We start from the raw sequence: 448386 nt of genomic DNA, 5'->3' as shown, positions 1-448386 counted from the left end.
GCGGCAGAGCCTGATCGTCCGGCTCAGCCGTTGCGGCGCCGACTCGCCGCCGTGGCCGCGGCGCCGACGAGCATCAGACCGCCGATGGCGTAGAGCGGCGTGACCTCCATGTCGTCGGCCGCTGCACGCGACGTGTCGCGACCGGCGCCGTCATCTCGCGCGGGCGCCACATCCGACGTCGATGCCTCGTCATCCGAGGGCGCTTCGCCACCCGTGGGTGCCGGGGCCTGCACCGGCTGCACGGCCGCGGTCGCCGGAAGCGCAACGACCGCGCCCGCGGACAGGCCGAGGGCGGTCCCCGACAGGACGGCGACGAGCAGCGCGAGCGGGGATCGTCGCGCAGGGGGCTGCGACAGCATGGACGGCTTTCGGTCTGGGGAGCGCGCTGCGAGCAGCGCCGAACCGCACGTTATGCCCGCCGGCGCCCGGTCCGCCCGGGTTTCATCCACGGGTTCACCCGTTACTCACCGGGACACCGCTGGCCTCCCAGCGAATCTGCAGGTAGATTCGAGCCACCCTCCCCCGGGGCCTGTTCACGTTCGCCGACGGCGCCTTCATCGCCCGAGGCGGAACCGAGCCGTGGGGACGGGTGGTCATGCGGGGGATGCAGGACGAGGCGGAACGCGCATCGGCGCGGATCCTCGCCGCTCTCGCGCGCGGCGACTGGCATGCCGCGCTCGAGCCGGCGTACGCGGGGTGGGGCCCGCTGATCAGCTACCGTCCCGAGCTGCTCGAGCAGGCGGCCCTCGCGGTACCGCCCGCGGGACTGGACGCGGTGCCGGAGTGGCGGGTGATCCGCGGCTATCTCCGCCGGATGAGGATGCGCCCCGACCTGCGGCCGGCCGTCTACAGCGATGACGCGTCTGCACCGGGACCGGACGCGCCGGCCTCGACCCGCGCGGTGCTGTTCACCAGCCGGGCGAGCGGTGCCCGCACGGCGGGGAGGTACGACGAGGCCAAGACGTGGGCCGAGCGCGCGGAGTCTGCGGCCCGCGAGGACGCGAGGTCGTCCGGAACGCTTCGGGGGCTCGTTGCTTCGCTACTCGTGGAGTGCGCACTCGCGCACGAGTTCGCAGGGCAGCCGACGCGCGCCATGGCACTGCTGCGCGAGGCGTTCGTCTGCGCCGAGGAGACGCGCAATGCGCGCGACATGGCGGACGCCGCGGGTGAGCTCGCCTGGCTGCTGGCTCTCGCGGGCTACCGTGAGGCGGACGACTGGCTCGCGCGTCACGACACCCTGCTCACCGGGGGCCCTCGGATCGAGGCCCTGACGATCTCGTCTCAGCTCGCGCGCGCCCTCCGCCTGTGGGACGCGCTCGACTTCGACGCGGCCGAGCGCGAGCTCGCCCGAATCGACCCGCACGACGTCGGCGAGCACCTGCTGTTCGTCGCGGCGGCGCGGCTGATGATCGGATCGCGCGTGTCGCGTGACCAGGGCACCGCGCTGCTCAGCCACTTCGACACCCGGATCTCCGCGATGCCCGTGGCGCACGTCGCCAGCGGGCTCAACGGCGAGTTGAACCGGATCGTGCGTGCCGATCTGCTGTTCATCCGGGGTGAGGCGGCAGCCGTCCTGCGCCTGCTGGCGGACCTCGAGTCGCCGACGGCGCCGTTCGTCACCGCGCGACGCGCGATCGCCCACCTGCTCGCGGACGAGGACGACATCGCGGATCGGCTCGCGACGGAGGCGCTCGACGATCCGCGCACATGGGTCCGGCTGCGGATCGAGATGAATGTCGTCCACGCGATCGCCGCGCGGCGGCGCGGAGACGTCGCCACGGCAGCCGAGCGGTTCCGCGCCGCGGTCGACGAGACCGCCGAGCACGGCTGCTTCATGGCCTTCACGCTGGCGCCGCGCACGGAGCTCGAAGAGCTGATCGGACTGCTCGAAGCCGATGCGACACCACCGTGGCTCCGCCGCCTCACGTCGGGGACGATCGCCCTGCCACCCGCGCGGCAGAGGATCGTCCGCGTCACGCGTCGCGAGGAGCGCCTGATCGCGGCGCTGTCCGAGGACGCCGACGAGCAGAGCCTCGCCGCCGCACTGTCGGTGTCGCGCAACACCGTGCGCAGTCAGTTGCACACGCTCTACCGGAAGTTCGACGTCAACAGTCGGGGGGCCCTGCGGGCGGCGGCCAGACGACAGGGGCTGCTGTGACGGCGGTCGCCGACAACGAGCGCCTCCTGCGCCTGACGACCCTGACCCAGGCGACCGCCGAGGCCCGCTCGGCGGGCGAGCACGACCGCGCTCATGCGCTCGCGAGCCAGGGCGCCGACCTCGTCGACCGCCTCGAGCCGCACGAGCGCGCCCGGATCGCCCGTGCACTGCCGCGCATGATGCTCGAGTGGGCGTGGGCCATGCGCGGCACCTACGACTTCACGCGCGAGCGCGCGCTGCTCGACCACGCCTACGCCTGGGCTATCGCCTCGGACGATTTCGCGATGGCGGCACGCGTGGCAGGCCAGCTCGCGTGGGACAACGCCTTCACGGGTCGCCGCGCGATCGCCGAGGAGTGGTCCGACCGCGCCGAAGCACTGTGGAAGGAGGCGGGGCGCGCGGGACTGCCGGTCATCGCGCACGCTTCCCTCGCCCTGCTGCGCGCGGCATCCCTCGATTTCACGGGAGCGCTCGCGACGCTGGACGAGGCCCGCGCGTCCGCCGAGGCGAACCCGGATGGCGCTCCCGTGCGCGAGACGGGGTTCGCCATCGCCGCGCTGCGGATGCAGTGGGAAGCGCAGGCGGACCCCAGCCGACTGGGACGCCTGTGCGCCGAACTCGCGACGCTGCGCGCGGCGGCGAGAGCGGCCCCGCCCCTCACACGGCTCACCATGTCGGTGACCCTCGCGCGCCTGCATCTGTTCGCCGCGCAGCCCGAGCACGCGCTCGCACTGCTCGCCGACAAGGAGGGCCTGCGCACGTGCCGTCCGCTGCTGCAGGTGCATCGCGCCATGGCGCACCTCATGCTGCACGACTACATCGCCGCCGACGCCGACGCGTCCGAGGCACCCGAGGGCATCTCGTCGTGGCCGAGGTGCCAGGCGGAGATGCGCATCCTTCGCGCGGCCGCGCGCCTCGCTCTCGGCGACCCGGACGCCGCGGCCCTGTCGTTCCGCGAGGGGGTCGCGATCGCGGGGGCGCATGAGCTCCCCGTCGCCCTCACGGTCGTGCCGTCGGCCGACCTGGGACGGCTCGCGACGCTGGCGTTCGGCGACGCGCCCCCCGTGATCGTCCGCGGGGCGATCGCGGCCGCCGCGCTCGCACCCGCGCGCGATCCGGGCACTGCGCGGCTCACGGATCGCGAGGAACGCCTGATGCGGACGCTGGTCGAACATCCCGGGCTGAGCGTGAAGGAGATCGCCGACGTGCTCGGCGTGTCCCGCAACACCGTCAAGTCGCAGCTGTCCGCGCTGTTCCGCAAGACGGGCGTGACCAACCGCGTCCAGCTCGTGCGGCTCGCTCGCGCCCGGCTGAGCGGCTGACTCCCCGGGCAGCTCCCCGCGGAAGAGGCCACAAGGAATCAGAGCGGGACATCCGCGCCTCCTGTTCCGGCGTCGGGGTCCGTCCGATCCCGACCGCCGGCCCGCGAGCCGGCGTCGGTCCTCATCCGGAGGCGCAGCCGCCCGTGCTCACGACGCTCGAACCGCTCACCACGCCCTCGCGCCTGTCCGACATCGTCTTCGACCGGATCAAGGACGCGATCATCGCCGGCTCCCTCGCGCCCGGCACCGCCATCAAGGACACCGAGCTCGCGCAGCAGCTCGGCGTCTCCCGCATGCCGATCCGCGAGGCGCTGCAGCGACTGGCGCGCGTCGGCCTCATCGAGGTCGCCGCGAGTCGCTTCACCCGGGTCACGCGCGTGACGCCCGCCCTCGTCCGCGAGACGCTCGCCTTCGCGCGATGCCACGCCGTCGCCGTCGTGGGGCTCGCCGTGCCGCAGCTCACCCCACGCGACAGGCGGGAGCTGGCCCGGGTCATCCGGCAGGCCGAGGCGGACATCGAAGCCGGCCGTCCCGCACTGCTCGCGACACGGCGCGTCTACCGCCGCCTGGCGGAGACCGCCGGCAACCGCTTCCTCGCGGGCATGCTCGCGGATGTCGAGATCGCGATCGAGCGGAACCTCGCGCACGCAAGTGCGGATGAGGCCGCAGCGGCGCATGTGCGCGGGACGCTGCAGGACCTCCGCACGGCGATCGAGCGCGGCGACGCGGCCGCGGCGAGCGATGCGGCCTCGCGCCAGTACAGCATCCTTCCGCGCGATCCCGCCTGCGGGTGAATGCGCGGATGAACACCGCTTCTCCCTCCTCCGCGGGCTCTTAGCCTGAGACCACGCAGCGGCGCCGACGCCCGTTCGGGGGAATGGATCGCCGTCGTCGCGGCACTGTTCTCCTCGCGGGGCGGATCGTCCGCCCCGCGAGGAGAAACATCCGCCTTCCGCCGACTGACAGGGTCGAGAACCGGACTCGGCATTTCGCCGCGCCGTGTTCGAATCAAGCCCTCGCCGCCGCGAAGGATCAGGCCCGCGAACGGTGTCGGATGCCGCACACGACGCGATTCATCTCCGGCTCATGCGGGCGCCGGCCCGCGCTCTCCGGCGACGAGGGGCCACAACGTGGCAACGACTTGCTCGGCGTAGTCGGGTGGCACTTCGCGGCCGTAGCGATTGAAGTCGGCGAAGTAGCTGCCGAACGACAAGCTCACGATCATGTCGATGTCCACATCCTCCCGTACCGCTCCCCTCCGTTGGAGTTCGACGAGCACGTCGGAGAGTTCCTGGCATCGCGGCCGGTTGCCGTGCTCCCGCATCTGTGCGAGCAGGCCGGGCTCGCGCTCTGCTTCCGCCATGAAGTTGCCGTGGAGAGTCATCGCTCGAGGGTTGTGCAGGCGTGGGTCGAGACGACGTACCGCCTCGACCATCGCTTCTCGCGGGGTGAGTCCATCGAGGTCCAGGGGCGGATACGCCTCGCGTTGCTTGCGCAATCCGTATTGCAGGGCTTCGACGACCAGCTCGTACTTGTTCGGCCAGCGCCGGTACAGCGTCGGACGTGTCACGCCGGCCTCCGCGACGATGTCGCCGATCGTCATCGATGAATAGCCCTTCGTCGCGAGCAGCATCCGCGTCGATTCGATGATCGCCTCTTCGACCAGCGGATCACGTGGGCGGCCGCCGGAGCTCGTCCGTGCCTCTGCGTTCGGGCGCTTGTCAGACATCCGGTCCCTCCCGTGATCTCGGTCATTTCGTTACACGTATTGACTGTAACGCAGAAGGGACGCTAGCGTTCAGTCCGGGCAGATTGCGTTACAGATATTCGCTGTAACGCAATCCCGCCCAGTTCCGCACCGACGAAAGGAATCCCGCATGTCAGCGACCCCCAATGGTTACGTGACCGTCCTCTGGGAGGCGAAAGCCAGGCCCGGCCGGGAAAGCGAGCTCAAGGCGTTCATCGCAGCCGCGGTCACGCCGTCCCGCAACGACCCCGGGAACATCGATTACGAGGCCCACGAGGTCGCCGGCGAGAACGGCGCGTTCGTGATCTACGAGCGCTGGGAGACGCGTGCTCTTCTGGATGCCCACCTCACGGCTCCGCGAATGGCAGCGCTCGTGCCGGAGATGCTCGAGCTGATCGACGGGTCCATCGAGGACGGGATCCGTCTGCTGCGTCCCTTTCGGCCCGCGGCCTGAACCGTATTCGCGAAGGCAGGAAGACGAATGACGACAACTCTCATCACCGGCGGAAACCGCGGACTCGGCTACGAGGTCGCCCGTCGTCTTATCGGCGCAGGCCAGGCCGTCTGGATCGGCGCCCGTGACGCGGCCGCCGGACAGAAAGCGGCCGACCGCCTCGGCGCACACTTCGTACCGCTGGACGTCACGGATGATGCATCCGTCCAGGCCGCCGTTGCCAGAATGCGAGCGCAGGTGGGGCACTTGGATGTCCTCATCAACAACGCGGGCATTCTCGGTGATGTCGCAGCCCCCGAGGACATGACGGCGGATCAGCTGCGCGAGGTGTACGAGACCAATGTGTTCGGGCTCGTTCGGGTCACGCGCGCATTCCTCCCCCTGCTGCGGAAGGGCACGGACCCCTCGGTGATCAACGTCACCAGCGGGATGGGGTCGTTCGCGCTGACGCACGATCCCACGCGGGTGGAATCGCACTACACGCTCGCGGCCTACGGCTCTTCCAAGAGCGCAGTCACGATGCTCACCACCCAGTACGCGAAGACGATCCCAGGCGTCCGATTCAATGCGGTCGATCCCGGCCAGACCGCGACCGACTTCACAGGCCACGTCGGACAGAGCGTCGCAGAGGGAGCGGAGGCGGCGGTGCGCGTCGCCACTCTCGGCCCAGCGACACCGACCGGAACCGTGACTGACCGGGTCGGCGTTCTGCCGTGGTGAACGGACGGCTCCGGCGTCGCGGCGACGATGCCGGGGCCCAGCGCGCCGCGACGCTGGAGCTGTTCTACGACCTCGTGTTCGTCTTCGCGGTCACTCAGGTCTCGCATCTCCTCCTAGGTCACCTCACGTGGGCCGGAGCGGGCCAGGCAGCGATCGTCCTGCTCGCCGTGTGGTGGTCGTGGAACTACACGACATGGGCCACGAACGAACTCGATCCGGAGACCGATTCCGTTCGCCTTCTGCTGATCGCGCTCATGCTCGGAAGTCTGCTGATGGCGATCGCCGTCCCCCACGCCTTCGGCGAGCGGGGCCTTCTCTTCGCCACCGCCTACCTCGCGATCCAGGTCGGCCGCCACACTTTCCTCACGTTCGTCGCGGCCGACCGCGGCAGCATCGAACGCGAGCAGGCCGGACGCATCCTCGCCTGGTTCCTGGCGGCGGGCGTGTTCTGGATCGCCGGCGGACTGGCCGAGGGCGCCTCGAGAGCAGGGCTGTGGCTGCTTGCACTCGCCCTCGACTACATCGCTCCTCGCATCCTCTTTCCGCTCCCCGGTCGACCGCGGCTTCCGGCAGGCTCCTGGCACCTCGCCACCGGACACTTCACCGAGCGGTTCGGGCTGATCGTGATCGCTGCCATCGGCGAGACGATCATCTTGACCGGGGCGACGACTGCCGGACGAGAACTCGACGCAGCGACGGCCGCTGCCTTCACAAGCGCGTTCGCCGGGTCCGCCGCGCTCTGGTGGCTGTACTTCACCTCGACGCGAGAGCTCGGCGAGCGGTTCCTCGACGGTGAGGCGAGCCGAACCGGTCGGGCGCGAGACCTCTACACATATGGGCACGTCTTGATCGTCGCCGGCATCATCCTGACCGCCGTGGGTGACGAACTCGTGATCGCGCACCCGCTGGAGCCTTTGGGAAGTGCACAGCTGACCGCTGTCATATCAGGACCGCTCCTGTTCCTCCTCGCGCAACTCGCGCTGCATCTGCGGGCGACGCGACGCGTGGACTACGCCCGCCTGGCCGCGGTGCCCACGTGCGCAGCGATCGGTCTGCTCGGCGGGCAGGTTCCCGCGCTGGTGGTCGGTGCAGCGCTTGTCGCGATGCTCATCGCCGTCGCGTTGTCCGACCAGGTCGCCGCGCGACCGGCCCGAAATCGCCTGGGATCACTATCGCGGGTGTTCCGTCTCATTCGACCTGACAGAAGGGCAAGCCGCTGACCGCGGCTTTTGTCAGATAGCGAGACGACCGATCTGTGAGATCCGTCTCATCCAACCTGACAGCAACTATTCAGGGGCGGCGACCGGCACCGGATGACCCTGGCCCGCCGCGCTCGAGTATCCCGAAGCCGAGCGCGCAGCGAGGGCCGGTCCTCTGCGCCGATCAGCGTACTGCCCACGCGTGAAACTGCCGACAACTGACGATAAGCCCAGCGAAGGAGCGCGCTCAGCTTGCGCCGTCAGCCCGAGGGCCGCTGACACTCCAACCGTCGCCGCCAGCACGCGCAGTGCGCACAGCTGAGCCCATGACTCTGCGCCGGCAAGCAGGAACTTCGCTGTGAGGTCATCGTTGGCCGCGGCAACGTCGGTGGCTGGTCATGCCACTCGGGGCGGCGCTCATAGAACCGATGCTCGCGAATGGCATCGAGCCGCCTGCCGAACCGCAGGGATTCCGCTCATCCGCGTCCACTCAGTGGGCGCCGGACGGAGTACGGCCCAGCTTCTTCGGATTCTCGAGGAGGGTGGTGAGGGTGCCGAGGAACCGGGCCGCGAGGACGCCGCGGATAATGCGGTGGTCGGCGGTGAGCGTGCACGAGAGAACGCGTCTCGCGACGATCTTGCCGTCGACCATCTTGAGCTGTTCTGCCGCAGCTCCGACCGCAAGGATGGCTCCCTGAGGGGGGACTATGAGCGCGGCGAAGTGGTCCACGCCGAACATGCCCAGGTTGCTGATAGTGAAGGTGCCGTCGGCCATATCCGGGAGTCCGAGCTTGCGCAGCCGGGCGCGTGTAACGACGTCGCGCGTCTTGCGAGCGATCTCGGTGAGAGAGTCCTGATCGGCGTCACGGAGGACCGGGGTCATGAGCCCTGCGGGCGAGTCCACGGCGAGACCGATGTTGATGCGGTCGTGCATGAGGATCTGGCCGCGTCCTTCGCCGGAGTAGGAAGCGTTGACCTCGGGATGGTGTGCAAGGGCGAGTGTGACAGCGCGGACGATGAAGTCGTTCACCGAGACCTTCTGTCCGGTGGCCCCAAGTTGAGCGTTGAACTCAGCGCGCAGCGTCATGAGGGCTTCCACGTCCGCAATAGCGGTGGCAGTGAAAGTCGGCAGCGCTGCGCTCTCGGTGACGCGCTTAGCGATTGCGCGCCGGATCGCATCGAACGCGATGGGCTCCGATCTGCGTCCGTCCATGGATGCTTCGGTCATGGCGCTTCTCCTGAACTGAAGTGGCTGGTCCGCGTGCGCTCCGCCCTTCTGGTCGGTGGGTGCAGGCGCACGCGCCGCCGGGGTCCCAGACATCGCCGCTGGCTTTGCGGAATACCCGGCGGGGGTATATGGTTCCCACCATACACATACCCGGTAGGGGTACCCGGAAGAACAAAGGGGCTCGATGATGTCGAACGATTACCAGGTGACCGGAATGACATGCGGCCACTGCGAGATGTCGATCCGCGAGGAGGTCGGTGAGATCCCCGGAGTGAAGGACATCCAGGTCAGCGCAGAGACCGGCAAGCTCAGCGTCACCGCCGAGGGCGAGATCGACGACGCCAAGGTCCTCGCAGCGGTCGAGGAAGCCGGCTACTCGGCGGTGCGTGTCTGATGAACGCAGGAGGACGGCTCGCGCTTTACGCGGCCGGTCTGGCGGTGGCGTTCGGCGGGGCCTTCGGCATCGCCGGCGCCGTCACCCCGAGAGTTTCGCATCAACGTGGGCAGAAGGAACTGAGATGAACACGCACGGCGAAGGGCACGGCGACACCGAGAAGGAGGCCCAGGGTCACGGCCTCAAGGGTCTCTCGCTCGACGCGGGCGGTTTCCTTCTCTCACCGGTCCGGGCGCCTGGCGCCGTCGGCGACGAGGGAGAGCTGGTCTTCGAGATCCTCGACGATTCCGGCGAGCCGGTGACCGATTACGACACCGCGCACGAGAAGGATCTGCACCTGATCGTCGTCCGAACCGATGGTGCGGGCTTCCGGCACGTGCACCCTGTGCTCGATGCGAGCACGGGCACCTGGTCCACGCCATGGAGCTGGGACGAGGCGGGCACCTACCGCGTGTACGCCGACTTCACCCCGGCGGCCGAGGGGGCCGAAGGCGTCACGCTGAGCCGCTCCGTCCAGGTCGCGGGCGACTTCGCCCCCGTCGAGCGCGAGTTGCAGACCACTGACGAGGTCGACGGGTACGCCGTCTCCCTCCACGGAGAGGTCACCGCCGGGTCGGCGAGCGAGCTCACCGTCACTGTCGAGCGCGACGGGGAGCCGGTGACCACGCTGGAGCCCTACCTCGGGGCGTTCGGCCACATGGTGGCTCTGCGCGAAGGCGACCTCGCCTATCTGCACGTGCACGCCGAAGGTGACGAGCCGCACGCCGGCGACACGGCAGGTCCTGAGATCCGTTTCGCAGCGAAGGCCCCGACCGCGGGCCGCTACATGGTCTATCTGGACTTCCAGGTCGACGGGCAGGTGCACACCGCCGAGTTCGTGATCGAGGCCGCTCGCGGCGACGCCTCGCACACAGACGACGATTCGGATCACGGCGGCCACTGACCCGTCGGGGTCTGGCGTCGTAAGAGCCGAGAGAGAAGGGAAGAGGATGAGCACATCAGCGCCCCCCACGGGTGGTCCGGTCATCGAGCTGGAGATCGGCGGGATGACCTGCGCCTCCTGCGCGAATCGGATCGAGAAGAAGCTCAACAAGCTCGATGGCGTCGAGGCCACGGTCAACTACGCCACGGAGAAGGCGAAGGTCGTCGTCCCCGCCGGATACGACCCGGCGCTGCTTGTCGCCGAAGTCGAGAAGACCGGCTACACCGCCGCACTGCCGAAGCTCACCGGCACCGGGTCGGGCGGATCCGAGACCGACGCCGCAGACGAAGAGGACACCGAGCTCACCTCGCTGCGCCACCGCCTCGTGGGCTCGATCGTGCTCACGATCCCCGTGATCGCGATGGCCATGATCCCCGCGCTGCAGTTCACGCACTGGCAGTGGGCCTCGCTCGCCCTTGCCGCTCCGGTGATCATCTGGGCGGCCTGGCCGTTCCACAAGGCGGCGTGGACGAACCTCAAGCACGGCACGGCGACGATGGACACGCTCATCTCGATGGGTACCACGGTGGCGCTGCTGTGGTCTGTCTACGCTCTGTTCTTGGGCACCGCCGGCACCCCCGGCATGACGCACCCCTTTGAGCTCACGATCGCGCCGTCCGACGGGGCGGCGAACATCTACCTCGAGGTGGGCGCGGGCGTGACGATGTTCATCCTCGCCGGCCGCTACTTCGAGAAGCGGTCCAAGCGCCAGGCCGGAGCCGCGCTGCGCGCCCTGTTGGAGCTCGGCGCGAAGGACGTCTCTGTGCTGCGTAACGGGGTTGAGGTGAAGATTTCCACCTCCGAGCTGTCCGTCGGCGACGAGTTCATCGTCCGTCCTGGCGAGAAGATCGCCACCGATGGGGTCGTCGTGGCCGGGACGTCCGCGGTGGATGCCTCGATGCTGACCGGGGAGTCCGTGCCGGTCGAGGTCGCGGAGGGTGACGCGGTGACCGGCGCCACCGTGAACGCGGGCGGGCGCCTCGTGATCCGGGCCACCCGCGTGGGAGCGGACACCCAGCTCGCGCAGATGGCGAAGCTCGTCGAGGACGCCCAGACCGGCAAGGCCAATGTGCAGCGCCTTGCCGACCGGATCTCCGGGGTGTTCGTGCCGATCGTGATCGTCGTTGCCATCGCGACCCTTGGTGCGTGGCTTGGGGCCGGCTTCCCCGTCGCCGCGGCCTTCACCGCTGCGGTCGCGGTCCTGGTCATCGCCTGCCCTTGCGCGCTGGGTCTCGCGACCCCGACCGCACTGCTGGTCGGCACCGGCCGCGGTGCGCAGCTGGGCATCCTCATCAAGGGGCCCGAAGTGCTCGAATCCACCCGCACGGTCGACACCGTCGTGCTGGACAAGACCGGCACCGTCACCAGCGGCAAGATGACGCTTGTCGACGTGATCACCGAGCCGGGTGTGGATCGGGCGGAGTTGCTGCGCTTCGCCGGCGCACTGGAGGACTCCTCTGAGCACCCGATCGCGCAAGCGATCGCGAAGGCAGCCACCCAGGAGGTTGGCCAGCTACCCACCCCGAGGACTTCGCCAACGTCGAGGGCAAGGGCGTGCAAGGCATCGTCGAGGGCACCCCGGTCATCGTCGGCCGGGACTCGCTGCTAGCCGACTGGTCGCAGAAGCTCTCACCTGAGGTCGCGCAGGCGAAGACTCGAGCCGAGAGCAGCGGCAAGACGGTCGTGGCGATCGGCTGGGACGGTCAGGCGCGAGGCATCCTCGTCGTCGCCGACACAGTCAAGCCCACCAGTGCGGAGGCGATCCGCGGGCTCAAGCAGATGGGCCTGACCCCCGTCCTCCTCACCGGAGACAACGAGGCCGTGGCCCGCCAGATCGCCGCCGAGGTCGGCATCGACGAGGTCATCGCCGAGGTCCTCCCCCAGGACAAGGTCGACGTGGTCGCGCGCCTTCAGCGCGAGGGCAAGATCGTCGCGATGGTCGGTGACGGCGTCAACGACGCACCTGCGCTCGCGCAGGCCGACCTCGGTCTGGCGATGGGCACGGGCACGGACGTGGCGATCGAGGCCTCCGACATCACGCTTGTGCGTGGAGATCTGCGAGCCGCCGTCGACGCGATCCGCCTCTCCCGCAAGACGCTGTCGACGATCAAGACCAACCTGTTCTGGGCCTTCGCCTACAACATCGCTGCGATCCCGGTCGCAGCGCTGGGAATGCTCAACCCCATGCTCGCGGGCGCGGCGATGGCGTTCTCCAGCGTCTTCGTCGTCGGCAACAGCCTCCGCCTGCGCGGGTTCAAGAGCGTCGCCGCACAGTGACGCCCGAGACCCACCCAACGATACGAAATCGGACCAAGAAGGAAGCCCTGAGATGAGCAGCTGCTGCAGCACGAACAACACCAACCCGGCCGCCGAGAGCGGCGGCCGGGAGAACCTCCTCGGCGGTGACTCGGATGACATGACGGTCTGCCCGGTCATGGTCGGAACCCCTGTCCGCAAGAAGACCGCCGAGGCGGTCGGCCTTTTCCGCGACTACGAGGGACAGCGCTACTACTTCTGCTGCGCCGGCTGCGGCCCCGCGTTCGACGCCGACCCGGCTAAGTTCGCCGCCAACGTGGCGTAGCCCCCAGCGTGCGGGGTGCCGCGGTGCCGCGGTGCGCTGCGGCGCCCCGCCTCTGATGGGAGCGAACACCAACATGACGAGCACGACGAACGCAACCGAGACCGGCTCCGCCGTCTGTCCGTCGGGAGAAGGCAGCGGCCAAGCCGTCCACGGATACATCAGCGACAAGTCCCGGTACAACAACCGCCTGCGGCGCCTCGAGGGCCAGATCCGCGGCATCGATCGCATGGTCGACGAGGACCGGTACTGCCTCGACATCCTCACCCAGATCTCCGCAGCCACCAAGGCACTCGAGCACGTCGCCCTCGGGCTGCTCGAGGACCATCTGAGGCATTGCGTCCTCGATGCGGCACTCGCCGGCGGGCCACTCCGCGAACAGACGCTGAACGAAGCGATCGAAGCCATCTCACGCCTCGTGCGCTCCTGACGGCGCCGACCGATTACTAACGACCAGCAGTCCAGGAGTTCAGCCATGACCGCACCTCACGTCCTCATTCTCGGGTCGGGCGCCGCCGGGACCTCAGCTGCCCGCACCCTCGTCTCGCGCGACGACGTCCGCGTGACGCTGGTGGTCCGCACCGGCGAGACCCCTTACACGCGGATGCTCATCAAGGGGATCGCGTTCGGCCACACCCCGCCGGATGCCATCACGCTGCCGCTGCCCCAGGCCAAGGTCATCGCTGACACCGTGATCGCTGTCGACACCAGGGCGAAGAAGGTCACGGTGGCTTCTGGTGCGCAGCTCGCCTACGACGTGCTCATCGTCGCGACCGGGAGCGGGCCGCGCTCCGTGCCCCAGGATGTGCTGGGAAGCGACGGCGCCACCGGTCGGGGACATATCAGCGCGCTGCACTCCCTGGAGGACGCGGTCGGCATCCGAGACCTGCTGAGCGGCCTCCGGCGCCCCGCCCGAGTGGCGATCTACGGCGGCGGGATCATCGCAGCCGAGTCGGCCTCGTCGCTTCAAGCAGACGGACACATGGTCTCGCTGATCTCCCGTAGCGTAGTCCCCGGCATCAGAGCGTTCGGTGCGCCGGTGGCCGAACGCCTCGCCGCCGATCACGCAGCCAAGGTGCAGACCCGATTCGGGCGGACTCTCCGGCGTGTCGACGAGACCGGATCCGGCGTCGTCATCGCACTCGATGACGACGACGTCGTCCTCGCCGACTTCCTCCTCGTCGCTCTCGGCACGACGGCGGCAGCCCCGGCACCGTGGACGGGCGGCATCGTCGTCGACGATCGCCTCCGAGCCGAAGAGGACCACGTCTACGCCGCCGGCGGCGTCGCGACGCACCAGGATGAGACGCTCGGCACCTGGCGGCTCGACCATTGGGAGGACGCCGCAGCGCAGGGCGCGCACGCCGCGCAGGTCGCACTGCACGACCTCGGTATCGGCGACGATCCGGGAGCGTACCTGCCGCGTAGCCACTACCTCGCTCTGGTCTACGGTCAGGTGATCTCCGGAGTCGGGTACACCGAGGGAGCCGCCACCCGCCTGGAGGCGGGCGATGACTTCGTCGTCTACCACGAGATCGACGGCGTCCTCGTCGGCGTCACAGGCATCGACGCGGTCGGCACCGTCTACCCGTGGGGGCAGCGACTCTACAACGTGCGGGTCTAAGCCAAGGCGCGAGACTCCACTGCGGGTGCGCCATGCGCCCCGTCAATGGGAAAGCGCGGTCCCTTGATCCCTACCCCATACCCGTATAGGGTTGTACTTCTTGGATCCACGAGTAAGGACATGTCCATGCCTGTCGGCACCGATTCACAGCATCACGGCTACATCAGCGACAAGGATGACTACCTCAGCCGCATGAAGCGCATCGAAGGTCAGGCGCGGGGCATTTCGAAGATGATCGATGACGAAAAGTACTGCATCGACATCCTGACCCAGGTGTCCGCGCTGACCCGGGCCCTCCAGGGCGTCGCGACCGGCCTGCTCGATGATCACCTCAAGCACTGCGTCCTCGACGCTGCGAAACTCAGCGACGATGAGGCGGCGAAGAAAATCAAGGAAGCCACTGACGCCATTAACCGACTCGTTCGCTCCTGACCCGGCCCTCGAGCCGTTGCGCGTCGTAACGTCGCCGCGCGCGATTACCGTCGGCGGCAACCACCCCATGATGCGCTCTCCTGCGCCCAGCAGGCGTCGCAGGGAGCCGACCCCGCGCAACCCGCGTCGCCCTCCCGCGCATGACGAAGAGCCCTTTGGCCTCATGGCGCGTTGACGACGCGCCGACGCTCCTCCTGTCTCGCGCCCTCGTTCTGAGCTCGAGCCGCGCTGCGGGCCTCTTCAACGACGCCCCAGCCTGGCCCTGACTGTGACCCTGGGCCTAAGCGAGATCCCAGGGCGCTAATGAGTGTCGGGTTTCGAACCGGGCGCCGAGTCGGTCGGCGCGCGCTGCGGCCAGGGCTCGGGCCGGTGCAGTTCCTAGCGCTTCGGGAACGAGCGCATCCCGGGCCAACCTAGCCACAACCAATACGGCCACGGCCGGCGCTCCCCGCCCTGTGGGACGACAGAGGGAGGTCGGGCGGTCTTCCCCCGCTGAGGGAAGACCGCCCGATGAGTGTGGAGAAGAAGCGATCCCCTCCGAGAAGGACCGTCAGCCTCAGGCGACGGCGGCTCGCTGTGCGTAGCGCGCTCGCGCCACGGCGTCAGACGGGATCACGAGGGTCGGATGGGCGGTGTGGTGGAGCACATTCGTCGAGGTGCTGCCGAGGACGGTGGCTCTCATCCCGCGCTGCCCTCGGGAGCCGATCACGATGAGCTCGATGTCGAGTTCATCCGCCGCATCGATGATCGCCTCGGATGCGGTCGCCACCGTTGATGAGACCAGTGGCTCGGCTGTGAGGCCCTTCGCCTCCGCGAGCACTGCACCTCCGGCGGCGATCGCCTCTGAAGCGTCGAATGCGGCCCGATCGATTTCGTCGAGCTTCTCAAGGGCGGGGTGGCCCTGGAGGTGCGCCGCGAAGCTCTCCATGGGCTGGCGGGCGTAGAACACGACGGCTCTTGCTCCGGGGAAGAGGGCGGCGGCGGCGTCGACGGCGTGCTTCGCGTTGGGCGAGCCGTCGTAGGCGATCAGCAGTCGCGGTGTGGACATGTTGGTCTTCTCCTTCATGAGATCGGATGCAACGAGGCGGCGCCACTAAGCGCGGCCCAGAGGGTGCGCAGAGCGCTTGGACCGGAAGAACATCGGAACCAGGACCGCGCCGAGGAGAGCGATGATGCCTGCCGCGATGAACGCCGCGGAGTACCCCTGAGTGAGCGCTTCGGGGTCACCGAGCTGTCCCGCACCAAACCCCGCGGCGACGGCTGAGACGACAGCGAGGCCGATCGCGGATCCCACCTGGTAGCTCGTGTTGACGATGCCGGAGGCGAGGCCGCCCTCCTCAGGCGGCGCAGCCGAGATGGCGACCTGCAGGGACGGGATGAACGCGAGGGCCTGTCCGAATGCGACCACGAGCGAGGGCCCGAACGCATCCACCCAGTAGTTGCCCTCAGGACGAATGAACGCCATCCACCCGAGCCCCGCCGCGAGCACCGCAAGACCGAGCACGATCGGAACCTTGGGGCCGACGGCGGCCACGATCCGAGGGGCGAGCACGATCATGCCGAGCATGATCAAAACCGTCATAGGAAGGAGCGCCGCTCCCGCCGGGAACGCGGAGAAGCCGAGCACCTGCTGCAGGTACAGGTTCAGGAAGAACCACATGGGCACCCACGCTGCTCCGAGCAGCACCTGCGCAAGGTTCGCAGCACCCAGATTCGGCGAGCGGAAGATCGACAGCCTCATCAAGGGCTCGCGCTTGACGCGCTGGATGATGAGGAACAGCACCAAAAGGATCACGCCGATCCCGATCGCGACCCACGTCTCCGCCGATCCCCACCCGGCGACCTCGGCGCGCACGATGCCGTACACGAGGGCCGCGAGGCCCAGCGTGACGGTCAGGGCGCCGATCACATCGACGGACCCGCGCGCACCGAGCTTGCCGGCAGGCAACGCCTTCCACATGATGATCAGCACCAGCACGGCGATGGGCACGTTGATGAGGAACACCCACGGCCACGACGCGAACTCCGTGATCACACCGCCGAGGAACACACCCGCTGTGCCGCCGGCAGGGGCTGCCGCGCCGTAGAAGGCCATCGCCTTGGTGAGCTCCTTCGGGTTCGCCCCGAACAGCATCATCAGCAGCGTGAGTGCGGCCGGTGCGATGAGCGCAGAGCCAGCGCCCTGCAGTACGCGACCGATCAGCTCGACCGGGACGTTGCTGGCCAAGCCGGCCACGAGGGACCCGATCGCAAGGACCACCCAGCCCGTGGCGAACATCCTGCGCGGGCCGAACAGGTCCGACAGGCGACCGCCGAGGAGCAGGAGTCCGCCGAGCGCGATCACATAGGCGTTGAACACCCACGAGAGGTCGTGCGGGGTGAAGCCGAGGTCGGCCTGCATGCGAGGCAGGGCGACGCCGATGATCGAGGCGTCCATGATGACCATGAACTGAGCCAGCGCGATGAGGAACAGGCCCCACCAACGCACGCTGCTCGTGGGCCGGACCGCGTCTGACGACCGGACGGTGCTGGTTGGGGGTGACGAGGACATAATTCGATCCGTTCGACTCAAGTTTGGAAGGGGTATGACAACCAGAAGTTATACCCTAGGGGGGTAGGGTAGCAAGCGGATGGAGACCGAATCACAGCTACTCGATTGCTCGACGTGCGCGGCGGGGTCAGCGATGCGGGGACGCGCAACCGATAGCCGCTGCCGTAACCGGCGGACGTCGACCGCCTGCTCCACTGAGCGCTCCGCGACCTGACAAGGGAAAGGGTCAGACCGACTCCGGCTGGACAGGCAAGATGATGCCGGGCTCCACGCAGGGCCGTGAGTCCACGGAGGGGACGTTTGAGTCGCGACAGATGGACAGACACCGGTACGGCGGTGCTGAGACGCGTTGCGGCGCCATGCCGCAGGATTTGCCACTCGCTAAGACCTTGCCAGGTCGGCTGACAAGGTTCGTCAGATCCGTGAGAAGTTGTCAGGTTCGGTGAGACGCGACGTCGGGCGACCGGGATATGAGTCACAGAAAAGTAACGACGAACCCTTGTGCCTCGTTACCGCACCGTTATAGAGTGCTTCCACCGGCGGACGTTTTGCTGTGGCGGTCGCCGGACATGTGATTGCAGGACACTCTTGGTGCAAGGGACAGGGGGCCTGTCGGATGCCTCTCCGACAGGCCCCTCACCATGTCCGCTCTGATCACCCCGAGCGCGTGTCCGGAGCGCTCACGCTCGCACCAGAACCCCGGAGTTCGCAGGAATCCCGGATGTCGCCGGCACCGCTGATCCGCGATCCAGGTGATCTCCGGCGTCCGGGCGGCGCCGGCCGACACGGCCGCCCGCCAGCGCGACGGATGCCGCGATCACCGCGCCGCCCGCCGCCCACACGGCGGCCTCGCGACCCCCGATCAGGATGAGCAGCACGGCGCCGGCCGCCCCGAGCAGCGCCACCGCGGTTCTGCGGCGCGAGACGGTCGCGACCTCGCCGCGCCGCGTGTCCTCGAGCCGCCCGGCGGCGCACACCACCGCGGCCACGCCCACGGCCACCGCCGCCAGCCACAGCGGACGGCTCCCCCACCAATCGGCCGACAGAGGCTCGGGAAGAGCGGCGCCGCCGAACAGCAGCAGGCCCGCGAGGCCGATCAGCACGAGCATGTGCCACGAGTAGATCGTCATCGCCCGACGGTTCATCCCGTCCACCTCGGGGCCGATCCCGGCGAGCGCGTGCAGCCGGCGCAGCCGGGGCCGCAGCAGCGCGAAGCCGCACAGCTGCGCGACACCGAGCAGGACCAGCACGGCCGAGGGCGGATTGAGCGCGGCGAACAGGTCGGGCGACGACAGCCCGGTCGCGCACAGCACGCCCATCGCGACCAGGGCGGTCAGTCCGATCCGGCGCAGGACCGCGGCCGAGGCGCGGTCGACCGTGCCGTCCGCGAGAAGGAAGCCGAGCTGCTGGGCGAGCAGCCACACGAACAGCAGGTTCGCGAACCCGATCCCCTCGACGCCCGACATCGCGCGCCCCATGTCGACGGCCGCGACCGCCGCAGCCAGCGCCGCGAACGTCAGGATCGGGCGGGCGCGGTGCGCGGCGACCATCGGGGGCACCAGTGCGGTGCACAGCAGGTACACGCCGAGGAACCACAGCGGCTGGCCGAGCCGGAAGCCCGCCTCCCCGACGACCTCGGGCGGCACGCCGGCCGCACCCAGGCCGATGAGCAGGGTCGCCGTGGCGACGATCGCGCCCAGCGCGGGCGGCAGCAGGCGCCGCAGCCGCGCGGCGACGTACGAGGCCGCGGTCGCGCCGCGCTCCCGCTGACGCGACCACTGCCCGAAGGCCGAGAACCCTCCCAGCACGAAGAACAGCGGCATCACCTGCACGATCCAGGTGAGGGGCGCGAAGCCGCTCCAGCCCTCCATCGCGTTCTCGAGCACGGGCGCGGCCGCGGTGCCGCCCACGCCCACCATCAGGGCATGCAGGCCGACCACGACCGCCAGGCACACCGCCCGCGCGACGTCCACGGCGCGGTCCCGTGCATCCGCTCCCGCGCCCGGCCCGGTGGGCCGGCGTTCCGCCGCCCCCGGCATCGCGGCCACCGCGATCCGGCTCTCCTGCATGGTCATGGCGTTCCTTCCCGGCAGTCCCCGGTGGCCCGCCAGCGGGAGCATCGCGGCGCGGAGACGCGCGGCGCATCCCGCGCAGGAGCACTCGGATATCCCTCTGAAGTAGGGGTGCGGATGGCCCTTCCGGCCGATGCCCGCGCGAGCGGCCCGCGCGTACCGTCCTGGGAGACCGAGAGGACCCCATGGACGCCATCACCGCCCTGCTGACCGACGCCATCGCGTCACCGCTGATGCCGCTCGTCGTGTTCGCGGCATGCGTGATCGACGGCTTCTTCCCGCCCGTGCCGAGCGAGACCTCCGTCGTGGCGGCCGGTGCGCTGGCGCTGTCGACGGGCGCCGACCCGCTCACGCTCGCGGTCGTGATCGCCGCGGCCGCCGCCGGCGCGTTCACGGGCGACAGCCTCGCGTACCTCATCGGGCGCAGGATCGGCACTGACAGATACGCGTGGATGCGCCGGCCCGCGGTGCGCCGGACGCTCGGCTGGGCGGCGCGGCAGCTCGAGCGCCGCCCGGCTACGCTCATCCTCACGGCACGCTACGTGCCGGTCGGACGGGTGGCGGTGAACACGATGGCGGGCGCGACGCGGATGCCGTACCGGCGGTTCGCGCCGCTGAGCGCCGTGGCGGCGCTCAGCTGGGCGATCGTCTGCCTGCTCATCTCGCTGGTCGCCTCGGCGTGGTTCGGCCACAACCCGATCGCGGCCGCCGTCGCCGCCGCCGCGATCTCGATCGTGCTCGGCGTCGCGGTGGACGGCGTGATGCGGCTGGTCCGCCGTCTCCGTCGTCCGGACGGGCGGGGCGTCACGACGCCCGACCGCGCGGACGTGTGCGAGACCGAGGAGGTGCCGGCGTGAACGCCACCTGGCGGCGCGCGCTGTGGAGCCCGCCGACGCGTCCGCTCGGCTTCCAGGACTGGGTGACGTGGGCGACGCTGGCCGTCGCGATCGCGGCGGTGGGGATCCCGGTGCACGCCGCGGTCCACGGCCTGTGGGTGCCGGCCGCGTTCATCCTCGGGATCGCGCAGGGCGGCAGCATCCTGCTCGCCGGGCTGTCGCCGTGGCTCGGCGCGCTGGTGCACGTGATCTCGCTCGCCGGCATCGCGCTCGGCTCGTCCCCGCAGCTGGCCCCGTGGCCCCTGAGCGTCATCAGCATGATCGCCCTCAGCGCGTTGCTCGTGCTGCTCGGGCTGCATGCCGAGTGGCGGCTGCAGGTGCTGACGTGGGGCGCCGCCATGATCAGCGTCCTCGCGATCGCCGCCGTCGTGACGCTGCAGCGCAGCGACACCTCCGCGGGCAACTCCCTCATCGTCGGCGCGGGCGTCACCGCACTCGCGGCCCTCACGGGCGGGATCGTCGGGCTGCTGCTGCGCCAGGTGCGCACCGCCCGGCACGCGACCGAGCTCGAGCGCGAACGCGTCGCGTGGGCGGCGGAGCGCTCGCGGATCGCACGGGAGATGCATGACGTCGTCGCGCACAGCATGTCGCTCGTGCACATGCGCGCGACCTCCGCACGCTTCCGCCTCGCCGGCCTGGACGACGAGGCCGCGGCCGAGTTCGACGGCATCGCCGAACAGGCGCGCGGCGCGCTGCGGGAGATGCGCGGACTGCTCGGCGTGCTGCGCGAGGAGGGCGACGTCCTCACGGCGCCGCAGCCGGGCCTCGCCGCGCTGCCCGCCCTGATCGAGGCGACCCGCGCGGCGGGCACCGCGATCGATGCGGACCTCGAGGCGATTGATCCGCCGCCTCCGCCGCCCGTGCAGCTCGCGCTCTACCGCGTCGCGCAGGAGTCGCTGAGCAACGCCGTACGGCACGCGCCCGGCGCGGATGTGTCCGTCGCGCTCGCGCTCGTGCGGGGCGAGATCGTCCTGCGCGTCCGCAACAGCCGCGGAGACGGGTTTGTCGCCCCAGCCGACGGCGGCGGCCACGGTCTGCGCGGCATGATGGAACGCATGTCCTCCGTCTCAGGATCTCTCGCGCACGGCGCGGACGAGACCGGCGCCTTCACGGTCGAGGCGCGCGTGCCGTACCCCGCGGGGACCGTGGCGTGACGATCCGCGTGCTCGTCGTCGACGACCAGCAGATGTTCCGGGTGGGGCTGACGTCGATCCTGAACGCGCAGCCCGACATCGAGGTCGCGGGCGAGGCCGAGGACGGCGCTTCCGCCCTGACGCGCGTGCGGAGCCTCCGGCCCGACGTCGTGCTGATGGATGTCCGCATGCCGGGGACGAACGGCATCGAGGCGACGCGTGCGATCCTGAGCGATCCGGTGTCGGCGCATCGCCCGCGGATCCTGATGCTGACGACGTTCGACATCGACGACTACGTCTTCGCGGCCCTGCGGGCGGGCGCGAGCGGCTTCCTCCTCAAGGACGCGACACCGGACGAGCTCGTGGGCGCGGTCCGCACGGTGCACGGCGGCGAGGCGCTGCTGGCGCCGAGCGTCACGCGCGCGCTGATCGAGGAGTTCGTCGGCACGCCCGAGCGGCGCGCGGCGCCGTCGCACCTGCTGTCCGAGCTCACCGATCGCGAGCGCGAGGTGTTCGCGCTCATCGCGGCGGGGCACTCGAACGCCGAGATCGCCGCGCGCCTGTTCGTGTCGGAGCAGACGACGAAGAGCCACGTCAGCCGCATCCTGTCGAAGCTCGGCCTGCGCGATCGCGTGCATGCCGTGGTGTTCGCGTACGACTCGGGACTCGTGCGCCCGGGCGACGGGCGCCGCTGAGCCGCCACCCGCGGCGCCGCTGAGCCGCTGCCCGGGCCGGCCGCGTCACACTCCCCCGCCGCCGCCTCCGCCGGCACCGCCGCCCGCGGAACCGCCGCCCGTCGAGCCGCCCGACGAGCTCGACGTGCTCGTCGCGGAGGACATCGCTCCGACGCTCGACGCGAACGCGGCCGCGTTGAGCGGGCCCGTCCCGGCGTACCAGCCCGGCGCCTCGCCGGGGTACATCACGGCGAGGCGCTCGGCCCACTGCCGCTCCTGCCCGAACACGACCGCGAACGGCAGCAGCCGCTCGTACAGCACGAGCATCTGCCGCGGGTCGTCCACGTCGATCGTGCGACGCTCCGCGCCGTGCGGCGACTGCAGCATCCGGATCCGGTCCTCCTCGGCCCAGTCGATGAACTGCTTCAGCCCGAGCAGGTGATCGCGGATCTCCGCGCCCTCGCTCGTCAGCGGATTGCGCCCCAGGATCACCAGCACGGCGAACAGGCCGAGCAGCGCGAACACGAGCAGCAGGATGGGCACGAGCGGTGTCGTGTACGTCGCGAGCGCCCAGATCCCGCCCGCGATCATGACGACGAAGGCCGCGATGAACAGCAGCAGCGGTGCGATGCCGACGGCGATCCCGCTCCCCCGGCGAAGCGCCTTGTTGCGCTTGCCGGCCCAGCTGATGAGGCTCTGCGCCGCGCTCGAGAATCGCGCGCTGGTCGTGCCGAACGCGAACGTCTCGCCCACGCGCAGGTCGTCGCCGAACAGCCCCTGCAGGACGATCCGGCCGTTCTCGTCCGTGCGCCCGGGGTCGACGAGCTCGGCGGTGAACTTCGCGGTGCCGAAGGCGCCCTTCGACTCGACGATGCGCAGCGCGCCGCTCACGGCCTGCTCGAGCACCTCGGCCGGCACGATCTTCGTCGCCCGGCCCAGGATGGCCGCGGCCGTTGCGGCATCGACGTCGCGCGGCGGCTCGTACTCCGCGATCACGACGGGGCGGCCGGGATCGTCCTGCAGCCGCCGGCGCCGGATCACGACCGCCCAGCCGAGTGCGATCGCGCCCGCCACGCCGCCGCCGATCTGCAGCAGCGCGCCCGGCGACGCGGCGACCGAGGCGTCGAACGGCGTGAACGTGCCCGGCTCAAAGCCGATCGCGAAGGTCGCGGGCTGGAACGGCCGCACGTCGGCGTAGCGGGCCTCGAAGAGCACGGATCCGTCTGCCTGTTCCTGCCCGCGAAGGATCTCGGCGTCGGTCGAGCCGGCGTCGCCCGCGTACGCGCGCGCGTCCCCCGTCAGCTCCCCGGCGAGCGCGGGATCCACCGTGACCGTCGCCTCGACCTCGCCGAACGGCTGCGCCCACTCCTCGCCGAGCACGTCCCAGTAGAACTCTTCGAGCCCGTTGTCCATGGGGCGCGCGACGTTCTCGACCGTGTAGGTGAAGACGTAGGTCTGGCGACCGTGCGCGAACTGCCCCTCCGGCACGGCCGACGTCACGACGAGGTAGCCGTCGTCCGAGTCGGTCTCGACCGGACGCTCCTCGCCTCGCTCGTCCGTCACGGATTCGAGCGTCGGGCGCAGCGGCGTCCAGTCGTCGTCCTGCGGGATCCGGCGCTGCATGCCGCGGTTCTGATCCTGCTCCGGGAACACCGCGACGAACGTCTCCGTGATCCGGGCACGGGCGACGCCGTCGGCGTCACGCGTCAGCTCGATCTGCGCGGTGAGGCTGTCGAACGTGAAGTCCTGCAGGTCCTCCTCGTCGGCCGCCGCCGGCATCGGAATCGCGATCGCCGCCGCGAGCGCCAGGATCAACCCGATCAACAATCGCCTCATGGCCACCACGCTAGGGGGGAACCGCGCCGATACGCTTGGCTCATGGCTGATCGAAGGCTCGCTGTGGAGGCGTGGGAGAGCCTCTTCCGTGCGCAGCACGAGATCTTCGGCGAGGTCGCGTCCGACTTCACCGACACCGAGCTGACGCAGCCCGAGTACGACGTGCTGCTGACCGTCACGCGCGCGCCGGAGATGTCGGCCCGGCTGCGCGACGTCACCGCGAACATGCTCATCAGCCAGCCCAGCGTCTCCCGCCTCGTCGACCGGATGGTCGCGCGCGGTCTCGTCACGAAGTGCTCGGACCCGACGGACGGCCGCGGAGCGCTCGTCACCGCGACCGACAGGGGCGCGCGCGCGTTCCGCTCGATCGCCACGGAGCACGGCCGCTCGATCGCCGAGCGGATGTCGGTGCTCTCCGAGGATGAGCTGCGCCAGCTGCGCGACCTGACGCAGAAGCTGCGCCGCGAGCGTCCCACAGGCTGAGAGGACCGTTCGCTGTGAGCGAACGGCCCTCGACTCCCGGCCGGCGCCGTCAGAGCAGCAGCTGGGTGAGCGGGTGCACGAGGTAGCGCAGCGAGTACGCCTCCCACAGCGCGCCGACGACGAGCAGCGCGAGAGCCGGCAGCGCCAGGAGGCCGAGCCGTCGCAGCCCCTGGACGTAGCCCTGCCGCCGGTTCGCCGCGCCGACGCTGCGGGGCCACAGCCAGTTCCTTCCGAGGAGATACGCGCCGAGCAGCAGCAGCACGTACGCCTGGAGCTCGATCACGAAGGTCAGCGCGTGCGGGATGAGCGCCACCCAGCCCTGCGGCGAGGCGGGTGCGATCGTGATGCCGGTCTCGACGGCCCAGTAGCCGAACAGCGCGAGGCCGGCGAAGGGTACGACGAGGGACGGCAGCACGATCGTCAGCAGCCCGAGCCGGAAGACGTTGACCCCGAGGATGGTGAGCGCGAACAGCGGCGGGACGCTCACGAGCCACCGCACGAGCTCACCCGTGCCGTCCTGCTCCAGGGACGCCGCCCGGGCCGCGTTGAGGTCGGGGAAGGCGACCCCGAGCACGAACCCGACGAGTGCGAGCCCGTAGGCTGCGGCGTTCAGGATCAGGTACGCGCGCCGGTTCTCGCGGATCACCCGGAACGGACGGCGCCAGAGCGGATCGCGCGCGGCTGAAGCGACGGAAGCGAGCGGAGATGTCATCGATCGGCCCTTCCCGTCATGTGCGCGGCAGCACGGCGGCCGCGGCGATGACGTTGTTCACGATGGGTGGCGGTCATCGTGCGCGCCACGGCCTCGGCGGCGGCTCCGGCACCCCAGTTGCCCCGCTTGAGCTCTTCCGCGCGCGCGATCACCGGCGACGTCCACGGGATCGCCGGATGGAACTGCGGCAGCGTGCCGCTGCCGTACAGCAGCGCGGCGAGCGCCGCGGTCCGGGGCGACGGCTCGGTGCCATCGACCAGCACCCCGCGCACGTCGCCGACGAGCTCTGTCCGCCGGCCGCTTCCGCCGTCCTCGAGGACGGCGGCGTCGAACAGCCCCAGCACCCTGCGGGTTCCGCGCCGGATGTCGCCGCGGTCGACGAGCCGATCCAGCACCGGCCCGCGCAGCGTCGGACCGACCGCGGCGAGCACCGCCTGGACGCCGCGGGGCTTCTCCGCGATGTGATCCCAGGCGGCGCCGAGCAGAGGATCGGCCGGCCGACGCCCCTCGATCGCCTCGACGGTCACCGCCCCGCCGCGGCCCTCCGCCGTGCGGATGTGCTCCCCGAGCGCGAGGTCGGCGAGCACGGCACCGCCGAGCGCGTAGAAGAGGATGTTCTCCCCCGCGATGCTGCCGCTGCTCCGCTCTGCCCCGGAATGGGGCTGGAACAGGAGCAGCAGCAGGTCCTCGGCGAGGGTCGGGGCGCCGAGGCCCGCGCCGTCGCCGCCCGTCTCGGGCTCGTCGGCCGTGGATCGTCCGGTTCGATCGTTCATGCTGTCTCCTTCGAGTTCGGGAGGATCACGCGAGGATCAGGAAGTGGAGGGCGAGCCATCCGGACACCGTGGTGACGGTCGTCCACAGGACGATCGCGACGCCCTGCCACAGCAGCACCCAGCCGCGCGCCGTGCCGGACGCGATCAGGATCGCGGATGTGAAGTGCGTCGGGATCGCGAGCGGGCCGAGGATGCTCGCGCCCGGGACGCCGAACCGGACGAGCCACTTCTTGAAGCGGGCACGTCCCTTCGACTCGGGCTTGGCGGGGGCGACCTCCACGGCCGTCAGGGTCGCGACGCCGCCCGCCCCCTCGGCGACGGCGGTGCTGCGCGATCCTCGCCGGCGCATAGCGGCGGCGCGGGCCCGGGAGCTCACCGCGACGACGACGAGCACGGCCAGGAAGTTGCCGATCGCGGCCGCGATGCCCGCGACGAAGGGGTTCACGCCGCCGATGACCCCGATCATCGCGGCTCCCTCCGCTTCGATGAACGGAATCGCGGCGGCGACCGTCACGATGAGGGGCTGGACGAGCTCCGGCACTCGGGCCACGAGCTCCTGGAAGTGGATGACGAGATCCCCGAAGGGGTTCACGATGGGATTCCTCACTGTGAGATGGCGTCGACTTTCGACCCGATCCCAGTAGAGGGCGTGTTCTCAGAACATGGTCAAGCGCTGGGAGCTCCGGCGGCGCCGGAAGGCTCGGAAGCGGCCTCGTCGCCCGCCGCGTCCGCCGCCTCGAGCATCCGGTGGGCGATCATGCTGGCGCGATAGAGGACCTGCAGCTGAGCGGGCCGGTAGAGCTCGACGACGGCCTCCACGAAGGTCTCCGCCGTGGCCAGCGGGCTCTTCTTCAGACGCGCCACCGGGTCTTTCAGCCACGGGTAGTCGCGCAGGCTCTGCGCGAGGTCGGGAGCCAGCCTCTCCGCCAGGTTCTCGCGCGTCGCCTCGTCCGCGTCCTCCGGGAGCTCCTCGAACTCCCGCTCGACATCCGCGGGGTACTGCTCGACCATCTCCCGCACGTCGTCGAGAGCCGCCTGGTCGTACAGCTGCGAGTAGATGTGGATCATCGAGGTGTCCGACTGCGACAGGCGCATCGCCACCGACTCGAAGCCCGCGGGCACGTCGGCGGGTGCGCGCTCGCGCAGGATCGCCGCGATGTCGGCGCGCGCCTTCTGCAGGCGGTCGATGCTCGCGGCGAGGTCGGCGTCGAGGTCGCGCAGGGCCGCGAGCGTCGGCTCGCCACCGGCCTCGACCGCGCCGATCTGCGCGAGCGGCACACCGAGATCGGCCAGCCGCCGGATCCGCAGCAGCCGCACGAGGTGGCTCACCGAGTACTGCTTGTACCCGTTGTCCTCGCGGTCCGGCACATCCAGCAACCCGAGCCGGTGGTAGTGGCGGATGGTGTTCACGGTCGTTCCGGCGAGCAGGGCCAGCTCGCGAGTGCTCCACGCCACGTGGTTCTCCTCCGGTGGGCGGTGCGCGCGTGCGCACCAGGCTCTGCCGCCCGCCTCCGCGCGACTCCCGACGGCGGGGCGTTGCGACTCTGTCGGACGCGAACAGCGCGGGCATGGGCGACATTCCGTCACCGCCGAGCCGGCCGGGGAAGCAGAAAAGGCCTCCGCCGAAGCGGAGGCCTTTTCGTCACTGTCTCAACACAGTGTGCGCCCGAAGGGACTCGAACCCCTAACCTTCTGATCCGTAGTCAGATGCTCTATCCATTGAGCTACGGGCGCTCATGCGCGGATCCGGGGATCCTCACCGTTGCCGTGGCAACCCGTCTACTGTACATCATCGCCGAGCATGGTCGCGAATCGGGGCGGCTACGCGAGCACGCCCGGGCGCGTCGGATCAGGACGGCGCGCCGGTCGTCTCGCCGGCCGCCGCCTTGCGCTTGCGGCGGGCCTGCGCCGACAGCTTCTGCAGGTCGACGAGTCGCAGCGCCTGCATGCGCGCATCGCGCATCTTCTCGTAGTCCGGGTCCTGCTCGGGACGCATCGCCTCGACCCGCAGGCGGCCCTGCAGGTTGGTCTCCACGTCCTGCCACGCAGCCCCGCGCGCACGCTCCACAAGGTCGCGCAGCTGCTCGGAATCCTCCGCCAGCGCGCGCAGCGCCTTCGCCACGCCCGCGTACTGCTTCGCGCGGCGTCGCAGGTTGCGCACGTCCCGATCGCGGTAGTCGTGCGTCCCGTGCGGCTGGGTGTGCCGACCCCAGGCCGCCTTGCGCGCGCGGGACATCGCGTCGGACGCGGCATCCTGCTCGTCCGCGAGCGCGATGAGCGCATCGCGCGCCGTGCCCGTGAAGTGCTGCGGATCGAACGACTCGCCCAGCGAGATGGTGCTCACCAGGATCGCGTTCTTCACCGACAGCCGCGCTGCAGCGAGTGCGATGGCCACGCCCTCGTCGACAGCATCGGCGTTGCGTCCCATGGCACCTCCCCTCAGCGATCCGGCCGTCGGCGATCAGCGATCCGGCCATCGGCGATCCGGCGTCGTCCGACCTGTCATCGGCACGATCCCGGACGGAGCGGACCGGGTGATCCGCCCCTCTCCAGGGTAGTCGGCGCGGCGACGTCGACCGAGGCTCAGACGCCGGCGGGGACGCGCTCCGGCGCGTCGGAGATCGGATCGGCCGGCTGCGACGCGACGGCGTCCGCGATCACCGGCTCGCGCTCCGGCAGCACGCGCGGGTGCGCGCCCGCCATCTTCTCGAGCACGCGCACGACCTGGCACGAGTAGCCGTACTCGTTGTCGTACCAGACGTAGAGCACGACGTTCTCGTCGTCCACGATCGTGGCGAGCCCGTCGACGATGCCGGCCTTGTTGTTGCCGACGAAGTCCGTCGAGACCACTTCGGGGGACTCGATGTAGTCGACCTGCTGGCGCAGCGGCGACGTCAGCGACACCTGACGCAGGAAGCCGTTCAGCTCGTCCTTCGTCGTGGGGCGGCCAAGCTGAAGGTTCAGGATCGCGAGGGACACATCGGGGGTGGGCACGCGGATCGCGCTTCCCGACAGCTTGCCCGCGAGCTGCGGCAGCGCCTTGGCGACGGCCTTGGCGGCGCCGGTCTCCGTGATCACCATGTTCAGCACGGCGGATCGGCCGCGCCGGTCGCCCTTGTGGAAGTTGTCGATCAGGTTCTGGTCGTTCGTGAAGGAGTGGACCGTCTCGACGTGGCCGCGCACGACGCCGTACGAGCCGTCGATGACGCCGAGCACGGGCGTGATCGCGTTCGTTGTGCACGACGCGGCCGAGACGATTTGGTCGTCCGCCTGGATGTCGTCGCCGTTCACGCCGTACACGATGTTCTTCAGCGCACCCTTGCCAGGGGCGGTGAGCAGCACGCGGGCGACCCCCTTCGAGCGCAGGTGCTGCGACAGCCCCGCCTCGTCGCGCCAGCGGCCCGTGTTGTCGACGACGATCGCGTCGCGGATCCCGTACTGCTCGTAGTCGACGCTGGCCGGGTCGTCCGAGTAGATGATCTGGATCAGCGTGCCGTTCGCGAGGATCGTCTCGTTCTCCTCGTCGATCTCGATCGAGCCGGCGAAGGGCCCGTGCACCGAGTCGCGGCGCAGCAGGCTCGCGCGCTTCTTCAGGTCGGAGTCGCCGCCCCGGCGGACGACGATCGCGCGCAGGCGCAGACCGGATCCGTTGCCCGCGTGCGCGAGCAGGATGCGCGCGAGCAGACGCCCGATGCGCCCGAACCCGTAGAGCACGACATCGGTCGGCTGCGGCGTCTCGGCGTCGATGACCTCGGCGAGCTCCTCGCGGAGGAATGCGTCGATGTCCGCCTGCTCGTACGAGCCGCCGCGCTCGTCGTAGCGGGAGACGAGGCGCGCGACGTCGATCGACGACGCGCCGGGGCCGATCCGGTCGATCGACTCGAGCACCGCGAGCGTCTTGACGGGGTTCAGCACGTCGTCGCCGTGCAGGCGTGCGAAGCGATGCGCCTTGACGATCTCGATCGGCGAGCGGTTGATGAGCCGGCGCCCGTGGATGGACGGCACGATGCCGTGCGTGCGATACAGCCGCCCGATCAGCGGGATCATCCGCTCGGCCAGCTCCTCGCGGGCGACCCACTCCGCCCGGTGCTGCTCAATGCTGTGCGCCTCGAACTTCTCGCTCACGCTCGCTCATCACTCCTTCGTCGATGGCCGGCGGATCGCGCCGACGCTGCTGCCCTTCGAGCGTACGAAGCAGATCCGGTCGATTTCCTCGCACAGCGGGCACAAGAATTCCCGATCTTTCGTATCGTGCAGGATCGAGGCGCCTCCATCCCCGAAAAGCCCTGCGACTTCCAGGGGGTTGACCCGATCCCCCTCGCTGGGGTGGGATTGCGGGATTCCGCCCTGACCTGGGCTCCCCCGACGGGAGGAGTGACGATGCCCGCTTCCGAGACAGCGATGCTCGTGGCGATCGTGAAGGAGGACGGATCCGCCGCGATCGCGGCCGGCGCCGATCGGACCGAGTTCGACACCTCGAGCGTCGAGGACGGACGCCACGCGATCATGATGCACGCGATCGCCGCGGCGCAGGAGCGCGGCGAGGCCGTGCGCCTGCGCGTCACGGAGCCCGATGGGTCCTGGCCGCTGATCGTGCATGCCGACGGGAACGTCGAGCCCGACGAAGACGCCCGGCTGACGCCCCTTGCGGTCCCGGACACCGTGCAGGAGGCTGCGGAAGACGCGGCTGAGGAAGCAGTGGACGACGCAGCGGAGGGCTCAGCGGACAGCGAGGACCCGAGCGCGGCGGAGGCTGCGCCATCGCCGGATCCGGCACCACCACGCCCCGGCACGCCTCTCGCGACGCTCGCGGACATCGCGTACGACGACGCGGACGACGACAGCGACGTCGTGGACGACCCGAGCCCCGAGCCGCCCACGCGCCGCCGGCAGCGCGAGTCGACGGACACGCGCCCGGTCGGGGCGGCGCCTCAGCCGATGTCCGCCGCCTTCACGCCCAAGGCCACGGCGTCGGTCGACCCGGTGACGGCTCCCGCGACGCCGAGCTCACCGCCGTCGGCAGCCGCTCCGTCGGCGCCCGCTCCCGCGCGATCCGCCGGACCCGAGTCGGTCCGATCCGCCCCGTCCGATCCGGCCCGATCGGCGCAGCCCGCGCCGACCACGGCCGCGAGCCCGGGCACCGATCCCATCGACGTCTTCGCCTCGCTGCAGGCGCCTGGCGAATCGTCCGACCTCCGTGCGACACGGACCGAGGCACCCGTGCGGCAGCGCGGGGAGGGCGATGGGCGCCGGCGCAGCGAGCGGCCGGTGCGCACCCGCAGGGAGTCGCCGCCCGACGGACGTCGCTCGTTCCTGACGCCCGAGCACGCGGAGGAGCCCGCCGAGCGCGGCTGGCGCGGCTTCCTCGTGCGGGCGGGCGTGCGGGTGCCGCCGAGCGCCGAGGAGCGCGCGGAGCGCGCGGACATGTCCACGGTCTCGCAGCATTGGCCCGGCCCCCGCACGATCGCGATCGTGAACGCGAAGGGCGGCAGCGGCAAGACCCCGACGACGATCCTGACCTCCGCGGTGTTCGCGCGCTACGGCGGCGCGGGCGTCCTCGCGTGGGACAACAACCAGACGCGCGGAACGCTCGGCTGGCGCACCGAGCAGGGGCCGCACGACGCGAGCCTGCACGATCTGCTGCCCGAGACGGATCGCCTGCTGTCCGCGCAGGCGCAGTCGGCCGACCTCGCACACTTCGTGCACCACCAGACGCGGGACCGCTACGACGTCCTCCGCTCGCGCCCGATGCTGCTCGCCGACGAGCAGCGCATCAAGAAGGAGGACATCGACCGGATCCACTCCGTCGCCGCCAAGTACTACCGCCTCATCGTCATGGACTCCGGCAACGACGAGTCCGACCCCATGTGGCGACGGATGATCGACCTCGCCGACCAGATCGTGATCGCCACGACGACGCGGGCCGAGCATGCCGAGGCCGGCGCGCTGCTGCTCGAGGCCCTGACCGATCGCGACGAGCGCTCGGCGAGGCTGGTCCGGCAGTCGGTCGCGGTCGTGAGCCAGGCGGATCCGCACGCGAGCGCCGCAGAGGTCCAGAGCGTCGTGGACGGCTACCGCGCCCTCTCGCGGGAGGTGGCCGCGATCCCCTACGACCCCGCGATGGCCGGCGGCTACCTGCACTTCAGCGCGCTCCGTCCGGCGACGCAGCGCGCCTGGCTCGCAGCCACGGCCGCGATCGCCCGCGGCCTCGGCCCGCAGCCCACCTGATCCCGCCCGACCCGGGGCCTCGCCCCGTCCGCGTCTTGCTGCTCGCCTGGATCCCGGAGTCCGCCCGAATCCCGGATCGTCCGCGCGCGTCGCCTCCGAGATCCTGGTGATCTCCGAATCTCTGGCGAGGGCGCTCAGCTCTGCGGAGTCCGTTCCCAATCCGCATGTCCCGCGCCCTCAAGTCCGCCCGGATCCCGGCGTTCACCCGAACCGCGGATCATCCGCGCCCTTCAGATCCGGGATCCTGGCGAACTCCGGATCTTTGGCGAGGGCGCCGGGTTCGCGGAATCCCCCGGATCCCGGAGTCCACCCACATCACGGATCATCCGCGCCGTTCGCCTCCGGGATTCGGGCGGTCTCCGGATTTCCGGCGCAGCCGCTCGGACAGGCAGGATTCCGCCCCTCGTCCACAGCCACGGAAACACTCCGGACCTCACGCGGAGCTGTGGACAGCGACGATGCGGGATCGCCCACGCGGCAGGGTCGTTTCGTGGACCTTGTGCAGGATGTGGCGTCGCGAGGCGGTGTGGTGCGGATGCGCACGCTGCTCGCCGCGGGAGTGAGCCGGCATGCCGTGCGGAAGGAGCTGGCGCGGGGCGCCCTCCTCCAGCCCAAGGGAGGCTGGGTCGCGCTGCCCACCGCGGATGTGGAGCTGCGCCTGGCCGCCGAGCTCGGCGTCGTGCTCACGTGCGTGACCGCGGCACGTCGCCACGGCCTCTGGACCCTCGAGGAACGCGAGCGGCACGTCGGAGCGTCGCCGCACCACCGGCTTCCGCGCGCGACGTCGGCGCACGTGCACTGGGCTCGACCGGTCATCCCCCGAATCCCGGACGCCCTCGAGGATCCGCTCATCAACGCTCTCGTCATCCTGAGCGCCTGTCAGCCGAGGGAGGCGGCGCTCGCGGCCTGGGAGTCCGCGGTCCGCAAGCAGCTCGTGAACCTCGATGCGCTCCGCCGCCTCCCCCTCGCCAGGACGCTGCGCGATCTGCTGCTCGACGTGCATCCCTATGCGGACGCGGGCGGCGAGACGATCGTGTTCGACCGGCTCAGGTGGCTCCGACTTCCCATGCATCGCCAGACCTACATCGCGGGGCATCCGGTGGATCTCCTCATCGGCGACCGGCTCATCATCCAGATCGACGGCGGGCATCACGTCGACGCGCAGCGCCTGCGTGACAACGAGCACGACGCGCGACTGCGCCTCATGGGCTACACCGTCATCCGCATCGGGCACTGGCAACTGCTGAACGACTGGGCGACCGTGCAGGACCTGATCCTCGGCGCGGTCGCACAAGGCCATCACCTCGCCTGACCCCGGATCGCCGGCGTGCAGACCTCCCCGATTACGGCGACGACCAATACTCCTTTCCTCGGCTTGCGGCCACGATCCCGAAGTCCGCCAGGAACCCGGTGTTCGCCAGGAACCCGGATGCGCCAGCGCTCGCGACTCCGCGATGCGCGCGAACTCCGCGATCCCGGCGAGGCGCCCACCGAACCACCCCTTGACACCCCATCCGGATCGTATATTATTTCAGATACGACGCTCCGGACCCGCGGAGCCGGACGAGAGCAAAGGAGCTCGGTGTGACCCATCTGGCGACCGATCCCCGATTCGCGGCCCTGCCCGCCGTGCCGGGCAAGATCATCGCGGTGCACCTCGCGTACGAGTCCCGCGCCGCCCAGCGCGGGCGCCGGCCCGCGGCTCCCTCCTACTTCTTCAAGCCTGCGAGCTCGGTCGCGGCGACGGGCTCTGAGATCGAACGCCCCGCGGGCACCGAGCTGCTGGCGTACGAGGGCGAGATCGCGCTCGTGATCGGCACCGCGGCGCGCAACGTGCCGCTCGCGCAGGCGTGGGACCACGTCGGCTGGGTCACCGCCTCGAACGACTGGGGCCTGTACGACCTGCGCGCCAACGACAAGGGCTCGAACGTGCGCAACAAGGGCCGCGACGGCTACACGCCGCTCGGCCCGCAGCTGATCGACGCCCGCGGGGTCGACCCGGAGGCGCTGCGGGTGCGCACGTGGCGCAACGGCGAGCTCGTGCAGGACGACACCACGTCCGCGGGCCACCTGATCTTCCCGCTCGCCCAGTTCGTCGCCGACCTGTCGCAGCACTTCACGCTCGAGGTCGGCGACGTCATCCTGACCGGCACGCCCGCGGGCTCCTCGGTCGCGGTGCCGGGCGACGTGATCGAGGTCGAGGTGGACGCCCCGGATGCCCCCGGCGCGCCGTCCAGCGGCCGTCTCGTCACCCGCGTGGTCGAGGGGGCCGGAGAGTTCGACCCGGAGCTCGGCTCGCTGCCGTCCGTGAACGACCTGCAGCGCGAGGAGGCGTGGGGCGACCGCACCGCCGCCGGCCTCCCGCCCGAGCCCGGTCCCGTCCTGACCGACGCGCTGCGCGCCAAGCTGCTCGAGGCCCCCGTCGCGGGCCTGTCGCAGGCGCTGCGGCAGCGCGGCATCCGGTCGATCTTCCTCGACGGCCCGAAGTCGGACACCCCCGGCGCGAAGCTCGTCGGCACCGCCAAGACCCTGCGCTTCGTGCCGCTGCGCGAGGACCTCTTCCAGAAGCACGGCGGCGGCTACAACGCGCAGAAGCGCGCGTTCGACGCGGTCGAGCCGGGCGAGGTCATCGTGATCGGGGCGCGCGGCAACGCCGGCTCCGGAACGCTCGGCGACATCCTCGCCCTGCGCGCGCAGGCACGGGGAGCCGCCGGCATCGTGACCGACGGCGGCGTGCGCGACTACGCCCAGGTGGCTTCGTTCGACATCCCGGTGTTCTCGCAGGGCGGCCATCCGGCGGTGCTCGGCCGCTATCACGTGCCGTGGGAGCACGACGTCACGATCGCGTGCGGCGGCGTCACGGTGCAGCCGGGCGACATCATCGTGGGCGACGACGACGGCGTGATCGTGATCCCGCCGGACCTGGCGGAGGAGGTCGCCGACGCGACGCTCGCGCAGGAGGCCGAGGACGCCTGGATCGCGACCCAGGTCGCGGCCGGTCATCCGGTCGACGGCCTGTTCCCCCTGAATGCCGAGTGGCGGGCCCGCTATGAGGCCGAGACCCGCAGCGCGGAAACCCGCGGCGCGGACGCCCCCGATACCCAGGGCGCGGCCGGATGACGACCGTCGAGAGCGCGAGCAAGTCGCAGCGCGCGTACGACTGGATCCGGCAGCGGATCTCGCAGCGCGAGTACGGCCCCGGCTACCGCCTGGTGCTGGGCCCGATCGCGGACGCGCTCGGCATGAGCGTCGTGCCGGTGCGCGAGGCGATCCGCCGCCTGGAGGCCGAGGGTCTCGTCGAGTTCGAGCGCAACGTCGGCGCCCGGGTGGCACTGGTCGACCGCGCCGAGTACGCGCACTCGATGCAGACGCTCGGCGTCGTCGAGGGCGTCGCGACGGCGCTGTCCGCTCCCCTGCTCGGCGGCGCGGACCTCGATCGCGCCGCGGCCGTGAACACGCGGCTCGTCGCGCTGCTCGACGACTTCGATCCGATCGCGTTCACGCGGCTCAACCGAGAGTTCCACTCGGTGCTGTACGAGCCGTGCCCCAATCCGCACATCCTCGACCTCGTGCACCGCGGCTGGACCCGCCTGCACGGGCTGATCGACTCGACCTTCGCGTACGTGCCCGGCCGCGCGCACGAGTCGGTGCGCGAGCACGCGGAGATCCTCGAGCTCATCCGCTCGGGGGCCGACCCGCTCGAGATCGAGATGGCCGCGCGACAGCACCGCTGGCGCACCATGAACGCCTATCTGGCAGACCACTGACCCCCGACGGAGGAATCCCATGAGCACCCCCGACTACACCCAGCGTCACGTGCCCGCCGACCTGCCGGAGAAGATCCAGCACTACATCGGCGGGAAGCACGTCGACTCGCAGGACGGCGACACGTTCGACGTGCTCGATCCCGTGTCGAACGAGACCTACATCCAGGCCGCCGCGGGCAAGAAGGCCGACATCGACGCCGCCGTCGCCGCCGCCCGCACCGCCTTCCGCGAGGGGCCCTGGCCGAAGATGCTGCCGCGCGAGCGTTCGCGCATCCTGCACCGGATCGCCGACATCGTCGAGTCGCGCGACGCCCGTCTCGCCGAGCTCGAGTCGTTCGACTCGGGCCTGCCCATCACGCAGGCGCTCGGCCAGGCCCGCCGCGCGGCCGAGAACTTCCGCTTCTTCGCCGACCTGATCGTCGCCCAGGCCGACGACACCTTCAAGGTGCCCGGCCGGCAGATCAACTACGTCAACCGCAAGCCGATCGGCGTCGCGGGCCTGATCACGCCGTGGAACACGCCGTTCATGCTCGAGTCGTGGAAGCTCGGGCCCGCGCTCGCGACCGGCAACACCGTCGTGCTGAAGCCCGCCGAGTTCACGCCGCTGTCGGCGTCGCTGTGGGCCGGCATCTTCGAGGAGGCGGGCCTTCCCGAGGGCGTGTTCAACATCGTGCACGGCTTCGGCGAGGACGCCGGCGACGCGCTCGTGAAGCACCCGGACGTGCCGCTCATCTCCTTCACGGGCGAGAGCCGCACGGGGCAGATCATCTTCGGCAACGCGGCCCCCTACCTGAAGGGCCTGTCGATGGAGCTCGGCGGCAAGTCGCCCGCCGTCGTCTTCGCCGACGCCGACCTCGAGGCCGCGGTCGACGCGACGATCTTCGGCGTCTTCTCCCTCAACGGCGAGCGCTGCACGGCCGGATCCCGCATCCTCGTCCAGCGCGACATCTACGACGAGTTCGTGGAGCGCTACGCGGCGCAGGCCCAGCGCGTGAAGGTCGGCTACCCGCACGACCCCGCCACCGAGGTCGGTGCGCTCGTGCACCCCGAGCACTACGACAAGGTGATGTCGTACGTCGAGATCGGCAAGAGCGAAGGCCGCCTCGTCGCGGGCGGCGGCCGTCCGGAGGGCTTCGACGAGGGCAACTTCGTCGCCCCGACCGTGTTCGCCGACGTGAAGCCGGATGCGCGCATCTTCCAGGAGGAGATCTTCGGCCCGGTCGTCGCCATCACGCCGTTCGACACCGACGAGGAGGCGCTCGAGCTCGCGAACGACACGAAGTACGGCCTCGCAGCCTACATCTGGACGAACGACCTCAAGCGCGCCCACAACTTCTCGCAGGCGGTCGAGGCCGGCATGGTGTGGCTCAACTCCAACAACGTGCGCGACCTGCGCACCCCGTTCGGCGGCGTCAAGGCCTCGGGCCTCGGCCACGAGGGCGGCTACCGCTCGATCGACTTCTACACCGACCAGCAGGCCGTTCACATCACGCTCGGCAAGGTGCACAACCCGACCTTCGGCAAGGCCTGACCGCCTCCACCCCCTCACCCACCGTTCGTCGAGCGAGCGGAACGAGTCGAAACGACTGAACATCGCCACGGCACCGTTGCACCGTTTCGACTCGGTCGCTCCGCTCCCTCGCTCAGCGAACAGGTGACCCGACCAGAGAAAGCAAGGACGCTGACATGACAACCGAATCCACCGACCGCCGCGGCACGCTCACGTCGTCGGGCTTCTACGTGTCGCAGGAGGCCCCGATCGAGCCCGCGAACCCGGTCGCGACGCCGACGGCGCCCGCGCCGGACATCCTGAGGTGCGCGTACATGGACCTCGTCGTGACGGATCTCGCCGCGTCGCGCGCGTTCTACGTCGACATCCTGGGCCTGCACGTCACCGAGGAGGACGACGAGGCGATCTACCTGCGCTCCACCGAGGAGTTCATCCACCACAACCTCGTGCTGCGCAAGGGACCCGTCGCGGGCGTCGCGGCGTTCTCGTACCGTGTGCGCACGCCCGAGGACCTCGACAAGGCCGTCGCGTTCTACGAGGAGCTCGGCTGCCGCGTCCTCCGCCGGCCCGAGGGCTTCACGAAGGGCATCGGCGACTCGGTGCGGGTGGAGGACCCGCTCGGCTTCCCGTACGAGTTCTTCCACTTCAGCGAGCACACCGAGCGCCTGTCGTGGCGCTACGACCTGCAGATCCCGGGCGAGCTCGTCCGCCTCGATCACTTCAACCAGGTGACGCCGGATGTGCCCCGCGCCGTGCGGCACTACCAGGACCTGGGCTTCCGCGTGACGGAGGACATCCAGGACGCCGACGGCACCGTCTACGCCGCGTGGATGCGCCGCAAGCCGACCGTGCACGACACAGCGACGACCGGTGGCGACGGCCCGCGCATGCACCACGTCGCGTTCGCGACGCACGAGAAGCACAACATCCTCGCGATCTGCGACAAGCTCGGCGCCCTGCGCCGCTCGGACGCGATCGAGCGCGGACCGGGCCGCCACGGCGTCTCGAACGCGTTCTACCTGTACCTGCGCGATCCCGACGGGCACCGCGTGGAGATCTACACGCAGGACTACTACACGGGCGACCCCGACAACCCGGTCGTGACGTGGGACGTGCACGACAACCAGCGCCGCGACTTCTGGGGCAACCCGGTGGTGCCCAGCTGGTACACGGAGGCGTCGCTCGTGCTCGATCTCGACGGCAACCCGCAGCCGGTCGTCGCGCGCGAGGACAAGAGCGAGATGGCGGTCACGATCGGCGCCGACGGCTTCTCCTACACCCGCCCCGACGACGAGCAGGAGATGCCGTCGTGGAAGCAGGGCGAGTACAAACTCGGGCACCAGCTCTGATCATGCTGACGCAGGATCAGATCGCGCAGCTGGCAGCGGAGCTCGCGGAGGCGGACCGGATGCACGGCGTCATCCCGCGCATCACCGCGCGCTTCCCGGACGCCACCATCGAGGACTCGTATGCGATCCAGGGCATCTGGCGCGACGCGCAGGTCGCGGCGGGCCGCCGCCTCGTGGGCCGCAAGATCGGCCTGACGTCCAAGGCCATGCAGCAGGCGACGGGCATCACGGAGCCGGACTACGGCGTGATGTTCGACGACACGGTGTGGGAGTCGGGCGCGGTGATCCCGGCGGGCGACTTCTCGAACATCCGGATCGAGGTCGAGCTCGCGTTCGTGCTGAAGGCCCCGCTCGAGGGCCCGGCGTGCACGCTGTTCGACGTGCTGCGCGCGACCGAGTACGTCACTCCCGCGCTCGAGGTGCTCAACTCGCACATCGAGATGGAGGGCCGGACGATCGTCGACACCATCAGCGACAACGCCGCGTACGGCGGCATGGTGCTGGGCGGCCGGCCCATGCGTCCGGACGACATCGACCTGCGCTGGGTGGGCGCGATGCTCTACCGCAACGAGACGATCGAGGAGACGGGCGTCTCGGGCGGCGTGCTCGGCCATCCCGGCCAGGGCGTGGCGTGGCTCGCGAACAAGATGCACCGGCACGGCGACCGCCTCGAGGCGGGCGAGATCATCCTGGCGGGGTCCTTCACCCGCCCCGTGTGGGCCGAGGCGGGCGACAGCATCCTGGCGGACTACGGACGGATGGGGACGATCGCATGCAGCTTCCGATGACCTTGCGCCACCGGATCGCGCAGGCGGACCGCCCGCTGTACGGCGGCTGGATCTGCTCGGGCTCGCCCGTCATGGCGGAGATCATGGCCGACTCGGGCCTCGACTGGCTCATGATCGACATGGAGCACGGGCCCATCGGGCTGAGCGAGACCCAGGCGATGTTGCAGGTCGCGGCGGCCTACCCCGCCACGACGGTCGTGCGCGTGCCCGCGAACGACGCCGTGTGGATCAAGCAGGTGCTCGACCTCGGTGCGCAGACGATCATGGTGCCGATGGTGTCCACCGCGGCGGAGGCCGAGGCCGCCGTCGCGCACGCGTCGTACCCGCCGCGCGGACACCGCGGCGTGGGCAACGCGCTCGCGCGCTCCGGCCGCTGGAACCGCGTCGACGACTACCTCCAGAACGCGGCGGAGTACACGTCGGTGATCGTGCAGATCGAGACGGCCGAGGGCGTCCAGAACGCGGAGGCGATCGCGGCGGTGGACGGCATCGACGGCGTCTTCGTCGGGCCGAGTGACCTCGCCGCGTCCATGGGGCTGATCGGGCGGCAGACGCATCCGGATGTCGTCGCAGCGGTCGAGCGGGCGTTCGCGGGCGTCCGCGCGGCGGGCAAGCCCGTCGGCGTGAACGCGTTCGTGGAGTCGGCCGCCCGCGCCTACGTCGAGGCGGGCGCGCGCTTCGTGCTCGTGGGCGCCGACGTGGGCCTCGCCGCCCGCGGCGCGGAGCGGCTGGCCCGTACGTTCCTCCCCGCCGGCGACGGCGAGGGCCGCGCGTCCTATTGACGCCGTTTGCCCCGAATGGACCGCTATCCGCCTCGGATGGCGGCAGTTCGGGGCAAATGCCGGGTCCCGTGCACCGAGATACGCTCGGAGGGATGATCGATCAGCGGGGCCTGCAGCACATGGCCGAGTCGCTGGCCGCGGTTCCGGGCGTGGTCGCCGTGACGCTCGGAGGCAGCCGCGCGCGCGGCATGCACCGGCCCGACTCCGACTTCGACCTGGGCGTCTACTATCGCCCAGGCGACCTGGACCTGGCGGCGCTGGGCGCGCTGGCGGCACGAGTGACGGGACGCGCCGTCCCGGTCGCGGGCCCGGGCGGCTGGGGACCGTGGGTGGACGGCGGCGCATGGCTCGAGGTGGACGGCACCCGGATCGACTGGATCCTGCGGGACGTCGCCCGCGTCGAGGAGCAGTGCGAGCGTGCCGCGCGCGGCGCGTTCGCCTTCCACCCGCAGCCGGGGCATCCCTTCGGGTTCCTCGACGTGTCCTACGCGGGTGAGGTCGCGACGGCCATCCCGCTGAGCGACCCTGCCGGCGTGCTCGAGGGCCTCACCGCCCGGGTGACGCCCTACCCCGAGCCGCTGCGGAAGGCGATGCTCGACGGCCTGTGGCAGGTCGACTTCCTGCTGGAGGCCGCCCGCAAGGGCGCGGCGCGCGCCGACACGACGTACGTGGCCGTGTGCCTGTCGCACGCGGCGCTGCTGGTCGCGCACGCATGGCACGCCGACGCGGGCGCATGGGTGCTCAACGAGAAGGGCCTCGTCCCGGGTGCGGTGCGCCTCGGCGCGACGGCCCGGCGCTTCGTCGACGTCGCCACCGCCGTGCTCGCTCGACCCGGTGGAACGCCGGAAGAGCTCGCCGCCTCGATCGACGCGCTGCGCGCCGCGCCGCGTCCGACGGCCTGAGCGTCGCGCGCCTCCAACCGCCCGTCGCCCCGCGTCCGGCCGGATCCCTTCGCCCGGCCCCGCGCCTGCCCGGCGTCGGTAGCGTGAGAGCATGCGCGCTGTCATCTACTCCGAGACCGGTTCGTCCTCCGTCCTCCGCCTCGTCGAGCGGCCCGTGCCCGAGCCGGGCGAGGGCGAGGTGCGGGTCCGCGTCGTGCGCGCGGGAGTGAACCCGACCGACTGGAAGTTCCGCGCGGGCGGCATGGGACCGCTCGCCTTCGACGAGATCTCGCCCGGGCAGGATGCCAGCGGCGTGATCGACGCGGTGGGCGCCGGCGTGACCGGTCTCGCGGTCGGCGACCGCGTGTGGACCTACCTGACGCAGAGCGGCCGGCCCATCGGATCCGCCGCCGAGTACACGATCGTGCCCGAGGCCCAGGCCGTGCGGCTGCCCGAAGGCGCCTCGTTCGACCTCGGCGCCTCGCTCGGCGTACCGGTGGTGACCGCGCATCGGCTGCTCACGTCCGGACCGGTCACGCGGCTCGCTCCCGGCGCGCTCGACGGACGCACGGTCCTCGTCCAGGGCGGCGCCGGTGCGGTCGGCAACGCCGCGATCCAGCTGGCGGCGTGGTCGGGCGCGACCGTGATCGCGACGGTCAGCAGCGCCGAGAAGGCCGAGCTCGCCCGCGCCGCGGGCGCCGCGCACACGGTCGACTACACGAAGGGCGACGCGGCGGCGGAGATCCAGTCGCTCGCTCCGGACGGCGTCGACCAGATCGTCGAGGTTGCGCCGGCTCAGAACACCGACCTCGATCGCGAGGTCGCCGCCCTCGGCGCGACCATCGCGATCTACGCCAACAACGGCGGCGACGAGATGACGCTGTCCGTGCGCGCGACGTTCTCGAAGAACCTGCGGTACCAGTTCGTCCTGCTCTACACGGTCGCGCCGGACCTGCTCGCGGCCGCCGCCGAGGACATCACGGCGGCGATCGCGGATGGCGCCTTCGCCGTGGGGGACGAGCGCGGCCTGCCGCTGCACCACTTCCCGCTCGAGGACACGGCCGCCGCACACGACGCGGTCGAGGACGGTGCGGTCGGCAAGGTGCTGATCGACGTCGCCGCCGACTGACGCGCATTCGCCATCGGCTAGCGCACCCCGCGGCCGCGCACCGGGAGAGCCCGGGGGTCAGCTCTCCCGGTCGGGCCGATCCTCGGTGGGGACACCGCGCGGGACGAGGAAGGCGAGCCCGAACATCGCCGCCGCGAGCACCGCGGAGGCGAGGAACACCGCTCCGGAGGACGCGATCACGGTGGCCGGGTCGTGGGCCTCGCCGCCCATCCGCGAGACGATGCCGTTGGAGATCGCGCCGAGCACGGCCGCGACGAGCGCCTGCCCGATGGAGCGGGAGAACATCACGGTTCCCGAGGCGACGCCGCGCTCCTGCCACGCGACGGTCGACTGCACGGCCACGAGCGACGGCACGGCGGTGAAGCCGAAGCCGAGCCCCGTGACGAACAGGATGAGCGCGACCGTCCAGATGCTCGGCCAGCGCGACAGCACGGCGATCCCGACGGCGGTCGCCAGGACCAGCGCCGTGCCGGAGATGATCACCGGGCGGAAGCCGAAGCGCAGGTACAGGCGCCCCGAGATCGAGGCGGCCACGGGCCATCCGAGGGTGAGCGTCGCGAGCGCGAGGCCCGCGAGCAGCGGCGACGCCCCCGCGCTGCCCTCGAGGTAGGTGGGGATGTAGGCCGTGTATCCGATCAGCACGCCGCCCAGGATCAGGTTGAGCATCGCCGTCGACGCGACGACCGGACGCGTGAAGATCCACAGCGGCAGGACCGGCTCGCTCGCGCGGCGCTCGACGAGCACGAACAGCACGAGCAGCACCGCTCCGGCGCCGAACACCCCGATCGAGGTGGGCGAGGTCCACTCCCATGCGACGCCGCCCTCGAGCACGCCCAGCAGCAGGAGGGTCAGCGCCGCGGTCAGCAGCGCGGCACCGGCCCAGTCGATCCGGTGACGGCGGCGCTCCAGCTGCTCGTGATAGTTCCGCGCGAGCAGCCAGAACGCGAGCAGGCACAGCGGCACGTTGATCAGGAAGATCCACCGCCACGCGTCGAGCTGCGAGAACAGCCCTCCGAGGGTCGGGCCGATCACGGATGACACACCCCACACGCTCGCGATGTAGCCCTGCACCCGCGCCCGCTCGGCCACCGTGTAGATGTCTCCCGCGATCACCACGGTCATGGGCATGATGGCGCCCGCGCCGAGGCCCTGCACGGCACGGAAGGCGATGAGCGAGGGCATGTCCCACGCGATGCCGCACAGCACGGATCCCACGAGGAACACCGCGATGCCGAACAGCAGGACGGGCTTGCGGCCGAGCTGATCCGCGAGCTTCGAGTACACGGGAGTGAGCACCGACTGCGTCAGCAGGTAGATCGAGAAGAGCCACGGGAAGGCCTCGTAGCCGCCGACGTCGGCCACGATCGAGGGAACGGCGGTGGCGACAACCGTCGAGTCGATCGCGACGAGACCCGTCGCGACCATCACGGACAGGAGGATGGGTCCCCGCTCGCTGCGAAGACCCACGGCGGCGGGGGCGGTCATCCATTCATCCTTTCACCGGAAGAGGGGCGCGCGGCCTCGCACGGCACCATCCGGGCTCCGCGAGGCCCGGCACACGCACCCGATCGCCGACGGAACCGGGGCGACCGGCCGCCTCACGCGTCGACGTGAAGTCGCGCGAGCTGCTCCGCCGTGAGCGCGATGGCCGCCCCGTCCAGGGCCGCGTCGAGCTGGTGCAGCTTGCTGCCGCCGAGGATCGGGCGGATCCCCTCGGAGACCAGCCAGGCGAGCACGATCTGCCCCCGCGTCGCGCCCGTCTCGCCCACGACCGCGTCGAGCGCCTCGAGCCGCCGCGTCGTGCCGGGATGGTCGTATGCGGGGTCGATGCGCTTGTCGGGGTTGTCGTACGCCCCCGACAGCAGAGGCGTGTACGCCCACAGCTCGAGCCCCTCACCGCGCGCGAGATCCCGGTGCTCGTCGCCGAGCACCCCGAACGCGTGGTTCTGGCCCGCGGGAAGCGCTCCAGAGCGTGGGCGCAGATAGGTCGCGCTGTGCTGCAGCGCGTCGAGGGGAAGTGCGCCGACCGCGCGCGCGTGCGAGCGCGCCCGCTCGACCCGCCACGCCGGATGGTTGGAGGCGCCCACCCGCCGGACGACCCCCTCGGCGACGAGCTCGCCCACGGCGTCGACGGTCTCCTCGATCGGCGTCGCACGGTCCTCCATGTGCAGCCACAGCATGTCGACCGCGTCGACGCCCAGCCGATCAAGCGAGCCGCGAAGCGCCTCGTGGACCGCCCGACGGCCGAGCCCCTGCACGCGCTGCGGGAACGAGCCCGCCCAGAGCGGCTCCGCTCCGAGCTTGGTGGAGATTCTGATCCGCTGCCGCATGCCGGGGCGCGCCGCGAGCCAGCGCCCCAGCACGCGCTCGCTCTGACCGCCGCGCCCGCTCGGATCCAGCCAGAAGCTGTAGCAGTCGGCCGTGTCGATCCACGTGCCGCCGCGCTCGACGAACCTGTCGAGCAGCGCGAAGGAGGCGTCGTCGTCGAGCAGCGTGCCGAAGACCATGGCTCCGAGCACGAGCGGCGAGTCGATGGGGGTGTTCTGCGTGTCCATGCCAGCAGGATCGGGCCTGGAGCGCGCTCCAGGTCAAGACCTCTCACCCGAACTCGGCTACGGTCGCTTCGCATGAGCACCTACACACCCGCCGAAGCGGCCGAGCTCTCGGGCTTCTCGCTCGACACCCTGCGCTACTACGAGCGGGAGGGCATCCTGCCTCCCGTCGCGCGCGCGACATCCGGGCGGCGCGTCTACGACGACGCGGACCTGTCGACGCTCGACTTCCTGAAGTGCCTGCGGGACACGGGGATGCCCATCCGGCGGCTGCGGCGCTACGGCGAGCTGTGCCGGGATCCCGGATCGATCGCCGAGCGGATCGCGCTGCTCGAGGAGCACGCGACCGCCGTGCGCGAGCAGGCGGAGCAGCTGCGCCGCCGCCAGGAGCGCCTCGACGAGAAACTCGCCTGGTACCGCACCCAGCTCGGCTGAGTCACTCCCAGCCGCCCACCCGTCGGCGAGCCCGAGCGCGCGGAAGCTGCTCGGCTCCCCTGGGGAGCCCGAGCGCCCCGCCGAGGGCGCGGGCAGGGGCAAGCAGCGCCGGCGGCGCGAGAAGAGCGTGAGCCTTCCCGGGGCCGGACGTATGGGAGTCGTGAGGAAGCCGTCGCGCGACGCCGGCGAGGACTTCAATCGGGATCTGCGCCGCCATCGGCGTGCGGCCCCGGATCGGGCGCCGCCAGTCCCTCGAACGGAGTCCCCCGTGCTCGATCTGATCTATGTGGCGGCGACGCTGGCGCTGTTCGCGCTCGTCGCGCTCGTCGTGAAGGGAGCCGAGAAGCTGTGATCGTCATCACGGCCATCGCCGGCGCCCTCGGCGTCGCCGCGATCGTCTACCTCGTGATCGCCCTCGTCCGGCCGGAGCGGTTCTGATGGACGCCGCGACGATCTGGAGCGGCATCCTGCAGATCGCCGCGCTCCTCGTCGCCCTCGTCCTCGTCTATCGGCCGCTGGGCGACTACATGGCCCGCGTCTTCACGGCGGAGCGGGACGGGCGCGCGGAGCGCGGCCTGTACCGCCTGATCGGCGTCGACAGCGGCCGCGAGCAGACGTGGCAGGCGTACGCCCGCTCCACGCTCGCGTTCTCCCTGATCGGCGTGCTGCTGCTGTACGGCCTGCAGCGCCTGCAGGTCTTCCTGCCGTGGGCCCTCGGCCTCCCGGCCGTGCCGGAGGGGGTGGCGTTCAACACGGCCCTGTCGTTCGTCACCAACACGAACTGGCAGACCTACTACCCCGAGTCGACGCTCGGCTACGCCGTGCAGCTCGCGGGGCTCACCGTGCAGAACTTCGTGTCCGCGTCCGTCGGCATCGCGATCGCCGTCGCGCTCGTGCGCGGCTTCGCACGACGAGGCTCGGCCACGATCGGCAACTTCTGGGTCGACGTCACCCGCGGGGTAACGAGACTGCTCCTCCCGCTCGCCGTGATCGGCGCGATCGGGATGATCGGCACCGGTGTGGTGCAGAACTTCGCCGGCTTCACCGACGTGACGACGCTCTCGGGTGCCGGCCAGGCGCTGCCCGGCGGTCCCGTCGCGTCGCAGGAGGCGATCAAGCAGCTCGGCACCAACGGCGGCGGCTTCTTCAACGCGAACTCGGCGCACCCGTTCGAGAACCCGAATCCGGTGTCGAACCTGCTGCAGCTTCTGCTCGTGCTGATCATCCCTGTGTCGCTGCCGCGCACGTTCGGCCGCATGGTCGGCGACGACCGTCAGGGCTTCGCGATCATCGCGACCATGGCGGGGATCGCGCTGGCGTCGATCGCCGCCGTCACGGCGCTCGAGGCCGCGGCGCAGGGGTCCGCCCCCGAGCTCGCGGGCGGCGCCTTGGAGGGCAAGGAGCAGCGGTTCGGGATCTTCGGATCGGCGCTGTACGCGGCCGTCACGACGCTCACCTCGACCGGCGCGGTCAACTCGATGCACGACTCGTACACCGCCTTAGGCGGCATGGTGCCGCTGATCAACATGATGCTCGGCGAGATCGCCCCGGGCGGCGTGGGCGCCGGCCTGTACGGCATGCTCGTGCTCGCCGTGATCACGGTCTTCATCGGCGGGCTGCTGGTCGGCCGCACGCCCGAGTACGTCGGCAAGAAGATCGGGCCGCGCGAGATGAAGCTCGCGAGCCTCTACATCCTCGTCACGCCGATTCTCGTGCTCGCCGGCACGGCGCTGAGCTTCGGGATCCCGGCCGTGCGCTCGGATGTCGAAGGGACGTCGCTGTGGAACCCCGGCCCGCATGGCCTCAGCGAGGTGCTGTACGCCTTCACATCGGCCGCGAACAACAACGGGTCCGCCTTCGCGGGCATCACGTCCGCCACGCCGTGGTTCGCGACCGCGCTCGGCGTCGCCATGCTGATCGGGCGCTTCGTGCCGATCGTGCTCGTGCTGGCGCTCGCCGGCTCGCTCGCCGCACAGAAGCCGGTGCCGTCCACGACCGGCACCCTGCCGACGCACCGGCCGCAGTTCGTCGGCCTGCTGGGCGCCGTCTCGGTCGTCATCACCGCACTGACCTACTTCCCCGTTCTCGCGCTGGCTCCGCTGGCGGAAGGGCTCGCCTGACCCATGTCCACGACACGCCAGAAGACGCCCGCCCCGGTCGCGGGACACCTCACACCGAAGGCGCCGCGCACGCCCCGCGCCTTCAGCACGGCTCACATCGTGCAGGCGCTGCCCGGCGCGCTGCGCAAGCTGAATCCCGCCGATCAGTGGCGCAACCCCGTGATGCTGATCGTGTGGGTGGGCGCCGCCCTGACCACGCTCGTCGCCATCGCGGAGCCCCTCCTCGGCGGAGCCGATCGGTCGGGCGGCAGCGAGATCCCGGCCGGCTTCACGTGGGGCATCGCCGTGTGGCTGTGGCTCACGGTGCTGTTCGCGAACCTCGCCGAATCGGTCGCCGAGGGACGCGGCAAGGCGCAGGCGGCGACGCTGCGCAAGACGCGCAGCGCGACCGTCGCGCACCGCGTCGTCCGGTACGACGAGGCGCGCGACGCCGCGGCCGTGCAGTCGGAGACCGCCGAGGTCGCGTCGTCCGAGCTGAGGCTCGGCGACGTCGTGGTCGTCACGGCGGGCGAGCTGATCCCCGGCGACGGCGACATCGTGGCCGGCATCGCGACCGTGGACGAGTCGGCCATCACGGGCGAGTCCGCACCCGTCGTGCGCGAGTCCGGCGGCGACCGCAGCGCCGTGACCGGCGGCACGCGCGTGCTGTCCGACCGGATCGTCGTGCGCATCACGTCGAAGCCGGGCGAGACGTTCGTGGATCGGATGATCGCGCTCGTCGAGGGCGCGTCGCGACAGCGCACGCCGAACGAGATCGCACTCGGCATCCTGCTCGCGAGCCTGTCGATCGTGTTCGTCGTGGTCGTGCTCACGCTCAACCCGATCGCCTCCGCCGTCACCGGCACGGTCTCGATCCCCGTCCTGATCGCGCTGCTCGTCACGCTGATCCCGACCACGATCGGGGCGCTGCTCTCGGCGATCGGCATCGCGGGCATGGATCGTCTCGTGCAGCGCAACGTGCTCGCGATGTCGGGCCGCGCGGTCGAGGCGGCGGGCGATGTCACTACGCTCCTGCTCGACAAGACCGGCACCATCACGCACGGCAACCGCCGCGCGAGCGCCTTCGTGCCGCTGCCGGGGCTGACCGAGGCCGAGCTCGCGCGCGCCGCCGCTCTGTCCTCGCTCGCCGATCCGACCCCCGAGGGTGTCTCGGTCGTGGAATTGGCTGCCCTGCGCGGCGTGCACCTGGACGGGAGCGCGGGCGGCGTGTCCGTGCCGTTCACGGCGCAGACCCGCATGAGCGGGCTGGACCTCGCGGACGGCACCGAGATCCGCAAGGGCGCGGGATCCGCCGTGCTCGCATGGCTCGAGCTCGACGGCCTCGTGGACGAGGGGCTGCGCGCGTCCGTCACGGAGATCACCGACCGGATCGCCGCCGACGGCGGCACGCCGCTCGTCGTGGCGATGAAGCAGGGCGGCACCGGCCGCGCGCTGGGCGTCGTGCATCTCAAGGACATCGTCAAGGACGGCCTGCGCGAGCGCTTCGCCGAACTGCGCGAGATGGGCATCCGGACGATCATGATCACGGGCGACAATCCGCTGACGGCGCGCGCGATCGCGAAGGAGGCCGGCGTCGACGACTTCCTGGCCGAGGCGACGCCCGAGGACAAGCTCGCGCTGATCCGCAAGGAGCAGGAGGGCGGTCGCCTCGTCGCGATGACCGGGGACGGCACGAACGATGCGCCCGCGCTCGCGCAGGCCGACGTCGGCGTCGCGATGAACACGGGCACGTCGGCCGCGAAGGAGGCCGGCAACATGGTCGACCTCGACAGCGACCCGACGAAGCTGATCGACATCGTCCGGATCGGCAAGCAGCTTCTCATCACGCGCGGCGCCCTCACGACCTTCTCACTGGCGAACGACATCGCGAAGTACTTCGCGATCATCCCCGCGATGTTCATGGGCGCCTTCCCGGGTCTCGCGGCGCTGAACGTCATGCAGCTCAGCTCGCCCGCGTCGGCCGTCACCAGCGCGATCATCTTCAACGCGATCGTGATCGTGTTCCTGATCCCGCTCGCCCTGCACGGCGTGGAGTACAAGCCGCGCAGCGCCTCCGCGATCCTCAGCCGCAACCTGCTCGTCTACGGACTCGGCGGCGTGATCGCACCCTTCATCGGCATCAAGCTCATCGACCTCGTCATGAGCGTCATCCCCGGCTTCTGAGCCGGACGACATCTGACTCGCACAAGGAGAGCGCATGTCCACCACCACCCGCGCCACGCTGCGCACCACCCGCACCGCGATCCTCGCGATGCTCGTCTTCACGCTGCTGCTCGGCGTCGTCTATCCGGCGGCGGTCACCGCGATCGGCCAGCTCGCGCTGCCGTGGCAGGCGAACGGATCCCTCGTGCGCGACGCGGACGACGAGGTCGTCGGCAGCGCGCTGATCGGCCAGTCGTTCGCCGACGCCGAGGGCGTCCCGCTGCCGCAGTACTTCCAGTCGCGCCCGTCCGCCGCCTTCGTCGACGACAACGGCCACCTGGTGTCGGGCGGGTCGAATTACGGCCCCGAGAACGAGACGCTGCTCGGCGAGATCGCCGACCGTCAGGCCGCGATCTCGGCGCTCGAGGGCGTCGAGGCCTCGCAGATCCCCGTCGACGCCGTGACGGCCTCCGGCTCGGGGCTCGACCCGCACATCAGTCCGGCGTACGCGCGGCTGCAGGTGCCGCGGATCGCCGAGGAGCGCGGGCTCGACGAGGCGCAGGTGAGCGCGCTCGTGGAGTCTAGGATCCAGTCCAGGGACCTCGGCTTCCTCGGAGAGCCGCGGGTGAACGTCCTGGAGCTCAACCTGGCGCTGGATGCTCTGGCCCGATGACGTCCGCACCGGCAGGAGGAAGCGCGTGAAGAAGGGCCGCCTGCGCGTGCTCCTCGGCGCCGCGCCGGGCGTGGGCAAGACCTACGAGATGCTCGAGGAGGGACGGCGCCTGCGGGGCGAGGGGCGCGACGTCGTGATCGGCATCGTCGAGACCCACGGCCGCGTGGCGACCGCCGAGCAGGCCGTCGGCCTGCCCGTCGTGCCGCGCCGTGTGCTGCGCCACCGCGATGTCGAGCTCTCGGAGCTCGACATCGCCGCGGTGATCGAGCGGGACCCGGACGTGGCGCTCGTCGACGAGCTCGCGCACACCAACGCCCCGGGCTCGCGCAACGCGAAGCGCTGGCAGGACGTGAAGGAGCTGCTGGCAGCTGGGATCGACGTCATCACGACCGTGAACGTGCAGCACATCGAGTCGCTGGGCGACGTGGTCGAGCGGATCACGGGCGTGGTGCAGCGCGAGACCGTGCCCGACGCCGTGGTGCGCGAGGCCGATCAGGTCGAGGTGGTCGACCTGGCGCCGCAGTCGCTGCGGGACCGGCTCGCGGCGGGGCTCGTCTATCCGGCCGAGCGGATCGACGCCGCGCTGTCGAACTACTTCCGCCTCGGCAACCTGACCGCGCTGCGCGAGCTCGCGCTGCTGTGGCTGGCGGACGAGGTGGACAGCGCCCTGCGCGTGTACCGGCAGGAGCAGGGCATCGAGGGCACATGGCAGACACGCGAGCGCGTCGTCGTCGCCCTCACGGGCGGCGCGGAGGGCGAGACGCTGATCCGCCGCGGCGCGCGCATCGCCGCACGGTCGGCGGGCGGCGAGCTGCTCGCCGTGCACGTGTCCGCGCAGGACGGGCTGCGCACGGGCTCCCCCGGCGCGCTCACGAAGCAGCGTGCGCTCGTCGAGTCCCTCGGCGGCACCTCGCACCAGGTGGTGGGCGACGACGTGCCGCGCGCGCTCGTCGAGTTCGCCCGCTCGGTGAACGCGACGCAGCTCGTGATCGGCGCGAGCCGCCGCGGCCGCCTGTCGGCCGCGCTGACGGGACCGGGGATCGGCGCAACCGTCGTGCGCGAGGCCCGCGACATCGACGTGCACATCGTGACGCACGACGCCGCCGGCCGTGGGCTCCGGATCCCCCGCCTGACCGCGGGCGCGCTCAGCTGGAAGCGCCGCATCCTCGGCTTCGTCGCGGCACTGACGATCGGTCCGCTGCTGTCGGCGGCGCTGTCGTGGCTGCCCGCGGACGAGTCGCTCGTCGTGCACGTGCTCGCCTATCAGCTGCTCGTGGTCGTGGTCGCTCTGATCGGCGGCATCTGGCCGGCGCTGTTCGCCGCCGTGCTGTCGGGGCTCAGCCTGAACTTCTTCTTCGTGGAGCCGCGGTTCACGGTCCACATCGCCTCGCCGGATCACGCGGTCGCGGTCGGCCTCTACGTGGTCAGCGCGGCGCTCGTGAGCTGGATCGTCGACCAGTCCGCGCGGCGCACGCGCGCGGCGCAGCGCGCCGCCGCCGAGTCGGAGCTGCTCGCGACCGTCTCCGGCAGCGTGCTGCGCGGCGAGAACGCCGCCCAGGCCCTGGTCAGCCGCGCGCGCGAGGCGTTCCGGGCCACGGGCGCGCGCCTGACGACGCCGGAGGGTGAGACGGTCGTGACGGACGGCGAGCCGGCGCGCGGCGGGCGGTTCCTGTCGATGCCCGTGGGCCCCGCGGCCGCCCCGCGCGCCGTCCTGGAGCTGCACGGCGCGGAGCTCGACGCCGCCGAGCGGCGGCTGCTCGACGTGATGGTCGTGCAGTTCGCGGCGCTGCTGGAGAACGAGGACCTGGAGCGCACCGCCCGGCGGGCCGACGCCCTGGCGGAGGCGGACAGCGTGCGCACGGCGCTGATGTCGGCCGTCAGCCATGACCTCCGCCGCCCGCTCGCCGCCGCGGTCGCTGCCGTCGGCGGGCTGCGCACGCCCGGCGGGACGCTGACCGACTCCGATCGCGCCGAGCTGCTCGCGACGGCCGACGAGAGCCTCGCGACGCTGTCGACCCTCGTCACCGACCTGCTGGACGTCAGCCGCGTCCAGGCTGGGGTGCTCGCGGTGTCGCTCAGCGCCGTCGATGCCGCGGGCGTCGTGCTGGCGGCCGTGGACGAGCTCGGCCTCGGCCCCGACCGGGTCGAGCTGGCGCTGGATCCCGGGCTTCCCGCGATCACGGCGGATCCGGTGCTGCTGCAGCGCGTGATCGTGAACGTGCTCGCGAACGCCGACCGTCTGTCGCCGGACGACCGCCGGGTGCGCATCGCGACGAGCCGGATCGGGAGCCGCGCGCAGATCCGGATCGTCGACCACGGACCCGGGGTTCCGGTCGACCGGCAGCAGGAGATGTTCGCGCCGTTCCAGCGCATGGGCGACACCGACAACACGACCGGCCTCGGGCTGGGGCTCGCCCTGTCCCGCGGCTTCACCGAGGGGATGGGCGGCACGCTCTTCCCCGAGGACACCCCCGGCGGCGGCCTGACGATGGTCATCGAGCTGCCGATCGCCGAGGACATCGACGCCGGCCCCGACACCGCCCCCGACCCGAGACTGAGCGCATGAAGATCCTGATCGCGGACGACGACCCCCAGCTGACCCGGGCCATGCGGATCACGCTCGGAGCACACGGCTACGAGGTCGTGTCCGCGAGCGACGGCGCGGAGGCGATCGCGGTGGCAGCGCAGGCGAAGCCGGACGTGGTGCTGCTGGACCTCGGGATGCCCAAGCTCGACGGCGTCGAGGTGATCCACGCGCTGCGCGGCTGGACCGACGCGCCGATCGTCGTCGTGTCGGGACGCACCGGCTCGGCCGACAAGGTCGACGCACTCGACGCGGGCGCCGACGACTACGTCACGAAGCCGTTCCAGATCGACGAGCTGCTCGCCCGCCTGCGGGCCCTGGCGCGTCGCATCGGAGCCGCATCGACGGAGCCGGTCGTGGCGTTCGGCGACGTCCGCGTCGACCTCGCGGCCAAGGTCGTGACGCGTGCCGGCGAGCCCGTGCACCTCACGCCCACCGAGTGGCGCATGCTCGAGTTCCTCGCGCGCAACCCGGGCGCGCTCGTGACGCGGCAGACCCTGCTGAAGGACATCTGGGGCTCCGAGCAGGTCGCCGACACGGGCTACCTGCGCCTGTACATCTCGCAGCTGCGCAAGAAGCTCGAGCCCGATCCGGCGAATCCCGTCCACCTGCTCACGGAGCAGGGGATGGGCTACCGGCTTGTGCTGGGCTGAGCGCTCACTCCTTGACGGCGCCGGCCGTGAGGCCGTCGACGATCCAGCGGCTGGCGAGGGCGAACAGCGCCATGGTCGGCAGGATCGTCAGCACGGCCGCGGCCGCCATCGGCCCCCACGCGACGTTGAACGTCGAGATGAAGCCGTTCAGCGCCGCCGGCACGGTCTTGTTCTCGTCGGAATTGATCAGGATCACCGACAGGAACAGCTCGTTCCAGCAGTTGACGACGTTGAAGATGAAGGCCGCCACGATGCCGGGCGCCATCACGGGCACGATCACGCGGAACAGGGCCCCGAGCCGCGACGAGCCGTCGATCATCGCCGCCTCCTCGAGCGCGTCCGGCACGTTCTCGAAGAACCCGCGCAGCATCACGGTCGAGAACGGGATGCACACCGCGATGTACACGAGGATCAGTCCGGGCTTGGAGTCGACGAGCCGCAGGTCGGCGAGCATCGAGTACAGCGGCCCCAGCGCGATGAACGTCGGGATCATCTGCGTCAGCAGGAACGCCGCGAGGATCGCCCCTTTGCTGCGGAACTCGAAGCGCGCCAGCACGTAGGCGCTCAGCAGCGCGATGAGCGTCGACGTGGCGCCCGCGACGAGTGCGACGATCGCGGAGTTCGCCAGGAACGTCCCGAAGTTCGACGTCTCGAACAGGCCCGTGTAATTCTCGAGCGACGGCTCGGTGGGCCAGTACTCGAGCGGGAACCGGTTGATGGACCCCGGCGCCTTGAACGACGTCACCACGATCCAGTACAGCGGGAACAGCGTGATCACGAGCCACAGCGCGAGCCCCACGGCCTTCACCGCCCCGCCGACGGTGAACCGGCGCGCGGGCCGGCGGGTCGGGGACGTCGCCGCGCCCGTCGTCAGCACCTCTGTCACCGTCATGCCCGGCTCACCCGCCTCATCGCCATCAGGTAGAACGCGCAGAACACGAACAGCAGCGCCATCACGGCCAGGCCGATCGCGCTCGCGATCCCGTAGTTGCCCTGCTGGGTGTACTCGATCATCCAGGTCGTGATGATGTGCGTCTGGCCAGCGGGGCCGCCGCGCGTCATCGCCCAGATGATGTCGGGGAAGTTGAAGATCCAGATCACCCGCAGCAGCACGGTCAGCAGCAGCGTCGTGGCGATGTACGGGATCACGATCGAGAACAGCTGCCGCGCCTTGCCTGCGCCGTCGAGGCTCGCCGCCTCGAGCACCTCGTCCGGCACCGACTGCAGGGCGGCGAGGATCATGATCGCGAAGAACGTCACGCCGTACCAGACGTTCGCCACGATCACGGCGACCATCGCGAGCCTCGGATCCGCGAGCCACGGCAGGGGCGCATCGATCAGCCCGGCCTTCATCAGCAGGTCGTTCATGACGCCGAACTCGGCGTTGAACATCCAGCGGAACAGCATGCCGATGAGGAACCCGGACACGGCCCAGGGGAAGAAGACGAGGGCCTGGTACACCCCGCGGAAGCGGAACCGCCGACGCAGCCCCAGGGCGATCAGGAAGCCGATCACGAGCTGCGGCACGAGCGAGCCGACGACCCACAGGATCGTGTTGCCCGCCACGACGGGGAACACCGGATCGCCGAGCACGGTCGCGAAGTTCTGCAGCCCGACCCACGGCGTGGACGTGAGGTCCCACAGGTTCCAGTCGTGGAACGCCATGCGGGCGCCCTGCAGCATCGGCCAGTACGTGAACCAGCACACGAACACGATCGCCGGGGCGAGGAACGCCAGGATCGTCAGCGCGTGCCGGCGCCCGAACGTCCGCCGGCGCGTCCGGCTCGGCGCCGCGCCGCGCGGCGGCCCGGGCGGGACGGGGGCCGACCCCCGCCCCGCCCGGTCGCGCGCGTCGGACGCGGCGACCCCGGGGGATGCCGAGACACTCATTCGGCCGAGGCGTACTTCTCGGTCCAGAACGTGTCCCACGACTCGAGCAGCTCGGTCGTGGTCATGCTGCCGAGGAGCACCTGCTGGATCTCCGAGTCGGCCTTCTGCATCCACTCGGTCCACCAGCTCACGCCGCGCGGCTGGGTGACGTTGATGTAGGTGTCGGGGTTCTCGGTCATGGTGACGTAGCTGGCCCAGGCGCCCTCCTTGTAGAAGTCGTCCTCGGCCGCCGATGCCACGATCGGCACCAGGCTGTTCGTCTGCGCGAACTCGGTGGCCGGCTCCTCGCCCGAGAGGAACTCGACCAGCTTGATCGCCTCCTCCTTGTGCTCGCTCGCCTCGGCGATGCCCCAGCCCGCGGTGGCGAGCGGCTGGGCGGCCTTGCCGGTCGGGCCGGTCAGGAGCGGCGCCGTCGACCACTGGTCCTCAGTGATCGTCGTGGACTGCTTCACGGTCGCGATGACCTCGGGGTCCTGCAGCAGGAACGCGGTCGATCCGTTCGTGAAGCCCTCGACCATCTCGGGGTATCCCCACGACACGGCCGACGGCGGCGCCGCCTGCTCGAACAGGGCGAAGTACGTGTCGAGGGCGTCCTGCGCCTCGGGCGCCGAGAAGATCGTCGAGCCGTCCTTGAGCTTGAACGCGTCTTCGGTGTCGAGGTCGTCGACCACGTACGCCTCGATCGCGGCCACCACGTTGCCGTTCGCGTTCGCGCCGCCGCGGAACGCGTAGCCGTACACATTGTTCGACGGATCCTGGATCGCGGAGGCCTGCTCGAGCAGCTCCTCCCACGACGTCGGCGGCGCGTCGAAGCCGGCCTCCTCGACGAGGTCGGTGCGGTAGAATAGCGACAGCCCGTAGAAGCCGTAGGGCACGAAGTAGCCGCCCTCGGCGACGGCCTTGGCGTTGTCGGTGAGGGCGTTCCAGCCCTCCCAGTCGGCGAGGTCGTCGGACATGTCGTACAGCCAGCCGTTGTTGCTGAACGGACCGACGGTGAGGTCGCGCACCTCGAGCACGTCGACGCCGGTGCCCGACTGCAGCATCTGCTGGATCTTCTGGTCGGCCTGATCGGTCGGGGGCGAGACCAGCTCGACGGCGATGTCGGGATTCTCCTCCTCGAACTGATCCAGCAGCGAGCGGATGAGCTCGGTGCGGGCGGGGTTGGTGAGGCTCTCGACCATCTGGAGGGTGACGGTGCCGCCCTCCGCGCCGGATCCGGCTCCGCCGCCGGAGCAGCCGCTCAGGGCAAGCACCGAGGCGGTGGCCGCGCTCGCCATGAGCATGAGGCGGGTGCGCTTCATCTCATCTCTCTCTTTCTCTTGCGCGCCTTCTCTCAGGAGTCGGCCCGCTCGGGGTGGGTGGTGCATCGGTGGGGTCTGGAATGGAGCGCTGCCCGCGTCAGTCGCCGCGCCGCTCGCGCGCGAGCGCCACGATCTGCGGCACGGCGCGCTCCACGAAGGCGTCGAAGTCGCCCTGCTCGGTGTACAGGTGCACGGACAGACGGAGGTAGCCGACACCGGCGAAGCTCGTGAACGCCGCCTCCACGCCCGTCTTGTCGAGCAGGCGCATCCGCAGCTCGTCGGCATCCTCGCGGGCACGGCCGAGACCCTCGGGCAGGCGGATCAGACGCATGGACGGCACGGGCATGCCGACGTCCGTCGCCACGGGCGCGGCGACATGCGGCTGCAGCGCGCGGCCGATCACCTCGACGCCGAGGTCGGCGAGGGCGTCCATCGTGGCTCGGGTGCGGTCCCAGCCGTACTCGCGCTCGATGAACGCGATCGACCGCGGCGCGGCGAGGTAGGCGGTCGCGTCGATCGTGCCCTGGGTGTCGAAGCGGGCGGGGTACGGCTCGTCCGCGCCCCACGAGTCGATCAGCGGCCACAGGTCGTCGCGGTCGTGCGCCTTCGTGACGAGGAGGGCGGATCCGCGCGGCGCGGCGGGCCACTTGTGCAGGTTGCCGAACCACCAGTCCGCGCGCGTGGCGGCGGCCTCGGCGACGAGGCCGGGCGCGTGGGCGCCGTCGACGAGCACACGCGCGCCGCGCTCGTGGGCGAGATCCGCGATCTCGTCCACCGGCAGCAGCCGTGCCGTGGGCGAGGTGATCTGATCGATCACGATGAGCTTGACCGCGTCCGTGAAGGCCGCGCGGAACACCTCGACCACCTCATCCGCGGAGGCCGCGAGCGGGATCGCGACGACGCGGATGCGCGCCCCGAAGCGCCGCGCGAGGCGCCTGGCACCCATCGTGATGGCGCCGTAGCCGTGATCGGTGACGAGGATCTCGTCGCCGAAGTCGAGATGGAGGCCGTTGTAGACGACGGTGGCCGCGGCCGACGAGTTGGGCACGAACACCGTGTCCTCGGGCGCCGCCCCTACGAAGGGCGCGACCTCGCGGCGGGCCTCGGCCGTGTACTCCGCGATCCGGGGGAACCAGCCGACCGGGCTGCGGTCGCCCCGCGCGCGCAGCTCGTCCTGGAAGCGCACCACCTCGGTCGGCACGGCGCCGAACGAACCATGGTTGAGGTGCACCATCTCGGGATCCAGCGGCCAGGCGTCGCGGGCGCGGGCGAAGCTCGCGAGGCGCACGGGCGCCGCGACCGGCGCGGGAACGGTGTCGAGCGAGGGCATTCCGACCTTTCGGGGCTGTTGTCGGACAACCTTGGCACAGAGGACGACAGGATCGCCAGAGTTGCCACCCTATCGATCCGGGCTGTCCGACAGCTTTCATCTGCGCGAAACAATCACCGGTGTCCGCGGACGGCCGGATCCGATCCGGGATGATGGAGAGATGAGCGATATGAGCGCCATCGAGACCGCGTTGCACGGCGTGCGGGCCCTCATCGCGGACGGCACGCTGCAGCCCGGCGACCGCCTGCCGAGCGAGGGCGAGCTGAGCGACCGGCTGGGCGTGTCCCGCGGCTCGATCCGCGAGGCCATCCGGACGTTCGCGGCGCTCGGCGTGCTCGACACCCGACGGGGATCCGGCAGCTTCGTCGGCGAGCTGCGCGCGGCCGACGTGATCCAGACGCTCTCGCTCACGATCGGTTTGCTGCCCCTCGAGTCGATCCTCGAGCTGTACGAGCTGCGTCGCGTGCTCGAGGCGCACGCGGCGTCGCTCGCGGCGGCCCGCTGCGACCCCGACACGCTCGCCGGGTTGGACGAGCTCCTCGACCGCCTCGAGGCGACGACGGACGACGAGCAGCAGTCGGCGCTCGATCACGAGTTCCACATGCGCATCCTGGCGCTGGGCGGCAACGAGGCACTGTCCGCCATGGTGGGCGTGCTGCGGGCGCGCTCGCGCGCGTACCACCTCTTCCCCTCCGCGGAGGGCGCGACGGTGAAGGCCCTCTCGGATGCGGGGCACCGCGCGATCCTGCGCGGGCTCGGGGCCCGCGATCCGGTCGCGGCGTCGGCGGCGGCTGCCGCGCACGTCAGTCAGACCGAGGCGTGGCTGCGCAAGCTGCGCCCCGATCCGGCGGGCTGATCGGCCTAGAGCCGCACGACCTCGGTCACGCGCACGACCGCGGCGCCGGCCTCGTCGGATGCCGCGAGGTCGACCTCGGCCCGGATGCGCCAGTCGTGGTCGCCCTCGGGGTCGTCGATCACCTGCTCCACCCGCCACACCTCCGGGCCCTCGGTGATCCGGCACAGCTGCGGCGAGCGCGCGGCGCCCGAGATGCCGATCGACTCGTGGTCGGCGTAGTACGCGTCGAGCACCTCGGGCCAGCCGGCGTCCGGGTCCAGCTCGACGAGCTCGTCGTCGGCCTCGCGCGCGGCCAGCTGCACGCGGCGGAACAGCTCGTTGCGCACGAGCACGGTGAACGCGCGGCGGTTATGCACGAGCGACGGCGGCGCGGGCGGCACCACGTCCTCGTCGGATCCGTGGGCGTCGGTGCCCGACACGAGCGCCTCCCACTCGTCCACGAGGCTCGAGTCGACCTGGCGTACGAGCTCGCCCAGCCAGGCGATGATGTCGAGCAGCTCCTCGGTCCGCGCCTCGGCGGGCACGGTCTGCCGGATCGCCCGGTACGCGTCGCTGAGGTAGCGCAGCACGAGGCCCTCGCTGCGGCCGAGCTGGTACCAGTTCGTGAACTCCGCGAAGCTCATGGCGCGCTCGAACATGTCGCGCACGACCGACTTCGGCTTGAGCTCGAAGTCGCGCACCCACGGCTGGCTGGTGGCGAACACCTCGAACGCCTGGGCGAGCAAATCGGCGAGCGGCTTCGGGTAGGTGATGTCCTCGAGCAGCGCCATGCGCTCGTCGTACTCGATGCCCTCGCGCTTCATGGCGCCGACCGCCTCGCCGCGCGCCTTGAACTCCTGCTGCCCGAGGATCGCCCGCGGATCGTCGAGCGTCGCCTCGATCACGCTCACGACGTCCAGGGCGTAGTGGCCGGTGCCCGCGGCGCCGGGGCCGTCGTCCGGGTCCAGCAGCTCGATCGCCGCGAGCGCGAACGGCGACAGCGGCTGGTTGAGGGCGAAGTTCGGCTGCAGCTCGACGACGAGCCGGATGTCACCCCCGGGCGTGACCTCGACGATCCCGGCATCGCGCAGGGTGCGGAAGATCGCGATCGCGCGACGGGCGAGGGCGTACTTCCGCGCGCGCGGCTCATGGTTGTCGAACACGAGCGCGCGGATGTTGCCGAACACGTCGCCGCCGCGGCCGATGACGTTGATGATCATGGCCGACGTGATCTGCAGCTGCGGAGTGAGCGGCTCGGGCTCCGCCCCGACCAGCTTGTCGAACGTCGCCTCGCTCCAGGACACGAAGCCGGCGGGTGCCGACTTGCGCTGCACCTTCTTGAGCTTCTTCGGGTCGTCGCCGGCCTTGCGCAGCGCCTGCTCGTTCTCGATCTCGTGGTCGGGCGCCATGACGACGACGTTCCCGTACGGGTCGAAGCCCGCCCGCCCCGCGCGCCCCGCGATCTGGTGGAACTCGCGAGCCGACAGCCGCCGCATCCGGGTGCCGTCGTACTTCGACAGCGCCGAGATCAGCACGGTGCGGATGGGCACGTTGATGCCGACGCCCAGGGTGTCGGTGCCGCAGATCACGCGCAGCAGGCCGCGCTGCGCGAGCGTCTCGACCAGGCGACGGTAGCGCGGCAGCATGCCGGCGTGGTGCACGCCGATGCCCGCGCGCACGAGCCGTGACAGCGTCCGCCCGAACGACGTCGTGAACCGGAAGCCGCCGATCGCCTCGGCGATCTCGTCGCGCTGCTCCCGCGTGGCGACCTTGACGTTCGCCAGGGCCTGCGCCCGCTCCATCGCCGCCGCCTGCGAGAAGTGCACGATGTAGATCGGCGTCTCGCGCTCCTCCAGCAGGTTCTCGACGAGCTCGTGCGCCGCGCGCTTCGCGTACGTGTGATGCAGCGGCACGGGACGCTCGGCTCCCGCGACGAGCGTCGTCTCGCGCCCGGTGCGGCGCGACAGATCGGCCTGGATCTCGGCGGTGTCGCCGAGCGTGGCCGACATCAGCAGGAACTGCGCGCCGGGCAGGAGCAGCAGCGGCACCTGCCACGCCCAGCCGCGATCGGCATCGCCGTAGTAGTGGAACTCGTCCATCACGACCTGCGCGACATCCGCGTCGGCGCCCTGCCGCAGCGCCAGGTTCGCGAGGATCTCCGCCGTGCAGCACACGATCGGAGCGTCCGGGTTCACGGACGAGTCGCCCGTCACCATGCCGACGTTCTCGGCGCCGAACACGTCCACGAGCGCGAAGAACTTCTCGCTCACGAGCGCCTTGATCGGGGCGGTGTAGTACGTCCGCCCGCCGTTCGCGAGGGCGACCGCGTGAGCGGCGATCGCGACGAGCGACTTGCCGGTGCCGGTCGGCGTCGCGAGGATCACGTTCGCGCCGGACACGAGCTCGATCACCGCCTCGTCCTGCGCGGGATACAGGGCGAGCCCACGCTCCCCCGCCCACGCGACGAACGCGTCGTAGACGCCGTCGGCGTCGCCGGCGGTCGCACGGACGGCGTCGAGAAGCGGGGAAGGCATCCTGTCGAGTCTGCCCCATCCGCCTGAGCGGCCCATGCGCGCGTGCGGCGCCGATGCCGGAAAGGGTGCGCCGAGTGCACCGTCGAGCCGGTTCCGGCGTGCGTTCCGCACACCTTCAGCCGCAGGCCGGCAGAGGGCTCGCCCGGGCTAGAGCGGAACGCCGCCCGTCTGGCACGTCGCGCAGTACTGCGCGCCGCCCTTCGATCCCGGCACGTCGCGCACCTCGTCACCGCACACCGGGCACGGCTCGCCCGTGCGACCGTGCACCCGCATGGCGGCGACCTTCTCGGCCTTCTGGCGCTCGAGCGGCACGTCGCGGCGGCCCGCGAACGCGCCGCGCAGGATCTCGCGGATCGCCGCGTACAGACGGCCGCGCTCGTCCTCGTCGAGGTCGGCGGCGTGCATGGTCGGCGACAGCCTGGCCGCGTGCAGGATCTCGTCCGAGTAGGCGTTGCCGATGCCCGCGAGCGACTCCTGCTCCTGCAGCAGCGCCTTGAGCTGCTTGCGGCGCTTCCCGGTGATGCCTTCGAACGCCTCGCGCGTGAAATCGTCGGACAGCGGATCCGGTCCGAGCTTGGTGACGGATGGCTCGTTCGTCGGATCGTCCGTGACGGTCAGGCTCAGCGACAGCCAGTCGCCGGCGTCGGTGAGCGCGAGCTCCTCGCCGTCGTCCCCTTCGGCCCCGCCGAAGCGGATGCGCGCGATCACGGGCGCCTGCTCCTCCGCATCCTCCTCCACCCAGAACGCCCAGCCCGCGCGTCCGAATCCGATGAGCAGGCTCGGACCGCTGCGGCCCGGCTCCGAGGTGTCGAGCGACACGTGCTTGCCGAACCGTCGCACGCCGGTCACGGTGCGACCCACGAGCTCGGTCAGGGGACGGTTGCGAGTCTTCAGGGCGCGGAACTCCTCGAGATCCACCTCCCGGACCTCGCGTCCGACGAGCCGGATCTGGAGGATCCCGGCGAGCGCATCGACCTCTGGCGACTCGGGCATGCGGTCATCCTCTCTCGCGCCCATGCCCTGCCACCACCCTCCGGTTCCTTTCCTGGGCGCAGAATGGGACGGGCCGGCATCCGCCGGTGCGACGCGAGGAGAGGACGATCCATGAAGGTGTTCCAGATCGGCGCGGCGGGCGGAGTCGGCAGCAGGCTCGCCACGATCCTGAGCGAGCGAGGCGACCAGGTGACGGGCATGCACCGGCGCCCCGAACAGGCGGAGACCATCAGCGCGACGGGCGCCGTCCCCGTCGCGGGCGACCTGATCGCCGACGACGTCGAGGCTCTCGCCGAGCGGATGCGCGGGCACGATGCTGTCGTGTTCTCGGCCGGCGCGCACGGCACGGGACGCGACAAGACCACCGCGATCGATGGCGAGGGCCTGGTCAAGGCCGCCGACGCGGCCGCTCGTGCGGGCGTGCGTCGTTTCGTCCTCGTGTCGGTGTTCCCGGACGCCGGACGCGACGCCGAGCCCAACGAGGGCTTCGAGCACTACATGCGCGTGAAGAAGGCCGCGGACGTGCACCTTGCCCAGACCGATCTCGAGTGGTTGATCGTGCGCCCCGGCACGCTGCGCGACGAGCCCGGAGACGGCTCCGTGACCGCCGGGCTCGCGATCGAGTACGGCGACATCCGGCGAGACAACCTCGCGGCGTTCATCGCGGAGGCGCTCGCCGTTCCCGCGCTGTCGCGCATGATCGTGGAGCTGACCGACGGTCGGACCCCCATCTCGGAGGCGGTCGCGCGGCTCGCCGAGCGCTGACCCGTGACCTCTTCGGCGCGGCGACGCAACCCCCTCGCGCTCACCCGTGCACGGCCGTAGCGTCGCTGGCATGGCACTGGACACCATGCTCGCCGCAGACATCGAACAGCAGCTCAAGACTCTGGACGCCGCGGGACGCGCGCAGTTCCTGCTCGACCTCGTCGAGGTCGTGCACAACTACGCGACCTCGGAGGCGGTCGGTGAGGCCGAGGCCGGCTCCGTCGACACCGGCTCTCTCGACGCCGTCCGGGACGCTGCTCGCGCGCACGTGGAGGCGACGTCCTGAGCGCCGCCACCAGGCCGTCGGTCGGCAGGCAACTCCTCGTCGCGGCGATCCTGCTGGTCGCGGTGGCCGCGGTCGCGGCCGCCGGTTCGCTCGCCAATGCGGGCAACGTCGAGGGCTGGTACGCGGATGCGGAAAAGGCGCCGTGGAACCCGCCCGGCGGGGTGTTCGGCCCGGTGTGGAGCGTGCTCTACGCCGGCATCGCCGCCGCGTGCTTCCTGGTGTGGCGCCGCGGGTTCCGCGGCTCGGGGCAGCCGAACGCCGCGCGCACCTGGCTCGGCGTCTGGATCGTCCAGATCGCACTCAACGCGATGTGGACGCCCGCGTTCTTCGCCGGCTTCCCGGTCCTGGGAGAGGCGGCCTGGTGGCTCGCGCTCGCGATCATCCTGCTGCTCCTGGTCGCGGTGATCTGGCTCGCCGTCGCCGCGTGGCGCTGGTCGCGCATCGCGACGGTGGTGATGATCGCCTACGCGCTCTGGCTCGCGTTCGCCACGACGCTGAACATCGCGATCATCGCGCTGAACTGAGGCCGACGGCCCTTCGGCGGCGGTCGGCCGCTGGGGATAATCGTCCTATGTCATCGACGACCGCCCGCCCGGCCGACACGCGCTTCGCGCGCGTCCGGTCGTTCGCGGTCCGCGCGCTGCGCATGGAGCTGCGCATCTACTCGAGCATCGGCCGCGCGATCGCGCGGCGCCCGGCGATCGCCGCCGGGGCCAGCGGCTTCCGCTACGAGCGCCCCGTGCTGATGATCCTGTGCGTCTTCATCGGGCTCTCCGCGATCGAGATCCCGATCATCGACCTCATCGTGCACCGCTGGCTGCCGATCCGGATCTTCTTCCTCGTGATCGGGATCTGGGGGCTCACATGGATGGTCGGGCTGCTGTGCGCCTATCTGATGCGTCCGCACACCGTGGGACCCGAGGGCATCGTCGTGCGCGAGGGACTCGAGGTCGACATCCCTCTCAGCTGGGCTGACATCGCCTCCGTCGAGCGCCGCGCCCGCACCGACGAGCCCAAGACGCCGCGCGTCACCGAAGGGCACGACGGACGCATCCTGTCGCTGCGCATCCAGGACGCCACGAACATCGAGATCGCCCTCGAGCGCCCGACCCCGATCCACCTCCCGGGGCTGCCTCCGAAGGGCGGCACCCACTCCGTCTCGACCCTGCGGCTCTGGGTCGACGATACCGACGGCTTCGTCGCCGCCGTGCGGCGGCACATCCCCTGATGTCGTCGCCCTCGGTCGGGGGCAGCCGCGGTCGCCCGTCGGTCAGGCCTGGTCCTGGATGACCAGGATCATCGTCCCCTCGGGGTCGCGGAGGTAGGCGACGCGCTCGCCCCACGGCATGTCCGCGGGAGGCACCGCCACGGCGTCGGCGGCCGCCCGGACGACGGTTTCCAGATCGAGCACGTAGACGCACAGGTCGACCGCATGCCCCGTCGCGGGCCGGGGTGTCTCGCCGTAGAGGGCAGGGCCGGTGCCGTTGCCCAGCGCGACCTGCCCGGCGCCGACGCGGAGCGTCACGTACTGCGGATCCCCCTCCTCGGGGAACCGGTACGCGAGCGTGCCGCCGAGCACGCGCTGGTACCAGTCGAGTGCGCGAGCGAGGTCGACGCAGTTGACGATGGGGAACACCTCACCCCTGGCCATGCAACCAGTAGAGCGCACCCTCTCGTCTGCCGGAAGAGGTGTCACGAGCGGCACTATCGTCGGGAGCATGACGCGCTCGCCGGTGATCAGCGTCGAGCTGCTCCTCGATGCCGAGACCGAGGCCGCCGTACGCGCCGAGTGGGCGGCGCTGGCGTCGGCGGGGCTGTCGAGTCTCGCGGCGCATACGTCGGCGAGCAACCGCCCCCACATCACCCTTCTCGTGCGCACCGAGCTCGCGGCACTCGACGCGATCGCGGCCCGACCGACGTTCGACGTGCGCCTGGGCGCTCCACTGCTGTTCGGTGCGGGCGATCGACGCGTGCTCGCGCGCAGCGTCGTCCCGTCAGAAGAGCTGCTCGCCCTTCACCACGCCGTGCATGACGCTGCAGGCCCCGGCGCCGACGCCCCGCACACCGCTCCCAGGTCCTGGACCCCGCACGTGACACTCGCCCGACGCGTCCGCATCCGCGACCTCGAGCACGCGCTCGAGGTGGTGGGCGGTGACCTCCACGGCACCGCGCGAGCGCTGCGTCGCTGGGATGCGGCGACGAGGACGGTCACGTCGCTCGGCCAGTTCCTCTGACGCCACCCTCGCTTCTTCGCGTCGCAGCCGCCACAATCGCCTCAGGGCGCCCACGCCGAAACGGTTGGCGCATCGGGACGAAGGTGATGGTGCACCTGATGGGCGTGATCAACAGCGGGTTCGGCGGCCGAAGCCGCGCGCGCGACGAGCGGCTTCCGCCCGGGCAGACGAAAGTGGACGACTGGCCGGTGCTGAGCGCCGGACTCACGCCGGAGATCCCCGCGCACGAGTGGTCGTTCACGATCGCGACCGAGGCCGGCGCGGAGCATACGTGGGACTGGGACGCCCTGCATGACGTGGGCGTCGAGGACGTCGTGACCGACATCCACTGCGTCACGCACTGGTCGAAGCTCTCTATGGCGTGGCGCGGCGTCCCGCTCGACCGACTGTTCGAGCAGGTCGACAGCGCTTTCGACTACGTCATGGTGCACAGCTACGGCGGCTACACGACGAACGTGCCGCTGGAGGATCTCCTCGACGGCAAGGCGTGGATCGCGACCGAGGCGGAGGGCGAGCCGCTCACGCCCGAGCACGGGGGCCCTGCCCGGCTGCTCGTCCCGCACCTCTATTTCTGGAAGAGCGCCAAGTGGGTGCGCGGCATGAGGATGATGCCGACCGACGAGCCCGGCTTCTGGGAGCAGAACGGCTATCACCTGCGCGGCGATCCGTGGCGCGAGGAGCGCTACTGGTGACGGAGCGGCTGCCCGTCCGCTGGCACGTCGCGCGCGTGGCGGGTCGGCACCCCGAGACCCCGTCGGCCGTGCGCCTCGAGCTGGACGTGCCGACCTGGCCCGGTAACCACGCCGGCTCCCATCTCGACATCCGGCTCACCGCGCCCGATGGCTACCAGGCGACGCGGTCGTACTCGATCGCCTCCTCGGGCCACGTCACCCGCGTCGTGCTGGCGGTGGACGAGGTCCCCGACGGCGAGGTGTCGCCCTTCCTGGTGCACGATGTGGCCGAGGGGGAGCAGATCGAGGTGCACGGTCCGCTGGGCCGATTCTTCGTCTGGGAGCCGTCGGACGACCCCTCCCCCGTCCAGCTCATCGCGGGCGGATCCGGCGTGGTCCCGCTGTTCGCCATCGCCGCAGCGCGCGAGCGCGAGGCCCAGGGCGAGCAGTTCCGGCTGCTGTACTCGGTGCGCACGCCGCGCGACGTCTTCTTCGCCGAGGAGCTCGCCGGACTCGCCCGGACGGAGGTCGACATCGTCCACACCCGCACGCGGGCCGAGGGTTCCATGCGGCCCGCCGGTCGCCTCACGCTCGACGAGGTCGCCGAGCGGACGTTCCCCGCGTCTCTCTCCCCGCGCATCTACGTCTGCGGGCCGACGCCGTTCGTCGAGACGGTCGCCGGATGGCTGCGCGGGCTCGGACACGACGCCCAGCGGATCCGCACCGAGCGATTCGGAGGAAGCCGATGACCCACCTGGACGGCAATGCGCTCGCGGGTCGCTTCGACGATCTGCTGGGCATCGACCTCACCGCCGCGGTCGGCCGCTGCGGCGGCTGCGGGCAGGCGCGGGAGCTCGCCCGCGCCCGCGCCTTCGTCACCGCGATGGGCACCGTCCTCCGATGCGCGGAATGCGAATCCGTACTGGCCGTGCTCGTCGACGCCCGGGACGAGGTCGTGGTGAACCTGTCCGGTCTCGCCTTCTTCACCGTTCCCGCGCACTGAGCAACGCGCTGACGCCGAACCAATAGCGGCGTGGGCGACCCCTGTCAATCCTTGGACGGGTCTTCGCAGAAATCGGCTGCAGCAGGCATCCTGGTGGAGGGATAAGGGAGCGCTCCTCTGGGGAGAGGAGAGCTGCAGTCGCCGGCTTCGGGTGCTGGCATACGAGTCCCGTCCCTCCGGGTTGAGTCGACTGATGCTCCCCGGAGGGACGGGTTCGTCCTCCTTCGCGGCGGACCACGTCATAGGCGCCGAGCTCGGGCTCGTTCTTGCTCCGTCAGGACGGTCAGCGCGGGCAGGGGGTTCGTGGCGACCCTGATCCGGACGAAGTCGATCCTTCGACGTGGGATTACACGATTCCGGAGGCCCGAACGCGAAGGCGGACCGAGCTCGGTCTAAGAAGGTCGTCGACGACGCCATGGAAGCATGAGGGGATGACGCTCTCGCCTCAGTCGCTCAGCGAAGCCGACCGACGCCTCGTGGCGGTGTGGGCAGCCGATTGCGCGGAACGAGTATTGCCCTTCTTCGAGGAGGAGGCACCGACCGATGAGCGTCCGCGTGACGCGATAGAGCGAGCCCGCGCATATGGCCGCGGTGAGCTCGACACCGCCGGCGAGATCCGCCGCCGCTTCGTCGCCGGCCGGGCCGCCGGATCGGTCGCGACTCCCGCAGCCATCGCCGCCGCACGGGCAGCCGCGCAGGCCTCCGGCGTGGCTCACATGGGTGCGCACGCACTCGGGGCGGCCGCTTACGCGGTGAAGGCTGTGAGCGCGCGCCGACCGGACGAGGCGGAAGCCGAACTCGACTGGCAGGCGCAGCAGATGACCGTCGAGGTGCGCAGGGCCCTCCGTCAGCTTCCGCCGATCGGCGAGGACTCGGCGGGTCCCTTCGTCGCCGGCGGATTGCTGGCCCGCGGCGTGCTCGGATCGACGATCCGTGCGCTCCAGTCCCGGATCGCGGACGCCAGCTGACTGCTGACATCAGCGGGCTGCCCGCGAGCGGGCGGGGATCCGACGCACTCCCTCGTCGGTGTAACGTCTCGTGCACGAGGGAAAGGCACTGTGATGGGGCAGCTCTACTACGACCACATGGGACCCGCCGTCGACGTCGACGACCGCACGCTGGCACATCTGAAGGCTGTCATCACCACCAAGTTGCGACGCTCTGAGAGCTTCACCCTGTCGTGGCAGGCTCCCGACCGGCACGGTCGCACAACGGTCTGGATCCACCCATCGATCCCCGTGAAGTTCCTTTTCGACGGTCAGGAACCGACGCAGCTCAACCGAGACTGGATTCAGCGCCTCGCCGATTCCGCCCTTGAAGGACGCGGCATCATCCTCACGGGCGAGCACGAGGACAGCGGCGCACCCACCGCCTCGTAGGGACTGGAGCGATCTCGGCAATCAGCGCCAACGCGGAGCTGATGCCCTGACGGCGCCATTTTCGCGGAGAACAGGACGGGCGCTCATCTCGGGCATCGTGCCCGGGACGAGCGCCCGCTTCTCCGTCGCGTCAGACGAGCTGGATGTTCGCTGCCTGCATGCCCTTCGGGCCCCGCTCGGCGTCGAAGGAGACCTTCTGGTTCTCCTCGAGGCTGCGGTAGCCGCCGCTGTTGATCGCGCTGTAGTGCGCGAACACGTCAGCGGAGCCGTCGTCGGGAGCGATGAACCCGAATCCCTTGTCGGCGTTGAACCATTTGACGGTGCCTGTGGCCATGACGTCATTCCTTTGTTTGGTCGGACCATGGTGGTGATCCCTGTGAGCGCGACGACGTCGTCGCCGCGGGGTCTGGTGCGCGCCGATCAGCGGCGGCTGGGCAGGCGACGCCGCGGTGCGATGGAGCACCTCGACGGCCATGCGAGCTTCGCTCATGCTCGCGGTGATGGACAGCGGGCGGCTGTGGGCGTCGTGCGCGGTATACCGATCGCGGGCCTCGGTGATGAAGCCGGCGAACTCGTCGTGCACGGTCGCAACGTGGACGTCTTCGGAGGCTTGACGCCACACGACCGTCGCAGGTGCCGCTGGAGCAGCAAGAAAAGAGATACAGAACCAATCGGAGGAGAACGCACCGCGGTTGGGGGTGCGACCAAAGTCACTGAACTGAATACCAGCCCGAGACGGTGCTCGGGGCCCTAGAAGCCGGTCTGGAGATCCTCCAGCAGAAACACAACTTCAATAACTCACTCTCGACACTACAGCATGTGGGCCACCATGCTCCCACCCGCGCGGGCGAGGGTCGACGCGACGACGGCTCATACGCCTAACTCCTCGTCGGCGTCATCACCGACGTACTCACAGCAGCTCCGGACTGACGCGGTGTTCTGCGCGACCAGAGCTGGGAGGATCAAGGGATGGCGACATCGCTCTTGACGCAGGAGTTCGCGTGGCGCGGGCGGAGCGTCCGCTGGGATCGTTTCGGGTCTGGGCCCGCCCTTGTGTTCCTTCACGGCACGCCCTGGTCATCGCAACTGTGGCGTCCGATCGCGGAAGCGCTGTCCGAGTCGTTCACCGTGTACCTGTGGGATATGCCGGGGTACGGGTCCTCATCCAAAGACCCCTCTCACCGAGTCGATCTGGGCGTACAGGGAGAGTTGTTCGCAGCGCTCCTCGAGTACTGGGAGCTCGCGCGTCCACACGTCATCGCACACGACTTCGGTGGAGCAGTAGCACTCCGAGCCCGCCTACTCCACGGCGCGGCGTACGCCTCGCTGTGCCTGACCGACGTGGTGGCGCTCACACCCTGGGGCTCACCCTTCTTCAATCTCGTCAAAGCACACGCCACGGTGTTCGAACAGCTCCCGCCTGCGGTTCACCGCGGCGCGGTGGAGGCCTACATCAGCGGTGCGAGCCACAAAGGCCTGCACGCCGACGACCTCCGAATGCTCGTCGAGCCATGGACGGGTGAGATCGGTCAGCCGGCGTTCTACCGGCAGATCGCGCAAGCAGACGAGTCCTTCACGACGGAGATCGAGCCGCACCTCGGCAGCATCACCGAGCCGGTCCACATCATCTGGGGCACGGAGGACGCGTGGATTCCCGCCGACCGCGCCCAGCGTCTTCGTGAGGCGATCCCCCACGCGACCGTCGCCTTGATCCCGGACGCAGGACACCTCATACAGCTCGATGTCGCTGCGGCTCTGTCCGCGGAACTCACCCGGTGGACGATCACCGTCGGCACGGCACCCCAGCGGGATCGGTGACCGTTTGCGGCACGGCGCCCGCGAGCGACAGAGAGCATCACCAGGACGATCCCCTCTGGCTGCTTCTGGGCACCGCCACGTGCACTGCCTATGCGACGGTTACGACATGACGGCACACCCTCTGTGGCGACCTCCTGAGCCCGGCGCAAAATGCCGCCCGCCAAGGACAGCGAGTGGCGTCGCGGAGAGGCCGGTCAGGCGAGCCGGCGGAGGAGAAGGATGCCGTCGTCCAGGTGCGACGGCGTGCCGTCCGGCGCCGTCGCCTCGCGCTGGCGGATCTCCACGATCTCGGGTTGCCAGCCGGTGGGGTCGAGGTCGAGGAGTCGGAGCTCTTCGCCCGGCGTGCGCATGACCGGCACCTGCTCGGGCAGCTCCCGCGCCCAGGGCGGCGGAGCCGCGTGCGAGACGATGAGGAGGCGCCCGCCCGGGGCCACCCGGTCGGCGGCGTCGCGCAGCATGCGGATGCGGGGAAAGTCGCTCTCCCACGAGTGCAGGAAGCTCGCCAGCACCAGATCGAACTCGCCCTCGACGGAGCCGGCTCCGTCGCCGACGATGAACCGGACGTCCACGCCGCGCTCCGCGGCGAACTCCGCCGCACGGCGGACAGCCGTCGCGGAGACGTCGACTCCCGTCGCACGCCAGCCCCGCTCGCCCAGCCAGACGACATCCCCGCCCTCTCCGGAACCCACGTCGAGCGCCGTGCCCGGCGCGAGCTCGGTCACGATGGCCGCCACCGACGCGTTGACCCGGCCGGACCAGAAGCGGTCCTGCGCGGCGTATCGCTCTTCCCATCCGGCATTGCGCTGCGCGGTGCGATCGGCGACGGCCAGGGCGAAGTCCTCCTCGGTGAGCATCGCGTTCGCTCCGGCCCCCGCCATCGACCCCGCACCCATCGAGACCGGGACGTTCGCGAAGGGGGAGGTGACGTTGCCCGCGGCGAAGATCCTCGGATGACTCGTCTTCCCCATCATGTCGACGGCCAGCGGGGCGCCCGGCGCTTCGGCGCGCTGGAGATCGAGGCCGTCCGCGAACGCGAGGTCCAGCAGGGGCGCTCCGCCGGTGAAGATCGCATCGACGACCGTCTCCGCGCCGTCATCGGTCACGACGGTCAGGCCGCTCTCGCCGTGCTCGACTCGGCGCACGGCGGCGGGGACGACGCGGACGCCGCGCGCCAGCAGCCGGGCCGTGACATCCTCGCCCAGGGGCTCCGCGGCGGCGGTGAAAGCGGTGACGTCTTCGGAGAGCTGACGCACGAGCTGGATCTGATGCACGCTCATGGGCGACGTCGCGAGCACGGCGAGGCGCTGCCCGGCGACCTCCCAGCCGTGGCAGTACGGACAGTGCAGCACGGTTCTGCCCCATCCGTCCGCGAGCCCCGGGACGTCCGGGAGGTCGTCTCGCACGCCGGTCGCGATGACGACGGCGCGCGCCGTCGCGACGGCGCCGTCCTCGAGCTCGATGCGCAGGCGGTCGCCCACGTCCGACAGCGACGCGACGAGTCCCGCGACGATCTCGACGCCGTACGCGCGCGCTTCCGCCCGCCCCCGTTCGAGGAGTGCGGCGGGGTCGAGGCCGTCGTGCCCGAGCACGCCGTGCATGTGTGCCGCGAAGCGGTTGCGCGGGCTCCCGCCGTCGATCACAAGCGTGCGCCTGCGCGACCGTCCCAGCATCTGTGCGGCACTCAAACCTGCCGCACCGCCTCCGATGATCACAGCATCCCAATCGTTGGTCATGCATCGAGCCTCGCCCGCGAAGGTCGACACAGCAACTTCTCTTGCGGTAATGGCAAACTGAAGCGATGGACGCCATGTTGGAACAGATCGGTCCGCGCCTGCGCGCCGCGCGTCGGGAGCGCGGGTGGACGCTCGAGGAGCTGGCCTCTCGGGCCGGGATGTCGTCGAGCACGCTCTCGCGCCTGGAATCGGGCAAGCGTCAGGCCTCGCTGCCGCTCCTGCTTCCGCTGACGCGCCAGCTCGGCATCCGCCTCGACGATCTCGTGCCCGCGGGGTCGGGGGATCCGCGCGTTCGCCGGGCGATCGAGCGCCGGGACGGCATGGTCATCGCGCCCCTCACGCTCGAGAACTCACCCGTCCAGACCTTCAAGGTGACCTTCCCACCGTGCGACTACGCGCCCGCGCCGCGCGTGCACGACGGATACGAATGGCTGTTCGTCCTGAGCGGCCGCCTGCGGCTCGTGCTCGACGATCACGAGCACATCATCGAGCGTGGCGAGGCGGCGGAGTTCGACACGCGGATGCCCCACAGCCTCAGCGCGACGGCGGACGGGCCGGCGGAGGTCCTCAGCATCTTCAGCGCCTCGGGCGAGCGCATGCACACCCACGGGGCACTCTGACCACTGCAAACGCTACGAGCAGGAGCGCACTGATCCCGATTCCGTTGCTCTACGTGGCTTGCGCCCAAAACAGACTTAGAGCCTCCTTACACGCAACTCTGAAGGTGTCGCCGAGCATCGCAACGAGCTGCTGCTGAAGGCCCATGCCGCGACCTTCGCACCGGCCGCGGATCCAAGCCCCCATCCGGGTGAGGCCAAGTCAGCCATCGGCGCTCCAGCCCGGGCGACGGGTGCCGGCGCGTCCTAGCAGGCCCATCGTTCCTGGCGTCGTTGAGGCGACGGGGGCCACAACCCGCCGGACACTGGAAGGGGCAGTCGCGATCCATGAGGGCCGGTAAGGTCGCAGTTGTGGGGCGATTCATCTACGGCGCGGCTACGGATTCCATCGACATCGATGACCGCACGCTGGCGCACTTGCGACTCGTCGTCATGAACAAGCTCCGCCGCGGCGAGCCCTTCATGTATGACGCCAAGGTGGGCGAGGGCATCGGCCGCCGCAGCTTCTGGCTGCACCCCGCCGTACCGCTGCAGTTCCACTTCACGGGAGGGCGCGCGCCACGCATCAATCGGGCGTGGCTCGACGAGCTCATGAAGGCCGCGAGCGGCCCGAACGGCCTCACCGTCATGCCTGAGCCGCCGGACCCCACGCAGCCCACAGAGAACTGACCTCGCTCGGCGGGACGGCTCTTCGATTGCGATCTGACGGCCCTGCACGACAGCCAAACGTCCCCTGTCGCGCTCAGCCAACCGGAACGGAAGTCTCGCCCGTATCCGCGAGGTCGGTCTGCGCGTCGTCCACGTCGGCTCCAACTTGCTCGGCGACGAGCGTGATACCGCCAAGAGCGTTCGCTGACTGAGCGAGCTCTTCGATCCACGCCCGATTGAGTTCAGGAGCGACAGGTTCGTCGAACTCGAAGCGGATAGGGATCGACGGGTGCAGCCAGATCGTGCTGCGACCGGTGCCGTCTTCGTCGGGGTGCTGCCAGGAAACGGTGAAGCTCTCCTGGCGGCGCAGCTTCGCCACGATCACCATCTTGAGGTGCGCGAGTGCGCGATCGCCGATGTGGATCGGCTTGGAGTCAGTGCCGTAGTGAAGGACGCCCATGGATGGGACGATAGTCATCGAGCTTGGCGTCGCATGAGCCGACGCGCTCGCCTCGCGTTCTTCCGGTCAGCCTGAAGCCGGCGTCCAGACGCTCGATCATCCGAGCGTCTGCTGGCGATTTCTACCTTCCGGCAGAGGCACTCGCAAGCCCCCCTGCGTCCGTGGACGGCACCCCTACGGTGTCAACATGGGTGAGCTGCAGACGATGGTCCGAACGGAGCTGAGCATCAACGGCCGCTCCTTCTACCTCGCTCAAGGCCAGGACATCGCTCATCTGAAACGGCGGATCGAGGCGGGCGCGCACAGCGCGGCTTTCGTGGACTTCACCATTGTCGGCAACGGCCCCGTCAGCGTGCTGATCACCTCCAGCTCGGAGGTCGTGCTGTCTGTCGAGACGGTGCAGTTCGACCCGCGAGACACCGGCGACGAAGAGTTCCCCTACGGCGGCGCGTTCGACGGCATCTGAACATGGCGCGCGTCTCCGATCGAAACAGCCGCGCATCAGGTTCCGCAGTCCACGGGACGATTCTCCATGCCGGACCGTGCTGAACGGGCGTCGGGACCATCCGAGGCGTATCTTCTGCTCATGGGCAAACTGGAGTACAACAGCTCGCGTCCGCCGATCGAGGTGGAGGATGAGCTCCTGGCTCACTTGAAGTTCGTGATCGGCATGAAGCTGCGCCGGCATGAAAGCTTCATGATGACGTGGCCGTCGGGGAAGAAGCGCCCAGGTCGCCTCTCCGCGTGGATGCACCCGAGCATCCCGTTGGTGATCGAGTTCGATGAGGAGCCCCCGCCGAAGATCGATCCCCAACGCGCTGAGCGCATGGTGAACCAGTTGAATGCACGCGGAGAACTGATCCTCGACGAAGTCAGTCCGTGAAGCACAGACTCGGGCGACGACGCCCCCACCGCAACGTGATTTGCAACCCCAACGGCAAACCCTCGCCCTAGTCGTACACTTCAGGGATGGGTGAGTTGCTGACGATGGTGCGGATCGAGGTCCGCGTCAACGATCGCGCGTACTTGCTGGCGCAGAGGCAGGATTACGCCGACCTGCAGCGGCGCTTCAAGGAAGCAGCGCAGGGACACGGTGCGTTCGTCGACTTCACCGTGGTGGGGAATCGCGCCGTGAGCGTGCTCATCAACCGCTCATCCCGGGTCACCCTGTCCTCGGAGACAGTGCAGCACGACCCGCGGGACACCGGCGACGAAGACTACCCGTACGGCGACCCTTTCGACGGCATATAGCCGGTGCGACCCGTCCACCAAGCGAACGGACGAGGGACACCGCCGTCGGGCACTCCGGATCATGCAGACTATTCGTGTCCTCACTTGCCCGGATCGTAGGATTCGAGGGATGACTGAAATGCACACCATGGTGCGGACGGAGATCCGCATCAATGGCGAGTCCTTCCTCCTGGCGCAGGGGCAGGACCTTGCTGCGCTGAAGAAGCAGATCGTGGACGCCGCGCACAGCCTGGGAGATTTCGTCGAGTTCGTCGTGGTGGGCAACCGCTCGGTGAGCGCGCTCATCACTCACGCTTCGCAGGTTGTCATGTCTGTCGCGACGGTACTGGTCGACCCGCGGGACACCGGGGACCCCGACGCCCCGTTCGGCGGCCTCTTCGACCGCCCAGCTGCTCCCTGACGTCCCCGAGACCGAGCCACCCTCGACGAGACCGCCATCGCCTGGTCGGACGAGACCATCTACGACATGGGCCGACAACGGGCTGGCAGAGTCGGTTTGCGCTCAGACACGGCACGAAGTGACCCACAGGTGTCCCCGCGGGGACACCTGTGGGCCCACCGGGAGATCCGCCTTATTCAGCGCCTTCCGCGCCAACAAGAAAGCCCCGGGTGACCGGGGCTTTCGTGGCGGAGACGGAGGGATTTGAACCCTCGGTTCCCATGAGGGGACTCCACCTTAGCAGGGTCAATGCAAGCCCCCGCGGCCTCGAGCACCGCTGACACGGTCTCCCGCGCAACGGCGCGACTTTCGTTGCTGATCTCGCTTTTTGTGCCGCTACCCTCCGTCTCGCGAAACACACAAGACACTCAACACGTTCTGACCAACGACAGCCTCCGGAGGCTCGGGGGACACTTAGCGACCGCATCGCTGCCTCGTGCTCAGACCCCCGCATTTTGGACGCCGATCCATGACGGCCCGGCGGCCGACCCATCTCAAGGAGAGGGCACGTCCCCAGTTATCCACAGAGGATATGGCTACGGGAACCAGCTCGCGGTGCGCCTCTTCAGCGCTCCAGTCCGCGATCTCGGATAGCGACCATGCTCACTGCAAGCTGCACAGGAGCGCTAGCGAGTCGGCCGATGGCGTGTCCGGCTCTGCGTGGTACATCACGAGGACGAGCGAGTGAGTGCCGAGGATGGCGAGTTTCTCGCGTCGAAGGGTGAGATCTCCGACGAGGGGGTTGCGAACGATCCCGGTTGGTGACCCCGTGCCTCGCACGTCGTGACGAGCCCAGAGCCGCCGGAACCTGTCGCTCTTTATGGACAGCTGACCGACGATCGCCTGGAACTTGGGGTCGTTCTCGTCGCCTCCGATGTCGGCTCGCAGCTGGGCGATCACGCTGGCGGTGTTCTCTTCCCAGTCGGGGTAATAGCTGCGCGCCTCCGGGTCGGTGAAGAGCGAGATGAGACGGTTCGCGCCGACCAAGAGCGTCGGGTCCAGGGCTGTGGCGAGGCGGTTCACGGCGAGGATGTCGCGGTACTTGTCCATCACGAACGCGGGGACGTTCAGTGTGCCGAGGAGGATCCCTACGCCTTCGGGACCCGCTCCGGCTTCCGCGGAACCGTCCTGGTCTGCCGTGCGCGAGCTCGTGAGAGCTCGAGCACGTGAGCGCGGGACTCGTCATCGAGCTGGAGAGCGGATGCGATCGCTTCGACGACTTGCTCGGACGGGTGCAGGTCGCGTCCTTGCTCGAGCCGGAGGTAGTACTCATTGCTGATTCCGGCCAGCAGCGCGACCTCCTCGCGCCTGAGGCCGGGGACCCGTCGACGGCTTCCGCTGGGAAGACCGACGTCTTCTGGCTGGATGAGGTCGCGTCGCGCTCGGAGGAACTCCGCAAGCTGCTTTCCCGATTCCATACCGAAGACGTTACGGGAGGAGGCGCCGTCGACGGCCGCTCATCCTGTCCCCCTCGCTACCAGTGTCAGGGGGGTCTTCATTCGCGTTCTTCGCGCGCCGAGCATTGGGTGACGTCGGTCGAGCGGCTGGCGAGAGATTCTCAGAGATCGGACATTCGCATGACGCAGCGCACGTGGTTCATCACCGGCTCCTCCAGCGGCTTCGGCCGCCTGATGGTCGAGCAGCTTCTGGAGCGAGGCGAGCGGGTCGCCGCGACAGCACGGAAGCCGGAGGTTCTGGCGGATCTGGTCGACCGGTACGGCGACCAGATCTGGACGGCAGAGCTCGATGTCACGAACACCTCCCAGATTCGCCAGGTCGTCGAGGACGCCTTCGCCGCGCTGGGCCGGATTGACGTGTTCGTGAACAACGCCGGCTACGGTCTCTTCGGAGCGGCCGAGGAACTGACCGATGAGCTGATCGAGCACCAGCTCGCGACCAACCTCGTCGGTCCGATCCAAATTCTTCGCGCTGCCGTCCCCCACCTGCGCGCCCAGGGCGGCGGCCGAATCATCCAGCTGTCCACCTACGGCGGTCTCGCCACGAACGCCGGTGCATCGCTGTACCACGCAAGCAAGTGGGGCGTGGAGGGCTTCATGGAGGCCAACGCGAAGGACCTCGCCCCCTTCGGCATCGGCGTGACGATCGTCGAGCCCGGAAGCGCGGCGACGGGATTCCGCGTCGGCAGCTCCCGCCTGCCCGAGCCGATGGCCGCCTACGACGGCACTCCCGCAGCGATGAGCCGCGGCATCCAGAATCCCGCTCTGCCCTCGGTGAGCGACCCGGCCAAGGTCGCCGCCGCGATCATCGGCTCCGCCGATGTCAGCCCTGCACCTCTCCGTCTGGTGACCGGCAGCGACTCGCTGCGCATCATCCGCGACGCGCTGCGCGAGCGTCTCGCAAACATCGAATCCCAGGAGCTCAGCGCCGCGGCGACGGATCTGGCGCCGGCGCAGGCGTCGTGACTGCCGCAACCCGCCCCGGTGCAGCTGTGGTGACCGGCGGAACGCAAGGGATCGGCCTCGCCATCCCGGAAGCGCTGGCTGCCCAGGGGCGGAGAGTGGCTGTTCTCGGGCGCACAGAATCCACGGGAAAGGTGGTGATCGACCAGCTCGGAGCCCAGCACATCTTCGTGCGCTGTGACGTCGCAGACGAAGCGCCCATCGAAGCGGCGTTCGCGCAGGTCGTCGAACAGCTCGGCCCTGTCGAGGTCCTCGTCAACAACGCCGGCGTCGGACAAGCGAGCAGCTTCGACTCACTGACCAGCAAGCAGTGGGATGCGCTCTTCGCCGTCGACCTCAAAGCGGGATGGCTATGCGCGCGAGCCGCGGCACCGAGCATGAGGGCAGGCGGACGCGGCGGCTCCATCGTGAACGTCTCCTCCATCCACGCGCGACTGACCCGCCCCGGCCTGTTCGGGTACGCCGCGGCCAAGGCGGGGATGCTCGGACTCACCCGGTCACTCGCGCTGGAGCTCGCCCGAGACGGCATTCGCGTGAACGCCGTCTCCCCCCGGCTACGTGCATACTCCGCCCATGCGGGCGCAGTAGGACGCCAGAACGGACGGCGACGCCGCATGGACCCATCTGCAGGACATTCATCCCCTCGGGCGGATCGGAGAGCCAGAGGAAGTCGCGGCGGTGGTCGCGTTCCTCGCCTCCCCCGCCGCCAGCTACGTCACGGGGGCCTCCTGGGACGTCGACGGCGGCTTCGGCGTGCGATTCGCCTCATGACGCGCCAGACGTATTGGCTCCTCGAGTACGACTGGCCGGCCGACCATGCCGACGCGGTGCGAGAGGTCTACCCGACGCACAAAGAGCACGTCGACACTCTCGGCCGCACCGGGGATCTCTGGATGATCGGCGCCGTCCCTGAGGCCGACGGCAGGGAAGGGGGCGATCGCCATCTTCCGAAGCCGCGACAGCGCACAGCAGTTCTCCGTCGAGGACGTTCTGTTCACGCAGCGGCTGGTCACATCAAGCCGCATCCGACCTTGGTCCCCGTTGAAGTTCCTTCGCCAAACTGTGAGTAGACGCCGATGTCCTGAGGGTGGCGACACGCGTGTGTCGCCACCCTCAATGGTTACCAAAGGGAACTTGCATCCCTTGCGGGTAACCACTACCCCGGATGCACCATGGCGTCATGAGTGAGAACACCACAGCAGCGGGTGGCGCTGCACCCGTCATGCGAGCCATCGGATACGCCGCGAATCATCCCGTCGATCACGTTGAGGCGCTGATTCAGCGTGACGTCGCGGTGCCCGATATCGGCCCTCACGACCTTCTCGTGGAGGTCCGCGCCGTCAGCGTCAATCCCGTCGATTTGAAGCAGCGCGCCCACGCGAACTCGCGCGGCTTCCGTGTCCTCGGGTACGACGCGGCCGGCGTCGTCGTCGAGACCGGAGACGCCGTGACGCTGTTCGAGAAAGGCGACCACGTGTACTACGCGGGCGCGCTCGACCGGCCGGGTTCGAACGCGCAGTTCCAAGCGGTCGACGAACGCATCGTCGGCCGCAAGCCGGCTTCACTGGGCTGGGCAGATGCCGCGGCCCTGCCGTTGACGACGTTGACGGCGTACGAGGCGCTGTTCGACAAGCTGCGGCTCACGGGGACCAGCACCGGGACGCTGTTGATCGTGGGCGCCGCGGGCGGCGTGGGTTCGATCATGATCCAGCTCGCCAAAGAGCTCGCTCCCCGCGTTCGCGTGATCGGCACGGCTAGCCGGCCCGAGAGCGCGGAGTGGGTCATGTCGCTTGGAGCCGACGCCGTGATCGATCATTCCGGAGACCTCGCCGCGAACGTCCTGGCAGCCGTCCCGAAGGGCGTCGACTGGATCTTCACCGCCGCGTCGGCGCAGCCGGGTGCGGTGGCCTCGTACGTGCGAATCGCCAAGCCGTTCGGGCAGATCGTCGCCATCGACGACCCCCATCAGCTCGATGTCCTCAGCCTGAAGAGCAAGGCGCTGTCCTGGCATTGGGAGTTCATGTTCGCGCGGTCGATGCACCACGCCGACGACATGATCGAGCAGCACCGCATCCTCAACGAGGTCGCTGAGCTCGTCGATGAGGGCCGCATCCGCACGACGGCGACCGAGCGACTGTCACCGATGACCGCCGAGAACGTGATCGCCGGGCATCGCATCGTGGAGTCCGGCCGCGCCATCGGCAAGGTCGTCATCTTCGACGACTGACCCACCTGTTCCGATCCCCTCTCACACAAGACAAAGGAGAACCATGTCCACGCCTTTCGACCGCCTCCCCTCCGTTCCGGCCCTCGCCGTCACCAGCAGCGACTTCGTCGACGGCGGCGATTTTGCCGCCGCGCAGTACTCCGCGATGTTCGGCGTCCCTGGCGGTGAGGACCGCTCGCCGCAGCTCAGCTGGTCCGGCGCCCCCGAGGGAACGAAGAGCTTCGTCGTGTCGGTGTACGACCCCGAAGCGCCTACCCCGTCGGGCTTCTGGCACTGGATGGTCGTCGACATCCCCGCCGACACCGCTGAGCTTCCGGCCGGGATCACCGAGCTTCCGGGCTCGGCCTGGACGGTCAAGAACGACGCGCGCGTCGCGCAGTTCATCGGTTCGGCCCCACCCGCGGGCGCCACCGATCACTACGCGATCGCGGTGCAGGCCCTCGACATCGAGAGCGTGTCGGAACTGGGACTGGATGCCGAGGCAACGCCGGCATTCGTGTCGTTCAGCATCCTTCCGCACGTCATCGCGCGCGGCGTCATCACGGCAATCGGCCGGCAGTGACCACGACCACGACCGTCACGGCGGCGGCGGCGGCGCCGAACCGGACACGACCCGCGCTGAACCTCATCGGCATCGCCTTCGGGACGGCGGGGCTTGCGGGGACCTGGACGACGGCGACGGGTGCGCTCGACGCGCCCGCCGCCGTCGGGGAAGTCCTCTGGGTCGTCGCCGCCGTCGCGTGGGTGACCATCGTCGTGCGATATCTCGCTCGCATCGGGAGCCTCGCGCAGTTGACCGCCGACCTCCGGTCCCCGGTCTTGGGCCCTTTCGCCGCGCTCTATCCCGTAGTGGGCTCGCTGCTCTTCGCGCACATCATGCCCCTCGCCCCCGCCCTAGCCGCGACGGGCGTGTGGGTGATGGCCGGGCTGTCCACGACCTTCGGGGCCTGGTTCGTCGCGAGCCTGCTGACGCAGCCGCGCGAGGCGGCGACCCTCCACGGCGGCTACCTCTTGCCCACGGTCGCGGCGGCACTCCTCACCGCGCAGTCGCTCGCGGCAATCGGACACCCCGAGATCGCTCTCGGCTACTTCGCCACCGGCATCCTGTTCTGGCTTCTGCTCGGCGCCGTGCTTTTCGGTCGGTTCGTCACGGGCCCGAGGATCCCAGGCCCTCTCCTACCGACCCTCGCGATCTTCTCGGCTCCCCCAGCCGTGGCTGGGAACGCTTACTGGGTGATGACGGAGGGCGAACCGTTCGCGGTGCACGGCGTGCTCGCGGCGACGATGGTCGCGCTGCTTCTCCCGCACCTGTTCCTCGTGCCCCGATACCTCGAGACGGCCTTCGGCGTCGGGTTCTGGGCGCTGACGTTCACCGCCGCCGCCAGCGCCAGCTACGTCACCCGCCTGCTGGTCACGCCCGGCGCATCCCCGGTCGCCGTCGCGGCCGCGTGGGCGGCGGTCGTTGCGGCATCACTCCTCGTCGCCGCTGTTGCGGCCGGCTCGGCGCGGCTCGCACTCGACCGCCGCTCGCACCGCTGAGGGTGCCGGGCCTCTCCAGCGCTAATGGCGCGTGACGTTCTCGTTGACCCAGTTGCGCAGGTGCGCGAGTGGCGCGGCCGCTCCCGCACCGAGCGGAGTCAGCGTGTACTCCACTCGCAGAGGCACCTCCGCGTACACCTTCCGCGTCAGCAGCTCCGCATCCTCGAGACGCTTGAGCGTTGCGGACAAGACCTTCGGACTCACGCCCTCCAGCGTGCGCTTGAGCTCGCCGAACCGCAGCGGACCCTCCTCGAGCGCGCCGATGGCCAGGGCACTCCACTTGTTCGCGAGGAGATCGAGCATGTCGCGGCACGGGCACGCCGCAGCATAGACATCGTTGCGATCGCAGCCGTCGCCATCCGCGTGCACGGAAAGAGGGAGAGCCATTGCAGTTCCTTCCTTGGTTCCCAAAGGGTACCAGTTGAGTACGCGAACTCTGGTCCTGCGCTTCCACGCGATCGATGCCGACGTGGACACGGCGCCGTCACCGTCGGCGTGAATCGCGCTCATCCCGGGTCGCGTCGGCAAAGGTTGTTCGACGAGATCGGCCCCAAAGCGATTGGCTTCTGCTGGGATCTGCGTTCTACTCGCGCGCCCTCCGACGACGGCCTCGCGCCGGAGAACAGCAGAACACTGAGTCTGCATGGACGACCTCTTCGCCCGTGTAGTGCTCCACCCCGACGGGTGGTGTCCCCCACTGCTCGACCGTCGACACTTTCGCGGAAAGACGGGGCTGGCAGAGTCGGTCTGCGCTCGTACACGGCACGAAGTGACTCATAAGTGTCCCCCGCGGGGGCACTTGTGGGCGCAGCTGGAGGGATATGCGCCGTATTCAGCGCCACCAGCACCAACAAGAAAGCCCCGGGTGACCGGGGCTTTCGTGGCGGAGACGGAGGGATTTGAACCCTCGGTCCCCATAAGGGGACTCCACCTTAGCAGGGTGGTGCACTAGGCCTGACTATGCGACGTCTCCAGATCCCGCAGGATCTCACGCCCGCACGCGGGCGCGTCATGCCATCCTAACCGCTCGCGCCACGAGCGCGAAAACGGCTCAGCCGACGGGGTTGGCGCAGCTCTGGTCCTCGGCGGTGCGGCCAGGAGCCGCGAGCTCCGGATCCGGCGTGGCCGTGGCGCCGGGCGTCTCGGGAGCGGCCGGCGTCTCGGGGTCCGCCGGGGCCTCCGTCGTGGGCGCGGCGTCGGTCGGCGTCGGCGTGGTCGGGACGGCCGCGTCGTCCGCCTTGATCGTCGCGAACATCTGGGTGACGTCCGCATCGATCGGGATGACGCGGTTGGGGTCGTACGGGTCGTCCTGCACGGGCAGCTGCACGAACGCGATGTCCGACAGCGGCACATCCTTCGCGGCGAGCGCGATCTGCACGAGGGTGACGGGGTTCGTGAGGTTCGAGCTCGGGTCGACGTTGGTGAGGGTCGTGCGCGCGAGCGAAAGCAGCGTCCCGGGGTTCGTCAGCACCTGCTCGTCCATGAGCTTGCGGGCGAGCGCCGACATGTAGACCTGCTGGTTGCTGATGCGGTTCAGGTCGCTGCCGCCGACGCCGTGACGCGAGCGCAGGAACGCCAGCGCCTGCTCGCCCTTCAGGTTGTGTGTCTGCCCGCCTTCCAGGTACAGCATGCCGGCCTCGACGTCGTTGATCGTGTTGCCGACGCACACGTCGACGCCGCCGATCGCATTGGTGATCTCGATCACGCCGTTCCATGTCACGGTCGCCGCGTAGTCGATCGCGAGGTCCCCGCCGTACTGCGCGGTGATGTGGTCGACCGTCTTGACCACGCAAGCGAGACCCCCGGCCTCGTACGCCGTGTTGATCATGCTCTTGTCGGACGCGGAGGTCACCTTCCCCTGCTCGTTCGTGCACTCGGGCGTCGGGATCATCAGGTCGCGCGGGAACGTGATCGCCGTGATCTTGCGCGGCTCGGGCGAGATGTGGACGAGCAGGTTCACGTCGTTCCGGCCCGCCTCAAGCATCCGACCGTCCTCGCCGTACGCCGACCGGTCGGTGGGGCAGCGATCGCCGAACTTCTCGTGCGAGTCCCACTCGCAGATGTCGATGCCCGTGAGCAGCAGATTGACGTCGTCCTCGGCGCTGAGCTGGCCGATGTCGGGCGGCGTCGTCCCCTCCTCGTGGATGTCGACGGCGTTCTGCGCGAACGCCGACGACAGATCCACCGCCGCGTACACGGCCGTGCCGACGCTGGCGACGAGCACGCACGCGAGCCCGATGCCGACGATGCGCATCAGGCGGGCGAGCGGGCTCTGCGCCTTCAGCTGCCCATGACGGGCGACCGTTCGGCGGCCGCGTCGCTTCGACGTGTCGCTCATCCGTGCCTTTCGGGGGGTAGGCCTGCAGGAGTGTGTGGCGGAGGGTGTGGGATTCGAACCCACGGGACATCGCTGCCCGCTGGTTTTCAAGACCAGATCCTTCGGCCGCTCGGACAACCCTCCTCGGCAGGGTCTCCCCTGCTGATCAGGCGATCAGTCTAATGGTCAGCCGACCAGCCATTGTGCCGCGCCGCTCTGGACGCCCCCTGGGCGCCCGTCAAGGAGCACCTGTGGACGAGCCCGCCGCCGGCGAACCCGCCGCTCGGCCGTCGGACACCCGCCGCTCACCCACCGAGCAGGTCGCGGAGCAACGCCACCAGCAGCGCGGTGCGCGGCGCGATCTCGTCGACGTAGGCGTGCTCGTGGTCGGCGTGCGCGCCACCACCCACCGCGCCGAGGCCGTCGAGCGTGGGCACGCCCACGCCGGCCGTGAAGTTGCCGTCGGACGCGCCGCCCACCACGATCGCGTCGGCGAGCTCGAGCCCGAGGCCCCTCGACACGGCGAGCGCGCGCTGCCACACGCCCTCGGCGGCGGAAGTCTCGAGCGGCGGGCGGTTCACGCCGCCCGTCACCGTGACGGTGGCACCGGTGTGCGACGTGAGCGCCGCGAACGCCTCGTCGACGCGTGCCTGCTCGGCCACCGTGTGGGCCCGCACATCGACCATGAAGGATGCGCGAGCGGGCACCGTGTTCGTCGTGGTTCCCGACTGCGCGACGGTGGGGACGACCGACGTGCCGGCCTCCGGATCCGCGAAGCCCAGCACCACCCCGATCTGGTGCGCGAGCTCGACCGTGGCATTGAGCCCCTTCTCGGGCTCGGTACCGGCATGCGCTGCGCGCCCGATGATGTCCACGCGGTAGTTCGAAACGCCCTTGCGGCCGATCTTGAGTGCTCCCGGCGTCCCGTCCGGGGCGTCGCCGGCGGCCTCCAGCACGAGGGTGGCGACGCAGCCGCGCGCCTCCTGCTCGATGAGCGCGCGCGAGGTGGGCGATCCGATCTCCTCGTCGCCCGTCACCAGCAGCGTGATGGCCGCGTGCGCGAGCTGGCCGCCCCGGCCGTCGGCGAACGTCGCGGCCGCGTGGATCGCCATCACGAGCCCCGTGAGCATGTCGAAGCAGCCGGGACCGCGGATCACGCCGTCCTGGATCGAGAACGGGTGCGTCTCGATCGAACCAATCGGCCACACCGTGTCGTGATGCGCGAGCAGCAGGACACGCGGGACGTCGGGCGCGGGCGACCCCAGCCGCCAGCGCAGATGCGTCACACCGTCGATCACGAGCCGCTCGGGCGCGAAGCCGAGACGGCGCTGCCCGATGGCCGAGACCAGCTCCGCCGAGCGCGCGACCGCCGTGAGGTCGGCCGACGGCGATTCGCAGCGGATCAGGTGCTCCAGGTCGCCGAGCATCTCGGGCAGTGCCGCGTCGGCCCAGGTCAGCAGCGGATGGCTCATCCCTCCGACGATACCCGCGTGGCGGATTCGATTCGGGCCGTCGCGTCCCCGGATCGCCCGCGCGGGACGCTCAGGCCCGCGCGGCCGCGAGGCGCGCGGCGACCATCTCGTCGGCCGCGGCCCCCGTGGGGATCGCCGCGTCGGCCGAGTGGGACAGCACCTCGCGAGCGGTGTCGGCGATCCGCTTCACGTCGGCGGTCACCTCGTCGCGCGTGCGTCCGAGCCGCTCGCCGCTGACGAGGTGGATCACGCCGCCCGCGTTCGCGACGTAGTCGGGCACCCACAGGATGCCCGCCTCGTGCAGCGCGGCGTCCTCGTCCTGCGTCGGAAGCTGATTGTTGGCCGCGCCGCACACCAGCCGCGCGCCGAGCTCGTTCACGCGCGCGACGGTCACGGTCGCGCCGAGCGCGCACGGCGCGTAGACCTCGAGCGGCCCGCCGAGATACTCGGCGAGCTGCACGGCACCCGCGGTCGCGGCGCTCACGCGCTCGCGCGCCTCGGGATCCGGATCGGCGACGACCACGCGGGCTCCCTCGTCGAGCAGCAGCTTCGTGAGCACGCCGCCGACCTTGCCTGCACCCTCCACACCCACCGTGCGATCCTTCAGCCCGCCCGCGCCCCACAGCCGCTCGGCCGCGGCGCGCATCGCGACGAACACGCCGAGCGCGGTGTCGGGGCCACTGTCGCCCGAGCCGCCGGCCGCGACGGTACGACCGGTGAGATGGGTCGTCGTCTCGCCCACGATGTCCAGGTCGTCGGAGTTCGTGCCCACGTCGGCCGCCGTGACGTAGCGACCATCCAGCGCATCGACGAAGCGGCCGTAGGCGCGCAGCAGCTCGGGGGTCTTGTCGGTGCGCGGATCTCCGATGATCACAGCCTTCGCGCCGCCGAACGGCAGGCCGGCTGCGGCGTTCTTGTACGTCATCCCCTGCGACAGGCGCAGCACGTCGTGGAGGGCGTCCCGCTCGGACGGGTAGGTCTTGAAGCGCGTTCCGCCCAGGCCCGGCCCGAGCGTGGTGTCGTGGATCGCGATGATCGACCGCAGCCCGGTCTCCTCGTCGCGGCAGTAGAGGACGCTCTCGTGGCCGGCGAGCGTCTCGGCGTCGAGATCGAGCGCCTCCGCCGCGGGGACGATGGTCATGGTACGCATTCGATGTCTCCTCACACGGCGCCTCCCGCGGGATGGGCGGCTGGTCGCCGTTCGTGTGCTGCGTCCCGCGCCTCGGTCCGGGGCAGGCCGCACCCCGCGGCGGATCACGCCATCGGGGATGTAAGGAGTATCCGGATCAGCGGGGCCCTGCGTCAATGAGGCGCGGCATCACGCGTCGCCGAGCACGACGTCGATCGCCTGCGCGACGCCGCCCTCCTCGACCGATCCCGTCGGATCCGTCGACGCTGCGACGACCTCTTCCGGCGAGTCCGCCATCACGAACGCCCGGCCGCCGTGCGCCTTGGCCCACTCGAACATGCCGATGTCGTTGCGGCCGTCGCCGATCACGACAACGTCCTGCGGGGCGATCTCCTGCCACTCCCGCACCCGCTCGAGCGCGGTCGACTTGTCCACGCCCTTCGGGGCGATGTCGAGCCAGGCGCTCCAGCCGACGGCGTACGAGACGCCGGTCAGACCGATCTGCTCGATCAGCCGGATGAAGTCGCCGTTGGTGCGTCCGCCGCCGTTGTGCTCGGGCGAGACCACCACGACGCGGGCGACCTGCTGGCCCTTCATCTCCTCGAAGTCGACGCAGCGGGCGTTGTCCCGCTGCAGACCCCAGTCGTCCACGAAGTGCGTGTAGAGGCGCGAGCCGTCGGCCAGCTCCACGAGGTAGTTGCCGTCGGGAAGGTGCTCGTGAAGAAGCGTCAGCACCTCGCTGGGATCGAACGTCTCGACCGTGTGCCGCGCGTAGCCGGTCTCCTGATCCGCGTCGCGAGACAGGATCGCCGCCCCGTTCGAGCACACGACGTACTCGGGCAGGATCGCGAGGCCATGCAGGATGTAGGAGGTCGCCTCCCAGCTGCGTCCCGTCGCGATCGTGACGATGTGACCCGCGTCCGTCGCGCGGCGCACGGCGTCCTCGACGCCGGGGCTGAACGACTCGTCCTCGAACAGCACGGTGCCGTCGAGGTCGAGTGCGATGAGCTTGCGGCCGCCGCGCGGCTGTGCACCGGCCGTGGCGGTGGGTGCCTCGTGCGTGCTCACGCGACCGGCTCCAGAACCTCGAGGCCGCCCAGGTAGGGCCGCAGCACCTCGGGCACGACGACCGAGCCGTCGGCACGCTGGTGCGTCTCGAGCAGCGCCACGATCCAGCGGGTGGTGGCGAGCGTGCCGTTCAGCGTCGCGACGTGCTCCGTCTTCGCGGCGGGCGCCCCCTCCGGCGAGACGGGACGGTGGCGGATGTCGAGGCGGCGCGCCTGGTAGGTGGTGCAGTTGGACGTCGACGTCAGCTCCCGGTAGGCGCCCTGCGTCGGCACCCAGGCCTCGGTGTCGTACTTGCGGGCAGCGCTGGATCCGAGGTCGCCGGCCGCCACGTCGATCACGCGGTACGCGAGGCCGAGCGACTGCAGCATCTCCTCCTCGAGCGCGAGCAGGCGCTCATGCTCGGCGGCGGCTTCCTCAGGCTTGGTGTAGACGAACATCTCGAGCTTGTTGAACTGGTGCACGCGGATGATGCCACGGGTGTCCTTGCCGTACGAGCCGGCCTCGCGGCGGTAGCACGTCGACCAGCCGGCATAGCGGAGCGGACCGTTCTGGAGGTCGACGATCTCGTCCTTGTGGTAGCCGGCGAGTGCGACCTCGCTGGTGCCGACGAGGTAGAGGTCGTCGGCCTCGAGGCGGTAGATCTCGTCGGCGTGCGCGCCGAGGAAGCCCGTGCCCGACATGATGTCGGGGCGCACGAGCGTCGGCGTGATCATGGGCGTGAAGCCGGCCTCGAGCGCCTTGTTCAGCGCGTAGTTCATGAGGGCGATCTCGAGGCGCGCGCCCACGCCCTTCAGGAAGTAGAACCGCGCGCCCGACACCTTCGCCCCGCGCTCCATGTCGATCGCGCCGAGCTTCTCGCCGAGCGCCAGGTGGTCGAGGGGCTCGAACGCGAAGGCCGGCCGGTCGCCGACCTCGCGCAGCACGACGAAGTCGTCCTCGCCACCCTCCGGCACACCGTCGAGCACCACGTTCTCGATCGACGCCATGGCTGCGGTGAACGCCTCCTCGGCCGCTGTCACGGCCTGCTGCGCCTCCTTCACGCGCCCCGCCAGATCCTTCGCCTGCGCCACGAGCGCGGGCTTCTCCTCCTTCGGAGCCGCCGCGACCGTCTTGCCGAACGCGTTCTGCTCGGCGCGCAGCTCCTCGAACGCCGTGATGGCGCTCCGGCGGACCTTCTCGGCATCGACCGCCGCCGACACCGTCTCGGGCGAGTGCCCGCGCGCCACCTGCGAGCGGATCACGAGGTCGGGGTTGTCGCGGAGCAGCACGGGATCGATCACCCCGCCAGTCTAGGACTCGCGACCGAGGGCCCTCGGAGCGGGCGTACAAGCGCACTTCCCCGCCCGCTGGTTGAGCGACCGCAGCGAGTCGACACCGCTGGATCGAACCGGATGAGGTGCCCCGAGCCCTTCCCTTATTCGAACATTCGTACTACACTGGGTCCATGGCAGGCACCCCGTTCGAGGGCCGCTGGGATCTCACCGACACCCAGCGCGAACAGGTGCGCACCATCAAGGAGGCGTTCGCCAGCCTCGCGAAGATGAAGGCCGGCGTCGCGGCCATCGAGGCGTCTCTGCACGCGCAGGCGATCGCGTACGACGTACTCACGGCCATCCCCGGCGCTCCGTCGAAGTACCAGGTGCCCATCCGCGCCATGGCCGCGGACCTCGCCACGGTCGAGCGCGTGTCCGACACCACCGTGCGCAGCAGGATGGACGACGCCGCCCTGATGATCCAGCACTTCCCGTCGACGTTCACCGCACTCGCGCGGGCGGAGATCTCCGCCGCGCACGCGAGCGCGATCTGCGACGAGGGCGCGCGCCTCGGCGACGACGCGACACGCGTCCGGTACGAGCAGATCGCGCTGCAGTTCACGGACACGACTCCGGCGAAGCTGCGGCCGATCTGCCAGGCGATCGCCGAGCGGCTCGAGCCCCGTACGATCGCCGAGCGCCACGAGGAGGCGAACGCGCGTCGCGGGCTGTGGATCACGCCCGACAGCGACGGCATGGCCGACGTCGTCCTGCGCATCGACGCGGCTCTCGCCGCGGGCATCGGTGATCGCACGATGGCCATCGCACGCACCGTGAAGGCGGGATCGCCGCCCGAGGAAGAGGATCCACGCACGCTCGCGCAGGTGCAGGCCGACGTCGCCACCGACCTGCTGCTGACCGGCGCCCCGACCGCGCACGGCGAGGGCCTCGACGGCATCCGCGCCAGCGTGCAGATCACCATCCCGGCCGAGGTCATCACGGGTGGCGACGACAAGGCGGCTCACGTGACGGGCGTCGGCGCGGTCCCACCGGCGACCGCCCGCCGCCTGGCGGGCAAGGCGCACACCTGGGCCCGGCTTTTCCTCGATGCGAAGACGGGAGTCCCGACCGCGGTCGACTGCTACGTGCCATCCGCCGACCAGCGCCGGTTCCTCATCGCACGCGACGAGACGTGCCGCTTCCCCGGCTGCCGGCGTTCGGTCCGCCGCTGCGACATCGACCACACGACGCCCTACTCCGAGGGCGGCGCCACCGACGTCGACAACCTCGGCGCGCTGTGTCGCGCGCACCACGTGCTCAAGCATCACTCCGGCTGGCGCGCCCGCAACCTCGGTGCCGGCGTCTTCGAATGGATCACGCCCACGGGCGAGACGCTCCACGAGAAGGCGCCGCCCGCCGTGCGCTTCTCCGCGTTGGCCGCTGCGGACGCCGATCCGCCGCCGTTCTGACCGTCCCCAATACGCTGAACCTCATGGATGCCCTCGATGCCGTCCCGTGGCCCGTCCGCACCGAGAGGCTCGCGATCCGGCGAGCGCTGCCCGAGGACGCCGAGGTCGCGTGGCGCTGGCGGAGCCTGCCGGAGGTGGGCGAGTGGATCACGCGGGCGCCGACCGACTACGACGACTTCGCCGAGCAGTTCACGGCGCCGTTCCGGCTGGCCGTCACCTTGATCATCGAACTCGACGGCCGGCCCATCGGCGACCTCATGCTCAAGATCGAGGACGGCTGGGCCCAGGCCGAGGTCGCCGCACAGGGCGAGGGCGTGCAGGCCGAGCTTGGCTGGACGCTCGACCCGGCCTTCCAGGGGCACGGTTATGCGACCGAGGCCGTGCGCGGCGCGATCGGCGTGTGCTTCGGCCCGCTCGGGCTCCGTCGCGTGCACGCGGGCTGCTTCGCGGCGAACGAGCCCTCCTGGCGGGTGATGGAGCGCCTCGGCATGCGCCGCGAGGAGTACAGCCGCAAGACGGGCCTGCACCGCTCGGGCGAGTGGATGGACGGCATGAACTACGGGCTGCTCGCCGAGGAGTGGACAGGATGACGGCCCCCGCGCCGCTCGACGGCATCCTCGTCGCCGACTTCTCCCGTGTGCTCGCCGGCCCCCTCGCCACCATGACGCTCGCCGACCTCGGCGCGCGCGTGGTGAAGGTCGAGCGCCCGGGCGCCGGCGACGACACCCGCGCGTGGGGACCGCCGTGGAGCACCCGCGCGGCAGACCCCGAAGGAGATGCGCAGAGCGCGACCTACTTCGAGGGCGTGAACCGCAACAAGGAGTCGGTCGCCCTCGACCTGAAGGATCCGGCCGACCTCACGCGCGCCCGGCGCCTGGCCGCCCTCGCCGACGTCGTGATCGAGAACTTCCTGCCTGGCACGCTCGAGCGCATCGGGCTCGGCTACGACGACGTCGCGCGGGAGAACCCCGGCGTGATCTACGTCTCGATCACCGGATTCGGTTCGGCGGGCGGCGCGCAGATTCCCGGCTACGACTTCATCGTCCAGGCGATCGGCGGTCTCATGCACATCACCGGCGCCCCGGACGGCGATCCCATGAAGGTCGGTGTCGCGCTCGTCGACGTCCTCACCGGCAAGGACGCGGTGATCGGGGTGCTCGCCGCCCTGCGCCGCAGGGAGGCGACCGGCGAGGGCTCCCGCATCGAGGTGTCCCTGCTGAGCAGCCTGCAGGGCGCGCTCGCGAACCAGGCCGCCGCCCACCTCGGCGCGGGCGTCTCCCCCACCCGCATGGGCAACATGCATCCGTCGATCGCGCCGTATGAGCTGCTGCAGTGCGCGGACGGTCCCCTCGCCATCGCGTGCGGCAACGACGCGCAGTTCGGCAAGCTGACCGCCGCGCTCGGGATCCCGGATCTCGCGCAGGATGGCCGCTTCCGCACGAACGCGGATCGCGTCGCGCACCGGCCGGCGCTGCGCGACGCACTGGAGGCCGCTCTCGCGGCGGCGAGCGCGGCCGACTGGCAGGAGCGCCTCACCGCGGTGGGCGTGCCCGCCGGGCAGGCGGGCGACATCGCCGACGGGCTCGCGTATGCATCGCGCCTCGGCCTTGAGCCGACCATCGAGGTGACGGCCGCGGACGGCTCCTCGCGCGGTCGGCAGGTGCGCCATCCGGTGCTCTGGGAGCCTCCGTTCGAGCCGCCGCGACGCGCCGCCCCCGCGCTCGACGAGCACGGCGACGCCATCCGCTCCTGGCTCGACGCCTGAACCCGGGGAAACCGGGACGGTCGGGCTATCGTGATCGGATGACCGGCCCCACCGACCTGCTCGACCTCGACGACCTGCTGACCGAGCAGGAGCTCGCGACCCGCGACGCCGTCCGAGGCTTCGTCGATGCGCACATCCGCCCCAACATCGCGCAGTGGTACGACAAGGCGCACTTCCCGACGGAGATCATCCCCGAGCTCGGCCGTCTGGGCCTGCTCGGCATGATCTACGAGGGCTATGGCTGCCCCGGTCGCGGCGCCGTCGAGTACGGCCTCGCGGCGCTCGAGCTCGAGGCGGGCGACTCCGGCCTGCGCACCTTCGTGTCGGTGCAGGGCTCGCTCGCCATGTCGGCGATCCACAAGTTCGGCTCCGAGGAGCAGAAGAGCGAGTACCTGCCGCGCATGGCGCGCGGCGAGCTCGTCGGCTGCTTCGGTCTGACCGAGCCGACCGCGGGATCCGACCCCGGCAGCATGAAGACCTTCGCGCGCCACGACGGCGACGACTGGGTGATCGACGGCGCCAAGCGCTGGATCGGCCTCGCCTCCATCGCGGGCGTCGCCGTGATCTGGGCGATGACGGATGACGGCGTGCGCGGCTTCATCGTCCCGACGGAGACCCCCGGCTTCACGGCGACGCCGATCGAGCCGAAGATGTCGATGCGCGCGTCGATCCAGTGCGACATCACCCTCGAGGGCGTGCGCCTTCCCGCGTCGGCGCAGCTGCCCGAGGCGCGCGGCCTCAAGGCGCCGTTCTCCTGCCTGAACGAAGCGCGCTACGGCATCGCATGGGGCGTGCTCGGCGCGGCGCGCGACAGCTACCTCACGGCGCTCGCCTACGCGCAGGAGCGCATCCAGTTCGGCCGCCCGATCGCGTCGTTCCAGCTCACGCAGGCCAAGCTCGCCGACATGGCCGTCAAGATCACGCAGGGGCAGCTGGTCGCGCTGCGCCTGGGCCGTCTCAAGGAGGCCGGGAAGATCCAGCCTCACCACATCTCCGTCGGCAAGCTCGCCAACACGCGCGACGCGATCGCGATCGCCCGCGAGGCGCGCTCGATCCTCGGCGGCAACGGCGTCTCGGCCGAATACTCGCCGCTGCGTCACGCCAACAACCTCGAGTCGGTGCGCACCTACGAGGGCACGGACGAGGTGCACACCCTCGTCCTCGGCCGTCACATCACGGGGCTCGAGGCCTTCCGCTGAGCCCGGCTCAGTAGACGTCGTGCCGCCGATCCCGCAGGTACGGGGCAGGGTCGCCGGCGGCGTCGGCGATGAGCAGCGCCTCCCCCTCGGCCGCGGCGAGCGCCCGCACCCTCCCGTCCGGGCCGCAGATCGTGCTGAGACCGGCGTACACCTGCGCGCCCTCGGTGCCGCAGTAGTTGGCGTACGCGACGGTGATCCCGTTCTCGTAGGCCCGCGCGCGCACCAGCACGGTGGACACCAGCTCGTACGGCACCATGTTCGCCGTCGGCGCGAGCACGACCGAGGCCCCGGCGAGCGCGAGCGCACGCACCGTCTCGGGGAACTCGACGTCGTAGCAGATCAGCAGCCCCACGCGGTGCCCGCGCAGCTCGAAGACCGGGAAGTCGGACCCGGGCGCGAAGCGCGACGCGTCGAGCTCGCCGAACATGTGCGTCTTGCGGTACGCCCCCACAACACGGCCGTCGTCGACGAGCTGCACCGCGTTGGCGACCCGTCCGTCCGGCAGCAGCTCGGGATAGCCGTACGCGATCGCCACGCCGCTCTCGAGAGTCATCGACGCGACGGCATCGAAGACCTCCCCGTCCGGCGCCATCCCCGCGACGGGGCCGATGTCGTACCCGGTCACGAACATCTCGGGTGTCACGAGGACATCCGCCCCGCCCGCCGCGGCGCGTGCGGCCGCGTCCGCGAGTCGCGCGAGGTTGCCAGCCACGTCGCGCGGCGACGAGGGGCACTGCCACACCGCGAGCCGCAGCATCGTCCTACTCCGGCAGCGCGACCGGCGCGAGCTCGGCGAACCGGTCGCCCGGTCCGGGGTTGTCCGGGGCGGACGCGCCGCCGAAGTGGCGCATCACGCCCCACACCGCGTTGAGCGCCGTCTGCACCGCACCCTCCGCCCACGCCGGCGTGAACGAGACGTCGTCGCCCGCGATGAAGATCCCGCGCTCGTCGGCCGGTGCGCCCTCCTGCATGAAGTGCGTGTACATCCGGTGGTTGTAGCGGTAGTGCCCGGGCAGCGCGCCCTTGAACGCCCCGAGGAAGTACGGATCGTCCTCCCACGTGACCGTGACCGGATCGCCCACGATGTGGCTGCGGATGTCGACGTCGGGGTAGATCTTCGCGAGCGCGCCGAGGGCGAGGTCGACGCGGCGGTCGACCGAGTGCGGCAGCATCTTCAGCGAGTCCGACATCCACGAGTACGACAGGCAGATCACCGCGGGCCTGCCCGGCCCGTTGTCGAACAGGTAGGTGCCGCGCGTGAGGCGGTCGGTGAGCGTCATGCTCATGGTGTCGCGGCCGGTCGCGGGGTCGATCCGCTTCCAGAACGGCTCGTCCACCATCACGAACGTCTTCGTCGACTGCATGTAGCGCGTGCGATCCAGCGCCATCCACATGTCCTGCGAGAACAGGCTCTCGTCGCAGTCGATCTCGGTCGTGAGCAGCCAGCTCTGGCAGGTCGCGACGACCGCGTCGTGCGTGCGGGTGGTTCCCCAGCGGTCGCGCACCTCGAAGGATCCGTCCTCGCCGCGGCAGATCGCGGAGGCCGCGGGCAGCGTCGCGCCGCCGTGCAGGGCCGCGAGCGTCGTGCCCGCGGGCCACGGGCTGCCCGGTCGCACCGGCAGGTCCCACAGCCCGCGCGGAAGCTGCTCGACCCCGCCTTCGATCAGGCGCTGGTCGGTGTCGCACTCGAGCACGGCGACGCGCAGGATCTCGAGCATCGAGTTCGGGAAGTCCGAGTCCCAGCCGCCCGTGCCGAACCCGACCTGCCCGAACGCCTCGCGGTGCCGGAACGTCAGCCGCGAGAAGGCCTCGGAGCTCGCGATGAAGTCGTAGAACGTCCGATCGTCCCACGTCCGCACGAGCTCGTCCCACAGCCGCTTCAGCCCCGCGGCGTCGCGGCGTCGGATGGCATCCTGCAGCGCGCGGAACCCGATCTCCTCGAGCGCCGCATCCCACGCATCGGACACCTCGCGGTAGAACGCAGGCAGGTCGTCGAGCGTGCGCGCGTAGTGGGTCTCACCCCACAGGTCGATCACGGTGCTGCCCGCCGCGTCGGTGAGCGGGTTGGGGAACGGCCGATGGGTCAGCCCGAGCAGATCGGCGTAGTGGAAGAACGCCGCACCCGATCGCGGGAAGCGCATGCCTCCCAGCTCGGCGATCGCGCCGTCACCGCCCTCGAAGCGGTGGGTGCGCAGCCGGCCGCCGATCCGCGTGGGCTCGTAGATGACCGGCTTGAGTCCGAGACTCATCAGCTCGTACGCCGCAACCATGCCCGCCAGCCCCGCGCCGATGATCGCGACCTCGCGGCCGTGACTCTCCGCCGGGAGGGATCCGATCCCCGCGGGGTGCGAGATCCAGTCGTCGAAGGGGAACGGGAAGTCGGGCCCGAACATCGTGACGCCGGCCGGCTCGCCGGGCCCGGTCAGGAAGCCCTCGTCGGCGGACGGGTCCTCGAGCGTCGGATCGGCGGTCATCGGCTCATCGTACGACGAGCCGATGACCGCGTCAGCCGCGGCGCGAGCAGCCGATCAGCGCAGCGACTCGCACGCGACGCCGTCGTTGTCCGCGTCCAGGCGGTGATAGTCGCCGTAGCCCGCGCGCATCGCGCGGTCGAACTCGCTCTGCGCCGCCGTCCAGCTCGAGAAGTCGCCGCAGTCGAGGTCGCCTCTCGGAGTCCACGCGGGCGTCGCGGGCCGCGGCGCCGCGGGACGCGGCACGGCCTTGCCCGCGCTCGTCTTCACGAGCGTGCTGTAGCCGGCCTTGGTCCCCGTGACCTTGACGGTGAGCGTCTTGCCCGCCGCCGAGGACGGGATCCGCAGGATGTGGCTGGTCGCGCCCCTGAGCGCCGCGCCGTTCGCGTACCACTGGTACTTCCGCGTGACGCCGGAGGACCACGTGCCCGGCACCGCGGTCACCTTCGAGCCGACCTTGACCGTGCCCGAGATGCGCGGCGTGGAGCCGGAGAGCGTGCCCGGCGCGACCTTGGCGGTGTCCCGCGAGGTCTTCGCCAGCGTCGCGTAGCCGCTCTTGCTGCCCGTCACCTTCACCGTCAGCACGCGGCCCTTCGCGCCGGCCGGGACCGTCAGGACGTGGCTCGTCGCGCCCTTGATCGCCACGCCGTTCGCGTACCACTGGTACTTACGGGTGACGCCGCTCGTCCACGAACCGGGCAGCGCCGAGATCCGCTGGCCCACCTTCGGCGTCGTGTCGCTGATCGTCGGCGTCGCCCCCGAGAGCGTTCCCGCCGCGATGCTCTTGCCTGCGGAGACCTTTGAGACCGCGGTGTAACCCGAGAGCGAGCCCGTGACCTTCACCGTCAGCGCGCGACCGGCGTAGCCGGCGGGGAGCGCGTACGAGGACTTCGTCGCGCCCTTGATCGCGGCGCCGTTGACGTACCACTGGTACGAGAACGTCGTGCCACGGGTCCAGGTGCCTGTGGCGGCCTTCACAGTGGATCCCACGCGCACGGAACCCGAGATCGCGGGGGTGGCTGCGACGAGCGTGCCTGCGGCGACGACGACATCGGTCGAGGTCACGGTCACCGGCTCCTCGCCGGCCGGCGCGCCCATGACGCGCACCGACAGCCTCCGGCCGAGGTCCGGCGCCACCACGGTGTACGTGTCGGACGTCGCACCCGGGATGACCGTGCCGTCGCGCAGCCACTGATAAGACAGGGCGGCGCCCTCGGCCCAGGCGCTCGCCTGGGCGGTCAGGGTGGAGCCGACCTTGGCCGCGCCGGAGACGACGACCTGCCCCGCGGTCGCCGGGATCTCTGCAGCAGGCAACGGGTCCGTCTGCTGTGCGACGGGGGAGGGTGCGCTCGGCGCGACCACGCCGAGCGGCGCGGCAGGCGACTCGGCGGCGTGGGCCATGGCCGGGGTGGCGCCGGCTCCCATGGCGATCAGCGCTGCGGCGCAGGCGAGGGCAAGCGGACGGAAGCCGATCTTCGTCGACATGGTGCTCCAAGGCTGAGAGGGTGCGCGAGCCGGGGGTCCCGTGCACGTCCGGGGATGTTCGTCATGCTGATCATGACGCATAACCGGATGGGGAGCACGTACGGAACGGTTCGGGCCAGCCGGATAATGGACAGGCGAGGGCAGCCTGCTCGACGGCCTATGCTGGCGCCATGACGTCTCAGGAGCCGGACACGACCCGCCCCGAGCCATCATCGGGCTCGTCGAAGCGCGCAGCACTCGTCTTCAACCCGATCAAGGTCGACGGTCCGACCCTCTGCGCGCTCGTCGAGCAGCACTCGTCGGAGGCCGGTTGGGCACCGCCGCTGCTGCTCGAGACCTCGGTGGAGGATCCGGGACAGGCGACGACGCGAGACGCGCTCGAAGAGGGCGTGGATGCGGTGCTCGTCGCCGGGGGCGACGGCACCGTGCGTGCCGTCTCGGAGGCGATGCGTGGATCCGGTGTTCCCCTCACGATCGTGCCCAGCGGCACGGGGAACCTGCTCGCCCGCAACCTGCGCCTTCCGCTCGACGGCCAGGAGCTGGCCGTCGCCGGCGCGTTCGAGGGCGACACGGTGGAGGTGGACATCTGCGTGGCGTCCCTCCGCCGCCCCGACGGCCACGTCGAGGAGCACGCGTTCGTCGTGATGGCCGGCATGGGACTCGACGCCGCGATGATCGCGAACACCAAGCCCGAGCTGAAGAAGTCGGTCGGCTGGGTGGCGTATGTCGACGGCGCGGCCCGCTCGCTGGCGAACGCCGAGCCGTTCCGCATCACGTACGAGGTCGTGAAGAACCCGATCCGCCGCGGTCAGACGCAGGCGATCCCCACATCGGCGCGCCTGCGCACCGCGAAGGTGCAGAGCATCCTGTTCGCCAACTGCGGCGAGCTGCCCGGGGGCATCTCGCTGATCCCCGACGGCTCCGTGCTGGACGGCGAGCTCGACGTCGCGATCATGCAGCCGTCGGGTCCGTTCGGCTGGCTCGGCGTGTGGCGCAAGGTGTGGTGGGACAACTCGGTGCTGCGCCGCACGCGCGCGGGTCGCGCGGTGCTGGAGCGCCGCGGCCGCGACGCGTCCGTGCGGTACCTGCGCGGCATCGCCGCCGAGGCGGCGACGCCCATGCCGCAGGAGGTGCAGCTCGACGGCGACGAGTTCGGCGAGGCCACGCGCATCTCGTGCCGCATCGAGAAGGGCAACCTGCTCGTGGGCGTTCCCAAGGGTCACGACGTGCGCGCCAAGCAGCCCAAGGCCGATGTCCAGGCGGCGACCGGCGAGGCTACTGCAAAGAGCTCGTGAGGCGAGCGAGGTTGTCGAGCACGGTCGAGCGCAGCGGCTGCTGAAGCCACTCCTCGAGCGTGAGCTCGCGGCTCAGGTCGCGGTACTCGGCCTCGACGTCGCGCATCTGCTGCACGAACTCCTCGCCGCGCACGAGCAGCGAGATCTCGAGGTTCAGACCGAACGAGCGCATGTCCATGTTGCTCGATCCGATCACCGCGACCTCGTCGTCGATCGTGAGGCCCTTGGTGTGCAGGATGAACGGCTTCGGATAGAGCCAGATCCGCACGCCGGCGCGCAGGAGCGCCTCGTAGTAGCTGCGCTGCGCGTGGTAGACGACGGCCTGATCGCCCTCCTCCGACACGAACAGCTCGACCTGCAGGCCGCGCTTGGTGGCCGCCGTGATGGCGAGCAGCAGCGCCTCGTCGGGGACGAAGTAGGGGCTGATCATGATGATCTTGCGCTGCGCGGCGTACAGCAGGCCGAGGAACAGGCGCAGGTTGTTCTCGACCTCGAAGCCCGGCCCCGAGGGCACGATCTGGCAGTCCAGGTCGCCGCTTCCCGCCGCCATCTGCTTGAGGTCGATGCCCTCCGGCAGTTCGGCGCCTTCGCTGAACCAGTCGGAGAGGAACACCGCGTTCACGCTCGACACGATCGGGCCGTCCAGCCGCACCATGAGGTCGACCCACCGCAGCCCGCGGCGGATGTTCGCCCGGAGGTTGTAGCTCGCATCCGTGACGTTCTGAGACCCGACGAAGGCCACGTCGCCGTCCACGACGAGGATCTTGCGGTGGTTGCGGAGGTCGGGGCGCTGCCACTTGCCGCGCAGTGGCTGCACCGGCAGCGCGAACCGCCATTCGGCACCCATCGCGTCGAGACGCTTGAGCGTGCGGCGGTGGTACGGCTTGGAGAGGTTCGCCCAGTGGTCGAGCAGCACGCGCACGGGGATGCCGCGTTCGCGGACTTCCTCGAGCGCGCGGAAGAACACGTCCGTCGTGCGGTCCGACTTGAAGATGTAGAACTCCACGTGCACGTACTCGCGCGCTCCGCGGATGGCCGCGGCCATCTCGGCGAGGCTCTCGTCGTAGTCGCGAATGAGGCGCGCGCCGTTGTCGCCCGTGAGCGGCATGGCGCCGAGCTCGCGGTTCATGCGCACGAGCGATGTGAACCACGCCGGCTCGTTGGGGCGCAGGCTCCCCCGCTCGAGATACTCGCGGGCCTCACGGATGTACTGGTTGATCTGCTCCTGGCTGCGGCGGCGGTGGCGTGGCAGGCGCGGGTTGCCGATCAGCAGGAACAGCAGCAGACCCGGGACGGGCAGGAAGAAGATCGCCAGGAGCCACGCCATGCCCGCTGTGGGACGCCGGTTGCGCGGCACGATGACGACGGCGAGCACGCGGATCGCCGTGTCGACGATCGTGACGACGATCAGGTACCACGACGGGTCCCGGAACACCTCCATCCGGCCCCCTCTCGCCCTGCACCAGCGTAGCGGTGCCCGGAGACACCGCTGCGACGGGGGTCAGTCGGCGGTGGTCTCGCGCGGCGGCAGACCGCGCTTGGCGCGCTCCTCGGCCTCGATGCGCGCGTAGGCGCGGCGCTCGGTGCGGTCGAACCGAAGGATGCTGCGCAGCACCCACCAGAAGATCACGCAGATCGCCACGGTCGGCAGGAGCGACCACACCACTGCCAGCCAGTACTCGTCCACACGTCAATGGTACGTCGCCGGGCTGTGAGGACGTCCGGCACGCTCGTCCACCGCCTCTTCTCGCCGCGAAGTCCTTCCACCCCCCTCCCGCGGGTCACGGGTCGGGGCCCAAGCTCGTGCGCATGACCGTCCCGACTCCCGCTTCCGAGCCCGCCGTCATCCGCGCCGGCGACAACGCCGAGTTCCTCTCCCTCGTCCCGCACCTCGTCGGCTGCCGGCCGCGCGACAGCGTGGTGATGATCCCGTTCGCCGACCGGCGCACGCTCGGCGGGATGCGCATCGACCTGCCGCCCGCGGACGCGGCCGACGTCGGAGCGCTCGCGGCCGGCTTCCTCGGCTCGTTCGCGCGCGTGCGTCACGCGAACCGGATCGCGGTCGTCGTCTACACCGACGACGCCTACCGCGACGAGCGCGGCCGGATCGCCCGGTCCGCGTTCGTGGACGCGCTGCTGGGATGCGCGCGGGCGAGCGACTACGCCGTCGTCGAGGCGCTGTGCGTCGCGTCGGACGGCTGGGGCTCCTATCTGGAGCCCGACGGCCCGTATGCGGGCAGCCCGCTCGATGAGATCCGCCCGGAGGACGTCGACCTCGGTGACGGGGCGCCGCTGGCCGATCAGGGTGCGGGTCTCGAGCTGCCCGCGACGGAGGACGACGAGCGCGAGGCGGTGGCGCGGGCGATCCGCGAGAGGGCGACGCTCCGGCTGTCGGATCCGACGCTGACCGCCGCATTCGAGGATGTGGTCGCGGTGCACGCCGAGCTCGCGGCGGACACCCTCGCACTCCTCGTGATGGCGCTCGATCGGCCGGCGATCCGCGACGTCGCCCTCAGCCAGTGGAGCGGCGATCTGGCGGAGGGGCGCGAGATCCAGCGCTTCAACATCGCGTGGGCCGCCGGCGAGGCGTGGGACTTCGACGGGCCGCTGCGGCTGGCGGGCGAGGGGGCACGCCCCGACGCCGCGCGCCTGCGCCGGGCGCTGGAGGTGGCGAGGAAGGTCGCCGCTGTCGCTCCGCGACGGCTCCGCACGGGCGCTCTGGCCTCGGCCGCCTGGCTTTCGTGGGCGCTCGGGTCGTCCACGCACGCCGCGCACTACGTCCGCCTCGCGCAGGAGATCAACCCGGCGCACGGTCTGGCCGACATCGTCGCGACGATGGTCCGCCACCAGCACCTGCCGGCGTGGGCCTACGAGCGACCGGTCCCCGGCCCTCCTCCCGCGAACCGCGCCGAGTGCCGCCGCCGGGCGCGGCGCGGGTGACGACGCGGCGCGGCGGTGACCTCGGATGAGGCGGGGCTGTGACCTACTTGACCAGCGGGAAGAGGATCGTCTCGCGGATGCCCAGACCCGTGATCGCCATCAGCAGGCGGTCGATGCCCATGCCCATGCCGCCCGTCGGGGGCATGCCGTGCTCGAGCGCGCGGAGGAACTCCTCGTCGATCCGCATCGCCTCGTCGTCGCCGCGCGCCGCGAGCTTCGCCTGCTCGACGAAGCGCTCGCGCTGGATGACGGGGTCGACGAGCTCGGAGTATCCCGTGGCGAGCTCGAAGCCGCGCACGTACAGGTCCCACTTCTCCACGACGCCCGGGATCGAGCGGTGCTCGCGCACGAGGGGGCTCGTGTCGACGGGGAAGTCCATCACGAAGGTCGGGCGCGTGAGGTGCTGCTTGACGAAGTGCTCCCACAGCTCCTCGACGAGCTTGCCGTGGGTCGCGTGCTTCGGCACCTCGACGCCGTTCTGCTCGGCGAGGGCCAGCAGCTCGTCCAGGCCCGTGTCGGGCGTGATCTCGACGCCCGCGGCCTCCGACAGCGACGGGTACATCGACACGCGATCCCACTCGCCGCCCAGGTCGAACTCGGTGCCGTCCGCCCATGTGACGGTCGTGGATCCGGCGACCGCGATCGCCGCGTTCTGGATCAGCTCCTGCGTGAGATCGGCGATGCCGTTGTAGTCGCTGTAGGCCTGGTAGGCCTCGAGCATCGCGAACTCGGGGCTGTGCGTCGAGTCGGCGCCCTCGTTGCGGAAGTTGCGGTTGATCTCGAACACGCGGTCGATGCCGCCCACGACGGCGCGCTTCAGGTACAGCTCGGGCGCGATGCGCAGGTACAGCTCGGTGTCGAACGCGTTGGAGTGCGTGGTGAAGGGGCGCGCGGTCGCGCCACCGGGCTGCACCTGCAGCATGGGCGTCTCGACCTCGACGAAGTCGTGGCCGGCGAATGTGGCGCGCAGGCTCGCGTTCACGGTCGCGCGGGCGCGCACGGTGGTGCGGGCCGTGTCGCGCACGATCAGGTCGAGGAAGCGGCTGCGGACGCGGCTCTCCTCGCTCAGCTCGCTGTACATGTTGGGCAGCGGCAGGACGGCCTTGGCCGCGATCTCCCATGCCGACACCATGATCGACAGCTCGCCGCGGCGGCTGGAGATGATCTCGCCCGTCACCGCGACGTGGTCGCCGAGGTCGACGAGCTCCTTCCAGCGCTGGAGCGACTCGTCACCCACGTTCGCGAGCGACACCATGGCCTGGATGCGCGATCCGTCCCCGGCCTGCAGGGTCGCGAAGCAGAGCTTGCCCGTGTTGCGGCTGAAGACGATCCGGCCCGCCACCGCGGCAGTCTCACCGGTCTCGGCGCCGGCCTCGAGCTCACCGTACTGCGCGCGCAGCGCCGGGATCGTGTGCGTCACGGGGACGGTCACGGGGTACGCCCCGCCCGCCGCGCTCTCGCGCTCGGCGATCAGCCGCTCGCGCTTCGCCAGACGCACGGCCTTCTGCTCGAAGATGTCCTCTTCGGTCAGTTCGGGCGCGTTCTCGGCAGGCGTTTCAGGCATGGTCTCAAGTCTATGGGGGCCTGCCCGAGAGCCCGGTCCGGGCCCCGGCTCACTCCTCCGGGGGCAGGATCACCGTGGGAGACGCCTCCGCGAGCGCGTGATCCACGGTCGAGCGCACGAGCGCCGACAGGTACCCGCCGGGGTTCTCCACGCCGATGCCGCGCAGGATGCCGGTGGCCTGGTGCACGATCTGCCGCGAGAACTCGGACGCCGTCGCGATCGCCTCCGCATAGGCGGCGCGATCCTGCTCGGCGACGACGATCGGCTCGCACCCCAGCTCGACCGCCAGGGCCTGCGCGATCGGCAGGACGGCGGCCGGCGCGGTCACGGCCGCGTACGACGCGGCGAGCTGCCGCAGGTCGATGCTCGTCCCGGTGAAGGCGATCGCCGGGTGCACGGCGAGCGGGATCGCGCCGCGCTCGGCCGCCGGCTGCAGCACGTCGATGCCGTACGCCGCGTCTGTGTGCAGCACGAGCTGGCCCACCTGCCATGCGCCCAGCTCGGCGAGGCCCGCCACGAGCCCCGGCAGCTCGGCGTGCGGCACCGCGATCACGACGAGCTCGCTGCGCCGCACCACCTCGAGCGCGTCGAGCACGGGCACGCCGGGCAGGATCGCCTCGACGCGCTCGTCGTCCGATCCGCTCGTGATGCCCGTCAGCGCGTGGCCTGCTCCGGCGAGCGCCGCCCCGACCACGGGACCGACGCGACCGGCGCCGATGATGCCGACACCCAGCCGGCCGTCGCGCCTCATGCCACGGGCCCCGGTTCGGCCGCGGTCGGGGTGGCGGGAACGGCGGACGGAACGGGCAGATGCTGCAGCCAGCGGTGCGACTGGTCGGCCGCCGCCGCCGCGACCGCGCCGCGGCTGGTGTCCTCGAGCAGGCCGATCACGGCGTCGCGCTCGAGCCCGACGACATGCCCGGACACCGGGCCCAGCACGGTGTGCACCTGCGCGCTCGCCACGCGCTGCCACCGGTCGATCGGGCCCTGCTGGATCGAGACGCCCTGCAGTCGCGCTAGCGGGAACAGCGCGAGCTTGCGCCACACGACACCGCGACGCAGCACGAGCGCGTACGTCGTCAGCGCGAAGCCGTGCCGCTTCCACGACACCGGCCGGCGCCACCAGGCGCGCCGCGGGATCGTCCGGTACGGATCGGCCTGCTCCGCGACCGGTCCCAGCAGACCGTGGTCCCACAGCAGCGGCGCGTCGGCGTCCGGCACGACCGGCAGGATGAGCGACAGCACGCGCTCGACGTCGGCGCGCGTGCCGACGGGCAGCACGGTGTTGAACTGCTGCCCGCTTCCCGACTGCTGCTCGACGGCGCTCTTGCCGCTCATCCGGTTGATCTTGACCGTCCACCAGCCGAACGGGCGCCACAGCAGCGACTGCGAGACCTCGACCGCGAAGATCCGGCCGGGCGGCAGCGTCTCGGTCACCGTCGTGAACAGGCCGAACGTCACGCGCACGCCGTCCGGCGTGGGCGCGATGGCGTAGCGCAGCGACTTCGAGATCTGCGACCACGTGATCGCCACGGCGGCGAACGCCATCGGGATGCCCGTGCCGAGGCCGACGCCCAGCGAGATCACGACGCGCTCGGATCCGGTGTCGGCGATCAGCAGCGGCACGAGCACGCTCGTCAGCCAGATCGCGGCGAACAGCAGGATCCACAGCGCACCGTTCAGCAGCTGCGCCGCGACGAGCCGGCCCGCCGGGATCTTCACGACGCTTTCGGGCGCGACGTCGGCGTTGTCGACGCCCTCGATCATCCCGGTGACGCCGTTGTTCAGAGCGTCGACCAGTCGTCCGCGCACGCCGGTCTGCACGCCCGAGGCGGCATCGCGCGCCGCCTGGCGGGCGGCGCGGGCGCCGGAGGCGAGTCGCAGGATGTCGGCGCGCACCTGCTCGGCGCGGTCTGTCGACAGGTACTCCAGCGGCACGTTCGCGTCGGTGCCCGCACCCACCACCTCGAGCTTCGCCATGCCGATGAGTCGCGCAGGGAACGGCCGCGTCAGATTGACGCTCTGCACGCGGTCGAGCGGCGCGCGGCGGTGCGAGCGGAACACCATGCCCTTGCGCACCTCGACGTCGACGCCGGTGATGCGGAACTGGTGGAAGCGCCACACGACCCAGAAGACGCCGATCAGCACCAGGATCGCCGCGAGCAGGACGCCCAGCCCGAGCAGGATCAGGTTGTTCTCGAACAGGAAGCCGAGGAACTCGCCCTCGCCGCCGTCGAGCTCGTCGGCCTCGTGCGGAGCGAAGATCGACACGACCCAGAACACGGCGTGATCGCGGAAGTTCGACAGCACGATGCCGGCGATCACGATCAGCACGAGTCCGCCCTGGAACAGCGGCGTGAGCGGGTGCAGGCGGTGCCAGTCGCCGTCCGCGAGGGACGACGAGCCGCCGTCCGCGAGCGCCGGCGCGGCGGCCTGAGGCACCTGGGGCTCTGTCACAGCCCTGTCCGCCGCGTCTCGGCGACCTCGATCAGCGTGTCGCGCAGCGCCTCGGACGCGTCGCGGCCGAGACCCGGGATCTCGACACCGGTCGTCGCGGCCGCGGTCACCATCTTGAGCTTGGCGATCCCGAAGGCGCGGTCCATGGGGCCGTGCGTGATGTCGATCAGCTGCATGCGCCCGTACGGCACGGCGATCATCCGCTGCCACAGGATGCCCTTGCGGAACACGAGGTCGTCCGCGCGCAGCATGTAGCCGAGCGCGCGCGCCTGGCGTGGCAGCACGAGCTGCGTGATCAGCGTGACGAGGATCAGCACCCCCGCAGGGATCCACGGCCACCAGTGACGGGACATCGAACCCGCCACGCCCGCGACCACGACGACCAGCGCGACGAAGATCGCGTTCTGCACGGTCTGCGACACGACGTACTTGGGGGAGATCTGGTGCCACGCGCCGTCGAGCGCGAGGCGTCCGGACGCGCGCGGCTCGCGGATCGCGGTGTACGTGCCCCGATCCAGGACCGGATCCGTCGCGACCGGCTCCTGCGCGACCGGCTGCTGCGCGACCGGGTCCTGGGCGCCCGGCTCCTGCGCGACCGGCTCCGGCGCGCCCGCTGCGGGATCAGTGCGCGGGTGCTCCGGGTTCGGCGTCGTCTGGTTCTCGCTCATCTGGGTCCTTCGGGAGGCTGCAGAAATGCTCCGCGACCAGGGCCGCCACCACGAGCGCGGCACCCGCCGCGATGGTCGCGATGGTCGTCGCCATCGAGCCTAGCGCCGGGCTCACGGGCCGTGTCGTGACGTACAGCAGCAGGCCGACGGCGGCCCCGCCGAACACCGCGCCGACGAGGCTGGACGCCTTCGCGAGGATCGCGATCCGCACCGCGCGGAAGGGGTCGACCCGCGGCGCCCCCGGCGTGCGCACCGAGCGCCGCACGGGCCACGCGAGCGCGAGCGCCAGGGCTCCCAGCAGCGCGAGCAGGATGGGCAGCCCCCAGGCGGGGCTGAAGGTCGGCCGTCCCGACAGTGTGAGCACGTGGTCCACGAGGAAGCCGACCCCGCCGCCCAGGACCGCGGCGACCAGCAGCCCCAGGGGCGACGTGCGCCTCATCGCCCGCCTCCGCGCAGCGCGGTCAGCAGGTCGGCGACCCGCCCGCGTCCCGGCAGGACGGCGTCCGGGTCGATCTCGAGCCAGGGCACGAGCACGAAGTCGCGCTCGTGCGCGCGCGGATGCGGCACGAGGAGCCGCTCGTCCTCCGAGACGACGTCCCCGTACGCGATCAAATCGAGATCCAGCGTGCGGGCGCCCCAGCGCTCGCGCCGCTCGCGGCCGTGCCGGGCCTCGATCGCGTGCAGCATGCCGAGCAGCACCGACGGTGCGAGCCGCGTGCGCACGAGCGCGACCGCGTTCAGGTAGGCCGGTTCGGTGTCATCCGGTCCGTCGAGCGTCACGGCGACCGACTCGATCGGCGTCGACGCCGCGACCTCGTCCACGAGCGGCAGGCGCCGCAGCTCGGCGAGCGCCGCCTCGAGCGTCGCGGCGCGGTCGCCCAGATTCGCGCCGAGAGCCACGACGGCGGTCACCGCCTCGCGGGGGTGCCGGCGGGGGCATCCCCGAGCGGGCGACGCAGGTCGCGGCTCATCGCGCGTGCTTCCCGTTCTCGTCGCGCGTCGCGTGCACCGTCACCGCGACGTCCTGGAACTGCGCCGGGATCGGCGCGTGCGGCTTGTGCACCGTGACCGCGAGGAAGTGCACGCGATCGTCCTGCATCACGGCGTCCGCGATCCGATGCGCGAGCGTCTCGATGAGGTTCACCGGCTCGCCGCCGACGATCGCGACCACCTTCTCGGCCAGCTCGCCGTAGTGCACGGTGTCGGCGACGTCGTCCGTCCTCGCCGCCCGCTTGGTCGACACCCCGAGTGCGAGGTCGATCACGAACTCCTGACCGTTCTCGCGCTCGAAGTCGAACACCCCGTGGCGTCCGAACGCGCGCAGCCCCGTGAGCGTGATCGTATCCAGCGAACTCAATCCCAGCCCTCCCATGCCTCCATGACGGCGATCGCGTCGCGCGTCGATGCGACGTCGTGCACGCGCACGGCGTGCAGCCCGTGCCGCGCGGCGAACGCGCTCGTCACCGCCGTCGCGAGGTCCTTGCGCGCCTCCGACGCGTCCTCGCCGAGCGCGGTGCTCAGGAACCGCTTGCGCGACGTCCCGATCAGCACGGGGAATCCGAGCCGCCGCACCTCGTCCAGCTGTCGCAGCAGCGTCCAGTTCTGCTCGCCCGCCTTGGCGAAGCCGATGCCGGGATCGAGGATGATGCGCTCCCGCAGCACGCCGGCCTCCAGGGCCGCGTCGGCGCGATCGCGCAGCTCGGCGGCGACCTCCGCGCCGATCCGGTCGTACGACGCGTTGGCGTACATGTCGGCCGACGGCCCCCGCCAGTGCCCGAGCGCGACGAACGCGTGCGCCCCCGCGGCGACGTTCAGGATCTCCGGCTCGGCGAGACCGCCCGAGACGTCGTTCACGATCCGGGCGCCCGCCGCGAGCGCCACGCGAGCGGTCTCGGCACGGTAGGTGTCCACGCTCACCGTGGCGCCGTCGGCCGCGAGCGCCTCGATCACCGGAAGGACGCGCCGGATCTCCTCCTCGGCGCCGACCGGCTCGGATCCGGGGCGGGTCGACTCTCCCCCGACGTCCAGGACGTCGGCGCCCTGCGCGCGCAGCAGGCGGCCGTGCGCGATCGCCTTCTCGGCCTCGAGGTAGCGCCCGCCGTCGCTGAACGAGTCGGGCGTGACGTTGACGATGCCCCAGATCTGCGTCATGCGCGCCCCAGGAGCGCGATGATGTCGGCACGGGCCGCCGGCTCCGCGAGCACGCCGCGCGCCGCGATCGTCACGGTCGCGCTGTCGCTCTGACGCGACGCGCGCATCGTGACGCACTGGTGCGCCGCGTCGAGCACGACGAGCACGCCCCGCGCGTCCAGCGAGGAGGCGATCGTATCGGCGATCTGTTCGCCGAGGCGCTCCTGCACCTGCGGCCGGGCCGCGAGGATCTCCACGACCTTCGGCAGCGCGCCGAGCCCCACGACCTGCTCGCCCGGGAGGTACGCGATGTGGGCGTGCCCCGCGAACGGCAGCAGGTGGTGCTCGCACGTCGACCGGAACCGGATGTCGCGCAGCAGCACCGCGCCCGAGGGCAGCGTGTCGGGAGCGGGGCCCTGCGTGACGCTGATCGTGTGCGACAGCGGCTCGGCCGGGTCCTCGCCCACGCCCGCGAAGAACTCCGCATAGGCGTCTGCGACCCGCTGGGGCGTCTGACGCAGCCCCGGACGATCCGGATCCTCGCCGATCGCGACCAGCAGCTCGCGCGTCAGCGCGGCGACGCGCTCCCTGTCGACGGACATCCGCTCATCCTAGGGCGGAATCAGGCGGTCGCCGGGCGCGCCTGCCCCGTCGCGGGACGCTTCGCGGTCGACGTCACCGTCTGCTCGGCCGCGGCCGACGCGGCGACGCCGGCCGGCTGCGTGCGACGCGGGATCTGCACGGGCGGCAGCTGCGAGACGGGACGCTCCTCGCTCGAGAGCCACTGCGGACGCGGCGGCAGCTTCTTGACGTCCTTGAAGATGTCCTCGAGCTGCACGTGGTCGAGCGTCTCGTGCTCGAGCAGCGCCAGCGCGAGCCGGTCGAGCACCTCGCGGTTGGAGTTGAGGACCTCGTACGCCTCGTTGTGCGCCTGCTCGATCAGACCGCGCACCTGCTGGTCGATGCGCTCGGCGATCCGCTCGGAGTACTCGCGGCCGTGTCCCATGTCGCGGCCCATGAACACCTCGCCGCTGGAGGAGGCGAGCTTCACGGGGCCGACGTCGGTCGTCATGCCGTACTCGGTGACCATCTTGCGGGCGATGCCCGTGGCCTTCTCGATGTCGTTCGACGCGCCCGTCGTCGGGTCGTGGAAGACGATCTCCTCGGCGACGCGGCCGCCCATCGCGTACGCGAGCTGGTCCTGCAGCTCGTTGCGCGTGACCGAGTACTTGTCCTCGAGCGGCAGCACCATCGTGTAGCCGAGCGCCTTGCCGCGCGGCAGGATCGTGATCTTCGTGACCGGGTCGGTGTGGTTCATCGCCGCCGCCGCGAGCGCGTGACCGCCCTCGTGGTACGCCGTGATGAGCTTCTCCTTGTCGTTCATCACGCGCGTGCGGCGCTGCGGGCCCGCGATCACGCGGTCGATCGCCTCGTCGAGCGCGCGGTTGTCGATCAGCTGCGCGTTCGAGCGCGCCGTCAGCAGCGCGGCCTCGTTCAGCACGTTCGCGAGGTCTGCGCCCGTGAAGCCCGGCGTCTTGCGGGCGACGACGTCGAGGTCGACGCTGTCGGCGAGCGGCTTGCCGCGACCGTGCACCTCGAGGATGCGGCGGCGTCCCGCGAGATCCGGCGCGTCCACGCCGATCTGACGGTCGAAGCGGCCGGGGCGCAGCAGGGCGGGATCCAGGATGTCCGGACGGTTCGTGGCCGCGATCACGATCACGTTGGCCTTGGGGTCGAAGCCGTCCATCTCGACGAGCATCTGGTTCAGCGTCTGCTCGCGCTCGTCGTGGCCGCCGCCCATGCCGGCGCCGCGGTGGCGGCCGACGGCGTCGATCTCGTCGATGAAGATGATCGCGGGGGCGTTCTCCTTCGCCTGCGTGAACAGGTCGCGCACGCGGCTCGCGCCGACGCCGACGAACATCTCGACGAAGTCGGAGCCGGAGATCGAGTAGAACGGCACGCCCGCCTCGCCCGCGACGGCGCGCGCGAGCAGGGTCTTACCCGTGCCGGGAGGGCCGTACAGCAGCACGCCCTTCGGGATGCGGGCGCCGAGCGCCTGGTACTTCGCGGGGTCCTTCAGGAAGTCCTTGATCTCCTGCAGCTCCTCGAGCGCCTCGTCCGCGCCGGCGACATCCGCGAACGTGACGTCCGGGTGCTCCTTGTTCGCGAGCTTGGCGCGCGACTTGCCGAACTGCATGACCTTGCCGCCGCCGCCCTGGGCGCTGGAGAGCAGGAACCAGAAGAGCACACCGAGCAGCAGCATCGGCAGCAGCAGCGACAGGAGGCTGTCGAACCAGGTCGCGCGCGGCACGGCGTCGTTGAAGCCCTCGGCCGGCTCGGCGCGCTCGACCGCCGTGACGACCTCGTCGGCGCGTGCGCTCACGTAGTAGAACTGCACGGCGGTCGCGTCCTCGAACGGCTCGGTGAGCTGGAGGTCGACGCGCTGGTCGCCGTCGGTGATCAGCACCTTCTCGACCGTGTCGCCCCCGAGCAGCTCGAGACCCTGCTGCGTCGTGATCTGCTTCGTGCCGGTCAGGCTCGAGATCAGCGAGAACCCCACGACGAGCAGCACGCCGATCAGCAGGACGTAGATCAGCGGATTGCGGGTCAGCTTCTTGAAGTCCATGGTCCGGGGTCTCCCCCTGCCCCTCCTGTGATGCGCGTCGCGCACTGCGGCGACGTGGCCTTCACGTTACTCCGCGGCGCCTATGCGCCGACTGGTATTCGCCCAGGGCGTACCTGCGAGCGGCGGGCCGCCTACGCGTACACGTGGGGCGCGAGCACGGCGACGTCGCGCAGGTTGCGATAGCGCTCGGCGTAGTCCAGTCCGTAGCCGACGACGAACTCGTTCGGGATGTCGAAGCCGAGGTACTTGCAGTCGATCTCGACCTTGGCGGCCTCGGGCTTGCGCAGCAGCGCGAGCACCTCGATCGACTCCGCCCCGCGCGAGGCGAAGTTGTCCAGCAGCCAGCTCAGCGTCAGACCCGAGTCGATGATGTCCTCGACGATCAGCACGTCCCATCCGCCGAGGTCGGTGTCGAGGTCCTTGCGGATCTGCACGACGCCGCTGGACTTGGTGGAGTTGCCGTAGCTGGACACCGCCATCCAGTCCATCGCGATGTCGCGCTTCAGGTGCCTCGCGAAGTCGGCCATGACCATGACCGCGCCCTTCAGCACGCCGACGAGCAGCAGCTTGCGGCCCGCGTAGTCCTCCTCGACCCGGCGCGCGAGCTCCGCGAGCTTCTCGTCGATCTGCTCCTCGGTGACGAGGACGGAGCTGAGGTCGTTCGGGATGTCCGCCGCGCGCATGCGTCGAGTCTACGTGGGCCGGTCGGCACCCCTCGCGGTGAAGTGGATCAGCCCGCCGCGCCGGGCCGCGATGCACGAGGGCAGGTCGATCGGCCCCTGACCCGCCCACTCGGTCGCGAGCCGCGCGACCTCGAGCGTCTGCACGCGCGTGAGCGCGATGCCGAACTCGCTCTGCACGACGTGCCGGATGATCCGGTTCCGCAGGGCCGGCGGATTCGCGGCGAGCGCGGCGGCCGACACCGCGATGCCCGCCTCGGAATGCTCGACGATGTCCTCGATTGTCTCGTCGATCATGTCGGCGAACGCCGCCGAGTCCTCGCGCAGCTGCTCGGCCGTGCGCGCGAGCGCCTCGGCGATGCCGGGGCCGAGCTCCGTCTCGAGGACGGGCAGGACGCGCTCGCGCACCCGCACGCGCGAGAAGCGCTCGTCGGCGTTGTGCGGGTCGTCCCACGCCTCGAGGCCCAGCGCCGTGCACGCGGCGCGCGTGACCGGGCGGCGCAGCCCGAGGAAGGGGCGCAGCCAGCGCAACCCGCGGTCGTCCGTGCGCGACGGCGCCATGCCGGCGAGGCTCGTGGCGCCCGCACCGCGCGCGAGCCCCAGCAGCACGGTCTCGGCCTGGTCGTCGAGCGTGTGCCCGAGCAGCACGGCCGCGGCATCCGCGTCCGCTGCGGCATCCCGCAGCGCACCGTACCGCGCCTCGCGCGCGGCGGCCTCCAGGCCGCCCGCGCCGTCGACCTCCACGCGCACGACGAGCGGATCGATCCCGAGATCCGCCGCCTTGCCTGCCGCGGCGCGCGAGATCTCGTCCGATCCGTCCTGCAGTCCGTGATCGACCGTCACGGCGCCGACGCGGATGCCGCGGGCCCGCGCCTCGTGCGCGGTCGCGGCGGCGAGGGCGAGCGAGTCGGCGCCGCCCGACAGCGCGACGAGGACGACGGATCCGTCCGCGACGTCGGACAGCGCGGTGCGGACGGCGAGCCGGGTGGCGGCGACGGCGGGATCGAGCACGCCTCAACGCTATGTCAGTCGGCAACTAGGCTTGTCGCGGCAGATCCCCTGAATTTCAAGGAGCAACCGGCATGGGCGCCTACGACGCAGTCATCGAGATCCCGCGCGGCAGCCGCGTGAAGTACGAGGTCGACCACGGCACGGGCCGCGTCTTCCTCGACCGCGTGCTGTACACGACGTTCGGCTACCCGACCGACTACGGGTTCTTCGAGAACACGCTCGGCGAGGACGGCGACCCGCTGGACGTGCTGGTGGTCATGGACCACCCTGTGTACCCGGGCGTGGGCGTCAAGGTGCGCCCCGTCGCCGTGCTGAAGATGAAGGACGAGGCCGGCGGCGACGACAAGGTCATCGCCGTGCTGGCGAAGGACCCGCGCTGGGACCACATCCAGGACATCGGCGACCTCGCCGAGTACACGAAGAAGGAGATCGAGCACTTCTTCGAGCACTACAAGGACCTCGAGCCCAACAAGTGGGTCAAGGTCGACCAGTGGGGCGACGCCGCCGAGGCCGAGCGCCTGGTGAGCGAGGCCTACGAGCGCTTCGACGAGCACGAGGCGCAGACGCGCACGCAGGGTGCCGGCGAGGCGCCCAACACGCGCGACTGATCACGCTCGACGCGAGACAGGGGGCTCATCCTTCCGGATGGGCCCCTTCTGCGTGCCGGATCGCCTCGGCCCCTTAGGCACCGCCGCGCGTCAGTACGTGAGGGCGCTGCGGGCGGGGTCGCGCACGTCGATCAGTACGTGTTGACGCCGCGCGCGGACATCCACGGACCCGGGTCGGTCGTGCCGCCGCCGACGTAGACCTCGAAGTGGAGGTGGCAGCCGAACGAGTTGCCCGTGTTGCCCTCGTACGCGATCACCTGTCCGGCGCGCACCTGCTGGCCGTAGCCGACGATGATGCCGCCGTTGACGATGTGCCCGTAACCCGTGCCGACGCCGTTGCCGTGGTCGAGGCGGATGTAGTTGCCGAAGCCGCCGAGCTGACCGGCGTAGACGACGCGTCCGTTCGCGGCGGCGTAGATCGGCGCGCCGCAGCCCGCGGCGAGGTCGATGCCGGCGTGGATCTTGGATCCGCAGTAGCTCGGGCCGCACATCTGGGGGCGCGGGCCGTACCCCGAGGTGCGCCAGCCGTCGCTGGGCCGTGCCCAGCCGCTGCCGACCGCGTGGCCCCCGGTCGTGGTGCCACCGCCGCCGCCGCCTCCGCCGCCGCCTCCGCCGCCACCGCCACCCTTGTTCGCTGCGGCGGCCGCTGCGGCGGCCTCGCGGGCCTTGCGGGCGGCCTCCTCGGCCGCCTTCTTCCGACGCTCCGCGGCGAGGCGGCGCTGCTCGGCCTCGTAGGCCTTCTTGGCCTTGACGCCCTCCTCGAAGTCCGCGACGGTCTTCTTGGTGTTGTCCCGGAGAGCGGCGAGCTGGCCCTCGAGCGTGACCATGTGCTCCTGCTGATCGGCGAGCGCCTGCTCGGCAGCGATCTGCGCGTTCTGCGCGGCGACCATCTTCTCTTCGGCGATCTTCTGCAGACGGTCACGCTCGTCGCGCGCGACCTTCGCCTGATCCGACAGGTTCTGGGCCGAGTCGCGGGCCGCGACGGCCTCGGCGTAGATCGTCTCGCTGCCGCCGATGAGCTTGTCCATCTGGCCGAGCTTGGTGAGCAGCTCGTCGGCGCTCGCGGCGGATCCCGCGAACAGGACCTCGAGCGACGTGCTGTCGCCGCCCGCGCGGGAGAGCTGGGATGCGACGCGCGCCGCGTTCGTGGCGGCCGTCTCGGCGAGCGCCGCCTGCTCGTCGGCCTGCTTCTGCAGCTCGTCGGCGCGGTAGGCCTGCTCGTAGAAGGCCTGCTGCGCCTCGTAGTACTCATCGGCCGCCTGCTGCGCGGCCGCGCGGGTCTCCTCCACGCGCTGCGTGAGCTGCGCGATCATGTCCTCGAGCCGCCGGATCTCGGCTTCCTTGTCGCCCTGGTTCTTCTTGGCGCGCTCGACGTCATCCCACGAGGGGTAGTCGTCGGGGTTGTACGTGACCGCGAAGGCGCTCGTGCCGTGCGACAGGCCGACTCCCAGCGCGACCGCGCCCACGCCGACCCCCGCGAGCGTCAGGGCGCTGCGGCGCGAGATCGGGGTCCACAGTCGACGCCGCTCCGCCTCGGTGGGTGCGCAGTCGCACGGCTCGGCCGAGGCTTCGGGGGCGTCCATCGGGAAGTGGCTCGCCTGCTTCACACCAGTCACATTAACAACATCCGTCGCAGGAACAACACGGGTCACCATCTCGGGACGTGCGCAGACGCCATCCGGGGGCCTCCTCATCTTGCGCGGCGAAACGCCCGGGATCCGGGAGGACGCGCCCCGAATTGGAAAATCCGAATCCATCCCCTTATGCTGGATCGTCGGCACGTGAGCCCCGAGGTTCACCCCGGCCCCATCGTTTAGCGGCCTAGGACGCCGCCCTTTCACGGCGGTAGCACGGGTTCGAATCCCGTTGGGGTCACACGAGCTGATACAATTTCATAGTTTGGCCCTGTAGCGCAGTTGGTTAGCGTGCCGCCCTGTCACGGCGGAGGTCGCGGGTTCAAGTCCCGTCAGGGTCGCTCCGAGCGACGGGCCTTCTTTCGAGAGGGCCTTTCGTCTAGGAAGCGGCAAGCAGTGCAGCCGCTCGGCTCTGTAGCTCAGTTGGTAGAGCGCACGACTGAAAATCGTGAGGTCACGGGATCGACGCCCGTCGGAGCCACCACGAAGCCCCGGATCTCCACTGAGATCCGGGGCTTTTCCGTGTCTCGCAATCACTGCCGCGAGAACTCCGTCCCGCTCAGCAGCCGGCGGGACGGGCATCGACCGCCGCCTAGACGAGGACGAGTCGCCTCTCGCGCGGAGCGTCGTCGTCTCGCTCATCCAGCTCGTCTCGCTCGTCCAGCTCGTCTCGCTCGTCCAGCTCGTCTCGCTCGTCCAGCTCGTCTCGCTCGTCCAGCTCGTCTCGCTCGTCCAACTCGTCTCGCTCGTCCAGCTCGATGATCTCGGAGGAGAAGATCACGCGGACGGCACTCGAGACCAGCACGCTGACGGCGCGGCCTCCGACGACGATGAAGTCGACGAACCCGCCGCCGGCAGCGGCGGCCGCCGCCATCCGCTGCTTCAGGTCCTCGGGGTCCTGCCCCTGGGCGAGAAGATAGCGGCTGCCGTTCACATCGATCTCGGTCCGGACCATCGTCAGCACTTCGCTCATTCGGCGACTGTAACTTCGCCGTCGCCCGCCGGACAGGGCCTTTCGTCCCGCCGACCGGTGTGCTGATCCGGTCGACGGCGGTTGGGTCTCGCGAAGCCCCGGCGAGCCTCAGTGGTGCGGCGGATGGCGACGCTCGAGGGCCGCGCCCTCCACATCGACGTTCGGGATGATCCGGTCGAGCCAGCGCGGCAGCCACCACGCGGATCGGCCGATCAGATGCATCACGGCCGGCATGAGCAGCATGCGGACGACGAAGGCGTCGAACAGCACGCCCACGGCGAGGCCCAGCCCCATCGACTTGATGATGACCGACTCGCTCGTGATGAAGCCGCCGAAGACCGCGACCATGATGAGCGCAGCCGCGGTCACGACCGTGCGCCCTGCGCGGAAGCCCTGCGCGACCGCCAGCCGCGCCGGCGCCCCGTGGACGAAGGCCTCGCGCATGCCGGTCGCGAGGAACAGCTGATAGTCCATTGCGAGGCCGAACAGGATGCCCACGAGGATCACGGGCAGGAAGCTCAGGATCGGACCGGGCTGATGCACCCCGAACAGCTCCCCCAGCCATCCCCACTGGAAGACCGCGGTCACGGCGCCGTACGTCGCGAACAGCGACAGCACGAAGCCCGCGGTCGCGATCACCGGGACGAGGATCGAGCGGAACACCATCACCATGATCAGGAAGGACAGCCCCACGACGACCGCGAGGTAGACGGGCAGCACGCTTGCGAGCCCCTCGGAGATGTCGATGTTGATCGCCGCCTGGCCCGCGACACCCAGTTCGATCTCGCCGTCGATCGGAGGCAGTGTGCGCAGGTCGCGCACGAGCTGCTCGGTCGAGACGCTGTTCGGCCCCTCTCCCGGGATCACCTGGAAGGCGGCGAGGCGCGAATCGTCGGAGACGGCGACCGGCGCGACGGCGACGACGTCCTCCTGGTCGGCGAGCGTGCGCGCGACCTCCAGCTGGGCATCGAGCACGCCGTCGTCGTCGAGCCCCTCGGGCAGCGACGCCGTGACGAGCAGCGGCCCGTTGACGCCCTCTCCGAACGTCTCCTCCGTGACCGTGTAGGCGAGGTAGGCCGTGGAGTCCTCCGCCTCCGAGCCACCGTCGGGCAGACCGAGCCGCATCGACAGTGACGGGATCGCCACCACGAGCAGGGCGGCCACCGTCACGACCATCGTGACCGCCGCGCGGAGGGTCGACATCGGTCGCACCGTCGAACGCGGCGCGGTACCGGCCTCAGAGGCCTTCGCGGCCCGGGTCCGCGCCCGCTTGCTCAGCACGCGGGTCCCGGCGAGGCCGAGCAGTGCGGGGATGAGCGAGACCGCGATCAGGACCGCGATCGCGACGCTGACCGCACCGGCCGTGCCCATCAGGCCGAGGAAGGGGATGCCGGTGATGTTCAGCGCGAGCAGCGCGACGATCACGGTCGTCCCCGCGAAGACGACGGCGTTGCCCGCGGTCCCGTTCGCCAGGCCGATCGACTCCAGGACGTCGGCGCCCCGCAGCAGCTGACGACGGTGACGGTAGAGGATGAAGAGCGCGTAGTCGATGCCGACGGCGAGGCCCAGCATCACGCCCAGGATCGGCGTGACCGACGCCATCTGGACGACGCCCGAGAACGCGAGGGTCGTCATCGCGCCGATCGCGACGCCCACGAGGGCTGTCACGATCGGGAACGCCGCGGCGAGCAGCGAGCCCAGCACGACGATCAGGACGATCGCTGCCACGGCGACGCCGATCGCCTCGCCGACGCCGAGGATCTCGGGCACGCCCTGCGAGATGTCGGTCGACAGTCCGACCTCCACCCCGTCGATCGGCTGGCCCGCGAAGTGCTCGATGACGGCGTCCTTCGACTCCTGCGAGAGCTCCAGACGCGGCTCGGTGAACGAGACGTTCACGATCGCGGTGGCCTGGTCCTCCGAGACGACCCGGATCTCGTCCGCGTACGACAGCAGCTCCGCCCCGCGCTCGAGCTCGGCCTCGCCCTCCTCGAGCTCGGCGAGCCCGTCCGCGAGCTCCTGCTCGGACGCGTCGAGCTCCGCCCTGCCCGCGTCGAGCTGGGCCTGCTGCTCCTCGAGCGCCGCGAGCCCCGCGCTGCGCTGCGGCTCGGGAACGCTCTCGAGCTGCGCACGCGCCGCGTCGAGCTGCGCCTGCCCGGCCTCGAGCTCCTGGCGCGCGGCGTCGAGCTGCGCCTGTCCGTCTTCCGCCTGCACGCGCGCCGCGGCGATCTCGTCACGGCCTTCGACGACCTGCTGACGCTGATCGGCGAGATCCTGCGTGGTGACGAAGGGGTCGACGACATCCGCGACGTCGGGGAGGTCTCGACCCGACTCGACGAGCGCGGAGATCTCGCTGCGCTGCTCCTCGGTGAGCGCCGTGCCGTCCTCGGTCGTGAACACCACCGTGCCGCTGGCGCCGCTGAAGTCGGGGAGCTTCTCCTCCAGCTCCGCGATCACCTCGCCCGAGGCGGTGCCGGGGATGTCGAAGCTCGATGACAGGCCCTTGAACCCCGCGAGGAAGCCGCCGACGGCGACTCCGAGGATCACCAGCCAGGCGATGATGACGACCCACGCGCGTCGCGCGGAGAAGGTGCCCAGGCGATGAAGCAGCTCAGCCATTGTCTTCCTTCGGTTCGGCGACGGGGCACGTCGCCGAGCCCGCGATCGACGTCGACACGAATGGCTAAGATAACACGCACCGTCTCGTCTCGGATGAGCGTCAGGAGGAAATCGATGGCCGGATCGCGCAGCGGACCCGTGCGCAGCGAGGTCGCCCGCCGGTCGATCCTCGCCGCGGCCGCCCAGATCCTCACCGAGCGCGGGTACGCCCACCTCACCATGGAGGGCATCGCCGCCCGCGCCGGCGTCGGAAAGCAGACCATCTACCGGTGGTGGCCCTCGAAGGGCGACGTCGTCGCGGAGTGCCTGCTCGAGGGGATGCTGCTGCCCGAGCGGCTGACGGTCCCCGACACCGGAGATGTCCGCCGGGACCTCGCGACCTGGATGGGATCCATCGCCGACATCCTCGACGGCGATCCCGGCGAGGGGATCCTGCGATCCCTCATCGCGGCGGCGACCCAGAACGCCGACGTCGGGGGGCGCCTCCGCGACAGCCTCGCGGGAGCGGACTCGATCGCCGGACGGCTGCAGAGCGCGGTCGGAACCGCTCCTCACCTCACGCCCGCGACTCCCGTGACCGAGCTCGCCGAGGCCCTCGTGGGCGCGATCATCCTGCGCGTGCTCAGCCGCGCGCCCCTGGACGGGGCCGCGATCCGGGACATCCTCGCCGCCGTCCTGGGCCCGGAAGATGCCGCCTGATCGACGGCCCTGGCGAGGCGCGACGTCACGAGAGCTCGATCACCCGCATCCGGGACGCGATGACGCCGGCGAGCAGGGCGCCGAGACCGCCCGCGGCCATGTCGCCGATCGTGTCGACGTACGCGACGTAGATGGCGTCGGACACGAAGGTGTACCCGAACCACTCGATCATCTCCCACACGGCGCTGATCGCCAGGCCTGTCATCCCCACCAGCACGATGGGAACGCGGGCCGGCTGACCCGCGCCCACGCCGCCGGGGACCACTCCGGTGCGCGCCGCGAGCACGAACAGCATGAGCGCGAGGACACCCGTGCACTCGAAGTGCACCAGCAGGTCCCATCCCGGCACGCTGCGATACAGCCCGAGCACATTGCTCCACGAGGCGACGAGCACCGAGATGCCGTACAGGATGTCGAAACCGGCCCGCACGCCGAGGAAGCGGGGAAGCACCAGCGCGGGAAGCCCGATCGCGATGATGCCCGCATCCGTGAGGTCCCATCCGAAGCCGGCGACGAACACGCTCACGACCCCGAGGACGCGGACGGCGTCGGCGATCCACTCCCCCGGCGTGGCCGGGGGCCGCAGGAAGCGCTCGATCACGCGGCGGCCGCCCGCTGCCGCACGACCGCCTGAACGGGGAGGTGATCCGACGGCGAGCCGCCCTGCACCCGGCGCGCGTCGATGCCGACGCTCGCGACCTCGAAGCCGCGGACGTGGATGGCATCGATGCGCGGCCCGCCCGGCCGGGGACGACCGCGCGGGACGTACGTCGACCATTCGAGCGTGAGGCGCGTGCGCGCGACCGTCCAGCTGTCCTCGAGGCCGCCGCGAACCAGCGTTCGTCGGGCGGGCGTCGCCGGGCCTGCGTTGAAGTCGCCCGTGACGATGACGGCGCCGTCGCCTGCCGCGGTGACGATCGACTCGGCAGCCCGACGGCGGGCGAGCGGCGACAGCACGTCGAGGTGCGTGTTGAACGCCGCGAAGCGCCCGCCCGTCGCGCGATCGTGGAAGACCGCCCGCACGACGATGCGGGGATACAGCGATCCCCACGAGCGCGAGCCCGGCGCATCCGGCCGCCGCGAGAGCGCGCGCTGCTCCCACTCGACGAGCTCGAGACGCGCCGCGTCGTAGAGCAGCGGGCATCCCTCGCCGGCGCCGTCGGCGTCGCGCCCGTGACCGAGCGAGCGGTAGTCGTCGCCGAGCGCCGCGCGCAGCAGCCCTGCCTGATGCGGCAGCGCCTCTTGGGCGCCGAGCAGGGTGGGACGCTCCCGTCGCAGCAGCGTCCGGATGCGCTCGCCGCGGCGCCGCCACGATGCAGACGCCGCCCGGGCGCGGAGCACATTGAAGGTCATGACCGACAGCTCCGGCGGTTCCACACCGCCGACGAGGGCCGCGTCTCCCGGCGCGGGGGCCGGGCCGCTCGCGTCTGAGGTCACCCGTCGAGTATGGCCCGTCGCTTCCGCCGGACCTCTGGGTCCGGTCATCGCGGCACGACGAGATCCGCGACGAGCCCGTAGTGGTCGCTCGCCCACACGCCGTCGCGCGGGCGCACGTGCACGCGCTCGCACGAGGCGACGAGGAGGGAAGCCAGGCCGTCGCGGCGGCACCGTACGAGGAGGTGATCGAGCTGCCGATACGGCCATCCCGGCATGGTCGCGGCGACCAGGCCGTTCGCGGGATCGAGCGTCCAGCACGGCTCGCCGGGATGGACCGCGTCCCACGCGCGGAGGTACGCCGCGCTCTCGCCCTGCAGCGACTGCCGCCCGAGGAGGAACCGGAGGCTCGCCGCATCGGGCTCGGCGTCGAGGTCGCCGCCCAGCACGGTCGGCATCTCGGCCTCGGCCTCGAGCTGCCGCAGGCGCCGCTCCACGATCACGGCCTGCCGCTCACGCTCCGCCTCCCGGTCGGCGGCGGCGTCCGGAAAGTGGTTCACGACGCGCACCGGGCCGAACGGCGAGTCGAGCGTGACGAGCAGAGCCGCCCACGCGAACTCGTCGATCGGCGGGCCACCGGCGGTGAGGTCGATCTCCTCGACGTCGCGCACCGGCCACCGGGACGCGATCGAGATGCCGCTGCGCTCCTGCTCCGAGCGGCGCCGCGAGTGGACGATGTGCCACGCGGGGCCGAGGATGTCGGCCGTCTGATCCACGTCGGCGGTGAGGACCTCCTCCTGGAACAGCACGACATCGGGCCGCAGCTGCGCGATCCCCTCGACGAGCAGCATCCGGCGGCGCGCCCAGTCCGCGCGGCGGGCGTAGATGTTGTGCGTGTAGATGCGGATGGACCCCGGCCTGCGCTCGGCGGGCATCGAGCGGGCGGCATCGACCATGCCGCCAGTCTGGCCCGGCCCCGGGCCTGCCGGAAGACTCGGATCCGTCACACCGACGTCGGCGTCGCGGCCCCGTGGCGCTCGCCGTTCTCGAGGCGCTTGCCCGCCGCGACGCGCTTCCCCTCCGCATCGCGCGGTGCAAGCCGCCGCCCGGTCTCTCGGTACCACTGCGCGCAGAAGATGATGACGATCACCACTTCGATCAGCGCGCCGCCGTAGTACATGAGCTGCGCGCCGTCGTGCGCTGCCGGGACCGCGACCCCGGCGGGCGGGTTCGCGTACAGATACTTGGCGAGCACGGCGTGCGACGCCATGGAGAGCACGAGCACAACGGCCCTCAGCATGCGCGACGGCGCATGCGGCGCCGGGTCCAGGCCGATGATCGCCGCCGTGAAGATGTATCCCGTGATCAGCAGGTGCGCCTGCACGATCACGTGGAGGAGAGGGATGGCCTGCATCGCCTCGAACAGGGGCGTCAGGTAGAGGACCCACAGCCCGCCCGCGCTGAGGACGCCGGCCGTGACGGGATGCGCGATGAACCGCGCCGGGGCGCTGCGCAGCAGGCGCGAGATCCGGCGCGCCGGCGTGACATGGAGCGTCCGCAGCGCAAGCGTGACGGGCGCGGCGAGCACGAGCAGGAGCGGCGCGATCATGCCGCCCGAGAGGTGCGCCGCCATGTGCGTCATGAAGTCGTCGTGCGCCTTCTCCGCGAGCGGGCCGACCACCGTGGCCGCGGCCGCGGCGATCCCGACCGCCCACAGTCCGAGGCGATCCGTCGGCCACGCGCGGCCCTGTCGGCGCGATGTCACCATGCCGGACGCGTAGGCGACGACGGCCAGGGCGGCGAGCCCCAGCAGGATCAGGTCGAGCGTCCCCGCGCCGCCCCCTCCGCCGTGTCCGTGCATCACGCCCGTTCCGCCGTCGACGCCGCACGCGACGGACGGGTCACGACGAGGAGCACGATCCCCGCCGCGAGGATGACGGCTGCCGAGATGTTCCACGCGAGGTCGTAGGGAAGGAGATCCTCGACGTACCGGATCTGGTGGATCTCGAACAGCTTGTGCTGGACGGTGCCGTCATACAGCTGGAAGGCGCCGGCGCCGACCAGGACCCCGCCGATCCACCGGCGCAGGTGCAGGGCGCCGCGTCTGCGCAGGTCGGCGAACAGGAACAGGCCGGCGATCGTCGCGAACCAGCTGAGCGCGTGGAAGATCCCGTCGGAGACGAGGCCGAGTTCGGGCGTGCCCCGGTCGTAGAAGTGGTGCCAGTGCAGCACCTGGTGGAACACCGCTTCGTCGATGAAGGCGATCAGGCCCACGCCGAACAGCACGCCCGACCACACGTTGTGGGCCGGTCGGCGTGCGCTTCGCTCGTACGCGGTCGCACGCGGCGCGGGGCGCGACTCTGAAGGCGTCATGGAAGCGATGCTCCCGGTCCGACGGAGGATCCGGTACCGGCTCGACCTTTCCGTCGAGGGGTGGTAGTCGGCAGCATCGCAGGATGAGCCATGCGATAACCGACGGGCCGCGCGGACGGCGACTGTGCCTCGAGCTGGCGCAGCTGCTCGACGACCGCGTCAGGCGACACGTCATCGACCTGGGCTACGATCTCGATCCGGATCGCGGAACCTCGGTGCTGCTGATCGGGGACGGCCGATACGAGCCCACGGGATCCGTCGAGGAGCTCGTCGCACTGCTGGATGACGTCGACGCCCGCGGCGCCGAGGCCGGGAACGTGGTCGAAGCCCTGCTGCGGAGCGTGGCCAGCGCACGGTACTGGCAGGAGCCCGACGGCGACGACGTGCTCGCCGCGCTTCCCGAGGTCCGGTCCGCGCTGGAGCCGATCGGCGCCGCGCTGTCCGACCGTCCGGATCTCACGTGGTGGCACGAGGATCGTCGCGTCGCGCAGTGGACCATCGACTGGCGCGACGCCGCGGACCCCGCACCGTTCGTCTCGGATCCGGCGGTCGAGCTCGTGCGCTGGCACGACGCGACGCGCACGGAGGAGATCACCAGCGCGCGGGAGCGCCCGAGTGATCCCCTTGCGAACTGGTCGGGCACCTGGTGGTCGGCGCCGACCACGCTGCCGCACACGACGGGCGAGCTGACGGACGGACGCCCCGCGGGCCTCGTGCTGGTGGAGGACTCGCTCGGCTGGGAGGTCGCCACCGCGATCCCCGTGCGCGGCGCCGGCCGGACGTTCGAGATCCGCGGTCCCGGCGACTGGGCGGAGCTGTGCCGCCGCCACCCCCTGGAGGTGACGGCCTCTCGCCGTCAGGACTGGTACCGGACGACCGGGCGGGATGGGCGCTGGGTGATGCCCGACTGGCTGAGCGTCGCGACCGAGTGGGATGCGGTTCACCTCACGACCACCGGCTATCTCACGGCGGCGACGCGCGAAATCCCCGTCGAAGACGGCACGTCATCCGTCATCGCCGGCTGGGCGCCCGACACGACGTACTGGCTCCCGACGTCGCGCGCGAGATCGAGGAGCCTCGCACCTTCTGGCGCATGGTCGAGGACGAGTGAGTGCGCACCGGGTGATCCACTTCGGCGCGGTCGGACCCGCCAGAATCCCGGGGTTCGCCGCGATCCCGGATGAACGAGGCCGCGGCGATCCGGAATCGGGGCAATCTCCGGACAGCTGGTGACCCTCCGGACTGGTGCCCCTCCGGACTGCTGGTGACCCTTCGGACGGCGGGCGCCTTCCAGGGCCCGCGCTACAGCTCGCCGGGGCGCATCGCCTCTTCGTCGATCAGGCGGATGATCTTCTGGCCCGCCGTCTCTGTGCCCGGCTCGCGCGAGCGGCGCGGCGCGTACACGACGAGCGAGTGGAACACGAAGCGCGCGACGAACGCGACCGCGAGCGTGATCGCCGTCGCCAGCACGGCCGAGATGTGCCAGGTCTCGACCAGGAACGCGAGCACCGGGATCCGGATCGCCGCCTCCGCGTTGTTGAAGGCGAAGGACGTGCCGAAGCGTTGCCAGAAGCCGGATGCGCGTCCGCGCATGTCGGCGAAGACGAAGCGCTCGGCGAGCAGGAAGTTCGCCACGATCGTCACCTCGGCGGCGACGATCGCCGCCCAGACGTAGCCCACGCCCGCGGCGGTGAGCAGCCACACGATCGCGATGTTGGCCAGCGCGCCCATCGCTCCGATCGCCGCGAACACCGACATCTTGCCGAAGCGCAGGCGCGCGAGGTGGACGAGGAACGTGAAGCCCTGCCGCGCGGTCGCCTTCGACTCGCCCTGCGCGCGCTCGTGGAAGCGCATCGGCACCTCGGCCGTGCGCAGGTCGCTGCGCACCAGCAGCTCGAGCAGGACCTTGAAGCCGCTCGGCCGCAGCGTCGCGAGGTCGAGGCTGCGACGGTCGACGAGGAAGAAGCCGGTCATCGGGTCGCTCGTGCCGTGCAGCCGCAGCGGGAACATGGCCTTCGTCAGGATGGTCGCGGCGCGAGAGACGCCGAACCGCAGAGTGGTGCCGAGCCCCGTCGAGTCGCCGCCGCCGATGTAGCGCGATGCGACCACCACGTCGGCGTCGCCGCGCGCGTGCCGGTCGACGAGCGCCGGGACGAGCGCAGGCGGGTGCTGCAGATCGCCGTCCATCACGACGCACACGTCGGCCGCGGCGGCCTTGAGCCCGGTGACGACCGCACCGCCCAGCCCTCCGGCGCGCTGACCCGCGGGTCGGTGCAGTGCCCTCACCGGCAGGGGCGCATCCTGCGCGACGCGCTCGACCTCGGCGACCGTGCCGTCCTCGCTGTCGTCGACGAACAGGATCTCGGCGCGCCGGCCCGCGAGCGCCGAGGCGAGCTGCCGCACCATCTCGGCGACGTTTCCCCGCTCGTTGCGTGTGGGGACGATGACCGTGACGTCCACGCCGGCCCTCTCCTCGAGTCGACTCCCCGCACCCAGACGGGATCACCCCATCGTGTCATGCCCGTGGGCCCCGCCCACACGGATCCCGCTCAGTCGGCGGCCCGTAGGCTGGAGGCATGACCGACGCGAACCCCGGACAGCTCACGATGTTCGGCGCCGAGTGGTGCCGCGACTGCCGCCGCACGAAGGCGCAGCTCGACGGCCTGGGCGTCTCCTACACGTACGTCGACCTCGAGGCCGAGCCGGCCGCCGCCGAGGTCGCGAAGGACATCTCGGGCCGCACCAACATCCCGGTCGTGCTCTACCCCGATGCGACGCACCACGTCGAGCCGTCCAACGCCGACGTCGAGGCGAAGCTGCGCGAGCTCAGCCTGATCTGACGCGATCCCGCTCCGCCCTCACCGGGCGTCGGCGAACCTGTCCGTCGCGGCTCTCAGGGCCGCGGCGATGCCGGGTTCGACCGCCGCATGCCCGGCGTCGTCGACGACCGTGAACTCGGCCTCGGGCCACGCCCGGTGCAGATCCCACGCGGTCATCATGGGCGTGCACACGTCGTAGCGGCCCTGCACGATCACGGCGGGGATGTCGCGCAGCAGGTGGGCGTCCTCGATCAGCTGCCCCTCGCGGAACCAGCCGCCGTGCCGGAAGAAGTGGTTCTCGATCCGCGCGAACGCCACGGCGGACCGCGGCTGCGACGACTTCTCGATCGCGTCGGAGTCGGGGCGCAGCGTGATCGTCGACGCCTCCCACACGCTCCACGCGACGGCCGCCGGGACGTGGACGTCCGGATCCGGATGCGCCAGTCGGCGGTGGTACGCCTCGATCAGATGCGACCGCTCGCTCGAAGGGATCGGCGCGAGGTACGCCTCCCACAGGTCGGGGAACAGGGCCTGCGCCCCGCCCTCGTAGAACCACTCGAGCTCGTGCCGGCGCAGAGTGAAGATGCCGCGCAGCACGAGCTCGGTGACCCGCTCGGGATGCGTCTGCGCGTACGCGAGCGCGAGCGCGCTGCCCCACGATCCGCCGAACACCTGCCACCGCTCGATGCCGAGGTGGGTGCGCAGCAGCTCGAGGTCGGCCACCAGGTGCCACGTCGTCACGGCCGACAGGTCGGCATCCGGCTCGCTCGCATGCGGCTCGCTGCGTCCGCACGCGCGCTGATCCATCAGGATGATGCGGTAGCGCTCCGGGTCGAAGAACCGCCGCTGCCACGGCGCGGTGCCGCCGCCCGGACCGCCGTGCAGGAACACGACGGGTTTCCCGTCGGGCGCCCCGCTCTCCTCCCAGTACACGCGGTGCCCGTCGCCGACGTCGAGCATGCCGTGCGCCGACGGTTCGGTGTCGGGATACAGGATCCCGTCGAGCCCGCCGCCCATGTCAGAGCTCGCTGCCGGAGACCGAGAACGTGTCGCACGCGTCGACGCCGCCCTCTCGGCCCACGTCGAACCAGCGCTGCCGCTGCTCGCTCGATCCGTGCGTCCAGCTCTCGGGATTGATCTCGCCGCCCGACTGCTCCTGGATGTGGTCGTCGCCCACGGCCGCGGCGGCGTTCAGCGCGTCGGCGATCTGCTGGGGCGTCGGCGCCAGCAGGTACGGGTCGCCGTCGACGTCCTCCTGCTCCGTCATCGCCGCGACCCAGGCTCCCGCGAAGCAGTCGGCCTGCAGCTCGGTGCGCACGCCGTTGCTGTCGGCGCCGGTGCCGTTGTTCGGGTGCTGCTCGAACACGCCGGTGAGGTTCTGCACGTGGTGGCCGTATTCGTGGGCGAGCACGTACAGCTGCGCGAGACTGCCCGCCGAGGCGTCGAACTGCGAGCGCAGCAGACCGAAGAACGTCGGGTCGACGTAGACGGTCTCCTCGGGAGGGCAGTAGAACGGGCCGGTCTGGTTGGACGCGGTGCCGCACTGCGACGACGTCGCCTGATCCACGATGATGAGCTGCGGCTCGCGGTAGCCGGGCAGCTCCTCCGCCCAGAACTGGTCGATCGCCTCGGCGCCGAGCACGAGGCGGCAGTCGTCCCGCTCGTTGGCGTCCGCTCCCGTCTCGCAGTCCTCGATGATCGCGCCGCCGCTCTGCGGCTGCTGGCCGCCGCCCGCGCCGTCCGTGATGCCGAGCAGCCCGGTGAGGTCCTGACCCGTGAACATGCTGATCAGCAGCACCGCGATGGCGATCACTCCGACGCCGCCGCCACCGGCGATCGCGGCGTTGCGGCCGCGGCGCCGGGCCTTGCTGTTCCCGACATTCGCGTTCTCATTGAATGTCATGCCGCAACGGTACCGGGACGTCGGCGGCGCGCGGCAGAATAGAGCGGAACGAGAGAGGGGCTTGACGTGGCGGAGATCGCTCAGGATCCGGAGGACACGCGCGCGGACACCGCACCCCTGCACCTTCCGCATGCCGCCGTGGAGTGCCCCAAGTGCTTCACCGAGCTGCAGCGCGATCGCGACTGGTGGCTCGCGCGCCCCGCGGGGTCGCGCCTGGTGGGGCTCGTCGTCTCGCGCGACGACATGCCGTCGGTCGTGCAGCAGCGCGACGACCTCACGCGCTTCGGCGTGCCGATCGAGGGCTTCCGCCACCCCGCTCCCGACATCCTGGAGACGTGGGAGCAGCGCCTCGCGCGCCTGTTCGACACGTTCAAGCCCGGCGACGTGCTGGTCGTCACGAACGTGCAGGCCCTGGGCCGCAACGTCGACGAGGGCACCCGCACCGTCTCGGCGCTCGCCCGTCGCGGGATCGTCGTGAAGGTGCTGTCCCACGGCGCGCGCCACCTGGATCCGGCACCCGCCGTCTGAGGCGGTCCGTCCGAACGCCCCCCTCTTCTCGACGCGGAGGGCGGATCACTCCGGCGCGCAGATCGTGACGGCTTCGTTCGTGAAGGTGCCGTTCGCGCGCACGAGATAGACGTCGATGCAGACCTGATCCGCGCCCTCGACCGGCACCGTGACGGTCGGCTCCGTGGTGAGGTGCCCCTCGCCGCGACCGGACAGGGCGTTGCGGTGCCAGCGGTACTGGTCACCTTCCGCGGGGGCGGGGTTCGTCCACGTGAAGACGGCGTTCCCGCCCCGGATGACGCCCTCGCCGTCCTCCACGAGCGGCACGCCGCCGTCGCCCAGCGGGTCCTGCGCGATGACGGTCGGCGCGGTCGTCGGCTCGGGTTCCGGTGCGATGACGGAGCCGATGACCGCGGCGCCGATGCCGATCACCGCGACGCCGACGACCGAGGCCGCGAGGATCGTCGGCCAGCGGCGGGAGCGCTCGGGCGTCGTGGGCGCGGCCGCCTCCGGCGCCGGAGCCGCCGTGGGCGCCGCGACGTCCTGCGGCGAGCGCGGCCGCAGGATCGTCTCGTCGGCGATCGGCTCGACCACGCGCGGGCCGCGCACGATGGTCGCGTCGTCGGCCGGCGGCGCGGCGCCCGCCACCTTGGCCGTGGTCGCGGAGGGACGGGTGGAGGTGTCGATCGGCGCGATGCTCGTGACGCCGCGCACACGGGTCAGGCCGCCGTCGTCGTCCTCGGGCCCCGCGTCGAGCGGACGCTCGTCCAGGATGTCGATCGGCGTGACCGAGTGCGCGAGCTCGATCTGCACCTTCTGCAGCGCACGCGCGAACGCGACGGCGCTCGGGTAGCGGTCGGCCGGATCCTTCGACATCGCCCGGGACAGCGCCGCGAAAAGCGACGACGGCACATCCGGACGCTCGATCGCGGGCAGCGGCATCCGCTCGATGCGCTCGATCAGCTCGGCGCTGCCGTTGCGCTGGCCGGGCACCTCGAACGGGGACCGCCCCGCCAGCAGCGTGTAGATCGTCGCGCCGAGCTGGTACACGTCGGTGCGCGGGCCGCCCTGCGCGGCGGCGGCGTCGAAGACCTCCGGCGGCGACCACGGGATCGACATGCCCGTCGTCTCGGCGGCGGTCTGCGAGGTCGACGCGATGCCGAAGTCGGTCAGCGCGGGGCGGTTGTACTCCGTGACCAGGATGTTCGCGGGCTTGATGTCGCGGTGCAGCACGCCGGCGCGGTGCGCGGTCTCGACCGCGGCCGCGACCTGCACGCCCACGCGCAGCGCCTCGGCGACCGAGAACGGCTCGCGCCGGTAGCGCACCTGCAGGTTGGGGCGCGGGCAGTACTCCATCACGAGGTACGGACGCCCGTCGGACGAGACCCCCGCCTGGTAGATCGTGACGATCGCCGGATGCGTCGACAGCATCGCCATCACGTTCGCCTCGGCCGTGAACTGCGCGGCCGACGGGGAGATCCGCTCCGGCAGCAGCACCTTCACCGCCACGCGGCGGCGCGGCAGCTCCTGCTCGTACAGGTAGACGTCGGCGAAGCCGCCGGATCCGAGCAGCTCGAGGTGCGTGAAGCCCGGCAGCTGCGGCGGCGGCGCGGGCGGGCGGCGTTGATTCACGGAAGGTCCTCGAACGACAGCGTCACGCCGTCGCCGATGTCGACGACGTCACCCGCGACGACGACGGTCTGCTCGCCGGGGTGCAGCCGCACGGGATCCGCGGACCCGCCGAGCAGCCCGGTGCGGTACAGCACCGTGCCGTTCGTGGTGTGAAGGTCGGTCACGACGACGGTCTCGCCGTCGGACGAGATCTCGACGTGGTTGCGCGAGATGTCGTTCTGCGGGCTCTCGACCGCCACGAGGTGCGGCATGTCCGCGCCCGTGGTGCGCGCGGACCGCGGCCGCCGGCCGATGATCACGGGGCGGTCGAGCTCGACAACCTCGCCCGTGGACAGCCGGACCCGTCCGCGGGACGGCCCCGGCGCGAACGGCGACGCGGCAAGCGACGGCACGTCGTCGAAGCGCGGCAGCGGGGCGGGGTCGAGCCGCTGCGCCTCCGGCCGCTCCGTCCCCTCGAACGGCACCTCGTCGGTCGGCGGTGCGGGCCACACGGCCGCATCGCGCGGCACGGAGGCGGTGTCCGAGTGGCCGAGCTCGTGGACGGAGATCGTGGCGCCGTCGTGATCGCCGTGCGCCTCGAGCCCCGGAGCGACGGGCTGCACCTCGGGCAGCCGCGCGTCCACCGGTTCGGGCGCCGCAAGCGGCACGTGGCCGCGCGCGGCGAACTCCGCGAACGTGATCGTCGCGCCGTCGTGATCGCCGAGCGGCTCGATCGTGTCCCCCATGACGCCCGGCGCCTCGTCCGCCGCCGCCGGCACCGGGTCGGCCGCTCCGTCCCGGTGCACCACGATCGTGTCGGCCACGGCGAGATCGTCCGCGGTCGTCGCGGCGGGGCCCGGCGCGGAGCCCGCCGCGCTTCCGAGCCGCGTGTCCTCCGGCAGCAGCGTCTCGGAGGGCGGCTGCGCTTCGGATCCGGACAGGCCGTTCACGAGGTCGTCGGGCACGGGCGAGTCCCGCGCGTCGTCGCCGCGGGGTCGCGACGGCTCGTCCTCCTCCTCGGTCTCGAAGAACACCGCGCTCACGGTCGCCGCGAGCACGGCTCCCGACGCGATCGGCAGCTCGGACGCGCTCGCGGGCGCGTCCTGCGCGGGACGCACGCGGACCGAGAGGGCGTCCTCGATCAGGCGCACGGTCCATGTGTCGGACGCACCGCCCGTGACCTCGAGCGCGCCGCTCAGGGTCTCGACCGTGAGCCGCAGATCGCCGCGCACGGCGGTGCGCACCGCGTCGTCCTGCAGCAGCGCGACGGCGAAGGGCGGCAGCGCGGCGGTCGCCGGGCCGAACGCGCGCCCGAGCGCGTCGAGCACGGCCGCGACGCCGTCGCCGGTGTCCAGGCCCTCCCAGACCTCGTCGATCATGTCCTGCGGTAGGCCGCCGGGCAGCACTGCGACCCCGTCGTCGGCGACGATGGTCAGCATGCCGCCGGGCTCGTATGTCACGCGCATCAGCGCATCCCTCCCACGGGCTCTCGCGGAAGGGTGTCGGAGTCGATGCCGGGCCCGTCGGCCGACGTCGCCGCGCCACGTCGCGCGACCGAGACCGCGTCGACGACGATCGCCGTGATGTTGTCGCGGCCGCCGTGCAGCACGGCCTCCTGCACGAGGCGCGTGGCCGCCGCCTGCGGATGTGCCTCGACGCTCAGGATGTCCCGGATCCGCTCGGGCGGCAGTTCGCTCGGCAGTCCGTCGGAGCACACCAGGATGCGATCTCCCGCGCTGGCGGGGATCATCCAGTAGTCCGCGTCGCCGTCGCTTCCCGCCCCGAGGGCGCGCGTGATGACGTTGCGGCGTCGGTCGCGCGAGGCGTCCTCCGGGGTGAGCTCGCCCCGGTCCAGGAGCTCCTGCACGATCGAGTGGTCGACGCTGATCTGCTCGAGGTGCCCCGCGGCGAGGCGGTACGTGCGCGAGTCGCCGAGATTCAGCGCGAGCCAGTATCCCTCCCCCGCGACGTCGGCGATCACGACGCCCGTGAGGGTCGTGCCGGCGCCGGCCTGCGTGCCGCCCGAGAGCCCGTCGACGCGCACACGCGCGCGGTGCAGCGCCTCGCGGACGTCGTCGATCGTCAGGCTCTCCCGCCCCGCGAACGGCGCGAACTCCGAGATCGCGGTCGCCGATGCGACCTCGCCCCGGTCGTGCCCGCCCATGCCGTCGGCGACGAGGAACACGGGCGGCACGGACAGGAAAGCGTCCTCGTTGAGGGAGCGCCGCAGCCCCGCGTCCGTGGCCGCGCCGCTCAGGGCGACGATCGGGCCGCTCACCCGCGCCCCTTGAACGTCACGATGCGGTCGCCGATCTCGAGCGCGTCATCCGCCTCGAGCGGGATCGCCTCGCCGGGGGCGGCGGTGAGCCGCTCTCCCGCGCGGACGATCGTGACGCCGTTGGTCGAGTGGTGGTCGACCACGGACACGTCGGCCTCGGCCACGACGATCTCGAAGTGGGTCTTCGACAGCGACAGGGTCTCGTCGCGCACGATGACCGCCTCGGCGCCCTCCGGGGCGGAGGGATTGCGTCCGAACACGGCGCGCTCGGCGACCGTGTGCCGCGTTCCGTCGTCCCACTCGAGCACTGCGGGACGCGCGCGGCTGACGAGGCGCGTGTCCTCGACGTCCGGCTCGGGCTCGGGGGTCGCGGGGGTCGGACGGACGAGGATCGTGTCGTCGTCGAGGTCGTCCACCGCGACGGGAGCGGCCGGCTGCGGTGCCGCCGACCCCGCGGGCGCCGGCGGATCCTGCGTGATCCCCGGCACGAACGCGATCAGCCCGTCGCCTGCCGGCGCCGGTGCCGCGGCGGGCCCGGCCGCGGGCGGCGCGACGGCGGGACGCGCGGCGGACGCCGCCTGCGGGATCAGCGGAGGAAGCGGGGGGCGCGGGGGAACGGGGCCGCCGAACACCGGGGTGCCGGACGCGGCCGGGGCGGCAGCGGGAGGCGCGGGCACGGGAGCCGCCGACGTCCCGCCGCCATAGGCCGGGACCACGGGCGACACCGGGCCGGGAGCGGAGGCCGGGCGCGAGGCGGTGCCGGAGGTCCCGGCGCGCTCCTCGCCGGACGCGTCCCGCATGAACGCGTGCGCGACCTTGTCGTGCCAGCCCTGGTTGCGGCCCGTCCTGTCGAAGAACACCGAGAAGTAGCCGACGATGATCGCCGCCCCCAGCGACCAGATGATGTTGCGGAGGAAGGCGCCGCCGAAGCCGAGCGGCGCGCCGCCGTCGAGGCGCACGAGCCGCAGCTTCAGGAGTCGCATGCCGATCGAGCCGTGCCGGCCCTGCATCGCGGTGTAGACGAGGAACCACGCGACGGCGAGGACCCACGCGGTGATCGCGAAGATCACGATGACGGCGGAGCCGAGCGCCTGCGCGAGGAGCATGCCGATGCCGATCCACAGCGCGACGGCCACCGCGATCACGGCGACGTCGATCGCGTACGCGCCCACGCGGCGCGCGAGCGATGCCGGCGTGCCCGGCATCGGCGCCCCCACGGGAGCGGGCCCGGGATGCGCGCCGAGTCCGGGCGCCGGGAAGGCGGCGCCGGCGTGCGGTGCGGGAGCCGACGGGTAGGCCGGCGCTCCGTGCTGCGGCGGCGGGTAGGCTCCCGGCGCGGGGGCCCCGTAGGGGTTCGGCGTCGTCATGTCAGCCATCCTTCCGTCGTGCGGAGACCGTCTCGCGAAGAGACCGCACACGTTTCGTCAATGAAGAGCCCTGGGTCAGCGAGCGCAGGTTGAGCCGTGCTGCGAGCCGCTTCCAGAACGAGGCCTTCCGGTTCATGCCGCCCACGACCCCGTCGACCTCGGCCCAGAACGCCTCGATCTCCTCGGGCGTGGGTTCGCCCGGCCCGAACACCCCGGCGTCCGCCCGCACCGCGATGCTCTGCACGCGCGGCTCCTCGAGCGTCGCCACCAGCTGCGCCGACTGCTCGTAGCGCGTCGCGCCCACGGGCACGGCGCGGCCGAAGTCGACCGCGCGATCCATCAGCTCGTCCCAGCCTCCGCTGATCCGGTCGGCCGGCAGCGGCGCCTCGCGGCGCTTGCGCCGGCGCGAGGCCTTGATGCCGCCGATGATCACGAACGGCGCGAGCAGCAGCGCGACCGTGCCGAGGCTGATCCCCCCGATCGCGAGCAGCACGCCCAGGTAGCCGGGCAGCGGCTCGGCCTCGTCCTCCGCCTCACGGTCGTCCGGCACGAGCGGTGGCTCGTCCGCCTCCTCCTTCGGCGGGGGCGGCGGCTGCAGCGGCATGGGCTGCGGGTCGGTCTTGGGCTGGGTCGTCTGGTCCTTGGGCTCCTTGTCCTCATCCGGCGTCGGATCGATCGGCACCCAGCCGGCCTCCTCGAACGCGACCTCGACCCAGGCGTGCAGGTTGTCGCCGTTCGCGACGAGCTGCCCGGAGGAGCTCTCGGCGTGGAAGCCCATCACCACGCGCGCGGGGATGCCGACCTCGTAGGCCATGAGCGCCATGAGCGCGGCGTACTGCTCGTCGTCGCCGACCATCTGCTCGGCCGCGGCCATGCCGCCAAGACGCGCGGAGCCGTGGCCGGAGGGCGAGAACTCCTCCTCCTTCAGGCCGTGGCTGAAGAATCCCGACTCGACGAGGTACGTGCGCAGCGCCTGCACCTTCTCGAACGGCGTCTTCGCCTCGGCGTCGGAGATCGCATCCGCCGCGACCTCGCGCAGCTTCTCGGGCACGGCCTCGGGCTCGGGGATCTCGACCGCGGCGAAGCGGTCCTCGGCGAGGTCCGCCTCGTCCGGCGCGGGCGGCACCACGGTGCTGAACGTGTAGGAATCGCCCGCCTTCAGCCCCGTGGTCACCACGCCGGTGCCGCTCGACGGGTTGTAGTAGGTCGCGCGGCGCAGCGCCTCAGCGTCGGGCCCCTCGAACTCGAGCGCGTCGACGTGCCCCACATCGGGAAGCCAGACGTCGGCGTACTGGCCGATCTCGACGCGTACGTCGGCCCGCTGGCCCTCGACGTCCGCCGCCATGTTGGAGCGCAGCGGGGTGAAGGCGCTCGACGAGTCGGACACGTTGTACACGACACCCGAGTAGGTGTCCATCGTGCCGAGCCGGACGCGGGACCCGGCGGGCAGCCCCGTCACGGTGAAGAGCGGCTCGTTCGCGTACTCGTCCACGTAGATGCGGAAGTCCTGCAGCGGGCTGGCGTACTGACGGATGTCGAACGGCGGGATGATCACGTCGCGGATGACGTAGCGCACCTCGTGCGGGGGCGCGGTCAGGGTCGAGATCCCGCCCGCCGCCGCGGCGATCGCGAGCACGCCGCCGGCCGCGGCCATGCGGCGCAGGAGATGGCGCCGGTCCTCGGTCTGCTCGTCCGTCGACGACAGCGCGACCGCGCTGCGCGTCGGCGCCCAGGCCGCCCGCACCGCGAGCCACACGATCGCGACGACCGCGAGCAGGATGCCCTGCACGGCGGGCAGCGCGGGCTGCGACGTGCCCAGCGCGATCTGCAGGGCCAGGCACGCGGCCGCGGGCAGCAGGGCCCACGCCGGCGGCTCAACGCGCAGCGCGAGGCTCGTCGTGATCACTGTGAACACGAGGATCAGCAGGAACGGCACGATCAGGTGCCCGTCGTCCGCCGCGACCGGCGCGACCGTGGTGAGCAGCGACTTCCAGGACGTGACGACGCCGAGCGCCAGCTTCTGCACCGTCTCGACCGACGGGATGACGCCCAGGATGGCCGTGTGGGGCAGCGCGAAGAGTCCGCCCAGCAGGAAGTACGCGACGACGACCGCGGCGGCGATCAGCAGGATGCCCCAGCGCTGCAGGGCGGCGAGTGCCGCGATGCCCAGGCCGACCACGAGCGCACCCAGGCCGGGCAGCAGCACGACCGGGCCGTCGAACGTGGGCCAGAAGCCGATCACCGGCACGAGCATCAGCAGCGCGACGGCGCCGAGGTCGAGCGCCCAGCGGCGCGGCTCGAGCGGTGCGCTCGCGGGCGCGCGGTTCCCGCGGCGCGTAGGCGCGGGAACCGGCGGCGCGTCGGCCGCGTCCGGCGACTCGATCGGAGGCGTGAGGACGGCGCTCATCCGAGCACCCTCTGTTTGACGGCGCTCATCCGAGCACCCGTTCGCGTGACGGCGCTCATCCGAGCACCCGCCTGAGCGACGGCGGCAGGTGCTCGAGCGCGCCGATCGTGATCACGTCCGCCTCGCCGATGCGGCGGCGGCCGGCCTCCTGCCCCAGCGCCGCCACGATGACGAGCGCGCGCGATCCGACGGGCAGGCGCGACACCGCCGACTGCAGCTGCGACGCGGTGACGCGGCTGCCGCACGCGAGCACGACGACGCTCGCGGCCGGCGCGTTCGAGGCGATCGTGCCGGCCAGCGCGGTGGCGCCGCCCTCGCGTGCGCGGGAGTTCTCCACACCCGACAGCGCGTCGAGCAGGTGCTTCTGGGTTTCGGTGCGGAGCTTGCCCGTCTGCGTGCGGACCTCCACGCGATACGAGTCGCGCAGGGCGCGGAGGCCGAGCGATCCGGCCGCCGAGATCGCGAGCTCGAACTCGTCCGGATCGGCGTACTCGCCCGGATGCGTCGACACGCCGATCACAAAGTGCGAGCGGCGCGTCTGCTCGTACGTGCGCATCATGAGCGTGCCGGTGCGCGCGGTCGACCGCCAGTGCACGTGGCGCAGGTCGTCCCCCGGCTGGTACTCCGACAGGGCGTGGAAGGCGATGTCGTCGCGTGCCAGGTCGCGCGAGGTCATGCCCTCGAGGTCGCGCACGAAGCCCAGCGATTGCCCGTCGAAGCGCACCGTCTTGGGATGCACGTAGAGGTCGACGGGCTCGTCCCGGCTGTCGATGCGCTCGAAGAGCCCGAGCGGATCGCCGCGCACGATGCTGACAGGGCCGACCGGCACGACAGCGCGGCGGGTGGTCGGGATCGCGAAGAGCTCCTCCACCTGGTCGCCGGGAGCGAGGTGCCTGATGCCGAACACGCCGCGCCCGCTGCCGACGGGCAGCACGACGCGGGAGGGCAGGATCGCGCGCGTGCCGGAGTTCGCGAGCGTGAGCGCGCCGAACGCGCGCTCGCCGACGACCACGCGCGTGCGCGTCAGGTCGAGCGCGACGTCGTACGTGGTGCGCCCGATCAGGAACAGCAGGCACAGCACGATCACCGCGGTCGCGACGACCGCGGCGGTCGTGATCTCGCGCCAGCCCAGCCAGGGACCCACGAGCCACAGCACGACGGCGAGCCCGATCACGACCCAGCCGATCGGACGCACCACCTTCGCGGCACGGCGCACACCCGCGCCGACGCGGCCGAGCAGGTACGCCGCCACCTCGCGCCAGCTCGCCTGCGACGGCGCCTCCTCGCGCTCGGGCGCGCGAACCGGCGGCGGGGCGGGCGTCGCCTCGCCGTCGGTGACGGGTGCGGTGGTCATGGATGGTGCTCAGATCATCCGGTGGTCACGCCGGCCGCGCGGGTCTGTGGCGCCGACACCCGCTCGAGCACCCGCACGATCACGGTCTCCGGGGTGGTGCCGACGAACTCGGCCTCGGGGTCCATGACCAGGCGGTGGGCCCAGACGGGCTGCGCGAGCGCCTTGATGTCGTCGGGGATCACGTAATGGCGGCCCTGGGCCGCGGCCCACACCTTCGCCAGGCGCACGATCGCGATCGCGCCGCGCACCGAGACGCCCAGCCGCGTGTCCTTGTCGGAGCGGGTGGTCTCCGCGAGCTCGGCCGCGTAGCGCAGCACAGCGGGCTCGACGTGCGCGGACGCCGCGAGGTCGGCCATGTCGGACACCGCGCTCGTCGTGATGATCGGCGTGAGGCTCGCCGAGGGGTTGCGATCCGCGGACCCGGCCAGGATGCGCTCGGTCACCTCGAGCGTCGGGTAGCCGATCGAGGTCTTGACGAGGAAGCGGTCGAGCTGGGCCTCGGGCAGCTTGTACGTACCCGCCTGCTCGATCGGGTTCTGCGTCGCGATCACGAGGAACGGACGGCCCACCTCGTGCGGCGTGCCGTCGACCGTCACGCGCGACTCCTCCATGACCTCGAGCAGCGCCGACTGCGTCTTGGGCGACGCGCGGTTGATCTCGTCCGCGAGGACGATCGAGGCGAACACCGGCCCGCGGTGGAACTCGAACGTGTGCGACTGCTGGTCGTAGATCGTGACACCCGTCACGTCGCTCGGCAGCAGGTCGGGCGTGAACTGGATGCGGTTCGACGTGCCCTGCACGGTGGCGGCGAGTGCCTTCGCGAGGCTCGTCTTGCCGGTTCCCGGCGCGTCCTCGAGCAGCACGTGGCCCTCGGCGAGCATCGCCGCGAGCACGAGGCTCACGACCTCGCGCTTGCCCATCAGGGCCCTGTCGACGTTGTCGACAAGGCGGCTGAAGGTGCCCTGGAACCAGGCCGCCTGCTCGGGCGTCATCGTCATTCGTTCGTCCTTGTCATCGCTGTCGCTGCTCTGGAGGTGATCACTGCTGCCAGGTCCACCAGTCGGTCCACATGTCGACGCCCGGCCCGCTGATGTGCAGGCGCACCTGATGCCCGGCGAAGCCGTAATAGCAGCCCAACCGCTCGCTGCCTTCGGTGCGCAGTCGGTACGTCCTACCGGCGAATCCGCCGGGTGCGCTGTCCTCGTCGTGACATGAGACGTGGTAGTCCCCGCCGGGGAAGTTGGCGTAGTTCAGCTGCAGGAAGTAGCAGTTTCCCGTCCTGCAGTTCGGCTGCCCGGCGGCGCTCACCCCGGAGTTTCTGACGTTGGCCGACGGGGGCGGCGGGTCGACGGTCCGCTCAGCCGCTTGCGCGCTCGACGTCTTGCCTGCGGACGTGACCTGCACCTCCACCTTGCCCCGTGCGGAGTAGCCTTCGGCGCAGATCCTGCTGCCCGTGGAGTTGACGTCCTCCCAGCCGCCGTCGTTGAAACGCGCCTGGACGGCACCGATCGGACGTCCATTCGACGAGCCGTTTGCGTTCCACGAGCACTGGATCTGCGTTCCCCCGTTGACGCGCTCAGCTCGCACGATCGGCGCATGCGGTGGCCCATAAGGCACCGCGCCCTGCGACTGCGCGGACGACGGCCCGGGTTCGGAGTTCGTCCCGTTCGCCACCGCGTATGCGCGCACCGCGACGCGGTACTCCTTACCGTTCGTCAGCCCGCCGATGGTCGCCGACGTCGCGGTTCCCGCCTCCTGCCAGCCGCTCCCATTCACGTTGTACTGGTAGCGGACCTCATCGGCGCCCTGCGCCGTGGCGGGCGACCAGGAGGCCTGGATCTGCCGGTCGCCTTCCGTCACCGTCGGCGTCCCGGGCGCGGTCGGCGACGTGAACTGCCGCAAGCCCGCGCTCGGCGCGCTCTGCGCACCCCAGCCGGCCTTGTTTCGCGCTGTCACCCGGAACGTGTAGTCGGACCTGCTTGCCGGCAGCGAGAACACGGCCGAGGTGCCCGAGGTCGTCTGGGGATCGCCGTACGGGGCGTCCCCCTGGTAGGCCTGGACACGGTAGGCGTCGACCGCGTCGCCGCCGTTCGCGGGGCCCTCCACTCCGGGCCACGTCACCTGGATGCCGCCCGGCTCAGGTCCGATCGCCGACTGGCGCGTCGCCGTGGGCGCGCCCGGAGCCTCCGGCGGCTTGGCCGGAATGTTGGTCGCCGACTGGCCGCTCCACTCCGACGGGTCCGGCGCGCTGTTGTGCGCGCGCACCCGCACCGTGTACGCGGTGCCGTTCACGAGCCCGTCCCACCACAGCTGCGTGTTGCCCGCGGGCACCTCGCGCACGTTGACGCCGTTGGGCGGCGTGGGGGTGATCTCGAGCTCGTACTTCGTGATCGGCGACCCCTCGGTGCGCGGCGCCTTCCACGTCACGAGCAGCCCGCTGTCGCGGAACTCCGGCAGCTGCGGCGCCACCGGCGTCTCGGGACGCACGTCGGGGCGCGCATCCTGGCTCACCGGAGACGGATCCCCCTCGCCGACGCGGTTCACGGCCGTGACCGTGAAGCCGTACGTCACGTTGTTCGTGAGCCCCTGCAGCGTGCAGGTGGTCTCGGGGCAGACCGTGGAGTAGTCGCCGCCCTTCGTCGCCTGCACGCGGTACTCCGTGATCGCGGCGCCGTTGTCGGGAGGCGACTGCCACGACAGCGTCACCTGACGGCTCTGCACGTCCGACACGGTCGGCTTGCCGGGCGCATCCGGCACGCCCTGCACCGTGAGGTTCAACCGGCCCTCGGCCGTGCGCTCGGGGTCGCCGGTCATGTCCTGCACCTCGTAGCGCACGACGAGGCGGCCATGGAAGTCCGCGGCGGGGGTCACGATCACGTGCCCGGCGTCGAACGAGACCTCCGCGTCCCCGGCCGCGCCGGTCTCGAGCGTCGCGCCGATCACCTCGAGCGGCGCCTCGCCGGCGAAGGGGTTGATGTCGTTCGACAGGACGTCGTGCGACAGCGTCTCGCCCTGGTTCCACTCGGACACCGTGTCGTCCGTGGCCACGGGGAGCTCGCGCGTCGAGGCCGTCACGGTCACCTCGATGTTCGCGGTGACCGGCTCCGGGCTGGTCGGGTTGGCCTGGCCGTCGTCGGCGAGCACGACGATGTTGACGACCGTGCCCTTCTGGTCCGCGTCCGCGCGCACCTGCAGCGTCGTGCCGTCGATCTCCGCGCTGATGCCCGCCGGGGCCTCCTGCACCTGGAAGGACACGGGATCATCGTCGATGTCGGTCGCGAGACCCGCGAGATCGACCGTGCCGGGCTCGGAGTCGCCCGCACCGACGCTCACGGACGCTCCGCTCATCTCGGGCGGCAGGTTGTCCGGCGGCGTCACGAGGATGGGGATCGACAGCGTCGAGACGCGCCCGTTCGGATCGTCCGGCCCGGATCCGTCGGTCACCTCGAACGTGATCGCGTCGTTGCCGGCGAACCGGTCGGCCGACGTGTAGGTCAGCGTCTGCGCGTCGACAACGAGGTTCTGTCCGTTGCTGTGCGCGGCGGAGACGTTCTCGGCCGTCGTGATCCGGATGTCCTTGCCGCTCGGCGCCGTGACGTATTCCGCCAGCGGGAGCTCGATCGTCTCGCCGCTCTTCACGCGCTCAGGCGTCGTCGAGATCAGGTAGGGACGCAGATCCTGCTCACCGGGCACGCGGAGGAACGCCCGGGCCGTGTTGTCGTCCGCGTCGGTGATCCGGTAGCCGACGAGGCGGCGCTCCTCACCGATCTCGACCCGCGCGAGGCCGTCCTCGTCGACCGTGACGCCCTGCTCCTCGTCGACCTCGACGGTCAGCTCCTCCACGACGCCGTCGGGGTCCTCGTCGTTGGCGAGCAGGTTGATCTCCGCCATGCCGGTGTCGATGTCGACGTCCTGGATCCGGATGCGATCATCGCGCGCGATCGGCGCCTGGAGCGGCACGTCCTCGTCGACGACGATCGAGAGCACGCCGCGAGCGCGCGCGCCCCGCTCGTCCTCGATCGTGTACTGCAGCGAGGTCTCGAGCTCCTGATCGGGCGACGTCACCCGCACCAGGTCCGCCGCCGCCTCGGCCTCGATCTGCGGATCCTCTCCCAGGATCAGGCCGTCCTCGCCGGGCACGAGAGAGAAGCGATCGCCGTCCGGATCGTTGTCGTTGTCGGTCACGGGCGCCGCGACGACACGGTCCGGTCGCATGGCGAGCGTGTCCCGCACCGCGAACGGCGCCTGGTTGTCGGTGGTCTGCGGCGCGATGCCCACCCGGATGGTCGCCTCGGCCTCGGCACCGAGCGCGTCGCGCACCCGGTAGGTGAAGGTGTCCACGCCCGAGACGTCGTCGTGGGCGGTGTACTCGAACTGACCGGACTCGTTCAGGTTCACCGTGCCCTTCTTGGCCCCGGCTCCCGTGACGCCGATCAGGTCGACGGAGTCGCCGTCGGGGTCGATGCCGTCCAGCGGCACCTCGATCGTCGAGAGGGTGTCCTCGAGCGTCCGCGCCTCGATGTCCTTCGGCCGAGGAGCGTTGTTGTTCTCCTCATCCAGGGCCAGGATCTGGACCTTGACGAGCGCCGAGTTGTGCTGCCCGTTGGCGTCGACCGCGCGATACGTGAACTGCACGGCACCCGGCTCGTCGCCGGCGCGGTAGCGGATCGTGTCCTGCGACACGAACGCCTCACCGGCCGCCGGCTGCTCGCCGAGCTCGGACGCGACGTGGAACTCCTCGCCGTTCGGGTGGTTGTCGTTCTCCAGCACGGGGATCGTCACGACGTCGCCCACGCGCACCTTTGCGGTGTCGTCGTTGGCGATCGGCGGCCGCACCTTCGCCTGCTTGGGCATCGCGAGGACGACGACCTCGCCCTCCGCCGTCTCCGCGCCGTTCGAGATCGTGTACCGGACCGTCGCCTGAGCGGGCTCCCGTCCCGTCATCCCCGTGTCGGCCACGCGCAGCGTCTCGTGACCGAGCACCGAGACCGCGATGCCGCTGTCCGGCTCGACGCTGACGCTCTGGACGACGAGCACACCGCCCGCCGGATCGGAATCGTTCGCGAGCACGTTCACCAGCGCATCACCGCCCGCGGGCAGCAGCGCGACATCACGCACCGCGACGGGCGGCTCCGCCTTCTCGACCGGCTCGAGCACGTCGACGCGCACGAGGCCGTTCACGGGGCTGGTGCCGGAGGTGGCGACGAGATAGTCGACGTAGTACGTGCCGGCGGTGTTGGACTTGAAGGTGAACGAGTCGTCCGTGAAGTCGGCGACGATCGTGGCGCCCTCGACCTCGCTCACCTGCGTCAGCTCGAGCGGCTCCTTGCTCGCGCTGAGGTCGTTCGCCAGCGGCGTGGCGGTGCCCTGCTGGCCCGCGCGCACGACCAGGTGGTCGGGCGTCGCGATCGGCGGCTGCGAGGACGCCGGTCGGATGTCGAGCGGGAAGACGCCGGTCACGCTCGTGTGCCCGTCCGACACCGTGATGTTCACCTCGACGATGCCCTGGGTGCCCGAGATCGCCCGGTACGTGATCCGGCCGTCGGCCGTGAACTCGACCTCGTCGCCCTCGGCGGCGGTGACGCTCTGCAGGAAGATGTTGTCGCCGTCCGGATCGATCCAGTCCGGCAGGACGTTGTAGGTCACGGCGTTGCCCGTCTCCACGGGCACCGCGATCTTGCGCAGCTGCTGCGGGCCGGTGTTTTCGTCCTCCGGTCGCACGTCGATCGTGACCTGGGCCTCGTCGACGCCGCCGCGACCGTCGTCCACCTGGTACGTGAACGGCTCGACCGTCGTGACGTCCTCGGGCACCGTGATCTGCAGCGCGTTGCCGTTGTTGACCGGCACCACGGTGACGTTCCTCGGCACGTCGTCGGTGAGGCTCACGACGAGCACGTCGCCGTCGGGGTCGCTGTCCGCGCCCTGGGTGCCGCCGCCCTCCGGATCGCCCTCGTAGCCGGTGAGCACGGGCAGGATCGTCGAACCGCCCGCGCGGACGCCGAAGCGGTCGTTCGCCGCCTCGGGCTTGGTGTTGTCCGGGCCGCGGTCCGGCGGGGACGGATCCGGCACCTGCACGGTCGTCGGGTCGGGGTTCTCGACGCCGTCCTCGCTCTTGGGCGGCGTCAGGTCGTTCCAGTTGTCGACCTTCTGCAGCTGGTCGCTCGCCAGCCACGCCGCACCGCTGAAGACGTTGTTGAGCATCACGACGTCGCGGTTCACGCGGAACCGCAGCTCGCCGTCCGCGCGGTACTTGTCGATCGGCATGTCGAGGTCGCTGCCCTCGCCGATGCAGTCGCGCATGAACCGGCCGGATTCCATCCAGGCGCCGTATGCGCAGCCGTTGAGCCAGACGGGCGCAGTCGGCTTGCCCGTGAACCCGCCCGCCTCGGTCGCGGTGGGCTCGGAGCCGTCGAGCGGGAGGCTCAGCAGCTCGGTGCGCGTCGCGACGAGCACGGCTTCGCCGTCGGCCGCGTCGAGCGCGAGCGTGGCGTCCTCGGGCTCCTCCAGCGTGACCGGCTCCTGCCCGGGATGTGCACGGCGCCCGTCGTCGCGTCGAGCACGACGGGACGCTCGCCGACCGAGCTCACCGACAGCGCGGACTTTTCGTCCACGCCCTCGAGCTTCTGCTCGGCGATGCCGGCGTCCTCGTCGAAAGCGCCTTCCGGGGTGACCGGCACCGTGTACACGGTGGCCTTCGCGGCCGAGGCGACGTGGACCGTGCCGTCGCGGCCGACCGTGACGTGTGCCCCGTCGCCGAGCTTCTCGAGCACGGGCTTCGCCTCCGCCGAGGAGAACGACGACAGGCCGCCGACGGGGACGACGTAGACCGCGCCCTTCTTCGGATCCAGGACGGCGACGGTGCGCGCGGAGTAGTCGAGCTCGGCGTCGCCCGGCAGCTGGACCCCGTCGCCGAGCGTGACGGCGGCCGTGTCCACCAGGCCGACGGTCGCGGCGCTCGTCTGATGGACGAGGACGGTGCCGCCGTCCTGCAACACGTCGTAGTCGGCGCTCGGCGACCCGAGCTGACCGTCGAGAACGCGGGACTCGGCGTTGAAGTGGCCGACGAGGCTCGCCTCCGCTTTGGTGATCCACACCGAGCCGTCGTGCAGCTCGAGCTCCGTCGTCGGGTTGCCCTCGTAGGCGAAGGCCATGGTGGTGATGCCGATCGCCGCCGCGGTCACGATCGCGGCGCCCGCGAGCGTGCGCGGACGGACGTGCAGCCACGACATCGCGCTCACCAGACACCCCCTCCGTGTTCCTGGCGGACTCCGTGTTCCTGGCGGATATCCTAATCGGCTGGTCTTTCGGCGAAGAACCCGTTCCCGGGGCACCTCTGCCCGCACGAAGAGGACCCGGGGCGGCGTGCCCCGGGTCCTCATGGGAGTGCACTCAGCGCTTGCCGGGCTTCCTCTCCTTCGCAGGCTTCTTCTCCTTGATCGGCGCCTCGCCGCTCGCCGCGAGCTCGGCGTAGTGGGCGGCGGCCTCCTGCTGACGCTGCTGCTCGGCGCCCGATGCGATGGGGGCGCGCACGTGCTCGGGCGCGAAGCCGAACGCGTCGACGAGGTCCTGCGCGTGAGGGCGCAGGCGCAGGCAGAGCCGATCGATGTAGCGCGTGAGGGCGATCGCGCGCTGGTTGGAGAGGCGGCCGTGCATGAGGTGCCACGACAGGTGCTTCTCGATCAGGCCGAGTCCGAACAGGTCGCGCAGCCAGCCGAGGATCTGCTTGGTGCCGGGGTCGTCGATGGCGGCCACCGCGTCGGTGAACGCCTCCCACTGCAGCAGCTCGGCGTGCGCGCGCGCCGCCTCGAGCAGCTCGCTCTGGTTCTCGTTGAACAGCGCCTCGGCCGCCTCGGGACCGAGCTTGGACGCCGCGCGCAGGCGGCCCGCCACGTCGGCGACCATGCGCTGCACCCGGGCGGTGAGCAGCTCGTGCTGGTCCTTCGCCCGCAGACCCAGCTCGACCGAGCGCGCGACCTGTCCGAGGTCCGCGACCGCCTGACCGAACTGACGCAGGCCCGCGCCGTGGAACACCTTGCCGGCGGTCTGGCCGACCACGAACGCGGCGATCTCCTTGGAGTCCTTGCCCTTGAACTGCTTCGCGTAGTCGCCCAGCAGCCGCTTGCCGACGAGCTGCAGCAGCACGTTGTTGTCGCCCTCGAACGTCACGTAGACGTCGAGGTCGGCGCGCAGGCTCACGAGCCGGTTCTCGGCGAGGAAGCCGGCTCCGCCGCACGCCTCACGCGCCTCCTGGATCGTGTCGAGCGCGTGCCAGGTCGACAGCGACTTCAGCGCGGCGGCGAGCGTCTCGAGGTCCTCGCGGCTCTCCTCGGTGTCGTTCGTGCCGCCGAAGACCGCGTCGAACTTCTGCAGCAGCTCGTCGTGCGCGAATGCCTGCGCGTAGGTCGTCGCCAAACGCGGCAGCAGGCGGCGCTGGTGCTTGCCGTAGTCGAGCAGCACGGACTCGGCGCCGCTCGCTCCGGCGAACTGGCGCCGCTGGTTGCCGTACGTGACGGCGATGTTCAGGGCGAGCGCCGATGCGTTCGTCGCCGCGCCGTCGAGCGAGACGCGTCCCTGCACGAGCGCACCGAGCATCGTGAAGAAGCGGCGGCCGGGGCTCGCGATCGGGCTCGAGTAGCTGCCGTCGGCAGCGACATCGCCGTAGCGGTTCAGGAGGTTCTCGCGCGGCACGCGCACCTGGGTGAAGTGCAGGCGGCCGTTGTCGATGCCGTTGAGGCCGCCCTTGACGCCGTCGTCCTCGCCGCCGACACCCGGCAGGAACTCGCCGTTCTCGTCGCGGATCGGGACGAAGAAGCAGTGCACGCCGTAGTTGACCCCGCCCGTGATCAGCTGGGCGAACACCGTCGCGGCCTTGCCGTGCACGGCGGCGTTGCCGAGGTAGTCCTTCCACGCGCCGCGGAACGGCGTGTGGATGACGAATTCCTCGGTCTCGGCGTCGTACGTCGCGGTGGTGCCGATCGCGGCGACATCCGATCCGTGACCCGTCTCGGTCATCGCGAACGCGCCGGGGATCTCGAGCGAGATGGCGCCGCGCAGCCACTTGTCCCAGTGCTTCTTGGTGCCGAGCTGGTAGATCGCGGAGGTGAACAGGCCCCACTGCACGCCGGCCTTGATCTGCAGGCTCGGGTCGGCGAGCACGAGCTCCTCGAAGCTCGCGAGGTTGCCGCCGTTGTTGTTCTGGCCGCCGTACTCGGTGGGGAAGGCACGCGAGATCGCGCCGTGCTGCACGAGCAGGCCGAGCTGGCTGAAGACGCGTTCGCGATGCTCGTGGTGCGTTTGGCCGTCGATGCGCCAGAACGCGGAGTCCTTGATCATCTCGCGCGCCGTGCGGCGGATGTCGGCCCACGTGCCGAGCAGCCTGTCGGTGACGAGCGGGATGTCGAGCTTCGGAGCGTCGGCGACTGCCTGGTGGGCGCGCGCGGCGTCGGTCGCTTTCGGGCGAACAGCGGTGTCTGCCATGTCTGCCTCTCAACGGCTGAATGTGGGTGGAGTCGCCGCGCCGCCGGGCGGACGCGGGCGTTCCCCACAACCGTAGGACCGCCACAAGCGGCGGCGAAACAGCTTGTGGTGTCTCCACAGGAGGTCGGCGGACGGTGCGAGAACCCGATGTGCGGGCGCCACAGTCGTGCCGGCGCCTCAAGGCGTCGATCGCCTCAGTTCGCCGCGATTACCGCGAGCACGGCGTCGCCGTACGCCTCGCGCTTGCGCTCGCCGATTCCGGGGATGCCGGCGAGGCCGTCGAGGTTCGCCGGTCGGTGCTCCGCGAGAGCGCGGAGGGTCGCGTCGCCGAACACGATGTAGGCGGGGACGCCCTGCTCGCGCGCCTGCTCGGCACGCCATGCCCGCAGCGCCTCGAAGAGCCCGCGGTGCTCGGGCGCGAGCTGGTCGGCCACTGACGCCTTGCGCGCTCCGCCGCTCCCGCGCGAGACGCGGCCGATGACGTCGCGGCGGAGCGGAACGGGCGTCTCCCCCCGCAGCACTCCGCCGCTCGCCTCGCTCAGCGCGAGCGTGCCGTACTCCCCCTGGGCCACGAGCAGGCCCCGGGCGAAAAGCTGGCGGATCACGCTGCGCCAGTCCTGCTCGGACAGGTCGGCGCCGATGCCGTAGGTGGCGATCGACTCATGCCCCAGCTTGCGGATGCGCTCGGTCGAGGCGCCCCGCAGGATGTCGATCAGCTGCCCCGCACCGAACGCCTGATTGCGCTCGCGCTTGAGCCGCACGACGGTCGAGAGGAGCTTCTGCGATGGGACGAGGCCGTCCCATGTGTCGGGCGGCGTCAGGCACGTGTCGCAGTTGCCGCACGGCTCCGACGCCTGCCCGAAGTACGCGAGCAGATTCTGGCGACGGCAGCCGACGGTCTCGCACAGCGCGAGCATCGCGTCGAGGTGCTGCCCCTGGCGCTGCTGGATGGCGCGGTCTCCGTCCCCCTGCTGGATGAGCCGCCGCTGCTGCACGACGTCGCCGAGGCCGTAGGCCATCCACGCCTGCGCGGGCTCGCCGTCGCGGCCCGCCCGGCCCGTCTCCTGGTAGTAGCCCTCGACCGACTTCGGCAGGTCGATGTGCGCGACGAACCGGACGTCCGGCTTGTCGATGCCCATGCCGAACGCGATCGTCGCCACGACCACGACGCCGTCCTCCCGCAGGAAGCGCGACTGGTGCCTGGCGCGCGTGGCCGCGTCGAGTCCCGCGTGATAGGAGATCGCGTCGATGCCGTGCCGCGCGAGGTACTCGGCCGTCTGCTCGACGGAGTTGCGGCTGAGGGCGTACACGATGCCCGCGGAGCCCTCGGGCTGGGAGCGGATGAACGACAGCAGCTGCGCGCGCGGCTCGGTCTTCGCCTCGATCCGGTAGCGGATGTTCGGCCGGTCGAAGCTGGCGACGAAGTGTCGCGCGTCGGGAAGACGCAGCCGCTCGGTGATCTCGCGGTGCGTGGCGGGCGTCGCCGTCGCCGTCAGTGCGAGGCGCGGAACGCCGGGGAACCGTTCGGCGAGGCCGCCCAGCGCGAGATAGTCGGGGCGGAAGTCGTGTCCCCACTGCGACACGCAGTGCGCCTCGTCGATCGCGATCACGCTCAGGGTGCCGCGCTCGAGGAGGCGCAGCGTCTGCTCGCCGTTGAGCCGCTCCGGCGCCACGTACAGCAGGTCGAGCTCGCCCGCGAGATACGCGTTCTCGACGCGCGCCCGCTCATCCGGCGCCTGCGTGGAGTTGAGATACGCCGCGCGCACGCCGTTGGCGACGAGCGCGTCGACCTGGTCGTGCATGAGCGCGATGAGCGGCGAGACGACGAGTCCCGTGCCCTCGCGCACGAGCGCGGGCACCTGGTAGCAGACGCTCTTGCCTCCGCCCGTCGGCATCAGGACGACCGCGTCGCCGCCCGCGACGACGTGCTCGACGATCGCCTTCTGGTCGCCCCGGAACGCGCTGTAGCCGTAGACGGTCTCGAGCGCCTCGAGCGGCGTGGCGTAACGGGACGGAGCGGCGCGCGACCCGCCGGTCGCCGCGGGCGCGGCGGGAAACGCCGGCTCGGGCGGCGCGATGTCGTCGTACGGGTCGTACGGAGGCTCGTCCGGGTACGGCACCCAGTCGCCCGGTCCGCCGTCCACCGAGGGGTCGGCGGGCGCCCACGAACCCCAGCCGGTGCCGGATTCGGGAGCGTTCGGAGTCACGCCTCCGAGTCTAGGCGCCGGGTCGGACGCCACCCCCGGACGGGATGGCACGCAGCGGCGGGCCGCACTGTGGACGAGTGCCCCCGGCCGTCGTAGCGTGGCTGCATGACCGATCTCAGGGTGACGAGGAACGACGCGGAGAGCCGTTACGAGCTGCGCCTCACCGATGACACGCACCGCGACGTCCTCGCCGGCTGGACGCGCTTCGACCAGCGGACGGGACGGATCCGCTTCATCGCGACGGAGATCGATCCGGCGTTCCGTGGGAAGGGCCTGGGCGACACGCTCGCCTCCGAGGCGCTCGCCGACGCGGCGCGCCGCGGCGACGCGATCGTGCCCGTGTGTCCCTTCATCGCGAGCTACCTGCAGAAGAACGAGGTCGCGGGCGCCGTCGTCGACTGGCCCGGCGACACCCCGCTCGACTCGGCGACGCAGGGAGAGTCACCGGAGTGACGAGACTCGACGTCGGCACGGACGAGACCGACCTCTCCTCCGACACCTGCGACGGCCCGCGGGAGCTGCTGCTCGAGCCGCGCGAGGTCCCCCTGGGCGGCGTCCGGGCGATGGCCGTGCACCGCTCGCTGCCGCAGCGCGACCTGCCGACCGTCGGCGCCTGGTGCTTCTTCGACCGCTTCGGGCCGCAGGACGCCGTGATGCGCGTCGATCCGCATCCGCACATCGGCCTGCAGACCGTGACCTGGCCGCTCGTGGGCGAGATCAGGCATCGCGACAGTGTGGGCAGCGACGTCACCATCCGCCGCGGCGCGCTGAACATCATGACCTCGGGCCGCGGCATCTCGCACTCGGAGTACTCGCTGGGAGACGAGCCCGGCCCTCTCGACGCGCTGCAGCTGTGGATCGTCCTGCCGGAGGGCCGACGCCACGGCGATCCGGACTTCGAGCGCCACGAGGATCTGCCCACCATCGCACTCACGGGGGCGACCGCCACGGTCGTCGTCGGCGAGTTCGCGGGCGTCACCTCCCCCGCGACCGTGCACACCCCGATCGTCGGCGCGGAGCTCGTGCTGCAGCCGGGTGCACGCGTGCGCCTGCCGCTGCGTCCCGAGTGGGAGCACGCGATCACGCTCGTCGAGGGCTCCGCCGCGGTGCACGCCGGACGCCACGGGGAGCCGACCGAGCTCGGACCTCTCGACCTCTTCTATCTGGGCGTGAACCGCGACGGCGTCGAGGTCGCCACCGACAGCGGCGCCTTGCTGTTCCTGCTCGGCGGCGAGCCCTTCGCCGAGGACCTCGTGATGTGGTGGAACTTCGTCGGGCGCGGCCACGACGAGATCGCCCGAGCACGCGACGAATGGGAGGCCGGATCCGAGCGCTTCGGTCGCGTCGTCGCGCACGGTCTGGAGCGCATCCCCGCCCCGCCCCTGCCGCACGTGCGACTGACCCCGCGGCGCCGGCGGCTCTGAGCGCCTCGGCACCCTCGCCGGACGTCCGGCCGCGCGCGTGCCATAGGCTCGCGGCATGCCCCGCACGACGCTCTCGACGCGCACGCTGCTCGTGTGCGCGGCGATCGGCGTCGCGACCGGGCTGCTCGGCGCCGCAGCCGGATGGATCACGATCGCCGTGCTCGCGACCGTGCCGGTCGTCTACGGGTTCGTCCTCGGCGCGCATGTGCTTCCCGGAGTGATCGCGCAGCGCCTGCTGCGCCTGCCCGGTGTCGCGATCGCGACCCACGTGCTCGCGTCGCTCGTCTCGAGCGCGTTCGCGCCGATGTACGTCTGGCAGTTCGTCGCGACCGCCGTCCTGTTCGGCGGTATCCAGGAGGCGTCGGCCGCCCTCGGACGGTACCGCTCGTGGTCGCCGGTGCGCTCGCTCGCCACGGCGGTCGTGATCGGCGCCGTCGTCGCGGTCGCCGTGGCCTTCGCCGCCGACCTCGGCTCGCTCGCCCCGTGGGCGCAGGCGCTGTACATCGCTCTCGGCGTCGCGGGACCGATCGGCTGGACGATCGCCGGGCTGAGCGTCGCGGCGGCCCTCGGGCGCGCCGGTCTCGCGCAGTCGACCGAGGCGCGCATCCGGAGCCCGCGCGAAGGTTAGGACGCCCTTACCGTAAGGTGAGGCCGTGTCACCGCCCGACCCCGCCCTGCTGCGCCTCAGCCGCGTCTCGATCACGCATCCCGACGCCGCGCGGGCGACGCCGCGGGAGGTCTCGTTCGAGGTGCGCCGCGGCGAGGTCGTGCTGCTGCTCGGCCCGAGCGGCTGCGGCAAGTCGACGCTCGCGCTGGCGCTGAACGGCCTGATCCCGCACGCGCTTCCGGCGACGCTCGAGGGCACGATCGAGGTGTGCGGCCTCGACACGGCCACGAGCACCGTCGCCGAGCTGAGCACGCACGTGGCGATGGTGTTCCAGGATCCGGATGCGCAGCTGGTCGCCGGGACCCTGCTCGACGAGGTCGCGTTCGGCCTCGAGAATCTCCGACTCCCCGCCGCGGAGGTCCTCGCGCGCGCGGAGGATGCACTGCGCCGGATGGGGCTGTGGCAGCGCCGCGCGTGGAACCCCGACCGGCTCTCGGGAGGCGGGCGGCAGCGGCTCGCGATCGCCTGCGCGCTCGCGATGGGATCGCCGCTGCTCGTGCTCGACGAGCCCACCGCGAACCTCGACCCCGTCGGCATCGACGACGTGTACGCGGCGCTCGCGGACGTCGTCGCCGCGGGCGAGCGGGGCATCGTCCTCGTCGAGCACAACCTCGACGCCGCGGTCGAGCTCGCGACGCGCGTCGTCGTGCTCGATCACGAGGGACGCCTCGCGTTCGACGGCCCTGTGACCGAGGTGCTGCGGGACCACGCCGAGACCCTGCTCGCGAGGGGCGTCTGGCTTCCCGCCGCGACGCTCGCGGCGCTGCGGCTGCGCGACGCGGGGCACGTGCTCGAGCCGCTGCCGCTCACCCCCGCCGAGCTGCGCGACGCGCTCGAGCCGGCCGCGCGCGAGGCGGCGGCGAGTCTGCTGGTGCGGGAGGCACCGAGCGGCACCGGCGGCGAGCCGCTCGTGCGCGTGCGAAGCCTCACGCTGCGGCGACACGACGTCGAGGTGCTGCGCGACGTCGATCTGGACATCCCGGCCGGATCCTTCACCGCCGTGATCGGGCCGAACGGGGCGGGCAAGACGACCCTGGTGCAGGCGATCGCGGGCGTGACCGCTCCCCCGCGCGGGCGGGTGTCCGTGGCGGGCGTGGACTCCGCGACCGCGTCGCCGCGCGAGCTCGCCGCCCGGATCGGCTTCGTCTTCCAGAACCCTGAGCACCAGTTCGTGGCGCACACCGTGTTCGACGAGCTCGCGCACGGCCCGCGCCTGCGCGGTGTGCCGGACGACGAGATCCGCGCCCGCGTCGACGAGATGCTCGAGCGGTTCGGCCTCACCGAACGCGCGGACGCGCATCCGTTCCTCCTCTCGGGCGGCCAGAAGCGCCGGCTGTCGGTCGGCACCGCCCTGATCGCTGGAGCCGACCGCGGCCCTGTGCTGCTCGCTCTGGACGAGCCCACCTTCGGACAGGATCGCGCCCGCGCGGCCGAGCTGCTCGCTCTGCTGCGCGAGCTGCACGCCGAGGGCACCACGGTCGTGATCGTCACGCACGATCTCCCGCTCGTCGCCGAGCACGCCACGCACGTCGTCGTGGTCGCACAGGGCCGGGTCGTCGCCGCGGCGCCCAGGGCCGAGGTGTTCGCCGACGAGGCGCTGCTCGAGCAGGCGGGGCTGCGGCTGCCGCCCGTGCACCGGGCGCTGCGCGGGGGCGCGGCGGTGCCGGTCGGCGGTCGCGAGGGCGCGCCCGCCCAGCGCTGGCCCCTGCCGGCGCCGCGCGGGACGCGGCCCGTGTCGTCGCGGGAGGCGCAGCCCGACCCGTACGCGCCGCGGCCGCCGGCCCCCGCCTGGCGCTTCCTCCATCACCTCAATCCGCTCACCGCCATCGTCGCGGTCGCGCCCGCGATCGTCCTGCTCGTCTTCGCGCGCGGCCTGACGATCCCCCTCGCGATGCTGGTCCTGGCCGCGATCGTGCTCGCGGTCGGCGCGCGTCTGCCGCGCCGGCTGGCCGCCGGGCTGCTCGTGGGCGTGCCGCTCGGGATGGCGGCGGTCGGCCTGTCGTTCTCCGTCTGGGTCGATCCGGCCCAGGTCGCCGCCACCCCCGAGGTGCTGCGGATCGGCGGATGGGCCCTACATCGGGGTGCGCTCGAGACGGGATTCGCCACCGCGCTGCGGCTGACCGCCATCGTCGTGCTCGCGGTGCTGGGCGGCGCCGCGACATCCGGCCCCGACCTCGTGCGCGCTGCGATCCAGCACCTGCGGGTGCCGTACCGGATCGGGTACGCCGCGCTCGCCGCCTACCGGTTCGTACCGCGGTTCGGGCACGAGCTCGAGGTGATCCGCGCCGCGCACCGCGTGCGCGGTCACGGCAGCCGCGGCCCGCTCGGACGGCTCTCCCGCGCGTGGGGCTACATCGTGCCGCTGCTCGCGAGCGCCATCCGGCATGCCGAGCGCGTCGCCCTGGCGATGGATGCGCGCGCGTTCGGCGCCTTCCCCACGCGCACCGAGCGGCACCCCGTGCCGCTGCGGAGGCGCGATCCCGTGTTCGTCCTGCTGTTCTGGACCGCGACCGCCGGGATGTTCCTGTTGGTCCCGGCCCTCTCCTGACGTAGCGGCGGCTCTGGGCATCGTGATCGCCGACCACTGCACCGCGCGGGCGTTGCGGTGACCGTGCGCCCGCGGGCAGCGGGGCCCGCATGACGACGGGCCGATCACCTTCGTCGCAGCGTGAACACCCGCTGGAGCACGACGAACACCAGCAGCAGCGCGCCGATCACGATCTTCGTCCACCACGAGCTGAGGGTGCCCTCGAACTGAATCGCCGTCTGGATGAGCCCCAGCACGAGCACGCCCAGCATCGAGCCGAGGACGAAGCCGGTGCCGCCCGTGAGCAGGGTGCCGCCGATCACCGCGGCCGCGATCGCGTCGAGCTCCATCCCGATGCCCGTGAGGGCGTAGCCGGAGCGGCTGTACATCGCGAACAGCACGCCGCCGAGGCCCCCGCACGTGCCGCTCACGACGTACGCGAGCACCTTGGTGCGCGCGACGGGCAGGCCCATCAGCAGGGCGGACTGCTCGCCGCCGCCGATCGCGTAGACCGTGCGGCCCAAGCGCGTGACATGCAGGAGTACGAACGCGATCGCCACGACCACGAGCGCGATCACGACCGCGGACGTGGTGCGGAAGTACCCCATCCAGGATGTCCAGTCGGCGATCGCGGTGAAGCCCGGGTCCTTGATCGGCACCGACTCGGGCGCGATCACAAAGCACAGGCCGCGCGCGAAGAACATGCCGGCGAGCGTCGTGACGAACGGCTGCACGCCGAACCAGTGGATGATCGCCCCGTGTGCGAGGCCGATCGCCGTGCCCGAGAGCACCGCGATCGGCAGCACGAGCGCGACCGGCACGCCCGCCTGCAGCAGCACGGCCGTCAGCACGCTCGACAGCGCCAGCACCGACCCTACGGAGAGGTCGATGCCGCCCGTCAGGATCACGAACGTCATGCCCACGGCCAGCACGATCAGGTGCGCGTTGTTGATGAACAGGTTCGAGAAGACCGCGGGCGTGAGGAAGTTGTCATACCGGATGCCGCCGGTCGCCAGCATCAGGATGAGCACCGCGAACGTGCCGACCACCGGCAGATAGCGGCGGTCGAGACGTCGCCCGCGCCCTCGCGTCTCGTGCCCCCCGGAAGCGGTCCCGGATCCGGGCGTGCGCTGCTTCTCCAGCACGCTCATCCGGTCGCCTCCTTCGTCGCGCGGCGGCGCCAGCCAGCGAGGGCGAACGCCTCGCGCGCCCGCGGCGACTGCAGCAGGGTGACGGCGATCACGACGATCGCCATGAACAGCGGGGTCGCGTGCGGCGAGATCCCGATCACCGTGACGGTGCGCTCGAGCGTCGCGATCACGAGCACGCCCGCGAGCGTGCCGAGGAGATTGAACTTGCCGCCCGTCAGGGCGGTGCCGCCGATCACCACCGCGAGGATCGCGTCGAGCTCGATGAACAGGCCGGCGTTGTTGGCGTCCGCGGCCATCGTGTCGGCGCTGATCAGCAGGCCCGCGGCGCCGGCGAGAAGCCCCGAGACGGCGTAGACGATCCAGGTCAGTGCCCGGGAGCGCACGCCCGACAGACGGCTCGCGGCCGGATTGATGCCCGTCGCCTCGAGCAGCATGCCGAGCGCCGTGCGTCGCACGAGCACGGCGACGACGGCGAACAGGCCGAACGCGATCCAGACCGCGACCGGCAGGCCGAGCCAGAAGCCCGATCCCATCACCTTGTAGGGCGCGCTGCTCACGGTCGCGACGAAGCCTCCGGTGATGAGCATCGCGATCCCGCGGCCGACAGTCATCAGCACGAGCGTCGCGACGATCGGCTGCAGCCCGACGACGGTGACGAGGAACCCGTTCCACACCCCGAGCACGAGCGCGAGCCCGACGGCGACACCGCACGCGAGCAGCACGGTGACCGGGCTTCCCGGATCCGCACTGCCAGCCACGAGCTGCAGCGCGACGGCGCCCGACACGGCCACGACCGCGCCGACCGACAGGTCGATGCCGCGCGTCGCGACCACGAGCGTCATCCCGAGCGCGATCAGCAGCAGGGGCGCGGCGGCGCGCAGGATGTCGATGGGCGCGCCGAACAGGTGGCCGTCCTGGACGGTGATGCGCAGGAAGGAGGGGCGCACGATCGTGTTGGCGGTCACGAGGATCGCGAGCGCCGCGACGGGCCAGAACAGATGGTGCCTGAGCACGCGCATCACGCCGCCGTCCCTCCCGCGATCATGCCGACGACGCGATCCATATCGGCGTCCTCCGCCGCGACCTCGCCGACCATCCGGCGGTCCCGCATCACCGCGATCCGATGGCTGAGGCGCAGCACCTCCTCCAACTCGGCCGAGATGAAGACGACCGACATGCCCTGGGTCGCGAGCTCGGTCACGAGCTTCTGGATCTCGGCCTTCGCGCCGACGTCGATGCCGCGCGTCGGCTCGTCCAGCACGAGCACGCGCGGCGCGGTGGCCAGCCAGCGTGCGAGCAGCACCTTCTGCTGGTTGCCGCCGGACAGGTTCCGCAGCAGCGCGTCGGGATCCGCGGGGCGGATGCCGAGCGAGCGGATGTACTGCGCGACGATCTTGTCGGCCTGCGCGCGCGGCACGGGCCGCAGCCAGCCGCGCGCGGCCTGCAGCCCGAGCACGATGTTCTCGCGCACCGTGAGACCGTCGACGATCCCCTCGCCCTTGCGATCCTCCGACGTGTAGGCGATGCCCAGGTCCATGGCGGCGCGCGGACTCGCGAGCCGTACCGACGACCCCTCGATGAGCAGCTCGCCCTCATCGGCGCGTTCGGCGCCCGTGATCAGGCGCGCGACTTCGGTGCGGCCGGATCCGAGCAGGCCCGCGAGCCCCACGATCTCGCCCTCGTGCACGTCGAGGTCGAACGCCTCGACCGACCCGCGTCGTCCGAGTCCCAGCGCGCGCAGCCGAGGCGTTGATGGCGCAGGGCGCTCGGCGGTTTCGTCTCGCACGCGCTCGACGTCCTCGAGCACGGCGGCCGCGCGCCCAATCATGTGGGCCACCAGCTCGCCGGCGGGCAGCTCCGAGGTGAGGAATTCGCCGACGAGCGTCCCGTTGCGCAGCACGGTGAGCCGGTCGCACACCGCGTAGACCTGGTCGAGGAAGTGCGAGACGAACAGGATGGCCACCCCATCGTCACGCAAGCGCCGCATCACGTCGAACAGCCGCTCCACCTCGCCCGCGTCGAGACTGGATGTCGGCTCGTCGAGGATCAGGACGCGGCAATCGCCGACCGTCGCGCGGCAGATTGCCACCAGCTGCTGCACCGCGAGCGAGTGGGAGTCGAGAGAGGAGCCGGGGTCGATGTCGAGGCCCATGCGTCGCAGGTGCTCGGCCGCCTGCCGGCGCATCCGCCGTCCGTCGATCACGCCGAGAACGCGCGGCTCGGCACCGAGCATGATGTTCTCGGCGACCGTGAGATTGCCGCAGAGGTTGACCTCCTGGTACACCGTGCTGATGCCGTGCGCACGGGCATCCGCGGGTCCTGTGAAGCGCCGATCCTCTCCGCCGACCAGGATGCTGCCGGACGCGATCGCGTACACGCCCGTGAGCGCCTTGATGAGGGTCGACTTGCCCGCGCCGTTCTCGCCCATGAGCGCGTGGATCTCGCCGGGCCGCAGGCGGAAGTCCACGCCGTTCAGAACGGTGACCGGCGGAAACTCGACCGTGATGCCGGTGAGTTCCACGACGGGTGCTGCTGTGCTGTGTGTCATGCGAGCGCCTTCGTCGGCGTTCGGGCGGGCCGCGGGGGCACCGACCCGCCCGAACGGGTGAACTCAGTACTGGCGGTCCGGAAGGGCCGCCTTCGCGGCCTCCTGGTCGAACGCCTCGTCCTTCACGACGATGCGCTCCTCGACCTCCTCGCCCGCGACCACCTTCTTGATGACGTCGGCGAGGTCGGGGCCCAGCAGCGGGTTGCACTCGACGATGTAGTTGATCTTGCCGTCGGCGAGGGCCTGCATGCCGTCCTTGACCGCGTCGATCGTGATGATCTTGATGTCCTCGCCCGGCACCTTGCCGGCGGCCTCGATCGCCTCGATCGCGCCCAGACCCATGTCATCGTTGTGCGCGAACACCAGGTCGATGTCGTCGTGCGCGGTCAGGAAGCCCTCCATGACCTTCTTGCCGCCGTCGCGCGTGAAGTCGCCGGTCTGCGAGTCGATGATCTCCAGGTCGGTGCCGTCGATCGCGGCCGCGAAGCCCTCCTTGCGGTCGATCGCGGGAGCGGATCCGGTCGTGCCCTGCAGCTCCACGACCTTGTAGCCCTCGCCGTCGTACTGCTCGGCGGCCCACTCACCGGCCATCTCGCCCTCGAGAATGAAGTCCGATCCGATGAACGACACGTATGCGTCCTCGACCGTCGTGTCGACGGCGCGGTCGGTGAGCACGACCGGGATGCCCGCCGACTTCGCCTCCTGCAGGACGGCATCCCATCCGGTCTCGACGACGGGCGAGAACGCGATCACGTCCACTCCCTGCGCGATGTAATTGCGGATCGCGGAGATCTGGTTCTCCTGCTTCTGCTGAGCGTCCGAGAAGCTCAGCTCGAACCCGTTCTCGGTCGTGAGCGTGTCCTGGATGGACTTCGTGTTGGCCGCGCGCCAACCCGACTCCGCGCCGACCTGCGAGAAGCCGACCGTGATCGTCTCGCCGCCCCCTGCGGCCGGTTCGCCGCTCGCGCCGGGTTCTGCGGGGGGCGCCGAGCTGCAGGCGGCGAGCGCGACGAGCGAGGCGGCACCCGCGATCGCGAGCGCCGTGCGGATGATGTGGTGATGACGTGCCATGTTTCTCCTCCTTGAGAAACCCGGGCGGCGTTGCTCGGGCGGTGCACGGGGCGGGATCGTGGGAGCGATCTCGTGTCGAGATGTTAGCGCTCACAGAATGCAGGCGAAAGAGCGGTCGCGGATCGATGCCTGCCGGATTTCTCTTCGAACCTTCTTGACATCGCTTCGTAGTTTTGTTCGACTGATCGCATGCGGTGGCAGGGACAGGAACTGGGAATGGCGGACGCGAACGCGCTGCCCGGCATGGAGGTGCTCGACGGCCTCGTGCGCAGCGTGACGACGCCCGAGTTCGCGGGCGTCACGTTCCACGAGGTCGCGGCGAAGTCGGCCCTCAACCACGTGCCGCGCTCGAGCAGCATGCCGTTCGACTGGACGATCAATCCCTACCGGGGATGCACGCATGCGTGCGTCTACTGCTTCGCCCGCGGGACGCACGAGTACCTCGACCTCGACGCCGGCAAGGACTTCGACTCGCAGATCGTCGTGAAGGTCAACGTCGACGAGGTGCTGCGGCGCGAGCTCGCGCGGCCGAGCTGGAACCGCGAGCACGTGGCGCTCGGCACGAACACCGACCCGTATCAGCGGGCCGAGGGCCGTTACAAGCTGATGCCCGGCATCGCGACCGCTCTCGCGGAGTCGGGAACGCCGTTCTCGATCCTGACGAAGGGATCGCTGCTGCGCCGCGACCTGCCGCTGCTGACCCGGCTGCACGATCAGGTGCCGATCTCGATCGCGATGTCGATCGCCGTCTACGACGACGAGCTGCAGCAGGCGATCGAGCCCGGGACGCCGACCGCGCAGGCCCGCCTCGACACCGTGAAGGCCGCGGCAGACGCCGGGTTCCCGGTCTCGGTGTTCATGATGCCGATCCTGCCCCACCTCACCGACTCGCCCGAGGCGCTGGACGCGGCGCTCGCGCGGGTCAGGGCCGCCGGCGCGGCGCGGGTCGTGCACGGTGCTCTGCACCTGCGTCCGGGGGTCAAGCCGTGGTTCATGCAGTGGCTGGCGCGCGAGCATCCCGAGCTGCTGCCGGTGTATCGCGGCCTCTACCCCGGGGCCTCGGTCAACGCGCCGCAGGCATATCGCTCGATGCTCGCGCAGCGCATCCGCCCCCTCGTGCGGTCGCACGGGCTCTACGGCCGTTCGGACGAGGATCCGTGGCGCCGGCCCGTGACCGCGGGAGCAGGGCCCGCACAGGGGCAGCCGGGCTCAGCGCAGCCGAACCCGGCACGGATCATCACGACCTCGCGCGGCCGCGCCGCGGCGAAGGTCCGCCCGCAGGCACCGGAGCCCGCGCGCCTGTTCTGACGCGCGAGCCCCGATGGCTCAGGAGAAGCGGATCGTCGCGTCCTCGTTGTTGACGACGATCACCGGCGTGATGAGCGACAGCCCCGCCGCGCGGATGCTCGCCGGATCGAACGACACGAGCGGCTCGCCCGCCTTTACCTCGGCACCCTGGGCCACGAGCGGACGGAACCCGTCGCCCTTGAGTCGCACGGTGTCGATGCCGATGTGGATCAGCAGCTCGGTGCCGTCGGGGAGCGTCATCCCCACCGCATGCGCCGTCGGGAACATCGTCGTCACGATGCCGTCGGCCGGTGCGACCACCGTGTCGCCGGTCGGCTCGATCGCGACGCCCGGACCCATCGTCGCCTCCGCGAACATCGGATCGGGGACCTCCGACAGCGGCAGCACGCGCCCCGCGATGGGCTGCCGGAGCGTGACGACCGCCGGTGCGAGCGTGGCCACGGGCGCATGCGGCGTGACGCCCGAGGCCGTCGTCGCCGCGGGCTCCCGCCCCGCCATCAGATCCTCCATGGCGTCCTTCACGAACTGCACGTTCAGGCCGTAGACGACCTGCACGCTCTTCCCGCCCGGCTTCATGGTGCCCGCGGCGCCGGCGCGCCGCAGGGCGGCTTCATCGACCCTCGCGGGATCCGCCACCTCCAACCGCAGGCGCGTGGCGCAGTTGTCCAGCGAGACGATGTTGTCCTTGCCGCCCAGGCCCGCGATGAAGCGCTCGGCCGTGGCCGCGAACCGCGCGTCGCCCACGCTTCCCGTGTCGGTCGTCAGGTCCTCGTCGTCCTCGCGACCCGGCGTCTTCAGCCGGAACCTCAGGATGACGAAGCGGAACACGAGGAAGTAGATCACGAACCAGGCGACGCCCATGACCGGGATCAGCCACGGGTTCTGCGCGAGCGGATTGACCCAGCCCAGCACCAGATCGATGAAGCCGCCCGAGAAGCCGAAGCCCATGCGCACCGGCAGCAGCGCCGAGATCGCCAGCGAGATGCCCATGAACACCGCGTGGATGACGTACAGCCAGGGTGCCAAGAACAGGAACGCGAACTCAAGGGGCTCGGTGACGCCGACGAAGAACGACGCCACACCCGCCGACAGCAGGATGCCGCCCACCACCTTCTTCCGCGTGCTCTTCGCCGTCACGTACATCGCCAGGGCCGCGCCCGGCAGACCGAACATCATGATCGGGAAGAAGCCCGTCATGTACTGCCCCGTGACGCCGTACACGCCGTCGCCGCCCGCGCCGTCCAGGAAGTTCTGCAGGTCGTTGATGCCCGCGATGTCGAACCAGAACACCGAGTTGAGCGCGTGGTGCAGACCGAGCGGGATGAGCAGGCGGTTCATCATGCCGTAGATGCCCGCGCCCACCGGACCGAGGGTCAGGATCCATTCGCCGAAGGTCACGAGGCCTCCGAACACGAGGGGCCACACGAAGAACAGCGCGATCGCGACGAGCAGCGAGATCCCGGCGCTCACGATGGCGACCGAGCGCTTGCCCGAGAAGAACGAGAGCCAATCGGGCAGCTTCGTGTTCTTGAAGCGGTTGTACGCCCAGGCGCCGATCAGGCCGCACAGGATGCCGACGAACACGTTCTGCACCCTGTCGAACGCGGGGTCGACGGCCTCCAGCTCCGCCGCGCCGGTCAGCACCTGCACGGTCTCGGGCTTGAGCATCGTCGTCACCGTCAGCCACGAGACGAGACCGGCGAGCGCGGAGGTGCCGTCGGACTTGTCGGACATGCCGATCGCGACACCGACCGCGAACAGCAGCGCCATGTTGTCGAGGAGCGCACCGCCGGCCGCGGCGAAGAACGCCGATGCGACGTTCTCGCCGGCGGCTCCGGCGATCCAGTAGCCGATGCCGGACAGGATCGCCGCGACGGGCAGCACGGCGACCGGCAGCATCAGCGACCGGCCGAGTCGTTGGAAGAACTTCATCGTCTCTCCAGAGGTCAGGGGACGTCGTGCGTCCGGGCGCGCCCGGGACGGTGTCCGGGCTTGTCGAGGCAGACAGTACTCCGTACACGCTCGCCGGCGCGGCATCACAGGCCGACGCGCCGGATCGGATCAGCGGTAGTCGGGGGCGGCGGGCAGGCCGAAGAACTCCTCGAGCGAGTGATAGCCGCCCTCGTGATAGACCGCGGCGAGCTCGGGGCCGATGTACCGCAGGTGCCACGGCTCGGGCTCGTACCCCGTGGCGTGCGTGTGGCCGTGCTCGTAGCGGATAATCCAGCCGAAGCGCCACGAGTTCTGCGCGAGCCACTCGCCCTGCGGCGTCCCGCCCAACTCGTAGATCGTGCCGCAGCCCGCGGCACCGCACGCGACGACGTCGGCCGCGAGCCCGAGCTGGTGCTCGCTGAAACCCGGTCGCGCCGAGAGCGCATCGGCCTTCTGCTGCCCGCGCGCGCCGACCTGCGAGTCGTAGGTGCTCACCTGCGTGTCGTAGGACCGGTAGCCGCTGAAGAGCGAGAGGCTGCCCGCGCCAGCGTTCGCCGCCTCCGCGACGAGCTGCTCGAACGAGTCCACCACGTCGGCGCGCAGGCTGGCGTCGGTCACATGCGACGGCGGCACCCGCAGCTCGGCCGGGGCGTAGTGGATCGGATCGAGCGGGCGCTGCTTGTTCACCACGACCCACGGCAGCGCCGGATCGTCGAGCGACACGCACGGTGCGTCTCCGGCGCGAACCGCCGCGTGCATCGCCGCCGCGCCCCCGAACGCCTTCATGAGCGCGGCGGGGTCCTTCGCCCGGAGGGCGGCATCGGCGGCGCAGCCCTCGGGCGGATCCGCCGCCTCGACCTGCTCGATCACGGGCACGGGGATGAGCGCGGCGGGCGCCTCGGGCGCGCCTTCGCGCACGACCGCCGCGGCCTCTCCGCGGTCGACGAGCTGCGAGATGAGCGACACCTCGGCCACGAGCATGGTCGCCGCCGCGAGCGCGATGACCGCCACCCGCCGGGCGCGGCGCAGGAACACCGCCCGGCGTCGGGCGGCGACCCGCTGGGCGTAGCTCATGCGCTCCATTGTCTCCCCGGCACCTGAGCGTGTCGCGGGGAACCGCTGCCCCGGCGCGCCGTCCGCGTCGAGGCCGGCGGCGGGACTACGCGGCGAACTCCACGCCCCAGCGCGCGGTCCAGGTCTCGCCCGGCGCGAGGCGCCGCAGATCCTGACCCGAGTTGAAGGCGTCGGTGGGCGCGGTCATCGGCTCGATCGCGATCGCCACCGGGTGGCCCGGGTAGGCGTCGGTGACGAACGCCTGGATGTACCCCCAGTTCTCGTCCTGCCACATCGTCACGCGCCTGCCATACGGCGCCGTGAGCGTCGTCCGCACGCGCCCGTCGGGATCGCGCGCGAGCGATCCGAACCCCGTGTCGAGCTCGAGGTCGCCGACGCGGGCACCGCCGCGCAGGTCGAAGACGCCCGACACCGGCACCTCGGCGGTCGGGAGCAGGCGGTCGTCGACCTCGAACACGCTCGCGGCCGGCAGCGTGAGGGTCAGGTCGGCCGTCGGCACGCCGCCGATGCAGAAGAACGGGTGCGTGCCGAGCGCGACCGGAGCGTCGCCGTCGCCGACGTTGACGATCTCGTGCGTCACCTCGACGCCGGTGTCGGTCAGCGCATAGGTCACGCTCGTGCGCAGCGTGTACGGATAGCCGTGCTGCGGGAAGACCATCGCACGCAGCGTCACGGCCTCGTCGCGGGTCTCGATGATCTCGTAGGGCGTGTTGCGGAGGAGCCCATGGATCGCGTTGCTGCGGTCGGGCTCGGTGAGGTCGAGCTGCCGGGTCGTGCCGCCGTCGCTCCAGCGGCCGTCGCGAATGCGGTTGGGCCACGGCGACAGCACGATGCCGCTGCCGAACGGGGCGGACGTGCCCTCCGGGTAGCGGGCGACGATGTCGACGCCGCCGACCGACAGCCCGCGCAGCGCAGCGCCGACCTGGGCGATGTGGGCGGTGACCGTGCCTGCGTCGCCGTCGCGGCGGAGGTGCGTCTGGGCGCCGGTGGGATCGATGCGCTCGTTCATCCTCCGAGCCTACTCAGCCCGGCGGCGGGGCACCGTTGTCAAGCCGCTCCCGCGGGGAGCGCCCGCGTGATGGCCTGAGAGCATGAGCCGCACGAGTGAGCCCGCACGCGCCCGATGGGCGGGCATCCCGGACCTTCCGGGGCCGGATGCGACCTGGCGCCTCGCGCGCGACGGATACGCGTTCGGCCTCCGCGGCTACCGCCAGGTCGGGGCGGACGCGTTCCACACGCGCCTGATGGGGCGAGAGGTCGTCGTCGCACGCGGGGCGGAGGCCGCGCACGTGTTCGGCCAGCCGGACGCGTTCGAGCGGCGTGGCGCGATCCCTCGGTCGGTGGTGCACCTGCTGCAGGACGACGGGAGCGTGCAGCAGCTGGAGGGACAGCGCCACGCGTCGCGCAAGCGGATCATGCTCGATCTCGCACAGGAGGAGCGCGCCGGGCTCGTCGACGCCTTCCGGGACGCGTGGCCGCAGGTCGCGGCAGAGTACGCGCATCGCCCCGTGCCGGTGCGGGAGGTCGCGTCGCTGGCCCTGACCCGCGCGGCGCTCGCGTGGGCGGGCATCGCCGTGGATTCCGCGCGAGAGCAGGCGCTCAGCGGCGATTTCGACGCCATGGTCTCGCGAGCGGGCGCGATCGGCCCGCTCAACTGGGTCGCGCGGGCGCGTCGACAGCGCACGGAGGCGTGGGCGACAGAGGTCGTGCAGGATCTGCGCGCCCGCGGCGACCGCGCATCGGTCGCCGGCGGCCTCGCGCATCATGAGGACGAGGGTCGGCCCCTCGACGAGCGCACGGCCGCGATCGAGCTGCTGAACCTGCTGCGCCCGACCGTCGCGGTCGCGAGATTCATCGCGTTCGCCGTGCATGCGCTGCGCATGCATCCGGACTGGGCGTCCCAGATCCGCGGGGGTGAACCCGCGGCGACACGATGGGCAGCCGATGAGATCCGCCGCTTCTATCCGTTCTTCCCCATGGTCGGCGGCATCGCGAGCGAGCCGTTCGGCCTGCACGGCGAGTGGTTCGAGGACGGACAGTGGATGCTGCTCGACCTGTACGGCACGGATCACTCCCCCGAGCTGTGGGAGCGCCCCGATGTGTTCAACCCGGGCCGCTTCGCGACCGCTTCGCCGCTCAGCGTCGTCGCCCAGGGCGTGGGCGATCACCTCGCCGCGCATCGCTGTCCCGGAGAGCTCGCCACCACCGACCTGCTCGTCGCGACGCTCGAGATGCTCACGCAGGGGCCCGCGTACGCGGTTCCCGAGCAGGATCTGCGGATCAGCCTGCGGCGGATGCCCGCGGAACCGGAGGACGGCATGATCGTCGTCTTCGGCGCCTGACACGACGGATGCCGCCCTCGACGAGCGAGGACGGCATCCGGTCGGCATCCGTCAGGCGGTGAGCTCCGCGAGGGTCGGACCGCCGGTCAGCTCGTCGAGCAGGTCGTCGCCGGGACGCACCTCGTCGAACGGCGCCTCGATCTCGGCACGCTCGAGCATCTCGGTCATGCGGCGGCGGCGCTGGCGCGGGATGAGCGTCACGACGCGACCCGTGCGGCCGGCACGACCCGTGCGGCCGGCACGGTGCAGGTACGTCTTGTACTCGTCGGGCGCGTCGGCCTGGATCACGAGGTCGACGTCGTCGACGTGGATGCCGCGGGCCGCGACATCGGTCGCGACGAGCACGCGCGCGCGCCCCTTCGAGAAGCGCTCGATGTTGCGCGTGCGCTTCGCCTGGTTCAGATCGCCGTGCAGCGCGATCGCGTCGATGCCGGCGCCGTCGAACTGCTCGGCGAGCATCTCGGCGTACGCCCGCGTGCGGGTGAAGACGAGTGTCTTGCCCTCGCGGTCGACGAGCGAGTCGAGGATCTCGGGCTTCGCGCGGTGCTCCACGACGAGCACGCGGTGCTCGATCGTTCCGGTCTCCTGCGTCTCGCCGGCGACCTCGTACACCTGCGGGTCGACGAGGAACTCGTCGACGAGCGCGGCGACCTCGCGGTCGAGCGTCGCGGAGAAGAGCAGCTTCTGACCGCCCTCGGCCGTGAGGCGCAGGATCTCCTGCACCGGCTCGAGGAAGCCGAGCTCACACATGTGGTCGGCCTCGTCGAGCACCGACACCTGGATCTGCGAGAGGTCGAGCTTGCCCTGACGCTGCAGGTCGCCGATGCGGCCCGGCGTGCCGATCACGATGTCGACGCCCTTCTTGAGGGCGCCCACCTGGCGCGCCTGCGGCACGCCGCCGTAGATCTGCGTGGTGAAGAGGCCGACGCTGCGGGCGATCGCCTGCACCGTGCGGTCGATCTGCAGCGCGAGCTCGCGCGTGGGCGCCATGATCAGCGCGACCGGCGCGCGGCCGAACTCGCGCTTGGTGCCCGCCTTCGCGCGCAGGATCCTCTCCACGAGCGGAGCGCCGAACGCGATCGTCTTACCCGAACCGGTGCGGCCACGGGCGAGCACGTCGCGCCCGTCGAGGATCGCGGGCGCGGTGGAGGCCTGGATCGGGAACGGCTTCTCGGCGCCGAGTGCGGCGAGGGCGCGAACGATGTTGTCGCCCAGACCGAGGTCGGCGAAGGTCACCTCGGCGACCTCGTCCGCCTGCACGGCCTGCGCCTCGAGGCGCTCGTGCACGACGTCGATGCGGTCCTCCTGCGACTGCGAACGGGCGGGACGCTCGTCGCGGCGCTCGGCCCACTTGCGCTCGCCGTCGGTGCGGAAGCGCGGACGCTCGTCGCGGGCAGGACGCTCGTCGCGGTCGAAACGCGGACGCTCGTCGCGGTTGAAGCGCGGGCGCTCGTCGCGCGCAGGACGCTCGTCGCGGTTGAAGCGGGGACGCTCGTCGCGCGCAGGACGCTCGTCGCGCGCGAAGCGGGAGCGGTCCTCGCGCTCGAAGCGCGGGCGCTCGGCGCGGTCGAAGCGCGGACGATCCTCGCGGTCGAACGAACGGCGCTCGCCGTCGCGGGCGGGGCGGTCGAACGAACGGCGCTCACCGTCGCGGGCGGGGCGCTCGTCGCGGCGGAAACGCGGGCGGTCGTCGCGCTCGAAGCGCGGACGGTCGCTGCGGTCGAAGCGGCGCTCGCCGTCACGCGCAGGACGGGCGTCCCGGTCGAAGCGCGGACGCTCGGCGCGGGCGGGACGGTCGGCGCGGTCGAAGCGGCGCTCGCCGTCGCGCGACTCCCAGCTGCGCGCGGGACGGTCGTTGCGCTCGGTGAAGGGACGGTCGGCGCGGGGACGATCCGTCCGCTCGAAGCGGCGCTCGCCGCCCCGGGCCGGACGCGCGTCGCGCTCGAAGCGCGGACGCTCGGCGCGGTCCGGACGACCGGCGCCGTCCTCGCGACGTGCACCGCGCGATCCGTCGCTGCCGCGGCCGTCGAGACCGCGGAACGGGCCGCCGGTCTTCTTCTTGGCGTAGCGGGGATCGAAGTTCTGGGCGGGTCGACCGCCCGCGGGCTTCTTGTTCTTGGGCATGCGAAAGTAACGCACCTTCCATAGGTGTCATGCGGCCTGTCAGGACCACACACACCCGCGCATACGACGCGGCATCCCAAGCCGACCCTTCAGGATACCGAGTCCGCCTGGGAAACCGCCCGCGCGAGATCGCCCGCGAGGACGCGGGCGATCTCGGCGCTCAGGCGTCCCGGTTGTCCCGGCGTCGCAGCGGCGCCTGGACGTGCGAGGCCGTGGGCAGCGAGCCGTGCGGCTCGGCCGGGGTCGTCGCCGCGGGGCCGGTCCCGGCGGGCGCCGTGAGCGGCTCCCGCTCGTCCGACTCGCTCCGTGCCGCGCCGGCATCCGCGTCCGGCTGCGCATCGCCGTCGGCCGCACGGCGCCGGCCGTTCCTGCGCTCACGCGCGCCCTCGACGAGGTTGTAGAGCGTCGGGAGGACGATGAGCGTCAGCACGGTGGACGACAGCAGACCGCCGATCACCACGATCGCGAGCGGCTGCGAGATGAAGCCGCTGTGCCCCGTGATGCCCAGCGCCATCGGAGTGAGCGCGAAGATCGTCGCGAGCGCCGTCATGAGGATCGGGCGCAGACGGTTCGAGGCGCCCGCGACCGTCGAGTCGTGCACCGTCAGCCCCTTCTCGCGGTACTGGTTGACGAGGTCGACGAGCACGATCGCGTTCGTGACGACGATGCCGATCAGCATCAGCACGCCGATCAGCGACGCGACGCCGAGCGGCACGCCCGTCGCGATCTGCAGTAGGATGGCGCCGGTCGCCGCGAACGGCACCGACACGAGCAGCAGCAGCGGCTGACGCAGCGACTTGAAGGTCGCGACCATGATCACGTACACGATCAGGATGGCGGCCAGCATCGCCAGTCCCAGCTGCGAGAACGACTCGGCCTGGTCCTCGGCGACGCCGCCCACCTCGGCGTCCGCGCCGTCGGGCAGGTCGACGTCCGCGAGCGCGGCGTCCACCGCAGCGGTCGCCTCCGCCAGGTTGTCGCCCACGGGCGGGACGGCGATGGTCGCCGTGCGGCGCCCCTGCTGGGTCGTGATCGACGTCGGGCTGTCGGCCATCTCGACGCTCGCGACCTGCTCGAGCCGCACGGGGCCGGCCGCGGTCGGGATGACGAGGTCGCGCAGCTCCTCGATCGTCGCCGGCGGCTCCTCCGTCGCGATGTAGACCGTGAGCGACGTGCCGTCGATCTCGACCGATCCGGCCTGCTGCGGCCGCATGGCACCGGACACGATGCCGCCCACGGCGACCTCCGAGAGACCGCGCGCGGCGGCCTGCTCCCTGTCGACCTCGACCGCGATGTAGGGCAGCGAGGCGGCGAGGTCGTCGCTCACCTGGCCGATGCCGTCGCGGCCGTCCAGCGCGGCGACGATGTCCTCGGTCGCCTGCTGCAGCTCGTCGGGCCCCGGCGCGGTGACGGTGACCTCGATGTCGGTGGAACCGAAGCCGGCGGCCGCGTTCACCGACAGCTCGCCGACGTCCTCCAGACCGTCGAGGGCGTCCTGCACGTCGGCGCGCAGCGCCTCCTGGTCGACGGCCTCGTCGGTCACGATCGAGTAGGTCACGCTGCCGCCGCCGGAGAAGGCGTCGCGCAGCGGCGATCCGCTCGATCCGATCGAGGCCTGCACGGTCTCGATGCCCTCGATGCCCTCGAGCGCCTCCTCCACCCGCTGCGCGGCCGCATCGGCGGTCTCGAGGCTCGCGGTCGTCTCGAGCTCCTGCGAGATGGTCAGGGTGTTCTGTCCCGTGTCGCCCAGGAAGTTCACCTTCATGAGCGGAGCGGCCGCGACCGTGCCGCCCATCACGATCACGGCGAGCAGCAGCGTGATCCAGGAGTGCGTGAGCGTCCAGCGCAGGACCGGCAGGTACGCCCGCTGCAGACGGGACGGCGGCGCGGCCGGCGACTCCGGGTCGATGCGGTTCCCGTTCTCGTCCAGCAGCGGCTTGCCGGGGCGGAGGAACCAGTAGGCCAGAACGGGCACGATCGTGAGCGCCACGAGCAGCGATGCCGCCATGGCGATCGTCACGGTCATGGCGAAGGGCCGGAAGAGCTCCCCTACCATGTCGCCGACGAACACGATCGGCAGGAACACAGCGACCGTCGTGAGGGTGGACGCCGTGATCGCCATGGCGACCTCGCGCACGGCGAGGCGGATCGCGTCCCCCTTGTCGGCCCCCTCGACGTAGTGGCGCTTGATGTTCTCGATCACGACGATCGAGTCGTCCACGACGCGACCGATCGCGATCGTGAGCGCGCCGAGCGTCAGCATGTTGAGCGAGTAGCCGAACGCCTGCAGCCCGATGAAGGTGATCAGCACGCTCGTCGGGATCGAGATCGCCGTCACGAGCGTCGAGCGGATGGACAGCAGGAACACGAGGATGACGACGACCGCGAAGACGAGTCCGAGCAGGCCCTCGGTCGCGAGCGTCTCGATCGACTGCGTGATGAAGGGCGCCTGGTCGAACACGACCGTGAACTGCGCATCCGGGAACGTCTCCTCGAGCTGCGGCAGCACGCCGAGCACGCCGTCGGAGACCTCGACCGTGTTGGCCGCGGGCAGCTTGGTCACCGCGATCGACAGCGCATCCTCGCCGTTCACGCGCGAAATCGACGAGACCGGATCCGTGGTCAGGGCGACGTCGGCGACGTCCGAGATCGTCGGGACGTCGCCCGGCTGCCCGCCCTGCGCGCCGAGCAGCGGCAGCGCGGCGATGTCCTCGGCCGAGGTCAGCTTGATGCCCGTCTGGACCGTGAAGGTCGAGCCGTCCTCGGTGATCTCACCGCCGGGGAACAGGACGCCGTTCTGATCGAGTGCGTCGCTGATCGCCTGCTGCGAGAGCCCGCGCGCGGCGAGCGCCGCCTGATCCGGCGTGATCGTGATCCGCTGGCCGATGCCGCCCACGATCGACGCGGAGCCGACGCCGTCGATGTCCTCGATGTCCGGGATGGCGGTCGCCTCGAGATCCGCCTGCGCGGTCTCGACGTCGTCGAAGCCGGTGACGGCGATCTGGATCACCGGCAGGTCGTCGATGCTCACCGACAGCACCTGGGGGTCGACATCCTCGGGCAGCTGGCCGGAGATGCGGTTGATCGCCTGCTGCATCTTCTGCTCGGCCGTGGCGAGGTCGGTGCCGTAGGCGAACGACGCCTGCACGATCGAGGAGTTGGTGGTGCTGGTCGCGCTCGTGCCGTCGAGCCCGGCGACGCCCTGGATCGCGGTCTCGATCGGCGTGGACACGTCGTTCTCGACGACCTCGGGCGACGCACCCGGGTACGTCGTCATCACGAGCAGCTGCGGCAGCTCGATGGCCGGGATCAGCTCCTGCTTGAGCGTCGTGAGGGACAGGCCGCCGAAGATGGCGGCGCAGATCGTGATCAGCGCGATGAGGGCGCGGTTCTTCAGACTGAGGACGGCGAGTCTCGACACGGGAATCTCTCGTTGGGGGAGGTGGGGGGCGCCGACGGCGAAAAGCGCCGATACGGTGCTGTATCCACGCTCATTCTGGCATGAGGCCGGCGCGGGCCCCGCGCCGCCTTTCTATGGCTCTGCCGTGAATGCCGCGCCGAGCGCGGCGCCCGCCAGTGCGGCGGCGACCGTGAGCGCGAGCGTGCCGAGCGCGTTGCCCCACGCCGCCCTCCGCCGTCCCTCCCGCGCGAGGAGTGCGCCGTCGACCGCGACCGTGCTGAAGGTCGTGTACCCGCCGAGGAGCCCCGTCCCGAGCACTGCCACCAATGCCTGATCCAGCGCGAGCCCCGTGACGAGCCCCAGGGCGAAGGAGCCGGAGACGTTGACGAGCAGGATCGCCCAGGGGAACCGCTCGGGCAGCCGGCGCGACAGCGCGACGTCCGCGAGCCATCTCAGACCCGCGCCCGCCCCGCCCGCGAGCGCGACGCCGGCGAACAGCAGCGGCGTCATGCGGCCCGCCCTCCTCGCCGTCGGGCGATCGCCGCCCCCGCTCGCACGCCGGCGATCGCCGCACCTCCCGCCGCGAGCAGCGCCACGCCGGCGAGCAGCATCGCGGCGAGCGCCAGGCCGGTGCGGCCGACGTCGGCCAGCAGCACGGCGAACCCGCTGTACGTCGTGAATCCGCCGAGCACCCCGGTGCCGAGGAACGCCCGCCGGGCGGGGCCGCGGTCGCCGAGGCCCCGACGACGACGCCCAGCACGCCGGATCCCAGCACGTTGATCGCGATCGTGGCGATCAGCGCGTCGAAGGCGCTTTCGCCGCTGAACGGCAGCAGCAGCGCCTGACGCAGCGCGACCCCGAGCACGCCCCCGGCCACGACGAGCGGCAGCAGCCTCCACGGGATCACGCGATCAGCCTAGGCGGGGCGAACCGCGACGCCGGCGAGCGCGGCTCTCACCTCCCCCATAGCCTGCGCCCGTACCTTCGGGAGCACAGAGGGAGTACTTCCACGCGGTGGATCCGTCAATACGGACTCGTCTTCGAGTCCCGGGTCGCCGGCTCCGGCGGCGGAGCGAAGGAGACTTTGGCAGACGTCGGCTGCGCCGACCCTTCCGAGAGGACCTCATGAGCAAGCTCGACCGCTTCATCTCGCTCGCCAAGAAGGCGATGGACTCCGGCGCCTCCTCCTCGTCGCATCGAGGGAGCTCCTCACAGGGTGACTGGATGAACAAGGCCCGCGGCGCCGTGGAGTCGCTGCTCGGGGACACGCAGTCGTCGGGCGGCCAGCGAGGTCACGCGGCGCCGCCGTCGTCCGACCGGTTCGGCACCCCCGGCGATCGCGTCGGCGGACGTGCGCCCTCCACTCCCCTGCAGCCGCCTGCCGCGGCGGGAGCGCGGGCACCGCACCGGGGCGGCGCGGCCCCGTCCGGATCGCCCCAGGATCGCGCCGCCATCGCGCGCTACGACTACCTGCTGCAGACCGCTCGTCCGGATCAGATCGAGCAGGTGCACCGCGAGGCGTTCGCCCGCCTGACACCCGACCAGCGCGCGCAGGTGGCGGAGCGCATGCGGTCCGAGCTGCCGCCGCACGAGCGCCCGCGCTCGGCCGACGCCCCGGAGCTCGCGCGCACGGCGGCCCGCGCGGAGGCCATGCAGCCCGGCCGGCTGCGGGGCATCCTGGCCCGCAGCGGCGGGATCGCGGGCGGCGTCGCCGTCGGTGGCCTGCTCGCGACCGTCGCGGGCGGCGCCATCGTCACGGGCGTCGGCGCCTCCCTGATCGGCGACGCGCTCACCTCGGGCGTCGACTTCGACGCCATGGCGGAGAGCCTCGACATGGGCTCCCTCGCCGAGAGCGCCGACGGCTTCGTCTCCGGAGCGGGGGACTACGTCCAGGGCGTCGGCGACCAGGTCTCCGAGGCCGGCGGGGCGCTCGGAGACCTGGGGTCGAGCTTCGGCCTTCCCGGTCTCGACGACCTGTTCGGGCGCTGACTCCGCGGCGATCGCTTCGCGTCGATCCGCTCGCGCCTCACAGGCTGCGCTCGGCGTAGACGCGCAGCGCGTCGCGCACGAACGTCGCGCCGTCGACGCCGCCGTAGTTCCGCGCGAACCGCTCGTCCGCCACGTACATGTCGGCGAGTCCCGTCACGTAGCCCGCGATGTCGCCGCGATCGGCGGCGGGCGTGCCCGGAATGCCCCGCAGCCATTCGACGTGCCGGCGGGCGAGCTCCTGCGCCTGCTCGGACGCGGGATCGGCGCCCTCCTCGGCCGCTGCCGCCCAGTCGCGCGACAGGGCGGCAGCCCGCTCCTGCCAGCCACGACGGTCGTCGTCGCTCATGCCCCGCCACCAGGCGTCGCTGCGGGCGTACGCCTCGGCACCCCAGCGCTGCTCGACCTCGTGCTTGTACTGCGTGTGGTCGAAGCCGTCGAACATCTTCTCTGCCATGAGTTCCTCCTGTTCCTCGAGTCCGCGGATGGTGCCCGTCACCGCGGCGATCTGCCGCCCGATCCGCTCCCGCTCGCCGCGCAGCCACTCGAGGTGCGCCTCGAGTGCGCGCCGCTCGTCGGTCTCGCGCGCGAGGACCGCCGAGATCTGCGGCAGTCCGAGCCCGAGTTCGCGCAGCAGCAGGATGCGCTGCAGGCGCACGAGCGCGCGTTCGTCGTAGTAGCGATAGCCGTTCGCGCCGACGCGCGACGGCGGCAGCACTCCGAGGTCGCCGTAGTGCCGCAGGGCGCGGCTCGTGGTGCCCGCGAGCTTCGCGACCTGCTGGATCGACCAGTCCATCCGTGGGTCCTTCCTTTCGCCTCCGACGCTAGAGGTTGACGTTGCGTCAAGGTCAAGCCCGGCGAGAGCGACGATTTCGACGGAGCCCTCGACATTCGAGATATATCGTGTTCTACTCATCACATCGAGATATATCTCGAGTTCACCGAAGGGATCGCAACAGTGGAGAAATGGATCGTCCAGCCCGGCCAGACCCGGGTGATCGACGTCGAGGGCGTCCGCCGCCTGAAGGTGGGCCTCGCCGGCGGGCAGATCGACATCATCGGACACGACGAGCCGGGGACGCGCGTCGAGGTGCACGGCGTCACGGTCAAGGACCTGCGGATCGAGATCACGGGCGACGAGCTCGAGATCGACCACCCGCAGCTGCGGTGGGACAACTTCCTCGAGGTCTTCCGCAACTTCGGCTCGGGCGGGCCTCGCGCCGAGATCAGCGTGGCCGTGCCTCGCAGCGTCGCGCTCACGCTGGGCGTCGTCAGCGCCGGCGCCCTGGTGGCGGGCCTCGCCGCCGAGGCGCGTGTCAACACCGTCTCGGGCGACGTGCTCGTCGACGGCCTCGCGGCCGACCTCACCGCCAACGCGGTCTCGGGCGACGTGCAGGCCCGCGGGCTCGAGGGCGCCTTCTCGGCCAACACGGTCTCGGGCGACGTCACCGTCACGGGCCGCATCCGCCGCGCATCGGTCGACTCCGTCTCGGGCGCCACGATGATCGACGCCGACGGCCCGATCGACCAGGTCGGCGTGAACACCGTCAGCGGCGCCGTCACGGTGCGGCTCGACGAAGGCCTGCCCGCCAACTACGTGGCCCGCACGGCCGGCGGCAAGATCGTGCTCGACGGCGTCGTGCGCTCCTCGGGCGGACCGAGCAACGTCAGCACGTCGGTCGGCGAGCTGTCGGGGTCGTTCGTCGACGTGCGCGCCAACACGGTCTCGGGCGATGTCACGGTGCTGCGTCGCCGCGCCTCGGCGCCCGCCGAGCCGTCGGCCCCCGCGGAGGAGGCGCTCTGATGCCCCCGGTGTTCTCCCACGGCGACCTGCGCCTGTATCTGCTGAGCCTGCTCGCCGAGGCGCCGCGCCACGGCTACGACATCATGCAGTCCCTCGCCGAGCGCACGGGCGGCACGTACACCCCCAGCGCGGGAACGATCTATCCGCGCCTGGCCAAGCTCGAAGAGGAGGGGCTCGTGACCAAGACCTCGGATGGCCGCAAGACCGTCTACGAGATCACGGACGCCGGGCGGGCCGAGGTGCAGGACCGCGCCGACGACATCGCCGGCATCCAGGCGGGCCTCGCGGACACCGTGCGGCTCATCGCCGACGAGGTGCGCACGAGCGTGCGCGAGGCGATGAAGAGCCTGCGCGCCGACCTCGCGGCCGCCACGAACGAGGCGCCGGACGCGTCGACGTCGTCCTCGCCCGGCGCGGACGATGCGCGCGTCCGCTCCCGCGAGGAGCTGCACCGGGCCGAGGCGGCGATCGCCGACTTCCGCGGCCGCGTGCGGGCCGAGCTGCGCTCCCACGTCGCGCGGGGCGGCGAGCTGCAGGCCGCGGTGGTCGACGCCCTGCAGGCCGGGCTCGACGCCGCGGCGACGTCGCTCAGCGAGTCGCTGCGCCGCTGAGCGCGGCGCGGCGGAGTCGCGGCGCCGATCCGCGCCTCCGCCGACATGCGAATGCCCCGGGACACCGGGGCATTCGCATGCGGGGACGGACTGGGATCAGCCCTCGACCTCGGGGAAGTCCTCGTGGTCCTGCAGCAGCTCGCCCTGGGGCACGACGAGGATCGCGCGGTGCTGCCGATGGGACAGCCGGGCCGCGACTGATCCCGTGAAGAACTGCCGGATCGACTCGCCGAAGCCCCGCTTGCGCGTGCCCACGACGATGAGCTTGGCGTCGATCTTGTCGGCGAAGTGCTTGATCGCGAGCGCGGGATCGCCCACCAGCTGGCGCACCTCCCACGCCACCGGGCTGTTCACGAGCACGGACTCCGCGTTCGCCCGGACGACCTGGAGCTCGCCCTCGCCGGCCTGCACGTTGATGTCGACGGGGGCCGAGTGCACGTAGCCGTCCGGGTCCTCGTACGTGACGAAGCGCGTGACATCCACGTGCACGACGGCGAGCGGCGCGCCGAGCAGCGCCGCATAATGAGCCGCCTCCTGCAGCACGCGCGGCGACTGATCGGGGATGATCGCGGCGATCACGGCGCCGCGCAGGGCGGCGTCGACGGCGGACTGCTGGGCCCGCGCGCTCGCGGACGGCTCATCGGTAGACGGCTGATCGGTCATCCTGCAACCCCTTCCCGGTGGCGCGGTCGGCCGAGGCGCCGAGGCCGCGTGGTATTCTGAATCCTACTCTTCACCGGCTTCCGTGCCGGTTTCCGCAGCAGCCGAGGGAAAGTGATCCCGGCTCGACGTGAGGGGGTCTCGCGCATGGGGCGTGGCCGTCAGAAGGCGAAGCACACGAAGCTCGCCCGCGAATTGAAGTCGTTCAGCCCGACTGTGAACTACTCGGCGCTGGAGCGCGAGCTCGGGCACCCGAGCGACGACAGCGAGTACGTCGACAAGTGGGCCGACATGTACGGCGACGAGAGCGACGAGGACGAGGACGAGTATCAGGCTCAGAAGGCCTGAACCCTCTCTCACTCTCGCGCAGTGAAGCGCCCGGCGCCGCGGCACCGGGCGCTTTCGCGTGCCCGTGAACGGGCCGGCGTCGCGTCGCGCGTGCTCAGGAGGTCTGGGTGCCCTCGACCCACGCGAGGTACTCAGGCGTGACCGTGCCGGTCACGTAGCGCCCGTCGAAGCAGCTCATGTCGAGGTCCTCGAACGTCGCCTCCCCCTGGGCGCTCTCGATGATGGCGTCCTTGAGGTCCTCGACCTCCTGGTAGACGAGGTAGTCGGCACCGAGCTCCTCGGCGATCTCCGGGATGGTGCGGCCGTGCGCGACGAGCTCGTGGCGCGACGGCATGTTGATGCCGTACACGTGCGGATGGCGCACGGGAGGCGCGGCCGACGCGAACGTCACCGACTTCGCGCCCGCATCCCGCGCCATCTGGACGATCTGCTTGCTCGTCGTGCCGCGCACGATCGAGTCGTCGATCAGCAGCACGTTCTTGCCGCGGAACTCGCTCGACATCGCGTTGAGCTTCTGGCGCACGCTCTTCTTGCGCACCGCCTGGCCCGGCATGATGAACGTCCGGCCGACGTAGCGGTTCTTGTAGAAGCCCTCGCGGTACTCGATGCCGAGGACGCGCGCGACCTCCATCGCGGCGGGGCGCGACGAGTCCGGGATCGGCATGACGACGTCGATCAGCCCCTCGGGAACGTGCCGGGCGATCGTGGCGGCGAGCTTCGCGCCCATCCGCAGACGCGACTCGTACACGGGCACGCCGTTCATGATCGAGTCGGGACGCGCCAGGTAGACGTACTCGAACGAGCACGGCAGCAGCTTCGGGTCGTCCGCGCACTGCTTCGTGTGCAGCGTGCCGTCGCTCGAGATGAACACGGCCTCGCCGGGCTCGACCTCGCGCACGATCTCGTAGTCGGCGTTCTCGAGCACGAGCGACTCGCTCGTGACCACCCAGTCGTCCACGCCTTCCGGGCCCACGCGACGGCCCAGGATGAGGGGGCGGATGCCGTACGGATCGCGGAAGGCGAGAAGTCCGTAGCCCGCGATGATCGAGATCACGGCGTACGCGCCCTCGATGCGCCGGTGCGTCCGCGCGACGGCCTCGAAGATGCGCTCGGGCTCGAGGTCGACGGGGCTCGTCGTCGCCTGCAGCTCGTTCGCGAGCACGTTCAGCAGCAGCTCGGTGTCGCTGGAGGAGTTCAGGTGCCGGCGGTCGCGCTGCCCCATGTCGATCGTGAGCTCGCGCGTGTTCGTGAGGTTGCCGTTGTGGATCAGGATGATGCCGTACGGCGCGTTCACGTAGAACGGCTGCATCTCCTCCTCGCTGGAGGCGGTGCCCTTCGTGGCGTAGCGCACGTGACCGAGGCCGACGTTGCCGAGCAGCGAGCGCATGTCGCGCGTGCGGAAGGCCTCGCGCACCATGCCCTGCGCCTTGTGCGTGTGCATCACGCCGTTCGGCTCGGCGGTCGCGATGCCTGTCGCGTCCTGACCGCGGTGCTGAAGGAGGAGGAGAGCGTCGTAGATGTCCTGGTTGACCGGGGCGCGCCCGACCATGCCGACGATTCCGCACATAGGGGTGTTACTTCATCCGTTCTGTCTCAGAGGCGCCCGCGGGCGCTCTCCGCGTAGGTCGAGACGAGGCGCACGGCACCGCCGTCGACGCCCTTGGCGCCCTGCTCGAATGCGTCGCCGCCCTCGGGCAGCGCGCCCTCGCGCACCACGCCGACCTGCCATGCGGGGATCCCGGCGTCCTCGATCAGGCCGATCGCCTCTGCGGCCTTGTCGGCCGAGACGACGGCCATGAAGCCGATGCCGAGGTTCCACGTGCCCTCGCTCGACTCGAGCGTGGTGCCCGCGATGTCGCTCAGCACCTGGAACACGGCCGAAGGCGCCCACGTGGAGCGATCGACGTCGACCCAGGTGCCGACGGGCAGAACGCGCGCGAGGTTCGCCGCGATGCCACCGCCGGTGACGTGCGTGAGCGAGTGGATGTCGTCGCCGAGCTTCGCGATGAGTTCGAGCAGCGGCGTGGTGTACAGGCGCGTCGGCTCGAGAAGCGCCTCACCCCACGTGACGCCGAAATCCGCCGCGTGGTCGCCGTAGGAGATGCCCGCGCGCGTGATGATGTGGCGCACGAGCGAGAAGCCGTTGGAGTGGATGCCGCTGGAGGCGAGGGCGATGACCGCGTCTCCCGCCTTCACGCGCTCGGCACCGAGAACCTCGTCGGCCTCGACCACTCCCGTCGCGGCGCCTGCCACGTCGTAGTCGTTCTGGCCCAGCAGACCGGGGTGCTCGGCGGTCTCGCCGCCGACCAGTGCCGTGCCGGTGAGCGCGCACGCCTCGGCGATCCCGCGCACGATGTCGGCGATGCGCTCGGGGAAGACCTTGCCCGTGGCGATGTAGTCGGTCATGAACAGCGGCCTGGCGCCCACCACGACGATGTCGTCGACGACCATGCCGACGAGGTCGTGGCCGATCGTGTCGTGCTTGTCGATCGCCTGCGCGATCGCGACCTTGGTGCCGACGCCGTCCGTGCTGGTCGCGAGCAGCGGGCGCTTCATCCCGACGAGGGCACCGGCGTCGAACAGCCCGGCGAAGCCGCCGACGCCTCCGAGCACCTCGGCGCCGTGCGTGGCCTTCACGGACGCCTTCATCAGCTCGACGGCGAGATCGCCGGCGGCCGTGTCCACACCGGCCTCGGCGTAGCTCGACGACGCGCGGGCAGGGGAGGTTTCGGCGGGTGCGGCAGCCACGCGTCCAGACTACCGGGCGGAATACTGGGAGAGAGCCGCTCGGCCGCGTCCCTGCCGGTGCGTGCGGCAGGAATAATGGCGGGCATGACGGCACCCGACTGGCACGTCCGCGAGGACTGCAGCCCCTCGGTGCTGGTCGCGCTCTATCTGCGTCAGGCGCTCGGCGTGCGCCATCCGGACGAGCTGCCTCAGCTCCGCGGCGTGGAGCGCGGTGCCGAGGCGAGCGAGGGTGTCGAGCGGCTGTGGCGCCGCTACTGGGACATGACGGTCGAGCCCGAGGCCCACCCCTCCCCCGTGCCGCTCGAGCTGGTCGAGGGGTTCGGCACCCACGTCGCGCTGCCGGCGTACGCGGATGCGCTGCGCCAGGCCGCCGCCCCGCACGGTCCGCACGCCCTCGCGTACGCGCACGACGCGGCCGTGCGGTACGACCGGATGCGCCGCTCGTACCGGGGCTACGCGGGCGCCGTGGTGGAGTTCGAGCGCCGGGCGGGCCGCCGCGCGCACGACTTCCGTCTCGACGTGCAGGTGCTGCCACTCGCGCAGCGCGGCGTGTGGTGGATCGGCGCGCTCACCATTGCGGTGTCCGACACCCTGCGCGGAGACGTCGCGGCGTTCGACGCCGCGATGCAGCCCATCCTGCGCGAAGTGGGCTGATCCCGCCGCACCTCTTGCATGATTTCGGTAAAGGCCGAATAATTCTTGTCAAGATAGACGAGACGAGAGGTCGCCGTGCAGACACGTGCAACGCCCGGATCAAGAGGCGTCGACGTCCTCAGCATCGGCGAGACGATGGCGCTCGTGGTGCCGGCCCGCGCCGAGCGCGTCGAGGCGGCCGAGGACTTCCGCATCGAGACGGGCGGTGCCGAGTCGAACGTCGCGTGCCACCTCGCCGCAGCGGGGCGACGAGCGGCCTGGCTGAGCGCACTCGGGGACGACGCGCTGGGCAGGCGGGTGCGCTCCCGCCTCGACCGGGCAGGCGTCGACACCGCCGCCGTCCGCCTCGACCCGTCCGCCCCCACGGGCCTCTACGTGAAGGATCCCGGAGCGGGCGTGAGCTACTACCGCCGTGGCTCGGCCGCGTCCCGTCTCTCTCCCGACGACCTGACGAGGATCGCGTGGGACGACGTGCGCATCCTGCACCTGTCGGGGATCACCCCGGCGCTCTCGGCGAACTGCCGCGCCCTCGTCGACGCCGCGATCGACGCGGCACGGGCGCACGACGTGCTGGTGAGCTTCGACGTCAACCACCGCCCGGCGCTGTGGCCGGACGTCGAGACCGCCGCGACGGTGATCGGCGCGGCGGCACGACGTGCGGACATCGTGTGGACAGGCCGCGACGAGGCCGCCGACCTGTGGGGCGCCGGGACCGCCGACGACGTGCGCGCGCTGTTCCCCGACGCTCCCCACCTCGTCGTCAAGGACGCGGATGTCGAAGCTGTCGAGTTCTCGCGCGACGAGCGCATCGCCGTCCCCGCGCGGCGGGTCGAGGTCGTGGAACCCGTGGGGGCGGGAGACGCGTTCGCCGCCGGCTGGCTCGACGGCCTGCTGGGCGGCGCGGACGCCGCCGAGCGCCTTTACCGCGGCCACGCCTTCGCCGCGCGCGCCCTGTCCAGCACGCACGACGTGCCCGCGGATGAGCAGGCCCCGTCGACGCCGGAGCCACGCGCATCGCGCGAAGCCCTCCCCACGAGCAGGAAGTGAGAGTCATGACGGATCACAGCACGGCGGCCGGGAGCGCACGCGGCGAGCGCGGCGCCTTCGACGAGATCTTCGCCGGGGCGCCGCTCATGGCGATCCTGCGCGGCATGGGCGTGGAACGCAGCCTCGCGCTGGCCCGTACGGCATGGGATCTCGGCATCGAGGCGGTCGAGGTCCCGCTCCAGTCGGCGACGGACGTCGAGGCGCTCGCCGCCGTGGTCGCCGCGGGGAGGGAACGCGGCAAGAAGGTCGGAGCGGGAACGATCCTCGACCGCGCGGGCGTGCGGACGGCGGCCGACGCGGGCGCCGCCTTCACCGTGAGCCCCGGCCTCGACCTCGAGGTGGTCGAGGCGAGCGAGGCGGCAGGCATGCCGTCGCTTCCCGGCGTCGCCACCGCGTCCGAGGTGCAGCGCGCCTCCGTCGCCGGCCTGCGCTGGCTGAAGGCCTTCCCCGCATCCGCCCTGGGCACCGAGTGGTTCACCGCCATGCGCGGCCCGTTCCCCGACGTGCATTTCGTCGCGACCGGCGGCCTCAGCGCGGCCAACGCCTCGCGGTTCCTCGACGCCGGCGTGCGGGTCGTCGCGGTCGGCTCGGCGCTCGGGGATCCGGAGGAGCTCGCCCGCCTCGCGGAGGTGTTCGACCGATGACGACCCGCCGCATCGGACCGCTCGACAAGTCCTTCCCCGCGAGCCTGGAGGGACACGACGCGTCCGCCCTCGCCACGCCGCTCGCCGAGTTCTCCACGCCCCTGCTGGCGCTCGACGGCGATGCGCTCGCCCACAACGTGCGCACGATGGCCGCCTGGGTCGCGCGGCGCGGCCTCGAGCTCATGCCGCACGGCAAGACCACGATGGCGCCGGTGCTCTGGCGGCGCCAGCTCGAGGCCGGCGCGACCGGCATCACGGTCGCCACCGGGTGGCAGGCGGACGTCGCGCTGCGCGCGGGCGTCGGCACCGTGCAGATCGCCAATGCGTGCACCGATCCCGCGCTGCTGCGCCGCCTCGCCGCATGGCTCGCGGATCATCCGGCCCAGGAGGTGGTCTGCTGGGCCGATTCCGCGGCGACGATCGACGTGCTGGAGGCGGCGCTTCCCGACGGCTCAAGGCTCGGCGTGCTCGTCGAGCTCGGCGCGGCAGGCGGGCGCACCGGCTGCCGCGACGCGGACGAGCTCGTCGAGCTCGCGCGGAGGGTCGCAGCGTCGGACGTCCTGGAGCTGCGCGGCGTCGCCGGCTACGAGGGCGCCCTGGCCCACGACCGCTCGCCCGCCGCCCTCGCGGCCGTCCGCGCGTACTGCGACGAGCTCGCCGCACTCGTGGAGCGGGTCCGGCCCCACGTCGTCGGCAGGCCCTGGATCACGGCGGGCGGCAGCGCTTACTTCGACCTGGTGGCCGAGAGCCTCGCGCGCGTGCGCGACGCGCGCGCCATCCTGCGCTCGGGGGCCTACGTGGTCCACGACGACGGCTTCTACCGGGGCATCTCCCCGCTCGATCCCGCTCGCGCCGAGGACGCCGAGTTCCTGCGTCCCGCGATGCACGGCTTCGCGCGCGTGGTCTCCCTGCCCGAGCCGGGCCTCGCCCTGCTCGACGCGGGCAAGCGCGACCTCCCCTTCGACGAGGGACTGCCGGTGCCCCTCGGCGTCGCGGGCGCTCTCGGCGGCGCGGAGCGGCCCCTGCGCGCCGAGATCACCGCGCTGAACGACCAGCACGCGTTCCTGCGCTGGCAGGGATCGTCTCCCGTCGCCGTCGGCGACGTCGTGCGGCTCGGGCTCTCGCACCCCTGCACCGCCTTCGACAAGTGGCGGCTCATCCCGGTCGTCGGCGCCGACGGCATCGTCACCGAGGCGCTCGAGACCTTCTTCTGAGACCGCGCGCCCCCGCTGGGGTCGGACGGGCGGATGGGGCGGGGCGGCTCAGCCGCGCCGCACCTCGTCCAGGTAGCCGTAGACGGTCACGCGCGAGACGCCGAGCCGTGCGGAGACCCGATCCGCGGCCCGCTTGATGTGGAACGCTCCGCGCGAGTCGAGCAGACGGAGGACCTCGATCCGGTCGGACTTCCCCATGTCGGGCGTGGGCTTGCCGACCGTCGCGATGGCCTCCGAGATCATGTCGTCGAGGACGCGGGCGATGTCCGGGCCGACGACCTCCTTGGGCCCCTCCGCCTCGGCCTGCGGTGCGGGTGCGAGGGCGGCGATCGCGTTCAGCGCGCTCTGCATCGGCGTGAGGTCGACGTTGATGCACAGCGCCGCGAGGATGCGCCCCGCGGGGTCGCGGTAGTAGACCGACGAGCTGACGAGCTCACGCCCGTCCACCGTGCGGCCGCGATAGCCGAAGGCGTTGTGGTCGGCGCTCTCGTCGCGCAGCACCTCGAACCCGAGGTTCGTCGAGGGGCCGCCGACGCTGCGACCGCTCACATGGCCGTTCACGATCGCGTAGATGGAGTGGTCGAGGTCGCGCGAGGAGAGGTCGTGCAGCACGACCTCGCAGTGGGACCCGACCGCGGCGGCGATCGCGCGCATGACGGGCTCCACGACGCGATGGAGATCCTCGACGCTCTCGAAGCGGGCATCCGTGGCGGGCAGCAGCGTGGGCACGTGTGTCTCCGTTCGTCGCCGTCCCGCCATTGTCTCATTTCGCCGGTGTTACTCGTATATATAATTTCTGCTAAGACACTAGAACTTCTGTTAAGTCGCTGTTAGCGTGCTCGCAACGTCGCTCGATGAGCGACGCCCACCGAACGTCCGGCTGGAGTACTCCAGCCCCTCCGGGGAGGATTCCTGTGAACACGACACGACAGCAGCACGCCCGGGGAGCAGGCGCATGAATCGCGGAACGCGCGTGCCGCTCAGCCGGGCGCAGAAGCGGACGATCGCCGGCGGCTCCATCGGCACGCTGATGGAGTACTTCGACTACTACCTCTACGGGCTGGCGTCGGCCACGGTCTTCCCCGCGGTCTTCTTCTCCCAGGAGGACCCCTTCGTCGCGCAGCTGTCCTCGTTCGCGACCTTCGCCGTGGGCTTCATCCTGCGTCCCGTCGGCGGTCTCGTGTTCGGCCACATCGGCGACCGGCTGGGCCGCAAGGTGACGCTCCTCGTGACCGTGATCGGCATGGGCATCACCACCGCCGCGATCGGCCTCATCCCGCCCGACGCGATGATCGGCCTCGCGGCGCCGCTGCTGCTGCTGTTCCTGCGCATGCTGCAGGGCCTGTTCGTCGGCGGCGAGATGGGCGGGGCGGCGACCATGGTGGTCGAGCACGCGCCCGCCGGGCGGCGCGGCCTCTACGGCGCCTTCCTGATCAGCGGCGCCGGCATCGCGAACGTCGCCTCCGCGGGCATGATGGCGGGCCTCGGCCTCGGCCCCGACTCGTTCTTCATGACGTGGGGCTGGCGCATCCCGTTCGTGTTCGCCCTGGTCCTGGCGATCATCGCGATCCTGCTGCGCCGTCAGCTCGAGGAGTCCGAGGAGTTCACGCGGCACACGCAGGCGATCGCGATCGGACAGGTGAAGCGCTCGGCGCCGCTCGTGGAGGTGCTGCGTCACCCCAAGAACGCCGTCCTCGGCATCCTGATCGGCCTGCCGCAGTCGATCGCGGGCTACGTCGTGCTCACGTTCGGGCTGTCCTTCATGGTCTCGGAGGGCACGGCGGCGCAGGTCGGCTTCATCGGCACGATGATCGTGGGCGCGCTCCAGATCGTCGTCGCGCCGTCGTACGGCGCGCTGTCGGACCGGATCGGACGGCGCACCGTGTACATCGCCGGCTGCATCGGCTTCGCCGCGCTCGTCTGGCCGACCTTCCTTCTGTACGGCACCGGCAACGAGTGGCTGATCTGGCTGGGCATGATCGTCGGCTTCGTGATCCCCGGCGTCGCGATGCAGGGCACGCTCCAGACGATGCTCACCGAGATGTTCGACGTCGAACAGCGCACGACGGGCGTGAACATCGGCTATCAGCTCTCCAACACGCTCGGCGGCGGTCTCGCGCCGCTCATCGCGACGGCGCTCGTCGGCTGGGCTCAGGGCGAGATCTGGCCGGTCGTGGTCTACGTCGTCGTGATCTGCGCGGTGGGAGCGGTCGCCACCGCGGCGGCGACGTTCCGGATCGGCACCGGGACGGGCGAACCGGCACGCGAGCTCCACGCGGAGCGCGCGTGACGCGCGTCGTCATCCGAGGCGGCACGGTCGTCGGCGCGGACGGGGACTCCCCCGTCCGCGCCGACGTGCGCGTCGAGGACGACCGCATCGTCGAAGTCGGGACGATCGCCGGCGGCCTCGCCGACGCCGACGCGGTGATCGATGCGGACGGCCGCCTCGTCGTCCCCGGCTTCATCGACGCCCATGCCCACGCCGAGGGGACGGTCTTCGACGAAGCCGTGCAGCTCGCCCTGCTGCGTCAGGGCATCACGACGGTGATCGGCGGGCAGGACGGCATCTCGTACGCGCCCGGGGACGGCGCGCACGCGTCGACCTACTTCGCCGCCATCAACGGCCCTCACCCCACGTATCGCGGGCCGCGCGTCGCCGACCTGCTCGCGACGTACGACGGGCGTATCCCGCTCGGCGTCGCCTACCTCGTCCCCGCCGGCACCGTCCGGCAGCAGGTGATGGGCTCCGTGCCGCGCCCGGCGGACGCCGACGAGCGGGCGCGCATGGTCGCGCTGGTGGCGGAGGGCATCGCCGACGGCGCCGCGGGGCTGTCCACCGGCCTCGACTACGTGCCCGGCCTGTTCGCGGACGCCGAGGAGATCGCCGCGCTGTGCGCGCCGCTGTCGGCCGCCGGACTTCCCTACGTCACCCACATGCGCGGCGGATACGAGGACAACTCGCACGCCGGCGTGGAGGAGGTCGCGCGCATCGCGGAGCTCGCGGACGTCGGCGTGCACATCTCGCATTTCCACACCCGTGCCGACGAGGCCTGGCGGCTCATGGACCTGCTCGCCTCCCGGGGCGTGAGCGCGACGTTCGACGCCTACCCGTACACGAGAGGCTGCTCGATCCTGGGCATGACGCTGCTGCCGCCCGAGCTGAACGCCCTGCCGCCCGACGACGCCGCGCGCAGGATCGACATGCCCGCCGAACGCGAACGCCTGCGCCGCGAGTGGTTCCCGCTCGTCGCCCTGTACCCGAGCCTGGGCGAGCAGTGGCCCGAGCTGATCACGATCGGACACACGGCGTCGGCCGAGTTCGCGTGGGCGCACGGTCTGACGCTCGCGCACATCGCCGCGCGCCGCGGCACCGACGCCGTCGACGCCGCGCTGGATCTGCTCGTCGCGTCCCGGCTCGAGGTGAACGCGATCATGGCCGTGCGCGACCAGCGTCCGGTGTCGGACCTCGGCAGACTGATCGCCCACCCCGCGCACCTGGGAGGGTCCGACGGCATCTTCATCGGCGCCCACCCGCATCCGCGCGCTCGCGGCGCCTTCGCCTCGTACCTCGCCACGTACCTGCGCGAGCACGGCTTCCTCGACTGGCCTCAGGCGGTGCGGCACCTCTCGACGGGGCCGGCCGAACGCTTCCGCCTCGGCGACCGCGGCCGGATCCGCCGCGGCGGCATCGCAGACATCGCGCTGATCGATCCGCATGCCGTGACCGACAGGGCCACCTACGACGACCCCGGCCTGCTGGCCGAAGGCGTCGAGGATGTACTCGTCGCCGGGCAGCCGGTCCTCTCCGGAGGCAGGCTGACCGGCGCACACCCGGGTGGCGGCGTCCGCGCCACGCCCGCGGGGACGCGGGGGCGACCCCTCGCACACCCGGAAGTTCCGCCATCACGAAAGGGAGACGCATGACCGACGCGACCAAGAAAGCCATCCAGACCACCGATGCGCCGGCACCCGCCGGGCCGTACAGCCAGGGGATCGTGAGCGGCGACCTGCTGTTCACCGCGGGCTTCGGCCCCCAGGATCCGGCCACCGGAGCCGTGGCCGAGAACGTGGCGGATCAGACGCGCCAGGTGCTGCGCAACATCCAGGCCGTCCTCGCCCAGCACGGAGCGACGCTCGACCACGTCCTGAAGTCGACCGTGCACCTCGCGGACCTCGCCGACTTCGAGGAGTTCAACGCGGCCTACCGGGAGTTCTTCTCGGAGCCCTACCCCGTGCGCACCACGGTGGGCTCGCAGCTGGCGAACATCCTCGTCGAGATCGACGTCGTCGCGCGCATCGCGAAGTGACGCCATCCGCCGGGGGCCGCGCACGTGGCTCCCGGCGGGCTCACCCGCCGACCGAGCGCACCGTCGAACGTCGGCGGCCGGATCGCCGGGCGGGCCGAATCAGCCCGCCGCGACCCGCGACGCGATCACTCCGGGTCGGCGACGGTCTCGTGCAGGACCGTGACGCGGCGCGTGCGACGGCCGATCGTCCACTCGAGCACGAGCGCGGCGACCATCGCAAGCAGGATGCCCGCGGGAACGCACCAGAGCAGGATGAAGCCGAACGCCTGCGACGGCGAGTAGACGACCTCGGTGAACGGGCTGGGCTCGCTCGTGCCGTCGAAAGCCGTCGCGAGGATCATCGCGACGACGATGCCGAGCGCCGCGCCGACCGCGGCGAACACGCCGTAGCGCGGCGACCGCCGCACGGTCACCTGCTCGGAGACGAGCTGGTCGGCGGGGACTCCCCCTTCGGCAGGGAACGGGGCGTGCGAGGACATGCCGTCATCCTCCCACCCGTTCCTGAATGACGGGCGTGCGTACGCCGCCCGAATCCTCCATCCGACCGTTCAGGGGCGCAGCGGAAGCACGGCGGAGAGGTCGGCTCGCACACCGGATGCCTGCACCCGGCCGGACACGGCCGCGTCGGCCCACGCGAGCGCACCGGTGGCGAGCTCGATCCACGTCTGCGGGTCCATCTCGACCACGTTGGGCGGCGTGCCGCGCGTGTGCCGCGGCCCCTGGATCACCTGCGCCGCACCGAAGGGCGGCACGCGCACCTCGACGCTGTTCCCCGGGGCCTTCTCCGCCAGCAGCTGCAGCAGGTAGCGCACGGCGGTGGCGTGCGCCTGGCGAGCGGGCTTGTCTCCGGCGGCGACGGCCGTCGCGACCGCGGCGAGCGCGTCGCGTCCGGCGGCGGTGTCGATCCTGGGCATGGCGATCCAGCTTACGAGCCGTCCACCCGGGCCGTGGCCTCGGGAGGAAGAGAGGAGACCGGGATCACGACGACATCCTGCATCTTCCAGTCGAGCCCCAGGATCCGGTGCTGCAGGCGCTCCAGCTCATCGACGTCGATCCGGCCGCGGCGCGGCACGACGAACGCCTCGACGTGCAGCACCTGACCGAGATCGCGCACGCGCACCGCGGCATCCCGCACGCCACGGGTGCCGCGCAGCAGGCGGAGGACGTCGACGATGACCGGATGGACCGACCGCTCGTCGTAGGTCGTCGCGCGCTTGTCGATGAGGTCCTCGACCGCCTTGACCGTGTTGCGCCAGCCGTCCCACAGGATCCCGAGCGAGATGAACAGCGCGGCCGCGTAGTCGAGCCACCACAGCCCGATGCCGACGCCCGCGACCCCGACGATCGAGGCGACCGTGGTCTGCCAGTCGGCCTTCGCCATGTCGGCGTCCGCGTGCAGCAGCTTGTTGTGCAGGGGACCGGCGAGCTTCGCCTTGTAGCGGCCGTAGAACGGCGGGGCGATGACGAGCAGCGCCATCACGCCCATCATCAGCCAGCCCTGCCAGATCGTGACGCCGAACAGGTTCACCGTGCCGATCGTGGGGTGCTCGGCGCGGATGAACCCGCTGACGGCCTCGACCGCCAGATTCCCGCCCACGATCAGCAGCGCCACGCCCGCGACGAGGTGCCCGACGCCCATCGCGCGGTGCATGCCGAAGGGGAAGCTCCGGCTGGGGCGCCGCCGGATGAAGATGAGCGCGACGAGGAAGGCGATCTGCGGCAGCAGCGAGAGCATGTCCTCGATCCACGCCGTGCGCATCGCCTGCGAGCTGCCGACCACGAGCGCGATCAGCGTGATGGTGACCGTCGTGTAGCAGATCGTGAAGACCTCGATGCCGATGGCCTTCCGCATCGCCTCCGCCTGCTCGGCGGGCAGATCCGTGCGTCCGAAGCGGCGCGTCTTCATCCGGCGCTCGCCCGCTGATCCAGGAACGTCTCGAGCTCGCTCACGAACCTGTTCTCGCCGAGCGGGGCGAGCAGCACGACCGGCCGCTTGTCGTCGACACCCGGCAGGCCGGTGAATCCGCGCGTGATCGCCACGCGATTCGTCCACGGCGTCCTGTCGGTCATGCCGCCGACCGCGAGGTCGAGCTCGCCCTCCTCGATCGCCGTGACGAGGCTCTCCTCGCTCGCGACCGTCCAGGCCACCTCCGCGTCGACCGACGCCGCGAACTGTTCCACGAGTTCGGGCAGCGGCCCGCCCACGTCGTCGCCGTCGACGTGCACGCGGTCGCCGTCGGGCGAGGCGCCGGCCCGCAGCTGCCCGTTCTCGACGCGATCGAGCGTGCCGTCCGGATCCGTCGGGATCCGGATCCCGCATCCGGTTGTGAGCGCCGCGACGAGCGCGAGCGCGGTCACGGCGCGTGCGCATCGGGCGGCCGTTCGGTGCATACCCACCTCTCGACCGTAGCGAAGGCGGGCCGCGGCGGCAGTGTCCTGCACCGCGCGCCTCCGTCGCCACGCCCAGGCGCCGTGATCCGCCCGGGGCCCTCTGCGGCCGGTCGATAGGCTGGGCGCGTGAAGATCCTGGTCCTCGGTTCCGGCGCGCGCGAGCACGCCCTCGTCCTCGCCCTGCGCTCGGAGGAGGCCGGCCACGAGCTGCTCGCCGCCCCCGGCAACGCGGGCATCGCACGTGACGCGACGCTCGTCGACGTGGACATGGTCGATCCGGTCGCCGTCACGGGATTCGCGATCGAGAACGCCGTCGACCTCGTCGTCGTGGGCCCCGAGGCGCCGCTCATCGCCGGCGTCGCGGATGAGCTGCGCGAGCGGGGCATCCCGGTCTTCGGACCCGGTCGCGCCGCGGCGCAGCTCGAGGGCTCCAAGGCGTTCGCCAAGCGGATCATGTCGGCCGCGGGGGTGCCGACGGGCCGCGCGACGCACGCGCGCACGCGGGACGAGGTCGCCGCCGCGCTCGACGAGTTCGGCGCGCCGTATGTCGTGAAGGCCGACGGACTCGCGGCGGGCAAGGGCGTCATCGTGACCGAGGACCGTGCGGCGGCGCTCGCGCACGCCGAGACGTACCTGCCGAGCGGTGCCGTCCTCATCGAGGAGTTCCTCTCCGGCCCCGAGGTGTCGCTGTTCTTCCTGAGCGACGGCGACACGGTGCGCGCGCTCAGCCCCGCGCAGGACTTCAAGCGCGCGCTCGACGGCGACGCGGGCCCGAACACGGGCGGCATGGGCGCGTACTCGCCGCTGCCGTGGCTCGCCGAGCAGTTCGGCTCCGAGGCCGAATTCGTCGCGCACGTCACCGAGACCGTCGCGCTGCCGGTCATCCGGCGCCTGGACGAGGAGGGCACGCCCTTCATCGGCCTGCTGTACGCCGGGCTCATCCTGACCCCGGCCGGCGTGCGCGTGATCGAGTTCAACGCGCGCTTCGGCGACCCCGAGACGCAGGTGGTGCTGCCGCGCCTGACGACGCCGCTGTCGCGGCTGCTGCTCGCGGCGGCGACCGGCACGCTCGAGGACGAGCCCGAGCCGGAGTTCGCGGACGACGTCGCGGTGACGGTCGTGCTGGCGAGCGAGGGCTACCCGGAGAAGCCGATCACGGGTCGTGCGCTGACCGGCCTCGCCGAGGCGGCGGCGGTCGAGGGCGTGCACATCGCGCACGCGGCGACGGCCGGCGAGGGCGACGGCCTCGTGGCGACGGGAGGCCGCGTGCTGAACGTGGTCGCGCTCGGGCCCGACTTCCGCTCCGCGCGCGAGCGCGCGTACGAGGCGATCGGCCGCATCGGCCTCGAGGGCGCGCACCACCGCACCGACATCGCCGCCCGCGTCGAGTAGTCAGCCCACGGCGCCGGGCGTCTCGCCCGCGCGATCAAGCCCGCCACCGGCCGGATGGGATGATGGGGCCGTGACTGTCGATATCCCGGGTTGGAAGCACACGTACTCCGGCAAGGTGCGCGATCTCTACGCGCCGGCCGACGGCGATCCGGGGCGCATGCTCGTGGTCGCGAGCGACCGCGTGAGCGCGTTCGACTACGTGCTCTCCCCCGGCATCCCGGACAAGGGCGCGCTGCTCACGACGCTCAGCATGTGGTGGTTCGACCAGCTCGCGGGCGCCGACGGCGGCGAGGTCATCCCGAACCACCTCACGGGCGAGGCGGTTCCCGGCGAGGTGGCGGGGCGCGCCATGATCGTGCGCTCGCTCGACATGCTCCCCGTGGAGTGCGTGGTGCGCGGCTACCTGACCGGTTCCGGCTGGGCCGAGTACACCGAGCACGGCACCGTCTGCGGCATCCCGCTGCCGGAGGGGCTGCAGGACGGCGTCCGCCTGCCCGAGCCGATCTTCACCCCGGCGTACAAGGCGCCGATGGGCGAGCACGACGAGAACATCTCGTTCGACAGGACGGTCGAGCTCGTCGGCGCCGAGCGCGCGGCCGAGCTGCGCGACACGTCGCTCGCGATCTATCGCCGCGCTGCCGCCACCGCCGAGGCGCACGGCCTCATCCTCGCCGACACCAAGTTCGAATTCGGCACGGACGCGGACGGCGTCCTGCGCCTAGCGGACGAGGTGCTCACGAGCGACTCATCGCGCTACTGGGACGCCGAGGCATGGCGCACCGGTGCGACCCCGAAGGAGCGCATGGCGAGCTTCGACAAGCAGATCGTGCGCGACTGGCTCGCCGCGAACTGGGACAAGCAGGGCACGCCGCCCGAGCTTCCCGCCGAGGTCGTCGAGCGCACCGTGGCGCGCTATCGCGAGCTGATCGGCAAGCTCACGTCCTGAGAAGCCGTTTGCCCCGAACGGCCGCCATCTCGGGCGAGAAGGCGACCATTCGGGGCACGTCGAGGGCGCTCAGGTGCGCTCTGGCTTCTTCCGGTCCTCGCCGACCACGAGCGACGCCTCACCCGACGCGGTGTGCTCCGGGTGATCCGGCCCCTTCCGCTGGACGCGCCCCGGCTCGAGCGTGCGGTTGACGTCGTCCGCCGTCAGCACGTCGATCTGCTCGGTCGCGGTCGTGTACCACTCGACGAGCGACGGGTCCTCGGTGTCGATCGCGGCACCGGCGCCCTGATCCGGCGCGACCTCGGTCGCCCCGAACACGAAGTCGTCGCCGTGCTCCTCGATGCCCAGGCGCACGCCCTGCGCGATGGCCGCGCGGGCGAAGCGCCGCCGCATGATGTACGGATCCGTCGCGAGCTCCCGGGCCCACGCGATCATGATGCCGATCACGATCACGGCGAACGGCAGCGCCGTGACGACCATGATCGACTGCAGGCCGGACAGCGCAGTCTCGCCACCCGCCAGCAGCAGCGCGAGCGCCGCGGCGCCGAGCAGCACGCCCCACGTGATCGTGACCCACGTCGACGGCTCGGGCTTGCCGCGCTGGCTCATGGATCCCATGACGATCGCGGCCGAGTCGGCCGACGTCACGAAGAACAGCACGATCGAGATCATCGCCAGCACCGAGAGCAGGAGACCGATCGGCAACTGGTCGAGCACCGCGAACAGCACGGCCTCCGTGCCGCCGTCGGCCATCGCCTGGCCGACCGTGCCCGTGAGCTCGTCGAAGTACATGGCCGAGCCGCCCATGACGCCGAACCAGACGATGCACACGACGGCGGGAACGACGATCACGACGGTGATGAACTCGCGCAGCGTGCGGCCGCGCGAGATCTTCGCGATGAACATGCCGACGAACGGCGTCCAGGAGATCCACCACGCCCAGTAGTAGTTGGTCCAGCTGTTGACGAAGGTGGCCGCGTCCTCGCCCTGCGCGGGATTGCGCATGAGCATCGTCCACAGCTCCGCGAAGAGCGCCGAGACCGACGCGGGCACCATGTTCAGCAGGAGCAGCGCGGGCCCGAGCGCGAACAGCAGCACGCCGATCACCAGGGCGATGACCATGTTGATGTTGGACAGGATGCGGATGCCGCGCTTGATGCCCGAGACCGCCGAGATCACGAAGGCGGCGGTCAGGACCGTCACGATCGCGATGATCGCGCCGTTGCCGAGCGGGCCGATCCCCGTGACGAATTCGGCGCCGCGGGCGATCTGCAGCGCGCCCATGCCGAGCGTGACGGCCGTGCCGAACAGGGTCACGATGATCGCGAACACGTCGATGATCGCGCCGGCCCACCCCTCGGTGCGCTCCTTGAAGATGGGCGAGAAGATCGCCGAGATCAGGGGCGCACGGCCGCGGCGGTACGCGGCGTACGCGATCGCGCCGCCCACCAGCGCGTAGAACGCCCAGGCCATCGGGCCCCAGTGCAGGAACGACTGCGCGAGCGCGAGGTGCATCGCGTCACGCGAGCCCGCCTCCGCCTCGAAGCCCGGCGGCACCGTGAGGAAGTACGTCAGCGGCTCGGCCGGTCCCCAGAACAGCAGGCCGATGCCCATGCCTGCCGAGAACAGCATCGCGATCCACGAGACCGTGGAGAACTCGGGCGCCTCGTCATCGGCGCCCAGCCGGATGCCGCCCGTGCGTCCGTATCCGACGACCATCATGAAGACGACGACCGCGATCGCGAGCAGCGAGAACAGCCAACCGAAGTTCTCCATGACCCAGCCCAGCGAGGCGGATCCGGCGTCGCTGATGCTCTGCGGCGCGGCGAATCCCCAGATCACGACCGCGAGGACGAGGGCGCCCGCGATGCCGAAGACGGTCCAGTTCGTGGAGAAGGTCCGGTTGGTGTCCTCGACGCCGATTCCGGGAATCAGGGCGGGGTGTGTCACCTCCCTCACCAGGTCGGTGACGGGCTTCCGCTCGGGCGGAGATCCGGCGCCAGGGCGCGGCTGATCGGCCATTTTTCATCTCGCTTATCGATTGAAACGTGCGTTACGTATGGGATCGGGTTCTCCCCACGCTACGGAAATCCGCTCGCGATCTCATATCGGGGGCGGGATCGTGGCAACCCCGTTATCCCGCGCAGGCGGTGTGATCAGCCCTCCACGCACCGGAAGGACGACGCCGTGTCGAGCGATCCCCTGCCCTTGTACTGCGGCCACGCGGGGTACTCGCACATCGGTCGCGTGCGGTCGGCGCCGACGTTGCCGTCGCGCGCGACGAGGTGCTCGGGCGCGTCCCGGTTCTCGACCCAGTCGACGATCGCGGACAGGCCGTCGTACTGCGCCGCGAAGACGCCCTGGCCGTGTCCCCAGCCGGGCACCATGTAGAACCTCAGGAAGCGATCGAGGCGCTTGCCGTACCGATCCTGCAGCCGCTCGTAGTACTGCACCGTGTTGTGCGGCGTGATGAAGTCGTCGATCGTGCCGTGCGTCAGGATCACCTTGCCGCCGTACGCCGCGAAGCGCTGCAGGGAGACGTCCGTGACGTCCATGATCTCGCCCAGCTCCTGGATCCGCTCGACGTGGTCCGCCGGGTCGAACGTGTACGTGTCGTGGGCCGGGTCTCCGCCCGAGACGCCGTAGCGCGACGTCGCGTCGAGCACCGAGAACTGCAGCCCCTGGGCGTACGGGCCACTGCCGAACCCCGCGAAGCCCTGGTACAGCGCGCCCTGCAGCAGCGCGCTCTTGGCGAAGATGCTGTTGCCCTCGATGTCGATCCCGAGGTCGTAGTCGGTGCTCATCTTCTCCACCGCCGCGAGCTGGCTGTCCGAGAGGCAGTCATCCCCCGTGTCGGCGCCGCCGGGACACCGCACCGTCTCGGCGTGGAACACCGCATCGCAGCCCTCGACGTCGCTCACGATGCCGTCCTCGGCGCCGTCGAGGGGGTCGCACGTCGCGTATACGGCGTCGGTGAGCGTGCGCACCTCGGCCGGGTTCATCCATCCGGCGCCGCCGTCGATCAGCAGCGCGTCGCGGAAGTTCACGGCGCCGATGTGCATCATCGTGACGTTGTACGCGGGATAGTTCGCGATGACGCCGTCGTAGTCCTTCGGATAGCGCGCGGCGGCATCGAGCCCCTCGTGACCGCCCTGCGAGCCCCCGATGAAGTACGACCACTTCGGCGTCTGGCCGTACGCGGCGCGGATGACGTGCCACGCGGCGTCGTGCGCCTTCTTCACCGACCACTGCCCGAAGTTCCGCAGCAACTCCGGGTCGGTCTGGAAGCTGCCGTCGAAGCCGGCTCCGCCCTGGTGACCGCCGTCGCTGCCGAGCGTGACCCAGCCCTGCTGCAGCGGCGTGGGGGTGCCGGACGGCTGCGCCGTGTAGGGGCCGGTCGCCGTGACGAGCGTGCCGTCGAAGCCGCCCCCGCCGTACTGCAGCGCGCGTCCGTTCCACCGGGCGGGCAGGTTGACGCGGAACTGCATGTCCTGCGGCGCGCTGACCGCGCGGATCCATCCCGTGACCGCGCAGTATCCGTCCTGCCAGGTGGCGGTCTCGACGACAGCGCCGCGCGTGGGAAGGCCGATGTCCCTCGCCCGGATCGTGTGGCCGTCGAGCGACGCGCACTTCCGCTCCGTCAGCGGACCGGGCTTGTTGCGCGTGGCGGGATCGGGATGCGTCGCCGCGGCCGGCGCCCCCGCAACCGGAGCGGCGGGCGTGGCCGGGGCGACGGCGCCGCCGGTCAGGAGCAGGACGGCCGACGCGCCGAGTGAGACGGCCGCGAGCCACGTGGACAGCTGCTTCTTCATGGCGACGCTCCCTTGCGCGACCGATGACCGGGCCGAGTGGCGCCGACGCGTCACACGCTAGCCACGTCGTGCGCTCCCGGATAGAAGAGGTTCCCGAGGAGGGGGGGCGGGATCCCGGTGTCTGGGAGAGGGCGCGGGACGCGTCGCTCCGCGGGCGCGATCGCGTCAGGAAGTATCGTGGATCGATTCCCCACTCCGATCCCCTTCCCCGAGGAGCCTCATGCCCCTGTGGACACTCCACGGCAACGGCCGCACGGTCGAGCCCGGCAGCGTCGTCGCGCCGAGCGAGCGCCTGAACTGGCCCGCGACGGTCGCGATGGGCGTGCAGCACGTCGTCGCGATGTTCGGCGCCACGTTCCTCGTGCCGACCATCACGGGCTTCCCCGTGTCGACCACGCTGCTGTTCAGCGGTATCGGCACGCTGCTGTTCCTGCTCATCACGCGCAACCGCCTGCCCAGCTACCTCGGCTCCTCCTTCGCGTTCATTGCGCCGATCACGGCCGCGACGGCGTCCGGCGGCATGGGCTCCGCGCTCGCGGGCGTGGTCGCGGTGGGCGTGCTGCTCGCCCTGGTGGGCGTCGTGGTGCAGGTCGCGGGTCTCGGCTGGGTCGACAAGCTCATGCCGCCGGTGGTCGCGGGTGCGATCGTGGCACTGATCGGCTTCAACCTCGCACCCACGGCGTGGCTGAACTACAAGGTCGACGCGCTCACCGCCACGGTCACGCTCGCCGCCGTCATCCTGTTCTCCGTGCTGTTCAAGGGCTTCCTCGGCCGGATCTCGATCTTCCTCGGCGTGATCGTCGGATACGTGTTCGCGGCTCTCACGGGCAAGCTCGACTTCAGCAAGGTTGGCGACGCCGACTGGATCGGCCTGCCCGAGTTCCATCTGCCCGACTTCGCGACGGCCGGCACCTGGTCGACCATCGCGATGTTCCTGCCCGTGGTGCTGGTGCTCGTGGCGGAGAACGTCGGCCACGTGCGCGGCGTCGCGACCATGACGGACGCGTCCGTGAACCAGCACACCGGCCGCGCGCTGATCGCCGACGGCGTCGCGACCACCCTGGCGGGCGTCGGCGGCGGATCCGGCACCACGACCTACGGCGAGAACATCGGCGTCATGGCCGCGACCCGGGTGTACTCGACCGCCGTCTACTGGGTGGCGGGCATCGTGGCCATCCTGCTCGCGTTCTCGCCCAAGATCGGCGCGATCTTCAACTCGATCCCCGCCGGCGTGCTCGGCGGCGTCACGACCGCGCTGTACGGCCTGATCGGGATCATCGGCATCAAGATCTGGGTCGACAACCGCGTCGATTTCTCGCGTCCCGTGAACCAGTACACCGCCGCGGTCGCGCTCGTGATCGGCATCGCCGGCTTCACGATGCAGTGGGACGCGTTCCAGCTCGGTGGCATCGTGCTCGGCACGATCGCGGCGCTGGCGATCTACCACCTCGGCAACCTCATCGCCCGCGCCCGCAAGTCCGGCGCGGACGACGGCGGTCCCATCCCCGCGGTGGGTCCGCTCGGCGGCGACCCGCAGGACTGATCCGCTCGGCAAGGAAGGGCGTCCGGCTGCGGCCGGACGCCCTTTCGCACGTACGGCTCGGGCGACAGGATGTCCGCATGGGCACCGTCGCTGCCATATCGCCTCGTGCGATCGACGCGAAGGAGGGCTGACGTGGCGATCAAGCTCGAGAACGTCGGCATCGCGGTGCGCGACATCGAGGAGGCGATCTCGTTCTTCACCGACCTGGGCCTCACGGTCGCCGGTCGCGACATCATCAGCGGCGAGTGGGCCGACACCGCGGTGGACCTCGACGGCAATCACGCGCGCATCGCGATCCTGCAGACGCCCGACGGCGCCGGGCAGCTCGAGCTGTTCGAGTACCTGCATCCCGACGCGATCGAGACCGAACCCACTCTTCCGAACGAGATCGGGATGCACCGCGTCGCGTTCTCGGTCGACGACATCGACGCAGCGCTGGAGATCGCCGCGCGGCACGGCTGCCACCCGCTGCGCGGCGTCGCGAACTACCGGGATGTCTACAGGCTCACCTACCTGCGGGGCCCGAGCGGCATCATCGTGATGCTCGCCCAGGACCTCACGAAGGGCTGAGCGGGACGCGAGGGTCGTCGCCGAGCAGCCCCGGTCAGGGGCGTTCGCGCACGAGCCAGTCACCTGCCGGTGTCGCCGGCTCCCAGCCGTGGCGCTCGTAGAGCGTGTGCGCGTCATCGGTCTTCAAGAGGGTGCGTCGGAGGCCGAGCCTGTCCACCTCGGCGGCGACTCCCGCGACGAGCAGCTTGCCGATCCCCTCGCCCCGGCGGTCCGGATCCACGATCACGTCCGCAAGCCACCCGAAGGTCGCTCCGTCCGTCACAAGGCGGGCGAAAGCCACCTGCCTCTCGCCGTCGTACACGCCGAAGCAGCGCGATCCCGCGTTCGCGGCATCCTGCAGCTCGCGAGGACGCCCCCGCGCCCAGTAGGAATGCGTGGCCAGCGTGCGGTGGATCCATTCGGCGTCGAGCCGCGACGCGTCATCTGAGAACTCGTACTCGCTCACCCGCCGATCCTGCCATCCGCGCGAAGAGCGATTCGGAGCGCTCGCCCTACGATGATGGGGTGACCCCGGGCCTGCATCACGTGGAGATCTGGGTGGCCTCCGCCGAGCGCGCCGCGGCGGAGTGGGACTGGCTGCTCGACCAGCTCGGATGGGTGCGCGGGAGCGAGTGGGCGGGCGGCTTCAGGTGGGGTGCGGGCCGCCTGCACCTGACGTTCACCGAGGCTCCTCTTCAGTCCGGCGATCACGATCGGCGGCGTGCGGGGCTCAACCACCTCGCCTTCCGCGGCGGATCGCGTGCCGACGTCGACCGGATCATGGCCGACGCGCCCGGTCACGGGTGGACTCCGCTGTACCAGGATCGCTATCCGCACGCCGGCGGACCGGATCACCACGCCGGCTGGCTGGAGAACGCCTCCGGGTTCAAGGTCGAGGTCGTCGCCGAACCCGTGTGAGTGCCCCGCCCCGGCGTGCGATCGCGTGCGACAGCGCCCCGGTCCGGTCAGGCCTCGTCGCGCTCGGTCCTGCGGCGCGCGATCTCCGCGCGCAGGCGATCGGCCTCGATCTCGCGCTCGAGGTCGGCGAGCTGCTGCTCGGTCGTGCGGCGGTCCATCCTGCGGTCGTCGACGATCCGCACCGGCGCGGGCATCGCCGTCCGCGGGGCGCGGACGGGGCGCTCGGGGTACTCGCGCCCCGCGGCCCACCACACGATGCCGCCCACGATCGGCAGCAGGATCGCCAGGAGGATCCACGCGATCTTCGGCAGGTGCTTCACCTGCCCCTCGTCCCGCGTGACGATGTCGATCAGCGTGACGACGGAGAACGCCAGCACCAGCAGCGAGAAGAGCAACGGCATGCCGTCACGCTATCGGTCGCGGAAACCCCCCGTCGAGAGCGGATTCAGGCCGTCTCCCGGATGACCAGCTCGGCCTGCAGGATGGTCGCATGCGGCGGCTCCTCGCCCGCGAGTCGGGCGAGGAGCACGTCGGTCATCGCCTCGCCCTGCTCCCGCGAAGGCTGCCGCACGGTCGTCAGCCGCGGCGCCATCTCGGTCGCGACGGGAGAGTCGTCGAAGCTCACGATCGCGAGGTCGTCGGGAACGCGCAGGCCGCGCGCCTGCAGCACGCCGAGCGCACCGCGTGCCATCAGGTCGCTCGCCACGAACAGCGCATCGGGGGGATCGCCGGCCGCGAGGATCCGGACCATCGCGGCCGCACCGCCCTCGACGGTGAAGTCGCCGTTCTCCGCCGACCCGGCGGGCAGGCCCGCCTCCGCCAGCACCTCGCGGTAGCCCTGCAGGCGGTCGGATCCCACCGCCATGTCGAGCGGGCCCGTGATCGTCCCGACGCGGCGGTGGCCGCGCTCGACGAGGTAGCGCGTGGCGATCCGGCCTCCCTCGACGTTGTCGACGTCCACGAAGTAATAGCCGGAACCGTCGGCCGCGACCGGTCGGCCACCGAACACGACGGGAACCGCGCGATGGATCCGCTCGAGGAACGTGTTCGACGCGTGGTGCGACACGATCAGCGCGCCGTCGACGTTGCCGCCCACGAGATAGTTCGTGGTCTTGTCGCCCGGGTCGCCCGACGCGATGAAGAGGTTCAGCAGGTATTCGGTGGACGCGAGCCGGCCGTTGATCCCGCCGACGATCGCGGCGAAGAACGGGTCGCCGAAGAAGCGCTTGGTGTCCTCGGGCACGACCAGGGCGATCGCGAGCGTCTGCCTGCTGGCGAGGGAGCGCGCCGCCCGGTTGGGGACGTAGGCCAGCTCGTCGATCGCGCGGCGCACCGACTCGAGCGCCGCGGGACTGACGCGGTCGCCGCCACCCAGCACGCGCGACACGGTGGACCGGGAGACCCCGGCGCGCGCCGCGACCTCCTCGATCGTCGCCGCGGTCGACCCCCGCGTGGCTCCCGCTCGAGGAAGCGTGGTGCTGGGTCGTTCCATCGGTCTCCTAGCCGAGGACCGGCGCTTCGGCCCTCGCGATGCCCGATCCCTCGACCGAGCGCGCTGCGATGATCCTTGCGTACTCGCGGCCGCTGTCCTTGATGGTGCGCACCTGCGTGTCGTAATCGACGCGGACGATGCCGAATCGCTTCTCGTACCCCCAGGCCCACTCGTAGTTGTCGAGCAGCGACCAGTAGAAGTATCCCCGAACGTCGGTCCCGGCGTCGATCGCGTCGAGCACGGCGGCGACATGTCCGCGCACGAACTCGAGACGCTCACCGTCGTGCACCTGACCGTCCACGAGCTCGTCGTCGTACGCGGCGCCGTTCTCCGTGACGTACAGCGGCACGCCGGCCGGCTGGGCGTAGTCGGCCGAGACGCGGTTCAGCAGGTTCGTGAGGCCCGCGAAGTCGACCTCCCAGTTCATGGTCGTGCGGGCGAAGCCGCGCTCGGCCCAGTGCACGCCCTGCATGGCCGGGAACGGCGAGCGCTTCGGCCAGTCGGTCGGCGCCTCGCCCTTCGGCGCGGGGTTCGCGGGGACATGACCCGTGACGTACTCACCGTGGTAGTAGTTCACGCCGAGGAAGTCGAGCGGCGTGGAGACGACGGCGAGGTCGCCGTCCTGCACGGCCGCCTCGAACGCCGCCACGGCGTCGGCGTCGACCGCGCGGATGTCCGCCACGATGTCGGCCGGGTACTGCCCCCGGAAGATCGGGTCCAGGAACCAGCGGTTGAACTGGCCGTCGACGCGGCGGGCGGCGTCCCGGTCGGCGGGGTCCGCGGGATCCACCGGCTCGCCGTTCGTGAGGTTGAGCGTGATGCCGAACTCGAGCGCGGCGTCGCGCGCGCGGAGCTCCTCGACCGTGCGGCCGTGCGAGAGCAGCAGGTGGTGGGAGGCCAGCAGGCCCTCGCGCACGCTCTGGTGACCCGGCGCGTGCTCGCCGCCCGTGTACGACAGGAAGGACGAGCACCACGGCTCGTTGTGGGTCGTCCACTTCGTCACGCGGTCGCCGAGCGCGTCGTGCACCGACAGCGCGTACTCGAGGAAGCGGTCCACCGTGTCGCGGGAGACCCAGCCGCCCTTCTCCTCGAGCGCCTGCGGCATGTCCCAGTGGTGCAGCGTGAGCCACGGCAGGATGCCCGCGCCGAGCAGCTCGTCGACGAGGCGGCTGTAGAAGTCGATGCCCTTCTGATTCACCGCTCCCCCGTCGGGCCGCACGCGCGACCACGACGTGGAGAACCGGTACGTCTGCAGCCCCAGCTGCTTCATGAGCGCGACGTCCTCGCGGTACCGGTGGTAGTGATCCGTCGCGACATCGCCGTTGTCGGCGTTGATGACGGCACCCGGGATCCGGCTGAAGTGGTCCCAGATCGACGCCGTGCGCCCGTCCTCGAAGGCGGCGCCCTCGATCTGGTAGGCGGCGGTCGCGGCGCCGAACAGGAACTCGTGCGGGAAGGTGCGGGGGGAAGTGGTCATGACGGTCTCTCTCGGTAGCGCTCTCAGGGCGCAGGATATGTCGCGGACAGGCGCGGCGTCAGCCCTTGACGGCTCCGGCCATGATGCCGCTGATGAGTTGCTTGCCCGCAACGACGAACAGGATGAGCAGCGGGATCGTCGCGAGGACGGCGCCCGCGAGCACGATCGAGTAGTCCTTGTAGAAGCCCGACTGCAGGTTGCTCAGCGCGGTCTGCAGCGTGGGGTTCTGCGGGCTCAGCACCAGCAGCGGCCACAGGTAGTCGGTCCAGGCGGTCATGAACGTGAACAGGCCGAGGATCGCCATGGCGGGCCGCGCGGCGGGCAGGCCCACGGTCAGGAACGTGCGGAACTGGTTCGCGCCGTCCACGCGCGCCGCCTCGATGAGCTCGTCCGGGATCACGTCGACGAGGTACTGGCGCATGAAGAACACACCGAACGCCGTCACGAGCGTCGGGATGATCACGGCGCCGATCGTGCCGGTCCAGCCGAACTGCCGCATGACCATGAACAACGGGATGATGCCCAGCTGGGTCGGGATCGCCATGGTCGCGATGACGAACACCATCAGCCCGTCGCGGCCGCGGAAGCGCAGCTTGGCGAACGCGTACCCCGCGAGCGTCGAGAAGCACACGACGGACACGGTGATGATCGTCGAGACAAGCACCGAGTTCAGCAGCGCCGTCCAGAACGGGATCGCGTCGAAGACCCTGGCGGCGTTCGCCAGGAAGTTGCCGCCGGGGATCAGGGGCAGCGTCTCGGAGCGCGTCTGGTTGGTGCCGCTCGCGACCACGAACGACCACCACAGCGGGTAGGCGCTGCCGACCAGGAAGGCGGTCAGCAGGCCATAGGTGAGGAAGCCCGGCCGGCTTCCGAGGCCTGCCACGCCGCCTCGTGCCGAGCGACGGCGGGGCGGGCGCCCGGAGGTGGCCTCGGGCGTGCCGGTGACGATCGCGCGCGTCGAGTCTTCGGTCAGGGTGCTCACTTGACGGCCTCCTTTGCAGCGCGCCGGGCCCTGCGGTTCGGCCTCGCGCCGTCGCCCGTGGCGATCCGGCGTGAGAGGAAGAAGTTGATGAGGCCGATGCCCACGATCAGCAGGAACAGCAGCCATGCCACCGCCGACGCCTCGCCGAAGTTGCGGCGGAAGAACGCCAGCTCCCACATGAAGAGCACGGTCGTCTGGAACTGCCGATCGGAGCCGCCGATGCCGCCCGCGTTGGCGACGTCGAGCAGCTTCGGCTCGGCGAAGATCTGGAGGCCGCCGATGGTCGCCGTGATGATCACGAAGATCAGGGTGGGGCGGATCGACGGGATCGTGATCGAGAGGAAGCGGCGCACGCTTCCCGCGCCGTCGAGGGCGGCCGACTCGTAGAGGTCTCGCGGCACGGCCTGCATCGCGGCGAGCAGGATCAGCGCGTTGTAGCCCGTCCAGCGGAAGTTCACCATGATCGCGATCGCGAGGTGGCTGAGGAACTTGTCGTGCTTCCACTCCAGGTCGGCGATGCCGATGAGGTTGACGAGGTTGTTGGCGAGGCCGTCGGCCTCGTTGAACACGCTGGAGAAGATGAGGGCGACCGCGACGGGCGTCACCACGAACGGCAGCAGCACGCCCATGCGCCAGAAGGTCGGCGCACGCAGGCCCTGATCGAGCAGGTATGCCACGACGATGGCGACGAGCAGCTGTGGGATCGCCGACAGCACGAAGATGCTGACGGTGTTGAAGATCGAGTTCCAGAACATCCCGTCCGCGAGGAGCTCGGCGAAGTTGCCGAGTCCCACGAACTCGCCCTGCCCCCGCAGCAGGTCCCATTCGTGCACCGAGACGTAGGCGGTGTACGCGAGCGGGAACAGGCCGGTGAGCGCGAACAGAAGGAAGAAGGGCGACACGTAGAAGTACGGCGACGCCTTGAGGTCGAAGCGCGAGAGCCTCTGCCGGAACGACGGCGCCGGCGGCGGCACGTTCGGGCGCGTGGTCTGCGCGGACAGCGTGGTGGTCATGGCGACACGTCCTGGGTCGGGAGCGGTGGGGCGGGCGGGCGCGGGGCCCTGGAGCGGCGCGTGCCGGGACCTTCAGGCCCGGCCCCGGCACGCGCGCGTGCGGTGGGTTACCGGACTTCCAGCTCGGTCATGAGCGAGAGCGCCTCTTCCCACGCTCCGTCGGCGTCGAGCTCGCCGCGGTCGAGCTTCTGCAGCGCGGGGCCGAACACGTTCTCCTGGATGACGGAGTCGTCCGGGCCCTTGAACTGGGCCTTCACGCCCTCGGCACGCGAGGCGAGGATGGCACCGGTCGGCGAGCCGTTGAAGAACTCGTTCGGCGTCGCCTCCTCGGCGAGCGTCGCCTGCGCCTCCAGGGTGGAGGGGAAGTTGCCGGCCGCGGCCGCCTGCTTCACCTGCTGCTCGGGCTGCGTCAGCCAGTCGGCGAGTGCGGCGGCCGCCTCCTTGTTCTGGCTGGACTCGGGGATCGACAGCCAGGCGCCGCCCCAGTTGCCCGCGCCGCCGGGGAAGACGTCGGCGAAGTCCCAGCCGCTGTCGGCGCCGCCGCCCGCGCCCTCGATCGAGCCCTGGATCACGCCCAGCATCCAACCGGGGCAGACGAAGGTCGCGAACGTGTTGTCGAGGAACGACTTTCCGCCGTTCCAGTCCCACGCGGCCTGCGCGGCGGACTGGCCGCCCTCGACGGCCTCGGCGAGGAGGTCGAAGTTGGCGCGCAGGTCGTCGTTGCCCTCGACGTTCAGCTCGCCGTCGGACGTGTAGTAGCCCTCGGCCTGCTGGTTGACGATCGAGTTCCACACGAAGCCGGAGTGATCGAACCAGGCCTTGCCGGTCTTGTCGGTGTACTCCTGGCCGACCTCGAAGTAGTGGGCCCAGTCGCCCTCGAGCAGTTCCGCGACCTCGTCGCGGTCGGTCGGCAGGCCGGCGGCTTCGAAGGCCTTGGTGCTGTAGCAGAGACCCGCCGGACCGATGTCGGTGCCATAGCCGATCACGCGGCCCTGCGGGTCCGTGCCGGTGGCGTACTTCCAGTCGACCCAGTCGCCCTTGCGATCCTCGATGCCGTAGTCGCGCAGGTCGACGAACTGGTCGGAGACCCCGTCCTCCATGACCGCGCCGAGCCAGCCCTCCTCGATGGCGACGATGTCGGAGAGACCCGAGCCCGCGCCGAGCTTCGTGAAGAGGTCGGTGCGGGCGTTGCCGCCCGTGTCGATGTTGGTGGCCTCGATCGTGACGTTCGGGTGCTCGTCCATGTACTGCTCGTACAGGTCCTCGTAGCCGAAGGTGCCGAACGTCGTGATGGTGAGGGTGACGGGCTCGTCGGACGCCGGCTCCCCGCCGCCCGTGCCGCCGTTCGTCGCCGGCGCGCAGCCGGCGAGGGCGAGCGCCGCGACAGAGCCCGACGCGGCGATGGCGCCGAGACGACGCCAGGTGTGTGCCTTCACAGTTCACTCCTTTGTGGTGGGCAAGGCGCCGTCATGGCGCGCCCCGATGGTGAGGGGGACCTCCGGCGAGTGGCGTGGGAGCGCTCCCACCCGAGGTTGGGTGCGAGCTTATGGGAGCGCTCCCACGAATGCAACACCGTGATCAGGATGTGATCGAGCGCGCCCGCTCGCCGCCGTTCCGCCGCCGCTATGCTCGCCCCGTGACCGACACCGCCATCCGCTGGGGCATCCTCGCGCCCGGCTCCATCGCCGACTCCTTCGCCGCGGATCTCGCGGTCACGCCGGGCGCCGAGCTCGTCGCCGTGGCCTCGCGCGACGCCGAGCGCTCGGCCGCGTTCGCCGCGCGCCACGGCGCCGCGCGTTCGTACGCGTCGTACGACGAGCTGCTCGCGGCCGACGACATCGACGTCGTCTACATCGCCTCGCCGCACGCGCTGCACCACGAGCAGGCGACCCGCGCACTCGAGGCGGGCAAGCACGTCCTGTGCGAGAAGCCGCTCACGCTCGACCGGACGCTCGCCGCGTCGCTCATCGAGACCGCGCGCACCCACGACCGCTTCCTCATGGAGGGCATGTGGATGGCGTGCAATCCCGTGATCCTCGACCTGCGCGCGCGGCTCGCGGCGGGCGAGTTCGGGGCTCCGCGGCACCTGTTCGCGGAGTTCGCGTTCCGCGTCGACGCCGGCCCCGAGCACCGGCTGCTGAACCCCGCGCTCGGCGGCGGCGCGCTGCTCGACGTCGGCGTCTACCCGCTGACGCTCGCGCACATCCTGCTCGGCGAGGCGCTCCAGCTGCGCGCGACGGGCGTCACCGACGCGGTCGATCTCGACGTCGCGATCGCGGGCCGGTATCCGGACGACGCCGTCGCGAGCCTGGCGGTCGGCCTCACGCGGCACGCGCCGATCGCGGCGCGCCTGTCGACGGACGCGGGCTGGATCGACATCCCCGACTTCTTCGCGCCCACGCACTTCACGTTCCATCCGAGCGGCGGCGCGGCGGGCGGCGAGCCGCTGCGGTTCGACCCGCCGCAGCCGCTGTACGGCCGCGGCTTTGGCAACGAGGCCGCCGAGGTCGCGCGCTGCCTGCGCGCGGAGCTGCGCGAGTCGCCGCTCGTGCCGCACGCGCAGACGCTGGCGATCCTCGGCCAGATCGACCGGCTGCGGGCGGACCTTGCCGGCACGGCCGCGTAGAATATCCCCGATCCCCGCCGCCCACCGGGTTTCGATTCCTCGCTTCGCTCGTCACTCAACCACCAACAGCGGCGGCCGCACGCGGCCGCTCAGAAGGATCTCGAGTATGCCCACCATCGTCGTCGACGTCATGCCCAAGGCCGAGCTGCTGGACCCTCAGGGCAAGGCGGTCACCGGATCGCTCACGCGCCTCGGTCACGGAGCGTTCCAGAACGTGCGCATCGGCAAGCGCATCGAGCTGACGGTCGAGGGCGAGGTCACCGACGAGCTGCTCGCGGAGGCACGCCAGGTGGCCGACGAGATCCTCTCCAACGGCGTGATCGAGGACGTCGTCGGGATCGAGGTGGTCGAGTGACCGCCCGGATCGGCGTCATCACCTTCCCCGGCTCGCTGGACGACCGGGACGCGCAGCGCGCCGTGCGCCTCGCGGGCGGCGAGCCCGTGGCGCTGTGGCACGGATCGCACGATCTCGACGGCGTCGACGCACTCGTGCTGCCCGGAGGCTTCAGCTACGGCGACTACCTGCGCGCCGGCGCCATCGCGGCGCACGCGCCGATCATGGCGGAGGTCAAGGACGCGGCCGCGCAGGGCATGCCGATCCTCGGCATCTGCAACGGCTTCCAGATGCTCGTCGAGGCGCATCTGCTGCCGGGCGGGCTCATCCGCAACGCCCACCAGCAGTTCATCCGCCGCGACCAGCGCCTGCGCGTCGAGAACGCGTCGACCGCCTGGTCGAGCGCGTTCGAGGTCGGCCAGGAGATCGTCATCCCGCTGAAGAACGCCGACGGCGGCTACATCGCCGACGACGAGACGCTGCGGCGCATCGAGGGCGAGGGCCAGGTCGTCTTCCGCTACCTCGGCGTGAACCCGAACGGCTCGCTGAACGACATCGCGGGCCTGACGAACGAGCGCGGCAACGTCGTGGGCCTCATGCCGCATCCCGAGCACGCCGTCGAGCCGGGCTTCGGCCCCGGCACGGTGGCCGCGATGCGCTCGGGCGTCGACGGCCTCGGCTTCTTCACGAGCGCCATCGCCGCCACGGTCGCCCAGGCAGCCTGAGGTCGCCGCGCACGCGGCGGCGTCGCGCCGATAGGGTCGAGGGGTGAGCGACTCGCCTGACACCGTCGTCCTGTCCATCCCGAACGCCGAACTCGCGGACGATGTGCGCGCGCTGATCGACCCCTCCCTCGCGATCGAGGTCATCGAGTGGGACGGCGCGCGCGAGGCCGCGCCGCGCGAGCGGATCGACATCGTCGTGCCGCCGTACATGGGCAACGGAGACGCGCTGCGGGCGCTGACGACCGTCCGGCACCGGCTCGTGCAGGGCCAGTCGATCGGCTACGACGGCGTGCAGGACGCCCTTCCCGCCGGCACGGTGTTCGCCAACGCCGCCTCCGTGCACGAGACGGCGACCGCCGAGCTCGCCCTCACCCTGACCCTGGCGGCGCAGCGCGAGCTGCCGCGCATGGTCCGCAATCAGGACGGCGGGGTCTGGGAGTCGTTCGAGGCCACGGGTCTCGCCGACAAGCGTGTCGTGCTGCTGGGCTTCGGCGGTGTGGGCAAGGCCATCGCCGACCGCCTCCTGCCGTTCGAGGTGGACCTCGTGCCGGTCGCGAGCAGCGCGCGCCGGGAGGACGGCATCGACGTCCGCGCGATCGACGAGCTCCCCGACCTGCTTCCGACGGCCGACGTCCTGCTGATCGCGCTGCCCGGCGGATCGGAGACGCGGCACCTGGTGGACGACGCCGCGCTCGCGGCGCTGCCGGACGGCGCGCTCGTGGTGAACGTCGGCCGCGGTCCGATCGTCGACACCGACGCCCTCGTCGACCACGTCTCGCGCGGCCGGATCCGCGTCGCGAGCGACGTGTTCGATCCGGAGCCGCTGCCGGAGGGACACCCGCTGTGGTCGCTTCCCGGCGTGCTGATCGCGCCGCACGTCGGCGGCCGCTCCGGAGCCATGCGCCCACGCGTGGCGCGGCTCATCGCGGCGCAGGCCGAGCGCATGGCGCGCGGCGAGGAGCCGGTGAACGTCGTCATCCGCACCTGACGCATCCGCACCCGCCGCGACCGCCTGACGCCGCGCGGCGGGCTGCGGCACACTGGGCCGCATGTCCGTCACACCGATCGACCTCGCGCCCGATGCGGACTTCGAGGGGTATCTGCACGGCTCGCCCGTGAGCTTCTTCCGCGAGCAGGGGGCGCGTCCCGGCACCGGCCCTCGGCTGCACCGACATCCGTACGGCGAGACGTTCCTCATCCACGCGGGAAGCGCCCTGTTCACGGTCGGCGACGAGCACGTCGTCGGATCGGCGAACCAGGTGCTCGTCGTGCCCGCGCTCGTCGCGCACCGCTTCGAGGTGCTCGACCGCGGCGAGTACATCGCGACGCACATCCACGCGAGCGACCGGTTCATCACCGAGTGGCTCGAGTGAGCGGCGCGGGCTGACCACGACCGTGATCTGAGGCGCTGCGGCCCTTCTTGCGTCCATTGGTGTACACCTGTATACAGGTAGCGACAACGACGTCGAGAGGAGAGGGCGATGCTGCCCACCCAAGATCAGGCACCTCCCCGCCGCGGGTCCCGCTGGCGGCTCATCGTCGGCGCCCTCGCCGCGGTCGCGATGATCGCCGCGCTCGCGCTCACCGGCATCACGCAGCGCTCCCAGAGCGCCAGCGCACTCGAGGACGCGCTCGGCGGCCGGCAGCTGCGCATCATGGCGCCCGCCGACCCCGGCGGCGGCTGGGACCAGACCTCCCGCGCCGTGCAGACCGCGCTGGGCGACATCGTCGGCCGCACCGAGGTCTACAACGTCGGCGGCGCCGGCGGCACGATCGGCCTGCCGCAGTTCGTGCGCCACACCGGCGAGGCGAACGAGCTCATGGTCACGGGCGCGATCATGGTCGGCGCCATCCTGACCAACGGCTCCGAGGCGACGCTCGACGACGTCGACATGCTCGCGCGCCTCACGACCGAGTACCTCGTGATCGCCGTGCCCGCGGACTCCGAGATCCGGACGATGGAGGATCTCGCGGACGCCATGGCGGAGGACGTCGGATCCGTGTCGATCGCCGGCGGATCCGCGGGCGGCGTCGAGCAGGTGCTCACCGGGCTGGTCGCGGAGGCCGTGGGTGCGGATCCGCGCGAGGCCTCCTACGTCGCGCACTCCGGCGGCGGCGAGGCGCTCACCACCATGCTGTCCGGCCGCTCGACGGCCGGCATGTCGGGCATCTCCGAGCTGCTGCCGTACATCGAGGACGGCTCGATGCGCGCCCTCGCGGTCTCGAGCCCCGAGCGCGTCGACAACCTCCCCGACGTGCCCACGCTGCGTGAGTCCGGCCTCGACATCGAGCTGCAGAACTGGCGCGGCATCGCGGCGCCCAAGGGGCTGAGCGAGAGCGAGCGCGAGGCGCTCATCGCGATGCTCGACGAGATGCACGGGTCGGCGGCGTGGCAGGAGATCCTGTCCGATCGCGGGTGGGAGGACGCCTACCTCACCGGCCCCGAGCTGACCGAGTTCCTGCAGAAGGACCAGGAGACCACCGCGCAGATCCTCGAGCAGATCGGACTGGTGAAGTGACATGAGCGAATCGACCGAACCGCGCCGCACGCGAGGGCGTGACCTGCCCGGCCTCACCACCACCAACCTCGCCGCGATCGAGAAGGATCCGCCGCCCGTCTCGGCGGGCGCGTATCCCGCCGTGGTCTCGGGCGTGGCGTCGCTGATCATCGGCGCGATCATGGTGATCGCGGCCGTGCTCGTCGTCGTCGACGCGCTGCGCCTCCCCGCCTCGTCGGATCCGCTCGGCCCCGCGGCGTTCCCGCTCGTGATCGGCGCCCTGCTCGGCGTCCTCGGCGCGGGCCTCGTCATCGCGAACGCGCGCTTCGGCACGGTGCTGCTGCGCACCGGTCGCAGCGGAATCGAGCGCGGCACCGTGCTCGGCCGCGGTGCCCTGCTGCGCGCCGCGCTCGTCCTGCTGGCGCTCATCCTGTTCGCGCTGATCCTGCCGTTCGCCGGCTTCTTCGTCAGCGGCGCCGGGCTGTATGTCGCGAGCGCTCTGCTGCTCGGCGCCCCGCGCGGCTGGCACCTGCCCATCACGGGCGTGCTGATCGCGGGATCCGTGGTGCTCATCTTCGACCGGCTGATCGGGCTGACCCTCCCGGCCGGCCCCTGGGGGTTCTGACAATGGACACGTTCGACCTGCTCATGCAGGGGTTCGCCGCCGCGATCACCCCCGCGAACCTGCTCTGGGCGCTGCTGGGCGTCACGATCGGCACGGCCGTCGGCGTCCTGCCCGGCATCGGGCCGGCGCTCACCGTCGCCCTGCTGCTGCCGATCACGTTCCGTCTCGAGCCGTCCGCCGCGCTGATCCTGTTCGCCGGCATCTACTCGGGCGGCATGTACGGCGGATCGACCACGTCCATCCTGCTCAACACCCCCGGCGAGTCCGCATCGATCGTCTCGGCGATCGAGGGGAACAAGATGGCGCGCGCCGGCCGCGCGGCCGCGGCGCTCGCGACGGCCGCGATCGGCTCGTTCGTCGCCGGCATCGTGGCGACCGTCGGGCTGACGCTGCTCGCCCCCGTGATGGCCGAGTTCGCGATCACGCTCGGCCCGCCCGAGTACGTCGCGCTCATGGCGATCGCCTTCATCTCGGTCGCCGCGCTGCTGGGACCGAACCTGCTCAAGGGCGCCGCGAGCCTCGTGATCGGCCTGACGATCGGCCTGATCGGCATCGACGTGCAGTCGGGCCAGCCGCGCCTGACGTTCGGCAGCGACCGGCTGCTCGACGGCCTCGACGTCGTGCTCGTCGTCGTGGGACTGTTCGCGATCGCGGAGACGCTCTCGCACGTGCTCTCGGGCACGGGCCGCAGCACCGTGACCCCGGTGAAGGGCCGCACGGCGCTGTCGCGCGAGGAGTTCCGCCGGTCCTGGCCCGCGTGGCTGCGCGGCACGGCGCTCGGCTTCCCGATCGGCGCGCTGCCCGCGGGCGGCGCCGAGATCCCGACCTTCCTGTCGTACGCGGCCGAGAAGCGGCTCTCGAAGCACCGCGGCGAGTTCGGCCGCGGCGCGATCGAGGGCGTGGCGGGCCCCGAGTCGGCGAACAACGCCGCGGCCGCGGGCGTGCTCGTGCCGCTGCTGACGATCGGCCTGCCGACCTCGGCCACCGCGGCGATCATCCTCACCGCGTTCCAGTCGTACGGCCTGCAGCCCGGGCCCACCCTGTTCGCCGAGTCCGGCGACCTCGTGTGGGCGCTCATCGCGTCGCTGTTCATCGGCAACGTGATGCTGCTCGTGCTCAACCTGCCGCTCGTGAAGGTGTGGGCGCGGCTGCTGATGCTGCCCAGCTGGTCGATCTACGCGGCCGTGACGGTGTTCGCCGCGCTCGGCGCATTCGCGGCGGGCGGCTCCCCGACCGACATCGTGATCCTCGCGGTGCTGGGCGCGCTCGGGATGCTGATGCGCCTCGCCGACATCCCCGCAGCGCCCGCCGTGGTCGGCCTGATCCTCGGCCCCCTCATGGAGGCGCAGCTGCGCCGGGCGATGACGCTCTCGGAGGGCGACCCCGCGATCCTCGTCTCGAGCCCGCTGACCATCGGGCTCTGGATCGTCGCTGCTCTGCTGCTGATCGTGCCGCCGCTCATCGGCGCCCAGCTCGGACGTCGTCGCCGTCGCGCCCTGCGCGCTGCGGGCGCGTCCGACGCGGAGGCCGCCCAGACCACCCCGACCGACTCGACGCGCTGACGCGAGACCCGACTGACCAGGAGGAATCAGTGCAATCCACTTCACCCGAGCGATACGACGTCATCGTCGTGGGCGGCGGCAACGCGGGATTCTCGGCGGCCCATGCGGCGGCCGAGCGCGGGCGGCGCGTTCTGCTGCTCGAGCGCGGCACGCACGACATGGCGGGCGGCAACAGCTACTACACGGCCGGCGCCACCCGCATCCCGCACGGCGGGCTCGACGACCTGCGCGACATCGTCGAGCCGGATGAGCGGCACGGTGCGACGATCGTGCCGCCGTACTCCTCGGACGAGTACCTGGCGGATCTCGTCAAGGTGACGGACGGTCGCACCGACCCGGACATGGCGCGCGTGCTGGTGGACGAGGCCGCGGAGGCCGTGCGCTGGCTGCACGGTCTCGGGCTCAAGTACCGCCTGATGTACGAGCGCCAGGCGTACGCCCGCCCGGACGGCACCTACCTCTTCTGGGGCGGCCTGCACGTGGGCAACGTCGGCGGCGGCGTGGGCCTGATCGACGACCACACGGCGGTGGCCGAGCGGATGGGCACCGAGGTGCGCTACGGCGCGCGCGCGAGGTCGCTGATCGTCGAGGACGGCGCGGTCACCGGGGTCCGGTACGAAACCGACGGCGACACGCACGAGGTGCGGGCCGAGAGCGTGGTCCTCGCGGCGGGCGGCTTCGAGTCGAGCCCCGAGCTGCGCGAGCAGCACCTCGGGCCGGGCTGGGCCAACGCCAAGGTGCGCGGCACGCCGTACAACACGGGCGACATGCTGCTGGCGGCGCTCGAGATCGGCGCCCAGCGCGGCGGCGACTGGTCGACCTGTCACAGCGTGCAGTGGGACGCCGGCGCCGAGCACAACGAGTCCAACCGTGAGCTCACCAACCGCCTGACGCGCCAGAGCTACCCGCTCGGGATCATCGTCAACCGCCACGGCGAGCGCTTCCTGGACGAGGGCGCCGACTTCCGCAACTACACCTACGCCAAGTACGGCCGCGAGATCCTCGCCCAGCCCGGCTCGGTCGCGTGGCAGGTGTTCGACGCCGCCCTGCGGCCCGCCTTGCGCACCGAGGAGTACGACATGCCGGGGATCGGCGTGCACACGGCCGACACGCTGGAGGAGCTCGCGGACGCGGCCGGCATCGCGCGCGACGGGTTCGTCGCCACGGTCGAGGGCTTCAACGCGAGCATCGACCGCGACGCGCCCTACGACCCGACGGTCAAGGACGGCCGCGCGGCGCACACCGCGCCGCCGAAGTCGAACTGGGCCTCGCCGATCGAGACGCCGCCGTTCTACGCCTTCCCCGTGACGTGCGGCATCACGTTCACGTTCGGCGGCGTGAAGGGCGACCTCGACGGGCGCGTGCTCGGCGCGGACGGCACGCCCATCCCGGGGCTGTTCGCATGCGGCGAGATGCTCGGCGGCCTTTTCAGCGGCAACTACCCCGGCGGATCCGGACTGGCGGCGGGAATGGTGTTCGGCCGTCGCACGGGCGCCGCGGCCTGACGGGGTGCGGCGAGGGAACGCCGTGGCCTGACGGGGGCGGTGCGGGGCGGCCGCGCCGCACGGATACGATCGAGACGGAGGTGGTCGCGTGGCGACGAGCGTGTACGAGCGCATCCGCGACGCGATCATCGCCGGTCGCCTGGAGGGCGGGCGCATCCTGTCGGAGAACGCCCTGGCGGCCGACTTCGGCACGAGCCGCACCCCCGTGCGCGAGGCGCTGCACCGCCTGGAGATCGAGCGGCTCGTCGAGCGCGGGCCGCGCGGCGCGGTCGTGCGCGCGACGTCGCCTGAGGAGATCCTCGACATCTACGACGTGCGCATCACGCTCGAGGGATCGGCGGCGCGCGCCGCGGCGAAGCACGCGACGGATCTGGATCTCGCCCGGCTGCGCGCGCGGCAGGACGCGATGCGGGGCCTCGAGGGCGCCGAGGAGCGCGCCGTCGCGAACCGGGCGTTCCACTCCGCCCTGTGGGAGGCGAGCCACAGCCCGACGCTGATCGACCTGCTCGAGCGGCTGCACGTGCACCTGCGGCGCTACCCCACGACGACGCTCGACTGGCCGGGGCGCTGGGACGAGGTCATCAGCCAGCACGACGAGCTGCTCGGGGCGATCTCCCGCCACGACGCCGAGGCGGCGCGGGAGATCGCCGAGCACCACATGACGGGCGCGCGCGAGGTGCGGCTGCGGATGTACGCGGACGGCTCGCACCCGCACCCCTGATCGCGCTCAGACCCCGCGCAGAGGATGCATCCCCATGCGGGTGAGCGCGACGTCCTCGATCACCTGCATGACGTTGTACAGGATGAGCGCCGCGGCCGTGACGAGCACGACCGACGCCCACACCTCGGGGAACTTCGACTGCGAGATCGCGGGGCCGATGCCGCCGCCGATGCCGTCACTCGTCGCGAGCCACTCCGCCAGCAGGGCGCCCGTGATCGCGCCGGGCACGGAGATCCGGACCGCCGCGAAGAACGCGGGCAGCGACGAGGGCAGGGCCACCTTGCGCAGCGCCGTGAACGCCGATCCGCCGTAGACGTGCACGACATCCGTCATCTGCGGCGACGCCGAGCGCAGGCCGAAGACGATGTTCACGAGCGCGGGGAACAGCACGACGATGCCGCCGATCACCGCGACCGTCCACAGGTCTCGCCCGAAGATCAGCGTGATGACGGGCGCCATCGCGACCAGCGGCACGGATCGCAGCAGCATCGCGAGCGGCATGAGCGCGTGCTCCACACCGCGGTTCAGCTGGAACAGGATCGCCGCGGCGAGCGCGACGACGAGGCCGGCGGCGAAGCCGATGAACGCGTGCCCGAGCGTGACCCACAGCCGCCCGGACAGCAGCGCGCGGTTCTCCGCGGCTGCGGGGTCGGCGACGAGGTAGCGCCAGACGTCCGCGGGGCCCTTGCCCACGTACGCGTTGACGCCGAACACCCACAGCATGACCTGCCACAGGACGGTGACGACAAGCAGGGTCACGGCGAACATCAGCAACCCGCGGCCGAGCACGCGGAGCGTCGAGGAGGTGCCCATGCTCACGCCCCCTTCGACCAGGGCGCAACGGCGCGCGCGACCAGTCCGACGATCCAGTACCCGGCGAGCGCCACGAGCCCGGACAGGATCGCGAGCGCCCACACGAGCGGCGGGTTGAAGTCGACCTGCGCGATCATCATCGCGCGCCCCACACCCGCCTGCACCTTGCCGAAGAACTCCCCCAGCACGGCGCCGAGGAACGCGGCCGGCACGGCGATCTGCAGGGCGTTCAGGATGGCGGGCAGCGCCGCGATCAGGCGGACCTTGCGCAGCTGCGTGAGCCGCGACCCGCCGTACACCGAGACGACGTCGAGCGCGCTGCGGTCGGCGGCCTTGAGGCCGAGCAGTGATCCGACGACCGTCGTGAAGAACACGCTGAGCGCGGCCAGGATCACCGACGTGAGCGACGGCCGTCCGGCCTGCGGGATCGGCAGCATCACGATGAGCACCATGCCGATCGCCACGATCGGCAGGCAGTACGTGATGGTCGCGAGCTGCATCACGAGGCCCTCGACGCGCGGCACGATCAGCACGAGCGCGGCGAACACGAGCGCGAGCCCGTTGCCCCACAGGTAGCCGAGGCCCGCCTCGGCGAGCGTCACGCCGAACTGCGGCGCGAAGAACCCGAAACCGCGCTGCGCGGCCTCGACCACGACCTGCCCGGGCGTCGGGATGGGCTGCGCGCAGTTCGGGCCCAGGCACGACAGCACGGTCGCGGCGAGCACCCACCACACCGCGACGATGCCCGCGGCCCCCGCGACGCCCCACACCCAGGCCGGGACCGGCGTGCGGTCGAGACGCGCGTCAGCCATGCGTCGCCTCGGTCGGCGCGGCGACGGCGGATGCCTCCTCGGCGGACGGCGCTCCGAACAGCAGGTCGGACGCGTGGTCGACGTACGCGTGGAACTCCGGCGTGCGCATCATCTCGGGCGTGCGCGGACGCGGCAGGTCGATGTCCATGACCTCCTTGATCCGGCCGGGGCGCGGCGTCATGACCGCGACCTTGTCGCTCAGGAAGATCGCCTCCGAGATGCCGTGCGTGACGAGCAGCGTGGTGGCGGGCTTCTCAGTCCAGATGCGCAGCAGCTCGAGGTTGAGGCGCTGACGCGTCATGTCGTCGAGCGCGCCGAACGGCTCGTCGAACAGCAGCACCTCGGGCTTCATCACGAGCGAGCGCGCGATCGACACGCGCTGACGCATGCCGCCCGACAGCTGCGCCGGCTTCGCCTTCTCGAAGCCCGTGAGGCCGACGAGGGCGATCAGCTCGGCCACGTAGTCCCTGTCGACGGGCTTTCCGGCCACCTCGAAGGGCAGCTGGATGTTCGCCTGCACGCTGCGCCACGGCAGCAGCGCCGCGTCCTGGAACGCGATGCCGAGACTGTTCGAGGCGCGCAGCTCCTTCGGCGACTTCCCGTCGACGCGCGTCGTGCCGCTCGTGGGCGCCTCGAGCCCGGCGAGGATGCGCAGGATCGTCGACTTGCCGCATCCGGAGGGGCCCAGCAGCGACAGGAACGTGCCCTGCTCGGTGTGGAGGTTCGCATCCTGCAGCGCGACGACGTCGCGCCGCCCCTGCCGGAACACCTTGTTCAGTCCGCTGATGTGCAGGCCGGTGCCCGGGGTGTCCTGGGCACCGACCTGCAGGGCCGTGTCGGTCACGGTGTGGTTCTCCCCGCTGTTGCCGGACGGACGGGCTCAGCCCGCGTAGTCGACGAGCTCCGGGTGCTCGGCGTAGACCTCTTCGAGCAGGGACAGGTCGAAGATCTGCGAGGCCTCGACCGAGATGCCGGCGCCCGCCAGGCTGTCGACCGTCGCCTGCTGCATCTCCTCCGTGACGCTGAAGAGGCCGTGCTCCTCGGTGTCGGGCGTCGAGATGAGCTCGGCCTGCGCCTTCATCGCCTCGAGCGTCTTGACCGGGTCGAGGTCGGTGCCGAAGTCGGCGACGACATCCTCGGCGGCCTGCTCGGGGTCGGCGAGCACGTCGGTCCAGCCCTTGATCTCGGCGACGAGGAAGTCCTTCAGCAGCTCGCGGTTCTCGGCGAGGTAGGCGTCGGTGACCGAGACGGTCTCGGCGACGAGCGGGAAGCCGTTGTCGGCGAGCGGCAGGTTGGTGATGTCGTTGCCGCCCAGCTTGACGGTCAGCGCCTCGTTCGTGAGATACGCGTAGAAGCCGTCGACCTCGCCGTTCACGAGCGGCGCCGGGTCGTACTGCACGGCGACGATCTCGAGCTCGTCCTGAGCGATGTCGTTCGCCTCGAGGAACGCGTCGAACGCCGCGCGGTTCGAGTCCTGCACGCCGATCTTCTTGCCCTTGAGGTCGTCGACGGTCGCGATGTCGGCGCCGTCCTTGAGCGACAGCACGGTGAAGGGGTTCTTCTGGAAGGTCGCGCCGATCATCTTGATCGTGGCGCCCTCGTTCGCGACCGCGGCGCCGACGGCGAGCGGGTCGTTCAGCGCGATCTGCACCGTGCCGCCCATGAGCTCGGCGACGCCGGTCGAGGGGCCCTCGAGCAGCGTGACCTCGTCGAAGCCGGCCTCCTCGTAGTAGCCCTTCTCGATCGCGTAGAACTCGCCCGCGAACTCCTCATTCTTGATCCAGCTCTGCTGCACGGTGATCGAGCCGTGCGACGCGGACTCCTCCTCGCCCTCCGCGGCGGGGGCGGACGTGGCGGCGCACGCGCTCAGCGCCAGCGCGCCGGTGAGGGTGAGGCCCGCGGCGGCGAGGCCACGACGGACGTAAGGGGTGCGGATCATTCGGGTTCTCCACTCGGGGAAGGGCGCGATCCGACATCCGGAGGGTTTCCGGGGGGTCTCGCGCGAGGGACGATCGGCGGGAAGCCGCTGATGTCCACACCGTACGGGTCGGCGAGAACACCAGCCGGACACCCGCGTTTCGGCAATGTAAAACATTCTGCCCCGGCGAAATACTGCGGGAGGACCAAACCGGCCCCGACGCGGTCACGGCTGTGTATCGAACGCCGCGGGTCGAGTCCGCCGCCGCTGCGAGACCTCACGTGCGGCGCGGGACATCACCGTGCGGCGATGACTCGTCACAGGGGATGAGGTCTCGGGGCGCCGCTGCCCGGCGTCAGGCCGTGAAGACCGTGTGCACGTCGCCCGCGACGGCGCGGCCGCCGAGGCCCGTCAGCTCCAGGACGACGGCGGATCCGATCACGGATGCGCCGAGCTCGGTCACGAGCTTGTCCGCGGCCGCGAGCGTGCCGCCCGTCGCGAGCACGTCGTCGAGCAGCAGCACGCGCTCGCCCTGGTGCAGCACGCCGGGGGCCTCGATCGTGGCGGTGCCGTACTCCAGCGCATACGACACGGCCGCCGCCGGGCGGGGCAGCTTGCCCGCCTTGCGGATCTGCAGCATGCCGACGCCCGAGAGCGCGGCCGCGTAGCCGGCGAGCAGGAAGCCGCGTGCCTCGATGCCGGCCACGATGTCGAAGCGCCCCTCGAACGGGGCGATGAGCGCCTCGGTCACGGCCCGCAGCGCGGGCCCGTCCGCCAGCAACGGCGACACGTCGCGGAACAGGACGCCCGGCTCCGGGTAGTCGGGGGTCAGGGCGATCAGCGACTCGGCTCGGGTGAGGGCGTCCACCCTCCCATCCTCCCCCACCGCCCCGAGCCCGAATACCCTGGAGCCATGACCCGACTGCAGGCCGACGCCGACGCCGCACGCTGGGTCGCCGTCACGGGCTCGCTCGGACTGCGCGGCCGCCGCCATCGCAAGGCGGCGATCCGCATGCTGCTCGGTCAGGGATCCCTCATGATGGGCGGCCAGGGGCGCGGCAGCGGCGTGCTCGCGTGGACCCTCAGCCAGGCCGCTCCCCTGCTGCTGCGGCGTGCCGACGGGCGCGTGCTCGTGTGGGTGTGGAAGGACGATCCCGAGCTCGTCGTGGTCGCCGCGCAGGTGCAGGAGATCACGCCGCAGCTGCGCGCCGCGCGCGCCATGAGGCCGATGGAGTACGACGACACCGAGCCCTTCCAGGGCGCCTATCTCGGGATGGGCGAGCGGCTCGTGCTCGACGAGCCGCGGACGCCGAACACGCCGCCGCTCGCCGAGTACACGTGGGACACCGGCGCGCACTTCGTCACGGTCACGGCCGTGTCGGGTGATCGCGAGCGCTTCGGGACCGTGCTCGCCTCCGTGGACGATCTCGCGCGGAGCGTCCGCGTCGTCGACGACCTGCGCGTCCCGGAGACGTCCGGCGTCCTCCGTCTCGGCCCCGCCTGAGCTGCCTGCGCGTTTCCTATGTCCCGCTGAGCGGAAGCTCTAAGCGCAATCTCCCAGCGAATGTCAAGCCCCTCCGAGGAAATGCCGACCCTCCGTAACGTGTCTGTTGCGGGACATCCCCGCAGGAAAGGAGCGCGCAATGGGCATCATCGGATGGATCATCCTCGGACTCATCGCCGGAGCGATCGCGAAGGCGATCCTGCCCGGGCGGCAGGGTGGCGGCTGGATCGTCACGCTCATCCTCGGAGTCGTCGGCGCCATTCTCGGTGGCTGGATCGGCTCTGCGATCTTCGGAGTGGGAATCAACGAGTTCTGGAGCCTCTCCACCTGGCTGCTGGCCATCGGTGGCGCGATCATCGTGCTGCTGATTTGGGGCCTCATCACCGGACGCAACAAGAGCAGCACCCGGTAAGCAAGAAGCGTCGGACGCAGGGTTCCTCGCGTCCGACCGCAAGAGGAACACGTCTTCACGAGCCACCGGACCCCGCGATCTGCGGGTCGGCCCCGGAGGATGTGCGTCCTGACAGAAGAACGCCCGCCGCATCGCGGCGGGCGTTCTCGCATGCCCGGCGGGGCGGCGGCCGGCTACTGCGATCGCAGGCGCAGGCCCGCGACGCCGCCGTCGACGGCCAGCGTGACTCCGGTCGTCGACCCGGCACGCGGGCCGACGAGGTAGGCGACCGCGTCGGCGATCTCCTCGGGACGCACGAGACGCCCGTGGGGCTGTCGCGCCTCGAGCGCGGCACGCTCGGCGACGGGATCGTCGGCGGCGGCGAGCAGCCGGCCGACCCAGGGGGTGTCGGCCGTGCCGGGGCTGACGGCGTTGACGCGGATGCCCTCGCGGACGTGGTCCGCCGCCATCTGCAGCGTGAGCGCCTGCACGGCGCCCTTGGTCGCGCCGTAGAGCGCGCGCTGAGGCAGGCCCGCGGTCGCGGCGATGGATGCGGTGTTCACGATCGCGGCGGACGGCGAGCGGCGCAGCCACGGCAGCGCGGCGCGTGCCACCCGCACCATGCCCACCACGTTGATGTCGAAGACGCGGTGCCACTCCTCGTCGCTGTTGTCCTCGATCGTGCCCTGGGCGCCGACGCCGGCGTTGTTGACCACGACGTCGATGCGCCCCATCTCGTCGGCCACGGCGGCGACCGCCGCGCGCACGCCGGCGTCGTCGCTCACGTCGACGCGGTACGCGTCGGCCAGTCCCTCGCCCAGCTCGCGATCGAACACCGCCACGCGCGCGCCCTCCTTCCGCAGCCGGGCGACGATCGCGGCGCCGATGCCGGACGCGCCGCCGGTGACGATCGCGACCATGCCGCCCATCGCACCGCTCACACCATCACCTGCCGCTGCGCGCCCAGCCCGTCGATCGAGAGCTCCACCACGTCGCCGCGACGCAGGTAGGGGAAGCGGCCCGACAGGGCGACGCCCTCGGGCGTGCCGGTCAGGATGAGATCACCCGGCTCGAGCGCCAGGTGCTGCGACAGGTGCCAGACGATGTACGGCACGTCGAAGATCAGGTCGGCCGTGCTGGAGTCCTGCCGCGGCTCGCCGTTCACGAAGCTGCGCAGGCGCAGGTCGGACCAGTCCACCTCGTCCGGAGTGACGAGCCACGGGCCGGTGGGCGAGAAACCCGGCGCGGACTTGCCCTTGCCCCACTGCCCGCCCGAGGTCTCCAGCTGCCAGGCGCGCTCCGACAGGTCGTTGGCCAGCACGAAGCCCGCCACGTGCTCCAGGGCCTCGTCGCGCGAGCCGAGGTAGGAGGCGCGACGCCCGATGACGATCCCGAGCTCCACCTCCCAGTCGGTCTTCTCGCTGCCGGACGGGATCGCGACGTCGTCGTACGGCCCCACCACGGTGTTGGGCGCCTTCATGAACATGACGAGGTTCTCGGGCGGCCGCGCGCCCGACTCCGCCGCGTGGGCGGCGTAGTTCATGCCGACGCAGTAGACGGCCGACGGCCGGGCGATGGGCGCGCCGATGCGCCGCCCGGCGCCGTCGATCACGGGCAGCTCGCCCGCCTCCCGCGCGGCGCGCGCACGGTGGACGCCGCCGCTTTCGAGGAACGCGCCCGTGATGTCATCCGTGAGCGGGGTGAGGTCGTAGAACGTGTCGTCTTCGACGGCGACCGGGCGCTCCTCGCCCAGCGCGCCGAGTCGCGCGAATCGCATGTGCTGCTCCGAACATCCGAGGTCTCGAGCCGCGGTGGGCGGCCTGACGCCCACCGTAACACCCATTGCGCGCGATAGGTCGGATGTCTAGACGTTCGCAATGCGGTAGAAGCGGCGCGCCGTGCCGCCGAACACGTCGTGCCGGTCGTGCGCCGGCACGACCTCCCGCAGCATCGCGAGCGCCGTCTCCACCGGCACGCCGGCGCCCGGCATCCCCGACACGGGCCAGTCGCCGCCGAACATCGCGCGGGAGGGGCCGAACAGCTCGAGGGCGGCGCGCAGGAAGGCCGGCCCGTGCGCGGCGAGCGCCGGGGCGGACGGGGCCTCGGCGGCGAGGCCGGAGAGCTTGACGGACACGTTCCGCTGAGCGGAGAGACGGACGACGGCGCGGTGCCAGCGACGCCCCTCTCCGCTGTCGGGCCCCGGGCCGACCGGCGGCTTGCCGAGGTGGTCGAGGACGATCGGCGTGCCGGGCGCCTGGGCCGTCGCCTCCGCCAGCGCCTCGAGCTGCGGCGAGCGCACGCAGGCGTCGAACGTCAGACCCGCCTCCCCCACAGTGCGCAGGCCCCGGGCGAACGCCCGCGACGCGAGCACGTCCGGCGGCGCATCCTGCAGCGAATGGCGCACTCCCCGCACGAGCGGGAACCGCGACAGCGTGGCGAGGTGCTCCGCAAGCTGCGGCGAGGTCAGATCCGCGTGGGCGACGATCGCCCGAAGCCCCGGCCAGTCGAGGGACGACACCCACGCCACCTCGTCGAGCGCCGCGTCGAGGTCGGCGTCCGCCTCGACGAAGACCCACTCGCGGATCGCACCGCCCGCGTCGTCGAGATCAGCGGGAGCGAAGTCGCGCGCGAGGGTCGGGACGCTCCGCAGCCACGGATACGGCAGGGCGGAGGGACGCCACACGTGCACGTGCGCGTCGAGCAAGCCTGCCGGGCCGTCCTGCGCCGTGTCCGCGTCGCTCATGCCGCCCGCCGCAGCCACTCCTCGATGCCGGCGACGTGCGCGACCATGAGCGCCTCCGCCAGCTCGGCGTCGCGGCGCCGGAGGGCCTCCACGATGCCGAGGTGCTCGCCGATCGTGCGGGAGACCGAGCCGCCCTCGGTGATGCCGCGCCACACGCGCGCCCTGACCGTGCGGCCCGAGAGCGACTCGAGCAGGCTCGCCAGGTAGGCATTGCCCGTCGCCGCGGCGATCCGGTTGTGGAAGGCGATGTCGTGCGCGACGAGAGCCTCGATGTCGGGCGCATCGCCGAGTTCCGCGATCAGCGCCGCGATCTCGTCGATGTCAGCGTCGCTCGCCGTGCGCGCCGCCAGCGCGGTGGCGGCCGGCTCGAGCATGCGGCGCACCGCGAAGATCTCCAGGATCGAGTCGTCCTGGTGCAGGTCGACGACGAACGACAACGCCTCCAGCAGCAGGCGCGGCTCGAGGCTCGTGACGTAGGTGCCGTCACCGCGGCGCACGTCGAGCACCCGGATGACCTCGAGCGCCTTGACCGCCTCCCTCAAGGAGCTGCGGGAGAGCCCGAGCCGCTCGCTGAGCTCCTTCTCCGGGGGGAGCCGGTCGCCGGGGCCGAGCTCTCCGGACACGATCATCTGCTTGATGCCGGCGATCGCCTGATCTGTGACGGCCATGCGAGCGAGCCTAGCGAGACATCGGATGTCTCCGCGCGCGTCTGCAGCCGGGGAACGGCCTCCTCCGCGGTGCGGCGGAGGAGGCCGCGCCCCGCTCTCCTACTCGTCGAGCGCGTCCGACGCGCCGTCCGCGTCGGCGCCGCGATGGCGGAACCATACGGTCGCCAGGGGCGGCAGGGCGATCTCGCGCACGCCGCCCTCCGGGACGTCGACGCGACCGAAGTTGCCGACACCGGAGCCGCCGTAGTCCGACGCGTCGGTGTTCAGCACCTCGTCCCACGTTCCCGCCGCCGGGAAGCGCAGGCCGTACCGGTCGTGCGGCTGCGCCGAGAAGTTGCTGATCGCGACCAGCTGCGATCCGTCGCCGTCACGACGCACGAACGCGAACACGTTCGCACCGGCGTCGTCGGCGACCAGCCACTCGAAGCCCTCCGGCTTGGTGTCGAGCGCCCACAGGCCCGGCGTCTCGCGGTAGCGCGCGTTGATGTCCTTCATCGCGCGGTGCACGCCGAGGTGGTCGGGGAGGTCCAGCAGCCACCAGTCGAGCTCGCGGGACTCCGCCCACTCCGACTCCTGCGCGAACTCCGAACCCATGAACAGCAGCTGCTTGCCGGGATGCGCCCACATGTAGGCGAGGTAGGCGCGCAGCGTCGCGAGCTGACGCCACCGGTCGCCGGGCGCCTTGCGCAGCAGCGAGCCCTTGCCGTGCACGACCTCGTCGTGCGAGATCGGCAGCACGTAGTTCTCGGACCAGGCGTACACGAGCGAGAAGGTCATCTCGCCGTGGTGGTGAACGCGGTGCACGGGGTCGCGCTTGATGTACCCGAGCGAGTCGTGCATCCAGCCCATGTTCCACTTGAAGCCGAAGCCCAGGCCGCCGCCCGAGGTGGGGCCCGTGACGCCGGGCCAGGATGTCGACTCCTCGGCGATCGTCACGACGCCCGGCACGCGCCGGTACACCGTGGCGTTCATCTCCTGCAGGAACTGCACCGCCTCGAGGTTCTCGCGGCCGCCGTGGATGTTCGGCGTCCACTCGCCGTCGCGGCGTGCGTAGTCGAGGTACAGCATCGAGGCGACGCCGTCGACGCGCAGGCCGTCGGCGTGGAACTCCTCGAGCCAGTAGAGCGCATTGGCGTACAGGAAGTTGCGCACCGGCGGGTTGCCGAAGTCGAAGATGTGGGAGCCCCACTCCTTGTGCCAGCCGCGCTGCGGGTTGGGGTCCTCGTACAGCGGCGCCCCGTCGAAGCGCGCGAGCGCCCACTCGTCGGTCGCGAAGTGACCGGGCACCCAGTCGAGGATGACCCCGATGCCCGCCTGGTGCAGGCGGTCGATCAGCAGGCGGAGGCCGTCCGGATCGCCGAAGCGGCTGTCCGCGGCGTAGTACGACGTGACGTGGTAGCCCCACGACCCGCCGAACGGGTGCTGCATGACGGGCATGAACTCCACGTGCGTGAAGCCCAGGTCGCTCACGTATCCGACGAGCTCGTCGGCGAGCTGCTCGTACGAGCGGTCGCGACGCCAGGAGCCGAGGTGCACCTCGTAGATCGACATGGGACGGTCGGTGTGCCCGCGTTTCGCATCGGCGGCGCGACGCTCGAGCCACTCGTCGTCGCCCCACTGGTACGACGACTCGTGCACGATCGACGCGGTCAGCGGGGGAACCTCGGTGTAGTTGGCCATGGGGTCGGCCTTCTCGCGCCACACCCCGTCGACGCCGAGGATCTGGAACTTGTAGCGCGTGCCGGCACCCACGTCGGGCACGAACAGCTCCCAGACCCCGGACGATCCGAGCCGGCGCATCGGGTGCTCGCGGCCGTCCCAGTCGTTGAAGTCGGCCTTGACGCGCACGGCGCGGGCGCGCGGCGCCCACACGGCGAACGCGGTGCCCATGACGTCGGGCGCGCTGCCCCAGCCCTCGTAGCGATGCACGTGCGCGCCGAGCACGCGCCACAGCATCTCGTGCCGGCCCTCGCCGATCAGGTGCTGGTCCATCTGGCCGAGCGTCGGGAGGAAGCGGTACGGATCGTCGCGGACGTGCGAGACGCGCTCCTCGCCGTCGCCGTACGACGTCTCCACGCGGTACGCGGGCACGTCATCGGGCGAGGCCCCGGGCGTGGCGGGCAGCAGGCCCACCCAGATGCCCTCGTGCTCGTGCTCGAGCGGGACGTCCACCCAGCCGTCGGGGAACTTCCGCGACGGCGCGGTCTCGTAGCGGACCGTCACGGCCGACGCGAGCGGCTTCAGCACGCGCACGGTCACGCCGCCGTCGTGCGGATGCGGCCCGAGCACGGAGTGCGCGTCGTGGTGCAGCCCGGAGGCCACCGCAGTGAGCGTCGCCCGGTCGACGGGCAGGATCTGAGGTTCGGCCATCATCCACCGATCCGTTCCAGCGCGGCCAGCGGGATCGCGATCCACGACGGCCGGTTGCGCTTCTCATAGACCGCTTCGTACACGGCCTTGTCGGCCACATAGGCATCGAGCAGCACGGCACGCTGCTCGGCCGAGCCCGCTTCGTCCCCGAGCGCGGCGATGTACCCCTCGAGGAAGTGACGGCGGGCGCGGGCGGACCACTCGCGCGCACGCTGCGCGCGCAGCGGCGCCTCGGCGCCGTCGCCGCCGGAGCCCGACATCTCGACCACGCGCGCGGCGTAGTCGAACGACCGGAGCATGCCCGCAACATCGCGCCACGGCGAGTCGGGCAGCGCCCGCTCGGCGAACGGACGACCGGGCTCGCCCTCGAAGTCGACGATCTTCCAGCCGTGCGAGGTGCGCAGCGTCTGGCCCAGGTGCAGGTCCCCGTGCACGCGCTGCACGTCCAGCTGACCGAGCGCGGCCACGGCGTCGTATGCCGCGCGCAGGCGCTCGGCGTACGGCTCGATCTCGGGCACGGTGCGGCGCGCGTGATCGAGGCGGGCGATCATGGCGCCCGCCAGCTCGCCCGTGCTGTCCTCGCCGCGCCCCTGCGCGGGGAAGCTGTCGCGCAGCATGGCGTGCACGGCGGCCAGCGCCTCTCCGAGCCGCGTCGCCTCGCCCGCGAAGTCGCCGCCGGACTCCTCGACGCTGAGCTCGAGGTGCGCCAGCAGGGTGCGCACGCTGCCCGTGGCCAGCTCGAATCCGTCGCTCGCGGTGCGCAGGAACTCCTGCAGCATCGCCAGCTGCAGCACTCCGCCGTCGTCCGGCAGGTCGACCTCGATCCAGCCGTACAGGTCGGCGGCGAAGTCCGATCCGCCCCGGGTGAGCACCTCGTGGATCTCGATGTCGGGGTTCACGCCCGGGCTGACCTTGCGGAACAGCTTCATGATCGCCGTGTCGTCGAACTTCACGGACGAGTTCGACTGCTCGCCCGTGAGCGGGGACGACTGCAGCGTGGGGTCGAGTCGCGGGCCGGGAACGAGGCGGCGGAACCGCATGCCGCCGAGCTGCGCGGTGCCCGACTCCTCGGCCGCGACGAAGCCCTCGAGCCACAGCGCCATCGCATTGCGGTCGTGTGCGCCGTCGTAGAGGTGCTGGAGCCGTCCGTCCTCGCGCTCGACCGAGCCGACGAACGCGTACGCGATCCGCTCCTGCACGTCGTCGTAGCTCGACAGCGGCACGTGGTACTGCTCCGTGCCGCCCTCGTCGTCGGCGTAGTCGACGGTCACCAGGTACACGGTGACGCGCGCGGCACCCTCGGGCACGGGCGGAACGGGCAGCTCGGCGAGCGCCCGCACGCCGCTCACGCGGAAGGGCCGGCCCTTCCCGCCGAACCATCGTGTTCGCGACAGATAGCCCTCCCAGAGGGCGTCGTCCTTCTCGAGGGACTCGCTCATAGCAGCCCCACCTCCTCTGCCTCGTCCGCCGGCGCGTGCAGCTGGAACCAGTAGAACCCGTGCCCACCCAGCGTCAGCAGGTACGGGAGCTCGCCGATCCGCGGGAACGGCACCCCGCCGATCAACTCGACGGGAACCATGCCCTGGAAGCGTCGCAGGTCCAGCTCGACCGGCTGCGGGAACTGCGACAGGTTGTTGACGCAGATGATGACATCCACGGATCCGTCGGCGTTCGTGTGCTCGCGCGAGTACGACAGCACGGCGGGGTTGGATCCGCCGAGGTCGTTGAAGCTGCCGAGCCCGAACGCCGGGTGGCGCTTGCGCGTCTGGATGATCTGGCGCGTCCAGTGCAGCAGCGACGAGCGGTCCTCCTGCTGCGCCTCGACGTTGACCGCCAGGTAGCCGTACACCGGGTCCTGGACCACCGGCAGCGACAGCTTGCCGGGATTCGCGGTCGAGAATCCGGCGTTGCGGTCCGACGTCCACTGCATGGGCGTGCGCACGCCGTCGCGGTCGCCGAGCCAGATGTTGTCACCCATCCCGATCTCGTCGCCGTAGTAGAGCACGGGCGATCCGGGCAGGGACAGCAGCAGCGCGGTGAACAGCTCGATCTGGTCGATGTCGTTCTCGAGCAGCGGCGCGAGACGCCGGCGGATGCCGATGTTCGCCTTCATGCGCGGGTCCTGCGCGTACTCGTTCCACATGTAGTCGCGGTCCTCGTCCGTGACCATCTCGAGCGTGAGCTCGTCGTGGTTGCGCAGGAAGATGCCCCACTGCGTGCCGGACGGGATCGGCGGCGTCTGCGCGAGGATCTCGCTGATCGGATAGCGGGACTCGCGGCGCACGGCCATGAAGATGCGGGGCATCACCGGGAAGTGGAAGCACATGTGGCACTCGTCGCCGCCCACCGCGGGGTCGCCGAAGTAGTCCACGACATCGGCCGGCCACTGGTTCGCCTCGGCCAGCAGCACGCGGCCGGGGTACTCGGCATCGACGATCCGGCGCACCTTCCTGAGGAACTCGTGCGTCTCGGGAAGGTTCTCGCCGTTCGTGCCCGGCCGCTCGTACAGGTAGGGGACGGCGTCGAGGCGGAAGCCGTCGAGACCGATGTCCAGCCAGAAGCGCATGGCGTCGAGCATCGCCTCGTGCACCTTCGGGTTGTCGAAGTTCAGGTCGGGCTGGTGCGAGAAGAAGCGGTGCCAGTAGTACTGCTGGCGCACCGGATCCCAGGTCCAGTTGCTGGGCTCGGTGTCGACGAAGATGATGCGCGCGTCCTGGTACAGCTCGTCCGTGTCGCTCCACACGTAGAAGTCGCCGTACGGGCCGTCCGGATCCGACCGGCTCGCCTGGAACCACGGGTGCTCGTCGCTCGTGTGGTTCATGACGAAGTCGATGATGACCTTGATGCCGCGCGCATGCGCCTCGGCCATGAACGCGCGGAAGTCGTCGACCGTGCCGAGCTCCGGCAGCACGCCCGTGTAGTCGGCCACGTCGTACCCGCCGTCGCGCAGGGGCGACGGGAAGAACGGCGGCAGCCACAGGCAGTCGACGCCGAGCCACTCGAGGTAGTCGAGCTTCTCGATCAGACCGCGGAAGTCGCCCGTGCCGTCGCCGTCGCCGTCCTTGAAGGAACGCACGAGCACCTCGTAGAACACCGCGGTCTTGAACCACTCGGGCTCCGTCGAGACGGGGCTGTCCGGGAACGGCTCCTGCGACAGGACCGGGATGGACGCGGTGTACGGCGCGGGCTCGGATCCAGCAGCGGTCACGCGAGGTCCTCTCCGTGGTCGAAGTCGGTGTCGTCGGTCGCGGGCTGGCCGACGGGCCGCACGCTCAGGATGTGCGCGACATCGCCCGCGGGATCCAGGCGCACGTAGTTGTCGGCGCCCCACACCCATTCGGCCCCCGTCAGCTCGTCCCTCACGACGTAGCTCTCGGGGAGGCCGGCGGCCGCGAGATCGAGGCGCACCGTGGTCTCGTGCGCTCCGTGCGGGTCGAGGTTGATCACGACGATCACGGTGTCCGCGCCGTGCGTCTTGGAGAAGCACAGGATGTGCTCGTCGTCCGTCGCGTGCACGACGAGGTTGCGCAGCAGCCCCAAGGCGGGGTGCTTGCGACGCAGGTCGTTGAGCGTGCCGATGTAGGGCGCGAGCGTCCGGCCCGACTCCTCGGCCCCGGCCCAGTCGCGCACGCGGATCTGGTACTTCTCGCTGTCGAGGTACTCCTCGCTCCCGGGCCGGACCGCGACGTGCTCGAACAGCTCGTAGCCCGCGTACATGCCCCATGCGGGCGTCGCCATGGCGGCGAGCGTGGCACGGATCGCGAACATCGCGGGACCGCCGTACTGCAGCGAGGCGTGCAGGATGTCGGGGGTGTTGACCCAGAAGTTCGGGCGCATCAGGTGGTCGCTCTCGCGCGTCACCTCGCGCAGGTAGTCCTCGATCTCGCCCTTCGCGGTGCGCCAGGTGAAGTACGTGTAGGACTGGTGGAAGCCGACCGAGCCGAGCGTGTGCATCATCGCGGGGCGCGTGAACGCCTCCGACAGGAAGATCACGTCGGGGTCGGTGCGGCGGATGTCGCCCAGCAGCCGCTCCCAGAAGATCACGGGCTTGGTGTGCGGGTTGTCGACGCGGAAGACGCGCACTCCGTGCGACATCCACAGGCGCACGACGCGCGTGACCTCCTTCACGACGCCCTCGAAGTCGTCGTCGAAGTAGATCGGATAGATGTCCTGGTACTTCTTCGGCGGGTTCTCGGCGTACGCGATCGATCCGTCCGCGCGGTGGCGGAAGAACTGCGGGTGGCTCTTCACCCACGGGTGGTCGGGAGCGGCCTGCAGCGCGAGATCGAGGGCGACCTCGAGCCCGCGCTTGTTCGCCTCCTTCACGAACGCGTCGAAGTCCTTGAACGTGCCGAGATCCGGGTGGATCGCGTCGTGCCCGCCGTCCTTCGAGCCGATCGCCCAGGGCGACCCGGTGTCGTCCGGGCCGGGCGTGAGCGTATTGTTCGGGCCCTTCCGGTTGACCTCGCCGATGGGGTGGATGGGCGGCAGGTACAGGATGTCGAAGCCCATGGCGGCCACGCGGTCGAGGCTCTGCACGGCCGTCTTGAACGTGCCGCTCGTGACCTTGCCGGTCTGCGGGTCGCGCGTGGCGCCCTCGGACCGCGGGAAGAACTCGTACCAGGAGCCCGTCAGCGCGCGGCGGCGGTCGGCGTAGAGGGGATACGGACCCGCGACAGTGCGCAGGTCGCGCAGCGGGTGCCGCACGAACAGCCCCTGCGTCTCCGGGCCCTCGAGCACGGCGAGCCGCGCGTCGATCGGGCGGATCTCGTCGCTCGCGGCGTCCTCCGCGGCCGTGAGGGCCGCCTCGTCGTCGGCCGTCAGCCCGTCCGCCTCCGCGCGGATGCGCTCCAGCAGCAGGCGCGCCTCGAGGAACATCAGCTCGATGTCGACGCCCGCGCGGATCTTGATGCCGGCGTCGTGCGTCCAGGTCGCGAGCGGATCCGAGAAGGCGTGCACCTCGAACGCCCAGTCGCCCTCGACGTCCGGGGTGTCCCAGGCCTCGTAGCGATCCGTTCCCGCGACGAGCTGGCGCATCCGGACAGGGGGCCGGCGCGTGCCGCCGGGACCGATCAGCACGATCTCCGCGCCGAGCTGATCATGCCCCTCGCGGAAGACTGTCGCCTGCACGGGCAGCGGCTCGCCGACGGTGGCCTTCGCGGGGCGGCGCCCCTGATCCACCAGCGGGTGCACGTCGATGACGGGTATGCGTCCGACCATGTGCCCAACCTGTCACAGACGGATCACGCTGGCCACTCTCGGCCGAGAGCTTGCGCGGGCGTTCACGGAAGGTGTAATCGCGAGCGCGGACTTCACGCACGCGACATCTGCGGATCCTGTCGAGCGCGCCGCCGCGTTGGTTAATTTGGGCTCATGCGTGCGATCCGACGATTCACCGTCCGCCCCGTACTGCCCGAGCCGCTCGAGGCGCTCGGAGAGCTCGCCGGCAACCTCCGCTGGTGCTGGCATGCCGAGACGCAGGACGTGTTCGCCCACGTCGATCCGCAGCTCTGGAGCGAGCTGCAGGATCCGGTCCGCCTGCTCGGCGCGGTCACGCCGTCGCGCTTCGACGAGCTCGCGACCGACGCCGAGTTCATCGCCCGCCTGGGTCGCGTGCGCGACGACCTGCGCGCCTACCTCGCCGACGACCTCTGGTACCGCCGCGACGTGCCCGAGGGCCCGCGCGCCATCGCGTACTTCTCGCCCGAGTTCGGCATCGCCGCCGCGCTGCCGCAGTATTCGGGGGGCCTCGGCATCCTCGCCGGCGACCATCTCAAGGCCGCGAGCGACCTCGGCGTGCCGATCATCGGCGTGGGCCTGCTGTACCGGCACGGCTACTTCGCGCAGTCGCTGTCGCGCGAGGGCTGGCAGCAGGAGTCGTACCCCGTGCTCGATCCCGACGAGATGCCGATCACGGCGCTGCGCGAGGAGGACGGCACCCCGACGCAGATCGCGATCGCGATGCCCGGCGGCCCCGACCTGTGCGCGCGCATCTGGGTCGCGCGCGTCGGCCGGGTGCCGCTGCTGCTGCTCGACACCGACGTGGAGCAGAACCCGGATCACTACACGGACGTGACGGATCGGCTGTACGGCGGCGGCAGCGAGCACCGGCTGCGTCAGGAGCTGCTGCTCGGCGTGGGCGGCGTGCGGGCGCTCCGCGCCTTCAGCCGCCTCACGGGCGCGCCGGTGCCCGAGGTCTACCACACCAACGAGGGGCACGCCGGGTTCCAGGGCCTCGAGCGGATCCGCGAGCTCACGGTGGCGGCGGGCGACGCGGGCCTCGGCTTCGACGACGCGCTCGAGGTGGCGCGCGCGTCGACCGTGTTCACGACGCACACGCCCGTGCCGGCCGGCATCGACCGGTTCGATCGCACCCTGATCGCGCAGTACTTCGCGACCGACGGCGGCGTCCTGCCGGGCGTGGCGACCGAGCGCGTCCTGGCGCTCGGCAGGGAGGACTACGCGGGCGGCGACCCCGCGATGTTCAACATGGCGGTCATGGGCTTCCGGCTCGCGCAGCGGGCCAACGGCGTCTCGCAGCTGCACGGCCACGTCAGCCGCGACATGTTCAACGGCCTGTGGCCCGCGTTCGACGAGGCGGAGGTGCCCATCGGGTCGATCACGAACGGCGTGCACCTGCCGACATGGCTCGCACGGGAGTTCCGCGAGATGCTCGACGAGGTCGGCGCCGACATCGACGGCGACCGGGAGGCGTTCGCGCGCACGATCGACCAGGTGCCCTTCACCCGCGTGTGGAGCGCCAAGCGCGAGCTGCGCGCGCGGCTGGTGCGGGATGCCCGTGCGCGCCTGCGTGCGTCGTGGGTCAAGCGGGGCGCGGTCGAGGCGGAGCTCGGCTGGATCGACGAGGCGCTCTCCCCCGACGTGCTCACGATCGGCTTCGCGCGGCGTGTGCCGTCGTACAAGCGCCTGACGCTCATGCTGCGCGACCCCGAGCGCCTGAAGCGCCTCCTGCTGGATCCGAAGCGCCCCGTGCAGCTCGTGATCGCGGGCAAGGCGCATCCCGCCGACGAGGGCGGCAAGCGGCTGATCCAGGATCTCGTCCGCTTCGCGGACGGCGCCGACGTGCGTCACCGCATCGTGTTCCTGCCGAACTACGACATCGCCATGGCGCAGCAGCTCTACCCGGGCTGCGACGTGTGGCTGAACAATCCGCTGCGCCCGTACGAGGCGTGCGGCACGAGCGGCATGAAGGCCGCGCTCAACGGCGGCCTCAACCTCTCGATCCTCGACGGCTGGTGGGACGAGTGGTACGACGGCGAGAACGGCTGGGCGATCCCGTCGGCCGACGGCGTCGGCGATCCGGACAAGCGCGACGACCTCGAGGCCGCGGCGCTGTACGACCTGATCGAGCGCGAGATCGCGCCGCGGTTCTACGACCGCAACGGCGACGGCGTGCCCGTGCGGTGGATGGAGATGATGCGGCACACGCTCGAGTCGCTCGGACCGAAGGTGCTCGCCACGCGCATGGTGCGCGACTACGTGCGGGGGCTGTACGCGCCGGCTGCCGAATCCGCGCGCAGGCTGGGCGCCGACTTCGGCGGCGCGGTCGAGCTGTCGGCCTGGAAGCGCCGCGTGCGCGACGCGTGGCAGGGCGTGCGCGTCGAGCACGTCGAGTCGCACGGCGTGGACGAGGCGGCCGAGGTGGGCGCCGAGCTGTCCGTGCAGGCGCACGTCGCGCTGGGCGGCCTGTCGCCGGACGACGTCGAGGTGCAGCTGATCTACGGCCGCGCGGAGGGCGACGACCAGATCAGCGCGGTGCAGGTCACGTCCCTCGCGCCCGAGGAGACGTTCGCGGGCGGTCGCTCGTCCTTCGCCGGCTCGGTGCGCCTGGATCGCGCGGGCCCGTTCGGCTACACCGTGCGCGTGGTGCCGAGGAACCCGCAGCTCGCCTCGACGGCCGAGCTGGGTCTCGCGGCGCTGGCGTAGTCAGAGCGAGCGCATCACGACGACGGAGCGCGGGGCGAGCCGCAGGCTCGTTCCCGCCTCCGTGCGCGCCCCGACGGGATTTCCGGGATCCGTGGAGAGCACGATCTCGCCGTGGCGCACCCACTCGTTGTCGCGCAGCACGGCCTCGACCTCGATCTCGCTCGCGTTGAACCAGAGCAGGAACGAGTTGTCGATCTGCTGCTCGCCGTGCGGTCCCGGCTCGCGCAGCGGCCGGCCGGACACGAACATGCCGAGCGTGTGCAGGCCGCCGTCCGCCCAGTCCTCGTCCCGCATCAGCCCGCCGTTCGGGTGCAGCCAGGCCAGGTCGCGGGGGCCGTCCGGGATGGTCGGCTGCCCCTCGAACCAGTGCCGCTGACGCAGGGCCGGATGCTCGCGGCGCAGGCGCAGCGCGGTCTTCGTGATCTCGTACACGTCGAGCCACGCGTCGTCGGCGCTCCAGTCGACCCACGAGACCTCGTTGTCCTGGCAGTAGGCGTTGTTGTTGCCGCCCTGCGTGCGCCCGCGCTCGTCGCCGGCGGTGATCATCGGCACGCCGTTCGACAGGCACAGGGTCGCCATGAGGTTCGCGGCCTGCCGCCGGCGCAGCGCGACGATGCCGGCATCGTCGGTCTCCCCCTCGACGCCGTGGTTCGACGAGCGGTTGTTGTCGGTGCCGTCGCGGTTGTCCTCGCCATTGGCCTCGTTGTGCTTGTGCTCGTACGACACGAGGTCGCGCACCGTGAAGCCGTCGTGCGCCGTGACGAAGTTGATGCTGTTGGAGGCCGTGCGGCCGTCGTCCGCGTAGAGATCGCTGGATCCGGCCAGGCGCGTCGCGAACGCGTGGATGGGTGCGCGCGTGCGCCAGTAGTCGCGCACCGTGTCGCGGAACTTGTCGTTCCACTCGGCCCACTGCGGGGGCATGCGCCCCACGAGGTAGCCGTCCATCGACACGTCCCACGGCTCGGCGATCAGCTTGACGTGACGCAGGATCGGGTCCTGGTCGATCGCGATGAGGAGGGCGCAGTTGAAGTCGACGTCGTAGCCGGTGCGGGTCAGGGCGGACATCAGGTCGAAGCGGAACCCGTCGACGTGCATCTCGGTGACCCAGTAGCGCAGTGAGTCGAGGATCATCCGCAGCGCGAGGGGATTCCACGCGTCGACCGTGTTGCCGCAGCCCGTGACGTCCCAGTAGCGGTCGTCGAAGCCGCCGTCCGCGGGGATCACGCGCTTGTAGAAGCCGCGGTCGTCGAGGCCGCGGAACGACAGCGTGGGCCCGTCGGGACCGGCCTCGGCCGTGTGGTTGTAGACGACGTCGAGGATCACCTCGATGCCCTCGCGGTGCAGGGCCTTGACCATGCTCTTGAACTCGGCGACCTGCCCGCCCCGGTCGCCGGACGAGCTGTACGACGCCTCGGGCGCGAAGTACGAGATCGTGTTGTAGCCCCAGTAGTTCTTCAGTCCCCGCTCGCTCAGCGCGGGCTCCGACACGAAGTGCTGCACGGGCAGCAGCTCGACGGCGGTCACGCCGAGGTCGCGCAGATACGACGTCACGGTCGGATGCCCAAGTCCCGCGTACGTGCCGCGCAGCTCCTCGGGGATCCGGTCGTGCAGCTTCGTGAAGCCCTTCACGTGAAGCTCGTAGATCACCGTGTCGCGGAACCGGCGGGCGATCCGCCTGTCGCCCTCCCAGTCGAACGACGGGTCGACGACGACGCTGCGAGCCGTGTACGCCGCCGAGTCGGTGTCGTCGCGGACGGCCGGATCGCCCTCCCTGGCGCCGTAGATCGGCTGCTCGGGGATGACGGTGCCGGACGTGGCGAGGCCGTAGGGGTCGAGCAGCAGCTTGTGCGGGTTGAAGCGCAGGCCGTTCGCCGGATCCCAGGGTCCGTCCACGCGGTAGCCGTAGCGCTGCCCGGGCCGGATGCCGGGCAGCGCGCCGTGCCAGATGCCGAGCGACTGCTCCGTCAGCTCGTGTCGCGTCTCGTGATCCGCGTCGTCGAACAGGCAGAGCTCGACGCGCGTGGCGTCGGGAGCGTAGACGGCGAAGTTCGTGACCTCGGGCGACCAGCCGGCGCCGAGGGGCCAGGGACGGCCGGGCCAGACGGGTGCCGTCTGACCCAGTTCGCGCCAGGTGACGGGCGTCATCGGCTCGCGCCCTCGTCCCCCGCCCGCGGGGCGACCACAGCATCAGCTCCGCGCTGCGGCGCACGCGCGTGCCCGCCCGCAGCGTCACGACGGAGCCCGTGGCCCCCGCCGCGAACACGCGCGCGCCGGGACGCGACGCGCGCTCGGCTTGCAGGGCCTGCTCGAGGTCGCGCACGCGCCGGCGCAGGTCGCGCACCTCGTCCTCCAGGTCGAGCATGCGGGCGATCGCGGCGAGGCTCACGCCGTCGCCCGACAGCCGTGCGACCTCACGCAGCTGGGCGATGTTGCGCGCCGAGTAGCGGCGCGAACCGCCGGGCGTGCGGCCCGGCACGACGAGGCCGATGCGGTCGTACTGCCGCAGGGTCTGCGGATGCATGCCCGCCAGCTCGGCCGCGACCGCGATCGCGAAGACGGGCGCGTCCTCGTCGATCTCGTACGAGTCGCTCATCCGCACCTCCTCGGCCCTTCCTGTCTGTCCCACTATCTGTTCGTTGAGCGAGCGAAGCGAGTCGAAACGCGATGTCGATCGCCTCGGCAGAGGTCTCCGCTTTTCGGCGCGGTTGCTTCGCTCCCTTGCTCAAGGTGCGAGATCATGAGGACGCCTTGTCCATCAGGTCGGCGCGGGGGTTGCCCTGCGGCCCCACCTCCACGAAGCGGGAGAGCGCCTCGCGCGCGTCGTCGTCGAGGTGCGCGGGCACGACCACCTGCACCTCGGCGAGCAGATCGCCCGTGCCCTTCTGCGACGCGATCCCGCGGCCCTTGACGCGCAGCACGCGGCCCGACGGCGTGCCGGGCGCGACGCGCAGCTTGACCGGATCGCCGCCCAGCGTCGGCACCTCGATCGTCGCTCCGAGCGCCGCCTCCGCGAACGTCACGGGCACGACGACGCGGAGGTTCAGGCCCTCGCGCGTGAACACCGGATGCGGCCGCACCGAGATCTCCACGACGATGTCGCCCGCCTCGCCGCCGTCCGGGGACGGGCGGCCCTTGCCGCGCAGGCGGATCTTCTGCCCGTCGGCCACGCCGGCGGGCACCTTAATCTTGAACGGCTTGCCGTCCTCGCTCTGCAGCGAGATCGTCTCGCCCTTGGCCGCCGTGACGAAGTCGATCGTCGTGCGGGCGCGCACGTCCGCGCCCTTCTGCGGACCGCCGAAGCCCCGGAAGCCGCCGCTCGCGCGGCCGAAGCCGCCCGAGCCGAAGCGGCCCCCGCCGCCGCCCTGGTTGAACATCGCGAAGATGTCGTCGAAGTCCTGCGCGGATCCGCGGTTCTGCGTGAACGCGCTGAAGACGTCGTCGAAGCCGCCCGCTGTGCCGCCGCCGGCCGTGAAGCGCGCGCCCGAGCCCATCGCGCGGATCTGGTCGTACTCCTCGCGCTGCTTCGGGTCCGACAGGACGCCGTACGCCTCGCTGATCTCCTTGAACTTCGCCTCGGCGGCGGCATCACCCGGATTGGAGTCCGGGTGATACTGCCGCGCGAGCTTGCGATAGGTCTTCTTCAGGTCGGACGCGGAGACGTCCTTCGACACACCCAGGACCTTGTAGAAGTCCTTCTCGAACCAGTCCTGACTGGCCATGCTCACCTTCTTCGGACGTTAAGACCGTTTCGACTCGTCGCTGACGCTCCTCGCTCAACGACCGGACGGACGGGCCCTGCGGGCCCGCGGTGACTCAGTCTGCCGGGACCGCGACGACGACCTTCGCGGCGCGCAGCTCGATGTCGCCGAGTCGGTAGCCGAGCTCGACGACCTCGAGGATCGTGGTCTCCGTGGCGCCGGGGACGGGCTGCTGGAAGATCGCCTCGTGCTGCTGCGGGTCGAACGTCTCGCCCGCCGCGCCGTAGGCGACGAGGCCCATGCGCTCGGCCACGGCGCGCACCTTCTCGGCGATCGCGGCGAAGGGCGTGCCCTCGGCGAGGTCGCCGTGCTTGTCGGCGCGGTCGAGGTCGTCGAGCACCGGGATGAGGCCCTTCACGGCCTCGCCCTTGGCGCGCGCGATCTCGACGTGGCGCTGCTCCTCGGTGCGCCGGCGGTAGTTGGCGTACTCCGCCTGCAGGCGCTTGAGGTCGTGCAGCAGCTGCGTCTCGTGGTCGGTCTTGTCGTGCTCGGCGGCCTCGTCCGACTGACCCATGTTCAGGATGTCGTCGACCGTGAGCTCGGGCTCGCCCTGCGCGGCTCCGCCGGGGCCGTCCGCGGTGTTCGCGGCGTCCTCGTCGGCGACCGGCGCATCCTGATCCTGAGCGCTCCGGTCTGAGGTCCCCTCCCGCGCCTCGGGGGCGGTCGCGTCGTGCGCGCCCGCCCCCTCGGCCTCAGGCTGGACCTCGTCGCCGTCGTCGTTCGCGGGCTGTTCGAAGTCCTTGGCGGTCATCAGCTCTTCTTGTCCTCGTCGTCCTCGACCACCTCGGCGTCGATCACGTCGTCGTCGGAGGCGGCGTTCTGGTCACCGGTCGGGGCGTCGCCCGCGGGGGCGGCCTGCTCGGCCTGCGCCTGCGAGTAGATCGCCTCGCCCAGCTTGGTCTGGCTCTGGTTCAGCTTGTCGAACGCGGTCTTCACGGCCTCGTCGTCGTCGCCGGCCAGGGCCTTCTTGAGCTCGTCGACATCCGCCTGCACCGACTCCTTGACGTCGGCGGGCAGCTTGTCCTCGTTGTCCTTGATGAGCTTCTCGATCGAGTAGGACAGCGTCTCGGCCTGGTTGCGGACCTCGGCGGCCTCGCGGCGCTTCTTGTCCTCGGCCGCGTGCTCCTCGGCCTCGCGCACCATGCGCTCGATGTCGTCCTTCGGCAGCGACGAGCCGCCGGTGATCGTCATCGACTGCTCCTTGCCGGTGCCCTTGTCCTTGGCGGACACGTGCACGATGCCGTTGGCGTCGATGTCGAACGTGACCTCGATCTGCGGCACGCCGCGCGGCGCGGGCGCGATGTCGGTCAGGTCGAACGTGCCGAGCGGCTTGTTGTCGCGCGTGAACTCGCGCTCGCCCTGGAACACCTGGATCGACACCGACGGCTGGTTGTCGTCGGCCGTCGTGAAGGTCTCGCTGCGCTTGGTCGGGATGGCCGTGTTGCGCTCGATGAGCTTGGTCATGATGCCGCCCTTGGTCTCGATGCCGAGGCTCAGGGGCGTCACGTCGATCAGCAGGACGTCCTTGCGCTCGCCCTTCAGGACGCCGGCCTGCAGGGCGGCGCCGACGGCGACGACCTCGTCCGGGTTCACGCCCTTGTTGGGCTCCTTGCCGGTCTCGCGCTTGACGAGGTCCGACACGGCGGGCATGCGGGTCGAGCCGCCGACGAGCACGACGTGGGCGATGTCGGAGACCTTGATGCCGGCCTCGCGGATGACGTCCTCGAACGGCTTGACGGTGCGCTCGAGGAGGTCCTTCGTGAGCTCCTCGAACTTGGCGCGCGTGAGCGTCTCGGACAGCGAGACGGGGCCCGACTCGGTGAGCGACAGGTACGGCAGGTTGATGGAGGTCGAGGTCGAGCTCGACAGCTCCTTCTTCGCCTGCTCCGCGGCCTCCTTGAGGCGCTGCAGGGCGATCTTGTCACCCGAGACGTCGACGCCGCTCGTGGCCTTGAACTGCTTGATCAGGTGGTCGACGATGCGCTGGTCCCAGTCGTCGCCGCCGAGGCGGTTGTCACCGGCCGTGGCGCGGACCTGGATCGTCGAGAAGTCGTCGTCCTTGCCCACCTCGAGGAGGGACACGTCGAACGTGCCGCCACCGAGGTCGAAGACGAGGATGAGCTCGTCCTCCTTGCCCTTGTCGAGACCGTACGCGAGGGCCGCCGCGGTGGGCTCGTTGATGATGCGCAGCACGTTGAGACCGGCAATCTCACCGGCGTCCTTGGTCGCCTGGCGCTCGGCGTCGTTGAAGTACGCGGGAACCGTGATGACGGCGTCGGTCACGGTGTCGCCGAGGTACTGCTCGGCGTCGCGCTTGAGCTTCATCAGGATGCGCGCCGAGATCTCCTGCGGCGTGTACTTCTTGCCGTCGACGTCGAACGACCAGTCCGTGCCGATGTGGCGCTTGACCGACGCGATCGTGCGGTCGACGTTGGTGACGGCCTGGCGCTTGGCGGTCTCGCCGACCAGCACCTCGCCGTCCTTGGTGAACGCGACGACCGAGGGGGTCGTGCGGAAGCCCTCGGCGTTGGCGATGACCTTCGGCTCACCGCCCTCGAGGACGCTGACGACCGAGTTGGTCGTTCCGAGGTCGATACCCACAGCACGTGCCATGTTCTGCTCCTTCTGCTGGACGGTGAGTCAAGCTCTCGCGCGACTTGAGCCGCGCTGACTCAAGGATATGACGAGCACCGAACCGTGTCAAAGATAACTTGATATGAATCGGCTCAACTTTTCGGATGTCTCGGCCCTGTGGCGAAGCACCGGCTGTTCACCGGTCGGCCCTAACCTCATGGCATGACGCGCGACGCCGACTCCCCTCAGACGACCCCGCCGACCGCGGCGCGCACCGGCGCGCTCGGACCGATCGGCCGGGGCGTGGACGGGGAGCGGACCTCGCGCAGGGTCGTCGCCTCCTGGGCGATGTGGGACTGGGCGATGCAGCCCTTCAACACGGTCATCCTGACGTTCGTCTGGATCGCGCTGTACCTGACCTCGCGCCAGTTCCTGGATCCCGCCGTCCGCGAGTCGGGCCTGCTCGCCGACGGCTCCTACATGAACTGCAACGAGGCGCAGTACCTGGACAGCGCCTACTGCCAGGGCCTCACCGACCTCTCGGAATGGTGGGGCTGGGCGAACTTCGCGGCGGGCATCCTCATCCTGCTCCTGGCCCCGGTCCTCGGCCAGCAGGCCGACGCCCGCGGCAGCAAGAAGAAGTGGCTCATCGGCGCGACGATCGCGATCGCGCTCGTGCAGTTCGCGCTGTTCTTCGTCGAGGCCGACCCGCGGTACTTCTGGTTCGGCGCGCTGGCGGTCGCGATCGGCGCCGTGGTGTCCGAGATCGGCAACGTCAGCTACTACGCGATGCTCTCCGAGGTCTCCACGCCCGCCACGGTGGGTCGCGTGTCGGGGCTCGGCTGGGGACTTGGGTACATCGGCGGCGTCGTCGCGCTGATCGTCTGCATCCCCGTGCTGTTCGGGCTGGGACAGGACGATCCCCTCGCCTACAAGCTCGTCGCGGTGATCTGCGGCGTGTGGACGCTCGTGTTCTCGATCCCGATGTTCCGGAACGTGCCCGAGTCGCCCGCCTACGCGGAGTCGGAGAAGGTCGGCTTCTTCCGCGCCTACGCCGTGCTCGCGCACGACCTCGTCAAGCTGTTCCGCACGAATCGGCCGACCTTCTGGTTCCTGCTCGCCGCCGCCGTGTACCGCGACGGCCTCGCCGGCGTGTTCGCCTTCGGCGCCGTGCTCGCGGCCCAGGGCTTCGGCTTCTCGTTCCTCGAGGTGATCGTGTTCGGGCTGGCGGCCAACCTCGTCGCGGGCGTCTCGACTCTCGTCGCCGGCCGCATCGACGACGCGATCGGCCCGCGCCGGCTGATCGTGATCGCCCTCACGGGCCTGGTCGCGATGGCGTTCGTCGTGTTCCTGCTCAAGGACCTCGGGTCGATCGTGTTCTGGATCTGCGGACTGCTGCTGTGCGCGTTCGTGGGCCCGGCGCAGGCCGCCAGCCGGGGCCTGCTCACACGGCTCACGCCGCCGAGCATGCAGGGCGAGATCTTCGGCCTCTACGCGACCACCGGCCGGGTGGCGTCGTTCCTCTCCCCGCTCGCGTGGTCGCTGTTCCTCGCCTGGTTCGGCGGCATCGTCTACGGCGTGCTCGGCATCGCAGTGATCCTGCTGATCGGCCTGATCCTGCTGCTGTTCGTCAAGCTGCCGCCGCACGTGCGCGCCTGAGCGGCGTCCGGATCAGCGCGGCCAGGCGTCGGCGAGGCGGGTCAGCAGCGACGCGAGCTGAGCACGCTCGTCGGCACTGAAGCCGTCGAGGGCCCGCGAGACGGCGTCCGACCTCGCGCCGCGGCTGCGGTCGACAATCGCGCGGCCCTGGTCGGTGAGCGCGACGAGCGTACGCCGCGCATCGGACGGGTCCGCCTCACGGCGCGCCAGGCCCATCTGAACCGCCGCCTGCACGAGGCGGCTCGCGCGCGGCTGGTCCACGCCGAGCGCCTCCGCGAGCGCGCCGACCGTCTGCGGGCCGCCGGCGCGCGCGAGCTCCTCGAGGAGTCGCAGGCGTGCGACGCCCCGGCCGAGCGGGCCGCCGTGCGGAGGGCCGGCGAACGGGCCGCCGTGTCCGCGGTGCTCGGGACCGCCGTGGTGGTGACCGCCGCGCGATTGGACGTCCCAGGGGGAGCGCCCCGCCCAGGGCGGCCCGCCGAAGCGACCGAGACCGCGCAGGCGGGCGAGGGCTTCGGCGATCTGGGCGACGGGGTCCCGGCTCTCGGTCATGCGACAAACATACATGCGTGTTGACATGGATCCGGATGCATGTCATCCTGCATATACATGCACTAAGACATACATCAGAAGGAGTCCCATGGGCAACGACATCGACGACACCACCGACCAGACCCCTCGCGACGACAACGCGGGGAGCGACACCTCCGGCAAGAACGGAGGACGCCGCCTGCGCTTCTGGCTGCGCGCGGCCGAGGCGCTCATCGCCCGCGAGCGCGCCTACGGCGGCCGCCGCGGCGTGCGCGAGCGCATCGAAGCCGCGGTTCCCGCCGAGGACCTCGAGGTCACGCTCCGCACGCTGGAGGCGATCGCGCGCGAGCTCGGCGACGAGCACGAGATCCGGGCCTTCGGGTCGGGCGGCCGTGGCTCGCACCCCCGCCACGGCTTCGGACCCCGCGGCTTCGGGCGCGGCGGCTTCGGGCGCGACGAGTTCGAGGACGGCGGCTTCGGGCACGGCGGCTTCGGGCAGGGCGGCTTCGGCCGACGTGGCCACGGCCGTGGCGGCTTCGCCGCCGGGCCCCATCACGCGGGTCATCGCGGCTTCGGACCGCACGGCTTCGACCGCGGCGGCGGGCACGCCTGCTGACACCGCACACGCCGTTTGGCAAGCGGGATGGGGAGCACTCCCCATCCCGCTCTCGTGAGCGGGAAGGTTCATATCTCCGTAACGAGAAAACTGTGACACTTCTGGGATCGGTCGCGTGTCCCCACCGGTGCCCTCAGGCACTCAGCCACGCGCGACGAGCGGCGACCGTCCGGCCCCCGCTCGGTTCTATCCCCGGAGGAACAGTGAAAAAACGCACCACCTGCGCGATCGGCACAGCGGCGATCCTGCTGAGCGGATCGCTCCTCGTGCCGACCGCGGCGTCGGCAGCACCTGCGCCCGACGTCGAGAACCACGACCAGGCGACAGTCGACGAGCACCGCCACAACCGACCGGACGCGCTGGCCGAGAAGCGCAGCGCCACGAAGCAGCGCGCGGCCGAGCTGGTCGCGACCGGCGACGCGAAGGTCAAGACCCGCGGCAAGGACCGCCACGAGAGCCGCGTCGTCGAGCTCAGGCCCGGCGAGTACGTCGAGTACGGCACCGCCGAGACGGCGCAGCTGTTCACGATCCTCGCCGAGTTCAGCGACCAGGCGCACAACCAGATCCCCGAGCCCGACGCCGAGGACAACTCGACCTACTGGCTGCCGGACTTCTCGAAGGCGCACTTCGAGGACATGTTCTTCGGCGAGGGCGAGTCGTTCAAGGACGTCTACGACGAGATGTCCTCCGGCCGTTTCGCGGTGGAGGGCGCCGTGAGCGACTGGGTGCAGCTGCCCGGCACCGCCGCCTCGTACGGGTCCAACTACATCGACCCCGAGACCGGCGAGGACGAGGGCGAGACCCAGGACCAGATGACGCAGTTCATCCAGGACACGGGTGACGCCTGGTACGACGCGCAGATCGCGGCGGGCAGGACCAAGGACGAGATCGTCGCCGAGCTCAACTCGTACGACATCTGGGACCGCTACGACATGGACGGCGACGGGATCATCAACGAGCCCGACGGCTACATCGATCACTTCCAGGCCGTGCACTCCGGCGAGGGCGAGGAGGCCGGTGCTCCGGCGGAGGCGATCTGGTCGCACCGCTGGGCCGCGGGCCAGGCCGGCCTCGGCGAATGGGGCCCGTCGCAGTACCTCCCGCTCGGCGGCGTGCAGATCGGCGACTCCGACGTGTGGATCCGCGACTACACGACCGAGCCGGAGAACGGCGGCCTCGGCGTGTTCGCGCACGAGTTCGGCCACGACCTCGGTCTGCCCGACTTCTACGACACGGCGGGCGGCGACAACGGCTCCGCGTACTGGACGCTGATGAGCTCGGGCTCGTGGCTCGGTCACGGCGACGGCTCGATCGGCACCACGCCGAACCACATGGGCCCCAGCGAGAAGCTGTTCCTCGGCTGGCTCGACTACGAGGTCGTCGAGGCGGAGGCCGACGGCACCGTGAACCTCGGGCCGTCCTTCCACGCGAACACGCGCGGCGCGCAGGCGGCGATCGTCGACCTGCCCGACGGCCAGCAGTTCATCGAGGTGGGCGACGCCTTCGAGGGCACGCAGCACCTGTACTCCGGTGCGGGCGACGACCTCGATGTCACGGCCACGAGCCCCGAGTTCGAGGTGCCCGCGGGCGGCGCGCTCACGGCCCAGGTGTCGTACGACATCGAGACCGACTGGGACTACGCGTACCTCGAGGTCACGACCGACGGCGGCACCACGTGGGCGCCGGTCGAGACGAACCTGTCGACCACGACCGACCCGAACAAGCAGAACGCGGGCTTCGGCATCACGGGTGAGACCGAGGGCTGGACCGAGCTCACCGCCGACCTGTCGTCGTTCGCGGGTGAGACCGCGCAGGTGCGCTTCCGCTACTGGACCGACGTCGCCGAGACGCACCCCGGCTTCCAGGTCGACGCGATCGCGGTCGGCGACGCCCTCGTCACGGACGACGGCGCCTCCGACTGGACGCTCGAGGGCTTCGAGCGGCTCCAGAACGGCGGCTACATGCAGCCGTACAGCCACTACTACATCGCGGAGAACCGCGTGTACGGCGGCTACGACACCACGCTGCGCACCGGTCCGTACAACTTCGGCTGGCCGCTGTCCTCGCCCGACCGGGTCGAGCACTTCCCGTACCAGGACGGCATGCTCGTCTGGTACGCGAACAGCCTGTACTCGGACAACAACACGTCGGTGCACCCCGGCGGCGGCGAGAGCCTGCCGGTCGACGCCCGCGCGGCCGCGCTGAAGTGGTCGGACGGCACCGTCGCCCGCAACCGCATCCAGTCGTTCGACGCGACGTTCGGTCTGCAGAAGACGGACCGGATCTCGCTGCACCGCGAGACCGAGGCCGGCATGACGACCCTGAAGGTCGGCTCGCAGAAGGCGCTGTCGACGTTCGACGACACCGATCCGTACGCCTACTACGACGAGGAGAACCCGCAGAACTCCGTGATCGTCGCGGGCTCGGGCACGTCGATCACGGTCACGGAGCAGAACAGCAAGAAGGGCACGATGACCATCGCGGTCGAGCGTGCCGCGAACGCGCCGGCCGTGCCCGCGTGGGATGCCAAGACCACGTACAAGGGCGGCGAGATCGTCTCGTACAAGGGCGCCGAGTGGCTGGCGACGTGGTGGACGAAGGGCCAGAAGCCCGGCAACCCCTACGGTCCGTGGCAGGAGTTGGGCGTCGAGGACGAGAACGGCGTCCCGGCGTGGACGGCGTCGCGCATCTTCAACCGCGGCGACGTCGTGACGTACAAGGGCGCCACCTACGAGGCCAAGTGGTGGACCCGCAACCAGGCGCCCGGCGGAAAGTGGGGCCCCTGGGAGAAGATCGGCTGATCCGATCCCACGCCGCGAAGGCCGCGTCCCGCCCGGGGCGCGGCCTTCGCCGTTTCGCGCGCCCTACGCTGATCTCATGGCCCACGACGACGAGAACATGGCGCGCGTGAGGACGGCGACGGCGTGACGCTCGAGCCCTGCCCCTGCGGCTCGGGCCGCGCCTATGCCGCCTGCTGCGGCCCGCTGCACGCGGGGGCACGCCTCGCCGAGACGCCGGAGGAGCTGATGCGCTCGCGCTACAGCGCATATGCGAAGCACGACGCCGACTATCTGCTGCGCACCTGGCACCCCCGCACACGCCCTCAGCCCGGCGAGCTGGTGTTCGACGAGCTCCTGCGCTGGACGGGTCTCGAGGTCACCTCCGCCGAGGGCTCGACCGTGGACTTCGTCGCGATCTACGAGACCGGCGCCACGGGTGCCCCGATGATGGGGGCGCTCGCCGAGCACGCGAGATTCGATCGTCGCGGTGGCCGCTGGGTGTACGTCGACGGCGACGTGACCGCCTGACACGCCTCGCCGCCTGATGGTCAGGCGGATGTCATCGGGTCGCAACCCGCCCGGGCGAGTCGTCGCCGAGTTGTCAGGCCGAGGTCATTCGAGCGCCACTCCCGCCGGGAAGCGTGGAACGCGTCCACCGCTCCCCAGCGAAAAGGAACGATCGCCATGCGCCTCCGTCACCTCACGGTCTCCGCCCTCGCGGGCGCCCTCGCCATCGCCGGCTCGTCCGCCCCGGCCTTCGCCGCACAGCCCGAGAAGGTCTCCGTCGCGACCACCGCCCACCGTGGCGCGATGGCCTACGCGCCGGAGAACACGCTCGCCGCCTTCCAGCTCGGCATCGACCAGGGCGCGACCTGGATCGAGTCGGACGTTCAGCTCACGAAGGACGGCGAGACGATCCTCATGCACGACACCACGCTGGCGCGCACGACCGACGTCGAGCAGGTCTTCCCCGATCGCGCCCCCTGGCGCGTGAGGGATTTCACGCTCGCCGAGATCGAGCAGCTCGACGCGGGGTCGTGGTTCGGGCCGGAGTTCGCCGGCGAACCCGTGCCCACGCTCGCCGAGATGGTGACGCAGGTGCGCTCGAGCCGGGCCGGGATCATCATGGAGCTCAAGTCGCCCGAGCTGTACCCGGGCGTCGAGCAGAAGGTGATCGACGTGTTCGCCTCGTTCCCCGGCTACGTGAAGTCGGCCCTGGCGAGCGACCGGCTGTCGGTGCAGAGCTTCAACTGGGACTCGATGAAGACGTACGCGGAGCTCGCGCCCGAGACGCCCGTCGGACTGCTGGGGGCGCCGGCGGTCGCCGACCTGCCCGCGTACGCCGAATGGGCCGAGCAGGTCAACCCCAACGCGACACAGGCCACCCCGGCGTACATCGACCAGGTCCACGCCAACGGCATGGACGTCAACGTCTGGACCGTGAACGACGTGCCGACGATGACGCGCCTGCTCGACGCGGGCGTCGACGGCATCATCACGAACACCCCCGACGTGCTCGAGGCGCTGCTGCACGAGCGCAGCAGGCGCTGATCCGGACGAGCGCGGCCCCGGCGGAGAACGTCTCGCCGGGGCCGCGCCGCGTCAGCGGCGGCGCTGGGCGTCGCGCGGATCCACGGCCACGCGCACGGCCGCACCCGCGGCGGCTGCGTCGAGCGCCTGGTCGATCTGCGCGAGCGGGTACCGGGCGCTCACGAGCTCCTCGAACGGATGGTCGGCCGCGTGATCGCGAAGGTAGCGCACGGCCGCGTCGAGGTCCTTCGGCGCGTAGTTGTGCACGCCGCGGATCGTGACGAGCCCCCGCACCAGCCGCTCGGGGTCGACCGGAAGCGGCTCGGTCGGGAACACGCTGCCCACCAGCACGACGACGCCGCCGACGCCCACGACCTCGAGCGCGGTGCCCACCGCGCGGGGTGCTCCGGACGCCTCCAGCACGATCCCGAACTCGGCGGATCCGGTCGCTGCGAGCGCCGCGGCGAGCGCGCGGTCGTCCCGGGGGTCGACGACCTGCGCCGCCCCGAACCGCGCTGCGAGCACGCGGCGCGACGGATCCGGGTCCGCGAGCACCACGGTCGCACCCCGCTGCCGCGCCATCGCGCACGCGGTGAGGCCGATGAGCCCGCCGCCCAGGATCAGGACGGTGGCGTCGTCGACGTCCGCCACCTCGTCCGCGCGGGAGAGGGCCGCCCACGCGGTCGCGGTACCGCACGCGGCGGGTGCCAGCACCTCGGCACGCAGCGTCTCGCCGACCCGCACGATCGCGGTGCCGGCCCGCAGGTGCGCGTGCGTCGCGAAGCCGCCCGTGAGCTCCCAGCGCGGCTGGATGCGCTCGTGACCGTACTTCAGCAGGCCCCGGCACTTCTGCGGCAGGCCGCGGCGACAGCGGTCGCAGTCACGGCAGCTCGCCATGATCGACCAGACGATCCGGTCGCCGACGTTCACGGAAGCTCCATCGACCGCGCGCACGCCGGGCGCCACCTCGGTCACGCGCCCGACGTACTCATGTCCGAGCACGAGCGGCGTCGGCGCCGAGCGGTGCCCCTCCACGGTGTGCACATCGGAGCCGCACACCGTCGCGAGCTCGATCGCCACGAGCGTCTCGCCGGCGCCGAGCACGACGCCCGGCACCGCGACCGTCTCGTGCGGCCGGCCGACGCCGGTCCAGACCATCGCGACCGCCGGCGGCTCGAGAACCACGTCGCGCGTCGCGGGCACGGGTGTCGGGACGAGGGCCGGCGAGGGCATGTCAGACGTTCCCGGCGGCGGGAACGGCCTCGCGCACAGGAAGGCCGAGCAGCGCGCGCAGGCCCGACACGTCATCGAGCACCGCCTGCGCACCGGCGGCCTCCAGGGTCGCGCGGTCGTGCGCGCCGCTGAGGACGCCGGCGACGAGGCCTGCGCCGGCCGCGAGGCCCGAGCGCACGTCGCTCTCGGTGTCACCGGCGACGGCGACGGCGGCGACGCCCGACACCTGTGCGCGCAGCGCCGCACCGAGCACCAGGTCGGGCGCGGGACGTCCGCGCCCCACGTCGACCGGCGACAGCGCGCCGTCGATCAGCTCGCGCCACTCGAGGCCGTCTAGGATCGCGTCCCTCGTCACGGGTGCGAAGCCCGTCGTGAGGTACACCGCGATGCCCGCGGCGCGGACGTCCTCGAGCAGCTCCCGTGCGCCGGGGATGGGCTCGACGCCCTCCTCCACGATCAGCTCGGCGTAGGCCTGCTCAAACGCCGCCGTCGCCTCCTCGGCGCGTGCGGTGTCACCGCCCGCGAGGTGCGTGAAGACGTCGAGCTTCGACTGTCCCATCGTGTCGCGCACGTACTGCAGCGCCTCGTCCCAGCTCATCCGGTCCGCCACTCCGGTGCGCTCGTGCGCACGCTGGAAGGCCCGCTCGACGACGCCGTCGTCGCGCACGGTCGTGCCGGCCATGTCGAGCACGAGAAGCTCGACGGGCTGGGTCGCGGATGCAGTCATGGGAACCCCTCTCGGTGCGGGATCGCGGCCTCGTCGGGCGATCCAACGCTCCAGCCTGTCATCGCCGGACAGAGCGGATATTCCGGTCTCGGCAATGTTCAGGCCCCGTTCACCGAGCCTTCCGCGGCGCGACGTCGCGCCCTCACGCGCCCGTCGCCGGCGCCCCGCTCAGGGCGCCGGCAAGGAGAATCCGCGGATCAGGATCCGGACGCGCCCGCCGCCGTGACGGAGACGTCCGTGCGGTGGAAGCTCTGGAACGAGCGCGAAGCGGTCGGGCCGCGCTGGCCCTGGTAACGGTTGCCGTACGCGCCCGATCCGTAGGGGTTCTCGGCGGGCGACGTGAGACGGAAGAAGCACAGCTGGCCGATCTTCATGCCCGGCCAGAGCTTGATCGGCAGGGTCGCGACGTTCGACAGCTCGAGCGTCACGTGGCCGGAGAATCCGGGGTCGATGAAGCCCGCGGTCGAGTGCGTGAGCAGGCCCAGCCGGCCGAGCGACGACTTCCCCTCGAGGCGCGCGGCGACGTCGTCGGGCAGCGAGACGGTCTCGAAGGTCGAGCCCAGCACGAACTCGCCGGGGTGCAGGATGAACGGCTCGTCCGGCGCGACCTCGACGAGGTGCGTGAGGTCGGGCTGGTCCTCCGCGGGGTCGATGAAGGGGTACTTGTGGTTGTCGAACAGCCGGAAGTACCGGTCGAGCCGCACGTCGACGCTCGACGGCTGCACCATCGCGGGGTCGTAGGGGTCCAGGGCCACGCGGCCCGAGTCGAGCTCGTCCTTGATGTCGCGATCCGAGAGCAGCACGGGGTTCAGCCTATTGGGTGGGGCCGCGGCCGACACTCGCGATGACACACGGCACTCGTCCCGTCAAGCGGGAGGCGGATCGGCGCGGGACGCGCTTACATCGAAGCGTCAACGGCCCCGAAGAGAAGGGAGACGCGCATGTCGCAGAACTCTGGTCAGACCCCCTCCACCCCGAGCACGGATGACGTCCCGGAGGTGACTCCCGCCGATGTCGCCCGCACCGCCGGCACGTCGCAGGGCCTGGAGCACGAGCCCGCGTCGGAGACCCCCGCATCGGACGCCTCCGCCTCGGCCTCCTCCACCTCGGGTTCCTCCGCCTCGGAGTCGAAGGTGCCGCCGGCAGCGGCCGAGGCGGCTGCGAACGCGGCCGAGACCGCGCAGGGCGGATCGGACGAGGACTCCGGGGACGAGGGCTCCGGGGACGAGGGCTCCGAGGAGGAGACGCCGCAGGATGCCACCCCCGAGACCGGCGGCACCTACCTCTCCGAGCCCAACGCAGCCCAGCAGAAGGTGGCAGACGGTCTGCGCACGGCGGGCGAGAAGGTCGAGTCCCTCGCTCCGGCCGACGGCGTCGCGAAGGAGATCGCCGACAAGGCCTCCGCCGGGCTCAAGCAGGCCGGCGACTGGGTGTCCGAGCGGGACGCCGGCGCGATGCTGACCGACGCGAAGTCGTTCGTGAAGCGTAAGCCGTGGGCCGCAACCGCGATCGGCGTCGGCGCCCTCGTGCTGCTGCGCACGCTGACGGGCGGCAAGGGCCGCAAGCGCTGACACCGGCTGTCGCGCCACGGGCGCGCGTGCGGGTCCTGTTATGCTGGCCCTCACGCGCTCCGGCGCGTCCGGGGCTGTAGTTCAATGGCAGAACTTCTGCTTCCCAAGCAGACAGCGCGGGTTCGATTCCCGTCAGCCCCTCCACTTTCTCTCCCCAGCCGCGGCCGCCGTCAGCGCGCGTAGCGCTCGACGAAGTTGCGGACGATCCGTCCGGTCTCGGTGACGGGCACACGACGCACGGCCGCGAGGGTGTCCTCCAGCTCGTGCGGTGCGAAGTAGCCGAAGCCGTCGTACGCGCGGATGCGCGTCGAGATGCCGTCGACGTCGAGCTCGGGATGGAATTGGGTCGCGTACACGTTTCGGCCGACCCGAAACATCTGCACGGGCGAGGCGGGTGAGGACGCCAGGAGCACGGCCGTGTCGGGAAGGTGCCTGATCGCCTCCTTGTGCCCCACGAAGGCGTCGAACGTGGGAGGCATGCCGCGCAGGAGCGGGTCCGCCGAGCCTTCCGCCGTGAGCGTCACGGGCGCGATCCCGACGTCCTCCCCGAAGGTCCGGTCGATCGTCGCTCCGATGTGCGCCCCGAGGGTGCCGACTCCGTAGCAGGCGCCGAGGAAGGGGACGTCACGCGGGACGACCTCCCGCAGCAGGGCGCCGAACTCCGCCTCGACCCTCCGCTGCACCGCGGACTTCTCATTCTCCGGATCCGAGGCGTTGAAGGGGCTGCCGCCCACGAAGATCCCCGAGATCGCGTCGAGGTCCAGGCGCGGCATCGGCTCGGCTTCGAGCCGGACGCGCATCAGCTCCTCGGGCCGAAGTCCCCCGAAGCGCAGGAACAGCTCGTACTCCTCCTCGGCGGGCCCGTCCTCGGCGCGGGTCGCGAGGAGCACGAACGGACGAGAGCGGCTCACGCTGCGGGACAGTACCAGCAGAGGGTGAGGAGCATCCGGGAAGGTGGCCGCAGGGGCCGAAGCACCGCCCGGCTCAGCCGCGGTCGCTCTTCTCCTCGTCGTCGGCCGCGAGGCTGTGCCAGATTTCGTAGGCGACGGATGCGGCGCCCTCCGCGTCGCCGGATGCAAGCAACTCGATGAGCCTGTCGTGCAGCTCGACGGACGCGTGGCCGTCGGCATCGAAGCGGAGTCGCTCGGCGCGACGCACGAGCGGATCGAACTGCTCGAGGACCGTCTCGATCGCGCGGTTGCCGAGGACGGCCACGGGGATCCGGTGGAGCTCCTCGTCGGCGTCCAGCGCGGCGCCCACATCGCCGGCCTCGACGGCTTCCGCGAAGCGACGGTTGGCCGCGCGCATGCGATCGAGGTCCGGCTGCGCCAGCGTGCCGGCGACCTCACGGGCCGCCAGCTGGTGCATCGCGGCCACGACGTCGCGCGCATCCCGGACGGCTCGCGACTCGATCCTGCTCACGGTCGTCGAGCGTCCGGGCAGCGCCACGACGAGCCCGCTCCCTCCGAGCCGCAGCAGCGCTTCCCTCACGGGCGTGCGACTGACGCCGAGCCACGCGGCCAGCTCGACGTCCTTCAGCTGCTCCCCCGGACCGAACGTACCGTCGACGATCGCATCACGAAGGCGCCGGTAGACGTCATCTCGGAGGAGCGTGCGGTCGACGGAGGCGGTACCCGGGGGAATCGGCATACAACATATTGCACACTCGATCCCGCGCCTGCGCAAACCGGGGAATAGATCTTGTCCTCGCGTGTTGCATGCAATACATTGCACATCGGAGGCGGGGTCCCGTCGCCGAAGCCGCCCCACGGGATGGGTCCCGCGGGCACTCGAAGGGAGCAGGAACCATGAGCACCACCGGTCAGCAGATCAAGAACGTCGTGCTGGTGCACGGGGCATTCGCGGACGGCGCGGGATGGCGCCGGGTCTACGACGACCTCACCGCGCGCGGGTACCGCGTGAGCATCGTGCAGAACCCCCTGACGTCGCTCGCCGACGACGTCGCGGCGACCACCCGGATCCTGGACCGTCAGGACGGACCGACGATCCTTGTCGGCCACTCGTGGGGCGGCACGGTCATCACAGAGGCGGGCAACCACCCGAACGTCGCGGGTCTCGTCTACGTCTCCGCGCTCGCGCCGGCCTCGGGAGAGACGACCGCACAGCAGTACGAGGGCTTCGCCCCCACCCCCGACTTCGTCATCGAGGTCGGCGACGACGGCTACGGGTTCCTCTCCCCCGAGAAGTTCAAGATCGGCTTCGCGGCGGACATGACGGACGAGGACGCGGCGTTCCTTCGCGATTCGCAGGTGCCGATCAACATGTCGGTGTTCGGCGAGGCCGTGACCCGCGCCGCGTGGGAGGACAAGCCCAGCTGGGCCGTCATCGCCACCGAGGACAACTCGTTCGACCAGGCGATGCTGCAGCACATGGCGCGCCGTGCGGGGGCCGAGATCACCGACGTCTCGGGCAGCCACGCGCTGTTCATCACGCAGTCGCGCGTCGTCGCGGATACGATCGTCGCGGCCGCCGAGCATGCACTGGTCTCGGTCGGCTGAGCCGCACGGACGCCGCGTCATCCATCCGTCGAAACGGGGGAAGCGGCCCGGCCCGGCGTCGGCCGGGCCGCAGTCCGCCGCGCAGACACCGTGATGATCACCGCGTTCCAGGCACCCCTGTGGATCGAGCTGCTCGCGGCCGGTCTCGGCGGCCTCCAGGGTGCGATCTTCGCAGCCGCTGAGCGCCGGCGCCGCATCGACGTCCTGGGAGTCGTCGTGATCGGCCTGGCGGTCGCGCTCGGGGGCAGCCTGCTGCGTGACAGCCTGCTCGATCAGCCGCCCGTCGTGATCTGGAGCAACGCGTACCTGCTCGTGGCCGGCGCCTCCGCGATCCTCGGCATGCTCGTCCAGCCCCTCCTCGCGCGCGGCGAGTGGGCGATCACCGCGTTGGACGCGGTCTCGATGGGCCTGTTCGGCGCGATCGGCGCCTCCAAGGCGCTCGCGCTCGGGGCGGGCCCGGCCGGTGCGCTCGTGGTCGGGATCGTCGGCGCGATCGGCGGCGGGATGCTGCGCGACGTCATCCTGAGCCTGCCGTTCTCCTTCCTCCAGGTGGGCACCCTCTACGCGGTGGCCGCGGGCGCGGGCGTCGCCACACTGCTTCTGCTCATCGGAGTCGGTACGCCGGTGCCGGTGGCGGGCGTGGTCTGCGTGATCGTGACCGCGGCCCTGCGAGTGGCCGCGGTGCGGTTCGACTGGCGGTTCCCCGAGCAGGGGCCGCTGCGGCGGCGGGTCACTCCCCGCTGAGCGCCGCGAGCACCTCCGCGGCCGTGCGCTCCTCGCGCAGGTGCGCGACGCCGAGACCGGCGTTGATCGACATGCCGCGCGGGTCGTCCGCCGCGTTCGCCGCGGCGAGCGCCTCCCCCGCCCCCGAGGCGGCGCCCGAGTCCCAGTGATGCGTGAACTCGTTCGCGATCACGCGCTCGGGGATGTCCTCGGGCCAGCCGTAGCCTGCCGCCTGGTCGAACGCCGAGGTGAGGACCGTGTCCTCGGGCCCGGCCTCGATGAGCGCGCGCCGCATGCCGGGCGACGAGAGCGCCTCCCGGCATGCGGCGAAGGCCGTCCCGACCCACGCCCCGCTCGCTCCGCGCTCGAGCACATCACGCACGTCCGCGGCCGTGGCGATCGCGCCCGCGGCGAGCACCGGTCGATCCGTCATCCGCACGGCCGTCTCGAGAAGCTCGTCGCGGTCGACAAGGAACCTCCCATGCCCGCCCGCCTCGCGGCCGCGCGCGACGATCACGTCGGCGCCGGCCGCGTCGGCCGCCTCGACGCCGGCGGGATCGAACACCTGCGCGGCCGCGCGCACGCCGCGATCATGGGCGCGGGCGATCCAGTCGAAGTCGTCCCCGAAGCTGAGCGACAGCAGCACGGGCTGCGCGTCGAGCGCGAGGTCGAACAGCGCGGGCTCCTTGCGCACGACCCAGTCGACGAGACCGATGCCGACGCGCACGCCGTCCGGCACGAGCGGCAGCTGCCGCTGCAGCGATGCGACGCTGCCCGAGCTGCCCATGCCGATCATGCCGAGCCCGCCGGCGCGGGACACCGCCGCGGCGAGCTCCCCGCCCGCGACACCGCCCATGGGCGCGTTCACGATCGGGACCCGGACGTCGAAGGGCAGCGCGGCGGACATGAACCGATCCTCTCAGCGCAGGTCGCCGCGCGGAAACCCGTGCGGCACTTTCGAAAGCACCCGCGCGTCCGCGGGCGATGTCGGCGGATGGCGCGGCCGCGCCGGTAGCGTAGAGGCATGATGCAGGACCCGCGCGACGACGAGGTCGACCTCCTCATCGACGCGTGGTCGCGCCGGCTGCCCGACATCGACCTGACACCGCTGGATGTCATGTCGCGCCTGCGTCGCGCGGCGAACCGGCTCACGCGGCTGCGCGCGGAGGCGTTCCGCGGCGCGGGCCTCGCCGCGTGGGAGTTCGACGTGCTCGCCGCCCTGCGCCGCGAGGAGCCGCCGCACGAGCTCAGCCCCATGCAGCTCGTCGCCGCCACGATGATCGGCAGCGCGGCGATGACCAACCGCATCGACAAGCTGCTCGCGCGCGGGCTCGTCGAACGCCGCCCCCACCCCCGCGACGGCCGCGGCGTGCTCGTACGCCTGTGTCCCGAGGGGATCGAACGCGCCGACGCGGCCATGACCGCGCTCGCGCAGCGGGAGGCGGAGGAACTCAGCGCCCTCAGCCGTGCCGACCAGGCGACGCTCGCGCGTCTGCTGCGCGTGCTCGCCCGGTCAGAGCCCGGCTGATCGACCTGTCCCGGCTGTCAAGCCCGTGGCGCGCCCGCATCGGCCGTCCGTAGCGTCGACTGCATGAGTACGCCAGACGCCAGGGACGACACGGGATCCGCGCGACAGCGAAAGGCCGACGATCCCACGCGGATGCGCAATCAGCCTGCGCTGCGCACGCCGAAGCGGTGGATCTGGCTCCTGCCGGGCCTCGTGCTCGCCATCGTCGCGATCGTCGTCTTCGCGATGCTGCTGCCCGTCAATCTCGCGCTCGCATGGATCGGCATCGCCTTCGTCACCGCCTCAGCGGTCGGACTCGTGGTGACGGCGTTCGCGATCCGTCAGGACCGCACCCGCAACCGAATGCTCGCGACCCTGATGGCGATCATGGCGGCGGTGGCGCTGATCCTGCTGCTCGCCATCCTGTGGTCCACGCAGGTGCCGAACATCTGACGCGCGCCCGACCTATCGGGGGCTCACTCCCCCGCGCCGACCTCGGCCGGAGCGCGCAGCCACGACACCACGATGTCGCCGATCATCGACCGGAGGTGGTCGGCCAGGGGCGCGGCATGCAGGTCGCGGTCGAACAGGAACCCGAACGTGTACTGGTTCGCGACCTGGAACACGCAGTACGAGCTGATCAGCATGTGCACGTCGAACGCCTCGACGTCCGAGCGGAACAGCCCCTCCGCGCGACCGCGCTGCAGGATCTCGTCGAGCAGACCCACGGCCGGCTGACCGAGTTCGCGGATCGCGTCGATGCGCCGGATGAACTCGCCCCGGTGGATGTTCTCGATCATCACGAGCCGGATGAACGCGCTGTGGCGGACATGGTGGTCGTAGGTGAGCTCGGCGATCCGGCGGATCGCGTCGGTGGGCGCGAGGTCTCCCACGTGGATCACGCGCTCGGCCTCGCGGATGCCGCGGTACGCCCGCTCCAGCACCGCGAGGTAGAGCTGCTCCTTGCCGCCGAAGTAGTAGTAGATCATCCGCTTCGTCGTGCGGGTTCGATCGGCGATGTCGTCCACGCGCGCCCCCGAGTACCCCTGCTCGGCGAACACCTCGGTCGCGACATCCAGGAGCTCTGCGCGCGTACGCTCCGGATCGCGCTGGCGCGCGGCGGGATCTGTCACGTGGGCTCTCTTCTCACTCGGCTCCGTCGATCTTCTCATCACCGGCCGCGAGCGCTACGCGAGCGGCTCGGCGACGGGCTCGGGCTCCGGCCGCCCGCGCGATGTCCACACCGCGCCGGCACTGGCGCACACGACGAGCGCGAGCCCCACGACCTCGAGCAGGGACAGCTCCTGTCCCAGCAGGATCCATCCGGCGACCGCGGCGGTCGCGGGCGCGAGACTCATCAGGATGCCGAACGCCGCCTCGGTGAGGCGGCGCAGCGCGATGAGCTCGAGCGCGTACGGGATCGTGGACGACAGGATCGCGACGGCCGCGCCCAGCGCAAGGATGTCGGGGCGCAGCAGGATGGAACCGGCCGTGACGATGCCGAACGGCAGCGAGATCAGGGCGCCGATCGCCATCGCGAGCGCGAGCCCCTCGAGCCGCGGGAAGGCCCTCCCCACGCGCGCCTGGCCGCGGATGTAGAACGCCCAGCTCACGGCCGCACCCAGCGCGCACAGCACGCCGACGGGGTCGAGGCGCTCCCATCCGCCTCCGCCGAGGGCGAGGACGCCCGCGAGTGCGAGACCCGCCCAGACCCACGCGGCCCGCGTGCCGGCGACGAGGATCGACAGCGTCAGCGGACCGAGCACCTCGATCGTGACGGTCACGCCGAGCGCGAGCCGCTCGAGCGCCAGGTAGAAGAACCCGTTCATCACGGCGAGCGCGACGCCGAGCCGGATGACCGCGCCCCACTCGTCGCGCGTGCGCCCGCGCAGCGAGGGCCGCGCGAGCGCGAGCAGGATGACCGCCGAGAACACGAGGCGCAGCATGACCATGCCGAGCGGACCCGCATGCGGGAACAGCAGCACCGCGATCGCGGCTCCGACCTCCTGGCACGCGAGGCCCAGCGCGACGAGCCCGACCGCCAGGCCGGAGGAGCCGCGGGTCGTCACTCGGCGGGCTCGAGCGGGCACACGGCCCGATCGGCGATCGCCTGGTGGTAGGCCTCCGCCGTCCACGGCAGGGCCGCCTCGGGGCCGTCTCGCCCGACCGCGCGGGCGCCTTCGACGCGATCGCCGCGAGCTCCTTCGAAAGGGAGCCGACGAGCCCGTCCCCCGCCGCCGAGTTGTTCAGCACGACCGCCACGGTGAGGCCGTTGTCGGCGTCGGAGTACGCGCTCGTCAGGTAGCCCGGCATCGCCCCCTGCTGGCCGATCATCGTGCCCGCGATGTACGTGCCGCCCGCGTACTGGTACCAGGAGTCGGCATCCGTGCTGACGGGCTTGGCACCGCCCCAGCGCGGCGCGAACGACTCGCCGTCCTTCGCCCGCTCGGCCAGGGCCTCGGTGTAGATGCCGAGCTCGCTGATGGTCGACACGGCGCCCGCGTTCGTGTAGCCGAAGCTCGCGGACATCTCGGTGTACTCGCGCGGATCGACGCAGCCCGCGGCGCGATCCTCCTCGTTCGAGAAGTAGCCCGGCAGCGCGGGCTCGCCGGGAGCCGCCGCCTCGCGGCCCGGAAGCGCCGTCGCCTGCAGGCCGAGCGGCTCGGTGACGTACTGCCGGAACAGCTCGGCCGGCGTCGCGCGCGCGGCGTTCGACAGCGCGATGCCGAGCAGGAGGTAGCCCGTGTCCGACTCCGTGAACGCCACGCCCGGCTCGGTGCTCGCCTGGCCGAGACCGGCGGCCGCGATCTCGCGCGGGTTCCACTGGCGTGCGGGCGTGCGCAGCGCGTAGGGCAGCAGCGTGGGGGTCGAGCGGCCGAGACCCGACGTGTTGTCGCACAGCTGCTGGAGCGTCACGTTCGACAGATTCGGAGAGCTCGGCACGTACTGCGAGACCGGGTCGTCGAGCGCGACGACGCCGTCGTCCACGAGCCCGTAGAGCACGTCGCACGTCATGGGGCGCGTCATGGTCGTGATGCGGAAGGCCATGTCGGTGGTGACGGGCTCATCGCCGCCAGGGGCGGTCGTTCCGAGACCCTCGACCCAGGCGCCGGCCCACGGCACCCACACGCCGACGATCGCGCCGGACGATCCGGACGCCGCCATCGCGTGCTCGACGGCCTCCTGCAGCTCGGTCACGATGTCGGCCGGCAGCTCCCCGGTCACCTGCTCCGGCGTGCGCGCCTGCACGGCTTCCCCGCCTGTGCACCCGCTCACTGCCATCGCGATCGCCACCGTCGCCGCGAGTGCGCTGACGGCGCGCCGCACCTGTGATCGACCCCGCATCGACACCCCCGATCGCCCGTTCACCGAGTCTATGTCCCGTCCCGCGCGTTCCTGATCCGGGCGATCCCTGAACGACAGATCGTTATGACGTCGCGGCGGCGGCGGCCTGGCGCTGCTCCCACACGGCGCGCATGAAGCGGCGCACGTCCTGGTCGACGCGGATGTCGCTCGGCCGCAGCGGGCGCGACAGGTAGAGGCCCTCGAGCGACGTCAGGCGACTGAGGGCCACGTACGTCTGCCCCGGCGCGAACGCCCCGGCTCCGAGGTCGACGACCGCCCGGTCGTACGTCTTCCCCTGCGACTTGTGGATGGTCACGGCCCACGCCAGCCGCAGCGGGAACTGCGTGAACTCGGCCACGACCTCGCGCGTCAGCTTGCGGCCGATCGGGTCGTACGCGTAGCGGTACTTCTCCCACACGGCGGGCTCGACCTCGAACTCCTCGCCGTCGACGTCGACGCGCACGGTCTCGCCGACGATGCGCGTGACCGTGCCGATCGTGCCGTTCACCCAGCGGGGCGGCTCGCCCGCCGATCCGGCGTCGTTGCGCAGGAACATCACCTGCGCGCCGATCTTGAGCTTGAGCTCCTGATCGGCCGGGTACACGTCGCCGCGGCCGAAGTCGCCGTTCACGTCGGCCTTCGCGGTCTGCTCGCGTCCGGGCAGCTGCGCCAGATGACGCGCGTTGATCGCGTTCACGCGGTCATTGCGCGTGGCGAGCGTGATGATGGGGTGCTCGGGATCGTCGGGCGGCGTGCGCGCCCCGGTCGCGTTCAGGATGTCGGCGATCTCCTTCGTGACGCGCCCGTAGCGCACCGCGTTGAGCATGGCCTTGAACGCGTCGTCGTCCTGGCGGTGGATCTGCGTGAGCTCGCGGATGTGCAGCTCGGCGCCGTGCCGGCCGAGCTCGATCAACCCGTCTCCCTCGGGCGCCCGCCCCGCCCACACGTGCGCGTCGAAGAACCAGAACGAGCGGTAGTGGTCCTGAATGTAGCGCGCCTCGTCGCCGCGAGGCGGCACCGGGGCGAGCTGATACGGATCGCCGAACATCACGATCTGCACGCCGCCGAACGGCTCGCCGCGGCGCCCGCGCGCCTGCCGCAGCGATCGGTCGATGCCGTCCATCAGGTCGGCGTTGACCATGGAGATCTCGTCGATCACGAGCGTGTCGATCGCGTTCAGCAGCTTCCGCGTCGCGTCGTTCTGCTCGATGTCGCTGTCGGCGATGAGGCCGATCGGCAGTTTGAACAGCGAGTGGATCGTCTGTCCCTCGACGTTCAGGGCCGCGACGCCCGTGGGCGCACACACCGCGATCTGCTTCTTCGTGTTCCACGCGAGGTGGTTCAGCAGCGTGGACTTGCCGGTTCCCGCGCGCCCGGTCACGAAGACGTGCTCGCGCGTGTCCTCGATGAGGCGGAAGAGCTCTTCCTGCTCGGGGGACAGCGCGGGCATGGGCTCTATCCTCCCACCCGGTCGGCCGCCGCATCCGCGCCATGCACAGGCGTTTCGGGACCGTCACGGCGAGACACGCTCAGGATGATCCGACCCTGCTCTCTTTAGACTGACGCAATGGACCAGGCCACCGCGAGCGCCCCGCTGTCGGCGGCCCCCGCGGCAGGCGGCCCCGCTCGCCCGGCGGGCAGGGGCGGCTCCCTGAAGGGCGATCTGGTGATCCTCGGCGTCGTGGGCGTGCTGCTCGCGGGGGCCATCTGGGCCGGGTTCTCTGCCCTGCACCGCCAGTTCTGGGGCCCGAGCGCGTTCGTCGAGCGCTACATCGCCATGCTCTCCGAGGGCGACGCCGCGGGTGCCCTCGCGGTGCCGGGCGTCACGCTCGACAGCACGGACCTGGAGGCGGCGGGCCTGCCGGCGAGCGCGTCGGACGCTCTGCTGCGCAAGGCGGCTCTGACCTTCGACATCAGCGACGTCGAGATCACGTCCGAGCGCGAGGTCGACGGCGTCGTCGAGGTGACCGCGTCGTACCGGATCGACGGCACGGCCGGCAGCTCCGCCTTCCGCGTCGAGCGGATCGGCACCGAGGGACTCGTGCCGCGCTGGAGCTTTGAGACGAGCCCGCTCGCCGAGCTCCGGGTGGGGGTGCGCGGGTCGATGCAGTTCGCCGTGAACGGCTTCGAGCTCGACAAGCGCCAGGTCTCCCCCGACGGCTCCGAGGCCGATCCGATGGACGCGGTCTCGCTGCTCGTGTTCTCCCCCGGCATCTACAGCGTCGACGTCGACACGGCGATGGCAGAAGCCGACCCCGTGCACGTGCTCGCCGACACGGCGCTGCACAGCGTGCCGCTGGACATCCAGGCGGAGCCGAGCAAGGCCTTCGTCGACGTGGTCGAGGAGAAGGTCTCGGCGTTCCTCACCGACTGCGCCACGCAGGAGGTGATGCAGCCCACCGGCTGCCCGTTCGGCATGGACACGCACGCCGTCGGCGGCGATCGCGTGCTCGCCGACACGATCGACTGGACGATCCCGTCGCAGCCGCCGGTCGTGGTGGTGCCCAGCGACGAGTACTTCGCGATCTCGGCCGCGACCGGCACGGCGCACTTCGACGCCGACGTCGTCTCGCTGTTCGACGGCTCCGTCTACCACGTCAGCGAGGACGTGCCGTTCGTGATCGACGGCACGGTCGACGTCCTGCCCGACGGCACGGCGTCGATCCTGATCGGCAGCCCCGCGCTGCGCTGATCCGGAGTCCGCTGGGGCGCGCTACCGGACGCTGTCGCGCTCGGCGAGCTTCGCCAGGCGGGCGTTGTACGCCGCGAGCTCCGCGTCGTCCGTGCGGTCGGCGTGGCGGTCGGACCGGCGCTGCTGGCGCTCGTCGCTGCGGCTCCACTGGATCGCCACCACGATGGCCGTGATGAGCGTCGGGATCTCGCCGATCGACCACGCCACGCCGCCGCCGATGTACTGATCCTCGAGCGGTGTCGGACCCCACGTGCGGCCCATCGCGCCGAACCACTCGGCGATCATCAGCCCCGACTGCATCATGATCGCGACGCCGAAGAACGCGTGGATCGCCATGACCGCGATGAGCGTGACGAGCCGACCGGGATAGGGCATGCGGTAGGGCAGCGGATCGATCCCCGTCAGCGTCATCACGAACAGGAAGCCCGAGATGAGGAAGTGCGTGACCATCCACACGTGCCCGAGGTGGTCGTACAGCGACCAGCGGAAGAGGTCGGTGTAGTAGAACACCCAGAGAGAGCCGACGAAGATGCCGGCGGCGACGAGCGGATGCGTGACGACGCGCGCGAAGGGGCTGTGCACGGCCCACATGATCCACTCGCGGCCACCGCGCGTGCCGTCGTCGCGCTTCGCGATCGCGCGCAGCGCGAGCGTGATCGGCGCGCCCGGGACGAGCATCAGCGGGATGCCCATCGTCAGCAGCATGTGCCCGAGCATGTGGAGGCTGAACAGATAGTCCTGGTAGGCGTTGATCGGCCCGGACGTGACCCAGAACAGCGTCACCATCCCGAGCACCCACAGCACCGTGCGGAAGATCGGCCAGCGGTCACCGCGCCGCCGCAGCCGGATCACGCCCGCCAGGTAGAACGCGATGCCGAAGACCGCGACGAACGCCCACAGCAGGTCGACGTCCCACACCGTGAACCAGCGCTCGAGCGTGAGCTCCGGCGGCAGCGGCTCGTCGGTGAGGATCTCCGCGGGCGTCGAGGAGTACGGCGTCTCGGTGAGCGGCGGCGACGTGCGCGCGAGAGCGGCGGCCGCACCCGAGGCCACGCCCATGAACGCGAGCTCGACCGCGATGAGCGTCCAGAACGTCCGGGCCTTACGGGCGCGGTCGATGCGGTCGATCAGGCGCAGCCGGTACCAGGCCGCGAGCAGTCCCATGAACACGAGAGCCGCGATCTTCAGGCACAGGATGCCGCCGTACGGCGTGGTCAGCTGCTCCCACGAGCTGATGGACGACAGCGTCCGCGCGAAGCCCGACAGCGTCACGATCACGAATGCGAGCAGCGCGATGGAGGAGTAGCGGCGCAGCACGTCGGGAAGGAGCCGTCCCGACAGTGCGGGCCGCAGGACGACGAGCAGCACGAGGCCGCCGAGCCACACGGCCGCGCCCACGATGTGCAGGCTCATCGCGGTCACCGTGGCGTCGTGGCTCGCCAGCTCGCCCGAGTGCCCCTGCGTCGCCATCGGGATGAGCGAGGCGATCGCCAGGATCGCCGTGAGCAGCGTTGCCGTCCACGACCGGATCGCGAACGCCAGGATCGTGACGACCGCGGCCGCGATGGTCGTGATGAGCCAGGTGCGGCCCAGCTCGACCTCCGTCAGGAACGCCCCGAGCTGGGCGCCGAACTCCGGTCCCGCCGACAGCTGCGGATTGAAGGAGTCGAGGAAGGTGAAGAACCCGACCGCGCCGGCCGAGATCGTGAAGACCGCGGCGCCGATCGAGGCGACATCCAGCGCGCCGTCGAACTCGCGCTCACCGGCCTTCAGCGCGAACAGCGCGAGCACGAGGGATCCCGCCATGACGGCGGCCGCCAGGTTCACGATCAGCTTCGCGACCGGCAGACCCCACCGCACGAACGGGCCGGGATCGCCGGCCGACAGCGGATCGGCCGCCCCGCCGTAGGCGAGCGCCGCGAAGCACGTGAGCACGGCCGCGGCGACGAGGATCACGGGCCCGATGGCCCGCAGCGCGCGCGGATTCACCCGTTCAGCCTAGTTCCGCGAGCCTGGGACGGATCTGACTCCCGCGCGGGCGCTCACGAGAGGCGCCGACCCGAGCGTGAGGAGAAAAGTCAAGCCCGGTGACCGGGAATTGAGGGGACCCATAGCGTGTCGGCCATGAGTATCGGAACCGGAGTAGTGCTGTTCGTGATCGGTGCCATCCTGGCGTTCGGCCTCGAGATCGACATCCCTGGCGTTGACGACGACTTCATCGGCTACCTGCTGATGGCGGTCGGCGTCATCGTGTTCATCGTCGGCCTGGTGCTGCTGACCCGCCGTCGCTCGGCCGTCGAGCGCACCCGCACGGTCAACGATCCGGGCGCGGGCAACGTCACGGAGCGTCGCACCGACGTCGACCCCTATTGATCTGAAGCACCCGAAGCGTCGACCCGAGAGACGCGAAAGGGGATGCCTCCGTCGTGGAGGCATCCCCTTTTCCGTTGCGCCGGAATTACTTGGCGGCGGCCTTCAGCTTGGAGCCCGCGGTCACCTTGACGCGCTTGCCGGCCGGGATCTTGATCTCGGCGCCGGTCTGCGGGTTGCGGCCGGTGCGAGCGGCCGTCTCGACCTGCTCGAACGCGATCCAGCCCGGGATCGAGACCTTCGAGCCCTTCGCGACGGCCTCCGAGACCGTGGTGAAGAGGGCGTCGAGAACGCCCGAGACCGCGGACTGGCTCTGGCCCGTGGCGCTGGCGATGCTCGCGACGAGCTCGGTCTTAGTGATGGACTTGTCGGCCATGTCATCCTCCAGCGGCGCCGCGAGGACGCCGCGCTGTGATCAATGGACCGGAGACGGTTTACCCCCGGGCGATCGTCGATCGCGCCTCGAATGTATCAACGGGGCCCGGAATTCCGCGGATTCTCGCGGGAATCCGGGCGATTCGGCTGGCGTGTCGGGTGCTGGAGTGACGGATGTGACTGCTGTGGCGAACTTCGGCGCGTCCCGCGGAATTCCGCGGTTCGGGGCGGGACGTCGGGTGGCCGCATGCGCGGTGAAGCCTCACGCGTGCAGCGTGCGCAGCGCGGCCACGACGTCGTCGTGCCAGCGCCGCGACACGGCCAGGACGCGCGCGAAGATGCCGGTGTCGTGAGTCGCGCCGAGGTACTGCACGGCGCTCGCCTCGACGCCGGCCTGGCGCAGCGCCGCGGCGTAGGCGACGCCGTCGCCCCGCAGCGGGTCGTACTCCGCCGTGAGGATCACGGCTGGCGGCAGCCCCTCGAGCGACTCCGCCCGGATCGGTGAGGCATACGGCTCGCGTGCGTCCTTCCGGTGGCGCAGGTAGGTGCGGGCGACGGACGCCAGCTCTCGCGCCATCAGGAGGGTGGGGATGCCGAGTGCGCGGGACGCCCGGAAGTCGATGTGACGCCCCGTGAGGTCGACGACGGGCACCTCCAGCAGCTGGAGGCGCAGCGGCAGCTTGCCGCGGTCGCGGTTCATGAGCGCCACCGCCGCCGCGATGTTCCCGCCCGCCGACGTGCCGGCGAGGCCCACGCGGCCGGGATCGATCCCCAGCTCCTCGGCGTGCGCGAACACGTACTCGAGTGCCGCGTGGCCCTGCATCACCTGCGTCGGGTACTTGTGCTCGGGCGCGAGCGCGTAGCCGACGCCGACGATCGCGATCCCCGCCTCCGCGGCCCGGCGGCGATTGGCGGCATCCGTCGTCGGGAAGTCGAGACCGCCGATCCGGAAGGCGCCGCCGAAGAACGCGAGGCACGCGGGAACGGGCTGCGCGGGACGCTCCCCCGTCGTGGGGTAGTAGATGCGCAGAAGCACGTCGGGCTGGCCGGGCACCGGCACGACGCGGTCGATCGTGTGCACGCGCGGCCCGGGCACGCCGTTCTTGCGCTGCTCCGTGCGATCCCAGGACAGCGCGATCTTGCGATGCTCGGCCCGGCGCCGGCTCGGGCGGTGCGCATCGGCGGCGGGCTCGTGCCGGGCGGGCGACTCGGCGCCGTCACGGGACTCGGCCTTCGCGGCGGCGTGCGCACGCGCCTTCTCCTCGGCCGGGGCCCCCTTCACGGCTGCCTCCGCGGCGGGACGCATGAACCACGGCCAGCCGAGGCGCTGCTTCAGTCCCTCGAGGCCCTGCGCGATCATGTACTTCCGCTGCCGACGCAGACGCTCGGCGAAGAACGGATCGAGCGGCATGCCAACCTCCTTCAGTCCCGGGTGTCATCCTCGCTCGCTCGCCGCCCACCCTGGTCGCGACGAGCGACGCCTCATGCGCGATGGGTGGCTCAGTCGTGCCGCAAAGCTCGGCCGATCGGTCCCGTCGTCCTTGTTCCTCCCATCGTGCCAAAGCCGGCGAACCGTGGCTTGTCGCGCACCAGCAGGCGGTGACCGCCTGAGCGGGCATGCGGAGGGGGCGAGGATCTGAGGATCCTCGCCCCTTCTCGCGCGCCCTCAGCGCTCCGCGTCGACCGCGGGGCGCCGGGACAGGAGCAGGATCGCGACCCCGCCCACGACGAGCAGGGCCGCCGTGGACGAGTACAGCGCGACGTTCGTCCAGCCGGCATCCAGCAGGGCGCCGGCGGCGATCGGGGCGAGGATCGCGCCGGCGCGCCCCACGCCGAGCGCGGCGCCGACACCCGTCGCCCGCACCTGCGTCCCGTAGCGCGCGGGCGCGACGGTGTAGAGGCCCGCGATGCAGCCGTTGACCAGCAGCCCGACGACGACACCCAGGGCGAAGGCGACCGCGAGGAAGACCGTGGACAGCACGAACGCCACGATCGCCGCCGCGCTCAGCAGCAGGAACACGAGCAGCAGTCGCTCGCGGGAGGTCCGCGCGGCCAGGGCGCCGTACAGCACGGAGCCGGCCGCGCCGCCGATCGCGAGCGCCATCCCCACGATCACGCCCTGGTCCACCGTCATGCCCGCCTCGACCATCAGGCGCGGCGTCCACGAGTTCACGAAATAGAACGCGAACATCACGGTGAAGAACGCCGCCCACAGCAGCAGCGTCGCCGCGAGCATGTCCCGCGCGAACAGCCCGCCGGCTCCGGACCGCGTTGCGTCGGATCGCGTGCGGGCCCCGGCTTCGCCGACGCGGTCGGGATCGAATCCGACGCGCGTCGCGATGCGCCGCAGCGCCGCGTGGGCGCGTGCGCCGCGCAGCTGCAGGAAGTGCACGGACTCGGGCAGCAGGAACAGCAGGACCGCGAGCAGGACGGTGCTGGCGATCGCGCCCGTCAGGAAGACCGCGCGCCATCCGGCCTCCTCCTGGAGGCCCACCGCCGCCAGCCCGCCCAGCGTGGCACCGACGCCGTACCCGGCGGTGTAGATGCCGAGCGCGAGGCCGCGCCAGCGCGCGGACGAGAACTCCGCCGTGATCACCGTGATGCTCGTCAGGATGCCGCCGACGCCGAGGCCGGTCAGCACCCGCCAGATGCCGAGCTGCACGACGTCCTGCGCGGTCGCCGCGAGGTACATGCCGGCCGTCGCGAGCGCCACGGACCCCAGGACGGTGACGCGGCGGCCGATCAGATCCGCGACGCGGCCGAGCGCGAGCGAGCCGACGGCCATGCCGACGAGGGTCGCGCTGATCACGACGCCGAGCACCGTGCCGGTCAGCCCGAACTCCTGCTCGACGCGTGCGGAGACGAAGGACATCGCGGCGACGTCGAAGCCGTCGAGCGCGTTCAGGAGCACCGCCGCCGCGACGATCGCCCACTGGTAGGGCGTCATCCGGGAGTGCTCGAGGTGGTCGCGCAGGTCGGATGCGCGGGCGGAAGAGGTGGTCATATCGCTGCAGCCTTCATCGGTTACTCGACGCGGCGCGTCGTCGCGCCGGTCGCCAGCATACCTATGCTCATAGCCTCTCGCCATAGGTACGGTGACGGGGCCTCGTCGTCGGCGCCCACGCCCGGCATGCGAAAGGGGCGAGGATCCGATGGATCCTCGCCCCTTTCCGTGCGTCTGGAGTGCTTACCAGCTCGACTTGGTCACGCCGGGCAGCTCGCCACGGTGCGCCATGTCGCGGAAGCGGACACGGGAGATGCCGAACTTCGTCAGGACGCCGCGGGGACGGCCGTCGATGACGTCGCGCGAGCGGACGCGGATCGGCGACGCGTTGCGGGGCAGCTTCTGCAGGCCCACGCGGGCGGCCTCGCGCTCCTCGTCGGTCGCGTTGGGGTCGATGAGCTGCTTCTTGAGGGTCGCGCGCTTCTCGGCGTAGCGGGCGACGATCTCCTTGCGCTGCTCGTTGCGCGCGATCTTGCTCTTCTTGGCCATGATTAACGCTCCTCGCGGAAGTCGACGTGCTTGCGGACCACCGGGTCGTACTTCTTGAGCACGAGGCGGTCGGGGGTGTTGCGGCGGTTCTTCTTGGTCACGTAGGTGTAACCGGTGCCCGCCGTCGAGCGCAGCTTGATGATCGGACGGATGTCCTGAGCCTTCTTGGCCATTAGAGCTTCACACCCTTCGCGATCAGGTCCTTGACGACCGACTCGATGCCACGGGCGTCGATGACCTTGATACCCTTGGCCGACACGTTCAGCGTGATCTTGCGACCGAGCGACGGAACGTAGTAGGTCTTCTTCTGCACGTTCGGGTCGAAGCGGCGCTTCGTCCGGCGGTGCGAGTGCGAGATGTTGTGACCGAAGCCGGGAACGGCACCGGTCACCTGGCACACAGCAGCCATGATGGTTCTCCTTCAATACCGTGGCGTCGGACGACGCCACCCAAGGTCTCTTGTCTGCACATGTCCCAGCCGACCCTTGCGGGCTGTGTTCGGGAGGGGATGTACGAACTGCGCACAGGAGTGCACGCAGACAATCGCCCAGCCTAGCACACCCGGGCGTGTCTCCTCGCCCCGCGCGGGAACCGCGGGTCGGAGACAATGGAGGGGATGAACAGCGCCGCACCCGACCGTCCGCCGCACTGGAGGTCGGATCTGCGGCACGCGTTCACGAGCCTCGTGCGGCTTCCGCCGTCCCCGGGCCCGCGTCTGCCCATCGCGACGCAGGCGGCCCTCGCGATCGCGGTGCCGATCGTCGTCATGACCGCGCTGGGCCGCACCGACCTCGGGCTGCAGGCGGCGAGCGGCGCGTTCGCCCTCCTGTTCGGCTCCCATCTGCCGCCCGTCGACCGGGTGGGCGTGATCCCCGTGGCCGCCGCGGGGCTCGTCGCGTCGGCCGCGCTCGGCGCACTGGCCGGCCTCTCGGCGCCCGCGACCCTCATCGGCGGCGTGCTCGTCGCCGTGGTGAGCGCGGCGCTCGCCTTCGGCTTCTCGCTCGGCCCGCCCGGTCCGCTGTTCTTCGTCCTCGTCTTCGGCCTGTCGGCGCACCTCGCCGCCGCCGGCGTCGACCGTGTCGCATCCGTCGCCGCGATCGCGGCCGGCACGGTGTTCGCGTGGCTGCTGTCGGCGCTCCCGCTGCTGCGCGTGGACGCGCGGCGGACCCCGCGGCGCCCCCTGCGCGAACTGCTGCCCGGGCCGCGCTGGTCGCCCGACGCGCGCCTCCTGCTCGCCCGTGTCGCGGTGGTCGCGGTGGTCGGCACGCTCGCCGCGCTGTGGGTGGACCCGGATCGCGCGTACTGGATCGTGACCGCGGCGATCGGCGTCATCGGCGTCGCGGCCGATCGCGGCACCGCGCTGCTGCGCGGCGTGCACCGCACCGCCGGCACCGTCGTCGGCGCGGGGCTGTTCCTCGTGCTCGGGGCGCTGCCCTGGGACGACCCGTGGGCGGGCTTCCGGGTCGCCCTCGTGCTCGGCGCGCTGCAGTTCGCGATCGAGCTCGTCGTCGTGCGCAACTACGCCCTGGCGCTCGCGTTCATCACGCCGCTGGTGCTGCTGCTCACGGGCGCCGCGACGGGCGACATGCACTCCCCCGGGATCGCGCTCGAGCGCATCGTCGACACGCTCGTGGGGGCGGCGCTCGGCGCGGTCACGGGCGTGCTGCACCCCCGCCGCATCATCGGCTAGACCGCGCCGCGCCCGGGCCGGAACGCCGACACGGTCGGGTCCCCGGGGATCCAGAAGCGCCACGGATACGCCGCCGTGCCGGCGATGCCCGCGACCCCGACGCGCGGGCCGGTCGCGATGTCGGCGAGCGGCTCCGCGCGCAGGTGCAGGCGTGCCACGGCGCCCTCCCGCGGCTCTCCCGTCACGGCGTCGATGCCGTCGTGGAGCGCGTGACGCAGGCCGATCGCATCGCCCAGCCGCCCGGGTCCGCGGGCCAGGTCGCGGTCGGTGCGTGCGACGCCCTTCGCCTCGCGGCGCCGACGGGCGACATCCGCGCCCTCGACGATCTCCCCCGCGCGCAGCAGGATGCCGTCCCCGCGCCCGGCGGGACCGCACACGACGTTCACGCACGAATGGATGCCGTGGCTGAGGTAGACGTACAGGTGCCCGGCCTCGCCCCACATCGTGGCGTTGCGCGCGGTCGGGCCCATGCGCGCGTGGGATCCGGGATCCGCGACCTCGCCCGATCCGCGCCCGTGGTACGCCTCGACCTCGGTGATCCGCACCGTCACGTCCCCGCCGATCCCCGCGGGGCCGTCCGGCAGTGTCGTCTCCAGCAGCGCGCCGAGCAGCGTCGGCGCGACGTCGACGGGCAGGCCCGCAAGGTCCTCCCGGCGCGCGGGGCGGTGCGTCGCCATCGCGCTCACCACGGTCCCGTCGTACACCACGAGATGTCGAAGCCGGACAGCACCGACACCTCCTCGCCCGAGTCGACCTCGACGATGTGCGTCTGCACGGTGCCGGGGATCGGCTGGCCGCCCACGTCGTACGGGTTCGTCAGGATGTCGGGCGCGACGAGCGCGGCGACGTAGCGTCCGCTCGGCGACACGCAGCCCTGCAGCAGCGCGTCCTCGGCGCCCACCTCGAACAGCACGCGCGCCACGCCGTCCTCCGCCACGTGGGCGAGCAGCTGCGCCTCGGGACGGCCGCTGTCGAGCATCCGCTGGTACTGCCGGATCGTGCCCGCCCGACCCTCGCCGCCCGCCGTGACGGGGGTGACCGCTCCGAGCATGCCGAGGTCCCGATCCGGCTCGACGAGCGCGGTCTCCTCGCCCGTGCGGAGGTCGAGCTGCCGGATGCCCTGCTCGACGCGCTCGACGATGGCCGTGTAGGTGCCCCGCGCGATCGCGTCGATCGTGACCGCGCCGCCCAGCAGCGTGGGATCGGCATCCGTCTCCGGATCCGTCAGGATCAGCTCGCCGTCGAAGTCGATCAGCAGCAGCGCGGAGGAGTCGGGCACGAAGCGCCAGCGGTCGACGCTCACGGCCTCGCCGCCCACCTCGATCGGCACCGGATCGGCGGCGGGCTCGCGCAGCCGGGCCGTGTACAGCACGCTCGCGTCGCCCTGACCGCCGGGATCGGAGTACGTGAAGCCCGCGAGGTCGCCGCGCTGCGACACCTGCAGCGCCTGCACGATGCCCTCGCCCGGCAGCGTCACGGCCGCGACGTCGGATCCGTCGCGGTTCATCACCTGCAGTCCGGAGACGCCGCCCTCCGCGGTCGCCACCACGAGCCGCGTGGAGGTCGCGCGGAAGTCCTCGATCGTCGGCGCGGTGTAGACCGGTACGGCGTTCTCGCCGTCCAGCGTCGAGCGGAAGATCGTGTCGTCGCCGTCCGGGTCGCGCTGCAGCAGGAAGACCTCGGCGGGCGGCGTCGTGAACGTCGTCTCGAGCGTGGTCTCCGGGCCGCCTCCGACGGCTCGCGCGCCGTCGACGCGAACGGTGTACTCGGTGTCGTCATCGAGCGGCACCGTGAAGCGCACGCCGACGCTGCGTCCCGCGGCGTCCACCGTGAACGGGGCGGCGGGCGTGACACTGACCTGCTCCGGGTCGACATCGGCGAGGGCCTGGTTCACGGTCAGGATGGCGCGCGCGCCGGCCACCTCGATCGCCGCGCCGGGATCGACCTGCACCTCGGTCACACGCGGGCCCTGCGCGAGGCTCACGGCCGCACCCGCCCCACCGAGGACGGCGAGCGCGGCGAGCACGCCCACGAGCGTCAGCGCGAAGCGGCGCACGCCTGCGCGGCGGCGCGTGCGGCGCCGGGTGGTGTCAGTACTCATACGGATCGTCCGGGGCGTCGATCGCGGTGATCTCGCGCGGCTGGATCACGAGGGCACCGGCGGCGTCGGTCGTGACGACGCCGTCGACCTCGACCCACGCGCCGGCCTCGAGGGCATCCTGCTCCGCCGCGACGGGCACGGTCGCGGGCTGCGCGTCGATCACGCAGTGGGTGACGACGAGGCGGCCCACGCGCAGCGAGCCGTCGTCCGCCGGCGCGACGAAGCCGGTCAGCGTGACCTGCGTGCCCTCGAAGGAGTCGGGGCTCGTCGCGCTCGAGAACACGGATGCCCAGTCGCCCACGCCGAACGTGCTCGTGTCGGCCGCGGCCAGCAGCACCTCGTCCGCTCCGGCGAACAGCGGCGCCGTGCCGGTGTCGCGCGCCATCGCGAGCTCGACCGACAGCGACGCGGGCGGCAGCACGAGCGCCGTCACCGCGACGGCCGATGCGGCGACGCCGCCGACCCAGACGGCGACCGAGCCGACCCCGCTCCCGGTCCAGCGAGGGAGCGAAGCGACCGAGTCGGAACCGTCCGGGCGCTCGTGCGGCTCGTGGTCGCCGTGGTCGTGGCCGTGATCGGCCTCGGCGCCGAGCGGCAGCGCGAACGACGCGACGGCGCCGACGAGCGCGAGCACGGCCATTCCGACCGCGAACCACGCCTGATCCGGGTTGATGTAGAGCGCCAGGCGTCCCGTGGCCGCGAGCCCGAGTGTGACGACGGCGAGCACGGCGGCCAGACCCACACCCAGCCACCGGGTCCCCGCGGATCCCCACGCGCTACGCAACGAGGTTCACCCCGATCCCGATCCCGAACGCCGCCAGCAGCACGACCGCGACGATGCCCGCGAGCGTGCGCCACGTGAACGTCGTGCGCATGAGCGCGAGCATCTTGACGTCGACGAGGGGGCCGACGAGCAGGAACACCACGAGCGATCCGGGCGAGAACGTCGAGGCGAACGACAGCGCGAAGAACGCGTCGACGTTCGAGCAGATCGCGACCGTCATCGCGAGGGCCGTCATCGCGACGATCGACAGCACGGGGTTGGATCCGATCGCCAGCAGCGCGTCGCGCGGCACGATCACCTGCACGGCTCCGGCGATCGCCGAGCCGATGACGAGCGCGGGCATCACGGCGCGCAGCTCGACGACGAACTGGGCGAGGCTGCGGCGCCCGCGACCGCCCGTCTCGTGCGTCACGACCTCGCACGTGTCGAGGAAGCGTCCGGTCAGCAGGCTCGCGGGGTCCGGATGCCGGCTGTAGATCCAGCCGATGAGGTTCGCGATGAGCCAGCCGCCCACGATCCGCGCGACGAGGATGCCGCCGTCCCATCCGAACGCGGCGTGCGTCGTGACGATCACGATCGGATTCACGATCGGGGCCGCCACCAGGAAGGTGAGCGTCTCGGCGGGGGAGACGCCGCGCATCAGCAGGCCGCGCGCGAACGGCACGTTGCCGCACTCGCACACCGGGATGAGCATGCCGAGCAGCGACAGGACGGCGCGACGCGCCCATGCCCGGCGCGGCATGAAGCGCTCGATCACGCCGGCCGGCAGCCACACCTGCACGGCGATCGACAGGATGACGCCCAGCATCACGAACGGCAGCGACTCGATCAGCACGCTGAGCGCGAGCGTCAGCCCGTCCTGCGCGCGCGTGGGCAGGCCGTCCGGGAACAGGCTCGGTGCGAACACGTCGAGCGCGACGAGCAACGCGACGGCGCCCAGCCCGAGCCCGAGGCCCGCGAGCACGCGCGACCCCGGTCGCCGGACGGCCGTCGCGGTCTGCGTCATGCCTTCGCGGCCGCGCAGGCCTCGCACAGGCCGAAGATGTCGACCACGTGCTCGGCGTCGCGGAAGCCGTGACGCGAGGCGGTCTCCTGCGCCCACTGCTCGACCGCGGTGGCCTCGATCTCGACGGTGAGCCCGCAGTTGCGGCAGATCAGGTGGTGGTGGTGACCGCTCATGGCACAGGCGCGGTAGAGCGCCTCGCCCTCCGGGCTCTGCAGCGAGTCGGCCTCGCCCGAGGCCGCGAGGCCGGCGAGCGCGCGGTACACGGTCGCGAGGCCGATGCCCGTGTTCTCGTCGCGCAGGGCGGCGTGCAGGCTCTGCGCGCTCACGAAGCCGCGCGCGTCGGAGAGCGCATCGCGCACGCGCTCGCGCTGCCACGTGTTCCGCTGGACCATGAGACCGATTCTAGGCCGCGACCCTCAGCGGCTCCTGGGCGGCGGACAGCGCCAGGGCGCGGTCGCGGCGCCATGCGATGAGGCGGCAGACGACGTAGATCAGGAACGAGATCGTGGTGATGTAGGGGCTCACCGGCAGCGTGCCGGCGATCGCGAGCAGGATGCCGCCGACGGCCGACGCGAAGCCGAACGCCGCCGCCAGCAGCGGCACCGCGACGGGGCCGTGACTGACGCGCATGGCCGCGGCGGCCGGCGTCACGAGCAGGGCCATCACGAGCAGCGCCCCGATGATGTGCACCGCGACGGCCACGATCAGGCCCAGCAGCAGCATGAAGACGATGCTCACCGCGCTGGTCGGCACGCCGCGAGCGGCGGCGGCCTGGCCGTCGAGCGAGTCGAAGCGCAGCGGGTTCCACACCATCAGCAGCCCGATCAGGACGATCAGGGAGATGGCGATCAGCCAGCCGAGGTCGGGGCTCGACACCGAGACGATCTGCCCCGTCAGCAGGCTGAACCGGTTGGCGCTGCGACCCTCGTACAGCGACAGGAACAGGATCCCGAGTCCCAGCCCGAAGGGCATCAGCACGCCCACGATCGAGTTGCGGTCGCGCGCCCGGGAGCCGAGCAGCCCGATCAGCAGCGCCGCCGCGACCGCGCCGACGAGCGATCCCATCACGACGCTGCCGCCGAACAGCAGCGCCGCGGCGGCGCCCGCGAAGGACAGCTCGCTGACCCCGTGCACCGCGAAGGCCATGTCGCGCTGCATGATGAACACGCCGATCAGACCCCCGACGACGCCGAGCACCGCGCCGGCGATCACCGAGTTGCCGACGAGCTGCAGCAGCGCGCCGTAGTCCTGGAACGAGAACACGTCGCTCCAGTCGAGAGCCGGGACGATCACGCGGCGCCCACCTCGACGGGCAGCGCGGGCACGTGGCAGTGGTCGTCGGCGTCGGGCGCGCCCACGACGACGAGCCGTCCGCCCGTGCGGAGCACGTGCACGGGTGCGCCGTACAGGTCGGTGAGCACGTCGGAGCGCAGCACCTCCTCGGGCGTCCCGAGCGTGAAGCGGCCGCCCGCGATGTACAGGACGCGGTCGACGTGGTCCAGGATCGGGTTCACGTCGTGCGTGACGAACAGCACGGCCGCGTCGTGCTCGCGACGCTCGCGGTCGATGATCGCGGTGACGGCCTGTTGGTTCGCGAGGTCGAGGCTTGACAGCGGCTCGTCGCACAGCAGCAGCGCGGGCCCGTCGGCGAGCGCCTGCGCGACGCGCAGCCGCTGCTGCTCTCCGCCGCTCAGCAGTCCCACGGGCCGTTCGGCGTAGGCGGAGGCGCCGACGGCCTCGAGCAGCGCGTCGACGCGGTGCCGGTCACCGCGGCGCGGGAAGGGGATGCCGAAGCGCGTGCCCTGGATGCCGAGCGCGACGAGGTCGCGCGCGCGCATGCTGGTCCCCGGCGGCAGCGGCAGCTGCTGCGGGATGTAGCCGATGCGCCGGTCGCCGCGGCGCACCGCCCCACCCGCCACCCGGATCTCTCCCGCGCTGAGCTCCTGCAGCCCGAGGATGGCCCGCAGGAGAGTCGTCTTGCCCGAGCCGCTCGGCCCCAGCACCGCGACGAACTCGCCGGGCCGCACCGCGAGATTGAGCCCCGCCCAGAGCTCGCGCCCGCGCAGGCTCAGGCCGGCGCCGGAGATCTCGAGCACGGGTGCGGTGGTCATGGATCCAGTGTAGATCGGCGACTGATAATCGTTCTCGTGGACGGCCAGACCTCCGCCCGCTCACGGCCGACGGACGCGAACGCGTCAGCCGGCGAGCGCCTGCTCGAGCGCTTCGATGTTGGCGGTCATCCAGCTGACGTAGGTGTCGCCGTCGGGCAGCGTCTCGGCGTACTCGATGACCGGCACGCCCGCGCCCTCAGCCGCTTCGATCACGCGCTGGGTCTCGGCGCCCGCGGTCTGCGTGTTGGTGATGAGCACGTCGATCTCGCCGCCCTCGATCGCGTCGAGCGCGGCGAGCAGCGTCGCGGGAGCGACATCCTGCCCCTCCTCGACCGCCTCGGCGAAGCCCTCTGTGGTCGCGTCCTCCAGCCCCGCGGCGGCCGCGAGGTAGCCGCCGACGGGCTCGGTGAAGAACACGTGGGCACCCTCGTGCGCGGTCGCGACCTCGTCCAGCGCAGACTCGAGGCCGTCGATGTCGGCCAGCAGCTCCTCCTGAGCGACCTGGATGTCCGAGGCCGCGTCGGGAAGCAGCTCGCCGAGCTCGGCACCGAGCTCCTCGACCAGGTGCGCGATGGTGTGCGGGTCGTACCAGACGTGCTCGTTGAAGCCCTCGATGTGGTCGTGGCCCTCGTGCTCGTGGTCGTGCGCCTCCTCGGTCGCCTCGCTCTCGGGGGCGGCCGTCTCGGGCGTGGCGGTCTCCGCCTGCTCGTCCTCTGCGTGCTCGTCCTCGGCGTGCTCGTCCTCTGCGTGCTCGCCCTCCGCGTGCGACTCGGCACCGGGGTAGTCGTGCGAGTACTCGACGACCGTGATGACGTGCTCGGTGCCGGCCTCCTCGGTCAGCTGATCCATGAAGGGGTCGTAGCCGCCGCCGTTGCGCACGACGAGATCGGCCTGCTGCACGGCGAGCTGGTCACGGGTCGTCGCCTCGTACGAGTGCGGATCCTGCGTGGGCGAGTCGACGATCGCGGTCACGTCGGCCGCATCGCCCACGAGCTCTGACAGGAGCGATGCGTAGACGCTCGTCGACGCGACGATCGAGAAGCCGGCGCCGTCCTCGGCCCCGGCGTCGGGGGCATCGGTGGAGGAGCAGCCCGCCAGGACGAGCGCGGGGACGGCGAGAGCGGAGGCGAGCACGAGGCGACGAGGCATGATCTCGATCGTACCGTAATGAGAATCGTTTTCAGAACGCAGCAACCGGCCCGCGCCCGGGCCGCGCTCAGCGCCCGAGCTGGAACAACTGATGGAGCTGCTCGCGGTTCGAGACCTGAAGCTTGCGGTAGGCGGTGCGCAGATGCGTCTTCACCGTGTTCACGCTGACGTGCTGCTCTTCCGCGATCTCGATGTTCGAGCGCCCGGCGAGCGCGGCGCGCACGACCGCCGTCTCACGCTTCGTGAGGGCGTCGGTTCCTGCGATGGGGGTGCTCGCCGCGACGCCGAGCAGGCGGTCGGCGACCTCGCCCTCGCCGCGCTCGCGCAGCAGCGCCGCCAGGCGCTGGCGGACACCGGCGGGGCCGAACGTCAGCGCCGAATGGCAGTGGTTCCAGACCGCGAGGGCCGTGGCGCGCTGCAGCAGCGCCTCGCGGTGGTCGACCGCGTCGGTCTCGGCCGCGATGAGCAGCGCGGGGATGAGCACGCGTGGGCGGGCGCTCGAAACGTGCAGCAGCGGCGCGATGAGCTTGCGTGCCTCTGCGCCGCGATCGAGCTGCACGAGGCGGATGGCGAGCAGCGTCGCGCTCGTCTGGCGGGTGACGTTGGCGTCCGCGTCCACGCGCGCGTCGCCGAGTGCCCTCATCGCGCGGTCGGGCTGATGCAGGATCTGCAGGAGGAGATAGCGCACGAGAGCCGTGTACTCGGCATTCAGCGGCGCGTTGGCGTACGCGGGCGCGAGCCCGCTCACGAATGCGTCGAACTCGGTGAGCAGCGCCTGCGCATCTGCGGGGTGATCCGGAGTGAGGAAGGCGCGCATGGCGAAGTACGGTCCCCAGTAGTCCAGCGACAGGCGGATGTCGATGGACGAGAGCACGACGCGGGCGGCGTCCGCCTCCAGGCGCTCGGTGTGGAGGATCGCCTCGGCGAGCCGCGACGGCGTCGAGGCGTCGGCGGCCCACCAGGCGTCCTCCGGGACCGCGGGGAGCTTCGCGAGCCAGTCCTCCGCATCTCGGCCCCTGCCATGCACGGCATGGATCAGCGCCGCTCCCCCCGCCGCCCGCGCCGTCACGATGTGGTTGCCCACCGAGGCGGCCCAGTCATGGCTCTGCACGAACTGCTCGAGCGCGTCGTCGAAACGGCTGACCAGGAGGTAGGCGATCCCCCAGTGGTAGTGGAACTCGGGCAGCGCGTTCGTGAATGTCGGAATGATCTCGACGGGCATGCCACGCAGGGCCGAGACCGCGAGATCGGTCGCGGCGACGGCGTCCCGGTGCCGACCGGCTTGGCGCAGCACCGCGATCCGGCCGGTGAGGGCGGCGAGGCGATCGAGGGGCGCCGCGGCGGGATCGTCCGCGATGATGTCCCGGTAGGCGCGCGTCTCGGGTCGTCGGTCGCGGGTGCGGCGAAGGTAGTCGTCGGCGAGTCGCAGGCGCGAGTTCTGGGCGAGCACCTGCGGCGGCAGCGCCTCGATCACGTCGAGCAGAGCGTCCGGCGCGTGCTGGAAGAGGTCGCTCCAGTGCTCCCTCATGAACACGAGCACGCGGTCCCAGTCCTGCGACTCCTGCGCTGCGGTGAGAGATTCGACCAGGGTCGTGTCGACCGGGTCCCTCATCTTGCTATTCCCCCGAATTGCATGCTGAGCGTTGCGATTCCCATTCTTCACGGCGACCAGGCCGTGGGGTCCCGGCCCGGCGGGCGACGCGGGAGCGGACCGGCGCCTCCGGTGTAGGGCCACGATGCCGACCGGCTGCCGAGGAAGGCTGGCGACGTCGACCGCCTCATCCGGAGACCTCTGTGAGCGCGACGAACTTCATCCGGTCCTCGCCGTAGAAGCACGTCTGCAGCGCGAGTTCGCCGCCGAGCCCGACGAGGTCGTCCGTGCTCGACCAGATCTTCGACGTGTACCGGATGTCGGTGACCTCGTAGATCTCATCGCGCCCGTCGATCCGCACCTGCTGCCCGCCCCCCCACCCGAGGATCACGTCACCTGCGCAGTTGTTGTGCGCTGCCCACACCGGAGGGACGTCCTCGCGCTCGTACGAGAGCATCTCCGTGAAGGTGCCGTCGCAGCGGTCGAGCTCGGGGATCCCGCCGCGCGCGCCGAGCGCCACCGAAGGCAGTTCGGAGAACACATCCTGGCGCACCTGATCCACCTGCTGGATCACAGCGGTCCTGGCCTCGCCATAGGCCTTCTCGACCGCTTGCGGCATCAGGAGTGCGGCCGCCGCGAGAACGGCGCCGGCGACCAGCAGGGCCACGCCGAGCGTGCGCAGGATCGTCCGGCTGCGTCGCACACGCGAAGCGGCACGGCTCCGTTCCCTCCGGGAAGAGTGGCTCCTTCGACCACGCTGCTCGAGCAACGGCGGCGGCAAGATCTCCTCGCGCGATCGCGTGTCAGCAGGTGGGGACGTCAAGGCCGCTCGTCCACGTGCACGGTGCCAGGAGCCGGGAGGGCGGCCCGGATGTTCTTTCGTCGCATGGTTCCTTTCCTGGCTGCTCTCACCGACGACGCATCCCGCTCGGCGGCGAGGGAGGTCATCGCGCAACCGCCTGAGCCGAAGGCCGCCTCCGCAGCACCGGGTGCTGCGGAGGCGGCCTCAGCGGGCTCTCAGCCTCGAGCGGTTCGCCGGCGTGCGACGAGGAGCACGCCGCCTGCGATCAGCAGGAGCAGCGCACCGCCCAGGAGACCCACGGAGACGGCACCTCCCGTAGAGGCCAGCGGCGGCGGGACATCCTCCGGCCACTCCGGCACGTCGCACGCGGCAGCGGCGTCGGCGAGCCCGTTGTGCGTGATGCCGGCGGTGTTGGCGAAGCCACCGGCTGCGTCCGAGCCAGGCTCGGGGCAGGCCAGCGTGGACGCATCCGCCGCGCCGGTGTCGAGCGTGGAGGTCACCACCACCCGGTAGGTGTGGGTGCCGCCTGCGGCGAGGATGCCGTCGGCGACGACGTTCTCCGCCGCGCCTTCCTCACCGAGCCCCGTCCAGCCCTCCGCGAGCGTGACGCCCTCGGGCGCCTCGGTGATCCTCGCGCCGGTGACCTCGATGCCGGCGCCGTAGCGGAGGCGATCGACCACCTGGTAGTCACCGGCGGCACCGCCGTCGTTGACCGCGACGATCTCGTACGTCACCGACCACTCGCCGTCGTCTGCCTGGACCGGTGCGCCGACGATCTGCTTGGTGATGTCGATCGACGGCAGCGGGGCGCAGTCCGTGTCGGTCTGCGTGCCACCGGTCTCATCCGTCAGCGTCGCGGCGTTGTTCAGACCCTGCTCGAGGAAGTTCCCCCCAGCCGGAACCGTGCAACCGGGGGCCCCGGTGCCGTCGGCGTCGGCCTCGTCGAAGTGCACCGGCACGTTCACCCGCACCGTCACGGTGTACACGTGCGGGGCGTAGCCCGCGTCGTCCAGACCGGCGATCTCCACGTCGGTGGCGATCCGCTGGTTCTCCGCACCGTCGAACGCGTCGTCGACCTCCACACCCTCGGGTCCGGTGACCGTGACGGTGTCGACCGTCACCTGGCGGGCGAACAGGAACTCGTCGTCCAGGTCATAGGTGGTGGCCTCGTCGCCGGTGTTGCCGACGATCAGGTCGTAAACGACGTCCCACTGCCCCTCGCCCGCCGGCTCGGCGGAGACGAGCTGCTTGTCCAGGGTCGGCTTGCTCGGCAGGACGCACTCGTCGTCCTCACCGGGGATGCCGTTCCACGACACCGCGGCCACGTTGTGCAGCGCGCCGTCGGCGACGCCACCGTCACCCGTGGTGCAGGTGTCAGCCACGGGGCCGTCCACCGCGGTGAGGTCGAGGGCGTAGCGGATGGTGACCGAGTAGGTGTGCACCACGGGGCCACCGGTCGCTGCGGCGATCGACTGGGCGGTCACGATCCGGGTGTTGCCGTCCGTTCCGAAGTCGGGGTTGATGCCCACCGAGTCCGGGGCGTCCGTGGTGACGTCCTGCACGCTGACCACTGTCACGCCCTCGCCGACCGCGAGGCGGTCGTCCAGGTCGTACACCGTGCTCGCGGGGCCGCGGTTGGTCACGGTGATCTCGTAGGTCGCGTCGTACACGCCCTCCTCACCCTCGACCGGCACCACCGCGCCCGAGAGGGACTTGGTGATGTCGACCAGCGGCAGCGGGGCGCAGTCGTCATCCGACTGCGTCTCGCCGTTGTGGGTCAGCTCTACCGTGTTGGCCAGGCCGCCGTTCTCGCCTGAGCCCGGGGGCGGGCAGGCGAGGTCGCTCGGGGTGACGGTCTCGAGGTCGAGGGACACCACGACCTGCACCTGGTAGGTGTGGGTGCCGCCGGCCTCGAGGGCGACGTCCGTAGCGATCGTGTTCTCGCCCTGGCCGTTCCACGCCTCGCCGGCGGTGACGCCGTCGGGGGTGGTGATGACCTCGGCGGACTCGATCACGATGCCCTCACCGAACCGCAGCTCATCGGCAATGTCGTACACGCCCTCAGCCGCACCGGTGTTCGTCGCGACCAGGTCGTACGTGATCGTCCACGTGCCATCCCCGTTCGCCGTCGGACCATCCGAGATGGACTTGTCCACCTCGATCAGCGGCAGCGTCGCGCACACCTCGTCGGCGGCGGGGATGCCGTTGTGATCCAGCAGCGTCCCGTTCGCCAGTGCACCCGACAGGCCGGAGCCCGGCGGCGGGCAGGCGAGGTCGGAGGGGTCGATGGTCGCCTCGTCGAGCGAGACGACGACCTCCACGCCGTAGGTGTGCGAGGCACCCGACTCGAGGGTGACGCCCTCGGCGATCAGGTTCTCCGCAGCGTCAGCAGCGGCACCGAGACCGGTCCAGCCGCCGGCGAGCGTCACGCCGGCCGGGCCGGTGACGTCCGTGTCCTCGATCGTGATGCCCTCGCCGAAGCGGAGCTGGTCGTAGACGTCGTAGTCACCCGCCTCGGGGCCGACGTTCTCCGCCACGATCTCGTACACGATCGTCCACGTCCCGTCGCCGTTCTCGGCCGGGCCCGAAGCGATCGTCTTGTCGACCGTGATGTCCGTGACCGTCACGCACGCCGCCGCGTCGTCCGTCAGATCGTTGTGCTCGATCTCGGCGGCGTTGGACAGCCCACCGGCCTCTCCACCTCCGGTGGCGTCACACGGGGTGATGACCGGCACACCGTCGGCGGCGTCGAAGGACAGCACGACCTCCACCTCGTAGGTGTGGGTGCCACCGGCCGGGAGCGTGATGCCGCTGGCGATCACGTTCTCCGGAGCGCCCTCGGCGCCCAGTCCCGTCCAGGCGGGCGAGACCGTCACGCCCTCCGGCGCCGACGTCACCTCGCCGGACTCGACGACCAGGTCGCCGTCGGCGGTCATGCGGTCGCGGACCTCGTACTCCCCCGCCGCGGCACCGGTGTTGGTGGCGACGATCTCGTACGTCACCGTCCACGTGCCGTCACCGTTCGGGGTCGGGCCACCGGCCACCGTCTTGGTGATGTCAATCGAGGGGATCACGGCGCACGCCTGGTCCTCCTCGACGTCACCGGCCTCGTCCGTCAGCGCCGAGGTGTTGTTGAACGCGCGATCGGCGTCATCTCCGTCGGGGCCGCACTGCGTCGGATCGTCCGCGGTTCCGGCACCCGGCAGCTGCAGCGGCACCTCGGCGACCACCGTCACCTCGTATCGGTGCGGCGCGTAGCCAGCGTCGTCTGTGCCGAGCAGCGGCACGTCGCCCGCGATGACCGTCGCGTCCTGACCGTTCCAAGCCGGGGTGGCGAGGGTGATGCCGTCCGGTGCCTCCGTCACCTCGGCCGAGACGATGGTCGCCTCGTCCGTGAAGTGCAGCGTATCCGCCAGGTCGTACGACGTCGCATGCGTCGATGAGTTGGTCACGTCGAGGCCGTACACGACCTCCCACTGGCCATTGCCGATCGGCGTTGCCGAGACCAGCTCCTTGACGTGGGTCGGGTCGCCGTCCACCTCAATGCCAGCGGGGTCGCAGTTGATCGTCGGCGGGATCTCCGAGTCGGCCGGGATGGCGGCCGCAGCGCAGGCGGTGTTCACCACCGTGTCCAGGCCGCCCTCTTCGAGCACCATCTCGAACTCGTGCGCCTGCTCCTCTCCGGGCGCCAGCTCGTCCACCGTGAACGAGCCCTCGGGGAACAGGTCGTCGGTGATCTCGAGGTCGGTGATCGTGCCCTGGCCGGTGTTCTCGATCACGATCCGGTACGGCACCGTCTCACCCGGGCGGTAGCTCGGGTACTCGACCGCGTCGTTGGCGTCGTGCCACTCCCCGTCCTTGCCGAGCACGTACTTCTTCAGCGAGGCCGAGTAGTAGTTCGCCACGGTGATCGGCGCAGACGTCCGCATCACCAGCTCGGTGTGCTCGTCGCGGGCCTGGGCGCGGTTCACGAGCCGGTCGCCGCCCTCGACGCCGTCGGTGGCGAACACGACCTGGAACTGCTGCGTCGCACCGGGGGCGAGCTCCGGACCGATCACACGGACCGCGGTCGCGTCGGGCGTGAAGGTCGTCGACCAGCCGACGGTGTTGCCGGTCGGGTCACCCGCGGCGCCGTTGGAGTCGTCCGCCGGGTCGTCCGACAGGGAGGCCGGGTCAGCAGTCGTGTAGTACACCGTCGCCCCGGCAGCTGCGTTGACCTCGGTCAGCGCATAGTCACCGGCGAAGTCGGTGCCGCGCTCGTCGCCGTTGAAGGGCAGGATGTCGATCGTGTCGGTGAACGCCTGCGCCAGCGGGTCGAACGACCGCAGCGTCACCGTCCACGAGCCCTCGCCCACGCCGTCGCCGTTCACGTTCGGCACATACGCCATATCGGCGGTCTTGCCGATCGCGGTGTAGCCGTTGGTCGAGACCGTCACCTGTGCTCGCGCGGGCAGTGATGTGACGCCGGAGACCGACGCGACAGCCGAGTTGGTCAGCGTCGATCCCGGCTCCACGCTGGAGTCGGCCACAGCCTGGTAGGTGAGAACGTGGTTCCTGTTGGTAGTGACGCCATCGATGTTCCAGGTCAGCACCTGCTGCCCGGAACCGTTCGTGGCCACAGTCGGCTCCGGAGATGCGGACCCCGCCACGTAGGTGACACCGGCGGGCAGGGTGTCGACGATCTGGTAGTCGTCCACCGACTCGGGCAGGTTGCTCGGCACATTCGCGGAGTACGTCAGCGAGAACGTCGCGGGGGTGCCGGGGACGACCGTCGACCGGTCCGCCGACTTCTCGATGTACGGGGTGGTGGAGGCGATGCGCACCAGGTCACGGAGGGCACCGACCGTGCACGGGTAACGCAGCCCAGGCGTGGGAGTCGAGCAGGTGGTCGGGACGCCGCTCCATGTGCCATCGGCTGCCTGGTGGAAGCCGAAGTTCCAGATGTCCTGGCCGGCGGCGACGTCCTGCTTGACCGTGTAGCCCACGTTCCAGCCGGCGTTGATGCCGTCGATCGCCTCCGCCTGCCCCTGCGTCATGGTGATGCGCACGGCCTTGACGGTGCTCGGGTCCGCCGGCGCGGTTGTGGTCCAGCCGCCTGCGATGCCGCAGGGGAAGGCCTGCGGGTCGTACGCCGCGTTGGCAGGGTCGACCGAGGCGTGGTTGCCGACGAAGTACTGGATAACCGCGCCCGGTACCGAGGCCGCAGTGGTCTCGACCCCCGCGAAGGTGAGATAGCGGGTGTCCACGGCTGTACACAGCCCGACGGGCAGGTTGTCGGCTCGGTCGATTCCGGGGTAGCCGGTGACCAGCACTTGTTGGATCTCCGTTCCCGGGGAGACCTGGTACGAGGCGTCGTAGTTGGTGCCACCCGATCCCGTGTAGCCCCGGACCCAGGGAGAGGTGAACGCGCCGGGGTAGGTCCAGGTCTTCGTGACGCTGTTGTTGGCAGGATCGTCCTGTGCGGTCTCACCCGACGGCGCCGTATACGTGGGCGCCGAGGACTGGAGCGTGAGCGAAGCACCAGAGCCGGGCACGACGCGTAGCCAGATCGAGCCGCTCGCGACCGCGACCTGGTCGGCCGGCAACGCGGCGCCCGTGGAGTCCCTGGTGGGCGGGTTCACCGGCTCGTAGTCGATGCCCGTCAGCGTCAGCCGGAAGCTGTTCGGGCCGAGCTGCTGGATGGTGCAGGTGTCCACCGGAGACACCGTCTGCTCGGCAGGGTGGTCACCGCCGGACCACGGGTGCCCGTTGGCTGCTCCCGCCGTGAACGGTGTGCACCGCTGACCGCCGATGCTGATGGTCGACCCCGCTCCAGAGGTGATGTTCAGGTCGTACGTGACGGTCTGCGGTCCAGGCTCGCTACGGTTGTCCCTGCTCAGCGTCCACTGCAGATCCATGTCGACCGTGGGGCTCGCGGGGTAGTTGTTGAGCGTCCAGTTGCTGGTGGCCACGGACCAGCGGATGTCCATCCCGAACGGGTTCGTGATGTCGACCGGAGTGAGATCCGCCGTCGCGCCCTCGATCGCCCCGGTTCCCGTCAGCTGCGACCCGGTCGCGCCGTCGACGCGGATGGGCGTCTGCAGCAGGTGAGAGGTGCCCTGATTCTGTGTGCCGATGTTGCAGACGAGGGTCTTGCCGTCCTCGGAGATGCTCGACGCGGGCGTCACGCCGTCGACCAGACAGGAGTCGGGCAGCTCCTCGAAGACGCCGTTCTCGATCGTCAGTGTGAAGTTGACGTTGTCGACCGGCTCGTTCGACGGAGCAGCCGCGTCGTCGTTGACGTTCACACGCCACTCCGCATTGAGCACGTCGCCGCTGGCCACCGTCGCCGGCGGCTCTTCCGCCCAACGCGCGGTGATCTCGTACACGGGAGCGGCGGCGGCCGGAAGCGCCGGGACGAGCGTCGCACCGGCGACGGCCAGGAGCGTCGCGAAGATACCGACGACCTTGCGCACCGGACCGCGACCGGCGTTGGGTCGCGCGCCCGTCCGCCGACCACCTCCCGAGCGGGAGCGCGCGTTGCCGCGCTGACGGTGATCCGGGCGTTTGGGCGCAGACAGGCCAGCCATGCTTTTCCTTCCCCCACTGCTCGACCTGGGACGTCGAGACAGATCCGGCTTGAGTATTCCGGTGCGACCGCGCGCAGGAGCCACTCAGGGAGAAAAATCACCCTTGCGGTCGCAAAAATCACCCCTGCCTGTCACCCGCCCCGCGTGAACGACGGCAGCCCCGGCCGAAGGGCCGAGGCTGCCGTCAGGAGGAGCGCGTGTCAGTCGAGCAGGAGCGCGGGCTCCTCGAGCACCGAGGCGATGTCGGCGAGGAAGCGGCTGATGGCGTCGCCGTCGACCACGCGATGGTCGAACGAGCCCGAGACCGTGGTGACCCAGCGCGGCCGCACCTCGCCGTCGACGACCCACGGCTTCTGCCGGATGGCGCCCATCGCGACGATCGCCGACTGGCCGGGGTTGATGATCGGCGTTCCCGCGTCCATCCCGAACACGCCGATGTTGGTGATCGTGATCGTGCCGCCCTGCTGGTCAGCGGGCGTGGTCTTGCCCTCGCGCGCGGTGATGGTCAGGCGCTCGAGCGACTTCGCGAGGTCGCGCATCGACAGCTCGTGCGCGTCCTTGATGTTCGGCACGAGCAGGCCGCGCGGCGTCGCCGCCGCGATGCCGAGGTTGACGTAGTGACGCACGTGGATCTTCGCGCCGTCCTCGCCGTCGACCCACGCCGAGTTGATCATGGGCGTGCGGCGCACGGCCCAGATCACGGCGCGCGCGACGATCAGCAGCGGAGAGATCTTGATGTCCGCGAAATCGGGCGAGGCCTTCAGCCGCTTGACGAACTCCATCGTGCGGGTCGCGTCGACGTCGGTCCACACCGACACGTGCGGCGCGGTGTGCGCGGATCCGGTCATGGCGGAGGCCGTCGCCTTGCGCACGCCCTTGACCGGCACCTCCTCCACGCGCGCGTCGACGGCCGCGGGCGCGGCGGCGGGCGCCGGCACCGGGATCTCCTCGTCCCGCACGGCCGGCCACTCGGGCGTCGAGATGTTGCGGAACACGCTCGCCTGCTGCGCGTGCGCGAGCACGTCCTCGCGTGTCACCTCGCTCGCGGCGCCGCTCGGACGCACCTCCGAGAGGTCCACCCCCAGGTCGCGCGCGAGCTTTCGGATCGGGGGCTTCGCGATCACGCCGACCGCCGACGCGACCGGCTTCTCGGGCTTCTTGCGGCGGCGCGTCTGCGCCTCGCCGCCCGTGCCGTATCCGACGAGCACGGCGCCGCCCGCGTCGCCCTCGGGGTGCTGTCCGGGACCGGTCGGCTCGTGCGCATCCGGGCCGCCGACCGCCGGCGCTTCCGCGGCCGCGACCGTGATGATCGGCGCGCCGACGTTCACGGTGTCACCCTCGGCGACGAGCAGCTCGCCCACGGTGCCGGCGAACGGCGAGGGCAGCTCGACGAGCGACTTGGCGGTCTCGATCTCGGCGATCACGTCGTCGACCGCGACGGCGTCGCCCGGCGCGACGTGCCACGAGACGATCTCGGCCTCGGTGAGGCCCTCGCCCACGTCGGGGAGATGGAAGGTCTGCATGATCGCTCCTTGCGTTGCGTGGGCGGTGTGTCAGTAGGCGAGCGCGCGGTCGACGGCTTCCAGCACGCGATCGGCGTCGGGCAGGTACGCGCCCTCCAGCTTGGCGGCCGGGAACGGCACGTCGAAGCCGGACACCCGCAGCACGGGCGCCTCGAGCGAGTAGAACGCGCGCTCCGCGATCGTCGCGGCGATCTCGCTGCCGACGCTGACGTTGCCGGGTGCCTCCTGCGCGACGACGACGCGGCCGGTCGAGCGCACGGAGTCGAGGATCGGGCCGTAATCGAGGGGCGACAGCGAGCGCAGGTCGACGACCTCGCAGCTCGTGCCCTCGGCCTCGGCGAGCGCCGCGGCCTGCAGCAGCGTCGTGACCATCGCGCCGTGGCCGACGAGCGTGATGTCGGTGCCCTTGCGCACAACGCGCGAGGCGTGCAGCGGCGCGGCGCGACCCGAGGGGTCGACCTCGCCCTTGTGCCAGTAGCGCGACTTCGGCTCGAGGAAGACCACCGGATCGTTCGACGCGATCGCGTCCTGGATCATCCAGTACGCATCGTTCGGCGTCGACGGGCTGACCACGCGCAGGCCGGGGGTGTGCGCGAAGTACGCCTCGGGGCTCTCCTGGTGGTGCTCGACGGCGCCGATGTGGCCGCCGTAAGGGATCCGGATGACGACCGGCAGCGACAGCGAGCCCTCGTGCCGGTTGGTGAGCTTGGCGAGCTGGGTCGTGATCTGGTCGAACGCGGGGAACACGAAGCCGTCGAACTGGATCTCCACGACCGGCCGGAAGCCGGTCATGGCGAGGCCGATCGCGGTGCCGACGATGCCCGACTCCGCCAGCGGCGTGTCGAGCACGCGGCGGTCGCCGAACTCGGCGAGCAGGCCCTCCGTGACGCGGAACACGCCGCCGAGGCGTCCGATGTCCTCGCCCATCATGAGCACTCGGTCGCTGTCGGCCATCGCCTTCCGCAGGCCCGCGCCCAGGGCCTTGCCGAAGCTCATCGTCGTGAGCCCGGACTCCGTCTGGGGCATGGTCTCTGCCGTCTGGATGGTCATGCTCACTCCCCTGCCTCGAACGACGCCTCGTAGTCGGCGAGCCACGTGCGCTGCGCGTCCACGAGCGGATGCGGCTCGGAGTACACGTGCGCGAACATCGAATCCGCCGACGGCGCCTCCAGCTGCGTCGTGCGCGTGCGCACGTCCGCGGCGAGCGCCGCGGCCTCCGCGTCGACGTCGGCGAAGAACGCCTCGGAGGCCCCGCGGGTCTCCAGATACGTCCGCATGCGCGTGATCGGGTCGCGCGCGATCCAGGACTGCTCCTCGTCGCTCGTGCGGTACTTGGTGGGGTCGTCGCTCGTGGTGTGCGCGCCCATCCGGTACGTCACGGCCTCGATCGCGCGCGGTCCGCCGCCCGCGCGGGCCTCCTCGAGCGCGACCTTCGAGACGGCGTAGCTCGCGAGCACGTCGTTGCCGTCGACGCGGATGCTCGGCATGCCGTAGCCGGCCGCGCGCTCGGCGAGCGGGACGGGCGACTGCGTCGCGACCGGCACCGAGATGGCCCAGTGGTTGTTCTGCAGGAAGAAGACCTGCGGCGTCTGGTAGCTCACCGCGAACACCATGGCCTCGTGCACGTCTCCCTGGCTCGACGCGCCGTCGCCGTAGTAGACGATGACGGCCTCGTCCTTCTCGGGATCGCCGGAAGCGGATCGCCCGTCGAACGCCAGCCCCATCGCGTAGCCCGTGGCGTGCAAGGTCTGCGAGCCCAACACGAGCGTGTAGATGTGCGTGTTGCCGTTCTTCGGGTCGGTCGGATCCCAGCCGCCGTGGCTCACGCCGCGCATGAGCTTGATGATGTCGACGGGGTCCACGCCGCGGATCCTGCACACGACGTGCTCGCGGTACGACGGGAAGATGTGGTCCTGCGGACGGGCGGCGCGGGCCGAGCCGACCTGCGCGGCCTCCTGCCCCTGGGACGGCGGCCACAGCGCGAGCTGACCCTGCCGCTGCAGCAGCGTCGCCTGCCGGTCGAAGGCGCGGATGACCGCCATGTCCCGGTAGAACTGCTCGAGCTCGGCGTCGCTCAGCGCGTCGATCAGCGGCAGGTACCGCTCGGCGGATTCCGACGGCGCGATGGCGCCGTCTGCCGACAGGATGCGGACGGTGCGGTCGATCTCAGGCTCGGGGAGAGCTCCTGGCGAAGTCACCATTCCACGCTAACCGCGGGTCAGCGCTCCGCAGAGGGAAGGGTCGGGACAACGGATCCGGCGATCCGCAGTACCTTCTCCACAGACTCATGCTCGCCGATGGATATGCGCACGCCTTCGGGGAAGGGCCGGACGATGATCCCGGCGGCGTCGAAGGCCGCCGCGACGGCCGTGGACTCCAGCGTCTCGGAGGCCGGAAGCCACACGAAGTTGCCCTGCGCGTCCGGCACGCCCCAGCCCTGCGCGCGCAGCCCCTCGACGAGCGCCGAGCGGCGGGAGACCAGCTCGTCGACGCGCTCATCGAGCTCAGCCTGATGCGTGAGGCTGGCGACCGCCGCGGCCACGGCGGTGGCCGTGACCGACAGCGGCGTCACGGTGCTGCGGCCGGCGTCGAGCACACGCGGGTGCCCGATCGCGTAGCCCACACGCAGGGCCGCCAGGCCGTACGCCTTCGAGAACGTGCGCAGCACGACCACGTTCGGGTGCGCCTCGAACATGCGCTCCCCCAGACCGTCGACAGCGGCGTCGTCACGCACGAACTCGGCGTACGCCTCGTCCAGAAGGATGAGCACGTCGGCCGGCACCTTCTCGACGAACGCGTGGAACTCGGCGCTCGTGATCACCGGGCCGGTCGGGTTGTTCGGCGTGCACAGCAGGATGACCCGGGTGCGCTCGGTGACGGCGGCCGCCATCGCGTCGAGATCGTGCCGGCCGTCGGGCAGGTTCGCCACCTCCACGCTGGTGGCGCCGGCGATCAGCGCCAGGCCGGGATACGCCTCGAACGAGCGCCAGGAGTAGACGATCTCGTCACCCACGGTGGCGGCGGCCTGGATGAAGGCCTGCAGCAGCGCGACGCTGCCCGCCCCCACGAGCACGGCCTCGGGCTCGACGCCGTACTTGGCACCGAGCGCGGCCCGCAGGTTCGCGGCCGTGGCGTCCGGGTAGCGGTTGAAGTCGGCAGCGGCTCGCGCGGCCTCGACCACGCCGGGCAGCGGCGGGAACGGATTCTCGTTGCTCGAGAGCTTGAAGCCGCTCGGATCGGCGGCGCGCCCCTGCTTGTACGGCGGCAGCGCCGCGATCTCGGGCCGGATGCGAGGCAGCGTGGTCATGCGTCGATTCTCTCCTGCCCGCGGCCGACGTCCATCATCGCGCTGACGACGCTCCGAGCGTCCCCTCATCGGGATGCATCGGGTGCGCTCAGCGGCGACGCGGTGCGAGACTCGGGGCATGCGCTTCCTCATCCGCGTCGTCGTGAACGCGTTCGCCATCTGGGTCGTGACGCTGATGCCCGTGCTGCAGGTGAGCGTGACGCCGTTCGCCCCGGGCGGCGACCTGCAGCTCGTCCTGACCCTGCTGGTCGTGGCGGCGATCTTCGCGATCGTGAACACGATCATCGGCACCATCATCCGGATCGTCGCGTTCCCGCTGTACATCCTGACGCTCGGGCTCATCTCGCTCGTCGTGAACGGCTTCCTGCTGTGGCTGACCGCCGTGATCACGGGGGCGTGGAGCTGGGGCCTGACGGTGGGGGACTTCTGGTGGGGCGTCGTGGCGGCATTCGTGATCAGCGTCATCAACTGGCTGTTCGGCATCATCCTGCGACCCCAGCGGAAGAAGGACTGACTCATTCGGGCAGCCGGTTGGCGCTGTACTCGGTGACGTCGACGGTCTCGGCCTCGGCGAGCGCGGCCAGGTGCTCCCGGAACGGCGCCATGCGAGCGTCGCCGCTGGCCTCCACCTCCTCCAGGAGCGCGAGGTAGCCGCCGAACGCGTGCGCGCCGGGGTCCGGCCACCGCCCCGGCTCGCCATCTCCGCCGTAGTCGCCGCGGACGTCGAGGCTGTCGGGCGAGCCGACGACGCCGGGGATGCCGCCCCCGCTCAGTGATCCGACGAGGTCGTCCTCGAACGCGACGTGCATCGTGAGCGTGGCGGGATCGTGCGGCACGACCGCGGGGTGACCGAGCGCGAGGACCGAGGCGACCTGGTACTCGCCCTTGAGCGCGACGACGTTGGCGGCCATCACCCCCTGCGAGTGCCCCGTCAGGTCGATCACGTCGCCCGGCTTCGCCCCGGCTTGCCGCAGCGCCTCCTCGACGACGTCGGATGAGGTGCCCTCCTCCCCGGCGTGCTGTCGGAGGTTGGATTCCATGTCGAACGTCTCCTCGGGATCGCTCTCCCGCATGTCGCGGGTGCCGGTGATGTAGACGCCGAAGCGCCTGGATCCGTCCCCGAACGTGAGCTTCTCGATCCGCACGCGCGCCGCGCCCGCGCCGTACGGGATCCGCGCCGCGCGCTCGCGCAGCGACGTCGGCGGGGGCGCGGAGGCGACCGGGCGCGCCCACACCTCGACCGGATCGCTCCTCGGCGTCGGCGTCGCGCCGCGCGACCGGGCGGCACGGGCCGCCCTGACCGAGCCGATCGCCGCACCGAGGATCTCGCCGAACGCGTACTCGTCCGACATCGCGGCGGGGGCGTGCGGCGGCGCGTCCGGCGCGAGCGGAAGCAGCCACTCGAACCCCGACAGCCAGCTCGCGTCCCACTCCTCGAGCAGCGCCCGTGCCTCCTCCCGCGCTCCCGGGCTGCGCGCCTCGATGCCGTCCAACCGCCTCTCCAGCAGGCGGGCGTCGCGCGCGATGTCCGTGTGCGCGGCATCGGAGGTGCGCAGCAGCGCCAGACGCGCCTCGGTGTCGGCGGCGTCGTAGACGTCGGCCGCACGGCGCAGGTCACCCGCCGTGGCCTGTGCCGCGAGCGACGCCTGCGATGCGCGCGCGGAGACGTCCCACGCGGGGTCGCGGCGGTACGGCGGCGCGATGCCGAACCACGCGGACATCGCGTGATTCGCCGCGGCGGTCATCCGCCCCGCCACCGCGTCGAAACGCGCGGCCGCCTCCCGCAGCAGGTGCGTCGCGACCGCGATCGCGCCACCCGACCGGATTTCGTACCCCTCAGCCATGACACCGCGCGCCCGTCGCGAGATGGACGCCCTGCTGCCGCAAGCCCGCGGCAGCGCTCGCGGAGGCGTCGGCGAGCGACGTCGCCTCCCGCCACTGCGCGGCGGCGGCGTCGCGGAACGCATCGGCCGCCGAGGCGACCCAGGCCACCACGTCCTGCACCGCGGCCAGCTCGTCGCGCGCCGCGCCCAGCTCGCCGTGGGCGGCATCCAGCTGCGCGCACGCCGCCACGGGGAATCCGCAGCCGTCCAGTTCCGCCATGCCCCGACTCTTCCGTCGACGCGGGTGGACGATCGTCCGTCCCCGGCCGATCCCGAACAGGTGGGACGCGCTGCCTCCTGTGGACGACGCCCCGCCTGGACAAGCCGCCGCGCGCGGGCAGAATGGGCGCATGCCCGATCCGGACCCGTTCCGCGTCGTCTTCGTCTGCACCGGGAACATCTGCCGCTCGCCCATGGCGGAGGTCGTCCTGCGCACCCTCGCGACGGGCGCAGGGCTGGGTGGCCGCGTGCACTCCTCGAGCGCGGGCACCGGCGACTGGCACGTCGGCGAGCGCGCCGACGCCCGCACGCTCGCGGCCCTCGAGCGCCGCGGCTACGACGGCTCCGCGCACCGCGCGAAGCAGTTCACGGTCACCGCCTTCCACGACAACGACCTGGTCGTCGCCCTCGACCGCACGCACGAGCGCATCCTGCGCAGCTGGGCGCAGGACGACGACCATCGCGACCGCATCTCGCTGCTGACGTCCTTCGACCCGACGGCCGCGATGCCGGACGTCCCCGACCCCTATTACGCCGACGACCGGGCGTTCGACGACGTGCTCGGTATGATCGAGAGCGCCAGCCGGGCCCTGTTCCGTCAACTCGAACCGGCGATCCGGCCGCCTCGATCCGCCCCCTGACCCCGACCGGAGGTCTCGCGTGACCGCTCTTCCGTCCCAGCCGCTCAGCCCCCTCGACGGCCGCTACCGCGCCGCGGTCTCGCCCCTCGGCGAGTACCTGTCGGAGGCGGGCCTGAACCGGGCCCGCGTCGAGGTCGAGGTCGAGTGGATCATCACCCTCACGAACCACTCGCTGTTCGGCACCACTCCCCTGACGCAGGACGAGAAGCACCAGCTGCGCGCGCTGTACCTGACGTTCGGCCAGGCGGAGATCGACTGGCTCGCCGAGCGCGAGGCCGTCACGCGCCACGACGTGAAGGCCGTCGAGTACCTCGTGCGCGATCGCCTGAGCACGCTCGGCCTCGATCGCGTCGCCGAGCTCACCCACTTCGGCTGCACGAGCGAGGACGTCAACTCGCTCGCGTACGCCCTCACGGTCAAGCGCGCTATGACCGACGTGTGGCTGCCCGCGTTCCGCGGCGTGATCCAGCGCCTGCGGGATCTCGCCCTCGAGCACGCGGATGCCGCGATGCTGTCGCGCACGCACGGCCAGCCCGCGACGCCCACGACGATGGGCAAGGAGCTCGGCGTCTTCGTATGGCGCCTCGAGCGCGTCCTCACGCAGATCGACAGCAGCGAGTACCTCGGCAAGTTCTCGGGCGCGACCGGCACGTGGTCGGCGCACCTGGCGGCAGCGCCGCAGGTCGCGTGGCCGAACATCGCGCGCGAGTTCGTCGAGTCGCTCGACCTGACCTTCAACCCGCTCACGACGCAGATCGAGTCGCACGACTGGCAGGTCGAGCTGTACGACCGCATCCGGCATGCGGGCGGCATCCTGCACAACCTGGCGACCGACGTCTGGACGTACATCTCGCTCGGCTACTTCGCGCAGATCCCCGTGGCGGGGGCGACCGGCTCGTCGACCATGCCGCACAAGATCAACCCGATCCGCTTCGAGAACGCCGAGGCGAACCTCGAGCTGTCGGGCGCGCTGCTTGCCTCGCTGAGCTCGACCCTCGTCACCTCGCGCCTGCAGCGCGACCTGACCGACTCGACGACGCAGCGCAACATCGGCGTGGCCTTCGGGCACTCGCTGCTCGCGCTGGACAACCTCACGCGCGGCCTGGGCGAGATCTCCCTGTCCCGCGACGTGCTGCTCGCCGACCTCGACGCGAACTGGGAGGTGCTGGGCGAGGCGATCCAGACCGTCGTGCGCGCCGAGGTCACGGCCGGCCGGTCGACCATCGAGGACCCGTACGCCCTGCTCAAGGAGCTCACGCGCGGCCGCCGCGTCGGCGCCACCGACCTCGCCGAGTTCGTGAAGGGTCTCGAGATCGGCGATGAGGCGAAGCAGCGCCTGCTGGAGCTCACGCCCGCGACCTACACCGGCCTCGCGGAGCAGCTCACGCGCTCGAAGCTCTGACGGCACCGGCCGCCTGCGCGATCGTGCGCTGGCGGCCGCCTGCGCAGTCGTTCGGCAACGTTCGGCCGCACCAGCGCGCGGCGGCTGACGCCGCTCGGGTCAGTCCTCGTCGCTCTCGCTCTGGTTGCGCAGCGCCTCGTCGTCCAGCAGGGCGAGGTCGGCACGCGTGACGAGCTGCGACGTGACCGCGTACTCGACGAGCCGCGCGCGGCGGTTCGTGGCGAGCTTGCCCGGGCCGCCGCGCAGCCCCTGCACGCCCATCCGGTCGAGCTTGTCGCACACGTTGTCGAGCTTGCGGTTGAACTTGCTCATGGTCCAGCCGAGGCGCTGCGCGGCGGCGCTCGACGACGGCAGCTCGCTCACGCTGACGCCCTCGCGGCGCAGCATCGGCTCGGCGAGCGCGACGATCAGCAGCTTCTGCAGCGGCGTGAAGCTGACGGGCATGACCGTCGTCTCGCCGCTCATCGAGGCCTCGATCTGGCTCGAGACCGCGTACTGCGCCTCCTCGGTGTACAGCGTCAGCTCGTACGTCGTGGGGCCGGCGGTGAAGACGATCACGCTCTGGGCGAAGACGACGGGCATGCGTGCTCCGGGGGACAGCCACGACTGCACGGCGCCGCCCGCACTCGAAATGGTCGCCGCGAGGCGCGAGCCCACGTTCGCGAGCCACCACAGACCGTCGTGGTACTGCAGTTCGAGGAACTGGCGGTGCAGATACTGGTTGTCGTCGATCTCGAGATCGCCCTCGCGGCCGATCACGAAAGGACGCCCCATCGGCACCTCGTGCCATTCGCCCGCGAACTCGACGCGCAGCGGCGCGATCCTGCCCGGCATCGTATTGACCTCGACCTCGTCGAACGTACCCGTCGACGTATTCACCTCTGTCAAAAGATCGACCCCCTCCACGTGACATATTGTCACGCCGCGCGTGTCGACGCCCGGCAGACGTGCGGGTCGAGCTTGTGGCAGCGTGACACCGTTGCCCGGGGGAGGGCCTCCGGCCCTCAGTGCCCGATCACTCCCTGCGTCTCCACCATCATGCGGATCGCGGGGATCGTCTCGCGCCGGTGGAGATTCTCCGCTCGCACCTGGCCACCCAGCGACAGCAGCGGCACGAAGATGAAGGACTCCTCGTATGCGGGCTCGCCCTGCACCGCGACGGCCTGCGGGAAGACGTCCCACTCGAGCGTGCGCGACAGATGCGCCGCTCCGCCGGCCTTGACCAGGGTGAGAAACGTCTTCAGCTTGGTTCCCAGCCCGGCGACGCGGCCCGCGCGGTAGAGGATCGCGACCAGCCCGAGGCCGGGCTCCCACGTGATCAGGTCGCCGAGGCCGGTCACCATGATCGGGATCGCGATGCCGTCGCCCTGCGTCTTGCCGATGCAGTCGGCGAGCTCCGCCTCGAACTGCTTCGGATCGACGACACGTAGGAAGCCTTCCGCGAAGGTCCCGTATCCGTACTGCTCCCAGATCTCCACGAGCTCGTCCGGAACGCGGCCCCGGTACTCAGCGGTCGTCTCCGGCGGGACCGAGCTGTGCGGCACGAAGTCTGCGATGTCCACCATGCGCGACTGCCCGTCGATCAGTCGAACGACGGTCGAAGCTGCTCGCGCACGTCCTTGTAGTTCGCCGGCGTCACGTCCCAGCGACTCGCATCCTCGTCTTCGAACGTCACACCGTAGCGGCCCGACGTGCGGTCGAACTGCACGAGGGTCTTCTTAGGCAGGTCGTCCTCGGGCCCGAAGTAACCCCTCAGGTAGTCGAACACCGCCTCCCGAACCCACGACGACCGCACGGACGCGGCGGAGACCTCGCCGCCCGGCGAGTACGCATATCCGTAGGTGTCAGCCAGGTCGCCATCCTCGAAGGCCAGCACGAGCGCAAACGACGACCAATCGTCCCGCAACTGCGACCCCTGCAGGTTCTCGATGAGCGCGCGGACGAGAGCGACGGAGGCGTCTTCGGACATGGGGCTCCTCATTCGGGTTCTGATCAGGGTGTGAACGTGGCGCCATGCTCGTTCGGGAACGACGGCGTGTGCTCGCTGATGATATCCCCGGTCTCCGGGTCGCTCACGATGTAATGCACGTCGAAGCGCTCGGGCCGGATCGACCCGGGCGGGAAGACGTCGATGCTGTAATCGACCTGGGCACCGCCCTGCACGAGCTGGGCCCAGTGGTTCTCCATCCGCTTCCATGCGCCTCGGTTGAGGTTGGCGATCTGCGGGACGATCCCCTGGTCGGGCGTGTCACCGAAGAACCGGTGCGCGCCGAGATGGCCGCCATCGTCGCCCTTGTTGCCGAGGCGCCCGATCGCCGTGGCGTTGTCGCCGCGCTTGCCACCCCCGAAGTCCTCGAGGATCTTGCCGTCCTCATACACCGGGCGGCCACTGTCGGTGTCGTAGACCGTCGTCTTCGCATTGCGGCCGCGCGTGGTCGTCACCGCGTCGGTGCGCGACGCGTCGTCGGGTTTGTCGTCGAAGCGGTCCTCGCCCCGGACCCGCCGGACCCAGTCATCCAGCTGATCACCATGATTGCGCGCCAGCTGCGGCAGCTTCGCATCCGCATGCCGCGCCCCCCGCAACGCCGCCTCGGACAAGCTGTCGAAGATCGGCTTGAACTTCCCCACGATCAATCCCCCCGAAGTTCAACGCCGAGAACTCACTGAAGAACCGCGACGTCACCGTCTGAATGTCCTCCCCATGCATCCGCATGTCCGCCTGCCCCTGCTCCAACGCCGCCAGATCCGCCTGGAACTGATCCGAATCCCCCGCCGACGCCTCCACCAACGGCGCATCCAGCACCGCATCCACCACCGCAGGCAACTGCTCCCCCAACGGCTCCACCGCCATCGGCAGCAGCTGATTCAACAACTGCTCCACCGCCACATCCACCGCCGCATTGAGCATCTTCTTCTTGACGATCAACATCGCCCCCGCACCCACCGCCGTCAGCGGATTGGTCAGCATCGCCACCAACGCGATCATCGTCGTCGTCACATCCGCGATCACCTTGATCTTCAACGCGAAGATCGCATCCGCCCCGACATCCATCGCCGTCGCCGCCGGCGGCATCAGATCCACCAGCTTCTGCAGATTCTGCGACCGATTCGCATTCCACGCACTCACATACGCCGGACCCGTCTGCCCCACCAACGCCGACGCCAGATCCCCATTGACCTTCCGATCCACCGCCTGAATCGCCGCCTCCAGATCCGACCCATAAGCGCGCAGCAGAACCGCACCCTTACGCACCTCGTCCTCATCGATATCCGGCCACTCGAAACCCAGCTTCTCCATCACCCAGACAAGCTCATTCGGCAACATCATCCCCACGGCGCCACCTCCACGCCCGACTGTACGGTCGGGCCGCGGCGGGGACCATGGGCACCCCGCCGCGGGGCAGGGCTGCCCATCGGGCCGCGCTCTCGGGCGGAGCGCGGCAGGCGGGTTCAGCCGCGGGGCGCGAAGACCTCGCCGGCGGCCTGAATCTCGGCGGCATCCGGCACGCGGATCTCGTAGCCGCGCGCACGCACGTGCTCCAGGAAGTCGGCGTCGGGGGCGACGCCGTACGTCTGCACGTAGTAGGTCACGGGGCCCGCCCACACGTACTCGCCGTCCGTCCTGATGGTCAGCGGGACGACCCGCTCATCGCCACGCAGGATGTCGATGCCGCGCGCGGTGGTGTGCATCACCACGGCGCCGGCCTCCAGGTAGGCGCCGACCAGGACTCTCTCCTCCTCGGAGAGCCGCGCCTCGTTCAGCAGCGGCCGCTCGCCGGCGGCCAGCGGGATCGCGCCGGCCTGGAAGACGGAAACCTGCTCGACCATTCGCTCTGTCCTCCCGCCTGCCGAGCGTGCCACAGCTGGCTCCTTCCGAGAAGGAGCCCGGCTTCCATCCTCACGTGATCAGTCGCGGGGGCGGTCGATCTCGATGCTCGCGAAGCGAGAGCCGGGAAGCGACTTCACCGTGATCTCCGCGCCGGTGAGGGAGCCCGGCGCAAGCCCGAGCCGGGCCTCGAGCTGGATGGTGCTGAGCGCGCGCAGGTCCCCCGCCTCGCCGGCGGGAGCGAGGAACCTCATGTCGCCCGCGGCCGTCTCGCCGTACTCGTCGGGGCTGCTCTGACCGATCGCGTCCTCGTAGAGCTCCTCCATGACCTGGCTCGGCACCTTCTTCGGCACGCCCTTCACCTCGTCGAGGACATCGCCGGGCACCGCGTGGATCTCCTTGCCGACGGAGCGCCCCAGGTCTCGAGCGAGGTCGTAGTCGGGGTCGCGGTGCTTCGGGACGTGACCACGCGTCTCCCAGCCGCGCGCGGCGTCCTCACGGATGTCGTAGTCCTTCCTGTGCGACGCGGGCGCGTCTGCCCGGTGCCTCGGATCGTGATCCGCGTTCCGGCGATCCCAGCCCCGGATGGCGTCGGCGTCCGCGCGGTGCTTGCCTCCGCGCGCGCGGAACGTCCCCGCGAAACCGCGCTTGAACTCCCGCCCCGCGCCGTCGACGGCGTCGATGATCTCGCGCATCACGCTCTTCAACATCACCGTTCAGTCCCCCGAGATCTGCAGGTTCGCGAGGTCGGCGAGCAGCCGGTCTGTCAGCTCCTCGACGTCCGCGGCGTGCGCATCCATGTCGGCCGCGATCTGGTCGAGCGCGTCGAGATCGGCGTACAGCTCGTCGACGTCGCCGAACGTCGCCTCGACGACCGGCGCGTCCAGCAGGGCCACGACCATGCCGGGCACCCGCTCGGCGAGCGGCTCGACGGCGAGCGGCAGGACCTGGTCGATGACCTTCTCGAGCGTCGCCTCCATCGCCATGTCGAACAGCTTCTTGCGCGCGAGGATCAGCACCGCGGCACCGCCCGCGCCGAACGGCCCCGCGGCGAGCAGCGGCACGAGCTGGGCGAGCGTGATCGTGACGTCCGCGATGACCTTGATCTTCAGGGCCAGCACGATGTCGGCGGCGATGTCGATGCCGATCGCCGCCGGGCTCAGCACGTCGAGGAGCTGCTGGACGTTCTGCGAGCGGTTCAGGTTCCATCCGTTGATGTGCGCGCCCCCCGCTGTGCCGCGCATGACGGCCGCGAACTCGCCGTTGATGCGGCGATCGGCGGTCTGGACGAGCGCCTCCATGTCGTCGCGGTAGGCGCGCACGAGGTCGGCGGCCCGCCGGACCTCGTCCTCGTCGATGTCGGGCCACTCGAGGCCCATCTTGTCCATGATCCAGATCAGCTCGTCCGGCAGCATCATCCCCACGCCGACCACCTCCCACCCGGACGCTACGCACCCGCCGGCACGGCTCCAATGGGGAGGCCGCCCCCGGGGCCGACTGCCCATGCGCACGGTCGGAAGAGCCGCTCAGCACGCGGCGCGGGCACGGGTCACCCGAGTGAACGGCGGGCCCTGGCCACCTGGCGCAGCTTCTTCAGGACGTGCTCGAGCGCGTCCGATTCGCCGTCGAACCTCCGCAGCGTCGACTCGATCATGCTCGCGCGCTCATTGACGAGGTACACCGCCCACTGATCGCCGTCGCGATCCAGCACGACCGCGTCATCGTGGAGACGGCCGGCGCCGTAGATCACCGGCGGGTCGAGCTCTCTTCGTCGACGACCCGCGTGAGCTCCTCGATGTCCATCGTCGTTCATCCCCCGCGCTGACGACCACCGTCGAACGGTGCTCAGCGCGAACCGTAGGCGGCGGCGTGCGCCTCGAGGTAGTCCGATCCGAGTCGCAGGCGCGCGTACCGGTCGACGGCTTCGAGCGCCGCGGCCAGTTCCTCGTGTGCCATCAGCGCCAGTTGTACGTGAAGGCCCAGTAGAGCGCCTCGAGCGCGTCCGCTCCCAGCTCGGGGTGCCGTGCGGCCATCTCGCGCTGCGCGTGACGCCCCGCCTCCACGAGCGTGCTCGACGACCAGTCGATCTCGACCGACATGCACTCGGCCACGATGTCGGTCACGCGCGTCAGCAGGTCGTCGGGATCGCTCTCGGTCGCCGCCCCCTTCGCAGCCTCGGCGTCGCTCTTCGGGAAGGGCGACCGGCCCTTCGCCAGATAGGCGATGACCGCCTGACTGAGCTCTCGATCCTCCACGGCATTTCCCATCGCGTTCATGTCGGCCAGACCACCGTCTCCTCGAGAGTATCCGGATGGATCCGGATCACCTGCGTCACGTCGGGATTCGCCTTCAGCCGCTCCAGCTCCGCCCACCACACCGCATTCGGTCGGATGCCGTCGCCGAGCACGGCGCGCACGACGCCGGACGCGCCGTTCGCGTACGCCTCCGAAACCCGTGTCCAGGTCTCGACGACCGCCGGGTCGTCCGCGTTCCACTCGGGCATCTCGATCCTGCGCGATTCGATGAGCATCTCGAGCGTCGTGCCGTGATTGTCCGCCGCGATCCGCCCGGCGATCGCCTGCCCGTCGCGAGGCCACATGCCGGACCAGTAGAACGCTCCGTCGCGCCGGGTGCGGAAGTCCTCGGGATTCACCGTTCCGTCGGCGTTGAAGCCCGGACGAGCCTGACTCTCCTGGGGCTCCACCGTGTCGGGCTTGGTGGGGGTGTCGGGTTTGTCGTCGAAGCGGTCCTCGCCCCGGACCCGCCGGACCCAGTCATCCAGCTGATCACCATGATTGCGCGCCAGCTGCGGCAGCTTCGCATCCGCATGCCGCGCCCCCCGCAACGCCGCCTCGGACAAGCTGTCGAAGATCGGCTTGAACTTCCCCACGATCAATCCCCCCCGAAGTTCAACGCCGAGAACTCACTGAAGAACCGCGACGTCACCGTCTGAATGTCCTCCCCATGCATCCGCATGTCCGCCTGCCCCTGCTCCAACGCCGCCAGATCCGCCTGGAACTGATCCGAATCCCCCGCCGACGCCTCCACCAACGGCGCATCCAGCACCGCATCCACCACCGCAGGCAACTGCTCCCCAACGGCTCCACCGCCATCGGCAGCAGCTGATTCAACAACTGCTCCACCGCCACATCCACCGCCGCATTGAGCATCTTCTTCTTGACGATCAACATCGCCCCCGCACCCACCGCCGTCAGCGGATTGGTCAGCATCGCCACCAACGCGATCATCGTCGTCGTCACATCCGCGATCACCTTGATCTTCAACGCGAAGATCGCATCCGCCCCGACATCCATCGCCGTCGCCGCCGGCGGCATCAGATCCACCAGCTTCTGCAGATTCTGCGACCGATTCGCATTCCACGCACTCACATACGCCGGACCCGTCTGCCCCACCAACGCCGACGCCAGATCCCCATTGACCTTCCGATCCACCGCCTGAATCGCCGCCTCCAGATCCGACCCATAAGCGCGCAGCAGAACCGCACCCTTACGCACCTCGTCCTCATCGATATCCGGCCACTCGAAACCCAGCTTCTCCATCACCCAGACAAGCTCATTCGGCAACATCATCCCCACGGCGGAACACCTCCCTCGGAGACACTAGGCGCTGGCGCGAGCGGCTCGCGATGGGGACCTTGACCCCGGGAAGCGCACCCCGTCACGGGACCACCGACCACTGCGCGGCGCGGGACGTCAGGGAGCCCAGCGCACCGGGACGCGGGGAGACGCCCGTGACGTCGCGGTCCACGATCGTCACGCGCGGGTTCGCCGCGATCGGCAGCGCGACGGCCGCGCGGACGATCGTGGCCTCGATCCGCGCGCGCACCGCCCGCGCCTCGTACACGTCGGACGTGCGCGACAGCGCGGTGATCAGCTCGTCCCGCTCCGGATCGGCGTGGCGCGTGATCGCCTCGGCGCCGTCCGTGCCCCACTGCGTCGCGATCTGCGCGGGCGTGATCGGGATCGGCACGCGCGCGATCACGGCGTCCCACGTGCGCTCCGCGAGGGCCGCGTCGAAGTCGTCGGCGCCGCAGTCGGTCACGCCCCAGCCGCCCTCGCGCGCGGCGGCGCTGAGGGCCGCGAACGCTCCCGCCGCGAACTCGCTGCCGCGGTCGTACAGCACGCAGACCCGGGATCCAGCCGCGACACCCGCCGCCTGCCGCTCCTCCTCGGGCTGACCGTCCGGCGAGGCGAGCGCCTCGGCGAAGCCGGCGTCCTCGCTCACGATGTCGTAGGCGGCGGATCCCGGAGCGGAGACCATGGACGTGGAGGCGGCGTACGCCTGCGCCCATTCCCCCGCTCCGCCCTCGATGAGGGCGTTCGCCGGGACCGCATGGATGAACGCGGTGCGCACGCGGTGCTGCGCGAAGATGCCGGAGGGGTTCAGCAGCATCGCCCACAGGCTGCCGTCATGCTGGGTCTCGACCAGGTGGTCGGTGCGCTCGAGCTCGCGGATCGCCGCGCGGTTGGCGCCGACCGGTGCGACCTGCGCCACGTCGAGGCCCTCGCCGATCGCCGCGACCGCATCGTCGCCGGGCGGCACGAGGTCGATCCGGGCGACCTGCGGCGTGACCGCGCCGCGGAACGCTGCGTTGGGCACGAGCGTCACGGTCTGGGCGCCGTCCGCGCTGCCGATGCTCTCGACGCGGAACGGGCCGCTGGAGACGAGAAGATCGCCGGCGACCTCGGCGGACGGGTCGATCGCGAAGCCCTCGTTCCAGACGGCCGCGAGATCCTCGAGCGCGTCGAGGTCCTCGTCCCGGATCGCCCGGATGACGGCCTGCTTCGCCTCCATGTCGTCGTCGATCCCGAACGCCAGACGCCCGGCCACGTGAGCCGGCACGGGCACGGTCAGGGCGCCCTGCCAGTCGCGCACCGGCTCGGTGAACGTCACATCGATCGAACGGGCGAACTCGTCGATCTCGGGCAGCTCGTCGGACCTGCGCAGGTCGCCCGGCACCGCGTCGAACCAGGGCACGCCTGCGACGGGCTGGAAGACGCCCTCGCCGTCGCGATGCTCGTCGGCGTCGAAGCCGTCGGGCGCGAAGTAGCTCGAAGCCGCCGCCCAGCCGAGCAGCAGGTCGGCGGCGTCGAGCGGGATGCCGTCGGACCACGCGGGCTCGGCGAGGTCGTAGCGCACCGTGAACGGATCCTCGCTCGTGATCGTGACGGCTCCGAAGCTCGGGTCCGGCTCGATCTCGCCGTCGACGCTGTCCCCGAAGTCGGCGCGGGTCATCTCCGCGATGTCGATGTTGCCGGGCGTCGCGGTCGCGACGGATGCGGCGTTCGCGGCGGTGAACCGCTCGTCCCAGCCGACGGCGATCTCGGTGCCCGCCACCACGGAGTCGGGCAGCGCGGGCGCACAGCCGGCCAGAGCCGCCGCGAGCACCAGAGCGAGGGGCGCCGCGAGCGCGCGATGTGCTCTCATCGGGCCGCCGCTATGCGAGGCCGGTGCTGTCGTCGTTCTCCGCCATGGCGCGATACGGCTCGCTCTCATCGCTCTCGAGCCAGGCACGGGCGTGCTCGATCAGCACCGCCGGCGAGTCCTCCGCCTCCTGCGCGGTGGCGAACGGGCCGATCACCTCGTCGGACGGGCGCTCGTCGGCGCGCTCCACCGCCTGCGTGCGCAAGTTGTACCAGTAGCTCTGTGACCCGCTCATGTCCCCGATCCTATTCAGCGCGCTCGCCGCCCCGCGGAAATGCGAGGGCCGTGGTGCCGGTCTCGTGACCGGGCACCACGGCCCTCGGCGCAGGCTGGGCTCAGGCGCCGCCCGCCATGCTGGCGTCCGTGTCGCGGATCTGGTCCGCCATCTTATCGAGCGCCTCGGCCATGTCGTTCACGGCCTCCGACGCGTCGTCGAGGCTGCTCGTGAGCTCCTGGTAGGCGGTCTGGTACGCGCCCGAGGCGTTCTCGGTCTTGAACCCGTCCTCGACGAGCTCGTCGATGATGCCCTGCAGCTCCTTCAGCGTGTCGCCGATCGTGCTGCGACCGTCGCGCAGCTTCGCGGCCGCGCCCTCCATCTCGCTGTACGTTGCACCGAAATCGTGTCCGGCCATGAAAATCGCCTCCCAGCGTTCTTCGTTCTCCAGGCCCCCATGGCCTCTGCGACGAGGCTAACGAACCTTCGCCGTCTCGCACACGGGGAGGGGTACCCCGGGTATCACTCCCCGTGTGCGGACGTCGTGACCGGACTCACCACGGTGTCGGCGGACGCAGGCTCGGCGGCCCTCCGCGCGCGCCGGGAGGCGCCCGCCGGCGCGGCATCGCCCGCCGACGCGGCCTCACCCGCCGACGCGGTCTCACCGGCCAGCGCGACGTCACCCGCCGGCGCGGGCGTCGTGCCTGGCTCCGCGACGGGCGCCGCCGCGTGCGCCGCCGGCGCCGGGGTGTCGGGCACGAACGGGAGCTGCATCGTGACGCTCTGCCCCGCCTGTACGAAGATGCCGCGGCCCACGGGGAAGTCCGAGCGCTTCACGCGCCCGAACGGCGTCTTGAAGATCGCGTCGCCGTCGTACGTGTCGGGCTTGAGCACGATCCCCTGGCGGCCCGTCTTCCACTCGCCGAGCACGCCGATGCTGCCCGAGGCGCGGCTGATCTCCGCCTCGCCGACGAGCAGGTGGTCGCTGTTGTTCATCGCCTGCAGCAGCGCGCGCATCGGCCGGTCCGCGGGCCCGTCGGCGAGGTGCGGCATGTCCTCGATGACGATCATGATCCGGCCGTCCGGCGACTCCCGCGTCACGAGCTCCGCCAGCTCGGTCGCGAGCTCCTTCTCCTCCTCCGGACGCGTCGCGCTCGCGAGCCACGGGCGGAACTCCTTGAGCTCGGCCCTGCGGCTGCCGAAGTGGTACAGCCGCACGTCCGGGTCGAAGCGCTCCATGGCGACGACGAGCGCCTTCAGCGCGTTCGTCTTCCCCGACGCCGGCGGGCCCGTCACGACGAACGATCCGAGCGGCTCGAAGCCGCGCGGCGCGAGCGTGTCGTCCGCGACGCCGAACACCGGCATGCCCTCGACCTGTGCCGGCATCTCGTCGGCGGGCACCATGGTCGGCAGCGCGCCGATCTCGGGCAGGTCGCGCACGCCCTGCGCCCGGAGCCGGTTCCCGAGCTCGCCCAGCAGCTTGGTCTGCTCGACGACGTTCGCGGTGCCGCCCAGCACGGCGATCTGCGCCTCGTGCCCGTCGACGACCGCGCGCCCCGGCGCGGACTGCTCGTCGAGGATGTCGCGCGGCACGCCCAGCAGCATGTACTGGCTCGTCTCGCCCATGCGCAGCACCACGCGGCGCGAGATGTTCGCCGCGACGGCGCTCGGCACCGCGTTGCCGCGGTCGGCCGTGATGACGGTGTGGACGCCCAGGGGGCGGCCCTCGCCCAGGATGCGCATGAAGGTCCGGTAGAAGGGCCCGCGGCCCGGCGCCACCTCCCAGTCCTTCTTGAACTCGGGGTAGTTGTCGATCAGCAGCACGATGCGCGGCATGGTCGGATCGACGAGCTCGCGGTACTCCTGCACGGTCGCGGCGCTGGCCGCCGAGAACGCCGCGGCGCGGCGATCCAGCTCGCCGTCGAGCGTGCGGAACAGGCGCTGGATGCGCTCGACATCCGCGCCGTCCACGACCGAGCCGACATGCGGCAGCGCGGCGAGCGCGCCCAGCGCACCCGAGGCGAAGTCGAGGCAGTACACCTGCACGCGTCCGAGGTCGGGGCGCATGCCCGCCGCCGTGCCGATGGTCTTCAGCACCGTGGACTTGCCCGAGCCGGACGTGCCGTAGATGACCATGGAGCCGTCGCGATCGGGCACGAACGCGGCCGGCTCCTGCAGCTGCCTCTCCGGGACGTCGACGAGCGCGAACGGGATGCGCGTGTCGCCCTCGCTGGCCAGGTCCCGCAGGTCAACGAGCGGTGCGAGGTCGTCGAGCCAGGGCCGGCGCGGACGCGGCAGCCCCGCCACGTCGCTCGCGCGGATCAGGGTCGACACGATGCGCTTCTGGTCGTTCGGGCCGAGGTCCTCCTCGTGCGCCTCCGACTCGGCCGGGCGATCCGGCTCCCAGTCGCCGCGCGCCCCGAAGCGCAGCTCGGTCACGCGCACGTCGGCCACGGGCGTCTCGTCCATCGCGGTCCAGCCGCCCGCGTAGGCCGACTGGAACGGCACGAGGCGGCCGGGACCGGTCTTGGCGATCGCGCGGCCGGGCAGCGACGCGGGGAACGACGCCGCGATCTCGTCGTCGACCACGTCGCGCGAGTCGGACTCGTCCGCCATCCGCAGGGCGATGCGCAGGTTCGTGTTGGCGCGCAGGTTGTCCTTGATGACGCCCGCGGGACGCTGCGTCGCCATGATCAGGTGGATGCCGAGCGAGCGGCCGCGCTGCGCGATGTCCACGACGCCGTCGACGAACTCGGGCATCTCGGACGCGAGCGCCGCGAACTCGTCGATCACCAGGACGAGCGCGGGCGGGCACTCGGGGTCCTGGCGCTTCTCGAGCTCGAGCAGATCCTTCGCCTTCTTGCGGTTGAGCAGGTGCTCGCGATGCTGCAGCTCGGCGCGCAGGCTCGTGAGCGCGCGGCGCACGAGGTGCGGGCTGAGGTCGGTCACGAGGCCCACGCAGTGCGGCAGCTCGACGCAGTCGGCGAAGGCGGAGCCGCCCTTGTAGTCGACGAACAGGAACGTGACCCGGTCGGGGCTGTGGGCGGCGGCCATGCCGAGCACCCACGCCTGCAGGAACTCCGACTTCCCCGCGCCCGTCGTGCCGCCCACGAGCGCGTGAGGCCCCTGCGTGCGCAGGTCGAGCGCCATGGCGTCGCTCGCGCCCTGACCGATGATGGCGCGCAGCGTGCCGGCCTTCTTGAGCCGCGGGCGGGGCGCGGCCGACCTGTCCATGATCGTGTTGTTCTGCCGCCAGCGCTCGATCACGACGTGCGGATCCTGCGCGATCGCCGGGTCCACGAGCTGCAGGAACATCACGGAGCTCGGGATGTCCGACGCGTCGTGCACGACGGTGCTCGCGTCGACCACGGGGGCGAGCCGGCGGGCGAGCATCTGCATGTAGGCGTTCGAGACGCCCTCCACGCGGACGTGCTCGAACAGCTCGCCGTTGCGCACGAGGCCGACCTGCGCGTCCTCCAGGCCCGGCGTGACGTCGATGTAGCTGCGGCACACGGCGGGCAGCGACTCGACCGTCGGCGACACGAACACGGCGTGCACGCCCCGGTCGGCGCCGCGCTCGAGCACGTCCGTGAGGCGGCCGCGGTCGACGGGAGCGTCGCTCGTGACGAACACGACCACCGACAGCGGCGGCGTGGCCTTGTGGTCGTTCGCCGCGCGGGCGACGTCCGTGCCGTACAGCAGCGGGTTCCAGTCCTCCTTGAACGGTCCGCGCGGCTCGCCCCCGCCGCCGGCCCGCAGGACGTACTCCTCGAGCGCGCTCAGCAGCGCCGCCGCGGTCGGGGCGGAGTCGGCGAGCGCCACATCCCGGAACGGGCTCTTCTCGCTCGACGTGTGGGGCATCCACTTCAGCCAGTCGAGCTCGCCCGTCCACATCGAGTCGGCGAACGCGACGGCGACGACGTCGTTCGGCGCGTGCAGCCCGAACAGCTGCACCGCGATGCCGCGCATCGCGTCGGCCACGGGCGCGGGCGGGCCGGCGATGCCGACGGAGCCCGCGTCCGCGAGCGTGTCGAAGACCGGCACGTCGTCGACGAACGCGTACCGCTCGCGCAGCCGGTCGACGCGATCGATGAACTCGGGAAGGCCGTCCGGCACGTCGGAATCGTCGACCGAGTTGCGCGCGGGCAGCCGGCAGCTGCCGAGCCGCAGGCCCAGGAAGTTCCAGTGCTCGGGCCGGCGCGTCCAGAGCATGGGGCCGAGCCGCATGGCGTGCTCGAAGACCTCGGCGACGGGCGGGGCCTCGGCGTTGCGCGCGCGCTCCTCCTCGGGCTTGCCGTGGAAGAAGTCCTCCTCGAGCTTCTCGAACTGCCGCTCGAACAGCAGGAACTCGTGGTTCTGCTGGTTCCGCCCCTGCGACTTCTGATTGATGATGTTGCCGAACATCATCAGCGGCGTCATGAAGATCATCAGCAGCGCGCGCGGGTTGTTGTTCATCAGGTACAGCGCCACGCCCAGCAGGATCGGCGCGATGAGGATCGGCCACGGGAACAGCCGCGCGAGCTTCTCGGTGGGCAGGCGCGGCGGCTTGAACGCCGTGCCCGGATAGCGCACCTCGACGCGCGGGCTGCGGTTGAACAGCAGTCCCCCGCCGCGCTCGATGACGGGGTCCTCGCTCGCGCTGCCGTCGAACGAGCGCACGAGATAGGCGACGAGGGTGGTGCCGCCGATCACGAACGGCTTGCCCTCCTCGATGCGGACGCGCTGCGCCGCGACGCCGTCGACCAGCACGCCGTTCGCGGAGTTCAGGTCGATGACCTCGATGTGCGTGCCGATCTCGATCCGGGCGTGGCGCTTGGACACCATCGGATCGGCGAGGACGACGTCGTTGGCGGCGTCGCGCCCGAGGAAGACGTGTCCGGCCGAGATGCGGAACTCCTGCCCCGCCAGCGCTCCGTCGACCGCGCGCAGCACGGCGATCGCGTCGCGCTGGCCGTCGTCGAACACCGCGGCCGGGACGGGGCCGAGATTGACGATCGACGCGGCGAAGCCGGAGCCGATCGGGGCCTCTCCGATCGGCACGTCGGGCTGCAGCGGCACGAGCCGCTCGCCGGTCGGCGGCGCGACGGCCAGCGTGACGACGTCGTCCTCCGTCACCTGCACCGAGCGCGCGGGGTCCGACTCCGCCACGTACCGGGCGACGTCGCCCGTCGTCGCGGTCGAATCGGTCGTGATGACGATGTCGACCGGGTCGATCCCCTGGCGATGCAGCGTCAGCTTCAGCCTCATGCGTCTCCCCCGTTCCCTGACGTCACGTCAGAGACAATCGTCCTGGATCCGGATGCCATCGTCATCGCTCACAGCCGGGTGACGACCGCGGTGCGGTCGCCGAAGCGGATGGTGTCGGAGTCTGCCGCCGTGAGCGGCACGCCCGCCGTCATCGGATGCTCGACGCCGCCCCGGATCAGCGCCGACCCGTTCGTCGAGCCCAGGTCGACGACCTCGAGGCCGCCCTCCGCGGGACGCACGAGCAGGTGCGTCTTCGACAGCGACCTGCTGTCGTCCTCGAGGGCGACGGGGTGCGCGCCGCCCGGGATCTCGCTCGCATCCGGCCGGCGACCGAGCACGACGGGCGCGGAGACCAGCAGGTCCTCGCCCGTGTCGAGGCGCAGCATGAAGCGCGCGGCGGGCGGGATCGGCTCTGCCGCGCGGGCGTCCGACCCCGTCAGCACCACCTGCGGCGGCACGGCCGGCGCGGCGGGAGGCGTCACCGCTGCGGGCGGCGCGGCGACGGACTCTGCGGCGAACGGCGTGGTGGGTGGCGCAGCGGCGGGTCGCGGCGCGGACTGGCCGCGTTCGGCCTCGGCCGAGGGCGCATCCGGGGTCGGATCCGTGTCTCCTCGCAGGCGGTACCCGCCGAGCACGGGCCTGCCGCTCTCGCCCGCGACGACGACGGGCGCGGGGGCGATCTCGGCCAGGCCGACCACGGGACGCTCGCGCGGGTCGTGAGGCCGGGCGACGCCGATCACGCCCGCGCTGACGCGTCCGCCGGGCCGGTACGCGGGCTGGGCGGACGGGTCCACCGGCGTCGCGAGCGAGGGCAGCGGCGCCCGCTCGGGCGCCGGCTCGGCCTTGACCACCTTGCGCGCCACGCGCATCCGCTTCTCGTCGTACGGGTTCAGGCCCTTGCGCACGTCGACGAGCCACACCCTGGTCGCCTTGTCGTGCCAGCCGCGACCGCGCCCGTCGGGGTCGAGCACGGGCGAGAGGAAGAAGATCGCGAGTCCCAGCGGCAGGATCGCCGCGCCCACCAGGATCAGGAACCGCAGGAGCACGGGACCGGCGCCGGGCCGCTCGAGCGTGCGCACGTTCACGGTGCGGATGCCCGCCACGGCCTTGCCGATCGTGAGCCCCTTGCGTCCGTGCAGCACCAGCTGCACGATGCCGAGGGCGAGCGTGAGGGCCGCCGTCGCGCTGGCCATGACGACGGCGAGCACGAAGTCGGGGTGGTTCAGGAACCCGTACGCCGAGATCGAGCCGGTCGCGAGCTTCAGCAGCAGCGGGACCGCCCCCAGCAGGAGGGGCAGCTGCAGCACGAGCCAGCTCGCGAGGTCGCACACGGCTGCCAGCGCGCGGCGTCCGAAAGGGGCGCGCACCAGACCGAGGGCCGCGGCGTACGCGGGATCGGGACGCCCGGAGGCGTCGACCCCCTCGATCGTCCGCTTCTCCTCGTCGATCTCCCAGATCACGCCGTCGGATCCCTCCCCTGAGCCCATGCCGTCAGCGACTGCGTCAACACTACTCAGCGGGGAGGGCGCACCCGTCGCTCAGGCACCCGAAGGGGAAGAGCTGCCCGGTTGCGCGGACCCGGGTGCGCTCAGCGCTCCGGCTCGTCGTCGTCCGCCGCGTCGCGCTTCGGCAGCAGCACCGGACGGTCGACGGTCTTCGACTGCCCCGCCGGATCGACCACGAGCAGCAGCATCGACAGGCCGAGGAGAACCACGATGAACGCGATGCCCGCGGCGATCGCGGCGACCGACCACGCGCGCACGACGGCATCGCCGGGCAGCGCCTGGAACGCGCCCATCGTGACGGCCGTGACGAACCCGGAGAAGAGGGCGGCCGTGAACGCGATGCCCAGCAGCTGGGCAGGACGCATCAGGTCGCGGCGGGTGGGCTTGTCGGTCACGGGTGTTCCTCCTGCGCGGTCACGACGCGCGCGGTGTCGGGGTCGGCCGAGGCCGCGGGCTGGGGCGACAGCCCCGCGATGCCGAGGTACACGGCCGCGATCGCCGCGTAGCCGCCGAGCAGCCCGACCGCGATCGTCGTGCCGGTCAGCGCGAACTCGCGGCCGGCCTCCTCGATGAAGTAGCGCAGCTCGTACGCCGGCGACACGAACAGCAGCGCCAGCCCGAGCAGCATCGTCAGCGCGCCCACCACGATCGCATCGCGCGCGTCGCTTCGTCCCAGACGCGCGCGCTGCCGGATGCCGCTCAGCAGCTCGACGAGGCCCGCGACGAGCGCCCACGCGATCACCAGGACGAGGAACAGCGTCGCGGAGCGCAGCGCGACCACGCTCGCGGCCATTCCCGCGACCAGATGGACGGCGGCGAGCAGGATCGGGGATCCGCGGTGTCCCGCGGGCGCGACGAGCCACGCCGCGAGGGCGAACACGAGCGCCGTGGCGATCCCGAAGCCGCCGAAGACCGCGAGCCCCACCTCGGCCGAATGGTCGGGCGAGAAGGTGATCATGAGCGCCGCGACGGCCAGGAACAGCGCGCGCAGCAGCTGGATGTGACGGGCGGTCACTCGCGAGGGGGCGCTGGGCATGACGGATCCAGGATGAGGCTCAACAGGGACGGATCCAGTCTAGTTGCGCGAATCTGAGCGACCGCCCGGGTCAGAGCCCCTTCAGCGCCTGCTCGAGGTCGGCGAGCAGATCCTCGATGTGCTCGATGCCCACGGACAGGCGCACGACCTCGGCCGGCACGGCCAGCTCGGTGCCGCGCACGGACGCGTGCGTCATCTCATCGGGGTAGTTCACGAGCGACTCGACGCCGCCCAGCGACTCCGCGAGCATGAACAGCCTGGTCGACTCCGCGAAGCGGCGGGCCGCCGCCGCGTCGGCCAGTGCGAGCGAGACGATGCCGCCGAAGCCCGCCATCTGCGATGCGGCGATCTCGTGTCCGGGGTGCGACGGCAGGCCCGGGTAGTAGACCCGCGCGACGCGGTCGTGGCCCTCGAGGAACTCGGCGACGGCCTGGCCGTTGGACGAGTGCCGCTCCATGCGCACCGCGAGCGTCTTGATGCCGCGAGTCGTGAGCCACGCGTCGAGCGGCCCCGACACCGCCCCGGCGGCGAACTGCAGGAACTGCGGCTGCTCGGCCAGGGCCGCATCGGCGAACACGAGCGCGCCGCCCACGACGTCCGAGTGCCCGCCGAGGTACTTCGTCGTCGAGTGCACGACCACGTCGGCGCCGAGTGCGATCGGCCGCTGCAGCGCCGGCGACGCGAAGGTGTTGTCGACGACCACGAGCGCGCCGGCCGCGTGCGCCTTGTCGGCGAGCGAGCGGATGTCGGTCACGCGCAGCAGCGGGTTGCTGGGCGTCTCGACCCACACGATCTTCGGGGTCCGCTCGGCGAGCGCGGCGTCGACCGCGGCGGGGTCGCTGAGGTCCGTCACCCGCAGCTGCACGCCCCACGGGCCGAGCACGCGCGCGAGCAGGCGGTACGTGCCGCCGTACACGTCGTTGCCCATGAGCACCTCGTCGCCGGGGCGCAGCAGGGCGCGCAGCAGCGCGTCCTCCGCCGCGAGCCCCGACGCGAACGACAGCGCGCGGGCGCCGCCCTCGATCGCGGCCAGCTGCGTCTCGAGCGCCGTGCGCGTGGGGTTGCCCGCGCGCGCGTACTCGTAGCCGGCGCGCAGACCGCCGATGCCGTCCTGCGCGTAGGTCGTCGAGAAGTGGACGGGCGGGATCACGGCCCCCGTCGTCTCGTCCGGCTCCTGTCCCGCGTGGACGGCGTTCGTGTCGAATCGGTGCTCGGTGCTCATGCGATGCTCCCCTCGGTGGCGTCGTCAGCTGTCTCGGTCGCGGCGGATGCGCCCGCGAGCTCGGCGTGCAGCGCGGGCGAGACGAGCGGCTCGGGGTTCGCGACCTCGAAGCCCTGCGCGCGCATCCAGTCGTCGTCGAACACCTTGCCGAGGTACCCGCGGCCGTGGTCGGGCAGCAGCACGACCACGACGGCGTCGGCGGGCAGGTCGCGCGCCGCGCGCAGCGCGGCGACGACCGCCATGCCGCTGGATCCGCCCACGAGCAGGCCCTCCTCGCGCGCGAGCCGGCGCGTCATGGCGAACGACTCGGCGTCGGAGATCCGGTGGATCTCGTCGACGACGGTCGGGTCGTAGGCGCCGGGCCAGAAGTCCTCGCCCACGCCCTCGACGAGGTACCCGTGCACGCCGGCGGCGTCGTCGGCCGAGTAGATGGATCCGACCGGATCGGCGCCGACGATGCGCACGCGTCCCTCCGACGCCTGCTTCAGGAAGCGTCCCGTTCCCGTGATGGTGCCGCCCGTTCCGACGCCCGCGACGAAGTGCGTCACGCGGCGATCGGTGTCCTGCCAGATCTCCGGGCCCGTCGAGCCGAAGTGGCTGCGCGGCGCGTTCGGGTTCGAGTACTGGTCGGGCTTGTAGGCGCCGGGGATCTCGCGCACGAGCCGGTCGGACACGCTGTAGTACGAGCGCGCGTCGTCGGGCTCGACGTTCGTCGGCGTCACGACTACCTCGGCGCCGTACGCGCGCAGCACGTTGCGCTTGTCCTCAGACACCTTGTCGGGCACCACGAACACCATGCGGTAGCCGCGCTGCTGGGCGACGAGGGCGAGCCCCACGCCGGTGTTGCCGCTCGTCGGCTCGACGATCACGCCGCCCGGGGCGAGCTTCCCCTCGCGCTCCGCGGCCTCGATGATGTTGGCGGCGATCCGGTCCTTCGACGATCCGCCCGGATTGAAGTACTCGACCTTCGCGAGCACGGTGGCGGCGATGCCCTCCGTGACGCGGTTCAGACGGACGAGCGGGGTGTGGCCGACGAGGTCGGCGACGGAATGTGCGTAACGCAAGAGAGGTGTCCTCAGGGATGGTTCACGGCGGCATGCGCGTCGCCATGGAAGCTGTCGGTGGTCGTTCTGGGGCGCGCTCCCGAGTGGAGCGGGCGGGCCTCAGCGACAACAGCGACAGGTGTGCACGCGACCACGCTAACGCGCGCCCGCCGGATCCGCCAATCCCTGCGCGGATCGGACCGACCCCGCGCGGGCCGGACACAATGAGGGGGTGAAGGTGTTTGCGATCCACGAGAACCCCGAGTGGTGGCCGCCTTTCGCGGCCGCGTTCGAGCGCGAGGGCGTGCCGGCGGAGCAGTGGCTGCTGACCGACGGCTCGATCGATCTGTCGTCGGAGCCTCCGGAGGGCGTGTTCTGGTCGCGACTGTCGGCATCCGCGCACACGCGCGACCATGCCGCCTCGAAGGAGTACGGCCGCGCCGTGCTCCGCTGGCTCGAGTCGTGGGGCCGCACCGTGATCGGCGGCAGCGGCACGCTCGAGTTCGAGATGAGCAAGGTCGCCCAGCACGCCGCGCTGCGGGCGGCCGGGATCGACGTGCCGCGCACCGCCGCGGTCTTCGGCACGACCGACCTGAAGCAGCGGGCCCGTGCCTTCGAGGCGCCGTTCATCAGCAAGCACAACCAGGGCGGCAAGGGCCTGGGCGTGCGGCGCTGGGACACGCACGACGAGTTCGACGCGTGGGTCGACGGCCCCGGCTTCGAGCCGTCGCCGGACGGCATCACGCTGATCCAGGAGTTCCTCGCGACCCGCGAGCCGTTCATCACGCGCGCCGAGTACGTGGGCGGGGAGTTCGTGTACGCCGTGCGCGTCGACACCAGCGCGGGCAGCTTCGAGCTGTGCCCGGCCGATGCGTGCGCGGTCGACGGCGCGGCGTTCCCGCCGTTCGCGCTGCGCGCCGAGATCACGGCGGAGCATCCGCTCGTCGCGCAGCACCGCGCGTTCCTCGAGAGGTCCGGCATCCGGATCGCGGGACTGGAGTTCGCCGAGACCCAGGACGGCCGGCTCGTCACGTACGACCTCAACACGAACACGAACTACAACCCGGATGTCGAGACGGTCGCGCCGCGCTCGGGACCGGGCCAGATCGCCCGCTTCCTCGGCGCGCTGCTGGCCACCGAGGCGCCCGCGCGCGTATGACCGTCCGGCGGCGGCGAGTGACCCGCCGCCGGACGGCCATCTCAGCCCGTGATCTCGAACGGCACGGGCAGCAGCGCCTCCTCGCGCGAGGACGGGCCGATCCGCAGCTCGAACCGACCGGGCTCGACCACGCGGCGAGCGCGCGCGTCGACGATCGTGCACGCCGCGGCCGGCAGCGCGAGCTCGACCACGCGCTCCTCCCCCGGGCCGAGCTCGACCTGCGTGAAGTGCTTGAGCTCCTTGTCGGCCCAGCTGACCGACGTCACGAGGTCGCTCACGTACACCTGCACGGTCTCCCTCGCCGGGCGCGCCCCGGTGTTCCGCAGCGTCACGCGGGCCCGGATGACCTCATCCTGCGTGACGGACGGCGTGAGGATCCGGGCGTCCGCGTATTCGACGGTGGTGTACGACAGACCCTCGCCGAACGCCCATGCGGGGCTCTGCGTGAGGTCGGCGTACCTGTCGCCGTGCTGGCCGCGGATCTGGTTGTAGTACGTGGGCTGCTGCCCCACGTGCCGCGCGAACGACAGCGGCAGGCGGCCGCTCGGCTCGATCAGCCCGAGCAGCAGCTCGGCGATCGCTCGCCCGCCCTGCATGCCGGGGTTCGCGACCCACAGGATGGCGGACGCGCCCAGCGCGGAGGGCGGCAGCACGAGCGGTTTGGACGCGAGCAGCACCACCACGAGCGGCGTGCCCGTGGCGGCGAGCGCGTCCAGCAGTGCGATCTGCGCACCGACGAGCTCGAGAGTCGCGGTCGAGCGCGCCTCGCCGACCAGCTCGATCCGGTCGCCCACGACGGCGACGACGTAGTCGGCCGCCTCGGCCTGCGCGACGGCCTCGGCGATCAGAGCCTTGTCCGGCGCCGCCGGCTCGACCACGAAGGGACGCGGCTGCCCGTCGGGGAAGTGCGTGCCCGCCGGATCCGGCACGAGCGAGAGGATGCCGGCGCCCTCCGCGAACGACACCTCCCAGTCCACCGGCGCATGCGCCCGCAGCCCGTCGAGCACGGTCGTGATCATGTCGCGCGGCTGTCCGTCCGGCAGCCAGCCCGCCTGCCCGGAGTTGCCCGCCCAGTCTCCGAGCTGCGTCTGCGCGTCATCCGCCAGCGGCCCGACCACGGCGATCCGGCGCGCCCGTGGCGCCCCGACCGCGCGCCCGTCCGCACCGGCCGTGAGCCCGCCCTCCAGCGGCAGCACGCCGTCGTTGCGCAGCAGCACGAGCGAGCGGCGGGCGATCTCGAGGTTCAGCGCCTCGTGATCGGCGTGGCCGAGCACGTCCGCCATGCGGACGAGATCCGGATGCCGCGGCTGCTCGAACAGGCCGAGCTCGAACTTCAGGGTGAGGATGCGCGCGACCGCCGCGTCCAGGTCGGCTTCCGCGAGCATGCCGCCCTCGATGGCTTCGAGGGCCCCCTCGAAGAACGTCGGCGTGGTCATGATCATGTCGTTGCCGGCCTTGACGGCCGCGGCCGCGGCGTGCGTGATGTCAGGCTGCACCTTCTGCTCCCACACCATGCGGCCGACGTTGTCCCAGTCGGTGATGAGCGTTCCGGTATAGCCCCACTCGCCGCGCAGCACGTCGCTCAGGAGCCACTCGTTGATCGTGATCGGGATGCCGTCGGTGGTCTGGTAGCCGAGCATGAACGTGCGGCATCCCTCCCGCGCCACTCGCTCGAACGGCGGCAGGAACCACGAGCGCATCTTGCGTCGGGAGATGTCGGCCTCGCTGGCGTCCCGTCCGCCCTGCGTCTCCGAGTAGCCCGCGAAGTGCTTCGCGGACGCCAGGATCGCGGTGGGATCGGTCAGCCCGTAGCCCTGATAGCCGCGCACCATCGCCGAGGCGAGCTCGCCGATCAGGTGCGGATCCTCGCCGAACGTCTCGTTCACGCGCCCCCAGCGCAGGTCGCGCGTGATGCAGAGAACGGGCGAGAACGTCCAGTGCACTCCGGTCGCGGCGACCTCCACGGCGGTCGCGCGCGCGGCGCGCTCCACCAGATCGGCGTCCCAGGTCGCGGCCATGCCGAGCTGCGTCGGGAAGATCGTGGCGCCCTCGCAGAACGAGTGCCCGTGGATGCAGTCCTCCGCCACGACGAGCGGGATCCGCAGACGGGTCCGCGCCGTGAGCGCGTGCGCGCGGGCGAGCCGCTCGGGCGACGTGTGCAGGATGGACCCCGCCTGCCGGCGCAGGATGTGGTCGTCCAGGTCGTCGCGGGCGTCGAGTTGCAGCATCTGCCCGACCTTCTCCTCGACCGTCATGCGGCCGAGCAGGTCGGCGACCCGGTCGGCGACCGGCAGCGACGCGTCGAGGTACGCGGCCTGCAGGGTGGTCGAGCCGGTGTCGATCGTCATGAGGCGGATTCCTTGCTCGCGGGGCGCACCGCGGTGACGGCGGACGTCGCGCTGAGGCCGCGCTTCTTCATGGCGCGGGCGCGCTCGCCCGCCGACCGCAGACGGGGGTTGACGTATTCGTCGATGCCGAAGTTCACGAGCGACAGGGCGACGCCCAGGATCGCGATGCACAGGCCGGCGGGGACGTACCACCACCAGTACGCGGGGAACGCGCCGTTCTGCTGGGCCCAGAACAGGATCGTGCCCCAGTTGAGGTTCGTGATCGGGATCACGCCGATGAACGCGAGCGTCGTGAGCCCCAGCACGGCGGCCGTGACGGTGCCGACGAAGCTGGACGCGATGATCGCGAGCAGGTTCGGCAGCATCTCGACGAAGATGAGCCGCGGCAGCGACTCGCCGTTCGCCCGGGCGGCCTGGATGAAGTCGCGGTTGCGCAGCGACATGGTCTGCGCGCGCAGGACGCGCGCGCCCCACGCCCAGCCGGTCACGGCGAGTGTGAGCGCGATGATCCACAAGGGCGGGTCCTCGAACGACGACGCCACGATGATGATGAGTGGCAGGCCGGGGATCACCAGGAACACGTTCGTGAGCGCCGAGAGCGACTCGCTGCGCCAGCCGCGCGTGTAGCCCGCGATGACGCCGACGATCACGGCGATGACCGTGCCCATCAGGCCGGCGAGGAACCCGACGATGAGCACGCCGCGCGTGCCGAACACGATCTGGCTGAAGACGTCCTCGCCCATGTGGGTCGTGCCCAGCAGGTGCGTGGGCGACGGCCCCTGGCGCAGCGCCTGGTAGTCCTTCTCCATCGGGCCGAACGGCGCGATGACGTCGCCGAAGATGGCGATCAGCACGAACACGCCGATGATGGTCAGGCCCGCGAGCGACTTCGGGTTGCGGAACATCGCGAACGACGCGGCGATCTGCCCCGCCACCGTCTTGCGACGCGGCGCCCTGCCTCCCGGCGCGCTGCGGATGGTCGCGGTCTCGGGCACGCCGATCCCGCTGGCGGGGATCTCGGCTGCAGCGGTGTTGGTCATCTCAGCCCTCCGACTGACGGGTGCGGGGATCAAGGACGGCGTGCGCGATGTCCGCCAGGATGTTCGCGCACAGCACCGCGAGCGTGATGATCAGGAACAGGCCCTGCATCAGCGGATAGTCCTTCGCGGCGGTCGCGTCGAGCAGCATCTTGCCGACGCCGGGATAGGAGAAGACGAGCTCCATCACGATCGTGCCGCTGACGATGAAGCCGATCGACAGCGCGAAGCTCGACAGCTGCGGCAGCACCGCGTTGCGCGCCGCGTACCGCCACAGCACCCGCCGGTTCGGCATGCCCTTGGCCTGCGCGACCGTGATGTAGTCCTCGTCGAGCACCGTGAGCATCATGTTGCGCATGCCGAGGATCCATCCGCCGAGCGAGGCGATCAGGATCGTGAGGAGCGGCAGCGCGCCGTGCGCGATCACCTGGCCCACGAAGCCGATCGTGAACTCGGGAGCGGCTCCCTTGTCGTACGCGTGCGAGGCGGGGAACCATCCGAGCGTCGATGAGAACACCGCGATCGCGATCAGGCCGAGCCAGAAGTACGGCACGGTCGAGAAGAACGTCGTGATGGGCACGATCACGTCGGCGCGGCTGCCGCGCTTCCACCCCACGACCGCGCCGAGCACGGTGCCGATAAGGAACGACAGCACGGTCGCCAGGCCGACGAGCCCGACCGTCCACGGCAGGGCGACCGCGATGACCTCGCCGACCGGGGCGAGGCCGTTGGAGAACGAGCGGCCCAGATCGCCCCGCAGCAGCAGGCCCCAGTAGTCGAGGTACTGCTCCCACAGCGACGTGTCCCTGTCGAGGCCGAAGAGCGTCCGGATGGCGTGCTCCGCCTCGGGCGTGATCTGGCCGCGGTACTTGTTCATGTACGCGCTGACCGGGTCGCCCTTCATCATGCGCGGCACGAGGAAGTTGATCGTGATGGCGGCCCACAGGGTGAACAGATAGAACGCGGCGCGGTTCAGGATGAACCGGATCGGGATCCTCACGCGATGCCTCCGTCCGGGTACGCGGCGGAGAGGCCCGGTGCCGAGGCGAAGTGCTTCTCCGGATCGGGCGAGGCCGCGCGCAGCTCGCGCGTGTACTCGTGCTGGGGGTTCAGGATGACGTCGTCGGCGGGGCCCGCCTCGACCACGCGGCCGTGGTGCAGCACCATGATCTCGTCCGAGAAGTGCCGGGCTGTGGCGAGGTCGTGCGTGATGTAGAGCACGCCGAGGCCCTCGTCGCGCTGCAACTCGGCGAGCAGGTTCAGCACGCCGACGCGGATCGACACGTCGAGCATCGAGACGGGTTCGTCCGCCACGAGCAGGCTCGGCCGCGACGCGAGCGCACGGGCGATCGCCACGCGCTGGCGCTGACCGCCCGACAGCTCGTGCGGGCGCCGGTCGATCACGGCGTCCGGCTCGAGGCGCACGCGCTCGAGCAGGCGCCGAACCTCGGCCTCCGTGTCGTCCTTGGGCACGATCTCGTCGAGCCGCAGCGGCCGCTCCAGGTGGTACCGGATGGAGTGGTACGGGTTCAGGGACGCGAACGGATCCTGGAACACCATGCGCAGCCGCTGCCGGTAGGCGCGCAGGCCGCGGCCGCGGCGCGGGATGGGCCTGCCGTCGAGCAGCACCTCGCCGCTCGTGGGCGTCTCGAGCTGGGTGAGGATCTTGGCGATCGTGGACTTGCCGGATCCGGACTGCCCGACGAGCGCGATGGTCTGGCGCTCACGCAGCGTGAAGCTGACGTCGTCGAGCGCGAGGATCGGATCCGCGCCGCGCACGCGGTACCGCTTGGTGACGTTGCGGAACTCGAGCGAGGTCATCGTGTCAACACCCCTCGCGCTCCGGTGAGCCGCGGGAACGAGCTCAGCAGGCGTCGGGTGTAGTCGTGCTGCGGGTGCTCCCAGATGTCGCGGGAGGCGGCGAGCTCGACGATCTCGCCCTCGCGCATGATCGCGATGCGGTCGCTGATCTCGAGCAGCAGCGGCAGGTCGTGCGTGATGAAGATCACCGAGAAGCCGAACTCGTGGCGCAGCTCGGAGATCTGGCGCAGGATCTCGCGCTGCACGAGCACGTCGAGCGCGGTCGTCGGCTCGTCCATCACCATGAGCTGCGGCCGCAGGGCGAGGGCCATCGCGATCATGACGCGCTGGCGCATGCCGCCCGAGAGCTCGTGCGGGTACGAGCGATAGCGCTCACGGCCCACCGCGACGATCTCGAGCAGCTCCTCGCACTCGCGCCGCCGGGCCGCCTTCGTCATGCCGGGGCGGTGCACGACGAACACGTCGTCGAGCTGGGCACCGATCGTCGCCACCGGGTTGAGCGCGTTCATCGCGCCCTGGAACACCATCGAGACCTTGTCCCAGCGGAACCGCTGCATGGCGTCGGGCCCGAGGCCATTGATGTCGATGTCGCCCTCCGCGACGTCGTGGAACACGACGCTGCCGCCCGTGATCACGGCCGGCGCGCGCAGCAGCCGCTGCACGCCGTAGGCGAGGGTCGTCTTGCCGCAGCCGCTCTCGCCGGCCAGGCCGAGGATCTCGCCGCGCTGCAGCTGGAGGGACACGTTCTTCACCGCCTCGACGGGAGGGGTGACGTCGTACACGACCGAGAAGTCGCGCACGGTGAGCAGGGGGTCTGGCATCGGGATCGCTTTCATCACGGCGCGCACGCGCGCGGAGGTGCCCCGCGGCACCGGTGGCTGGGGTGAGGGAGGTGGGGGCCCGGCGGCTGCCGGGCCCCCACCGGGTGTCACTTCGCGGGCTCGAGGTTCATCAGCACCTGGACCGCCGCGACCTGCAGCGGGTCTCCGGGTGCGTACGGGTCCTCGTCGCTCGGCCAGCCGACGTAGTTGCGCGTGTTGAACTCCGCCAGGATCGGGTGCGTGCCGACCGGGATGACCGGGACGTCCTCGACGAACGCCTTCTGGACCTGCTCGATCGCGGCGGTGCGCTCCTCGTCGCTCGACGCGTTGGCGTACGTGTTCAGCAGCTGCGTGACCTCGGGGTTGTCGTAGCGGCCGAAGTTGTAGTCGACGAGCTCGCCCGCCTCGAGCCAGCGGCCGTCCATCGTGTCGGAGTACAGGTCGTACGGCGTCGTGCCCGAGTCGGTCCAGTGCATGATCGCGTCGAACGTGCCGGCGCGCTTGTTCTGCGTCCACGTGTCGACGTCCGGGGTGTCGACCTTGGCGTCGGCGCCGAGGGTCTTCTTGACCTGGTCGGCGATCAGGCTGATGCCCGTGACGTAGTCGTTCCAGCCCTGCGGCACCTGCAGCGTGAACTCGACCGGCTCGCCGTCGGGATCCACGAGCGCGTCGCCCTCCCACGTGTAGCCGGCGTCCTCGAGCACGGCCTTGGCGCCCTCGACGTCGATCTCGAACTCCTCGCCCTTGTACTCGGGCGCGATGTACTGCTCGCCGACCGGGGTGGGAAGACCCGTCACGCTGGTGAGCTGCGGCCCCGCGTTCTCCCGCGCGATCGTGGTGTGCGCCTCCCGGTCGATGACCATGTTGACGGCCTTGCGGAAGGCGACGTCGTCGAACGGCTTCTCCTGCGTGTTCAGGAACAGCACGTCGGGCGCCATGACGTTGGCGGGCCAGAAGACGTTGTGCTCGTCCTTCGACAGGTACTGGTTCTCGATGTCCGAGATGAAGGCCTGTGCCCAGTCGGCCTCGCCGCTCGCCAGCGCCGTGGTGAGCGCCGTGTTGTCGTTGTAGGACACGTAGTACAGCGTGGGGACGGCCGGCTCGCCGCCCCAGTAGTCGTCGCGGGCGGTCATCGTGACCGACTGGGAGCTGAAGCTGTCGAGCACGTAGGGGCCCGTGCCCACGGGGTTCTCGTTCGTGAAGGTCGTCGGGTCCTCGACCTCGGCCCAGATGTGCTCGGGCACCATCTGGATGTTCAGCACCTGGGCCTGCTTGACGAACTTCGATTCGCCGAACGTGAGGACGACGTCATCGCCGTCCTTCTGGATGTCGGTGAGCTGGATGTTGCCGGTGTCGAACGCCGGCGTGTTCCGGATGAGGTCGAACGTGAAGACGATGTCGTCGGCCGTGAACTCCTCGCCGTCGTTCCACGTCACCCCGGTGCGCGGAGTGATGCGCAGCTGCGTGTAGTCGTCGTTCCACTCGACCTTCTCGGCGAGCCACGGGGTGGTCTCGTTGCTGCCGGTCGGGTTGACGATCGCGAGCGGCTCGAAGACCACGTTCTTGTAGCCGAGCTTGTTGGCGGACGAGTCTCCGACCCACGGGTTGTTCGACTCGGTCGTGATGGCGCCGTCGGGCTTGGCGATCGTGAGCGCCGCGCCGCCCTCGGGCGCGGCGACCGACTCCTGGGTTCCCGAGCCGCCCGCGGCGCAGCCGCTGAGGGCGATCGCGGCGGCGAGGCCGACCGCGAAGACGAGTGACTTCTTCTTCATCGCTTCTCCTTCGAAGAGACGTTTCCTGTGATTGCAGGGGCTCGCCCCGGGTCGTTCCGGGAGCCGCTGCACTGAACTTACTCAGCAGTAAGTAACTTGTAAAGGGAGCATGATGTACCCATCCAGCGAGAAGGATCGTGACCATGGCGAAGCGGCAGGCGAAGTCCCGGCCCGAGACGGCGCGCAAGCGCGCCGAGATCCTGCACGCCGCGATGGAGACCTTCGGCGCCAAGGGCTTCGCGAACGGCACGCTCGCCGAGATCGCCGACCACGTCGACATGACGCACGCCGGCGTGCTCCACCACTTCGGCTCCAAGACCCAGCTGCTGCTGGAGGTGCTGACCTACCGCGACGAGACGGATGTCGCCGACCTCGTCGAGCAGCACATCCCCGGTGGGATGGAGCTGTTCCGGCACCTCGTGCGCACGGCGTTCGTCAACGCGCGGCGCGCCGGCATCGTGCAGGCGTTCGCGGTGCTCTCCGGGGAGGCGGTGACGGACGACCACCCCGCCCGCGCGTACTTCGAGGAGCGCTACCGGAATCTGCGCGCCGAGGTCGCCCGCGCGTTCGAGGCGGTGTGCGCCGAACGCGGGATCACCGCCCCCGGCACCGTCGCCGACGCATCGGCGAGCATCCTCGCGGTCATGGACGGGCTGCAGGTGCAGTGGCTGCTGGATCCCGACGCGGTCGACCTCGCGCGCGCCAGCGAGTTCGCGATCGAGGCGATCGTGGCCGCGGTGCTCGACCCGCGGGAGCCCGTGGTGGCGACGCCCCGGCCGATGGGCGGCACGGCGCCGGCCTGAGCCAATGTTGCGCTGTGAGTCGGCACGCAGGACTCACCCGGGTGCGTCTCGTTACCGTCGAAGCATGACCGAGACCAGCGCACAGCGAGCATCGGACGACCACGGCGACGCGGGCGGCCGCCACGCGGGCGACCTGCTGACCGTTCCCGGCGCGCTCGACGCCGACGGGTTCAAATCGCTCTTTCGCGGCCACCCCGGCGGCGTCGCGGTCGTGACGGCCGAGGGTCCCGACGGACCCGTGGCGCTCACCGCGACCTCCGTCGCGTCGGTCAGCGTCGATCCGCCGATCCTGATCTTCTCGGTGTCGTCGCTGTCGTCCGCGACCCCGTCGATCCTGGCGTCCGACTCGATCGTCGTGCACCTGCTCGACTCGGCCGACCTGTCGCTCGCGAAGCTCGCCTCGACCAGCGGGGTCGACCGCTTCGCCGACCGATCGGCCTGGACCCGCCTGCCCACGGGCGAGCCGCTGTACCACGGTGTGCGGGCGTGGACGCGCTGCGCGATCGTCAGCCGCCTCGAGGCGGGCGGCTCGACCGTCATCGCCGCGCACGCCCTGCAGGGTGCCGCGAACCGCGGACCGGAGGGCGAGCCGCCCCTGGTGTACCACAACCGCACCTGGCACGCCCTCGGCGACCACTCGCGCATCGACTGACGCGTCGACATCGCGATCCACCCGGATCGCGCGGGTCGACGCGCCGCATCAGCCGCGCAGCGACTCCAGGACCTTCGCGATGCGGCGCTCGCGCGTCGCGTCCTGCTTGGCCTCCGCGACGGAGCGCGCCGCCTCCTTGCGCCTGCTGTAGGCGAGCGCGTCGAACGCCTCACGCAGCCCGGGCTCGGCGTCGAGCGCGGCGGCGAGCTCGTCCGGCACCTCCACCGCGCGCTCCGCGGCATCCAGCTCGATGCGCGCCTCGACCTCGTCGCCCGCCTCGATGCCGAGCTCCGCTCGGGCCGCCTTGCTGAAGCCGATCAGGATGTCGCCGCCCATCCGGCCGACGCGCAGGCGCGCGCGCCGCTCGCCGATCGTGACGACCACGGGCGGGGACTTCGCACGCCCGAGCTGCGCGATCTGGTCCTCCGTGAGCAGGATCGCGGCGGCCGGGCCGTAGGACCGGATCGTGGTCGACAGCGTGAGCGCACCCATGCGCGTCATGCTAGGGCCCGCGTGCCTTAGCCTGAAGGGCGCGGTCGAAGGGAGTGCGATGTCCGGTCCGCTCTCGGCCTCGGCCTACGAGGTGCTCGGTGTGCCGCGCGATGCGAGCGAGGACGAGCTGCGCCGCGCGTACCGCCTGCGGCTGCGGCAGACGCATCCCGACACGGGCGGCGATGCGGCCGAGTTCGTGCGCGTGCAGCACGCGTGGGAGCTGATCGGCACGCCCGCCGCGCGCGCCGCGTACGACAGCGGCGCCGGCACGTCGCTCGCGCCCGAGCCGAGCTGGGAGGCCGGCGCGGCGCCCGCGCGCGGCCCGCGCGCCGACACGCGTCCGCGCGCCCGCTCGTACGGTCATCCGGGCGGCTGGCGCCGGGAGCGCTACCTCGAGCTGATCCGCGAGTGGGCGGGCCGGGGGCAGGATGTGCCCGACCCGTACGCGCCCGAGCTCGTGCGGTCGGCACCGCGCGAGCTGCGCCACCTGCTGGCGGACGCGCTCGCCGAGGAGGCGACCGCACGGGCGATCGCGGAGCTCGGGATCGGATTCACGGTGTGGCACGACGTCGCGGCCGGACGGCAGCCCGGGCACAAGCTCGACCACGTCGTGCTCAGTCCGTCGGGGCTGTACGGCGTGATGTCGGAGGACTTCGGCGGCGAGGTGCGCTTCCGCCGCGGCGAGATCATCGGCGCCGAGGTGGGGGCCGAGGCGCCCGTGGCGGGCCTGCTCGGGCGGATGCGCGCCGTGGCCCGCGCGGCCCGCGTCAGGTTCGGAGGCGCGATCGTCGTGCTCCCGGACGACGATCTGGCGCAGCCGATCAACGCGCTCGGCACCGTGCGCGGGGTGCCCGTCGTGGTGGTGCGCCGCTCCGTGCTCGCCCACCTGCTGCGCACGGGGGTCCCCGGCTCGCGCGACATCGGCGGCAACGAGCTGTTCGACATCCGCACGCGCCTGCAGCAGACGATCCGCTTCGTCTGAGACCGGGCGAGACCCGGCGCGACGCGGTCGGACCGGATCGGCCCTTGCCACGCCGGGGCCGCGGGGACGAGCATGCGAGGGAGACCCTCGCCGGAGCGTCCGGCGCGCTCGATCCGAGTCGAAGGAGACCCGCGCATGAAGAAGCTCATCAACTCCCCGGACACGGTGCTGGCCGACGCACTGCGCGGCGTCGCCGCCGCGCATCCGGAGCTCACGGTCGATCTCGAGAACCGCGTGGTGGCCGCGCCGCGCTCCGAGACGCCGCGCGTGGCGCTCGTCTCGGGCGGCGGCTCGGGGCACGAGCCGCTGCACAGCGGGTTCGTGGGCGAGGGGATGCTCGCGGCGGCGTGCGCGGGCGAGATCTTCACGTCGCCCACGCCGGATCAGATGCTCGCCGCCGCGCAGCAGGTGGAGGCGGGCGCGGGCGTGCTGTTCGTCGTGAAGAACTACACGGGCGACGTCCTGAACTTCGAGATGGCGGCGGATCTCGCGCGCGAGGAGGGGATCGAGGTCGAGTCGGTCGTCGTGGCCGACGACGTCTCCGTCGAGGACTCCACCTGGACCGCGGGACGCCGGGGCGTGGGCACGACCGTGATCGTGGAGAAGATCGCGGGCGCCGCCGCGGCGGAGGGCCGCACGCTCGCGGAGGTGAAGGCCGTCGCGGACCGGGTGAGCGCCGCGGGGCGGTCGATGGGCGTCGCGCTGACGAGCTGCACCGTGCCGGCGGTGGGGAAGCCGAGCTTCGACCTGCCGGAGGACGAGATGGAGGTCGGCGTCGGCATCCACGGCGAGCCGGGGCGCCACCGCGAGCCCCTCGCGTCGGCGCACGACATCGCCGCCACGATCGTGGACGCGATCCTGTCCGACCTCGACTTCACGGGCGCACCCGTGATCGCGCTGCTGTCGGGCCTCGGGGCCACGCCGCTGATCGAGCTGTACGGGCTGTACGGCGAGATCGCCGCGCTGCTCGACGAGCGCGGCGTCACGGTCGCCCGCTCGCTCGTGGGCGACTACATCACGAGCCTCGACATGGCCGGCGCCTCGCTCACGCTCCTGCGCGCGGACGACGAGCTGCTGGGTCTGTGGGACGCCCCGGTCGAGACCGCCGCCCTGCGGTGGGGGCGCTGACATGGCGACGTTCACGGTGGAGACGGCGCGATCCTGGCTGCGCGGGTTCGGAGAAGCGGTCGCCGCGCAGGCCGACCACCTCACGCAGCTGGACTCGGCGATCGGCGACGCGGATCACGGCACGAACCTGAAGCGCGGAATGGCGGCGGTGCTGCCGAAGCTCGAGGACGCCGAGACGCTGCGCGCGCTGCTGAAGTCGGTCGGCATGACGTTCATCTCGAAGGTGGGCGGGGCGAGCGGCTCGCTGTACGGCTCGTTCTTCCTCGAGGTGGCCAAGGCGCTGCCGGATGCGGCAGAGGCCGACGGCGAGGACGTCGAGGCGGCGCTGCGGGCGGGGGTCACGAGCATCGTCGCCCGGGGCAAGGCCGAGCCCGGCGACAAGACGATGCTCGACGCCCTGCAGCCGGCGCTGGATGCCCTGGGGGCGGGCTCGCCGACGGCGGCACGCTGCACGATGCCGCGCGTGCCGCGGCCGATGCCGCCGCGGCGGGGCGGGATGCCACCGAGCCGCTCGTCGCCCGCAAGGGCCGGGCGTCGTACCTCGGCGAGCGCAGCGCGGGGCACATCGATCCGGGCGCGGCGTCGACGGCCATCCTGTTCGCATCGCTCGCCGAGGCGCTCGCGGCATGATCGGGCTCGTGATCGTCTCGCACAGCGAGGACCTCGCGCGAGCGACCGTCGAGCTGGCGATGCAGATGGCGCAGGGCGCGCAGCCGCCCGTCCGGATCGCCGCGGGCGCGGAGGGCGGTTTCGGCACCGACGCGGCAGCGATCGCCGCGGCAATCGACGAGCTGGCCGACACGACGGGCGTGCTCGTGATGACCGACCTCGGCTCGGCGGCGATCAGCACCGAGCTCGCGCTCGACCTGCGCGAGAGCGCACAGCCGGTGCGGATCAGCGACGGCCCGCTCGTGGAGGGCACGACGGCCGCACTCGTGCGCGCCGCGACCGGCGGAACACTCGACGAGGTGGCCGCCGAAGCGGCGGACGCGCTTGCGGCCAAGCGGCGCGAGGACGAGACCGAGTCCGCGCGATCGGAGCCGGCGCCCGCGTCCGACTCCGCGAGCGCGGATGCGCGCCTGGTCAATCCGCTGGGCGTGCACTCCCGGCCCGCCGCCGTGCTGGCGCGCGCCGCCGGGGGCTACGACGCGGACGTCCGGATCCGCAACCTCACGACGGACCGCGGACCGGTCAACGCCGCGAGCCTCGTCGGCCTGCTGTCTCTCGCGGCGGCGAGGGACCACGTGCTGCGCATCGAGGCGACGGGCCCCGATGCGCCCACCGCGGTCGAGGAGCTGCGCCGCCGGATCGAGGAGGGCCTGGGCGAGCCGCAGGAGTGGTCGGAGGACGATCAGGCGGGATGACGGACGCGCCGCGCGGGCGGCCGGCTCCGGATCAGTGCGCGGTCGCGTCCTCGACCGCGCGCTCGATCGCGGTGACGAAGCCGCGCAGCTCGTCGTCCGAGATGATGAACGGCGGACTGATCTGCAGCGTGTTGCCGCGCAGCGGACGCGAGATGTAGCCGAGCTCGATCAGGTCGTCCGCGATCGCGACCGCGTCCAGCCGATCCGCCAGCGAGACGCCGCCGAGCAGACCCGCGACGCGCACGTCCACCACGGCCTCCTGACGCTCGGCGAGCCCCGCGAGCTCGGTGCGCAGCACAGCCTCGAGCTCGTTCACACGCGGCACGAGTCGCTCGCGCTCCAGGATGTCGAGGTGCGCCAGTGCGACCGCCGCCGCGGTGGCGTGGCCGGCGTAGGTGGCGCCATGGCGGAACACGGGCGTCTCGGCCGAGTCCACGTAGAACGGCTCCCACACGCGCGGGCCGACGAGCACGCCGCCGAGCGGGGCGTAGCCCGACGTGACGCCCTTGGCGAAGGTGATCATGTCGGGGTCGACGCCGTAGCGCTGCGCCGCGAACATCGTGCCGGTGCGGCCGAATCCCGTGATGACCTCGTCGAGGATGAGCAGGATGTCGTGCGCGCGGCAGAGCCGCTGGATCTCCTCGAGGTAGCCCGGCGCCGGCGGGTTCACGCCGCCCGTCCCCTGCACGGGCTCGGTCACGATCGCGGCGATGTTCTCGGCGCCGATGCGCTCGATCGTCTCGGCGACCGCGGCCGCGTCGTGCAGCGGCACGCGGGCCGTCTCGGGCACCAGGGAGTCGGTGCCGTAGCCCTCGCGGTTGAACTCGAGCCCCGCGATGCTCGTGCCGTACGCGTGCAGGCCGTGATACGCGAACTCGCGGCTCAGGATGACCGTCTTGCTCGCGCGGCCTTCGCGCTGCCAGTGCCGGCGCGCGAGCTTGCAGGCCACGTCGATCGCGTCGGATCCGCCGGAGTTGAGGATCACCTTGGACCGATCGATCGGCGACAGCGCCGCCAGCCGCTCGCCCAGCGCGAGCGCCTTGTCATTCGTGAAGCGCGCGAACGTGTGATAGGTCTCGAGCCGCCGCATCTGGTCGTAGGCGGCCTGCGCGAGCTCGGGGTGCGCGTGACCGATGTTCGCGTGCCAGAGCCCGGCGGTGCCGTCGAACAGGCGGCGCCCGTCGGAGGTGAAGACGTAGGAGCCCTCGCCGCGCTCGATCACGAGCTGGCGGCCCAGCACCGTGGGGGTGTGAGCCTGGGCCGGCCAGAGCGCGGGCCCGTCGAGGAGGGCGGGCGCCTCCGACAGGGGCGCCTCCGACACGGTCACCTCGGACGCAGTGACCTGATCGATGCGGGTCATAGGCGCTCCTTCGCGGGTCGACGGACGGGCGATGCCCGTGGCGACAACGCTACGGAGAGCCATGCGTAAAGAGAAGCGACGGTTGCTGACCTATACCCGTCAGCAGCGCTTACCGCTTACCCCTCAACTCGAGGCGAGGAGATCCGTCACGGCGTCGCGGATCGCCACGAGGGCCGGCCGATCCTGCGCCCCCTCGCGCACGAGGAACAGGATCGACCGGTGCTGGTCCCGCGGCAGGGCGGAGCTCGGGATCACCTCGCTCCCCGCCTCGCGGATGACCATGTCCGACAGGAACGCGGCGGCCAGGCCGTGCTCGACCATGCGGAGGTGGAACAGCACGTCCGAGGAGTGGTGAGCGACCTTCGGCTCGAAGCCGCGTTCGCGGCACACGCGAAGCGCCCACTGCGTCGCGGCCGACGTGCGCGGCTCCATGACCCACGGCACGTCGCGCACCGCGGCTGCGTCGGCGGGGTCGAATCCGGCGGGCAGGTAGCCGCGCACCGGATCGCGCCCGAGCACGCTCGAGTGGATCCCCGCGCCCGCCGCCCCCTCGGTTCCGGGGTAGGCGTCGGTGATCACGGCGTCGACGTCGCGCGAGATCAGGCGGACGGCCGCGACCTCGGGGTCGTGCAGATGCAGCCGCACCTCCAGCCCGGGATGCGACGCGGCGAGCGCGGCGAGCGCGGCCGGCATGATCGAGCGCGCGATCGTGGCGAACACGGCGACGTCGACCGTGCCCTGCGCACGCCGATGAGCCGTCGCGAGATCCGCTTCGGCGCGCTCCACGGCGGCGAGGATCGCCTCGGTGTTGCGCACCAGCCCCTCCCCTGCGGGAGTCAGCTTCACGCCGCGCCCCACCTTCTCGAGCAGCGTGATGCCGGCCTCCTTCTCCAGCAGCGCCAGCTGCTGAGAGATCGCGGAGTGGCTGTACGAGAGCTCGCGCGCGGCGGCCGTCATGCTGCCGCGCAGCTTGACTTCCCGCAGCAGAGTGAGGCGGTGCAGGTCGAGCACACCGGAAGCCTACGCGCGCCGGAAGACCCCTTGACGGGGGCGTGCGACGCGGATCAAGGAGATATTCACCGTCACGGAGCGCATCGGACCGGATCGACCTCGTCCGTGGATTTCTCCTCGATCCGCGCAGACAAGGGCCCGCGGTGTCGCCGCTGCGGGCCCCTCGTGACGCAGCGAGGGGCTCAGTCGGCCGCGCCCTGGATGAGCGTCACGGTCGCCGACTGCGCGGCGCCGGATGCGTCGATCCACTCGATCGTCAGCTGCTCGCCCGGCGCGTATCCCGCCAGCAGGTCGCGCAGCGCCTGACCGTCGGCCACAGCCTGGCCGTCGACCGCCGTGATCGTGTCGCCCTGCCCGATTCCGGCCTCGGCGGCGGGCGTTCCCGCCACGACGCCCGCGATGAGCGCGCCCGCAGCCGCCGTCGTACCGCCGGGCACCGTCGTCTGCGCGGGCAGCTGCACGCCGAGGAACGCGGGGTAGCCGATCGTGATCTCGGCCGTGTCCGTGCCGGCGATGATCTGATCCGCCAGCGCGAGCGCGTCCTCGATCGGGATGGCGTAGGCGGTGGTGTCGACGCTGCCGGACGAGGCGGCGGTGGTCACCCCGATCACCTCTCCCCCGGCGTCGAGCACGGGACCTCCAGAGTCGCCCGACACGACATCCGCCGCGATCTCGATCATGCCGTCGAGCGTCTCCGCCGCGGTCGTCCCCGATGCCGCGGTGGTGACGGAGCTCTCGAGGTCGGTGATCTGGCCGTCGGCCGCGAGCAGCACGCCGCCGCCCTCCGCGTTCCCGACCGCCGTGATGGCATCGCCGACGGCCTCGGCGTCGTCGTCGATCGTCGCGGCCCGCAGTCCGGATGCGTCCTCGAGTTGCAGCACGGCGACGTCCTCGGACGGGGCCGTGCCGACGACGGTCGCGGCATACGTCTCGCCCGTGTCCGCGAGCGTGACCGCGATCGCGGTCGACCCATCGATCACGTGGTTGTTGGTCAGGATGAGCCCGTCGCTCGTCAGCACGATGCCGGTCCCCGCGGCGGCCGCCTCCTGGTAGCCGAGGACGGTCTCGATGATCGCGACCCCGACCGACTCGTCGGTGGTCGCGGCGGTCGCCTCGGGCGTCGTGGCTTCCGGCTCCGTGCCCGTGCCGCTGTCCGTCGGCGCACCATCCCAGCCCGGCGCGCCGCGATACGTCCGCTGATCGGTCCATGCATCCTGGGCCGTCGCCGCACCCGCTGCCGCCGCGGCCTGGGCGACACGGTGCGCGGCGGCCGCCCCCGCGTTCGCGGCGGCGGGCAGCCCGAACGCCAGCGCACCCGCCACGACGAGCGTCGAGCCGATGCCCACCTGCGGGCCGCGGCGCCGGTACCACGGCCTCCGCGTCTGCGGCGCCGCGCCCGCCGGCGTCGCGCTCGCCTGACCTTCCCCTGTCGACGGCGCCACGCCCGCCGCACCCTGCTCGCTGTCCATCGCTTCCTCCGCTCGTCTCGCCCCGACCGGGACGACACGATCTCAGCGCGCGATGCGATGCGAGAGCGCTCCTCGGGCTATGGGCCCGCTATGAAGATCGGCGACCGGCCGACGCGAGACGCGACGGCTGGCCGCCGAGGGGTGCGGGGACGGCCCGGATCGACGGGATCAGCGGGCGGGCGCGATCCAGATGGTCGTCTCGCCCGGTACGGACGAGCGCGTCGCGCCGTCGCTCGAGAGCACCACGTCGGCATCGTCGGGCGCGTCCGCGAGCTCGTACGGCTCGGTGCCGAAGTTCGTCACGACCTGCCAGCCGTTCGGCCGGCGGAACCACAGCACGTCGGGACGCCCGGTCTCGACCCACTCCAGCTGCTCCGGGGCCTGCAGCTCGTGTCGCAGCGCGAGCGCGCGCCGGTACAGCGACAGCGTGGAGCTCGGATCGCCATCCTGCGTCTCCACGGCGTGCTTCGCGAACCACGCCGGCTGCGGCAGGTGGGCGCCGCTCGCGCCGAAGCCGAACGACGGGCCCTCGGCCTTCCACGGCAGCGGGACGCGGCAGCCGTCGCGCCCGATCTCCGCTCCCCCGGTGCGGAAGAACGTCGGATCCTGCCGCTCCCCCTCCGGGATGTCGGCCACCTCGTGCAGGCCGAGCTCCTCGCCCTGGTAGAGGTAGGTCGATCCCGGCAGGGCGAGCATGAACAGCGTCGCGGCCTTCGCGCGGCGCGCGCCGCGCTCGCGGTCGAGCAGCGCCTCGTCGCCGCCGTTGATCAGCCAGTCGCCGCCGTGCCGCGTGTGCGAGGTCGAGTCGGCCGGCTCGGGCGGCAGACCGTAGCGCGTGGCATGCCGCACGACGTCGTGGTTCGACAGCACCCAGGTGCTCGACGAGCCGGACTCGGCCGCGAGCGCGAGGTTGTCGGTCACGATGCGGCGGAACTGCGCGGCGTCGAAGTCGGCCTCCAGCAGGTCGAAGTTGAACGACTGGCCGAGGCTCTCGGGGCTCGCGTACCGCGGCACGCGGTGCGAGGCCACCCACGCCTCCGCGACGGCGGTGCGGGGCGGGTCGTAGGAGTTGAACAGCTGCCGCCACTCGGCGTAGATCTCGTGCACGTCGTCGCGGTCGATCAGCGGGTGGTTCCCGTCGATCGGGATCAGCGTGAGCTCCTCGCGCGACGGCAGCGGCTCCGTGAGGTCCTTCGTGAGCATGTGCGCGACGTCGATGCGGAAGCCGTCGACGCCGCGGTCCGACCAGAAGCGCAGCGTCTTCAGGAAGTCCTCGCGCACCTCAGGGTTGTCCCAGTTCAGGTCGGGCTGCTCCTTCGCGAAGTTGTGGAAGTACCACTGGCCGTCCTCGACGCGGTGCCAGGCGGGACCGCCGAACACCGACACCCAGTCGGTCGGCGGCTCGGCGCCATCCGGTCCCGAGCCCTCGCGGAAGATGTACCGCTCTCTGGCGGCCGAACCGCGCCCCGCGGCGAGCGCCTCCTGGAACCACTCGTGCAGATCCGACGTGTGGTTCGGGACGATGTCGACGATCACGCGGATGCCGCGCGCGTGCAGCTCGGCGACCATCCTGTCGAAGTCCTCGAGCGTGCCGAGCCGCGGATCCACGTCGCGGTAGTCGGCGACGTCGTAGCCGCCGTCCGCGAGCGCCGACGGGTAGAACGGGCTCAGCCACACCGCGTCGATGCCGAGCGAGGCGAGGTAGTCCACCCGGGAGACGACACCGGGGATGTCGCCGAGGCCGTCGCCGTCCGCGTCCGCGAAGCTGCGCGGGTAGATCTGGTAGACGACGGCATGCCGCCACCAGTTCGGGTCCTTCAGGGCGTCGGGGGTCTCGTGGGGCAGCACCTCGGTCATGGGGCGGCGACTCCTTCCGGTTGTCGGGCGGTTGCGCGTTCGGTCGCGCGGGCGGACGGTTGTGCGGACGGGTTGTACGGACGATCGGGCGGCGGGTTCAGCCCTTGACGGCGCCCTGCGTGACGCCCTCCATCACCCAGCGCTGCGTGAACAGGTAGGCGACGATCGCGGGCGCCATGGCCATGAGGTACGAGGCGAAGGCGACGTTGTAGTTGTTGCTGAACTGGTTCTGGAACAGGTTCTGCCGCACGGGCAGCGTCTGCAGGGCCGGATCGGAGATGATCAGCGACGGCATCATGAAGTCGTTCCAGGCGTACAGGAACGCGAAGATGCCGACCGTCGCGCTCATCGGTGCGAGCAGCGGGAAGATCAGCCGCCAGAACGTCTGCCACGTGCTGGCGCCGTCGATCCGCGCGCTCTCCTCGAGCTCGATCGGAATCGAGCGCAGGAACGCCGTGAACAGCAGCACGCTGAAGCTCAGCTGGAACATCGTGGCAAGGATGATCACGCCCACCGGGTTGTCCAGCCCGACGCGTCCGGTGAGCTGGATCTGCGGCAGCGCCACGACCGGGAACGGGATGAACATCGCAGCCAGCAGGTAGAAGAACGACCAGCGGAACAGGCGGCGGTCCCAGTTGCGCACGATGGCGTAGGACGCCGTCGCGGCGAGCACGATCGTCGCGACGACCGTGCCCGCGGTCACGAACAGCGAGATGCCGGCGCCCACCGGGAAGCGCGTGAGGTTCCAGGCCTGGACGAAGCCGTCGATGCTGAACGGCGCGGGCAGCGAGAACGCGTTGCCGTCGACCGCCTGGCTACCGGTCTTGAACGCCATGCTGATCGTGACGTACAGCGGCAGCAGCACGGTCACCGCGCACAGGATGAGCAGGATCGTGCCCGACCAGTTGACGCGCTCGGCGCCCTCGCGGTTCGCGCGCACGGGGCCGGTGCGGGGGACTTCGGGGGCGCCCTGCGTGGCGTTCGAGGCGGTAGCGGACATCAGAACGTGTTCCTTCCCCGCGTCAGCGAGAGCTGCAGGAGCGAGATGAGCACCGCCACGACGAAGAAGATCGTCGCGTTGGCCATCTGATAGGCGTAGTCGCCGCCGTAGAAGCCCTGGACGATCGACATCGCGACGCTGCGCGTCGCGGTTCCCGGCCCGCCGCCCGTGAGGCCGACGATGATGTCGTACGCGTTCAGGTAGTTCTTGAAGCCGAGGATCACGTTGATCACCACGTATCCCGCGACGAGCGGGATCGTGATGCGGAACAGCTGCTGAGTCTTGCTCGCCCCGTCGATGTCGGCCGCCTCGTACACGTCGCCCGGCACCGACAGCAGACCCGCGATGTAGATCAGCAGCGTGCCCGGCACCGACTGCCAGGCGGTGACGATCACGATCGCGATCCATGCGAGATCCGGATTGGCCAGCAGGCTCGTCTGCAGCCACGAGATCCCGGTCGCCGCTCCCGCGGCGGGCAGAGAGTTCGAGAACAGGAAGTTGAAGACGTAGGCGATGATGATGCCCGAGATCACCATCGGGATCACGAAGATCGTGCGCAGCCCGGTCTTCAGCCGGATCCGGGACGTCAGGCCGACCGCGAGCAGGAACGCGATGACGTTCACCACGATGACCGTGGTGATGGAGAACCCGAACGTGAACAGGTAGCTGCGCAGGATCGCGGGATCGCTGAACATCGCGACGTAGTTCGTGAGCCCGTTGAAGCTCCACTCGCCGATGCCGATCGAGTCGGTGAAGCTGAAGAAGATGCCCACCACGCCCGGCACCGTGATCGCGAGCGTGAACAGCACCAGGCTCGGCAGCAGGAACAGGTAGTAGATCGGCTCGACGCGGCGCTTGTGCCCGCGCCCGGTCGCCTGCGGCGCGGTGGTCGCCGGACCCGTCGTCACGATCGCCTGGCTCATTCGTCCGCTCCCTGCGCGTCGGTGCGCGGCGCCGGCGCGCGGAACGCCACGCGCGCCCAGTCCGCGTCGATCGTGCGCAGCATCTGGCCCGTGTCGGAGCCCAGCACCATCGCCTGCGCGTAGCCGTTGATCGGGATGGTGCGCGGCACGAGCACCGACGGCCCCTGGTAGAACCGACCCTCGGCGTAGAACTCGCTCATGCCCTCGATGCGCGGGTCGTCCGGCGTCGGCGCGTCGGCCGTCGGTGTGAAGCCGAGCTGCGAGGCGTTGTACGCCTCGATGTTCTCGGGCTGGAAGAGGAACTCGAGGAAGTCGCGCCCGGCCTCCGGGTTGGCGGCCTCCACGGGCACCATGCCCGCGAGGTCCATGTTCACTCGCACGGCGAGGTCGTCCGGATCATCCGTCATCGGCAGCGGGAACGTGCCGAGATCCAGGTCCTCCGCGGTCTTCGCGATCTCGCTGAAGGCCCACGGCCCCTGCAGGTACATCGCCGCCTCGCCGTTCGCGAAGGCGAGGTTGCCGTCGCCGTAGCCGCGGCTCGCCGCGTCCTCGTTCGTGAACTCGGTGAGCTGGACCATCCGCTCCATCGGCTCGGCGAAGTCGCGCTCGAAGGACACCTCGGAGTCGGCCCCGACGTCGGCGCCCTCCTGCGCGAGGCGATCGAAGAAGTCGAGCACGTCGAGCGAGCCGCCCGCCGCGTAGTCGTACCAGCCCTGGCCGACCGTCCAGTCGTCCTTGAACGTCGCGTAGATGGGCGTCACGCCGGCGGCCTCGAACGTCTCGCAGGCGGCGAGCAGCTCCTCCCAGGTCTGCGGCACCTCGACGCCGTGCTCGTCGAAGATCTCCCGGTTGTAGATCACGGACGCCGCCATGACCGAGTAGGGGATCGCGCTGACGCGGCCCTCGCACGTGCCGTACTGCGCCATGAGAGGCGCGAGGTCCTCGTTCGTGTTCGCGGCGGCCTCGGTGTCGGACAGGTCGGTGAGCGCGCAGCGCTGCACGTACCGGGCGACCTCGTAGTTGTAGTTCGCGAGCATGACGTCCGGCGGATTGCCGCGCACGAAGCTCGCCGAGACCACGTCGATGCCGGACGTGTCCATCTCGACGCGCACCTCATCCTGCGACGCGTTGTACTCGTCGACGAGCCCGTTCATGAACTCCAGCGCCTCGCGCTTGGAGAACGCGAACCGGATGGTCTCGCGCCCGTCCGCGGAGCAGCCGGCGAGCATCGCTCCCCCCAGCGCGAGCACCGCCGCGGCCGCCGCCACGCGCACCGCCCGTATCGATCTCGAAGACACCGTCGTCCTTTCCTGGAGTCGCCCCGCGTCGGCATCGCCGTAATAAATTCGCTGGCCGAATCAAGTCGATTGGGGAAGACTCTCTCAGGACTCGAACGAAAGGTCAAGAGCCATGGTGATGAGCCCCGCGGACCTCGGCACGGGCCGATCGAGCCTCGGACGGGTGCTCGACTTCGCCTGGGGCGCGGGCGTCTTCACCGCGACCGACGCCATGGCCGCCGCCACGCTGACCCGGTCGACGACGATCGACGCCATCGACACCCTGGTGGCGGCGCGGATGCTGCGCGAGCTGCCGAACGCGCGAGCGGCCGGCGAGTACCGCGCGGGGCGACCCGCGCGACGCTTCGAGCTGCCAGCGGATCTCGGGACCGTGGCGGGCCTCGACGCGGGGGACACGCACCTGAGCCTGCAGGTGACGAACCTCGCCGGCGAAGCCATCCTGCACAGCCGCTTCGATCTCGATCCCGGTCATTCGATCCGCCGGCGCCAGGACGCGGTGCTGCGGCACGTGGAGACCGCGCTCGCCGGGGGTGGGCATGGGCCCCTCCTGGCGCTGTGCGTGGGGGTCGCGGCGCCCGTGGACAGGGACGGCCACTCCCCCAGGCATCCCGACGGCTTCTGGGAGCGCACCAACGCCGGCCTCGTGGACCTGCTCGCCGACCTGGCGGACGTGGTCGAAGTGAAGAACGACGCGCAGCTCGCCGCCACCGCCGAGGGCGCCGTGGGCGCGGCCGTGGACTGCCGGGATTACGTGGCGCTGCTGGCCGGCGAGCGGCTGGGCGCCGGCGTGGTGATCGACGGCCACCTGCTCCACGGCCTGCACGGCGGCGTCGGCGAGATGTTCGCTTTCGACTACGTGCGCGGCGTCGACTCCGCCTTCGGGCTCGGCCCGATCCTCGAGCGTCGCGCCCGCGCGCTCGTCGCATCGGGAGAGACGGCTCCGGACGGCGGACTCGCCGGCCTGGATCCGCGCGACGTGGACGCCCGTCACGTGCTCGGGCTCGCGGCGGCCGGCGATCCGGACGCGCTGCAGGTGGTGCGCACGGCGGGTGAGAGCCTCGCCCGCATCGTCGGGGTGCTCGGCAGCATGTACGACCCCGAGCGGATCATCGTCTGCGGCGCCATCGCCGAGGGCATCGGTCCGGTGCTCGACGCCGCGCGGGAGGCGCTCGGACCGCACCTGCACCTGCCGGCTCCCGCGCTCGTCGCATCGTCTCTGGGAGCGGACATCGTCACGCGCGGCGCCGTGCTGCGGGCGCTCGAGAGCGCGCGCCAGGTCGCGCTGCCCCGGCTCGCGGAGCGGCGCCTGCGGGAGACCGAGGACGCGCGCCGCTAGGACACGCGGGCCCGGAGCGGGGGGCAACGCACGGGACGACGCCGGATTCGCCGGCACCATCGCAGCCGCGGCCCTGCCGCACGCCGTCCTCCGCTGGAAGGATCGACGCATGAGCCCGGAGCGCGATGCGGCCGCCGTCGGGGCGGCGCTGCGCGAGATCGCCCGCACGCAGCGCGTGCCGTCGCGCGCACTGATCGACGACGGCCTCGTGGACGCGGTCGACGAACTCGCCTCCATGCGCGACGTGCCGCAGGACGCGATCTGGCATCCGGAGGGCGACGTGCTCACGCACTGCCTGACGGCTGCCGACCTCGCGGCGGCCGGCTGCGACCGCGGGGACATCCCGGGCGAGCGGCGCGAGCTGGTCGTACTCGCCGCACTGCTGCACGACATCGGCAAGCCGCGGACCACCACGCGCAATCCGGAGGGCAGGATCATCTCGCACGGGCATGCGGACGCGGGTGCGGAGATCGTGCAGGACCTCGGCGGGCGGCTGGCGTGGCCCGAGCCGCTCACGCGCGCGCTCGTCACGCTGGTGGAGACGCACATGGCGCCCGCGAGCGTGAAGGGCACGCCGACGCGTCGCGCCGTGCGCCGCCTGCGCGCGCGGCTCGAGGCGGCCGGCACGAGCCTCGACGACTGGGCGATGCTCGTGCACGCCGACGGATCGGCGCGGGGTGCGGCCGCCCGCGGCGACGCCGCGGACCCGTGGCTGCGCGTGGCCGCCGAGCGCGACTGAGGCAGGGCTGCCGGCGGCGTGCGCGTAGTCTGTCCGAGGCCCTCGGGGCCGGAGGAGGCAGCACGGGTGGAGGCGACGACGAGCCGGGACGCGGTCACCGCACAGGCGGCGCTCGAGCGTCTCGTCCGCGGCATCGAGGCCGAGGGGCTCGGCGCGCTGGGCGCGCACGTGCTAATCGGCGAGGACGAGGCCGCTCACCGGTGGGCGCCGGACGTGCGCATCGACGTCGAGTCCGTCGCGAAGGGGGTGGCCGTCCTCGCGGCGGGGATCGCGCACGACGAGGGCGTCTTCGACATCGACGCCGCCGTCGCCCGCTACCTTCCCGACCTCGCGACCGGCGACGGCGTGGCCGAGGTCACGATCCGGCACCTGCTCACGATGACCAGCGGCATCGACCTGCCCTGGACGCCGACCCTGTTCGAGGACTGGCCGGATCTCGCGCGCGAGTTCCTCAGCCGCCCCTCCCGCGGGCGCGTGACCCAGTACGCGAACGCCAGCACGTACACGGCCATGCGGGCCCTCGCGGCGGTCGTCGGCGACGTCTCCGACTGGCTCGCACCGCGGCTGTTCGCGCCGCTCGGCATCGACGACGTGGGCTGGGAGCGCTGTCCGAACGGGTGGATCAAGGCCGCCGGCGGCCTGCACCTGCGCACCGAGGAGCTGGCCCGCATCGGCAGGCTGATCCGCGATCGCGGCGTCTGGCGCGGGCGGCGGATCATCTCCACCCGCTGGATCGACGCGATGCACGCCGACTGGATCGCCACGGGCGGCTCCCCCGGCTACGAGCACTACGCCCTCTCGGGCTGGGCGGGGCCCGGGACGGCGTGGCGCCTGCACGGCGCGTACGGACAGCTGCTGGTGTTCGCCGGCGACGCCGTCGTGACGATCACCGCCGACGACCACCCCGGCGGTCTGCGGATGGCCGAGCTGGCCGTCCAGTCCGTCAGCGCCTGACGCCGATCAGCGCACGCGGACGCTCGGATCCCGCGGCGAAGCCGCTCCCGAGAGAATGGCAAGAGTCGCCACACGACCCCTGCAACGAGAAAGGTCGAGCATGCCGCCGGAATTCACCGCTCACCCTCCGCAGCGCGAGCACCGGATCACGCTTCCTGACGGGCGCGTGCTGGCACTCGGCGAGTACGGCGCAGCGGACGGCATCCCTGTGATCTTCTTCGCGGGAGCGGCCAGCTCCCGCACCATGAACGTCTATGGCGACGCCGCCGCGGTCAGGAGCGTGCGACTGATCACGTTCGACCGGCCGGGCCTGGGAGCCTCCAGCCCGGACCCTGCGAAGTCGGCCCAGAGTGTGGCGGCCGACCTCGACCACGCACTCGCCCGCATCGACGTGCACTCCCCCGTCGCCTTCGCGAACTCTCAGGGAGCGGCCTTCGGGCTCGCCACCGCCGCCCGCGGCATCTTCTCTCGCATCGCGCTGGTCTCACCCGCCGACGAGCTCGCCCACCCCGGTCTCAGCGCCCTGCTCACCGCCGATGTCGCGACCTTCGTCAACCGGATCGCGACCGACGAGAGATCGATGCGGGAGGTGCTGAGCTCGTTCACGGCCGAGAGCATGATGAACTTCGTCTTCTCGGGCGCCGCCCCGAGCGACGCGGAGGTGTTCGGTGACGACGACTTCCGTCGCCTGTATCGGACGGCGCTCGATGAGGGCTTCGCCCAGGGCGGTGCCGGCTACGCACAGGACACGATCATCGCGTCAACGCCGTGGCGCATACCCGAGCAGTCCGTCGGAGACGTGCGGATCTGGTTCGGGGCCGACGACACGTCGCACTCGCCCGATCAGGGCGAGCAGCTGGCGCAGCGCTGCTCCGCGATGCGGCGTGTGGTGTCCGGCGTCGGCGGCGCACTGGCCTGGACGCACACGGCCGAGATCCTGGACGACCTGCTCGCATGACCGGGACGGGCGGTGACGAGAGGGATGTCCCCATGGTCGACGAGACCGCGGCGGTGGATCCCGAGACCGCGCGGGCGGCGGACGGCGATGCCTGGCAGACGCACGGCCTGATCCGCGCCGCGAGTGGCGGAGCCGTCGCCGAGCACCCGGGCGTGCGAACGATGACCAGCGGCCTTCCCCACCCGCAGTGGAACAACGCCGATGTGCATGATCCCGCTCGTGTGGACGTCGCAGGGGTCGCCCGCTGGTACGCGCGCCGGGGTGTGCCGTGGGGCTTTCGGGTGCCGGCCGGTGCCGAGTGGGTGCACGGCAGGCGGCTGTTCCGCTGCCGACTGATGGCGCTCGACGCTTCGATGCTCCGCCCGACGACGGGCGACGGCGTGACGGTGCGGGCCGCCGCCGAGCGAGACATCCGCGAGGTCGTCGCCGTGGACGCTCAGGCGTTCGGCGGCGACCCGGCGGCGGCATGGATGCTGCCGCTCCTGCGGTCGTCGCGGGCGACCGTCGCACTCGCCAGCATCCGCGGACGCGCTGTGGGGACCGGCTACGTGCTCCGATCCGACGGGTGGGCGGGCCCGTCCGCGCTTCTGGCAGGCATCGGCGTGCTGCCCGCGGCACGTCGGCGCGGCGTCGGCGCGGCGCTGTCGTCATGGCTGCTGCAACGGGCCTTCGAGGACGGCGCCCGGATCTCGGTTCTCAACCCCGACAATGACGATGCGGCGCGCGTCTACTCTCGTCTGGGCTTCTCGGAGGTCGAGGGCTTCGACATCTACGCCGGGGAGCAGGCCCCACCCGCGCGGGGCATCATCGCGAGGAAGGGCTCGCGCAGGCGAGCTCCTTGACCGGCTCTCCCGGCGGCTGACCTTTCCCGCGTCGGACATTCAGCACGCGGGCGGCGCGGTCAACTGCCGGCGACGGCGCGCGCCGCGGTCTCGATGACGTCGGCGACCTCGGCGGGGTGGGTGTGCATCACGAGGTGCGGCCCGTCGATCTCGACGATCTCCCGGAGACCCGCTCGCGAGTAGCCGAAGCGCTCCACCTCGGGGTTGATCGTCCTGTCGGACGAGGACACGATGCCCCACGCGGGCGTCGTCTTCCACGCCGCGGCACTCGCGGGCTCACCGAACGCGAAGGCGGTCAGCGGGCGCTGCGAGACGGCGAGCACCTCGGCGACCTTCGGGTCGACGCCTTCGGCGAAGACGGCGGGGAACGCGTCGATCACGACCGAGACGTCCGTGCCGTCCTCCGCTCCCGCGACGGGGAACGGCGTGTAGACGAGGTTCGCCGCCAGGTCGGAGTCGGGGAACCCGCCCTGCAGCTGGCCGAGGCTCTCTCCCTCCTCCAGCGCGTAGCCCGAGACGTAGACGAGCGCCGCGACGTTCTCGGCCGCTCCCGCGACCGTGATGACGGCTCCGCCGTAGGAATGCCCGGCGAGCACGACGGGACCGTCGAGGCGCTCGACGAACGCCCGCACGGAGGCGGCGTCCTCGGCGAGGCTGCGGTTGTACACGGGCGGCACCAGGACGGTGTGACCGCGGTCGAGCAGCTCGCGGGTCACGGGCGCCCAGCTGGCGGAATCGGCGAAGGCGCCGTGGACGAGGACGATGGTCGGGGTGGGCATGGGAGACCTCCTTGGATGCGGTCCGGCGGACCGTTCTCGCCCATGCTGAGTTCGCAGCGCCCGCGTCGTCGTGGCCCGCGATGTACCACCCAGCGCGCGAGCGGGCCCGCGAGGGATAGCGTTGGAGGATGCCACGAGCTCGCGCCTTCGACGAGGATGCCGTCCTGGACGCCGCCATCGAGCTGTTCTGGGTGCGCGGCTATCGGGGCACATCTGTGGGCGACCTGTCGGCGGCGACCGGCGTGGCCAACGGCAGCCTGTACCAGGCGTGGGGCAGCAAGTGGGAGCTCTTCCTCGCCGCCTTCCGCCGGTACTGCGCGCGCCGGGTCGACCTGGTGACCGCGGCCGTCACGGGGCATCATGCGGACGCCACGGATGCCGCCGCCCACTTCCTCGACGCCATCATCGCCGACTGCCGCGCACAGCCCGATCAGCGCGGATGCCTCATGATCAACACGATGTCGGAGCTCGGCACCTCCCCCGAGGTCGCCCGGATCAGCAACGCCACCGTCGCCCGGATGGACGCGATCGTGGCGGACGAGCTCGCGCAGACGAGCGGTCTGGATCCGCAGCATCCGGAGGTCCTCGCGTCGGCGTCGCACCTCGTGGCCGTGTCGCAGGCGGTCATCCAGTTCGCGCGCGTGGGGCGCGCCGAGGCGCAGCTCCGCACGGTCACGGGCCATGCCGCGGACGCGGTCGGACGGAGCCTGCGCACGGCGGCCTGAGGCATTCCCCTCGCGCCGAGGGGGGTGTACCTTTCTGGAGTGAGCACTCCACTACGCCCCGCGGCGTCGCTGCCCACCCACCTCGCGCAGCTGGGCGCCTACCTCCGCGCGCGGCGTGACATCACGCAGCCCGAGGACGTGGGCCTCGAACGCTTCCCCGGTCGCCGGGTCTCGGGCCTGCGCCGCGACGAGGTCGCGACACTGGCCGGCATCAGCACCGAGTACTACCTGCGGCTCGAGCAGGGCCGGGGCGCCCGGCCGTCCGACCAGGTGCTCGCCGCGCTCGCACGCGTCTTCCGGCTCGACGGCGGGGCCCGCGCGTACCTGCTGCGGCTGGCGTCGGGCATGCCTCCGACGCCGCCCGTCGAGCCCGGGCCGGCCGGCGATCAGATCGCTCGCGTGCTCGCGCAGTGGACCCATACGCCGGCGTACATGTCCGATCCCCACCGCGACATCGTCGCCGCCAATCCGCTCGCGACCGTCTTCGGCGGCGGAGGGCTGGGCGCCGGGCACAACCAAATCGCGAGCCTGTTCAGCCCGCAGAACAAGGCGGCCATCGTCGAGTGGGAGGACATGGCCCGCGCCGCCGTGGCGACGCTGCGCCGCGACGCGCACCCGTCCTCACCCCGCCTCGCGCAGCTCGTCGCCGACTTGTCGGCCGATCCCGACTTCGCGCGCATGTGGGCGCGCCACGACGTGTCGGAGCTCGAGGATGCGCGCTTCCACATCCAGATCCCCGGCGTCGGCACCCTGGAGATCGAGGCGCAGAACTTCGGAGTGGGCAGCCTCCCCGGCTACCAGCTCACGGTGCTGTCGGGCGCGCCCGGCAGCCTCGCCGCGAGCGTGTTCGCGAAGCTCGCCTCGTCGATCTCGACCTCAGCGGCCACGCCATCCCCTTCGGCGTGAGCCGCGCCGCCGCTGGCTCTTCGCCGGGGGCATTGACAGGCAAGTGAACACTTGCCTATTGTGGCGTCGTGGGCGACGTGTTCAAGGCTCTGGCAGACGAGACCCGTCGCATCATCCTCGACGAACTGGCGGCCCGCGACGAGCAGACGCTGTTCGAGCTGTGCGTCCGGCTGTCGCACCACGGGCTCACCCCCACCCGCCAGGCGGTGTCGCAGCACCTCGAGGTGCTCGAATCCGCGGGCCTCGTGCACAGCGAACGCCGCGGACGCTACAAGTTCCACACACTCGACACGCGCCCACTCGCGCAGATCGCCGCGCGATGGCCGTCCACCCCGGAAGCAGGAGCACCATGAAGATCCAGGCCTTCTCCGTCTTCGTCGACGATCAGCAGCGCGCACTGGAGTTCTACACCGAGAAGCTCGGGTTCGCCGTCGCGGCCGACATCCCTATGGGTGAGCACCGCTGGCTCACCGTCGTCGATCCGGCCGCTCCGAAGGGGACCCAGATCTCGCTCGAGCCCAACGATCACCCCGCGGTCCCGCCCTTCACCGAGGCGCTCGCTTCCGACGGGATCCCGTTCTGCACGTTCGGCGTAGACGACGTGCAGGCCGAGTACGCGCGCCTGCGCGACCTCGGCGTGCGCTTCACGCAGCAACCCCTGGCGCAGGGCCCGATGACCACCGCCGTCCTGGACGACACGGTGGGGAACCTCATCCAGATCGCCGCCTTCGCCGAGGCGCCATGACGGCGATCCCCACAGCGGGGAATCTCGCTCAGGCGAAGTCGTTGGCCGGGGCCATGTCCGCGAAGCGCGAGAAGTGGCCCTGGAACGCGACCTCGATGGTCGCGGTGGGACCGTTGCGGTGCTTGGCGACGATCAGGTCGGCCTCGCCCGGGCGGGTGTCCTTGTCGTAGACCGAGTCGCGGTGCAGCAGGATCACCATGTCGGCGTCCTGCTCGATCGAGCCCGACTCACGCAGGTCGCTGACCTGGGGACGCTTGTCGGTGCGCTGCTCGGAGCCTCGGTTCAGCTGCGACAGCGCGATGACCGGCACCTGCAGCTCCTTCGCGAGCAGCTTGAGCGCGCGCGAGAACTCGCTGACCTCCTGCTGACGCGACTCGACCTTCTTGCCGCTCGTCATGAGCTGCAGGTAGTCGATGATGACCATCTTGAGCCCCGCGCGCTGCTTGAGCCGGCGGCACTTCGCGCGGATCTCGACGAGCGTCATGTTGGGGCTGTCGTCGATGAACAGCGGCGCCTCGTGGATGCGCCCGCGCGTCTGCGCGATGTTCGTCCAGTCCCGCGAGTCGAGCGTTCCCTTGCGGATGTTCTGCAGCGGGATCGCGCCCTCGGCGCTGAGCAGGCGCATCGCGATCTCGGCCTTGCCCATCTCGAGCGAGAAGAACACGGCCGGCATGTTGTGCTTGATCGCGGACGCGCGGGCGAAGTCGAGCGCGAGCGTCGACTTTCCCATGGCGGGCCGCGCCGCGACGACGATCATCTGGCCGCCGTGCAGGCCGTTGGTCAGCTCGTCGAGCTCGGCGAAGCCGGTGGGGACGCCCGTCATGCCGCCGTCGCGACCGCCGGCCGCTTCGATCTCCTCCATCGCGGCATCGACCGCAATGGACAGCGGCACGTAGTCCTCGGTGCGCTCGGTGCCCGTGACGCCGTAGATCTCGGCCTGCGCGTTGTTGACGAGGTCGACCGCCTCGCCCTCGCCCGAATACCCCATCTGCACGATGCGCGTGCCGGCCTCGACGAGGCGGCGCAGCAGCGCGCGCTCGGCCACGATGTTCGCGTAGTAGCCGGCGTTGGCGGCCGTGGGCACGATCGACGTGAGCGTGTGCAGGTAGTCGGCCCCACCCGCGCGCTGCAGGTCGCCCGTCTTGATGAGCTCGTCCGTCACGGCGACGACGTCGGTCGGCTCACCGTGCGAGTACAGCGACAGCACGGCCTCGAAGATCAGCTCGTGCTTGGGGATGTAGAAGTCGGAGCCGCGCAGCGACTCGATCACGTCGGCGACCGCGTCCTTTGACAGCAGCATGCCGCCCAGGGTCGACTGCTCCGCGAGCAGATCGTGCGGAGGCGTGCGCTCGTGCTCGCGCGGTCCGCCCATTCGCTCGTCGGAGATATCGGCGATCGACACGGGGACTTCCTTCCTTCGGCGACGCGCTTCGGGACGCGCTCGCCCGCCTGGATCCGGGTGGGGTGATCCGGATCCGCGTGCGGTGGGACGCGGCGTCGCAGCCAGGAGAGCAGGGGCCTCCGACATCCGCTCGTTCACCGTAGGTTCGGCGTTCTCCCCAAGCAAACCGGCCTGTGGATAACTCTGTGGAGAGCCTGCGGAAACCGCCGACACGTGTGTGGAAACGTGCTGTGGAGAAATCCGACGCGCCCGAGCGCGGCGATGTTTTATTCTGCGGTTGACCTGCGCTTTTCACAACCCACACCCTGTGGATGGCGTTGTGATTAAACAACTGCTTGAAGGTTCGGTCGCGAACGTTCGACTGTGAAGAACTGTCGCCATCCCGATCCCATCGACGACCGATATGTCAAGGCGGAGTGAACGGCGCGTGACGGCGCGGATGACCCGCCGTGGCCCGTCCGGAAAGACGGCGGAGGCCGTGGCGCGGCTGCCTCCGGCGCACGCGAAAGCGGGGCGGATCCCGAAGGATCCGCCCCGCTTCGAAAGCGCCGAGACGCTTACTTCTTGAGCGCGACGACCTGCAGCGCGATGACCGCCGTGACGTCGTCGTGCAGGCGCACGACGGCCTCGTGGTCGCCCACCGTCTTGATGGCGGTGGGGATGGTGATCTTGCGCTTGTCCAGCGAGCCCAGACCGGCCTCGGACACCGCGTCGGCGATGTCGGCGGTCTTGACCGAGCCGAACAGGCGACCCTCGGCGCCCGCCTTGACGGCGAGCTTCACGCGGGTGCCCTCGATCGTGTTCTTCAGGGCGACGGCCTCGTCGTGCGTCGCGATGGCGCGAGCCTCGCGCGCGGCGCGGATCGACGCGACCTGCTTCTCGCCACCGCGCGTCCACGCGACGGCGAAGCCCTGGGGGATGAGGTAGTTGCGGGCGTACCCGTCCTTGACCTCGACCACGTCTCCGGCGCTGCCCAGGCCGTCGACCTCGTGAGTGAGAATCAGCTTCGACATGGGTGCTCCTTAGCGGCCGGCGCCGGCGTAGGGCAGGAGCGCCATCTCGCGCGCGTTCTTGATCGCCTTGGCGATAAGACGCTGCTCCTGCACCGAGACACCGGTGATACGACGGGCACGGATCTTGCCGCGCTCCGAGATGAACTTGCGAAGGGTCGCGACGTCCTTGTAGTCAATGACGCCGACCCGGATCGACTTCGCGGGAGCGGCGTTCTTCGCGCCCTTCCGCGGCTTGCGGCGGTCGCCGCTCGACTTTCCAGCCATTTTGGGTCCTTAGTTTTCCTGAGTCCCGGCGCGACTGCCCGCGGGGCGGGCGAGGCGTCGGGACGCAACGAGATTTAGAACGGGGTGTCGTCTCCGAACGACCCCGGGGTGCTCCATGCGTCGGCGCCCGTCTGCGACCCGGGGGTCGACCACGGCTCCTCCGAGACCTGCTGGCGCGGCTGTCCGCCGCCGCCGAACTGGCCCTGACCGCCGCCGCCCTGGCCGCCCGCGGCGCGGGTGACCTGTGCGGTGGCGTAGCGCAGCGACGGCCCGATCTCGTCGATCTCGAGCTCGATCGTGGTGCGCTTCTGGCCCTCGCGGTCCTCGTAGGAGCGCTGGCGGAGGCGACCCTGCGCGATCACGCGCATGCCCTTCGTCAGCGAACCCGCGACGTGCTCGGCGAAATCGCGCCACACGCTGGCCCGCAGGAAGAGAGCCTCGCCGTCCTTCCACTCGCCCGACGCGCGATCGAAGTTGCGCGGCGTCGAGGCGATCGTGAAGTTCGCCACGGGCAGGCCGTTCTGCGTGTAACGCAGCTCGGGGTCAGCCGTGAGGTTGCCCACGACGGTGATGACGGTCTCGCCGGCCATGGGGCTTAGGCCTTCGCCGCCGTCTTGCGAGCGGCACGCTCCTCGGCGCGCTTCGCCTCGGAAGCGACCATCGCGATGGCCTCCTCGGCGCGCAGCACCTTGGTGCGCATGATCTGCTCGTTGAGGCCCAGCTGGCGGTCCAGCTCCTGGGTGGCCTCGCTGGTCGCGGTGAAGTTCACGACGGCGTAGATGCCCTCGTTCTTCTTCTGGATCTCGTAGGCCAGACGGCGCTTGCCCCAGATGTCGATGTTCTCGATGGTGCCACCGGACTCGGTGATCACCGTCAGGAACTTGTCGACGATCGTGGGAACCTGGCGCTCGTCGATCTCCGGCTGCAGGATGGCCATGAGCTCGTACTGGTGCGTCACTTACCCACCTCCTTCGGACTTGATCGGCTGCCGGGCATTTCCCGACAGCAGGAGGGTGTGTTGCACGTCGTGCGGGCGAGCGCGAGCGCGCGCGGATCCGCACAACCTGGACAGTCTATCGGACGCGCCGGCTCTGAGCGATCCGGCCTCTCAGGATCGGGGGTCGCCCAGGCGCACGGCGGCGCAGCGCGACCGTCCGCGCGTCAGCCCAGCCGGTGGTCGTGGACCGCGGACGTGAGGCTCGTGCCGTTCAGCTCGAGGTAGAGCTGCCGCTCCGTGATCGACAGCGTCACGGTGTTGCGACGCTCGAGCGCCGCGACGGCGCCGTCGACGAAGCCCGGATCGAACGTGTGCAGCACGAGCTCGTCCGCCCGGTGGATGCGCTTTCCGGCCCACGACGCGAGCAACTTGGCGGGCTCGCGCTGCGTGTAGACGACCGTGCGGTCGGCGAGCTTGCTGCCGTGGTGCAGCCGCTCCGCGTCGGGGGCGCCGACCTCGATCCACGCGAGGACGCGGCCCGTGAGGTCGCGCACGAGCACGGCGGGCTCATCCTGCGACGAGATCCCCTCGCTGAATGCGATGCCCTCCTCGAACTCGAGGCAGTAGGCCAGCACGCGCAGGATCATGTTCGCGTCGGTCTCCGACGGATGCCGCGCCACGCGGAGGGTGAGCTCGTCGTAGACCCCGCGGTCGACGTCCGCCAGCTGCACATCGAACGTGTGGATCGTCGCGCCGAGGGCCATGAGGATCGAGCCTACGCGGCCGAGTCGGGGAGCATGCCGCGCCAGATGACGTCGAACGCCGCGCGGCAGCGGGCGATCGCCTCGGGTTCGTCCATCGGCGCACCCCGCACCACGAGCTGGTAGTAGAACACGCCGCTCAGCAGGTCGGCGCACGCCTCCAGGTCGAGGTCGGCGCGCAGGACGCCGCGCTCGACACCCGCCCGCAGCGCCCCGATCGTCGACACCCGTCGGCGCGCGACGTGCGCGTCCCAGTAGGCGCGCTGCAGACGGCGATCCTCCAGTCCGAGGATCAGCCGCCGGCGCATCCGCTGCTCGGGGTAGCCGGTCGATCCGCGCTCCAGGGTGCCGATGAAGGAGTCGTACAGCGCCTGATGCAGGTCGCCGTCCGTCGGGATCGTGTGCGCCGAGCGCCCCTCATCGAGCGCGGACGCGACGAGGTCGGTCAGCGACGGCCAGCGCCGGTAGATCGCGGCGCGGCCGATGCCGCTGCGCGTCACGAGCTGCGCGGCCGTGACGGGCTGTCCCGCGTCGATGAGCTCGAGAGCCGCGGTGATCAGGCGCTCGTCCACGCCCTCGCGACGCGGACGACCGGGGCCGCGGCGGCCTGCAGCCTCCGCGACCCCGGTCTCGATCGTGACGCCGTCGGTCACACGACCGCCTTCGCGCGCAGCATGTCGATCAGCGCGTCGCTCAGGCCGGCACGCCGCACGGGCGCGAGCGCGTCGCCGTCGTGCCGCGCGCGCAGCTCCTCGAGCGTGCCGCGCATCGCGTCGGCGGAGAAGGCGCGCTCTCCGGCCGCGAGCACGGCCGGGTCGAGGTCGATCCCCATCGCCTGCATCATCGGGCCGACCACGGCGCGGGTCCGGGACATGATGGCGTCGAGGTTGGGGCCCGTGCGCCCGTAGTCCTCGACGATCGTGTCGTCGTCGGCGCCGAGCGCGAGCAGCAGGGACGCGGCGAGCACGCCCGTGCGGTCCTTGCCCGCCGCGCAGTGGAAGGCGACGGTCCCCGGCGCGGTCGCCATCACGGCGAGCGCGTTCACGATCAGCGGCGCCGCGCCCTCGAACATGCCCACGTACATCGGCACATACGTGCGCCGATAGTCGGGGCCGCCGAGGTCGCCCGCCCGTGTGAGGTCGCCCAGCAGCGAGACGTGGTGGTAGGTCACGGCGTGGTCCGCGAGCGGGCCGCGCCCCGTGATCCGCGCCTCGAAGTTCGAGCGCAGGTCGATCACGCTCGTGAGGCCGGCGTCGACCAGCCGGGCCGCGACGTCCTCGGTCACGTACGACAGGTCATCCGCGCGGATCGCGAAGCCCGGTCGCACCGTGCCGCCCGCGACGGGCGTGCCGCCGAGGTCGCGGAGGTTGACGGGAGCGCTGAGCTCGAGGGCGACGGTCTCGAGCGCAGCGGCGTCGAGCGGGGCGGAGTTGTCTGTGAGGGTCACGTGATCTTCCTTCTGATGAGTGCGCTTGCCTGGTCGATGACCGTGACGAGCACGATGATGCAGATGACGATGGCGCTGAGGTGGCCGTAGTCGTACATGCGCATGGCGGTGGTGAGCTCGAGGCCGATGCCGCCCGCACCGACCATGCCGAGGATGGTCGCGCCGCGCACGTTCCCCTCGAACAGCAGCAGCGTGTACGACACCAGCAGCGGCGCCGCCTGGGGCAGCACGCCGTACTGCACGACCTGCCGGCGCGAGGCTCCGACGGCCTGCATGGCGACGATCGGACCGCGATCGACGGCCTCCATCGCCTCGGCGAACACCTTGCCGATCGATCCCACCGACCCCAGGGTCATGGCGAGGATGCCCGCGAACGGGCCGAGACCGACGGCCGACACGAACATCAGCGCGAAGACCAGCTCGGGCAGCGAGCGGATGATGTTCATCAGCCAGCGGCAGGGATAGTACAGCCAGACCGGGGCGATGTTCGACGCGGCGCCGAAGGCGATCACGAGCGACAGGACCGTGCCGAGCACGGTGCCGACGATCGCCATCTGGAGCGTCTCGACGAGGAGCTCGACGATGATCCCGAACTTGTCCCAGGTGGGCGGGAACAGCCGGGCGAGGAACTCGCCCATGTTGATGGTGCCGTCGCCGAGCTTCACGAAGTCGAACTCCGCCCCGGCGAAGGACCAGGCGAGCACGAGCACGACGAGCGGGATCGTGAGCAGCGTGCGGGCGCGCGGCATCACGACCGACCGCTCCAGACGTGCGCGCTCGCGCGGGTCGAGTGCGGGCTGCGCCGGCTTCGGGGCGCGGGTGCGATCAGGCGATGTCGTCGACATCGTCGTCCTCCTCGTCGTGCTCGTAGATCGGCGCCAGGGTGGCGGCGTCCAGTTCGGACGCGCGACCCGACACGACGATGCGGCCGTGACGCAGCCCGACGATCCGGTCGGAGTGGGCGAGCGCGAGCGGCAGCACGTGCAGGCTCACGAGCACCGGGATGCCGTCCTCGCGCGCGATCCGCTGCAGCAGGTCGAGCACGGTGTGCGACAGCTTCGGGTCGAGCGAGGCGACGGGCTCGTCGGCGAGGATCAGCTTCGGCTGCTGCATCAGCGCCCGCGCGATCGCGACGCGCTGCTGCTGACCGCCCGACAGGGAGCGCGCCTCGTCCTTCGCCTTGTGGGCGATGCCGACCCGGTCGAGCAGCTCGAGCGCGCGCGTGCGGTGCGCGCTCGAGAATCCGCCGACGAGGTTGAGGGGGCCGGCGTCGTGCAGCGCGCCCGTGAGCACGTTGGTGAGCACGCTGAGGCGGCCGATGAGGTTGAACTGCTGGAAGACCTGGCCCACGTCGGCGCGGAGGCGGCGCAGCTCTCCGCGCTGCAGGTTCGCCACGTCGTGGCCCGCGACCCGCACGGCGCCCGACCCGAGCGGCGCGAATCCGGTGAGCGTCCTCATCAGCGTCGACTTCCCGGATCCGCTGGATCCGAGCAGCGCCACGACCTCGCCCGGGTGCAGATCGAGGTCGACGCCGTCGAGGACGACCGGCCCGTCACCGTACGCGACACGCAGGTCGCGCACGGTGACGAGCGGCAGCTGCTGTCGCAGCTCGGCCGTCGTGGGGGCGACGGCGGAGTCGGCCGCGCTCATCAGCCGAGGTCCGAGATGTCGACGTCGGCGATCGCGGCGATGTCGACGAACGGCTGGAACAGCTCGGGCTTCGGGTCGACGATCGCCTCGCCGCCCTGCATGGCCTCGAACATCGCGCCGAGCTGCTCGGCGTTCTCCTCGACGAACACCCTCGGCAGGACGTCCTTCAGCAGCTCGGCCTTCTCGGCGTCGATCTGCTGATCCGCGAGCACGGTGACCGAGACGGGCATCGAGTCGCTCAGTCCGATCGAGCGCGTCTCGCCCTCCTCGAACGGGAACATGTCGGGGTTGGTGCCGGCCATCGTGGGGAACAGCGTGGCGGTGCACGACACGTCGGCCTGGCCCTGCTTGAGCGCCTGGAAGCCCATCACGTGGTCGCCCGCGAACAGGCTGGTGTAGTCGACGTCCTTCTCGAGGCCCGCGTCGTGCAGCATCTTGACGGGCATGAAGTAGCCGGAGCTCGACGCCGGGTCGGCGAACGCGACGACGGTCTCGGGCGTGATGTCCTCGAGCTTCTCCAGCGGCGAGTCGTCGAGCACGATGCAGGTCGAGACCGGCTCGTCCTTGCCGCCCCACGCGACGAGCGCGTCGATCTCGCCCGTGTTGACGGCGAGCGCGGACGGGAACCCGCTCATGAAGCCGATGTCGACGTGGTGGTTGCGCAGCGCCTCGAGCACCGCGGTGTAGTCGGGGACATCGACGACCTCGACGGTGCGACCGGTCTCCGCCTCGATGAGGTCGGCGAACGCGACGACGGGGTTGGCGGCCGGGTCGTCACCCAGCGGCGTGGTGGCGAACGTGATCGGCTCGTTCGCGTCGGCGGTCCCGCCGGACGCCGCGGCGTCGGCGGAGGTGCCGGCGCAGCCGGTGAGCGCGAGCACGGCGGACAGGCCGAGAAGGCCGGCAGCGGGGAGAGCACGGCGGTGCATGGGGGTTCCTTTCGGGAGGAAGGGGGTCTTCGAACAGAGAAGCCTCCCGAGGTGACGCGGAATTACGAGAACGCCGTACTTGAAAAGAAACGGAAGGTGAACACTCGACCGTGCGGGCCGCTCGCGCCCGCCTGCGGCTGCGCCGATCCGCACCGCCCGCGCGCTACGTTGGCGTGCGTGAGCACCTCCGCCCCGCAGCAGCGCACGTTCCCCTTCGAGGCGCGGCCGCTGTTCGAGCCCGTGGACCGGCGCGCGGTGCAGCGCTTCCATGAGGAGCTGAAGCGCCGCTCGCCCGGTTTCGGCACGAACGTCACGGCGATCGTGCTGCTCGTGATCGGCGGCGTCGTCGTGGCCGGCGCGATGCTGCCGCTGCTGTTCGCCTTCGGCGCGTTCGCGATCGCGACCGTCGCGCGCGGCGATGCGGCGGCGCTCCTGACCGTCGTGCCGGTCGTCCTGGTCTTCCTCGGAATCGCGGTGGGCGTGTTCTTCCTGACGCGCGCGAACATGAGCGCGACGAAGGAGCGGCGCTACCGGCTCGACAGGTTCGCACGCGCGAACGCGATGTCGTACCTGCCGGCGCTCGCCGAGCCGCGGCTGCCGGGCATGATCTTCGACCGCGGCAGCTCCCGCTCGGCGAGCGACCTCATCCGCGGCGAGCAGCCGCGTTTCGTGGAGTTCGCGAACTACCAGTACACGACCGGATCGGGCAAGGAGCAGACCACGCACCGCTGGGGCTACGTCGCGATCCACATCGGCACGCCCCTGCCTCACATCGTGCTCGACGCCGTCGGCAACAACTCCGTGTTCGGGTCGAACCTGCCGGCGCAGTTCGCGAAGGCGCAGCGGCTGAGCCTGGAGGGCGACTTCGACCGGTACTTCACGCTCTACTGCCCGAGGGCTACGAGCGCGACGCGCTGTACCTGTTCACGCCCGACATCATGGCGCGCTTCATCGACAACGTCGCGCAGCTCGACGTCGAGATCGTCGACGACTGGATGTTCCTCTACACCGGCCGCCCGGTCTCGACGACGGATGCGGGCACGTGGGCGTGGCTGTTCTCCGCCGTGTCCGCGCTCATGGACAAGCTCGCGCAGTGGCAGCGCTGGCGCGACGAGCGCCTGGCGGCCGAGCACGCCTGGGCCACCGCCCAGGCGCACGCCCGGACCGCCGCCGCGCCGAACGGCGCACCCCTGGCCGCGCCCCTGCCGTTCCACACGACGGCCCCCACCGCGCCGCCGCCCCCGGCCGACTGGCTCGGACCGAAGGGCGTGGCCCGGCCGGGTCGGCGACTGCGCGGCGGGATCCCGTGGGTCGCGATCGTGGGCATCGTCGTCGCCGTGGGCCTCGCGCTGGCGCCGATCCTGTTCGGCGTGATCGGCGTCCTGCTGCACAGCTGATCGAGGGCACCGCCCGAGGGCGAAGACACCGCCGCCGGAAGGAAGAGTCAGGGTCCGGATGTGTCCTCCCCCGAGGCATCCGGACCCCGGCGATCATTCGGGATCTGATCGCACAGCCTGACGATGGTGCCCCCCAGCACCGCCCGTCTGGCGACGTCTTCACCTGAAGAGACGCGGTCACCCCGGATCGGTTACGCGAGTTCGGGAAAACTTTCGGGCGCGGGCGGCCGCCGCGCCGAGCCTCGGGATCGCGCGCGGTGGCGCGTGCGGATCGCGCGCGGCCGCGCGGGCGGGTCACGCGCACCGGGACGTCAGGAGAAGGGCCGCAGGATCCGGTCGAGGAAGCGCCGCGTGCGCTCGTTCTTGGGCTCGCGGAAGATCTGATCCGCGGAGCCGCGCTCGACCACGACGCCGCCGTCGAGGAACAGCACCTCGTCGGCGACCTCTCGCGCGAACTGCAGCTCGTGCGTCACGACGACCATGGTCCAGCCCTCGTCCGCGAGCTCCTTCATGACGAGCAGCACCTCACCCACGAGCTCGGGATCGAGCGCGGAGGTCGGCTCGTCGAACAGCAGCAGATCGGGACGCAGCGCGAGCGCGCGCACGATGCCGACGCGCTGCTGCTGGCCGCCGGACAGCTCGTGCGGATATGCGTCGCGCTTCGCCGCGAGACCGACGCGGTCGAGCAGCTCCTCCGCGCGGGCGTTGGCCTCCGCGCGCGGCTCGCGCTGCACCGTCACCGGCCCTTCGATGACGTTCTGGATCACCGTGCGGTGCGGGAAGAGGTTGTGATGCTGGAACACCATCGCCGAGCGGTCGCGGATGGCGAACCGCTCGGACGTGGTCACGCCGCGCGCGAAGTCGACCCGCGGTCCGCCGGCGAACGCGAGCGTGCCGGCATCCGGCGTCTCCAGTCCGTTCAGCGAGCGCAGCACGGTCGTCTTGCCCGAGCCGCTCGGTCCGATCAGCGCCACGACCTCGCCGCGGCGCACCTCGAGGTCGATGCCGCGCAGCACCTCGTGGTCTCCGAAGCTCTTGCGCACGTCGATCGCGCGCAGCAGCGGCGTCTCGATGCTCGGGTCGGTCGGCGGCAGCTCGGCGAGACGGGGGTCGAGCGGTGCGTCCTCAGTGGGCGACATAGCGGTCGAGCCTCCTCTCCACGCGGTCCTGGACCGCGGCGAGCACCGTGCAGAACAGCCAGTAGATGAACGCCGCCAGGATGTAGACGGTCATGAACTCGCTCGAGAAGGCCGCGATCCGCTGCGCCTCCTTGAACATCTCGGTGACGAGGATCGTCGACGCCAGCGACGTGTCCTTGACCAGGGAGATGAACGTGTTCGACAGCGGCGGCACGCTCACGCGCGCGGCCTGCGGCAGGATGATCCGGCGCAGCGTCACGGCGTTCGACATGCCGACCGTGTAGCCAGCCTCCCACTGCCCGCGCGGCACCGAGAGGATCGCGGCGCGGATGATCTCGGCCGCGTAGCCGCCGACGTTCATGGACAGCGCGATGATCGCGGACGGCCAGGGCGGCAGCGTGACGCCGAGCGACGGCAGACCGTAGAAGATCACGAACAGCTGCACGAGCAGCGGCGTGCCGCGGATCGCCGAGACGTAGGCGCGGCCGATCCACGACAGCACCGGGTTGGGCGACAGCCGCAGCAGGGCGATGCCGAGCGCGATCACCAGTCCCAGCGCGAACGACGCCAGCGTCAGCGGGATCGTGCCGGTCAGGCCTCCGAGCAGCAGCGGCCAGAAGGCTTCGCCGATGAGCTGCCAGTCCATCCGGCTCCCCCTCTCCGCGCGCGGCCGGGCCGCGCGTTACCAGTCTGTGCCGGAACGCGGATCAGCGTGTCCCACTTGACGCCGATATCGCGCCCGGATATCGGCGCGCGAAGTGGGGCACGCCTCGCGACAGCTGCGTTACTCGCTGACGTCCTCGCCGAAGAACTCCTCGCCCAGCTCGGCGAGCGTGCCGTCCTCCGACAGCTCCGCGAGGGCGCCGTCGATCGCCTCGGCGAGCTCGGCGTTGTCGTTCGTGACGACGAACGCCATCTCGCCCTGCTCCGGCGTCTCGGCCGCGATCTTCAGGCCGGCGTCGGGGTTCTGCGCGACGTAGTCGAGGTAGGTGAGCTTGTCGTTGACCGTGGCGTCGACTCGGCCCTGCGCGAGCAGCTCGACCGACTGTGCCCAGCCCTCGACCGGCTCGACCCGCGCGCCCGACTCCTCGGCGAGCGCGTACCAGTTGCTGGAGAGCGACTGCGCCGTCGTCTTGCCGTCGAGGTCGTCGAACGACGCGATGTCGGTGACGTCCTCCGGCACCACGATGACGCCGGGCGAGACGGTGTACGGCGTCGAGAACGTGTACTTCGCCTCGCGCTCGTCGTTGATCGTGACCTGGTTCGCGATGGTCTCGAAGCGGCCCGCGTCGAGGCCGGCGAAGATCGCATCCCACTGCGTCTCCTGGAACTCGATCTCGACGCCCAGCTTCTCGCCGACGGCACGCGCGACCTCGACGTCGTAGCCGGTGAGCTCGCCCGATCCGTCCGCGTGGAAGCTGAAGGGAGGGTAAGTGCCCTCGGTCGCGACGACGAGCGTGCCGTCCGACAGCGCGGCGGGGCCGTCGGCGGTCGCGCCCTCCTCGGCGGGCTGGCTGCAGCCGGCCAGGACGAGCAGGGCCGTGGAGGCGACGGTCACAGTGGCGATGCGGGTGATGCGCATGGAGATGGATCCTTCGGAGAAGACGTTCGGGCGAGGGGCCCTGTGCTGTGCGGGGCCGGAGCCCGATGGACCAGCTCAGCACGGTGCCCGCCTTATGTCGAACCGCCGTGACGCCGTGTTTCTTCCGTCTCGCGCGACGCGCCGTCCCGCTGAGTGGGTGCGGAGTCCTCAGCCCGCGGCATAGGCTCTGGCCGTGGCAGACACCCCCGGCATCGTCGCCCGCGGCCTCCGGCGCTCCTTCGGCGACGTGCACGCGGTGTCCGACGCGACGTTCGAGGCGCCGGCCGGCAGGGTCACGGCGCTCGTGGGGCCCAACGGCTCCGGCAAGACCACCCTGCTGCTGATGCTCGCTTCGCTGCTGCGCCCGGACGCGGGATCCGTGCGGATCGCGGGATCCGACCCGGTCGAGGGGACCGCGGACGTGCGGGCGCGCATCGGCTGGATGCCCGACGCGCTCGGCGCGTGGCCGTCCCTCACCGCTCGCGAGACGCTTATCGTCACCGGACGGCTGTACCACCTGCCGCGCGAGCGCGCGGCAGCCAGGGCAGCGGAGCTGCTCGGGCTCGTGGGTCTGGTCGACCTGGCCGACCGCCCGGCGCGCGTGCTCTCTCGTGGCCAGAAGCAGCGTCTGGGCCTGGCACGCGCACTGGTGCACGACCCCGCCGTGCTCCTGCTGGACGAGCCCGCGTCCGGGCTGGATCCCCAGGCGCGCATCGAACTGCGCGTGCTGCTGCGGGGACTTGCGGCGGACGGGCGCACGATCCTGGTCTCGAGCCACGTGCTCTCCGAGCTCGAGGAGATCGCGGACGGCGCGGTGTACATGGTCAAGGGCGCGACGGTGGCGGACGACCAGGTCGCGCGGGCCGGATCGGGCACGCGCGAGTGGCGCATCCGCTTCCTGCCCGGCCGGGATCCGGCGGCGTCGGGGGAGTTCGTCACCGCGCTCGTCGGCGTGGGCGTCGACGTCTCCACCGTGCGCCGCGATCGCAGCGACCTCGTCGTGCCGTTCGCCTCCGACGAGATCGCGGCGGCCTGCCTCGCGTCGCTCGTCGCGGCCGGCCTCCCCGTGGTGGAGTTCGCTCCCGTCACGGGGCGGCTCGAGCAGACGTTCCTGGGGCTGGGCACACCGGAGGAGCGCGCGTCGTGAGCACCTATCTGAGCGGCCTCGGCACGATCGTCGGCCTCGAGCTGCGCCAGCGCGTGCGCAGCGTCGCCTGGTACGTCCTCCTGGGCGTGTTCGCCGTGCTGCTGCTGATCGTGACCGTGCTCGCGTTCCTGGTCTCGGGCAACTGGGACGCGGTGGGCGGCCTCGTGTACTCGATCGTCGTGCTGTTCGTGCTGCTGCTGGCGACGCTCGTGTCGCCGGCCCTGAGCGGCAATGCGATCAACGGCGACCGCGACGCCGCCACGCTCGCGCCCGTCCAGGTCACGCTGGCCACGGCCGGGCAGATCGTGCTCGGCAAGTTCCTCGCGGCCTGGGTCACCGGGCTGGCGTTCCTCGCAGTCGCCGTGCCCTTCATCCTGGTCGCGACGATCGCGGGCGGCAGCGCGCCCGGCGTGATCGTGGTGTCGCTGCTCGTGCTGACAGCCGAGGTGGGCGTGGTCGCCGCGATCGGCGTGGGACTGTCCGGCGTGCTGGCGCGACCGCTGTTCTCGGTCGCGGTGACCTACCTGGCGGTGGCGGCCCTGAGCATCGGCACGCTGATCGCGTTCGGCCTGGGCGGCGCGGCCGTGCGCACCGAGGTCGTCATGGAGAACCGCTACCTCGTGTACGAGGGCGAGCCGCCGTACGAGTGCGGGCAGTGGGAGACGTTCCGGTCGGAGACGCCGCGGTTCGACCTCGTGTGGGGCTTCCTGGCCGCGAACCCGTATGTGATCCTGGCGGATGCGACGCCCACGACGCTGGATCGCAACGGCATGCCCGTCGACCTCTTCGGCCAGATCAAGCTCGGCATCCGTTTCGCGCAGCAGACGCCCGAGCCGCACCCGGTGTACGACGAGTGCGAGGGGCCGCAGGGCCAGGTGGCGCCGACGCCCGAGGGCATCCTCGCGTCGTCGACCCCGAGCTGGTTCGTCGGGCTCGCCATCCACGTGCTGCTCGCGGCGGGTGCGCTGTGGTGGGCGTGGGCGCGCACGCGCACGCCCGCCGGCCGCCTGCCGACCGGCACGCGTATCGCCTGACCGCCCGCGCTCCGCGCGGACGGCGATTCCGCTGAAGTCGATTCCGCTGAAGGGAGGCGCGGGCTACGCGGGCGGGCCGTCGGCCGCGCGCGCCTCGTCGCGACGGCGGATGAGCTCGCGGCGCGTGCGGGAGGTGAGCAGCGACGGATCGCCGAGAGCCGGGAGCGCGGGCCACGCATCGGGGTCCTCGACGCCGAGCGCCGCGAGGTATGCGCCCGCCCGGCCGGCGGGAGTGCCGCCGCGCAGGCCCAGCGCGGCCATGAGCGCGGCGGGCTGCGCGGGACCGGCCGGCTCGAACGCGCCGTTCGCCGTGCCCGCGATCCATGTGATCGCGGCGGCGGCCAGCTCGGGCTTGCCCTTGGCGAACAGGCGGGCGTCGGCCTCCGCGAGCAGATCGGCGATACGGGCGGCCGAGACGGCGAGCTCGGGATCGCCGAACACCTCCGCGCACGCCCGCTCCACGAGACCGCGCACGGTCTCGAGACCGGCGCGGGCACGATCATCCATGCCGCGGTGGTCCGGCACGACGCGCGTGATCGGGATCGCGTCGAGCGCGTCGAGGTGCCGGCGGCCGCCGACCCGCACGGCCAGCGACGCGAGCTCGTCCCCGCGCCCGGCGGGGTCGTCGTCGAACTCCAGCAGGTGCCGCAGGGAGTCCTCGAGCTGGTCGACCGCATCGAGCGACGCGCGCGTGAGGCGCTCCGCCACCCCTGCACGGCGGTGCCCCTCCTCGATCGCGGCGCGCAGCGCGTCCACCACGCCGTCGGGATCGGCCTGCGCCGTCTCCTCGAACGGCAGCAGGTCGAGCAGCAGCGTCTCGACGAACGTGTCGCTCCACTGCCTCGGGTCGCCGGCACCGCTGTGCTCGCGGTTGAGCGCGATGAGCGTGCGCGCGTGCCGCTCGGATCCGGCGAGCCGCTGCGCGATCGCGGCCGCCAGCTCGTCGTCCCCGGCGGGGTCCGCGTCGGCCCGGGGGAAGTCCTCGCCGCCCTCCGGCAGCGCCCGCAGGATCCAGGCCAGCAGCGGGCGGCACGCCGGCCACGTCGCCGTGACGAGCGGAGGATCGAGCGCCAGGTCGTCCGCGATCGCCCGCTCGATGCGCGCTCGGGCGTCGGCCGGCGCGATCTCGGCACGCGGGAACTCGTCCGCGTCGACGCCACGGGCGCCGGCGGCGAGCGCGGCCTCCAGCGTCTCGGGGGCGAGGAAGGCGTCGGCGATCAGGCCGCCCGCGTCCCTGTCGATGAAGACCGTCGCGGTGGCGGGCGTGCCGTCCGCGAGCGTCGCGCCGATGAGGATCGTCGCGTCCGCCCCGAGCACGTGGTCGAACGCCGCGGTCCCCGTGATCCGCGGCGCGCCGCCCTGCGCGATCCAGTCCGGCAGCCGCCACCGGCCGCCGGCCTCGGCCCGGATCCGCGCCGCGAGCGCGGTGTCGGCCGATCCGGAGCCGTCGAGCAGCGTCGCCATGGCGAGCAGCAGCGCGTCGGACTGCCGCACGGCGTCGGCGAGCGTGCGGTCGACCATGTCGCCGAGCGTGGGCATGCCGCTGACGGGGCGGCCCTCCGAGTCGAGCGGCCGCCGCAGCATCTCGAGCACGTTCGACGCGTACGCCAGCAGGTCGAACGCGTCGCCCCGCAGCGCCTCGTCGACGTTGCGGATCAGGTCGAGGTCGCGTCGGGCCATTGCTCGAGCGTATCCGCGGGACCCGACCCGGCCGGGCGATATGCCGCGCGCGGATAGACTTGACTCCCGTCCGGCCCGCCGCCCGTCGAGGAGCCTCCCGCGTGACCATCCCCACCATCGACACCGTCGCCAACGCGGCCGCCACGCCCGAGCGCGAGCAGCCCTACGAGGCGCTGGGTCTGAAGCCCGACGAGTACGAGAGGATCCGCGAGATCCTCGGCCGCCGCCCCACCTCGGGCGAGCTGGCGATGTACTCCGTGATGTGGTCGGAGCACTGCTCCTACAAGTCCAGCAAGATCTACCTGCGCCGGTTCGGGCAGAAGGTCTCGGACGAGATGAAGCAGCGCCTGATGGTCGGCATGGGCCAGAACGCCGGCGTCGTCGACGTGGGTGAGGGCTGGGCCGTCACGTTCAAGGTCGAGTCGCACAACCACCCGTCGTACATCGAGCCGTTCCAGGGCGCCGCGACCGGCGTCGGCGGCATCGTGCGCGACATCATCTCGATGGGCGCCCGCCCCGTCGCGGTCATGGACCAGCTGCGCTTCGGCGCGATCGACCACCCCGACACCGCGCGCGTCGTGCACGGCGTCGTGTCGGGCATCTCGTCGTACGGCAACTGCCTCGGCCTGCCCAACATCGGCGGCGAGACCGTGTTCGACGGCGTCTACCAGGCGAACCCGCTCGTCAACGCGCTCGCCGTCGGCGTCATGCGGCACGAGGACATCCGCCTCGCCAACGCCACCGGCGCGGGCAACAAGGTCGTGCTGTTCGGCGCCCGCACGGGCGGCGACGGCATCGGCGGCGCGTCGATCCTCGCCTCCGACACGTTCGCCGACGGCGGCCCCACCAAGCGCCCCGCGGTGCAGGTGGGCGACCCGTTCGCCGAGAAGGTGCTCATCGAGTGCTGCCTCGAGCTGTACAAGGACGACCTGGTGGAGGCGATCCAGGACCTCGGTGCCGCGGGCATCTCGTGCGCCACGAGCGAGCTCGCCGCCAACGGCGGATCCGGCATGAACGTCGAGCTCACCAACGTGCTGCTGCGCGACCCCTCGCTCACGGCCGAGGAGATCCTGATGAGCGAGTCGCAGGAGCGCATGATGGCGATCGTCGCGCCCGAGAAGCTCGACGCGTTCCTCGAGGTCGTGAAGAAGTGGGATGTCGAGACCAGCGTGCTCGGCGAGGTCACGGGAGACGGCCGCCTCGTCATCACGTGGGACGGCGAGACGATCGTCGACGTCGACCCCACGACCGTCGCGGTCGACGGCCCGGTCTACGAGCGCCCCGTCGCGTACCCCGCCTGGCTCGACGCCCTCCAGGCCGACTCGGCCGCGTCGCTCACCCGCCCCGCAGAGGGCGAGGAGATCCTCGACCAGCTGAAGAAGCTGACCGCGTCGCCGAACCTGGCCGACGCCGGCTGGATCACGAACCAGTACGACTACTACGTGCTCGGCAACACCGCCCTGGCCTTCCCCGACGACGCGGGCATGATCCGCGTCGACGAGGAGTCGGGCCTGGGCGTCTCGATCGCGACGGACGCGAACGGCCGCTACTGCCAGCTCGACCCGTACGCGGGCGCGCAGCTGGCCCTCGCGGAGGCGTACCGCAACGTCGCCGTCACGGGCGCCATGCCCACCGCCGTCACCGACTGCCTGAACTTCGGCTCTCCCGAGAACCCCGAGGTGATGTGGCAGTTCTCGCAGGCCGTGGACGGCCTGTCGGACGCGTGCCTCGAGCTCGGCGTGCCCGTCACGGGCGGCAACGTGTCGTTCTACAACCAGACCGGCGACGTCCCGATCCACCCGACGCCCGTCGTCGGCGTGCTGGGCATCATCGACGACGTCGCGCGCCGCATCCCGAGCGGATGGCAGGACGCCGGCGAGAACATCTACCTGCTCGGCACCACCGGCCTCGAGCTGGACGGATCGGCGTGGGCCGGCACGATCCACGGCCACCTCGGCGGGCGCCCGCCGAAGGTCGACCTCGCGGGCGAGCGGAGGCTGGCTGGCCTCATCCAGGCCGCCAAGGACGAGATGCTCGTCTCGAGCGCGCACGACCTGTCGGAGGGCGGCCTCGCCCAGGCGCTCGTCGACGCGGTGCTGCGCTTCGGCGTGGGCGCGCGCGTGTGGCTGCGCGAGCTCATGGAGCGCGACGGCGTCGACGCCGCCACGGCGCTGTTCTCGGAGTCCACCGGGCGCGTGATCGTCACGGTCCCCCGCGAGGAGGACGTGAAGTTCCGCGGGCTGTGCGAGGGCCGGGGCTACCCCGTGCTGCGCATCGGCGTGACGGACGCCGGTTCGGACGCGGAGGGCCCGGCGCTCGAGGTGACCGACCTGTTCACCGTGCCGGTCGCCGAGCTGCGCGCGCTGTCGACGGGCACGCTTCCCGCCGCCTTCGGCCCGACCGTCGTGGAGCCGGTGGCGTCATGACCGATCCGACGCGGATCAACCACTCCGAGCTCGAGGCCGACGGCGAGGCGGCGGACCTCTGGTCGGAGCGCCGCAACCGCCGCATCCGCATCGTCGCATGGGTGGTGATCGGCGCCCTGCTCGTCACGGGCGGCGGCGCGACCGTGTTCGCCCTGCTGCTGGGCTGATCCGGTGTTCGGACGTCGCGCGGAGCACCCGCTGCCCGCGGGCCCGTGGTCGGGCGGCGGCACGACCGCCGAGGTCGTGACCGTCGAGGCGCCCGGCGTGCTCGGGCGCCGGACGGTGCCCTGCGCCCGCTTCGCCGACGGAGCGACGTTCCGCCTCGACGATCTGCGCGATGCGGCCGCGGGACGCGCGACGATCCTGGAGACCGTCGCGGGCGATCCGCTCGCCTTCCTGTTCCGCGCCGACGCCCCCTCCGCCGACTCGACGATCGCCCCGCTCGCGGAGGGACAGGATCCCGGATCGTGGCTTCTCGCCTACGCGACCGGATACGACGGCGCCGTCTCGCTCGGCGCGGTGCTCGCGGCGGACGACGTCGCGCGTCTCGGAGCCTGGGCGTCGGGACGCTGACGCCCATCGCGCCCTGCACCTAGAGTCTGAGCGTGGAAGAGATCCTGCAGTTCCTCGGGAACTACTGGTGGCTCGCCTTCCCGCTCATGGGCGTCGCGAGCGGGGTGGGCGGCTGGTGGTCGAAGTACACAAAGGACCGCCACAAGCGCCGGCTGGAGCTCATCCGCGCCAAGGCGGAGGCGAAGGCGCTCACGGCACAGGCGCTGCCCGCGGGCGTCGCGGAGTCGGATGCGCGCACGCGCGCCGACCGCCTGACTCGGCTGATGGAGGCGCACGACGACGTCACGCGGCGCTGGCTCGACTACGAGCTCGACGTTCCGAAGCTCATCGCCTTCCCGACCATGAGCGACGGCCGCGAGCCGCTCACGGCGGCGTTCCTGCGTGCGAAGAAGGTCGCGGACGAGCTGCGGCCGGCCTCGCCGCAGGCGCGGCTCGACGCCGACGCGCTCGCGGAGTACCGCGACGCCGTGCACGACTACGAGGTCGCGTTCGACGTGGCCGAGCAGGATGCCCGCCGCGTGCGCGACAGCGGATTCACGGAGGCGGAGCGCAAGCGGCTGCACCGCGCGCAGCAGCTGCTGCAGGTCGCGGTCGACACCTCGGCGACGGCCGCCGAGCGCCAGGTCGCGTACAAGCGCGTGCGCGACGAGCTCGACGGGCTGATCGCGATCTCTGACGAGGCGATCGAGGTGCTCGAGAAGAAGGTCGCGCCGCCCATCGAGCAGCGCCGCCCGCCCGAGCCCGCCTGACGCGGTCCGCAGTCGGCCGTTCGCGCGGCCCGGCGCCGGCGACGCCCGGACGCGCCATTTGTCGCCGGTCCGCAGTAGCGTCATCGATGATGTCCCAGGCAGCGCCCCGCCTCTCCCCCGCGCCCTCCCCCGTCGATGATCGGGAGGGTGCGCGTCCCGGCGCGCCCGAGACGCCGCGGTGGCGGCGGCTCGACTGGCGGCGCCTGGCCGGCGTCGCGTCGTTCTTCGCGCTCACCCTGCTGCTGGCCGGCGCGATCGGACAGGCCGCCGGCGCGGTCGTCGCCGGATGGCTCGCCGCCGCCGCGACGACAAGCGCGCTGATCCTCTTCGCGCTGTGCGTCGTGGGCGGCGCGGTCCTCGACAGCGTGGGCCAGGTGCTGTGGGCGGGCGTTGTCGACCGCGCGGAGGGACGCCTGCGCGCCGACCTGCTCACCGCCGCGATGAGCCAGCCGCTGTCCGTGCTGTCCGAGCAGGCCGTGGGCGAGGTGATGGATCGCGTCGACGACGACACGCGCGCGGTCGGCTCGCTCGTGCGGCGACAGCTCTGGAGCGCGGGACGCACCGTCGCGGGCGTCGTGCCGCTGTGGATCGTGGCGAGCATCGCGTGGTGGCCCGCGTGGATCGTGTTCCCGGTGCTCGGTGTGCTCGTCGCGCTGGCGGCGCGTCCGCTGCTGCGCGAGATCGCGCGGCGCAAGGTCGTCGAGGAGGAGGCGTGGACGGATCACGCCGCCGCGTTCGAGGAGGCGGTCGCGGCGCGCAACGACCTGCGCACGAGCCTCGGCCAGGCGTTCGCTGTGCGGCGCCTCGCGCAGATCTCCGCGGTCGTGCACGCCCGGCTGCGTGAGCTCACGGGCCTCGAGATGCGCCTGATCTATCGGGCGGAGCTGCTGCTGCACGCCCTGCTGGGCGGCGTCGCCGTCGTCGGCGCGGTGCTCGCGTCCGGCGGCAACCTGCCCGTCGCCCAGCTCGTCACGCTGTTCCTGTCCACGGCGCTGCTCGTCGGATCGGTGTCGAACCTCGTGCACCACCTTCCCGACATCCAGGAGGGCGTCGGCGCGCTCGTCCGCATCCGCCAGATGCTCGAGGTCGAGCCCGAGCCCGTCGGCGGCCTCGCCCTGCCCGCCGGGCGCGTGGGCCTGGAGGTGCGCGAGCTGAGCTTCGCCTACGCGGAGGGCGACTTCGCGCTGCAGGACGTCTCGCTCGTCGTGCCGGCGGGACAGACGATCGCGCTCGTCGGCCGCACCGGATCCGGCAAGTCGACGCTCGCCGCGCTGATCTCCCGCGCGCAGGAGCCCGCACCCGGGACGGTGTTCGTCGGCGGCGCCGACGTGCGCGACCTCGACCTGCAGAAGCTGCGCGCCGCGGTGGGCGTCGTGACCCAGCGCACCGAGATCCTCGCCGGCACGCTCGCCGAGAACATCGCCCTGTTCGCCCCCGTGCCGCGCGCCGACATCGAGTCCGCCGTCGCCGAGCTCGGTCTCACCGACTGGGTCGCAGGGCTGCCCGACGGGCTCGACACCGCCCTCGGTCCGGGCGGCACGGCCCTGTCCGCGGGCGAGGAGCAGCTCGTGGCGTTCGCGCGCCTGCTGGTGCGCCACGTCCAGATCGTCGTGCTCGACGAGGCGACGGCGCGCATGGATCCGCTCACGGAGGCGCGCGTGGTCGCAGCCTCCGAGCGGCTGCTGAGCGGCCGGACGGGCGTGCTGGTCGCCCACCGGCTGACGACGATCGAGCGCGCCGACATGGTCGCGGTGCTCGATCACGGCTGCGTCGTGCAGCAGGGTCCGCGCGTGGCTCTCGCGGCGATCGAGGGGCCCTTCCGCCGTCTGCGCGAGGCCGCCGCTTCGGACGGCGTGATCGACGACCACGCAGATCAGCCGCCCACGGATGAGCCGGCCGCCGAGGCCCTCGGTGCGGGCGCCCCGAACGCGGCGGGCGTCACGCCGGCGGACGCGATCGCCGCCGAGGCGAGCGGAGAGAGCGCGGGCGTCGGGACGCGGCGCCGCACCGGCACGCCGCCCGACCTCCCGGTTCCCGGCGACGGCCCGTCGCTCGCGCGCGGCATCCTGCACGTGCTGCTCGTGCGGCCGCGCTGGGGCGTGTTCGGCGCCGTGCTGTTCCTGGTGGCCTCGCTCGCGGCGGCCCAGGGTGCGCTGACGGGCTTCCTCTGGGGACAGACGGTGGAGGCGCTGCAGGAGGGGAACCTGCCGTGGGCGATGCTCGCGGGCCTCGTGGGCCTCGTGCTCCTCAGCCCGATCGCGCTGGGTCGCGCGATCTACCTCTACCCGCGCTGGTGGATCGAGAACCTGCTGCGGGTGCGGATGCGCGTGATGTACGGGCAGACGCGCCAGCACCGGCTGCCGACGACGCCGCCGGGCGAGATCGTCGCGCGCGCGATGGACGCCGACCGGTACGTCATGTACGCCGACCGCTGGGTCGACTTCGTCAACGGCCTGCTGATCGCGGGCGTCACGGCGCTCGTGGCCCGCTCCTGGCTGGCGGGCGGCGTGCTGCTGGCGGTCATGGTGGTCTCCGCGCTCGCGGCCGCGCTCGGACGCCCGATCGCGGGACGTTCCGCGACCCGCTCCTCGGCCGCGCGCGCCCGGTTCGGCCGCTCGCTCGTCTCCGCGCTCGACGCGGCGCGCACGGTCAAGCTCGCGGCCCGCACGCCCGATGTGCACCGGCACCTGCAGGAGGTCGACAGCGGACGCGTGCGCGCCGCGATCTTCGAGCACCGCGTGCAGGCCGTGCTCGACGGGGTGCCGATCGTCGCGCTGCACCTCGGCGCGGTGGCGGCGTGGGCGGCCCTCCTCACGGGCATGTGGGACCTGGCGACGACCCTGCTCGTCGCGAACGCCGTGACGGGCTTCGGCTGGTTCGGCGTCGTCGCGGGCGCGGTGGTCACGGAGGCTCCCGGCACACGCACGTGGCAGCAGGCGACCGCGCGCTTCGCGGGCGGCGTCGACCTCGTCGACCCGGTCCCCGGGGTCGATCTCGTCGCGGGCACGGCGCCCGAGCCCCCGGCGGTCGCCCGCGAGCCCCTGCAGACCCTGGAGCTGGCGGGCGTCACGGCCGTGCACGACGACGGCACGCTCGGCGTTGCGGGCGTCGACCTCGCTGTGCGGCGCGGCGAGCTCGTGCTGTTGCTCGGCCAGGTCGGATCCGGCAAGTCGAGTCTGCTGGCGGCGCTCGCCGGCCTCATGGAGCACACCGGCGCCATCCGCTGGAACGGCACCGACGTCGCCGACGCGCAGGTGTTCCTGCGCCCCGGGCAGGTCGCCTACGTCGCCCAGGTGCCGCGCGTGATGAGCGGCACGTTCGCCGACAACGTCCGCCTCGACCACGAGCGCGACGTCGACGGGCCGATCGACGGCGCCCGGCTCGGACAGGACGTCACCGAGGCGGGCGGGGCGCACGCGCTCGTCGGCCACCGCGGCGTGCGGCTGTCGGGCGGTCAGGTGCAGCGTCTCGCACTGGCCCGCGCGCTGGCGGCGGACGCCGAGCTGCTGCTCGCCGACGACGTGTCGTCGGCGCTGGACGCGCGCACCGAGATCGAGCTCTGGCAGGCGCTGCGCGACCGCGGCACGACCGTCATCGGCGCCACCTCGAAGCGGGCGGCGCTCGCGCGGGCGGATCGCGTCGTCGTGCTGTCCGACGGCGAGGTCGCGGCCGTCGGACCGTGGCGCGAGCTCGCCGGGCGCTGGGGCCACCTCGCCGGCTGATCCCGCCCGCCGAACGTCGCCCGCCGCTGCAGCGGCCGGGATGGACGCCTCTCGCTGACGCCACGAATGCGGGCCCCGGGTTTCGACATCCGGATCCGCTGCGGGCCGAACCCGATGCCGCTGTCGAAACCATGCGGGCTCGTTCGTTGCTTTACTGAGGGCGGCCGATCCCGTGCCGCGACGATGCGAGGGAGCAAGACATGGCGCACTACCTGCTGTCGGTCATCGGACCGGCGGACTACACCGGATTCGGCACGTACTCCTCCGAGGACGAGATGCGCGAGGCGATGGCCGAGACCGCGGCGTTCAACGACCGCATCCGCGCGCAGGGCAGCCTCGTCTACGTCGGCGGGCTCGAAGCTCCGCAGACCGCGACCGTGGTCGACGCCCGGGGCGCCGAGCCCCTCTTCACGGACGGCCCGTACATCGAGTCGAAGGAGGGGATGAACGGCCTCTGGCTCATCGACGTCCCCGACCTCGACGCCGCGCTGAAGCTCGCCGCCGAGGCGTCGCGCGTCTGCCGCGGCGCGATCGAGGTGCGGCCGTTCGCATGACGCCGGCTGCCGAGGTGATCGCGCGCGTGCACCGCGAGGAGTGGGCGCGCGTCGTGGCGGGCCTGGCACGGCGCCACGGCGACCTCGACCTCGCCGAGGAGACCGCCGCCGAGGCGTTCGCCGCCGCCGTCGAGCGCTGGCCCGTCGACGGCGTGCCCCCCAACCCCGGCGCCTGGATCACCACGACGGCGCACCGCAAGGCGATCGACCGGCTGCGCCGCGAGGCCCGCCGCGACGACAAGCAGCAGGAGGCGCTCATGCTGCACGACGATTCCCCCGCCGAACCGGTCGGCGCCGTAGACGACGACAGGCTGCGCCTCGTGTTCACGTGCTGTCACCCGGCCCTGTCGATGGAGGCGCGCGTCGCGCTCACGCTGCGGGTCGTCGGCGGCCTCACGGTCGCCGAGATCGCCCACGCGTTCCTCGTGCAGGAGACCACGATGGGCCAGCGGATCAGCCGGGCCAAGGCGAAGATCAGGGCCGCGCGGATCCCGTACCGCGTGCCCGACGCCGAGGATCTGCCGGCGCGGGTCGACGGCGTGCTCGCGGTGCTCTATCTGATCTTCAACGAGGGGTATCTCGCGTCCGGCGAGCAGTCCGAGCCGATCCGACGGGACCTGACGGGCGAGGCGATCCGGCTCACGCGCCTCGTGCGCGACCTGCTGCCGGCCGGGTCCCGCGAGCGCGGCGAGGCGACCGGTCTGCTGGCCCTGATGCTGCTCACGGAGGCGCGCGCCGCGGCACGCGTCTCGGCCGACGGCGAACTCGTGCGCCTCGACGAGCAGGATCGCGGAGCCTGGGACCGCGCGCTGATCGCCGAGGGCACGGCCCTCGTCCGGGAGCGGCTGGACGCCGTCGCGCGCGGGGAGGGTCGCCCCGGACGGTACGAGATCCTCGCCGCCATCAACGCCGTGCACGTGTCGGCGCCGCACGCGCGCGACACGGACTGGTCGCAGATCGTCGCGCTGTACGGGCAGCTCGAGCGGATCGATCCGAACCCGATCGTCACGCTGAACAAGGCCATCGCGGTCGCCGAGTTCGACTCACCGGACGTCGCACTCGCGATCGTCGACCGGCTCTCCGACCGCCTCGGCGACTACCACGCGTTGCACACCACGCGCGCCGAGCTGCTTCGGCGGCTCGGCCGCTCTTCCGACGCCCGCACGGCCTACGACCACGCGATCGCGCTCGCGCGGAACACCGCCGAGCGTGCCCACCTCATCCGCCGCCGCGGTCAGCTCGCGGCACCCATCGAAGGAGAGACATCATGACCCAGCAGTACCTCGTGCTCCACATGACCGACGCGTCCGGTTCCCCGCTGCCGCGGGATGACGATCAGCGCATGCTCGAGCGGTGGGCCGATGAGGGCACGGCGGCCGGCGCGCTCGGCGCGGGCGCACCCGTCGCGGGCCCGGAGCAGGCGAAGTCCGTCGCGGTGCGCGACGGCCGCACGCTCGTGACCGACGGCCCCTTCCCCGAGTTCAAGGAGTGGTTCGCGGGCTACGACCTGATCGAGGCGGCGTCGATCGACGAGGCCGCCTCGCTCATGGCGAAGCACCCCACCGCGATCGCCGGACGGCTGTACATCCTGCCCGTCGTGAAGCTGCCGTGGGAGCAGGAGTCATGAGCACCGGGACCCCGCCGATCGTCGACCGCGAGACGTGGCAGGCCGCGCGCGACGAGCTGCTGCTGCGCGAGAAGGCGCACACCCGCGAGGGCGACGCGATCGCGGCGGCCCGCCGCAGGCTGCCGATGGTGGAGGTGGACGGCACCACCCGGGTCACGGGACCGGATGGGCCCGTGCCGTTCATCTCGCTGTTCGGGGACGAAGAGGAGCTCCTCGTCTACCGGCACATGTGGCACGACGGCGCGCCCTTCCAGGGGCAATGCGAGGGCTGCACCGTGTCGGCCTGGCAGATGCGCGATGCCTCCTATCTGCGGGCGCGCGGCGTCTCTTTCGCCGTGCTGTGCGAGGGCGCCTGGGACGAGATCGCTCCCTTCGTCGCGTTCATGGGTTACACCGAGCCGTGGTACTCGGTGCGGGGGCTCGACGAGCCGCTCGGTGGAGAGATGGGGCACGTCACGGTGTTTCTACGCCGCGGCGACCGGGTCTTCCTGACGTACGACACGACAGGACGCGGTGTCGAGGTGATGGACACGCCCCTAGGGCTGCTCGATCTCACCCCCTACGGCCGAGGCGAGGCATGGCAGGACAGCCCCGAGGGCTGGCCCGAAGGAAGCGAGGCGTGCTGGTACTGGCGCGCGGACCACGCGGGCAGAGGCGGCCATGGAGAGACGAGCCGCCCCACACCCCAGTGGACGAGGCCCGATGCGACGCCGGTGGATCACCAGGGCCGCCACGTGCATCACCACTGACTCGCGCGGTCGGTCGGATTCCGCCCTGGATAGGATCGCGGGGTGACTGCCGCCGTCGAAACCGCCACCGCGGGCCCGGTTCTGCTGCGCGCCGCGGGCACGAGCGTCGTGGTGGCGCTGGACGGCGCTCCTCGCATCCTGCACTGGGGCCGCGACATCGGCGAGCTCCGCGCCGACGACCTGGTGGCGCTCGCCACGTACGACTCGATCGGCACATCGGGCTCGGAGCCGGACGTGCCGCGCGTGCTCGCGCTGTGGGCGAGTGAACGGGACGGCTGGGTCGGCACGCCGACCGTCTCCGGCCACGCGAACGGGGCGGCCACCACGCCGCGGCCGCGGCTCGTCTCGCACGAGGTGCAGCGCGAGGCGGATGCCCAGCGGCTCGAGGTGCGTCTCGTCGACGAGATCACGGGCCTGACGGCCGACATCCGGCTCACGCTCGACCGCCACGGCGTGCTGGCCGTCGACCAGTCCCTCACCCTCGCGGACGGCGCCGAGCCCTACACGCTCGACGGTGCCATCGCGCTCATGCCGGTCCCGCAGCGGGCGGCCGAGCTGCTCGACTTCACCGGCCGGTGGTGCCGGGAGCGCGCCCCGCAGCGCACACCGTTCGGCTTCGGCGCCCACGTGCGCCGCTCGCGTCGCGGCCGGCCCGGGCACGATTCGCCGTTCCTGCTCATGGCGGGAACCGCGGGCTTCGGCTTCCGGTCCGGGGAGGTGTGGGCGACGCACCTCGCCTGGAGCGGCGGCCAGCACTATCTCGCCGAGCGCCTGCCGGAGGGCGCCGGCTCGCACGCCGGCGTGATCGGGGCGGGTGAGGGACTCGCCGCCGGCGAGGTCGTGCTGGCGCCCGGCGGTGTGCACCGGGCCCCCACCGCGCTGTTCGTCTGGTCGGATGCCGGCATGGACGGCGCGGCGGCGCGCCTGCACGACCGGCTGCGCTCGCGCACCGCGCACCCGTCGTCCCCGCGCCCGCTCGTGCTGAACACGTGGGAGGCCCTCTACTTCGACCACGACCTCCCGACGCTCGAGCGGCTCGTCGAACGCGCCGCGCGCGTGGGCGTGGAGCGGGTCGTGCTGGATGACGGCTGGTTCGGCTCGCGGCGCGACGCCACGCGCGGTCTCGGCGACTGGTACGTCTCGCGCGAGGTCTGGCCCGAGGGGCTCTCTCCCCTCGTGGACGTGCTGCGCGGGCACGGCATGAGCTTCGGGCTGTGGGTCGAGCCCGAGATGGTCAACGAGGACTCGGATCTGGCCCGGGCCCATCCGGACTGGATCCTCGGCCCCGCGCAGGGGCCGGGCGTCACGATGCGCGGCCAGCAGGTGCTCGACATCTCGCGGCCGGACGCGTGGTCCTACCTGCGCGACCGGATCTCCGCGCTCGTCGAGGAGTACGGGATCGCGTACCTGAAGTGGGATCACAATCGCGAGCTGCTGGAGGCCGTGGCGCGGCGCGATGGTCGCGATCGGCCGATCGTGCGCGAGCAGACCCTCGCCCTGTACCGCCTCATGGACGAGCTGCGGCGGCGGCATCCGGGACTCGAGATCGAGTCGTGCGCGGCCGGCGGCGGGCGCATCGACCTGGGCATCCTCGATCGCACGGATCGCGTCTGGACCTCGGACTGCAACGACCCCGTCGAGCGGGCGCGCATCCAGCAGTGGACGGGGCTGCTGCTGCCGCCCGAGCTCATCGGCGGGCACGTCGGCCCGCCGACCGCGCACACGACGGGTCGCACGACGAGCCTCGCCTACCGCCTCGCGACCGCGCTGTTCGGCCACGCCGGCGTGGAGTGGAACCTGCTGGAGTGCTCCGACGAGGAGCTCGCGGCCATCGGCGCCTGGGCGACGCTGTACCGCGAGCTGCGGCCCCTGCTGCACAGCGGCCGCGTCGTGCACGCCGACGGCCTGGACGCGGGGGCCGCGCTCGAGGGCGTCGTGGCGCATGACGGATCCCGCGCGGTCTACCGCTGGAGCCGCACCGAGACGTCCCCGCAGACCCGCTCGGGCGTCGTGCCTCTCCCCGGGCTCGGGGCCGTCGGCGTGGAGCGGGTGCGCGTGCGCATCCGCGAGGAGTTCGGCGTCGCGCGCACGATGAGCGACGTCGAGCCGGCGTGGGTGGACGCGGCACGGCGCCCGGACGGAGTCGTGCTGCCGACGGCGGCGCTGACGACGGTGGGCCTGCCTCTGCCGGCGCTCTCGCCCCAGCAGGCGATGATCATCGACGTGCAGGCGGTCTAGCGACCTCGACCCGTCAGCGGGGCGGCGCCGTGCTCTCGCGCACGATGAGCTCGGTCCCCACGATCGTGACGCGCGGGCCCGCCGCCGGCCCCGATCGCACGAGCTCGAGCGCGGACGCGACGCAGCGGTGCCCGACGTCCGCGAAATCCTGGTGCACCGAGGTCAGCGGCGGCGCGTAGCCCCGACCGTCGGCCGTGTCGTCGAACCCGACGACGCTCACATCGTGCGGCACCCGCCTGCCCGCCTCGGCGAGCGCGCGGTACAGGCCGAGGGCCATCTGATCGTTCGAGCAGAACACGGCCGTGCACTCCGGATCGGCGGCGAGGTCGCGGCCCGCGCGATAGCCGGACTCCACGCTCCAGTCGCCCCGCAGCATCGCGGGCACGTCGCGACCCGCGTCCCGCAGGGCCGCGCGCCACCCCTCGATGCGCCGCGCCGCGGGCCGAGACGGCTCCGGACCGGCGAGATGGTGCACCGTGCGATGACCGAGGCCGAGCAGGTGCTCCGTCGCCTGCCGGGCGCCGCCCGCCTGATCGGTGTCGACGATCACCCGCGCCTCGGGTGCATCCGGATCCATGTAGACCACGGGCACCCCCGGCGGCAGCATCTCGGCGGCGTGCACGAGCATCGGCGCCTCCAGGTTCAGGATGAGCGCGTCGACCGTGAGCTCCTGCAGTCGCGAGAACACCCGGTCGACGCCCGCCTGGCTCGTCGCGTGCACGGGGATGAGCGTCGTGGCGTAGCCCTCCGCGGCGGCCGACAGGGCGATGGCCTCGATCGTGCGCACGTCGCCGAGCGAGGACAGCGTGTGGGAGAGCACGCCGAGCGTACGGAACGAGCCCAGCTTGAGGGCGCGTGCGGCGCTGTTCGGGCGGTAGCCGAGCTCGTCCATGGCGCGGATGACGCGCTGACGCGTCTCGGGCACGACGGTCGCGGTGCCGTTCGCCACGCGCGAGACGGTCTGCATCGACACCCCGGCGCGTGCGGCGACGTCGGCCATCGACACGCGGCGGGTCCCGCGCCGCACCCGGTTGTCAGACATGGTGGCATCACCGTATCGCGTCCGCCGGTGTTGCGAGTTCGCACGGGATGTGGTGATGTTTACGTAAACATCCGCGGCCGGACGCAAGGAGGCGAGCTGCAGCGATGATGACGTCAGCACCGACGGTGACCGCAGAATCGGTACGGCCGCCCTCGCGCCGTGCCCGCCCCGCGGGCGGGCGATGGACCGGCTGGGGGTTCCTGGCGCCCTTCGCGCTCGTGTTCGTCCTGGTCTTCATCGCGCCGATCCTGTACGCGCTGTGGCTGAGCCTGTTCCGCAACCAGCTGGTCGGCGGCAACGCCTTCGTCGGCCTCGACAACTACGTCGCCGCGTTCGGCGACGCCGCGTTCTGGGCGGGCGTCATCCGCGTGGGGCTGTTCCTGCTCATCCAGGTGCCGATCATGCTGTTCCTGTCGCTGCTCGCCGCGCTCGCGATCGACAGCGGACGGCTGTACGGCGCCGGGTTCTTCCGGCTGGCGATCTTCCTGCCCTACGCCGTGCCCGCCGTCGTGGCGGCCCTGATGTGGGGCTTCATGTACGGCACGCGCTTCGGGCTGGTCGGCAACCTCAACGACTTCTTCGGCGTCCAGCTGCCCAACCTGCTCTCGCCCGAGCTCGTGCTCGCCTCGATCGGCAACATCGTCACCTGGGAGTTCCTGGGCTACAACATGCTCATCTTCTACTCGGCGCTGCGCGTCATCCCCACCTCGCTGTACGAGGCGGCGGCCATCGACGGCGCCAGCCAGTTCCGGATCATCCGCGCGATCAAGCTCCCGGCGATCCGCGGCTCGCTCGTCGTGGCGACCATCTTCTCGATCATCGGCAGCTTCCAGCTGTTCAACGAGCCGAGCATCATGCAGTCGCTCGCGCCCAACGCGATCACGACGTCGTTCACCCCGAACCTCTACGCGTACAACCTCGCGTTCACGGGGCAGCAGCTCAACTACTCCGCGACGGTCGCGATCATCATGGGCCTGATCACGATGATCATCGCCTACGTCGTGCAGCTGCGCGGGATGCGGAAGGCCGACTGACATGACGACGACCCGCCTGCTCACCGTCTCTTCCGCGACCACGCGCCGCCGTCCCTACGGCACCGTGGACAAGCCGCGCCGCAGCATCCTGCTCACGGTGCTCACCGGCATCGCGCTCGTCTACTCGCTCATCCCGCTCATCTGGCTGTTCATCAACGCCTCGAAGACGCAGAGCGACCTCTTCAGCACGTTCGGGCTCTGGTTCGGCGGCGAGTTCGCCCTGTTCGACAACATCGGCCGCGCCCTGACCTACGACGACGGCATCTTCCTGCGGTGGTTCGGCAACACGCTGCTCTACGTCGTGGTCGGCGCCGGCGGCGCGACCCTGCTGGCGGTGCTCGGCGGCTACGCGCTGGCGAAGTACGACTTCCCCGGCAAGCGCGCCGTGTTCGCCGTGATCATCGGAGCCGTCGCGGTGCCCGGCACCGCGCTGGCCGTGCCGACCTTCCTCATGTTCAGCTCCATGGGCCTGACGGACACGCCGTGGTCGGTCATCATCCCGTCGCTCATCTCGCCGTTCGGCCTGTACCTGATGTGGACGTTCGCCAGCGAGGCCGTGCCGACCGAGCTCATGGAGGCCGCGCGGATCGACGGGGCCAGCGAGCTGCGCATCTTCGGTCAGGTGGCCCTGCGGCTCCTGGCGCCCGGCTTCGTCACGGTGCTGCTGTTCACCATGGTGGCCACGTGGAACAACTACTTCCTGCCGCTCATCATGCTGCGCGACCCCGACTGGTACCCGCTCATCATCGGTCTGAACCAGTGGAACGCGCAGGCGGCGACAGCCGGCGGCACGGCGATCTTCGATCTCGTCCTGACCGGATCGCTGCTCACGATCGTGCCGCTCATCATCGCCTTCCTGTTCCTGCAGCGGTACTGGCAGTCCGGCCTGGCGGCCGGATCCGTCAAGGAATGACCCCAACCCATCCAGCACACGAAGAAGTGAGAATCGCATGACCCGGATCACCCCCCGGACGCGTCGCGTCCTCATCGGCACCGCCGTCACCGGCGTCGCCACGCTCGCCCTCGCCGGCTGCACGGGCGGCGGCGGCGAGGCCGACACCGACCAGGCCCTGGAAGAGGGCGGCACCATCACCGTCTGGGCGTGGGAGCCCACGCTCGAGCAGGTCGTCGAGGACTTCCAGGCGGACAACCCCGGCGTGACGGTCGAGCTCGTCAACGTCGGCACCGGCATCGACTCGTACACGGCGCTGTCGAACGCGATCACCGCGGGCAACGGCCTGCCCGACGTCGCGCAGGTGGAGTACTACGCGCTGCCGCAGTACGCCCTGCAGGACGCGCTGCAGGACCTCACGGAGTACGGCGCCGACGAGTACGAGGGCACCTACGCCCCTGGCCCCTGGTCGTCCGTGCAGTCGGGCGACCAGATCATCGGCCTGCCGATGGACTCGGGCCCCATGGCGCTGTTCTACAACAAGGACGTCTTCGACGAGTACGGCATCGAGGTGCCCACCACGTGGGACGAGTACCTCCAGGCGGCCCGCGACCTGCACGCCGCCAACCCCGACGTCTACATCACGAACGACTCCGGCGACGCCGGCATGGCGGCGTCCATCATGTGGCAGGCGGGCGGCACGCCCTGGACCGTCGAGGACACCACGGTGAGCTTCGACCTCGAGGGCGACGAGGGCGCACAGCGCTACGCCGAGGTCTGGCAGACCATGCTGGACGAGGACCTCGTCTCGCCGATCTCCGGCTGGTCCGACGAGTGGTTCGCCGGCCTCGCCGACGGCACCATCGCCACCCTTCCCATCGGCGCCTGGATGCCCGCCAACCTCGAGGGCAGCGCGCCCGACGGCGCCGGCGCGTGGCGCGTGGCCGAGATGCCGCAGTGGGAGGAGGGCGTCGCGACGTCGTCCGAGAACGGCGGCAGCTCGCTCGCCATCCCGCAGGATGCCGAGAACAAGGAGCTCGCCTACGAGTTCATCGAGTACGCCAACGCGGGCGACGGCGTGCAGACCCGCCTCGACGGGGGCGCATTCCCCGCGACGGTCGCCGACCTCGAGTCGGAGGAGTTCCTGAGCGAGGAGTTCGACTACTTCGGCGGCCAGAAGGCCAACGAGGTGTTCGCCGCGTCCTCCGCCGCGGTGGTCGAGGGCTGGCAGTACCTGCCCTTCCAGGTGTACGCCAACACGGTCTTCAGCGACTCGGTCGGCCAGGCCTTCCTCGGCCAGACCACGATCGCCGACGGCCTCGCCGACTGGCAGTCCACGCTCGAGGACTACGGCACCGAGCAGGGCTTCACCATCGAATGACCCGAGATGGGGCGGGGTCCGGCTGCGGACCCCGCCCCATCCCCTTTTCTCGACGACTCAGAAGGACCTCTCTCCCCGCATGCAGAATCACCGCTGGCTTCGCACGCCCGACGGCACACCCCGACGCATCTCGTACGGCGCCGACTACAACCCCGATCAGTGGCCGCGGGAGGTGTGGGACGAGGACGTCCGGCTGATGAAGCAGGCGGGCGTCGACGTCGTGTCGGTCGCCATCTTCTCGTGGGCGAAGCTGCAGCCCGCCGAGGGGCAGTGGGACTTCGCCTGGCTGGACGAGGTCATCGACCTGCTGCACGCGAACGGCATCGGCGTCGATCTCGCCACCGCCACGGCCTCGCCGCCGCCGTGGCTCACGACCCTGCACCCCGAGGTGCTCCCCGAGACCGCCGACGGCCAGATCGTCTGGCCGGGCGGCCGGCAGCACTGGCGTCCGACGTCGCCGGTGTTCCGCCGTCACGCGCTGGCCCTCGTCGAGAAGCTCGCCGAGCGGTACGGCGCGCACCCCGGCGTCGTCGCGTGGCACGTGAACAACGAGCTCGGCTGCCACAACGCCTACGACTACTCGGACGACGCCGCGCGCGCGTTCCGCGTGTGGCTGGAGGCGCGGTACGGCGGCATCGAGGGCCTCAACCACGCGTGGGGCACGGCGTTCTGGTCGCAGCGCTACGGCTCCTTCGACGAGATCCAGCCGCCCCGCCGCTCCTACGCCTTCCCCAACCCGACCCAGCAGCTCGACTTCGCGCGCTTCTCGTCGGATGCGCTCAAGGACCACCTGATCGCCGAGCGCGAGATCCTGAACCGGCTCACCCCCGACATCCCGGTCACGACGAACTTCATGATCATGGGCGAGACGCGGCACGGCGACTACGCCGACTGGGCGCACGAGGTCGACTTCGTCTCGAACGACCACTACGTGACCGAGGGACGCGACGAGCTCGCGTTCTCGGCCGCGCTGACGAGCGGCGTGGCGGGCCACCGGCCCTGGTTCCTCATGGAGCACTCCACGAGCGCCGTCAACTGGCAGCCGATCAATCGCCCCAAGCACGGCAACGAGCTGGTGCGCGACTCGCTCACCCACGTCGCGCACGGCGCCGACGCCGTCTGCTACTTCCAGTGGCGGCAGTCCGCCGCGGGGGCGGAGAAGTACCACTCCTCGATGGTGCCCCACGGCGGCGAGGACACCCGGGTGTACCGGGAGGTCGTGCGGCTCGGCGGCATCCTGCAGGATCTGCAGCCGGTCGCCGGCTCCGATCGCGAGCCGTCGCAGGTGGCGATCCTGTTCGACTGGGACTCGTGGTGGGGCAGCGAGCTCGACTCCCACCCCACGGACCGGCTGCGCTATCGCCGCGAGGCCGTGGAGTGGTGGACGGCGCTGATGAACGCCGGCATCCGCGCCGACGTGGTGCCGGCGGACGCCGACCTCTCCGGCTACCGCCTGGTGATCGCGCCCGTGCTGTACGCGGTCTCGGAGGAACGGCGCGCGCGCCTGGAGGCGTATGTGCACGGCGGCGGCAGCCTCGTGGCGACCTACTTCTCGGGCATCGTGAACGCGGACGACCGCGTGTGGCTCGGCGGCTACCCCGGGGCGCTCGCGGAGCTGCTCGGCATCCGCGTGGAGGAGTTCCGCCCGCTGTGGGACGACGAGACGATCGGCCTCTCCATCGGAGCGCGCGGCAGGCTCTGGAGCGAGCCCGTCGACGTCGTCGCGGACGACGTCGAGGTGCTCGCCCGCTACACCGAGAGCGAGCTGGACGGCGGCGCCGCCGTGACGTGGCGCCGGGCCGGCGACGGCGCGGCGGGATACGTCTCGACCAGTCTCGGCGTCGACGGACTCGCCGCACTGCTGCCGCTGCTCCTCGAGCGCGCGGGCGTCGCGTCCGAGCTGCCCGAGCCGCTGCGCGGCACGGTCGAGCTGGCGGTGCGGCGCGCGGGCGACTCGCGCGTGCGCTTCCTCATCAACCGCACGGACGACGAGGTGCGCCTGGACGGCATCGAGGGCGAGTACCTCGTGGGCGACGCGGTGCTCGCGCCCCGCGGCGTCGCCGTCGTGCGCTGATCCGCGACCCGCGGTCCGCCGCGCGCAGCAGCCGGGTTCACTCCCCGGCGACCGCTTCGCGCGCGCGGCGGGCCGCCTCGCGCGCGATGTGCGGAGCGAGGCCGACGTGCCCCGCGGGATCCAGCAGCGCGCGGATCCGCTCGGCCGGCAGGGCGATCCGGACGCGCGGGTCCGACACCAGCAGCGCCTCGAAGTCCTCGCCCTCCGTGGCGCAGCGCATCGCGGCCTCGTAGACGATGCGGTGCGCCTCGTCGCGCCCGATCTCCTCGCCGAGCGCGAGCATGACGGCCTCGGATCCGATGAGGTTGCCGCTCAGCTCCAGGTTGCGGCGCATGCGCTTGGGGAACAGCTCGAGCCCCTCGAGGATCACCTTCAGCCGCATCAGCATGTCGCCGGTCGCGACGAGGCACGTCTGCATCGCGGCGTCGATCTTCGCGGTGGCGCCGCCGTCGGCCTCGTGCGCGTGGATCGTGGCGGCGATCGCCTCGGGCACGCTCGCCCGGATGAGCGCCGCGAGATCCAGGACGTCGGCCGAGAGCTTGGGATTGCGCTTGTGCGGCATGGTCGAGCTGCCGACGGAGCCCTCCGGGACGGGCTCGGACACCTCGCCGAACTCGGTCTGCATCATCGTCTCGACCTCGATCGCGATGCGCCCGCATGCCGCGGACAGCAGTGCGAGGTCGGAGATGTAGCCCGACTGCGGTGACAGCAGGGCGCGAGACGGCACCGGCATGGGTTCCAGCCCCAGCAGGTCGGCGACGCGGCGCTGCACGCGCGGGCCGACCTCGCCGAGGGACGCGAAGCTGCCGACGGCGCCGGCCATCATCACGCGCAGGCACGGCCGCACGCCGTGCCCGATCCGGTCGTGGGCGCGCAGCACGTCGTCGATCCACGTGGCGACCTTGAGCCCGAACGTGATGGGCACGGCGTGCTGACCGTGCGTCCGGCCCGGCATGATCATCGTCGCCGACCGCTCGGCGAGATCCGCGAGCGCCGCGAGGCAGTCGAGCAGCAGGCGGTTCACGATCGCGTGCGCCCGGCCGATCAGGATGGCGTGGCCCGACTGCATGATGTTCTGGCTCGTCGCCCCCCAGTGCACCCACCCGCCGGCGCCCTCGCCCGCCGCCTCCGCGAGCTCCTCGATCAGCGGCACGAGCGGGTGGCCCTGCACGCGCATGCCCGCGATCACGCGCTCGCGGTCGAGGTGCGACAGCCGCCCGACCTGCGCGATCCGGCGCGCCGCGTCCTCGGGCACGATCCCGACCTCGGCCTCTGCGCGGGCGAGCGCGACCTCGACGTCGAGCCACGACTGCCAGATGCTCTCCGTCGTGTACAGCGCGCGGATGCCCGCATCCGGCACCGAGTAGTCCGTGAACCTGCCCGCGTCTCCCGCCACCTCCGCGATCGTGAGATCGCTCGCGAGCGGTCCGAGCGACGAGACCGCCGGATACGGCGGGATCGGGACGGGCGCGGTGTCGGGCATGATCACGCTCCCGCGGCGATGGTCTCGGGGCGCGCATGGTCAGAGGGCATGCCAGCAGAGTAGAACGCGCGGCGGGCCCCGCGTCGCGCCGGGACGGGATTTCTCCCCTTCGGTCTTGACACCGCTCCGGTTCAGTGGTTCATTACTTGAGTAACTAACCACACTACCGGAGGTCTCGGGTGATCGAAGAAGGCAAGCCGCTGTTCGTGCAGATCGCCGAGCAGATCGAGGACTCGATCGTCGACGGGAGTCTCGCCGAGCTGGCGCAGGCGCCGTCCACGAACGAGCTCGCCGCTTTCTACCGGATCAACCCGGCCACCGCCGCGAAGGGAGTCGCGATGCTCGTCGACAAGTCCGTGCTCAGCAAGCGCCGCGGCATCGGCATGTTCGTCGCCGACGGCGCGCGCGATCTGCTGCTGCGAGAGCGCCGCGAGGCGTTCGCCGAGCGCTACGTCGCTCCCCTCCTCGCCGAGGCCCGCAAGATCGGCCTCGACCCCGAAGACCTCGCCGTGCTGATCCGCGAGCACGGCACAGCCCCCACCGAAAGGACATCATGACCGCCGTCATCGAGGCGAGGAACCTCACCAAGCGGTACAAGGACAAGCTCGCACTGGACGATGTGAGCTTCGACATCGAGCAGGACACGATCTACGGATTCCTGGGCCGCAACGGCGCCGGCAAGACGACCGCGATGTCGATCCTGACCGCCCAGAACTTCGCGACCTCCGGATCCGTCCGCGTGTTCGGCGAGCACCCGTACGAGAACGCACGCGTGCTGAGCCGGATGTGCTTCGTGCGCGAGAGCCAGAAGTATCCGGACGACTCCAACGCCCGGCACGCGCTGGCCGCCGCGCGGCTGTTCTTCCCCCGCTGGGACCAGGACCTCGCCGACCGGCTCGTGGACGACTTCCAGCTGCCCATGAAGACGACGATCAAGAAGCTCTCGCGCGGCCAGCTGTCGGCGGTCGGCGTGATCATCGGCATCGCGTCGCGGGCCGAGATCACGTTCTTCGACGAGCCGTACCTGGGCCTCGACGCCGTGGCACGGCAGATCTTCTACGACCGCCTGCTGGCCGACTACTCCGAGCATCCGCGCACCGTGCTGCTGTCGAGCCACCTGATCGACGAGGTCTCGAACCTCATCGAGCGCGTGCTCGTGATCGACCAGGGCCGCATCATCATGGACACCACGACCGACGAGGCGCGCGAGCGCGCCACGAACCTCGTCGGCGACAGCGCCGCGGTGGAGTCGTTCGTCCGCGGCCGCGAGGTCATCCACCGCGAGAGTCTCGGCCGCGTCACGTCCGTCACGTTCCTCGGCGCGCTGTCGGCCGCGGAGCGCTCCGAGGCGCAGGCCGCCGGCCTCGACCTCGCCCCCGTCTCGCTGCAGCAGCTCATCGTGCGCAGCACCCAGCACGCACGGGCCGACCAGCCCGCATCGATCGAAGAAGAGGTGACCCTGTGAACGCCCGCGTTCTGAACGTCGTGCGCCTGCAGTACATCAACAAGCAGACCTACCTGTGGGTGCCGCTGATCGTGCTCGGCGGCTCGCTCGTGATCTCGTACCTGATCTACGCGATGATCCCGGTCGACGCCCCGAAGTACGGCGGCGGCAGCCAGGCGCCGCTGTGGTACTTCCTGGCGGTCGGCATCCAGTCGCTGACCCTGACGTTCCCGTTCTCGCAGGCGATGAGCCTGACGCGACGCGAGTTCTACCTCGGCACGCTCATCGCGGCCGCCGCCACGAGCGCGATGCTCGCGACCGCCTTCGTCATCATCGGCGGGCTCGAGCTGGCGACGAACGGCTTCGGCGTCAACGGCTACTTCGCCCACCTGCCCTACATGTGGGAGGCCGGGCCCCTCGCGGCATGGGTCGTGTACTTCATCGTCGCGATGTTCTTCTTCGTGATCGGGTTCTGGTGCGCGACCATCTACAAGCGCTGGGGCAGCGCCGTGCTGACCACCGTGCTGATCGGTCTCGGCCTGATGCTCGTCGGCCTCATCTTCCTCATCACGCGGATGAACGCGTGGCCGGAGGTGTGGACGTGGCTCGTCAGCACCGGCGCGCTCGGCCTCGCGCTGTGGGGTGTGCCGGTCATCGCCCTGATGGCCGTCGGCTCGTACTCGACGCTCCGGCGCGCGACCGTCTGATCTCCCGGGTCGGGATCACTCGGCCCGGAACGCTTCGTGGTGGCGGATGACCTCCGCCACCACGAAGTTGAACCATTTCTCGGCGAACTCCGGATCCAGGTGCGCGGCCTCGGCGAGCGCGCGCAGGCGGGCGACCTGTTGCTCCTCACGGGCCGGATCCGACGGCGGCATCGCGTGCCGCGCCTTGAGCTTCCCGACTTGCTGCGTCGCGCGGAACCGCTCGGCCAGCAGGTAGACCAGCGCGGCGTCGATGTTGTCGATGCTCGCGCGCAGGCGCAGCAGCGTCTCGCGCGGATCCTCGGCGGCGGTCGGGTCGGGCGTCGCGGCGTCGGTCATGTGATCGAGATTACCGAGGGCCGCGACCCGCCGAGCGCCGCCCGCGGGCTCGCGGCTCAGCGCGCGGGCAGGATGTGCTGCGGCGACGGCACCGCGAGGCGGTGGCGCACCCGATCCGGCACCCCGGTGCGCTCGTCGATGCCGAGCGAGGCGATCTCGTCCGAGTCCTGACCGGCGACGAGCAGCGTGTCGCGCAGCACCACGTGATGACGCGGCTTGCGGATGCCCGACTCGGCGAGCGCGACAGGCTCGATCCGGTCCCCCTCCCCGCGTACGCGCAGCACCGCGATCGTGTCGCTGCCGCGCAGTCCCGCGTACAGGTACTGCCCGTCACGCGAGCGCGTGAGCTCGGCGCCCTTGTCGCCGGGGAGCGATCCGGGAGAGGCCGCGACGCCCGCACGCAGCGTCCAGCGCCCGTCGGGGCCGGGTGCCAGCACGAACACCTCGCACGTGAACTCCGTCACGACGTACAGGTGTCCGCTGGGGTGCAGCGTCATGTGCCGCGGCCCGGCGCCGAGCGGCAGCGCGACCTCGTGGTCGAGCGTCATGCCGCGCGCCGACGACCGCCAGAAGCGCACGAGGTCGTAGCCCAGGTCGGTCGTGGCCACGAGTCCGCCCGGAAGGAACGCGCTGCAGTGTGCGCGCGGCGTGCGCGGCTCATCCTGCGACGCAGCGGAGGCCCCGCCGAGGTCGACCGCCCCCGCGAGCGGCGCGGCGGGAGGGGTCTCGGGCCGGGGCGCAGGATGTCCCGCACGGCCGGATCATCGAACGGGTTCCGCGACTGGCCGAGCAGCGAGAGGATCTCGTCGAGGCCGGCGTCGTCGCGGATCGCGGGCGTGGGCGTCGAGCCCGCCAGCATGGCGGCCAGCTGCGACGCGTCGGCGCCGCGATCGACGAGCGCGCGCAGGTCCGCCACGCCGCCCTGTTCGGCCACGAGCGTCGCGGCGTCCGGGGCGGGGGCCGCCGCGGTCGCGTACGGGTCGGCCGCGGGCTCGGCCTCGGTGCGCGCGCCGAGGCGCCCGTCCGGGCCGAGCGCGACGTGCGTCACGACCCCGTCGCCCCAGGCCGCCGCCACGAGGTGCGAGCCGTCGGGCGCGACAGCGATGTGGCACGTCGTCTCGCCGGCGTCGACGGTCGGCCCGAGGGGCGCGAGCGTCGCCTCACCCGTGCGGCGGAACGCCGCCACGCAGCCCTCCCCCTCGAGCGCGGCGTACACCACGTCGAGCGACGGATGCGCGGCGAGCCACGTGGGCGACGGCGCCTCGACCGCGTCGCCGAGCATGGTGAGCGGCCCGCTCGCGAGCGGCGAGTCGGCGGCGCCGGCCGTGGCGGCCATGACGCCGCGCGCCTCCTTGCCCATGTCGGCACCGCGTGCGCCGATCCAGATCCTCATGACAGTCCTCGGCGCCCGGTGGTCAGTCGACCAGGTCGTGGCGCACGATCACGGCCTCGCGGCCGGGGCCGACGCCGATGACGGAGATGCGCGTGCCGCTCATCTTCTCGAGCGCGAGCACGTAGTCCTGTGCGGTCTGCGGCAGGTCCTCGAACGCCCGGGCCGTCGAGATGTCCTCGTGCCAGCCCGGGAACGTCTCCAGGATCGGCTTCGCGTGGTGGAAGTCGGTCTGGTTCACGGGCAGCTCGTCGAAGCGCCGCCCGTCCACGTCGTAGGCGACGCAGACGGGGATCTCGTCGAGCCCGGTGAGGATGTCGAGCTTCGTCAGGACGAGGTCGGTGATGCCGTTCACGCGCGTCGCGTAGCGCGTGATCGGCGCGTCGTACCAGCCGACGCGGCGCGGGCGGCCGGTGGTGGTGCCGAACTCGAAGCCCCGCCCGCGCAGCCAGTCGCCCTGCTCGTCGAACAGCTCGGTCGGGAACGGGCCCGAGCCCACGCGCGTGGTGTACGCCTTCACGATGCCGACGATGCGGTCGAGGCGGCCAGGGCCCACGCCCGATCCGGTCGCGGCGCCGCCCGCGGTCGCGGACGAAGAGGTCACGAACGGGTAGGTGCCGTGGTCGACGTCCAGCATTGTCGCCTGCCCGCCCTCGAACACCACGACCTCGCCTGCGGCGAGCGCGTCGTTGAGCAGCAGACCCGTGTCGCACACCATGGGGCGCAGGCGCTCGGCATACGACAGCAGATCCTCGAGGATCTCGTCGACCGTGATCGCGCGGCGGTTGAACACCTTCACCAGGAGGTGGTTCTTCTGGTCGAGCGCGCCCTCGACCTTCTGGCGCAGGATCGACTCGTCGAACAGGTCCTGCACGCGGATGCCGACGCGGTTGATCTTGTCGGCGTAGGCGGGGCCGATGCCGCGCCCCGTCGTGCCGATCTGGCGCTTGCCGAGGAAGCGCTCGGTGACCTTGTCGAGCGTGCGGTGGTAGTGCGTGATGATGTGAGCGTTCGCGCTCACCCGGAGCTTCGACACGTCGATGCCGCGGGCCGACAGCGCGTCGAGTTCTGCGAACAGCACCTCGAGATCGACGACCACGCCGTTGCCGATCACGGGCGTCACACCCGGCGACAGGATGCCCGACGGCAGCAGGTGCAGCGCATACTTTTCGTCGCCGATCACGACCGTGTGACCGGCGTTGTTGCCGCCGTTGAACTTGACGACCCAGTCGGTGCGGTCACCGAGCAGGTCGGTGGCCTTGCCCTTGCCCTCGTCGCCCCACTGGACGCCGACGATCACGATGCCTGGCATGGGTTTCCCCTTGTCTGTGCACGAGCCCTCGGCTCGATTTGCCCATGACCTCTCTCCCGATCTTCGGGCTGCGTTCTGGGCCGCGATCAGTCTATCGACGGGCCCGGCCGGTCCCGGCAGGCGTGGCGCCGTGCGACTCGGGAGACGCCGGCGGAACCGCCCCTCCGTCACCCCGTCGTCGCGAGACCGGTCCGGTTAGGCTGGCCGCCGGGGGACGGCCGCGTCGTCGGCTCCCGTTTCGGGAAGGGGAGAGCTGGATGAACGAGCCCGCCGCGAAGAAGGGCGCCCCCACACCCGAGGAGATGGCCCGCGCCGTCGAGATCGTCCGGGTCGTCTCCGAGGCGTACTCGTCCAAGATGGTCGGCCAGGAGCGGCTGCGCACGAGCCTGCTGATCGGGCTGATCGGGGGCGGGCACATCCTGCTCGAGAGCGTCCCGGGGCTGGCGAAGACGACCGCTGCCGCGACGCTCGCCGACACGGTCGACGCGCGGTTCAAGCGCATCCAGTGCACCCCCGATCTGCTGCCGAGCGACATCACGGGCAACCAGGTCTACGACGCCGGCACCGGATCCTTCCGCACGGTGCTCGGACCCGTGCACGCGAACTTCGTGCTGCTCGACGAGATCAACCGCTCGAGCGCCAAGACCCAGAGCGCCATGCTCGAGGCGATGCAGGAGCACCAGACCACGATCGGCGGCGAGGTGCATCGCCTCCCCAAGCCGTTCCTCGTGATCGCGACGCAGAACCCGATCGAGCAGGAGGGCACATACGAGCTGCCCGAGGCGCAGATGGACCGCTTCCTGCTCAAGGAGATCGTCGAGTACCCCAGCCCGCAGGAGGAGTACGAGATCCTGGAGCGGATCGACTCCGGCGCGCTGGATCCCGAGCGTCACGTCCGCAGCTCCGTCTCGCTGGACGACGTGCACCTGCTGCAGGATGTCGCGCGCCGCATCCACGTCTCCCCCGCGATCCGCAACTACATCGTCGGCATCGCGTACGTGACCCGCAATCCCGGGCCCTACATCGGCGAGGAGAAGGCGCGCTACATCAAGTACGGAGCCAGCCCGCGCGCATCCATCGCGTTCCTGCAGGCCGCGCGCGCCCTCGCACTGCTGAACGGGCGCGCGCACGTGCTCCCGGAGGACGTCCGCGCTCTCCGCCACCTCGTGCTGCGGCACCGCGTGCTGCTGAACTTCGAGGCCGAGGCCGACGGCGTGCGCAGCGAGGAGATCGTCGACGCGATCTTCGCCTCCGTCCCGACCCCCTGATCCGGTCCGCCATGCCGTCGCTGATCACGCGGGTGCGAGCGAAGCTCTTCATCCACGCCACCAAGAGGTCGACGCACGCGCTCGACGGCGCGTACGCCTCGCTGCTGCGGGGGCGCAGCGACGACTTCGAGGATCTGCGCGAGTACCAGGCGGGCGACGAGGTGCGCGACATCGACTGGCGGGCCACCGCGCGGCGGAGCACCCCGATGGTCAAGCGGATGCGCGCGAACCGGATGCACACCGTGCTGTTCGTGGTCGACACCGGGCGCGGCATGGCGGCGCTCGCGGCCGACGACCGGCCCAAGCGCGAGCTCGCGGTGCTCGCCGTGGGCGCGCTCGGCGTGCTCGCGCTGCGGCACGACGACGACTTCTCGGTCGTGCTCGGCGACGCGGAAGGCGTGCGCCGGCTGCCGCCCCGGCGGTCGGAGGGCGCGCTCGAGCACGCGCTGCGAGCGATCGACGCCGCGTGCGCGCCGGAGGCGCCGGCCGGCGCGCGGGAACGGCTGCTCGCCTTCGTCGCGCGCACGATCGCGCGCCGGATGATCGTCGTGGTCGTCACGGACGAGGCCCCCATCACGGCCGAGACCGAGCGGCTGCTGCGCCGCCTGCGCACCCAGCACGACCTGCTCTGGGTCACGCTGCGCGACGCGGATCCGGTGCTGCCGACCGCCACCGGCTCGCCCGCGGCGCGGCGCGACGTCGACACCGGCTGGACCGTGCCCGACTTCCTGCACGGCGATGCCGCCGTCGTGCGCGAGGTCGACGAGCGCCACCGCGGCGAGCAGACCCGCCGCGACGCGCTGCTGACGGCCCTCGAGATCAGCCACGCCGAGCTGCGCACGCAGGACGACGCGGTGCCCGAACTGCTGCGGATGCTCAGCCGGAGGGCGCATGTCGGAGCCTGACGAGCTGTATCCCCCCGTCCAGTACGCCCCGATCTGGATGCTGCTGGCGTTCGCGGTCATCGCCGCCGTGATCGCGGCGATCTGGCTGATCCTGCTGTTCACGCGTCCGCGTCGCGCGGCCGCGGCGGCGGCACCCGTGCGCGCGGATGCGCTCACGATGCTGCGTCGCGAGTACCTCGCGGACATCGACCGCATCGAGCAGGCGTGGCAGGCGCGCGAGGTGACGGCGCGCGAGGCGAACCTCGAGCTGAGCCGCGCGACGCGCGCGTTCGTGAACGAGTACAGCGGCCTCGAGGCGCCCGTGCTGGCGCTCGAGGACCTCGTGGCGCGCGGCGTGCATCCCTCACTCGTCGACGCCCTCCGCCGCCACTACTACCCGAGCATCTTCGGCCGCGGCCCCGCGATCGACCCGGCGGCGGGAGCGCAGGCCGCACGCAGGGTGGTGGCCGAATGGCACTGATCGACCTCGCCACGCCGTGGCTCGTGCTCGTCGCGGCGCTCGTCGCGGCCGCGGCGATCGTCGCCGGCGTGCTGCTCGGGCGACGCGCGGGGCGGACGGGCGGCGACGCGGCGCCCGTGTCGCGCGCCGAGCGGCTGCGCGGGCTGCCGAGCGTCGTGCGGGCGACGCGCCGCCGCGCGGCGGCGATCGGAGGGGCGCTCGCCCTGCTGACGGCGGCGGCGGTCGTGGCCGGCGTCGTGAGCGCCCGGCCGATGGCGGCGCAGACGATCCAGCCGGTCGACACCAGCCGCGACATCATGCTGTGCCTGGACGTGTCGGGCTCCATGAGCGAGGTCGACGTCGAGGTGCTCGAGGTGTTCGAGGAGCTGCTCGAGGGCTTCGAGGGCGAGCGCATCGGGCTGACGATCTTCAACAGCTCGCCCGTGCAGATCTTCCCCCTCACGGACGACTACGCGTTCGTGCGCGGGCACCTGCAGTCGCTGCGCGCCGCGTTCGACGATGTCGCGAGCGACGTGCCCGAGCACTGGGTGGGCACGCTCAACGGCACGGGGTCGTCGCTGATCGGAGACGGCCTCGCGGCGTGCGCCATGCGCTTCGACCATCAGGACGAGGAACGCTCGCGCTCGATCATCCTCGCGACCGACAACGAGTCGCAGGGAGCCGGCATCGTCACGGTCGAGCAGGCCGCCGTCTACGCACGCGACGCCGGCGTCCGGGTGTTCGCGCTGAATCCGGTCGAGGGCAAGGACGAGGACATTACGGCGGAGCTGCGCCAGGCCGCCGACACCACGGGCGGCGAGGCGTACGCGCTGCGGGGCGACACGACGGTCGCGGACATCATCGACCGGGTGCAGGAGCAGGAGGCCACGGCCCTGCAGGGCGAGGCGCGCATCGTGTGGCGCGACGCGCCCGACGCGTGGATCGTCGTGCTGCTCGCGCTCGTGCTGGCCGGGATCGTGCTGGCATGGAGGGTGAGACTGTGATCCTCCAGCCGGTGCTGCACCCGCTGCTGCTCGCGGCCCTCGTCCTGCCGGTCGCCTGGGTCGCGGTCCGGTCGCTGCTGCGCACCCGCGGGCGGTCCCGCGCCTCGTGGATCCTCCGCCTCGCGGCGCTGCTCGTCGTCACGGCGCTCGCCCTGCGCCCCGGGCTGCCGGGCGGGCAGACCGAGACGCTCTCGACCGACACGGACGTGGTGATCCTCGTCGACAGCACCGCGAGCATCGTCGCGGAGGACTGGGCGGACGGCTCCCCGCGCCTGGACGGCGTGCGCGCCGATGTGCAGGAGATCGTCGAGGCGTACCCGGGCGCGCGGTTCGCGCTGATCACGTTCGACGCGTCCGCCGAGCTGCGGCTGCCGCTCACGACGGACACGGCCGCGCTGCGGTCGGCGCTCGAGGTGCTCACGCCCGAGGTGACCCGCAACTCGCGGGGCAGCTCGATCGGCATCGCGGACGGGCTGCTGACCGAGACGCTGACGGCCGCGACAGAGAGCGCACCCGAGCGCTCGCGCATGGTGTTCTACCTCGGCGACGGCGAGCAGACCGCCGCGTCGCAGCCGGAGTCGTTCTCGTCGAGCGCGCCGCTGGTGGACGGCGGCGGCGTGCTCGGGTACGGAACGGCAGAGGGCGGCCGGATGAAGCTGCAGACGGGCGATCCGACGGCAGGCTCCCCGGAGTACATCCAGGACGGATCGGAGCCGGCGCTGTCCATGATCGACGAGCAGGCGCTGCAGCAGATCGCGCGGGAGCTCGGCGTCGACTACCAGCTGCGCACCGCCGACGCGGGCCCGGGGCTTCCCGAGGCGCCCACCTCGACCACGACGCGCGCCGCCGGCACGACCGGCGACGTGACCGAGCTGGGGTGGATGCTCGCCCTCGTCCTGGTCGGGCTGCTCGCGGCCGACCTCGCGCTGCTCGCCGCCGCGCTTCCCGCCGTGCTGCGGGTGCGCCGGGGAGGTGCGACATGACCGCGGACTCGGGTGCGCTGCTCGCGGCGAATCGCCGTCGCGCGCGGCTGCGGCGCATCCTGCTCTGGATCGCCGTGCCGCTCGCGGTGCTCGCCCTGCTCGTGCCCGTGAAGATCGCGTCGATGTACGCGTTCGCGCACCGCGCGATCACCTCGCACGTGGTGGGTGACTTCGCCGGCGCGATCGCCGCCGCGCAGGGGCAGGAGATCGCGAACGGATTCGAGCCGTACAAGGCGCCCTACAACGCCGGCGTCGGCCTCGCGTCGGCGGGCGATCTGGCGGGCGGCCGCGCGAAGTTCGAGGAGGCGCTGCCGCTGGCCCCCGGGCTGGAGGCGTGCGCCGTGCACATCAACCTCGGCATCACGATCGAGCGGATGGGCGACAGGGCGCGGCAGGACGGCGACCCCGTGACGGCCGAGCGGCTGTACGGCGAGGCCCTGACCGTCGTGGCCGAGACGCCCGAGGAGTGCCGCTCGGAGCAGGCCGACGAGCAGTCGCCGGATCCGCAGCGCAGCTCCCGGGAGAGCATCGACGGGATCGAGGAGCGCCTGAGGGAGAAGCAGCAGCCCGAGCCGTCCCCGGAGCCTGCACCGGAGCCGTCGCAGCCGCCCGAGGAGCCGCGGCCGTCCGAGGACGAGCTGCAGGAGCTCGAGGAGAAGCTCCGGCAGGGCGACGGCGAGCGGCAGCAGCAGGGCGAGGAAGAGTCCTCGAGCCCGGAGACGGACAGGCCGTGGTGACGCCCTCGGATCCGCCTCCCGCGCCGCGCCCGGACGGACGCCGCGACGCGCACACCGGCCATCGCTACGTGACGCGCTCGGACGGCGCGCCCCCGCTGCCGCCGCCGGGCGGCTATCGCGGCGCGCGGCGGGTGCCGACGCCCACCGGCCCGTCGGCGGAGACCGTGCCCGGCACGCCCCCGCGCCGCCGGCCGGGCCCGCTGGGCTGGATCGCGCTCGGCGGGAGCGCGGCGTTCGCCCTCGCGCTGCTCGTGCTGCTGGCACTCGGCGCGACGGACGCGCTGTACGGCGCGACGATCGTGGCCCTGCAGCTCGTGGTCGCGGGCGTGATCGTCGCGGCGCTCCTGACCGTGCGCGGTCGCCCGCTCGGCGCCGCCGCGCTGGCCGTCGCGCTGCTGCTGAACGTCGGCACGGTCGGCGCGCTGAGCGCCGTGCGCACCTCGGCCGAGGGCGGATACGCGAGCGGCCGGACCGCGGAGCAGCGCCACCTCGAGGCCTTCCCCGGCATCGAGGGCGAGCCGGCGACCGAGACGCTCGCGCGCCCGTCGCTCGAGGAGGTGCGCGAGACCGCGGACCGCCTCTCGCGGGAGATCCGCGAGCGGCTGTCTGCGGAGTACGGCGTCAGCTGGACCGCGGCACCCGCCGAGGACATCCGGCTCGAGCGCAACGGCTACGGCGGCGAGTCGATGCTCGTGCGCTTCACGTCGACCACCTGGTCGACGAACGAGCCGGTGAGCGGCACGGAGCGCAAGACCGCGATGCTGCGCACGGTCGGCGACGTGCTCTCCTCGCACGACTGGTGGGACATGATCGCCTTCAACGACCCCGCCTCCGGGCTGGAGCCCGCGATCCGGGAGAGGTTCTACGGCAGCGCGGATCTCGACGAGCAGGTCGCGTGGGAGTGGTACACGGAGGATCCGTCGGGCGAGATCGCCGTCTACGCCACCGTCACCGACCTCGCGAACGACACGACGGGCGAGTGGCGCACCGATCGCGAGACGCAGAGCGCGCGGACCGGCGAGCCGATCGAGGGGCTGCAGATCTCGTTCTCCGCGGAGCGCCTGCTGAGCGAGGCCGACAGGGACGAGTTCGAGCGGCGGATGGCGGAGTACGGCGGCTGAGAACCCGCCGGTCACCCGCCGACGGTGGACAGGCCTGCGGCGAGCGCGAAGCCCAGCACGGTGGCGATCCCCGCCACGTCCTTCGCGCGCCGCTGCGCCTCCGGGATCATCGAGTCGACGAGCATCACCAGCAGGGCTCCCGCGGCGAAGCCGCTCAGGCCCGCCCGCATGCCGGGCGTCGCCACGTCGGCGAGCGCCCATCCGGCCACCGTGGCGAGCGCGCACACCGCCGCCACCGCCGCCCACAGCAGGACGACGCGGCCGCGGGAGACGCCGCCCTCCAGCAGATCGGCGGAGGACCCGACCGACTCCGGCAGGTTGGACACGAAGATCGCCACGACGAGGGCGACGCTGACGCCACCGCCGGCGGCGAGACCGAAGCCGAGCACGAGCTGCTCCGGAACGCCGTCGAGCAGCGCGCCCAGGGCGAGCGGAACACCGGCGGCCGCCCCGCCGCCGGCGCGGGCCGCCCAGCGCTCGACGAGCCGGTCGGCGGTGAAGTACACCGCGGCACCGAGGGCCACGCCGAGCGCGAGAGGGATCGGGCCGCCGATCTCGAGGCCCTCCTCCCAGAGCTCGAACGCGATGCTCGCGATCAGCGCGCCGGCGCCGAAGCCCAGCACGACGCCGATCAGCCGGTCGGGCCAGCGCCGCAGGCCCGCGAGCAGGGCTCCGATGACGAGGGGCGCCGCACCGACGAGGCCCCACAGCAGGCTCGGGATCACGTCCTCAGTATGTCCGCCGCCTGCCGTGGGTCGGCGGTCACCCGCCATCTTTCCCCCGCCCGCGCGGCGACGGAGCATGATGGAGGCATGTCGACGAACAGTGCACGCACGACCAACCGCACCGCCTGGGCCGCCTTCTGGGTCGGGCTGATCGGCCTGATCCTCATGCCGATCCCGCTGTTCATCGGGCTCGTGCTCGGCGGCGGGCTGTCGCTCGTCGCGGCCGTGCTCGTCGTGATCGCGCTGCTGAAGGGCCTGAGCCGCCAGGGCAGGGGCATCGCCCCCGTGGTGTTCGCCGGCATCTTCGTCGCCCTCACGTGGGCCGGCATCTCCGCGGGCGGCGGCATCATCTGGTGATGCTCCCCCGGGCCTGAGCGGCGTCACGGACCCCGGCGGGGCGCTCGGCCGACACGCCATAGGATTGAGGGCATGTCGAAGGTCCTCGAGTCACTGCCCGTCGGCGAGCGCGTCGGCATCGCCTTCTCCGGGGGTCTCGACACCTCCGTCGCCGTGGCGTGGATGCGCGACAAGGGCGCCGTCCCCTTCACCTACACGGGCGACCTCGGCCAGTACGACGAGGACGACATCGCGTCCATCCCCGGTCGCGCTCTGCAGTACGGCGCCGAGGCGTCGCGCCTGATCGACTGCAAGCCCATGCTCGTCGAGGAGGGTCTCGGCGCGCTGGCGTGCGGCGCCTTCCACATCCGCTCGGGCGGTCGCACCTACTTCAACACCACGCCGCTCGGCCGCGCCGTCACCGGCACGCTGCTCGTGCGCGCGATGAAGGAGGACGGCGTCGAGATCTGGGGCGACGGCTCCACCTACAAGGGCAACGACATCGAGCGGTTCTACCGCTACGGCCTGCTCGCCAACCCGCGCCTGCGCATCTACAAGCCGTGGCTCGATGCGACCTTCGTCAGCGAGCTCGGCGGCCGCACCGAGATGAGCGAATGGCTCGTGGCGCACGGCTTCCCGTACCGCGACTCGGCGGAGAAGGCGTACTCGACCGACGCGAACATCTGGGGCGCGACGCACGAGGCGAAGACGCTCGAGGAGCTGAACGTCTCGCTCGAGACCGTCGAGCCGATCATGGGCGTGCGGTTCTGGGACCCGTCGGTGGAGATCGCGTCCGAGGACGTCACCGTCACGTTCGAGGCCGGCCGTCCCGTCGCGATCAACGGCACCGAGTTCGCCGACGCCGTCGCGCTGGTGCAGGAGGCGAACGCGATCGGCGGACGCCACGGCCTGGGCATGAGCGACCAGATCGAGAACCGGATCATCGAGGCCAAGTCGCGCGGCATCTACGAGGCCCCCGGCATGGCGCTGCTGTTCATCGCGTACGAGCGCCTGGTGAACGGCATCCTGAACGAGGACACTCTCGCGACGTACCACGAGCAGGGCCGCCGGCTCGGCCGCCTGATGTACGAGGGTCGCTGGCTCGAACCGCAGTCGTTCATGCTGCGCGAGTCGATCCAGAAGTGGGTCGGATCCGCGATCAGCGGCTCGGTCACGCTGCGCCTGCGGCGCGGCGAGGACTACACGATCCTCGACACGTCGGGCCCCGCTCTGTCGTACGCCGCCGAGAAGCTCTCGATGGAGCGCGTGGGCGACGCGGCCTTCGGGCCGACCGACCGGATCGGGCAGCTCACGATGCGCAACCTCGACATCGCCGACTCGCGCACCCGCCTCGAGCAGTACGCGGGCCTCGGGCTGATCGGCGGGCCCACCGCCGAGCTCGTGGGCGCGCTCGAGCAGGGCGGTGCGGGCGACATCACGCAGTCGGCCGGTCCCGCCGGCCTCGGCGACGAGGAGAGCGCCTCCGCGATCGAGGCCGCCAACGAGTCGGCCGCGTTCGACGCCGGCACCGACTGAGCCACGAGCCCGATCGGCCCGGACTCCTCACGGAGTCCGGGCCGATCTGCGTGGGAGCGGGTCGCGGCCCCGGCAGTCACCCGCCGGCGCGGCGCTCTGCGACCGGGCTCAGCCCGACTTGCGGCGGAACTCGCGCTTGCCGCCCGCCGCGCCGTGCGTGCCGTGGATCGCGCCCGTGTCCCGCCGGCCCGGCGCGCTGCCGTGCGCGGAATCGCGGGCGTGCTTCTTCTCGAGCGCCTCGCGGAACTTCGCCTTGGCCTCGTCGCTCGCGGAGTTCTTGGATTCCTCATTCATACGCGTCAGTGTAGGCAGTCCGCGCCTGACGCGAGCCGTTCATCCGGCGGTCTGGCGGATGTCGGCGACGGGTGGCATCCTCATGCTGGATCCGGGCAGCCGGCCCGGCCGACGAGAGGACGCTCCCATGGGCTACAAGGTCGCTCCGTACATCTCCTTCCGCGACGAGGCGGCGGAGGCGCTGGAGTTCTACCGGTCGGTGCTGGGCGGTGAGCTCAGCATCATGAAGATGGGCGAGATGCCGAGCCCCGAGCTCGGCGAGGCCGACCGCGACAAGGTCATGCACGGCCAGCTCGACCTCGACAACGGCTTCACCCTGATGGCCTCGGACACGCCGACCGGCATGGAGTACGACCCGGGCGCGCGGGTCACCGTGTGCCTGTTCGGCGACGACGGCCCCGAGCTCGCCCCGGTGTTCGACGGGCTCGCCGAGGGCGGCCAGGTCGTCGAGCCCTACACGCAGGCACCGTGGGGCGACTCGTTCGGCATGCTCGTCGACCGGTTCGGGGTGCCCTGGATGCTCAACGCCGGCAGCGGCGAGCAGGGCTGATCCGGCGGCTGCGGTCAGTCGGCCGTGAGCTGATCCACCAGCTTCCGGACGGTTCCGGTCGCGGCCGACACCGCGTCCTCGCCGGACATGGTCGATCCCGTCACGACCTCGCCGCCCACGGCGGCGGTCACGGTCGCATTCGTCACGTCGGCGCCCCGCATCGTGGTGGTCGTGAGCGTGGCGACGGCCCGATCGGCCCCAGCGACCTCGACGTCGACCACCGCGACGCTCCCCTCGAGGACGTCTCCCGCCGCAGTCGTCACGGTGATGTCCGCGCAGGTCTCGCCGGCGCGCTCGCTCACGTCGAGCGCCGTGCCGGCGATCACGGGGTCCGCGAACGACATGATGCCGCCCGTCACGCCGGCCCGCTCATCCGTCCCCACGGCCATCGTGCTCTCGCCCCGCTGCAGGACCGCGAGTCCGCTCTCGATCACGGCCCGGCACTCGGCGGGCTCCACGGTGCTCCCGTCGAGCACGCCGGCGAGCGCTCCGACGCCGTCGTGCGCCGCCCCGTCGTCGACCTGCAGCCCGGCCGCCGCGACGAGCCCCTCGAGCGTCGCCTGATCGAGGGGCTCGGTGGTCTCCGCCCGCTCGACCGGGGCGACCGATCCCTCGGACGCGGAGACCGTGGCGCGCGTCTCCGGCTCGTCGGAGACCGTCTCCGGCGCCGTGCATCCGGCCAGCGCGAGCACGGCGAGCAGGCCGACGGGGGCGAAGATGCGGAGCGGGGTTTCCATGCGTCACATACTCACACGCGCGAGCGTGAGGGGACGGCGTCGCAGTTCAGCGGCGCAGGACGCGTCGGGCCAGCCAGTTGCCGAGACCCTGCACGAGTTGCGTGATGACGACGATGATGACCAGCGCCGACCAGGTCACGACCTCGTCGAAATTGCGCAGGCCATACGACACGGCGTAGTAGCCGAGGCCCTGGCCGCCCGCGAGACCGGCCACGGCCGACATGTCGATCAGCGCCACGATCGCGAATGTGTAGCCGAGGATCAGCGGCCCCGCGCCCTCCGGCAGGATCACCGTGCGGATGATGCGCCACGGACCGGCCCCCGAGGCGCGCGCGGCCTCGATCACGCCCGGATCCACCGTGACGAGGTTCTGCTCGACGATGCGGGCGATCGCGAAGGTCGCGGCGAGGGAGAGCGCGAAGATGATCGCCTCGTTGCCGATCCCCCGGCCGATCACCAGGCGCGTGAGCGGCTGCATCGCGACGAGGAAGATGATGAACGGGATGGGCCGGATCGTGTTCACGAGCGCGTTCAGGATCGCGTAGACGACAGGCTGCTGCAGCACGCCGCCGCGGCGCGTGACGGTGATCGTCGTGCCGACGATCAGGCCGCCGATGCCGCCGAACAGCAGCGCCGCGACGACGACCCAGAGCGTGATGCCGGTCTGCTCCAGCAGCTCCGGGGCGAGCTCGGACAGGCGTTCGAGCAGGTCGGTCACAGTGCCACCTCCGTGATCGTCACGCCCGCGCCGACGCCGGAGAGCGCCTCGCGCACGGCCGGCTCGTCACCGCGCACCGCGATCGTAAGCAGTCCGTAGACGCGTCCCTGGATGTCGTCGACGCCGCCGTGCACGAGGTTGAAGTCGACGCCCGCGCGTGCGAGCGCGCCGAACACCCGGGCCTCGGATGCGCCCGCATCCGTGAAGGAGATCGTGAAGAGCCGGCCCTCGTGCTGGGCGCGCAGCGCGGCGAGCGCGTCGCCCTCGGGCAGCGCACGGACGACCGTGCGCACGAAGCGCTTCGCCGTCTCGGTCTGCGGCGCCGTGAACACGTCGTAGGTCGCGCCCTGCTCCACGACCCGGCCGCGCTCCATGACCGCGACCTTGTTCGCGATCCGCGCGATCACGTCCATCTCGTGCGTGATGACGACGATCGTGACGCCGAGCTCGCGGTTCACGCGCGCGAGCAGGTCGAGCACCTCGTCGGTGGTCTCGGGATCGAGAGCGCTCGTCGCCTCGTCGGCGAGCAGGATGGCCGGCTCGGCCGCCAGCGCACGGGCGATCCCCACGCGCTGCTGCTGGCCGCCCGAGAGCTGCTCGGGGTACGCGTCGGCCTTGTCGGCGAGACCGACGAAGTCGAGCAGCTCGGCCACGCGCGCCGCGCGCTTGTCGCGCGGCATGCGGGCGACCTCGAGCGGGTAGGCGACGTTGCGGCGGATGTTGCGCGAGCGCAGCAGGTTGAACCGCTGGAAGATCATGCCGATCCCTTGCCGCACCTCGCGCAGCCTGCGCTCCGGCAGGCGGGCGACGTCGACGCCGTCGATCTCGATCGACCCGCTCGTCACGCGCTCGAGCCCGTTGATCAGGCGGACGAGCGTCGACTTGCCGGCGCCGGAGTATCCGATCACCCCGAAGACGTCGCCGCGCTCGATGTCGAGGCTGACGCTGTCGACGGCGGTCACGGGATCACCGCCCCTGCGCTGGGGCGGGTACGTCTTGGAGACGTCGGCGATGCGGATGTGCGGCATGGATCCTCGGCTCGGGAGAACGGCGGAAGGCGCGTGCGCGAGTTCCTCCCCCGGGTGCCGTGCGGCATCCGGAAGGCTCGTGCACGCGCCTAGCGCAGGTTACTTGCTGGCGGCGAACGCTTCCTGCGTGTCGGCCAGCGACGCCTGCAGCTCCTCCGCGGGGGTGTCGGCGAGCACGGCGGTGCCGCCCGAGACCTCGAGCACGCCGTCCTGCACGTCCTGGTTGGTCTGGTAGATCTCGACGAGCCTGTTCAGCACCTCGTTGTCGGCGTCCTCGGAGCGGACCGCGAAGATGTTCACGTACGGCAGGGCCGACTCGTCCGATGCGCTGTCGACCGCGATCGCGCTCTCGGGGTCGAGACCGGCCTTGGTGACGTAGTCGTTGTTCGCGATCGAGGCGGCGACGTCCGGCAGCGAGGTGAGCGTGAGGTCGGCGGCGACCGTCTCGACGTTCACGCGCGACTCCTCCTCGATGATGTCCTCGGGCGTCGAGTAGGCGCTGCCGCCGTCCTCGAGGGCGATGAGCCCGGCCGACTGCAGCACGAGCAGGCCGCGCGCGAGGTTCGTGGCGTCGTCCGGCACCAGCACGGTCTCGCCGTCCGGGATGTCCTCGGGCGAGTCGTACTTGTCGGAGTAGAGGCCGAGCGGGTAGATCGCGGTGGCGCCGATGGGCTGAAGGTCCTCGCCGCTCTCCTCGTTGTACTGCGCGAGGAACAGGATGTGCTGGAACTGGTTGATGTCGAGGTCGCCCGCGGTCAGCGCCGGGTTCGGCTGCGAGTACTCGGTGAAGTCGACGATCTCGAGCGAGATCCCCTCCTCCTCGGCGGCCGCCTCATAGACCTCCCAGTAGGGGTCGCTCGCGCCCACGACACCGAGCTGGACCGGGTTCTCCTCGCTGCCGAGCTCGGCGCCGCCCGCGGCGGCGTCGGTGCCGGACGCGCATCCGGCGAGGGCGAGGAGGCTCACGGCGGCGAGCGGTGCGATGAGGCGGGTGGTGCGGGACATGACGGTGCTCCTTCTGGGTGCTGTCCTTCCACGCTAAGCACGTGTCGGCGAGGCGCGAATCCGAGCGACACATGACGCAACACGGGCACGGATGCCGTCCCCGTGCGTCACTGGAAGGGGGCGGCGACCGCGTTCCGGTGGTACTCGAAGATGATGCTCGTGCGCGTCGAGGCGACCGACTGCTGCGCGGAGAGGTGATCGACGACGAACCGGCGCACGTCGCTCGATCCCTCGACCGCGATGTGGACGAGGAAGTCGTCGACACCGCCCACGAAGAACAGCTGCAGCACCTCGGGAAGCCGCCTCACCTCGTCCGCAAACTGCACGATCGCGTCGTGCCGCGATCCCGGACGCAGCGTGACGCCCACGATCGCCTGCAGCCCGCGGCCCAGGCGGTTGTGGTCGACGCTCGCATGGAACCCGCGGATCACGCCGCGCTCGACGAGCGAGCGCACCCGGGTGTGGGCCGTCGACGGTGCGACGTCGAGCGCCGCCGCGAGGTCGGCGTTCGTGATGCGGCCGTCCTGCTCGAGGATCGCGACGATCCTCTCGTCCAGCTCGTCGAGCTCGGCGGGTCGCCGATTCTTCGTCGCCGGGGGCGTCGGGGATGCCATCACGAACCTCTTCCCTCGATATCCGATTGTCGTCCGAAGGATCTTCGCACAGCATCGCGAAGAAGCGAAGGAACTGCGATGCTTCCCGGCATGCGCATCGGCATCCCCACAGAGATCAAGAACCGCGAGTACCGCGTCGCCATCACGCCCGCGGGCGTGGACGCGCTCGTCGCCCACGGCCACGAGGTGCTCGTGCAGTCGGGTGCCGGCCTCGGATCGCGGATCACCGACGACGACTACGCGGCGGCCGGCGCGCGCATCGCGACCGACGCGGCCGACGTGTGGGGCGAGGCCGAGCTGCTGGTCAAGGTCAAGGAGCCCGTCGCCTCCGAGTACGGCTACCTGCGGCCCGATCTGACGCTGTTCACCTACCTGCACCTCGCCGCGGACGCACCCCTCACGCGCGCCCTGCTCGACGCCCGCACGACCGCGGTCGCCTACGAGACCGTGCAGCTTCCCGACCGCTCGCTGCCGCTGCTGATGCCGATGAGCGAGGTCGCGGGGCGGCTGTCGATCGTGGTCGGCGCCTACAACATGATGCGCGCGCAGGGTGGACGCGGCCTGCTGCCGGGCGGCATCGCCGGCACGCCGCGCGCGAAGGTCGTCGTGATCGGCGGCGGCGTCGCCGGCGAGCACGCCGCCGCGAACGCGCTGGGGCTCGGGGCGCAGGTCACGGTGCTCGACGTGTCGCTGCCGCGACTGCGCGACCTCGAGCGCCGCTACGGCGGCGCGCTGCAGACCCGCGCCTCCACGCGCTACGCCGTGGCCGAGGCGGTCGCGGACGCGGATCTCGTGATCGGCTCGGTGCTCATCCCGGGCGCCGCGGCGCCCAAGCTCGTGACGCTCGACATGGTCGCGGCGATGAAGCCGGGGTCGGTGCTCGTCGACATCGCGATCGACCAGGGCGGCTGCTTCGAGGGGTCCCGCCCCACGACGCACGACGACCCGACGTTCGCGGTGCACGACTCGCTGTACTACTGCGTCGCCAACATGCCCGGAGCGGTGCCCGACACCTCGACGCGCGCCCTGACCAACGCGACCCTGCCGTACATCCTGCAGATCGCCGACCGCGGCTGGGACGCCGCCGCCAAGGCCGATGCGGCCCTCGCGCAGGGCCTCAACGTGCGGGACGGCAGGATCGTGAACGAGGGCGTCAAGGCCGCGTTCGCGAGCTTCGCGCTCGCGCACTGAGCCCCGAGCGCGTGAGCGTGCGCCGCGCTCAGCGCTCCGCGTCGCGCAGCTCGTCCACGACGAGGCTCGCCTCGTCGATCGTGCCGTTGCGGTAGGCCTGCCGGCCGACCATGTGCGCGCCGAGCGGCGCGGTCGCGAGCTGGATCAGCACCACGGGCACGAGCGAGGCGACGACCGTCCACGACCGCAGCGACAGCGCCACCGCGACGGCGATCAGCAGCAGCCCCAGCACCTGCGGCTTCGTCGCGGCGTGCAGGCGGGACGGCACGTCGCGGAAGCGCAGCAGGCCGATGCCGGCGATCACGCACAGCAGCGCGCCGATCAGCACGAGGACGAGGGCGACGACGTCGAGAACCATCACTGATCCTTCCGCGCGACGAAGCGGGCGACCGCGATGGATCCGAAGACGCCCACCGCCGCGATGATCAGCATGATGGGGATCGACCGGGTGTGCTGGTTGACCACCATCTCGGCGCCCAGGATGCACAGCACCTCGGTCAGCAGCACGTCGCTCGCGACCGCGCGATCGAGGATCGACGGGCCCACCACGATCCGGACGATCGTGAGCACGGCGGCGATCGCGAACGCGACGAGGATCACGCCGATCAGGACGGTCTCGATGGTCATCGCGCCGCCTCCGTCCGCGGGCTCTTCAGCGCGGCGAGCTCCGTGCGCGAGCCGACCGCGCGCACGATGCGCTCCTCCCACACCAGCACGTGGCGGCGCTGTCTGTCGGCGTCGGCCTGATCGCGGATGCCGAGCACGTGCAGGTAGAGGATGCGCCGCTCGCGGTCGGCCTCGATGATGAGCGATCCGGGGATGAGCGACGACGTCACGGCGACGTGGCTCATGATCAGGTCGGCGTCGGTGCGCAGCTGCACGGCGATGACGCCGGAGGTCGTGGCGCCGGGACGGAGCGCCTGCCACGCGACCGTGACCGCGCCGCGGACCAGTTCGCCGAGGAACAGCAGCACGAACACGAGGCCGTACCAGAGGTTGATGCGGCCCGACAGCTCCGCCGTGGGCAGGTGGAACACCTTCGTGACGCCCACCGCGACGGCCACGCCCGTGACCGCGGCGAGCACCGTGAACTGGCCCCACAGCATCATCCAGAGCACGACGAGCCACAGGAAGAACGGCAGCTGGTTCCAGAATCGGAGCAGGGCGGATCGGCGGTCGGGGGTCATGACGACTCCTCCACCTGGCCGAGGTCGATGAGCGAGACGGGCTCGAGCAGCGCCGATCCGATCCGGTCGCAGATCTCGTAGAGCGGCCCCGCGAACACCGTCAGCCCGACCGAGACCGCGACCATCCCCATCGTCGCGGCGGTCATGATGCGCGGGATCACGCGCCGCTCGCTGACCTCGTCGGCCGCCGGCGCGGCACCCAGGTGCTGGATGCGCGCCTCGGTCTCGATCGAGTCGTCCTCCTCGCGCCAGAACGAGAGGTTCCACGCGCGCATGAGGGCGTACAGCGTGAGCAGCGACGTCACGATGCCGCCCGCGATCAGGGTGTACATCAGCGGCGTGCCCACCTGGGCCGCCGCGTCGAACAGCGCGAACTTGCCGATGAAGCCGGAGAAGGGCGGCAGCCCGCCGAGGTTCAGGGCCGGGATGAGGTACAGCGCGGCGATCAGCGGCGCGGCCCCGAACAGTCCCTTCACCTTCAAGATGGACGTGCTTCCGGCGCGCCGCTCGATGAGCCCCACCGCGAGGAAGAGCGTCGTCTGCACCACGATGTGGTGGACCATGTAGTAGATCGTCGCGCCGATGGCGGCCTCGGTCACGATCGCGAGGCCGAAGACCATGTAGCCCACGTGGCTCACGAGCGTGAAGGACAGGATGCGCTTGAGCTCGGCTTGGGCGACGGCGCCCAGCACGCCGACGATCATCGTCGCGAGCGCCACGACGAGCAGCAGCACGTTGATGTCGTTGTCCGGGAACAGCTGCGTCTCGGTGCGGATCAGCGCGTACACGCCGACCTTCGTCAGCAGGCCCGCGAACACGGCCGTGACGGGGGCGGGGGCCGTCGGATACGAGTCGGGCAGCCAGAACGACAGCGGGAACACGGCCGCCTTCACGCTGAAGGCGACGAGCAGCAGCAGGTGCAGCACGAGCTGCACGTTGTCGGGCAGCTCGCTCATCCGCTCGGCGATCTGCGCCATGTTCACCGTGCCGAGGGCGCCGTAGATCACCGCGACGGCCGAGAGGAAGAGGATCGACGACACCAGCGACACGACGATGTACACGACGCCCGTGCGGATGCGCGACTCGGTGCTGCCGAGCGTGATCAGCACGTACGACGCCACGAGCAGCATCTCGAAGCCGACGTAGAGGTTGAACAGGTCGCCCGCGATGAACGCGTCGAAGATGCCGGCGGCCAGGATCAGGTACGTCGGGTGGAAGATCGACACGGGGGTGTCGTCGTCCCCGTCCGCCGCTCCCTGGCCGACCGAGAACAGCAGGACCGCGAGCAGCACGACGCTCGAGACCGCGACGAGCAGCGCCGCGAGCCGATCGACGTACAGGACGATGCCGAACGGCAGCGGCCAGCCGGCCACCGTTACGGCGAGCGGCGTGCCCGCGTCGACGATCACGAACATCGCGACCGCGAGGGCGAACGTCAGCGCGAGCGTGCTGATCGACACGCCGACCTGCAGGCGCCGACGGTGTCCCGCGACCAGCGTGACCGCGGCGCCGATGAGCGGCAGCCCCACGACGAGCGGCACGAGGAGGCTCGGGGTCATGATCGGTCCCCCTCTTCCTCGGTGCTCTGGTCGTCGGATCCGGTCGCGGCTTCCGGTCGGGATGCGGACCCTGGCCCGGTTGCGGATCCCGGTTCGGAGGGGGATCCCGGTTCCGATCCGGATTGCGGATCGGACGCGTCGCGCCATCCGGTCCCGGGTCGCGGCCTGTCCACGGGCGCGTCGGGCAGCAGCCCGAGCCCGTCGGCGCCGTCGAGCGCACGCAGGGGCGCCGCGACCGCGTCGATGAAGTCGGTCGTGGCGTCGTCGCCCTCGCCCTCGGAGAGCGCGCGCTCGGCCTCGGCCGCGCGGGCGCGCAGCGACAGGTCCTCGGTGTCGTCCTCGACCGTGTCGGCCTGGCCGAGCTGCCACGAGCGGTAGATCAGCGCGAGCAGGAAGGCGCTGACCGCGAACGTGATCACGATCGCCGTGAGCATGAGCGCCTGCGGCAGCGGATCGCTGCGCGGCCCGCGCTCCCCCGCGTACTCGGCCTCGCCCGCGAAGGGCGCGACGCCCGGGTACCCCATCACGATCATCAGCAGCAGGTTGGTGGCGTTGCCGAGCAGCAGGAAGCCGATCAGCACGCGCGTCAGGCTGCGTTCGAGCATCGCATAGACGCCGGCGGCGTACAGCACGGCCATCACGATCACGAGGGTGAGGGAGACGCTCATCGGATCCCCTCCTCGCGCGGCGCGCTCGCCCGCCAGGGCGTCTCGTCGCCCTTGCTCTGCCTGTCCACCTCGGCGCCGAGGCTGCGCAGCACATCGAGCACGAGTCCGATCACCACGAGGTACACGCCGACGTCGAAGATCGTCGACGTCACGAACTCGATGTGCCCGACGAGCGGCAGATCGGCCTCCAGCACCGCGCGCGTGAGCGGGTCGAAGCCGAACACGAGCGGCAGCAGGGTCGTGCCCACCGCGAGGAGCATGCCGGTGCCGAGCAGCCATCCGGCGTCGGTCGGGGCCGCGACGCCGAGTTCGTACCTGCCGCCCGCGACGTAGCGCATCACGAGCGCCATGCCCGCGACGAGGCCGCCCGCGAAGCCGCCGCCGGGCAGGTTGTGACCCGCGAAGAGCAGGTAGATCGACACCACGATGATCGTGTGGAACAGGATCCGCACGATCACCTCGAGGATGATCGAGCGGGACTCCGCGCTGAGCTTCTGCCCGCCGACGAGCCACGCGCGCGGCTGCTCGCGGTTGCCCGCGTTCTGCACCTCGATGCCGCCCGTGGTCTCGACGAGCGGGCGACGCGGGGCGCCGAGCCGCTGGCTGCGCGACGGGCGGCCGACGCCGCTGAGGCCGCGCGTCAGACGCTGGAGGGTGTCCTTGCGGTCGGTCACGAACACGAGCGACGCGACGCCCGTGGCCGCGAGGATCAGCACCGACAGCTCGCCCATCGTGTCCCAGCCGCGCAGGTCGACGAGGGCGACGTTCACGACGTTCTTGCCGTGCCCGATCTCGTACGCGAGCTCCTCCCAGCCCTCCGAGACCGACGAGTGGATGCGCGCGCTCGACGCGATCACGACGAGCACGGCCATCGTGATGCCGACCGCGGCGGCGAGCACGGCCCGCAGCACGGGGGCGGCCGTGCCGTTGTGCGCGCCCATGCGGGACGGCAGGCGACGCAGCACGAGGGCGAAGGCGACGAGCGTGACGGTCTCGACGAGCACCTGCGTGAGGGCGAGGTCCGGCGCACCGACCACGGCGAAGAGCGTGACCATGCCGAGCCCCGTGACGGCCGCGAGCACCACGCCCGTGTAGCGCTTGCGCGCGCGGACCGCGATCACGCCGGCGGCGATCATGACCGGCGCCGCCGCGAGCTGGGCCGGGTGCTGCCATGCGTCGAGCTCCACGCGCCAGCCCGGCGAGGCGAGCAGCGCGACGCCCTCGCTCGCCACCAGCACGACGAAGATCGTCGCGACGTAGATCGGCAGGGAGCCGCGCTGGGTCAGCGAGGTCACCGCGACAGACAGCCTGTCGACACCGCGCGTGACCGCGTAGTACATGTCGGCCGCGCCGAAGCGCACGACGCGGCCGCTCGCGTCCCATCCCGTCGCACGCGCGATCCACAGGATGGCCGCGCCGCCCGCGAGCGTGACGGCCGACAGCAGCAGCGCGAAGTTGAGGCCGTGCCACAGCGCCAGGTGGCCCTCGTGCGCGGCGACGGGCGCGATGCCCGCCGCGGTGTCGGCGTACGGCGCGATCACGGTGTCGAGCAGCGGGGCGACGAGGCCGCCCGCGAGGCCGAGCGCGGAGAGCACGAGCGGCACGCCGAGGAAGCCGATGGGCGGGTCGGGCCACTCGGTGCGGCCGCGCACGGAACCGTCCGCGGCGCGCTTGGTCCAGAAGGCGCCCCACAGGAACCGGCCGCCGTATGCCACCGTGAGCATGGAGCCGACGACGATCCCGACGAGCGCGAGCACGCCCCATCCGTCGCCCGCTCCGGACGCGTCCAGGAACGCGGTCAGCGCACCCTCCTTCGCCACGAAGCCCAGCGTGGGCGGCAGCCCCGCCATGGAGGCGATCGCGACGAAGGAGATCACGGCCATGACCGGCGCCTGCCGGCCGAGGCCCGACAGCTCGTCGATGTCGCGCGTGGAGAGCTGGCGGTCGATCACGCCGACCACCAGGAACAGCGTCGACTTGAACAGCGCGTGGGCGAGCACGAGCGCGAGACCGGCGAGCGCCGCGTCGCGCGTGCCGTAGCCGATGACGACGGAGATGAAGCCGAGCTGGCTCACCGTGCCGAACGCGAGGATGCGCTTCAGGTCGCTCTCGCGCAACGCCTGCACCCCGCCGAGCAGCATCGTGAAGACGCCGAGGATCACGATCACGGGGCGCCAGGGATCCGACTCCGCGAAGACCGGCGCGAAGCGCGCGAGCAGGTAGATGCCCGCCTTCACCATCGCGGCGGCGTGCAGGTACGCGCTCACGGGCGTGGGCGCGGCCATCGCACCCGGCAGCCAGAAGTGGAACGGGAAGATCGCGGATTTGCTGAGCGCACCGACGAGCAGCAGCACGAGCGCGACGTTCACGAGCGGTCCGCTCGGCGCGTGCTCCAGGATGCCGCTGAGGCTCGTGGTGTCGGCCTCGACCGCGAGGATCACCACGCCGATCAGCATCACGAGCCCGCCGAGGGTCGTGACGAGCAGCGCCTGCAGGGCCGCGCGCCGGCTTCCCGCACGCAGGTGGTAGTGCCCGATCAGCAGGTACGACAGGATGCTCGTGATCTCCCAGAACATCACGAGCATCACGATGTCGTCGGTCAGCACCACGCCGTACATGGCGCCGGCGAACGCGAGCAGCACGCTCGAGAAGCGCCCGACGCCCTCGGTCTTGCCGCGGAAGTACCAGCGGCAGTACATCATCACGAGCGCGCCGACCCCGCTGACGATGAGCGCCATGACCCAGCCGAGCGTGTCCATGCGCATCGAGATCTCGATGCCGAGCGGGCGGATCCACTCGTATGCCTCGAACGGGATGTCCCCCTCGAGCACACGGCCGCTCATCCACACGGCGTGCACGAGCGCCGCGAGCGGGAACAGCGCCGCGACGTAGAACACCCGCGCGCCGAGCGGCTTCGTCAGGAGCGTCAGCAGCAGGGACCCGGTGGCGAACGAAAGAAGGAGAAGCAGCATGGGCGTCTCCTCTGGCTCGTCGGGCGTAAGCGGCGGCTCAGCGGGCGGGAAGGGTGTCCATCGAGTCTACCCGGGCATGTTCATGCCTCGGGTCGTACGGTCGCCGGTCCGGGCTCAGCCCTGCGCCAGCGCCGCCGCGCGGGCGGCCGCGGGCAGCGCGTCGGCGATGCGCGCCAGCGCGTCGTCGTCGTGCGCGGCCGTGAGGAACCACGCCTCGAACACGCTGGGCGGCAGCGCCACGCCCGCGTCCAGCATGGCGTGGAAGAACGGGCGGTAGCGGAACGCCTCCTGCGCCTTCGCGGCGGGGTAGTCGCGCGGCGCTTCGGGCGCGAACACGGGATTGAACAGGCTGCCGGCCCGCGAGATCGCGTGCTCGACGCCCTCGGCCGCGAGAGCCGCCGACACCTCGAGAGCGACCCGGTCGGCGGCCGCGTCGACCGTCGCGTAGACGTCGGGCGTGGCGAGGCGCAGCGTCGCGATCCCCGCGGCGACGGAGAGCGGGTTCCCCGACAGGGTGCCCGCCTGGTAGACGGGCCCGACCGGGGCGAGCTGCTCCATGACGGCCGCCTTGCCGCCGAGCGCAGCCAGCGGCATGCCGCCGCCGATGACCTTGCCGAACGTGATGATGTCGGGCTCGTACCGCTCGCCCGCCTCGACCTGCAGGCCCCAGTATCCGGCCGGCCCCACGCGGAAGCCCGTGAGCACCTCGTCGAGGATCAGCAGCGCGCCGTGCTCGTGGGCGATCGCCGCGAGCCCCGCGTTGTAGCCGTCCTGCGGGCGCACGACGCCCATGTTCGCGGGCGCGGCCTCCACGATGATCGCGGCGATCTGGTCGCCGCGCTCGGCGAAGATCGCGCGCACGGCCTCGAGGTCGCCGTAGGGGGCGACGAGCGTCTGCGCCGCGATCGGCGCCGGCACGCCCGCCGTGCCCGGCAGCGCGAGCGTCGCCAGGCCGGATCCGGCCGCCGCCAGCAGCCCGTCCGAGTGGCCGTGGTAGTTGCCGTCGAACTTGATCAGCAGGTCGCGGCCCGTGACGCCGCGTGCGAGCCGGATGGCCGTCATGGTCGCCTCGGTGCCGGTCGACACCAGGCGCACCTGCTCGACGGGCTTCAGACCGCCGGCGGTCACGCGGTCGGTCACGAGATCCGCGAGCTCGACCTCGGCCTCCGTCGGCGCGCCGAACGACAGCCCGCGCGTGGCGGCGTCGCGCACCGCCTCGACGACCTCCGGATGCGCGTGCCCGAGCAGCGCGGGTCCCCACGAGGCGACGAGGTCGACGTACTCGCGCCCCGCCGCGTCGGTGACGTGCGCGCCTCGCGCCGACTGCACGAACCGCGGCGTCCCGCCGACGGATCCGTACGCCCGCACGGGCGAGTTCACGCCTCCGGGGATCACTTCCCGGGCGTGGGCGAACAGGTCGTCGTTGCGATCGCGCATGCACCCATTCTCTCGCGCGCCGCCTGTGCCCGCGCCGCGCGGAGGTGGATCATCCCGTCGTGTGGCGGGCGTCGGGCGGTCGCCCGCAAGACCTCACCGCGAAGCGAGATCTCACCCACCGCACGAGTCATCACCGAGCGGCGATGTCTCGTGGCGCGCGTGAGGTCTCGCGGACCGGGAGGGCCTACAGCTCCGCGCGCAGCCAGCCGGCGGCGTCGACCGCCCAGTAGGTCAGGATCGCGTCCGCGCCCGCGCGGCGGATGCCCAGCAGCGACTCCAGGATGGCGCCGCGCCGGTCGATCCAGCCGTTCGCGCTCGCGGCCTCGATCATCGAGTACTCGCCGGAGACCTGGTAGGCCCACACCGGGACGTCGACCGACGCGCGCACGTCGGCGAGCACGTCGAGGTACGGCAGCGCCGGCTTCACCATGACGATGTCGGCGCCCTCCTCGACGTCGAGCAGGGCCTCCTTCACGCCCTCGCGGCCGTTGCCGGGATCCAGCTGGTAGGTGCGGCGGTCGCCCTTCAGCTGCGAGTCGACGGCCTCGCGGAACGGGCCGTAGAACGCGCCGGCGTACTTCGCCGAGTACGCCAGGATCAGCGTGTCGGTGAAGCCCTCGGCATCGAGCGCGTCGCGCACCGCGGCGACCTGGCCGTCCATCATGCCGGACAGGCCGAGCAGCGTGGATCCGGCCCGCGCCTGGGCCACGCCCATCGAGGCGTAGCGCTCGAGCGTGGCGTCGTTGTCGACCGCGCCGTCCGCGCGGAGCACGCCGCAGTGCCCGTGGTCGGTGAACTCGTCCAGGCACAGGTCGGTCTGCACGACGAGGGCGTCGCCCACCTCGGCCGTGACGGCCTCCGTCGCGACGTTCAGGATGCCGCGCGGGTCGTCCGCGCCGGAACCGGTCGCATCGCGCGTTGCCGGCACGCCGAACAGCATGACGCCGCCGACGCCGGCCTCCGCCGCCGCCGTGGCGGCGCGCCGCAGCGAGTCGAGCGTGTGCTGCTGCACCCCCGGCATGGAGGAGATGGCCGAGGGTTCGGAGATGCCCTCGCGCACGAACATCGGCAGCACGAGCTGCGACGGCACCAGGTGGGTCTCGCGCACCAGCCTGCGCACCGCGGGCGACTGACGCAGCCGGCGCGGGCGGTGGGTGGGGAAGCTCATCGAGACGACTCCTGCCGATTGTCGGCGACGGTCTCGATCACCCCGGTCGGTGCGGGGTCGACGCGGATGGAGCCGGTCGTGACGGGCCCGGTCGCCGGGATCGCGAGCGCCTCGGGCGACGGCTCGGGCACCGGGATGCTCTCGAGCGCGGCGATCAGCGAGTCGATCGTCTGCTCGGGCGCGATGAGCTGGATCGGCAGGCCGATCTGCTCGGCGTCATAGGCCGTGCGCGGCCCGATGGCGGCGATGACCGTGCGATCCGCGATGTGCGGGAACTGCTCGCGCACCTGCTCGGCGACGGATCCGGACGTCACGAGGATCGCGTTGATCCGGCCGGTCACCACATCGCGGATGACCGTGTCCTTCGCCGGGACGCCCACCGTGCGGTAGGCGACGACGCTGCGCACGTCATGTCCCGCATCGATCAGCATCTCGGTGAGCACGGGCTTGGCGATCTCGCTGCGCAGCGTGAGGATGCGTCGCGGCTCCGGCTCGAGGCCGTTCATCTGGCGCGCCATCCCGGCGGCCGAGTTGTCGCTCTCGGGGACCAGGTCGACGCGATAGCCCATCGCGCTCAGCGCGGCGGCGGTGGTCTCGCCGACCGCCGCGACCTTCGTCGCCTCCGGGATCTTCGCGTCGTACGCGTACAGCACGTCGACCGTCGTGGCGCTCGTCACCGTGACCCAGTCGAAGCGTCCGGCCGCGAGGTCCGCGAGCGCGGCCTCGAGCGTCGCCGAGTCGTCTGTCGGGGCGAAGTTGATCAGCGGAGCGATCACCGGAACGGCGCCCTGCGACCGCAGCGTGGCCGCGACCGCGTCGCCCCAGGGACCCCCGCGGGGCACGAGGACGCGCCAACCGGTCAGAGGCTTCTCCGGACGATGTGTGGAAGCTGTGTTCATGAGGGTGACTCTCGGGATACGAGGTCGGCCGCCCCACGTTCGAGCAGCCGACGCGCGATACCGGATCCGATATCGCGTGCGTGGTCGATCTGATCCACGCCATCGGCAGCACCCGCACCGTTGCCGCTGCCCTGCCGACGAATATACCCCTGTCCGGGCGTGTCGGCCGACACGGCCAGAATCAGCTCCTCCTCGACGATCCGCTCGCCCGCGACCCCGTACACGGCGGCGCGCACGTGCACCTCGTCGCCCTCGAACCTCGCGTGCACGCCCACGGGAGCGTGACATCCGGCCTCGATGCCGGCGAGCACGGCGCGCTCCACCGTCACGGCGAAGCGCGTGCGCGGGTCGTCCAGGCGCGCGAGCGCGGCGAGGAGATCCGGATCGGCGTCCGCCCGGGTCTCCACCGCGAGCGCACCCTGCCCCGCCGCGGTGGGCCACGCGTCCAGGTCGCGGTGCTCGTACTGCAGCGGCGTCTCGGGCCCGAGCCGGTCGAGCCCGGCGGCGGCCAGCACGATCGCCGACAGCTCGCCGTCCACCACGCGCTGCATGCGCGAGTCGACGTTGCCGCGCAGGTCGTGGATCTCGAGCTGCGGGTGCGCACGCAGGGCCTGCGCGATCCGGCGCGGCGACCCGGTGCCGACGAGTGATCCGGCCGGCAGCCGCTCGAGCGGCGTGCCGTCGCGCGTCAGGATGACGTCGCGTGCGTCGGCGCGCACGGGCGTCGCGGCGATCACGAATCCGTCGGGCTGTGCGGTCGGCAGGTCCTTGAGCGAGTGCACGAGCAGGTCGCACTCGCCCGCCGCGAGCGCCTCGCGCAGCCGCGTCGCGAACACGCCCGTGCCGCCCAGCTGCGAGAGGGATCCGCGGTTCGTGTCGCCCTCGGACACGATCTGCACGAGCTCGACGGTGCGGCCGGAGACCTCCTCGAGCGCGCGGGCGACGTGACCCGACTGGGTCATCGCGAGGGCGCTGCGACGGGTGCCCAGCCGGATCGGCGCGTCGGCCGCGATGGAGGTCACTGCAGGATCTCGGCGATCTCGGAGATGTCGACGCGGCGGCCGGTGAAGAACGGCACCTCCTCGCGCACGTGGCGGCGCGCCTCGGTGTAGCGCAGCTCGCGCATCATGTCGACGAGGTCCGTCAGCTCGTCGGCCTCCATCGGCAGCATCCACTCGTAGTCGCCGAGTGCGAACGACGCCATGGTGTTGGCCGTGACGCCGCGGAAGGCCGCGCCCTTCACGCCGTGGTCGCGCAGCATCGCGCTGCGCTCCTCCTCCGGGAGCAGGTACCACTCGTAGCTGCGCACGAACGGGTAGACGGTGAGCCACTGCTTCGCCGCGATGCCGCGCAGATAGCCCGGCACGTGGCGCTTGTTGAACTCCGCATCCCGGTGCACCGCCATGGCGTTCCACGTCGGCAGCAGCGGGGCGAGCAGGTCGGTGCGGCGCAGGCGCCGCACGGCGCGCTGCAGGTCCTGGGCGACCGGGCCGTGCAGCCAGACCATCAGGTCGGCGTCGGCGCGCAGTCCGCTGACGTCGTAGAAGCCGCGGACGGTCACACCGCCGTCCGCCAGGAACGACACGATGTTCTCCAACTCGATCGCGTCGGCCTCGCCGACGGGACGTGCGGGGTCTCGCCGCCAGACGGCCCACAGGCTGTAGTTGTCTCCGGAGATCCCGGGCTCAGCGGACGCGTCGGATGCAGCATGGTGCGGGTCAGCCATGTCTCCATCCTCCCCCTCGGGCCCGCGGAGGCAAAACGCGGCAGATCACGACGGTGTCTCACTTCCCGGGCACAGCGAACGGCTCCCTCCGGGCGCAGACCCGGGGGAGCCGTCGGCGCGTGCGCGGCTCAGCGTGCGACGAGTCGGGCGATGCCCCAGATCGCGGTTCCCACCGCGACCGCGACGCCCACCGCCGCGACGAGCGCCGCCACCGGCTCCCGCTCGGCGAACGCGCGGGCCTGCACGGTGCCGGCCTCGATCTTCTCCGAGGCCCGTGCGGGCAGGTTCGCCTTGTGCTCGATCGCGGCGAGCGCGGCCTTCAGCTCGGCGCGGGCGTGCTCGACCGGATCGGTGATGCCGCTCGGCACCACGGTCTTGGACACCGCCGCAGCGGGCGTCGAGCTTGTGTAGCGGACGGCGTCAGTACTCACTCGCGGCCTCCTTCACGATCTGCACGTCGGCCTTCGCGGCCTCCATGGGATTCTCGCGCTTGCCGATGCGTCGGTAGAAGACCAGGCCGACGAGGCCTGCCGCGACCGCCAGCAGGATGCCCACGCCCATCACGATCAGCGCGGCCGCCCACACGGGAAGCCACAGCGACAGCAGCGCCGTGAGGAAGACGAGGAACATCGGCACGACCCACGCGATGAAGAACAGCGCGATGAACATCATGCCGGTGCCGATGCCCGCGTCCTTCGCGGTCTTGCCGAGCCAGCCCTTGATCGCGTTGAACTCCGCGACGATCAGGTTCTTGACCAGCTGCGGCACGTCGCCGATGAGCGTGAACAGCCCGTCGTCGGCGCGGTCGCGCACGGGCGAGGCCCAGCCGTCCGGGCGGGGCTGCTGCGTGGTCATTTCGTGTCAGCCACCTTCGTGACGTCCGTCTCGCCCGCCTTCTTCACGTCGTCCGCGGCGTCCTTGGTGGCGCCCAGCGCGGCGTCGAGCTTGCTCCCCGGCGTGCCCTGCTTGTTCACGGCCTTGACGACGCCGACGGCGCCGTTCCAGGCGGCGCGGGGAAGGGCCATGGCGCTCGACGTCGCGAACTGCTTCGCCTTGCCCACCTGCTCCTGCACAGGGTCCATGTTCCAGACCTTGAGAGCCTGCGTCTTGATCTGCTCGTAGCGCTCACGGCCTGCGCGTGTGCCGAGCACGTAGCCCGCACCGAGGCCGATCACGAGTCCCAACTTGCCCCGCATGGGTTCTCCTCACGTCGTCGTTCTCGTGCTGCACGTTCGAGAGTAGCGGCGTATGCCGGATCCGGCATCCGGTTGCGATCGGCCGCGTCAGCCGGTAAAAGCGGGTGACGCGCGGCTCAGCCGAAGAGCGCCCCGCGGCGGACGCGATCCGCCTCGTCGCGCGCGTCCGGCACGACCTGAGCGAGGCCCGTCCCGGCGAGCCAGGCGCCGACCGCGCCGAGCGCGGGAACCGCGCGGATGGCGGTGCGCGTGCGCTCCGTCGCCTCGCGCAGACCGATCGTCGCCGCGGGCTGCGACTGCGCGTAGCGCTCGATCGCGAAGCCGCGCAGCCGCGAGCGCGTCAGCGGGACGCCGAGCATCGCGCTCGCCTCCTCGACCGCGAGCGCCGCGATCTGCTCGTCCGACATCCCGTCGGTCACGGGCGGCTCGCCCTGGGAGCCGAACGAGACGCGCACGACGTGGCGGCCGGATCCGGCACGCTCGGCGATCCAGCCCCACTTGGCGGTCGCGTGCGTCAGCGCCTTGGCGCGGAACGATCCGGGCACGGTGAGCACGCCCGTGCCGCGCGGGGCCGCGTCGAGCGAGGGCGCCGCGAGGACGAGGGTGACGACGTGGACGACCGGGCCGGGGACGGCCGGCTCGGCCGCGAGGCTTTCGACGTGCGGCGCGAGCAGGCGCCGCGCGGGGCCCTCCTCCGTCGCGACGACCACGACGTCCGCGTCCGCGCTCTCCTCGGCGGAGAGGATGCGCCATCCGTCGGCGGTGCGCTCGATCGCGTCGACCGGGAAGCCGGTGCGCAGCTCGACGCCCTGCGCGCGCAGCGCCGCGGCGAGCGCGTCGACGAGCCGGCCCATCCCGCCGTCGAGGCCGAGCACGGCCGAGCCCGGTGCGCGTCCCTCGCGCGGTGCCGACAGCTCGGCGACCGCGCCGGTGAGCGAGCCCGCCCGCGTGAGCGCGGCGTTCAGCCCCGGGGCGGCGATGTCGGGATCGATGTCGTCGGGGCGCGCGGAGTAGACGCCGCTCGTGACGGGGGCGACGAGCCGGTCGAGCACGGCCGACCCCAGACGCGAGCGGACCAGGCGGCCGAGACTCCGCTCGTGACCGATCGTCAGCGGCGGCCGCAGGCGGTCGAGGTACGCGCGCCACGCGCCGCCCCAGCCGATCACCCGGCGTACGTCGTCGGCGAAGGGGTTGGCGGGGATGCCGAGGATCCCGCCCTTGGGCAGCGGCGCGGCCTTGCCTCCGGGGAGACCGGCGATCCAGGCGCCGGCGCGGTTCGGCTCGACCACTGCGTCCGCGAGCCCGAGCTCGTCGATCAGCGTGCGCACGTGACCGCCGCGCGTGGCGAAGCTCTCGGCGCCGAGATCGAGCGGGATGCCGTCGACCTCCCCCGCGCGGATCGCCCCGCCCAGCCGGCCGGAGGCCTCCAGAACCGTGACCGTCATGCCCACCTTGGCGAACTCGCGCGCCGCGATCAGGCCCGCGACGCCGCCGCCGATCACCGCGGCGCGCGTGCCGTGCGCGTGCGCGAACAGCTTCCCGAGGTCGTCCGTCATCGCTTACAGGGAGTGGACGAGCTCGACCACGCGGGTCAGGACGGCCGGATCGGTCTCGGGAGGAACGCCGTGGCCGAGGTTGACGATGTGCGCCCTGGCCGCGCGGCCGCGCTCGACGACGTCGCGGACGTGCGCCTCGAGCACCTCCCACGGCGCTCCGAGCAGCGCGGGGTCGATGTTCCCCTGCAGCGTCGTGTCCTGTCCGACGACCGCCGCCGCCTCGTCCAGCGGCAGGCGCCAGTCGACGCCCACGGCCGACGCGACGCCGTCCAGGCGCATGTCGCCGAGGAAGGGGCCCGTCCCCACGCCGAAGTGGATGACCGGCACCGGCAGGTCCTGCACGGCCGCCTTCGAATGCGGCGCGACGAAGCGGCGGAAGACCTCCGGGTTCAGCGAGCCCGCCCACGAGTCGAACAGCTGCACCGCGGCGGCGCCGGCCTCGATCTGCGCCTGCAGGAAGGCGCGCGAGACGCCGGACAGCCAGCCCGCGAGGCGGTGCCACGCGTCGGGATCGGCCTGCATCATCGCGCGGGCCCGCAGGTGCTCCTTGGACGGGCCGCCCTCGACCAGGTAGGCCGCCAGCGTGAAGGGGGCGCCGGCGAAGCCGATGAGCGGCGTGCCGCTCCCGTCGAGCTCGGCGACCGTCAACCGCACGGCTTCGCGCACGGGCTCGGCGGCCGCCGCCACCTCGGCCGGGTCGATCGCGGTGACCCGGGCGACGTCCTCCGCGGTGCGGATGGGCGAGGCGAACACGGGGCCGCGGCCGGGCTCGATCTCGACCTCGATGCCCGCGAGGCGCAGCGGCACGACGATGTCGCTGAAGAAGATGCCCGCATCGACGCCGTGTCGGCGCACCGGCTGCAGCGTGATCTCGGCGGCGAGGTCGGGCGTCAGGCACGCGTCGAGCATGCGGGTGCCGACGCGCAGCTCGCGGTACTCGGGAAGCGAGCGGCCGGCCTGCCGCATGAACCAGATCGGGGTGGTCTCGGGACGTTCCCCCCGAAGGGCTCGCAGCAGCGGCGCGTCAGCAGAAGGCATGGATCCATCTTGCCTCGTGGAGTTCGGGCGTCGCCTGGGGGGAGCGAGACCGCGGTTCCCGCGGGCATCTCGCTCGACGTCGAATCATCGGGCGGCCCCGTCCAGCCCGGATTCAGCCGCCGGTTTCGACGACGCGTAGAATCGCTGTGTGCTGCTGTGTGTCACCGCGAGTCATAAGACTGCGACGTTCGACGTGCTCGAGCAGCTCTCCGCACCCGGAGCCGACCGGATCGCGCCGCTCATCGCGCCCGAGGTCGACGGCGTCGTCGTGCTGTCGACCTGCAACCGCGTCGAGGCCTACGTCGAGACCGACAGCGCGGACAGCGCCGAGGTCATCGCCGACGCCATGCGCTCGGCGTCGGGCCTGAGCGCAGAGCAGTTCGCCGGCGCCTACGCCGTCAAGACGGATGCGAAGGCGGCCGAGCACCTGTTCGCCGTGGCGTCCGGCCTCGAGTCCGTCGTGATCGGCGAGGGCGAGATCGGCGGCCAGGTGCGCCGCGCTCTCACCGACGCGCGCCACCAGGGGACCACCACGAGCGACCTGGAGCGGATGTTCCAGCGCGCCACCGAGACGCAGAAGGCGATCAAGAACGCCACGGCCCTCGGCCGCGCCGGCCGGTCGCTCGTGCGTCTCGCGCTCGAACTGACCGACAGCCGGCTCGCCGACTGGACGACGCAGAAGGTGCTGCTGATCGGCACCGGGATGTATGCGGCCGCGACGATCGCGGCGCTGCGCGACCGCGGCGTCACCGACATCACCGTCCACTCCGGCTCGGGCCGCGGCAAGATGTTCGGCGAGAAGTACGGGATCGCGCACGTCACGCGCACGGATGTGATCGAGACCGCGAACGCCAGCGACATCGTCATCACCTGCACGACGAGCGACGACCCCGTCGTGAAGCCCCCGATGGTCGCCGGCCGCGAGAAGCCGCTGTTCGTCATCGACCTCGGCATGCCGCGCAACGTCGACCCGGCGGTCGGCGAGGTGCCGGGCGTGACGCTGCTCGACCTCGAGACCATCCGCCTGCACGCGCCGCTCGAGGAGCTGCAGGCGACGGAGGCCGCCCGCGCCATGGTGCAGGACGCCGCCGCGCGCTTCGCCGACGTGCGTCGCAGCCGCAGCGCACAGCCCGCGATCGTCGCGCTGCGTCAGCACGCGTTCACGCTGCTGGAGGACGAGATCGCGCGCCACCCCGAGTCGGAGGCGGCGCTGCGCCACCTCGTGGGGCGGCTGCTGCACACGCCCACCGTACGCGCGAACGACTACGCGATGCAGGGTCGTGCGGACGAGGTCTTCGCCGCGATCGAGACGCTGTTCGGCGTCGACGCGCGTCCGGCGGACACGACCGCGGAGCCGGCTCCCGCCGCGCCTACCGCATCCTGCCCCGTCGTCGACATCGCCTCGTCCTGACGCCCGTGCCGCGTGGCGGGGATGTCCGCCAGCGTCCGGAGGCACCCCGATCCCCGGCATGACGCTCTGCGAGGATGGAGTCATGGCTCTGACGATCACCGGCGACGAGGCCGCCGACGCGCTCCTCACCGAGAACCCCCTCGCGCTCCTGATCGGCATGCTGCTCGACCAGCAGATCGCGATGGAGACGGCGTTCACGGGACCCGAGAAGATCCGGCAGCGGATCGGATCCGTCGACGCGCGCGAGATCGCCGGCTACGACCCCGAGTCCTTCACCGAGGCGTTCCGCCAGACCCCCGCCGTGCACCGCTTCCCCGGCTCGATGGCCGACCGGGTGCGCACGCTGTGCCAGACGATCGTGGACGACTGGGGCGGCGACGCCGCCGCGATCTGGACGCAGGGGGATCCGGACGGCAGGGAGGTGCTCTCGCGCCTCAAGGCCCTGCCCGGCTTCGGCGACCAGAAGGCGCGGATCTTCCTGGCGCTGCTCGGCAAGCAGTACGGCTACGACGGCGCGGGATGGCGCGAGGCGGCCGGCCCTTACGGCGAGGACGGCTCGTTCCGGTCGGTCGCAGACATCACCAGCCCCGAGACACTCGCGAAGGTGCGCGAGTTCAAGCGCGCGGCGAAGGCGGCAGCGAGGAGCGGGGCCTGACATGCAGCCGTCGGGCGGCGACGTCGGCGCCTTCCTGCTCGGGGTGGCGCCCACTCAGCGCCGCGCGACTGGAGCGAGGCGGGCGGCTCCGACGGGATGACGGTCACCGTCACATCCTGACGGTCGCGGATCAGGCGATGCCGTGGATGCGGCGCACCGCGTTCTCGGCCGCATCGGCGTCGCGTGCGTCGAGCGCATCGCGCAGGTGCGGGCGCTCGCGCTGGATCGGCCGCACGACGTCCTCGCCCGGGAGCGCATGCGCGATGCGGGCGATCATGTACGCGACGTCGCTGCGCCGCTGCAGCACCTCGTTGTCCGAGGCGGTGAGCGCGAGGTCGTAGAGCGCGCTCATGACCGTGAGGCAGCCCGTCGCGGTCTCCTCGCCGGCCAGCTCGTCGAGCAGCGCGACCGCACGCGACTGCTGCTCGTCGGTCATCCGGGTCACGGCGAGCCGCATCGCCGAGCCGTAGAGCAGGCCGGAGTACTCGATGCCGGCCGCGATGCGCGCGGGTGTGAACACCGTGACACGGGTGTAGCGGCTCGCGGCGGTCTCGACGAGGCCCGCCCGCTCGAGGCGCTGCAGCGCCTCACGGACAGGCATGCGGGAGACGCCGAGCTGCTGGGCCAGCGCGTGGTCGCGCAGCACCTCGCCCGGCGCCAGCACGCCCGTGACGATCGCATCGGCGATCCGCTCGAAGGCGAGATCCGACAGGCGGGGGCCCCGGTTGGTGAGCGGGGTGGTGAAGTCCAGTGCTGAGGTCATCGGCTGTTCGTCCTAGGTGGGCGCGCGGGATCCCTCCCCCACCCCGCGACCCTACTCGCCGACCGCGTGCCGATCACGCAGGAACGTCCCGCCGAGCCGGGGCTTGAGGGAATCTTCAGCCATCCCTGAGCCGCGCTGAACCGCGCGGTGCGGCGGCCCGGCCGCCGTGGCGGACGAGGCGAGGCGCGTCAGGCGCCGCGCAGGCGCTCGGCGAGGTACGCGCGCAGGCCCTCGAGCGGCACGCGCTCCTGGCCCATCGTGTCGCGGTCGCGCACCGTGACGGCGCGGTCGTCGAGGGAGTCGAAGTCGATCGTGACGCACAGCGGCGTGCCGATCTCGTCCTGGCGGCGGTAGCGGCGGCCGATCGCGCCCGCGTCGTCGAAGTCGACGTTCCAGGTGCCGCGCAGGTCGTCGGCCACCTCCCGCGCGAGCGGCGACAGGCGCTCGTTGCGCGACAGCGGCAGCACGGCGACCTTCACGGGCGCGAGCCGCGGGTCGAGCTTCAGCACCGTGCGGGTGTCGGTGCCGCCCTTGGCGTTCGGCACCTCCTCCTCCGTGTACGCGTCGATCAGGAACGCCATCATCGAGCGGGTGAGACCGAACGAGGGCTCGATCACGTACGGGACGTACTTCTCGCCGGAGGCCTGGTCGAAGTACGACAGGTTGCCGCCGGATGCCTCGATGTGGTTCTTCAGATCGAAGTCGGTGCGGTTGGCGATGCCCATCAGCTCGCCCCAGCCCTTGCCGGGGAAGCCGAAGTCGTACTCGACGTCGATCGTGCGGTCGGAGTAGTGCGCCCGCTCCCCGTCGGGGATGTCGAGCTTGCGCATGTTGACCGGGTCGATGCCGAGGTCGATGAACCAGCTCCAGCACGCCTCGACCCAGTGGTCGAACCACTCGGCCGCGTCGGCCGGCGGCACGAAGTACTCGATCTCCATCTGCTCGAACTCGCGCGTGCGGAAGATGAAGTTGCCGGGCGTGATCTCGTTGCGGAACGCCTTGCCGACCTGGCCCACGCCGAACGGCGGCTTCTTGCGGGCGGCGGTCAGCACGTTCGCGAAGTTCACGAAGATGCCCTGGGCAGTCTCGGGGCGCAGGTAGTACAGGCTCGACTCGTCGTCGACCACGCCGAGGTAGGTCTTCACGAGACCGGAGAACGACCGGGGCTCGGTCCACTGGCCGCGCGTGCCGCAGTCGGGGCACGCGATGTCCGCCATCCCGTTCTCGGGCTGGCGACCCTTCTTCTCCGCGTACGCCTCGATCAGGTGGTCCTCGCGGTGGCGCTTGTGGCAGTGCAGGCACTCGACGAGCGGGTCGGTGAACGTCGCGACGTGGCCCGACGCCTCCCACACCTTGGACGGCAGGATGATCGACGAGTCGAGGCCGACCATGTCGCCGCGGCCGCGCACGAACGTCTGCCACCACTGGCGGCGGATGTTCTCCTTGAGCTCGGTGCCGAGCGGCCCGTAGTCCCATGCCGACCGCGATCCGCCGTAGATCTCTCCCGCCTGGAAGACGAACCCGCGATGGCGGGCGAGGCTGATGACCTTATCGAGGCGGGAGGGCTCGGCCACGGTGGCTCCAATGGTCGGGAGGGCGGGAACGGCGCGCGGGATCGCCGAAGGCGCCGCGCGGATGCCTCAATCCTAGTTCGTGTGCGGCCCGCGTCCGGCGGTCGTGCGGCAGTGCCCCGCCGCAGGCTCGACGTGCCGGAAGGGGATCGGATACGGTGGCTGCGTGGGAACGATCGTCACTGCGCCCGGGATGGGGCGCCTCTTCTTCACCTTCCGGGACCGCCGCGCCTGACGGCGCCGCGATCCGGAACACGATCACGCGCGCCGTCCGCCCGAGGATTCCGCACCTCGGACGAGCAGCTGCCGCGCGCCCTCCCGGGTACGCCCTGCCGCCGGGGTGCTCCGACACCATCCCTGGAGCGCACCCATGCCTCGTTCTCTGCACGGCGGCCGTCACGAACTCGGCCAGAACTTCCTTCACCACCGCCCGACGATCGCCCGGATCACGGCGCTCGTCGCCTCGACCGACGGAGCGGTCCTCGAGATCGGCGCCGGCGACGGCGCCCTGACCCGCCCGCTCGCCGCCCTGCGGCGGCCCCTCACGGCGATCGACATCGACGAGCATCGCGTGCACCGGCTGCGCCGTGCGCTGCCGGACGTGCGCGTCCTGCACGCCGACGCGCTGCGCCATCCGCTGGACGCCGCGGTGATCGTCGGGAACGTCCCGTTCCACCTCACGACCCCGATCCTGAAGCGCGTGCTCACCTCCCCCGGCTGGCGGCACGCGGTGCTGCTGACTCAGTGGGAGGTCGCCCGGAAGCGGGCGGGCGTGGGCGGCGGCACGATGATGACCGCGCAGGCCGCGCCGTGGTTCTCGTTCGAGCTGCACGGCCGCGTGCCCGCGTCCTGCTTCACGCCGCGGCCCGCGGTCGACGGCGGGGTGCTGCGCATCACTCGTCGCGGTTCGCCCCTGGTTCCCGTCGCGCAGCGCCGCGCCTACGAGCGGTTCGTGGCCGCGGTCTTCACCGGCTCGGGCGGTTCTCTCGGCCGGGTCGTCCAGCGCGCGACGCGCACGGATGCGGCGGCCGTGCGCCGCGCGCTCCAGCACGTCGGCATCGCTTCCGGCGCCCTCCCGCGGGATCTGCGCCCCGAGCAGTGGGCGGGGCTGTGGGCCGCCCTGCGATGAGGGGCGGCGCGCTGCCGGGGCGGCGGCTCAGCCGTCGCCCCGGTCCCGACCGGGCCGCACGATCGATTCCGCCCGGGCCCTCCACGGCGGCGCTACAGTGACCGGATGCCGAGCGCACGCGACATCGCCACGTTCTCCGACAGCCCGCCCCCGCCCGGCGCCAGCCCCTGGGTGCACGGCTCGGAGGAGCGGCACGGCGACGTCGAGATCGCGGAGCCGGATCCCGCGTGGCCCGAGCGCTACGAGCGGATCGCGAACCTGGTGCGCCGGGCCCTCGGCGGCCGGGTGCTGCAGCTCGAGCACGTCGGCTCCACATCGGTCCCGGGGCTGCCCGCGAAGCCGATCATCGACATCGACCTGATCGTCGCGGATCCGTCGGAGGAGGGTGCATGGCTGCCACCGCTCGAGGACGCCGGGTTCGAACTGCGGGTGCGCGAGCCCTGGTGGCACGAGCACCGCTGCCTGAAGCTGTGGGACCCGCTGACCAACCTGCACGTGTTCGGCCCGGACGCGCCGGAGCCGTGGAGGCACCGGATCTTCCGCGACCACCTGCGCCGCGACGCGGCGGACCGGCAGCGGTACGCGACGGCCAAGCGCGAGGCCGCCGCGGCGGCGAACGCGCGCGCGGAGACCGTGATGCAGTACAACGCCCGCAAGTCCGCCGCGATCCGGGAGATCTACGAGCGCGCCTTTCGGGACGCCGGCCTCGCCTGACGGGCGTGCGCGATGTCGGCGGCCGATGACAGGATGACCGCATGAGCCTTCCCGTCATGGGTGTCGTGTTCCGTCCGCAGTCGCCGCCCGAGGCGCTGCGCGAGATCGTGACCGCGGTCGATGAATCGGGCGCCGCCGAGCTGTGGCTGTGGGAGGACTGCTTCCTCGAGGGCGGCATCTCGACCGCGGCCGCCGCGCTCGCCTGGAGCGATCGCGTCACCGTCGGCATCGGCCTGCTGCCGGTTCCGCTCCGCAACCCCGCGCTCGCGGCGATGGAGCTCGCCACGCTCGAGCGCATCGCGCCCGGGCGGCTCGTCGCGGGCCTCGGTCACGGCGTGCTCGACTGGATGGGCAAGGTCGGCGCACGGGCCGAGTCGCCCCTGACCCTGCTGCGCGAGTACACGACCGCGGTGCGCGCACTGCTCGCGGGCGAGACCGTGGATGTCGAGGGACGCTACGTGAAGCTGGACGGCGTCGCGCTCGACTGGCCGCCGCAGACGGCGCCCGAGCTCGTGCTCGGCGCCACCCGGCCCAAGACGCTGCGCCTCGCGGGCGAACTCGCGGACGGCGTCCTGCTGACGGGCGAGGAGGACCTCGACGGGCTGCGCGCGGCCCGCGCGATCGTCGATGAGGGGCGCGCGGCGTCCGGGCGAGAGGGGCGCGCCCGCGTGATCACGTACGCCGAGGTCGATCCGACCGGCACCGACCTGCGGGGAACGCTGCTGTCGCGGGCCGAGGAGCTGGCGGCCGCCGGCGCGGACGCGGTCGCCTTCCACGGCACGGCCGCGTCGCCGGACCCCCGACCCTTCCTCGACGCGCTCGCCTGAGACCGGCCGAGGGGCGCCGGGGACCGGCGCCGACGTGCGGGGCGCTCAGCCCCAGGGCGAGATGCCCTCGTCGGGACGCATCGGACGCAGGCCGGACGGCGGCCAGGGCAGCTCGAGGGTCTCGTCCGGCGCGTCCACCGCGCCGAAGTCCTCGGTCTTGACGACGACGCGCCCCGCGCGCCCGTCGGGCGAGGCCGGCGAGACGTCCACGATGCGCACGCGGATCGGATCCGCCGCGTCGCGCTCGAGCATCCACGGCTCGGCGAGCCACGACAGGCCGACCTCCTCGAGCGCGTCCTCCGCCTCGACCCACTCCAGCGGGCCGCTGACGTCCGCGCCGAACAGCGACACGGCGACCCAGTCGTCGCCCTCGGGGCGGATCCACCCGATCAGCTCGCGGTCCGTGCCGCGGCGGTGCGGGATCCAGTCGGCGGGCAGGGCCGCCATGACGTCAGGCCTGCACGAACAGGTAGCCGCGGGCGGCATCGAAGCCCGCGATCCTCAGACCGCGCGCGAGCTGCTCCTCGATCCGGCCGCGCAGCGCCGTGCGCCACTCGTGCGCGGCGGCCGGCTCTTCGACGCGCATGGTCTCGATGTCGCCCGGGATCTCGACCGTCGCGACGACCGCGTCCTCCGCCGGCGGCTTCGCGATGTCGGCGAGCGCCCACTCCACATCGAGGCGGTCGCTCTCGTCGCCCGCGTCGCCGCCGCCGAAGATCCCGTACTGGTTGACCGCGTAGCCGGTCACGCGCGCGCCGAGCACGGTCAGGAAGAAGTGCGCGTTGCGGGCGACGAGCGGATCGAAGGTCCACGTGATGTTGCCGACCTCGCGCGAGAACGCCCACTGTCGCTGGTGCTCCTTGAGCTCGCGGCCCCAGCCGCGGCCCCGGTACTCCGGCAGCAGCGCCGTGATGTGGGAGTGCATCGTGCGCCGCGCGGGCACCCCGAAGAACGCGATGGACGCGCCCACCATGCGCTCGCGGCCGTCCTCGTTCTCGAAGATGCCGACGACGTAGTTGCCCGACTGCTGCAGCGCGCGCAGCGTGCCGGCGTCGATCGTCCGCTCCGAGCGACGCAGCGAGTCGAGCAGTTCCTGCGCCTGGATGATGAGCTCTACGGTGTCGAGATCGCGGATCGTTCGCATGGGATCAGTCTGGTGGCTTTCCGCGGCGGTCGCACGCCCGCCCCGCTCCCGGGGCGGGCGTCGCGATTCAGCCCGCGATGTCCTCCAGCACGCGGACCGCGCCGCCGAGGCCGTCCTCGGCACGGATCGCGGCGCCGAGCTCCTCCGCACGTCGCGCATACGAAGGATCGGTCGTGAGCTGCTCGAGACGCGTCGCGAGGAGCGAGGCGAGGCGCCGGGGGGCGATCGGCTCCGGGCCGGCGCCCAGCGCATGCACGCGCGCACCCCAGAAGGGCTGATCTCCGAGGAACGGGACGACGAGCGTGGGACGACCGGCGCGTAGACCCGCGGCGGTCGATCCCGCACCGCCGTGGTGCACCACCGCTCGCATCGACGGGAAGATCCGGTCGTGCGGGGCGGCGTCGATCACCAGCACGTCGTCGGACGACGCATCCGCCCCGGCGATCCCGCCCCAGCCGGTGGCGATCACGCCGCGCAGGCCCGTCTGCGACAGCGCCTCCAGAATCGCGTCCCGCCGCTCGCGTGCGCCTCTGCCGAATCCCATCGAACCGAACCCGAGGTACACGGGCGGCTCGCCCGCATCGAGGAAGCGCGCCAGCCGCTCGGGCATCTCCCATTCCGGTGCGTCCAGGAACCAGTACCCGGTCACGTGCGCCGTGTCCGGATAGTCGGCGGGCACGGGCACGACGTGTCGGCTGTACGGGTACAGCGCATGCACCGCGGATCCGTCGGGGTTGCGCAGCGGATCGGCGAAGCGCCCGGTCCGGCTCGAGAGGCCGGCCCGCGCGCGGAAGTCGTTGATCATCCGCCCGTACATGACGGTCGCGATGCGGGTGAACGCGTAGGTCGCGCGATTGCCCCGCGCGCCGAACCACGCATTGCCCAAGAACGGCATCGGGAACGCGCGGGTCGGCGTGTAGAACGGCAGGGGGATCGACAGCACGCCCGGAACACGCAGCGCCTGCGCGATGTGGGGCCCCGCGAGACTCTTCGGGTGGTAGACGACCACATCCGGCCGCGCCTCCCGTGCGGCGTCCCACGTCTCCTGCATCTGCCCCCGCATGGCACGGGTCATGACGCGCAGTGTCGTGAGCGCGTCGCGAGGACCGGAGAGCTCGGGAAGCACCTGCTGCACGACGCGCAGCATCTCGGAGCCCGCCGGATGGACTGCGGCCTCCCCGGCCAGATCCTCGAATCCCGCGGGAATGGCGAGGTGGGCCTCGTGCCCCGCCGCGACGAGCGCGCGCGCGAGCGCCGCGTACGGCTGGACGTCACCCCGGGTGCCGAAGGTCGTGATCAGGACGCGCATGGTCTCCTCCGTCCGTCCGACCGCGCTCGCGATCGGCCGCCGACCAGGCTTCCCGGCACACCTGGGACGAGGGTACGCCGCGGCGGGCGCGAGCGACACCGCACGCGCGCCCCGACCCTCCGCGGCGCAGATAGCCTGAAGTGATGGGTGGGAGAGACGACAGACGGCGGCTGACGAGATCCACCCCCAAGTGGCTGACGGTCGCCGTGCTGGCGTTCACCGGCCTGTGCTCGGCCTACATGTTCACGCTCGTCGTGCCCATCCAGGCCGAGCTGCCGCATCTGCTGAACGCGGACCGCAACGACACCGCGTGGGTCGTGACGATCACCCTGCTGGTGGCGGCCTGCGCCACGCCGATCTCGGGCCGGCTCGGCGACATGTACGGCAAGCGCCGGATCGTGCTGGTGCTGATCGGCGCGCTGATCCTCGGCTCCGTCGTGGCCGCGCTGGCGGGCGGGATCGGCGGCGTCATCCTGGGGCGCGCGCTGCAGGGCGCGACGACCGGCGTGATCCCGCTCGGCATCGCGATCATGCGCGACGTGCTGCCGCCCGCGCATCTCGGCACCGCGGTCGCGCTCATGAGCGCCACGATGGGCGTGGGCGGCGCGGTCGGCATGCCCGCCAGCGCACTGATCGTCGAGCACCTCGACTGGCACGTGCTGTTCTGGCTCGCCGCCGCGCTGGGTGTCGTGGCCCTCGTGCTCGTCGCGCTGTTCGTGCCGCCGAGCACGCTGCGCACGCGCGGCCGGTTCGACTTCGTCGGCGCGGCAGGTCTCGCGGCGGGCCTGGTCGGCCTCCTGCTCGCCATCTCGCGCGGGGCCGACTGGGGCTGGCTGTCCCCCGTCACGCTCGGATCCGGCATCGGCGGGCTCGCGATCCTGCTGCTGTGGGGCTGGTACCAGCTGCGGGTCGCCGAGCCCCTGCTCGACCTGCGCGTCGCGGCGCGGCCGACCGTGCTGTTCACCAACCTCGCCGCGATCGGGATGGGATTCGCGCTGTTCGGCACGAACGTGACGCTGCCGCAGCTGCTCGAACTCCCCGTGGAGTCCGGATCGGGCCTCGGGCAGACTCTGTTCGTCACCTCGCTGATCGTGATGCCGTCGGGCCTTGTGATGATGGTCATCTCGCCGCTGTCCGGCTGGCTCGAGCGCACCCTCGGCGGGCGCTTCATGCTCGCGTTCGGCACCGGCGCGGTCGCGGTGTCGTACCTGTTCCTGCTGCTGTGGTCGACCGAGGTGTGGCACCTGCTCGTGGCGAACATCCTGATCGGCGTGGGCGTCGGCTTCAGCTTCGCGGCCATGCCGATGCTGATCATGCGCGCCGTCCCCTCCCACGAGACCGGCGCGTCGAACGGCATCAACGCGCTGTTCCGCTCGCTCGGCACGTCGATCGCGTCGGCCGTGATGGCGGCGGTGCTCGCCTCGATGACGATCGACTTCGAGGGCACGCCGGTTCCCACGCACGACGCGTTCGACGTCTGCTTCTGGCTCGGCGCCGGGGCCGCGGTCGCGGCATGCCTGCTGTCGCTGCTGATCCCGCGTCATCCGCACGTCGAGCACGCGTCGATCCCCGACCGCGACTGACCCGGATCCTTCCCTCCCGCGGCCGCGCGGAGCAGACTGGCCCCGAGCCGTCGGACGGCGGCGGGAGCGGAGGACGAGGATGTCACACACCTACAGCGTCAGCGAGATCGTCGGATCGTCGCCCGACGGGACGGATGCGGCGATCCGCAGCGCCCTGGACCGGGCGGCCGTGACGATCCGCCACATCGACTGGTTCGAGGTCGTCTCGACGCGCGGTCACGCGGACGAGACGGGCGTGCTGCACTTCCAGGTGACGCTGAAGGTGGGCTTCCGCCTGGAGGATCCCGCCTAGAGGTGCCGCAGGTCGGCGTCGATCGCGGCCGTGGTGCGCAGCAGCGCGGGGAGGTGCTCGTCGCGCAGGCGCTCGATCGCGACGAGGCTCGCCGAGGTCGGGATGTTGACCGCCGCGATCACGCGGCCGTCGCGGCCGTGCACGGGCGCGGCGACAGAGCGCAGGCCGGGCTCGAGACCGGCCTCCACGATCGCCCAGCCCTGCGCGGCGATGCGGTCGAGCTCCGCGGCGAACGCCGCATCCGCGGGGCGCTCGGGCCGGCCGGCGAGCAGCACGCGGCCCATGCTCGTGTCGCGCGCGGGGAAGCGCGTGCCGATCTGAATGCCGACGCTCAGGATGCGGCGGACCGGCACGCGCGCGACGTAGACGATGTCCTCGCCGTCGAGCACCGCGGCCGAGACGCTCTCGCCCACCTCGCGCGACAGCCGCTCGAGGTGGGGCTGCACGACCTCGGGCAGGGACAGAGCGGAGAGGTAGCTGAAGCCGAGCTCGAGCACGCGCGGCGTGAGCTCGAAGTCGCGCCCGAGGCTGCGAACGTAGCCGAGGTGCTCGAGCGTGATCAGGAACCGCCGGGCCGCGGCGCGCGTGACGTCGGCGCGCGCCGCGACCTCGCTCAGCGTGAGGCGCGGGTGGTCCGCGTCGAAGGCCCGGATGACCGCGAGCCCGCGCGCGAAGGACTGGACGTACTCGCGCGCGTCGGGTTCGGTCATCCGGTCACTCTCTCACGGTCGCTCAGCGCTCGAGCACGACCGCGAGGCCCTGCCCCACGCCGATGCAGAGGGTCGCGACCGCGACGCCCCCGCCGCGGCGCTTCAGCTCCTGCGCCGCGTGGCCGATGATGCGTCCACCGGATGCGCCGAGCGGGTGCCCGATCGCGATCGCGCCGCCGTGGATGTTGACCTTCTCGGGGTCGATGTCCCACTGCCGGATGCACGCCAGGCTCTGCGACGCGAACGCCTCGTTCAGCTCGACGAAGTCGACGTCCGCCCACGTCCTGCCCGCGCGGGCGAGAGCCTTGTTCGCCGCCTCGACGGGGGCGACGCCGAACACGTCGGGCTCGTTGCCGTGCACGCCGCGGCCCGCGATGCGCGCGAGCGGCTCGACGTCGATCGCCCCCTCGGCGCCCAGCAGCACCGCCGACGCCCCGTCATTGATCGACGAGGAGTTGCCCGCCGTGACCGAGCCGTCCGTGGCGAACAGCGCCTTGAGGGTCGCGAGCTTCTCGACGCTCGGGCCGTCGCGGATTCCCTCGTCGCGCGCCAGCTCGGCGCCCTCGACCTGCACGATCTCGGCGTCGTACATGCCGTCGGCCCACGCCTTGGCGGCGAGGTCGTGGCTGCGCACCGAGAACGCGTCCTGGTCGTGGCGCGAGATGTCGTAGATCGCGGCGAGCTTCTCGGCGCTCTCGCCGTTCGAGATGGTCCACTCCGACCGCAGCGCACGGTTCGTCATGCGCCAGCCGATCGCGGTGTTCCACATCGTCTGGTTGCCGACGGCGGGGTAGGGCTTGGCGGACTTCTCGACGACGTACGGCGCGCGGCTCATCGACTCGACGCCGCCCGTGAGGACGACGCGGTGGTCGCCCGCCTCGATCGCCCGCGATCCCTGGATGACGGCCTCGACCGAGGAGCCGCACAGGCGGTTGACGGTCACGCCCGGCACCGTGACGGGGAAGCCGGCGAGCAGGGCGCCGAAGCGCGCGACGTTGCGGTTGTCCTCGCCCGCCTGGTTCGCGTCGCCGAAGATGACGTCCTCGACGAGCGCCGGGTCGAGGCCCGTGCGCGCGACGGCCGCCTTCATGACGGTGGCGGCCAGATCGTCGGGACGGACGCCGGACAGGGCGCCGGCCGCCTTGCCGAACGGCGTGCGGACGGCGTCGTAGATGTACGTGCTGGTCACTGCTGTTCTCCTCTCCCCTCGTTCGTTGAGCGAGGGAGGAACGACCGAGTCGAAACGGCCCGGACTGCGTGCGGGGTGGAGCGAGTTCGTCGGTGCTGCGTTTCGACTCGTCGCTGACGCTCCTCGCTCAACGAGCGGGAGCGGTGAGAGTGAGGCCGGTGAGCTCCTCGAGTCCGTCGACGGTGTTGTCGCCGAACAGCTCGCGCACGCGGAAGCCGTCCTCCGTGACGTCGAACACGGCGTGATCGGTGTACACGCGCGTGACGCATCCGACCCCCGTGAGCGGATAGCTGCACTCCGCGACGAGCTTCGACTCGCCCTGCTTGGTCAGCAGGTCGGTCATCACGAACACCTGCTTGGCACCGATCGCGAGGTCCATGGCGCCGCCGACGGCGGGGATGGCGCTGGGCGCGCCGGTCGACCAGTTCGCCAGGTCGCCCGTCTGGGAGACCTGGAACGCGCCGAGCACGCACACGTCGAGGTGACCGCCGCGCATCATCGCGAACGAGTCGGCGTGGTGGAAGTAGGCGGCGCCCGGCTGAGCCGTGACGGGCTGCTTGCCGGCGTTGATCAGGTCCGGGTCGATCCGGTCGGGCGCGGGCGCCTCGCCCATGCCGAGCAGCCCGTTCTCGGTGTGCAGGATGATCTCCTGGTCGGCGGGCAGGAAGTTCGCGACGAGCGTCGGGGCGCCGATGCCGAGGTTCACGTACGAGCCCTCGGCGATGTCGGCGGCGATGCGCGCGGCGAGATCGTCGCGGCTGATGCGGGTGGTCACTGCTTCGCTCCTTCCAGCGGACGGCCCTCGATGTCGACGTTGCCGACGAATGCGCCGTCCTCGAGCCAGCGGCGCGGGCCGACGGCGACGACGCGGTCGACGAAGATGCCCGGCGTCACGACGTTCTCGGGGTCGAGCGATCCGAGCTCGACGGTCTCGTCGACCTGCGCGATGGTGGTCGCGGCGGCCGTCGCCATGATGGGACCGAAGTTGCGCGCGGTCTCGCGGTAGACGAGGTTCCCCCAGCGGTCCCCCTTCAGGGCGCTGATCAGGGCGTAATCGGCCTTGATGGGGTATTCGAGCACGTAGCGGCGCCCGTCGATCTCGCGCTCCTCCTTGCCCTCGGCGAGCTGCGTGCCGACGCCGGTGGGCGAGAAGAACGCGCCGATGCCCGCGCCGGCCGCGCGGATGCGCTCGGCGAGGTTCCCCTGCGGCACGAGCTCGAGCTCGATCTCACCGCCGCGGTACAGGCCGTCGAAGACCCACGAGTCGCTCTGCCGCGGGAACGAGCAGATGATCTTGCGCACGCGCCCCGCGGCGAGGAGCGCCGCGAGCCCCGTGTCGCCGTTGCCCGCGTTGTTGTTCACGATCGTCAGATCGCTCGCGCCGTGCGCGATCAGGGCGTCGATGAGCTCGACGGGCTGACCCGCGCGGCCGAAGCCGCCGATCATGATCGTCGAGCCGTCCTCGATCCCGGCGACGGCGTCCTCGACGCTCGCGACGGTCTTGTCGATCATCCGGCCTCCTTGCTGGCGTCGTTCGCTGTGCGAACACCCGTGCGCTTTACGCACACACTGTACTCCCGTCCGCGAGATCGCGCCAGCATGGGCGCTGACGCGCGGGCTGTCCGCCCCCACTCGAACCGGGGTCAGCAGAGCCGCGAGATCCGATCGATCTCCGCGATCGTCAGCTCGCGCATCAGCGGCCCGCCGTGACCCTCGTCGTCGATGATGTGCAGCGCCGCGTCCGGCCAGCGCCTGTGCAGCTCCCATGCGGTGTCGGCGGGGCTGCTGACGTCGCGGCGACCGTGGATGAGCGACCCGGGGATCCCCGAAAGGCGATGCACGCGGTCGATGATCGGCGCGGACAGGAAGCAGTCGTGCGACCAGTAGTGCGTGACGAGCGTCGCGAAGTTCTCGCGCTCGCGGCGATCCTCGAACAGCGGGCCGGGCTTCCATCCGGGAGCCAGCGAGACGTGCGTCTGCTCCCACCGGTCCCACGCGTCGGCCGCCGCGGAGCGCACCGACGGCTCCGGATCGCGCAGCCGTCGGGCGTACCACTCCACGACGCGCTCGCCCGCCGCGAGGGCCCCCTGCGCGAAGTCATGCCAGGCCTCCGGGAACAGCCGCCCCACGCCCTCGGTCAGCCAGTCCACCTCGGACCTCGCCCCCGACGTCACCGCGGTCAGCACGATCCCCGTGACCCGTTGAGGGTGTGCGAGCGCGTACTCGAGCGCGAGACTGCTCCCCCACGAGACGCCGTGCAGGAGCCAGCGCTCGACGCCGAGGTGCGCGCGCAGCGCCTCGATGTCCTCGAGCAGCCGCTGCGTGGTGTTGTCGTCCAGCCTGTCGAGCGCGTCGATCGCCCACGGCGTGCTGCGCCCGCATCCCCGCTGGTCGAGACCGACGATCAGGAAGCGGTCCGGATCGAAGCGGCGTCGGTATCCGCCGTTGCCGAGCCCGCCGCCGGGGCCGCCGTGGAGATAGAGGGCGGCTTCGCCGTCCGGGTTTCCCGAGGTCTCCCAGAAGACGCTGTCGCCGTCCGGGCGCTGCAGGCTTCCGTGTGCGAACGGCTCGATCCCCGGAGACACCCCACGATCGCATGCGTGCTCGGCAAACACGAGCGCGCTCGGTGCGCGGTTGTCAAGGCGATTCCGGATGTCGCCGCGCGCGGGTGCAATGAGGGCATGAGCGACGAACCGACCACCGAAGCCCTCTCCTTCCAACCCACGACCGCGATCGTGACCGCCTCCGACTCCGGCATCGGTCGCGCGACGGCCGTCGCCCTCGCCCGCGCCGGCATGGAGGTCGGCGTGACGTGGCACTCGGACGAGGACGGCGCGAAGGAGACCGCGCGCCTCGTCGAGGCCGAGGGCCGCAAGGCCGTCGTGGCGCAGCTCGACGTCTCCGACGTCCCCGCCTGCGGCGACGTGATCGACCGCATGGCGGAGGAGCTCGGCGGCGTCGACGTGTTCGTCAACAACGCCGGCACGGGCGACAGCGTGCCGTTCCTCGATGTCGACCTCGAGGGCTGGCGCCGCGTCGTGACGACGGACCTCGAGGGGGCGTTCGTCGTGATGCAGCGCGCCGCACGCCTCATGGCCTCGCGCGGCCGCGGCGGCCGCATCATCGGCGTCACGAGCGTGCACGAGCACCAGCCGCTGATGGGATCCTCGGCCTACGACGCCGCCAAGCACGGCCTGGGCGGACTGCTGAAGACGATGGCGATCGAGCTGGCCGAGCACGGCATCACGGTGAACGCGGTCGCGCCGGGCATGATCGCGACGCCCATGACCGGGATCGATCCGGGCGACGCCGAGCAGACGCACCGCCCCGGCATTCCGCTCGGCCGGCCGGGCGTGCCGGAGGAGATCGCGGCCGTGATCGCGTTCCTGGCCTCGCCCGCCTCCTCGTACGTCACCGGCGCGAGCTGGCCCGTCGACGGCGGGATGCTGCAGATGGGCCCCATGGCGGGCGCCGCGCTCGAGAGCGACGACTGGCGCCGCATCTGACGCCGTGCCGACTGCTGGCGGGAGGGCGCGTCAGTCGAACAGGATGACCTGGCGCACGGCGCGCCCCTCGGCGAGCTCGTCCATGGCGTCGTTGATCTCGTCGAGCCGGATCCGGCGGGAGATCAGCCGCTCGACCGGGAGCCGTCCGGCGCGCCACCACTCGGCGAAGCGGGGGATGTCGCGCGCGGGCACGGCGGAGCCCAGATAGCTGCCGATGATCGTGCGCGCCTCGCCCGTGATCGCCAGCGGCGAGATCGACACGCGCGCCTCGGGGTTCGGCAGCCCGACCGTCACGGTGCGGCCCCCGGGTCGCGTCGCCTGGAACGCGGTCTCGAACGCCCGCGGGTGGCCGGCGCACTCGAGCGCGTGATCGGCCGTGATGCCCCGTTCGGCCACCTCCGCCGGCGTGTATGCGGCGACGGCGCCGAGCTCCCGCGCGAGGGCGAGCTTCTCGGGCAGGCTGTCGACCGCGATGACGTCCGCGCGGCCGTCGGCGATCGTCGAGATGAGGGCCGACATGCCGACGCCGCCGAGGCCGACGACCATCACGGTGTCGCCCTGCTCGGGCTGCACGGCGTTGAGCAGCGCGCCGCCGCCCGTCAGCACGGCGCATCCCAGCACCGCGGCGACCTCCGCCGGCACGTCCGATCCGATCGGCACGAGCGATGCGCGATCGACGACCGCGTGGGTCGCGAAGCCCGAGACGCCGAGGTGGTGGAAGACCTCCTCGCCCTCGCGGGTGAGATGCCGTGAGCCGTGCAGCAGCGTTCCCGCATTGTTCGCGCGGGTGCCGTTCACGCACGGCAGGCGACCGCCCGTCGCGCATCCGGCACAGTCCTCGCAGCGCGGCAGGAACGCCATCACGACGCGCTGCCCGGGCTCGAGGTCGGGGACCTCCGCCCCGGCCGAGACGACGATCCCGGCGGCCTCGTGTCCGAGCAGCATGGGCGTCGGGCGCACGCGATTGCCGTCGACGACCGACAGGTCGGAGTGGCACACGCCGGCCGCCTCGATGCGAACGAGCACCTCGGTCGGGCCGGGTTCGCCGAGCTCGAGCTCCGTGACCGTGATGGGGGCGGACGCGGCGTAGGGCCGCTCCCGTCCGATCTCCTCGAGCACGGCTCCCGTGATGCGCATGTGCCGAATCTAGCGACCGGATCGGCGGCGCTCGACGTGCGCGCAGACACCGGATGTGCGTGAATGTGGTCATGGCGCACACTCCAGACCCGCCGCCGACGGCCGACCGCTCGCGCGAGGAGCTGCTGCGCGTCCTGCTCGACACCGCGACGGACATCACGGCGCTGCGCGATGTCGACGCCGTGCTGCAGACGATCGTGCGCCGCACGCGCGCGATCGTGGGCACGGACATGGCGTACTTCGCGCTCACCGACGTGGAGGCCGGCGTCACGGCGATCCGGTACACCGACGGCGTCGCGACCCAGGCGTACCGCACGCTGCGGCAGCCGCTCGGCACCGGCGTGCTGGGAGAGGTCGCGCGGGGGCTGGCGCCCTTCCAGTCGTCCGACTACCTGGCGGACGCCGCGCTCGTGCACGTGCCGGAGATCGACGAGATCGTGCGCGCCGAGGGCGTGCACGCCATCATGGGCGTCCCGCTCACGGTCGCGGGACGCGTGATGGGCGCGCTCGTCGTCGCCGAGCGGCGTCCCCGCGTGTTCTCGCCGCAGGAGGTGTCGCTCGTCGACTCGCTCGGCACGATCGCGGCGGTCGCGCTCGACAACTCCATGCGGTTCGAGGCCGCGAACCGGCTCGCGGAGGATCTCGTCCGCCAGCAGCAGCGCAGCGCGTCGGAGCTCGCACTGATCACGCAGGTGCTCGAGCTCGACGACCGGCTGATGGACGCCGTGATGGTCACGCCCGACATCGGGCGGGTGCTCGGCATCGGGCAGAGCGTGCTGGCGTGCGACCTGTGGCTGCGCGATCCGGACGGGGGCGTGCTCAGCGCGACGACCGCGGCTCCCGCCCCCGACGACGCCCCCGGATCCGTCGCCGTCACCGCGGCGGGCGAGCGGCTCGGCGTGCTGGTGGCGGGGCGGGCGCTCGACGCCCCCGCGCAGGCGCTGCTCGAGCGCGTGGCCGTGCACGTCGCTCTCGCGCTGCTGTTCGCGCGGGCAGAGGAGGATGCGGATCTGCGCCTGCAGTCCGAGGTGCTCGACGATCTGCTCGAGCGCGCCGACGTGCCGCGCGAGCGGCTCGAGCGGCGCCTGCAGCGCTGGGGCCTGCAGCCCGGCGAGCCGCTGTGGTCCGTCGTGATCGAGGCGCCGGATGCCGATCGCCGGCGGCGGCTGCAGGCCGTGCGCAGCCTCGGCACCCGCTCGGTCATGATGGCGGCGCACCACGACCACCTGTGCCTCGTGACCGCCGATCCCGACTGGGAGCGGCTTCTGCGGCCCGTGTTCGCGGCACACGGCTGGCGGCTGCGCGCCGGTCTCGGCGGGCCCACCTCGGACGTCCGCCGGCTCGGCGACGCCCACCGCCGCGCCGAGCTCGCGCTGGGCTCGCTCACGACGCTCGGACGCGACGGCGTGCTCGACGGCGCAGAGCTGGGCCTGCTGGGCGCCCTGCTCGACCTCGCCCACCGCGGGGACCTGCCGCAGAGCCTGACCGCCGCGATCGACCCGCTGCGCGAGTACGACCGCGTGCGGGATGCCGACCTCACCCGCACCGCGTACGTCTATCTCGAGACCGACGGCAACGTCGCCCGCGTGGCGGAGCTGCTGCACCTGCACCGCAACACCGTGCGGCAGCGCCTCGAGCGCATCGGCGCTCTGCTCGGCGCCGGCTGGGACGTCTCGCCGCGGCGTCTCGAGACCCACCTCGCGCTGCGCGTGCTCGACGCGGAGGGCCGTTTCTGAGCCTCGGCCACCCGTCAAGCCGTCCGAGCAGGCGGGATGCTTCTTCCTAGACTCGACGGATGGCGCGCACCCGAGCGCCGGATCGGAGAGCGCCAAGACGGTGACATCCCGCCCGACCCGCACGTGGCAGCGCCTGGCCGCACTCACCTGGTGGCACCCCGCTGTCACCGGATGGCTGCGCCTGACCATCGCGGCGATCTGCGTGGTGGCGCTCGTGCACCGACTGCTGTGGGGGCTGGGCTCGAACACCATCGCGGGAGCGAACTTCCTCGCCTATCTGACGATGGAGTCGAACATCCTGTTCGCCTGCGTCTGGACGATCTCGGGAATCGACGCCCTGCATCGGATGACCGATCCGCGCTGGCTGACGATCGCGCGCACGATCGCGCTCAGCTGGACGACGACCGCCGGCATCGTCTTCGGATTCCTGGTCTGGCAGGCGGGTGAGCGGGCGATCCGGATCGACGTGCCCTGGTCCGATCAGCTGCTGCACTTCTGGGTGCCCGCCCTGGCGCTCGTCGACTGGGCCTTCGCTGCCGGTCGCCGACCTGCGCCGTGGCGGGTGGTGCCCATCGTCCTGGCGTACCCGCTGCTGTGGGGCGGCGTGACGATGTGGCGCGGTTCGCTGATCGGCTGGTACCCGTATTACTTCCTCGACCTGCGCCAGGTGAGCGGGCCGTGGGAGTTCGCGCTCACGAGCGGCGCCGCACTCGGTGTGTTCGCGGTCGTCTCGCTGGCGCTGGTGCTGCTCAGCCGACGCCGTCATGCCCGGCTGCTGCGACGCTCGTCGTCCCGGTCAGCGCGGCGATCGGAACGGCTCGAGTGAGGCCAGCGCCTGTGCGACGGCATCCTCGTCGGGCAGCTCGGCCCACTGACGCGCGGCCTCACCGCCGATGCGGCCGACGAGGATGTTCTCCCCGGTCGCCGGCTTCAGGTTGATCCAGGTGCGGATGGGCGCCGCGCCGTCCACGACGTGCCACAGGGCCGCGTCGGTCTGCCAGAAGTCCTCGTCGAAGCGCAGCCAGATCATCTCGATATCGCCCATGCCGAGCGCGGCGATCGCCCCGCGATGCGAGAACGGCAGCGGCGGCTCGAACTCGACGCCCTCGTCCTGCAGCACCCCGAGCGGCGTCGTGAGCACGACGCGGTCGAAGGACATCGCCTCACCCGTGCCGAGGCGCAGGCTCACGCCCGAATCGTCGTAGACGACCCCGACGACGGTCGTGGAGCGCGCGACCTGGAGCCCGTCCAGCAGAGATTCGACGAGCGCACCGGCGTCCGACGTGATCGCCGTGGGCTCGCGCGCCGGCAGCGCCGGTGGGAACCAGCTCGACAGCTCCTGGGCGTCGGCGCCGGATGTCGCCGCGAGCAGCGCCAGGAACGCCGCCGTGGCCGGATCATCCGGATCCGCGCCCGACTCGGCGAGCGCCTCCGCGAGCGACGGATCCGAAGCCTGCGGCTCGGCCCACGCGATGGCGGCCTCCACCGGCGCGGCCGACGGCACATCCACCTCGGCATCGCCGGACATCGCCGTCTCACCCTCGAGGGTCTCCGTCTCGATCTCCAGCGCCGCCAGCCGGATGCCGAGGTCCGTGTCGTCGTCCGTGAGCCACCAGCCGCCAAGCTGAGGCGGCACGGGCCAGCCGTCGGCGGTGAGCGTCTGCAGCCGTCCTCCGACGCGATCCCGAGCCTCGATCACGGTCACCTCGAACCCGGATCGCGTCAGACGGCGAGCGGCGACCGCACCGGCAAGCCCCGCACCGACAACGGCGATGCGCTCTCCGTCACCGGACGCGGCTCGGACGTCGTCGGCTGCGCGCTCACCCGAGCGAAGTGCGGCGGTCAGCGTTCCCGGCCGCTCCCACGTCGCCTCGCCCGCGAAGAACACACGATCGTCGACGGGCCGCGCGAGCACCGCGCGGTCGTCAGGACCGGCGCCGGGCGGGGTGAAGCTCACCGCGCCGCGGGCGTAAGGATCGGTCGCCCAGGCGGAGCGCGCGATCGCGGCCGGAGCGAGCGGTGCCCCCGGAGAGGCGGTTCCGGTGGGCCTCGGACCCGTCGTGGGGGGCTCGGAGGTCGGTGGGGGCTGCTGAGGCTCGCCTGTGCAGGAGGCGAGCAGCACCGCGACGGCGCCGGCGCCGGCGCCGACGAGGAAGGTGCGTCGCGAGATCCCCATCGTCACGCCACCCTATCCGGACGTCACCGTCGCGTCCGCGCGGGGCCCGGGATCAGCGTGCCGAGAGGTTCCCGAGCCGCAGGAACCGGTCGCGGTGGCGGTCGCGGCGCGGCGATGCGTGCTCGGTCGGGCCGGTCGGGCCGACCACGCGCAGGATCGCGCGGGCGAGCACGGCGTCGGGGTCGACGCCCGTCCACCGCAGCGACCGGCGGGCGCTGTCGTCCGCCCGCATCTCGACGAGCGCGGCGACCTCGCTCTCCGCCCGCGCGGCGATCGGGAACCACGGCAGGGCCTCGCGCCACGCCTTGAAGGCCACGAGCAGCACCTCGTGCCGCTGCTCGACGTGCGCGCGCTCGTGCGCGATCACGGCGGCGAGCTCGTCACGATCCAGCTCGTCCAGCAGTCCCTGCGACAGCACCGTGACGGATCCGACCCCGCGCGGAAGGCAGTACGCGACCGGAGCGGCGTCGTCGAGCACGCGCGTGCGCTCCTCCGTCGGGTGCGGCGCCGAGAGCAGGTTCAGCAGCGCGAGGTGCCGTCGCCGCTGCCGCTCGAACTGCACGACCGTGATGACGAGGTGCACGAGCAGGTACGCGGCGAGCGCGGCCGCGAGCAGCGCCCCGACGAGCGGCACGTCCGGCAGCAGGGCGCGACCGGCGAGGAACGCGGCGCCGATCATCGAGAACCCTCCGGCGAGCGCGATCAGCTGCCACAGCAGCAGCGCCCATCCGGGCCACCGCGCGGGCCAGGCCGCCCCGGACAGCAGGATCGGCACGGGCCACGCGAGCAGCACCGCGATCAGGATCAGGACGGCCGCCTCGGCCAGGTCCTGCAGATTCATCGGATCAGGCGGCGCCGGTGAGGAGGCGCCGCAGGACCTCGGCGTCCTCGGGCGTGAACCCGCCCACGAAGCGCGCCAGCACCGCGCTGCGGTCGCCGGCGTCGCCCAGCACCTCGTGCATCAGCTCGGCCACATGGTCGACGCGGCTTCCCGTCGCCTGGTAGCGATGCGGGCGCGCCGAGCGGTCGGACGCGACGAAGCCCTTCTTCTCGAGGCGCGACAGCACGGTGAGCAGGGTCGTCGCGGCGAGCTGCCGCCCCTGCTCGCGCTCGAGGTGCTCCTGCACGTCGTACGCGGTGAGCGCGACGGCGTCGCTGTCCCACAGCACGTCCATCACGGAGCGCTCGAGTTCGCCCAGACTGCTCATGCCGCACCCCCTTCCTGTCCGTTCCGAGCCGGCCCGTCCGCTGACGCATCCGGCAGAGCCTGTGCTTCCAGAGTACGGGACTTCGCTGATCCGTAGAACTAGTTCGACGTCGAGCCGAAATAATTCGACTCCGCGTAGAACTACTTCTACCGTGCGTAGAATTGCGGCGCCGGAGCAGCTTCGGCATCGGACCGAGGCCTTCTCCCCCGACCGGGCCTCGTGGCAGGGAGGCTCCCATGGATCCGCTCGACATCGCCCGCTGGCAGTTCGGCATCACGACCGTCTACCACTTCCTCCTCGTGCCGCTCACGATCGGGCTCGGCGTCGGCGTCGCGATCATGCAGACGGCATGGGTCCGCACGGGCGACGAGCGCTGGCTCCGGATGACGAAGTTCTGGGGGAAGCTCTACCTGATCAACTTCATCCTGGGCGTGGCCACGGGTCTCGTGCAGGAGTTCCAGTTCGGCATGGCCTGGAGCGAGTACTCGCGCTTCGTCGGAGACGTGTTCGGCGCCCCGCTCGCGATGGAGGGCCTGCTCGCCTTCTTCGTGGAGTCCACGTTCCTCGGCGTGTGGATCTTCGGCTGGGGCCGGCTGCGCAAGGGGGTGCACCTCGCGGCGCTCTGGCTCGCCGTGGGCGCGTCCTGGCTCTCGGCGTACTTCATCATCGTCGCGAACTCGTGGATGCAGCACCCCGTCGGCGTGGAGCTGAACGCCGACGGCCGCCCCGTCATGACGGATGTGTGGGCCGTGCTCGGCAACAACACCGCGATCGCGGCGTTCACGCACGTGATCTCCGGCGCCCTGCTGGTGGGCGGCATGTTCCTGCTCGGCATCGCGTGGTACCACCTGTGGCGTCGTCGCCACGATGGCATCGACACCGTGGGGCCGGACGGCCGCGTGATCGTCGGCTCCCACCCCGGGATCGCCGGACGCGACGAGAAGGACCACAGCGTGTGGCTGCGCTCGGTGCGCATCGGCGCGGTCGTCGCGATCGTCGGCTTCGGCGCCGTGACGATCACGGGCGACTTCCAGGGCAAGCTCATGTACGAGCAGCAGCCGATGAAGATGGCCTCCGCCGAGGCCGCCTGCCACACCGGCTCGTCGTTCTCGATCCTGTCGATCGGCGACCCCGGTTCCGACGACTGCGACAGCGTGCAGACGCTGATCGAGGTCCCCGGTGTGCTCGGCTGGCTCGGCAAGGGCGAGTTCGGCGCCGAGATGCCGGGCATCAACGACCTCGAGCCGCAGTACGTGGAGCTCTTCGGCGAGACGCTGCCCGACGACCCGCGCCTGGGGGCGCACGCCGGCACCGAGATCGACTACGTGCCGCTGATGTGGGTCACGTACTGGGGCTTCCGCCTGATGATCGGCCTCGGCGCGCTGGCGGCCGGCGGCGCGGTCGTCGCCCTGTGGCTCACGCGCAAGGGCACGGTGCCGTCGTCGACCTGGATCATGCGCCTCGCGCTGCTGGGCATCTCGACGCCCTTCCTCGGCAACATCGCGGGCTGGATCTTCACCGAGATCGGCCGGCAGCCGTTCGTCGTCGCTCCCAATCCGACCTTCTGGGGCAGCGATCCGGTGTTCATGTTCACGGCGGCCGCGGTCTCACCGGGCACGACCGTGGGCGAGCTGCTGTTCTCCGTCGTCTCGCTGACCGCGATCTACGGCACCCTGCTCGTCGTGCTGCTCGTGCTGATGGTCAAGTACGCGCGCGGCGGCGTCGCGGGCGCGATGCCGGACATGGAGCACGGTATCGAGCGCACCGACAGGGGACCCGACGACCATCCGGACGACGAGGACCCCGGCAAGAAGGACGACGTCCTGTCGTTCGCGTACTGACCCGGCCGCGAAGAGGAGACACTCATGGAACCGCTTGCCATCGTCTGGTTCGTCGCGATCGGCGTGCTCTGGATCGGCTTCCTGCTGCTGGAGGGCTTCGACCTCGGCGTGGGCATGCACATGATCTTCAGCGCCAAGCAGGACCACGATCGCCGCGTGATGCTGAACACGATCGGACCCGTGTGGGACGGCAACGAGGTCTGGCTGATCACGGCGGGAGCGGCGATGTTCGCCGCCTTCCCCGCGTGGTACGCCTCGCTGTTCTCGGCGCTGTACGTGCCGCTCACGATCACGCTGCTGGGGCTCATCCTGCGCGCGGTCAGCATCGAGTACCGCGGGAAGATGACGGATCCGCGATGGGTGACGTTCTGGACGTGGTCGCTGGGTCTCGGATCCGCGATCGTCGCGTTCTGCGTGGGCGCGGCGCTCGCCGTCACGTCGACCGGGCTGCCGCTGGACGAGTACGGCGACCGCGTCGGCCATCCGTTCGTCTGGCTGACGGCGCCGGCCGTGATCGGCGGACTCGCGCTCGTCGGCTTCTCGCTGACGCACGGCGCGACGTTCCTCGCGCTCAAGAGCGACGGACCCGTGCGCGAGCGTGCGGGCCGCTTCGCCGCGACGTGGGGCCCGCTCGGCCTGGTGCCGGCCGCGGTGTGGGCGCTCTGGGTGCAGTTCCAGCACGGCGGCACCGTGCTGTCGTGGGCGCTCGTGGTGCTCGCCGTCGTCGCCGCCGCGTTCGGCTGGTGGAACGCGCGAGCCCGGCGCGAGGGCCTCGCCTTCACGGGGTACGCGGGGTTCATGCTGTTCGGCGCGGGGTCGATCTTCGCGGGCATGTTCCCGTACGTGCTGCCCTCGACGCTCGACCCGGCCCACGGCCTCACGGTCGCGAACGCGTCGAACAGCCCCTACACGCTCGGCGTCATGACGGTCGTGGCGTGCATCGGCCTGCCGATCGTGCTCGCCTACCAGGCCTGGTCGTACTGGATCTTCCGCAAGCGCGTCACGCCCGGCGCGATCCCCAGCGCGCACGGCTTCCTGCCCGCCGTGCTGCGCGCGAAGTAGGACTCGGATGACCGTCACCCGGACGTCTCCCCGCCGGCCGCCGGCGGAGCGCCCCACCGCGCCGCCCACCGGCGGCTTCGACCCCTGGGAGGTCGAGGCCGCGCGGCCGAAGCGGGCCGCGACGCGTCCCGAGCTGGGCCCGGTGCGGCCGGCGTCGGTCCTCGTGCTCGGGATGCTCGCGGCGCTGCGCGCCGTCGGGCTCGTGCTCGTCGCGGGCGCGGTCGCCGCGGGCATCGCGGGGCTGCAGCGCGGCGCGTTCGACCCGCGCGAGATCCTGCTGCTCGGCGCGACCGGCGCGATCCTGCGCTCCGGATCCGGATGGGCCACCGAGGTCGCCGCGCGACGGATCGCGATCGCGGTCAAGCGCACGCTGCGGCGCGACCTGTGGCGCCGGATCGCGCAGGGCGCGCCGGAAGCGGGCGAGGGCGGGCTCGCCGTGCTCGCCACCGACGGGCTTGACGACCTCGACGACTACTACGTGCGGAGCCTTCCCGCCCTGATCGCGGCGGTCGTCGTTCCCGCGATCGTCGGCCTGCGGATCCTCGGCGCCGACTGGGTCAGCGCGCTCGTCGTGGTGCTGACGGTGCCGCTCGTGCCGTTCTTCATGGCGCTCATCGGCCGGCACACGCAGGCGCGCACGGACGAGGCGCTCGGCGCGCTGTCCCGCCTCGCCGATCACCTCACCGAGCTCGCGCGCGGACTGCCTGTGCTGGTCGGGCTCGGCCGCGTCGCCGAGCAGGCGCGTGCTCTCGACGGCGTGCAGCGCGCATACCGCACCCGCACGCAGGAGACGCTGCGCTGGGCGTTCCTGTCCGCCCTCGTGCTCGAGCTCATCGCGACGATCTCGGTCGCGGTCGTGGCGGTGTTCCTCGGGCTGCGGCTCATGGAGCGCACCGTGCCGCTCGAGGCGGCCCTGCTCGTGCTGATCCTCGCGCCCGAGTGCTTCGCCGTCGTGCGCGAGGTGGGGACGGCGTTCCACGCGTCGCAGAACGGGCTCTCGGCGCTGCAGCGGGTGCGCGAGATCCTCGCCGGGCCGTCGCGCCGCTCGCCGGACGAGCGACCGGTCGGGAAGACGGATGCCGCCTCTCCTCGCGGGGCCGTCACGCTTCGCGGCCTCGCCGTCCGCTATCCGGGGCGGGCCGCGTCGGCGTTCGGACCGCTCGACGCACGACTCGAGGGCACCACGGCGATCACCGGCCCGAGCGGATCGGGCAAATCGACGCTGCTCGCCGCGCTGGCGGGCACGCTGCCGGCGGACGCGGAGGTCAGCGGATCCCTCCACGGCGCCGACGGCGTCGCGTACGCCCCGCAGGCGCCCCGCGGCTTCGCCGACACCCCTCGTGAGGAGCTCGTGCTGTTCGGCGCGCCCGATCCCGTCGCGGCGCTCGCCGAGCTGGGCCTCGCGGACGTCGCGGATGCGCGCATCGCCGAGCTCAGCCCGGGCGAGCTGCGCCGCCTCGCCGTCGCGCGGGCGCTGGCGCGCGTCGACCGGGGCGCGACGCTGCTCGTGCTCGATGAGCCCACCGCCCACCTGGATCGCGCGTCGGCCGACCGTGTGCGCGCCGCGATCCGCTCGCGCGCGGCGCGCACCACGGTCGTGCTCGCCACGCACGAGCCGGAGACCCTCGCGCTCGCGGAGAGGTCCGTGCGGGTCGACGCGCCGGGCCGTTCCCGCGGCGTCGACTCCGCCGCCACACTCCGCCGCGCGGTCGGCGACGCGGGCGCACACCGCGTCGATCGTCCGCAGCGCGTGGAGACCGCCGAGCGTCGGGACCGTGCCCCCGAGCGCCCGCTCCTCCCCTGGCTCCTCGGCATCCTGCTCGCGTTCGCCGCGGTCGGGATGGGACTTGCGCTCAGCGCGGTGTCCGGATGGCTCATCGTGCGAGCGAGCGTCGAGGAGTACATCATGTACCTGCTCGTCGCGATCGTCGGCGTGCGCTTCTTCGGCATCGGCCGCTCCCTGGCGCGGTACACCGAGCGGCTGTTCACACACGAGGCCGCGTTCCGGATGGTCGACGCGCTGCGCCTGCGCCTGTGGCACGCGATCGCGGCGCGCGGGGCGGGATCGCGCCGCCTGCTCGAGGGCGGAACGCCCGTCGACTACCTCGTGGTGCTGGCGGACGAGCTGCGCGACCTGCTGCCGCGCGTGATCCCGCCGCTCGCGGTCGGAGCGCTGTCCCTCGTCGGCGTCACGCTCACGACCGCGCTCGTGCAGCCGCATCTGACGGGCGTCGTCCTCGTCACGCTCACGGCCGCGGCCGTCGTCGGCGCCGTGCTCGCCATCGCGGCCGCGCGCGGCGCCCAGCGCGCCCGGATCGCGGGACGCTCGGAGGTCGTGCGGGGCACCGCCGCGCTGTCCGCCGCGGCCGCCGATCTGCGCGGCAACCGCGTGGCGGACCGCGCGCTCGACGTGCTGGCCGAGGCGGACGCCCGGCTCGCCCGCGCCGAGCGTCGCGTCGCGTGGGGTGCGGGACTCGGGGGCGCGGTGGTGGTGCTCGCCACCACGCTGCTCGCCGTCGCGGCGCCGCTGCTGTCGACCGGATCGCCCGCCGAGCTCACGTGCGTGATCGCGCTGCTCGCGCTCGCCACACTCGAGCCGCTCGCCGACTTCGTCGCCGCCGCCCACCGGCTGCCCGCGCTGCGCGAGGTGCGGACGCGGATCGCGACCCTGTCCGCCCGCCCCGACGGAGCGCGGACGCATGCGGAGGACGATCACGGTCCGTCGCACGAGTCCGTCCCCGCTCCCCGCCCCGCGGCGCGGATCGGCGAGATCGCGCTCCACGCGCTCGCGGCCCGTTACGGCGACACGGAGGTCTTCTCCGGCGTCCACGGCGTCGCGCGCGCGGGCGAGTGGCTCGTCGTCGAGGGACCGAGCGGATCCGGCAAGTCCACCCTGCTGTCGATCGTGATGGGCGCGCTTCCCGCGGCGGCGGGGGCCGTGCGCGTCGACGGCGTCCCGCTCGCGGATCTGGACGCGGACGCGTGGCGCGCGCGCGTGGCGTGGTGCCCGCAGGACGCGTACGTGTTCGACTCCACGCTGCGCGGCAACCTCCTGCTCGCGCGCGCCCGCGCGGATGCGCCGTCCGACGCGGAGATGACCGCGGTCCTGGATCGCGTGGGCCTCGGTCCTCTGCTGCGCACCCTGCCGCGGGGCCTCGACACGCGTGTCGGCCCCGGGGGATCCGCACTGTCGGGCGGCGAGCGTCAGCGCCTCGCGGTCGCGCGCGCGCTGCTGACGCGGGCGGAGGTCATCCTGCTCGACGAGCCGACCGCGCACCTCGATGCGCCCACCGCCGCCGCCATGATGTCGGACCTCCGCCGCGCCACGGAGGACCGCATCGTGCTGCTCGTCTCGCACCGTGCCGACGACCGCCGCCCCGGCGACCGCGTACTGACCCTCGCGTGAGGCGCCGAGTCTCGGCGCGCGCACCGCGAGGCGCGGACGCTCAGGCCTCGGAGCCGAAGACCTCGTTCGCGATGCGGAAGGCCGTGTTCGCGGCGGGGACGCCGGAGTAGATGGCCGACTGCAGGATGACCTCGCGGATCTCGTCGATCGTCAGACCGTTGCGGATCGCGGCGCGCAGATGCATCGCGAGCTCCTCGTGGTGGCCGTGGGCGATGAGCGACGACAGCACCGCGACGGACCGCGACCGGCGGTCCAGCGCGGGACGCGACCACACGTCGCCCCACGCCACGCGCGTGATGAAGTCCTGGAAGTCGGCGCTCAGCGCGGTCTGGTTCGCGGTGGCACGGTCGACATGCTCATTCGAGAGCACCTCGCGGCGCACGGCCATGCCCTGGTCGTAGCGCTCCTCGTCCGACAGGCCCTCGCCCAGCGGCCGGCTCATCGCGCACCGCCGAAGAAGTCGTTCAGCACGGCCGCGACCTCGTCGGGCCTCTCGGCCGGCGCGAGGTGCGACGCGTCGTCGATCCGGGCCATCCGGCCGTCGTGCACGCCCTCGGCGATCGTCCGCGCGTGCTCCTCGGGCGAGACGCCGTCGTGCTCGCCGTACACCGCGAGCACGGGGGTCGCGATCTCCCCCAGCCGCGGCGTCACGTCGTACTGCGCGAGCGCGTCGCAGCACAGCGCGTAGCTCGCGTCGTCGGCGTCGCGCAGGGCGTGCAGCAGGCGGCCCGTCAGCACGGGACGGCGCTCGATCGAACCCGGGGCGAACCAGCGCTGCGCGGAGCCGACGATCAGCGAGCCCGTGCCCTGCGTGCGCACCTGCGCCGCGCGATCCGCCCACATCGCCGGATCGCCGAACTTCGGCGACGCGCACAGGATGGCCGCGGCGGATACGACATCCGGATGACGCAGCAGCAGCTCGAGCCCGGTCGCACCGCCGAGCGACACCCCGGCGTACAGCGCCGGCGCGCCCAGTTCGCGGATGCCCTCCGCGACGGCGTCGGCGACCTCCCCGACCGTGAACGGCTCGGTCGCGGGCTTCGCCGCGCCGTGTCCGGGCAGGTCCCATGTGGTCACGCGATAGGCGCCCAGGTGCGGCACGACGTCCTCCCACAGGATCGTCGAGGTGCCGAGCGAGGGACCGAGCACGAGCAGGGGCGCTCCGTCGGGCCCGGCGGGCGGGGTGAATGCGAGGGCGGGCTGCGTCATCGGTCGTCTCCCTGGCCGAAGTGGTCTGCGAACGGATCGAATCCGCGCGGCCGCGGCGGCGGCAGCTGCGATCCGTCGTCGAACGGGTCGTACGGTCCGGGGGCCTCGTCCGGTGCCGGAGCGGTGGGATCGACGACCTCGATCCGCGGCGCGTCGCGCAGGTCGCCGTCGACGAGCCGGCCGGCGAGGCCCGTATACGCGGCCGGGTCGAGCAGGTCGTCGATGCCGGACGGCACGGCCGTGTTCGCCGCGGCGAGCGCGTTGTGCACGAGCAGCCCGAGATCGCCGCCCAGGCCCGCGGTGCGGACGATGTCGGACACCTTCTCGGAGCCCAGGATCGGTCCGAGCACGATCGACAGGCGCTCCGCGACGATCAGCCCGCGCGTCGTCGTCAGGTTGCGCGCGACCGCGGCGGCGTCCGCGTGCAGCCCCTCGGCGAGGTCGGCCGCGTTCGCGGCGGCGCCGAGGGCGAGACGCAGCAGCTCGCG

At 71.4% G+C, this 448386-nt stretch carries 427 protein-coding genes, 8 tRNA genes and 7 pseudogenes (2 of these 442 running past the window's edge); 186 read left to right on the top strand and 256 right to left on the bottom strand.

The genetic code is table 11. The features are described from left to right. Window positions 1-14 carry the 3' end of a J-domain-containing protein gene (locus tag BJP60_RS02450; protein WP_203137322.1) on the top strand. The gene continues 568 nt to the left of window position 1, outside the view, so the window shows 14 of its 582 coding nt (coding positions 569-582); the start codon falls outside the window, past its left edge; the stop codon is at window positions 12-14. A 9-nt stretch (window positions 15-23) separates the two neighbouring features. Here BJP60_RS02450 and BJP60_RS02445 read toward each other — a convergent pair whose 3' ends face one another. Then, window positions 24-359 (bottom strand): hypothetical protein, encoded by a 336-nt coding sequence (locus tag BJP60_RS02445; protein WP_203137321.1) that lies wholly within the window; start codon window positions 357-359, stop codon window positions 24-26. 236 nt (window positions 360-595) lie between these two features. Between BJP60_RS02445 and BJP60_RS02440 the strand changes: the two genes are divergently transcribed. The 3 genes from BJP60_RS02440 to BJP60_RS02430 all read left to right on the top strand — a co-directional run bounded on the left by BJP60_RS02440 (window position 596) and on the right by BJP60_RS02430 (window position 4274). Further along, window positions 596-2158, top strand: coding sequence for a LuxR C-terminal-related transcriptional regulator (locus tag BJP60_RS02440; RefSeq protein ID WP_203137320.1), 1563 nt, complete (start codon window positions 596-598; stop codon window positions 2156-2158). Beyond that, window positions 2155-3480: a LuxR C-terminal-related transcriptional regulator gene (locus BJP60_RS02435; protein ID WP_203137319.1), complete on the top strand. Its 1326-nt coding sequence runs from the start codon at window positions 2155-2157 to the stop codon at window positions 3478-3480. The genes BJP60_RS02440 and BJP60_RS02435 overlap by 4 nt, the downstream gene beginning before the upstream one ends. A gap of 143 nt (window positions 3481-3623) precedes the next feature. After that, window positions 3624-4274 carry a GntR family transcriptional regulator gene (locus BJP60_RS02430; protein ID WP_203137318.1) on the top strand — a complete coding sequence of 217 codons (651 nt, stop codon included), beginning with the start codon at window positions 3624-3626 and terminating at the stop codon, window positions 4272-4274. 290 nt (window positions 4275-4564) lie between these two features. Here the strand turns inward: BJP60_RS02430 and BJP60_RS02425 are convergent, their stop codons facing one another. Then, complete coding sequence (locus BJP60_RS02425; protein ID WP_203137317.1) at window positions 4565-5209, bottom strand: TetR/AcrR family transcriptional regulator; 645 nt, start codon at window positions 5207-5209, stop codon at window positions 4565-4567. A 172-nt stretch (window positions 5210-5381) separates the two neighbouring features. Between BJP60_RS02425 and BJP60_RS02420 the strand changes: the two genes are divergently transcribed. From BJP60_RS02420 to BJP60_RS02410, 3 genes are read left to right on the top strand one after another with little or no spacing between them, the layout of a single operon-like run. Next, a complete protein-coding gene (locus BJP60_RS02420; protein ID WP_203137316.1) occupies window positions 5382-5681 on the top strand; it encodes a putative quinol monooxygenase in 300 nt (99 codons plus the stop codon). A gap of 27 nt (window positions 5682-5708) precedes the next feature. Next, window positions 5709-6401: an SDR family NAD(P)-dependent oxidoreductase gene (locus BJP60_RS02415; RefSeq protein ID WP_203137314.1), complete on the top strand. Its 693-nt coding sequence runs from the start codon at window positions 5709-5711 to the stop codon at window positions 6399-6401. Next, complete coding sequence (locus BJP60_RS02410; RefSeq protein WP_203137313.1) at window positions 6395-7621, top strand: low temperature requirement protein A; 1227 nt, start codon at window positions 6395-6397, stop codon at window positions 7619-7621. Before BJP60_RS02415 ends, BJP60_RS02410 begins: the two co-directional genes overlap by 7 nt. A 469-nt stretch (window positions 7622-8090) precedes the next feature. Here BJP60_RS02410 and BJP60_RS02405 read toward each other — a convergent pair whose 3' ends face one another. After that, complete coding sequence (locus BJP60_RS02405; protein ID WP_203137311.1) at window positions 8091-8828, bottom strand: 2-oxo acid dehydrogenase subunit E2; 738 nt, start codon at window positions 8826-8828, stop codon at window positions 8091-8093. A 184-nt stretch (window positions 8829-9012) separates the two neighbouring features. Between BJP60_RS02405 and BJP60_RS02400 the strand changes: the two genes are divergently transcribed. The 7 genes and pseudogenes from BJP60_RS02400 (at window position 9013) to BJP60_RS02370 (ending at window position 14838) form a co-directional block, all read left to right on the top strand. Continuing rightward, window positions 9013-9222 (top strand): heavy-metal-associated domain-containing protein, encoded by a 210-nt coding sequence (locus BJP60_RS02400; RefSeq protein ID WP_203137309.1) that lies wholly within the window; start codon window positions 9013-9015, stop codon window positions 9220-9222. Window positions 9223-9346: 124 nt separating this feature from the next. Further along, window positions 9347-10165, top strand: coding sequence for a hypothetical protein (locus BJP60_RS02395; RefSeq protein ID WP_238439525.1), 819 nt, complete (start codon window positions 9347-9349; stop codon window positions 10163-10165). Window positions 10166-10211: 46 nt separating this feature from the next. Beyond that, window positions 10212-12481, top strand: a pseudogene (locus tag BJP60_RS02390) (heavy metal translocating P-type ATPase). A 52-nt stretch (window positions 12482-12533) separates the two neighbouring features. Then, window positions 12534-12785: a YHS domain-containing protein gene (locus BJP60_RS02385; RefSeq protein WP_203137307.1), complete on the top strand. Its 252-nt coding sequence runs from the start codon at window positions 12534-12536 to the stop codon at window positions 12783-12785. A gap of 73 nt (window positions 12786-12858) precedes the next feature. After that, window positions 12859-13212, top strand: coding sequence for a metal-sensitive transcriptional regulator (locus BJP60_RS02380; protein WP_203137305.1), 354 nt, complete (start codon window positions 12859-12861; stop codon window positions 13210-13212). A 45-nt stretch (window positions 13213-13257) separates the two neighbouring features. After that, the gene (locus BJP60_RS02375; protein WP_203137303.1) at window positions 13258-14406 is read left to right on the top strand and encodes an FAD-dependent oxidoreductase; all 1149 of its coding nucleotides are present in this window, start codon (window positions 13258-13260) and stop codon (window positions 14404-14406) included. Window positions 14407-14532: 126 nt separating this feature from the next. Next, entirely contained in the window at window positions 14533-14838 is a 306-nt protein-coding gene (locus tag BJP60_RS02370) for a metal-sensitive transcriptional regulator (RefSeq protein WP_203137301.1), read from the top strand. A gap of 556 nt (window positions 14839-15394) precedes the next feature. Here BJP60_RS02370 and BJP60_RS02365 read toward each other — a convergent pair. The 3 genes from BJP60_RS02365 to BJP60_RS02355 all read right to left on the bottom strand — a co-directional run bounded on the left by BJP60_RS02365 (window position 15395) and on the right by BJP60_RS02355 (window position 19464). Next, window positions 15395-15886: a universal stress protein gene (locus BJP60_RS02365; RefSeq protein ID WP_203137299.1), complete on the bottom strand. Its 492-nt coding sequence runs from the start codon at window positions 15884-15886 to the stop codon at window positions 15395-15397. Between the two features lie 45 nt (window positions 15887-15931). Next, a complete protein-coding gene (locus BJP60_RS02360) occupies window positions 15932-17326 on the bottom strand; it encodes a DHA2 family efflux MFS transporter permease subunit (RefSeq protein ID WP_238439524.1) in 1395 nt (464 codons plus the stop codon). A gap of 743 nt (window positions 17327-18069) precedes the next feature. Continuing rightward, window positions 18070-19464: an acyltransferase family protein gene (locus tag BJP60_RS02355; RefSeq protein ID WP_203137295.1), complete on the bottom strand. Its 1395-nt coding sequence runs from the start codon at window positions 19462-19464 to the stop codon at window positions 18070-18072. A 182-nt stretch (window positions 19465-19646) separates the two neighbouring features. Here BJP60_RS02355 and BJP60_RS02350 point away from each other — a divergent pair, with 182 nt between their 5' ends. Genes BJP60_RS02350 through BJP60_RS02340 form a run of 3 tightly spaced genes read left to right on the top strand, consistent with a single transcriptional unit; the run spans window position 19647 to window position 22185 of the window. Next, window positions 19647-20318, top strand: coding sequence for a DedA family protein (locus tag BJP60_RS02350; RefSeq protein WP_203137294.1), 672 nt, complete (start codon window positions 19647-19649; stop codon window positions 20316-20318). Then, window positions 20315-21511, top strand: a complete 1197-nt coding sequence (locus BJP60_RS02345; protein WP_203137293.1) for a sensor histidine kinase — start codon at window positions 20315-20317, stop codon at window positions 21509-21511. The genes BJP60_RS02350 and BJP60_RS02345 overlap by 4 nt, the downstream gene beginning before the upstream one ends. Beyond that, window positions 21508-22185 (top strand): response regulator, encoded by a 678-nt coding sequence (locus tag BJP60_RS02340; RefSeq protein ID WP_203137292.1) that lies wholly within the window; start codon window positions 21508-21510, stop codon window positions 22183-22185. Before BJP60_RS02345 ends, BJP60_RS02340 begins: the two co-directional genes overlap by 4 nt. A 45-nt stretch (window positions 22186-22230) precedes the next feature. Here the strand turns inward: BJP60_RS02340 and BJP60_RS02335 are convergent, their stop codons facing one another. Then, a complete protein-coding gene (locus BJP60_RS02335; protein ID WP_238439523.1) occupies window positions 22231-24000 on the bottom strand; it encodes a DUF2207 domain-containing protein in 1770 nt (589 codons plus the stop codon). A gap of 42 nt (window positions 24001-24042) precedes the next feature. On the opposite strand from BJP60_RS02335, the gene BJP60_RS02330 reads away from it, so the two are divergent. After that, window positions 24043-24483 carry a MarR family winged helix-turn-helix transcriptional regulator gene (locus tag BJP60_RS02330; protein ID WP_203137291.1) on the top strand — a complete coding sequence of 147 codons (441 nt, stop codon included), beginning with the start codon at window positions 24043-24045 and terminating at the stop codon, window positions 24481-24483. A 49-nt stretch (window positions 24484-24532) separates the two neighbouring features. On the opposite strand, the gene BJP60_RS02325 is transcribed toward BJP60_RS02330, so the two are convergent. From BJP60_RS02325 to BJP60_RS02295, 7 genes are all read right to left on the bottom strand, one after another. Then, window positions 24533-25195 (bottom strand): hypothetical protein, encoded by a 663-nt coding sequence (locus tag BJP60_RS02325; RefSeq protein ID WP_203137290.1) that lies wholly within the window; start codon window positions 25193-25195, stop codon window positions 24533-24535. Continuing rightward, window positions 25192-25968, bottom strand: coding sequence for a GOLPH3/VPS74 family protein (locus BJP60_RS02320; RefSeq protein ID WP_203137288.1), 777 nt, complete (start codon window positions 25966-25968; stop codon window positions 25192-25194). Before BJP60_RS02320 ends, BJP60_RS02325 begins: the two co-directional genes overlap by 4 nt. A 25-nt stretch (window positions 25969-25993) precedes the next feature. Then, the gene (locus tag BJP60_RS02315; protein WP_336244360.1) at window positions 25994-26560 is read right to left on the bottom strand and encodes a small multidrug efflux protein; all 567 of its coding nucleotides are present in this window, start codon (window positions 26558-26560) and stop codon (window positions 25994-25996) included. A 74-nt stretch (window positions 26561-26634) separates the two neighbouring features. Then, on the bottom strand, window positions 26635-27423 hold the full coding sequence (locus tag BJP60_RS02310) for a helix-turn-helix domain-containing protein (protein WP_203137286.1): 789 nt from the start codon (window positions 27421-27423) through the stop codon (window positions 26635-26637). Between the two features lie 206 nt (window positions 27424-27629). After that, window positions 27630-27702: transfer RNA gene (locus tag BJP60_RS02305), tRNA-Arg, on the bottom strand. A gap of 115 nt (window positions 27703-27817) precedes the next feature. After that, window positions 27818-28396: an asparagine synthase gene (locus tag BJP60_RS02300; protein WP_203137284.1), complete on the bottom strand. Its 579-nt coding sequence runs from the start codon at window positions 28394-28396 to the stop codon at window positions 27818-27820. Window positions 28397-28551: 155 nt separating this feature from the next. Next, entirely contained in the window at window positions 28552-30015 is a 1464-nt protein-coding gene (locus BJP60_RS02295; RefSeq protein WP_238439621.1) for a glyceraldehyde-3-phosphate dehydrogenase, read from the bottom strand. 333 nt (window positions 30016-30348) lie between these two features. Here BJP60_RS02295 and BJP60_RS02290 point away from each other — a divergent pair, with 333 nt between their 5' ends. The 10 genes from BJP60_RS02290 (at window position 30349) to BJP60_RS02245 (ending at window position 42402) form a co-directional block, all read left to right on the top strand. Further along, on the top strand, window positions 30349-32196 hold the full coding sequence (locus BJP60_RS02290) for a MinD/ParA family ATP-binding protein (protein WP_238439522.1): 1848 nt from the start codon (window positions 30349-30351) through the stop codon (window positions 32194-32196). A gap of 490 nt (window positions 32197-32686) precedes the next feature. Next, window positions 32687-33508: an endonuclease domain-containing protein gene (locus BJP60_RS02285; RefSeq protein ID WP_238439521.1), complete on the top strand. Its 822-nt coding sequence runs from the start codon at window positions 32687-32689 to the stop codon at window positions 33506-33508. Between the two features lie 272 nt (window positions 33509-33780). Further along, window positions 33781-35316 (top strand): fumarylacetoacetate hydrolase family protein, encoded by a 1536-nt coding sequence (locus BJP60_RS02280; protein ID WP_203137280.1) that lies wholly within the window; start codon window positions 33781-33783, stop codon window positions 35314-35316. Next, entirely contained in the window at window positions 35313-35963 is a 651-nt protein-coding gene (locus tag BJP60_RS02275; RefSeq protein ID WP_203137278.1) for a GntR family transcriptional regulator, read from the top strand. Before BJP60_RS02280 ends, BJP60_RS02275 begins: the two co-directional genes overlap by 4 nt. A 19-nt stretch (window positions 35964-35982) precedes the next feature. Further along, window positions 35983-37494: a 5-carboxymethyl-2-hydroxymuconate semialdehyde dehydrogenase gene (gene hpaE / locus BJP60_RS02270; RefSeq protein ID WP_203137276.1), complete on the top strand. Its 1512-nt coding sequence runs from the start codon at window positions 35983-35985 to the stop codon at window positions 37492-37494. 155 nt (window positions 37495-37649) lie between these two features. Next, window positions 37650-38822, top strand: a complete 1173-nt coding sequence (gene hpaD / locus BJP60_RS02265; protein WP_203137274.1) for a 3,4-dihydroxyphenylacetate 2,3-dioxygenase — start codon at window positions 37650-37652, stop codon at window positions 38820-38822. Between the two features lie 2 nt (window positions 38823-38824). Then, window positions 38825-39610: a 2-oxo-hept-4-ene-1,7-dioate hydratase gene (hpaH, locus tag BJP60_RS02260; RefSeq protein ID WP_203137272.1), complete on the top strand. Its 786-nt coding sequence runs from the start codon at window positions 38825-38827 to the stop codon at window positions 39608-39610. Beyond that, window positions 39607-40392 carry an HpcH/HpaI aldolase family protein gene (locus tag BJP60_RS02255; protein WP_238439520.1) on the top strand — a complete coding sequence of 262 codons (786 nt, stop codon included), beginning with the start codon at window positions 39607-39609 and terminating at the stop codon, window positions 40390-40392. Before hpaH ends, BJP60_RS02255 begins: the two co-directional genes overlap by 4 nt. Window positions 40393-40484: 92 nt before the next feature. Beyond that, on the top strand, window positions 40485-41294 hold the full coding sequence (locus BJP60_RS02250) for a nucleotidyltransferase domain-containing protein (protein ID WP_203137269.1): 810 nt from the start codon (window positions 40485-40487) through the stop codon (window positions 41292-41294). Between the two features lie 91 nt (window positions 41295-41385). Beyond that, entirely contained in the window at window positions 41386-42402 is a 1017-nt protein-coding gene (locus BJP60_RS02245; protein WP_203137268.1) for an NADPH:quinone reductase, read from the top strand. A gap of 57 nt (window positions 42403-42459) precedes the next feature. On the opposite strand, the gene BJP60_RS02240 is transcribed toward BJP60_RS02245, so the two are convergent. Continuing rightward, window positions 42460-43887, bottom strand: a complete 1428-nt coding sequence (locus BJP60_RS02240) for an MFS transporter (RefSeq protein WP_203137267.1) — start codon at window positions 43885-43887, stop codon at window positions 42460-42462. Window positions 43888-44000: 113 nt separating this feature from the next. Then, window positions 44001-44957: an aldo/keto reductase gene (locus BJP60_RS02235; RefSeq protein WP_203137266.1), complete on the bottom strand. Its 957-nt coding sequence runs from the start codon at window positions 44955-44957 to the stop codon at window positions 44001-44003. Between the two features lie 72 nt (window positions 44958-45029). Between BJP60_RS02235 and BJP60_RS02230 the strand changes: the two genes are divergently transcribed. From BJP60_RS02230 to BJP60_RS02195, 8 genes are all read left to right on the top strand, one after another. Next, window positions 45030-45389 carry a MerR family transcriptional regulator gene (locus BJP60_RS02230; RefSeq protein ID WP_203137265.1) on the top strand — a complete coding sequence of 120 codons (360 nt, stop codon included), beginning with the start codon at window positions 45030-45032 and terminating at the stop codon, window positions 45387-45389. 160 nt (window positions 45390-45549) lie between these two features. Continuing rightward, window positions 45550-45741 (top strand): hypothetical protein, encoded by a 192-nt coding sequence (locus tag BJP60_RS02225; protein ID WP_203139469.1) that lies wholly within the window; start codon window positions 45550-45552, stop codon window positions 45739-45741. Further along, window positions 45738-45827, top strand: a complete 90-nt coding sequence (locus BJP60_RS02220; protein WP_203137264.1) for a potassium-transporting ATPase subunit F — start codon at window positions 45738-45740, stop codon at window positions 45825-45827. The genes BJP60_RS02225 and BJP60_RS02220 overlap by 4 nt, the downstream gene beginning before the upstream one ends. Beyond that, entirely contained in the window at window positions 45827-47509 is a 1683-nt protein-coding gene (gene kdpA / locus BJP60_RS02215; RefSeq protein WP_203137263.1) for a potassium-transporting ATPase subunit KdpA, read from the top strand. Before BJP60_RS02220 ends, kdpA begins: the two co-directional genes overlap by 1 nt. Window positions 47510-47512: 3 nt before the next feature. Further along, window positions 47513-49672, top strand: coding sequence for a potassium-transporting ATPase subunit KdpB (kdpB, locus tag BJP60_RS02210; RefSeq protein ID WP_203137262.1), 2160 nt, complete (start codon window positions 47513-47515; stop codon window positions 49670-49672). Between the two features lie 34 nt (window positions 49673-49706). Then, complete coding sequence (gene kdpC / locus BJP60_RS02205; protein WP_203137261.1) at window positions 49707-50324, top strand: potassium-transporting ATPase subunit KdpC; 618 nt, start codon at window positions 49707-49709, stop codon at window positions 50322-50324. Between the two features lie 25 nt (window positions 50325-50349). Continuing rightward, a complete protein-coding gene (locus BJP60_RS02200) occupies window positions 50350-52890 on the top strand; it encodes a DUF4118 domain-containing protein (protein ID WP_203137260.1) in 2541 nt (846 codons plus the stop codon). Continuing rightward, on the top strand, window positions 52887-53561 hold the full coding sequence (locus tag BJP60_RS02195) for a response regulator (RefSeq protein ID WP_203137259.1): 675 nt from the start codon (window positions 52887-52889) through the stop codon (window positions 53559-53561). Before BJP60_RS02200 ends, BJP60_RS02195 begins: the two co-directional genes overlap by 4 nt. Window positions 53562-53565: 4 nt before the next feature. On the opposite strand, the gene BJP60_RS02190 is transcribed toward BJP60_RS02195, so the two are convergent. The 4 genes from BJP60_RS02190 to BJP60_RS02175 all read right to left on the bottom strand — a co-directional run bounded on the left by BJP60_RS02190 (window position 53566) and on the right by BJP60_RS02175 (window position 58082). Next, the gene (locus BJP60_RS02190) at window positions 53566-54453 is read right to left on the bottom strand and encodes a carbohydrate ABC transporter permease (protein WP_203137258.1); all 888 of its coding nucleotides are present in this window, start codon (window positions 54451-54453) and stop codon (window positions 53566-53568) included. Further along, window positions 54450-55451, bottom strand: a complete 1002-nt coding sequence (locus tag BJP60_RS02185) for a carbohydrate ABC transporter permease (RefSeq protein ID WP_203137257.1) — start codon at window positions 55449-55451, stop codon at window positions 54450-54452. Before BJP60_RS02185 ends, BJP60_RS02190 begins: the two co-directional genes overlap by 4 nt. Continuing rightward, window positions 55448-56752 (bottom strand): ABC transporter substrate-binding protein, encoded by a 1305-nt coding sequence (locus BJP60_RS02180; protein ID WP_238439519.1) that lies wholly within the window; start codon window positions 56750-56752, stop codon window positions 55448-55450. Before BJP60_RS02180 ends, BJP60_RS02185 begins: the two co-directional genes overlap by 4 nt. A gap of 97 nt (window positions 56753-56849) precedes the next feature. After that, the gene (locus BJP60_RS02175) at window positions 56850-58082 is read right to left on the bottom strand and encodes an aminotransferase class V-fold PLP-dependent enzyme (RefSeq protein WP_203137256.1); all 1233 of its coding nucleotides are present in this window, start codon (window positions 58080-58082) and stop codon (window positions 56850-56852) included. 160 nt (window positions 58083-58242) lie between these two features. On the opposite strand from BJP60_RS02175, the gene BJP60_RS02170 reads away from it, so the two are divergent. Then, window positions 58243-58938, top strand: a complete 696-nt coding sequence (locus BJP60_RS02170; RefSeq protein ID WP_238439518.1) for a FadR/GntR family transcriptional regulator — start codon at window positions 58243-58245, stop codon at window positions 58936-58938. A 5-nt stretch (window positions 58939-58943) separates the two neighbouring features. On the opposite strand, the gene BJP60_RS02165 is transcribed toward BJP60_RS02170, so the two are convergent. Beyond that, window positions 58944-61451 (bottom strand): DEAD/DEAH box helicase, encoded by a 2508-nt coding sequence (locus BJP60_RS02165; RefSeq protein WP_203137255.1) that lies wholly within the window; start codon window positions 61449-61451, stop codon window positions 58944-58946. A 147-nt stretch (window positions 61452-61598) separates the two neighbouring features. Beyond that, window positions 61599-62444: a DNA-formamidopyrimidine glycosylase family protein gene (locus tag BJP60_RS02160; RefSeq protein WP_203137254.1), complete on the bottom strand. Its 846-nt coding sequence runs from the start codon at window positions 62442-62444 to the stop codon at window positions 61599-61601. A 111-nt stretch (window positions 62445-62555) separates the two neighbouring features. On the opposite strand from BJP60_RS02160, the gene BJP60_RS02155 reads away from it, so the two are divergent. The 4 genes from BJP60_RS02155 to BJP60_RS02140 all read left to right on the top strand — a co-directional run bounded on the left by BJP60_RS02155 (window position 62556) and on the right by BJP60_RS02140 (window position 64723). Beyond that, window positions 62556-63209, top strand: coding sequence for an NAD(P)H-binding protein (locus tag BJP60_RS02155; RefSeq protein WP_203137253.1), 654 nt, complete (start codon window positions 62556-62558; stop codon window positions 63207-63209). Between the two features lie 70 nt (window positions 63210-63279). Then, window positions 63280-63495 carry a hypothetical protein gene (locus BJP60_RS02150; protein WP_203137252.1) on the top strand — a complete coding sequence of 72 codons (216 nt, stop codon included), beginning with the start codon at window positions 63280-63282 and terminating at the stop codon, window positions 63493-63495. Window positions 63496-63557: 62 nt separating this feature from the next. Further along, entirely contained in the window at window positions 63558-64019 is a 462-nt protein-coding gene (locus BJP60_RS02145) for a TspO/MBR family protein (RefSeq protein WP_238439517.1), read from the top strand. Window positions 64020-64066: 47 nt separating this feature from the next. Continuing rightward, on the top strand, window positions 64067-64723 hold the full coding sequence (locus BJP60_RS02140; RefSeq protein WP_203137250.1) for a hypothetical protein: 657 nt from the start codon (window positions 64067-64069) through the stop codon (window positions 64721-64723). A 42-nt stretch (window positions 64724-64765) separates the two neighbouring features. On the opposite strand, the gene BJP60_RS02135 is transcribed toward BJP60_RS02140, so the two are convergent. Then, on the bottom strand, window positions 64766-65146 hold the full coding sequence (locus tag BJP60_RS02135; RefSeq protein ID WP_203137248.1) for a VOC family protein: 381 nt from the start codon (window positions 65144-65146) through the stop codon (window positions 64766-64768). 67 nt (window positions 65147-65213) lie between these two features. On the opposite strand from BJP60_RS02135, the gene BJP60_RS02130 reads away from it, so the two are divergent. The 6 genes from BJP60_RS02130 to BJP60_RS02105 all read left to right on the top strand — a co-directional run bounded on the left by BJP60_RS02130 (window position 65214) and on the right by BJP60_RS02105 (window position 68782). Continuing rightward, window positions 65214-65729, top strand: coding sequence for a 2'-5' RNA ligase family protein (locus tag BJP60_RS02130; RefSeq protein ID WP_238439516.1), 516 nt, complete (start codon window positions 65214-65216; stop codon window positions 65727-65729). 98 nt (window positions 65730-65827) lie between these two features. Continuing rightward, window positions 65828-66421 (top strand): molybdopterin-dependent oxidoreductase, encoded by a 594-nt coding sequence (locus tag BJP60_RS02125; RefSeq protein WP_203138861.1) that lies wholly within the window; start codon window positions 65828-65830, stop codon window positions 66419-66421. Continuing rightward, the gene (locus tag BJP60_RS02120) at window positions 66418-67149 is read left to right on the top strand and encodes an FAD-binding oxidoreductase (protein WP_238439515.1); all 732 of its coding nucleotides are present in this window, start codon (window positions 66418-66420) and stop codon (window positions 67147-67149) included. The genes BJP60_RS02125 and BJP60_RS02120 overlap by 4 nt, the downstream gene beginning before the upstream one ends. After that, window positions 67146-67403 (top strand): DUF6510 family protein, encoded by a 258-nt coding sequence (locus tag BJP60_RS02115; protein WP_203137242.1) that lies wholly within the window; start codon window positions 67146-67148, stop codon window positions 67401-67403. Before BJP60_RS02120 ends, BJP60_RS02115 begins: the two co-directional genes overlap by 4 nt. Before the next feature lie 431 nt (window positions 67404-67834). Beyond that, window positions 67835-68371, top strand: coding sequence for a putative immunity protein (locus BJP60_RS02110; RefSeq protein WP_203137240.1), 537 nt, complete (start codon window positions 67835-67837; stop codon window positions 68369-68371). 93 nt (window positions 68372-68464) lie between these two features. Further along, the gene (locus BJP60_RS02105; RefSeq protein ID WP_203137238.1) at window positions 68465-68782 is read left to right on the top strand and encodes a DUF7882 family protein; all 318 of its coding nucleotides are present in this window, start codon (window positions 68465-68467) and stop codon (window positions 68780-68782) included. A gap of 130 nt (window positions 68783-68912) precedes the next feature. On the opposite strand, the gene BJP60_RS02100 is transcribed toward BJP60_RS02105, so the two are convergent. After that, window positions 68913-69116, bottom strand: coding sequence for a cold-shock protein (locus tag BJP60_RS02100; protein WP_203137236.1), 204 nt, complete (start codon window positions 69114-69116; stop codon window positions 68913-68915). A gap of 635 nt (window positions 69117-69751) precedes the next feature. Between BJP60_RS02100 and BJP60_RS02095 the strand changes: the two genes are divergently transcribed. After that, entirely contained in the window at window positions 69752-70600 is an 849-nt protein-coding gene (locus tag BJP60_RS02095) for an alpha/beta fold hydrolase (RefSeq protein WP_203137234.1), read from the top strand. Between the two features lie 194 nt (window positions 70601-70794). Here the strand turns inward: BJP60_RS02095 and BJP60_RS02090 are convergent, their stop codons facing one another. Next, on the bottom strand, window positions 70795-72333 hold the full coding sequence (locus BJP60_RS02090) for a bifunctional NAD(P)/FAD-dependent oxidoreductase/class I SAM-dependent methyltransferase (RefSeq protein WP_203137232.1): 1539 nt from the start codon (window positions 72331-72333) through the stop codon (window positions 70795-70797). Between the two features lie 65 nt (window positions 72334-72398). Between BJP60_RS02090 and BJP60_RS02085 the strand changes: the two genes are divergently transcribed. After that, window positions 72399-72953, top strand: coding sequence for a helix-turn-helix domain-containing protein (locus tag BJP60_RS02085; RefSeq protein WP_203137230.1), 555 nt, complete (start codon window positions 72399-72401; stop codon window positions 72951-72953). A 348-nt stretch (window positions 72954-73301) separates the two neighbouring features. Then, on the top strand, window positions 73302-73619 hold the full coding sequence (locus BJP60_RS02080) for a DUF7882 family protein (RefSeq protein ID WP_203137228.1): 318 nt from the start codon (window positions 73302-73304) through the stop codon (window positions 73617-73619). A 73-nt stretch (window positions 73620-73692) separates the two neighbouring features. On the opposite strand, the gene BJP60_RS02075 is transcribed toward BJP60_RS02080, so the two are convergent. After that, window positions 73693-74058 (bottom strand): DUF7882 family protein, encoded by a 366-nt coding sequence (locus tag BJP60_RS02075; protein WP_203137226.1) that lies wholly within the window; start codon window positions 74056-74058, stop codon window positions 73693-73695. Window positions 74059-74245: 187 nt separating this feature from the next. Between BJP60_RS02075 and BJP60_RS02070 the strand changes: the two genes are divergently transcribed. From BJP60_RS02070 to BJP60_RS02055, 4 genes are all read left to right on the top strand, one after another. After that, a complete protein-coding gene (locus BJP60_RS02070) occupies window positions 74246-74524 on the top strand; it encodes a hypothetical protein (RefSeq protein ID WP_238439514.1) in 279 nt (92 codons plus the stop codon). Window positions 74525-74644: 120 nt separating this feature from the next. Then, window positions 74645-74941: a DUF7882 family protein gene (locus BJP60_RS02065; RefSeq protein ID WP_203137224.1), complete on the top strand. Its 297-nt coding sequence runs from the start codon at window positions 74645-74647 to the stop codon at window positions 74939-74941. Between the two features lie 86 nt (window positions 74942-75027). After that, on the top strand, window positions 75028-75309 hold the full coding sequence (locus BJP60_RS02060; protein ID WP_203137222.1) for a hypothetical protein: 282 nt from the start codon (window positions 75028-75030) through the stop codon (window positions 75307-75309). Window positions 75310-75418: 109 nt separating this feature from the next. Continuing rightward, a complete protein-coding gene (locus BJP60_RS02055; RefSeq protein ID WP_238439513.1) occupies window positions 75419-75709 on the top strand; it encodes a hypothetical protein in 291 nt (96 codons plus the stop codon). 225 nt (window positions 75710-75934) lie between these two features. Here BJP60_RS02055 and BJP60_RS02050 read toward each other — a convergent pair. The 3 genes from BJP60_RS02050 to BJP60_RS15195 all read right to left on the bottom strand — a co-directional run bounded on the left by BJP60_RS02050 (window position 75935) and on the right by BJP60_RS15195 (window position 77166). Beyond that, a tRNA-Ser gene (locus BJP60_RS02050) sits at window positions 75935-76039 on the bottom strand. 312 nt (window positions 76040-76351) lie between these two features. Then, window positions 76352-76798 carry an MmyB family transcriptional regulator gene (locus BJP60_RS15200; protein ID WP_238439512.1) on the bottom strand — a complete coding sequence of 149 codons (447 nt, stop codon included), beginning with the start codon at window positions 76796-76798 and terminating at the stop codon, window positions 76352-76354. Between the two features lie 38 nt (window positions 76799-76836). Continuing rightward, window positions 76837-77166 carry a helix-turn-helix domain-containing protein gene (locus BJP60_RS15195; protein WP_238439511.1) on the bottom strand — a complete coding sequence of 110 codons (330 nt, stop codon included), beginning with the start codon at window positions 77164-77166 and terminating at the stop codon, window positions 76837-76839. Between the two features lie 159 nt (window positions 77167-77325). On the opposite strand from BJP60_RS15195, the gene BJP60_RS02040 reads away from it, so the two are divergent. The 6 genes and pseudogenes from BJP60_RS02040 to BJP60_RS02020 all read left to right on the top strand — a co-directional run bounded on the left by BJP60_RS02040 (window position 77326) and on the right by BJP60_RS02020 (window position 81934). Continuing rightward, window positions 77326-78171 (top strand): SDR family oxidoreductase, encoded by an 846-nt coding sequence (locus BJP60_RS02040; RefSeq protein ID WP_257793744.1) that lies wholly within the window; start codon window positions 77326-77328, stop codon window positions 78169-78171. Continuing rightward, a pseudogene (locus BJP60_RS15550) lies at window positions 78168-78737 on the top strand (SDR family NAD(P)-dependent oxidoreductase); the annotation flags it as partial. The gene BJP60_RS02040 and the pseudogene BJP60_RS15550, both read left to right, overlap by 4 nt. A gap of 46 nt (window positions 78738-78783) precedes the next feature. Continuing rightward, window positions 78784-78939: pseudogene (locus BJP60_RS15390) on the top strand (SDR family oxidoreductase); the annotation flags it as partial. 409 nt (window positions 78940-79348) lie between these two features. After that, window positions 79349-80395: a zinc-binding alcohol dehydrogenase family protein gene (locus tag BJP60_RS02030; protein WP_203137217.1), complete on the top strand. Its 1047-nt coding sequence runs from the start codon at window positions 79349-79351 to the stop codon at window positions 80393-80395. A gap of 43 nt (window positions 80396-80438) precedes the next feature. Beyond that, a complete protein-coding gene (locus tag BJP60_RS02025) occupies window positions 80439-80957 on the top strand; it encodes a YbhB/YbcL family Raf kinase inhibitor-like protein (protein WP_203137215.1) in 519 nt (172 codons plus the stop codon). Continuing rightward, complete coding sequence (locus BJP60_RS02020) at window positions 80954-81934, top strand: hypothetical protein (protein WP_203137214.1); 981 nt, start codon at window positions 80954-80956, stop codon at window positions 81932-81934. Before BJP60_RS02025 ends, BJP60_RS02020 begins: the two co-directional genes overlap by 4 nt. A gap of 21 nt (window positions 81935-81955) precedes the next feature. Here the strand turns inward: BJP60_RS02020 and BJP60_RS02015 are convergent, their stop codons facing one another. From BJP60_RS02015 to serS, 8 genes are all read right to left on the bottom strand, one after another. Continuing rightward, the gene (locus BJP60_RS02015) at window positions 81956-82444 is read right to left on the bottom strand and encodes a winged helix-turn-helix transcriptional regulator (RefSeq protein WP_238439510.1); all 489 of its coding nucleotides are present in this window, start codon (window positions 82442-82444) and stop codon (window positions 81956-81958) included. Window positions 82445-82815: 371 nt separating this feature from the next. Continuing rightward, window positions 82816-82907, bottom strand: a tRNA-Ser gene (locus BJP60_RS02010). A 78-nt stretch (window positions 82908-82985) separates the two neighbouring features. Then, window positions 82986-84272: an LCP family protein gene (locus tag BJP60_RS02005; protein ID WP_203137213.1), complete on the bottom strand. Its 1287-nt coding sequence runs from the start codon at window positions 84270-84272 to the stop codon at window positions 82986-82988. A 35-nt stretch (window positions 84273-84307) separates the two neighbouring features. Continuing rightward, window positions 84308-84395: transfer RNA gene (locus tag BJP60_RS02000), tRNA-Ser, on the bottom strand. A 161-nt stretch (window positions 84396-84556) separates the two neighbouring features. Next, window positions 84557-85723, bottom strand: a complete 1167-nt coding sequence (locus tag BJP60_RS01995) for a M20 family metallopeptidase (RefSeq protein ID WP_203137212.1) — start codon at window positions 85721-85723, stop codon at window positions 84557-84559. Between the two features lie 70 nt (window positions 85724-85793). Then, window positions 85794-86864 carry a Glu/Leu/Phe/Val family dehydrogenase gene (locus tag BJP60_RS01990; protein ID WP_203137211.1) on the bottom strand — a complete coding sequence of 357 codons (1071 nt, stop codon included), beginning with the start codon at window positions 86862-86864 and terminating at the stop codon, window positions 85794-85796. A 177-nt stretch (window positions 86865-87041) separates the two neighbouring features. Further along, the gene (locus BJP60_RS01985) at window positions 87042-87920 is read right to left on the bottom strand and encodes an HAD family hydrolase (RefSeq protein ID WP_203137210.1); all 879 of its coding nucleotides are present in this window, start codon (window positions 87918-87920) and stop codon (window positions 87042-87044) included. Then, complete coding sequence (gene serS, locus BJP60_RS01980) at window positions 87917-89200, bottom strand: serine--tRNA ligase (RefSeq protein ID WP_203137209.1); 1284 nt, start codon at window positions 89198-89200, stop codon at window positions 87917-87919. The genes BJP60_RS01985 and serS overlap by 4 nt, the downstream gene beginning before the upstream one ends. Before the next feature lie 164 nt (window positions 89201-89364). Between serS and BJP60_RS01975 the strand changes: the two genes are divergently transcribed. From BJP60_RS01975 to BJP60_RS01960, 4 genes are read left to right on the top strand one after another with little or no spacing between them, the layout of a single operon-like run. Continuing rightward, on the top strand, window positions 89365-90642 hold the full coding sequence (locus BJP60_RS01975) for an HNH endonuclease signature motif containing protein (protein WP_203137208.1): 1278 nt from the start codon (window positions 89365-89367) through the stop codon (window positions 90640-90642). Window positions 90643-90665: 23 nt separating this feature from the next. Continuing rightward, window positions 90666-91232: a GNAT family N-acetyltransferase gene (locus tag BJP60_RS01970; RefSeq protein WP_203137207.1), complete on the top strand. Its 567-nt coding sequence runs from the start codon at window positions 90666-90668 to the stop codon at window positions 91230-91232. Beyond that, entirely contained in the window at window positions 91229-92407 is a 1179-nt protein-coding gene (locus BJP60_RS01965; protein ID WP_203137206.1) for a CaiB/BaiF CoA transferase family protein, read from the top strand. The genes BJP60_RS01970 and BJP60_RS01965 overlap by 4 nt, the downstream gene beginning before the upstream one ends. Window positions 92408-92445: 38 nt before the next feature. Continuing rightward, entirely contained in the window at window positions 92446-93606 is a 1161-nt protein-coding gene (locus tag BJP60_RS01960; RefSeq protein WP_203137205.1) for an acyl-CoA dehydrogenase family protein, read from the top strand. 7 nt (window positions 93607-93613) lie between these two features. Here the strand turns inward: BJP60_RS01960 and BJP60_RS01955 are convergent, their stop codons facing one another. From BJP60_RS01955 to BJP60_RS01945, 3 genes are read right to left on the bottom strand one after another with little or no spacing between them, the layout of a single operon-like run. Next, entirely contained in the window at window positions 93614-94363 is a 750-nt protein-coding gene (locus BJP60_RS01955) for a nitrilase-related carbon-nitrogen hydrolase (protein WP_257793733.1), read from the bottom strand. Window positions 94364-94367: 4 nt separating this feature from the next. Then, the gene (locus BJP60_RS01950; protein WP_203137203.1) at window positions 94368-96080 is read right to left on the bottom strand and encodes a flavin monoamine oxidase family protein; all 1713 of its coding nucleotides are present in this window, start codon (window positions 96078-96080) and stop codon (window positions 94368-94370) included. Window positions 96081-96134: 54 nt separating this feature from the next. Continuing rightward, complete coding sequence (locus BJP60_RS01945) at window positions 96135-97562, bottom strand: excalibur calcium-binding domain-containing protein (protein WP_203137202.1); 1428 nt, start codon at window positions 97560-97562, stop codon at window positions 96135-96137. Between the two features lie 170 nt (window positions 97563-97732). On the opposite strand from BJP60_RS01945, the gene BJP60_RS01940 reads away from it, so the two are divergent. After that, window positions 97733-98857 carry a diacylglycerol/lipid kinase family protein gene (locus BJP60_RS01940; protein ID WP_203137200.1) on the top strand — a complete coding sequence of 375 codons (1125 nt, stop codon included), beginning with the start codon at window positions 97733-97735 and terminating at the stop codon, window positions 98855-98857. Here the strand turns inward: BJP60_RS01940 and cls are convergent. Together cls and BJP60_RS01930 are read right to left on the bottom strand one after the other, a co-directional pair. After that, complete coding sequence (gene cls, locus BJP60_RS01935; protein WP_203137198.1) at window positions 98838-100298, bottom strand: cardiolipin synthase; 1461 nt, start codon at window positions 100296-100298, stop codon at window positions 98838-98840. The genes BJP60_RS01940 and cls overlap by 20 nt on opposite strands. A gap of 60 nt (window positions 100299-100358) precedes the next feature. Further along, complete coding sequence (locus tag BJP60_RS01930) at window positions 100359-100544, bottom strand: hypothetical protein (RefSeq protein ID WP_203137196.1); 186 nt, start codon at window positions 100542-100544, stop codon at window positions 100359-100361. Between the two features lie 122 nt (window positions 100545-100666). Here BJP60_RS01930 and BJP60_RS01925 point away from each other — a divergent pair, with 122 nt between their 5' ends. Then, a complete protein-coding gene (locus BJP60_RS01925) occupies window positions 100667-101797 on the top strand; it encodes a DUF4192 family protein (protein ID WP_203137195.1) in 1131 nt (376 codons plus the stop codon). A 43-nt stretch (window positions 101798-101840) separates the two neighbouring features. On the opposite strand, the gene lysS is transcribed toward BJP60_RS01925, so the two are convergent. The 12 genes from lysS to tilS all read right to left on the bottom strand — a co-directional run bounded on the left by lysS (window position 101841) and on the right by tilS (window position 112933). Further along, window positions 101841-103361: a lysine--tRNA ligase gene (gene lysS / locus BJP60_RS01920; protein ID WP_203137194.1), complete on the bottom strand. Its 1521-nt coding sequence runs from the start codon at window positions 103359-103361 to the stop codon at window positions 101841-101843. Between the two features lie 49 nt (window positions 103362-103410). Next, on the bottom strand, window positions 103411-104112 hold the full coding sequence (locus BJP60_RS01915; protein ID WP_203137193.1) for a DUF2520 domain-containing protein: 702 nt from the start codon (window positions 104110-104112) through the stop codon (window positions 103411-103413). Continuing rightward, on the bottom strand, window positions 104109-105818 hold the full coding sequence (locus BJP60_RS01910) for a PH domain-containing protein (protein WP_203137192.1): 1710 nt from the start codon (window positions 105816-105818) through the stop codon (window positions 104109-104111). The genes BJP60_RS01915 and BJP60_RS01910 overlap by 4 nt, the downstream gene beginning before the upstream one ends. Next, a complete protein-coding gene (locus BJP60_RS01905) occupies window positions 105815-106486 on the bottom strand; it encodes a PH domain-containing protein (protein WP_203137191.1) in 672 nt (223 codons plus the stop codon). Before BJP60_RS01905 ends, BJP60_RS01910 begins: the two co-directional genes overlap by 4 nt. Next, complete coding sequence (locus tag BJP60_RS01900; RefSeq protein ID WP_203137190.1) at window positions 106440-106925, bottom strand: DUF3180 domain-containing protein; 486 nt, start codon at window positions 106923-106925, stop codon at window positions 106440-106442. Before BJP60_RS01900 ends, BJP60_RS01905 begins: the two co-directional genes overlap by 47 nt. After that, a complete protein-coding gene (gene folK / locus BJP60_RS01895) occupies window positions 106922-107398 on the bottom strand; it encodes a 2-amino-4-hydroxy-6-hydroxymethyldihydropteridine diphosphokinase (protein ID WP_203137189.1) in 477 nt (158 codons plus the stop codon). The genes BJP60_RS01900 and folK overlap by 4 nt, the downstream gene beginning before the upstream one ends. A 55-nt stretch (window positions 107399-107453) precedes the next feature. Then, window positions 107454-107843, bottom strand: coding sequence for a dihydroneopterin aldolase (gene folB / locus BJP60_RS01890; RefSeq protein ID WP_203137187.1), 390 nt, complete (start codon window positions 107841-107843; stop codon window positions 107454-107456). After that, window positions 107840-108637 (bottom strand): dihydropteroate synthase, encoded by a 798-nt coding sequence (gene folP, locus BJP60_RS01885; RefSeq protein WP_203137185.1) that lies wholly within the window; start codon window positions 108635-108637, stop codon window positions 107840-107842. Before folP ends, folB begins: the two co-directional genes overlap by 4 nt. Beyond that, window positions 108634-109218 carry a GTP cyclohydrolase I gene (folE, locus tag BJP60_RS01880; protein WP_203137182.1) on the bottom strand — a complete coding sequence of 195 codons (585 nt, stop codon included), beginning with the start codon at window positions 109216-109218 and terminating at the stop codon, window positions 108634-108636. Before folE ends, folP begins: the two co-directional genes overlap by 4 nt. Window positions 109219-109238: 20 nt before the next feature. Further along, complete coding sequence (gene ftsH / locus BJP60_RS01875; RefSeq protein WP_203137180.1) at window positions 109239-111242, bottom strand: ATP-dependent zinc metalloprotease FtsH; 2004 nt, start codon at window positions 111240-111242, stop codon at window positions 109239-109241. Between the two features lie 131 nt (window positions 111243-111373). Beyond that, entirely contained in the window at window positions 111374-111925 is a 552-nt protein-coding gene (gene hpt, locus BJP60_RS01870; RefSeq protein WP_203137178.1) for a hypoxanthine phosphoribosyltransferase, read from the bottom strand. A gap of 9 nt (window positions 111926-111934) precedes the next feature. Beyond that, complete coding sequence (tilS, locus tag BJP60_RS01865; RefSeq protein ID WP_203137176.1) at window positions 111935-112933, bottom strand: tRNA lysidine(34) synthetase TilS; 999 nt, start codon at window positions 112931-112933, stop codon at window positions 111935-111937. Window positions 112934-113004: 71 nt separating this feature from the next. On the opposite strand from tilS, the gene BJP60_RS01860 reads away from it, so the two are divergent. Then, window positions 113005-113541, top strand: a complete 537-nt coding sequence (locus BJP60_RS01860; protein WP_203137174.1) for an inorganic diphosphatase — start codon at window positions 113005-113007, stop codon at window positions 113539-113541. Window positions 113542-113672: 131 nt separating this feature from the next. On the opposite strand, the gene BJP60_RS01855 is transcribed toward BJP60_RS01860, so the two are convergent. Beyond that, window positions 113673-115157 (bottom strand): M23 family metallopeptidase, encoded by a 1485-nt coding sequence (locus BJP60_RS01855; RefSeq protein ID WP_238439509.1) that lies wholly within the window; start codon window positions 115155-115157, stop codon window positions 113673-113675. A 186-nt stretch (window positions 115158-115343) separates the two neighbouring features. On the opposite strand from BJP60_RS01855, the gene BJP60_RS01850 reads away from it, so the two are divergent. From BJP60_RS01850 to BJP60_RS01840, 3 genes are all read left to right on the top strand, one after another. Then, a tRNA-Glu gene (locus tag BJP60_RS01850) sits at window positions 115344-115416 on the top strand. A 26-nt stretch (window positions 115417-115442) separates the two neighbouring features. Then, window positions 115443-115516 (top strand) — tRNA-Asp (locus tag BJP60_RS01845). 67 nt (window positions 115517-115583) lie between these two features. Then, window positions 115584-115659: transfer RNA gene (locus tag BJP60_RS01840), tRNA-Phe, on the top strand. 108 nt (window positions 115660-115767) lie between these two features. Here the strand turns inward: BJP60_RS01840 and BJP60_RS01835 are convergent. Together BJP60_RS01835 and BJP60_RS01830 are read right to left on the bottom strand one after the other, a co-directional pair. Continuing rightward, entirely contained in the window at window positions 115768-116148 is a 381-nt protein-coding gene (locus BJP60_RS01835; protein ID WP_203137172.1) for a hypothetical protein, read from the bottom strand. A gap of 108 nt (window positions 116149-116256) precedes the next feature. Further along, window positions 116257-118767: an MMPL family transporter gene (locus tag BJP60_RS01830; protein WP_203137171.1), complete on the bottom strand. Its 2511-nt coding sequence runs from the start codon at window positions 118765-118767 to the stop codon at window positions 116257-116259. A gap of 114 nt (window positions 118768-118881) precedes the next feature. Here BJP60_RS01830 and BJP60_RS01825 point away from each other — a divergent pair, with 114 nt between their 5' ends. Next, window positions 118882-119466: a TetR/AcrR family transcriptional regulator gene (locus tag BJP60_RS01825; protein ID WP_203137170.1), complete on the top strand. Its 585-nt coding sequence runs from the start codon at window positions 118882-118884 to the stop codon at window positions 119464-119466. 25 nt (window positions 119467-119491) lie between these two features. Here BJP60_RS01825 and BJP60_RS01820 read toward each other — a convergent pair whose 3' ends face one another. Genes BJP60_RS01820 through BJP60_RS01800 form a run of 5 tightly spaced genes read right to left on the bottom strand, consistent with a single transcriptional unit; the run spans window position 119492 to window position 123213 of the window. After that, window positions 119492-120067, bottom strand: a complete 576-nt coding sequence (locus BJP60_RS01820) for a DUF2238 domain-containing protein (protein ID WP_203137169.1) — start codon at window positions 120065-120067, stop codon at window positions 119492-119494. Continuing rightward, window positions 120064-120903 carry an endonuclease/exonuclease/phosphatase family protein gene (locus tag BJP60_RS01815; protein ID WP_238439508.1) on the bottom strand — a complete coding sequence of 280 codons (840 nt, stop codon included), beginning with the start codon at window positions 120901-120903 and terminating at the stop codon, window positions 120064-120066. The genes BJP60_RS01820 and BJP60_RS01815 overlap by 4 nt, the downstream gene beginning before the upstream one ends. Before the next feature lie 44 nt (window positions 120904-120947). Further along, window positions 120948-121796, bottom strand: a complete 849-nt coding sequence (locus BJP60_RS01810) for an endonuclease/exonuclease/phosphatase family protein (RefSeq protein WP_203137167.1) — start codon at window positions 121794-121796, stop codon at window positions 120948-120950. A 47-nt stretch (window positions 121797-121843) separates the two neighbouring features. After that, window positions 121844-122701 (bottom strand): cytochrome c oxidase assembly protein, encoded by an 858-nt coding sequence (locus BJP60_RS01805; RefSeq protein WP_203138845.1) that lies wholly within the window; start codon window positions 122699-122701, stop codon window positions 121844-121846. Then, window positions 122701-123213, bottom strand: coding sequence for a DUF2243 domain-containing protein (locus BJP60_RS01800; RefSeq protein ID WP_203137166.1), 513 nt, complete (start codon window positions 123211-123213; stop codon window positions 122701-122703). The genes BJP60_RS01805 and BJP60_RS01800 overlap by 1 nt, the downstream gene beginning before the upstream one ends. A gap of 83 nt (window positions 123214-123296) precedes the next feature. On the opposite strand from BJP60_RS01800, the gene BJP60_RS01795 reads away from it, so the two are divergent. Further along, on the top strand, window positions 123297-124397 hold the full coding sequence (locus BJP60_RS01795; RefSeq protein WP_238439507.1) for a hypothetical protein: 1101 nt from the start codon (window positions 123297-123299) through the stop codon (window positions 124395-124397). Between the two features lie 118 nt (window positions 124398-124515). Here BJP60_RS01795 and BJP60_RS01790 read toward each other — a convergent pair whose 3' ends face one another. Then, entirely contained in the window at window positions 124516-125673 is a 1158-nt protein-coding gene (locus BJP60_RS01790; protein ID WP_203137165.1) for a glycosyltransferase, read from the bottom strand. 116 nt (window positions 125674-125789) lie between these two features. Here BJP60_RS01790 and BJP60_RS01785 point away from each other — a divergent pair, with 116 nt between their 5' ends. After that, on the top strand, window positions 125790-126053 hold the full coding sequence (locus BJP60_RS01785) for a glutaredoxin family protein (RefSeq protein ID WP_203137164.1): 264 nt from the start codon (window positions 125790-125792) through the stop codon (window positions 126051-126053). 18 nt (window positions 126054-126071) lie between these two features. Here BJP60_RS01785 and pip read toward each other — a convergent pair whose 3' ends face one another. Continuing rightward, entirely contained in the window at window positions 126072-127049 is a 978-nt protein-coding gene (gene pip, locus BJP60_RS01780) for a prolyl aminopeptidase (protein ID WP_203137162.1), read from the bottom strand. A gap of 1 nt (window position 127050) precedes the next feature. Next, window positions 127051-127935: a KPN_02809 family neutral zinc metallopeptidase gene (gene ypfJ, locus BJP60_RS01775; RefSeq protein ID WP_203137160.1), complete on the bottom strand. Its 885-nt coding sequence runs from the start codon at window positions 127933-127935 to the stop codon at window positions 127051-127053. A 66-nt stretch (window positions 127936-128001) separates the two neighbouring features. Here ypfJ and BJP60_RS01770 point away from each other — a divergent pair, with 66 nt between their 5' ends. After that, entirely contained in the window at window positions 128002-128463 is a 462-nt protein-coding gene (locus BJP60_RS01770; RefSeq protein WP_203137158.1) for a recombinase family protein, read from the top strand. Window positions 128464-128508: 45 nt separating this feature from the next. On the opposite strand, the gene BJP60_RS01765 is transcribed toward BJP60_RS01770, so the two are convergent. The 11 genes from BJP60_RS01765 to recQ all read right to left on the bottom strand — a co-directional run bounded on the left by BJP60_RS01765 (window position 128509) and on the right by recQ (window position 149080). After that, on the bottom strand, window positions 128509-130074 hold the full coding sequence (locus tag BJP60_RS01765; protein WP_203137156.1) for a serine/threonine-protein kinase: 1566 nt from the start codon (window positions 130072-130074) through the stop codon (window positions 128509-128511). After that, the gene (locus tag BJP60_RS01760) at window positions 130071-131519 is read right to left on the bottom strand and encodes an FHA domain-containing protein (protein ID WP_203137154.1); all 1449 of its coding nucleotides are present in this window, start codon (window positions 131517-131519) and stop codon (window positions 130071-130073) included. The genes BJP60_RS01765 and BJP60_RS01760 overlap by 4 nt, the downstream gene beginning before the upstream one ends. Continuing rightward, entirely contained in the window at window positions 131519-132331 is an 813-nt protein-coding gene (locus BJP60_RS01755) for a PP2C family protein-serine/threonine phosphatase (RefSeq protein ID WP_238439506.1), read from the bottom strand. The genes BJP60_RS01760 and BJP60_RS01755 overlap by 1 nt, the downstream gene beginning before the upstream one ends. Then, on the bottom strand, window positions 132328-133698 hold the full coding sequence (locus tag BJP60_RS01750) for an RDD family protein (protein ID WP_203137152.1): 1371 nt from the start codon (window positions 133696-133698) through the stop codon (window positions 132328-132330). The genes BJP60_RS01755 and BJP60_RS01750 overlap by 4 nt, the downstream gene beginning before the upstream one ends. Window position 133699: 1 nt before the next feature. Then, entirely contained in the window at window positions 133700-136105 is a 2406-nt protein-coding gene (locus BJP60_RS01745; protein ID WP_203137150.1) for a transglutaminase-like domain-containing protein, read from the bottom strand. A 55-nt stretch (window positions 136106-136160) separates the two neighbouring features. After that, the gene (locus BJP60_RS01740; protein WP_203137149.1) at window positions 136161-137459 is read right to left on the bottom strand and encodes a DUF58 domain-containing protein; all 1299 of its coding nucleotides are present in this window, start codon (window positions 137457-137459) and stop codon (window positions 136161-136163) included. 14 nt (window positions 137460-137473) lie between these two features. Next, complete coding sequence (locus tag BJP60_RS01735) at window positions 137474-138457, bottom strand: AAA family ATPase (RefSeq protein WP_203137148.1); 984 nt, start codon at window positions 138455-138457, stop codon at window positions 137474-137476. Between the two features lie 40 nt (window positions 138458-138497). Continuing rightward, a complete protein-coding gene (locus tag BJP60_RS01730; protein WP_203137147.1) occupies window positions 138498-143912 on the bottom strand; it encodes an Ig-like domain-containing protein in 5415 nt (1804 codons plus the stop codon). After that, on the bottom strand, window positions 143882-144697 hold the full coding sequence (locus tag BJP60_RS01725) for a hypothetical protein (RefSeq protein WP_203137146.1): 816 nt from the start codon (window positions 144695-144697) through the stop codon (window positions 143882-143884). Before BJP60_RS01725 ends, BJP60_RS01730 begins: the two co-directional genes overlap by 31 nt. A gap of 151 nt (window positions 144698-144848) precedes the next feature. Next, window positions 144849-146936, bottom strand: a complete 2088-nt coding sequence (locus BJP60_RS01720; RefSeq protein WP_203137145.1) for an acyl-CoA dehydrogenase family protein — start codon at window positions 146934-146936, stop codon at window positions 144849-144851. A gap of 194 nt (window positions 146937-147130) precedes the next feature. After that, window positions 147131-149080 carry a DNA helicase RecQ gene (gene recQ, locus BJP60_RS01715; RefSeq protein WP_203138840.1) on the bottom strand — a complete coding sequence of 650 codons (1950 nt, stop codon included), beginning with the start codon at window positions 149078-149080 and terminating at the stop codon, window positions 147131-147133. Window positions 149081-149248: 168 nt separating this feature from the next. Between recQ and BJP60_RS01710 the strand changes: the two genes are divergently transcribed. Genes BJP60_RS01710 through BJP60_RS15545 form a run of 4 tightly spaced genes read left to right on the top strand, consistent with a single transcriptional unit; the run spans window position 149249 to window position 153782 of the window. After that, window positions 149249-149596 (top strand): GNAT family N-acetyltransferase, encoded by a 348-nt coding sequence (locus tag BJP60_RS01710; protein ID WP_203137144.1) that lies wholly within the window; start codon window positions 149249-149251, stop codon window positions 149594-149596. Next, window positions 149593-150567: a pirin family protein gene (locus BJP60_RS01705; protein WP_203137143.1), complete on the top strand. Its 975-nt coding sequence runs from the start codon at window positions 149593-149595 to the stop codon at window positions 150565-150567. Before BJP60_RS01710 ends, BJP60_RS01705 begins: the two co-directional genes overlap by 4 nt. A 55-nt stretch (window positions 150568-150622) precedes the next feature. Then, window positions 150623-151195, top strand: coding sequence for an ECF transporter S component (locus tag BJP60_RS01700; RefSeq protein WP_203137142.1), 573 nt, complete (start codon window positions 150623-150625; stop codon window positions 151193-151195). Window positions 151196-151220: 25 nt separating this feature from the next. Beyond that, window positions 151221-153782: an energy-coupling factor transporter ATPase gene (locus BJP60_RS15545; protein WP_442923391.1), complete on the top strand. Its 2562-nt coding sequence runs from the start codon at window positions 151221-151223 to the stop codon at window positions 153780-153782. Window positions 153783-153886: 104 nt separating this feature from the next. Here BJP60_RS15545 and yjfF read toward each other — a convergent pair whose 3' ends face one another. The 4 genes from yjfF to BJP60_RS01670 all read right to left on the bottom strand — a co-directional run bounded on the left by yjfF (window position 153887) and on the right by BJP60_RS01670 (window position 158531). Next, window positions 153887-154912 (bottom strand): galactofuranose ABC transporter, permease protein YjfF, encoded by a 1026-nt coding sequence (yjfF, locus tag BJP60_RS01685; protein ID WP_203137141.1) that lies wholly within the window; start codon window positions 154910-154912, stop codon window positions 153887-153889. After that, window positions 154909-155931, bottom strand: coding sequence for an ABC transporter permease (locus BJP60_RS01680; protein WP_203137140.1), 1023 nt, complete (start codon window positions 155929-155931; stop codon window positions 154909-154911). Before BJP60_RS01680 ends, yjfF begins: the two co-directional genes overlap by 4 nt. Next, window positions 155931-157460, bottom strand: coding sequence for a sugar ABC transporter ATP-binding protein (locus BJP60_RS01675; protein WP_203137138.1), 1530 nt, complete (start codon window positions 157458-157460; stop codon window positions 155931-155933). The genes BJP60_RS01680 and BJP60_RS01675 overlap by 1 nt, the downstream gene beginning before the upstream one ends. A gap of 63 nt (window positions 157461-157523) precedes the next feature. Beyond that, window positions 157524-158531, bottom strand: a complete 1008-nt coding sequence (locus BJP60_RS01670) for an ABC transporter substrate-binding protein (protein ID WP_203137136.1) — start codon at window positions 158529-158531, stop codon at window positions 157524-157526. A gap of 189 nt (window positions 158532-158720) precedes the next feature. Here BJP60_RS01670 and BJP60_RS01665 point away from each other — a divergent pair, with 189 nt between their 5' ends. After that, complete coding sequence (locus tag BJP60_RS01665) at window positions 158721-159839, top strand: Rv2578c family radical SAM protein (protein WP_203137134.1); 1119 nt, start codon at window positions 158721-158723, stop codon at window positions 159837-159839. 18 nt (window positions 159840-159857) lie between these two features. Here the strand turns inward: BJP60_RS01665 and nagE are convergent, their stop codons facing one another. The 3 genes from nagE to BJP60_RS01650 all read right to left on the bottom strand — a co-directional run bounded on the left by nagE (window position 159858) and on the right by BJP60_RS01650 (window position 163854). Continuing rightward, window positions 159858-161771: an N-acetylglucosamine-specific PTS transporter subunit IIBC gene (gene nagE, locus BJP60_RS01660; protein ID WP_203137131.1), complete on the bottom strand. Its 1914-nt coding sequence runs from the start codon at window positions 161769-161771 to the stop codon at window positions 159858-159860. 129 nt (window positions 161772-161900) lie between these two features. Beyond that, window positions 161901-162845, bottom strand: a complete 945-nt coding sequence (locus tag BJP60_RS01655) for a M15 family metallopeptidase (protein WP_238439505.1) — start codon at window positions 162843-162845, stop codon at window positions 161901-161903. Between the two features lie 85 nt (window positions 162846-162930). After that, window positions 162931-163854, bottom strand: coding sequence for an aldose 1-epimerase family protein (locus BJP60_RS01650; RefSeq protein WP_203137129.1), 924 nt, complete (start codon window positions 163852-163854; stop codon window positions 162931-162933). Window positions 163855-163936: 82 nt separating this feature from the next. On the opposite strand from BJP60_RS01650, the gene BJP60_RS01645 reads away from it, so the two are divergent. Then, on the top strand, window positions 163937-165187 hold the full coding sequence (locus BJP60_RS01645) for a cytochrome P450 (RefSeq protein ID WP_203137127.1): 1251 nt from the start codon (window positions 163937-163939) through the stop codon (window positions 165185-165187). A 51-nt stretch (window positions 165188-165238) separates the two neighbouring features. Here BJP60_RS01645 and BJP60_RS01640 read toward each other — a convergent pair whose 3' ends face one another. The 4 genes from BJP60_RS01640 to BJP60_RS15190 form a co-directional block, all read right to left on the bottom strand. Further along, a complete protein-coding gene (locus BJP60_RS01640) occupies window positions 165239-167311 on the bottom strand; it encodes a DEAD/DEAH box helicase (protein WP_203137126.1) in 2073 nt (690 codons plus the stop codon). Between the two features lie 160 nt (window positions 167312-167471). Then, window positions 167472-170732 carry an efflux RND transporter permease subunit gene (locus tag BJP60_RS01635; RefSeq protein WP_203137125.1) on the bottom strand — a complete coding sequence of 1087 codons (3261 nt, stop codon included), beginning with the start codon at window positions 170730-170732 and terminating at the stop codon, window positions 167472-167474. Between the two features lie 111 nt (window positions 170733-170843). After that, window positions 170844-171221 (bottom strand): fluoride efflux transporter FluC, encoded by a 378-nt coding sequence (locus tag BJP60_RS01630; protein ID WP_203137124.1) that lies wholly within the window; start codon window positions 171219-171221, stop codon window positions 170844-170846. Then, window positions 171218-171403 carry a hypothetical protein gene (locus tag BJP60_RS15190; RefSeq protein WP_238439504.1) on the bottom strand — a complete coding sequence of 62 codons (186 nt, stop codon included), beginning with the start codon at window positions 171401-171403 and terminating at the stop codon, window positions 171218-171220. Before BJP60_RS15190 ends, BJP60_RS01630 begins: the two co-directional genes overlap by 4 nt. A gap of 433 nt (window positions 171404-171836) precedes the next feature. On the opposite strand from BJP60_RS15190, the gene BJP60_RS01620 reads away from it, so the two are divergent. Further along, window positions 171837-172700 carry a cation-transporting ATPase gene (locus tag BJP60_RS01620; protein ID WP_203137123.1) on the top strand — a complete coding sequence of 288 codons (864 nt, stop codon included), beginning with the start codon at window positions 171837-171839 and terminating at the stop codon, window positions 172698-172700. A gap of 37 nt (window positions 172701-172737) precedes the next feature. Here BJP60_RS01620 and BJP60_RS01615 read toward each other — a convergent pair whose 3' ends face one another. Next, a complete protein-coding gene (locus BJP60_RS01615; protein WP_203137122.1) occupies window positions 172738-173493 on the bottom strand; it encodes a MerR family transcriptional regulator in 756 nt (251 codons plus the stop codon). 162 nt (window positions 173494-173655) lie between these two features. On the opposite strand from BJP60_RS01615, the gene BJP60_RS01610 reads away from it, so the two are divergent. Continuing rightward, window positions 173656-174501 carry a DUF4097 family beta strand repeat-containing protein gene (locus BJP60_RS01610; protein WP_203137120.1) on the top strand — a complete coding sequence of 282 codons (846 nt, stop codon included), beginning with the start codon at window positions 173656-173658 and terminating at the stop codon, window positions 174499-174501. Next, window positions 174501-175112 (top strand): PadR family transcriptional regulator, encoded by a 612-nt coding sequence (locus BJP60_RS01605; protein WP_203137118.1) that lies wholly within the window; start codon window positions 174501-174503, stop codon window positions 175110-175112. The genes BJP60_RS01610 and BJP60_RS01605 overlap by 1 nt, the downstream gene beginning before the upstream one ends. Window positions 175113-175208: 96 nt before the next feature. Here the strand turns inward: BJP60_RS01605 and BJP60_RS01600 are convergent, their stop codons facing one another. Beyond that, on the bottom strand, window positions 175209-175775 hold the full coding sequence (locus BJP60_RS01600; RefSeq protein WP_203137115.1) for a universal stress protein: 567 nt from the start codon (window positions 175773-175775) through the stop codon (window positions 175209-175211). Between the two features lie 144 nt (window positions 175776-175919). On the opposite strand from BJP60_RS01600, the gene BJP60_RS01595 reads away from it, so the two are divergent. Continuing rightward, window positions 175920-176120, top strand: a complete 201-nt coding sequence (locus BJP60_RS01595) for a DUF3073 domain-containing protein (protein WP_203137113.1) — start codon at window positions 175920-175922, stop codon at window positions 176118-176120. A gap of 94 nt (window positions 176121-176214) precedes the next feature. Here BJP60_RS01595 and purF read toward each other — a convergent pair whose 3' ends face one another. Together purF and purM are read right to left on the bottom strand one after the other, a co-directional pair. Continuing rightward, window positions 176215-177687 (bottom strand): amidophosphoribosyltransferase, encoded by a 1473-nt coding sequence (gene purF / locus BJP60_RS01590; RefSeq protein WP_203137111.1) that lies wholly within the window; start codon window positions 177685-177687, stop codon window positions 176215-176217. A 26-nt stretch (window positions 177688-177713) separates the two neighbouring features. Beyond that, a complete protein-coding gene (gene purM / locus BJP60_RS01585) occupies window positions 177714-178868 on the bottom strand; it encodes a phosphoribosylformylglycinamidine cyclo-ligase (RefSeq protein ID WP_203137109.1) in 1155 nt (384 codons plus the stop codon). 84 nt (window positions 178869-178952) lie between these two features. Between purM and BJP60_RS01580 the strand changes: the two genes are divergently transcribed. The 4 genes from BJP60_RS01580 (at window position 178953) to BJP60_RS01565 (ending at window position 182427) form a co-directional block, all read left to right on the top strand. Next, a complete protein-coding gene (locus tag BJP60_RS01580; RefSeq protein WP_336244359.1) occupies window positions 178953-179522 on the top strand; it encodes a zinc-binding alcohol dehydrogenase in 570 nt (189 codons plus the stop codon). Window positions 179523-179597: 75 nt separating this feature from the next. Continuing rightward, on the top strand, window positions 179598-180569 hold the full coding sequence (locus BJP60_RS01575; RefSeq protein ID WP_238439503.1) for a sugar kinase: 972 nt from the start codon (window positions 179598-179600) through the stop codon (window positions 180567-180569). 5 nt (window positions 180570-180574) lie between these two features. After that, the gene (locus BJP60_RS01570) at window positions 180575-181213 is read left to right on the top strand and encodes a bifunctional 4-hydroxy-2-oxoglutarate aldolase/2-dehydro-3-deoxy-phosphogluconate aldolase (protein WP_203137105.1); all 639 of its coding nucleotides are present in this window, start codon (window positions 180575-180577) and stop codon (window positions 181211-181213) included. After that, window positions 181210-182427, top strand: coding sequence for an alanine racemase (locus tag BJP60_RS01565; RefSeq protein WP_203137103.1), 1218 nt, complete (start codon window positions 181210-181212; stop codon window positions 182425-182427). Before BJP60_RS01570 ends, BJP60_RS01565 begins: the two co-directional genes overlap by 4 nt. Window positions 182428-182475: 48 nt before the next feature. Here the strand turns inward: BJP60_RS01565 and BJP60_RS01560 are convergent, their stop codons facing one another. Next, window positions 182476-183156 (bottom strand): helix-turn-helix transcriptional regulator, encoded by a 681-nt coding sequence (locus BJP60_RS01560; protein WP_203137101.1) that lies wholly within the window; start codon window positions 183154-183156, stop codon window positions 182476-182478. Window positions 183157-183382: 226 nt separating this feature from the next. Between BJP60_RS01560 and BJP60_RS01555 the strand changes: the two genes are divergently transcribed. The 3 genes from BJP60_RS01555 to BJP60_RS01545 are packed head-to-tail and all read left to right on the top strand — an operon-like array spanning window position 183383 to window position 186734. Then, entirely contained in the window at window positions 183383-184717 is a 1335-nt protein-coding gene (locus BJP60_RS01555; protein ID WP_203137099.1) for an MFS transporter, read from the top strand. Continuing rightward, the gene (locus BJP60_RS01550; RefSeq protein ID WP_203137097.1) at window positions 184714-186351 is read left to right on the top strand and encodes an N-acyl-D-amino-acid deacylase family protein; all 1638 of its coding nucleotides are present in this window, start codon (window positions 184714-184716) and stop codon (window positions 186349-186351) included. Before BJP60_RS01555 ends, BJP60_RS01550 begins: the two co-directional genes overlap by 4 nt. Beyond that, complete coding sequence (locus tag BJP60_RS01545; RefSeq protein WP_203137096.1) at window positions 186348-186734, top strand: RidA family protein; 387 nt, start codon at window positions 186348-186350, stop codon at window positions 186732-186734. The genes BJP60_RS01550 and BJP60_RS01545 overlap by 4 nt, the downstream gene beginning before the upstream one ends. A gap of 125 nt (window positions 186735-186859) precedes the next feature. Here BJP60_RS01545 and BJP60_RS01540 read toward each other — a convergent pair whose 3' ends face one another. The 4 genes from BJP60_RS01540 to BJP60_RS01525 all read right to left on the bottom strand — a co-directional run bounded on the left by BJP60_RS01540 (window position 186860) and on the right by BJP60_RS01525 (window position 189125). After that, window positions 186860-187213 carry a potassium transporter Trk gene (locus BJP60_RS01540; RefSeq protein WP_203137094.1) on the bottom strand — a complete coding sequence of 118 codons (354 nt, stop codon included), beginning with the start codon at window positions 187211-187213 and terminating at the stop codon, window positions 186860-186862. 69 nt (window positions 187214-187282) lie between these two features. Beyond that, complete coding sequence (locus BJP60_RS01535) at window positions 187283-187648, bottom strand: sterol carrier family protein (protein WP_203137093.1); 366 nt, start codon at window positions 187646-187648, stop codon at window positions 187283-187285. A gap of 11 nt (window positions 187649-187659) precedes the next feature. Continuing rightward, window positions 187660-188640 (bottom strand): cation diffusion facilitator family transporter, encoded by a 981-nt coding sequence (locus BJP60_RS01530; protein WP_203137092.1) that lies wholly within the window; start codon window positions 188638-188640, stop codon window positions 187660-187662. After that, window positions 188637-189125, bottom strand: a complete 489-nt coding sequence (locus BJP60_RS01525; protein WP_203138834.1) for a hypothetical protein — start codon at window positions 189123-189125, stop codon at window positions 188637-188639. The genes BJP60_RS01530 and BJP60_RS01525 overlap by 4 nt, the downstream gene beginning before the upstream one ends. 126 nt (window positions 189126-189251) lie before the next feature. On the opposite strand from BJP60_RS01525, the gene purD reads away from it, so the two are divergent. Both purD and BJP60_RS01515 read left to right on the top strand, forming a co-directional pair. Continuing rightward, entirely contained in the window at window positions 189252-190517 is a 1266-nt protein-coding gene (purD, locus tag BJP60_RS01520) for a phosphoribosylamine--glycine ligase (protein ID WP_203137091.1), read from the top strand. A gap of 70 nt (window positions 190518-190587) precedes the next feature. Beyond that, window positions 190588-191463 carry a phosphoribosylaminoimidazolesuccinocarboxamide synthase gene (locus BJP60_RS01515; protein WP_203137090.1) on the top strand — a complete coding sequence of 292 codons (876 nt, stop codon included), beginning with the start codon at window positions 190588-190590 and terminating at the stop codon, window positions 191461-191463. Window positions 191464-191532: 69 nt separating this feature from the next. Here the strand turns inward: BJP60_RS01515 and BJP60_RS01510 are convergent, their stop codons facing one another. Next, entirely contained in the window at window positions 191533-193413 is a 1881-nt protein-coding gene (locus BJP60_RS01510) for a BCCT family transporter (protein ID WP_336244358.1), read from the bottom strand. A 206-nt stretch (window positions 193414-193619) separates the two neighbouring features. Next, the gene (locus BJP60_RS01505) at window positions 193620-195275 is read right to left on the bottom strand and encodes a tannase/feruloyl esterase family alpha/beta hydrolase (protein ID WP_203137088.1); all 1656 of its coding nucleotides are present in this window, start codon (window positions 195273-195275) and stop codon (window positions 193620-193622) included. A gap of 220 nt (window positions 195276-195495) precedes the next feature. On the opposite strand from BJP60_RS01505, the gene BJP60_RS01500 reads away from it, so the two are divergent. Both BJP60_RS01500 and BJP60_RS01495 read left to right on the top strand, forming a co-directional pair. After that, window positions 195496-196818, top strand: a complete 1323-nt coding sequence (locus BJP60_RS01500; RefSeq protein WP_203137087.1) for a uracil-xanthine permease family protein — start codon at window positions 195496-195498, stop codon at window positions 196816-196818. Window positions 196819-196950: 132 nt separating this feature from the next. Then, window positions 196951-197388, top strand: a complete 438-nt coding sequence (locus BJP60_RS01495; RefSeq protein ID WP_203137086.1) for a VOC family protein — start codon at window positions 196951-196953, stop codon at window positions 197386-197388. A gap of 34 nt (window positions 197389-197422) precedes the next feature. On the opposite strand, the gene BJP60_RS01490 is transcribed toward BJP60_RS01495, so the two are convergent. Further along, the gene (locus BJP60_RS01490; protein ID WP_203137085.1) at window positions 197423-197833 is read right to left on the bottom strand and encodes a GNAT family N-acetyltransferase; all 411 of its coding nucleotides are present in this window, start codon (window positions 197831-197833) and stop codon (window positions 197423-197425) included. Window positions 197834-197892: 59 nt separating this feature from the next. Here BJP60_RS01490 and BJP60_RS01485 point away from each other — a divergent pair, with 59 nt between their 5' ends. After that, window positions 197893-198285: a VOC family protein gene (locus tag BJP60_RS01485; RefSeq protein ID WP_203137083.1), complete on the top strand. Its 393-nt coding sequence runs from the start codon at window positions 197893-197895 to the stop codon at window positions 198283-198285. 47 nt (window positions 198286-198332) lie between these two features. On the opposite strand, the gene BJP60_RS01480 is transcribed toward BJP60_RS01485, so the two are convergent. The 6 genes from BJP60_RS01480 to BJP60_RS01455 all read right to left on the bottom strand — a co-directional run bounded on the left by BJP60_RS01480 (window position 198333) and on the right by BJP60_RS01455 (window position 204685). Continuing rightward, a complete protein-coding gene (locus tag BJP60_RS01480) occupies window positions 198333-198686 on the bottom strand; it encodes a PLD nuclease N-terminal domain-containing protein (RefSeq protein ID WP_203137081.1) in 354 nt (117 codons plus the stop codon). Window positions 198687-198730: 44 nt separating this feature from the next. Next, window positions 198731-199777 (bottom strand): LacI family DNA-binding transcriptional regulator, encoded by a 1047-nt coding sequence (locus tag BJP60_RS01475; protein ID WP_203137079.1) that lies wholly within the window; start codon window positions 199775-199777, stop codon window positions 198731-198733. A 7-nt stretch (window positions 199778-199784) separates the two neighbouring features. Then, window positions 199785-201254: a GH1 family beta-glucosidase gene (locus tag BJP60_RS01470; RefSeq protein ID WP_203137078.1), complete on the bottom strand. Its 1470-nt coding sequence runs from the start codon at window positions 201252-201254 to the stop codon at window positions 199785-199787. Window positions 201255-201312: 58 nt separating this feature from the next. After that, the gene (locus tag BJP60_RS01465; protein ID WP_203138832.1) at window positions 201313-202203 is read right to left on the bottom strand and encodes a carbohydrate ABC transporter permease; all 891 of its coding nucleotides are present in this window, start codon (window positions 202201-202203) and stop codon (window positions 201313-201315) included. 29 nt (window positions 202204-202232) lie between these two features. Then, entirely contained in the window at window positions 202233-203249 is a 1017-nt protein-coding gene (locus BJP60_RS01460) for a carbohydrate ABC transporter permease (protein WP_203137077.1), read from the bottom strand. 107 nt (window positions 203250-203356) lie between these two features. Then, a complete protein-coding gene (locus tag BJP60_RS01455; RefSeq protein ID WP_203137076.1) occupies window positions 203357-204685 on the bottom strand; it encodes an ABC transporter substrate-binding protein in 1329 nt (442 codons plus the stop codon). Between the two features lie 200 nt (window positions 204686-204885). On the opposite strand from BJP60_RS01455, the gene BJP60_RS01450 reads away from it, so the two are divergent. The 10 genes from BJP60_RS01450 to BJP60_RS01405 all read left to right on the top strand — a co-directional run bounded on the left by BJP60_RS01450 (window position 204886) and on the right by BJP60_RS01405 (window position 213845). Beyond that, window positions 204886-205875, top strand: coding sequence for a Gfo/Idh/MocA family protein (locus tag BJP60_RS01450; protein ID WP_203137075.1), 990 nt, complete (start codon window positions 204886-204888; stop codon window positions 205873-205875). Window positions 205876-205981: 106 nt separating this feature from the next. Then, window positions 205982-206230: a phosphoribosylformylglycinamidine synthase subunit PurS gene (purS, locus tag BJP60_RS01445; RefSeq protein WP_203137074.1), complete on the top strand. Its 249-nt coding sequence runs from the start codon at window positions 205982-205984 to the stop codon at window positions 206228-206230. Continuing rightward, the gene (gene purQ, locus BJP60_RS01440) at window positions 206227-206934 is read left to right on the top strand and encodes a phosphoribosylformylglycinamidine synthase subunit PurQ (protein WP_203137073.1); all 708 of its coding nucleotides are present in this window, start codon (window positions 206227-206229) and stop codon (window positions 206932-206934) included. Before purS ends, purQ begins: the two co-directional genes overlap by 4 nt. 43 nt (window positions 206935-206977) lie before the next feature. After that, a complete protein-coding gene (locus BJP60_RS01435) occupies window positions 206978-207922 on the top strand; it encodes a 2-hydroxyacid dehydrogenase (protein WP_238439502.1) in 945 nt (314 codons plus the stop codon). A gap of 61 nt (window positions 207923-207983) precedes the next feature. Continuing rightward, entirely contained in the window at window positions 207984-208307 is a 324-nt protein-coding gene (locus tag BJP60_RS01430; protein WP_203137072.1) for a cupin domain-containing protein, read from the top strand. 108 nt (window positions 208308-208415) lie between these two features. Continuing rightward, window positions 208416-209453 (top strand): Bug family tripartite tricarboxylate transporter substrate binding protein, encoded by a 1038-nt coding sequence (locus BJP60_RS01425; protein ID WP_203137070.1) that lies wholly within the window; start codon window positions 208416-208418, stop codon window positions 209451-209453. Between the two features lies 1 nt (window position 209454). Further along, on the top strand, window positions 209455-210057 hold the full coding sequence (locus tag BJP60_RS01420; RefSeq protein ID WP_203137068.1) for a tripartite tricarboxylate transporter TctB family protein: 603 nt from the start codon (window positions 209455-209457) through the stop codon (window positions 210055-210057). A gap of 2 nt (window positions 210058-210059) precedes the next feature. Then, window positions 210060-211619 carry a tripartite tricarboxylate transporter permease gene (locus BJP60_RS01415; RefSeq protein ID WP_203137066.1) on the top strand — a complete coding sequence of 520 codons (1560 nt, stop codon included), beginning with the start codon at window positions 210060-210062 and terminating at the stop codon, window positions 211617-211619. 29 nt (window positions 211620-211648) lie between these two features. Further along, on the top strand, window positions 211649-213124 hold the full coding sequence (gene tcuA / locus BJP60_RS01410; protein WP_203137064.1) for an FAD-dependent tricarballylate dehydrogenase TcuA: 1476 nt from the start codon (window positions 211649-211651) through the stop codon (window positions 213122-213124). Window positions 213125-213212: 88 nt separating this feature from the next. Continuing rightward, window positions 213213-213845: a GntR family transcriptional regulator gene (locus BJP60_RS01405; protein ID WP_238439501.1), complete on the top strand. Its 633-nt coding sequence runs from the start codon at window positions 213213-213215 to the stop codon at window positions 213843-213845. A 6-nt stretch (window positions 213846-213851) separates the two neighbouring features. Here BJP60_RS01405 and BJP60_RS01400 read toward each other — a convergent pair whose 3' ends face one another. The 5 genes from BJP60_RS01400 to BJP60_RS01380 form a co-directional block, all read right to left on the bottom strand. Then, window positions 213852-214658 (bottom strand): ABC transporter permease, encoded by an 807-nt coding sequence (locus BJP60_RS01400; protein ID WP_238439500.1) that lies wholly within the window; start codon window positions 214656-214658, stop codon window positions 213852-213854. A 2-nt stretch (window positions 214659-214660) separates the two neighbouring features. Beyond that, window positions 214661-215470, bottom strand: a complete 810-nt coding sequence (locus BJP60_RS01395; protein WP_203137061.1) for an ABC transporter permease — start codon at window positions 215468-215470, stop codon at window positions 214661-214663. After that, window positions 215463-216299, bottom strand: coding sequence for an ABC transporter ATP-binding protein (locus tag BJP60_RS01390; protein WP_442923430.1), 837 nt, complete (start codon window positions 216297-216299; stop codon window positions 215463-215465). The genes BJP60_RS01395 and BJP60_RS01390 overlap by 8 nt, the downstream gene beginning before the upstream one ends. A 51-nt stretch (window positions 216300-216350) precedes the next feature. Then, complete coding sequence (locus BJP60_RS01385; RefSeq protein WP_203137058.1) at window positions 216351-217409, bottom strand: ABC transporter substrate-binding protein; 1059 nt, start codon at window positions 217407-217409, stop codon at window positions 216351-216353. Between the two features lie 334 nt (window positions 217410-217743). Then, window positions 217744-218256, bottom strand: a complete 513-nt coding sequence (locus BJP60_RS01380) for an adenine phosphoribosyltransferase (protein ID WP_238439499.1) — start codon at window positions 218254-218256, stop codon at window positions 217744-217746. 45 nt (window positions 218257-218301) lie between these two features. Between BJP60_RS01380 and BJP60_RS01375 the strand changes: the two genes are divergently transcribed. Both BJP60_RS01375 and BJP60_RS01370 read left to right on the top strand, forming a co-directional pair. After that, window positions 218302-218892, top strand: a complete 591-nt coding sequence (locus BJP60_RS01375; protein ID WP_203137056.1) for a hypothetical protein — start codon at window positions 218302-218304, stop codon at window positions 218890-218892. A 139-nt stretch (window positions 218893-219031) separates the two neighbouring features. Further along, entirely contained in the window at window positions 219032-219304 is a 273-nt protein-coding gene (locus BJP60_RS01370; RefSeq protein WP_203137055.1) for a GlsB/YeaQ/YmgE family stress response membrane protein, read from the top strand. Window positions 219305-219477: 173 nt separating this feature from the next. On the opposite strand, the gene BJP60_RS01365 is transcribed toward BJP60_RS01370, so the two are convergent. The 8 genes from BJP60_RS01365 to BJP60_RS01330 form a co-directional block, all read right to left on the bottom strand. Continuing rightward, window positions 219478-220212, bottom strand: coding sequence for an SDR family NAD(P)-dependent oxidoreductase (locus BJP60_RS01365; RefSeq protein ID WP_203138826.1), 735 nt, complete (start codon window positions 220210-220212; stop codon window positions 219478-219480). Window positions 220213-220220: 8 nt separating this feature from the next. Next, window positions 220221-221060, bottom strand: a complete 840-nt coding sequence (locus BJP60_RS01360; protein ID WP_203137054.1) for a fumarylacetoacetate hydrolase family protein — start codon at window positions 221058-221060, stop codon at window positions 220221-220223. Between the two features lie 87 nt (window positions 221061-221147). Then, complete coding sequence (locus BJP60_RS01355; protein ID WP_203137053.1) at window positions 221148-222026, bottom strand: amidohydrolase family protein; 879 nt, start codon at window positions 222024-222026, stop codon at window positions 221148-221150. After that, the gene (locus BJP60_RS01350) at window positions 222023-222694 is read right to left on the bottom strand and encodes a FadR/GntR family transcriptional regulator (protein WP_203137052.1); all 672 of its coding nucleotides are present in this window, start codon (window positions 222692-222694) and stop codon (window positions 222023-222025) included. The genes BJP60_RS01355 and BJP60_RS01350 overlap by 4 nt, the downstream gene beginning before the upstream one ends. 99 nt (window positions 222695-222793) lie before the next feature. Beyond that, complete coding sequence (gene glgB, locus BJP60_RS01345; RefSeq protein WP_238439498.1) at window positions 222794-225067, bottom strand: 1,4-alpha-glucan branching protein GlgB; 2274 nt, start codon at window positions 225065-225067, stop codon at window positions 222794-222796. After that, the gene (locus BJP60_RS01340; protein ID WP_203137050.1) at window positions 225064-226503 is read right to left on the bottom strand and encodes a maltokinase N-terminal cap-like domain-containing protein; all 1440 of its coding nucleotides are present in this window, start codon (window positions 226501-226503) and stop codon (window positions 225064-225066) included. Before BJP60_RS01340 ends, glgB begins: the two co-directional genes overlap by 4 nt. Beyond that, window positions 226500-228272 carry a maltose alpha-D-glucosyltransferase gene (gene treS, locus BJP60_RS01335; RefSeq protein WP_203139467.1) on the bottom strand — a complete coding sequence of 591 codons (1773 nt, stop codon included), beginning with the start codon at window positions 228270-228272 and terminating at the stop codon, window positions 226500-226502. The genes BJP60_RS01340 and treS overlap by 4 nt, the downstream gene beginning before the upstream one ends. After that, window positions 228269-230284 carry an alpha-1,4-glucan--maltose-1-phosphate maltosyltransferase gene (locus BJP60_RS01330; RefSeq protein WP_203137048.1) on the bottom strand — a complete coding sequence of 672 codons (2016 nt, stop codon included), beginning with the start codon at window positions 230282-230284 and terminating at the stop codon, window positions 228269-228271. Before BJP60_RS01330 ends, treS begins: the two co-directional genes overlap by 4 nt. A 153-nt stretch (window positions 230285-230437) precedes the next feature. On the opposite strand from BJP60_RS01330, the gene glgP reads away from it, so the two are divergent. Then, on the top strand, window positions 230438-233011 hold the full coding sequence (gene glgP, locus BJP60_RS01325; protein ID WP_203137047.1) for an alpha-glucan family phosphorylase: 2574 nt from the start codon (window positions 230438-230440) through the stop codon (window positions 233009-233011). On the opposite strand, the gene glgX is transcribed toward glgP, so the two are convergent. The 5 genes and pseudogenes from glgX to dnaK all read right to left on the bottom strand — a co-directional run bounded on the left by glgX (window position 233012) and on the right by dnaK (window position 239382). Then, window positions 233012-235156, bottom strand: coding sequence for a glycogen debranching protein GlgX (glgX, locus tag BJP60_RS01320; protein ID WP_203137045.1), 2145 nt, complete (start codon window positions 235154-235156; stop codon window positions 233012-233014). A 25-nt stretch (window positions 235157-235181) separates the two neighbouring features. Next, window positions 235182-235604: pseudogene (locus BJP60_RS01315) on the bottom strand (heat shock protein transcriptional repressor HspR); the annotation flags it as partial. Between the two features lie 142 nt (window positions 235605-235746). Continuing rightward, entirely contained in the window at window positions 235747-236730 is a 984-nt protein-coding gene (locus BJP60_RS01310) for a DnaJ C-terminal domain-containing protein (protein ID WP_203137043.1), read from the bottom strand. 94 nt (window positions 236731-236824) lie between these two features. Then, window positions 236825-237520 carry a nucleotide exchange factor GrpE gene (locus BJP60_RS01305; RefSeq protein ID WP_203137041.1) on the bottom strand — a complete coding sequence of 232 codons (696 nt, stop codon included), beginning with the start codon at window positions 237518-237520 and terminating at the stop codon, window positions 236825-236827. Continuing rightward, window positions 237520-239382 carry a molecular chaperone DnaK gene (dnaK, locus tag BJP60_RS01300; protein ID WP_203137040.1) on the bottom strand — a complete coding sequence of 621 codons (1863 nt, stop codon included), beginning with the start codon at window positions 239380-239382 and terminating at the stop codon, window positions 237520-237522. Before dnaK ends, BJP60_RS01305 begins: the two co-directional genes overlap by 1 nt. Window positions 239383-239565: 183 nt before the next feature. On the opposite strand from dnaK, the gene BJP60_RS01295 reads away from it, so the two are divergent. Further along, a complete protein-coding gene (locus tag BJP60_RS01295) occupies window positions 239566-241002 on the top strand; it encodes an MFS transporter (protein WP_203137039.1) in 1437 nt (478 codons plus the stop codon). Between the two features lie 12 nt (window positions 241003-241014). Here BJP60_RS01295 and BJP60_RS01290 read toward each other — a convergent pair whose 3' ends face one another. After that, window positions 241015-241551: a MarR family winged helix-turn-helix transcriptional regulator gene (locus tag BJP60_RS01290; RefSeq protein WP_203137038.1), complete on the bottom strand. Its 537-nt coding sequence runs from the start codon at window positions 241549-241551 to the stop codon at window positions 241015-241017. 88 nt (window positions 241552-241639) lie between these two features. On the opposite strand from BJP60_RS01290, the gene BJP60_RS01285 reads away from it, so the two are divergent. The 4 genes from BJP60_RS01285 (at window position 241640) to BJP60_RS01270 (ending at window position 246477) form a co-directional block, all read left to right on the top strand. Continuing rightward, window positions 241640-242146 (top strand): hypothetical protein, encoded by a 507-nt coding sequence (locus tag BJP60_RS01285; protein ID WP_203137037.1) that lies wholly within the window; start codon window positions 241640-241642, stop codon window positions 242144-242146. 203 nt (window positions 242147-242349) lie between these two features. Further along, entirely contained in the window at window positions 242350-244947 is a 2598-nt protein-coding gene (locus BJP60_RS01280; protein ID WP_203137035.1) for an immune inhibitor A domain-containing protein, read from the top strand. A 123-nt stretch (window positions 244948-245070) separates the two neighbouring features. After that, complete coding sequence (locus BJP60_RS01275) at window positions 245071-245454, top strand: YchJ family protein (RefSeq protein ID WP_203137033.1); 384 nt, start codon at window positions 245071-245073, stop codon at window positions 245452-245454. 156 nt (window positions 245455-245610) lie between these two features. Continuing rightward, on the top strand, window positions 245611-246477 hold the full coding sequence (locus tag BJP60_RS01270) for a glycerophosphodiester phosphodiesterase (RefSeq protein ID WP_203137032.1): 867 nt from the start codon (window positions 245611-245613) through the stop codon (window positions 246475-246477). A 51-nt stretch (window positions 246478-246528) separates the two neighbouring features. On the opposite strand, the gene BJP60_RS01265 is transcribed toward BJP60_RS01270, so the two are convergent. From BJP60_RS01265 to dcd, 3 genes are all read right to left on the bottom strand, one after another. After that, a complete protein-coding gene (locus BJP60_RS01265; protein WP_203137031.1) occupies window positions 246529-247689 on the bottom strand; it encodes a zinc-binding dehydrogenase in 1161 nt (386 codons plus the stop codon). Window position 247690: 1 nt separating this feature from the next. Further along, the gene (locus BJP60_RS01260; protein WP_203137030.1) at window positions 247691-248416 is read right to left on the bottom strand and encodes an HAD-IA family hydrolase; all 726 of its coding nucleotides are present in this window, start codon (window positions 248414-248416) and stop codon (window positions 247691-247693) included. Window positions 248417-248613: 197 nt separating this feature from the next. After that, entirely contained in the window at window positions 248614-249219 is a 606-nt protein-coding gene (gene dcd / locus BJP60_RS01255; RefSeq protein WP_203137029.1) for a dCTP deaminase, read from the bottom strand. Window positions 249220-249357: 138 nt separating this feature from the next. Between dcd and BJP60_RS01250 the strand changes: the two genes are divergently transcribed. Further along, on the top strand, window positions 249358-249987 hold the full coding sequence (locus BJP60_RS01250) for a hypothetical protein (RefSeq protein WP_203137028.1): 630 nt from the start codon (window positions 249358-249360) through the stop codon (window positions 249985-249987). A 70-nt stretch (window positions 249988-250057) separates the two neighbouring features. After that, window positions 250058-250131, top strand: a tRNA-Gly gene (locus tag BJP60_RS01245). Between the two features lie 26 nt (window positions 250132-250157). On the opposite strand, the gene BJP60_RS01240 is transcribed toward BJP60_RS01245, so the two are convergent. After that, complete coding sequence (locus BJP60_RS01240; RefSeq protein ID WP_203137027.1) at window positions 250158-250898, bottom strand: glutamine amidotransferase; 741 nt, start codon at window positions 250896-250898, stop codon at window positions 250158-250160. Window positions 250899-250971: 73 nt separating this feature from the next. Continuing rightward, complete coding sequence (locus BJP60_RS01235) at window positions 250972-251637, bottom strand: GntR family transcriptional regulator (RefSeq protein ID WP_203137025.1); 666 nt, start codon at window positions 251635-251637, stop codon at window positions 250972-250974. A gap of 158 nt (window positions 251638-251795) precedes the next feature. On the opposite strand from BJP60_RS01235, the gene BJP60_RS01230 reads away from it, so the two are divergent. Together BJP60_RS01230 and BJP60_RS01225 are read left to right on the top strand one after the other, a co-directional pair. Beyond that, the gene (locus tag BJP60_RS01230; RefSeq protein ID WP_203137023.1) at window positions 251796-252506 is read left to right on the top strand and encodes an alpha/beta fold hydrolase; all 711 of its coding nucleotides are present in this window, start codon (window positions 251796-251798) and stop codon (window positions 252504-252506) included. A gap of 93 nt (window positions 252507-252599) precedes the next feature. After that, a complete protein-coding gene (locus tag BJP60_RS01225) occupies window positions 252600-253250 on the top strand; it encodes a trimeric intracellular cation channel family protein (protein ID WP_203137020.1) in 651 nt (216 codons plus the stop codon). Here BJP60_RS01225 and BJP60_RS01220 read toward each other — a convergent pair. Next, entirely contained in the window at window positions 253237-254136 is a 900-nt protein-coding gene (locus BJP60_RS01220) for a nitronate monooxygenase (RefSeq protein WP_203137018.1), read from the bottom strand. The genes BJP60_RS01225 and BJP60_RS01220 overlap by 14 nt on opposite strands. 117 nt (window positions 254137-254253) lie before the next feature. Between BJP60_RS01220 and BJP60_RS01215 the strand changes: the two genes are divergently transcribed. Both BJP60_RS01215 and BJP60_RS01210 read left to right on the top strand, forming a co-directional pair. Further along, window positions 254254-254757 (top strand): MarR family winged helix-turn-helix transcriptional regulator, encoded by a 504-nt coding sequence (locus tag BJP60_RS01215; protein ID WP_442923390.1) that lies wholly within the window; start codon window positions 254254-254256, stop codon window positions 254755-254757. A gap of 63 nt (window positions 254758-254820) precedes the next feature. Continuing rightward, a complete protein-coding gene (locus BJP60_RS01210) occupies window positions 254821-255189 on the top strand; it encodes a hypothetical protein (protein ID WP_203137016.1) in 369 nt (122 codons plus the stop codon). Between the two features lie 23 nt (window positions 255190-255212). On the opposite strand, the gene BJP60_RS01205 is transcribed toward BJP60_RS01210, so the two are convergent. The 4 genes and pseudogenes from BJP60_RS01205 to BJP60_RS01190 all read right to left on the bottom strand — a co-directional run bounded on the left by BJP60_RS01205 (window position 255213) and on the right by BJP60_RS01190 (window position 259531). After that, a complete protein-coding gene (locus tag BJP60_RS01205) occupies window positions 255213-255869 on the bottom strand; it encodes a TetR/AcrR family transcriptional regulator (RefSeq protein WP_238439497.1) in 657 nt (218 codons plus the stop codon). Window positions 255870-255923: 54 nt separating this feature from the next. Then, entirely contained in the window at window positions 255924-256805 is an 882-nt protein-coding gene (locus BJP60_RS01200; protein ID WP_203137013.1) for an EamA family transporter, read from the bottom strand. A 226-nt stretch (window positions 256806-257031) separates the two neighbouring features. After that, window positions 257032-257901: pseudogene (locus BJP60_RS15540) on the bottom strand (serine hydrolase domain-containing protein); the annotation flags it as partial. 262 nt (window positions 257902-258163) lie between these two features. Continuing rightward, window positions 258164-259531, bottom strand: a complete 1368-nt coding sequence (locus tag BJP60_RS01190; protein ID WP_203137012.1) for an ATP-dependent DNA helicase — start codon at window positions 259529-259531, stop codon at window positions 258164-258166. Window positions 259532-259648: 117 nt separating this feature from the next. On the opposite strand from BJP60_RS01190, the gene BJP60_RS01185 reads away from it, so the two are divergent. Then, window positions 259649-260773 carry a hypothetical protein gene (locus BJP60_RS01185; RefSeq protein ID WP_238439496.1) on the top strand — a complete coding sequence of 375 codons (1125 nt, stop codon included), beginning with the start codon at window positions 259649-259651 and terminating at the stop codon, window positions 260771-260773. A gap of 21 nt (window positions 260774-260794) precedes the next feature. Here the strand turns inward: BJP60_RS01185 and BJP60_RS01180 are convergent, their stop codons facing one another. After that, window positions 260795-262762 (bottom strand): cytochrome c oxidase assembly protein, encoded by a 1968-nt coding sequence (locus BJP60_RS01180; protein WP_203137011.1) that lies wholly within the window; start codon window positions 262760-262762, stop codon window positions 260795-260797. 135 nt (window positions 262763-262897) lie between these two features. Here BJP60_RS01180 and BJP60_RS01175 point away from each other — a divergent pair, with 135 nt between their 5' ends. Continuing rightward, window positions 262898-263146, top strand: coding sequence for a DUF6458 family protein (locus tag BJP60_RS01175; protein WP_203137010.1), 249 nt, complete (start codon window positions 262898-262900; stop codon window positions 263144-263146). 85 nt (window positions 263147-263231) lie between these two features. Here BJP60_RS01175 and BJP60_RS01170 read toward each other — a convergent pair whose 3' ends face one another. From BJP60_RS01170 to rpmB, 6 genes are all read right to left on the bottom strand, one after another. After that, entirely contained in the window at window positions 263232-263519 is a 288-nt protein-coding gene (locus tag BJP60_RS01170; RefSeq protein WP_203137009.1) for an HU family DNA-binding protein, read from the bottom strand. A gap of 261 nt (window positions 263520-263780) precedes the next feature. Next, window positions 263781-264929, bottom strand: coding sequence for an alpha/beta hydrolase (locus tag BJP60_RS01165; RefSeq protein ID WP_203137008.1), 1149 nt, complete (start codon window positions 264927-264929; stop codon window positions 263781-263783). A 255-nt stretch (window positions 264930-265184) separates the two neighbouring features. After that, the gene (locus tag BJP60_RS01160) at window positions 265185-266522 is read right to left on the bottom strand and encodes an MFS transporter (RefSeq protein ID WP_203137007.1); all 1338 of its coding nucleotides are present in this window, start codon (window positions 266520-266522) and stop codon (window positions 265185-265187) included. A gap of 183 nt (window positions 266523-266705) precedes the next feature. Beyond that, complete coding sequence (gene rpsN, locus BJP60_RS01155; protein WP_135115039.1) at window positions 266706-267011, bottom strand: 30S ribosomal protein S14; 306 nt, start codon at window positions 267009-267011, stop codon at window positions 266706-266708. Window positions 267012-267013: 2 nt separating this feature from the next. Further along, the gene (gene rpmG / locus BJP60_RS01150; RefSeq protein WP_055987916.1) at window positions 267014-267184 is read right to left on the bottom strand and encodes a 50S ribosomal protein L33; all 171 of its coding nucleotides are present in this window, start codon (window positions 267182-267184) and stop codon (window positions 267014-267016) included. Next, window positions 267184-267420, bottom strand: coding sequence for a 50S ribosomal protein L28 (gene rpmB / locus BJP60_RS01145; protein WP_005051771.1), 237 nt, complete (start codon window positions 267418-267420; stop codon window positions 267184-267186). The genes rpmG and rpmB overlap by 1 nt, the downstream gene beginning before the upstream one ends. Before the next feature lie 207 nt (window positions 267421-267627). On the opposite strand from rpmB, the gene BJP60_RS01140 reads away from it, so the two are divergent. Continuing rightward, the gene (locus tag BJP60_RS01140; protein WP_203137006.1) at window positions 267628-268701 is read left to right on the top strand and encodes an FUSC family protein; all 1074 of its coding nucleotides are present in this window, start codon (window positions 267628-267630) and stop codon (window positions 268699-268701) included. On the opposite strand, the gene BJP60_RS01135 is transcribed toward BJP60_RS01140, so the two are convergent. The 15 genes from BJP60_RS01135 to BJP60_RS01065 form a co-directional block, all read right to left on the bottom strand. Beyond that, the gene (locus tag BJP60_RS01135) at window positions 268698-269378 is read right to left on the bottom strand and encodes a DNA-3-methyladenine glycosylase (RefSeq protein WP_203138813.1); all 681 of its coding nucleotides are present in this window, start codon (window positions 269376-269378) and stop codon (window positions 268698-268700) included. The two genes, BJP60_RS01140 and BJP60_RS01135, sit on opposite strands and share 4 nt — an antisense overlap. Before the next feature lie 5 nt (window positions 269379-269383). Next, window positions 269384-270802: a hypothetical protein gene (locus tag BJP60_RS01130; RefSeq protein ID WP_203137005.1), complete on the bottom strand. Its 1419-nt coding sequence runs from the start codon at window positions 270800-270802 to the stop codon at window positions 269384-269386. Then, complete coding sequence (locus tag BJP60_RS01125) at window positions 270792-271544, bottom strand: TIGR03943 family putative permease subunit (protein WP_238439495.1); 753 nt, start codon at window positions 271542-271544, stop codon at window positions 270792-270794. Before BJP60_RS01125 ends, BJP60_RS01130 begins: the two co-directional genes overlap by 11 nt. A gap of 34 nt (window positions 271545-271578) precedes the next feature. After that, entirely contained in the window at window positions 271579-272592 is a 1014-nt protein-coding gene (locus BJP60_RS01120) for a permease (RefSeq protein WP_203137002.1), read from the bottom strand. Then, window positions 272589-272984 carry a Fur family transcriptional regulator gene (locus tag BJP60_RS01115; RefSeq protein ID WP_203137001.1) on the bottom strand — a complete coding sequence of 132 codons (396 nt, stop codon included), beginning with the start codon at window positions 272982-272984 and terminating at the stop codon, window positions 272589-272591. Before BJP60_RS01115 ends, BJP60_RS01120 begins: the two co-directional genes overlap by 4 nt. A 10-nt stretch (window positions 272985-272994) precedes the next feature. Beyond that, the gene (locus BJP60_RS01110; protein ID WP_203137000.1) at window positions 272995-273885 is read right to left on the bottom strand and encodes a metal ABC transporter permease; all 891 of its coding nucleotides are present in this window, start codon (window positions 273883-273885) and stop codon (window positions 272995-272997) included. Further along, window positions 273882-274703, bottom strand: coding sequence for a metal ABC transporter ATP-binding protein (locus BJP60_RS01105; protein WP_203136999.1), 822 nt, complete (start codon window positions 274701-274703; stop codon window positions 273882-273884). Before BJP60_RS01105 ends, BJP60_RS01110 begins: the two co-directional genes overlap by 4 nt. A gap of 84 nt (window positions 274704-274787) precedes the next feature. Beyond that, entirely contained in the window at window positions 274788-275852 is a 1065-nt protein-coding gene (locus tag BJP60_RS01100; RefSeq protein ID WP_203136998.1) for a metal ABC transporter solute-binding protein, Zn/Mn family, read from the bottom strand. 67 nt (window positions 275853-275919) lie between these two features. Continuing rightward, window positions 275920-277464, bottom strand: a complete 1545-nt coding sequence (locus BJP60_RS01095; protein ID WP_203136997.1) for a helix-turn-helix domain-containing protein — start codon at window positions 277462-277464, stop codon at window positions 275920-275922. A gap of 166 nt (window positions 277465-277630) precedes the next feature. Then, a complete protein-coding gene (locus tag BJP60_RS01090) occupies window positions 277631-278146 on the bottom strand; it encodes a hypothetical protein (RefSeq protein WP_203136996.1) in 516 nt (171 codons plus the stop codon). Window positions 278147-278460: 314 nt separating this feature from the next. Continuing rightward, window positions 278461-284814, bottom strand: a complete 6354-nt coding sequence (locus BJP60_RS01085) for a DUF11 domain-containing protein (RefSeq protein ID WP_203136995.1) — start codon at window positions 284812-284814, stop codon at window positions 278461-278463. A gap of 200 nt (window positions 284815-285014) precedes the next feature. After that, window positions 285015-286337, bottom strand: coding sequence for a dihydrolipoamide acetyltransferase family protein (locus BJP60_RS01080; RefSeq protein WP_203136994.1), 1323 nt, complete (start codon window positions 286335-286337; stop codon window positions 285015-285017). 30 nt (window positions 286338-286367) lie between these two features. After that, entirely contained in the window at window positions 286368-287333 is a 966-nt protein-coding gene (locus tag BJP60_RS01075; protein WP_269467750.1) for an alpha-ketoacid dehydrogenase subunit beta, read from the bottom strand. 56 nt (window positions 287334-287389) lie between these two features. Continuing rightward, window positions 287390-288538 carry a thiamine pyrophosphate-dependent dehydrogenase E1 component subunit alpha gene (locus tag BJP60_RS01070; RefSeq protein WP_203136990.1) on the bottom strand — a complete coding sequence of 383 codons (1149 nt, stop codon included), beginning with the start codon at window positions 288536-288538 and terminating at the stop codon, window positions 287390-287392. Between the two features lie 17 nt (window positions 288539-288555). Further along, window positions 288556-289644, bottom strand: a complete 1089-nt coding sequence (locus BJP60_RS01065; protein ID WP_203136988.1) for a histidinol-phosphate transaminase — start codon at window positions 289642-289644, stop codon at window positions 288556-288558. A 118-nt stretch (window positions 289645-289762) separates the two neighbouring features. Here BJP60_RS01065 and BJP60_RS01060 point away from each other — a divergent pair, with 118 nt between their 5' ends. Beyond that, window positions 289763-290158 (top strand): phage holin family protein, encoded by a 396-nt coding sequence (locus tag BJP60_RS01060; RefSeq protein WP_203136986.1) that lies wholly within the window; start codon window positions 289763-289765, stop codon window positions 290156-290158. A gap of 1 nt (window position 290159) precedes the next feature. Here the strand turns inward: BJP60_RS01060 and BJP60_RS01055 are convergent, their stop codons facing one another. Beyond that, window positions 290160-291488 (bottom strand): hypothetical protein, encoded by a 1329-nt coding sequence (locus BJP60_RS01055; protein WP_203136984.1) that lies wholly within the window; start codon window positions 291486-291488, stop codon window positions 290160-290162. Then, a complete protein-coding gene (locus BJP60_RS01050) occupies window positions 291481-291747 on the bottom strand; it encodes a hypothetical protein (RefSeq protein WP_203136983.1) in 267 nt (88 codons plus the stop codon). The genes BJP60_RS01055 and BJP60_RS01050 overlap by 8 nt, the downstream gene beginning before the upstream one ends. Before the next feature lie 130 nt (window positions 291748-291877). On the opposite strand from BJP60_RS01050, the gene BJP60_RS01045 reads away from it, so the two are divergent. Both BJP60_RS01045 and purB read left to right on the top strand, forming a co-directional pair. Beyond that, the gene (locus BJP60_RS01045; protein WP_203136981.1) at window positions 291878-292387 is read left to right on the top strand and encodes a low molecular weight protein-tyrosine-phosphatase; all 510 of its coding nucleotides are present in this window, start codon (window positions 291878-291880) and stop codon (window positions 292385-292387) included. A 19-nt stretch (window positions 292388-292406) separates the two neighbouring features. Next, the gene (gene purB / locus BJP60_RS01040) at window positions 292407-293789 is read left to right on the top strand and encodes an adenylosuccinate lyase (protein WP_203136979.1); all 1383 of its coding nucleotides are present in this window, start codon (window positions 292407-292409) and stop codon (window positions 293787-293789) included. Between the two features lie 99 nt (window positions 293790-293888). Here the strand turns inward: purB and BJP60_RS01035 are convergent, their stop codons facing one another. From BJP60_RS01035 to BJP60_RS00935, 21 genes and pseudogenes are all read right to left on the bottom strand, one after another. After that, window positions 293889-294611 (bottom strand): hypothetical protein, encoded by a 723-nt coding sequence (locus BJP60_RS01035; RefSeq protein ID WP_203138811.1) that lies wholly within the window; start codon window positions 294609-294611, stop codon window positions 293889-293891. Between the two features lie 182 nt (window positions 294612-294793). Further along, complete coding sequence (locus BJP60_RS01030) at window positions 294794-295354, bottom strand: GAD-like domain-containing protein (protein WP_203136977.1); 561 nt, start codon at window positions 295352-295354, stop codon at window positions 294794-294796. Between the two features lie 17 nt (window positions 295355-295371). Continuing rightward, entirely contained in the window at window positions 295372-295758 is a 387-nt protein-coding gene (locus BJP60_RS01025) for a hypothetical protein (RefSeq protein WP_203136976.1), read from the bottom strand. 23 nt (window positions 295759-295781) lie between these two features. Further along, on the bottom strand, window positions 295782-296417 hold the full coding sequence (locus tag BJP60_RS01020; protein WP_203136974.1) for a DNA/RNA non-specific endonuclease: 636 nt from the start codon (window positions 296415-296417) through the stop codon (window positions 295782-295784). Then, window positions 296314-297117, bottom strand: a complete 804-nt coding sequence (locus BJP60_RS01015; RefSeq protein ID WP_238439672.1) for a WXG100-like domain-containing protein — start codon at window positions 297115-297117, stop codon at window positions 296314-296316. Before BJP60_RS01015 ends, BJP60_RS01020 begins: the two co-directional genes overlap by 104 nt. A 122-nt stretch (window positions 297118-297239) precedes the next feature. Beyond that, window positions 297240-297617, bottom strand: a complete 378-nt coding sequence (locus BJP60_RS01010) for a hypothetical protein (RefSeq protein WP_203136973.1) — start codon at window positions 297615-297617, stop codon at window positions 297240-297242. 78 nt (window positions 297618-297695) lie between these two features. After that, on the bottom strand, window positions 297696-298310 hold the full coding sequence (locus BJP60_RS01005; RefSeq protein WP_238439493.1) for a hypothetical protein: 615 nt from the start codon (window positions 298308-298310) through the stop codon (window positions 297696-297698). 21 nt (window positions 298311-298331) lie between these two features. Beyond that, the gene (locus tag BJP60_RS01000; RefSeq protein WP_203138809.1) at window positions 298332-299033 is read right to left on the bottom strand and encodes a WXG100-like domain-containing protein; all 702 of its coding nucleotides are present in this window, start codon (window positions 299031-299033) and stop codon (window positions 298332-298334) included. 131 nt (window positions 299034-299164) lie between these two features. Then, window positions 299165-299326, bottom strand: a complete 162-nt coding sequence (locus BJP60_RS00995) for a hypothetical protein (RefSeq protein WP_203136971.1) — start codon at window positions 299324-299326, stop codon at window positions 299165-299167. A gap of 244 nt (window positions 299327-299570) precedes the next feature. Continuing rightward, on the bottom strand, window positions 299571-299870 hold the full coding sequence (locus tag BJP60_RS00990) for a hypothetical protein (protein WP_203136970.1): 300 nt from the start codon (window positions 299868-299870) through the stop codon (window positions 299571-299573). 17 nt (window positions 299871-299887) lie between these two features. Continuing rightward, window positions 299888-300505 carry a hypothetical protein gene (locus tag BJP60_RS00985; protein ID WP_203136969.1) on the bottom strand — a complete coding sequence of 206 codons (618 nt, stop codon included), beginning with the start codon at window positions 300503-300505 and terminating at the stop codon, window positions 299888-299890. Window positions 300506-300557: 52 nt separating this feature from the next. Further along, window positions 300558-301205: a WXG100-like domain-containing protein gene (locus BJP60_RS00980; RefSeq protein WP_442923429.1), complete on the bottom strand. Its 648-nt coding sequence runs from the start codon at window positions 301203-301205 to the stop codon at window positions 300558-300560. A gap of 88 nt (window positions 301206-301293) precedes the next feature. Beyond that, window positions 301294-303063 carry an ABC transporter substrate-binding protein gene (locus tag BJP60_RS00975; RefSeq protein ID WP_203136968.1) on the bottom strand — a complete coding sequence of 590 codons (1770 nt, stop codon included), beginning with the start codon at window positions 303061-303063 and terminating at the stop codon, window positions 301294-301296. 10 nt (window positions 303064-303073) lie between these two features. Further along, window positions 303074-303295 carry a hypothetical protein gene (locus tag BJP60_RS00970; protein WP_203136967.1) on the bottom strand — a complete coding sequence of 74 codons (222 nt, stop codon included), beginning with the start codon at window positions 303293-303295 and terminating at the stop codon, window positions 303074-303076. Between the two features lie 100 nt (window positions 303296-303395). Beyond that, the gene (locus tag BJP60_RS00965; protein WP_238439491.1) at window positions 303396-303692 is read right to left on the bottom strand and encodes a WXG100 family type VII secretion target; all 297 of its coding nucleotides are present in this window, start codon (window positions 303690-303692) and stop codon (window positions 303396-303398) included. Window positions 303693-303796: 104 nt separating this feature from the next. Further along, window positions 303797-308521 (bottom strand): FtsK/SpoIIIE domain-containing protein, encoded by a 4725-nt coding sequence (locus BJP60_RS00960; RefSeq protein ID WP_238439490.1) that lies wholly within the window; start codon window positions 308519-308521, stop codon window positions 303797-303799. Between the two features lie 68 nt (window positions 308522-308589). Next, on the bottom strand, window positions 308590-310008 hold the full coding sequence (locus tag BJP60_RS00955) for an RDD family protein (RefSeq protein WP_203136966.1): 1419 nt from the start codon (window positions 310006-310008) through the stop codon (window positions 308590-308592). Between the two features lie 101 nt (window positions 310009-310109). After that, window positions 310110-310421 (bottom strand): amino acid transporter, encoded by a 312-nt coding sequence (locus tag BJP60_RS00950; RefSeq protein ID WP_238439489.1) that lies wholly within the window; start codon window positions 310419-310421, stop codon window positions 310110-310112. Continuing rightward, entirely contained in the window at window positions 310418-311062 is a 645-nt protein-coding gene (locus tag BJP60_RS00945; RefSeq protein ID WP_203136965.1) for an acyl-CoA synthetase, read from the bottom strand. The genes BJP60_RS00950 and BJP60_RS00945 overlap by 4 nt, the downstream gene beginning before the upstream one ends. Window positions 311063-311132: 70 nt before the next feature. After that, window positions 311133-312284 (bottom strand): cystathionine gamma-synthase, encoded by a 1152-nt coding sequence (locus BJP60_RS00940; protein ID WP_203136962.1) that lies wholly within the window; start codon window positions 312282-312284, stop codon window positions 311133-311135. 97 nt (window positions 312285-312381) lie between these two features. Beyond that, a pseudogene (locus BJP60_RS00935) lies at window positions 312382-313348 on the bottom strand (pyridoxal-phosphate dependent enzyme); the annotation flags it as partial. A gap of 211 nt (window positions 313349-313559) precedes the next feature. Between BJP60_RS00935 and BJP60_RS00930 the strand changes: the two are divergent. Next, window positions 313560-314486: an ATP-grasp domain-containing protein gene (locus BJP60_RS00930; protein WP_203136958.1), complete on the top strand. Its 927-nt coding sequence runs from the start codon at window positions 313560-313562 to the stop codon at window positions 314484-314486. A gap of 41 nt (window positions 314487-314527) precedes the next feature. On the opposite strand, the gene BJP60_RS00925 is transcribed toward BJP60_RS00930, so the two are convergent. From BJP60_RS00925 to BJP60_RS00900, 6 genes are all read right to left on the bottom strand, one after another. Beyond that, entirely contained in the window at window positions 314528-316834 is a 2307-nt protein-coding gene (locus BJP60_RS00925; RefSeq protein ID WP_203136954.1) for a glycoside hydrolase family 3 N-terminal domain-containing protein, read from the bottom strand. Further along, window positions 316831-317874, bottom strand: a complete 1044-nt coding sequence (locus BJP60_RS00920; RefSeq protein ID WP_203136952.1) for an ABC transporter permease — start codon at window positions 317872-317874, stop codon at window positions 316831-316833. Before BJP60_RS00920 ends, BJP60_RS00925 begins: the two co-directional genes overlap by 4 nt. A gap of 1 nt (window position 317875) precedes the next feature. Then, complete coding sequence (locus BJP60_RS00915; RefSeq protein ID WP_238439488.1) at window positions 317876-318871, bottom strand: ABC transporter permease; 996 nt, start codon at window positions 318869-318871, stop codon at window positions 317876-317878. Beyond that, entirely contained in the window at window positions 318868-319692 is an 825-nt protein-coding gene (locus BJP60_RS00910) for an ABC transporter ATP-binding protein (protein WP_203136951.1), read from the bottom strand. The genes BJP60_RS00915 and BJP60_RS00910 overlap by 4 nt, the downstream gene beginning before the upstream one ends. Beyond that, window positions 319689-320513: an ABC transporter ATP-binding protein gene (locus tag BJP60_RS00905; protein WP_203136950.1), complete on the bottom strand. Its 825-nt coding sequence runs from the start codon at window positions 320511-320513 to the stop codon at window positions 319689-319691. The genes BJP60_RS00910 and BJP60_RS00905 overlap by 4 nt, the downstream gene beginning before the upstream one ends. 107 nt (window positions 320514-320620) lie before the next feature. Then, window positions 320621-322285 carry an ABC transporter substrate-binding protein gene (locus BJP60_RS00900; protein ID WP_203136949.1) on the bottom strand — a complete coding sequence of 555 codons (1665 nt, stop codon included), beginning with the start codon at window positions 322283-322285 and terminating at the stop codon, window positions 320621-320623. A gap of 143 nt (window positions 322286-322428) precedes the next feature. Here BJP60_RS00900 and BJP60_RS00895 point away from each other — a divergent pair, with 143 nt between their 5' ends. Then, complete coding sequence (locus BJP60_RS00895; protein WP_442923389.1) at window positions 322429-323088, top strand: TetR family transcriptional regulator; 660 nt, start codon at window positions 322429-322431, stop codon at window positions 323086-323088. Window positions 323089-323152: 64 nt separating this feature from the next. Beyond that, entirely contained in the window at window positions 323153-323740 is a 588-nt protein-coding gene (locus BJP60_RS00890) for a flavin reductase family protein (RefSeq protein ID WP_203136947.1), read from the top strand. A 48-nt stretch (window positions 323741-323788) separates the two neighbouring features. On the opposite strand, the gene BJP60_RS00885 is transcribed toward BJP60_RS00890, so the two are convergent. Continuing rightward, the gene (locus tag BJP60_RS00885; RefSeq protein WP_203136946.1) at window positions 323789-324232 is read right to left on the bottom strand and encodes a YdeI/OmpD-associated family protein; all 444 of its coding nucleotides are present in this window, start codon (window positions 324230-324232) and stop codon (window positions 323789-323791) included. Window positions 324233-324290: 58 nt separating this feature from the next. Between BJP60_RS00885 and BJP60_RS00880 the strand changes: the two genes are divergently transcribed. The 4 genes and pseudogenes from BJP60_RS00880 (at window position 324291) to BJP60_RS00865 (ending at window position 327706) form a co-directional block, all read left to right on the top strand. After that, complete coding sequence (locus tag BJP60_RS00880) at window positions 324291-325214, top strand: DnaJ domain-containing protein (protein WP_203136945.1); 924 nt, start codon at window positions 324291-324293, stop codon at window positions 325212-325214. Between the two features lie 135 nt (window positions 325215-325349). Continuing rightward, a complete protein-coding gene (gene dhaK, locus BJP60_RS00875) occupies window positions 325350-326342 on the top strand; it encodes a dihydroxyacetone kinase subunit DhaK (protein ID WP_203136944.1) in 993 nt (330 codons plus the stop codon). A gap of 1 nt (window position 326343) precedes the next feature. After that, window positions 326344-326972 (top strand): annotated as a pseudogene (gene dhaL, locus BJP60_RS15535) (dihydroxyacetone kinase subunit DhaL). After that, a complete protein-coding gene (locus BJP60_RS00865) occupies window positions 326969-327706 on the top strand; it encodes an HPr family phosphocarrier protein (protein ID WP_203136943.1) in 738 nt (245 codons plus the stop codon). Before dhaL ends, BJP60_RS00865 begins: the two are co-directional and overlap by 4 nt. A 31-nt stretch (window positions 327707-327737) precedes the next feature. Here BJP60_RS00865 and BJP60_RS00860 read toward each other — a convergent pair whose 3' ends face one another. From BJP60_RS00860 to BJP60_RS00830, 7 genes are all read right to left on the bottom strand, one after another. Then, window positions 327738-329066, bottom strand: coding sequence for an aminotransferase family protein (locus tag BJP60_RS00860; protein ID WP_203136941.1), 1329 nt, complete (start codon window positions 329064-329066; stop codon window positions 327738-327740). A gap of 123 nt (window positions 329067-329189) precedes the next feature. Then, complete coding sequence (locus BJP60_RS00855; protein WP_203136939.1) at window positions 329190-330077, bottom strand: LysR family transcriptional regulator; 888 nt, start codon at window positions 330075-330077, stop codon at window positions 329190-329192. Between the two features lie 182 nt (window positions 330078-330259). Then, window positions 330260-331546, bottom strand: a complete 1287-nt coding sequence (locus BJP60_RS00850) for a S1C family serine protease (RefSeq protein WP_203136937.1) — start codon at window positions 331544-331546, stop codon at window positions 330260-330262. Between the two features lie 168 nt (window positions 331547-331714). Next, complete coding sequence (locus BJP60_RS00845) at window positions 331715-333403, bottom strand: glycoside hydrolase family 13 protein (RefSeq protein ID WP_203136935.1); 1689 nt, start codon at window positions 333401-333403, stop codon at window positions 331715-331717. A gap of 97 nt (window positions 333404-333500) precedes the next feature. Next, window positions 333501-334403, bottom strand: a complete 903-nt coding sequence (locus BJP60_RS00840) for a carbohydrate ABC transporter permease (protein WP_238439487.1) — start codon at window positions 334401-334403, stop codon at window positions 333501-333503. Then, window positions 334403-335326, bottom strand: coding sequence for a carbohydrate ABC transporter permease (locus BJP60_RS00835; protein WP_238439486.1), 924 nt, complete (start codon window positions 335324-335326; stop codon window positions 334403-334405). Before BJP60_RS00835 ends, BJP60_RS00840 begins: the two co-directional genes overlap by 1 nt. Then, window positions 335323-336624: an ABC transporter substrate-binding protein gene (locus BJP60_RS00830; protein WP_442923388.1), complete on the bottom strand. Its 1302-nt coding sequence runs from the start codon at window positions 336622-336624 to the stop codon at window positions 335323-335325. The genes BJP60_RS00835 and BJP60_RS00830 overlap by 4 nt, the downstream gene beginning before the upstream one ends. 118 nt (window positions 336625-336742) lie before the next feature. Here BJP60_RS00830 and BJP60_RS00825 point away from each other — a divergent pair, with 118 nt between their 5' ends. From BJP60_RS00825 to BJP60_RS00805, 5 genes are all read left to right on the top strand, one after another. After that, window positions 336743-337960, top strand: a complete 1218-nt coding sequence (locus BJP60_RS00825; protein ID WP_238439485.1) for an ROK family protein — start codon at window positions 336743-336745, stop codon at window positions 337958-337960. A gap of 109 nt (window positions 337961-338069) precedes the next feature. Further along, entirely contained in the window at window positions 338070-338699 is a 630-nt protein-coding gene (locus BJP60_RS00820) for an HD domain-containing protein (RefSeq protein ID WP_203136932.1), read from the top strand. 66 nt (window positions 338700-338765) lie between these two features. Next, entirely contained in the window at window positions 338766-339653 is an 888-nt protein-coding gene (locus tag BJP60_RS00815; RefSeq protein ID WP_203136930.1) for a serine hydrolase domain-containing protein, read from the top strand. 100 nt (window positions 339654-339753) lie between these two features. Further along, window positions 339754-340611 (top strand): alpha/beta fold hydrolase, encoded by an 858-nt coding sequence (locus BJP60_RS00810; protein ID WP_203136928.1) that lies wholly within the window; start codon window positions 339754-339756, stop codon window positions 340609-340611. Between the two features lie 32 nt (window positions 340612-340643). Then, a complete protein-coding gene (locus BJP60_RS00805) occupies window positions 340644-341453 on the top strand; it encodes a GNAT family N-acetyltransferase (protein ID WP_203136926.1) in 810 nt (269 codons plus the stop codon). A 59-nt stretch (window positions 341454-341512) separates the two neighbouring features. Here BJP60_RS00805 and BJP60_RS00800 read toward each other — a convergent pair whose 3' ends face one another. Further along, entirely contained in the window at window positions 341513-342232 is a 720-nt protein-coding gene (locus BJP60_RS00800; RefSeq protein WP_203136924.1) for an alpha/beta fold hydrolase, read from the bottom strand. Between the two features lie 128 nt (window positions 342233-342360). On the opposite strand from BJP60_RS00800, the gene BJP60_RS00795 reads away from it, so the two are divergent. The 4 genes from BJP60_RS00795 (at window position 342361) to BJP60_RS00780 (ending at window position 344608) form a co-directional block, all read left to right on the top strand. Further along, window positions 342361-342957, top strand: a complete 597-nt coding sequence (locus BJP60_RS00795) for a TetR/AcrR family transcriptional regulator (RefSeq protein WP_203136922.1) — start codon at window positions 342361-342363, stop codon at window positions 342955-342957. Between the two features lie 39 nt (window positions 342958-342996). Then, window positions 342997-343863 (top strand): helix-turn-helix transcriptional regulator, encoded by an 867-nt coding sequence (locus BJP60_RS00790; RefSeq protein ID WP_203136920.1) that lies wholly within the window; start codon window positions 342997-342999, stop codon window positions 343861-343863. Window positions 343864-343931: 68 nt separating this feature from the next. Then, entirely contained in the window at window positions 343932-344216 is a 285-nt protein-coding gene (locus BJP60_RS00785; RefSeq protein ID WP_203136919.1) for an ArsR/SmtB family transcription factor, read from the top strand. After that, a complete protein-coding gene (locus BJP60_RS00780; protein ID WP_203136918.1) occupies window positions 344213-344608 on the top strand; it encodes a VOC family protein in 396 nt (131 codons plus the stop codon). Before BJP60_RS00785 ends, BJP60_RS00780 begins: the two co-directional genes overlap by 4 nt. Before the next feature lie 28 nt (window positions 344609-344636). Here the strand turns inward: BJP60_RS00780 and dnaB are convergent, their stop codons facing one another. The 12 genes from dnaB to BJP60_RS15475 all read right to left on the bottom strand — a co-directional run bounded on the left by dnaB (window position 344637) and on the right by BJP60_RS15475 (window position 353517). After that, window positions 344637-346010, bottom strand: a complete 1374-nt coding sequence (gene dnaB, locus BJP60_RS00775) for a replicative DNA helicase (RefSeq protein WP_203136917.1) — start codon at window positions 346008-346010, stop codon at window positions 344637-344639. Between the two features lie 557 nt (window positions 346011-346567). Further along, window positions 346568-347023 carry a 50S ribosomal protein L9 gene (rplI, locus tag BJP60_RS00770; protein ID WP_203136916.1) on the bottom strand — a complete coding sequence of 152 codons (456 nt, stop codon included), beginning with the start codon at window positions 347021-347023 and terminating at the stop codon, window positions 346568-346570. A gap of 9 nt (window positions 347024-347032) precedes the next feature. Then, window positions 347033-347287 carry a 30S ribosomal protein S18 gene (gene rpsR / locus BJP60_RS00765; protein WP_040168021.1) on the bottom strand — a complete coding sequence of 85 codons (255 nt, stop codon included), beginning with the start codon at window positions 347285-347287 and terminating at the stop codon, window positions 347033-347035. 74 nt (window positions 347288-347361) lie between these two features. Beyond that, a complete protein-coding gene (locus BJP60_RS00760; protein ID WP_203136915.1) occupies window positions 347362-347877 on the bottom strand; it encodes a single-stranded DNA-binding protein in 516 nt (171 codons plus the stop codon). Between the two features lie 5 nt (window positions 347878-347882). Beyond that, window positions 347883-348245: a 30S ribosomal protein S6 gene (gene rpsF, locus BJP60_RS00755; protein ID WP_203136914.1), complete on the bottom strand. Its 363-nt coding sequence runs from the start codon at window positions 348243-348245 to the stop codon at window positions 347883-347885. Window positions 348246-348448: 203 nt separating this feature from the next. Then, on the bottom strand, window positions 348449-348988 hold the full coding sequence (locus BJP60_RS00750) for a YaeQ family protein (protein ID WP_203136913.1): 540 nt from the start codon (window positions 348986-348988) through the stop codon (window positions 348449-348451). An 11-nt stretch (window positions 348989-348999) separates the two neighbouring features. Further along, on the bottom strand, window positions 349000-349638 hold the full coding sequence (locus BJP60_RS00745; RefSeq protein ID WP_238439484.1) for a TetR/AcrR family transcriptional regulator: 639 nt from the start codon (window positions 349636-349638) through the stop codon (window positions 349000-349002). Continuing rightward, window positions 349635-350432 carry a tyrosine-protein phosphatase gene (locus BJP60_RS00740; protein WP_203136912.1) on the bottom strand — a complete coding sequence of 266 codons (798 nt, stop codon included), beginning with the start codon at window positions 350430-350432 and terminating at the stop codon, window positions 349635-349637. The genes BJP60_RS00745 and BJP60_RS00740 overlap by 4 nt, the downstream gene beginning before the upstream one ends. Further along, entirely contained in the window at window positions 350429-351277 is an 849-nt protein-coding gene (phnE, locus tag BJP60_RS00735) for a phosphonate ABC transporter, permease protein PhnE (RefSeq protein WP_203136910.1), read from the bottom strand. The genes BJP60_RS00740 and phnE overlap by 4 nt, the downstream gene beginning before the upstream one ends. After that, window positions 351258-352082, bottom strand: a complete 825-nt coding sequence (gene phnC, locus BJP60_RS00730) for a phosphonate ABC transporter ATP-binding protein (protein ID WP_203136908.1) — start codon at window positions 352080-352082, stop codon at window positions 351258-351260. Before phnC ends, phnE begins: the two co-directional genes overlap by 20 nt. After that, entirely contained in the window at window positions 352082-353011 is a 930-nt protein-coding gene (locus tag BJP60_RS00725) for a PhnD/SsuA/transferrin family substrate-binding protein (RefSeq protein ID WP_203136907.1), read from the bottom strand. The genes phnC and BJP60_RS00725 overlap by 1 nt, the downstream gene beginning before the upstream one ends. Before the next feature lie 62 nt (window positions 353012-353073). Next, a complete protein-coding gene (locus BJP60_RS15475) occupies window positions 353074-353517 on the bottom strand; it encodes a hypothetical protein (RefSeq protein WP_336244357.1) in 444 nt (147 codons plus the stop codon). A gap of 432 nt (window positions 353518-353949) precedes the next feature. Between BJP60_RS15475 and BJP60_RS15470 the strand changes: the two genes are divergently transcribed. Then, a complete protein-coding gene (locus BJP60_RS15470) occupies window positions 353950-354408 on the top strand; it encodes a hypothetical protein (protein WP_336244356.1) in 459 nt (152 codons plus the stop codon). Window positions 354409-354719: 311 nt separating this feature from the next. Here BJP60_RS15470 and BJP60_RS00715 read toward each other — a convergent pair whose 3' ends face one another. From BJP60_RS00715 to BJP60_RS00705, 3 genes are all read right to left on the bottom strand, one after another. Then, window positions 354720-355547, bottom strand: a complete 828-nt coding sequence (locus BJP60_RS00715; RefSeq protein ID WP_269467742.1) for an amino acid ABC transporter ATP-binding protein — start codon at window positions 355545-355547, stop codon at window positions 354720-354722. Then, the gene (locus BJP60_RS00710) at window positions 355534-356193 is read right to left on the bottom strand and encodes an amino acid ABC transporter permease (protein ID WP_203136906.1); all 660 of its coding nucleotides are present in this window, start codon (window positions 356191-356193) and stop codon (window positions 355534-355536) included. The genes BJP60_RS00715 and BJP60_RS00710 overlap by 14 nt, the downstream gene beginning before the upstream one ends. 138 nt (window positions 356194-356331) lie before the next feature. Continuing rightward, the gene (locus BJP60_RS00705; protein ID WP_203136905.1) at window positions 356332-357129 is read right to left on the bottom strand and encodes an amino acid ABC transporter substrate-binding protein; all 798 of its coding nucleotides are present in this window, start codon (window positions 357127-357129) and stop codon (window positions 356332-356334) included. Window positions 357130-357322: 193 nt separating this feature from the next. Between BJP60_RS00705 and BJP60_RS00700 the strand changes: the two genes are divergently transcribed. Continuing rightward, window positions 357323-358276 carry an ABC transporter ATP-binding protein gene (locus tag BJP60_RS00700; protein ID WP_203136904.1) on the top strand — a complete coding sequence of 318 codons (954 nt, stop codon included), beginning with the start codon at window positions 357323-357325 and terminating at the stop codon, window positions 358274-358276. Continuing rightward, window positions 358273-359310, top strand: a complete 1038-nt coding sequence (locus BJP60_RS00695; RefSeq protein WP_238439483.1) for an ABC transporter permease — start codon at window positions 358273-358275, stop codon at window positions 359308-359310. Before BJP60_RS00700 ends, BJP60_RS00695 begins: the two co-directional genes overlap by 4 nt. A 63-nt stretch (window positions 359311-359373) precedes the next feature. Here the strand turns inward: BJP60_RS00695 and BJP60_RS00690 are convergent, their stop codons facing one another. Further along, on the bottom strand, window positions 359374-360990 hold the full coding sequence (locus BJP60_RS00690; protein ID WP_203136902.1) for a hypothetical protein: 1617 nt from the start codon (window positions 360988-360990) through the stop codon (window positions 359374-359376). Window positions 360991-361091: 101 nt separating this feature from the next. Here BJP60_RS00690 and purL point away from each other — a divergent pair, with 101 nt between their 5' ends. The 10 genes from purL (at window position 361092) to BJP60_RS00640 (ending at window position 373628) form a co-directional block, all read left to right on the top strand. After that, complete coding sequence (gene purL / locus BJP60_RS00685) at window positions 361092-363416, top strand: phosphoribosylformylglycinamidine synthase subunit PurL (protein ID WP_203136901.1); 2325 nt, start codon at window positions 361092-361094, stop codon at window positions 363414-363416. Then, window positions 363413-363583, top strand: a complete 171-nt coding sequence (locus tag BJP60_RS00680) for a hypothetical protein (protein WP_203139465.1) — start codon at window positions 363413-363415, stop codon at window positions 363581-363583. Before purL ends, BJP60_RS00680 begins: the two co-directional genes overlap by 4 nt. Window positions 363584-363587: 4 nt before the next feature. Further along, entirely contained in the window at window positions 363588-363989 is a 402-nt protein-coding gene (locus BJP60_RS00675; protein ID WP_203136900.1) for a hypothetical protein, read from the top strand. 32 nt (window positions 363990-364021) lie between these two features. After that, window positions 364022-364738, top strand: coding sequence for a hypothetical protein (locus BJP60_RS00670; protein WP_203136899.1), 717 nt, complete (start codon window positions 364022-364024; stop codon window positions 364736-364738). An 86-nt stretch (window positions 364739-364824) separates the two neighbouring features. After that, a complete protein-coding gene (locus BJP60_RS00665) occupies window positions 364825-368460 on the top strand; it encodes an ATP-binding cassette domain-containing protein (RefSeq protein WP_442923387.1) in 3636 nt (1211 codons plus the stop codon). Between the two features lie 200 nt (window positions 368461-368660). Next, window positions 368661-369014, top strand: a complete 354-nt coding sequence (locus BJP60_RS00660; RefSeq protein WP_238439482.1) for a YciI family protein — start codon at window positions 368661-368663, stop codon at window positions 369012-369014. Further along, complete coding sequence (locus tag BJP60_RS00655; RefSeq protein ID WP_203136897.1) at window positions 369011-370285, top strand: RNA polymerase sigma factor; 1275 nt, start codon at window positions 369011-369013, stop codon at window positions 370283-370285. Before BJP60_RS00660 ends, BJP60_RS00655 begins: the two co-directional genes overlap by 4 nt. Beyond that, window positions 370282-370641 (top strand): YciI family protein, encoded by a 360-nt coding sequence (locus BJP60_RS00650; RefSeq protein WP_203136896.1) that lies wholly within the window; start codon window positions 370282-370284, stop codon window positions 370639-370641. Before BJP60_RS00655 ends, BJP60_RS00650 begins: the two co-directional genes overlap by 4 nt. Beyond that, window positions 370638-371390 carry a DUF899 family protein gene (locus tag BJP60_RS00645; RefSeq protein ID WP_203136895.1) on the top strand — a complete coding sequence of 251 codons (753 nt, stop codon included), beginning with the start codon at window positions 370638-370640 and terminating at the stop codon, window positions 371388-371390. Before BJP60_RS00650 ends, BJP60_RS00645 begins: the two co-directional genes overlap by 4 nt. Window positions 371391-371432: 42 nt before the next feature. After that, window positions 371433-373628 (top strand): alpha-galactosidase, encoded by a 2196-nt coding sequence (locus BJP60_RS00640; protein ID WP_238439481.1) that lies wholly within the window; start codon window positions 371433-371435, stop codon window positions 373626-373628. A gap of 13 nt (window positions 373629-373641) precedes the next feature. On the opposite strand, the gene BJP60_RS00635 is transcribed toward BJP60_RS00640, so the two are convergent. Further along, window positions 373642-374670 (bottom strand): LacI family DNA-binding transcriptional regulator, encoded by a 1029-nt coding sequence (locus BJP60_RS00635; protein ID WP_238439480.1) that lies wholly within the window; start codon window positions 374668-374670, stop codon window positions 373642-373644. Window positions 374671-374777: 107 nt separating this feature from the next. Here BJP60_RS00635 and BJP60_RS00630 point away from each other — a divergent pair, with 107 nt between their 5' ends. The 4 genes from BJP60_RS00630 (at window position 374778) to BJP60_RS00615 (ending at window position 380051) form a co-directional block, all read left to right on the top strand. Next, window positions 374778-375704, top strand: coding sequence for a carbohydrate ABC transporter permease (locus BJP60_RS00630; protein ID WP_203136894.1), 927 nt, complete (start codon window positions 374778-374780; stop codon window positions 375702-375704). A 1-nt stretch (window position 375705) separates the two neighbouring features. Further along, a complete protein-coding gene (locus tag BJP60_RS00625) occupies window positions 375706-376617 on the top strand; it encodes a carbohydrate ABC transporter permease (protein ID WP_203136893.1) in 912 nt (303 codons plus the stop codon). Between the two features lie 37 nt (window positions 376618-376654). Continuing rightward, window positions 376655-377977 (top strand): ABC transporter substrate-binding protein, encoded by a 1323-nt coding sequence (locus tag BJP60_RS00620; protein ID WP_203136892.1) that lies wholly within the window; start codon window positions 376655-376657, stop codon window positions 377975-377977. Between the two features lie 79 nt (window positions 377978-378056). Next, complete coding sequence (locus tag BJP60_RS00615) at window positions 378057-380051, top strand: beta-galactosidase (RefSeq protein ID WP_203136891.1); 1995 nt, start codon at window positions 378057-378059, stop codon at window positions 380049-380051. Window positions 380052-380088: 37 nt separating this feature from the next. On the opposite strand, the gene BJP60_RS00610 is transcribed toward BJP60_RS00615, so the two are convergent. Next, window positions 380089-381534, bottom strand: coding sequence for a class-II fumarase/aspartase family protein (locus BJP60_RS00610; RefSeq protein ID WP_203136890.1), 1446 nt, complete (start codon window positions 381532-381534; stop codon window positions 380089-380091). A gap of 179 nt (window positions 381535-381713) precedes the next feature. Here BJP60_RS00610 and BJP60_RS00605 point away from each other — a divergent pair, with 179 nt between their 5' ends. The 3 genes from BJP60_RS00605 to BJP60_RS00595 are packed head-to-tail and all read left to right on the top strand — an operon-like array spanning window position 381714 to window position 383685. After that, window positions 381714-382091, top strand: a complete 378-nt coding sequence (locus BJP60_RS00605; RefSeq protein WP_203136889.1) for a GntR family transcriptional regulator — start codon at window positions 381714-381716, stop codon at window positions 382089-382091. Next, complete coding sequence (locus BJP60_RS00600) at window positions 382088-382999, top strand: ABC transporter ATP-binding protein (RefSeq protein WP_203136887.1); 912 nt, start codon at window positions 382088-382090, stop codon at window positions 382997-382999. The genes BJP60_RS00605 and BJP60_RS00600 overlap by 4 nt, the downstream gene beginning before the upstream one ends. Beyond that, complete coding sequence (locus tag BJP60_RS00595; protein WP_203136885.1) at window positions 382996-383685, top strand: hypothetical protein; 690 nt, start codon at window positions 382996-382998, stop codon at window positions 383683-383685. Before BJP60_RS00600 ends, BJP60_RS00595 begins: the two co-directional genes overlap by 4 nt. Before the next feature lie 15 nt (window positions 383686-383700). Here the strand turns inward: BJP60_RS00595 and BJP60_RS00590 are convergent, their stop codons facing one another. The 4 genes from BJP60_RS00590 to BJP60_RS00575 are packed head-to-tail and all read right to left on the bottom strand — an operon-like array spanning window position 383701 to window position 386723. Further along, window positions 383701-384021 (bottom strand): chorismate mutase, encoded by a 321-nt coding sequence (locus tag BJP60_RS00590; protein ID WP_203136883.1) that lies wholly within the window; start codon window positions 384019-384021, stop codon window positions 383701-383703. A 56-nt stretch (window positions 384022-384077) separates the two neighbouring features. After that, window positions 384078-384629 carry a lactonase family protein gene (locus BJP60_RS15465; RefSeq protein WP_336244355.1) on the bottom strand — a complete coding sequence of 184 codons (552 nt, stop codon included), beginning with the start codon at window positions 384627-384629 and terminating at the stop codon, window positions 384078-384080. Beyond that, a complete protein-coding gene (locus BJP60_RS15460) occupies window positions 384566-385414 on the bottom strand; it encodes a lactonase family protein (RefSeq protein WP_336244354.1) in 849 nt (282 codons plus the stop codon). Before BJP60_RS15460 ends, BJP60_RS15465 begins: the two co-directional genes overlap by 64 nt. A 22-nt stretch (window positions 385415-385436) precedes the next feature. Continuing rightward, entirely contained in the window at window positions 385437-386723 is a 1287-nt protein-coding gene (locus BJP60_RS00575; protein ID WP_203136882.1) for an adenylosuccinate synthase, read from the bottom strand. A gap of 257 nt (window positions 386724-386980) precedes the next feature. Between BJP60_RS00575 and BJP60_RS00570 the strand changes: the two genes are divergently transcribed. The 7 genes from BJP60_RS00570 to BJP60_RS00540 are packed head-to-tail and all read left to right on the top strand — an operon-like array spanning window position 386981 to window position 393180. Continuing rightward, window positions 386981-387991 (top strand): AAA family ATPase, encoded by a 1011-nt coding sequence (locus tag BJP60_RS00570; protein WP_203136880.1) that lies wholly within the window; start codon window positions 386981-386983, stop codon window positions 387989-387991. An 11-nt stretch (window positions 387992-388002) separates the two neighbouring features. Then, window positions 388003-388896, top strand: coding sequence for a DUF58 domain-containing protein (locus BJP60_RS00565; protein WP_203136878.1), 894 nt, complete (start codon window positions 388003-388005; stop codon window positions 388894-388896). Then, entirely contained in the window at window positions 388883-389356 is a 474-nt protein-coding gene (locus BJP60_RS00560; protein WP_203136876.1) for a hypothetical protein, read from the top strand. Before BJP60_RS00565 ends, BJP60_RS00560 begins: the two co-directional genes overlap by 14 nt. Then, window positions 389347-390339, top strand: coding sequence for a VWA domain-containing protein (locus tag BJP60_RS00555; RefSeq protein ID WP_203136874.1), 993 nt, complete (start codon window positions 389347-389349; stop codon window positions 390337-390339). The genes BJP60_RS00560 and BJP60_RS00555 overlap by 10 nt, the downstream gene beginning before the upstream one ends. Beyond that, a complete protein-coding gene (locus BJP60_RS00550) occupies window positions 390321-391322 on the top strand; it encodes a vWA domain-containing protein (RefSeq protein WP_238439478.1) in 1002 nt (333 codons plus the stop codon). The genes BJP60_RS00555 and BJP60_RS00550 overlap by 19 nt, the downstream gene beginning before the upstream one ends. Next, the gene (locus BJP60_RS00545; RefSeq protein ID WP_203136873.1) at window positions 391319-392059 is read left to right on the top strand and encodes a hypothetical protein; all 741 of its coding nucleotides are present in this window, start codon (window positions 391319-391321) and stop codon (window positions 392057-392059) included. Before BJP60_RS00550 ends, BJP60_RS00545 begins: the two co-directional genes overlap by 4 nt. Next, a complete protein-coding gene (locus BJP60_RS00540; protein WP_238439477.1) occupies window positions 392053-393180 on the top strand; it encodes a hypothetical protein in 1128 nt (375 codons plus the stop codon). The genes BJP60_RS00545 and BJP60_RS00540 overlap by 7 nt, the downstream gene beginning before the upstream one ends. 11 nt (window positions 393181-393191) lie before the next feature. Here BJP60_RS00540 and BJP60_RS00535 read toward each other — a convergent pair whose 3' ends face one another. After that, on the bottom strand, window positions 393192-393905 hold the full coding sequence (locus BJP60_RS00535) for a ZIP family metal transporter (protein ID WP_203136872.1): 714 nt from the start codon (window positions 393903-393905) through the stop codon (window positions 393192-393194). Between the two features lie 87 nt (window positions 393906-393992). Here BJP60_RS00535 and BJP60_RS00530 point away from each other — a divergent pair, with 87 nt between their 5' ends. Together BJP60_RS00530 and argG are read left to right on the top strand one after the other, a co-directional pair. Further along, a complete protein-coding gene (locus tag BJP60_RS00530) occupies window positions 393993-394262 on the top strand; it encodes a hypothetical protein (protein ID WP_203136871.1) in 270 nt (89 codons plus the stop codon). 72 nt (window positions 394263-394334) lie between these two features. Next, window positions 394335-395777 (top strand): argininosuccinate synthase, encoded by a 1443-nt coding sequence (gene argG, locus BJP60_RS00525; RefSeq protein WP_203136870.1) that lies wholly within the window; start codon window positions 394335-394337, stop codon window positions 395775-395777. 108 nt (window positions 395778-395885) lie between these two features. Here argG and BJP60_RS00520 read toward each other — a convergent pair whose 3' ends face one another. Next, window positions 395886-396071: a DUF5302 domain-containing protein gene (locus BJP60_RS00520; RefSeq protein WP_203136869.1), complete on the bottom strand. Its 186-nt coding sequence runs from the start codon at window positions 396069-396071 to the stop codon at window positions 395886-395888. A gap of 127 nt (window positions 396072-396198) precedes the next feature. Between BJP60_RS00520 and BJP60_RS00515 the strand changes: the two genes are divergently transcribed. Next, window positions 396199-396621, top strand: coding sequence for a VOC family protein (locus tag BJP60_RS00515; RefSeq protein ID WP_203136868.1), 423 nt, complete (start codon window positions 396199-396201; stop codon window positions 396619-396621). Window positions 396622-396635: 14 nt separating this feature from the next. On the opposite strand, the gene BJP60_RS00510 is transcribed toward BJP60_RS00515, so the two are convergent. From BJP60_RS00510 to BJP60_RS00490, 5 genes are all read right to left on the bottom strand, one after another. Next, a complete protein-coding gene (locus BJP60_RS00510) occupies window positions 396636-397358 on the bottom strand; it encodes a hypothetical protein (protein ID WP_203136867.1) in 723 nt (240 codons plus the stop codon). 46 nt (window positions 397359-397404) lie between these two features. Then, on the bottom strand, window positions 397405-398076 hold the full coding sequence (locus BJP60_RS00505) for a methionine ABC transporter permease (RefSeq protein WP_203136866.1): 672 nt from the start codon (window positions 398074-398076) through the stop codon (window positions 397405-397407). Next, entirely contained in the window at window positions 398073-399104 is a 1032-nt protein-coding gene (locus BJP60_RS00500) for a methionine ABC transporter ATP-binding protein (RefSeq protein ID WP_203136865.1), read from the bottom strand. Before BJP60_RS00500 ends, BJP60_RS00505 begins: the two co-directional genes overlap by 4 nt. Before the next feature lie 99 nt (window positions 399105-399203). Then, window positions 399204-400109 (bottom strand): MetQ/NlpA family ABC transporter substrate-binding protein, encoded by a 906-nt coding sequence (locus BJP60_RS00495; protein ID WP_203136864.1) that lies wholly within the window; start codon window positions 400107-400109, stop codon window positions 399204-399206. Between the two features lie 107 nt (window positions 400110-400216). Next, the gene (locus BJP60_RS00490) at window positions 400217-400723 is read right to left on the bottom strand and encodes an Lrp/AsnC family transcriptional regulator (protein WP_203136863.1); all 507 of its coding nucleotides are present in this window, start codon (window positions 400721-400723) and stop codon (window positions 400217-400219) included. A 90-nt stretch (window positions 400724-400813) separates the two neighbouring features. Between BJP60_RS00490 and ald the strand changes: the two genes are divergently transcribed. Then, a complete protein-coding gene (gene ald / locus BJP60_RS00485) occupies window positions 400814-401914 on the top strand; it encodes an alanine dehydrogenase (RefSeq protein ID WP_203138781.1) in 1101 nt (366 codons plus the stop codon). Window positions 401915-401942: 28 nt separating this feature from the next. Here the strand turns inward: ald and mnhG are convergent, their stop codons facing one another. From mnhG to hemE, 16 genes are all read right to left on the bottom strand, one after another. Continuing rightward, the gene (gene mnhG, locus BJP60_RS00480) at window positions 401943-402272 is read right to left on the bottom strand and encodes a monovalent cation/H(+) antiporter subunit G (protein ID WP_203136862.1); all 330 of its coding nucleotides are present in this window, start codon (window positions 402270-402272) and stop codon (window positions 401943-401945) included. Then, window positions 402272-402541: a monovalent cation/H+ antiporter complex subunit F gene (locus BJP60_RS00475; protein ID WP_203136861.1), complete on the bottom strand. Its 270-nt coding sequence runs from the start codon at window positions 402539-402541 to the stop codon at window positions 402272-402274. The genes mnhG and BJP60_RS00475 overlap by 1 nt, the downstream gene beginning before the upstream one ends. Next, the gene (locus BJP60_RS00470; protein ID WP_203136860.1) at window positions 402538-403101 is read right to left on the bottom strand and encodes a Na+/H+ antiporter subunit E; all 564 of its coding nucleotides are present in this window, start codon (window positions 403099-403101) and stop codon (window positions 402538-402540) included. The genes BJP60_RS00475 and BJP60_RS00470 overlap by 4 nt, the downstream gene beginning before the upstream one ends. Next, on the bottom strand, window positions 403098-404660 hold the full coding sequence (locus BJP60_RS00465; protein WP_203136859.1) for a Na+/H+ antiporter subunit D: 1563 nt from the start codon (window positions 404658-404660) through the stop codon (window positions 403098-403100). The genes BJP60_RS00470 and BJP60_RS00465 overlap by 4 nt, the downstream gene beginning before the upstream one ends. Beyond that, a complete protein-coding gene (locus BJP60_RS00460; protein WP_203136858.1) occupies window positions 404657-405328 on the bottom strand; it encodes a Na(+)/H(+) antiporter subunit C in 672 nt (223 codons plus the stop codon). Before BJP60_RS00460 ends, BJP60_RS00465 begins: the two co-directional genes overlap by 4 nt. Then, window positions 405325-408300, bottom strand: coding sequence for a Na+/H+ antiporter subunit A (locus BJP60_RS00455; RefSeq protein ID WP_203136856.1), 2976 nt, complete (start codon window positions 408298-408300; stop codon window positions 405325-405327). Before BJP60_RS00455 ends, BJP60_RS00460 begins: the two co-directional genes overlap by 4 nt. 114 nt (window positions 408301-408414) lie before the next feature. Beyond that, window positions 408415-409737, bottom strand: a complete 1323-nt coding sequence (gene hemL, locus BJP60_RS00450; protein WP_203136854.1) for a glutamate-1-semialdehyde 2,1-aminomutase — start codon at window positions 409735-409737, stop codon at window positions 408415-408417. A gap of 184 nt (window positions 409738-409921) precedes the next feature. Beyond that, on the bottom strand, window positions 409922-410905 hold the full coding sequence (gene hemB / locus BJP60_RS00445; protein WP_203136853.1) for a porphobilinogen synthase: 984 nt from the start codon (window positions 410903-410905) through the stop codon (window positions 409922-409924). Next, a complete protein-coding gene (locus BJP60_RS00440) occupies window positions 410902-411804 on the bottom strand; it encodes a uroporphyrinogen-III synthase (RefSeq protein ID WP_203136852.1) in 903 nt (300 codons plus the stop codon). Before BJP60_RS00440 ends, hemB begins: the two co-directional genes overlap by 4 nt. Beyond that, window positions 411801-412826: a hydroxymethylbilane synthase gene (gene hemC / locus BJP60_RS00435; RefSeq protein ID WP_238439476.1), complete on the bottom strand. Its 1026-nt coding sequence runs from the start codon at window positions 412824-412826 to the stop codon at window positions 411801-411803. Before hemC ends, BJP60_RS00440 begins: the two co-directional genes overlap by 4 nt. Then, window positions 412823-413530 carry a hydrogen peroxide-dependent heme synthase gene (gene hemQ, locus BJP60_RS00430; RefSeq protein ID WP_203136851.1) on the bottom strand — a complete coding sequence of 236 codons (708 nt, stop codon included), beginning with the start codon at window positions 413528-413530 and terminating at the stop codon, window positions 412823-412825. Before hemQ ends, hemC begins: the two co-directional genes overlap by 4 nt. 128 nt (window positions 413531-413658) lie before the next feature. Further along, window positions 413659-413961, bottom strand: coding sequence for a hypothetical protein (locus BJP60_RS00425; protein WP_203136850.1), 303 nt, complete (start codon window positions 413959-413961; stop codon window positions 413659-413661). Next, on the bottom strand, window positions 413951-414385 hold the full coding sequence (locus BJP60_RS00420) for a phage holin family protein (protein ID WP_203136849.1): 435 nt from the start codon (window positions 414383-414385) through the stop codon (window positions 413951-413953). Before BJP60_RS00420 ends, BJP60_RS00425 begins: the two co-directional genes overlap by 11 nt. Beyond that, entirely contained in the window at window positions 414382-414726 is a 345-nt protein-coding gene (locus tag BJP60_RS00415; protein WP_203136848.1) for a hypothetical protein, read from the bottom strand. Before BJP60_RS00415 ends, BJP60_RS00420 begins: the two co-directional genes overlap by 4 nt. A gap of 116 nt (window positions 414727-414842) precedes the next feature. Continuing rightward, window positions 414843-416282 carry a protoporphyrinogen oxidase gene (hemG, locus tag BJP60_RS00410; protein WP_203136847.1) on the bottom strand — a complete coding sequence of 480 codons (1440 nt, stop codon included), beginning with the start codon at window positions 416280-416282 and terminating at the stop codon, window positions 414843-414845. 3 nt (window positions 416283-416285) lie between these two features. After that, on the bottom strand, window positions 416286-417320 hold the full coding sequence (gene hemE, locus BJP60_RS00405; protein ID WP_203136846.1) for a uroporphyrinogen decarboxylase: 1035 nt from the start codon (window positions 417318-417320) through the stop codon (window positions 416286-416288). Window positions 417321-417468: 148 nt separating this feature from the next. Here hemE and BJP60_RS00400 point away from each other — a divergent pair, with 148 nt between their 5' ends. Then, the gene (locus BJP60_RS00400; protein ID WP_203136845.1) at window positions 417469-418731 is read left to right on the top strand and encodes a glutamyl-tRNA reductase; all 1263 of its coding nucleotides are present in this window, start codon (window positions 417469-417471) and stop codon (window positions 418729-418731) included. Between the two features lie 82 nt (window positions 418732-418813). Continuing rightward, a complete protein-coding gene (locus tag BJP60_RS00395; protein ID WP_203136844.1) occupies window positions 418814-419386 on the top strand; it encodes an HhH-GPD-type base excision DNA repair protein in 573 nt (190 codons plus the stop codon). A 130-nt stretch (window positions 419387-419516) separates the two neighbouring features. On the opposite strand, the gene BJP60_RS00390 is transcribed toward BJP60_RS00395, so the two are convergent. Together BJP60_RS00390 and BJP60_RS00385 are read right to left on the bottom strand one after the other, a co-directional pair. Beyond that, window positions 419517-420149: a GntR family transcriptional regulator gene (locus tag BJP60_RS00390; protein WP_203136842.1), complete on the bottom strand. Its 633-nt coding sequence runs from the start codon at window positions 420147-420149 to the stop codon at window positions 419517-419519. Window positions 420150-420337: 188 nt separating this feature from the next. Then, on the bottom strand, window positions 420338-421723 hold the full coding sequence (locus BJP60_RS00385; RefSeq protein ID WP_203136840.1) for a glycine--tRNA ligase: 1386 nt from the start codon (window positions 421721-421723) through the stop codon (window positions 420338-420340). 367 nt (window positions 421724-422090) lie between these two features. Here BJP60_RS00385 and erm point away from each other — a divergent pair, with 367 nt between their 5' ends. The 3 genes from erm (at window position 422091) to BJP60_RS00370 (ending at window position 424390) form a co-directional block, all read left to right on the top strand. Then, window positions 422091-422849 carry a 23S ribosomal RNA methyltransferase Erm gene (gene erm, locus BJP60_RS00380; protein ID WP_203136839.1) on the top strand — a complete coding sequence of 253 codons (759 nt, stop codon included), beginning with the start codon at window positions 422091-422093 and terminating at the stop codon, window positions 422847-422849. Between the two features lie 105 nt (window positions 422850-422954). Next, a complete protein-coding gene (locus BJP60_RS00375; RefSeq protein ID WP_203136838.1) occupies window positions 422955-423563 on the top strand; it encodes a GrpB family protein in 609 nt (202 codons plus the stop codon). Window positions 423564-423604: 41 nt separating this feature from the next. Further along, complete coding sequence (locus tag BJP60_RS00370) at window positions 423605-424390, top strand: LLM class flavin-dependent oxidoreductase (protein ID WP_203136837.1); 786 nt, start codon at window positions 423605-423607, stop codon at window positions 424388-424390. Window positions 424391-424435: 45 nt separating this feature from the next. Here BJP60_RS00370 and BJP60_RS00365 read toward each other — a convergent pair whose 3' ends face one another. From BJP60_RS00365 to BJP60_RS00355, 3 genes are all read right to left on the bottom strand, one after another. Beyond that, window positions 424436-424837 carry a hypothetical protein gene (locus BJP60_RS00365; protein ID WP_203136836.1) on the bottom strand — a complete coding sequence of 134 codons (402 nt, stop codon included), beginning with the start codon at window positions 424835-424837 and terminating at the stop codon, window positions 424436-424438. A 4-nt stretch (window positions 424838-424841) separates the two neighbouring features. Continuing rightward, window positions 424842-425534 carry a GNAT family N-acetyltransferase gene (locus BJP60_RS00360; protein WP_203136835.1) on the bottom strand — a complete coding sequence of 231 codons (693 nt, stop codon included), beginning with the start codon at window positions 425532-425534 and terminating at the stop codon, window positions 424842-424844. 67 nt (window positions 425535-425601) lie between these two features. After that, window positions 425602-426843, bottom strand: coding sequence for a glycosyltransferase (locus BJP60_RS00355; RefSeq protein WP_203136834.1), 1242 nt, complete (start codon window positions 426841-426843; stop codon window positions 425602-425604). A gap of 143 nt (window positions 426844-426986) precedes the next feature. On the opposite strand from BJP60_RS00355, the gene BJP60_RS00350 reads away from it, so the two are divergent. Together BJP60_RS00350 and BJP60_RS00345 are read left to right on the top strand one after the other, a co-directional pair. Then, window positions 426987-428426, top strand: a complete 1440-nt coding sequence (locus BJP60_RS00350) for an MFS transporter (protein WP_203136833.1) — start codon at window positions 426987-426989, stop codon at window positions 428424-428426. A gap of 79 nt (window positions 428427-428505) precedes the next feature. Further along, entirely contained in the window at window positions 428506-428718 is a 213-nt protein-coding gene (locus BJP60_RS00345) for a dodecin (protein WP_203136830.1), read from the top strand. Here the strand turns inward: BJP60_RS00345 and BJP60_RS00340 are convergent. The 5 genes from BJP60_RS00340 to BJP60_RS00320 all read right to left on the bottom strand — a co-directional run bounded on the left by BJP60_RS00340 (window position 428715) and on the right by BJP60_RS00320 (window position 433202). Then, the gene (locus BJP60_RS00340; RefSeq protein ID WP_203136828.1) at window positions 428715-429428 is read right to left on the bottom strand and encodes an IclR family transcriptional regulator domain-containing protein; all 714 of its coding nucleotides are present in this window, start codon (window positions 429426-429428) and stop codon (window positions 428715-428717) included. The genes BJP60_RS00345 and BJP60_RS00340 overlap by 4 nt on opposite strands. A 22-nt stretch (window positions 429429-429450) precedes the next feature. Beyond that, a complete protein-coding gene (locus BJP60_RS00335; RefSeq protein ID WP_203136827.1) occupies window positions 429451-430617 on the bottom strand; it encodes a thiolase family protein in 1167 nt (388 codons plus the stop codon). A gap of 127 nt (window positions 430618-430744) precedes the next feature. Continuing rightward, entirely contained in the window at window positions 430745-431392 is a 648-nt protein-coding gene (locus BJP60_RS00330) for a 3-oxoacid CoA-transferase subunit B (protein WP_203136825.1), read from the bottom strand. Next, window positions 431389-432129 carry a 3-oxoacid CoA-transferase subunit A gene (locus BJP60_RS00325; protein WP_203136824.1) on the bottom strand — a complete coding sequence of 247 codons (741 nt, stop codon included), beginning with the start codon at window positions 432127-432129 and terminating at the stop codon, window positions 431389-431391. The genes BJP60_RS00330 and BJP60_RS00325 overlap by 4 nt, the downstream gene beginning before the upstream one ends. A gap of 131 nt (window positions 432130-432260) precedes the next feature. Then, window positions 432261-433202: an alpha/beta fold hydrolase gene (locus BJP60_RS00320; protein WP_238439475.1), complete on the bottom strand. Its 942-nt coding sequence runs from the start codon at window positions 433200-433202 to the stop codon at window positions 432261-432263. A gap of 96 nt (window positions 433203-433298) precedes the next feature. Here BJP60_RS00320 and BJP60_RS00315 point away from each other — a divergent pair, with 96 nt between their 5' ends. Then, on the top strand, window positions 433299-434123 hold the full coding sequence (locus BJP60_RS00315) for an SDR family oxidoreductase (protein ID WP_203136822.1): 825 nt from the start codon (window positions 433299-433301) through the stop codon (window positions 434121-434123). 30 nt (window positions 434124-434153) lie between these two features. Here BJP60_RS00315 and BJP60_RS00310 read toward each other — a convergent pair whose 3' ends face one another. Continuing rightward, complete coding sequence (locus BJP60_RS00310; protein WP_203136821.1) at window positions 434154-435260, bottom strand: alcohol dehydrogenase catalytic domain-containing protein; 1107 nt, start codon at window positions 435258-435260, stop codon at window positions 434154-434156. A gap of 71 nt (window positions 435261-435331) precedes the next feature. Here BJP60_RS00310 and BJP60_RS00305 point away from each other — a divergent pair, with 71 nt between their 5' ends. Both BJP60_RS00305 and BJP60_RS00300 read left to right on the top strand, forming a co-directional pair. Beyond that, window positions 435332-436996 carry a helix-turn-helix domain-containing protein gene (locus BJP60_RS00305; protein WP_203136820.1) on the top strand — a complete coding sequence of 555 codons (1665 nt, stop codon included), beginning with the start codon at window positions 435332-435334 and terminating at the stop codon, window positions 436994-436996. Between the two features lie 100 nt (window positions 436997-437096). Beyond that, entirely contained in the window at window positions 437097-437822 is a 726-nt protein-coding gene (locus BJP60_RS00300; protein WP_238439474.1) for a Pr6Pr family membrane protein, read from the top strand. Here the strand turns inward: BJP60_RS00300 and BJP60_RS00295 are convergent. Genes BJP60_RS00295 through BJP60_RS00285 form a run of 3 tightly spaced genes read right to left on the bottom strand, consistent with a single transcriptional unit; the run spans window position 437793 to window position 440380 of the window. Further along, window positions 437793-439172, bottom strand: coding sequence for a flavin monoamine oxidase family protein (locus BJP60_RS00295; protein ID WP_203138767.1), 1380 nt, complete (start codon window positions 439170-439172; stop codon window positions 437793-437795). The two genes, BJP60_RS00300 and BJP60_RS00295, sit on opposite strands and share 30 nt — an antisense overlap. 52 nt (window positions 439173-439224) lie before the next feature. Further along, window positions 439225-440013: a M56 family metallopeptidase gene (locus tag BJP60_RS00290; RefSeq protein ID WP_203136819.1), complete on the bottom strand. Its 789-nt coding sequence runs from the start codon at window positions 440011-440013 to the stop codon at window positions 439225-439227. Window positions 440014-440017: 4 nt separating this feature from the next. Beyond that, window positions 440018-440380: a BlaI/MecI/CopY family transcriptional regulator gene (locus BJP60_RS00285; RefSeq protein ID WP_203136816.1), complete on the bottom strand. Its 363-nt coding sequence runs from the start codon at window positions 440378-440380 to the stop codon at window positions 440018-440020. Window positions 440381-440616: 236 nt separating this feature from the next. Between BJP60_RS00285 and BJP60_RS00280 the strand changes: the two genes are divergently transcribed. Genes BJP60_RS00280 through cydC form a run of 3 tightly spaced genes read left to right on the top strand, consistent with a single transcriptional unit; the run spans window position 440617 to window position 446689 of the window. After that, window positions 440617-442221 carry a cytochrome ubiquinol oxidase subunit I gene (locus BJP60_RS00280; RefSeq protein WP_203136815.1) on the top strand — a complete coding sequence of 535 codons (1605 nt, stop codon included), beginning with the start codon at window positions 440617-440619 and terminating at the stop codon, window positions 442219-442221. Between the two features lie 24 nt (window positions 442222-442245). Further along, the gene (gene cydB / locus BJP60_RS00275; RefSeq protein ID WP_203136814.1) at window positions 442246-443283 is read left to right on the top strand and encodes a cytochrome d ubiquinol oxidase subunit II; all 1038 of its coding nucleotides are present in this window, start codon (window positions 442246-442248) and stop codon (window positions 443281-443283) included. A gap of 7 nt (window positions 443284-443290) precedes the next feature. Further along, complete coding sequence (gene cydC / locus BJP60_RS00270; protein ID WP_203136813.1) at window positions 443291-446689, top strand: thiol reductant ABC exporter subunit CydC; 3399 nt, start codon at window positions 443291-443293, stop codon at window positions 446687-446689. A 40-nt stretch (window positions 446690-446729) separates the two neighbouring features. Here the strand turns inward: cydC and pcaC are convergent, their stop codons facing one another. The 3 genes in view from pcaC to BJP60_RS00255 are tightly spaced (each overlapping or abutting the next) and all read right to left on the bottom strand, a layout consistent with a single transcriptional unit that may run on beyond the window. Then, window positions 446730-447131, bottom strand: coding sequence for a 4-carboxymuconolactone decarboxylase (gene pcaC / locus BJP60_RS00265; RefSeq protein WP_203136812.1), 402 nt, complete (start codon window positions 447129-447131; stop codon window positions 446730-446732). Beyond that, window positions 447128-447898: an alpha/beta fold hydrolase gene (locus tag BJP60_RS00260; RefSeq protein WP_203136811.1), complete on the bottom strand. Its 771-nt coding sequence runs from the start codon at window positions 447896-447898 to the stop codon at window positions 447128-447130. The genes pcaC and BJP60_RS00260 overlap by 4 nt, the downstream gene beginning before the upstream one ends. Continuing rightward, window positions 447895-448386, bottom strand: partial view of a lyase family protein gene (locus BJP60_RS00255; RefSeq protein ID WP_203136810.1) — the end only. 1038 nt of this gene lie beyond the right edge of the window; the window shows 492 of its 1530 coding nt (coding positions 1039-1530); its start codon lies beyond the right edge, outside the window — the gene reads right to left on this strand; it ends in the stop codon at window positions 447895-447897. Before BJP60_RS00255 ends, BJP60_RS00260 begins: the two co-directional genes overlap by 4 nt.

Origin of the sequence: Microbacterium sp. JZ31 (assembly GCF_016805985.1) — a bacterium.
Lineage (GTDB): Bacteria > Actinomycetota > Actinomycetes > Actinomycetales > Microbacteriaceae > Microbacterium.
Note: the sequence above shows the minus strand (reverse complement) of the source record. Positions and strands in the feature narration are given on the sequence as shown.

What these genes read in the sequence shown, in the direction of transcription:
- BJP60_RS00545 (WP_203136873.1), top strand. Translation starts at nt 391,319, where the DNA reads ATGACCGCGGACTCGGGTGCGCTGCTCGCGGCGAATCGCCGTCGCGCG.
- BJP60_RS00780 (WP_203136918.1), top strand. Translation starts at nt 344,213, where the DNA reads ATGAAGATCCAGGCCTTCTCCGTCTTCGTCGACGATCAGCAGCGCGCA.
- BJP60_RS01365 (WP_203138826.1), bottom strand. Translation starts at nt 220,212, where the DNA reads ATGGGCGGCATGGTCGCGATCGTCACCGGCGGCGCGTCCGGCATCGGC.
- lysS (WP_203137194.1), bottom strand. Translation starts at nt 103,361, where the DNA reads ATGCCTGAAACGCCTGCCGAGAACGCGCCCGAACTGACCGAAGAGGAC.
- BJP60_RS01000 (WP_203138809.1), bottom strand. Translation starts at nt 299,033, where the DNA reads ATGATGCTGCCGGACGAGCTGATCTGGATCATGGACAAGATGGGCCTC.
- folP (WP_203137185.1), bottom strand. Translation starts at nt 108,637, where the DNA reads ATGACGCAGATCTGGGGCATCGTCAACGTCACGCCCGACTCGTTCAGC.
- BJP60_RS01700 (WP_203137142.1), top strand. Translation starts at nt 150,623, where the DNA reads ATGCCCCGCACGACGCTCTCGACGCGCACGCTGCTCGTGTGCGCGGCG.
- BJP60_RS02085 (WP_203137230.1), top strand. Translation starts at nt 72,399, where the DNA reads ATGGACGCCATGTTGGAACAGATCGGTCCGCGCCTGCGCGCCGCGCGT.
- BJP60_RS01430 (WP_203137072.1), top strand. Translation starts at nt 207,984, where the DNA reads ATGTCCGTCACACCGATCGACCTCGCGCCCGATGCGGACTTCGAGGGG.
- BJP60_RS02190 (WP_203137258.1), bottom strand. Translation starts at nt 54,453, where the DNA reads ATGACGGTGACAGAGGTGCTGACGACGGGCGCGGCGACGTCCCCGACC.
- BJP60_RS01860 (WP_203137174.1), top strand. Translation starts at nt 113,005, where the DNA reads ATGGGCGCCTACGACGCAGTCATCGAGATCCCGCGCGGCAGCCGCGTG.
- BJP60_RS00680 (WP_203139465.1), top strand. Translation starts at nt 363,413, where the DNA reads ATGACCGATCCGACGCGGATCAACCACTCCGAGCTCGAGGCCGACGGC.
- BJP60_RS00315 (WP_203136822.1), top strand. Translation starts at nt 433,299, where the DNA reads ATGAGCGACGAACCGACCACCGAAGCCCTCTCCTTCCAACCCACGACC.
- BJP60_RS01030 (WP_203136977.1), bottom strand. Translation starts at nt 295,354, where the DNA reads ATGGTGGACATCGCAGACTTCGTGCCGCACAGCTCGGTCCCGCCGGAG.
- BJP60_RS00395 (WP_203136844.1), top strand. Translation starts at nt 418,814, where the DNA reads ATGGCTCTGACGATCACCGGCGACGAGGCCGCCGACGCGCTCCTCACC.
- BJP60_RS00500 (WP_203136865.1), bottom strand. Translation starts at nt 399,104, where the DNA reads ATGCCGCACATCCGCATCGCCGACGTCTCCAAGACGTACCCGCCCCAG.
- BJP60_RS00660 (WP_238439482.1), top strand. Translation starts at nt 368,661, where the DNA reads ATGGCGCACTACCTGCTGTCGGTCATCGGACCGGCGGACTACACCGGA.
- BJP60_RS01225 (WP_203137020.1), top strand. Translation starts at nt 252,600, where the DNA reads ATGATCACCGCGTTCCAGGCACCCCTGTGGATCGAGCTGCTCGCGGCC.
- BJP60_RS00285 (WP_203136816.1), bottom strand. Translation starts at nt 440,380, where the DNA reads ATGAGCAGTCTGGGCGAACTCGAGCGCTCCGTGATGGACGTGCTGTGG.
- BJP60_RS01265 (WP_203137031.1), bottom strand. Translation starts at nt 247,689, where the DNA reads ATGCCCTCGCCGGCCCTCGTCCCGACACCCGTGCCCGCGACGCGCGAC.
- BJP60_RS00590 (WP_203136883.1), bottom strand. Translation starts at nt 384,021, where the DNA reads ATGACCGACGCCGCGACGCCCGACCCGACCGCCGCCGAGGATCCGCGC.
- BJP60_RS01810 (WP_203137167.1), bottom strand. Translation starts at nt 121,796, where the DNA reads ATGGTCGATGCCGCCCGCTCGATGCCCGCCGAGCGCAGGCCGGGGTCC.
- BJP60_RS01075 (WP_269467750.1), bottom strand. Translation starts at nt 287,333, where the DNA reads ATGAGCTTCGGCAAGGCCCTGGGCGCGGGCCTGCGGAAGGCGATGGCC.
- BJP60_RS02005 (WP_203137213.1), bottom strand. Translation starts at nt 84,272, where the DNA reads ATGAGCGACACGTCGAAGCGACGCGGCCGCCGAACGGTCGCCCGTCAT.
- BJP60_RS01080 (WP_203136994.1), bottom strand. Translation starts at nt 286,337, where the DNA reads ATGCAGACCTTCCATCTCCCCGACGTGGGCGAGGGCCTCACCGAGGCC.
- BJP60_RS01170 (WP_203137009.1), bottom strand. Translation starts at nt 263,519, where the DNA reads ATGGCCGACAAGTCCATCACTAAGACCGAGCTCGTCGCGAGCATCGCC.
- pcaC (WP_203136812.1), bottom strand. Translation starts at nt 447,131, where the DNA reads ATGAGCCGGCCGCTGGGCGAGGGCCTGTCGGACGAGGAGCGCTACGAC.
- cydC (WP_203136813.1), top strand. Translation starts at nt 443,291, where the DNA reads ATGACCGTCACCCGGACGTCTCCCCGCCGGCCGCCGGCGGAGCGCCCC.
- BJP60_RS01215 (WP_442923390.1), top strand. Translation starts at nt 254,254, where the DNA reads ATGATGCAGGACCCGCGCGACGACGAGGTCGACCTCCTCATCGACGCG.
- BJP60_RS01600 (WP_203137115.1), bottom strand. Translation starts at nt 175,775, where the DNA reads ATGACCGATCAGCCGTCTACCGATGAGCCGTCCGCGAGCGCGCGGGCC.
- phnC (WP_203136908.1), bottom strand. Translation starts at nt 352,082, where the DNA reads ATGAGCGCGGCCGACTCCGCCGTCGCCCCCACGACGGCCGAGCTGCGA.
- BJP60_RS01135 (WP_203138813.1), bottom strand. Translation starts at nt 269,378, where the DNA reads ATGGCGACGCACCGCCCCGCGCGCCGGGAGGACCTTGCGGGCCTGCCC.
- BJP60_RS01670 (WP_203137136.1), bottom strand. Translation starts at nt 158,531, where the DNA reads ATGGCACGTCATCACCACATCATCCGCACGGCGCTCGCGATCGCGGGT.
- BJP60_RS00325 (WP_203136824.1), bottom strand. Translation starts at nt 432,129, where the DNA reads ATGATCGACAAGACCGTCGCGAGCGTCGAGGACGCCGTCGCCGGGATC.
- BJP60_RS00365 (WP_203136836.1), bottom strand. Translation starts at nt 424,837, where the DNA reads ATGGCGGCCCTGCCCGCCGACTGGATCCCGCACCGCCGCGGCACGGAC.
- BJP60_RS00295 (WP_203138767.1), bottom strand. Translation starts at nt 439,172, where the DNA reads ATGGGGATCTCGCGACGCACCTTCCTCGTCGGCGCCGGCGCCGGCGCC.
- pip (WP_203137162.1), bottom strand. Translation starts at nt 127,049, where the DNA reads ATGGGCGGCGGGCTCGACGGGATCCTGTATCCCGACACCGAACCGTCG.
- BJP60_RS01260 (WP_203137030.1), bottom strand. Translation starts at nt 248,416, where the DNA reads ATGACTGCATCCGCGACCCAGCCCGTCGAGCTTCTCGTGCTCGACATG.
- BJP60_RS01250 (WP_203137028.1), top strand. Translation starts at nt 249,358, where the DNA reads ATGTCGCAGAACTCTGGTCAGACCCCCTCCACCCCGAGCACGGATGAC.
- BJP60_RS01745 (WP_203137150.1), bottom strand. Translation starts at nt 136,105, where the DNA reads ATGAGCGCCGTCCTCACGCCTCCGATCGAGTCGCCGGACGCGGCCGAC.
- BJP60_RS15475 (WP_336244357.1), bottom strand. Translation starts at nt 353,517, where the DNA reads ATGTTCGCGCGCGTCAGGAAGAACACGCCCACCGCGATTCCGAGGAAG.
- BJP60_RS02300 (WP_203137284.1), bottom strand. Translation starts at nt 28,396, where the DNA reads ATGGGACGCAACGCCGATGCTGTCGACGAGGGCGTGGCCATCGCACTC.
- BJP60_RS00475 (WP_203136861.1), bottom strand. Translation starts at nt 402,541, where the DNA reads ATGACCATCGAGACCGTCCTGATCGGCGTGATCCTCGTCGCGTTCGCG.
- BJP60_RS01505 (WP_203137088.1), bottom strand. Translation starts at nt 195,275, where the DNA reads ATGAAGAAGCAGCTGTCCACGTGGCTCGCGGCCGTCTCACTCGGCGCG.
- BJP60_RS15470 (WP_336244356.1), top strand. Translation starts at nt 353,950, where the DNA reads ATGGCGCGCTTCATCGACAACGTCGCGCAGCTCGACGTCGAGATCGTC.
- BJP60_RS02165 (WP_203137255.1), bottom strand. Translation starts at nt 61,451, where the DNA reads ATGCCTTCCCCGCTTCTCGACGCCGTCCGTGCGACCGCCGGCGACGCC.
- BJP60_RS00715 (WP_269467742.1), bottom strand. Translation starts at nt 355,547, where the DNA reads ATGTCGCCCACTGAGGACGCACCGCTCGACCCCCGTCTCGCCGAGCTG.
- BJP60_RS02400 (WP_203137309.1), top strand. Translation starts at nt 9,013, where the DNA reads ATGATGTCGAACGATTACCAGGTGACCGGAATGACATGCGGCCACTGC.
- BJP60_RS01005 (WP_238439493.1), bottom strand. Translation starts at nt 298,310, where the DNA reads ATGCGCGAGATCATCGACGCCGTCGACGGCGCGGGGCGGGAGTTCAAG.
- hpt (WP_203137178.1), bottom strand. Translation starts at nt 111,925, where the DNA reads ATGCGCGCGGCGGACATCCCGAACGACCTCAGCTCCGTCCTCGTCACC.
- BJP60_RS02175 (WP_203137256.1), bottom strand. Translation starts at nt 58,082, where the DNA reads ATGCCCTCGCTCGACACCGTTCCCGCGCCGGTCGCGGCGCCCGTGCGC.
- BJP60_RS01160 (WP_203137007.1), bottom strand. Translation starts at nt 266,522, where the DNA reads ATGACCACCTCTTCCGCCCGCGCATCCGACCTGCGCGACCACCTCGAG.
- BJP60_RS02355 (WP_203137295.1), bottom strand. Translation starts at nt 19,464, where the DNA reads ATGACCATGCAGGAGAGCCGGATCGCGGTGGCCGCGATGCCGGGGGCG.
- BJP60_RS00290 (WP_203136819.1), bottom strand. Translation starts at nt 440,013, where the DNA reads ATGAATCTGCAGGACCTGGCCGAGGCGGCCGTCCTGATCCTGATCGCG.
- BJP60_RS01995 (WP_203137212.1), bottom strand. Translation starts at nt 85,723, where the DNA reads ATGAGCCATCCGCTGCTGACCTGGGCCGACGCGGCACTGCCCGAGATG.
- BJP60_RS01425 (WP_203137070.1), top strand. Translation starts at nt 208,416, where the DNA reads ATGCTGCCCACCCAAGATCAGGCACCTCCCCGCCGCGGGTCCCGCTGG.
- BJP60_RS01140 (WP_203137006.1), top strand. Translation starts at nt 267,628, where the DNA reads ATGAACAGCGCCGCACCCGACCGTCCGCCGCACTGGAGGTCGGATCTG.
- BJP60_RS00560 (WP_203136876.1), top strand. Translation starts at nt 388,883, where the DNA reads ATGTCGGAGCCTGACGAGCTGTATCCCCCCGTCCAGTACGCCCCGATC.
- erm (WP_203136839.1), top strand. Translation starts at nt 422,091, where the DNA reads ATGCCTCGTTCTCTGCACGGCGGCCGTCACGAACTCGGCCAGAACTTC.
- BJP60_RS01045 (WP_203136981.1), top strand. Translation starts at nt 291,878, where the DNA reads ATGCCCGATCCGGACCCGTTCCGCGTCGTCTTCGTCTGCACCGGGAAC.
- BJP60_RS00860 (WP_203136941.1), bottom strand. Translation starts at nt 329,066, where the DNA reads ATGACCCGCATCGATCAGGTCACTGCGTCCGAGGTGACCGTGTCGGAG.
- BJP60_RS00620 (WP_203136892.1), top strand. Translation starts at nt 376,655, where the DNA reads ATGACCCGGATCACCCCCCGGACGCGTCGCGTCCTCATCGGCACCGCC.
- BJP60_RS00905 (WP_203136950.1), bottom strand. Translation starts at nt 320,513, where the DNA reads ATGCCAGACCCCCTGCTCACCGTGCGCGACTTCTCGGTCGTGTACGAC.
- BJP60_RS01070 (WP_203136990.1), bottom strand. Translation starts at nt 288,538, where the DNA reads ATGGTGACTTCGCCAGGAGCTCTCCCCGAGCCTGAGATCGACCGCACC.
- BJP60_RS01385 (WP_203137058.1), bottom strand. Translation starts at nt 217,409, where the DNA reads ATGATCCGCACCCCTTACGTCCGTCGTGGCCTCGCCGCCGCGGGCCTC.
- BJP60_RS00360 (WP_203136835.1), bottom strand. Translation starts at nt 425,534, where the DNA reads ATGCGAACGATCCGCGATCTCGACACCGTAGAGCTCATCATCCAGGCG.
- BJP60_RS00340 (WP_203136828.1), bottom strand. Translation starts at nt 429,428, where the DNA reads ATGACCGAACCCGACGCGCGCGAGTACGTCCAGTCCTTCGCGCGCGGG.
- BJP60_RS00940 (WP_203136962.1), bottom strand. Translation starts at nt 312,284, where the DNA reads ATGAGCACCGAGCACCGATTCGACACGAACGCCGTCCACGCGGGACAG.
- BJP60_RS01795 (WP_238439507.1), top strand. Translation starts at nt 123,297, where the DNA reads ATGAGCCATGCGATAACCGACGGGCCGCGCGGACGGCGACTGTGCCTC.
- BJP60_RS02105 (WP_203137238.1), top strand. Translation starts at nt 68,465, where the DNA reads ATGGGGCAGCTCTACTACGACCACATGGGACCCGCCGTCGACGTCGAC.
- BJP60_RS01565 (WP_203137103.1), top strand. Translation starts at nt 181,210, where the DNA reads ATGACGACCCGCCGCATCGGACCGCTCGACAAGTCCTTCCCCGCGAGC.
- BJP60_RS02325 (WP_203137290.1), bottom strand. Translation starts at nt 25,195, where the DNA reads ATGACATCTCCGCTCGCTTCCGTCGCTTCAGCCGCGCGCGATCCGCTC.
- BJP60_RS01480 (WP_203137081.1), bottom strand. Translation starts at nt 198,686, where the DNA reads ATGCCGTTGCTCTTCTCGCTGCTGGTGCTGGCGTTCTCCGTCGTCACG.
- BJP60_RS01945 (WP_203137202.1), bottom strand. Translation starts at nt 97,562, where the DNA reads ATGTCGACGAAGATCGGCTTCCGTCCGCTTGCCCTCGCCTGCGCCGCA.
- BJP60_RS00885 (WP_203136946.1), bottom strand. Translation starts at nt 324,232, where the DNA reads ATGGGTGCGCTCACGCTGTCGACCACGATCCGGTCCTACGGCCCGGCC.
- BJP60_RS02170 (WP_238439518.1), top strand. Translation starts at nt 58,243, where the DNA reads ATGAGCGATATGAGCGCCATCGAGACCGCGTTGCACGGCGTGCGGGCC.
- glgX (WP_203137045.1), bottom strand. Translation starts at nt 235,156, where the DNA reads ATGACGCCCGTCACCTGGCGCGAACTGGGTCAGACGGCACCCGTCTGG.
- kdpB (WP_203137262.1), top strand. Translation starts at nt 47,513, where the DNA reads ATGTCCACGACACGCCAGAAGACGCCCGCCCCGGTCGCGGGACACCTC.
- BJP60_RS02235 (WP_203137266.1), bottom strand. Translation starts at nt 44,957, where the DNA reads ATGGACACGCAGAACACCCCCATCGACTCGCCGCTCGTGCTCGGAGCC.
- BJP60_RS01955 (WP_257793733.1), bottom strand. Translation starts at nt 94,363, where the DNA reads ATGCTGCGGCTCGCGGTGTGGCAGTGCCCCTCGTCGCCGCGCGACGTG.
- BJP60_RS01010 (WP_203136973.1), bottom strand. Translation starts at nt 297,617, where the DNA reads ATGGTCGAGCAGGTTTCCGTCTTCCAGGCCGGCGCGATCCCGCTGGCC.
- BJP60_RS02250 (WP_203137269.1), top strand. Translation starts at nt 40,485, where the DNA reads ATGATCGATCAGCGGGGCCTGCAGCACATGGCCGAGTCGCTGGCCGCG.
- BJP60_RS02095 (WP_203137234.1), top strand. Translation starts at nt 69,752, where the DNA reads ATGGCGACATCGCTCTTGACGCAGGAGTTCGCGTGGCGCGGGCGGAGC.
- BJP60_RS02135 (WP_203137248.1), bottom strand. Translation starts at nt 65,146, where the DNA reads ATGGCCAGGGGTGAGGTGTTCCCCATCGTCAACTGCGTCGACCTCGCT.
- BJP60_RS01340 (WP_203137050.1), bottom strand. Translation starts at nt 226,503, where the DNA reads ATGAGCGAGTCCCTCGAGAAGGACGACGCCCTCTGGGAGGGCTATCTG.
- BJP60_RS01270 (WP_203137032.1), top strand. Translation starts at nt 245,611, where the DNA reads ATGCGCCTCCGTCACCTCACGGTCTCCGCCCTCGCGGGCGCCCTCGCC.
- BJP60_RS01220 (WP_203137018.1), bottom strand. Translation starts at nt 254,136, where the DNA reads ATGTCCGCCGCGCTGCCCTTCGACGTCCGGGTCCCGATCGTGAACGCG.
- BJP60_RS01965 (WP_203137206.1), top strand. Translation starts at nt 91,229, where the DNA reads ATGACGGCCCCCGCGCCGCTCGACGGCATCCTCGTCGCCGACTTCTCC.
- rpmG (WP_055987916.1), bottom strand. Translation starts at nt 267,184, where the DNA reads ATGGCCAAGAAGGCTCAGGACATCCGTCCGATCATCAAGCTGCGCTCG.
- BJP60_RS01500 (WP_203137087.1), top strand. Translation starts at nt 195,496, where the DNA reads ATGCCCCTGTGGACACTCCACGGCAACGGCCGCACGGTCGAGCCCGGC.
- BJP60_RS00850 (WP_203136937.1), bottom strand. Translation starts at nt 331,546, where the DNA reads ATGGACAGCGAGCAGGGTGCGGCGGGCGTGGCGCCGTCGACAGGGGAA.
- cls (WP_203137198.1), bottom strand. Translation starts at nt 100,298, where the DNA reads ATGGAGGTGTTCCGGGACCCGTCGTGGTACCTGATCGTCGTCACGATC.
- BJP60_RS01055 (WP_203136984.1), bottom strand. Translation starts at nt 291,488, where the DNA reads ATGGCTGAGGGGTACGAAATCCGGTCGGGTGGCGCGATCGCGGTCGCG.
- BJP60_RS00800 (WP_203136924.1), bottom strand. Translation starts at nt 342,232, where the DNA reads ATGCCCACCCCGACCATCGTCCTCGTCCACGGCGCCTTCGCCGATTCC.
- BJP60_RS01665 (WP_203137134.1), top strand. Translation starts at nt 158,721, where the DNA reads ATGCGGTGGCAGGGACAGGAACTGGGAATGGCGGACGCGAACGCGCTG.
- BJP60_RS00845 (WP_203136935.1), bottom strand. Translation starts at nt 333,403, where the DNA reads ATGACCGAGGTGCTGCCCCACGAGACCCCCGACGCCCTGAAGGACCCG.
- BJP60_RS01605 (WP_203137118.1), top strand. Translation starts at nt 174,501, where the DNA reads ATGCCCCCGGTGTTCTCCCACGGCGACCTGCGCCTGTATCTGCTGAGC.
- BJP60_RS00490 (WP_203136863.1), bottom strand. Translation starts at nt 400,723, where the DNA reads ATGGCATCCCCGACGCCCCCGGCGACGAAGAATCGGCGACCCGCCGAG.
- BJP60_RS01950 (WP_203137203.1), bottom strand. Translation starts at nt 96,080, where the DNA reads ATGACCGCCGATCCGACGCTCGAGGACCCGTCCGCCGACGAGGGCTTC.
- BJP60_RS00355 (WP_203136834.1), bottom strand. Translation starts at nt 426,843, where the DNA reads ATGCGCGTCCTGATCACGACCTTCGGCACCCGGGGTGACGTCCAGCCG.
- folE (WP_203137182.1), bottom strand. Translation starts at nt 109,218, where the DNA reads ATGTCCGTCGACAGGGAGCGCGTCGCCGCGCTGACGCGCGAGCTGCTG.
- BJP60_RS00665 (WP_442923387.1), top strand. Translation starts at nt 364,825, where the DNA reads ATGATGTCCCAGGCAGCGCCCCGCCTCTCCCCCGCGCCCTCCCCCGTC.
- BJP60_RS01825 (WP_203137170.1), top strand. Translation starts at nt 118,882, where the DNA reads ATGGCCGGATCGCGCAGCGGACCCGTGCGCAGCGAGGTCGCCCGCCGG.
- BJP60_RS02125 (WP_203138861.1), top strand. Translation starts at nt 65,828, where the DNA reads ATGGGCGTGATCAACAGCGGGTTCGGCGGCCGAAGCCGCGCGCGCGAC.
- BJP60_RS00650 (WP_203136896.1), top strand. Translation starts at nt 370,282, where the DNA reads ATGACCCAGCAGTACCTCGTGCTCCACATGACCGACGCGTCCGGTTCC.
- BJP60_RS00575 (WP_203136882.1), bottom strand. Translation starts at nt 386,723, where the DNA reads ATGCCAGGCATCGTGATCGTCGGCGTCCAGTGGGGCGACGAGGGCAAG.
- BJP60_RS01800 (WP_203137166.1), bottom strand. Translation starts at nt 123,213, where the DNA reads ATGACGCCTTCAGAGTCGCGCCCCGCGCCGCGTGCGACCGCGTACGAG.
- BJP60_RS01060 (WP_203136986.1), top strand. Translation starts at nt 289,763, where the DNA reads ATGCGCTTCCTCATCCGCGTCGTCGTGAACGCGTTCGCCATCTGGGTC.
- BJP60_RS00455 (WP_203136856.1), bottom strand. Translation starts at nt 408,300, where the DNA reads ATGCTGCTTCTCCTTCTTTCGTTCGCCACCGGGTCCCTGCTGCTGACG.
- BJP60_RS02160 (WP_203137254.1), bottom strand. Translation starts at nt 62,444, where the DNA reads ATGCCCGAGTCGCCAGAGGTCGATGCGCTCGCCGGGATCCTCCAGATC.
- kdpA (WP_203137263.1), top strand. Translation starts at nt 45,827, where the DNA reads ATGGACGCCGCGACGATCTGGAGCGGCATCCTGCAGATCGCCGCGCTC.
- BJP60_RS01925 (WP_203137195.1), top strand. Translation starts at nt 100,667, where the DNA reads ATGACCGTCCCGACTCCCGCTTCCGAGCCCGCCGTCATCCGCGCCGGC.
- BJP60_RS00555 (WP_203136874.1), top strand. Translation starts at nt 389,347, where the DNA reads ATGGCACTGATCGACCTCGCCACGCCGTGGCTCGTGCTCGTCGCGGCG.
- BJP60_RS00710 (WP_203136906.1), bottom strand. Translation starts at nt 356,193, where the DNA reads ATGGACTGGCAGCTCATCGGCGAAGCCTTCTGGCCGCTGCTGCTCGGA.
- BJP60_RS01235 (WP_203137025.1), bottom strand. Translation starts at nt 251,637, where the DNA reads ATGCCGATTCCCCCGGGTACCGCCTCCGTCGACCGCACGCTCCTCCGA.
- BJP60_RS01595 (WP_203137113.1), top strand. Translation starts at nt 175,920, where the DNA reads ATGGGGCGTGGCCGTCAGAAGGCGAAGCACACGAAGCTCGCCCGCGAA.
- BJP60_RS00645 (WP_203136895.1), top strand. Translation starts at nt 370,638, where the DNA reads ATGAGCACCGGGACCCCGCCGATCGTCGACCGCGAGACGTGGCAGGCC.
- BJP60_RS01330 (WP_203137048.1), bottom strand. Translation starts at nt 230,284, where the DNA reads ATGGTCGGACGCATACCCGTCATCGACGTGCACCCGCTGGTGGATCAG.
- BJP60_RS02370 (WP_203137301.1), top strand. Translation starts at nt 14,533, where the DNA reads ATGCCTGTCGGCACCGATTCACAGCATCACGGCTACATCAGCGACAAG.
- BJP60_RS01350 (WP_203137052.1), bottom strand. Translation starts at nt 222,694, where the DNA reads ATGGCCGTCACAGATCAGGCGATCGCCGGCATCAAGCAGATGATCGTG.
- ftsH (WP_203137180.1), bottom strand. Translation starts at nt 111,242, where the DNA reads ATGGACTTCAAGAAGCTGACCCGCAATCCGCTGATCTACGTCCTGCTG.
- BJP60_RS00530 (WP_203136871.1), top strand. Translation starts at nt 393,993, where the DNA reads ATGTCGACGAACAGTGCACGCACGACCAACCGCACCGCCTGGGCCGCC.
- BJP60_RS15195 (WP_238439511.1), bottom strand. Translation starts at nt 77,166, where the DNA reads ATGGAATCGGGAAAGCAGCTTGCGGAGTTCCTCCGAGCGCGACGCGAC.
- BJP60_RS00900 (WP_203136949.1), bottom strand. Translation starts at nt 322,285, where the DNA reads ATGAAGAAGAAGTCACTCGTCTTCGCGGTCGGCCTCGCCGCCGCGATC.
- BJP60_RS02425 (WP_203137317.1), bottom strand. Translation starts at nt 5,209, where the DNA reads ATGTCTGACAAGCGCCCGAACGCAGAGGCACGGACGAGCTCCGGCGGC.
- BJP60_RS01735 (WP_203137148.1), bottom strand. Translation starts at nt 138,457, where the DNA reads ATGACGATGACGCCCGAGCAGGCGGCCTGGTTCCAGGGCACCTTCAGC.
- kdpC (WP_203137261.1), top strand. Translation starts at nt 49,707, where the DNA reads ATGTCCACCACCACCCGCGCCACGCTGCGCACCACCCGCACCGCGATC.
- BJP60_RS01990 (WP_203137211.1), bottom strand. Translation starts at nt 86,864, where the DNA reads ATGACCATCGTCCCCGCGGCGGAGGCGCTCGATCTCGACGCCGAGACG.
- BJP60_RS01290 (WP_203137038.1), bottom strand. Translation starts at nt 241,551, where the DNA reads ATGACCGAGAGCCGGGACCCCGTCGCCCAGATCGCCGAAGCCCTCGCC.
- BJP60_RS01740 (WP_203137149.1), bottom strand. Translation starts at nt 137,459, where the DNA reads ATGACCACCGCACCCGTCACCGACGGCGAGGCGACGCCCGCCCCGCCG.
- rpmB (WP_005051771.1), bottom strand. Translation starts at nt 267,420, where the DNA reads ATGGCTGCTGTGTGCCAGGTGACCGGTGCCGTTCCCGGCTTCGGTCAC.
- BJP60_RS00280 (WP_203136815.1), top strand. Translation starts at nt 440,617, where the DNA reads ATGGATCCGCTCGACATCGCCCGCTGGCAGTTCGGCATCACGACCGTC.
- BJP60_RS00510 (WP_203136867.1), bottom strand. Translation starts at nt 397,358, where the DNA reads ATGGAAACCCCGCTCCGCATCTTCGCCCCCGTCGGCCTGCTCGCCGTG.
- BJP60_RS01025 (WP_203136976.1), bottom strand. Translation starts at nt 295,758, where the DNA reads ATGTCCGAAGACGCCTCCGTCGCTCTCGTCCGCGCGCTCATCGAGAAC.
- BJP60_RS01900 (WP_203137190.1), bottom strand. Translation starts at nt 106,925, where the DNA reads ATGAGGCGCACGTCGCCCCTGGGGCTGCTGGTCGCCGCGGTCCTGGGC.
- BJP60_RS02405 (WP_203137311.1), bottom strand. Translation starts at nt 8,828, where the DNA reads ATGACCGAAGCATCCATGGACGGACGCAGATCGGAGCCCATCGCGTTC.
- BJP60_RS02100 (WP_203137236.1), bottom strand. Translation starts at nt 69,116, where the DNA reads ATGGCCACAGGCACCGTCAAATGGTTCAACGCCGACAAGGGATTCGGG.
- BJP60_RS01105 (WP_203136999.1), bottom strand. Translation starts at nt 274,703, where the DNA reads ATGACCACCGCACCCGTGCTCGAGATCTCCGGCGCCGGCCTGAGCCTG.
- BJP60_RS01130 (WP_203137005.1), bottom strand. Translation starts at nt 270,802, where the DNA reads ATGAGTACTGACACCACCCGGCGCCGCACGCGCCGCCGCGCAGGCGTG.
- BJP60_RS00630 (WP_203136894.1), top strand. Translation starts at nt 374,778, where the DNA reads ATGACGTCAGCACCGACGGTGACCGCAGAATCGGTACGGCCGCCCTCG.
- BJP60_RS01970 (WP_203137207.1), top strand. Translation starts at nt 90,666, where the DNA reads ATGGATGCCCTCGATGCCGTCCCGTGGCCCGTCCGCACCGAGAGGCTC.
- BJP60_RS00565 (WP_203136878.1), top strand. Translation starts at nt 388,003, where the DNA reads ATGCCGTCGCTGATCACGCGGGTGCGAGCGAAGCTCTTCATCCACGCC.
- phnE (WP_203136910.1), bottom strand. Translation starts at nt 351,277, where the DNA reads ATGTCGACGACATCGCCTGATCGCACCCGCGCCCCGAAGCCGGCGCAG.
- BJP60_RS02385 (WP_203137307.1), top strand. Translation starts at nt 12,534, where the DNA reads ATGAGCAGCTGCTGCAGCACGAACAACACCAACCCGGCCGCCGAGAGC.
- BJP60_RS00880 (WP_203136945.1), top strand. Translation starts at nt 324,291, where the DNA reads ATGTCCGGTCCGCTCTCGGCCTCGGCCTACGAGGTGCTCGGTGTGCCG.
- BJP60_RS02060 (WP_203137222.1), top strand. Translation starts at nt 75,028, where the DNA reads ATGGGTGAGTTGCTGACGATGGTGCGGATCGAGGTCCGCGTCAACGAT.
- BJP60_RS01460 (WP_203137077.1), bottom strand. Translation starts at nt 203,249, where the DNA reads ATGACCACCACGCTGTCCGCGCAGACCACGCGCCCGAACGTGCCGCCG.
- BJP60_RS01645 (WP_203137127.1), top strand. Translation starts at nt 163,937, where the DNA reads ATGAGCCGCACGAGTGAGCCCGCACGCGCCCGATGGGCGGGCATCCCG.
- BJP60_RS01750 (WP_203137152.1), bottom strand. Translation starts at nt 133,698, where the DNA reads ATGACGACGCCGAACCCCTACGGGGCCCCCGCGCCGGGAGCCTACCCG.
- BJP60_RS02040 (WP_257793744.1), top strand. Translation starts at nt 77,326, where the DNA reads ATGACGCAGCGCACGTGGTTCATCACCGGCTCCTCCAGCGGCTTCGGC.
- BJP60_RS01120 (WP_203137002.1), bottom strand. Translation starts at nt 272,592, where the DNA reads ATGACGCAGACCGCGACGGCCGTCCGGCGACCGGGGTCGCGCGTGCTC.
- BJP60_RS01375 (WP_203137056.1), top strand. Translation starts at nt 218,302, where the DNA reads ATGACCCGACTGCAGGCCGACGCCGACGCCGCACGCTGGGTCGCCGTC.
- BJP60_RS01360 (WP_203137054.1), bottom strand. Translation starts at nt 221,060, where the DNA reads ATGCGATTCGCGCGACTCGGCGCGCTGGGCGAGGAGCGCCCGGTCGCC.
- BJP60_RS00760 (WP_203136915.1), bottom strand. Translation starts at nt 347,877, where the DNA reads ATGGCCGGCGAGACCGTCATCACCGTCGTGGGCAACCTCACGGCTGAC.
- BJP60_RS01400 (WP_238439500.1), bottom strand. Translation starts at nt 214,658, where the DNA reads ATGGGCACCTCCTCGACGCTCCGCGTGCTCGGCCGCGGGTTGCTGATG.
- BJP60_RS00890 (WP_203136947.1), top strand. Translation starts at nt 323,153, where the DNA reads ATGACCGAGACCAGCGCACAGCGAGCATCGGACGACCACGGCGACGCG.
- BJP60_RS01570 (WP_203137105.1), top strand. Translation starts at nt 180,575, where the DNA reads ATGACGGATCACAGCACGGCGGCCGGGAGCGCACGCGGCGAGCGCGGC.
- BJP60_RS01100 (WP_203136998.1), bottom strand. Translation starts at nt 275,852, where the DNA reads ATGCCTCGTCGCCTCGTGCTCGCCTCCGCTCTCGCCGTCCCCGCGCTC.
- BJP60_RS00550 (WP_238439478.1), top strand. Translation starts at nt 390,321, where the DNA reads ATGGAGGGTGAGACTGTGATCCTCCAGCCGGTGCTGCACCCGCTGCTG.
- BJP60_RS01540 (WP_203137094.1), bottom strand. Translation starts at nt 187,213, where the DNA reads ATGTCCTCGCACGCCCCGTTCCCTGCCGAAGGGGGAGTCCCCGCCGAC.
- BJP60_RS01355 (WP_203137053.1), bottom strand. Translation starts at nt 222,026, where the DNA reads ATGAGCGACGCGGACACGGCGCAGGACGGCCCGGCAGGCTTGCTCGAC.
- BJP60_RS01680 (WP_203137140.1), bottom strand. Translation starts at nt 155,931, where the DNA reads ATGCGCGTGCTCAGGCACCATCTGTTCTGGCCCGTCGCGGCGCTCGCG.
- glgB (WP_238439498.1), bottom strand. Translation starts at nt 225,067, where the DNA reads ATGATGGCCGAACCTCAGATCCTGCCCGTCGACCGGGCGACGCTCACT.
- dnaK (WP_203137040.1), bottom strand. Translation starts at nt 239,382, where the DNA reads ATGGCACGTGCTGTGGGTATCGACCTCGGAACGACCAACTCGGTCGTC.
- BJP60_RS00705 (WP_203136905.1), bottom strand. Translation starts at nt 357,129, where the DNA reads ATGCGCATCACCCGCATCGCCACTGTGACCGTCGCCTCCACGGCCCTG.
- rpsN (WP_135115039.1), bottom strand. Translation starts at nt 267,011, where the DNA reads ATGGCCAAGAAGAGCAAGATCGCGCGCAACGAGCAGCGCAAGGAGATC.
- BJP60_RS02075 (WP_203137226.1), bottom strand. Translation starts at nt 74,058, where the DNA reads ATGGGCGTCCTTCACTACGGCACTGACTCCAAGCCGATCCACATCGGC.
- BJP60_RS00925 (WP_203136954.1), bottom strand. Translation starts at nt 316,834, where the DNA reads ATGACGATCGACACCGGCTCGACCACCCTGCAGGCCGCGTACCTCGAC.
- BJP60_RS01050 (WP_203136983.1), bottom strand. Translation starts at nt 291,747, where the DNA reads ATGGCGGAACTGGACGGCTGCGGATTCCCCGTGGCGGCGTGCGCGCAG.
- BJP60_RS02180 (WP_238439519.1), bottom strand. Translation starts at nt 56,752, where the DNA reads ATGAAGCGCACCCGCCTCATGCTCATGGCGAGCGCGGCCACCGCCTCG.
- BJP60_RS01470 (WP_203137078.1), bottom strand. Translation starts at nt 201,254, where the DNA reads ATGACCACTTCCCCCCGCACCTTCCCGCACGAGTTCCTGTTCGGCGCC.
- BJP60_RS00600 (WP_203136887.1), top strand. Translation starts at nt 382,088, where the DNA reads ATGACCGCCGTCATCGAGGCGAGGAACCTCACCAAGCGGTACAAGGAC.
- BJP60_RS00390 (WP_203136842.1), bottom strand. Translation starts at nt 420,149, where the DNA reads ATGACCTCAGCACTGGACTTCACCACCCCGCTCACCAACCGGGGCCCC.
- BJP60_RS02415 (WP_203137314.1), top strand. Translation starts at nt 5,709, where the DNA reads ATGACGACAACTCTCATCACCGGCGGAAACCGCGGACTCGGCTACGAG.
- BJP60_RS02150 (WP_203137252.1), top strand. Translation starts at nt 63,280, where the DNA reads ATGGCACTGGACACCATGCTCGCCGCAGACATCGAACAGCAGCTCAAG.
- BJP60_RS02070 (WP_238439514.1), top strand. Translation starts at nt 74,246, where the DNA reads ATGGGTGAGCTGCAGACGATGGTCCGAACGGAGCTGAGCATCAACGGC.
- BJP60_RS00420 (WP_203136849.1), bottom strand. Translation starts at nt 414,385, where the DNA reads ATGACCACGCAGCAGCCCCGCCCGGACGGCTGGGCCTCGCCCGTGCGC.
- BJP60_RS01535 (WP_203137093.1), bottom strand. Translation starts at nt 187,648, where the DNA reads ATGCCCAGGATCGACACCGCCGCCGGACGCGACGCGCTCGCCGCGGTC.
- BJP60_RS00750 (WP_203136913.1), bottom strand. Translation starts at nt 348,988, where the DNA reads ATGGCCCTCGGCGCGACGATCCACACGTTCGATGTGCAGCTGGCGGAC.
- BJP60_RS00960 (WP_238439490.1), bottom strand. Translation starts at nt 308,521, where the DNA reads ATGAGGCTGAAGCTGACGCTGCATCGCCAGGGGATCGACCCGGTCGAC.
- BJP60_RS02015 (WP_238439510.1), bottom strand. Translation starts at nt 82,444, where the DNA reads ATGAGCGCGATTCACGCCGACGGTGACGGCGCCGTGTCCACGTCGGCA.
- BJP60_RS01940 (WP_203137200.1), top strand. Translation starts at nt 97,733, where the DNA reads ATGACGTCTCAGGAGCCGGACACGACCCGCCCCGAGCCATCATCGGGC.
- BJP60_RS02320 (WP_203137288.1), bottom strand. Translation starts at nt 25,968, where the DNA reads ATGAACGATCGAACCGGACGATCCACGGCCGACGAGCCCGAGACGGGC.
- BJP60_RS01905 (WP_203137191.1), bottom strand. Translation starts at nt 106,486, where the DNA reads ATGAGCGAGAACCAGACGACGCCGAACCCGGAGCACCCGCGCACTGAT.
- BJP60_RS02110 (WP_203137240.1), top strand. Translation starts at nt 67,835, where the DNA reads ATGACGCTCTCGCCTCAGTCGCTCAGCGAAGCCGACCGACGCCTCGTG.
- BJP60_RS01370 (WP_203137055.1), top strand. Translation starts at nt 219,032, where the DNA reads ATGGGCATCATCGGATGGATCATCCTCGGACTCATCGCCGGAGCGATC.
- BJP60_RS02025 (WP_203137215.1), top strand. Translation starts at nt 80,439, where the DNA reads ATGTCCACGCCTTTCGACCGCCTCCCCTCCGTTCCGGCCCTCGCCGTC.
- BJP60_RS02275 (WP_203137278.1), top strand. Translation starts at nt 35,313, where the DNA reads ATGACGACCGTCGAGAGCGCGAGCAAGTCGCAGCGCGCGTACGACTGG.
- hemG (WP_203136847.1), bottom strand. Translation starts at nt 416,282, where the DNA reads ATGACGGACGACCTCGGGAAGCTGTTCGCGCACGCGCACGGCACGCGC.
- BJP60_RS00840 (WP_238439487.1), bottom strand. Translation starts at nt 334,403, where the DNA reads ATGTCCGCTACCGCCTCGAACGCCACGCAGGGCGCCCCCGAAGTCCCC.
- BJP60_RS02295 (WP_238439621.1), bottom strand. Translation starts at nt 30,015, where the DNA reads ATGATCCCGCTGATCGGGCGGCTGTATCGCACGCACGGCATCGTGCCG.
- BJP60_RS00835 (WP_238439486.1), bottom strand. Translation starts at nt 335,326, where the DNA reads ATGAGCCAGGCGATCGTGACGACGGGTCCGGCGACCACCGCGCCGCAG.
- BJP60_RS01675 (WP_203137138.1), bottom strand. Translation starts at nt 157,460, where the DNA reads ATGACACACAGCACAGCAGCACCCGTCGTGGAACTCACCGGCATCACG.
- BJP60_RS01720 (WP_203137145.1), bottom strand. Translation starts at nt 146,936, where the DNA reads ATGGCAGACACCGCTGTTCGCCCGAAAGCGACCGACGCCGCGCGCGCC.
- BJP60_RS02130 (WP_238439516.1), top strand. Translation starts at nt 65,214, where the DNA reads ATGACGCGCTCGCCGGTGATCAGCGTCGAGCTGCTCCTCGATGCCGAG.
- BJP60_RS00805 (WP_203136926.1), top strand. Translation starts at nt 340,644, where the DNA reads ATGGTCGACGAGACCGCGGCGGTGGATCCCGAGACCGCGCGGGCGGCG.
- hpaE (WP_203137276.1), top strand. Translation starts at nt 35,983, where the DNA reads ATGAGCACCCCCGACTACACCCAGCGTCACGTGCCCGCCGACCTGCCG.
- BJP60_RS01655 (WP_238439505.1), bottom strand. Translation starts at nt 162,845, where the DNA reads ATGAGCTACGCCCAGCGGGTCGCCGCCCGACGCCGGGCGGTGTTCCTG.
- BJP60_RS01230 (WP_203137023.1), top strand. Translation starts at nt 251,796, where the DNA reads ATGAGCACCACCGGTCAGCAGATCAAGAACGTCGTGCTGGTGCACGGG.
- BJP60_RS00375 (WP_203136838.1), top strand. Translation starts at nt 422,955, where the DNA reads ATGCCGAGCGCACGCGACATCGCCACGTTCTCCGACAGCCCGCCCCCG.
- BJP60_RS01165 (WP_203137008.1), bottom strand. Translation starts at nt 264,929, where the DNA reads ATGCCGCTCGATCCGTTCTTCGCCGAGCGTCTGCGTCGGCAGCGGAAG.
- dhaK (WP_203136944.1), top strand. Translation starts at nt 325,350, where the DNA reads ATGAAGAAGCTCATCAACTCCCCGGACACGGTGCTGGCCGACGCACTG.
- BJP60_RS01640 (WP_203137126.1), bottom strand. Translation starts at nt 167,311, where the DNA reads ATGCCCAAGAACAAGAAGCCCGCGGGCGGTCGACCCGCCCAGAACTTC.
- BJP60_RS01580 (WP_336244359.1), top strand. Translation starts at nt 178,953, where the DNA reads ATGACGGCACCCGACTGGCACGTCCGCGAGGACTGCAGCCCCTCGGTG.
- BJP60_RS01545 (WP_203137096.1), top strand. Translation starts at nt 186,348, where the DNA reads ATGACCGACGCGACCAAGAAAGCCATCCAGACCACCGATGCGCCGGCA.
- BJP60_RS00825 (WP_238439485.1), top strand. Translation starts at nt 336,743, where the DNA reads ATGAGCCCCGCGGACCTCGGCACGGGCCGATCGAGCCTCGGACGGGTG.
- hemQ (WP_203136851.1), bottom strand. Translation starts at nt 413,530, where the DNA reads ATGGCTGACCCGCACCATGCTGCATCCGACGCGTCCGCTGAGCCCGGG.
- BJP60_RS00370 (WP_203136837.1), top strand. Translation starts at nt 423,605, where the DNA reads ATGAGCCTTCCCGTCATGGGTGTCGTGTTCCGTCCGCAGTCGCCGCCC.
- BJP60_RS01710 (WP_203137144.1), top strand. Translation starts at nt 149,249, where the DNA reads ATGACCGATCTCAGGGTGACGAGGAACGACGCGGAGAGCCGTTACGAG.
- rpsR (WP_040168021.1), bottom strand. Translation starts at nt 347,287, where the DNA reads ATGGCTGGAAAGTCGAGCGGCGACCGCCGCAAGCCGCGGAAGGGCGCG.
- BJP60_RS02335 (WP_238439523.1), bottom strand. Translation starts at nt 24,000, where the DNA reads ATGAGGCGATTGTTGATCGGGTTGATCCTGGCGCTCGCGGCGGCGATC.
- BJP60_RS01295 (WP_203137039.1), top strand. Translation starts at nt 239,566, where the DNA reads ATGACGCGCGACGCCGACTCCCCTCAGACGACCCCGCCGACCGCGGCG.
- BJP60_RS01630 (WP_203137124.1), bottom strand. Translation starts at nt 171,221, where the DNA reads ATGACGCCGCTGCTGTTCGCCGGCGTCGCGCTCGCGGGCGGGGCGGGC.
- BJP60_RS00910 (WP_203136951.1), bottom strand. Translation starts at nt 319,692, where the DNA reads ATGACCTCGCTCGAGTTCCGCAACGTCACCAAGCGGTACCGCGTGCGC.
- BJP60_RS01785 (WP_203137164.1), top strand. Translation starts at nt 125,790, where the DNA reads ATGACCGACGCGAACCCCGGACAGCTCACGATGTTCGGCGCCGAGTGG.
- BJP60_RS01525 (WP_203138834.1), bottom strand. Translation starts at nt 189,125, where the DNA reads ATGCACCGAACGGCCGCCCGATGCGCACGCGCCGTGACCGCGCTCGCG.
- BJP60_RS00350 (WP_203136833.1), top strand. Translation starts at nt 426,987, where the DNA reads ATGGGTGGGAGAGACGACAGACGGCGGCTGACGAGATCCACCCCCAAG.
- BJP60_RS01285 (WP_203137037.1), top strand. Translation starts at nt 241,640, where the DNA reads ATGGGCAACGACATCGACGACACCACCGACCAGACCCCTCGCGACGAC.
- BJP60_RS00470 (WP_203136860.1), bottom strand. Translation starts at nt 403,101, where the DNA reads ATGACCCCCGACCGCCGATCCGCCCTGCTCCGATTCTGGAACCAGCTG.
- glgP (WP_203137047.1), top strand. Translation starts at nt 230,438, where the DNA reads ATGCGTGCGATCCGACGATTCACCGTCCGCCCCGTACTGCCCGAGCCG.
- BJP60_RS01115 (WP_203137001.1), bottom strand. Translation starts at nt 272,984, where the DNA reads ATGGTCCAGCGGAACACGTGGCAGCGCGAGCGCGTGCGCGATGCGCTC.
- hemE (WP_203136846.1), bottom strand. Translation starts at nt 417,320, where the DNA reads ATGCCTTCTGCTGACGCGCCGCTGCTGCGAGCCCTTCGGGGGGAACGT.
- BJP60_RS00615 (WP_203136891.1), top strand. Translation starts at nt 378,057, where the DNA reads ATGCAGAATCACCGCTGGCTTCGCACGCCCGACGGCACACCCCGACGC.
- hemL (WP_203136854.1), bottom strand. Translation starts at nt 409,737, where the DNA reads ATGCGCGATCGCAACGACGACCTGTTCGCCCACGCCCGGGAAGTGATC.
- BJP60_RS01095 (WP_203136997.1), bottom strand. Translation starts at nt 277,464, where the DNA reads ATGAGGGACCCGGTCGACACGACCCTGGTCGAATCTCTCACCGCAGCG.
- BJP60_RS01175 (WP_203137010.1), top strand. Translation starts at nt 262,898, where the DNA reads ATGAGTATCGGAACCGGAGTAGTGCTGTTCGTGATCGGTGCCATCCTG.
- BJP60_RS01190 (WP_203137012.1), bottom strand. Translation starts at nt 259,531, where the DNA reads ATGCCCGCGCTGTCCCCCGAGCAGGAAGAGCTCTTCCGCCTCATCGAG.
- BJP60_RS01310 (WP_203137043.1), bottom strand. Translation starts at nt 236,730, where the DNA reads ATGGCCAGTCAGGACTGGTTCGAGAAGGACTTCTACAAGGTCCTGGGT.
- BJP60_RS02445 (WP_203137321.1), bottom strand. Translation starts at nt 359, where the DNA reads ATGCTGTCGCAGCCCCCTGCGCGACGATCCCCGCTCGCGCTGCTCGTC.
- BJP60_RS00495 (WP_203136864.1), bottom strand. Translation starts at nt 400,109, where the DNA reads ATGTCCCGCACCACCCGCCTCATCGCACCGCTCGCCGCCGTGAGCCTC.
- BJP60_RS00305 (WP_203136820.1), top strand. Translation starts at nt 435,332, where the DNA reads ATGGCGCACACTCCAGACCCGCCGCCGACGGCCGACCGCTCGCGCGAG.
- BJP60_RS00895 (WP_442923389.1), top strand. Translation starts at nt 322,429, where the DNA reads ATGGCGAAGCGGCAGGCGAAGTCCCGGCCCGAGACGGCGCGCAAGCGC.
- BJP60_RS00725 (WP_203136907.1), bottom strand. Translation starts at nt 353,011, where the DNA reads ATGCACCGCCGTGCTCTCCCCGCTGCCGGCCTTCTCGGCCTGTCCGCC.
- BJP60_RS01650 (WP_203137129.1), bottom strand. Translation starts at nt 163,854, where the DNA reads ATGAACGAGCGCATCGATCCCACCGGCGCCCAGACGCACCTCCGCCGC.
- BJP60_RS01615 (WP_203137122.1), bottom strand. Translation starts at nt 173,493, where the DNA reads ATGGACTGGTCGATCCAGCAGGTCGCGAAGCTCGCGGGCACCACGAGC.
- hpaD (WP_203137274.1), top strand. Translation starts at nt 37,650, where the DNA reads ATGACAACCGAATCCACCGACCGCCGCGGCACGCTCACGTCGTCGGGC.
- BJP60_RS02245 (WP_203137268.1), top strand. Translation starts at nt 41,386, where the DNA reads ATGCGCGCTGTCATCTACTCCGAGACCGGTTCGTCCTCCGTCCTCCGC.
- BJP60_RS00465 (WP_203136859.1), bottom strand. Translation starts at nt 404,660, where the DNA reads ATGACCCCGAGCCTCCTCGTGCCGCTCGTCGTGGGGCTGCCGCTCATC.
- BJP60_RS15460 (WP_336244354.1), bottom strand. Translation starts at nt 385,414, where the DNA reads ATGAGGATCTGGATCGGCGCACGCGGTGCCGACATGGGCAAGGAGGCG.
- BJP60_RS00440 (WP_203136852.1), bottom strand. Translation starts at nt 411,804, where the DNA reads ATGAACACAGCTTCCACACATCGTCCGGAGAAGCCTCTGACCGGTTGG.
- BJP60_RS00955 (WP_203136966.1), bottom strand. Translation starts at nt 310,008, where the DNA reads ATGGGCTCAGGGGAGGGATCCGACGGCGTGATCTGGGAGATCGACGAG.
- BJP60_RS01915 (WP_203137193.1), bottom strand. Translation starts at nt 104,112, where the DNA reads ATGAGGCGCGACGGCCGGCTGGGTGTCGGCATCATCGGCGCCGGTCGC.
- BJP60_RS02255 (WP_238439520.1), top strand. Translation starts at nt 39,607, where the DNA reads ATGACCTTGCGCCACCGGATCGCGCAGGCGGACCGCCCGCTGTACGGC.
- BJP60_RS00690 (WP_203136902.1), bottom strand. Translation starts at nt 360,990, where the DNA reads ATGGCCCGACGCGACCTCGACCTGATCCGCAACGTCGACGAGGCGCTG.
- BJP60_RS02365 (WP_203137299.1), bottom strand. Translation starts at nt 15,886, where the DNA reads ATGTCCACACCGCGACTGCTGATCGCCTACGACGGCTCGCCCAACGCG.
- BJP60_RS01760 (WP_203137154.1), bottom strand. Translation starts at nt 131,519, where the DNA reads ATGCGCGTGACATACGAGCCCGGCGGCATGCTGACCATCGTCGCCGAC.
- BJP60_RS02350 (WP_203137294.1), top strand. Translation starts at nt 19,647, where the DNA reads ATGGACGCCATCACCGCCCTGCTGACCGACGCCATCGCGTCACCGCTG.
- BJP60_RS01620 (WP_203137123.1), top strand. Translation starts at nt 171,837, where the DNA reads ATGAGCAAGCTCGACCGCTTCATCTCGCTCGCCAAGAAGGCGATGGAC.
- BJP60_RS02115 (WP_203137242.1), top strand. Translation starts at nt 67,146, where the DNA reads ATGACCCACCTGGACGGCAATGCGCTCGCGGGTCGCTTCGACGATCTG.
- BJP60_RS01185 (WP_238439496.1), top strand. Translation starts at nt 259,649, where the DNA reads ATGGACCAGGCCACCGCGAGCGCCCCGCTGTCGGCGGCCCCCGCGGCA.
- BJP60_RS02065 (WP_203137224.1), top strand. Translation starts at nt 74,645, where the DNA reads ATGGGCAAACTGGAGTACAACAGCTCGCGTCCGCCGATCGAGGTGGAG.
- BJP60_RS00655 (WP_203136897.1), top strand. Translation starts at nt 369,011, where the DNA reads ATGACGCCGGCTGCCGAGGTGATCGCGCGCGTGCACCGCGAGGAGTGG.
- BJP60_RS01835 (WP_203137172.1), bottom strand. Translation starts at nt 116,148, where the DNA reads ATGAGCGAAGTGCTGACGATGGTCCGGACCGAGATCGATGTGAACGGC.
- BJP60_RS02330 (WP_203137291.1), top strand. Translation starts at nt 24,043, where the DNA reads ATGGCTGATCGAAGGCTCGCTGTGGAGGCGTGGGAGAGCCTCTTCCGT.
- BJP60_RS01395 (WP_203137061.1), bottom strand. Translation starts at nt 215,470, where the DNA reads ATGGCTGACGCGCGTCTCGACCGCACGCCGGTCCCGGCCTGGGTGTGG.
- BJP60_RS00515 (WP_203136868.1), top strand. Translation starts at nt 396,199, where the DNA reads ATGGGCTACAAGGTCGCTCCGTACATCTCCTTCCGCGACGAGGCGGCG.
- nagE (WP_203137131.1), bottom strand. Translation starts at nt 161,771, where the DNA reads ATGAAGTTCTTCCAACGACTCGGCCGGTCGCTGATGCTGCCGGTCGCC.
- BJP60_RS00635 (WP_238439480.1), bottom strand. Translation starts at nt 374,670, where the DNA reads ATGTCTGACAACCGGGTGCGGCGCGGGACCCGCCGCGTGTCGATGGCC.
- BJP60_RS00610 (WP_203136890.1), bottom strand. Translation starts at nt 381,534, where the DNA reads ATGCCCGACACCGCGCCCGTCCCGATCCCGCCGTATCCGGCGGTCTCG.
- ald (WP_203138781.1), top strand. Translation starts at nt 400,814, where the DNA reads ATGCGCATCGGCATCCCCACAGAGATCAAGAACCGCGAGTACCGCGTC.
- BJP60_RS01305 (WP_203137041.1), bottom strand. Translation starts at nt 237,520, where the DNA reads ATGACCGCCAAGGACTTCGAACAGCCCGCGAACGACGACGGCGACGAG.
- cydB (WP_203136814.1), top strand. Translation starts at nt 442,246, where the DNA reads ATGGAACCGCTTGCCATCGTCTGGTTCGTCGCGATCGGCGTGCTCTGG.
- ypfJ (WP_203137160.1), bottom strand. Translation starts at nt 127,935, where the DNA reads ATGACATTCAATGAGAACGCGAATGTCGGGAACAGCAAGGCCCGGCGC.
- purF (WP_203137111.1), bottom strand. Translation starts at nt 177,687, where the DNA reads ATGTGCGGAATCGTCGGCATGGTCGGGCGCGCCCCGGTCAACCAGGAC.
- BJP60_RS15200 (WP_238439512.1), bottom strand. Translation starts at nt 76,798, where the DNA reads ATGGACAAGTACCGCGACATCCTCGCCGTGAACCGCCTCGCCACAGCC.
- BJP60_RS00920 (WP_203136952.1), bottom strand. Translation starts at nt 317,874, where the DNA reads ATGACCAACACCGCTGCAGCCGAGATCCCCGCCAGCGGGATCGGCGTG.
- purS (WP_203137074.1), top strand. Translation starts at nt 205,982, where the DNA reads ATGCCCACCATCGTCGTCGACGTCATGCCCAAGGCCGAGCTGCTGGAC.
- BJP60_RS01555 (WP_203137099.1), top strand. Translation starts at nt 183,383, where the DNA reads ATGAATCGCGGAACGCGCGTGCCGCTCAGCCGGGCGCAGAAGCGGACG.
- BJP60_RS00260 (WP_203136811.1), bottom strand. Translation starts at nt 447,898, where the DNA reads ATGACGCAGCCCGCCCTCGCATTCACCCCGCCCGCCGGGCCCGACGGA.
- BJP60_RS02375 (WP_203137303.1), top strand. Translation starts at nt 13,258, where the DNA reads ATGACCGCACCTCACGTCCTCATTCTCGGGTCGGGCGCCGCCGGGACC.
- BJP60_RS00945 (WP_203136965.1), bottom strand. Translation starts at nt 311,062, where the DNA reads ATGCCCAGCGCCCCCTCGCGAGTGACCGCCCGTCACATCCAGCTGCTG.
- BJP60_RS01530 (WP_203137092.1), bottom strand. Translation starts at nt 188,640, where the DNA reads ATGAAGACGCGCCGCTTCGGACGCACGGATCTGCCCGCCGAGCAGGCG.
- hpaH (WP_203137272.1), top strand. Translation starts at nt 38,825, where the DNA reads ATGCTGACGCAGGATCAGATCGCGCAGCTGGCAGCGGAGCTCGCGGAG.
- BJP60_RS02090 (WP_203137232.1), bottom strand. Translation starts at nt 72,333, where the DNA reads ATGACCAACGATTGGGATGCTGTGATCATCGGAGGCGGTGCGGCAGGT.
- BJP60_RS01960 (WP_203137205.1), top strand. Translation starts at nt 92,446, where the DNA reads ATGACCGGCCCCACCGACCTGCTCGACCTCGACGACCTGCTGACCGAG.
- BJP60_RS00795 (WP_203136922.1), top strand. Translation starts at nt 342,361, where the DNA reads ATGCCACGAGCTCGCGCCTTCGACGAGGATGCCGTCCTGGACGCCGCC.
- yjfF (WP_203137141.1), bottom strand. Translation starts at nt 154,912, where the DNA reads ATGAGCGTGCTGGAGAAGCAGCGCACGCCCGGATCCGGGACCGCTTCC.
- BJP60_RS00520 (WP_203136869.1), bottom strand. Translation starts at nt 396,071, where the DNA reads ATGAATGAGGAATCCAAGAACTCCGCGAGCGACGAGGCCAAGGCGAAG.
- BJP60_RS00970 (WP_203136967.1), bottom strand. Translation starts at nt 303,295, where the DNA reads ATGAGCGGGTCACAGAGCTACTGGTACAACTTGCGCACGCAGGCGGTG.
- BJP60_RS01065 (WP_203136988.1), bottom strand. Translation starts at nt 289,644, where the DNA reads ATGACCACGCTGCCTCGCATCCGGCCCGAGATCGCGGCGCTGCCGCCG.
- BJP60_RS00810 (WP_203136928.1), top strand. Translation starts at nt 339,754, where the DNA reads ATGCCGCCGGAATTCACCGCTCACCCTCCGCAGCGCGAGCACCGGATC.
- BJP60_RS02155 (WP_203137253.1), top strand. Translation starts at nt 62,556, where the DNA reads ATGAAGGTGTTCCAGATCGGCGCGGCGGGCGGAGTCGGCAGCAGGCTC.
- BJP60_RS00820 (WP_203136932.1), top strand. Translation starts at nt 338,070, where the DNA reads ATGAGCCCGGAGCGCGATGCGGCCGCCGTCGGGGCGGCGCTGCGCGAG.
- BJP60_RS01830 (WP_203137171.1), bottom strand. Translation starts at nt 118,767, where the DNA reads ATGGCTGAGCTGCTTCATCGCCTGGGCACCTTCTCCGCGCGACGCGCG.
- BJP60_RS00865 (WP_203136943.1), top strand. Translation starts at nt 326,969, where the DNA reads ATGATCGGGCTCGTGATCGTCTCGCACAGCGAGGACCTCGCGCGAGCG.
- BJP60_RS02440 (WP_203137320.1), top strand. Translation starts at nt 596, where the DNA reads ATGCGGGGGATGCAGGACGAGGCGGAACGCGCATCGGCGCGGATCCTC.
- rplI (WP_203136916.1), bottom strand. Translation starts at nt 347,023, where the DNA reads ATGTCGAAGCTGATTCTCACTCACGAGGTCGACGGCCTGGGCAGCGCC.
- BJP60_RS02395 (WP_238439525.1), top strand. Translation starts at nt 9,347, where the DNA reads ATGAACACGCACGGCGAAGGGCACGGCGACACCGAGAAGGAGGCCCAG.
- BJP60_RS01805 (WP_203138845.1), bottom strand. Translation starts at nt 122,701, where the DNA reads ATGCACGGACACGGCGGAGGGGGCGGCGCGGGGACGCTCGACCTGATC.
- BJP60_RS00570 (WP_203136880.1), top strand. Translation starts at nt 386,981, where the DNA reads ATGAACGAGCCCGCCGCGAAGAAGGGCGCCCCCACACCCGAGGAGATG.
- BJP60_RS01475 (WP_203137079.1), bottom strand. Translation starts at nt 199,777, where the DNA reads ATGGAACGACCCAGCACCACGCTTCCTCGAGCGGGAGCCACGCGGGGG.
- BJP60_RS02240 (WP_203137267.1), bottom strand. Translation starts at nt 43,887, where the DNA reads ATGACCGCCCCCGCCGCCGTGGGTCTTCGCAGCGAGCGGGGACCCATC.
- BJP60_RS02195 (WP_203137259.1), top strand. Translation starts at nt 52,887, where the DNA reads ATGAAGATCCTGATCGCGGACGACGACCCCCAGCTGACCCGGGCCATG.
- BJP60_RS01975 (WP_203137208.1), top strand. Translation starts at nt 89,365, where the DNA reads ATGGCAGGCACCCCGTTCGAGGGCCGCTGGGATCTCACCGACACCCAG.
- BJP60_RS02030 (WP_203137217.1), top strand. Translation starts at nt 79,349, where the DNA reads ATGAGTGAGAACACCACAGCAGCGGGTGGCGCTGCACCCGTCATGCGA.
- BJP60_RS02230 (WP_203137265.1), top strand. Translation starts at nt 45,030, where the DNA reads ATGAGCACCTACACACCCGCCGAAGCGGCCGAGCTCTCGGGCTTCTCG.
- hemB (WP_203136853.1), bottom strand. Translation starts at nt 410,905, where the DNA reads ATGAGCTTCCCCACCCACCGCCCGCGCCGGCTGCGTCAGTCGCCCGCG.
- BJP60_RS01210 (WP_203137016.1), top strand. Translation starts at nt 254,821, where the DNA reads ATGAGTACGCCAGACGCCAGGGACGACACGGGATCCGCGCGACAGCGA.
- BJP60_RS02055 (WP_238439513.1), top strand. Translation starts at nt 75,419, where the DNA reads ATGACTGAAATGCACACCATGGTGCGGACGGAGATCCGCATCAATGGC.
- BJP60_RS01085 (WP_203136995.1), bottom strand. Translation starts at nt 284,814, where the DNA reads ATGGCTGGCCTGTCTGCGCCCAAACGCCCGGATCACCGTCAGCGCGGC.
- BJP60_RS02290 (WP_238439522.1), top strand. Translation starts at nt 30,349, where the DNA reads ATGCCCGCTTCCGAGACAGCGATGCTCGTGGCGATCGTGAAGGAGGAC.
- BJP60_RS00310 (WP_203136821.1), bottom strand. Translation starts at nt 435,260, where the DNA reads ATGCGCATCACGGGAGCCGTGCTCGAGGAGATCGGACGGGAGCGGCCC.
- BJP60_RS01415 (WP_203137066.1), top strand. Translation starts at nt 210,060, where the DNA reads ATGGACACGTTCGACCTGCTCATGCAGGGGTTCGCCGCCGCGATCACC.
- BJP60_RS00460 (WP_203136858.1), bottom strand. Translation starts at nt 405,328, where the DNA reads ATGAGCGTCTCCCTCACCCTCGTGATCGTGATGGCCGTGCTGTACGCC.
- BJP60_RS02185 (WP_203137257.1), bottom strand. Translation starts at nt 55,451, where the DNA reads ATGAGTGTCTCGGCATCCCCCGGGGTCGCCGCGTCCGACGCGCGCGAC.
- argG (WP_203136870.1), top strand. Translation starts at nt 394,335, where the DNA reads ATGTCGAAGGTCCTCGAGTCACTGCCCGTCGGCGAGCGCGTCGGCATC.
- BJP60_RS02380 (WP_203137305.1), top strand. Translation starts at nt 12,859, where the DNA reads ATGACGAGCACGACGAACGCAACCGAGACCGGCTCCGCCGTCTGTCCG.
- BJP60_RS00965 (WP_238439491.1), bottom strand. Translation starts at nt 303,692, where the DNA reads ATGGCCGGACACGATTTCGGTGCAACGTACAGCGAGATGGAGGGCGCG.
- BJP60_RS00625 (WP_203136893.1), top strand. Translation starts at nt 375,706, where the DNA reads ATGACGACGACCCGCCTGCTCACCGTCTCTTCCGCGACCACGCGCCGC.
- BJP60_RS00975 (WP_203136968.1), bottom strand. Translation starts at nt 303,063, where the DNA reads ATGAGAGCACATCGCGCGCTCGCGGCGCCCCTCGCTCTGGTGCTCGCG.
- BJP60_RS01015 (WP_238439672.1), bottom strand. Translation starts at nt 297,117, where the DNA reads ATGATGTTGCCGAATGAGCTTGTCTGGGTGATGGAGAAGCTGGGTTTC.
- BJP60_RS00345 (WP_203136830.1), top strand. Translation starts at nt 428,506, where the DNA reads ATGTCACACACCTACAGCGTCAGCGAGATCGTCGGATCGTCGCCCGAC.
- BJP60_RS00980 (WP_442923429.1), bottom strand. Translation starts at nt 301,205, where the DNA reads ATGATGTTGCCGAATGAGCTTGTCTGGGTGATGGAGAAGCTGGGTTTC.
- BJP60_RS01420 (WP_203137068.1), top strand. Translation starts at nt 209,455, where the DNA reads ATGAGCGAATCGACCGAACCGCGCCGCACGCGAGGGCGTGACCTGCCC.
- mnhG (WP_203136862.1), bottom strand. Translation starts at nt 402,272, where the DNA reads ATGGTTCTCGACGTCGTCGCCCTCGTCCTCGTGCTGATCGGCGCGCTG.
- BJP60_RS02140 (WP_203137250.1), top strand. Translation starts at nt 64,067, where the DNA reads ATGTCATCGACGACCGCCCGCCCGGCCGACACGCGCTTCGCGCGCGTC.
- BJP60_RS00415 (WP_203136848.1), bottom strand. Translation starts at nt 414,726, where the DNA reads ATGCGGGGCAAGTTGGGACTCGTGATCGGCCTCGGTGCGGGCTACGTG.